This window comes from Streptomyces avidinii, assembly GCF_045161815.1.
Lineage (GTDB): Bacteria > Actinomycetota > Actinomycetes > Streptomycetales > Streptomycetaceae > Streptomyces > Streptomyces avidinii.
Genome location: NZ_CP108863.1, coordinates 4460085 through 4785000, shown reverse-complemented (window position 1 = coordinate 4785000; position 324916 = coordinate 4460085). Strand labels below are relative to the sequence as shown.

Here is a 324916-nt window from a genome sequence, read left to right as displayed (position 1 = left end):
CCCCGAGGGCTCGGTGGGCCAGTACAACTCGGCCTTCGCACTGGTCAAGCAGATGGCACTGGCGCTGGGACCGCTCGGGGTACCGCTGGGTGCGGGCGTTCCGATGCTCTACATCGGGACCTTCGTGCTCGTCTCGCTCGGGATCGCGGCTCTGGCGCTGCGGCTCGGCAGGCGGCTGAGCCCGGCGCAGGACAACCCGTGGATGGCGAGCAGGGTCGTGGCGCAGGGTGGTCCGGTCGCGGTGGCCGAGAACGCCGTCGCGCAGGACGTCGCACGGGCCGTCGTCGTGGAGCGCGTGCACGCGTAGGAACGTATGACCGTACGTATATATGTGCGAGAAGCAGCAAGGCCCCGGTCCGGGTGGATCGGGGCCTTCCTGCTTCTCGGCCTGTTCGGTCTGTTCGGTCTGTTCGGCCTCTTCGGACTGGTCGGTTACTTGTCCGGCAGGGCGAACTCGCACCAGACGGCCTTGCCGCCGCCCGGCGTGCGGCGGGAGCCCCAGGAGGAGGCGATGGTGGCGATGATCGAGATGCCGCGGCCGGTCTCGTCGGCCGGTTCGGCGCGGCGCCGGCGCGGGAGGTGGTCGTCCCCGTCGGTGACCTCGATGATCAGCCGGCGGTCGGTGCGGCGCAGCCGCAGGCGCATGGGCGGGGTGCCGTGCTGGAGGGAGTTCGCGACGAGCTCGCTCGCCGCCAGGACGCCGAGGTCGCAGAGCTCGACGGGGAACCGCCAGGAGGCGAGGACCCCTTGGGCGAAGGCGCGGGCGCGCGGGGCCGCTTCGATACCGCCGAGGAGTTCCAGGGCGGCGTTGTGGAAGAGCTCGGCGTCCGATCCGGTGCGGGCGGGCTGCTGGAGGACCATCACGGCGACGTCGTCGTCGTGGTCGGCGTCCACGCCGAGCGCGCGCATCAGGCGGTCGCAGATGACGGCCGGGGTGCCCTGGGCGCCGGAGAGGGCGCGTTCCAGGGCGGCGACGCCTTCGTCGATGTCCTCGCCGCGGCGTTCGACCAGGCCGTCGGTGTAGAGGACGGCGGTGGAGCCGGGGCCGAGCGCGATGGTGCCCGAGGTGTGCAGCCAGCCGCCGGTGCCGAGCGGTGGGCCGGTGGGGTCGGCGGCTCTGCGTACGGTGCCGTCCTCGTCGCGGACCAGGATCGGGAGGTGGCCGGCGGAGGCGTACGCGAGCAGGCCTTCGTTGGGGTCGTGGACGGCGTACACGCACGTGGCGATCTGGCTGGCGTCGATCTCGGCGGCGAGGCCGTCGAGGAGCTGGAGCACCTCGTGCGGCGGCAGGTCGAGGCGGGCGTAGGCGCGGACGGCGGTGCGCAGCTGGCCCATGACGGCGGCGGCTCGCACGCCCCGGCCCATGACGTCGCCGATGACGAGGGCGGTGCGGCCGGCGCCGAGGGTGATGACGTCGTACCAGTCGCCGCCGACGGCCGCCTCGGTCCCGCCGGGCTGGTAGGTGGCGGCGACGCGCAGGTCGTCGGGCTGTTCCAGTTCCTGGGGGAGCAGGGAGCGCTGGAGGGTGACGGCTGCCTCGCGCTGGCGGCGCTCGCTGGCGCGGAGCCGCTCGACGGCTTCGGCGTGGTCGGTGACGTCGGCGAGGTGGATCAGGACGCCGGTGTGGTGCGGGTCGGGCTCGCCGTCGGTGTCGGACTCGGGGAACTCGACGGGGGTGCAGGTGACGGTGTACGAGCTGTTGCCGCCCGGTGCGGTGCGGTTCTTGGCGGTACGGGACTTGCCGCTGCGCTGGACCTGGTCGAGCAGCGGGAGGAGGCCGAGCTCGCCGAGTTCGGGGAGGGCCTCGTGGGCGGGGGCGCCGGGGGTGCGGGCCCCGAAGCCGGCGGTGTAGGCGTCGTTGACATAGGCGACGCGGTGCTCGGGGCCGTGGACGAGGGCGACCAGGGCCGGGAGCCGGCCGAGGACCTCGCGTACGGAGAGCTCGTCGAGGGAGGGCACGGCCGTAAGGACGCCCGTCGTGCGGGACGGGGCCGCGGCGGTGCCGGTACCGGTGGCGCTGCCGGCGCCGCTTCCTGTCCCGCAGACCGTGGGATCGGCGGGGTGGCCGTCGGCGGGCGCGGCTCGCTCGGATCCGGAGTCGGCGCGGCCGCCGCGGGCTGCCGGGACGGCGCCTTCACCCCGCTTGGCCTGGGCTGCGGCGTGTTCGGACCGGGCGGCGGCGCGGCGCTGCGTTCCGGGAAACCGGGCGCTCCAGCGCGTGAAGTTCACTGCGTTCAAGCCTCGTGGTGTCGCGAGTGGTCGCTGTGTCGCTCGTGGGCGGTCACTGACTGGACGATGTCACTCTGTGCAGGGGTGAGCCCACCTATGGTCACACGTCCAGTGTGGCCGACCGCACTGACAACGTCAGCCCTGGCCGTTCTGCGGGGGGTTGGGGGCGGGGGGCGGGGGAGGTGGCTTGGGGCCGCCGCCTGCGGCCAGTTCGAATTCTGCCCTGGGGTGTTCGAGGGAACCCAGGGAGACGATCTCACGCTTGAAGAGGCCTGAGAGGGTCCATTCGGCAAGGACGCGCATTTTGCGGTTGAAGCTGGGGACGCGGCTGAGGTGGTAGGCCCGGTGCATGAACCAGGCCGGGTAGGCCTTGAGCTTGCGGCCGTAGATGTGGGCGACGCCGCGGTGCAGGCCGAGGGAGGCGACCGAGCCCGCGTACTTGTGGGCGTACTCGGTCAGCACCTCGCCGCGCAGGGCGGCGAGGAGGTTGTCGGCGAGGACCTTGGCCTGGCGGACGGCGTGCTGGGCGTTGGGGGCGCATTCGCTGCCCTTCTCGGCCGCCGTGATGTCGGGGACGGAGGCGGCGTCCCCCGCGGCCCAGGCGTGCTCGACGCCTTCGACGGTGAGGAAGGCGGTGCAGGCCAGGCGGCCGCGTTCGGTCTTGGGGAGGTCGGAGGCGGCCAGGATGGGGTGCGGTTTGACGCCGGCGGTCCACACGACGGTGCGGGTGGGGAAGCGGGAGCCGTCGCTGAGGACGGCGACGCGGTTCTCGCAGGATTCGAGCCGGGTCTCCAGGCGGACGTCGATGTTGCGGCGGCGCAGCTCGCGGACCGTGTAGACGCCCATGTCGGGGCCCACCTCGGGGAGGATCCGGTTGCTGGCTTCGACGAGGACCCACTTCATGTCCTCGGGCTTGATGTTGTGGTAGTACCGCGCCGCGTAGCGGGCCATGTCCTCGAGCTCGCCGAGGGCTTCGACGCCCGCGAAGCCACCGCCGACGAAGACGAAGGTGAGGGCGGCGTCGCGGAGGGCGGGATCGCGGGTGGAGGAGGCGATGTCCATCTGTTCGATGACGTGGTTGCGCAGGCCGATGGCCTCCTCGACCGTCTTGAACCCGATGCCGTAGTCGGCGAGTCCCGGGACGGGGAGGGTGCGGGAGATGGAGCCCGGGGCGAGGACGAGTTCGTCGTACTCCATCTCGATGGGGCCGGCGCCCTCGTCGGGGGTGGCGAGGGTACTGACGGTCACCGTCCGTTTGGCGTGGTCGATGCGCTGGGCCTCGCCGATGACGATGCGGCACTTGCCGAGGACGCGGCGCAGCGGCACCACGACGTGGCGGGGGGAGATCGCGCCCGCGGCCGCTTCGGGGAGGAAGGGCTGGTACGTCATGTAGGGCTCGGCGCTGACCACCGTGACCTCGGCTTCGCCGGGTCTCAGCTTTCGCTGGAGGCGGAGAGCCGTATACATGCCGACGTAGCCGCCGCCGACGATCAGGATGCGCGTACGGGGCGGGGTACCGGGGGCCGTGCCCCGGGAGTTAGCAGCCTTCACCATCCCATGACGCAACGTGGCCGGGAGTTTGTCCACAGGCCCGACAAATTGTGTGACCGGAGGTGGCCCTGGGGCGGGGTGGAAGAGGACCTCGGATCATGGAGGAAGTCTGCAGGTCAGACTGTACGGAACGGGAGATTCCGGAGGCTTGGAGCGGAAAAGTGGGGGTGAATGCTCCGATCGGGCGGTGCTCCGTCCGGGGCTGCCTCTTCTGAATTGACTCTGGCTCAACTATGTTCGTATCTCGTCGAGGAGTAGGACCGGGCCCGAGACCGTGGCCCCCTCGGCGTGAAGGCGGGGAGTGTCTCCGGGGGGAGACAAATGATTACCGGGGGATACATATGAACATTTCCGATTTCCATGGTTCTGCGACCACGCTCTCGGTCGAGAGCACGGGGCGCGGCATCGCGGGCAGCACCACGCACGGCGTAGGGCGGTCCACACCGCTGCGCGTCGACGCCCAGCGCAATCTGGAGCACGTCCTGCGGGCGGCCCGCGAGGTCTTCGGCGAGCTGGGCTACGGGGCTCCGATGGAGGACGTGGCACGCCGCGCCCGCGTCGGTGTCGGCACCGTGTACCGGCGCTTCCCGAGCAAGGACGTCCTGGTGCGGCGGATAGCCGAGGAGGAGACCACCCGGCTGACCGAGCAGGCCAAGGCCGCACTGGGCCAGGAGGAGGAGCCGTGGCAGGCGCTGTCGCGCTTCCTGCGCACCTCCGTGGCCTCGGGCGCCGGACGGCTGCTGCCGCCGCAGGTGCTGCGGGTCGGCTCGGCCGTCGAGGACGAGGCCGAGGAGGCGGAGGCCGCGCGCGTTCCGCACCAGCGGCAGGCCGTGGTGGGCGGTGGCGCTCTCGACCTGCGGGTCGGCGGCACGCGCTCCGCGATGGAGGACGAGCCTTCCGACGACGCGGGCGCGGGTGCGCTGCTGGAGGTCGTGGGCCGGCTGGTGCACCGGGCGCGGGAGGCCGGTGAGCTGCGTGCCGACGTCACGGTGGCCGATGTGCTGCTGGTGATAGCGACGGCGGCGCCCGCGCTGCCCGATCCGGCACAGCAGGCGGCGGCTTCGACCCGGCTGCTCGACATCCTGCTCGAAGGCCTGCGGTCCCGGACCGCGTGACCTCGGCGGACCGGTGAGGGCCCGGTAGGGCGATTCGCCGGAATGTGCCCGGATGAGTGGATGGGGCGCCGAGGGGTTCGGCGCCCGTCCCCCGTGTGACACGCTTGACCGGTGGACCGGTTGAGTGTGTCGTGCGGGAGTCTCCGCGATGAGCGTTGACGGTCGGGAAGAGCCACTCGGTGGCGGCGGCAGCGACGTCGAGGCGGGCAGCCTGCCCGCCCGGCAGGTACCGGCGCAGCGCGGCCCGGGCGGGCGGCACGCACGCTTCTCCGGCTCTTCCGGACCCGGGGGCGGCGGGAACGAGCTGCCGCCGTCCGACGGGGACTTGATCGCCCGGATGCGGGGCGGTGACGACGGTGCGTACGAGGAGCTGTTCCGTCGTCATGCCGATTCCGTGCGCCGGTACGCGCGGACCTGCTGCCGGGACGGGCACACCGCCGACGACCTGACCGCCGAGGTGTTCGCGCGGACCCTGCAGGCGGTACGCGGCGGGGCCGGGCCGGACCAGTCGGTGCGGGCCTACCTGCTGACCACCGTGCGCAGGGTGGCCGCCGCCTGGGCGAAGACCGCCAAGCGGGAGCATCTCGTCGAGGACTTCGCCGTCTTCGCCGAGCGGGCCTCCATGGGTGCGGACAGCGGGGCGGGGCTGTCCGGGCTGTCCGGGCTGTCCGGGGACGACACGCTCGAACTGGGCGCGGACGTGCGGGCGATGCACGAAGCCGAGCAGACGCTGGCCATGCAGGCCTTCCGCAGCCTGCCCGAGCGGTGGCAGGCCGTGCTGTGGCACACCACCGTCGAGGAGGCCTCGCCCAGTGCGATCGCGCCGCTGTTCGGGCTGAGTGCCAATGCGACCGCTGTGCTGGCCAGTCGGGCCCGGGAGGGTCTCAAGCAGGCGTATCTGCAGGCCCATGTGAGTTCGGCGCTGAGTGAGGGCGGCGACTGCGCGCGGTACGCGGACCGGCTGGGCGCCTACGCGCGCGGCGGGCTGCGGATGCGGGCGGAGCGGGGGCTGCGCAAGCACCTTGAGGAGTGCGTGAAGTGCCGGCTGGCCGCCGGGGAGCTCAAGGATGTCAACGCGGGCATTCCGGCGCTGCTTCCGGTCGCGGTCATCGGGTGGTTCGCCGCCGGGTACGCGGGCAAGGCCGCCGGGGTGCTGGCCGGTGGGGCCGTTGCCGCGGGCGGGGCCGGGGCCGCGGCGGCTGCCGCGGGCGGGTCGACCGCGGGCGCCGGAACAGCCGCGACGGCCGGGACGGCTGGTGGTGCCGCCGGTGGGGGTGCCGCCGGAGCGGGCGGCGGGGGCGGGGGTGCGGTGGCCGCCGAGGGGCTCGGGCTGCCGGCCAAGGCCGCCATCGCCGCCGGGATCGCGGTGGCCGCGGCCGCCGGGGTGGTGTTCGCGCTGACCGGCGAGGATGCCGAGCCCCAGGCCCGGGCGAAGCCCGCGCCCACGGTCGCGGCGCCCGCCGTGCCGCAGGCACCCGCCTCACCGTCGGCCGAGCCGGAGGTGCCCGCGCCGGAGGTGCCGGCCCCGCGGGGCTCCGTAGCGCCAAGGCCGAGTCCGACGCCCTCGGCTCCGGTCTCCGCCGCTCCCGCGCCCGCTCCGTCGCCCTCCCCCAGCCGGGAGAAGGCCTCTCCCACGCCGTCTCCGGACCGGCCCTCGCCGAAGCCGACGCCACCATCGCCGTCGCCGACCCCGAAGCCGCCGCAGGGCTTCCCGCTGGCCGCTCTCGCGCACTCGGCGTACGGGGATCACAGCGGCCCGGAGCTGCAGACCTGGCGCAGCAGCTGGGTGTGGCAGCGCCGGGGGCTGGAGGTGGGCGGCCGGCGGTTCGCGCACGGCATCACCGTGAGCTCGCACTCCTCGGTGGAGATCGCCCTCAACCGGCAGTGCACGAGCTTCTCGGCGCAGGCCGGGGTGGACGGCCTGTCGCTGTTCACCGACGGCGCGGTGCGGTTCTCCGTATACGCCGACGGGCAGCGGATGTGGCAGTCCGGCGCGCTCGGCCACGAGGACCCGCCGGCGGCCGTGCAGGTCTCCCTCGACGGGCGCAGGACGCTGCGGCTGGTGGTCGAGAGGGCCGGGCCGGGCAGTCTGCCGACGCTGGCGAGCTGGGCCGGCGCCGTGATCAGCTGCCGCTGAACTCCGCGGTCAGCATCGCGGCCAGCGCCGCCGGGGTGAGCGCGGCGCCGGCCGCCTCCTCCCGGCGGTGACGATCGGCGCCGAGCAGGGCGCGGGTCCGCTCCGGCAGGCCGTCCACCGCATCGCGCTCCGGAGCCGAGCGCGGATGGCCGGCACGCCAGGCGGTGGCCGCCGCGAGGGACCGTACGGCCTCGGCCGGCCGGTCCGCGTCGGCCAGCAGCATGGCTGCCGCCTCGGCCATGCCGGCCAGGATGCGCTCGGCGCAGCGGGCGGCGACGGCGGCGGCGAGCGCGGGCCCGATCCTGGCCAGGCCGGCCGCCGGACCCTGTTCGCGGCCGGTGAGGACGGCGTCGACGGTGTCCAGCCCGGCGGTGAGCTGCGCGGGCACGGTGATCCGTTCGGCATCGGCGCGGGCCCTGTCGCACTCCCTGCGGGCGCCGGCGGCGTCACCGCGCTGGAGGGCGACCAGTGCGGAGAGGAGTCCGGCGAAGGTGGCGACGTCGTACACCCCGCCGAAGCGGTCGGACTCCCGGGCGGCCTCCGCCAGGAGCTGCTCGGCGTCGTCGAGGTCCCCCGCGCAGTAGGCGGTCTCGGCGATCCGGGCGATGGCGAAGGGCGCCTCCACGCTGGCCCCGACCTCGCGGGCGAGGCGCAGGCACTCCTCGTACTCGACGCGGGCTTCGGCGTACCGGCCGCGCGAGAGGGCGACCTCCCCGGCGGCGCTCGCCACCTGGGCACGGGTCCAGCGGTCGCCTACGCGGCGGGCGATCTCGTGCAGTTCGGCGAGGTCGGCATCGACGGCGGCCAGGCCGCCGGTGACGTCGATGGCGACGTGGGCTCGGAGCATGAGGACAATGCCGAGTTCCCATTCACCGGCGTGGACACGGCAGTTGGCGACGGACCGGTCGAGGTCGGCATGGAACTCGAGGGCGGTTCCGGTGAGGAAGGACGTCGCGGGCCAGAGCATCCCCGGGAAGCGGGTGGTCTCGGGGGAGCCGTGGCGGAAGGTCTCCTTGAGGTGGGCGGCGAGGTCCCGGTACTCGGGGGTGCGGAACCTGTCGGCGGAGTTGCTCTCCGCGAGCAGGAACATGTCGAGGACCTGCAGGCGCATGTAACGCCAGTAGGCAGGGGTGCCCTCGGAGGGGATGCCGGGGGTGAGGGCGAGGATCCGGGTGGTCCACTCGGCGCCCTCGGCGCGGTAGTTGCGCAGCCACCAGAACCAGCCCAGGGCGAAGACGAGGCGCTGGGCGGCCTCGGGGTCGGCGTCCTCGACGGCGCTGGTGTGGAGGGCGGCGCGGAGGTTGTCGAGTTCGGTCTCGACGCGCCGGATCCAGGGGAGCTGGGCGGCGGAGCGGATCAGGGGTTCGGCTTCCTCGGCGAAGGCGAGGTAGTGGGCGGCGTGGCGGCGGGCGGTGTCCCGGGCGTCGTCCGGGTGGAGGGCGGCGCGCTCGGCGGCGTACTCGTGGATGGTTTCGAGCATGCGGTAGCGCATGCCGTGGTCCTCGTCGGGCTCGGCCAGGACGAGGGACTTGTCGACGAGGGAGCCGAGGATGTCGGCGGCGTCGTACGGGGCCGGGTCGCGGGGGTCGGCGCAGACGGCCTCGGCTGCGGCCAGGTCGCAGCCGCCGGCGAAGACGGACAGCCGGCGCAGGACCGTCCGTTCGGGCTCGTCGAGCAGGTCCCAGGACCAGTCGACGACGGCGCGCAGGGTCTGCTGGCGCGGCAGGACCGTACGGCTGCCACTGGTCAGCAGCCGGAACCGGTCGTCCAGGCGGTCCGCGATCTGCCGCGGGGTGAGCAGCCTCAGCCGGGCCGCGGCCAGCTCGATCGCGAGCGGCAGCCCGTCGAGACGGGCGCAGATCTCGACGACGGCGGCCGGGTCCTCGCCGTCGGGGCTGTAGCCGGGGCGGACGGCCGCGCCGCGGTCGGCGAAGAGCCGGTGGGCCGGGGCGGGCGGCAGGGGCTCGACGGGGCGGACCGTCTCGCCGGGGACGCCGAGGGGTTCGCGGCTGGTGGCCAGGATCCGTACGCCGGGGCAGTGCGTGAGGAGCCGCTCGGCGAGTTCCGCGGCGGCTCCGATGACGTGCTCGCAGTTGTCGAGTACGAGGAGCAGGCGGCGGTGGGCGCAGTGTTCGACGAGGCGGGAGGTGGGGTCGGTGGCGGCCGGGGCCGGGGTCTCGCGGGCCACGAGGGAGCTCTCGCGCAGGCCGAGGGCGCTGAGGACGGCGCCGGGCACGGCGGCGGGGTGGTCCAGGCGGGCGAGTTCGACGATCCAGCCGGCTTCGGGGTGGGCTGCGGCGGCGTGCTCGGCGAGGCGGGTCTTTCCCGAACCGCCGGGGCCGGTGAGGGTGATGAGGCGCAGCCGGGACAGGTCGGCGTGGAGGGCGGCGAGTTCGGGCTCACGGCCGACGAAGGAGGTCAGGCGGGGGCGGAGGTTGCCGCGGGGCGCCTCGGGCCGGGACTGCGGCGGCTGGTCCGGCTGCGGCTGGTCCGGCTGAGGCTGCGGCGTGCCCGGCTGCGACGGCGGCTGCGACGTCCCCGGCTGCGGCTGCGGAGCCTGCGGCCGGAGGAGTTCCGCGTGGAGGGCGGCGAGTTCGGGGCCGGGATCGGTGCCGAGGCCGTCGGCGAGGGCGCGCCGCGTGGCCTCGTACGCGGCGAGGGCATCCGCCGGGCGCCCGGCGGCGCGCAGGGCCCGGAGCTGCTGCGCGCGCAGTGTTTCGTCGTACGGAGACTCCTGGACCAGGATCTCGATCTCCGGCAGGAGTGCCGCCGGGGCGGTGGCGCCGCTGCGCAGGTCCGCCTCGATGCGCTGGCGGACGGCGCCGGAGCGGCGGGCCTCGGCGACGGCCGCATGGGCGGCGCGGGCGGGCTCGGGCAGGTCGGCCAGGGCGCGGCCGCGCCAGAGCGCGAGTGCGGTGCGCAGGGTGCGGGCGGCGGCCTCGGGGTCGGTGGCCAGTTCCTGGCCGCCCTGAACCGCCAGCCGGTCGAACCGGTGCAGGTCGATGTCCTCGCGGGAGGCGGCCAGGAGGTAGCCGCCGGTGGGGGCGGAGTGGACGGTGCCGCGGCCGCCGAGGGCGCGCCGGAGCCGGGCCACGAGGGCCTGGAGGGCGGCGGGGGCGTCCTGCGGCGGGTCGTCGCCCCAGACGTCGTCGACGAGTTCGGCGACGGAGGCGGGCCGGCCGGCCCGGAAGGCGAGGGCGGCGAGGAGCGCGCGCAGCCGAGCGCCGCCGACGGGAAGGGGGGCGCCGGTCTCGTCGCGCGCCTCGGTGACGCCCAGGATGAGATACCGCACCGGGCAATTCTGCCTGGCCCGTTCGGGTGGCGGGGCCGGGACCGGGGTTGGGGTCGGGGTCGGGGTCGGGGTCGGGGTGGGGGTGGGGGTGGGGTGGGCCTCAGGTGATCGAGGTGTCCCCGTGGGTCTCCAGGAGGGTGCGCAGGGCCTGGGCGACGGTGGCGCAGGTGGCGGGGTCGAGCGGGGCGAGCATCTCCGCGTAACGGCGCAGGTGCTCGGTGATCATCGACTCGGTGAGCTCGATGCTCCGTTCGGTCAGCCGGATGCGGACCGTGCGGCGGTCCTGGCCGTCCCGCACCCGCTCGACCAGGCCCTTGGCCTCCATGCGGTCGATGCGGTTGGTGATCGCGCCGGAGGTCACCATGGCGGCCGGGATGAGGGCACCGGCGGTGAGCGCGTACGGGGGGCCGGAGCGGCAGAGGGTGAAGAGGATGTCGAGCTCGCCCACCTCCAGGTCGTGCTCGGCCGCGAAGGCCTTCTGGTGCTTGTCGATGATGCGGTTCATCCGCTGGATGCGGGCCATCACCTCCACGGGCCACAGGCCGGCCGCCAGGTCGGGGCGCTCCGCCGTCCACTGGCCGACGATCGCGTCCACTGCGTCGCTCATGACGTGTTCCTCCATCGCTCGCGTCCCTCGCACCACCCAGAGGATATCTCAACGTTAAGACACTTGACGTTGAGAGGACCGGGTGTTTTTATCTCAACGTTGAGATTGTGAGCATTGAGATGGATCGGAGTGGGCGCCACCCATGACCACCACCGCCGCAGGTCAGGCCAGCGCCGAGGCCACAACTGCCGCCACCCAAGCCACCACCCCTGCCACCGACCGGGCCGCCGCCGAGGCCCCGGCCGCGGCCCGTACCCGGGTCGGGCCCGCCCCCGGCCCCGTCCCCGTCCTCTGGCTCGCCCTGCTGGCCACCCCCATGGCCGCCGGGGCCAACGCCCCCGTCCTGATCCTTCCGGACATGGCACGCTCCCTCGGGGTGAGCGCCTCCACCGCCGGCTGGCTCGTCGCCGCCTACGCCTGGGCCATGGCCGTCGCCACCCCCCTGCTGGCCGGGCTGCTGCGCCGCCGGGGCCTGCGGACGGCGCTCCGATCGGCAGGCACCCTCCTGCTCGTCGGCACCCTCCTCGTCGCCGCCTCCCCCTGGCTGCCGCTCACCCTCGCCGGGCGGGCCACCCAGGCCGCCGGCGGCGCCGGTCTGGCGGCGGTCGCGATGAGCCTGGCCGGCTCGGCCCGCCGGATGGGCGTGATCAGCGCGGGCTTCGGCATCCTCGGCGCCTGCGGCCCGCTGCTCGGCGCACAGCTCTCGCAGGCCGTCTCGTGGCGGCTCTCGCTCTCCGTCTCCGTGATCGCGATCCTGGCGGTGCCCGCGGTGAGCCGGTACGCGACGGCCCCGCCGGCCACCCCGCAGGGCCGGTTCGACGCCCGCGGCGCGGCCCTGCTGGCGGCGCTCGCCACCGGCCTGGTCCTGCTGCCCCACGCTCCGGCCGTCGCCCTCGGCGTAGCGGTGCTCGCCGCCACGCTGCTCACGCTCCACGTACGGCGGCGCCCCGACGGGTTCGTCCCGGCCGCGCTGATCCGCAAGCCGCTCTTCCTCGGCTCCGCACTCCTCGCGCTCGCGCTCTCGGGCTCGTACTTCACCCTGCTGTTCTCCGTACCCCGGCTGCTCGCCGACCGGGCGGGCTGGGACGCGGCCACCGCGGGCACCGGTCAGCTGGTGGCCCTGCTCACCGGGTCCGCGCTGTCCTGGCTGCTCGCCGCGGCCTCGGCGCGCATGAGCCGGGCGGCCGTCCGCTCGGTGCTGGTCGGGATCGGCGCGCTGGCCGCCGCGACCGCGGTGTTCGCGAGCTCGGGCCCACTGCTGCTGGCCGCCACCCTGGGCGGCGTGTTCGCGGCGACCGGGTCCAACGCCGTGCTGTCGATGCACGCCGCGTCGAGCGCCCCCGATCCGCAGCGCCCCACGGCCATCGGCCTCTTCGCCCTCTGCTACCAGCTGGGCGGGGCCTTCGGCCCGGCGCTCGCGACCACCCTGGTGCTCGCCGCCTGAACCGGCACCGCCGCAACCGCCACGCACACCAGGACCGTCAGGACAGCGCCGGCCGGTGCACGGGGACTCCCTCCGGCACCGCCCGGCGCCGCGCCGCGGTGGTACCCGTCCAGCACGTGCCGCGCCGGGCCAGCAGGCGGCGCAACCACAGCTCCATGGAGACGAGTTCGGCCAGCCCGTCCAACGGGACCGGGCGCCCGTCCGCCGCGTCGAGCAGGGCCTGCCGTACGACCCGGGCCTCGATCAGCCCCGCGTCCGCCAGCAGCGGGGAGGCGAACAGGTCGAGCAGGTCGCCCAGGGCCGCGCGCAGCCCCAACCGGGTCGCCGTCTCGTTCGGCGTGCGGTCCGTGACGCCCCAGCCCGGCGGGAACTCGCGCACCCCCGCCGAGGACAGGACGCTGCGCAGGATCGCGGCCCGGGCCCCGGGCTGGACCCGCAGCGACTCGGGCAGGGCGCGGGCGGCCCGTACGACCTGGTTGTCCAGGAAGGGGGCGTGCAGGCGCTGGCTGCGGACCTCCACGGCCTGCTCGAAGACCCGGTGGTCGGCGGCGTGGCGGGCGAGCAGCGAACGGGCGCGGGCCTCCCCCGGCCGCAGCGACAGCGGGGGCCGGCCGGCGGCGACGGTCAGGCGGATCGATACTTCCGCCAGTGCCTCTCCCGTGAGCCAGCCCGCCGCCGGCCCCGGGCGGGACCAGGTCAGGGCGGCGAGGGAAGCGTCCACCGGACCGGTGGTGCGCTCGGGGACCCCGCCCTCGCGGAGCCGGGCCGCGGCGGCCTCCATGCCCGCGCGGTACGTCGTACGGGCAAGTCTTCGGGCCGCCGAGTACACGGTGAGCGGGACCAGCAGGGACTCCCCGGAGGCTCCCGAGGCCGAGGCCGAACGGGCCAGTGCCGCCACCGGGCGCAGCAGGTGCCGCCGCCGCCGGTCCATCAGGAGGTCGGCCATCCGGGCCGGGTGGGCGTCGAGAACCTGGCGGGCTCCGTGGCCGGTGAAGTGGTCGGCCGAGCCGGCCGCCAGACGGCGGCGCTCGCGGGAGGCGAAGACCAGCGAGGGGCCGGGTTCGTCGGTGAGCGGGCCGTCGAGTTCGGCGTACGGGAGGGCCTCCTCGGCGGCGGCCACCACGACGTGGTGCAGGCGCGGGTCGGCCGCGATGGCCCTGGCCCGTTCCAGTTCGGCCTCGCGCCCCTGCGGGGTGGCCAGGTCGTTGAAGGTGACGGCCAGCAGCCGCGCCCCGGCGGGGCTCAGCAGGGTGCCCGGGGCTCCCGGCAGACCGGCTGCCAGCAGCGCCAGCGTCGCGGAGGCGCTGCCGCCGGAGAGGTCGGCGCCCACCCCGGGGGCCGGGGCGCCGCGCGCGGCCCGCCGGTCGGCGGGACCCATTCCGGGCACGGGGCCGGGATCGTACGGCGGAGTCGCGTCGGGGGCATGCCGCGGAGCCGTGAGCCGGGCGCGCACGGCATCCACCAACGCTTCCCGTACGCCCTCCACCGCGCGCTCGGCATCGGCCTCGGGGGCGGCCACCGCGAGCGAGGCGACCTGCTCGTAGCCGGTGATCTCGCGGGAGCCCTCGCGCAGGATGAGCGCGTGCCCGGGCGGGATGCGCCGCACCCCGGCGTACGGTGTGCCGTCGCCCAGCGCCTCGGGACTGTCGGGGCAGGCCAGCAGGGCCGCGAGGTGGCCGATGTCGAGCTGCGCCTCGATGAGGTCGGCGAGCGGAAGGGCGGCGGTGGCGTACGCCGTGCCGCTCGCCCAGGGGGTGTAGAAGACGGGCCGGGCGCCCGCGAGGTCGCCGACGACGGTGATCCTGCGGCCGGCCTGGACGACGGCGGTGTAGCTGCCGGACCACTGGGTGAGGTGGCGCAGCGCGCCGCCGCGGGCGGCGTAGAGGGCGCGGCGCAGTTCGGCGTCGGTGGCGCCGCAGCAGCCGAGGACGGCGAGCCGGGTGAAGGGGTCGGCGGGGTCGGCGGTGAGAGTGCGGATCTCGTCGGGGCGCCAGTCGCCGACGGCCCAGAGGGGGTCGGGGTCTCCCCAGAGCAGCTGTGCGCCGACGGGGTGGACGGTGCGTTCCGCGTCCGCGCCCGGGTCGCCGGCGTGGGCGGCGTCCGCGATGCCGCCGCGCAGGGGCGCACCTCCGTCGCCGTATCCGCCCTGGCCGAGGCCCTGACCGGGGCTCTGGCCGAAGCCCAGGCCCGAGACCCTTCCGGCCGTGCCGAAGCTCGCGGCGATACTGCTCCAACCCACCAACCAGCGCACCGCCGCCTCCCCAGCCCGTGGGCACATGACCGGGGCACAGGCAGGACGGACGGCGCTGGGCGCGCGGCCGCGGGACCCCGGGTGGCTCGGGGTCCATGCTGCCACGGGACAGGCGTGCGAGAGTGGTTAAAGGGGGCGCACACGCAAAGGAACACGCCCCGGCCACGCGGTATTTGGCGTTCCGTTCCCACCGCCCCATAGGTCGCTTTCAGCCATTCTTCGGCTGCCGGAAGAGCCGTCGCGGGCGGCCGGCGCTCACCGCGGGGGCGCGGTCCGGGAGGCGGAACCCACCCCCCGGACCGTTCCGCCACCCGCGGGGATTGAGGCAGCGGCATCCCCCGACCCGCCCGGTCCAGGCAGCGGGCCGACCCACGCACCGCACATCGAATCGCCGGGTCCCCGGACCGGCCAGAGCGCACGGGCGGGCGCACGGCCACACGGACGGAGCACGCGATGACACGTGCGCCCCGACTCCGGGCCCGGGGCGGACTGTGCAAACGGACAACAATCCCGCCATACGGAAGTAAGGGCCTTAACGCTTGGGAGGCGGGGAACTACGCTGGGTTTACGAAATGCCGGGCGCCTATGCCCCGGCGGCGTCTGCGTTCCGCGTGTGACGAGGGGTGGCGCATGTCCAGGGAGCTCCGCGAGCCCAATGAGAAGCTCGGCGCCGTCCTCGCCCTCGCGGGCATCAGCAACGCCGGGCTGGCCCGGCGGGTCAACGACCTCGGCGCGCAGCGCGGCCTGACGCTTCGGTACGACAAGACGTCGGTGGCCCGGTGGGTGTCGAAGGGGATGGTGCCGCAGGGCGCCGCCCCGCATCTGATCGCCGCCGCGATCGGCGCGAAGCTGGGGCGGCCGGTGCCGCTGCACGAGATCGGGCTGGCGGACGCGGACCCCGCGCCCGAGGTGGGCCTCGCCTTCCCGCGCGACGTGGGCGCGGCGGTGCGCTCGGCCACCGACCTCTACCGGCTCGACCTCGCCGGACGCCGCGGCGGTGGCGGGATCTGGCAGTCGCTCGCGGGGTCCTTCTCGGTGGCGGCGTACGCGACGCCCGCCTCGCGCTGGCTGATATCTCCCGCGGACAGCTCGGTGGCCCGCGAACCGGCGGGTGCGGCGGCGCGCCGCGCAGCCCATCACCCGGCCCACGACTCCACCGCCCGGGCGGACACCTCTGCGGCGGACGACCCCGCGGCGCAGCACTCCATGGTCCAGAGCCCCTTATCCGCGCCCCCCTCGGCTCATGACGCGCCGGCGCAGGAGGCGACGGCGGCAGGTCCCGGGTCCTTGCCGGACGGCCGCACGACCGGACCGGCGACGGGCCCGATGGCAGGTCCGGCCACAGGACCGGTGGCGGGCCCGGCGTCCGGCCCGCCGTCCACCGTTGTGCCCGCCCAGCCCGGCGCCGAAACGCCGCGCGACCACGGTCAGCGCGTGGGCCACAGCGATGTGACCAAGCTGCGCGAGGCGGCCGAGGACGCGCGCCGCTGGGACTCCAAGTACGGCGGCGGGGACTGGCGTTCGTCGATGGTCCCCGAGTGCCTGCGGGTGGACGCGGCGCCGCTGCTGCTCGGCTCGTACAGCGACGAGGTGGGCCGCGCGCTGTTCGGCGCGACCGCCGAACTGACCCGGCTGGCCGGATGGATGGCCTTCGACACCGGTCAGCAGGAGGCGGCGCAGCGCTACTACATCCAGGCGCTGCGGCTCGCCCGCGCGGCCGCGGACGTACCGCTCGGCGGTTACGTGCTGGCCTCGATGTCCCTGCAGGCGACCTACCGGGACTTCCCCGACGAGGGCGTGGACCTCGCGCAGGCGGCCGTCGAGCGCAACCGGGGCCTGGCCACCGCACGCACCATGAGCTTCTTCCGGCTGGTCGAGGCCCGGGCGCACGCGAAGGCGGGCGATTCGGTGGCCGCGGGGGCGGCGCTGCGGGCGGCGGAGGGCTGGCTGGAGCGGTCCCGTCAGGGCGATCCGGATCCGACCTGGCTGGGCTTCTACTCGTACGACCGTTTCGCCGCAGATGCCGCGGAGTGCTACCGGGACCTCAAACTGCCCCGGCAGGTAAGGCGTTTCACCGAACAGGCCCTGTCGCGGCCCACCGAGGAGTACGTACGGTCGCACGGGCTGCGGCTGGTGGTGAGTGCGGTCGCCGAGCTGGAGTCGGGCAATCTGGACGCGGCGTGCGCGGCGGGCACCCGGGCGGTGGAGGTAGCGGGCCGGATCTCCTCGGCGCGGACGACCGAATACGTACGGGACCTGTTGCACCGCCTGGAACCGTACGGGGACGAGCCGCGTGTGGCGGAGCTGCGGGAGCGGGCCCGGCCGCTGTTGGTGGCGCCGGCGTAGGACCCCGTCTTCCGGGGGCCGCGTGGCCGCGTTGTCGGTGCCGGGGTGCAGTATGCAGGGGTGGGAGGTGTCAGCGTGGGTGGCGGCGTGGACTGCGATGTGCTGGTGATCGGCGGCGGAATCGTCGGCCTGTCGACGGCGCATGCTTTGTCGCGCCTGGCTCCGGGGACCAGGGTCGTGGTCCTGGAGAAGGAGTCGGGTCCGGCCCGGCACCAGACGGGCCGCAACAGCGGGGTGATCCACAGCGGGATCTACTACCGCCCGGGTTCCCTGAAGGCGCGCTTCGCGGTGAGCGGGGCCGCGGAGATGGTCAAGTTCTGCGCGGAGCACGGGATCGCGCACGAGGTGACGGGCAAGCTGATCGTCGCCACGGAGCGGGAGGAGCTGCCGCGGCTGCACGCCCTGGTCCAGCGCGGCCGGGAGAACGGCATCCCGGTGCGCGAGCTGGGCCCGGCGCAGATCTCGGAGTACGAACCGGAGGTGCGGGGGCTCGCCGCGATCCACGTCGGCAGCACCGGCATCGTGGACTACGGCCGGGTGACGGCCCAGCTGGCGGAGTCCTCGGGCGCGGAGATCGTCTACGGCGGCGCGGTGGACCTGATCTCCCGCCGGGCCTCGGCGGTGGCCGTCCGCACCACGTCCGGCCTGGTGGTCAGGGCCCGGGTGCTGGTGAACTGCGCGGGCCTCCAGTGCGACCGGATCGCCCGCCTGGCCGGGGACGACCCGGGAATGCGGATCGTCCCGTTCCGCGGCGAGTACTACGACCTGACCCGCCCCGAACTGGTCCGCGGGCTGGTCTACCCGGTGCCCGACCCGGCGTTCCCCTTCCTCGGGGTGCACCTGACCCGGGGCATCGGCGGCGGGGTCCACGTCGGGCCCAATGCCGTGCCCGCGCTGGCCCGCGAGGGCTACGCCTGGTCGACGGTGCGGCCCCGGGACATCGCGGACGAGCTCGCCTGGCCGGGATCCTGGCGGATGGCCGCCCGGCACTGGCGGTACGGGACGGGCGAGATCCACCGCTCGCTGTCGAAGCAGGCCTTCACCCGGGCGGTACGGCGCCTGCTGCCGGCCGTCACCGCCGCGGACCTCCACCCCGCCGCGGCCGGGGTCCGCGCGCAGGCCGTGCTGCGGGACGGCACCCTGGTGGACGACTTCCTGATCCGTGACGCCCCGCGCACGGTCCATGTCCTCAACGCCCCCTCGCCGGCGGCCACCGCTTCGCTCCCGATCGGCCGTGAGATCGCAACCCGCGCCCTGCGGACCCTCGGCTCGGCCTGAGGACTTCTCCGGCGGGGTGCGGGAGCCGCTCGCGCGGCGGCTCCCGCACCCCCCGTCGTAGAATCAGCGCATTGTGTCTGAGTCCCTGAACCCCCAGTCGCCCCGCCTCCCGGACGCCGCGCCGGAGGCGAACTCGTACGTGCCGCCCAAGTGGCGCACCGAGCCCCGCTTCCCCGACGGGCCCGCGCCGGACCCGGCCGGCTCGCACCACGAGCGGCGGATCCGCAGCTTCCAGCCCCGTCGCAGCCGGGTCACCACCGGCCAGGGCGAGGCCCTGAAGCGCCTGTGGGGCACCTGGGGCCTGGACATCGACGGCCACAAGGTCATCGACCTCAAGGAGCTCTTCGACGGCCTGCCGGTCGTCCTGGAGATCGGCTTCGGCATGGGCGAGGCCACGGCCCAGATGGCAGCCGACGACCCCGGCACCGGGATCCTCGCCGCCGACGTGCACACCCCCGGGCAGGGCAACCTCCTCGCCCTCGCCGAGCGCGGCGGCATGACCAACATCCGGGTGGCCAACGGCGACGCCATCATCCTGCTCCGCGAGATGCTGCCGCCCGACTCCCTGGCCGGGATGCGCGTCTACTTCCCGGACCCGTGGCCCAAGGCCCGCCACCACAAGCGCCGGCTGATCCAGCCCGACTTCCTGACGCTGGCGGCCACCCGCCTGGCGCCCGGGGCCGTCCTGCACTGCGCGACCGACTGGGAGCCGTACGCCGAGCAGATGCTCGAAGTGCTCACCGCTCACCCGGACTTCGAGAACACCCGGCCCGACGGCGGCTTCTCGCCGCGTCCCGCGTTCCGGCCGCTCACCCGCTTCGAGGGCCAGGGCCTCGACAAGGGCCACCTCGTACACGACTTGCTCTTCCGTCGCACGGAGAACTGACAAGGTCACCGCGCGTGTCAGACCGGCTCGCTAGGGTCATGGTGTGTTCCGAGCGCCCCACCCTGTGCGCGCACGTCCGTCCGGCACGATCCGCACGTGCGTGCTCCTCGCCCTGCTCGCCGTCACCGGGATCGCCATCCTCGAACTCGTGCGGGAGCAGACCGGCACCTCCGGGTTCTTCGTCGGTCTCGGCCTGGCCCTGCTGCCGGTGGCCCCGCTCATGGCGGCCTTCCGGTGGCTGGGCCGGGCCGCGCCCGCGCCCTGGTCGCAGCTGCTGTTCTGCTTCGGCTGGGGGGCCTGCACCGCGGCGCTGATCGCGATACTGGCCAACAACTTCGCCACCGAGTGGATAGCCGCGGCCACCGCCGACGCCTCCGCCGCCGATCACCTCGGCTCGGTGGCCATCGCCCCGGTGGTGGAGGAGAGCGCCAAGGCGGCGGCCCTGATGCTGGTGTTCCTCTTCCGAAGACGACACTTCACCGGCCCCGCCGACGGGTTCGTGGTGGCCGGCTTCACCGCCACCGGCTTCGCCTTCACCGAGAACATCCTCTACCTCGGCAACGCCTTCGTGGAGGACCTGGCCGAGGACAGCGGCGCACTGGATTCGGTGACGGCGGCGACCTTCTTCGTGCGGATAGTGCTGTCGCCCTTCGCGCACCCGCTGTTCACGGTGCTCACCGGTCTCGGCTTCGGCGTGGCCGCGGTCAGTGCCCGCCGCTCGCGCAGGATCTTCCTGCCGATGCTCGGCCTGGCACTGGCCATGGGCATGCACGCGTTGTGGAACGGCTCCTCGCAGTTCGGGGAGCACGGCTTCTACATGGTCTACGCGTGCGTGATGGTCCCGGCGTTCGGACTGCTGGTGTGGCTGGCGGTGCGGATACGGCGCGACCGGCTGCGGGCCGTCGCCCGGGAACTCTCGCTGTACGCGGCCGCGGGCTGGCTCGGCCCGGCCGAGGTGCCCGCCCTGGCCTCCATTCCGGCCCGGTCACTGGCCCGTGCCCTGGCCCGGCGCAGCGGCGGCCGGGCCGCCGGGCGCACGGTCGCCCGCTACGAGGCGGACGCGGCCGCCCTGGCCCTGTTACGGAACCGCGCGCGGCGCGGCGGTCCCCTGCGGGAGCGGGATTTCGCGGGCCGGGAGCGGGAGTTGCTGCACCGGCTCTGGCAGGGACGCGCTACGGCGGGTCCCGCGCTGGCTCGGGCGGCGGTCATGGAGGAGCTGGTTCCGCCGTGGTTCGATCCCCTGGCCCCGGCGGGCGTGCGGGCCGACGTACCCCCGCCGCGGCGAACGGCGGGAGACGAGCAGCCGGGTCTCAGACGTTCAGGCCCTTGGAGTTCAGCCACGCCAGCGGGTCCATCGTCGATCCGCCCTTGCGTACTTCCAGGTGGAGATGCGGTCCGGTGACGTTGCCGGTGGCGCCGACGCGGCCGATGGTCTCGCCGGCGCCCACCGTGCCGGAGGTCACCGACATCGAGGAGAGGTGGCAGTACCAGATCTCCGTGCCGTCCGGCAGCTCCAGCACGATCCGGTAGCCGTACGCGCCGGACCAGCCGGCCGAGGTGATCTTTCCGCCGGCGACGGCCTTGACCGGGGTCCCGGTCGGGGCCGCGAAGTCCAGGCCGGTGTGGTAGCCGGAGGACCACATGGAGCCGGAGACCCCGTAGTGCGAGGTGAGGGTGTAGGCGGAGGTGGGCAGGGAGTAGCTGCCGGCCGATGCGGCCAGGCGCTCCTGCTCGGCCTTCTCCAGGGCGGCCTTCTCCGCGGCGGCCTTCTCGGCGGCTTCCTCCGCGGCCTTCGCCTCGGCCTGGGCCTTCGCGTCCTCGGCCGCCTTGCGGGCCACCTCCAGCTTGTCCTTGGCCTCCTGGGCGGCGGCCTGCTGCGCCGCCTGCTCGGCCTCCGCCCGGGCCTTGGCCGCGGCGGCGTCCTGCTGGGACTCGGCCTGCTGGAGGATGCGGTTGCGCAGCACCTCACCGGCGTCCGTGCCATGGGCGGACTGCTGCGTCATGATCCCGGTGCGCTCGCCCGTCGCCCGGGCCGCAGCTCCCGAACCTCCGTCGTCCTGCTGCGCCTTGTCCCCGGTCACCAGGTCGGGGAGGGCCGGCAGGTCCGGCAGGGATATCGCGACCTGGGGCCGGTCCTGCGCGGTGGCGATGCCGCCGGCGCCGACCGCCGCGATGACGCCGACGCCGAGCACGGTGGAGCTGCGGGCAAGTCCCCCGCGCTGCTTGGCGACCCGGTGCTTGCCCCGGACCGGTCGCACCGAATCCTCGGTGGGGTTCCACTCGCCCCAGGCACCCGCGGTGGGCGGCTCCTGGATCTCGATGCCATCAGGGGCAGGCAAGTTGGAGGCCACCAGGGCACACTCCTCATGGACGCGCGTGGGCGCGCGCGCACGGTGCCGTCTCTTGCGACGGCTGGGACGACCGCGCTGCGTTATCGAAAGGTAATAGACGAAGGGGAGTGATTCCAAGCTTCTCCGCTTGATCGTTAACGGCAATCAGCCACTCACCGACCAGCTTTGGCCACACCTTTTCCCTGCAAAACTGCCCCAACCAGGGCAAAAATCAAGCGACTCCCTCGCCTCTTCAGCCACAGGCCTCACATGACGGCCCGTCAACTCCCTTGCGGAGAGCATTCCTTCCATTACACACCGTCACGCATCGTCGCCCCGGGGCACCACCGGCACGGTCCGGCGCCGCTCCGGCTGCCGCTCCCCCGGACGCTCCACCGCGAGCAGCGCCATGTCGTCCGTCGCCCCGCCGCCCGTATGCCGGCGCACATCACTGCTGAGCGCGCTCAGCAACGCCTGCGGCCCGGGGAAGATCCGCCCGCGCAGCCGGGCCGCCGGATCGTAGAAGTCCCCCGCCCCGTCCCGTGCCTCGGTCAGCCCGTCCGTGTAGAGCAGCAGGGTGGCCCCCGCCGGGAAGGCCCACTCCTGCACCAGGTCCGGCCAGCCCCCCAGCTCCCCCATACCGAGCGGCAGCGCGGGCTCCGCCGGTGCGAGGACCGCCAGCTCGCCGTTCCCGTGCAGCAGCAGCGGCTCGGGGTGGCCCCGGTTGAGCAGCCGCAGCACGCTCGCGCCCGGCGGGATCTCCCCGAGCACACACGTCGTGAACCCCTCCACCACGTCCAGGCTGTCGCGCCGGGTGCCCTCGCGGGCCAGCGCCCGCTCCAGCCGCTGCGCCAGCAACTCCAGCGTGGGCTCGGTGTCCGCCGCCTCCCGGAACGCCCCCAGGACCACTGCGACCGCCTCCACCGCCCCCAGCCCCTTGCCCCGTACGTCGCCCACCGCCAGCCGCACCCCGTACGGGGTCTCCTGGACGGCGTACAGGTCGCCGCCGATGAAGGCGTCCGCCTGCGCGGCCTCGTACCAGACGGAGACGTGCAACCCCCCGATGCGCTCGGCGGGCTTCGGGAGCACCGCCAGCTGCGCGGCCTCGGCGATCCCGCGCGCCGAGGCGAGCCGCTCGCCACTGCGCCGCACCACGCGGTTGATCAGGAGCGCCAGCCCGGAGACCGTCAGTACGGTGGCCAGCTCGGTCATCGCCTCGACCTTCCAGCCGAAGCCGCCGGTGATCTGCAGCACGAACACCGCGAGCACGGCCAGGGCGCCGGTCAGGGCCGTGGCCCGGAACGTGAAGAGCGGGGCGGCGACCAGCGGGGCCGCGCTGAAGAACGGGGATCCGGTGAAGCTGGGCGGGGTCAGCAGGTTGAAGACGATCCCGAAGGCGATCAACGCGCCCGGCAGCACCCGGACCACCCGGCGGGCCATACCGCTGCCGGCGCCACCCGCGCGTCCCGCGCGCCCACCGCCGTCGCCCTGCCGGCCCAGCCCCACCACGCTCTCTCCTGCCGCCCGGTCCGTCGCACGGGTGCGGGCCCGCTGCCGCCTCGCCCCTCAAGGCTGGCGGCAGGAACCCGCGTACGGCGACCCGACGGCGGCCGGACGGGTGAGGGAACGCGAGAGGCAACACCCGGGGACGGGATCCCCGGGAACACGACGAAGGCCCGGTTCCTGGTGAGGAACCGGGCCTTCGTACTGAGTAGCGGGGACAGGATTTGAACCTGCGACCTCTGGGTTATGAGCCCAGCGAGCTACCGAGCTGCTCCACCCCGCGTCGGTAAACACAACTCTACGCCATCCGGGGGGAGCCCTTCACCAATTAACCGCCACCCCACCCACAGATACGCATCACCGCAGGTCAAAGCCCTAAAACCCGCCCAGAGCCGGCCCAGAACCGGCCGCGGACCAACCCGCGCGAACGAAGATCATCTCTGTTGCGCGGCGGTGACACTTCGAGGATGGTTCCGGGATCCGATCCGGGCGATGATTCACCTGTCGCAAGGGCCAGGGGGGAACACGCACCGGCCGGCGACAACGACCACACCTTCTCGGCTCGGCGCTCTGCCGATGCCTCTGTGATTCCTGGGGGGAGTCCACCATGTCCGTTCGCACCGCAGCCGCCATCGCAGTCGTCGCCGGCGTTGTCACCACTCTGCTGCCGCTCTCGGCCACCGCCGCGTCCGCCGCACCCGCCGCCGACGACCAGGCCGTGCTGCGTACGGAGATGGGCACTCCGGTCCCCAGCGGTTCGCTGACCCGCGGCGGCGCCACCGAGACCTTCGACCTCACGGTCAAGAACCCGACCGGCAAGACGGTCGAGTACAAGCCGTGGGTGCTCCTCGACCAGACCGGCCCGAGCCGTCTGCAGAAGGACGACGTGGTCTTCAAGGTCGACGCGGTGGACGCCCCGGCCACCAAGTCCTCGGTCGGCCAGCAGGACGGCGGATGGCAGGGCCTCTTCTACCCGGCCACGGCCGGCGGCAAGGAGAGCGGCGCGGGCTTCGACATCCCCGCGAACGGCAAGATGACCTGGAAGGTCACCATCGGCCTCGGCGCGCACTACCCCACCAACGACGGGGACTTCACCCTCACCGCCACCGGCTACAACAACTCGGTGGCGCCCGGCGGCGCGGACTCCCACCTGTTCAAGGTCGCCCCGAAGATCAAGACGGGCGGGCTGAAGACCTGGTTCAAGCAGGTCGGCTCCGGCAAGGACGGCCAGGAGCAGCGCGCGTACCTCGACCTGAACTACCGGGCCACGGGTGAGGGCACGTTCGACACCGCCCTCGCGACCACCCTGAGCCTGTCGCACCCGGGCGAGCAGAAGGCCGACTTCCGGCTGCAGGCCCTGATCGACGGCCGCTGGCAGGACCTGCAGGGCGCGTACGGCCGTTACGAGCTGCCGCGCATCCCCAAGGGCTTCGGCGCCGCCAGCGGCGTCCGCACCCTGCCGCTGCGGCTCTCCCTGGGCAAGAACACCGAACTGACGAAGAAGACCGTCATCACGATGGCGGCCGAGGTCGGCCACGCCGAGGGCAACACCTACCCGTTCCAGAACAGCTCCGTGCAGTTCCCGCTCGCCCCGATCGTGGAGACCGTCCCGCCCTCCGGCACCCCGTCCGGCACCCCGTCCGCGACTCCGTCGGCCACGTCCTCCGCCACCCCCGTCGTGAAGCAGGCCGTCGCCGCCTCCACGGGTAACACCAACCTGACCACCACCGCGGCGTCCACCGGCTCCCTCGCCCACACCGGCGCCGGCTCGGGCACCGGCCTGTACGCCGGCCTCGCGGCCGCCCTGGTCGCGCTCGGCGCGGCCGCCGCCTGGCTCGGCCGCCGTCGCCGCACCACCGCCTGATCGGTCGCCGATCCCTGTACGCGAAAGCGCCCCACCCGGTCCCCCGGGTGGGGCGCTTTCGCGCAGGGCGCCGTCAGGCGGCAGGAACGCCGCGGCGGGTCAGGACGCGGGTGGTGCTCCCGTCGTCCTCCCGCACGTCCCGGACGTGCGCGAAGCCGATGCGCTCCAGCAGGACCAGCGAGGCCGTGTTGGGCTCGGCCACGGTGGCGTGCACCTCGGCCAGGCCGAGGGTGTCGAAGCCGTACGCGACGATCGCCTCGGCGAGCTCGGTGCCGAGGCCCGATCCCCAGGCCTCGGGAGCCAGCGCGTAGACGATCTCGTGCCCGCCGGCCTCGTCGGTCCGCTTGATCTCGGCGTGCCCGACCAGCCGGCCGTCCCGCCGCACCGCCCAGACGTCGAAGAGGTTCTGGGCGTAGACCTTCGTGAAGACCCGCCCGAAGAGCGCCCGGTCCTCGGCCTCGGTGCCGGGACCGTCCCCCATCCACCGGGACACCCGTACGTCCTGGAAGAGTGCGACGAATCCTTCCTCGTCCGCGGGGGTGTACGGGTCGAGGAGCAGGCGTTCGGTCCGCAGGACAGGGGTCATGGTCACCGACGCTACCGGCCCGGTCCGAGGACCTCACCGCATTTTCCGGCCCGCCCGCACCCGGGCTGACGGGCCGTCCGCCCCACGCGAAGCGCCCCACCCGAAGGAATCGGATGGGGCGCTTCGTACAGGTCGAAGGAGGTCTTCCCCGTCCCTGTGAGCGGTAGGCCATGTCGGACTCGAACCGACAACCAACGGATTAAAAGTCCGCTGCTCTGCCAATTGAGCTAATGGCCCTCCAGGTGCTCACCCCAGAGCATAGCCGGACCGCGCCGGTCAGCCGATCGGGTATCCGCCGACCGGCCTGTCGCCGCCGCCGCGACGATGCTCCGGAGTGCCTCGGTCCGGGCCCCGCAGGGGGGTTACGCACCATCAGCTTCCGGGAGCGAAGAAAGGGCCCGTACGCCACCTGGGTGTCGTACGGGCCCTTTCTCAGGGGTTCAGCTCAGCTGCGATCAGCCGTTGCGCTTCCAGCGCGGCTTGTCGTCGCGGCGGCCGCCGAAGCCACCGGTGGAACCGGAGCCGGAGCCGGAGCCGGACGGACGGTGGTCGTCACGGCGGCCGTACGGGCGGTCGCCGCCGCCGGAACGGAAGCCACCGGACGGACGGTCGTCACGACGGAAGCCACCACCGGACGGACGGTCACCACCGGAACGGAAGCCACCCGACGGACGGTCGTCGCGGTTGAAGGTGCCCGAGGAGCGGTCGTCGCGGTTGAAGGTGCCGGACGGACGGTCGTCGCGGCGGAAGCCACCACGGTCGCCACCACGGTCATCGCGGTTGAAGCCACCGGACGGACGGTCGTCACGACGGAAGCCACCACCGGACGGACGGTCACCACCGGAGCGGAAACCACCCGACGGACGGTCGTCGCGGCGGAAGCCACCACGGTCGCCACCACGGTCGTCACGGTTGAAGCCACCGGACGGACGGTCGTCACGACGGAAGCCACCACCGGACGGACGGTCACCACCGGAGCGGAAACCACCCGACGGACGGTCGTCGCGGCGGAAGCCACCACGGTCGCCACCACGGTCGTCACGGTTGAAGCCACCGGACGGACGGCCACCACGGTCGCCACCGCGGTCGTCGCGGCGGAAGCCGCCACGGTCGCCGCCACGGTTGTCGCGACGCTCGAAGTTGCCACGGTCGTCACGCTGGGCGCGCTGCTCCTCGCGGCGCTCCTGCGCGGCCAGCTCGGCGGCAGCGGCGGCGGCAGCAGCCGCGACCTCGGCCTCGGCGGCCTCGGCCACCTCGGCGACAGCGGCCTCCGGGTCCTCGCCGCGCTCACGGGCGGAGCGGGCGACGAGGCGGTCGGCCTCCTCGCGCAGCTCGCCGGCACGGCGGGTCAGACGCTCGAGCTGCTTGGTCAGCTCGGCGACCTCACGCTCGGCCTGCTTGGCGGCGTTGTTCGCGGAGTCGGCCTGGACCTCGGTCAGCGAACGGGCACCGGTGATCTCGGCGACCTCCGGCTCGAAGGCGCCGGCGCCCTGGACGATGTGGCGCGAGGCGTCGACGCCCGCGTCCTCCATCAGGCGGAAGATCTGGCGACGCTGGTGCGGCAGCGCGAGCGAGACCACGACACCGGACTTGCCGGCACGGGCGGTACGGCCCGAGCGGTGCAGGTAGTCCTTGTGGTCGCCGGCCGGGTCCACGTTCAGGACCAGGTCGATGCCGTCGACGTGGATGCCGCGGGCGGCGACGTCGGTGGCGACGAGCGCGTTGACGTAGCCGTCCTTGAAGTCGGCGAGGACGCGGGTACGGGCGCCCTGCGTCATGCCGCCGTGCAGCGCGTCGGCCTTCACGCCGGCCTCGACGAGCTGCTCGGCGATGCGGTCGGCGCCCAGCTGGGTGCGGACGAAGATGATGGTGCGGCCCTTGCGGGCGGCGATGGCGGCCGTGACCGGCGCCTTGTCCTTCGGCTTCACGACAAGGACGTGGTGCGTCATGGTCGTGACGTTGCCCTGCGCGCTGTCGACCTCGTGCGTGACGGGGTTGGACAGGTAGCGCTTGACCAGGGTGCCGATCTCGTTCTCCATGGTGGCGGAGAAGAGCATGCGCTGGCCGCCGCCGGGGATCTGGTCGAGCAGCTCGGTGACCTCGGGCAGGAAGCCCAGGTCGGCCATCTGGTCGGCCTCGTCGAGGACCGCGACCTGGACGTTCTCCAGGGAGCAGGCGCCGCGGTTGATGATGTCGCGCAGACGGCCGGGGGTGGCGACGAGGACGTCGACACCGCGCTCCAGGGCGTAGATCTGGTTGCTCATGGAGGTACCGCCGCAGACGACCTTCATCTTCAGGCCGAGCACGTCGCCGTAGGGCTGGAGCGCGTCCGCGACCTGCATCGCGAGCTCACGGGTCGGCGTGAGGATGATGGCGCGGGGCTTCTTCTTGTCCGTGTGACCGCCGGCCAGGGTGGCCAGGGTCGGCAGACCGAAGGAGAGGGTCTTGCCGGAGCCGGTGCGGCCACGGCCGAGGATGTCCTTGCCGGCCAGGGCGTCCGGGATGGTCGCGGCCTGGATCGGGAAGGGGCTGGTGACGCCGTTCTGCGCGAGCTTGCGCACGACACCCTCGGGGAGACCGAGGTCGCCGAAGGTGATCGAGGGCTCGGCGTCGGCGTCAGCGTCGGCGTCGTCGAAGTCGGTGGTCGAGTCCTCGAGGGACTCGTCGGTGTTCACGTCGGCCTCAAGAGCCTCGATGATCTCGTTGGCCTCAGCGGCCTCGATCGCCTCGGTGACCACGAGGGCCTCGGCGTCGATCATCTCGTTGGAGTCGTTCTCGGGCATGACGGAACGGTCAGAGCTGGAAATGGACATGCGAAATGCGAAACCTTCCGGAGTCTCGGCACGCGCCCAAACTCCGTGAATCGCAAATCGACCGCCTCAATGCGGTCAGCCACGGCTAGGGAGAGTACGCGCCACACGGCGCTCTTCGGATTCGGCGCCGGGCAATGGGATCAAACGATCTATAACCATACGCACCCTCCCCGGGGTCTGGCAAGTCGCTCCCACCGAAACACCTCTGACCTGCGAAGACGTCCCCGAGGGCCGGTGCCGGGACGGGCCCCACCGGGCACCCGGCGGGGCCGGTCGGCCTAGAGTTCCGGCGCCGGAGCGGTGGTGGGCTCGGGCTGCGGGCTCGGCGGAGCGAGCGTGGGTTGCGTCACAGGGGGAGTGGTGGCCGGCGGCTCCGGGGTCGGGCTCGCCGGCTGCTGCCCGCCGACCGAACCGCCCGGGCCGCCGGGGCCGCCCGAACCCCCGCCCGAGGTCGGCTGCTGGGGGCCCTGCCCGCCGGCCCCGCCGCCGGGTCCCGCCGACGGGGCGGGCACCCCCGGCTGGCCGCTCGGCGCGCCCGCGCTCGGCGAGGCCCCGGTCGCGCCGGAGGCCTTGCCGTCCTCCTTGGCCCTGCCGCCCTGGCTCCCCGTACCGTCCTTGGCGCCGTGCCCGTTGCCGTGGACCCCGGAGCCGCGCCCCGAGACGGTCCCGGCGCCCGCCTCGGCGCCGCTGCGGCGCTCTCCCGGGGCGGAGGGCCCGGGCTTCGCCGCGTCCTCACCGACGCTCATGCAGCCGGCCGTCGCCGCGACCGCGAGCGCGGTGACGGCCAGTCGGAGGGAAGCGGACAACTGGCGCACGGGGGCACCTCCGGAGCCTGTGGGTGAACTTTCCGCATGAGCGGGTCAATGTGCCCAACTCCCTTTGACCCGTAAGGGACACGCCCTCCACGGAACACCGCGGCCGGACCTCAGGCGAAGAGCTGCCGCGCCACCTGCGAGCCGAGGTGCACCGCGCCCAGCCCGACCAGCACCGACATCACCACGTTCGCCGCGGCCAGGAACCGGTGCCCCCGCTCGGCCAGCCGCAGGGTCTCGTACGAGAACGTCGAGTACGTGCTCAGCGCCCCGCACAGCCCGGTCCCCAGCAGCAGTTGGAGCCGCGAGCCGGCGGCCCCGCCCAGCGCCGCTCCGGCCAGCACCCCGAGCACCAGGCAGGCGCTCGCGTTCACCACGAAGGTGCCCCAGGGGAACGCGGAATCGTGCCGCGCCTGCACCGTACGGTCCATCAGGTAGCGCAACGGCGCGCCGACGGCCGCGCCCGCCACCACGAGCAGCCAGGTCACCGCGGGACCCGGCCCCGGCCGGCCCCGCGGCCCCGGACCGCGAGCCGCGTCGCCGAGGCGGCCGCCCACACCGCGCCCAGCGCCGCCACCACCGTGAGCCCGGCGTAGGCCAGCGCGGTCGCCGCCTCCCCCTCGTCCAGGAGCCGCGAGAAGTCCACCGCGTAGGTGGAGAAGGTGGTGAAGCCGCCGAGCACGCCGACCCCGGCGAAGGGCCGCAGCAGCGCATGCGGGGACGTCCGGCCGCCCTCGCTGATCAGCACCATGAGTACGCCGATCAGCGCGGAGCCGGAGGCGTTGATCCACAGGGTCGCCCATGGGAAGGCCCCGGGGCCGGCCGGCCACAGCAGGGAGATCCCGTAGCGCGCCGCGCCGCCGACCGCGCCGCCGACCGCCACTGTCGCGAGCACCCGGCCCAGGGGCTCGGCGCGCTGCGCGGGTACGTGCAGGTCGACGTCCGGATCGATGGCCTCCGCCGCTTCGGCCGCTTCCGCCGGATCCGCCGCCTCGTCACCGGGGACCGGCAGGGGGGTCACCCGTACCCCAGCGCGTGCAGCCGGTCGTCGTCGATCCCGAAGTGGTGGGCGATCTCGTGCACGACGGTGACCTCCGTCTCCGCGACCACGCTCTCCCGGTCCTCGCACATCCGCAACGTGGGATTGCGGTAGATGGTGATCCGGTCCGGCAGCACCCCGGCATACCACTCGCCGCGGTCCGTCAGCGGCGTTCCCTCGTACAGACCGAGCAGCTCGGGGTCGTCGGCGGGAGGTTCGTCCTCGACGAACACCGCCACGTTGTCCATCAGCCGCGTCAGCTCAGGCGGGATCCGGTCCAGGGCCTCTGCGACGAGCTCCTCGAACTCCTCGCGCGTCATCTCCAGCACCCGGCCATTGTCGCTCCGGGGGAAACCGTTTTGGCGATAGCTCCCCGGATCCCATATGCTTCTCACGTCCCCGACGCGCTGATGAAGTGCCCGGCGGGCCTTTAGCCCTCATCGTCTAGTGGCCCAGGACGCCGCCCTTTCAAGGCGGTAGCACGGGTTCGAATCCCGTTGGGGGTACGCATTACCGTGTGCAAGACTTGTTCTCGCACACTGCCAGGTCCTGTGGAGCAGTTGGTTAGCTCGCCACCCTGTCAAGGTGGAGGTCGCGGGTTCAAGTCCCGTCAGGATCGCTGAAGCCGGAAACGGTTTCGTGGCTGGGTAGCTCAGTTGGTACGAGCGATCGCCTGAAAAGCGATAGGTCGCCGGTTCGACCCCGGCCCCAGCCACCATCGGAAGGCCCCGTCCATCGGACGGGGCCTTCCTGCGTTACTCCGCCTCACCCGCGGGGCGGGAGCGGCGGCGCCACTGCACGACGCCGACGGCCACCGCCCCGGCGGCGACCAGCCCGAGCAGCGCCCCGTCCGGCACCGCGTCCGCCAGTCGGCCGACCCACTGCTCCACCGCGAACGAGTCGTCCACGTCCAGCAGTCCCGGCAGCGCGCTCGCCCCGTCGAACGCGAGGAACAGCGCGCCCAGGGTGATGAAGAACAGCCCGGACAGCAGCGAGGTGGTGTGCAGCTCGAAGCGGCCCAGCGCGAAGGCCCGCCCGCGCAGCCAGCGGCGCCGGCCCAGATCGAACCGCTCCCACAGCAGGGCCAGCAGGAACAGCGGCACGGCCATGCCCAGGGCGTAGACCGCGAGCAGCAGGCCGCCGTAGACGGGGCTGCCGCTGACCGCGGCGACCGTCAGGACGCTGCCGAGGATCGGGCCGGCGCAGAAACCGGCCAGCCCGTAGACCGCGCCGAGCGCGTACACCGACAGGGCGGTGGTCGGCCGGATCCGGCCCGACAGCTCCGAGATCCGCTTCGGGGCGAAGCCGAGGCCCAGGATCTGTGCGAGGCCGAGCGCGATGATCAGCCAGCCGCCGGCCAGGACGAGCTGGTCGCGGTTGCTGTGGAAGAACCGCCCGGCGTACGAGCCGGCCGCCCCGAGCGGTACGAGGGTGCTCGCGAGGCCCGCGTAGAAGATCCCGGTGCGCGCCAGGAGCCGCGAGGTGGAGTCGATGGAGTAGGCGAAGAAGGCCGGCAGCAGCAGCGCGCTGCACGGGCTGAGCAGGGCGAGGAGGCCGCCCAGCAGGGCGGCCAGGTATCCGATGTGGGTCACTGCTTCGCCGCCTCCGCCTTCGCCCGGGCGATGGCGGCCGTGAAGGTGTCGAGCGGCTGGGCGCCCGCGACGGGCCTGCCGTTCAGCAGGAAGGACGGGGTGGAGGTGACGCCGATGCGGTAGCCCTCCTCCTGGTCCTTCTTCAGGGCCGCCGCGGCCTGCTCGCCGGCCAGGTCGGCCTTGAAGCGCTCCAGGTCGGGGACCCCGGCCTCGCGGGCCAGCTCCACGAGCCGCGGCTCGGCGAAGCCCTTGTCCTTCGAGCCGTCGGCGTAGGCCGCGGCGTGGAAGGCCTCGAAGCGGTCCTGCTGTCCGGCCGCCCAGGCGGCCCTGGCGGCGGCCTCGGACTCGGCTCCGAAGATCGGGAAGTTGCGCCACTCGATGCGCAGGGTGCCGTCCGCGACGTACTTCTTCACCAGTTCGGGCTCGGTGTCCCGGGCGAACTTGCCGCAGTAGCCGCACTTGAAGTCGGAGTACTCGATGAGCACGACGGGCGCGTCGGCGCGGCCGACGGCGAGCTTGTCGCCGGACTCGCGGCGGGCCAGCGCCTTGAGCTCGGCGGCGGGGTCGGTCCGCGGCGCGGCCGCGGCGGCGGAGCCGGCCGAGCCGGATTCGGCGGGGGCGGTGGCCTGCCACGAGACGATGCCGAGGGTGATCGCGGCGAGGGCGACCCCGGCGGAGATCAGCAGGGGCTTCGTGGAGGTCTTGGAAGAGGGCATGCGGGTTCTCCAGTGCTGCGGATGGTGGGGCGGGGACCGGTGGACCGGTCCGCCTGGGCCGTCTCTTTCGGATCTTGTCGGTCAGGTCCGCGTTGTCCGGTGCCGTGCCTCGGCGTGCTGCCGGGGCTGCCGTGTACTGGACGTACTCGGTTGCCCCGGCAGTGCGGCGAGGTGCGGTGCCGGGCGTCGCGGGCAAGGCAAGATCCGGAAGAGACGGCCTAGATCCGCAGCACGCAGAGTTCCAGCCGGTCGGGTGCCGGGCGGTCGGGGCCGCGTACGAGGATCCGTACGGGTCTGGCGGCGGCCGGACCGGCCTCTTCGGGCGCCGCCCGGACCGGCGGGACCTGGGCGTGCTCGCCCCAGGCGCGCGCGGGGACGGCGGGCGTACCGCCGTGCTCGGGGGCCGCCGGGGCGCAGGCGGGCCCGCCGGTGCCGGTGAACACGGCCGCCCGGGGCCGCGCCGGGGTCGAGTCGGTGGACGGGGCCAGGGTCTGAGCCGGCCCCTGATCCGGGGCCGAGGCCGGCGCCTCGGCCGGGGCCGGGCGGGCCGATGTGCTCGCGGCCGCCGGGGCCGCGCAGCCCAGGAGTACCACCAGGACCACGCCGAGCAGGCTCCAGACGTGGCGGGGGCGGGACAAGGTGGGCTGCCTCTCACTGGGACGACCGACGGACTCGTCCCGAAATGGTACGGGTCCACCCGACAAATGCGTTCGCCACCCGGAGGGCCCAGGTGAGATCCTCGATCAGGTATGTCTACTTCCTTCGCCGCCCTGCAGACGCTTCTCGGTGAGATCTCCCTCCGTGACGCGCACCGCCTCGGCCGCCGCCTCGAAGGCGCCCGCCGTATCCGCAAGCCCGAGGCCAAGCAGGCCGTGCTCGACGAGATCGCCGCGGAGGCCACCAGGGCCGCCGAGCGACTGGCCGGCCGTGCCTCGCGGATGCCGGAGGTCACGTATCCCGAGAACCTGCCCGTCAGCCAGAAAAAGGACGAGATCGCCGAGGCGATACGCGACCACCAGGTCGTGATCGTCGCGGGCGAGACCGGCTCCGGCAAGACCACGCAGATCCCCAAGATCTGCATGGAGCTGGGCCGCGGCGTCCGGGGCATGATCGGGCACACCCAGCCCCGCCGGATCGCCGCCCGCACGGTCGCGGAGCGGATCGCCGAGGAGCTGAAGTCCGAGATCGGCCAGACGGTCGGCTGGAAGGTCCGCTTCACCGACCAGGTGGACCAGGACGCGACCTTCGTGAAGCTGATGACCGACGGCATCCTGCTCGCCGAGATCCAGACGGACCGCGAGCTGCGCGCGTACGACACGATCATCATCGACGAGGCCCACGAGCGGTCGCTGAACATCGACTTCCTGTTGGGCTACCTGGCCACGCTGCTGCCGAAACGTCCCGACCTCAAGGTCGTCATCACCTCGGCCACCATCGACCCCGAGCGCTTCTCCCGGCATTTCGGCGAGGCACCGATCGTCGAGGTGAGCGGGCGGACGTATCCGGTGGAGGTCCGCTACCGGCCGCTCCTCGAAGAGGACGCCGAGGACGCCGACCGGGACCAGATCACCGCGATCTGCGAGGCCGTGGACGAGCTCCAGTCGGAGGGGCCGGGCGACATCCTCGTCTTCCTCTCCGGCGAGCGGGAGATCCGCGACACGGCGGACGCCCTGAACAAACGGAATCTCCGCTTCACTGAGGTCCTCCCTCTCTACGCACGCCTCTCGCACGCCGAGCAGCACCGCGTCTTCCAGCAGCACACCGGCCGCCGGATCGTCCTCGCGACCAACGTCGCCGAGACCTCGCTGACCGTCCCCGGCATCAAGTACGTGATCGACCCGGGCACCGCCCGGATCTCCCGCTACAGCCACCGCACCAAGGTCCAGCGGCTGCCGATCGAGCGGATCTCGCAGGCCAGCGCCAACCAGCGCAAGGGCCGCTGCGGCCGTACCAGCGACGGCATCTGCATCCGGCTGTACTCCGAGGACGACTTCGACGCCCGTCCCGAGTTCACCGACGCCGAGATCCTGCGGACGAACCTGGCCTCCGTCATCCTCCAGATGACCGCGGCCGGCCTCGGCGAGATCGAGAAGTTCCCCTTCATCGACCCGCCGGACCACCGCAACATCCGCGACGGCGTACAGCTGCTCCAGGAGCTCGGCGCGCTGGACCCGGCCGAGAAGGATCCGTCGAAGCGCCTCACGCAGATGGGCCGCCAGCTCTCGCAGCTCCCGGTGGACCCGCGGCTGGCCCGCATGGTCATCGAGGCCGACAAGAACAACTGCGTCCGCGAGGTCATGGTCATCGCGGCGGCACTGTCCATCCAGGACCCGCGCGAGCGCCCCTCGGACAAGCAGACCCAGGCCGACCAGAACCACGCCCGCTTCAAGGACGAGACCAGCGACTTCCTCTCGTACCTGAACATGTGGCGCTACGTGCGCGAGCAGCAGAAGGAGCGCGGCTCCTCCTCGTTCCGCCGGATGTGCAAGCAGGAGTACCTGAACTTCCTGCGGATCCGCGAGTGGCAGGACATCTACTCGCAGCTGCGCACGGTCGCCCGGAGCATGGGCATCCACGTCAACGCGGCCGACGCCCCCGAGCAGGTCATCCACGTCTCGCTGCTGGCCGGTCTGCTCTCGCACATCGGGCTCAAGGACACGGACAAGAACGAGTACCTCGGTGCCCGCGGCGCCAAGTTCGCGATCTTCCCGGGCTCCTCGCTCTTCAAGAAGCAGCCGAAGTTCGTGATGTCGGCCGAGCTGGTGGAGACCTCGCGGCTGTGGGCCCGGGTGAACGCCAAGGTGGAGCCCGAGTGGGTGGAGCCGCTCGCCCAGCACCTGATCAAGCACACGTACAGCGAGCCGCACTGGGAGAAGGACCAGGCGGCCGTGATGGCGTACGAGAAGGTCACGCTGTACGGCGTGCCGATCGTCGCCCAGCGGAAGATCAACTACGGCCGGATCGATCCCGAGGTCTCGCGCGAGCTGTTCATCCGCAACGCGCTGGTGGAGGGCGACTGGCGCACGCACCACAAGTTCTACGCCGACAACCGCAAGCTGCTCACCGAGGTGGAGGAGCTGGAGAACCGGGCCCGGCGCCGCGACATCGTGGTCGACGACGAGACCCTCTTCGACTTCTACGACCAGAAGATCCCCGCCCATGTGGTGTCCGGGGCGCACTTCGACTCCTGGTGGAAGCACAAGAAGCGCGAGGAGCCCGAACTCCTCGACTTCGAGCGGGCGATGCTGCTGACCGAGAAGGCGGCCGGGGTCACCAAGGCCGACTACCCGGACTCCTGGCGGCAGGGTCAGCTGAAGTTCCGGGTGACCTACCAGTTCGAGCCGGGCGCGGACGCCGACGGCGTGACCGTCCACATCCCGCTCCAGGTGCTGAACCAGGTCACCGACGAGGGCTTCGACTGGCAGATCCCGGGCCTGCGCGAGGAGGTCGTCACCGAGCTGATCCGCTCGCTGCCGAAGCCGATCCGCCGGCACTACGTACCCGCGCCGAACTTCGCGGGCCGTTTCCTGGACACCGCGGTACCCCTGCAGGAGCCGCTGCCGGTCACGCTGGCGCGCGAGCTCCAGCGGATGGTCGGGGTCCCGGTCTCGGCCGAGGACTTCGACCTCGGCCGGATCCCCGACCACCTGAAGATCACCTTCCGGATCATCGACGAGCGCCGCAAGAACCTCGCCGAGGACAAGGACCTGGAGGCCCTGCGGCTGAAGCTGAGGCCGAAGGCCCGCCAGGCCCTCTCCAAGGCCGCCGCGGCCACCGCCGAGCGGGCGGGCGGGGAGTCGGTGGAGCGCACCGGGCTGACCGACTGGACGATCGGCACGCTGACGAAGGTCTTCGAGACCCGCCGGGCGGGTCAGCCCGTGAAGGCGTACCCGGCGCTGGTGGACGAGGGCGCGACCGTCTCCGTACGGCTCTTCGACACCGAGGCCGAGCAGCAGCAGGCGATGTGGCTGGGCACCCGGCGGCTCATCCTGCTGAACATCCCGGTGAACCCGGCGAAGTTCGCCTCGGACCACCTGACCAACCAGCAGAAGCTGGCCCTGTCCAGGAACCCGCACGGCTCCATCCAGGCGCTCTTCGACGACTGCGCGACCGCGGCGGCCGACCGGCTGATCGCCGACCACGGGGGCCCGGCCTGGGACGAGGCGGGCTTCCGGGGGCTCTACGAGGCCGTCCGCGCCGACCTGGTGGACACGACCGTGCGTACGGTCGGCCAGGTGCAGCAGGTGCTGGCCGCCTGGCAGGCCTGTGAGCGCCGTCTGAAGGCCACGGGCAGCCTGGCGCTGGTCGCGAACATCCAGGACGTCAAGACGCAGCTGACGGCCCTCGTGCCGGCCGGCTTCGTCACGCTCACCGGGCTGCGCCGGCTGCCGGACCTGATGCGCTACCTGGTGGCGGTCGACCGGCGGCTCCAGCAGATGCCCACGGGCGTCCAGCGCGACACCACGCGCATGGAGAAGGTCCACGAGATGCAGGACGAGTACGCCTGGCTGCTGGAGCAGTTGCCGAAGGGGCGGCCGGTCCCGTCCACGGTCACCGACATCCGCTGGATGATCGAGGAGCTGCGCGTCAGTTACTTCGCGCACGCGCTCGGGACGGCGTACCCGATCTCCGACAAGCGGATCGTGAAGGCGGTGGATGCGGCGGCGCCGTGACCGGCGCAGCGGTCCGGTTCGACTGCACCCCCTGAGCTGCGGTACAGTCTGATTCGCAGCCGCCGAGCGGCCGCAAATCAAGGACCTGTGGAGCAGTTGGTTAGCTCGCCACCCTGTCAAGGTGGAGGTCGCGGGTTCAAGTCCCGTCAGGTTCGCAGAAACGTCAGGGCCCGTATCCCTCTGGGGATGCGGGCCCTGACGCGTTGGCGGGTGATGCCGCCCGGGCGGCCTTGGGGCCCGCCTCGGGCCCGTGGAGCAACCGAGCCGCCCGTGAACGCCACCGTGCCGCTTCCGCGCCGTGTCCGCGCCGTCTGCGGGCTCACTGCGGGCCGCCCGTGAGCGCACCCCCGCCCCCGGGACCCTCCGAACCGTCGACGGTCCGCCGGCGGACCACCGTCGAACTGCCGTCGAACCGCCCCTGGACCTGCCGATGGATGGCCCACGAACCGGAATCCCCCGTTCGCATGAGGACCCTCGCAATGCGCATCCCCTTTACGGGGTGCATTGCCGGATATACAAGAGTGATCATCTGTGACGGGAGTCACCGTATGGGTTTTTGAGACCCATACTTTTATCGCACCCATACGCCTGCTCGATAGAATATGTGCAATGGCACCTACCCTGCCGGAGTCCCCGTACGCACTTCGCGACTGCCCTGACCTGGGCATAAAAAGATCGCGCTGGACCCGGCGGAGTCCAGCGCGATCGAACGACCTGAGAACCTGTTGGGGCAGGTCCGGCCGTATGAAGCTATGTGGGTTCCATCGGATTGGGGGACCCGATATAAACCCGTTAAAGCGGGGTGTTTACGCGACCTCAGGCTTCGCTGCGCTGCTGCGGAATTCCCGCGAGCAGTGCGCGAACCTCGGCCTCGCGGTACCGGCGGTGTCCACCCAGGGTGCGGATGGACGTGAGCTTGCCAGCCTTGGCCCAGCGGGTGACCGTCTTCGGGTCCACGCGGAACATCGTGGCAACCTCAGCCGGGGTCAGCAGCGGCTCGGCATCAGGGGTGCGAGCGGTCATGAGCGGCCTCCTCGGGAGAACCGAACCATCTCGGTTCTTTCCTCTAAATTCTGCACCTTGGCCCGCGTTGCCCGAAATGGACATACGCGGGCCGAGTCGGTTATAGGACGAACGGCTTGTCCTCGGCACTACAACTACACCATCCGTCCAGCCTCGACGGCCAAACCGACGGAATTGCCCTCCGAGGTGTTCATCAGCGGCGGAAGCCGATGGACCGTCCCATAACGGACAGTCACCCCACTGTGACGATCAGTCACAGAGCGATCAGGAGTCGTCAGACCCCCCGTAGAGTGCAATGCCGAGCATTCCGCCCTTAGTTGGGCGGAAGGAACCCTCCCCGGACTCCTTGTCCTATTTTGGCACGAGGGTAGGGGAAGGGCGCAAGGGTGAAGTTAGTGCGGTCCGTCACGCTTGGGCCAATGGCCCGTATCGGGACGTAGGTCCTGGCACTAGGTCCCAAATGGCACGATCAGGCCTCTGATCAGCCAGTATTGACCGATCGACCGATACCGCACGATACGTCTGGGGTACCCGAAGGTGAAACCGGCCACATAAGACACTTTCGGCCTAATTCGCGAAAAGCCGCTCCCGGACCGCCCGCCACCGCTCCGCCAGCTCCCCGTACGCCTCGGTCGCGCCCTCCGTGTCCCCGGCCCGCAGGGCCGCGATCCCCGCCGCCAGGTCCCCCGCCGAGCGGTCGGCCGCCAGCCGGTCCGCCGGCAGCGCGTGCAGCAGCCCGCCGTAGTCCAGCTCGACCATCGAGCGCGGATGGAACTCCTCCAGCCAGCTCCCCACCTCCACCAGCCCGTCGGCGAGCATCCCGTACCCCTCCGCGTCGCGCAGGGTCCGCAACGCCCGGGCGAGCCGCCGCCGCGCCTGCACCATCGGCGTGCGGTAGCGCAGCCGCTCGCCCGGCACGTAGTCCCGCTCCTCGTCGGCCACCAGGACGAACCAGCGCAGCGGGATCTGCCACACCCCCGTACGGATCCAGGGGCGCGCGTCCGGGTTCCGTTCGCGCCAGCTCTCGTACTCCTCGGCCGCCTTCCGGCGCGCTCCCGGCGGGAGCGCCGCGTCCAGCACCGGGCGCGGGAACCACTCGACCAGTTCCTCCAGGGCGAGCCAGCCGCGGAGCCGGGTACGCCACGGGCAGACCAGCAGCACCCCGTCCACCACCGCCGTGAAGGCGTCCGCGCTCTCGTGGGCCGGCACCCCCACCACCGGGACCCGCACCAAATCCGTCAGCGAGCGGCGCAGTTCGTCCTGGGCCGAGGGGGCCGCCCCGCGCCGGGCGTAGTCGGTCCAGTGCGTCCGCTCCGGCTCCGCGAAAGCGGCCAGGGGCTCGTAGACGCGCAGGTAGGAGGCGTACGGGACGGTCGGCGCCGAGCGCGCGGACGGCAGCGGGGTATCGGAGGATTCGCTCACGCTCTCGTACTGCCCTGATCCGGGGTGCGGTTCACCTCCCGGGCGTCCCGCGCCCTCCCGTACACCAGGAGTGTTTCGATCCTCGGACAGGTCACCTACGGGCGGCCGACAGGTCTTACTCTGCTCCCAGCACGCCCTCCCCCACCCGCAGGGCGGGCGTCTTTCCGCCGCATCTCTTCCATGGGAGTCACCACCGTGACCGAAATGACCGACGGCGTCCTGCACACCCTGTTCCGTACGGAGCAGGGCGGCCACGAGCAAGTCGTGCTGTGCCAGGACCGCGCCACCGGCCTGAAGGCCGTCATCGCCATCCACTCCACCGCCCTGGGCCCCGCCCTCGGCGGTACGCGCTTCCACGCGTACGCCTCCGACGAGGAGGCCGTCCTCGACGCGCTGAACCTCTCGCGCGGCATGTCGTACAAGAACGCCCTCGCCGGCCTCGACCTCGGCGGCGGCAAGGCCGTGATCATCGGCGACCCCGACGTCCTCAAGAGCGAGGAACTCCTCGAGGCCTACGGCCGGTTCGTGGAGTCCCTCGGCGGGCGCTACGTGACGGCCTGCGACGTCGGCACCTACGTCGCCGACATGGACGTCGTGGCCCGCGAGACCCGCTGGGCGACCGGTCGCTCCCCCGAGAACGGCGGCGCCGGCGACTCCTCGGTCCTCACCGCCTTCGGTGTCTTCCAGGGCATGCGCGCCAGCGCCCAGCACCTGTGGGGCGACCCGACCCTGCGCGGCCGCAAGGTCGGCGTGGCCGGCGTCGGCAAGGTCGGCCACTACCTGGTCGAGCACCTGCTGGAGGACGGCGCCGAGGTCGTGATCACGGACGTGCGCGAGGAGTCCGTGCGCCGGATCCTGGACAAGCACCCGGGCAAGGTCACCGCGGTCACCGACACGGACGCGCTGATCCGCACCGAGGGCCTGGACATCTACGCCCCCTGCGCGCTCGGCGGCGCCCTGAACGACGACACCGTCCCGGCGCTGACCGCGAAGATCGTGTGCGGCGCGGCGAACAACCAGCTCGCCCACCCGGGCATCGAGAAGGACCTCTCCGACCGCGGGATCCTCTACGCGCCGGACTACGTGGTCAACGCGGGCGGTGTCATCCAGGTCGCCGACGAGCTGCGCGGCTTCGACTTCGACCGCTGCAAGGCCAAGGCCACGAAGATCTTCGACACCACTCTGGAGATCTTTGCTCGCGCGAAGGCGGACGGGATCCCGCCGGCCGCGGCGGCCGACCGGATCGCCGAGCAGCGGATGGCGGACGGCCGCGCCACGCGCGCGGTCTAAGCCCTTACCGGGCCTCCTGGGGGCGCCCGCCGGGGTGCGGCGAGACGGAACTCACTGCACTTCGGCGGGTCGCCCGCCAGGAAAGGGTTAAAATCGCAGCTGACCAGCGAGGACGGGGCGCCTTGTTGGTTCTGCACCGGGGCGCGTCATGCGGGCGGCGTACCGTATGGCCGCGGAAGCAGGTACCGTTAAACCCCTACGGACGGTCTCTCCACGGAGAGCCCGCTCCGAACCATGAACGCGTGTCAGACTCTGGGGCCGTCGAGCCCCGTCACCGAGGGGGTCGAGCCATGGGGCGCGGCCGGGCAAAGGCCAAGCAGACGAAGGTCGCCCGCCAGCTGAAGTACAGCAGCGGCGGGACTGACTTGTCGCGTCTGGCCAACGAGCTGGGCGCATCGACCGCGGAACCGCTGCCTGTCAGCGAGCCGGTCGAGGTAGACGACGACGAGCTGGACGAGGACGACCCGTACGCTCGGTACGCGGACCTCTACAACAGCGATGACGACGACGAGGACGAAGAGTCCGGTCCGTCGGCACAGCGTCGCGGCGCTTGACGCCCTGAGGCGTCTGCACGACAGCACGACAGATAAAAGACTGAAACCCGGTCCAGGGCATCGCCCCGGGCCGGGTTTCAGTGCTGCTCAGCTCGCGTAGGAACCGGTCAGGGTCGCGCCCTCGGTGCGGTCGCCGCGGTCCAGGATCTCTCCTGCGACCCACGCGTCGACACCCCGGTCGGCCAGCGCGGTCAGGGACACGTCCACCGACTCGGCGGGCACGACGGCCATCATGCCGACGCCCATGTTCAGGGTCTTCTCCAGCTCCAGCTGCTCCACCCGGCCGGCCTTGCCGACCAGGTCGAAGATCGCGCCGGGAGCCCAGGTCGTACGGTCGACCGTGGCGTGCAGGTGGTCCGGGATGACCCGGGCCAGGTTCGCCGCGAGGCCGCCGCCGGTGATGTGCGAGTAGGCGTGCACCTCGGCCGTACGGGTGAGAGCCATGCAGTCCAGCGAGTAGATCTTGGTCGGCTCCAGGAGCTCCTCGCCGAGGGTCCGGCCGAGCTCCTCCACGTGCTGGTCGAGCGACATGCCGGCGCGGTCGAAGAGGACGTGCCGGACCAGCGAGTACCCGTTCGAGTGAAGGCCGGACGAAGCCATCGCGATGACGGCGTCACCCGTACGGATGCGATCCGCACCGAGCAGGCGGTCGAACTCGACGACGCCCGTTCCGGCACCCGCCACGTCGAAGTCGTCCGGGCCCAGCAGGCCCGGGTGCTCGGCGGTCTCGCCGCCCACCAGGGCGCAGCCGGCGAGGACGCAGCCCTCGGCGATGCCCTTGACGATGGCCGCGACACGCTCGGGGTGCACCTTGCCGACGCAGATGTAGTCGGTCATGAAGAGCGGCTCGGCGCCGCAGACCACGATGTCGTCCATGACCATCGCCACCAGGTCGTGGCCGATGGTGTCGTACACGCCGAGCTGGCGGGCGATGTCCACCTTGGTGCCGACACCGTCGGTGGCCGAGGCGAGCAGCGGGCGCTCGTAGCGCTTGAGGGCGGAGGCGTCGAAGAGGCCGGCGAAGCCGCCGAGGCCACCGAGGACCTCGGGGCGCTGCGTCTTCTTCACCCACTCCTTCATCAGCTCGACGGCGCGGTCGCCCGCTTCGATGTCCACGCCTGCGGCTGCGTAGCTGGCACCGGTGGTCTTCTCTGTCATGACAGGAGAGAGCTTTCGTGTCGTTACTGCGTGTGGTGCCGGGCCCTGGGAGAAGCCTCAAAGACAGGGCCCGGCGCAGGTTGAGCCAGGGCTACGGGCGACGGAGCGCGTCGGCGGCGTCCGTGCCGCCCGCGAGCTCGGACTCCAGCAGCTGCTTGCCCAGAAGCTGCGGGTCGGGCAGCTCCATCGGGTACTCGCCGTCGAAGCAGGCACGGCAGAGATTGGGCTTCTGGATGGTGGTCGCCTCGATCATCGCGTCGAGCGAGATGTAGGAGAGCGAGTCCGCGCCCATCGACGTGGCGATCTCGTCGACCGTCATGCCGTTGGCGATCAGCTCGGCCCGGGTGGCGAAGTCGATGCCGAAGAAGCACGGCCACTTCACCGGCGGCGAGGAGATCCGGATGTGGACCTCGGCCGCGCCGGCCTCGCGGAGCATCTTGACCAGGGCGCGCTGGGTGTTGCCGCGGACGATCGAGTCGTCGACGACCACCAGGCGCTTGCCCCGGATGACTTCCTTGAGGGGGTTGAGCTTGAGCCGGATGCCGAGCTGGCGGATCGTCTGCGAGGGCTGGATGAAGGTCCGGCCCACGTAGGCGTTCTTGACCAGGCCGACGCCGTACGGAATCCCGCTGGCCTCGGCGTAACCGACGGCGGCCGGCGTGCCGGACTCCGGTGTCGATATCACCAGGTCGGCGTCGACCGGGGCTTCCTTGGCCAGGCGCCGGCCCATCTCGACACGCGAGAGGTAGACGTTCCGGCCGGCGATATCGGTGTCCGGGCGCGCCAGGTAGACGTACTCGAAGACACAGCCCTTGGGCTTTGCTTCCGCGAAGCGCGAGGTGCGCAGGCCGTTCTCGTCGATCGCGATGAGCTCGCCCGGCTCGACCTCGCGGACGAAGCTGGCGCCGCAGATGTCGAGGGCGGCGGTCTCACTCGCGACCACCCAGCCGCGCTCCAGGCGGCCGAGGACCAGCGGGCGGATGCCCTGCGGGTCACGGGCGGTGTAGAGGGTCCCCTCGTCCATGAAGACGAGCGAGAAGGCGCCCTTGACCTGAGGCAGGACCTTGGTGGCCGACTCCTCGATGGTCAGGGGCTTGCCCTCGTCGTCGGTCTGACCGGCGAGCAGGGCGGTGACCAGGTCGGTGTCATTGGTGGCGGCCACCTGGGTGGCACGGCCGTCCTGACGGGGGAGGTCGGCGACCATCTCGGCAAGCTCGGCGGTGTTCACCAGGTTGCCGTTGTGACCCAGGGCAATGGAGCCGTGGGCGGTCGCACGGAAGGTCGGCTGGGCGTTCTCCCAGACGGAGGCCCCGGTGGTCGAATAGCGGGCGTGACCGACCGCGATATGACCTTGGAGCGAGCCGAGAGAGGTTTCGTCGAAGACCTGGGAAACGAGGCCCATGTCCTTGAAGACGAGGATCTGGGAACCGTTGCTCACAGCGATTCCCGCGGACTCTTGTCCACGGTGCTGCAGCGCATACAGTCCGAAGTAGGTGAGCTTGGCGACCTCTTCACCCGGAGCCCAGACACCGAAGACGCCGCAAGCGTCCTGGGGGCCCTTTTCGCCGGGGAGCAGGTCGTGGTTGAGTCGTCCATCACCACGAGGCACGCTTCCGAGTGTAGGCGAGATCGACCACTGGTCCGAATTGGGGACGGCCGGGAAATGTCACAGCACAGAGGGTGACCGATCCATTCCGTCTCGGTATCCGGAATGCCCTTGTTGACAGGTCCACGGGCATTCGTACAGGCTCTCGGCCCATGCAGCCTCTCGGTGACCGAACCGTCACCCTCGTCGAGCGCCGGCACGTGGACCTTGTCCGTGTCGCGAGCGCCATCTGTCGCTGTTCTGCGTAGTCACACGCCGCTTTTCGTTCTTTTCCTTTCCTGATCCCTGCCCCAGCCTGCCCTGCCGTGCCGCGCGCCGTCCCGCGCCGCCCGGGGCCGGCCGGTGGGCCATGCCTTGGAGTACCTGTGACCTCGTACGAACCCAACCTGTCCCGGCGCGCCTTCGGCGGCGCGGTCGGCGTGAGCGCGGCCGCCGCGGCAGTGGGGCTGGGCGCCGCCCCGGCCGCTGCCGCTCCGGCCCCCGAGGCGGTGGCCGGGACCGAACAGAACGCGCCGCAGGAGCGGGAGTTCCGGGCCGGACGGCACCGGCCGTCGCGCCGGCCGAACATCCTGTTCATCCTGGGCGACGACCTGGGCTGGGCCGATCTCTCCTCGTACGGCTCCCCGCACATCAAGACCCCGAACCTGGACCGCCTCGCCCGCCAGGGCGTCCGGTTCACCGACGCCTACTCGGGCTCGGCGACCTGCTCGCCGACCCGGTTCAGCCTGTACACCGGGCGCTACCCGGCCCGTACCAAGGGCGGGCTGGCCGAGCCGATCGCCGACAAGTCGGCCGGTCTGGACCCCACCCACCCGACGCTGGCCTCGCTGCTGAAGTCCTCCGGCTACTCCACCGCGCTGATCGGCAAGTGGCACGCGGGCTACCTGCCCGACTACAGCCCGACCAGGTCCGGCTGGGACGAGTTCTTCGGCAACTTCGGCGGGGCGCTGGAGTACTACTCCAAGCTGGGCCTGGGCGGCGAGTACGACCTCTACGAGGGCGACGCCGAGTACAAGGACCTGCGCTACTACACCCGGATCATCACCGAGCGGGCGAGCGAGTACGTCTCCCGCGACCACCACGGCAAGCCGTGGCTGCTGAACCTCAACTTCACCACCCCGCACTGGCCGTGGATCGCCGACGGGGACACCGAGCAGAGCGCCGAGATCGTCCGGCGGATCAAGGCGGGCGACGGGCGCGCGCTGTGGCACCAGGACGGCGGCTCGGTCGAGAAGTACAAGGAAATGGTCGAGGACCTCGACCGCTCGATCGGCAAGGTGCTCGCGGCGCTGAAGCGTTCGGGCCAGGAGGAGGACACCCTCGTGGTCTTCTCCAGCGACAACGGCGGCGAGCGCTTCTCGTACAACTGGCCGCTGTCCGGCAACAAGGCCTCCCTCCAGGAGGGCGGGATCCGGGTGCCGAACATCGCGCGCTGGCCCGCCCGGCTGGACGGCGGCCAGGTCAGCCACGTCCCGGTGTTCAGCCCGGACTGGACGGCGACGCTGCTGGAGGTCGCCGGGGCCCGCCCGCACCCGGCCTACCCGCTGGACGGGGTGAGCCTGGCCGGGTACCTGCTGCGCGGCGAGAAGGTGGCCGAGCGCGACCTGTTCTGGCGGGTGCGCGGCGAGCGCGCGCTGCGCCGCGGGGACTGGAAGTACTACCGCGGCAAGGCGGGCAGGGACCAGCTGTTCAACCTGGCCGGGGACATCCGGGAGCAGGCCGACAGGGCGGCCGTGGAGCCGGCCCGGCTCGCCGGACTGCGGGCGGCCTGGGAGAAGGTGGACGCCGGACTGCTGCCCTACCCGGCCTGACACCCGGGCCCCGGACGCGGCGGGTCATTCCGCGGCCGAGGCCGCCTTCGCGGTCAGGCCCTTGCCGTCGGCCGCGGTCAGGGTGAGGGTCCGGCCCTCGGTCTTCGCGGTCAGCGGGCCGCTGCCGAACAGCTCGGTCAGCGCCCGCTCGACGTCGCCCACCGGGCCCTCGCAGGCCATCCGGGTCGAGGTGAGCGGCCCGAAGGTGACCGTGGAGCCCTCCACGGTCACCTTGGCGCTGAACCGGTTGCAGCCCAGGCTGCCGCTCACCGCGAGGTCCGGGGCGATGGTGAACCGGGCCTTCCCGGCCGCCTCGGCGGGCAGCGAGGCCGAGGTCGTGCCGCTGACCAGGGACTCCACGGTCCAGGGGGTCGTGGTGAGCGGGGCGTCGGCTGCGGCGGGTGCCGATGTCATGGCGATGGTGCTCCCGTCGGCGGTCTTCAGGGTGAGCCGGTCGGGACCCCGGTCGATCGCCAGCTTCCCCTGGAACAGCTTGGCGAAGGCCGTCTCGAACTCCATGTCCGCGCAGGCCATGGTGGTCGACATACCGGGCGTCACGTCGACCGCGGAGGGGCCGGCGAAGGCGACGACCGCGGTGAATCCGTTGCAGCCGTAGTTGCCCTTGGCCTGGTTCTGCCCGAACTCCAGCCGGGCGGAATCGGGCGCGTGCAGCGTGCGACCGCCCGTGGTCAGGGACTCGACGGCCCAGGTGCCGATGGGGTCGGGGAGCGGGGCGCTCCCGCCGGCCTCTTCCCGGCCGCAGCCGGCGACGGCGAGCGCGAGTACGAGGGCCAGGCCCGCGGAGGTGTGGACGTGCCGGAAGGTACGCATGCCCCTGGGACGGACCGGGCGCCGGAGCGGTTCCACCGCGGCCGCTCCTCAGCTCATCAGCGGGAGCAGCGCCGACAGGTCGGCCCGCTCGCCACTGGCCCGTACGTGCGCCTCGTCGAGGGCCTCGGCCCATCCCGTACGGCCCGTCGCGAGCCGGATCCAGGTCAGCGGGTCGGTCTCCACCACGTTCGGCGGGGTGCCGCGGGTGTGCCGCGGGCCCTCGATGCACTGGACCACCGCGAAAGGAGGGACGCGTACCTCGACCGAACCGCCCGGTGCCTTCAGCGCGAGGGCGTCGGCGAGGAGCCGCGAGCAGGCGGCCAGTGCCTGCCGCTCGATCGGGATGTCCAGTCCGGCGGCCCGGTTCAGGTCGTCGGTGTGGACCACCAGTTCCACGGTCCGGGTGACCAGGAAGTCGGCCAGGGTCATGTCCCCGATCCACAGGTCCAGCACGCGGTCGCCGGAATGCGCCGCGAGCGCCTCGGCCATCCTGGCCGCCGCACCGGAGTACAGCTCGGGCAGCGGGGCACCCGTCAGGGTTTCCCGGGCCGCCTCGGAGATCTTCCCGGCGAGGGAGGCGGTGGCGAAGGGCCATTCGACGGCCGACAGCTCGACGACGGCGGCGGGCGGCCGGGCCAGGCCGCCCGCCAGCGAGTCGGCGATCCAGGCGATGTGCGCGACGAGTTCGGCGACGCTCCAGTCACCGAGCCCGCTGGGCAGAGCCAGCTGCTCGGGCCCCAACTCCCCGACGGCGCGGCCGACATGCGCGAACTGCGCGGTGACGGCCGCCCGGATCCGGGCGGGGTCGTAGGTACGCGGCTTCTTCCCTCGGGGCGGCATGGCCCCGACCCTACTGGCAGCCAGGAGCCCCCGGCCGGAGGACCGGTCGGGGGCTCGTGGCGCAGGCGGTGGGATCAGGCCAGCAGGGCCGGGATCGTCGCCTCGTGGGCCTCGCGGAGCTCGGCCAGCGGGAGGGTGAACTCGCCCTGGATCTCGATCTCCTCGCCGTCCACCACACCGATGCGGGCGACCGGCAGGCCCCGCGCACCGCACATGTCGGTGAAGCGGAGCTCCTCGCTGCGCGGGACGGCCACGATGGCGCGGCCCGCGGACTCGGAGAACAGGAAGGTGAAGGCGTCCAGGCCCTCGGGAACCACGATCCGGGCACCGTTGCCGCCGCGCAGGCAGGACTCGGTGAGCGCCTGGATCACGCCGCCGTCGGACAGGTCGTGCGCGGCGTCGATCATGCCGTCGCGCGAGGCGGAGATCAGGATCTCGGCGAGCAGCTTCTCGCGGCCCAGATCCACCTTCGGCGGCATGCCGCCCAGGTGGTCGTGGACGACCTGGGACCAGGCCGAACCGCCGAACTCCTCGGCCGTGTCGCCCAGCAGGTACAGCAGCTGGCCGGCCTCCGCGAACGCCATCGGCGTACGGCGGTTGACGTCGTCGATCACACCGAGGACCGCCACGACCGGGGTCGGGTGGATCGCGATGTCGCCCGTCTGGTTGTAGAGGGAGACGTTCCCGCCGGTCACCGGGGTGCCCAGCTCCAGGCAGCCGTCCGCCAGCCCGCGGCAGGCCTCGGCGAACTGCCACATGACGTCCGGGTCCTCGGGGGAACCGAAGTTCAGGCAGTCGGAGATGGCCAGCGGCTTGGCGCCGGTCGCCGCCACGTTGCGGTACGACTCCGCCAGCGCCAGCTGCGCGCCCGTGTACGGGTCGAGCTTGGCGAAGCGGCCGTTGCCGTCGGTGGCCATGGCCACGCCGAGGTTGGACTCCTCGTCGATGCGGACCATGCCCGCGTCCTCGGGCTGCGAGAGCACGGTGTTGCCCTGCACGAAGCGGTCGTACTGGTCGGTGACCCAGGACTTGGACGCCTGGTTCGGGGAGGAGACCAGCGCGAGGACCTGCGCGCGCAGCTCCTCGGAGGTCTGCGGGCGCGGCAGCTTGCCGGCGTCGTCCGCCTGCAGCGCGTCCTGCCAGGAGGGGCGCGCGTAGGGGCGGTTGTAGACGGGGCCCTCGTGGGCGACGGTGCCCGGGGGCACGTCCACGATCTGCTCGCCGTGCCAGAAGATCTCCAGGCGCTCGCCCTCGGTCACCTCACCGATGACGGTGGCGATGACGTCCCACTTCTCGCAGATCTCCATGAAGCGGTCGACGTGCTGCGGCTCGACGATCGCGCACATGCGCTCCTGCGACTCGCTCATGAGGATTTCCTCGGGCGAGAGCGTCGCGTCGCGCAGCGGCACGGTGTCCAGCTCGACCCGCATGCCGCCGGAACCGGCGGAGGCGAGCTCGGAGGTCGCGCAGGAGAGCCCGGCGCCGCCGAGGTCCTGGATGCCCGCGACCAGCTTCTCCTTGAAGATCTCCAAGGTGCACTCGATGAGGAGCTTCTCCTGGAAGGGGTCGCCCACCTGCACCGCGGGGCGCTTGGTCGGCTTGGTGTCGTCGAAGGTCTCCGAGGCGAGGACCGAGACGCCGCCGATGCCGTCGCCACCGGTGCGGGCACCGTAGAGGATGACCTTGTTGCCGGGGCCGGAGGCCTTGGCGAGGTGGATGTCCTCGTGCTTCATGACGCCGATGCAGCCGGCGTTGACCAGCGGGTTGCCCTGGTAGCAGGCGTCGAAGACGACCTCGCCGCCGATGTTGGGCAGGCCCAGGCAGTTGCCGTAGCCGCCGATGCCCGCGACGACGCCGGGCAGGACGCGCCGGGTGTCGGGGTGGTCGGCGGCACCGAAGCGCAGCGGGTCCACGACCGCGACCGGGCGGGCACCCATCGCGAGGATGTCGCGGACGATGCCGCCGATGCCGGTGGCCGCACCCTGGTAGGGCTCGATGTACGACGGGTGGTTGTGCGACTCGACCTTGAAGGTGACCGCGTAACCCTGGCCGACGTCGACGACGCCGGCGTTCTCGCCGATGCCGACGAGCATGGCGTCGTTCGGGGGGACCTTCTCACCGAACTGCTTCAGGTGGACCTTGCTGCTCTTGTACGAGCAGTGCTCGGACCACATGACGGAGTACATGGCGAGCTCGGCGCCCGTGGGGCGGCGGCCGAGGATCTCCCGGATCCGGGCGTACTCGTCCTCCTTGAGGCCGAGTTCCTTCCACGGCTGGGAGGAGTCCGGAGTCTCGGTGGCGTTCTTGACGGTGTCGAGGGTCATGCGGAAACCAGCTTCTTCAGGACCGACGTGAAGAACGGGAGGCCGTCGGTGCGGCCGGTCCCGATCAGCGGCTCGACCGCGTGCTCGGGGTGCGGCATGAGGCCGACGATGTTGCCCGCGGCGTTGGTGATGCCGGCGATGTCGCGCAGCGAACCGTTCGGGTTGCCGTCCAGGTAGCGGAAGGCCACGCGGCCTTCGGCCTCCAGTTCGTCGAGCGTGCGCTCGTCGGCGGTGTAGCGGCCGTCCATGTTCTTGAGCGGTACGGAGATCTCCTGGCCGGCGGTGTAGTCGCCGGTCCACGCGGTCTCCGCGTTCTCCACCCGCAGCTTCTGGTCGCGGCAGATGAAGTGCAGGTGGTTGTTCCGGAGCATCGCCCCCGGCAGCAGGTGGGCCTCGGTGAGGACCTGGAAGCCGTTGCAGATGCCCAGGACGGGCATGCCGCCCCTGGCCTGCTCGATGATGGTCTCCATCACCGGCGAGAAGCGGGAGATGGCTCCGGCGCGCAGGTAGTCCCCGTAGGAGAAGCCGCCCGCGAGGACGACCGCGTCGACCTGGTGCAGGTCCTTGTCGCGGTGCCACAGCGAGACCGGCTCGGCGCCCGCGAGGCGGACGGCGCGCAGCGAGTCACGGTCGTCGAGCGTTCCGGGGAACGTGACGACTCCGATGCGAGTGGTCACCGTCAGGCCTCGACCTTCACGGTGAAGTCTTCGATGACGGTGTTGGCGAGGAAGGTTTCGGCCATCTTGTGGATGTGGTCGAGGGCGGCCTGGTCGACCGGCCCCTCCACCTCGAGCTCGAAGCGCTTCCCCTGGCGGACGTCGGCGATCCCCTCGAAGCCCAGGCGCGGCAGTGCACGCTGCACCGCCTGGCCCTGGGGGTCGAGGATCTCCGGCTTGAGCATGACGTCGACTACGACGCGTGCCATCGGGCACTCCCGTGTGGTGGTTGGTGCGAAGGCGGTTCCATCAGCGTACCCGGCCAAAATTTCTACGCGCATAGATATCCCGGGGCCGTGATCACCGGGCCGTTTCGGCTTCACCAACGCTTCGCAAAATCCCCCGGAAAACCACGCGCCCGGCATTGCGGCGGGACACGCGGAGAGAATTAACTGGGCTTCGCAATGCAATGGAAATCGAGGTACAAAGGAATCACTCCGGATTCCGGATGAAAGTTGCATTGCCCCGAAACATCCACACAGGCGACATCACCGCACGTCAGCAGGTGGCGACGTCGCACGAAGGGACCGATATCCGTGGTGCAGCGCGTAGTAGTCACGCTCTCCGACGACATCGATGGCGGAGAAGCGGCGGAAACGGTCGTGTTCGCCCTGGACGGTAAGTCGTACGAGATCGACCTCAATGTGGCGAACGCAAAGAAACTGCGGAAGGGGTTGGCCCCCTTCGTGGCCGCCGGCCGTCGCCAGTCCCGCTCGGGGAAGGCCTTCAAGCACACCTCCGTCGCCCCCGACCCGGCGGTCGTCCGCGCCTGGGCCCGGTCGAACCAGTACGAAGTGCCGCCGCGCGGCCGCATCCCCAAGAAGATCTACGAGGCCTACAACGCGGCCCACTGAGCGTCGATTTGCCATGCACCCCCATCCGTCGGCTAGTGTGTGGATCACGCCAAGGGGCCAGGCCGCAGGTCAGAGCCTCCGAGGTCGTGCGGGTGTAGTTCAGTAGCAGAACATCCCTCTTCCAGAGGGAAGGCGCAGTGTGCGATCCCTGTCACCCGCTCTGCATCACCTCCGAACCACTGCTGTGGATCGGGTAGAGTGATGCACGCATCGCCCCAGGGCAATGCAGTGCATGCGGACGTAGCTCAGTTGGTAGAGCACCACCTTGCCAAGGTGGATGTCGCGCGTTCGAGTCGCGTCGTCCGCTCTGTATGCAGAAGGTCCCGATCATTGCGATCGGGGCCTTCTTCGTTTTCCCGCACCGGCCGGCGGCCCCTGACAAATGTCATCGCCGGCGGTGACAGCGCGCACTGCCCGCCCGGCCCCGGCGCCGCGAGCCTTGAACCATGACTGACACCGTGATCGAAGCCGAGGGCCTGCGCCGCGGCTATGCGGGAGGATTCGAGGCCGTACGCGGCGTCTCCTTCTCCGTGGCCCGGGGCGAGATCTTCGCCCTGCTCGGAACCAACGGCGCGGGCAAGACCTCCACCGTCGAACTGCTGGAGGGACTGGCCGCGCCGACCGATGGGCAGGTCCGCGTCTTCGGGCTCGATCCGTACAGGCGGCGGGCCGAGGTCCGCCCGCGCACCGGCGTCATGCTCCAGGAGGGCGGCTTCCCCTCCGACCTGTCGGTGACCGAGACCGTCCGGATGTGGGGCGGCGTCACCAGCGGCGCCCGCCCGGCGGCGGAGGTGCTGGAGCTGGTCGGCCTGGCCGCACGGTCCTGCGTACGCGTCAAGCAGCTGTCCGGCGGTGAACGGCGGCGCCTGGACCTGGCGCTGGCCCTGCTGGGCCGGCCCGAGGTGCTGTTTCTGGACGAACCGACCACCGGAATGGATCCGGAAGGGCGCCGGGACACCTGGGCGCTGGTACGGGACCTGCGCGCGCAGGGCACGACGGTGCTGCTGACCACGCACTACCTGGAAGAGGCCGAGGAGCTCGCGGACCGCCTCGCGATCCTCCACGAGGGGGAACTCGTCCTGTCCGGCAGCCCGGCCGAGGTGACCGCCACCCGGCCGGCCCGGATCCGCTTCACCCTGCCGGCCGGGGTGCCCGCGGCCCGGCTCCCGCTGACGCTGCGCGCGGCGGCCCACGGGCAGCGCGTGGAGATCCGTACCGGGAACCTCCAGGCCGACCTGACCGAACTGCTGGGCTGGGCCCGGGAGTGCGGCGCGGAACTGATCGGGCTCGACGCCCGGTCCGCCTCCCTGGAGGAGGCCTTCCTGGAGATCGCGGAGAACCGCCGCACCGCAGACGGCGCCCGCACCGAGGACACGAAGGCGGGGACCCCGCGATGAACACGCTCACCATGAACCCCGGGCGGCTCGCCGCACTCGGCCGCTCCGAGCTCACCCTGCTGGTGCGCAACCGGGCCGCCCTCGGCCTGGCCACGCTGATGCCGCTGCTGATGGTGTTCGTCCTGCGCTCCTCGCTCAGCGGGGCCGAGGGCGCCGAGGCGGTCGGCGAGGCCACCCTGACCGGCGGGATCGGCATGGTGCTGATCCTCGTCGTCCACATGAACCTGGTCTCCGCCTACGTCGCCCGGCGCGAGGAGCTCGTCCTCAAGCGGCTGCGGACCGGCGAGGCGACCGATCTGGAGATCCTCGCCGGGACCGCCCTGCCCGCCGCCGCCCTGGCGCTCGGGCAGATCGCCGTCCTCGCCGTGGCGGGAGCCGCCGCCCTGGACGTGCGCATGCCGCGCAACCCGCTGCTGCTGGTGGTGGCCGTCCTCACCGGCATCCTCATGCTGGCCGCGCTGTCCGCGCTGACCAGCTCCGTCACCCGCACCGTGGAGACCGCGGGCCTCACCACGCTGCCGCTGTTCCTGGCGACCGTGCTCGGCTCGGGGCTGTTCGTCCCGGCGGACTCGCTGCCGGACCCGGTGGCCCGGCTGTGCGAATTGCTGCCGCTGAGCGGGGTGATGACCCTCGTACGGGCCGGGTGGAGCGGCGCGGGGGACGCGGACCTGGTGGGGGCCTCCCTGGTCACGCTGGCCTGGACGGTCAACACCGTGTTTGCTGTTCAGCGGTGGTTCCGCTGGGAACCGCGCCGGTAGCGCGAGTCGGGGGACGGGGACCGTGTCGAAAATGACGGGGTGGTGGAAGAACCGCAGCAGTGCGGGGAAGGTCGAGCTCTACACCCGGTGGTCGTTCCACCTGTTCGTGGTGCTCGAAGTCGTCTCCTTCGGGCTGGTTCCGGTGGGCGCCGCCGCGGGGAAGGGCCCGAACACCGTGCCCCTCCTGCTCTTCGCGCTGGTGTGCGCCCACGCGGTGCTGTGCGGGGTGCTCACCTCCAAGTCCCTGCACTGGGTGGTGGGCCGGCGCGAGCGCCCGGTCCGGCTGGCGGTGGTCACGGCCGTCGCGTCGGGCGCGGCGACGATCGCCGTCCTCGCCCTGGAGGCGGCCGGGAAGATTCCCGAGCAGGGCGTGACGGCGATGCTGCTGCCTGCGTTCACCTGGTTCTCGGCCGGCGCCCTGGTGCTGACCCTGCGCTCGGTACGGAAGATGCGCTACGTCGGCCCGGCCGCGGCGGCCGGGACGGGACTGACCGCACTCGCCCTGGGCCTGCCGGCCGGGGAGGCCCTCGGCTACGCCGTCGCGGTGCTGCTGGGCTGCCTGTTCTTCATCTTCACCTGCGGGTTCTCATCGTGGCTGCTGCGGACCGTCTACGAGCTGGACCACTCGCGCGAGGTCCAGGCGCGGCTCGCGGTGGCGGAGGAGCGGCTGCGGTTCGGCCGTGACCTGCACGACGTGATGGGCCGCAACCTGGCGGTGATCGCGCTCAAGAGCGAGCTGGCGATACAGCTGGCCCGGCGCGAACGGCCGGAGGCGGTGGAGCAGATGATCGAGGTCCAGCGCATAGCCCAGGAGTCCCAGCGAGAGGTACGGGACGTGGTGCGCGGCTATCGGCAGGCGGACCTCGCGGTGGAGCTGGAGGGCGCGCGCGGGGTGCTCAGCGCGGCCGGGATGGACTGCCGCGTCGACTTCCGGGCCGGGCGGGGGCCGGAGCTGCCCGCCGAGGTCCAGTCGGCCCTCGGCTGGGTGGTGCGCGAGGCGACGACGAACATCCTGCGGCACGGGGACGCGCACCGCTGCCTGATCCGGCTGACCGCCGCGGAGACGGGCTCCGTGACCCTGCTGGTGGAGAACGACGGGGCCCCCGAGGCCCCCGCCGGGCCGCCCGGCTCGGGACTGGCCGGGCTGCGGGAACGACTCGCGGCCCTGGACGGGACCTTGCAGGCGGGCCTGGTCGGCGACGGCCGGTTCCGGCTGCGGGCGGAGATCCCGAACCGACGACTGCAAGAACTGGAGGTGCGGGCGTGAGCCCCGTACGCGTACTGCTCGCCGATGACGAGCACCTGATCCGGGGCGCGTTGGCCGCGCTGCTCGCGCTGGAGGACGACCTGCTCGTCGTCGCGGAAGCGGCCTCGGGGCCCGAGGCGCTGGCGATGGCACGGGCGCACCGGCCGGACGTGGCGGTGCTGGACCTGCAGATGCCGGGGGCGGACGGTGTGAGTGTCGCCACATCCCTGCGGGCCGAACTGCCGGGCTGCCGGACCATGATCGTGACCAGTCACGGCCGTCCGGGACACCTGAAGAGGGCCCTCGCGGCGGGGGTGCGGGCCTTCGCCCCGAAGACCGTCTCGGCGCAGCGGCTGGCCGAACTGATCCGGACCGTGCACGCCGGGGGCCGCTATGTGGACCCGGAGTTGGCGGCCGACGCGATCAGCGCGGGGGACTCGCCGCTGACCGCGCGGGAGGCGGAGGTGCTCGAACTCGCGGGGGACGGGGCACCGATCGCGGAGATCGCCGAGCGGGCCTCGCTGTCGCAGGGAACGGTGCGGAACTACCTGTCGTCGGCGGCGACGAAGCTGGGTGCGGAGAACCGGCACACGGCAGTGCGTCTCGCGCGCGAGCGAGGTTGGGTATAGTAGTTCTCGCGTTACGGCGCACCTGCGGACATAGCTCAGTTGGTAGAGCACCACCTTGCCAAGGTGGATGTCGCGCGTTCGAGTCGCGTTGTCCGCTCTGTAACGAAGAAGCCCCCCGGTCCTCGGACCGGGGGGCTTCTCTCGTACCTACGACCAGGACTGGCCGGTGAGGCGCTCGAAGGCCTCGACGTACTTGGCGCGGGTCCGGGCGACGACCTCCGCAGGCAGAGCCGGCGGCGGGAGCTCGCCCTTGCGGTCCCAGCCGGACTCGGGGGAGGCCAGCCAGTCGCGGACGTACTGCTTGTCGAAGGAGGGCTGCGTGCGGCCCGGCTCCCACTGGTCGGCCGGCCAGAAGCGGGAGGAGTCCGGGGTCAGCACCTCGTCGGCGGCGACCAGGCTGCCGTCCTTCGGGTCGAAACCGAACTCGAACTTGGTGTCGGCCAGGATGATCCCGCGCTCGCGCGCGATGTCCCGGGCGCGGCCGTACACGGCCAGGGTGGTCTGACGCAGCAGCGCCGCCGTCTCGGCGCCGGTGGTGCGCGCGACCTCCTCGTAGGAGACGTTCTCGTCGTGCTCGCCGACGGCGGCCTTGGCGGCCGGGGTGAAGATCGGGGCGGGCAGTTCGGAGCCGTCCACGAGCCCCTCGGGGAGGCCGAGCCCGCAGACCGTACGGGTCTCGTTGTACTCGGCGAGGCCGGAGCCGGCGAGGTAGCCGCGGGCCACGCACTCGACCGGGACCATGTCGAGGTTGCGGCAGATGAGCGTGCGGCCGGCCCAGTCGGCGGGGGCGCCGGCGGGCAGGTCGGTGGAGATGACGTGGTTCGGGACGAGGTCCGCGAGCTGGTCGAACCACCACAGGGAGAGCTGGGTCAGGACGCGGCCCTTGTCCGGGATCTCGGTGGGCAGCACCCAGTCGAAGGCGGACATGCGGTCGCTGGCGACCATGACGAGGCGGTCGTCCTCGTCACGGTAGAGGTCGCGCACCTTGCCGGTGTGGAGGTGGACGAGGCCCGGAACCTGAACCGGCTCGGGCTTTTCGACGAATCCGGACACGGGGTCTCCCTGTGGTTCTGTATGAAGCGCACCCCGATTCTCGCGCACCTGGGTCCCCTGATGCGGACAGGGGTCCGCGCTGCGGGTCGGCCGAGGCGTCGGGCGGGGGGTCGGGCGGAAGGCTGTCGCGGCTTCGGCCGGTGGCGGTCGCCGGGTCAGTCGTGCTTGCAGATCCGGTCGAGGAGATTGGCGGTGGCCCGCTGCACCCGCTCGTCGACGTGGCCCGGGCGGTCGAGGGCCGGCGACCAGGCGAAGGTGCCGGAGGCGAAGACCAGCGCACCGCTGGGCGCCCGGTAGAGGGAGGTCTCCTGGTGGCGGCGGTGACCCTCGCTGTCGAGGTACGGGGAGTGCGCCAGCAGGATCCGGTCCTGGTGCTCGGGGAGCTGGGTGCGCGGGAAGTAGCGGTCGGCCTCCCCGGCGACCAGCCCGGGCAGCTCGTCGTTCTCGCCGGCGCCGGTGGCGTCCCAGAGCCAGTGCGTGGCGTTGCGCACGATCAGGGGAGCGGGTTCGGGGACCCGGCCCGCGTACTGGATGCCGAGCAGTTGCTGCTCCGGGCGGTCGACCTCGCGCCACAGGCTGGGGCGGCCCGGTCCGCGCCGTTTTCGGCAGGTGAGCAGGCGGTCGTCGACCCCGGAGGCGGACGGGCCGAGCTCGACCTGCCAGTACATGGTGTTGGCGGAGAGGAAGACGAGCGAGGTGCCGTGCCGACGGGCGCGCTCCACGGTGCGGCGCATGGGGGCCGACCAGTACTCGTCGTGGCCGGGGAAGACCAGGCCCCGGTAGCGGGTCGGGTCGACGCGGCCGGCGTGCAGGTCGCGGGTGTCGGCGTAGGCGATGTCGTAGCCGTAGCGCTCGGCCCAGCGGATGAAGTCGTAGGCGTGGCCGACATGCAGGGGCAGGCCCGCGCCCGCGTAGGGGCGGTCGAAGGAGACGGTGACGGCCGCGTCCTGCTCGCCGAGCAGCCGGCCCTGCTCGTCCCAGGCGTGGTAGAGACTGGCGCCGCTGCGGCCGTCCTCCGGGTAGAGGTTGTAGGCCTGCCAGGTGATGTCCGGAAGCAGGAGCAGGAGGTCGGCGGGGTGGTCGTCGCGGACCGTGAAGGGGATGTGGGAGCGGTAGCCGTCGGCGGTGGTGAGTACGGCGACGTACGCGCCGACGCTCCAGTACGAGGGGACCTGGAGGCGCCAGGACAGCCACCAGTGGTGGCAGGAAACGGTGCGGTCGGCGGCGAGCGGGGCCGGCTGGACGATGCCGGAGAGACGGGGGCTGGTGGTGATCTTGGAGGCTCCGTCGCCGCCGTAGTGGCCGATCCGGTAGACGTCGACGGAGAACTGCTGGGGCGGGTCGACGGTGATGTGGAAGTCGATGGCCTCGCCGGGGGCCACTGCGCCGGTGGAGGCGAAGCCCTTGATCTGGCGGTGCACGTCGTCGGCGGTGCGGGGACCGCCGTTGCCGCGGGCGCGGGGGATCTGGCCGGTGCCGGCGGCCGCGGCGGCCGGGTCCACGTACCAGGGCACGACGTGGCCGGTGTCGTCGAAGTAGAGCTCGCTGCCCCGGAACCAGGGCAGGGGTCCCTGCCCGAAGGGGTCGTTCACCGCGTGCGCGAGCGCACCTGACTCCCAACGCCGGATCTGGTCCGCACCCATGACCGCTCCCCTCCCTCGCTCCCCCGGACGGGCGTACATCGCCTCGGTAGGCGGTTCACGGCTGAGCGGAGGAAGCGTTTTTCGCCACCTGCTTCAGGACACCCAACTGCGACCGGTCCCAGCACATCACATAACGCACGCAGCCCGTCACTGTTCGTCGCGAATTGACGGGAACGGAACACTGGCATCCGGCCGTTTGTGCGAGCCGCCACTCTCCCGGGGGCTCCTGAGACGGGCTTCCGGGACGGATTCCGGGTGGGGCTTCCAGGACGGGCTTTCGGGACGCCGCGCGCCTCAGACCAGGCGGACCGGCTTCTCCGGGCGGACCCCGAGGGCCGAGAGCCAGTCCCGCAGGGGCTCCGGGTTCCCCTCCTCGACCAGGCACAGCACGCGCGGCGCCAGGTCGGAGCGGCGGTCGCCGCCCACCAGCAGGACCGGCCCGTCGAGCCAGTCCAGGCCGGGAGTGGCCCCGGCCGAGTCCACGGCCGCACAGCACACCATCGCCGTCACATGGTCGGCCAGCAGGTCCCGGCCGCTGCGCGGCGGCTGGAGCGGGAACAGCGGGACGGCATCCGCGCCGCGCGCCTTCCCGGCTCCGGCGGCCGGTCCGGCGGCCCGCTCCTCGCGGGCCAGTTCACCGCTGATCCGGCCGGCCAGCGCCTCGCCGGCCGCGCCCTCGCCGCCGCGGTCCGTGAGGTAGCCCAGCACCCGCTCCAGGGTGGGCCCGGCGAAGCCGTCCGCGGTGGGCGGCGGGGAATCGGCGGCCGCGAGCGTGGTGTGGCCCGCGGAGCCGGGCAGGGCCACGGACCCGGCGGAGCCGCTCGTCGCGGCCGGGGCGGCGGGGGCGGCGGGCGTGGTCGGAGCTGCGGGGGCCGTGGAGCCCGACGGGCCCGGCGGCCGTCCCGCCGGGACGGCCAGGGCGTCCAGCGCCGCGTGCAGGCGGGCCGCTTCCGTCCGCCACTTGCGGTCCACGACCTCCTCCGGATACGCCGACCAGTCCACCGGGGACCAGTCCGGCCCGGCCTCGGCCGGACCTCCGTGGAAGAGCCGCGCGGCCAGCAGCGAGGTCGCCTCGTCGATCAGCCCGGGCTGCTCCAGCAGGTCACAGGCGGGCCGCTCGCCGAGCCGCGAGGTGAACCCCTCGGCCAGCCGGTCCCGCCGGGAGAGCTCGGTCAGCGCGGAGACCACCCCCGCGTCGAGGTGCGCCGGCCAGCGGCCCATCCGCCAGGCGGGCAGCGCGACCCGGGTCAGCAGCCGGTCCCAGCCCGCGTAGGCGAGGCCGACCTGCTCCTGGGCAACGATGCGCAGCCCGTAGTCCACACCCTGTGCACGCTCCGAGGCGGCCGCGGCCACCCCGCGCTCCATCTCGGCGGCGTCCGTCCGGCACAGCCGCAGCAGCAGCCGGGCGGGCGGGGCGATCCAGCCGAGGCCGCGCCGGCTGCCCACGTCCACGGCGGCGTCCAGGCCCCGTACGAATCCACGCGCGTCGGCTATGTCCGGGTGCGCGGAAGGTCCCGTGCCGGCGACGACGGGCGCGAGGACCGCCCGTAGCTCCGCGACCCGCATCCACCAGAGGAAGGGCGAGCCGATCACCAGCACGGGGGCGGCGCCCGGCGCGGACTCCGGCCCGGGCTGTCCCGTGGATCCGGCCCCGCCCGCGGACATGCGGGCGGCGTCGCGGCGGTGGGCCGCGTGCGTGCGGTCCTCCAGCCAGCTGTCGCAGTCGGGTGTCAGGGCTATCGCGGAGGGGGGCGGCACGTCCATCCGGTCGGCCAGGTCCCGCACCAACCGGTAGAGATCGGGCGCGGCGGCCTCCGAGAGCGGCACCGTCGGCGTCACGGCGGGGCTCGCCCGCAGCACCACGGCGGCGAAGGCACCGCCGACGAGGAGCACCAGTGCGGCGACCGCGCACACGACGAGGGTCACCGTGGGCCAGGGATCACCGGCCAGGCGGCCCGTCGTGCGGGCGGCGACCAGCACCACCGCGAGGGCGGCGGGCAGCAGCCCGACGGCCAGGGCCCTGCTGCGCACGCGCAGCACGGCCAGAGCGCGGGAACGTGCGGACGGCACGCCCGCTTCCATGATCGAACCGGTTCCGGACACGGCCGGACCTCACCCCCTCTGCCCTGCGGCGACGTTGCTCACTCCCCCACTGTGACACCCGCCACTGACATCGCAATGCCGGTGGGCCAAGTGCCGGAATGCTTGCGCCGCACCCTAGTTGGGGCACGCGCGGGCGTCAGGCAGACCGGGTGACGATCACCCGATGGAATGGCTTTGGGTAAAGGTGGGTGCGTTCGAACGCGGCCGGATGCAGTCGCACGCGAACGCGCCCGCGGGCCCGGGCGCACGAAGTGCGCACCGGGCCCGCGGGTCTGCGGAGCCGCTGGTCAGTGGCCCTGGGCCGCCTTGGACGCGATGTCCGTACGGTGCTGCGAGCCGTCGAGACGGATCCGCGCCACCGCCTTATACGCCTTGGCGCGGGCCTGCGCCAGATCAGAACCGGTCGCCGTCACCGACAGCACGCGGCCGCCCGCGCTGACCACCGTGTTGCCCTCGCGCCGGGTCCCGGCGTGCAGCACGTACGCATCGGGCTCGTCCTCGGCGGCCACCTCGAGAAGGCCCTCGATCGGGTCCCCGGTCCGGGGGGTCTCGGGATAGTTGTGGGAGGCGATGACCACCGTGACGGCCGCGTCCTCGCGCCAGACGAGCGGGGGCAGGGTGTCCAGGGTGCCGTTGGCGGCGTTCAGCAGGACGCCCGCGAGCGGGGTGCGCAGCCGGGCCAGGACCACCTGGGTCTCGGGGTCGCCGAAGCGGGCGTTGAACTCGATGACCCGGGTACCGCGACCGGTGATCGCGAGGCCGGCGTAGAGCAGCCCGGAGAAGGGGGTGCCGCGGCGGCGGAGCTCGTCGACGGTCGGCTGGAGGACCAGCTCCATGACCTCGTCGACCAGCTTCGGGTCGGCCCAGGGCAGCGGGGAGTACGCGCCCATGCCGCCGGTGTTGGGGCCCTCGTCGCCGTCCAGGGCGCGCTTGAAGTCCTGCGCCGGCTGGAGCGGGACCACGGTGACGCCGTCGGTGATGGCGAAGAGGGAGACCTCGGGACCGTCGAGGTACTCCTCGATGACCACACGGTCGCAGGCGAGCGCGTGCGCACGGGCGACGGCCAGGTCGTCGGTGACCACGACGCCCTTGCCGGCCGCGAGGCCGTCGTCCTTGACGACGTACGGGGCGCCGAAGGCGTCGAGGGCCTCGTCCACCTCCTCGGGGGTGGTGCAGACGTAGCTGCGCGCGGTCGGTACCCCGGCCGCGGCCATCACGTCCTTCGCGAAGGCCTTGGAGCCTTCGAGCTGCGCCGCCTCGGCGGACGGCCCGAAGACGGGGATGCCGACGGCGCGCACGGCGTCGGCGACGCCGGCGACCAGCGGGGCCTCAGGGCCGACGACGACCAGGTCGGCGGCGATTTCGGTGGCGAGAGTGGCGACGGCTGCACCGTCGAGGGCGTCGACCGGGCGCAGTGTGGCCACGTCGGCGATACCGGCGTTGCCGGGAGCGCAGTACAGGGCGGACACGGCGGGGTCGAGGGACAGAGAGCGGCACAGGGCATGTTCGCGGGCGCCGCCGCCGATGACGAGGACCTTCACGCTGCTCAGCCTAGCCGGGACGGGGCGGTCGCCTTCGTGCGGCCACCCAATCAGGACCGGCTACTCATTTGTGTATTCCTCCACAACGGTGGCTCCGAGCTCGCGCACGATCAGGTCGTGTCCGGTCAGGGCGCTCTCGACGAGGTCGGGATCGTCCTCCTCCGCGTGGTCGTCCTCGGGGGCCACCGGCGGGGGCGCCTGCTGTACGGGGGGCTGCGGGGCGGAAGCCGACTGCTGGGGCTGCTGCTGCGGCGTGTACTGCTGCGCGGGCGGGGTCTGCGGGGTGGAGGGCTGTTGCGGCTGCGCCGGGGGCGGCGGGCTGTAGGCGGGCGCGGCCGGAGCGCCGTACGAGGAGCCGTACGAGGAGGTCTGGACCGGGGCGGGGGATCCGCCGCCGACGACGGCCTCGATCTTCCAGTTGACCTGGAACTGCTCGGCCAGGACCGCCTTGAGCACTTCCTCGCTGCCGCTGCTGGCGAAGTTGTCGCGGGCGCCCGCATTGGGGAAGCCCAGCTGGAGCGTGGTCCCGTCGAAGCCCGTGACCTGGGCGTTCTGGCTGAGGAGGATCCAGGTGAAGCGGCGGCGGTTCTTGACGGCCTCCAGCACGCCCGGCCACATCGCCTGCACCTGCCCGGCTCCGGCGGCCATGCCGGGGGAGGGGGCGGCGGCCGCGGGGGCCGGCGCGGGGGCGGCGGCCGGGGCGACGGGCGCGGGCGCGGGGGCGGACGCGGAAGCGGGGGCGGAGGCGCTGGGCCAGGCACCGGCGGCGGGAGCCGCGGCGGCCGGCGCCGGCGCCGCGGCGGCCGCGGCTCCCGGCCAGGCACCGGGGGCGCCGCTCCCGGGCTGCGCGGCACCGGGCCACGCGCCGGGGGCCGGAGCTGCGGGAGCGGGAGCGGGGGCAGCGGCTGCGGGCGCGGCCACGGGGGCAGCGGCCACGGGAGCAACGGCGGGCGCGGCCTGAACCGGCTCGGGAGCGGGCACCCCGGCGGCGGCACGCACGGCGGCGACCCCACCACCGGGACCGGCGGGCGCCATGGGATGCGCCTCGGGCCCGGGCACGTAACCCATGGCGGGACCCGCGGCCGGCGGCGCGGCGAAGGCGGCGGCCGCGCCGCTGCGCTCCAGCCGGTCGAGCCGGGCCTGGAAGGACCGCTCGTCGTCGAACGCGGCGGGCAGCAGCACCCGGGCGCAGATCAGCTCCAGCTGCAGCCGGGGCGAGGTCGCGCCGCGCATCTCGGTGAGCCCGGTGTTGACCAGATCGGCGGCACGCGACAGCTCGGCGGCCCCGAACACGGACGCCTGGGCCTGCATCCGCTCCACGACATCGGCGGGGGCGTCGATCAGCCCCTTCTCCCCGGCGTCCGGCACGGCGGCCAGGATCACCAGGTCGCGCAGCCGCTCCAGCAGGTCGGCGACGAACCGGCGCGGGTCGTTCCCGCCCTCGACGACCCGGTCGACGACCTCGAACGCGGCCGCCCCGTCCCCGGCGGCGAAGGCGTCGACGACGGAGTCGAGCAGCGAACCGTCGGTGTAGCCGAGCAGCGAGGTGGCCATGGCATACGTCACACCGTCGTCGGCGGCGCCGGCGAGCAGCTGGTCCATGACGGACATCGAGTCACGCACGGAGCCGGCGCCCGCCCGCACGACGAGCGGCAGCACGCCGTCCTCGACCTTGGCGCCCTCGCGCCCGCAGACCTCGCCCAGGTAGTCCCGCAGGGTGCCGGGCGGCACGAGGCGGAAGGGATAGTGGTGCGTCCTGGACCGGATGGTCCCGATCACCTTCTCCGGCTCCGTGGTGGCGAAGATGAACTTGAGGTGCTCCGGCGGCTCCTCGACCACCTTCAGCAGGGCGTTGAAGCCCGCCGAGGTGACCATGTGGGCCTCGTCGATGATGTAGATCTTGTAGCGGCTGGACGCCGGCCCGAAGAAGGCCTTCTCCCGCAGGTCACGGGCGTCGTCCACACCACCGTGCGAGGCGGCGTCGATCTCGATGACGTCGATGGACCCGGGGCCGTTCCTGGCCAGGTCCCGGCAGGACTGGCACTCCCCGCAGGGGGTCGGAGTGGGACCCTGCTCACAGTTCAGACACCGGGCGAGGATGCGCGCACTGGTGGTCTTGCCGCACCCGCGCGGCCCGCTGAACAGGTACGCGTGATTGACCCGGTTGTTCCGCAGGGCCTGCATCAGCGGGGCAGTGACATGCTCCTGCCCGATGACCTCGGCGAACGATTCGGGGCGATAGCGGCGGTACAGCGCAAGGGACGACACGTATACGAGGTTATCCGGGCCCACCGACATCAGCGGCCCGCCGATGCCCCCGGAGGGCGCCCGGAACGCAAAGCGCCCCCCACGCACCCGCCAGAGCCCACTTACCCTTGCTGCCTTCCGGCCCTGGGGGAGTTGGGTGAGATAGCGCCACGTGAGGGGCTGGCCCCACCCTAGCGGATGGAAGCCCCCGGAATCGAGCCGGACCCCGACCCGACCTCCGCCCGACGATCACGTTCGCGAGCACCCCTCAACGTCTTGTATTGTTTGCGGCGGAGGATTCGCCTAGTGGCCTAGGGCGCACGCTTGGAAAGCGTGTTGGGGGCAACCCCTCACGAGTTCGAATCTCGTATCCTCCGCCAGTGCCTCACCGGGCACGTTGTAGAAGGGCCCCGCTGCTTGCAGCGGGGCCCTTCTACGTTTCCGGCCTCCGCGCCGTCGGCGTCCCTCGCGTTCCGGAGTCCGGCGAGGCCGTACGGGATATACAGAACCGACATTCCGGATCGGGTCGGCGCCGAGAGCCCTGCTCGCCTCTTGCCCGAAGGAGGCCCGTACCGGCTCAAAGAGACAGAACCCACGGATTCGACGCCAAGAGCATCCGGGAGACGCCTCGGCCCGATCAATGCCTGCCACTTGCGGACATGCGGACCCCTCCCTGTCACACCCTCCATAGGTTTCCCCCCAAACAAGATCGAATGGGGGCGCCGGGCGGCAGCACCGGTCGGCCCCGCGCAAAGGAACGAGGGGGCAGCGTGGCCAGCGAGGGGAAGAGCATCCCGGCCGTCTACACCGAGACGATCGAGGTGACACCCGAGACCTGCAAGAGCTGGATGGACAAGCGGACATGCAACCGCGTCCCGCTCAAGCGCTCCAACATCGACAAGTTCAAGGTCATCCTCCGGAGCGGCCAGTACCGCACCACCCATCAGGGCTTCGCGCTCGACTGGCACGGCTGCCTCATCGACGGACAGCACCGGGCGGCAGCGCTCCTGGAGACCGGGATCACCGTGACCAGCCAGGTCACCTACAACATGGACCCCGACACCTTCGCCGCCATCGACGGGGGGCGCGTGCGGACCGCCGGCGACTTCGTCGCCCAGCTGACCGAGATGAAGCAGAGCAACTCCAACGTGTACGGCGCCGCCCTGAAGATCCTCAGCAACCGCCTTGCGGGCATGCACTGGACCCGGTGGACCAACGGCAGGCCCACGGCCGAGCAGCTGCAGGGGTGGGTGGAAACGTGGCCCGTCAGCGAGGACCGCATCGTCCGCCTCACCGCCAAGGGCAAGCAGTGCCATGCGAGCGCCACCGGCCTGATCGTCGCCTACAGGATCATCACCGAGACGTGGCCGGAGCACGTCGCCGACTTGTTCTTCGACTGCATCGGCGAGGCCAGCAAGGAGTTCGTCGGGCGGGACCCGCGGGCCATCTACACGAACACCATGATCAACGTGAACAAGGGCCGCGTCAGCCGCGACAGCGTCCAGCAGTCCGCGCAGGCCATCAAGGCCTTCAACGCCCTGATCGCGGGGGAGACGATCGGCACCCTGAAGAAGATGAAGATCGGCGGCACGAAGGTCATCGAGGACCGGAAGACCGGCGAAGAGGTCGAACAGGTCTACCTCGCGGATCGCTACCCCGAGGTCATCGCCAGGACCGTCGAAGTGAGCGATCAGTGGATCACCCGCGACAAGCTCGTGCTGTTCGACTAGAGCACCGCCCCGCACCCTCCGGCCCGCGTGCGGCGGCAGGGCCGGGCGGGGCCCGGCTCAGCCGAAGTTCGGCATCTCACCCACCGTTGTCGACATGTCGATCACTGCGAACGCGGCGCCCTGCGGGTCCGTCACCGCCGCGAAGCGGCCGAACGGGCTGTCCATCGGGCCGAAGTGCAGCTTTCCGCCGTGCTTCTGCGTCTTCGACACCGCCTCGTCGCAGTCGGGCACGCCGAAGTAGATCTGGATGTACGGCGGGATCTCGGGCGGGAAATCGTCGCCCATCTTCATCCGGCCCAGCACGGGGTTCCCGCCGCCGCCGACGCTGAAGACCTTGAAGTCCATGCCGGCCGCCTCCGGGTCGTCGCCCGCGTCCATCTGCTGGGCGCCGTACGGGAAGACCTTCGGCAGGAAGCCGTCCGCCTTGGCCGGTTCCCGGGTGAAGACCTCCGCCCACGCGTACGAGCCCGCCTCGCCCATCTTCTCGAAGCCCTTGTGCTCGCCCGGCTGCCAGACGCCGAAGACCGCGCCGCTCGGCTCCTTCGCGATCAGCATCGTGCCGAAGGTTCCCACCTGCATCGGGCCCATCAGCACCTCGCCGCCGTTCGCCGTGACCTTCTCGGCGGTGGCCGCCGCGTCGGGCGAGGCGAAGTACAGACACCACTGCGAGGGAGCGTCGGCCCCCGGCATCGGCGGGACGACGGCCGCGACGGCCTTGCCGTCGGAGTAGGCCTGCGTGTAGTTGCCGTACTCACTGCTGGCCTCGCCGAAGGTCCAGCCCAGCACGTCCGCGTAGAAGGTCTTGGCCCCCTCCACGTCGGCGAACATCGCGTCCACCCAGCACGGAGCGCCTTCGGAGAACTCAGACATGATCGATCGACTCCTCGTCTCGTACCTGTCGTCGTCGTAGACGGTCGTACTCACGCTAGGCGCGCGGTGCGGCGACCGCGCGGGGAGCGCGCCCAGGCGGGACGCTGGAGCCATGGACAAGGACATCACCATCCGGCTGGCACAGCAGCCGGAGGCGGACGCGCTGCTCGGCCGGAGCCCTCTCGCCGCACTCGTCGGAATGCTGCTGGACCAGCAGGTACCGATGGAGTGGGCGTTCTCGGGGCCCTGGACGATCGCCCAGCGGCTGGGCGCCGACGATCTCGACGCGCACGCCATCGCCGCCTACGACCCGGAGGCCTTCGCCGCCCTGCTCTCCGAGAAGCCCGCCGTCCACCGGTACCCGGGGTCGATGGCGACGCGGATCCAGCAGCTGTGCGCGTACCTCGTCGAGCACTACGGCGGGAGTGCGGAGGCGGTCTGGGCCGACGCCACCACGGGGCAGGAGCTGTTGAAGCGCCTCAAGGCGCTGCCGGGCTTCGGGGAGCAGAAGGCGCAGATCTTCCTCGCCCTGCTGGGCAAGCGGTTCGGCGTGCGGCCGACGGGCTGGCGGGAGGCCGCGGGCGGGTACGGCCCGGCGGGCGTCTACCGTTCGGCGGCCGACATCACGGGCCCCGAGTCCCTGGCCAAGGTGCGGGCGCACAAGCAGGAGATGAAGGCCGCCGCCAAGGCGGACAAGGCGGACAAGGCCGGCCAGGCCGGCAGGACCGGGAAGGCCGCGGGCGGATCCTGATCCCGCCCCTCCCTGGTCAGGCGGTGGAGCGGCGCCGAATTGACCGGCCCGACAGGCAGCGGATTGACCCCTGATACCGGTCTATCAAGACCGTAGATTGGTGGACATGACAGAGATCGCGACCCGCGCCGCCACCGCCGAAGCCATCCAGGACGCCCCCGGCAGCCTCATCACGCTGCTCACCGACACCGCCGAGCTCACCTGCAACACCGCCACCTTCGACGAGGGCGCGGCGGGCGCACCGGTGCACTTCCACACCAAGGCCACCGAGTTCTTCCACGTCACCGCCGGACGGCTCGACATCCTCGTCGACGACAAGATCCACACCCTGGACGCCGGCGACTTCATCGCGGTCCCGCCGGGGGTCAAGCACGCCTTCGCCCCCGCCCCCGGCCACACCGCCGCCGTCTTCGTCGGCTTCACCCCCGGCATGGGCCGCTTCGACTACTACCGGCTGCTCGGCCGGGTCAACGCGGGCGAGGCCACCGTGCAGGACATCAAGGACAGCTCGGCGACCTACGACAACCACTACGCGGAGAGCTCCGCCTGGAGCGGGCGCCGCCGCAGCGCGGAGCCGTAGACCACGTCCGCGTCGAGGCGGCGCAGTTCCTCCGCGATCAGTTCGGCGCCGCTGCGGATCTTCAGGGCCACCTTGCGGTCGGGGCTGCCCGGCAGGCTCAGGGTGGCCAATACGCCCGCAGGCCGGTCCACCCGGATCTCCCCGCCCGTGGTGTGCAGGCTGACCCGGGTGATCACCGGGCCCTCGCTCGCCACCCGGGCCACCGGGATCCCCAGCCGGTCCTCCAGCCAGCGCGCCAGCAGTTCCGCGCTCGCGTTGTCGGGCTCGCTCTCCACCGACGCGCCGGTCACCGGCAGCGGCTTCTGGTCCAGGGCGGCGGCCAGCAGCGACCGCCATGAAGTGATCCGGGTCCAGGCCAGGTCGGTGTCGCCGGGCTGGTAGCCGGTGGCCCGCTCGTCGAGCACGCCGATCGTGTCGACGGCGGCGGCCGCGTCCGTGATCCGGCGCTGCGCGAGCGCGCCCAGCGGGTCGCCCGCCAGGTCGGTGGGAGCGTCGGCCGGCCACCAGGCCACGACGGGCGCGTCCGGCAGGAGCAGCGGCAGGACGACCGAACCGGCCTGCTCGGTCAGCGCCCCGTGCAGGCGCAGCAGCACGATCTCCCCGGTCCCGGCGTCCGAGCCGACCCGGAGCTCGGCGTCGACCCGGTTGGCGCGGAGCTTGAGCGGGCCGCGCGAGGTCCGCCTGATGACCGCGATGATGCGGCACGGGTGCTCGCGGGAGGCCTCGGAGGCCGCGCGTACGGCGTCGTAGGCGTTCTCCTCGTCGGTGACGATCACAAGGGTCAGCACCAGCCCCATGGTCGGGCTGCCTATCGCCCGGCGGGCTTCGAGCAGGGCCCGGTTGACCTTGCTGGACGTGGTGTCGGTGAGTTCGGTCCGCATGGGCCAGAGTCTGTCACCGCGTCACCGCCGCTTGCGCGCCGTCCCGAAGATAGAGCGGGAGATCTCCCTTCCCAGTTGAGTGCCGATCGAGCGGGCCAGTGAACGGAACAGCCCGCTCCCCACCACCTGCTCGGCCAGCGAGGGATCCGGCTCAGGTGCGCCGCGCGCGGCCCGCGCGGCCTCCTTCTCCGCCGCCTCGGCCTGCTTCTCGGCCTCGGCGGCGGCCGCGGCGGCCTCCGCCTGCGCCTCCGCGGCGGCCTGTTCGGCACTGATCCGCTCGTACGCCGACTCGCGGTCGATCGGCTCCGCGTAGCGCGAGTAGAGCAGCGAGGACTTCACTGCCTGCTCCAGGTCCGCCGCCGCGATCGGTCCCATCAGCGACTGCGGGGCCCGCAGCCGGGTCGCCGCGACCGGGGTCGGGGCGCCGTTCTCGCTGAGCACGGTGATGACCGCCTCGCCGGTCCCCAGTCCGGTGAGCAGCTCCTCCAGGTCGTACGGGGAGTTGGGAAAGGTCTTCACGGTCGCCTTCAGCGCCTTGGCGTCGTCGGGGGTGAAGGCGCGCAGCGCGTGCTGCACCCGGTTGCCGAGCTGCGCGAGGACGTCCGCCGGCACGTCCTTGGGGGTCTGCGTGACGAAGAAGACGCCGACGCCCTTGGAGCGGATGAGCCGGACCGTCTGGGTGATGGACGCGAGGAAGGCCTTGGAAGCCCCGTTGAAGAGCAGGTGCGCCTCGTCGAAGAAGAAGACGAGCTTGGGCTTCTCCAGGTCGCCGACCTCCGGCAGGTCGTTGTAGAGGTCGGCGAGCAGCCACATCAGGAAGGTGGAGAAGAGCTGCGGCTTGTCCTGGACCGCCGGGAGCTCCAGTACGGAGACCAGTCCGTGCCCGTCGGCGGCCGTACGCAGGAACTCGCCGGTGTCGAACTCGGGCTCGCCGAAGAACTCCGAGGCGCCCTGCTGCTCGAAGGCGGTCAGCGCCCGCAGGATCACCCCGGCCGTCACGGTGGACAGTCCGCCGATCCCCTTGAGTTCGGATTTGCCCTGGTCGGATACGAGGAAGGCGACGACCGCGCGCAGGTCCTTGAGGTCGATGAGCTCCAGGCCCTTGGTGTCGGCGTAGTGGAAGATCAGGCCGAGGGACTGCTCCTGCGTCTGGTTGAGCTGGAGCACCTTGGACATCAGCACCGGGCCGAAGCTGGTGACCGTGGACCGGACGGGGATCCCGGGGCCGATCCCGCCGAGCGAGTAGAACTCGCAGGGGTACCCGGTGGGCTCCCACGACTGGGCCACATCGCGGGCCCGTTCGCCGATCCTGTCGCCCGGCGTCCCGGGCGCCGAGATCCCCGAGATGTCGCCCTTGATGTCCGCGAGGAAGACGGGGACACCGCCCGCCGACAGCTGTTCGGCGATGAGCTGGAGCGTCTTGGTCTTGCCCGTGCCCGTGGCTCCGGCGACGAGTCCGTGGCGGTTGAGCATCGCGAGGGGGATGCGGATCTGACGGTCGGGCAGGCAGCGGCCGTCCCACAGGAGGGCCCCGAGGTCGAGCGCGGGTCCGGTGAAGGCGTACCCGGCGGCGATCCGGTCGGCGGGTCCTGCCTCGGCCACCCCGCCCGGCTGACCGTCGGCCTGACCGCCCGTCTGGCCGCCCGTCTGGCCGCCCGTCTGGTCCGCCGGGACGGCGGAGTCGGTGCTCTCGCTCATGCATCACTCCCGAAATAGCGCTGTTCGTCACTTTTGCACCACCGTCGCGAGGCTGCGCCTGCACGCACCGGCCCGGTAGGCTTTCCGTGTGATCTTCAAGCGCATCGGAAGCGGACGGCCCTACCCCGACCACGGCAGGGAAACCACCCGGCAGTGGGCGGACGTCGCGCCGCGCCCGGTCCGGCTCGACCAGCTCGTGACGACCAAGGGCCAGCTGGACCTCGAAACGCTGCTCGCCGAGGACTCCACCTTCTACGGCGACCTGTTCGCCCACGTCGTGAAGTGGCGTGGCGACCTCTACCTGGAGGACGGGCTGCACCGCGCCGTGCGCGCCGCCCTGCAGCAGCGCCAGGTCCTGCACGCGCGCGTCCTCGAGATGGACTGACGGCTTCGTCTGGATTGCGCCTTTCGGGTCACCATTGACCTATCAGCAGATCATTTAGTAGGCATCGACACCGGGCCGCACTACGCTGCGCCCATGAGCATGCTCACTCCCCCCGGCATGGGCGGAAAGTACCGCGTCACGGGAGCCGCCTACCCCCGTATGAGTCGTAAGCGGAGCCGTACCCGGATCGTCCTCGCCGTGCTCGGCTCGATCCTTGCGCTGGCCCTGGTCGGCTACGGGGCCCTGCAGCTCATCGACGTGTTCCGGGGCGACAGCCCCAAGCGGAACACGGCTGCGGGTGCCAAGGACTGCCCGACCACGCCTCCCGAGGCCGCCGCCAAGGGCGGCCCCGCCGCCGCCTCCACCGCCTCGGCCGCCGCCAAACCGGCGGTCGTGCTCCCCCCGCCCGGGGAGATCACGGTCAACGTCTACAACGCGACCCCGCGCGCGGGCCTGGCCAAGGCCGTCGGTGACGAACTGGCCAAACGCGGCTTCGTGATCGGCAACGTGGGCAACGCCCCGGCCACCTTCGACAAGAAGGTCCCCGGCACGGGGATACTGCTGGGCTCCCCCACGACCGACAAGGCCGTCTTCTCCGTACTCGGCACGCAGCTCGCCGGCACCACCCAGCAGACCGACACCCGCGAGACCGCGGACGTCGACCTGATCCTGGGCGACGCCTTCAAGGAGCTGAGTACGAAGGAGGACGCGGACAAGGCGCTGGCCCTCCTGGCCAACCCCGTGCCCGCGCCCAAGAACTGCTGAGGCGCCGAACCGCCGTACGGCCCGGCCCGTAACGCTCGTACGGCTCTGCTACTCGGCCGAGCCGTACATGCGGTCGCCCGCGTCACCCAGGCCCGGCACGATGTAGCCGTGCTCGTTGAGCCGCTCGTCCACGGCGGCCGTCACCACCGTCACCGGCGTGCCCGCCAGCTCGCGCTCCATGATCTCGACGCCCTCGGGCGCGGCCAGCAGCACCACGGCCGTGACGTCGTCGGCGCCGCGCTTGATCAGTTCCTGGATCGCCGCGACCAGCGTGCCGCCGGTGGCCAGCATCGGGTCGACGACGTAGACCTGGCGTCCCGAGAGGTCCTCCGGCATGCGCGTCGCGTACGTGGAGGCCTCCAGGGTCTCCTCGTTGCGGACCATGCCCAGGAAGCCCACCTCGGCGGTCGGCAGCAGCCGGACCATGCCGTCGAGCATGCCGAGGCCGGCCCGCAGGATCGGCACGACCAGCGGGCGCGGGTGCGAGAGCTTCACGCCGGTGGTCGGGGCGACCGGGGTCTCGATGTCGGCCTGCTCCGTGCGCACGTCCCGGGTGGCCTCGTACGCGAGCAGGGTCACCAGCTCGTCGGCCAGCCGCCGGAAGGTGGCGGAGTCGGTGCGCTTGTCGCGCAGGGTGGTGAGTTTGTGCGCCACCAAGGGGTGATCGACGACCTGCAAACGCACAACATCCTCCAAAACTCAGCCTGCGACCTGCAAAAACGGTCGCACGACGCGACCTGCACCCAAAAGGCTACGCGCTGACGCGGCCCCTTCGCGTCCGAAGCGGCGACCGGGCCCGGCGCGGCCCTGCGGATGCGCCCCGCTCGGACGCCCAGCAGGCTGGACTGATGAGCAACACACCGGTGATCGCGGCCGTCGACGGATCGGAACACAGCCTCAGGGCCCTGGAGTGGGCGCGGACCGAGGCCCTCCGGCACGGCAGCGGGCTGCTGGTCGCCCATGTACTGCCCGACCACGCCCAGTTGTATGCGGGGCGCCGGGCATCGCTGCACGACGCCTCGCAGCCCGCGGAGTTCGCCGACCCCGTGCGCGACTGGATCGGGTCCCTGTTCGGCGGCGGCGGGAGCTCCGGGCTGCCCGAGTGGGTCACGTACGAGGCCCTGGAGGGCTCGGTGCCCGAAGCACTGCGGGTGATCGGGGCGGAGGCCCGGATGCTGGTGATGGGCTCCCGGGGCCGCGGCGGCTTCGCCAGCCTGCTGCTCGGCTCCAGCAGCCGGGCCGTGGCGAGCACGGCCGCCTGCCCGGTGGTGGTGGTCCCGCACGCGGAACGCAGCGCCGGCGCCGACGCCGAGGCGGAGGAATCGGCCGGGCGGGTGGTGCTCGGGCTGCACGCCGCCGAGACCGCCGACGACGTACTGACCTTCGCGTTCACGGAAGCGGCCGTGCGGGGGACCACCGTCCAGGTGGTCTCCGCGTACGCCATCCCGCCCTCGCCGACCCTGGTGATCGACAGCCCCTTCGCCGTGATCCCGCCGGAAGGGCTGGCCGACGAAGGGGACGGCGTACCGGCCGAACGGGAGATGCTGCGGTCCCAGACGGAGCGGCTGGCGCCTTTCCGCGAGCGGTTTCCGGACGTCCCGGTCGAGCAGGCGGCGGTGCCCGGGGACCCGGCCGGCCGGCTGGTCACCGCCTCCCGCGCGGCGGCGCTGGTCGTGGTGGGCCGGCACCACCCGCGGCGCACCGCGATGTCGATGTCGATCGGCTCGGTGGCCCACGCCGTGCTCCACCACGCGCACGGTCCGGTCGCCGTGGTCCCGACCCTCAAGGACGACGCCTGACCTGCGGCGGGGTGGCATCAAACGGCCCGTCCGGGGGAAGGTGGGTGCAGGGGGGACGACCGACCAGCCCAGGGTGGTGGCCGATGCCCGAGACGCAGCCGAACGACGAGGCGCCGGAGACCGCGGCGCAGCGCCGGGCCCGCCGCGCACAGTTCCTGCGCGACCTGATGGAGGCGCGTGAGCTGCGCGATCGCGTCCAGCCCCGCCGCGCCCGTGCGGCGCGTATGCGCCAGCAGATGCGGATGCGTACCTTCCGCTGGTAGCGCCCCGGTCTGGCCGGCCATCGCCCCCGATCGCCGGCGGCCACCCGGAGCATTCCGGCCCCGCGGGCCGGATCCGGCCCGGCAGGCGCGCACCTCGCGGCCTCCGGCCCCCGGCACGCCGCGACACGTCCGAGCCGCACCGCCCGCCCCACACCCCTCGATACGGCCCCGCCGCCCCAGCGCCGCAACCCCGCACGCCCCCTGCCGGGACACGGCGCGGCACGACGCAAGCGCGGAAGACCTCTCGCTCAGCCGCTGTTTCTGCCACGATGCCGATTGGGCGGGGTACGGGCGGCGAGCAGCACAGCCGTTCTGCCCCATCCTCCGGCCGGGGGGACCTCCAACCGGCACGCCTAAGACCAGTGGGAGAGTCACGGTGTATTTCGCCGCACTGCTCGCGCGCACCGAAGACGGGTGGGAAGCGAGCGACATGGAACTCGACGACGTCGAGTCCCTCAGTGATCTGATCGATCTCGCCCGGTCCGCCGCTGTCGACGACGACACGGTGGTCGCCCTCATCGAGCAGGAGGACGCCTGGTTCGGCGTCGTCCGCGTGGACGGCGAGGAGGACCCGCGGTACTTCGTCTCGAACGCCTCCGCGGCCGCCCGCAGCTCCTACGGCTCGATGCTGACCAAAGAGCTGCTGGGCAGCGACGAGGAGGACGACGAACTCGACGACCTGGACCTCGACGGCACCGAGGACGGCGAGGAGGATGCCGTCGCCGCGTTCACGGACGAGGACGCCGACGAGGACGAGGCGGGCGGGGCCGGCGCGGAGCCGGTACCGGCCGGTCCGCTCGGTGACCCGATGCTGCTGGACGACCTCGGGGTGACCAACAAACAACTGATGACCCTCGACGGGGACGCCCTCTCGGAGATCGCCGACTCCCTCGGCGCCACCGAGGTCCTGGAGGCCGTCCGCTAGTGCTCCCTGCGAACACCGACGATCCCGTACGGGATCCGTGGCGGGACTCCATGCGCCTGGCGCTCCAGGAGGCCGCCCGGGCGGTGCCGGCCGGCGATGTGCCGGTCGGCGCCGTCGTGCTGGGCCCGGACGGGAAGATCCTCGCCACCGGGTACAACGAACGCGAGGCGACCGGCGACCCCACGGCCCACGCGGAGGTACTGGCGCTGCGCCGGGCGGCCGCCGCGCTCGGGGAGTGGCGGCTGCCGGGGTGCACCCTCGTGGTGACCCTGGAGCCGTGCGTGATGTGCGCGGGCGCGCTCGTGCAGTCGCGCGTCGCCCGGGTCGTCTTCGGCGCGGACGACGAGAAGGCGGGCGCCGCGGGGTCGCTGTGGGACCTCGTACGCGACCGCAGGCTCAATCACCGCCCGGAGGTGGTCCGCGGTGTCCTCGCGCAGGAGTGCGCGCAGCAGCTGAAGGACTTCTTCCGCGACCTCTGACCGGCCGGACCGGGTTCGTGAAAGCCCTGCGCACGGCACCTGCGGCGTCTCCGGAGACGCCCCGGAGACGCCGATTTCGGCGGATGGGGGTCCTTAGGCTAGGATCCATCTCGGTAGTGTGTCCGAGTGGCCGAAGGAGCTCGCCTCGAAAGCGAGTATGGGGCAACCCATCGGGGGTTCAAATCCCTCCACTACCGCTTCGATCGAGAGCCCCGCCCCGCAAGGGTCGGGGCTCTCGGCGTTTTCCGATCCTCTCTCCGGAGGACACCCGCGTGACCGCCCGCCCCTTCGGCCGTTGTCACGGCATGACCAAGACCCAGCGCATGCTCGCCGCCATCGCCCTCGCGGGGGCCGCCGCGGGCCTCGCCGCTCCCGCCGCCTCGGCCGCCCCGATCTCCCCCCTCACCCTGCCGGACCTGCCGGCGGCCGCCCCGGGCATGCCGGCCGGGGCCCAGCCCACTTCCGTCCAGGAGATCGGGTCGCAGCTCAGCGCCGGTGCGAACCAGCTCAACGCGCTGATGGAGCTGCCCAACCAGCTGGCCCCGGTCATCGCGCCCGTACAGCCCCTCACGGATCTCGCCGGCGGCCTGGAGTAGCACCCCGGCCTCCGACGGCGGACCAGGGACAACGCGAGGAAGGCCCCGACCGGCGGTCGGGACCTTCGACGCACGGGACGGGGGAAGTGGCATCAGGGGGACAAAGCCACTTCCCCCGACGAGGACGGACCTGCCGGTCCGGGCCGCAGTCAGGGGGAAGCTCGCGGCTCGGACCCCGCAGTGAGGCCCAGTCCCTCACCCACCGGTTTCCTGCCAGAACCGGTGGGCTCACATCCATCCTGCGCCCGCCGCAACCCCCCGCCCCGCGGCAAAGGACCCGGCGTGCCGGGTCATTGGTCCTTAAAGGACAGGTGAGTGCCCAATCCTGACCGGTTAGACTCACCCGACTTGCAAGGACCGGTTGGGGAGGCCGCCCGCACGTGGACACCAAGAAGCTCATCACGGGTGCCCTCACCGTGTTCGTCCTCTTCGTGATCATCACCCAGCCGAAGAGGGCTGCCGAGATCGTGGAAATAGGCTTCCAGGGGATATCGGATGCCGCATCCGGCATCGGCGAGTTCATGACCGAACTGGTGCGCTGACCCGTACGCTGAAGCGGTTCCCGGACTTCCGGCCCCCCACTCCGACGGGTGGGGGGCTTTTTGTATACCCACCATTGGGCATAATGCCCCGCTATGCCCAACTTGCCTTCAACACGGCGATATACGGTGCTTGCACACAGTGCACATCTCTTGTGATGCTATGACCGCTTTTGATGGATGAGAGTTGACTGAAGGGGTGGCGTGACCGTGCCGGCCAGTACTGCGCCTCAAGTACCACCCCAGCAGGACCCCCAGGTGCCGCCCCAGTCGGAGCCCCAGCGGGAACACCGCCAGGAACCCCCACAGGCGCCGCCCGAGGAGCCCCCGGTCGCACCGAGACCCCCCAGCAGGGGCGCGGACACCCGGGCCCTGACCCAGGTCCTCTTCGGGCAGCTGAAGGGCCTGGAGCCGGGCACCAGCGAGCACAGCCGGGTGCGCGGGGCCCTGATCGAGGCCAACCTCCCGCTCGTCCGGTACGCGGCCGCCCGCTTCCGCAGCCGCAACGAGCCGATGGAGGACGTGGTCCAGGTCGGCACCATCGGCCTCATCAACGCCATCGACCGGTTCGACCCGGACCGCGGCGTGCAGTTCCCGACCTTCGCGATGCCGACCGTCGTGGGCGAGATCAAGCGGTACTTCCGCGACAACGTCCGCACCGTCCACGTACCGCGCCGCCTCCACGAGCTCTGGGTCCAGGTCAACGCCGCCACCGAGGACCTCACGACCCTCCACGGCCGCACTCCGACCACCGCCGAGATCGCCGAGCGGCTGCGGATCACCGAGGACGAGGTGCTGTCCTGCATCGAGGCCGGGCGCAGCTACCACGCGACCTCCCTGGAGGCCGCCCAGGAGGGCGACGGCATGCCCGGGCTGCTGGACCGCCTCGGCTACGAGGACCCGGAGCTGGCCGGGGTCGAGCACCGCGACCTCGTCCGCCACCTGCTCGTACAGCTGCCCGAACGTGAGCAAAGGATCCTGCTCCTGCGGTACTACAACAATCTGACGCAGTCGCAGATCAGTGTGGAGCTCGGCGTCTCCCAGATGCACGTCTCCCGACTCCTCGCCCGGAGCTTCGCCCGACTGAGATCCGCAAACAGGATCGAGGCGTAACCGGAACGAGTGGAGATCATTCACACGTTTCCCGACAGATCGGACTGATCGACTCCTGACCTGCTCTGTCGCTGGAGATATATGTCGACATGGCGCTACAGCGCGTTGCCGACATGTGACATTCTGCGTGAACCGCGTTTGCCGCAGCCCCGCCTCCGGTATTCAGGTGGAGGCTGCGTTCCTCCGACGGGCGCGCAGTACGCGACCGTCCGCGACCTCAAGGGGGTGGCATGTCCGTAGACCAGGGCAGCTCCAAGGTGCTCACGCTCGTCAAGAGCGTGCCTGCGCCGACAGCACCTGCAGCGCCCGACCGCTCGGAAGCCATCGACACCCGGACCCTCTCCCGCTCCCTCTTCCAGCGACTTGCCGCCCTGGATGCGGACAGCCCCGAACGGGCGTACGTACGCGACACCCTGATCGAGCTGAACCTGCCTCTCGTCCGGTACGCGGCCGCCCGCTTCCGCAGCCGCAACGAGCCGATGGAGGACATCGTCCAGGTCGGCACCATCGGCCTGATCAAGGCGATCGACCGCTTCGACTGCGAACGCGGCGTCGAGTTCCCGACGTTCGCGATGCCGACCGTCGTGGGCGAGATCAAACGATTCTTTCGGGACACCTCCTGGTCCGTCCGCGTCCCGCGGCGGCTCCAGGAGCTGCGCCTGGCGCTGACCAAGGCCAGCGACGAGCTCGCCCAGAAACTGGACCGCTCGCCGACCGTGCCGGAGCTCGCCGCCGTGCTCGGGGTCTCGGAGGAGGACGTGGTCGACGGTCTCGCCGTCGGCAACGCCTACACCGCCTCCTCGCTCGACTCGCCCTCCCCCGAGGACGAAGGCGGCGAGGGCTCCCTCGCGGACCGCCTCGGCTACGAGGACACCGCGCTGGAGGGCGTCGAGTACCGCGAGTCCCTGAAGCCGCTGCTCGCCAAACTCCCGCCCCGGGAACGGCAGATCATCATGCTCCGGTTCTTCGCGAACATGACGCAGTCGCAGATCGGCGAGGAGGTCGGCATCTCCCAGATGCACGTCTCCCGGCTGCTGACCCGCACCCTGGCGCAACTGCGCGTGGGCCTCATCGGGGAGTGATCCGGCGCCTCGCGCTTCCCAATTGACGATGCGTCAGGAAAACTGGCGCGATGCGAAAGGGATCGCGAGCGGCCGCCACCACCCTCATCGCCCTGTGCTGCACGGCCGCCGCCGGCCTCACCGGCTGCGGCGGCCCGGCGCGGGACGGCTACGCCGCCGTGGGCGCCGCGGCCCCGGGCCCCGAACGGGGCGCGGGGGAGAACGTGGCACCACGGGGTCAGGTGGAGTTCCAGCAGCTCGGCGGCCCGGACACGGCGGGCGGATCCTCCGCGTCCGCGGAGTCCTCCGATACGACGTCCGGTCCCGCGGGATCCGGGATCCCGGGCGACGCCCCGGGCGGAGCCACGACCACCGCCCCCGGCGGCTCCGGGAACGCCCCCGGCACCCCCACCGGGCCGGGCAGCACCCCACCGTTCCCCGGCACTCCGGGCACGCCGACGCCGCCCACCGGGCCGACCCTGCCGGGCACCCCGACGAGCCCGCCCACCGGGCCGACCCCTCCGGGCACGACCGCGCCGGGCACGCCGGCGTCCACGCCGGCCCGACTGACGCTGTCCGCGCCGGTCCGCGCGGCCGCGGCCGACCGCTGGTGCGAGCGGGTCACCGTGACCTTCACCAACACCGGGACCACCGCGGCCCGTTCCGGCACGGTCAGCTTCGCGACGCACATCATCGGCGCGCTCGGGGTCGACTGGGCCACGATCACCACGAGCCAGCCCCTGCCGGCACCCCTGGCGGGCGGGACCTCGAAGACGCAGACCTACACGGTGTGCGTGGAGTCCTGGCGGGTGCCGCTGGGCATGCACGTGGACACCCGGAAGGTCACCGCCACCTGGAGCTGAGCCGCCCGCGGCGCCGGGCCGGGCCGGAGATCGTCAGCGCAGGGCCACCCAGGCGACCACTCCGATGACGAGCACGAGGGCGAGGACCAGCCCCACCTTCACGGCCGGATTCGAGGACCCGGACCGCCCCTGCTGCTGCTCGGCGCGGCGCTGCTGACGGGATCCGGGACCCGCCTGGCGAGCCGGCGCGGCCTCATCGACGAAGGCCCGGAACATCTGCGTGCTGCCCGCGGGGTCGTAGTTGCCCTCAGGGACCTGTGAGTTGTGGTTGTCAGCCATGGAGCAGGACCCTAGCCGGTTTTCCGATTCCTTTACCGCCCCACCCCCGGATTCATTTGCCTGTAGCAACCAATCGCTTCTATGGTTGCCTCAAGCAACAAGATGGGGGAACCCGGTGACCGTGCAGACCGCACCCACGACCGAGCGCACTCCGGCCACCTCGGCCGTCACGACCACCTCCTCGGACGCTCCCGGCACTCCGTATGCGGAGCTGGCCCGCCAGCTCACCGGGATCGGCGCGGTCAAGCGCGAGCTCGCCCGGAACCTGCCCCCGGACTGCCCGCCCGGCGCGGCCGTCGTCCTGACCGTGCTCGACCGGCACGGGGAGATGCGCCTGAGCCGGCTGTCCGAGTTCATGGCGGTCGACATCTCGGTGACCAGCCGGCACGTCACGCACATCGCCGACCGCGGCTGGATCGAGCGGGAGATCGACCCGGTCGACGGACGCTGCCGGATCCTGCGGCTCACCCCGGCCGGACGGGCGCTCCTCACCGAGCTCGGCGCCCGCCACACGGCCTCGCTGGAAAGAGCCCTCCACGGCTGGTCCCCCCAGGACATCGACGCACTCAACACCCTGCTGGCCCGACTCCGATCGAGCTTCTAGAGGTAAGGAAAGACATGGCCCAGTCGGAGACGACAACCGACACCCCACCCGCGTCCATGGACACCTCCGTGACCATGACCCACCCCCAGATCATGAAGGCGCTGTCCGGGCTGATGCTCGGCATGTTCGTGGCGATCCTCTCGTCCACGATCGTCTCGAACGCCCTGCCCCAGATCATCAGCGACCTCGGCGGCACCCAGTCCTCGTACACCTGGGTGGTCACCGCCGCCCTGCTGTCGATGACGGCGGCCACCCCGCTGTGGGGCAAGCTGTCCGACCTCTTCAGCAAGAAGCTGCTGGTCCAGATATCTCTCGTGATCTACGTCCTCGGCTCCGTGGTCGCGGGCATGTCCCAGAACACCGGCACCCTGATCGCCTGCCGCGTGGTCCAGGGCATCGGCGTCGGCGGCCTGTCGGCCCTGGCGCAGATCGTGATGGCCGCGATGATCTCCCCGCGCGAGCGCGGCCGGTACAGCGGCTACCTCGGTGCGGTCTTCGCCGTCGCCACCGTGGGCGGCCCGCTGCTGGGCGGTGTCATCACCGACACCGAGTGGCTGGGCTGGCGCTGGTGCTTCTACGTCGGTGTGCCGTTCGCGATCATCGCCCTGATCGTGCTCCAGCGCACCCTGCACCTCCCGGTCGTGCGCCGCGACGTCAAGGTCGACTGGCTGGGCGCCTTCCTGATCAGCGGCGCCGTCTCGCTGCTGCTGATCTGGGTCACGCAGGCGGGCGACTCCTACGAGTGGATCTCCTGGCAGACCTGGGCGATGACGGGCGGCGCGCTCGTGCTCGGCCTGCTCTTCATCCTGGTCGAGTCCCGCGCGAGCGACCCGATCATCCCGCTGCGGCTGTTCCGCAACAAGACCATCAGCCTGGCCTCGGCGGCCTCCCTGTTCGTGGGCATCGCGATGTTCTCGGGCACCGTGTTTTTCAGCCAGTTCTTCCAGTTGGCCCGCGGTGAGTCCCCGACGATGTCCGGAATCCTCACGATTCCGATGATCGCCGGCCTCTTCGTCTCCTCCACCCTTTCCGGTCAGGTGATCACCAAGACCGGCAAGTGGAAGGCCTGGCTCGTCTCCGGCGGCGTTCTGCTGACGGCCGGCCTGGGTCTGCTCGGCACCCTCCGCTACGACACCCCCTACTGGCACATCGCGATCTACATGGCGGTGACCGGCCTCGGTCTCGGCATGATGATGCAGAACCTGGTCCTCGCCACCCAGAACCAGGTGGCCCCCGAGGACCTGGGAGCGGCCAGCTCGGTCGTCACCTTCTTCCGCTCCCTCGGTGGCGCGATGGGCGTCTCCGCGCTGGGCGCGGTCATGGCCAACCGGGTCACCCACTACGTCCAGGAGGGCCTCGCCGCCCTCGGGCCGAAGGCCGCGGCCCTGGGCCACGGCGGCACCGCCGGGGGCGGGATCCCCGACCTGGACAAGCTGCCCGCGCCGTTCCGCGAGGTCATGGAGTCCGCGTACGGGCACGGCGTCGGCGACGTCTTCCTCTACGCCGCTCCGTTCGCGCTGCTCGGACTGGTGCTGGTGGTGTTCATCAAGGAGGTCGCCCTGAAGTCGAAGCCGGCGGCCGACGCCCCCGCCGCGGCCTCGACCGAGGCGGCCCCCGCCGAGGCCGTCGTCAAGGCCTAGCCGGCGCCTGCCGGGCCGGCGCCTGAGCGGCCGGCGCCTGAGCAGTCGGCGCGTGGCGGGCCGGTGCTTGCCCGGCCGGTGCCTTTGCCTCGATGCCCGCGATCAGGACGTCGAGCGCGAGGCAGAAGTCGCCCTCCGGCGCCCGCCGGACCGTCCCGCCGCAGCCGTGCAGGAACTGCGAGACGGCCAGGTGGGCGCCGGTCCGTGCGGCGCCCACCAGGCCGGTGGCGTCCAACAGCCGCTGGAGGGCGGCGTCGAAGGCCCGCGCGTGCGGGCCGATGTTCGGGTACGCGGCGGTGAGCGGAGCCACCCACGGGTGGTCCGCCAGCACCCGCCGGTAGCTCCGGGCAAGCGTCTGCAACCGGCCCGGCCAGCCCGCCCCGCCACCCTCCGCAGCCCCCTCCGCGACCGCGGTCGGCAGCCTCAGCTCGCCGAGCGCGCGGTCGAGGGCGAGTTCGAGCAGATCCTGCTTGGTGTCCACATACCAGTACAGGGACATCGCGGTCACCCCGAGCCCGGCGGCGAGCCGCCGCATCGAGAACCGGGCCAGCCCGTCGGCATCGAGCAGCCGCACGGTGGCGGCGGTGATCCGGTCCCGGTCCAGCCCGGAGGGTGCCTCGCTGCGGCGTCTGGCGGGTGCGGCGGGCCTGGCGGCCAACCACACACTGGTCCGGGTCTCTCCGGGATCGGCCGCGCTCACCATGCAGGCACCCTCCTCACGACAGGTGGATCAGCCCGGAATGCCCGGTCCGCCCTCTTGATGCTAGGGGTTGTCCTGCCGATCGGTCCGGATCAGCGGGCGGGGTCCGGCGCCATGAGGCCGGATCAGGCCGTCGAAGCCGTCAGGTCGTAGAAGGTGGCTCCGCCGACCGTGGTCGCCTTGAAGGTGGCCTTGACCCAGGTCTCGATGTCGGTGCTGCTCCCACCGCCGGGACCGCCCCGGCCGCCGCCCCCGGGCATGCCGCCCTCGGCGCCGCCGGCGGTGGTGCTCTGGCCGATGAACCAGTGGATCTTCCCGTCCCGCACGTACTTCTGGAACTGCTCCAGGGTCGGCGAGGGATCGCTGCCGTTGAAGCCGCCGATCGGCATGACGGGCGCCCCGGAGGCCAGCTGGTAGCTCGCCGCGTTCTGGGAGCCGATCGCGGCAGCCGCCCAGGTGTACTCGTCGGCGTCGGTGGTGAGTGCCGTCCTGGCCTCGGCGCTCACCCGGGCGCCGTTCAGCAGCCCGCCCGGACCGCCTTGACCTCCCTGGCCGCCGCCGAACCGCTCGGCGCCGCGTCCTGCGGCCGCACCGCCCTGACCGCCCTGGCCCTGCGGCATCCCGGCCCGGCCGCCCTGGCCCTGCGGTGCGGCACCCTGCGGCGGGGTGCCGCCCTGCTGCCCGGCGCCCGGTCGGCCGCCGCCGTCCTGCTGCGCCCCGCCGGGGCCGCCCGGGCCGCCCTGGAGCATTTCGCCGGGCCCGCCGGGCCCGCCCGTCATCCCGCCCGGGCCACCCCGGCCGCCCGCCACCGCCGGACCCGCGGTCACGATGGAGCCGGTGTGCGCGGTGCTCACCGTGGTCAGGCAGTACGCGAACGGCCCGGCCAGCGCCGCCGCCACTCCCAGCGCCGCGGTGGCTTGGAGCATCCGGCGCCCGGCCCGCGCGGCGAACGGCAGCGCGGCCGCCGCGAGCAGCCCGCCCACCAGGACCGCCCAGCGCAGCCACGGCAGATAGCCGGTGGCGCGGCCGAGCAGTACGAACGACCAGACCGCCGTCAGGGCGAGCGTGCCGGACAGGGTGATCGCGGCGGCCTTGCCGCCCCGCTCCTCCCAGAGCACGGTGGCCCCCATGCCGATCAGCGCCGCCACGAACGGCGCCAGCGCCACGGTGTAGTACTCGTGGAAGATGCCCTGCATGTAGCTGAAGACGACCGCGGTGATCAGCAGCGAACCGCCCCAGGCCAGGAACGCGGCCCGGGCCATGCCGTCCAGCGAGTCGGTGGCCCGGCGGGCCCGCCAGGTGACCACCAGACCGGCCACCAGCAGCACCAGGGCCGCCGGCAGCAGCCAGGCGATCTGCCCGCCGATGTTGCCCGAGAAGAGCCGGTCGATGCCGGTCTCGCCCCAGCCTCCGCCTCCGCCGCCCCCGCGGCCGCCGCCGCCGACGCTTCCGGTCTCGTTGCCGTTGATCCGGCCGAGGCCGTTGTAGCCGAGGGTCAGCTCCAGGAAGGAGTTGTTCTGCGAGCCGCCGATGTACGGGCGGGAGGAGGCCGGCCACAGCTCCACGACCGCGACCCACCAGCCGCCGGCCACCACCATCGCGAGGCCCGCCAGCAGCAGCTGACCGAGCCTCCTGCGCAGCGGGGTGGGTGCGCAGACGGCGTACAGCAGGGCCAGCGGCGGCAGGATGACGAAGGCCTGCAGGGTCTTGGTGAGGAAGGCGAAGCCGACCGCGACCCCGGCCCAGACCAGCCACTTGGTGCGGGCCCCGTCGAGGGCGCGCAGTACGCAGTACACGGTGACGGTCAGCAGCAGGGTCAGCAGCGCGTCGGGGTTGTTGAAGCGGAACATCAACGCGGCGACGGGCGTCAGTGCGAACGCGGCACCGCTCAGCAGCGCAGCCCCGGGACCGAACTGGCGGCGCACGGCGGCGTACAGCACTGCGGTGGTGGCGACGCCCATCAGGGCCTGCGGGACGAGGATCTGCCAGGCGCCGAGCCCGAAGAGCCGGACGGACAGCATCATCGGCCACAGGGCCGCCGGGGGCTTGTCGACGGTGATGGAGTTCCCGGCGTCGGAGGACCCGAAGAAGAAGGCCTTCCAGCTCTCGCTGCCCGCCTGTACGGCGGCGGAGTAGAAGGAGTTGGCGTAGCCGGAGGAGCCCAGGTCCCACAGGAGCAGGGCGGCGGTGGCGATCAGCAGGCCGGCGAGGGAGGGGAGTTCCCACCGGGGACGGTCGACCGTGCGGCGGCCGGTACCGGCGCGGGCCTCGGGAACCGGGAAGAGCGAGGGTGCTGCGGTGGTCATCGAATGTCGTCCTTCGCGGGAGTGTCGCGCGGCTCGGGGAAGACCCAGGCGCGGAAGAGCAGGAAGCGCAGCACGGTGGCGGCGAGGTTGGCGGTGATCAGCACGGCCAGTTCGGTGCCGTGGGCAGGATCGGCGGTGGCCGCTGCGAGCGCGGCGAGCGAACCGCTGGTGAGGGCCAGACCGATGCCGAACACCACGAGCCCCTGGGCCTGGTGGCGCACGGCCCGGTCCCGGCCGCGCACCCCGAAGGTGAGCCGGCGGTTGGCGGCGGTGTTGGCGATCGCGGAGAGCAGCAGCGCGGAGCCATTGGCGAACTGCGGGCCGGTCCCGGCGCGGAATGCCGAGTACAGAAGCAGGTAGAGCACGGTGGACAGCGCTCCGACGGCGCAGAAACCGAGCAGCTGGCGGGCCAGCCCGCCCTCGACCCCGGGCAGTGCGGCGCGGTCGCGCGGATCGTCGCCGAAGGGGCGGGCGAGCCGGTCCAGCGGGAGCGCGCCGACCGCGAGTGCCCGGCCCACGCGCCACACGCCCTTGAGGTCCTCGGTGGCGGTACGGACGATGTGGACGGTGGAATCGGGGTCGTCGACCCAGTCCACCGGAACCTCGTGGATCCGCAGCCCCGCGCGCTCCGCGAGGACGAGCAGTTCGGTGTCGAAGAACCAGCCGGTGTCCTCCACCAGCGGCAGCAGCCGTTCGGCCACCTCGCGCCGGATCGCCTTGAATCCGCACTGCGCGTCGCTGAACCGGGCGGCGAGGGAGGACCGCAGGAGGAGGTTGTAGGCGCGGGAGATGAACTCCCGCTTGGCTCCGCGCACCACCCGCGAGGACCGGGCCAGGCGGGTGCCGATGGCAAGGTCGGAGTGGCCGGAGATCAGTGGTGCGACCAGCGGCAGCAGGGCGTTGAGATCGGTGGAGAGGTCCACGTCCATGTACGCGAGGACGGGGGCCTCGGAACCGGACCACACCGTGCGCAGGGCCCTGCCCCGCCCCTTCTCCTCCAGCCGGGTGCTGCGTACGCCGTCCAGTGCGGCGGCGAGCCCCTGCGCGACCTCGGGGGTGCGGTCGGTGCTCGCGTTGTCGGCGACCGTGATCCGGAACGGGTAGGGGAAGGTCCGGGTGAGGTGCTCGTGCAGTCTGCGGACGCACGGGCCGAGGTCCTTCTCCTCGTTGAACACAGGGATCACCACGTCGAGGACGGGCTCGCCGGGCACGGGCGCGAGGGGCGCTCGGGCCGGAAGGGCCCCGGGAGAGGTGTCGGTTCGCATGGTCCGACACTCGCGGGGGGCCCTGTCACCGCTGTGTGCTGAGCCTGTGCCCTGCCTGTGAGTCGGTGCGGTCCGCCCGCGCGTGCGGCAGCAGCACCTCGAAGCAGGTCCGTCCGGGCTCGCTCCGCACGTCGACCCGCCCGCCGTGCGCGGTGACCACGGCCTGGACGATCGCCAGTCCGAGTCCGGTGGAGCCCGCGCCGCGGGAGCGCGAGGCGTCGCCGCGGGCGAAGCGTTCGAAGACGCGGGGGAGCAGGTCGGGCGCGATGCCGGGCCCGTCGTCCTCGATGCGCAGCCGGACGGCGGATGTTTCACGTGAAACACGGGCGGTGACGGTGGTGCCCGGCGGGGTGTGCGTACGGGCGTTGGCGAGCAGGTTGACCAGGACCTGCTGGATCCGCGCCGGATCGGCCCGTACCGGGGCCGGCTCGTCGGGCAGGTGCAGGCGCCAGTGGTGCTCGGGGCCGGCGGCGCGGGCGTCGCTGACCGCGTCGACCACGAGCGGGGCCAGGTCGGTGTCGGCATCGGCGGTGGACAGCGGGCGGCCCGCGTCGAGCCGGGCCAGCAGCAGCAGATCCTCGACCAGGCCGGTCATCCGGGTGGCCTCGGACTCGATCCGGCCCAGGGCATGCCGGGTGTCGGGGCCCGGCTCCTCGCGTCCGCGGCGGGTCAGTTCGGCGTAGCCGCGGATGGAAGCCAGCGGGGTGCGCAGCTCGTGGCTGGCGTCGGCGACGAACTGCCGGACCCGCATCTCGCTCTGCTGGCGGGCGGTGAGGGCGGAGGAGACATGGCCCAGCATCCGGTTGAGGGCCGCGCCGACCTGGCCCACTTCGGTGCGGGGGTCGGCCTCGGCATCCGGGACCCGCTCGTGGAGGGCGGGCTCGCCCTTGTGGAGGGGGAGTTCGGAGACCCGGGTGGCGGTGGCGGCCACCCGGCGCAGCGGGCGCAGGGCGACCCCGACCAGGGCCTGCCCGGCGAGGGAGGCCGCGATCAGCCCGGCCAGGGTGACGCAGAGCTCCACTCCGACCAGGGTGCGCACGGTGGAATCGACGTCGCTCAACGGAAAACCGAGGGCGAGGCTCCCGTCGGGGGCGATCAGCACCCGGTAGCTGCCGAGGCCCGGAAGCTCGGCGTCCACGGGCTCGGACTTGCCCTGCCCGGCTTTGCGGGCGGCCTGGGCGAGGACCTTGCCCTGGGCCTCGGTCAGCGGCGGCGGCGGGTCGGCCGACCAGCCGTCGGCGCGGGCGTTGCGGGCCGTCGCCAGGACGGTCCCGGCAGGATCGAGCCGGATCCCGGCGGCGTCCAGCGGGCTGCCGGGAGCCATGACGAAGCCGGCGCTGTTCTCCCGGGCCGGCTTCCCGCCGGGCGCCCGGGCGGCCATCCTGACGGAGGTCTCCAGTTGCTCGTCGAGCTCGGTGACCAGGTACGAGCGCAGGGCGAAGGTGGTGACGGTCCCGATGGCCGCGCCCACCACGGCGATCAGTGCCACCGCCGAGACGACGAGCCGGGTGCGCAGCGACCAGGGCCGGCGGCCGCGCGGACGCCGTTTCGTGCGCAGGGCCACTACTCGGCCGGCTTGATCAGGTATCCGGCGCCGCGCCGGGTGTGGATCATCGGCGGCATGCCGATACCGCTCTCCAGCTTCCTGCGCAGGTAGGAGATGTAGAGCTCGACCACATTGGCCTGGCCGCCGAAATCGTAGGACCACACCCGGTCCAGGATCTGCGCCTTGCTCAGCACGCGCCGCGGATTGCGCATCAGGTAGCGCAGCAGCTCGAACTCGGTGGCGGTCAGGTGGACCTCCCGGGTGCCCCGCACCACCTCGTGGCTGTCCTCGTCCAGCCGCAGGTCGCCGACGGCCAGCACCGAGCCGCCGCGCGCGGCCTGTGCCGCGCCGGAGCGCCGGACCAGGCCGCGCAGTCGGGCGACGACCTCCTCCAGGCTGAAGGGCTTGGTGACGTAGTCGTCGCCGCCCGCGGTGAGACCCGCGATCCGGTCCTCCAGCGAGTCCTTGGCGGTCAGGAACAGCACGGGGACCTGCGGGATCTCCCGGCGCAGCCGCCCCAGTACGGCCAGGCCGTCCATGTCGGGAAGCATGATGTCGAGGACGACCACGTCCGGCCGGAACTCCCGCGCCGCCCGCACCGCTCCGGCCCCGTCGCCGGCGCTGCGGACCTCGCAGCCCTCGTAGCGCAGGGCCATGGACAGCAGCTCGGAGAGCGAGGCCTCGTCGTCGACGACGAGGACCCGGCAGGGTCCGCCGTCGGGCCGCACCAGGGCCGCGGGGTGGTTGGTGGACGTGGACGCATGGGAGGTGGTCGTCGCAGTCATACCGACCACGCTGGCCTGTGCCTCTGAGAGCGTTCTTGCGCCTACCTGTGAATTTCCTGAGAAAGGAAAAGCGGTCACGGGGCCGGGCGCGGGCGGCCGGGGCGGGGGCAGCCGGGGCCGGGGCAGCCGGGGTCGGGGCCGGGGCCGGGGCCGACGGTCAGCCGTCGAGGCGGAACAGCCGGGCGCCGTTGTCGTGGCAGACCGCGCGCAGCCAGTCGTCACCGAGGCCGAGCCGTTCGAGGGCGGCGAGCTGGTGCTCGTAGGGGTAGGGGATGTTCGGGAAGTCCGTACCGAGCAGGATCCGGTCGCCGAGGTCCGCGAGCCGTCCGAGGTCACCGGGCGGGAAACCGCTGAACTGCTCGGAGAAGTCGGTGAAGGCCATCGTGGTGTCCAGGCGGACCTCCGCGTACCGTTCGGCGAGGTCGAGGAAGTCGGCGTACTCGGGCATGCCCATGTGGGCGATGACCAGGGGCAGCCTCGGATGGCGGGCCAGCAGGCGGGCGACCGGATCGGGCCCGGTGCACTTGCCCGGGACGGGACCGGATCCGCAGTGGACCACGACCGGGATGCCGGCCTCGGCGAGCAGCCCCCAGACGGGGTCGAGCCGCTCGTCGTTCGGGTCGTAGCCACCGACCTGGAGGTGCGCCTTGAAGATCCGGGCCCCGGAGTCGATCGCGCGCCTGACGTACGGAGTCACGCCCTCCTCCGGGAAGAAGGTCGCGGTGTGCAGGCAGTCGGGGGTGCGGGCGGCAAAATCGGCCGACCAGGCGTTGAGCCACGCGGCCATCGCCGGTTTGTGCGGGTAGAGCATGGCGGTGAAGGCGCGGACGCCGAACTCCCGCAGCAGCGCGACGCGCTGCTCCTCCTCGTGCCGGTAGGTGATGGGCCACGCGACGCCGGTCAGCGGGCCGACCGCGTCGAAGTAGTCCCAGACCTTGTCCAGAACCCGCTCGGGCATGAAGTGCGTGTGGACGTCGACCAGTCCGGGCAGTCCGAGCCTCTCCCGGAAGGCGCGGACCGCCTCAGCCGTTGCGGACAAAGCCGTGGCTCCGCTCGACGGTCGCGACGTGCAGGGTGTAGCTCTCGTACCAGTCGGCGCGGCCCTGCTTCATCGCCGCGCGGTGCTCCAGGTCCTCCCGCCACACGGTGAGGGACTCGTGGTCGCGGAAGTAGGCGACGGTGATGCCGAGGCCGCCGGGGGTACGCGCGGACTCGTACCCGAGGAAGCCGGGATTCGCCCTGACGATCTCGTTCATCCGCGCGAGGGTCTCGGGGTATCCGCTGTCGTCGGCGGAGCGGGTATTGCTGAAAACAGCCATGACATAAGGGGGTTCGAAGGCCGGTACCGGCTGAGTGGTCATGTCGAACACCCTCGGCGGCGGGCCCCCGGCATGTCCACCACAAACGGCTCCGGAAGGCCAAAGGGATCCAAGTTTTGACCATGACCGCCGCAGGCCGCGCCGCGGTCCACGGCGGTCAGAACAGCCCGTCCTGTGCGGCGGGAGCCCCGGCGGCGGGCGGGATCTGCGCCGTCGGTACCGCGGTCACCGCCTCCTCCCCCGGGGCGGCGAGTTCCCAGCCGGCCAGCAGCCGGGTGTCCACCACGAGCCCGTCCGCAAGGTGCAGGTCGGGACCGGCCGCACCCACCAGCCGGCCCACGACGGACCCACCGGGCACCATCTCGGTGAGCACCCGCTCCGGCCCGGGCGGACCGGTCAGGGCGGCCAGCCCGAACGCCTCGGCGTGGTCGGCTACTTCGCAGTCCACCCGCTCCAGCGACTCCGGCCACCCGGGCAGCGCCGCCGCCCGTGCGTGCAGCTCGGTGACCTCCCGGGCCCGGTCGGCAGCGCCCGGCAGGTGCGCCCGTGCGGCGCGCTTGCGGGTGTACGCGATGCGGTCGGGCACCCCGAGCGCCGCCCGCAGCAGTTCCTCGGTGCGCCGGGTGGCCATCAGCGGCCCCCGCCCGAGCCAGGCCCATGCCACCGCCCCCTGCTCCAGCAGCCGGGCCGGACCGCGCTCCTCGGCGGTGATCCCCACCTTGACCATGCCGGGCCCGAACCAGGCCAGGTAGACCCGGTAGGTCCGCGGATCGGCGGCATTGGTGTCGGCCGCCACGGAGAACGACCGGTCGAGGCGGGCGCATTCGGGGCACTGCGCGTTCCCGGTGCGGCCCGGCACGGTCTCCGCGGTGGGGCAGGGCGTCCGCTTCCCGGCCCGCCACACCCCGAGGCAGTGCCGCTCCCCGCGTGCGGCGAAGGCGATCCGCTGCCCGTACACGAGCTCGCTCACCCGCTCGCCGCGCCCGTCCCCGTACCACCCGATGGCGGGGCGGCCGTCCTTCCACCGGATCCCGGTGCACCACCACGTCACAGCGGGAGCGGCCGCTCGAAGAAGGTGTCCAGGACGACGGTGGCGTGCGTACCGCTGACGCCGTTGATGGCGTAGAGGCGGCGCAGGACGTCCTGCAGCTGCTCGGTCGACGCCGTGCGCACCTTGACCAGCACGGACGCGCTGCCCGCGATGATGTGCGCCTCCTGGATCTCGGGGATCGCCGCGAAGTCGGCACCGGACTCGCCCATCCACGCGTTGGAGTCGACCATCACGTAGGCGAGCACTCCGCTGCCCACGGCGGCCGGGTCGACGTCGACGGTGGTCCGCCGGATCACCCCGCGCTCGCGCAGTTTGCGTACGCGCTCGTGGGTCGCCCCCGCCGAGAGTCCGACGGCCGCGCCCAGGGCGGCGTACGACTGGCCGGCGTCCTGCTGCAGGCGCAGGACGAGCGCACGGTCGATGTCGTCCACGCAATCTTCCTCTCATGGGCCTGTCGACCCTTGCGAAGACGGTACCTGATCCTGCAATCTCACCATCAGACCGAACATAATTCGGTGAGACTCTTCCAGGGGGAATCATGTCTGCCATAGCCGACCTCACCTTGTACGAGATTCTGGACGAGCGCTTCCGGACCGGCCGCTGCACCAACGGCGACGCCCGGCTGGAGCGGCTCCACGACGACTGCCGCTGGGCGGAGGGCCCGCTCTACCTGCCCGCCTGGCGGCAGCTGGTGTGGAGCGACATCCCCAACGACCGGATGCTGCGCTGGGACGAGGCGACCGGCGCCGTCTCCGTCTTCCGCTCCCCGGCCGGCCACTCCAACGGCAACACCTTGGACCGCGAAGGCCGCCTGATCACCTGTGAGCAGGGCAACCGGCGCGTCACCCGCACCGAACCGGACGGCAGCCTCACCGTCATCGCCGACCGCTTCGACGGCAAGCGGCTCAACAGCCCGAACGACGCGGTGGTCCGCTCGGACGGCTCCGTCTGGTTCTCCGACCCGGACTTCGGCATCACCAGCGACTACGAGGGCCACCGCGCGGCCGGCGAGATCGGCGCGTGCAACCTCTACCGCGCCGACCCCTCCACCGGCGAGGTCCGAATGGTCGCCGACGGCTTCCTCGGCCCCAACGGCCTCGTCTTCTCCCCCGACGAGAGCGAGCTGTACGCCGCGGACACCCGGGCCGGCCACATCCGCGCCTTCAAGGTCACCGACGACGGCGCCCTGACCCACGACCGGGTCTTCACCACCTGCCCAAGGGTCGACAACATCCGCTTCGACGACGAGGGCCGGCTGTGGGCAGCCGCGATGGAGGACGGTGTCCGGTGCTACGCGGCGGACGGCACCCTCATCGGACGCCTCCGCGTACCCGAACCGGTCTCGAACATCGCCTTCGGCGGCGCCAAGAACAACCGCCTCTTCATCACCGCCACCACCTCGCTCTACTCCCTGGTGATGTCGGTGACCGGCCTCCCCCGCGTCCTTCGGTAGCCCGGCGGCCCCGCCGGACTACCGAGCGACGAACTGCGTCAGGATCGCCTGCACCTCGTAGATGTCGACACCCTTGGTGAAGGTCTTCTCGATCGGCGTCGAGCTGCCGGATATCCAGATCTTGAGCTCGGCGTCGAGATCGAAGTGCCCGGCGGTCTCGACGGAGAAGTGCGTGATGCTCCGGTACGGGATGGAGTGGTACTCCACCTTCTTCCCCGTGAGCCCCTGCTTGTCGACGAGCACGAGCCGCCGGTCCGTGAACAGGATCGTGTCCCGGATCAGCAGGTAGGCAGCGTGCACCTGCTCCCCCTGCCCCAGCAGCCGCGCGTAGTCCCGCTGCGCCGACACGGGGTCGACGGTGTGCGCGTTCCCGAACAGTCCCATGAGTGCCCCCGTTTTCCGACTTCGAACGATCTTCGGAAACCGTACCGAGGCCGGCCCGTGGTCGGCGTCCCCCGCCAGAGCCATCCCACCCCTGACATCCTCCGGGGGACCCCGTCCCCATCAAGGAGGAGACGGGAAGCATCGAGGCATACGACAGAGGCCCCGGACTTTCGTCCTGGGCCTCTGTCCTGCTGTGCACTCGGCAGGATTCGAACCTGCAACCTTCTGATCCGTAGTCAGATGCTCTATCCGTTAAGCTACGAGTGCTTGGGCTTCTCGGGGTTTTGCGCCCCGTTGGCCTTGCGAGAACAACAATACATGGACCTCGCCGGGACGCGAAATCCATTACCCAAACCACCGCTGACCTGCGAAAACGGGCCGGACGAAGATCGTCCGCATGAGCTCGCGCAGAGGTTGTGGCCGACCGGATTGCCCCGGAACGCATCGAAGCCCCGGTCCGTCAGGACCGGGGCTTCGATGAGGTGCGGAGGCGGAGGGATTTGAACCCTCGATGGGTGGTAAGACCCAAACCGCATTAGCAGTGCGGCGCCATAGACCGGACTAGGCGACGCCTCCAGCACACCCTCGCGTACGAAGGTGCGTGCAGATGATGACACAGGCGCAGGGCCCCTCACCAATCCGCTCCCACGGTACTAGGCGGGACGGGCCGAGGGCAAAGCCTTAAAGCGGCCGTGGCGCGCAACGTCGGCAGGGCCCTCGTCGTTGGGCAGGCGTACGACGTACGGACGACCTGGAGTGCCCCATGCTGCGTCTCGCCGCCTTCGCCGTCACCTCCGCCCTCGCCGCCGCGGCGGCCGGGCCGCTGCCCCCGCTGCCGCTGGGCCGGCTGCTGGCGACACCCGACCGCCTCACCATCGCCATGGCCGACACCGGGAACCGTCAGTTGGACCGGGAGTACCGGCTCGAATGCGACCCCGTCGGTGGCGATCACCCCCAGGCGGAGGGGGCCTGCGCCCGGCTGGATCAGTTCGCCAGGGAGGGGAAGGACCCGTTCGCCCCCGTCTCCCAGCGGCAGATCTGCACCGCCCAGCACGGGGGCCCCGCCACCGCCCGGATCACCGGAACCTGGCACGGCCACAGAGTGGACGCCACCTTTCGGCGGACCGACGGATGCGAAATCAGCCGGTGGGACAAGATGGAACCTCTGCTTCCGAGTGGGCGTTCCTGACCTGGGAGGATGCGCGGGATGGGCGGTATCCGCCGCGCATCGGCCACCCCATCGCGGGCCTGTGGCCTTAGACTCCTCCCGTGACTTGCCGGTAGTTGTGGTCAGGGAGGAAGCTCGTCGTGAGCAGCAGGCCATCCCGAGGCGCTGCTCGCCTCGCAGCAATACTCGACGCTCTTCCGGACGCGCTGTTGCTCGTCAACGCCAACGGCACGGTCGTCAACGCCAATTCGATCGCTCTCGAGGTCATGGAGAGCCCGGGCACCGGGCTCGTCGGCCGCGGCGTGCTCGACCTTCTGCCCGAGTTCGACTCCAAGCTGATCCCCGGCTCCATGCGCCGGCCCGGCGAGGACGAGGGCGGCCGTGCCAAGCCCAAACGCATGATCGCGCGCCGCACCGACGGCTCCGAGTTCCCCGTCGAGGTCACCAGCGCCCATCTCGACGGACGCGACGCCTACCGCGAGCCGCAACCCTCGTACACCGGTGACGAGCTGCTGATGCTCGTGGTGCGGGACCTCTCGCAGACCGTGGACACCGAGGCCGAGCTGGCCCGCTCGCAGCGGCAGACCGAAATGATCCTGCGCGCCGCCGCCGAGGGCGTCGTGGGCACCGACACCGACGGACGGGTGGTGCTGGTCAACCCGGCCGCCGCCCAGATCCTCGGCTACCGCGCCACCGACCTCGGCAACCGCGAACTGCACGGCCTCGTCCAGCACTCCCGCGCCGACGGCTCCCCCTTCCCCTTCGAGGAGTCCCCGCTCGCCGACACCCTGCGCAGCGGACGCAAGCACCGCGTCCGCGGGCAGGTGCTGTGGAACAAGGCCGGGCAGCCGGTCTCCGTCGACCTGACCACCTCGCCCGTGCGGGACGGGGAGCAGCTCGTCGGCGCCGTGATGACCTTCACCGACCGGCGCCCCTACGACGCCCTCGCCGCCCGGCACGCGCAGCTGATGGCCGTCCTCGGCGACTCCCTGCGCGGACCGCTGGACGAGCTGCGCGGGGAGCTGGCGACGCTGGCCGCCGACGACGCCGGACAGCTGTGGCCCGAGGCCAACCAGCTGCTGCACCACCTGGCTGCCGGGTACTCGCGGATGACCACCCTGGTGGACAACGTCCTCGGCTACCAGCGCCTGGACTCCGGCCGGGACCGGCTCTCGAAGAAGAAAGTCCTGATCAACACCGTCGTCGCGGCGGGCGTCGACGGCGCCGTCGAGCTGATCGGCCCGGGGCGCGCGCAGTTCGCCGTCCACGCTCCGACCATCGAGGCCGAGGTGGACGCGGACCGGATCGCGACCGCGCTCGCCCACCTGGTCGCGGACGTCGCCGGAGTGGACGCCACCGGCAAGACCCGCCAGGGCAGCGGCTACAGCGACTCGACGATCGTGGTGGCGGCCGCGCAGCGCGGCGATGTCGTACGGATCGAAGTGCGCGGGCCGTACGAGGGCGGGAACCCGGTGCACGAACCCATCGTGCGGGGCATCGTCGCCGCGCACGGCGGCGTGCTGCAGACGGTGGAGGTTCCGGGCGCGCCCGGCGGGGCGTACGTGCTGGAGCTCCCGCTCGGCTCGGGCGCCGGAACGGTGACCCTGCCGGAGCCGGCGGAGGAGCCTCCGACGGGTCCGACCACGGACGGTGCGGGCACTGCCGGGGGCGCCGCTCCCGGCAAGGTCTCCGGCGGCCGACGCGCCCGGCGCGGTGTGGACGCCTTCCTGGACGACGAGACCCCGGGCCCCGAGGCCGCGCAGGCGGCACAGGGGGGTGGCGCGTTGGCGCTGCCGTCCGGGCGGCGGCGGGCGGGCGAGGCCGGCGAGGCTCCCGAGTCGGGACCCGAGCTCGCGCAGTCCCCGGTGAACCCCGCCGGACTCGGCACCGGACGCCGGCGCGGCCGGGCCGGTGACGGCAGTGGCGGCGCCGACGGCCCGGGCGGACCCGGCCGGCCCGTGCCTCCGCAGGGCACGGCCATGCCCGCGCTCCCGCCCGTACCCGCGGTGCCGCCGGTCCCGGTGACCGAGCATCCCGCCGGGCGCCGCCGCGCGCTCGGTGCGGCCGGTCCGGCGCAGCCCGGCGGTCCGGTTCCCGCGACCGGGCTCGGGCCGACGCCCGCTCCCTCGCGGCCCATCGCCCCCGAGGGCGGCTTCGCGCTGCCCGCCGGCCCGACCCCGGCCCCTGCTCCCGCTCCCGTCGGGGCCGACACCGACTCCGACGCCCCGGCCGGGCGGCGTGGCCGCCGCGTGCTGGGGGCCCCCGCCGGGGAGCCCGAGGCTCCTGCCGCGCAGCCCGCCGAGCCCGCCGAGTCCGCCGAGAACCCCACCGGGCGGCGCCGCGCGCTGGCCGGCGCCCCGGCCTGGCCCGTACCGGCGGCCCGGACGGCTCCCGAGGACGACGACGCTTCCGGCCCGGTCGCGGTCCCGGGTGCGCGCCGGCCGCAGGACACCCCCGCGGAGGCTCAGGCCGCGCAGCCGATCAGCGTGCGCGCCCTCGGCACCCTCGGCCAGGGCATTTCCGTGGATCCGGGCGGCTCCGGCCCGGCCTCCGCGGCCGGTGCGACTTCCGGGTCCGGGCGCCGTCGCCGGCTCGCCGAGCCCGCCCCGCAGGGCCGGGCCTTCGCGATAGGAGCGCCCGAGGCGGGCGCCGACGAGGGTCCCGAGCCGCTGGACGGCCCCGGCGGCGCGGTCGAGGTGGTCAACCGGCCCGCACCGCGGCCCGTGGACGACGAACTGCCGCCGGAGCCCCTGGACAACCCGCGCCGGCTCCTGGTGTGGCCCGCACCCGATGTGCAGACGCAGCAGGCGCTCAGCGACCGCGGCTACCGGCCGGTGATCGTGCACTCCCGCGAGGAGGTGGACGCGCAGATCGCCGCGTTCCCCGCCGCGCTGTTCGTCGACCCGCTGACCGGTCCGATCACCCGGACCGCCCTGCAGTCCCTGCGCCAGGCCGCGGTGGCCGCGGAGGTCCCCGTACTGGTCACGGCCGGGCTGGGGCACGCCACGCGCGAGGCGGCGTACGGCGCCGATCCGGCCGTACTGCTGAAGGCGCTGGCGCCGCGCGACAGCGAGCAGCACCCCTCCCGGGTGCTGCTGATCGAGGAGCACGAGGAGATCGCGACCGCGCTGACCGCCGCCCTGGAGCGGCGCGGCATGCAGGTCGCCCGGGCGGGTGCCGACACCGACGCCGTGGAACTGGCGACGCGGATGCGGCCCAACCTGGTGGTCATGGACCTGATGCAGGTACGCCGTCGGCGGGCCGGGATCGTGGACTGGCTGCGCGCCAACGGGCAGCTGAACCGAACGCCCCTGGTCGTTTACACGACGACCGGCATCGACCCGGCCGAACTGCCGCGGCTCGCCTCCGGCGAGAGCGTCCTGTTCCTGGCGGAGCGGGCCACGACGGCGGACGTCCAGGGCCGCATCGTGGACCTGCTGGCCAAGATCGGCACGAACTAGTAATCCTGGGCCGATGGCCATCACCAACACGAGTGAGCAGACCGTCCCCGCCGACAACGGGGAGGTGAACCTGCTCATCGCGCGGCAGGTGGAGCCCGGGCACGAGGAGACCTTCGAGGCCTGGGCCCACGGGATCCTGGAGACGGCCGCGGGGTTCCCGGACCACCTCGGCTACGGGCTCTTCCGCCCGGCGGTGGAGGGCGGGCCGTGGTTCCTGGTCCACCGCTTCCGCAATCAGGCTGCGTTCCAGCGCTGGCAGGACTCCCCGGAGCGGGCTCAGTGGTTCTCGAACTGCCTCGGCCATCACCACACCGAGATAGCCCGCCGGGAACTGCACGGCATGGAGACCTGGTTCGCGAAGCCGGGTACGACCCGGCCCGCGCCGCCGCGGTGGAAGATGGCGATCAGCTCGGGGCTGGCCATCTTCCCGATCTCGCTGATCGGCAATGCGGTGCTCGGGCCGTACCTGGTGGATCTGCACTTCGTGCTGCGGACGGCAGCCTTCGCCGTCGTGTTCAGCACCCTGATGACCTACGTGGCCATGCCCGCGGTCAGCAGGCTGCTGCGGCCATGGCTCACCCGGGGCTAGGCCGGCGAGGACGACCCGGCCCCGTGGTCATCAGTCGAGCTTGGTGACGTCCAGTGCGCCGTCCGCGTACTGCTTGCGGATGACCTTCTTGTCGAACTTGCCGACGCTGGTCTTCGGCACCGCCTCGATGAACGTCCAGCGCTCCGGAAGCTGCCACTTGGCGATGGTCCCGGCGAGGAAGTCACGCAGAGCCGTGTAGTTCACGGTCGCGCCCTCCTTGAGGACGACCGTGGCCAGCGGGCGCTCCCCCCACTTGTCGTCGGGGACGGCGACGACCGCGGCCTCGGCGACCTCGGGGTGCGCCATCAGCGCGTTCTCCAGGTCCACGCTGGAGATCCACTCACCGCCGGACTTGATGACGTCCTTGGCGCGGTCGGTGAGGGTGAGGAAGCCGTCGGCGCTGATGACGCCGACGTCTCCGGTCTTGAGCCAGCCGTCAGCACTGAACTTGTCCTCGGGACGGAAGGGTTCACCGGCTGCGCCGCCGTAGTAGGAGCTCGCGATCCAGTTGCCGCGCACCTCCAGCTCGCCCGCCGACTCCCCGTCCCAGGGCAGGAGGTCGCCGTTCGGGCCGACCAGCCGGGCCTCCACACCCGCCGGGAAGCGGCCCTGGGTGATCCGGTAGGGCCACTCCTCCTCGGCGCTCAGGCCGGCCGGAGGGTGCGCCATCGTGCCGAGCGGGGAGGTCTCGGTCATGCCCCAGGCGTGGCAGACGCGGACTCCGAGCTTGTCGTACGCCTCCATCAGGGCGGGCGGACAGGCCGAGCCGCCGATGGTGACCTGCTTCATCGAGGTCAGGTCGCGCGGGTTGGCGGTGACCTCGGCCAGCAGTCCCTGCCAGATGGTGGGGACGGCCGCGGCGTGCGTGGGCCTCTCCCGCTCGATCATCTCGGCGAGCGGGGCGGGCTGCAGGAAGCGGTCCGGCATCAGCATGTTGATACCGGTCATGAAGGTGGCGTGCGGCAGTCCCCAGGCGTTCACGTGGAACTGCGGGACCACGACGAGGGTGGTGTCCCGGTCCGTCAGCCCCATCGACTCGGCCATGTTGACCTGCATGGAGTGCAGGTAGACCGAGCGGTGGGAGAAGACGACTCCCTTGGGGTCCCCGGTGGTGCCGGAGGTGTAGCACATCGCGGCCGCCTGGCGCTCGTCCAGCTCCGGCCAGTCGAAGCTGTCGGAGCTGGACGCGAGGAGCTCCTCGTACTCGTGCACCTGGACGTGCAGGCCCTCGAGCGCGGAGCGGTCGCCGATGCCGCTGACCACCACGTGCTCGACGGTCGGCAGGTGCGGCAGCAGCGGCGCGAGCAGCGGCAGCAGGGTGCCGTTGACCAGCACCACCCGGTCGGCGGCGTGGTTCACGATGAAGACCAGCTGCTCAGGAGGGAGCCGCAGGTTGAGGGTGTGCAGGACCGCGCCCATGGAGGGGATCGCGAAGTACGCCTCGACGTGCTCGGCGTTGTTCCACATCAGAGTCGCCACAGCCTCCGACTGCTGCACTCCGAGCTGGTCGCGCAGGGCTCCGGCGAGACGGGTGGCGCGGTTGCCGATCTCGGCGAAGCTGCGGCGGTGCGGCTCAGCCTCCCCGGTCCAGGTCGTGACCTGGGACTTCCCGTGGATCGTCATCCCGTGTCGAAGTATGCGGGTGACGAGGAGCGGTACGTCCTGCATGGTGCTGAGCAAAGCGTCCTCCCGGTGAGCGCTGCGGCGCTGCGGCGGCTACGGATGCTGCCGATTCTGCGCACGTACCGGTCGGCATGTCACTACCCGGGAGTAGAAAGCAGGGCGTGTTTCACGTGAAACATCCCCTGCCGTCTTCACGTTTCACGTGAAACAGCCTCCGGCTCACCGGACCGGCATGAGCTCCGGGTCCTCGCGGAGCTTGCCCAGCGCACGGGAGACCGCGCTCTTGACCGTGCCGACCGAGACACCCAGCAGCTCAGCGGTCTGCACCTCGCTCAGGTCCTCGTAATACCGCAGGACGACCATGGCCCGCTGGCGGTCGGGCAGCCGGGTCACCGCGCGCCACATCGCGTCGCGCAGCGCCTGCGCCTCGGCGGGGTCGGAGGTCGGCGCCGCCTCGGTCTCCGGAAGCTCGTCGCAGACGAACTCGTCGACCTTGCGCTTGCGCCACTGGGAGGTACGGGTGTTCACCAGGGTCCGCCGGACGTAGCCGTCCAGGGCGCGGTGGTCCTCGATCCGGTCCCAGGCCACGTACGTCTTCGCGAGGGCCGTCTGGAGCAGGTCCTCCGCATCGCACGGGTTGGCGGTGAGGGAGCGCGCAGTGCGCATCAGGACCGTGCCGCGGGTCCGGACGTACGCCGAGAACGACGGGTACGGCGTCGGATTCGAGGCGAGCGTGCACACAGGCGTGGTCATGTCTCCACGCTAGGAGTGCCCACCCGCCATGGGATCGGCCGCAGGTGCCGATGGTGGATCCACCTCAGGTTGTAGGCGTAGGGCCATCCCCACCCCCTGAAGGTGGAGGGGAGGGGGGGCCACAGGTCGTGGATCTCAGCCGTCGGCGCCGAGGATCAGCCCGGAGGTCGGGACCCCGGTGCCGGCCGTGACGAGTGCGTGCGCCGCGCCCGCCACCTGGTTGACGGAGGTGCCGCGGAGCTGGCGGACGGCCTCGGCGATGCCGTTCATGCCGTGCAGGTACGCCTCTCCGAGCTGGCCCCCGTGCGTGTTGAGCGGCAGGGCGTCGGCGGCCACGAAGTCCGCGGCCTCGCCCGGCGCGCAGAAGCCGAACTCCTCCAGCTGCATCAGCACGAAGGGGGTGAAGTGGTCGTAGAGGATGCCGACGTCGATGTCCGACGGCCGCAGCCCGCTGGTCCGCCACAGCTGGCGGGCGACGACGTCCATCTCCGCCAGCCCGGTGAGGTCGTCGCGGTAGAAGGAGGTCATGCCCTCCTGACGTCGCCCGGCCCCCTGTGCGGCCGCGGTGATCACGGCCGGCGTGTGCCGCAGGTTCCGGGCGCGCTCGGTCGTGGTGACGACGACCGCCTGGCCTCCGTCGGTCTCCTGGCAGCAGTCCAGCAGCCGCAGCGGCTCCACGATCCAGCGCGAGGCGGCGTGGTCGGCGAGGGTGATGGGCTTGCCGTGGAAGTAGGCGGCGGGGTTGTTGGCGGCGTGCCGCCGGTCGGTGACGGCGACGTGCCCGAAGGCCTCCGGGGTGAGGTTGTAGGTGTGCAGGTAGCGCTGTGCGGTCATGGCCACCCAGGAGGCGGGGGTCAGTAGCCCCCAGGGCAGCGACCAGCCCAGGGCCGCCCCCTCCGCGGAGGGCTCCCGCTGCTGGACCCCGGACCCGAAGCGGCGCCCGGAGCGCTCGTTGAAGGCGCGGTAGCAGACCACCACCTCCGCGACCCCGGTGGCGACGGCGAGGGCGGCCTGCTGAACGGTGGCGCAGGCCGCGCCGCCGCCGTAGTGGATGCGGGAGAAGAAGGACAGGTCTCCGATGCCCGCCGCCTGGGCGACGGTGATCTCGGGGCTGGTGTCCATCGTGAAGGTGACCATGCCGTCGACATCGGCGGGGGTGAGCCCGGCGTCGTCGAGCGCGGCATGTACGGCCTCGACGGCGAGTTTGAGCTCGCTGCGGCCGGAGTCCTTGGAGAACTCGGTCGCTCCGATGCCGACGATGGCGGCGCGGCCACCGAGCTCGTCACGGGTGCGGACGCTCATGCCGGCACCTCCGCGGTGACCGTTCCGGACACGTGGTGACCGATGCCGTTTGCGCCGACGACCCGGATCTCCACGGTGGTCCCGGACACGGCGGTGACGGTGCCCGTGAGGGTCATCGTGTCGCCCGGATAGTTGGGGGCGCCGAGCCGGATCGCCACCTTGCGCAGGACGGTGCGCGGCCCGAGCCGGTCGGTCACGTACCGGCCGACGAGGCCGTTCGTGGTCAGGATGTTCATGAAGATGTCCGGGGAGCCCTTCTCCTGCGCGAGCGCCGCGTCGTGGTGCACGTCCTGGTAGTCGCGGGAGGCGATCGCGCCGGCGACGATCAGGGTGCGGGTGACCGGAATCTCCAGTGGCGGCAGCGTGTCGCCGACGTTCATGTCTTCTCTCCCTCGGCTGTCGACGCGAATGCGGGGGACCCGGCGATCGAGGCCCCCAGCTCGGCCAGCAGCTCGCTGCCGCAGCCCAGGTAGGCGTCCAGTTGGCGGCCCCACAGGAAGTGGCGGTGGACGGGGTGGTCCAGGTCGGCGCCCATGCCGCCGTGCAGGTGCTGGCCCGCGTGCACGACCCGCTTGCCCGCCTCCGAGGCCCACCAGGCGGCTGTCAGCACGTGCTCCTGTGCCGGAAGGCCCTGGTCGATGCGCCAGGCCGCCTCGTACGCGGTGACCCGGATCGCCTCGGTGTCCATGTACGCGTCGGCCGCGCGCAGCATGACCCCCTGGTTGGTGGAGAGCGGCCTGCCGAACTGCTCACGGGTGGAGGTGTATTCCACCGCCCGGGCGAGGGAGCCCGCGCAGACGCCCGCCTGGAGCCCGGCGAAGGCGGTGCGGGCCGCGGCGAGCGTGTCCTCGTACGCACCGTCGCAGCCGAGGCGTTCGGCCTCGGCTCCCGTCAGGGTCAGCCGGCCCGCCGACCAGGGGGCGGTGGTCTCCACCGGGGAGGTCCGCACGCCGGGCGCATCGGTCCGTACGAGCCACAGCGACCGGTCCGCGTCCGGGACCAGTACGTGCGTGGCATCGCGCAACCAGGGCACCGCGGGGGCGGTCCCGGTGAGCCGGCCGCCCTCGGCGGTGATCCGGCCGCGCGCCGGGAAGGCCCCGGTGGCCACCGCGTCGCCCGTGCCGAGGGCGGGCAGCAGACGCGCGCGCTGCTCGGCGCTGCCGTGCGCTGCCACAGGGAGGATCCCGTACACGCAGGTGGCGGCGTACGGGACCTGCGCCGTGGTGCGGCCCTGTTCCTCCAGCAGCAGGACCAGACCGAGCAGGCCGGTCTCCTCGACCGCGGCGATCAGTCCGGCCGCGGTGAGGGCCTTCCACAGTTCGGCGTCGCTGCCGGTGCCCGCTTCGGCGAGGCGTTCGTGGGTGGCGAGATCGGAGAAGATCCGGGCGGCGAGACCGGCCGCGGTGGCCTGTTCCTCGGTGGGGTGGAAATCCATCAACCCTCACTCCCGCGGAAGACGGGGAGTTCGAGGCCGTCGTCGACGCGCAGGAACTCCAGCTGGACGGGGAGGCCGATGCGCACCTTGTCGTAGGGCACGCCGGTGATGTTGCTGATCATCCGGACCCCTTCGGCGAGCTCGACGAGTGCGACTGCGTAGGGCGGGTCGAAGGCCGGGAAGGGCGGGTGGTGCATGACGACGTAGCTGAACACCGTGCCGGCGCCGGAGGCTTCGACGGTGTCCCAGTCGGGGCTCGCGCAGGCGTTGCAGCCGGGGAGCCACGGGAAGCGGAGGGTGGCGCAGGCGGTGCAGCGCTGGATCAGCAGCTTGTGCTCCCGCACTCCGTCCCAGAATCCCTGGTTGTCGCGGTTGATCACCGGGCGGGGGCGCTGCGCCGGGGGCCGCTTCACCGGCCGGGCGGCGGGCGCGTACTTGAGGATGCGGAAGCGGTGGGTGCCGGCGAGCTCCCCGCCCGCCTGTACGTCCATGCGGGTGGTCACGAAGTGGCCGGTGCCCGGCTTGGTCGACTTGCGGGGCGACACAGACTCGATGACGGCGTCGAAGGTGATCATGTCGCCGGGGCGCAAGGGGTGGAGGTACTCCTGCTCGCAGTCGGTGGCGACCACAGAGGTGAAACCGGCGCCGTCGAGGAGCCCGAGGAGCTCGTCGTAGGCGGAGGAGCGGTCCGCATGGCCGGAGAGGCCACCCATGGTCCAGGCCTGGAGCATGGTGGGCGGGGCGATGGCGTCCGGCCCGGTGTACGCGGGGTTGGCGTCGCCCATCGCCTCGCACCAGTGGCGGATCATCGGCTCGTTGACCGCGTCCTTGCCCCGGCCCCCGGTGGCGGCCGGCTGCCCCTCGAAGGCCGCGAGCAGCGTGTGGAACCGGGCTGCCTCCTCGGCCTCGCGCCCGGCCGCCGTCTCGGCCGCCGTCTCGGCCGCCGTCTCGGCCGCCCGCTCGGCCCTCGTCTCGGCCCCCGTCTCGGCCGCGTTCACCTTCACGTCCGCGTCCGCGTCGGCGTCCGCCGTCATCGCTTCCTCCCCTTCATGCCGAGCCGCATCATGGCGACGATCTCCCGCTGGACCTCGCTGACACCGCCGCCGAACGTGTTGATCTGGGCGGCCCGGTTCATCCGCTCCAGCTCGCCGCCCGCGAAGGCCGCGGGGCCGCGGATCAGGGCCTCCTCGCCCACCACCTCCTGGCACATCCGGTACACCTCGACGGTGGACTCGGTGCCGAGGAACTTCACCCCGCTTGCATCGCCCGGGGCCAGGGCGCCGCTGCCCACGTCCTGGACGAGGCGCCAGTTGAGGAGGCGTACGGCGGCCAGTCGCGCATGCGCCTCGGCGAGCCGGGACTGCACCCAGAGAAGGTCTGCGGGCCGGTCTCCGGTGACCGGGTCGGGGGCGCGGGCATGGTCGAGCGCGTACGCGTAGAAGTCCTCGGCCTGCATGCCGATGGCGGCGAGGGCCACACGCTCGTGGTTGAGCTGGTTGGTGATCAGGCCCCAGCCCCCGTGCTCGGGACCGACAAGGTGGCCGGCGGGCACGCGGACGGAGTCGTAGTAGGTCGCCGTGGTGGTGAGCCCGCCGACGGTGTCTATGGGAGTCCAGGAGAAGCCCGGGCTGTCGGTGGGCACCAGGACGATGGAGATGCCCTTGTGCTTGGGGGCCTGCGGGTCGGTGCGGCAGGCGAGCCAGATCCAGTCCGCGTTCTGGGCGTTGGAAGTGAAGATCTTCTGCCCGTCGATCAGCCAGTCGGCTCCGTCGCGGACCGCACGCGTGCGCAGGGCTGCGAGGTCGGTACCGGCCTCCGGTTCGGAGTAGCCGATGGCGAAGACGATCTCGCCCGCGAGGATCCGGGGCAGGAAGTAGTCCTTCTGCTCCTCGGTTCCGTACTTCATCAGGGTGGGGCCGACGGTGTTGAGCGTGACCATGGAGACGGGGGCGCCGGCTCGGTAGGCCTCGTCGAAGAAGACGAACTGCTCGTCGGCGCCGCGGCCCTGGCCGCCGTACTCGACGGGCCAGCCGAGACCGAGCAGCCCGTCGGAGCCGATGCGGCGCAGCAGTTCGCGCTGACGGGCCGGATCCTCGGGTGCGCCGTCCGGCAGCAGATCCTTGAAGTAGGCGCGCAGTTCGGCGCGGAGCCGCAACTGGCCTTCGGTCGGGGCGAGGTGCACGGCGCTGGCCTCCCGGCATCACATCATCGAGGGAACCTGACTGTCCGTCAGATTCACCCGTGGTGTCAAGGTCGGGGCGACATGCACGAAGGCGCCTGGGCTACCGGACCCCAGCCGGTCCGGTCGCACAGACGCCCTCAAGAATCGGAGCGGCTCAGGCCGCTGCTACCACCAGGGGTGGAAGTTGACCGCGACGGTGGAGTTGGACTGTTCGATCGCGGTGAAGGCCGAGCCGTTCACCTGTGCGGCGTTGTTCTGGTTGGATGCGACGGCACCGGTGGCCACCTGCTGCGACGTGGACGAGTTGCCGTTGTTGTTGCCGCCCACACCACTGCCGATGATGCCGGCGACGCTCGCATTCGATCCGTCGTTCGCGAAGGAGCCGTTGTCGGCCGTGGCCACACCGCCGAAGAGCGCGACGGCGAGGGGAAGAGCGGCGACAGCGGCGATGACGCGGGCGGTACGGATGCTTGCCATGTCTTTATCCTCCAGAAAACCGAAGATGGGATTTGCTCCAAGGCAGTTGGCCGACCGCCTCGGTCGTTCCGTGGTGACGACGTCGCGAGACCAGAGTTGCCCACCGAATCCCCGGCGAACCACCCCGGACTCCCCGATTCCCCCGCAAGTATGACCAACATCGGATAAACCTCATTCGCGCCTCCGCAGCCCCAGGTCAGCACCCTGGAAGCGGGTGAATCCCGTGCCGCAGAAGGGATGAAGCGTTCCGCCAGAACTCCGTGTCCCGGACATGCCGAAAAGGGCCGCGCCGTCCGGGAACCCCACCGTCTCCCGGGAATGCGGCCCTGCAATACCAAACTTCACGCCCCCTGCGCGCCCTATGCGCGCCCCGGCGCAAGCCGGGGTGATCCATCCGTGCCCCGCTCCGGGGCACCACGCGGCGCGATCCACGGTCACGACCGACCGGGCTCCAGCGCCTGTCTCTCCTTCTGACCCTGCTCGTGCTCTTGCTCCTGCCCGGTGGCGGCGCGTACGCCCGCGAACCGGACCGTGCGACTACGACTGGGACTGGGACTGGGACTGGGAATACGACTACGACTGCCACTGCGACTGCGGTGAAGAACGGGGTACGGAGCTACGCGGCCAGCCCGAGCGCTTCCCGGGCGGCGCCGGCGGTCGCTGCGGCGGGGACTGCGACGGGTGCCGCGGCGGCAGGGGCGGCGACCGGCGTCACGGTGCGGGCAGCGCTTCGCGGTCCGGCGCCCATGGCCTCGGCAGTGGTGGAGCGGCGGACGGAGGGGGTCTTGCCGTGCGCCTCGGCGCGGATCCGCTGCTTGATGGTCGGCGGCAGCGAACCGCCCCGCATCATCGCCCGCCACGTCCGCCGGGCCACAAGGGCCGGCCGACGCACGGCGGTGGTGGGCGCGGAGCCCGCGGCGGCGGGGGCCGAGGCAGAGGCCGGGGCGGCCTTCCCGGCGAGACCGAAGCAGGAGAGGAGAGCGACGAGGGCGGCGAGGACGGAGGTCCAGATCGACGTGAGGATGCTGCGGTGAGCCATGACGAGGTGCCTCGATTCGTGATGTTCTGACGGGCGGATCTGAATACATTCGTCATGATGTGGCCGCAACCGGACCGCCCCCACCACCCGCGCCGATCTTCCGACAAACACCACCCGGAAGGGTCAACGCCACCGCTGGAGGGTCCGACAGGGCCCCCGGAAAACCACTGAAGACGCGCCCCTGGTGCTCTGCACATGTCCTGAGGTACGGCAGTGGATGCGGGATTTGAACCCACGGTGGCGTCGCTGCCGCTGACCTGACCGAACACGGATGGGGCCCGCCGGCAAGCCGGAAATTTCGTCGCACGCCTTACCCCGACGGAGAAGAATTCCAGGCATGGGGACAGACATCCACGGGTTCATCGAGTGCCGCTGGGATCGTTGGCTGGACGAGGACGACCGCCGCTGGAACGGCGCGATCGACGTCACGCATCTCTACAACGGACGCTCCTACGTCGCCTTCGGGTCCCTGTTCGGCGTGCGCGACACCACCTCTTTCCGCCCGCTCGCCGATGGCCGCGGCCTGCCCGCTGACGTGTCGCAGGAGACCCTTGCCGACTTCGCGTCGTGGAGCTCGGACGCGACCGGTGCGTCCTGGATCACCTGGGCGGAGCTGGCGGCCACGGACTGGGACGAGGCCGCGAACGTGGTCGACGACTGCGTGCATGAATACCGCCGCAGCCCGGACGGGACCTGGGAGCTGCAGGGCCGGAACACCAGCCTCGACCGCTTTGCCGAACTCGCAGGCCTCACCGACCCCCGTTCCCTCTACCGCGCGGGCCGTGCCTACCCCGAGGGCACCGAGTGGCCCGACGCCGACCGTCTCTTCCGCATCGGCCGCCTCCGACGGAAGCACGCTGTGCCCGAGAGCGACTGGGGTGGCGTCTGGTCGGTCATGCGCACCCTCGCGGATCTGCACGGCGATGACGGCGTGCGCTTGGTCGTCTGGTTCGACAGCTGACTCCACCAGACCTGAGCTCGTTGGCGCCGGCTGCGCCAAGAAGGTCGGGCAAGAGGAAGTCGCGACCGTCGTTGCGCTGCTGCGGCTGAGGGAGGAACTGCATCAGCTCCCGGCCGTGTTCTGCCGCTTCTGCGGGAAGGCACTCCGGGGAACGCAAGGGGGGTGCTCCCGAACTCGGGAGCACCCCTCTTGGCCGGGCCTCAGCCCGGGTGTGGCGGTGGGTGTGGGATTTGAACCCACGGTGACATCGCTGCCACGACGGTTTTCAAGACCGTTCCCTTAGGCCGCTCGGGCAACCCACCTGGCCGGTACAGAGTACCGGCCAGGTGAGGGTGGCGGGGGCGACTGCCGGGTCAGGAGGCCTGGGCCTTGTCGTAGGCCGCCTTCGCCTCGTTGCCGAAGTACGGGCCGTACATCCGGTTCGGCAGGAAGGTGTAGCCGAAGCTGTTCACCGAGACCTGGGTGCCCAGGCCCGTGGCCTCGTTGAAGTCCTGGAACCAGGGGCCCCCGCTGGAGCCGCCGGTCATGTTGCAGGCCAGGCTGTGGTCCTTGGTCAGCAGGAAGTCCTTGCCGCTGTTGCCGCTGCAGTAGACCAGCTTGGTGCCGTCGTACGGGGCCGCCGCCGGGAAGCCGAAGGAGTACATCTTCTTGTTGTAGCCGCCGTTGAAGAGGATCCCCTGGGCGCCGACGGTCTGGCTCAGGGTCTTTCCGTTCAGCGGGGCGACGACGGCGAGGCCGACGTCCATGTTCATGTCCTCGCTCGCGGCCCACTGGTCGGTGGCGAAGGTCTTGGTGGCCGACCACTGCCCGTAGGGCGCGGAGCCGTTGTTGTAGGCGGGGACGAAGACCCAGTTCGTGTGCCAGGTCCCCTGGTACTTCACGCAGTGCCCTGCCGTGATGACCGTGCTGCCGTTGGCGCTGGTGATCGAGTCTCCGGAGCAGGAGGCGGTCCGGTCGCCCATCGTGAAGAAGACCCGTCCCGAGGTCTTCACCACGGCGCCGGCGCCCGTCCACGCGCCGCCCGCCTGCGGGAACGCCGTGGGGGAGGCGGCAGCCGTCGGGGCGATGGCCGTGGGGGTGGCCGACGTCGCGACCGGGGTACGGCCCCTGCTCGGGACCGCCGTCACATCGAGCGGAGTGGCGCTGCGCATCCGCTCCGCGGTCCAGAAGCCCTGGGTGTGCTGCTGCCGGAAGGACGCGGGGGCGTCCGCGGCGAGCGAGGGGGTGGCCGCCGTCAGGGCGCCCGCGACCAGGGAGCTCGCCGCGAGCAGGACGGACAAGGCCGTGCGATGACGATTCACGCATGACTCCTTCTGCCGTGCCCGGGCCGGGGTGACGACACCGGGCAGGGTGGGGGTGAAGAGCGGTCGGTGCGGATCGGCTGTGCGCGGTGCGTCGTGCGTGGTGCGGATTTCCGGGGGCAGAGTGGCACGGGAGGGTCGCAATGTCAGCGGGCAGTCGGAACGTTCGGTCGGTTCCGGCCAGGAAATGGCCAACTCCCGGCCGTTGCACCGTCATACGGTGAGCATCACGCCCGCGTACGACACCCCCGCCACCACCACCCAGGCCCCGAGGCCCAACGCCGCGGCCCGCCCGCCGGTCCGGGCCAGCGTCGGCAGGTGCACCGCGCTCCCCAGGCCGAACAGGGCTGCCGCGAGCAGCGCCTCCTGGGCGGTGTGCGCCCACTCCAGCGCTACCTCGGGCAGTACGCCGGTGGCGCGCAGCGCGGCCGCGGCCAGGAACCCGAGGACGAAAAGCGGCACCGGCGCCGGCCGGCGGCCCGAGGTGGTGCGCACCCCGCGGCGGCGGGCCCGTACCGAGAAGGCCACGGCCGCCACGAGCGGGGCGAGCAGCGCCACCCGCATCAGCTTCACCAGTACCGCCTCGCCCAGGGCGTCCGGGCCCGCCGTCTGTGCGGTGGCCACGACCTGGCCGACATCGTGGACGCCGGCGCCGACCCACCGCCCGAAGGCGAGGTCGGAGAGTCCCAACGGCCCTTGGAGGAGCGGAAGTACCGCTATGGCGAGCGTGCCGCACAGGGTGACCAGTGCCACCGAGGCGGCCACGTCCTCCTCGTCGCTGCCGGACACCTCGCTCACCGCGCCGATCGCCGAAGCGCCGCAGATCGAGTAGCCGGTGGCGATCAACAGCGGCTGGTCGCCCGGGAGCCGTAGCCGACGGCCCAGCCAGAGGGTGCCGAGGAAGGTGGCCGCGACGACACCGACCACCATCGCCACGGTGGCCCAGCCCAGCCGGAGGACCTGGTCCAGCCCCAGGCCGAGCCCCAGCAGGACGATGCCCATCCGCATCAGCCGGCGCCCGGCCAGGGAGAGGCCGGGCCGCGCGGCCGCGCGTACGAACGTCCTGAGACCCGGCAGGTGGGCCACCGCGATGCCCAGCACCACGGATGCCGTCAGCATCGGCACGGCGGGCACGAGGCGATGGATGCACCATGCCGTCAGCGCGCCACCCACGGCCATCGCCAACCCGGGCCAGGGAGTGGATGTTTCACGTGAAACATGCCGGACCGCCGCGCCCTGAGGGCGGTGAAGGAGGGCCATCAGTCGACGGGGAGCGTATAGACGCGACGGATGCTGGTGCCCAGCCGGGAGACATCGGCGCCGTATACGTGCACCGATATCGCCTTGCTCGTACAGGAGTTGCGCACTTTGTGGATGTCACCGGGCGGGGCGAAACCGCAGACCTCGCCCTGGGCATTGACCACGTCCTCGGTGGGCACCAGCCGGGCGGGGCCGGCGCCGGGCGCGAGGCGGAAGCGGCGTTCGCTTTCCTCCCCCTGGTGCACCCCGGCCACGCACCACGACACGTGGTCGTGGATACAGGTCTCCTGCCCGGGCAGCCAGACCAGGGCCACGACCGAGAAGCTGCCGTCGGCCGCGGCGTGCAGGATGTGCTGCCGGTACCGCTCCGGGTCGCCTTCCTGCTGGGACGGGGTCAGCAGGTCGGGCGCGCCCAGGTGCGGGGCGAGTCGTTCGCCCACCAGGTACGCGGTGAGGTCGGGAGCCAGCCCCCGCTCCACGACCGTGCGGATCTCACTGACGAGGGCGGCCATCCTCGTGGTGGTTCGGGCCGGTGTGGTGGTGGTCATACTGGCAGCGTGCTGCCGTCGTTCCATCACGTCCAACGACAGTTATGACCTGAAATCCCTAGCAGCGCTTATGGGTTGGTCAGCAGCCGACCCGGTTGCCGGCCACTTGTTTCAGCGCGTCGAGCACCACGGCCGTCGCCGGGATCCGCAGGTGGTCCCGGTAGACGTACGCCGCGATGTGTCGGCGTGCGGCGGGCTGGAGGGCTCGCCCGCAGACCCGGCTCAGCGAGAGTGAGGGCAGCACCAGCGCGGGCATCATCGCCACGCCCAGGCCCTGTGCGACCAGGCTCTGCACCACCAGGTTGTCGTCGGTGGCGAAGCGGATGTCGGGCACGAACCCGAGCTCCGCGCACTCGTGCAGCAGGTTCGCACGGCAGCGCGGACAGCCCGCGATCCAGCGTTCCTCGGCGAGGTCGGCCAGGTGCACGGCGCGGCGCCGGGCCAGCGGATGCCCGGTCGGCAGCAGCACCGTCAGCTGGTCCTCCATCAGCCTGACCTCGGCGACCTCCTCCGGAATCGCCTCGTGCAGGCCGGGATAGGTGAAGGCCAGCGTGATGTCGCACTCGCCGCGCTCCAGTCGGCGCAGCGACTCGGGGGGCTCCCCCTCCAGCAGTTCCACCTGTATGCCCGGGTGGTCCTTGGCCAGGCCGCTCAGGGCCTCGGGGACGAGGGTGACATTGGCGCTGGGGAAGCCGCACAGCCTGACCCGGCCGGTACGCAGCCGGGCGTACGCCCTCAGCTGGGCCTCGGCGGCGGAGAGGTTGCCGAGGATGGTCTCGGCGTGCCGGGAGAGGGACTCACCTGCCTCGGTGAGCTGCATCCTGCGGCCCACGCGGGTGAACAGCGGGGTGCCGACGGCGCGTTCGAGCGCCTTCATCTGCTGGGTGATGGCGGGCTGGGTGTAGCCCAGCACGCGGGCGGCGGCCGAGTACGACCCGGAGGCGACCACCGCGTGAAAGGTCCGTATGTGCCGAGAATCGAACACGAGCGAAGCATAAGCGGACGTTGGAGGGGCCGTAGGCGATTCCCGCCTACGGCCCCTCCTCGTAGGGTCGCCGCCGCGACCGGTGGTGCTACTTGTCGCCGACCCGGGAGCCGAGTGTGATGTCGACCGTGGTCGGCTTGCCGCCGCGCAGGTAGGTCAGCTTCACGGTGTCGCCGGGCTTGTACGTCCAGATCATGCTGATCAGGGTCGGGCCGCTGTCGACCGGCTTGCCGCCGAATTCGGTGATGACGTCGCCCGGCTTGAGGCCCGCCTTGCCGGCGGGGCCGTTCGGGTCGACCAGCTCGTTGGCGGCCCCGCCCTGCTCGGAGATCTTGGCGCCCTCGGACTTGGCCTGGAGGTCCACGGAGACCGAGATCACCGGGTAGACCGGCTTGCCGGTCTTGATCAGCGATTCGGCGACGTTCTTCGCCTGGTTGACCGGGATGGCGAAGCCGAGGCCGATGGAGCCTGCCTGGCCGCCACCGAAGCCTCCGTTGCCCGCCGACTGGATCGCGGAGTTGATACCGATGACCGCGCCGCGTCCGTCGAGCAGCGGGCCGCCGGAGTTGCCCGGGTTGATCGAGGCGTCCGTCTGGAGGGCGCTCATGTACGAGTTCTTGCTGCCGGTGCCGTCGCCGGAGGCGACCGGGCGGTTCTTGGCACTGACGATGCCGGTGGTGACCGTGTTCGACAGGCCGAAGGGGGCGCCGATCGCGATGGTCGAGTCGCCGACCGCGACCTTGTCGGAGTCGCCGAGCGGCAGCGGCTTGAGGCCGGCAGGCGGGTTCTTCAGCTTGAGCACGGCAACGTCGTAGCCCTGGGCGCGGCCCACGACCTCGGCGTCGTACCGCTTGCCGTCGGAGAACGTCGCGAAGAGCTTGCCGCCGTTCGCGGCCGAGGCCACGACGTGGTTGTTGGTGAGGATGTGGCCCTGCTGGTCGTAGACGAAGCCGGTGCCGGTGCCGCCCTCGCCGTCGCCGGCCGAGGCCTCGATGGTGACCACGCTGGGCAGGGCCCCCGCGGCCAGACCGGCGATGGAGCCGGCCTCGCGCTTGAGGTCCTTGGGCGTGTTCGCGGCGCTGATCGTGGTGGAGCCGGTGCCGTTGTTGCTGCGCTCGGCGGCCCAGTAGCCGACGCCGCCGCCGATGCCGCCCGCGAGGAGGGCCGCCACCAGCACGGCCGCGACGAGGCCGCCCTTGCCCTTCTGCTTCGGCGCGGGGGCGCCGTCGGGCGTCAGGGGAGCACCCCAGGCGCCGCCGCCGTGGCCGCCCGCTCCGTACGCCGGAACGGTGGGCGGCGGGGGCGGCCAGCCCTCGGCTCCGTGCGCCGCCGCCGGGGTCTGAGCCCCGTAGTACGCCGGGGCGTGGCCCTCGCCGTAGGCCGGGGCGGCCGGGGGCGCCGCTGCGGGCGGAATCTGCTGGGTGGGCTCGGTACCGGGAGCCGGAGTGGGCGGCAGCTGCTGGGTCACCGGCTCGGGGACGGCGGGCGCGGGGGCCGCATCCTGCGTCTCGGAGGCCGGAGCAGGGGGTACGGACGGGGCCGCGGGGGGTGTCGGGGCCGCGGTGCCCTCGTTCTCGGTGCTCACAGCGCTCTCTCCTCGTCACACACGGCTTCGGAAAATTCTCTGGCGATATCGGTCCGACTGAACGTTCGACGTGCCGCACAAGTTCCTGGGCAAAGCCTTTCCCATGACCCGTCAGAGCACTGTAAGCCGGACCTGTGCATCTCTCCCCATTCTTTATATCCGACATTTCGAATGTGCTCGTGGGGCCGATACCGCCTGCGCCCGGCGCCCGGGGACCTCTCGGTGGCACCATGACCCGGTGACCCACGCAATGCCCCGCACCATCCAGGTCGTCGCCCACCGCGGCGCCTCGGAGGATGCCCCCGAGCACACCCTGGCCGCCTACCGCAAGGCCATCGAGGACGGCGCCGACGGCCTCGAATGCGATGTCCGGCTCACCGCGGACGGCCATCTGGTCCTGGTCCACGATCGCCGGGTGAACCGCACCTCGAACGGCCGCGGCGCCGTCTCCGCCCTGGAACTGGCCGATCTCGCCGCTCTCGACTTCGGCTCCTGGAAGGACCGCGAGGAGTCCCCCGACTGGGACGCGGACCCCGAGCGCACCTCGGTCCTCACCCTGGAGCGCCTGCTGGAGCTGGTCTCCGACGCCGGACGGCCGGTGCAGCTCGCGATCGAGACGAAGCATCCGACCCGCTGGGCCGGACAGGTGGAGGAACGCCTCCTCGCCCTCCTCAAGCGCTTCGATCTGGACGCCCCGCCCGCCGAGGGGCCGCACCCGGTGCGCGTCATGAGCTTCTCCGCCCGCTCCCTGCACCGGATCCGGGCAGCCGCGCCGACGATCCCGACCGTGTACCTGATGCAGTTCATCTCGCCGCGGATGCGGGACGGGCGGTTGCCGGCCGGAGTGACGATCGCCGGTCCCGGGATGCGAATCGTGCGCAACCATCCCGGCTTCATCCACAAGCTCCAGAGTGCGGGCCACTCCGTGCACGTATGGACAGTGAACGAACCGGAAGACGTTCAGCTCTGCGCTGATCTGGGCGTCGAGGCCATCATCACGAACAGACCCCGCCAAGTTCTGTCCCAACTCGGGCGCTGACATCCCGATTTGCACACCCGTCACCCACGGCACGTCCGTAACAGGGTGTGCTCCGGCGCATCCGCTCCGCATTTGGCAGGCATGAATGCGTCAGAGGGGCGCGCTTCGGACTCCTTCGGCGGTTTCCGGTCCAGGCCATTGGGGCATCCAGACCATGCGTGGGGCTAAGGAGGTTCCGGGGGTGGCGTTGGTGGTGGCACAAGAAGTGCCCACGTCGTCGTGCATGGACGTACGCCATGGTCCTGCGGGCGTGGGCGAGGCGAGACACCGGATGCGCGAACAACTGCGTATCAGCGGTGTGCCCGAATCGGTCGTGGACGATGCCGTACTGATCCTTTCCGAACTGCTCAGCAACGCCTGCCGACACGGCAGGCCCCTGGGCTCTCGGGAAGTCGGGGACGGGGAGATACGCGCCGCCTGGCGCGTGGACAGAGCGGGACGACTGACGGTCGAGGTCACGGACGGCGGCGGGCCCACCCGCCCGGTCCCGGCCACGCCCTCGGTCACCGCACGGGGCGGTCGGGGGCTGAACATCATCAGCGCCCTGGCCCAGGACTGGGGTGTCCGGGACGGAGCGGCGGGTGAGGTCACCGTGTGGGTGATCGTTGCCTGTGGGCCCCGGCACGAGGATTTCGCTACGCGCGTTGCGCCCCCGGCGATCGACTTCAGTACGGCCTTCGACGACCTCGATCCCTGAGCCGGGATCGCCGAGCGCACAACAGAACGACAGACACACCAGCACGACAACGCGCTGCACAGCAGGACAGCAGTACCGGTCATCCGCACAGGCGGCCGTCCGGGAGCGCACGCCGACCGTGCTCCCGGCCGCACCCAACCGGTTCCGGCGGTACGAACGGCTAGGCTCGCGCCCAGACACGACGCCGTACCGCCGCAACCGGGAGACACGCACGATGGCCAAGAAGCGCCCCGCAGCCAAGACTGCAAAGCCGCAGCTCAACAACGGTGAGATCCCTGTTGTGGGCGCCCGCGAGCCCTGCCCCTGCGGGTCCGGCCGCCGCTACAAGGCCTGCCACGGCGCGGCCGCCGCGCACGCCGTCACCGAGCACGTGCAGCGCCCCTTCGAGGGCCTGCCGGGCGAGTGCGACTGGGTCGCCCTGCGCGAGCTCGTGCCCGCGGCCACCGTCCCGCTGTCCCTCAAGGGCGGTCTGCCCGAAGGCGTGCCCTCGGTGACGCTGGTGACCGTACTGCCCATGGCGTGGCCGGCGCTGCGCCGCGAGGACGGGTCCGTCCTCCTCGGCCTGCAGAACGAGTCCTCCTCCGGCGACCTCGGCCGCGACATGGCCGACACCCTGGAGCGTGCCCTCGCGGCGGAGCCGGGTACGCCGGTTGCCGCCCGCCGGGTTCCGGCCGAGGGTCCCCGACTTCAGGATCTCCTGGACACCGACGGCGGTTTCGAGCCGGTTGTGCACAGCGGGTTCGAATTCTGGATTCCGGAATCCGAGAACGCCCAGAGCGCCTCGCCGGAGATCGCCGCGTCGCTGGAGCGCGCCAACGCCGCAGCCATTCCCACCGTCAAGCTGACCGGCGTGGACGCCGCCTACTGGTGCGAGACCCCGGACAAGAACCACCTGCGCTGGGTCATGCCGCACCCGGAGGAGAAGCTGCTCGACGCCCTCGCGCGGCTGCACGCGGCCGGCACCTCCTCGCTCGGCGAGGGCACGAAGCTCGTCGGCTCCTTCCGCGCGCACGGCCTGATGGTCCCCGTCTGGGACCTGCCCACCGGAGTCACGGCCGACGACGTCGAGAAGCCCGCGGCGGAGTTCGCGGAGCGGCTGGCCGGGGCTCTGGCCACGGACGCCCCGCTGACCACGGAGGAGCGCCGGGCACGTGGCGGACTCACCAACCGCCAGGTGACCCTCAGCTGACCGAGCGCACACGCGGAGTCGGTGACCGGAGTCACAACTCCCGCTAATCGTCTGCAAATCGGTGTCTGAATATCGGAGATCGAATTTGCGAACAGGCGATCTCTTGTTACCGTTCTTGTAGCCCGGTCGCTGGTGCATCCCCCGTCGCCAGCGACCGGGCCCTTGATTTTCAGGGTGTGGTCAACCATCACCCGGTGCCGGTGAGTTGCTCCCGGACCTCAAGAGCAGTTCCCCTTCATCATCCGGAACTGCAAATTCCGCTACGGCCGAGTAACCCTCCGGCTCCCCGACCGAGGCCTCCTTCGGCGTCTCGCACAGGCCCGGTTCGTCGCCCGCTCCCACCGAGCACCGGATCTGAACCGTGCGCCCGGCAGGAGCCATCATGGTCAGCACCGCATCCAGCGCGCGACCACTTGTGTTTCGGTAGTAACTCCGGCCCCACGTCCGGCCGTCACCCACCAGCACGCAGGTCTGTGCCTCCACCCCGTGCGGCGAGGACAGTTCGGGGCCGCAGCGGGAATCCGTACGGGGCTGCTCGGCCGGACCGGGCTGCTGCGGGCCGGCCGCCGGCCCCGAGTCCGCGGGGGACGTGCGGGAGCGGTCCGAAAGTCCGAGCACCGAGAACAGGCCACCACCCTTTCCGTCGTCCTGACCGGCAAAATCCGGCCCGGCGATCGCTCCGGCGAGCGGGAGCGACAAGATGATCAGCACACCGGCGCCGATACCGATGAGGCGGAGATTCATTCGTCGAAGATAGCGAGGCGGGAATGGGGCACGGAGATCCCCGCGCCCAATTCCCTTGGAAACTCGTCCCGCTGGCACCCGTACGAGTGATCCTCGGGGGTCCCGCAGGTCAGTACGCGAGCCTGCTGCCGCCGCCGGGCGCACCGCTGCTGGCCTCGACCAGCGCGTCCACGACCGCCTCGACCTCGGGCAGCCAGAGACTTCCCGCACCTCGCGCACCCGATGGGCGCCGGTCCGCGCGCGGCTCCCGCTCCCAGCGCACCTGGCCGCCGCTGGAGGCCGCGGAAGGCGGCAGCAACAGATAGCCGCCCTCGCCGTGGAAGCGCAGCGAGGAGGGCACGTGGTCCTTCGCGTACAGGAGTTCGCCGAGCCGCTCCAGCGAGTACGGCGCCACCATCAGCGCCCAGCGGGTGGGCGTGGCCACGACCGGCCCGAGCCGCATGCCCTGCGCGTCCAGTCGCACGAGGGCACTCGCGGCCGCGCCGGCCGGCAGGCTCACCGCGCACGGCGCGGCGCCCCCGGTGGCCATCAGAACGGGAGCGGTGGGCCGGTTGGTCCACCACCAGGACACCATCCGGGGGTCGGTGGTGGCGGCGAGCAGTCCGGGGTCGAAGGGATGCGCGCCGGGGACGACGCAGTCGGGGTCGGGGCAGGCGCATCGGGCTCCGTCGGGGCCCGACCGGCCGACGCCGGGCAGGACTGGCCATTGCCAGGTGGTGGCGCAGACGAGCGCCGCGTCGAGCAGTGCGGACGTACCGCCGCTCTGTCCCGGGTCGGGGCGCAGGGATTGAAAGCGATCGCGGAGCCGCTGGAGACGCCTTCCGAGGATCTCGCGCATGTGCGCTCGTTCCTTTCCGTTGAACGCCGAGGGCCACATCACACCATGTAACCGGTGTCTCACCACACGTACAGGTTTCGCGTCACTGTCCGCCAGAAGCAGGTTCACGCGGTTCGTGCAGGTTTCTTACGGGTCCATCAAACGTCCCGCGGGGGTGGAGCGCGACCCGCGCCGGCCGCCGAGTCCGGCTGCCGCCGCTAAGGACGACGGCCCGTGCAGGGCGGTTCCCGGTGGCGCCAACTGGCCCCGGGCACCTACGAGTACGTACCCGACCCCCTGAGGAGCCCGCTCAGTCGATCGCAAAAACCGACTGCTTCCAGCTTTTTCCGGCCAAGTTCTAGCCTTGGCTCGACAGTGAGTTGCCGTCCCACGGACACCAGGATTCCCACCTGGGCAATGCTGGACATGCATCCACGTCTGCGTGTAGATGTGGATTCCTTGATGGCGGTGCAGCACGATCTGGGGGTTTGCGATGCTATTCGGCGAATCGCACCAGGTGGAAAGGCGGACGCCATGAGCGCCCCGCATCTGCCGAAAGTGGCTGGAATCGATCCAGCAGTCACTGTGTCACCGCACACTGCGGCGGCCACGCCCGCCCGGACCACCCCCGCACCGGTCCCGCCGCCCGGCCCGGGCAGTGTCATCCAGGACCGCCTGGCGGGCATGGTCTCGGATCTCACCACCCTGCACGAGCTCACCGAGCGCCTCGCGCGCGCCACTGACCTCGAAACTTCCCTGCGCGAGTTCCTCCGCGCCGGCGCCGCACTCGTCGGCGCCCGCCGCGGCCTGATCGTCCTGGAGCCCTCCGACGGACTCGGCCCGACCAGCACGATCGGCCTCGGGCTCGGCCACGCGGAGCTCGGCCACATCGAGACCGTGCCGCGCAGCGCCACCTCCTACGGGCGGATCCTCGACGGCCTGCCCGACGCCCAGGGCGGCTCCGAGTTCCTCCCCGAACCGGACGCGCCCCCCGGCACCGGTGGGTTCGCCGCCCCCGTCGACCCCCGCCACCGGGAGGTCGCCGCCCGTCTCGGCTACGCCGCCAGTTACGCGCTCCCCCTCGCCGCCGAGGCCACCGGCCGGCTCGGCGCGGCCGTCTGGCTCTACGACGAGCAGGCCGAGCCGAGCGACCGCCAGCGCGACCTCGCCGGGCTCTACGTGCGGCACGCCGCCGAGCACCTGGCCCGGATGCTGGAGGTGGAGCGCTCCCGCTCGCACCTGGCCACCGTCGCGGAGGAACTGCTGCCGAGCCGGCTCCCGCGGATCCCCGGGGTACAGCTCGCGGCCCGCCACCACGCCGGGCCGCGTGGCGGGGGCGACTGGTACGACGCCCTGCCGCTGCCCGAGGGAGCCCTGGGCCTGGCCGTCGGCTCCGTCACCGGATCCGGGCCGAGCGCCATCGCCGCGATGGGCCGGCTGCGCGCATCGCTGCGCGCCTACGCCGTCATGGAGGGCGAGGACCCCGTAGCGGTCCTGTCCGACCTGGAGCTGTTGCTGCGCCTCACCGAGCCCGCTCGCTCCGCCACTGCGCTCTTCGCCTACTGCGAGCCCGCCGGCGGGTCGCAGTCGGGAGGCCCGGGAAGCAAGATCATCCTGGCCGGTGCCGGGCACACCCCGCCGCTGCTGATCGGCGAGCACCGCACCGAGTACGTGGAGACCTCGCTCTCAGCCCCCCTGGGCATGCTGTCCTGCTGGGAGGCGCCGAGCGTGGAGATCGAACCCGCTCCCGGAGAAACGGTGCTTCTCTACACCGACGGGCTGCTCCACCACACGGGCGACCCGATGGACCGGGCCTACGCCCGGCTGCACGCCGCGGCCGCGGGGGTACCCCGTAGCGCCCGCGACGACCCGGCGGCCCTGTGCGAGCACATCCTGCGGACCGTACTGCCGGGCGGGGAGCCGACCGAGGCTCCCGAGGACATCGTGCTGCTCGCCGCCCGCTTCGAATGATGCCCGGAGCATGTTCCGAATCGTGACGGACGGCACGATTCGGAACAGCCCTCTCCGTACATGCATACGATGGATACGGTCCACACCCAGGTCCGTACCGTCGTAGCTGAGGAGAAGACGTGGCTGACGAGCTCACCCCGGAGACCCCGGAAGAAGAGCAGCCCAAGAAGACGCACAAGCAGCGCAAGAACGGTCTGTACCCGGGCGTCAGCGACGAACTCGCAGAGAACATGCGCACCGGCTGGGCCGACACCGAGCTGCACGGGCTGGAGCCCATCGCCCAGGCCACGCACACCCTCGCCCGCCGCGACGCGCTGTCCCGGCGCTTCCCGGGCGAGCGCCTCGTCGTCCCCGCGGGCCGCCTGAAGACCCGCTCGAACGACACCGAGTACCCCTTCCGCGCCTCGACCGAGTACGCCTACCTCACGGGCGACCAGACCGAGAACGGCGTCCTGGTCCTGGAGCCCACCGGGCCGACCGGGCACACCGCCGCCATCTACCTGCTGCCGCGCTCCGACCGCGAGAACGGCGAGTTCTGGCTGTCCGGCCAGGGCGAGCTGTGGGTCGGCCGGCGCCACTCCCTCGCCGAGGCCGAGCAGCTCCTGGGCATCCCCGCGAAGGACGTCCGCGAGCTCGCCGAGGCCCTCACCGAGGCCGAGGGCCCGGTCCGCGTCGTGCGCGGCCACGACGCGGTCATCGAGTCCGCCCTCACCGACAAGGTGACCAAGGAGCGCGACGAGGAACTGCGCGTCTACCTCTCCGAGGCCCGCGCGGTGAAGGACTCCTTCGAGATCGGCGAGCTGCAGAAGGCCGTGGACTCGACCGTCCGCGGCTTCGAGGACGTCGTGAAGGTCCTGGACAAGGCCGAGGCCACGTCCGAGCGCTACATCGAGGGCACCTTCTTCCTGCGCGCCCGCGTCGAGGGCAACGACATCGGCTACGGCTCCATCTGCGCCGCCGGCCCGCACGCCTGCACCCTGCACTGGGTCCGCAACGACGGCGACGTCCGCTCCGGTGACCTGCTGCTGCTCGACGCCGGTGTGGAGACCCACAGCCTCTACACCGCCGACGTCACGCGCACGCTGCCGATCAACGGCACGTACAGCGACATCCAGCGCAAGATCTACGACGCCGTGTACGAGTCCCAGGAAGCCGGCATCGCCGCGGTGAAGCCGGGTGCGAAGTTCCGCGACTTCCACGACGCCTCCCAGCACGTACTGGCCGAGAAGCTCGTCGAGTGGGGCCTGCTGGAGGGGCCGGTCGAGCGGGTCCTGGAGCTGGGCCTGCAGCGCCGCTGGACCCTGCACGGCACCGGTCACATGCTCGGCATGGACGTCCACGACTGCGCCGCAGCCCGCCGCGAGGCGTACGTCGACGGGACGCTGGAGCCGGGCATGTGCCTGACCGTCGAGCCCGGTCTGTACTTCCAGGCCGACGATCTGACCGTGCCCGAGGAGTACCGCGGCATCGGCGTCCGGATCGAGGACGACATCCTCGTCACCGAGGACGGCAACCGGAACCTGTCGGCCGGACTGCCCCGTACCTCGAGCGACGTCGAGGCATGGATGGCCGGCCTGAAGGGCTGACGTCCGCGGGTCACGTACTCGGTGGGCGGGATCCCGTACGGGGTCCCGCCCACCGGCGTTCCTACGACACTTTCAGCAGCGCGTCGTCGCGCCACTTCAGCATCTTGTCGAAACTCACCACCGCGCCGCGGCCGGGCCGGTTGCGGAAGCGGACGTGGTCGGCGAGCTCGGCGATCAGGTGCAGACCTCGGCCGTGTTCGGCCAGGGAGGGTCTGCGGCGGGCCACCGTCGCGGGCGGGAAACCCGGACCGGAGTCGGTCACCTCGATGCGGCAGCGGTCCCCGTCCAGATAGGCCGTGACGTGGTACGCCTCGGCATCGTCCGGGATTTCGCCACCTCCGCCGTGCTCCACCGCGTTCGCACACGCCTCGCTCAGCGCCACCGAGAGATCGAAGGAGATGTCCGGATCCACCCCCGCGGTCTCCATAGTCCCCAGCAGCAGTCGCCTGGCGAGCGGCACGCTCGCGGCTTCGCGCCTCAAGTGGAGAGACCACCAGATGCTCATACGGTTACCTATTGCCGCCCGCGAGGGGACGTAAGCGCCCTGCGACCGTCCGAGACCTCAATACGCCCGTTCGGCCGATGTGACTCTCCCGGGGAGCGGTGTATGCGGCGGACCCGGACGGTCCGCGCAGAGAGGACCCATACGGACCTTCCGGACCTGCCGTATGAAGGGCACAGGGGCAGTGCGATGATGACCCGGCCATGTCTGACCCCCACGCGACGCACGCCGGAGCCGGCCTCCGGCTGATCCGGGCCGCGGTGTTCACCGCGGTCTGTGTCGTGCTGTCCGGGACGGGGCACGCCCTGGCGTCCTGCGCCACCGTGCCCTGGTGGTCCCTCTGCTTCGGCTTCCTCGCCGTCTTCTCGGTCGCGGCCCCGCTCGCGGGCCGTCGGCGCACGCTTCCCGGCCTCGCCGCCGCGCTCACCGCCGGACAGCTCGGCCTGCACGCGCTGTTCGGCCTCGGCCAGCACGGCGCCACGTCCGCGCAGGCACCGGCCGGCGCCGCCGACGTGCGGCTCGCGGAGCTCGCCGCCCGGCTGGTGTGCGGGGGCAACTCCGTACCGCTCAGCGCGGCCGATGCCCGGCAGATCCTGGAGGCCGCCGGACTGGACCCGGCGGCCCTTGCCGAGCAGGCGGGACAGGCCGCGCAGGTCGTGGCGCAGGGCCACGGAGCACACGCCCATGTGGCTCAGGCGGTCACCACCGCGCCCGCGACCGGCCTGTTCAGCCCGGCCATGCTGGCCGGTCACCTGCTGGCCGCACTCGCCGCGGGCTGGCTGCTCGGCCGCGGCGACGCCGCACTCTTCCGACTCGTCGAACTGTCCCGGCGTTCCGCCGAAGCCGCCCCGATCCGTCCGCTGCGCGCCGCGCTGGCATTCGTACGCGCCTTCGGCGCCGGGCTCCCGGGGGCGGCCTCCCGCACCCCGCAGGTCCTGCGGACCGGGTCCGACCCGGCTCTCTCGACCGGCCGGGAAGCACTCCAGCACACGGTGATCCGGCGCGGGCCGCCCGCGGCGCTCGCCCTCGCAGCCTGACGCGGCACCCTCCTTCCCGGACACAGAGCGGGAGCACCGGTGCCGCGAAACTCCGCGCGCGCCCGTGCGCGGAGCACCGCCATCACTGCTTCCGTGGAGTGTTCCTGCCATGAAGACCTCTCGCGTCTCCATCGCCGCCGCCATCGCCGCCGGTTCCGTCCTCGTCCTCTCCGGCCCTGCCTTCGCCCACGTCGGCGTGCAGCCCGTCGGCGAGGCCGCCAAGGGGGGCTACGCGACGATCAACTTCAAGGTCCCCAACGAGCGGGACAACGCGTCGACCACCCAGCTGGAGGTCAACTTCCCGATCGACCAGCCGCTCACCTCCGTGATGCCGCAGGACGTTCCCGGCTGGACCGTGACGGTCGAGAAGAGCAAGCTCGACAAGCCGCTGACGGTCCACGGAAAGCAGATCAACGAGGCCGTCACCAAGGTGACCTGGACCGGCGGCAAGATCGAGCCCGGGAAGTTCCAGCAGTTCCCGCTCTCCGTGGGCAAGCTGCCCGAGAGCGACCAGATGGTCTTCAAGTCCATCCAGACGTACGACAACGGTGAGGTCGTCCGCTGGATCGAGGAGGCCAAGGAAGGCGCCGCGGAGCCTCAGAACCCCGCGCCCGTCCTGAAGCTGGCCGCCCCCAAGGGCGGCGACCACCACGACAGCGGGGCCAAGGCCGACGAGGCGAAGAACGCCGACAAGGACGCCGAGCACGGCCACGACAAGGCCGCCTCCGAGCACGGCTCCGACACCACCGCGCGCGCCCTCGGCATCGCCGGCATCGTCGTCGGACTCGGCGGTGTCGCCTTCGGCATCGCCTCGCGCCGCCGATCCGCCTGACCTGCCGCGCCCGATGGGCGCTGTCGCTCCGATACGTCCGTAGCAACCCCCGATCTCAGGGACATTTCTCCATGCGCACCACACGTGTGACGGTCGCCGCTCTGCTCGCGGCGGCCGCACTCACCCTCACCGCCTGCGGCGGTGAACCCGCCAAGACGAGCGGGGTCACCCAGATCTCCGGCGGCCAGAGCAACACCAAGGCCGCGACCGTACTGGACCGCCCCTTCGGCAAGCCCGAGCTCGTCCTCACGGACACCACCGGCAAGCCGTGGAACCTGCGCGAGCAGACCAAGGGCAAGCCCACACTCATCTACTTCGGCTACACCAGCTGCCCGGACGTGTGCCCGCTGACGATGAGCAACATCGCCGTCGCCAAGAAGGCGCTCCCCCAGGCCGACCGGGACAACCTCCGGGTCGTCTTCATCACCACGGACCCCGAGAGGGACACTCCCGAGACCCTCGGCGCGTGGCTGAAGGGGCAGGACCCCGCCTTCGTCGGACTCACCGGGGACTTCGCGACCATCCAGGCCGCCGCCCGCACGCTCGGCATCGGGATCGAGGCCGCCAAGAAGGAGGCCAACGGCGACGTCATCTCCATGCACGGCGCCCAGGTCATCGCGTTCTCGCCCAAGACCGACGAGGGCTACGTCCTCTACGGCGAGGGCACCACCGTCGACGACTACACCAAGGACCTGCCGAAGCTCGTCAAGGGAGAGAACCCGTGAACGCCCGCACCACCCGCACCCTCGCCGTCGCCCTCTCCCTGACGGCAGCGCTCGCCATATCCGGCTGCTCCGGCGAATCCGGCGGCTCCGAGCCGAAGATGACCGTCAGCGGCGCCTTCATGCCCCAGCCCGTGAACGACAAGATGGCCGGCGGGTTCCTGGTCGTCAAGAACGGCTCCGGGGCCGCCGACAAGCTCACCGGTGCCACGTCCCCGCTCTCCGACGATCTCCAGATCCACGAGACCAAGGACCAGAAGATGCAGCAGGTCCAGTCGATGGACGTGCCGGCGAACGGCGAGCTCCGGCTGGAGCGCGGCGGCAACCACATCATGTTCATGGGGCTGAAGAGCACCCCCAAGGTCGGCGACAAGGTCACCGTCGAGCTCCGCTTCGAGAAGGCCGGCCCGGTCAAGGTCGAGCTGGACGTGAAGGACCGGACGTACAACGCGCAGGCTCCGACCTCTACGGCCGGCAACGGCCACTGACGGACCGAGGAACTGACACGCCATGACGGCCACCGCTCCCGCCCCCTCCACGGCCCGCGCCCGTGCCACGGCACTCCTGCCGCGGCTGGCGCTGGTCCTCGCAGCTCTGCTGGCAAGCCTGTTCACCGCGGCCTCCCCGGCCACGGCGCACGCCGCACTCACCGCGAGCGACCCCAAGGACGGGGCGGTGGTCGCCACGGCACCCGCCCAGGTCACGCTCTCCTTCTCGGAGCAGGTGGCCATGGGTGACGACTCCATCCGTGTCCTGGACCCCCAGGGCAAACGCGTGGACACCGGTGAGCTGCGCGACATGTGCAGCGGCAACACCGTCCGGTACGGCACCGCGCTGCACGCCGGACTGCCGAACGGCACCTACACCGTCGCCTGGCAGGCGGTCTCGGCCGACAGCCATCCGATCTCGGGCGCCTTCACCTTCTCCATCGGGGCGCCCTCGGCCACCGAGGTCTCCCTGCCCACCGCGCAGGCGGGCGGCGGACCCGTCGGGATCGCCTACGGGATCGCCCGCTACCTCTCCTACGCCGGGTTCACGGTGCTCGTGGGCGGCGCCGCCTTCATCCTGCTGTGCTGGCGCCGGGGTGCCGCCGAGCGGCCGCTGCAGAAGCTGGTCGTGCGCGCCTGGGTCACCCTGACCGTCGCCACCCTCGCGATGCTGGTGCTCCGGACCCCGTACACGGGGTCCGGCAACTTCTCCGACATGTTCGACCTCGATGGGCTCAGGGCCGTCCTGGAGACCAAGACCGGAGCCTCGCTGGTCTCCCGGCTGCTCCTGCTGGGTGCGGCCGCCCTCTTCGTCGCCGTCCTCTTCGGCGTGTCCGCGCGCCGCGTGGCCGGTGCCGGACCCGATGACGCGTACGGCGCCGAGGAGAGGGACAAGGTCGACGCCTCCGGCGGAACCGACGAGACCGGGGAGCCGGACGACACCAGCGATCTCACCTTCGGGCTGGCCATGGGCGGCGCCGTCGTGGCCGGCGGTATCGCCGCCACCTGGGCCCTCTCCGAGCACGCCTCCACCGGTATCCAGCCCGGCATAGCCATGCCGGCCGACATCCTGCACCTGATGGCCGTCGCCACCTGGCTCGGCGGTCTCGCCGCGCTGCTCGTCGCCCTCCACAAGGTTCCCGGCATCGAGCGCGCGGCTGTCCGGCGGTTCTCCACGGTCGCCTTCGTCAGCGTCCTGGTGCTCGCCGTCACCGGCATCTACCAGTCCTGGCGCCAGCTCGGCAGCTGGTCGGCCCTCACCGGCACCGACTACGGGCAGCTGCTGCTCCTGAAGGTCGCCCTGGTCGCCGTGCTCCTCGGCATCGCCTTTGTCTCCCGCAAGTGGACCGCGCGGCTCGCCGATGCCCCTGTTGCCCGCGTGGCAGCCGCTAGGCAGACCTCGGGCGTTGTTTCACGTGAAACAGCGTCGGACGACGGCCCCGGCGAGACCGCCCCCTCCGATGTTTCACGTGAAACAGAGGCCGTGACCGTTCCCGAGGACCCGCAGCGCGCCGCCCAGCTCGCCCGGCAGCGTGCCGCCCGTGAGAACGCCCGGGAGAAGCAGGCACGCGACGCGGACCCGGACCGTGCCGGTCTGCGCCGCTCCGTCCTCGCCGAGGCGGCCATCGCCGTGATCCTGCTCGCCGTCACCACGGTGCTCACCAGCACCGAGCCCGGACGGGCCGTGGAACAGGAGACGGGCCGCGGCTCCAGCGCCACCGCCGTCCCTGACCGCGCCGTCAAGATCACCCTGCCTTTCGACACCGGCGGCCCGAACGGCAAGGGGTCCGTCCGGCTCGAACTCGACCCGGGCCGGGTCGGCGCCAACACCCTGCACCTCTGGTCCGACTCCCCGGACGGCACCCCGCTCGACCTTCCCGAGATCAAGGTCGCCTTCACGCTTCCCGCCAAGGACATCGGCCCGCTGCCGCTCGTCCCCGAGCAGGCGGCGCCCGGGCACTGGACCGCGTCCGGTGTCCAGCTGCCGCTCGCCGGTGAGTGGCGCATCGACGTGACCGTGCGTACCTCCGAGATCGACCAGACCACCGTCCAGAAGACCGTGAAGATCGGCTGACCAGCGTGACCGAGAGCAACCCCGACATCGAGATTTCCCGGCGCAGGCTGCTGGGCACCGTCGGCGCCGCAGGCGCCGTCGGGATCGCCCTGGGAGGCACCGGCGGCGCCCTCGCGCACTCCGCGCTCGCGGGCTCCGGGAGCGGCTCCGCCCCGGGCAGGGCCGGGAGCCTGACCTCCCTCGGGGCCACCCAGGTGGCCTTCCACGGAGACCACCAGGCCGGTATCACCACGCCGCTGCAGGCCAAGGGCCACCTCGTCGCCTTCGACCTCGCCGCCGGGGCGGGCCGTACGGAGGCCGCCGCGCTGCTGCGGCGCTGGTCCGAGACGGCTCGGCGGCTGATGGCGGGGGAGCCCGCCTCGACCTCCGACAGTGGGATCGCCCTGGACGCCGGTCCGTCGTCCCTCACCGTCACCTTCGGCTTCGGCCACTCCTTCTTCGAGCGCACCGGCCTCACCGCCCGCCGTCCCGCCGCCCTCGACCCGCTGCCGGACTTCTCCTCGGACCGGCTCGACGACCGGCGCAGCAACGGCGACCTGTGGGTCCAGATCGGCGCCAACGACGGGCTCGTCGCCTTCCACGCGCTGCGCGCCCTGCAGAAGGACGCCGGGGAGGCCGCCCGCGTCCGCTGGCAGATGAACGGCTTCAACCGGTCTCCCGGCGCCACGAGCACCCCGATGACCGCCCGCAACCTGATGGGCCAGATCGACGGCACGGGCAACCCGAAGCCCTCGGAGCCCGACTTCGACAAGCGGCTCTTCGTGCCCGCTGCGGGTCCCGGGCCCGCCGAGCACGCCTGGATGCGCGGGGGCTCGTACGCCGTGGTCCGGCGTATCCGCATGCTCCTCGACGACTGGGACAAGCAGTCCCTCGCCCAGCAGGAGCAGGTCATCGGCCGTACCAAGGCCACCGGCGCTCCTCTGACGGGCGGCGGTGAGACCACCGAAATGGCGCTCGACAAGCTCGGAGCCGACGGGAAGCCCGTCATCCCGTCCAACGCCCACGCCCGGATCTCCGCCCCCGAACAGAACGGCGGAGCCGCCATGCTGCGGCGCCCCTTCTCCTTCCACGACGGGATCGGCGCCGACGGCGCTCCCGACGCCGGGCTGCTCTTCATCTGCTGGCAGGCCGACCCGCTGCGCGGATTCGTACCCGTACAGCGCAAGCTCGACCGGGGCGACGCACTGTCGGAGTTCATCCGGCACGAGTCCAGCGGCCTGTACGCGGTTCCGCCCGGCCCCCGCAGCGACGAGTACGTGGGTCAGCGGCTGCTCGAAGGATGAACAGGAACCCGGTGGACGGCACCCCGGCATTAGGCTGATCGCATGTCAGCCACCCGCTTCACGTATCTCGGTCCCGAGGGCACTTTCACCGAGGCCGCCCTGCGCACCCTGCCGGAAGCCGCGACCCGGGAACTCATCCCGATGGTGTCGGTCCCGGCCGCCCTGGACGCCGTGCGCAACGGCGAGGCGGCTGCTGCCCTGGTCCCGATCGAGAACTCGGTGGAGGGCGGGGTCACCGCCACCCTCGACGAGCTGGCCTCGGGCGAACCGCTGATGATCTACCGCGAGGTGCTGCTGCCGATCGCCTTCGCGCTGCTCGTGCGGCCCGGGACCGCCCTGTCGGACGTCAAGACCGTCACGGGGCACCCGGTCGCCCAGCCGCAGGTGCGCAATTGGCTGCGGGCGAACCTGCCCGACGCGGTGTGGGAGTCGGCCGCCTCGAACGCCGACGGCGCCCGGCTGGTCCAGGAGGGCCGCTTCGACGCCGCCTTCGCGGGCGAGTTCGCCGCCACCACCTACGGGCTCGTTCCGCTGGTGACCGAGATCCACGACGCGGAGAACGCCGAGACCCGCTTCGTACTGGTGGGACGCCCCGCGCGGCCGGCCGCGCCGACCGGCGCGGACAAGACCTCCGTCGTGCTCTGGCTCGGCGACGACCACCCCGGTGCTCTGCTGGAGCTCCTCCAGGAGTTCGCGGTCCGCGGGGTGAACCTGATGCTGATCCAGTCCCGTCCGACCGGACAGGGCATCGGCAACTACTGCTTCGCCGTGGACGCAGAGGGCCACATCTCCGACCGACGGGTCAGCGAGGCGCTCATGGGCCTCAAGCGGACCTGTCCGCAGGTCCGCTTCCTCGGTTCCTACCCGCGCGCCGGCGTTGCTCAGAGTGACGTGCGCGCCCCCCGGGCCGGTACCTCCGACGGCGACTTCACGGCCGCTTCCGACTGGCTGGGGCGTTGCCTCGACGGGCGGGCGTAGGCGGTCGTCCACTGTCCACAGAGTTATCCACAGGCCAGGATGAAGACCTGGGGACAAGTCGACAGAACAGCCCGACAAGGTCGACAAATCGTCCGGGTGGCTCAGGTTTCGCTCTGGGGAGCGGGAGGTGAACGGTGTCACCTCCCTATCGCCGATCAACTCTTTGGGGCGAGTCATTCCCACCCGAATGAGTGTGTGAGGGCGGTTTGAGCCCTGATTCGTCCCGACCACCCACCGATCAGGAATGATCTATTCCTGTGTCCACAGATGCAGCCCACAGCCTGTGGATAACACTCGGCCGGAGGCAATTCCTGTGGACAAGAACCCTCTCCGCCCTGCTCAGCCGCCCGGCCGGCCATCGGCATTCTGCCCCTTTTCAGGGAATGGGACCGCTTTTATTGACGCTCCGAGAAGGACTACTTCCGGTCAGTCGCCAAGACTTATCCATTCGTTGCAATTAGGGCATAGCGACACGCAGCGTGATATCGGTGTGATCCCCGGAACCCCAGCCCGGTAGCCTGGAGGCGTGATTGACCTCCGGCTGCTCCGTGAAGACCCTGACCGTGTCCGCGCCTCGCAGCGCGCCCGTGGAGAGGACGTCGAACTCGTCGACGCGCTGCTCTCCGCCGACGAGCGCCGCAGGTCCTCCGGCGTGCGCTTCGACGAACTGCGCAATGAGCAGAAGTCCCTCGGCAAGCTCATCCCCAAGGCCTCTCCGGAGGAGCGGGCCGAGCTGCTGAAGAAGGCCGAGCAGCTCAAGCAGGACGTCAAGGCGGCCGAGGCCGAGCAGAACGAGGCCGACGAGGCCGCCAAGCAGCTCCTCCTCCAGCTCGGCAACATCGTCCACGAGGACGTCCCGGTCGGTGGCGAGGAGGACTTCACCGTCCTGGAGACGCACGGCAGCATCCGCGACTTCGCCGCCGAGGGCTTCGAGCCCAAGGACCACCTGGAGCTCGGCGAGCTGCTGGGCGCCATCGACGTCGAGCGCGGTGCCAAGGTCTCCGGTTCGCGCTTCTACTACCTGACCGGTGTCGGCGCCCTGCTGGAGCTGGCTCTGGTCAACGCGGCCATCGCCCAGGCCACCGAGGCCGGCTTCATCCCGATGCTGACCCCCGCCCTGGTCCGACCGCGCGCCATGGAGGGCACCGGCTTCCTCGGCCAGGCCGCCGAGAACGTGTACCACCTGGAGAAGGACGACTACTACCTGGTCGGCACCTCCGAGGTCCCGCTCGCCGCGTACCACATGGACGAGATCATCGACGGCGACAAGCTGCCGCTGCGGTACGCCGGCTTCTCCCCGTGCTTCCGCCGCGAGGCCGGTACGTACGGCAAGGACACCCGCGGCATCTTCCGCGTCCACCAGTTCGACAAGGTCGAGATGTTCTCGTACGTCGCGCCGGAGGAGGCCGAGGCCGAGCACCAGCGGCTCCTGGAATGGGAGAAGCAGTGGCTGACCAGCCTGGAGCTGCCGTTCCAGGTGATCGACGTCGCCACCGGTGACCTGGGCGCCTCCGCCTCCCGCAAGTTCGACTGCGAGGCGTGGATCCCCACCCAGGGCAAGTACCGCGAGCTGACCTCGGCCTCGAACTGCAACAGCTTCCAGGCCCGTCGTCTGTCGATCCGCTACCGCGACGGCAAGAAGACGCAGCCGCTGTCCACGCTGAACGGCACGCTGTGCGCCGTACCGCGCACGATCGTCGCGATCCTCGAGAACCACCAGCAGGCCGATGGTTCGGTGCGTGTGCCGCAGGCGCTCCGCCCCTACCTCGGCGGCCGCGAGGTCCTGGAGCCGATCACCAAGTGAGCCCGGCCCCGTTCCCGTACAAGCTCGTCGCGACCGATCTCGACGGCACGCTGCTGCGTGGCGACGACACCGTCTCGGAACGCACTCGTGAAGCGCTCGTCGCGGCCACCGCGGCGGGCGCGGCACACATCATCGTCACCGGTCGGGCCGTGCCCTGGACCCGGCACGTACTGGACGATCTCGGCTACCAAGGGATCGCCGTCTGCGGGCAGGGCGCGCAGGTCTACGACGCGGGTGCGCACCGGTTGCTGACCTCGGTGACGCTGGACCGGCAGCTGGCCGGTCTGGCGCTGTCGAAGCTGGAGGCCGAGATCGGTCCGCTGGCCCTGGCCGCCAGCCGGGACGGGGTGGACGGCGAGGTGCTGTTCGGGCCCGGGTACCAGGTGCAGGAAGGCCTTCCGGCCATATACCTGGACGACACCACGGCGGTCTGGACGGCTCCGCTGAACAAGCTCTACATCCAGCACCCGGAGCTGGACGACGACACGCTCGTCAAGGTGGCCCGGGCAACCGTGGGCAGCCTGGTCGACATCGTCATGGCGGGTCCCGGCATCGTCGAGATCCTGCCGCTGGGCCTGACCAAGGCCACGGGCCTGTCGCTGGCCGCACGCCGGCTGGGGGTGAAGGCGGCGGAGACGATCGCCTTCGGTGACATGCCCAACGACATCCCGATGTTCGGCTGGGCCGCGCACGGGGTGGCGATGGCCAATGCCCATGCCGAGCTCAAGGCCGTGGCCGACGAGGTGACGACCTCCAACGAGGAGGACGGCATCGCGGTGGTGCTGGAGCGTCTGCTGGGCGCCGCGTAGCGCCCACGACATGGGAGAGGTCCGGGGCAGCCCGCGCCGGACGGCGCGCTCGAAGTGGCTGCCCCGGACCTTTTGTTGCTCCCCGCAGCACTCACTCTGCACCTGGCACAGGTCGCTTACCAGCGAATTTCCGTGCGTCAGCCGTGTATCCGGCGGCGGCGCCAGTAGGCGACGGTGACGGCCCCGAGGAGTGGGCCCCAGAGCACCAGCGGGGCGTAGCAGAGAGTCATGAGCCACCAGCCGGCCCCGGTGGGCGCTCCCGGTGCCGCCATGCTCGTGCTCCAGTGGAAGGAGGCCGAGACGGTGATCATGGTGACGGCGACAGCTCCGAGAGCGGCCGGTACTACCGCCACGAGGGGCGGGATCCGGCGTCCGCGCAGCCGGGGGATCCAGCGTGGCACCACCTCGCCCCAGCGCTGCACGAGGCCGAGGCTGAGGAGGCCGAGGCCTTCGGCGAAGAGGCTGAGGGCCACCAGGTAGAAGGACCACCTGCCCGGAAAGAGTTCGGCTTCCAGTCCGCTGCCGGCGCCCCAGCCGACGGGTATGCCGACCGCGATGGCCAGCCTCCACAGGCCGCTGGGGGCGAGGGTCAGGGCGGCCGCGTGTGCAGCCCAGCGGATCGGCCGGCTGACAGCGGGTGCGGTCGAGGTGGCGGTGGGGGTGGCGGTGAGCGTGGCCATCGTCCAAGTCCTTTTCATGGGGCGGTCGGTGATGACTCAAGCCTGGTCGGGCGGGCCCTGCCGGGACCATCGGCCGATCAGCAGGCTCGTGGCGGCGCCGCGTGGGCCGGCTCTGCCGAACGGCAGATGCACCGGCCCCGTGTCCGCTCGTAGGGTCGGGCTCATGACCGTGAACACGCTTGCTGTATATGCCCCCTTGCTGGCTGCTGCCGCTGTCGGTGGCCTCCTCGGCGCGTTCCTGGGGGCGCCGGCGACGTGGGTGCTGCTCTGGGTCGGTCTCCTGCTGCCGCTGCTGGCTCTGGTGGGCCGCTGGTCTCCGGTGCGTTCGGGAGCCGCTGCGGCCTCGCTGGGCGTCGCGGCCGTCGCGCTGTGGCCGGTCCCGCTGATGTGGCCGACGGCGTCGTGGCTGGAGGCCTGCGGAGCGGCGGCGTTCTGGGCGTTGCCCGCGCTCGGGGCCCTGGCCACCGGAGGGTATCTGCGCCGGCAGGCGAGCAGAATGCAGCAGGCCGTCCGGGACGGCCGACGCGACCAGCAGCTGGAACTGGCCCGGGACCTGCACGACTTCGTGGCGCACGATGTGAGCGCCATCGTGGTGCAGGCCCAGGCGGCCAGGTTCGTGGCGGACAGGGAACCCGCGCAGGCGGTCCGCGCGCTGGAGCGGATCGAGGCGGCGGGGCTCGGCGCGCTGGCCGCCATGGACCGGACGGTGCACGCCCTGCGGGAGGCCGCAGGCGCGCAGTCCGCCTCGGTCCCCGGCACCTCGGAGCTGGCGGGACTGGTGGACCGGTTCGAGGGCGGGGTGCTGGAGGCCGATCCGGCGGCGGTCAGGGAGCTGTCGCGGGAGGCGGACACCACCGCGTACCGGGTCGCGGTGGAGGCTTTGACGAACGTACGCCGGCACGCGCCCGGAGCGGCGGTGGTACGGGTGCGCCTGCACCGGGCCGCGGAGGGTATCGAGCTCAGCGTGGCCAACTCGGCACCGGCCCGGGGCGCGAGCGCGCTGCTGGGGCTGCGCAGGCGCGGCGGAGGAACCGGGCTGGCCGGTCTGCGCGGCAGGGTGGAGGCGGCGGGCGGGACACTGCGGGCCGGCGCGAGCGCCGATGGCGGGTGGCGGGTTTGCGCAGTTTTCCCGGCGCAGGGGCACACCCTCGGGTGATCATGGCGGCGTGACCACTCGCATCCTGATAGCCGACGACCAAGAGGACATCCGCAGCGGTTTCCGGCTGATCCTCGATTCGCAGCCGGACATGAACGTGGTGGGGGAGGCGGCGGACGGGGAGACCGCGGTGGCGCTGGCCCGGGAGCTGCGGCCGGACGTGGTGCTGGCGGACATCCGGATGCCGCGGCTCGACGGGCTGGAGGTGACCCGGCTGCTGGCGCCGCGGACGCGGGTGGTGGTGGTGACCACCTTCGACCTGGACGAGTACGTGCATACCGCGCTGCGCAACGGCGCCTGCGGCTTTCTGCTCAAGCGGTCCGGGCCGGCGTTGCTGATCGAGGGCGTACGGGCGGCGATGGCCGGGGACACCCTGATCAGCCCGCAGATCACGGTGCGGCTGCTGAGCAGGCTGACGCAGGCGGGTCCGGTCGCCGCCAGGCCCGCGGCGCATCCACTGACGGAGCGGGAGGTGGACATCGTGCAGCTGGTGGCGCGGGGTCTGACCAACGCGGAGATCGGCGCGGAGCTGTTCATCAGTGCGGGAACGGCCAAGACCCACATCGCGAACGTCCAGGCCAAGCTGGGCGCCCGCAACCGGGTGGGCATCGCTGCCTGGGCGTGGGAGCACGGCATCGCAAAGGCGGAGGCGGACACCCCATAGAGGCCGTGGAGCCCTGGGGCCCGCGGAACGCCGGGGGCCGTGGAGCCCTGGGGCTCGTCATGTTTCACGTGAAACAACGTTGCGGGTGAGCGGCCAGGCAAGGAGGCCGACGGAGAGCGCGATGGCGTGCCCGAGATCCGTGAAGGTGCCGCCGGTGACCAGGGGGATCCCGAAGAAGGCGAGCGCTCCCGCCAGGTAGAGCCATTTCCAGGGGCCGGGCATCCGGTAGGTGAGGACACCGATGGAGGCCGCGAGACCGTAGCTGACGCCGATGTCGACGACGTGGGTCATGCTGTGCGGGGCCCGGTGGTCCTGGATGGCCGTCAGGAGGACCTTCTGGCTGACCAGAGTGGCGACGACATGAGCGGTCGCGACGATCAGGAACCAGCGCGGGGTGCCGAGCCAGCGTTCGACGGGAGCGTGGAACAGCTCGAAGAGCACGGCGTAGAGGGCCAGCGAGGCCGGGTTCGCGATCCAGAACCCGCTGCTGACGAGTGCCCGGACGGGGTATTTGACGAGCTGGGTGATGTTGCTGCTGTTGCGGTGCAGCAGGACCCGGTCGACCTGGTCGGGCGCGATCGCGACGATGATGCTGGTGATGGCGATGATCAGCAGCCAGATGTGCGTTCCGGGCGAGGAGCGTATCCAGGACCGCACTGGCCTGGACGGCTCCGGCTCGGTGTGCTCGACCATGCACCGATGATGACGCGTGAACCTGTGCCCCGCCCGGCCGGTGGGCCGGGCGGGGCACAGGTTCACGGATGCCTCGGCGGGGCTACTCCTCGCCGGCCAGGGTGAGGCGGCGGAGCTTCTGTCCCGCGTAGACGGTGGCTCCCACGGTGACCGCGCAGAGCAGAATCACGGCGGTGGGCAGGCCGACAGTGGCGTCGACGTACCCGTTTCCGGCGACCTTCTCGGCGACGGACAGGGCCCACTGCTGGACGCTGAGGGTCTTGGCTCCGGAGACCAGGCTGCCGAAGAGCGACTCCCAGATCAGGGCGTAGACCAGGCCGAAGACGACCGCGTGCCGGCTGACGGTGCCGAGCAGCAGGAACAGCGCGCTGTAGGCGATCGAAGCCACGAGGGTGGCGATCGTGTAGGCGACGGCGATCTGCTGGCCGTTCCCGTTGAGGATGAATCCGGCGATCAGGGTGGGGATCGCGGAGAAGACCATCGTGACGGCGATCGCCACGATCAGCTTGGTCATGATGATCTTCGGGCGCTTCACCGGCTTGGCGAGCAGGTAGACGATGGAGCCGTCGTCGATCTCGGGCCCGATGGCTCCGGTGCCGGCGATGACACCGATCAGCGGAACCATGGTGGCGAGGGCGAAGCCCCCGAGGAGATCGGCCGCGACCTTGTCGTCCACGCCGACGAAGGCTCGGACGACGAGGGCGATGACGATCAGCAGGGCGGGCAGCGCGAAGAGGATCAGCGCGCGGCGCCGGCCGAGCAGGGCCCGGTAGGTGAGCCGGGCAACGGTGGGTTCGTACATGGGTGCCAGCTCCTTTCAGGCCGCGACGAGGTAGGAGAAGACCGACTCGAGGGACTCGTCGGAGGGCGAGACCGTCAGCAGCCGGATGCCGTGTGCCCGGGCCACGCGGGGCAGCAGCTCGGTGAAGCGGCCGAAGTCGACGGCCTGGATGCGCAGCGCGCCTTCCTTGAGGTCGACCTCGATGCCTGCGGTGGAAGGGTCGGCGATCAGGGCCGCGGCGAGCGCCCGGTCGTCGGTGGAGCGGATGAGGTAGCGGTGCGGGCGGTCCGTCATCAGGCGGCGGATCTTGCGGAAATCGCCGGAAGCGGCGTGCCGGCCGGCCACGACCACCTCGATGTGCGAGGCGAGCTGCTCGACCTCCTCCAGGATGTGGGAGGAGAACAGGACGGTGCGTCCCTCGCCGCCCATGCGCCGGAGCAGGTCCATGAGCTGCATGCGCTGGCGCGGGTCCATGCCGTTGAACGGCTCGTCGAGGAGCAGGACGGCCGGGTCGTGGACGAGGGCCGAGGCCATCTTCACGCGCTGGCGCATGCCCTTGGAGTACGTGGAGATCTTGCGGTCCTGGGCGTACTCCATCTCGACGGTCGCCAGCGCCCGCTGGGCGGCCGCGTCGTCGAGGCCGTGGAGTTCGGCGTTGGCGACGACGAACTCCCGGCCCGTGAGGAAGTCGTACATGGCCTCGCGCTCGGGCACGACACCGATCTGCTTGTAGACCTGCTCGTTCTGCCAGATCGGCGCGCCGTCGAGGGTGACGGTGCCCGTGGAGGGGGAGAGGAAGCCGCCCATCATGTTGATGAGGGTGGACTTCCCGGCGCCGTTGGGGCCCAGGAGCCCCGTGACACCGGGTCCGATGCGCATGGTCACGTCGTTGACGGCGACGACGTTCCCGAACCAGCGGGAGGTGTGGTCGATGTCGATGGTGGTCACAGCCCGGCCTTCCGGTAGCGGGCCATCAGGGCGGCGTAGGAGCCGACGATGAGGCCGAGGGCGACGAGCAGGTAGACGACGCCGACGCCGGCCGAGGGACCCTCGCCGCCGGGGAAGGCGGAGGTCGCGTTCAGGAACGCGGTCTGTACGCCGTCGATGAGGGTGATCGGGGAGAACAGGCCCATCCACTCGATGGCTCCGGTGTTCCCGGTGCTGTAGGCGATCCCCTGGACCGCGGTCACGGCGCCGAACGGGATCAGCAGCACCGCGATGATCGCGGCGACCCCGAACCCGCGGCGCGGGGTGAGCGCGGCCATGACCAGGCCGAGGCCCGCGAAGAGCAGCGACAGCAGCAGAACCGACACGAGTCCCTGCCCGAATCCCTCGGTCTGGTGGGCGAAGTCGAACTTCGCCAGGAGCGAGCCGATCCACATGATCAGCAGCGGGGTCGCGGTGAGGATGAACAGGGCCGAGGCCATGGCCGCGTACTTGGCCACGACGTAGTCGACGCGCTCGATGGGCCGCGAGAAGTAGAGCGGCACCGTCTTGAAGCGCAGGTCGCGCGAGACCGACTGCGGCGCCTGGGACGCGAGGAAGAGGCCGATGATCACCTGGGTGGTCAGGGCGTACGTCGTGTACTTGATCGGCAGGTCGGTGGAGCCGGGCACCGCGATGGCGACCGCGACGATGATCAGCGCGGGCACGCACATCACCGCGAAGAGGAGCATCGGGAGAACCTTGGACTTGGCGGAGCGGCCGAGTCCGTAGGCGCCGCGCAGGGACTGCGAGAACAGCGACTTACGGGCGTAGGCGCGGCCGAGCCGGGGTCCGTCGTAGGACCGGTAGCCGATGTTGTGGATCTGGGTCGAGGTGTCAGGCGCCATCGGAACCGGCTCCCTTCTGCTGGACGGTGGGCGAGGGCTGGTCGTTGTCGCGGAAGACCTCCGCGATGTGGTGACGGCGCTGCTCCATGCGGACCAGGCCGATGCCCAGGTCCGCGACGGTGTCGCGGACGGTGTCGTACGTCTCCTCGCCCGTGGCCTCGACGAGGAGGATGTGGCCGGCTCCGGGCAGGCCCTGCTCCTCTCCGACGTGCAGGGAGACACCGGCTTCGGTGAGCGCCTTGCGCAGGGCGGCGGTGCCGTCCGGGTGGGTGTCGGAGTCGGTGACCTCGACCGCGAGGGTCGTGGTGATCTGGGTGAAGTCGCTGGTGGAGCTGGAGCGCAGCAGCTTGCCGCCGTCGACGACCACGACGTGGTCACAGGTCCGCTCCAGCTCACCGAGGAGGTGGGAGGTGACCAGGACGGAGATGCCGAAGTCCGTGTAGATGCGGCGGATCAAGCCAAGCATCTCGTCGCGGCCGACCGGGTCCAGGCCGTTGGTCGGCTCGTCGAGGAGGACCAGCTGGGGGTCGTGGACGAGGGCCTGGGCAAGCTTGACGCGCTGCTTCATGCCGGTGGAGTAGCCGCCGATGGGGCGGTAGCGCTCCTCGTACAGCCCGACATGGCGCAGGGTGTCGGCGGTGCGCTCACGGGCCGCGGTCGGCGGCAGCCCGGACATGCGCGCCATGTGGACGACGAACTCGGTGGCCGAGACGTCGGGTGGCAGGCAGTCGTGCTCGGGCATGTACCCGACGCGTTCACGGATGGCGCTGCCATGCGTGCGGACGTCGAGGCCGAGCACGGCGGCGCTGCCCTCGGTGGCGGGGGACAGTCCCAGCAGAATCTTGATCAGCGTGGACTTGCCGGCTCCATTGGCACCAACGAGGCCGGTCACACCAGGCCCGATGTCCAGGGAGAGCCGGTCGAGGGCGGTCACTCGGGGGTACCGCTTGCTCAGGCTTTCGGTCGCAATGACAGTCACGGGTTCGACGTTAGTGGCGCGGCTCTCGTGAAACGTCAGACCTGGAGCTGGATCCCGTCTCAGCCTTCAGGCGTACATGCCCGTACTGGAGGCTGATGTGGACGCGACAACTTTGTCCACAGGTCCGTGCACGACCCTTGACGTGATCTCCGGTCATTGTCACATTCATCAGTGTCAACTTACGGGCGCGTACGGCTACACGGATGGACGGGCTGACATGGCTGGGGACACCAGGCAACGCACCGCGCGACGACTCTCCGCACGACCCGCCGCCGACCTGAGCGGGTTCAGAGAGGTGCAGCGCCTCTCGTACGAGTGCGCCGAGGCCGTCGCGGCCCAGCTGCGGCCCGGCGTGACCGAACGCGAGGCGGCGCGCATGCAGCGCGAGTGGCTGCGCGAGCGCGGGGTCCGGGACTGGTTCCACCTGCCCTTCGCCTGGTTCGGGGACCGCACCGCCTTCGCGAACTTCAGGATCCCGCTGCAGTTCTTCCCGACCAACCGGAAGCTGGAGCCGGGGATGCCCTTCATCCTCGACATGGCACCCGTCTACAAGGGCTACTCGGCCGACATCGGGTACTCGGGCAGCCTCGGGCTCAATCCGGTGCAGGACCGGCTCATGTCCGACCTCCAGGCACACCGCGTGCTGATCCTGGAACAGGTGCGCGAGGGCCGCTCGCTGCGCGAGATCTACGAGAACGTCGAACGGCTGATGACCCGGCAGGGGTACGCCAACCGGCACCGGGCCTATCCCTTCGGGGTGATCGCGCACAAGATCGACCGGGTCAGGGAGCGGCGCTGGTCACCGACCGCGTTCGGATTCGGCACGCAGTCCCTCAAGGGGCTGGCCAGTGACGTTCTGCACGGGCACCGCGAGGGCTGGTCCCCGCTGTGGAGCCCGTACCACTTCTCCGACCATCCGCCGCAGCCCGGGCTGTGGGCGGTGGAACCGCACCTCGGGTTCCGGGGTACCGGAGCGAAGTTCGAGGAGATCCTGGTCGTCACCGACTCCCGGGACCCCGAGGAGAGCGCGTTCTGGCTGGACGACGATCTGCCGCACGTGCGGCGCTGGGCCGAGGAGAAGGCAGCATGAGCGACATGAGCGGAGCAGGAGCGGCAGGTCCGGCGGGTGCGCGCGAGCGCCGGGTGAGCACCGGCGGGGTCGAGCTGTGCGTCGTCGAGCTCGGCGAGACGGACCGTCCGACGGTGGTGCTGGTGCACGGCTACCCGGACAGCAAGGAGGTGTGGTCCGAGGTCGCCGAGCGCCTCGCGACACGCTTCCACGTGGTGCTCTACGACGTACGCGGCCACGGGCGCTCCACCGCACCGCAGCCGCTGCGCGGCGGTTTCACGCTGGAGAAGCTGACCGACGACTTCCTTGCGGTGGCCGACGCGGTCAGCCCGGACCGGCCGGTGCACCTGGTCGGCCACGACTGGGGCTCCGTGCAGGGCTGGGAGTTCGCCACGGTCGGCCGCACCGAGGGCCGGATCGCCTCCTTCACCTCTATGTCGGGGCCCTCCCTCGACCACTTCGGGCACTGGCTCAAGAAGCGGATGTTGCGGCCCACCCCGCGGGCGGCGGCGCAGCTCCTCGGCCAGGGCGCCAAGTCCTGGTACGTCTACATGCTGCACACCCCCGTGCTGCCGGAGCTCGCCTGGCGCGGACCGCTCGGCAAGCGGTGGCCCGCGATGCTCGAACGCATCGAGAAAGTTCCGGCCGGCTCCTACCCGACGGCCTCGCTGCCCTCGGACGCGGCGCACGGCGCCTGGCTCTACCGCGACAACGTGCGACCGCGACTGCGCCGACCTCGCCCCGACGCGTACGCCCACGTACCGGTGCAGCTGATCACCCCGACCGGGGACGCCTTCCTGTCCGAGCGGCTCTACGACGGTCTGGAGCAGTGGGCCCCGGACCTGCTGCGGCGGACCCTGCCCGCCAAGCACTGGGTGCCCAGGACCCGGCCGGACCAGCTGGCCGCCTGGATCACCGAGTTCGTCACCGACCGGGAGGAACCCGCGACGCGGGCACCGGAGCAGAAGGCCCCCGGCAAGTACGCCGATCGCTTCGGGGGCCAGCTGGTCCTGGTCACCGGCGCGGCCAGCGGCATCGGCCGGGCCACCGCGTTCGCCTTCGCCGAGGCCGGGGCCCGGGTGGTGGTCGTCGACCGCGACGCCGAGGGTGCGGCGCGCACCGCCGACATGGCCCGGCTCGTCGGCGCCGCAGAGGCCTGGGCCGAGTGCGTGGACGTCAGCGACGAGCAGGCGATGGAGAAGCTCGCGGCGAAGGTCGCCGCCGAGTACGGAATTGTCGACGTCCTGGTCAACAACGCCGGGATCGGTCTGTCCGGATCCTTCCTCGACACCACTGCCGAGGACTGGAAGAAGGTCCTGGACGTCAATCTCTGGGGCGTCATCCACGGCTGCCGCATCTTCGGGAAGCAGATGGCCGATCGCGGCCAGGGCGGGCACATCGTCAACACCGCTTCCGCCGCCGCCTATCTGCCCTCCAGGACCCTGCCCGCCTACAGCACCTCGAAGGCGGCGGTGCTGATGCTGTCGGAGTGCCTGCGTGCCGAGCTGGCCTCCCGGTCGATCGGTGTCTCCGCGATCTGCCCGGGCATCGTCAACACCAACATCACCGCAACCTCGCGCTTCGCCGGAGTGGACGAGGCCGAGGAGAAGCGCCGTCAGGAACGCTCCTCGCGGCTGTACGGGCTGCGCAACTTCCCGCCGGAGAAGGTCGCCGACGCGATCCTGCGGGCCGTGGTGCGCAACGAGGCCGTCGTGCCGGTGACTCCGGAGTCCAAGGGCGCCCTGTGGATGTCCCGTTTCGCCCCGCGCGCGCTGCGGCGCATCGCGAGGCTGGAGCCGAAACTGTGAGCGGGGCCGCGCACCGGATCGGTGAGCAACCGACCGGTCCGCACCCGATCAAGGCGCGCCGGGTGGCCTTCGACTGGACGACCACCCCGCTGCACTGGATACCGGACGAGCCCACCGCCACCCACGTCATCAACGTGCTGCACCTGCTGCTGCCCGCCGGGGAGCGGTGGTTCGTGAAGGTCCTCAAGGAGGGCCTTCCCCTGGTCACCGACCCCGAGCTGCGAGGTGACGTCAAGGGGTTCATGGGCCAGGAGGCCACGCACAGCGTGCAGCACTCCTACGTACTGGACCACCTCGCCGAGCAACGGCTGCCGACGGAGGCGTACACACGGCACGTGGACTTCCTCTTCGAGAAGCTGCTCGGAGAGACACCGCCGTTCGGGGTGCCCGTCACGCCCCGCGAGTGGCTTCGCTTCCGGCTGGCCGTGGTGGCCGCGATCGAGCAGTTCACCGCGGTGCTCGGGGACTGGGTACTGCGTGCCGAGGGGCTCGACCGGGCCGGGGCGGACGAGATCATGCTGGATCTGCTGCGCTGGCACGGGGCGGAGGAGGTGGAGCACCGCTCCGTCGCCTTCGACATGTACCAGCACTGCGGGGGAGCCGGTCTGCCCCGCTACGCGCGGCGCATCGAGGGGATGGTCGTGGTCGCGCCCGTGCTGGCGTGGTTGTGGATGTGGGGCGCCTCGTACCTCATACGCAACGACCCCGAACTGGGTGGCCGGCTCCGCTACTCGCTCCGCGCGCACAACCGCGCGGTGGCCAAAGGTCTGCTGCCCACGTGGAGAGAGCTCGGCACGGCCATACCCCGCTACTTCCGGCGGTCGTACCATCCCTCGCAGGAGGGCTCGCTGCGCAGGGCGGTCGAGTACCTTGCGGCTTCACCTGCCGCCCGCGCCGCGGCGGGCGCGGTCGGCCGAGCCGCGATGTCGTAGGGAGCCGGGATTGACCGATCAGGCGGTAGCCGAGTACCGGATCGAGGATCTGGCGCACCACAGCGGGGCGACGGTGCGCACGATCCGGGCGTACCAGGACCGTGGTCTGCTGCCGAAGCCGGAACGGCGCGGCCGTTCCAATGTCTACCGGGACACGCATCTGGCGCGGCTGCGCCAGATCGCGGACCTGCTGGACCGCGGCTACACCCTGGCCTCCATCAAGGAGCTGCTGGAGGCCTGGGACGCGGGACGCGGTCTGGGCGGCGTACTGGGGCTGGTCGCCGAGGTGCACGGGCCGTGGACCGACGAGGAGGCGGCCCGGATCAGCCGGGAGGAGCTGAACGAACGGTTCGGCGGCCGGCCGGACGACGAAGCGGTTGACGAGGCGTGCGACCTCGGGGTGCTGGAGCGGATCCCGGGGCGCCCGGACCAGTTCCTGGTGCCCTCCCCGCAGGAGCTGGCGGTGGCCGCCGAGCTGTATGCGGCCGGGGTCCCGCTACCGGCGATCACCGGGCACCTGCGGGAACTGCGGGGACAGGTGGAGCACATCGCCTCGCGGTTCCTGGAGTTCACCACCGAGCACGTCTTCGCGCGGTACCTCGGGCAGGTGCCGCCGACGGACGCGGACGCGGCCGAGGCGGCGACGATGGTCCGGAGGCTGCGGCCGCTGGCCCAGCAGACCGTGGACGCGGAGCTGGCGCGGGCGATGCGGCTCTTCGCGACCCGGCACCTGCAGCGGCACCTGGGGACGGCCGGCGCTCCGGGGCCGACGGGGCCCTCGCCGGTGGCGCTGCCGGCCGGGACCGTACGGGCGGTGCAGGAGCTGGTGGGCGCCGACCATGTGGCGGAGTTCGTGCGGGCGGCGACGGAGCGGGAGCTCCAGGCCCGGACCATGAACGATCTGGCTCGCCGGAGCGAAGGGTGACGCCGGCGAGGGAGGTCACGCCGACGAGGTGGGGCACGGCAACGAGGGAGGTCACGGCGGCGACAGCGGGCGCGGCAACGACAGCGGGTGCAGGGACGACAGTGCTCACAGCGGCTCGGGGTTAGTCCACAGGTTCCACAGGGCGGATCACGCATTTTGCCGTCAAAACCCTCCCAAAGGGCTGTGGACAACTCCCTCTTTCCTGTGGGCAACTGAGGCGTCGTCTCACCCGATGGTCTCGTACGCCGCCTTTTCGGGACTCGCTCCGTCCGCCGGGCCGGTCTCCGGCAGGGCCGTCGGGGCGGTGGTCCCGACCGGCGCAGGCGCCCCCGGCTTCGCGGTCCGGCCGCCGCCGGGCCCGGTCCCGTACAGCAGGGCGGCCAGGGCCAGCCCGAGGATCCCGCCGACCAGCTGGGCTCCGACGAATCCGGGCAGCGACTCCGGGGCTATGCCGGTGAACGAATCGCTGAAGCTGCGCCCGACCGTGCCGGCCGGATTCGCGAAGGAGCCGGAGGAGGTGAACCAGATCGCGGCCGCGATGTACGCCGCGACCGCCGCCGGGATGAGCCGGGGGCGACCGATGCGGCCGAGGCCCTGGATCAGCAGGACGAGACCGGCGGTGGCGACCACCTCGCCGATGAGCAGGTGACCGCCGTCGCGCACCTGGGTGGCGAAGGTGCCCGGGGTCCGGCCGAACATGACTTCCGCGAGGAGGGCGCCGCCGATGGCTCCGGCGATCTGGGCAGCGGCGTAGACGAGTGCCTCCCGTCCCCCCAGACCCTCGCCGCCGGTGCGCCGGGACCACCAGGAGGTGAGGGTGACCACCGGGTTGAGGTGGGCCCCGGACAGCGGCCCGAAGAGGGTGATGATCAGCCCGAGGCCGATGGCGGAGGCGAACGAGTTGGCGATGAGGGCGACGCCGGTGTCGCGGCTGATCTCGGCGGCCTTGAGCCCGGAGCCGATCACGACCACGAGCAGGCCGGCGGTACCGACCAGCTCGGCAGCAGCGCGGCGTGACAGTGAGGGTTGGGCTGTCATGGTTTCTCCCCCTGAACAGAAGTGGCAGCGGAAAATATATTCCGCATCTTGGAATGACGATAGGGGGCGTCCACGCCCGGTCACCCCGGAAAAATCCCTGCCGCAGGCCCGCGCGACCGGGCACGCTGGAGCCATGGATGAAAGACGCACCGTGAAGGTGTCGAAGTACGTCTCGAAACACCTGCGACACCAGCCGGAACGGATCGGACTGGTGCTCGACCCCCAGGGCTGGGTGGAGATCGACGATCTTCTGCGCGCGGCCGCCGCGCACGGCTTCCACGTCAGCCGGGCCGAGCTCGACCACGTCGTCGCCGCCAACGACAAGCAGCGGTTCGCCGTCGACGGCACCCGGATCCGGGCCAACCAGGGGCACACCGTCGCCGTGGACCTGGACCTGCCGGAGGCCGAACCGCCCGCGTACCTCTACCACGGCACCGTGGCCGCAGCCCTGGACCCGATCCGCGCCGAGGGCCTGCGCCCGATGGCCCGCCACCATGTGCACCTGTCCCCCGACCGGGAAACGGCCACCCGTGTCGGCGCCCGGCGCGGCCGGCCCGTCGTGCTCAGCGTGAACGCCGGAGCGATGCGGGCGGCCGGGCACGTGTTCCGGGTCAGTGCCAACGGGGTGTGGCTGGTGGACGCCGTACCGCCGCAGTTCCTCCGCTTCCAGTGATTCCGGGCCGAGCCGTCCGGGCCGCCGGAATTCACGCAGAGATTGTCCGACCATCCCCCTAATGTGTGAGCCACTCCGGGATCTGTGAGGGGGGGGACCTCGCGATCACCGAACCATCCCTGTATGTACGCGAGGTGACGCCCTATGACGTCCACGTCCCCGTCCACTCCCCACAGCTTCCAGGTCGATCTGCGCGGCTTGGTGGACCTGCTCTCCCACCACCTGTACTCCAGCCCGCGCGTCTACGTCCGCGAGCTGCTGCAGAACGCGGTGGACGCGATCACCGCGCGGCACGCCCTCGATCCGGCGGCCGGGATCCGCATCCAGCTGTCCGCGTCCGACGGCCGGGTAACCATCGAGGACAGCGGAATCGGTCTGACCGCCGACGAGGCCCACTCCCTCCTCGCGACCATCGGCCGCAGCTCCAAGCGCGCCGGCGGCGGCAGCAATCTCGACGAGCAGGGCCTGGAGGCCACCCGCCAGGAGTTCCTCGGCCAGTTCGGCATCGGACTGCTCGCGTGCTTCGTCGTGGCCCGTCAGATCCGGGTCGTCACCCGCTCCGCCCGCGACCCCCATGCCGCGCCCGTCGAATGGCTGGCCACGGACGACGGCTCCTACACCGTCCGCGAACTGCCCCACGAGGCACGGCCGGAGCCCGGTACCACCGTCGTCCTGGAGGCCCGCCCCGGCGCCGCCGAATGGGCCGTCCCGGCCAAGGTCGAGGAACTGGCCCGCGACTACGGCTCCCTGCTGCCGTACGAGATCACCTTCGACGACGGCGAGGGCGGCGAACCCCGCCCCGTCACCGACCGGCCCGCCGTGTGGGACCGGTCCTTCCCCACCCCGGACGCCCGCCGCGTTGCGCTCGCCGGGCACTGCGCGCAGCTCTTCGGTTTCACCCCGCTCGACAGCATCGACCTCGACCTGCCGGTCGCCGGCGTACGCGGAGTGGCGTACGTCCTTCCCGAACCGACCAGCCCCGCCCACCGGGCCGGACACCGCGTCCACCTCAAGGGCATGCTGCTCACCGAGCGGGCCGACAACCTGCTGCCCGACTGGGCGTTCTTCGTCCGCGCCGTCCTCGACACGGACACGCTGCGGCCCACCGCCTCCCGCGAGAACCTGTACGACGACGAGACCCTTGCCGCCGTCCGGGACGCCCTCGGCTCCCGAGTGCGCGGATGGCTCGCCGAGCTCGCGGCGAGCGATCCGGACCGCCTCGCCGCCTTCCTTCAGGTCCACCACCTCGGTGTGAAGTCCATGGCCCGCCACGACCCCGAGCTGCTCGGGCTGATGCTGCCGTGGCTGCCGTTCGAGACGAGCGACGGCTCGATGAGCCTCCAGGAGTTCGCGGCCGCCCACACGGACATCCACTTCACGCGCACCGTCGAGGAGTTCCGCCAGATCGCGCCGATCGCCGCGGCCCACGGGCTCGGCGTCATCAACGCCGGATACACCTACGACGCGGACCTGCTCGCCCTGCTACCGGCCGTACGGCCGGAGCTGAAGGTCACCGAACTGGACGCCGGGGCCGTCACCGAACGGCTCGACCCGGTGCCGACCGGCGCCGAGCTGGCCCTCGCCCCCTTCCTCGCCACCGCGCGCACCCGCCTGGAACCCCAGAGCTGTGACGTGGTGCTGCGCGCCTTCCAGCCCGTCGCCGTACCCGCGCTCTACCTCGACGACCGCCAGGCCCGCCAGGAGCGCGACCGCACCGCGGCACTGGAGAGCGCCGACTCCCTGTGGAACGGCATCCTCGGCGCGCTGCGAGGCTCCGCGCCCCGCGCCCGGCTGGTCCTCAACCACAACAACCCGCTCATCCGCCGGATCGCCGCCCTGCCCGACAAGGCACTGACCGCAATCGCCGTCGAATCGCTGTACGGGCAGGCCCTGCTGATGTCCCAGCGGCCGCTGCGCCCCGCCGACTCGACCCTGCTCAACCGGTCCTTCCTCGGCCTCCTGGAATGGGCGACCCACTCCACCGACGACCGCGACGCCCAGGAGGACAAGAAGTGACGACGCTGACGCGCGAGGAGATCGTGCGGGGCCTGGCGGAGAACCGCGAGACTCCGAACGGCGCCGTGCGCAACGCGCACGCCGAGGCCCTGGCCGGTGCGGCGGAGACGAGCGGTGACCGGGCCCTGTTCCGCGAGGCCCTGGACAACCTGATCAACGCCTACCTCTACAGCGCCGAGTCGCCGAAGATCCTGGTGCCCTTCGCCCGGCTGCTCCAGGAGTACGACAAGGACCCGGGCGCCTTCTCCGAATGGGAGGCGCATGCGCTGTTCTGGCAGTTCAAGTGGGTGGCCACGGCCATCTCCGACTCCCCCGGGATCCCGCTGGAGTCGGCCACCGGCTGGCTGGACGAGATGGAGCGCCGCTACCGGATCGCCGGCTACAGCGAGCGTCCCGTGCGCGAGGCCGAGATGTGGCTCGCCGACGCGATCGGCGAGGACGAACGCGCGGAACGGGCCTTCCGGCGCTGGCTGGCCGCCGACCGCGACAACATGAGCGACTGCCGGGCCTGCGAGCTCAACGGTCAGGGCCAGTACGCCGTCCTGCACGGCAACGACGCCGAGTCCCTGGAGCTCTGGCGGCCGGTGCTCGACGGTGACCTGACCTGCGCCGAGGAGCCCCACCGGCTGCTCGCCACCTCGCTGCTGCCGCTGCTGCGGCTCGGCCGGGCCGACGAGGCCCGCTCCCACCACCTGCGCGGCTACCGCATGGCCCGCGGCAACGAGAGCCTGCTTCCCTCGGTCGGCAAGCACATCGAGTTCTGCACGCTCACCGGCAACGAACCGCGCGGCCTGGAGATCCTGGCCGAACACGCCGCCCACGTGGCTCCGCTCGCCAACCTCGACGACCGGCTGGCCTTCCACGGCGGCATCCTCGTGCTGCTGCGCCGCCTGAAGGAACTGGGGCACGGGCAGACCCCCGCCGTGCCCTACGACGGAAGCCCTCGAACCGTCGCCGAGCTGTACGAGGTGCTGTACGCGGGCTGTCTGGACATCGCCCGGCAGTTCGACGCGCGCAACGGCACGACCCGGGTCTCGGACCGGTTCCTCGCGCGGGTCGGCCGGGAGCCGCTGGTGGGGGAGCTGCCGCTGGGGGTGCGCAGTGCGACGCTGCCGCTGACCGCCGCTCCCGCTTCCGTTCCCGCCTCCGTGCCGGTTTCCGTGGGATCCGGCCCGGTCTCGGCACCGGACGGGTTCCCCGAACTGGTGGAGCGGGCGCGCCGTGCCCGGCACCTGAGCCATCCCGCTACCGACGCGCTGTGGGCCGAGGTGGCCGTACGGGTGGACGCGCAGCCGGAGGTCGATCCCCTGGTCCGCGCCGACCTCGCGGACCAGCGGGCGCTGGCCGCCGCGCGGAGCGGGTCCGGGGAGGCGCCACAGCTGCTGAACGCGGTCCGGGACGACTACCGGGCACTCGGCGTCGCGGAGCGCGCGGCGCTCGCGGAGCTGCGGCTGGCCGGGGTGGCGGCGCAGTCCGAAGCCGCGCCCGCGGAGGTCCGGACGCGGCTGCGCGCCGCGCTGCGGGCCGCCGAGGCGCTCGACGCGGCCGAGCCGCTGCGGGCCCGGCGCATCGCGCTCGCTGAACTGTCGGCCATCCGGATCGAGTCGTACCTGCGCTCGGTGGAGACGGCCGACGCGGACGACCACCACGATCATCACGCGGTGCTGGCCGCCGAGCTGACCGAGTTCGTCTCCGCCCACGAAGGCGTACTGGCGGACCTGGTGGCGGAGGCCGAGGAGATGCTGGGCCGGGTGACCCTGGCGCAGGGCGAGCCGGAACGGGCCGTGCCACTGCTGGCGGCGTCCGCGTCGCGGGCGGTCGCGGCGGGCCGGCCGTGGCAGGCCGTGGACCCGCTGGTGCTGCGGGCCGGGGTGCTGCTCTCGCTGGACCGCCCCGAGGAGGCGGAAGCGGCGGCCCGCTCCGCGCTGGAGCACGCCGCAGAGGTGACCGACGCCGAGGTACAGGGCGTCGTACGGCTGACCCTCGCGGACATCCTGCTGCGACGGGGCGACGCGGGGGCGGAGACCGCGGAGCACGCGCTGGTGAGTTCCCACTGGTTCGACCGGGCCGGTCTCACGGCCGACGGTGGTGCTCAGGCCCGGCTGCTGCTGGCCCGGGCGTACGCGGGGAACGGCCGCAACGCCGAGGCCGCGGAGGTACTGCAATCGTCCCTGGCGGACCTGCTGGAGCACGGCGACCAGCAGGCGGTGTTCGTACGGGAGTTCCTGGGCGATCTGCTGCGCCGGCTGAACGAGCCCCGGCCGGCAGCGGAGCAGTACCTGCTGGCGGCGGAGATCGCCAAGGGCTGGGAGGATCCGCGTCCCCAGGCGGGTCTCGCGCAGTCGGCAGCCGACGCCCTGAGCGACGCGGGACTGCCCGTGGAGGCGGTCGCCGCGTACGAGCGGGCCCTGGAGCTGCACCGGCTGACGGGCGACGCCCCGGTCGCCGAGGTACGGGTCCTGCGCTCCCTGGCATGGCTGGGGCTGCGCGAGGAGGTCACCGCCGTGACGGTGGCGGGGGCACGGAAGCGGATGGCGGAGGCTGCCGAGGTGCTGGAGGCAGCGCTCGCGACGGATCCCGGCGTGCCCGAGCTGCGCTCCGAACTCGCCCAGACCTGGCACCAGCTGGCGCAGGTGCTCGACCGGTACGTCAGCGCGAACGAGCAGTCCGACGAGGACGACAACGAGCACGAGGTCGAGGCCCTCGCCGAGGGTGGATCGGAGCCGGCGACCCGGCTGGACGGGGCGGAGGTCGACGCGCTGCGTCTGGAGGAGATCGACCTGTGGGACCGGGCCGCCCGTGGCTACGCGGAGCTCGGCCCCGACCACCTGCGGGACCGGTTCCAGTGCCTGAACAACGCGGCCTGGACGGAGCAGGAACGGGGCGACGCACAAGCGGGCGCCGCGCGCGTCTCCGCGTTGATCGACGAGGTCCGTGCGCTGCCCGGGGATGACGTGCCCGACTGGGTCCTGCCGTCCGCGGAGCGTCTGCTCGCCCAGTTGAACGAAGGGAAGTAGCCGCCGTCCCGGGCGTCGCCGCTCCCTCGTGGGAGCGGCGACGCCCGGCGAACCGGACGCCCGGTGAATCAGCTGCCGAGCTGGGCCAGGGCCTCGGTGGCGATCTTCTCGAACACGGCCTCGTCGGAGGCGAAGTCGGAGTCCGGGATCGGAGCGTGGATCACCAGCTCGGTGAAGCCCAGCTCACGGTGCCGACCGGCGAAGTCGACGAACGCATCCACCGACGCCAGCACGGTGTTGGCCTCGGGGGTGAAGCCGGTCAGCAGGATCTTCTCCACGGGCTCGGGATCCCGCCCGACTTCCAGGAAGGTCTTGCCGAGTCGTTCGAGCTGCCCGCGCAGGGCCTCCCGCGACTGCTCGGGCGTGCCCTCCTCGAAGAGCTTCGGGTCGCCCGTGGTCACCCAGGCCTGACCGTGCCGGGCCGCGAGCCGCATGCCGCGCGGCCCGTTCGCGGCGATTGCGAACGGCAGCCGCGGGCGCTGCACGCAGCCGGGGATGTTGCGGGCCTCCTCGGCGGAGTAGAAGGTGCCCTCGTGACTCACCGAGCCCTCGCTCAACAGCTGGTCCAGCAGGGGCACGAACTCGGCGAAGCGGTCGGCGCGCTCACGCGGGGACCAGGCCTCCTGGCCCAGCGCGGTCGCGTCGAACCCGTTGCCGCCCGCGCCGATGCCCAGGGTGATACGTCCGCCGGAGATGTCGTCCAGGCTGATGAGGTCCTTGGCGAGGGTCACCGGGTGACGGAAGTTCGGCGAGGTGACGAGGGTGCCCAGGCGGATCCGCTCGGTGGCGGTGGCCGCCGCGGTCAGGGTGGGTACCGCACCGAACCACGGGCCGTCGCGGAACGTCCGCCAGGACAGGTGGTCGTAGGTGTAAGCGGTGTGGAATCCGAGCTGCTCAGCCCGGAGCCACTGATCGCGGCCTCCCTCGTGCCATCGACGTACCGGAAGGATCACCGTACTCAGACGCAGACTCATGCTCCGAGCCTACGGCGAGCCGATGTTTCACGTGAAACACGGCGTTTCACGTGAAACATCGTCCGAGGTGACAGGCCTCCCGCCCATGGTCGGGAGGCCACCGGCCATGGGCGAAGATGGAGCCGTGACCTCGGCTCCCCAGCGCCCGGACGGGCCAACCCCCACTCCCCGGCTCATCGCCACCGACCTCGACGGCACCCTGCTGCGCGACGACAAGTCCGTCTCGCCGCGCACCATCGCCGCGCTCGCCGCTGCCGAGGAGGCCGGGATCGAGGTCTTCTTCGTCACCGGCCGCCCGGCCCGCTGGATGGACGTGGTCAGCGACCATGTCCACGGCCATGGCCTCGCGATCTGCGCGAACGGCGCAGCAGTGGTCGACCTGCACGCCGGACGAGAGTTCGTACAGGTCAGGGCCCTCCCGCGGGTGGCCGCACTCGCCGTCGTCGATGCCCTGCGGGCTGCCGCCCCCGGTACTTCCTTCGCGGTCGAACTGACCACCGGCATCAACTACGAGCCCGCGTACCCGCCCTTCTTCAAGGACCCGGGCGCCAGGGTCGCCACCGCCGAGAAGCTGCTCCACGAGGACACGGACGAAGACGCCGCGCCCGTGCTCAAGCTCCTGGCCCACCACGCCGAGCTGGCCCCGGACGAGTTCCTGGCGCTGGCACGCTCCGCCGCGGGGGAGCACGCGTCGATCACTCGCTCCAGTCCCACCTCCCTGCTCGAAGTCAGCGGACCGGGCGTGTCCAAGGCCAGCACCCTGGCCCTGTGCTGCGCCGAGCGGGGCATTTCCCCCGCCGAGGTCGTTGCCTTCGGGGACATGCCGAACGACGTGGAAATGCTCAGCTGGGCGGGCACCTCGTACGCGATGGGCAATGCCCATCCCGATGTGATCGCGGCAGCGTCCGGCAGCACGGTCGCCAACAACGAGGACGGGGTCGCCCTCGTCATCGAGCGCATCCTGGCCGAACGGACCGCGCAGCAGCAGGCCTGAGGACCTGCCGACCGGGCCGGATCAGGCCTGGACGGCAGGCTGGAGCGGGGCCTCCCACACCACGGTGGTCCCGCCGCCGTCCTCCCCGATGCCCGGGCCGTAGGAACTCGAACCGCCCAGCGACTCGGCCCGGCGACGGAGGTTCCGCAGTCCGCTGCGGCGGCCTCCCTCGGCGATGCCCACGCCGTCGTCGGCGACCTCCAGCCGGACCCCGGGACGGCCGTCCGCGAGCGTGACGGTCGAGTCGAGCACCACCTCGATCCGGGTCGCCTCGGCATGGCGGAAGGCGTTGGACAGCGCCTCCCGGAGCGCGGCGATCAGGTTCTTGCCGACCAGCTCGCCGACGACCGCGTCGATCGGTCCGAGGAAGCGGTGCGCGGGCTTGAAACCCAGCGGCACGGCGGCCATGTTGATCTCCCGCAGCACCCGGGTGCGCAACCCTGACGGGGCCTCCGCCGGACCCTGCTGGAGGGCGAAGATCGCGGTGCGGATCTCCTGGATCGTCACGTCCAGTTCGTCCACGGCCTTCCCCACGCCGTCGCGCACCTCGGGGACGATGGTCCGGCGCTGGGCGCCCTCCAGCATCAGCCCGGTGGCGAAGAGCCGCTGGATGACCAGGTCGTGGAGGTCGCGGGCGATCCGGTCGCGGTCCTCGAACACCGCCAGCCGTTCGCGGTCGCGCTGGGCCTCGGCCATCATCAGGGCGAGCGCCGCCTGGGAGGCGAACTGTGTGGCCAGCGTCCGCTCGGCCTCGCTGAAGGGCCGCCCGCCGCGGGCCCGGGGGGTGACCAGCGCGCCCAGGACCCGCCCGCCGCTCTGCAGGGGCAGCATCATGCAGGGGCCGTACTGGCTGGTGAGCTTGCTGATCGTGCGAGGGTCGGCCGCCGCGTCGTCCACGAAGACCGGCTCGCCCTCCAGCAGCCGATCCACCACCGGGCTCTCGGCCGGAATCACCACTCCGAGCGAAGTGGCCGGGTTCTCGGCGGACACGGCGACGATCTCCATCCCGCCGTCCTCGGCCGGCAGCAGGACGATCCCGGCGGCGGAGTCGGCCAGTCGGCGGGCCTGTTCGGCGACCACCGTGAGGGCGTCGTCGGCGTCCCCGCCGGACAGGAGGGCGGTGGTGACGGCCACCGAGCCGTCGATCCACCGCTCGCGCTGGGTGGCGGCCTCGTACAGCCGGGCGTTGCCGATGGCGATGCCCGCCTCGGTGGCCAGCACCCGGACCATGTGGAGGTCGTAGTCGTTGAACTCGCCACCGCCGTTCTTCTCGGCGAGGTAGAGATTGCCGAAGATCTCTCCCTGCACCCGGATCGGCACGCCGAGGAAGGTCTTCATGGGCGGGTGGTGCGGCGGGAACCCCGCCGAGCGCGGGTCCTTCGTCAGATCGGCCAGCCGCACCGTGTCCGAGTGCGAGATCAGTGCTCCGAGCAGTCCCCGCTTCCCGTCGGGACGGTGTCCGATCTTCCGGACGTCCGCGGAGCTGATCCCGTGGGTGACGAAGTCCGAGAGTCCGCGGCCCTCCGTGTCGACGACGCCGATCGCCGCGTAGCGGGCGTCCGCGAGCTCGGCCGCGGTCTCGCAGATCCGGTCCAGCGTGGAGTGCAGTTCGAGCCCGGTCCCGACCGACCTCATGGCTTCCAGCAGCTGCGGGACACGGGCCGTGAGCTCGGTGGACAGACCGTGCAGACTGCTGGTGGCCCGGGTCGCAGCCACGAGCGGGTCCGGTGTTGCGGCCGTTCCCGACGACGGATCCGGTGAGGGATCCGTCGATGGACCCGGTGACGGATCCGGCGATTCCTGCGGCTGCTGCGCTGACATGGTCTTGAGAGTAGTTAGTCCCTATTGGCGGGGAAAGTTGGCCAAAGTCCCCTCCGTTGCCCTTTCCCGCTCCAGCAACCGCCGCAGCGGCCCCTCGGCAACGGCCAGCTCCGCGTACGGGCCGCGCTGCACGACCTCGCCGCGGTCCAGCACGAGCACCTCGTCGACCGCCTCCAGGCCGGCCAGCCGGTGCGTGATCAGCACGGTGGTCCGGCCCTCGGTCGCGGCCAGCAGGTCCGCCGTCAGGGCATCCGCCGTGGCCAGGTCCAGATGCTCGGCCGGCTCGTCCAGAACCAGTACGGGGAAGTCCGCGAGCAGCGCCCGTGCCAGGGCCAGCCGCTGGCGCTGGCCACCCGAGATCCGCTCACCGTGCTCGCCGACCAGCGTGTCCAGCCCGTCCGGAAGGCCGTCGGCCCACTCCAGCAGCCGGGCCGCGGCCAGCGCTTCCCGCAACTGCTCCTCGCTCGCACCGGTCCGGGCCAGGCGCAGGTTCTCCCGTACCGAGCTGTCGAAGATGTGGGCGTCCTGGGCGCACAGGCCCACGAAGGCACGTACGTCGTCGCCGTCGAGGGTGCGCGCGTCGCTCCCGCCCAGGCCGTACGTGCCCTCGGCCGGATCCAGGAACCGGAGGAGGACCTGCGCCAGGGTGGTCTTGCCGGACCCCGAGGGCCCGACGACGGCGATGCGGCGTCCGGCCTCCAGGGTGAGGTTCACGTCGCGCAGCGCGGCGCGTTCCTGGCCGGGGTGGCGGGCGGTGAGTCCCGTCAGCCGCAGCGGGAACGGTGTGGCGGGGGCCGCGGCAGCCTGCTCGGGCTCGGCGACCGGGACCGGCGCATCGATGACCTCGTAGACCCGCTCGGCGCTGCGGCGCACCCGCTGGCGGTACTGGACGGCGAGCGGAAGTCCGTTCACCGCTTCGAAGGCGGCCAGCGGCGTCAGGACCGCGACGGCCATGGCCACCCCGGAAAGCCGTCCGTCGTGGACGGCGCCGGCGGCAACGGCCGCGGCAGCCACGACGGTGAGCCCGCACACCAGGGCCGACAGACCGCTGCCCAGCCCGGCCGCGGCCGAGCCCCTGGCGGCGATGCGGGTCAGCAGGCCGTCGCTCTCCCGCGCCCGTCCCTTGCGGTCCTCCAGGGCGCCGGCCACCGTCAGCTCCGCGGTGCCGGTGAGCAGATCGGCCACCCGGGTGGCGAGTTCGCCACGGGCGGGCGCGAGCCTGCGCTCGGCGCGCCGGGCGCAGGCCCCGCTCACCAGCGGTACCCCGACGCCGGCGGCGAGCAGTCCGACGGCGAGCACGGCTCCGGCCTCGGGCAGCAACCAGGTGGTGAAAGCGACCGAGCCTGTTCCGACGAGCACGGCGGTGCCGACGGGCAGCAGCCAGCGCAGCCAGTAGTCCTGGAGTGCGTCGGCGTCGGCCACCAGCCGGGCCAGCAGGTCCCCGCGCCGGTGCTCCCGCAGTCCGGCGGGTGCGATGCGCTCCAGTCGGCGGTACACGGAGACCCGCAGGTCGGCGAGCATCCGCAGCACGGCGTCGTGGGAGACGAGCCGCTCGGCGTACCGGAAGACGGCGCGGCCCAGGCCGAAGGCCCGGGTGGCCGTGACGGCCACCATCAGGTAGAGCACGGGCGGCTGTTCCGAGGCGCGAGAGATCAGCCAGCCCGAGACGGCCATCAGGCCGACGCTGCATCCGACGGCCAGGGCCCCGAGCAACAGCCCGAGCCGGAACCGTCCTTGCCAGGCCCGTGCGACCGCCCGTACCCGGCGCAGCGGGTCGTGCGCCGAGGCAGTGCCGGCCGCCCCCGCACCGACCGGGCCCGGGCCGCCGGACCGCACCCGCTCGGGCGCGGTACCGAGGATCCACTCCCCGGTATCCGGGACGTGGTCGCCGGACGCACCGGGGGACAGGAGCTCGGCGCCGGCCGGGGAGGCGGCGCGGCGGGGGAGCGGCCGCCCGGCCGACGGCCCCGAAAGCGCCCCGGGGCCGTCACCGGCAGCCATCGGCACCACCCGGTCCGCAACGGCGAGCAGAGCCGGCCGGTGTACGACCAGCAGCACGGTCCGCCCCGCGGAAAGCCGCCTGACCGCGTCCACGATCCCCGCCTCGGTCTCGCCGTCGAGCGCCGCGGTCGGCTCGTCCAGCAGCAGCACGGGCCGGTCCGCCAGGAACGCGCGCGCCAGGGCCAGCCGCTGCCGCTGTCCGGCGGACAGCCCCACACCGCCCTCGCCCAGCGGGGTCTGCGCCCCGTTCGGCAGGGCGCTCACGAAGTCCCACGCACCGGCGTCCTTCAACGCCGCGGCCACATCGTCGTCACAGGCCCCCGTGCGGGCCAGCCGGACGTTCTCGGCGATCGTCCCGGCGAACAGGTGCGGGCGCTGCGGCACCCAGGCGATCCGGTCCCGCCAGTGCTCCTGCGACAGTTCGGCCAGGTCCACCCCCGCGACCCGTACCCGCCCGGCGGTCGGCGTCACGAACCCCAGCAGTACTTGGAGCAGCGTGGACTTCCCCGCTCCGCTCGGGCCGGTGAGGGCCACGCACTCCCCCGGCCCGACCGTCAGGGAGACGGGCCTCGGGGAGTCCTCGCCCCGGCCCTCGTAGCGGACGGCGATCCCCTCGATCTCGATCCGCAGGGGAGCGCCGGCCGGCAGCTCGGCCGTACCGGCCGGACCGGTGGCGGGGGCCTCCAGGACTTCGAAGATCTCCTCGGCGGCCGCCAGCCCTTCGGCGGCGGCGTGGTACTGGGCTCCGACCTGGCGCAGTGGCAGGTACGCCTCGGGGGCCAGGATCAGGATGACCAGGCCGGTGTAGAGGTCCAGTTCGCCGTGGACCAGCCGCATCCCGATGGTCACGGCCACCAGGGCCACCGACAGGGTCGCCAGCAGCTCCAGTGCGAAGGAGGAGAGGAAGGCGATGCGCAGGGTCCGCATCGTGGCGCGCCGGTAGTCATCGGTGATCTTGCGGATCGACTCGGCCTGCGCCTTGGCCCGGCCGAAGACCTTCAGGGTGGGAAGGCCGGCCACCACGTCGAGGAAGTGCCCCGACAGCCGGGACAGCAGCCGCCACTGGCGGTCCATCCGGGACTGGGTGGCCATACCGATGAGGATCATGAACACCGGGATCAGCGGCAGCGTCACCACAATGATGGCCGCCGACACCCAGTCCTCGGTGACGATGCGGGCGAGCACCGCCACCGGCACGACCACCGCGAGCCCCAGCTGGGGCAGGTAGCGGGAGAAGTAGTCGTCGAGCGCGTCCACCCCGCGGGTGGCCAGTGACACCAGCGATCCGGTCCGCTGCCCGGTCAGCCACCCGGGTCCTAGCTCCGCGGCCCGGTCCAGCAACCTGCCCCGCAGCTCCGACTTGACCGCCGCGCCGGCCCGGTGCGCGGCGAGTTCCGTCAGCCAGGCGATCAGCCCGCGCCCGATCGCCACCGCCGCGAGCAGCAGCAGGGGCGTCCGGAGCGCCCGGCCGTCGAGCCCCTGCTCGAAGGCACCGACCACGATCTCGGCGATCAGCATCGCCTGACCGACGACCAGCCCCGCCCCGGCAAGACCCAGGGCCACCACCGCCCCCAGGAAGAGGCGGGTGGAACGGGCGTACCGGAGCAGTCGCGGGTCGATCGGTTTCACGTGAAACATCCCCTCGGGGAGGTCAGCCGGACAGGCGGGTCATGCGTGGAAATCAGTGCACGTCGACGATGTGCTGCGTCCCGATCCGCTTGCGGAACACCCAGTACGTCCAGCCCTGGTAGAGCAGGACGAGCGGGGTGGCCACGGCCGCACACCAGGTCATGATCTTCAGGGTGTACGGGCTGGACGAGGCGTTGGTGACCGTGAGGTTCCAGGCGTCGTTCAGCGAGGACGGCATGACATTCGGGAAGAGCGTGAGGAAGAGCATCGCGACGGCCGCCGCGATGGTGACCCCGGAGAGTGCGAACGACCAGCCCTCGCGGCCGGCCAGGTTGAAGCCGAGTGCCGCGACCAGTGCCAGCACCGCGACAGCCATCGCGATCAGGCTCGTGCCGTCGCCGCGCGAGACCTGGGTCCAGATCAGGAAGACCAGGGCCAGGACGGCGGTGACGACGCCCAGCCGGGTCGCCAGCTTCCGCGAGCGGTCCCGGATGTCACCGACGGTCTTGAGCGCTGTGAAGACCGCGCCGTGGAAGGTGAACAGGGTGAGGGTGACCAGTCCGCCGAGGATCGAGTAGGCGTTCAGCAGGTCGAGGAAGCCGCCGACGTACTCCATGTTCTCGTCGATCTTGACGCCGCGCACGATGTTGGCGAAGGCGACACCCCACAGGAACGCGGGTATCAGCGAGGTCCAGAAGATCGCGTGTTCCCAGTTGGTCTGCCAGCGGTCCTCGGGGCGCTTGTGGCGGTACTCGAAGGCGACGCCACGGATGATGAGGCATATCAGGATGATCAGCAGCGGCAGGTAGAAGCCGGAGAAGAGGGTGGCGTACCAGTCGGGGAAGGCGGCGAAGGTGGCCCCGCCCGCAGTGAGCAGCCAGACCTCGTTGCCGTCCCACACGGGCCCGATCGTGTTGATCAGGACCCGCTTCTCCGTGCGGTCGCGAGCGAGCAGCTTGGTGAGTACGCCGACTCCGAAGTCGAAGCCCTCCAGGAAGAAGTAGCCGGTCCACAGGACGGCGATGAGTACGAACCAGACATCGTGGAGTTGCATGGTGTGCGCTCCTCGGCCTCAGTACGAGAAGGCCATCGGCCGGTCGGGGTTCTTGTCGTCCCCACCGATCTTGGTGGGCGGGTTGAGGTCTGCCTCGGTGAGTTCGGGCGGTCCGGCCTTGACGTACTTGACGAGGAGCTTGACCTCGATCACGGCCAGCACGGCGTACAGCAGCGTGAAGCCGATCATCGAGGTGAGTACCTCGCCCTGGGAGACGTGCGGCGAGACGGCGTCCCTGGTGCGCAGGACCCCGTAGACCACCCACGGCTGGCGGCCCATCTCGGTGAAGATCCAGCCCCAGGAGTTGGCGATCAGGGGGAAGCCCATCGTCCAGAGCGCGACGATCCAGTACAGGTTGGCGAACTTCGGGCTCAGCGGCTTCCTGAAGAGCACCAGGTGCGGGACCTCGTCCTCCCCGGTGCGCAGCTGCGCAGGCAGCAGGAACCGCTTGCGGGTCAGCCACAGCCCCAGTGCTCCGACGCCGACGGAGGCCATGCCGAAGCCGATCATCCAGCGGAAGCCCCAGTAGGCGACCGCGATGTTGGGCCGGTAGTCACCGGGGCCGTACTTCTCCTGCTCGGCCTTGTTCACGTCGTTGATGCCCGGGACGAAGGAGGTGAAGTCGTCGTTGGCCAGGAACGAGAGCAGGCCGGGGATCTCTATCGCCACGTTGTTGTGGCCCTTGTCGACGTCTCCGTAGGCGAATACGGAGAAGGGCGCGGGCGCCTCGCCGTCCCACAGCGCTTCCGCGGCGGCCATCTTCATGGGCTGCTGCTTGTACATCACCTTGCCGAGCAGGTCACCGCTGATCGCCGTGCCCATTCCAGCGATGATCATGACGATCAGGCCGAGGCGCAGCGAGCTCCGCATCACGGGGACGTGCTTCTTGCGCGCCAGGTGATACGCGGAGATTCCCGCCATGAACGCGCCGCCGACCAGGAAGGCGGCCGTGATGGTGTGGAAGAACTGGGTGAGCGCGGTGTTCTGGGTCAGGACGAGCCAGAAGTCGGTGAGCTCGGCGCGGCCCCGCTCCTCGTTGATGCGGTACCCGACCGGGTGCTGCATCCAGGAATTGGCCGCCAGGATGAAATAGGCGGACAGGACGGTGCCGATGGACACCATCCAGATACAGGCGAGGTGGATCTTCTTCGGCAGCTTGTCCCAGCCGAAGATCCACAGGCCGATGAAGGTCGACTCGAAGAAGAAGGCGATCAGCGCTTCGAAGGCGAGGGGGGCCCCGAAGACGTCGCCGACGAATCGCGAGTAGTCGGACCAGTTCATGCCGAACTGGAACTCCTGGACGATGCCGGTGACGACACCCATCGCGATATTGATCAAGAAAAGCTTGCCCCAGAACTTTGTGGCCCTGAGGTACTTCTCCTTCTCGGTACGCACCCATGCGGTCTGCAGGCCGGCCGTGAGCGCGGCGAGCGAGATCGTCAAGGGCACGAAGAGGAAGTGATAGACGGTGGTGATTCCGAACTGCCATCGCGCCAGAGTCTCCGGCGCCAAAGCTAGGTCCACGTCCTCGTCTCCTTCGGGTCGCCGTGGTCACAGCGGCAGTCTGCCTGGTGTGTCCCACGCAATACGGGAGTAAGTAGGACACGCTTGTGAACGCGTTCACATTCACAAGCATTATGTCGCACCACTCTCGGCCACCTTCGGGCGGGGTACCCCTCTAGCCAATCGATTCAACAGATTGTTGAATGCGGCTCATGCAGATACGAATCTCGTGGCCTGCGGGCCAGCTCACCGCAACCCTCGACGAGACCCCGACCAGCAAGGCGCTGGCCGAGGCCCTTCCGATTTCCGCCTCCGCCAACACCTGGGGCGAGGAGGTCTACTTCGACACCGGCGTCTCCGTCGCCCTGGAGGACGACGCGCGGCAGGTCGTCGACCCCGGCACGGTCGCGTTCTGGACCGAGGGCGACGCTCTCGCGCTGCCCTACGGCCCCACTCCCATCTCGCGCGGGGGCGAGAGCCGCCTCGCGAGCCCGTGCAACGTGCTCGGCTCCTTCGACGGCGACCCCCGCCTGCTGTCCACCGTCCGCGACGGCGATCCCGTCCGCGTGGAACTCGCCTGAGCCACCGGAACGGTCCGGCCGGCAGGACATCCCCGTCGGCCGCGGCGGCCGCGCAAACCGCCCGGAGCGCCGAGCACGACGGAACTCCCGCCCCGAAGCCCCCGAAGCCGGCGGAGCCCCCGAAGCGGAGCCCCCGGACCCACCAGGACTCCCGGAGCTCCTAGAGCTCCTAGAGCTCCTTGAAGAACGCCTCCGCCGTGTGCAGGAAGAGGTCGTTCGCCTCGGTCTCACCGATCGTGACCCGCAGGCCCTCGCCCGCGAAGGGCCGGACCACCACACCGGCCTTCTCGCAGGCCCCCGCGAACTCCGCGGTCCGCTCCCCCAGCCGCATCCACACGAAATTCGCCTGCGTGTCCGGCACGGTCCAGCCCTGGGCGACCAGCGTCTCGTGGACCCGGGCGCGCTCGCTCACCAGCGCCCCGACACGGCCCATCAGCTCGTCCTCGGCACGCAGCGAGGCCACCGCCGCGTCCTGCGCGAGCTGGCTGACGCCGAAGGGCATCGCCGTCTTGCGCAGGGCCGCTGCCACCGGCTCGTGGGCCACCGCGAAGCCGACCCGCAGGCCGGCGAGCCCGTACGCCTTGGAGAACGTACGCAGCACGGCGACGTTCGGGCGAGCGCGGTAGAGCTCGATGCCGTCCGGTACGTCCGCGTCGCGCACGAACTCGCGGTAGGCCTCGTCCAGGACCACCAGGACGTCCGAGGGCACCTGGTCCAGGAAGCGCTCCAGCTCGGCGCGGCGCACGGCCGTACCGGTGGGGTTGTTCGGGTTGCAGACGAAGATCAGCCGGGTCCGGTCGGTGATCGCGGCGGCCATCGCGTCGAGGTCGTGCACGTCGCCGTCGGTCAGCGGAACCTGAACGGAGGTCGCGCCCGTGATCTGCGTGAGGATCGGGTACGCCTCGAAGGAGCGCCAGGCGTAGATCACCTCGTCGCCCGGGCCGGCCGTCGCCTGGATCAGCGACTGGGCCACACCGACCGAGCCGGTGCCCGTGGCGATGTGCTCGACCGGCACTCCGAAGCGCTCGGCGAGCTCGTTCACGAGGCCGGTGCAGGCCATGTCGGGGTACCGGTTGAAGTTCCCGGCGGCCGCGACCGCGGTCTCCAGCACGCCCCGCAGCGGCGGGTACGGGTTCTCGTTCGAGGACAGCTTGTACGCGACAGGCCCCCCGGCGGCAGCCGGCTTGCCGGGCTTGTATGTCGGAATGCCGTCCAGCTCGGCGCGCAGCTTCGGGCTCTTCTCGCTCACCGCAGGTCCTCCTCGACCGTCCCGTACGACGTCGCCGTCGACTCAATACTGCTCACCTTATGAGGATTCCGCCGTTCCGAGAATGGGGGCGCCTGGAATGCGGGGGAGCGCGCGCATATATGCGCGCGCCGGTGGCCTGCGCCGTGGCGCGCATCCCTCGTGCAGGTGAGTTGCGACCGGCCCGAGATCGCATCGTTTTGGCATGCCCGGACCCGACGACAAGCCCCACCATCACTCCGAGCGATCAAATGCCTTCATTTCCAAGGTCATTGGGGGTGGCGAACCATGCAGAAACGTGCCTGTCAACGCGTGCATATGCACGCGGACCACCCTCCCCACCGAGCCCTACTATCGGCTCGCCATGACAGCAGCAGGGAAGCATCAGGTGAGCCGGACCGAGACCACCCGGCGGGCCGCCGGCCGACAGGGCCGGGCCGGCATCAGGGACGTGGCCGCCGCGGCGGGCGTCTCCATCACAACCGTCTCCGACGCGCTCAATGGCAAGGGACGGCTGCCCGACGCCACCCGCCGCCACGTTCGCGAGGTGGCCGACCGCCTGGGCTACCGCCCGTCGGCCGCCGCCCGCACCCTCCGTACCGGCAAGTCCGGCCTCATCGGCCTGACCGTGACGACATACGGGGATGAACCTTTCACCTTCACCGAATTCGCCTACTTCGCCGAGATGGCCAGGGCCGCCACCTCCGCCGCGCTCGCCCGCGGCTACGCCCTGGTCATCCTCCCCGCCACCTCCCGCCACGACGTGTGGTCGAACGTCGCCCTCGACGGCACCGTCGTCATCGACCCCTCCGACCACGATCCCGTCGTCACCGAACTGGTCCGCCAAGGCCTGCCCGTGGTCTCCGACGGCCGCCCCGCAGGCTCCCTCCCCGTCACCGCCTGGGTCGACAACGACCACGAGGCCGCCGTACTCGGCCTCCTCGACCACCTCGCCGCCGCCGGCGCCCGCCGGATCGGGCTGCTGACCGGGACCACCACCGACACCTACACCCGGCTCTCCACCACCGCCTACCTCAACTGGTGCGAGCGCGTCGGCCAGGACCCCGTCTACGAGTCCTACCCCGCCCACGACCCGTGTGCGGGCGCCGTGGCCGCCGACCGGCTCCTCGCCCGCCCCGACCGGCCCGACGCGGTCTACGGGCTCTTCGACCCCAACGGCACCGACCTGCTCGCCGCCGCCCGGCGCTACGGCCTGCGTGTCCCCGAGGACCTGCTGCTCGTGTGCTGCAGCGAGTCCACCGTCTACGCCAACACCGAACCGCCCATCACCACCCTGTCCCTCAAACCGCGCCGCATCGGCACCGCCGTCGTGCAGCTGCTCATCGACGCGATCGAGGGAGTGGACACGGGGCGACCCGTCGAACAGGTCGTCCCGACCGAGCTCATCATCCGTACCTCGTCGCAGCGCAGGCAGCCACGCACGACCGTCAGCCCGCCCCGTTCTCCGGCACAGGACTAGACCGACAGACCGTCCGGTCGGCCTGTCCAAGGGCCGACCGAGGACAGTCCGACCACCGACCAAGGACCGGCCGAGGATTTCAGCAACACCGATATCGGGAGAAAGCGGTAGGAACGATCGGCTCCGCACAGGATTCACCACCCCTGGTGCGTCACAGAGCGCGAGCCGCATTCCTATGATGGGCGCACGACATCACGGACCCTCCTCCTCGGAGGTCAGGAGGGTCCGCAGGTGTACGGCAGCGCGACGGTGGTGGAGGGGTCGATGACTCAGGGGGCCGGTCAGGGACCCGCGATGCGGACGGACACGCTGCGGGACTTCCGGGTTCCAGTCACCGAACCCGCCCTGTACGCCGTATCCACCGGGCTGCCCGGCGAGGCGCCCGTCTACGGCGAGTACCCGGCGTACTACGAGAACGGCGCCGCGCCGAGTGTGCCCCCGCAGCCGGGGTACCCGCCGCAGGCGCCCGCGCACGTGCCGGCCGCGCCGCAGCAGCCCCCCGCGCCGCAGGCCCCGTACCCCGACACGCAGCTCCCCCTGCGCCCCGACGGCGAACCCGCGCACGCGATGACCCAGGGCGCCGACGAGGAGGACCCGGAGGGCTACACACCGACCTACCGGGACCTGCCCGTCATCGGCCGCGGCGCACTCGGCGGACCCGGCGACACCGTCCAGGTCCAGTACGTGCCCCAGGACCAGGCCGCCGGCCCCGGACCGCTCTACGTCGTCGGCGACGTCCACGGCTACCTCGACGAGCTCGTCACCGAACTCCAGGCCCAGAGCCTGATCGACGCCGAGCGCCGCTGGTCCGCGGGCAACGCCCGGCTCTGGTTCCTCGGCGACTTCACCGACCGCGGCCCCGACGGCATCGGCGTCATCGACCTCGTCATGCGGCTGTCCGCCGAGGCCGCCGCAGCCGGCGGCTATTGCAAGGCCCTTATGGGCAACCACGAGTTGCTGCTCATCGGCGCCAAGCGGTTCGGCGACACCCCCGTCGTCTCCGGTGCAGGCACCGCCACCTTCCAGGCCGCCTGGCTCCTCAACGGCGGCCAGCGCACCGACATGGAGCGCCTCCAGGACGTCCACCTGCAGTGGATGTCGCGCCTGGACGCGGCCGTCCTGGAGGAGGGCCACCTGCTGCTGCACTCCGACACCACGGCCTACCTCGACTACGGCGACTCCATCGAGGACGTCAACGACACCATCCACGAGCTCCTCAACCGCGGCGACGCCGACATCACCTGGGACCTCTTCCGGAAGTTCACCAAGCGCTTCGCCTTCCGCGACGAGGGCACCGGCCCGGCGGCCGTCCGCGAACTGCTCGACACCTACGGCGGCAGCCGCGTCGTCCACGGGCACAGCCCCATCCCGTACCTGCTCGGCGAAGTGGGCACGGAGGACGGCGACGAGTCCCGCGGCCCCGAGGCCGTGGACGGCCCGCACGTGTACGCGGAGGGGCTCGCCATCGCCATGGACGGCGGCGTGACAATGGCAGGCAAACTGCTTGTCGTACAACTCCCCCTGAGCGACTGAGAGCTTACGGAGAGGGGTATTTCCGGAAAGCCCCTGTCACGGCGTGGCGTGGGCGCTCTACCATCGCTCTATCCGTAGCAGGCTCTCCTCCGTTTGTGCCGGCGCCCGGGTCTACGCGGGCATACCGGCTTCTACGGAGCATCGGGGGATGCACATGACCAGCGCTCCGCACCTGCTGACCGAAGACCGGCCGGAGTTCGATCGGCTCGTCGACGAGGCTCTGCGCGCCGCGCACGAGCGGCCCGAACTCGCCACGCTCGGCGAACGACTGAACGCCGAACAGCTGCGCACCATGGCCCAGGGGGCCAGCGCCCTGCTGGCGGCCGCGGCCGCCGCCGAGTACGGCCACTACGTGAAGGTCCGTGAGGAACGGCGTGACGAGGTACTGACCGCGCCCGGTACGTCGGCGGACGAGGACGGCGGGCAGGGCAGCGGTGGCGGCGCGGGCGTCAGCGCCGTGGTCGCGGTGCTCGCGCCCGTCCTCGCGGGCACCGCCATGCTGATCTTCCTGCTCGTCGGCTACCTCCTGAAGATGATCGAGCCCGAACCGGCCTTCGCCGAAACCATGCTGACGGCGGGTTGGCTCTTCGGCGGGCTCACCGCGGTCGCCCTGCTCTTCGCCGTGATCGGACTACTGGTGACGGCCGTCCGCAACAGCGCGACCGAGGTGGTCGCGGACGAGACCGAGGCGATACCCGACGAGGTCGCACGGGCCCGTGAGGCCTGGCGGCACGCCCTTCTGGAGCGCGGCATCATGCCCTTCCTGCGGGACGCGCTGGCCGACCCGAGTGCGGGCCCGGGCTTTCCCACCCCCCGCACCCCGGCGGCGGGACGGATCCCCAACCTCGGATACAGCAGACCCGACTTCACGAGCCCGGGCTCCCCGTCGGAAACCCCGCGGCCCGGCTACACCCCTCCGGACTTCACGAGCCCGGACTTCGGCGGCCCGGAGCACGAGCGGGAGTGACGTACGGCATGTGGTCACCGCCCACGCGCCCGGGACACAGGACGGACCCGCGACTCCCCCCATGGGTCGCGGGTCCGTCCTGTGTCGCTCCCGCTCAGTCGGCGAGCGGCAGGTAGACGCGGCTGCCCGAAGCCGCGAACTCGGCGGACTTCTCGGCCATCCCCGCCTGGATCTCCTCGGCCTTCAGGTCACCACCGTGCTCACGGCGGATGTCCTGCGAGATCTTCATCGAGCAGAACTTCGGACCGCACATGGAGCAGAAGTGCGCGGTCTTGGCCGGCTCGGCCGGGAGGGTCTCGTCGTGGAACTCACGGGCCGTGTCCGGGTCGAGGGCCAGGTTGAACTGGTCCTCCCAGCGGAACTCGAACCGGGCGTCGGACAGGGCGTCGTCCCACTCCTGCGCGCCCGGGTGGCCCTTGGCCAGGTCCGCGGCGTGCGCCGCGATCTTGTACGTGATGACGCCGGTCTTGACGTCGTCGCGGTTCGGCAGGCCCAGGTGCTCCTTGGGCGTGACGTAGCAGAGCATCGCGGTGCCCCACCAAGCGATCATCGCGGCGCCGATGCCCGAGGTGATGTGGTCGTACGCGGGCGCGACGTCCGTGGTCAGCGGGCCGAGCGTGTAGAACGGCGCCTCCTCGCAGATCTCCTGCTGGAGGTCGATGTTCTCCTTGATCTTGTGCATCGGGACGTGGCCCGGGCCCTCGATCATCGTCTGGACGTTGTGCCGCTTGGCGATCGTGTTCAGCTCGCCCAGCGTCTTCAGCTCGGCGAACTGGGCCGCGTCGTTGGCGTCCGCGATCGAACCGGGGCGCAGGCCGTCGCCCAGGGAGTACGTGACGTCGTACGTCGCGAGGATGTCGCAGAGCTCCTCGAAGTTCGTGTAGAGGAAGTTCTCCTTGTGGTGGGCCAGGCACCACGCGGCCATGATCGAGCCGCCGCGCGAGACGATGCCGGTCTTGCGGCGGGCGGTCAGCGGCACGTAGGGCAGCAGCACGCCGGCGTGGACCGTCATGTAGTCGACGCCCTGCTCGGCCTGCTCGATGACCGTGTCCTTGTAGATCTCCCAGGTCAGGTCCTCGGCGCGACCGTCGACCTTCTCCAGCGCCTGGTAGAGCGGCACGGTGCCGATCGGGACGGGGGAGTTGCGCAGCACCCACTCGCGGGTGGTGTGGATGTTGCGGCCGGTCGAGAGGTCCATGACCGTGTCGGCGCCCCACTTGGTCGCCCAGGTCATCTTGTCGACCTCCTCCTCGATGGAGGAGGTGACCGCGGAGTTCCCGATGTTGGCGTTGACCTTCACCAGGAAGCGCTTGCCGATGATCATCGGCTCGATCTCGGGGTGGTTCACGTTCGCCGGAAGCACCGCGCGACCTGCGGCGATTTCCTCCCGAACGACCTCGGGGGAGACGTTCTCGCGGATCGCGACGTACTCCATCTCCGGGGTGATCTCACCGCGGCGGGCGTACGCGAGCTGCGTGACGGCGGCGCCGCCCCGGCCGCGGCGGGGCTGCCGGGGGCGGCCAGGGAAGACGGCGTCGAGGTTCTTGAGGCCGCCGCGCGGCGAGGTGTGCTTGATGCCGTCGTCCTCGGGGCGCACGGGGCGACCCGCGTACTCCTCGGTGTCACCGCGGCTGATGATCCAGTTCTCGCGCAGCGGCGCGAGGCCGCGGCGGACGTCGGTCTCGATCTGCGGGTCGGTGTACGGGCCGGACGTGTCGTAGAGCGTCACGTCCTTGCCGTTGGTGAGGTGGACCTGGCGGACCGGCACCCGGAGGTCGGGCCGGGAGCCCGCCAGGTATCCCTTGTGCCAGCCGGGCTGGCGCTCGGTCCGGTCGTCGGCGTCCTGGCTGACGGCAGGCGTGCGTGCATCCTGAGTGGTCATGAGACCTGATCTCCCTACGCCGGCATTACCCGGTAACAGGTTCGGCGGTCGACGCAGCCTCTTCCCGTACGCATCCGTGATGCTCGTACGGTGATCAGCGTCCTCTCAGCCCGGTGCTCCGAGCTCCCGCGTTGTGCAAAGGTGACCCCACGCTAGCGTCATCCATGGCGTGCTGAACAGTGGGCCCCCTCATCTCTTGCGATGATCTGCTGGTGACGCCCTCGCTGCAGCCCCCCACCGAGCCCACAGAGACCCGTGGCCACAACGGCCACGACGGCCACGAGCACGACGGCCACGAGCACGGGAGCCCCGGGCAGTCCGCCGGGCACTCGCCGGGGCAGCCCGACGGGCACTCCGGCGGTCATTCCGGTGGGCACTCCGGTGGGCACTCCGCGGGAGGGCATGCCCACGGCCACAGCCACAGCCACGGGCCGGCCGCCCCCGTCTCGAAGCACCTGCGCAAGGTCATCGCGGCCGTACTGATCCCCTTCGCGGCCGCCGTCTTCGTCGGCATGGCGGTGCTCTGGCCGGGCGGTGCCCCCGACCACGAGCGCAGCGGCGTGGGCTTCGACCGGCAGACCCAGCAGGGCGTGGTCACCTCGCTCGAACAGGTCGACTGCAAGTCCGTGAACGCCGCCCAGGTACCGACGACCGCGGCTCCTTCCACCCCCTCGGGCCGCCAGGCCCAGGCCGAGCAGACCGGCGAGTGCAAGAAGGCCACCGTCGAGGTCACCAGCGGCCCGGACAAGGGCCGCACCTTCGTGGAGATCGTCCAGCCGGGTGCACCACGGCAGTTGGAGGACGGCCAGGAGGTGGTGGTGGCGTACGCGCCGGACGCCCCGCGCGACCTCCAGTACTCGGTGATCGACGTGAACCGCAAGCTCCCGATGGCACTGCTGGCCGGCATCTTCGCCGTCGCGGTCGTCGTGGTCGGACGGATGCGCGGGCTGTTCGCGCTGATCGCGCTCGCGGTCAGCTTCGGCGTTCTGACCCTCTTCATCCTCCCGGCCATCCTGCAGGGTTCGAACCCGCTGGTGGTCGCGGTGATCGGGGCGAGCGCGATCATGCTGATCGCGCTCTACATGTGCCACGGGCTGACCGCCCGGACCTCGGTGGCCGTTCTCGGCACGCTCGTCTCGCTGTTGCTGATCGGGCTGCTCGGCTCGGGGTTCATCGACTGGGCGTTCCTCAGCGGCAACACCGATGACAACACCGGGCTGATCCACGGGCTGTACCCGGACATCGACATGAGCGGTTTGCTGCTCGCAGGTGTGATCATCGGATCGCTCGGCGTGCTCGACGACGTGACGGTCACCCAGACCTCGGCAGTGTGGGAACTGCGCCAGGCGGACCCCTCGATGGGGCCACGAGCCCTTTACCGGGCGGCCATCAGGATCGGCCGCGACCACATCGCCTCGGTGGTCAACACCCTGGTGCTGGCCTACGCGGGTGCCGCGCTGCCCCTGCTTCTGCTGTTCTCGATCGCGAACAGCAGCATGGGTTCGGTGGCCAACAGCGAGCTGGTGGCGGAAGAGATCGTACGGACCCTCGTGGGCTCGATCGGGCTGGTGGCCTCGGTCCCCGTGACGACGGCGCTGGCCGCGCTGGTGGTTTCTGCCGACCGACCGGGATCCCCGGCCGGCGTCCCGGCCGCAGGGCCGGTCCGCGGCCGGGGCCGGCGGCGCAAGCGCTGAAGGGTCAGCCGGCGTTCTGCTCGTTCTGATGCGATTCGGCGAGGATCTTGACGAGGGCCTCGTCGAGGTTCTCCTCGAAGTCGCCCAGGTTGCGCTCCTGTCCGAGCGGAACGATCCGGTCGGTGCGGTCGAGGAACGCGACGAGCGGCGCCGCGCTGGCCCGGAACAGGGCCCGGTCGCCGCCGACCTGGAGCCGGATGTGGACGTCGGACAGATCTTCGGGGTGGGTGGGGGCGATGTGCACATCGCCGTCACCGCATGGCTTGTTGATGCCGTCGAGGAGAAGTTCCCGGCCGAACGCCCAGGTCACGGGCGCATCTCCGGGAAGGTGGAAGGTCAGGCGGACTGCGTAGGGGTCGCGTGCGTCGTACCGGAGTTCCACCGGAATCCGGAACGAGAGCTCCTCGGAAACGAGGAAGCTCATCATGACCTCTGCCTGTACCGACTCGCGCATTGACTACCCCGCTGTAGTTGAAGTGGCCAGGAATGATCCCCCAGGACCCACTTGACAAGAGTGGTGGAAGCGGTAGCAGATCACAAGGAGTGAGTTTTCAGATACTGATAGAGAACGAGAGGGTGCTCAACAGCGCGCCTACTTCACTCCGTAGCCGATCGACTACATAGAGCAATCGTTCTTCTTGGTGGAGGGGTAGAGAAATAGCCATCGTTGCGGCCGTATCGCCGGCCGTAATGGGGATGGCGGCGCAGATGATGCCGAGGGCATATTCCTGGCGTTCGATCACAGGCTGCATTCGCCCGAGGGCGGCGATCCGGTTTTCCAGGGACCGCAGATCCCGCACCGTATAGGGGGTGATGGCCTCGACCGGATGGCGGTCGTAGTAGTCCCGGCGCGTCTCCTCGTCGAGTTGCCCGAGCAGGCACTGTCCGATGGCGTGCGCATGGCCGGTCGCACGGAAGTCGGCCCACTCCTCGCAGGCCGGGCTGGCCGGAGTGTCCGAGACACCCACGACCTCGATCTCACCCTCGCGGTAGACCGCGAAGTAGACGGGGGCCCCGACCGCGTCGCGGAAGTGCGCGAGGGAGTCGAGGATCATGCTGCGACGTTTCTGCTGTAGTCCCCCACCGGCGAGCCGACCCGCGGCCTCGCCCAGTACGAAGACTCCTCTCGCTCTGCGCAGATAGCCCTCGTGCGTCAGGGTGCGCAGCAGGTGGTACGCGGTGGGAAGCGGGAGCCCGGCCTCGCGCGCCAGCTGCTTCGCCGGGGCTCCCTCGCTATGGGACCCCGCCGCTTCGAGCAGCCTCAGCGCGCGCTGCACCGAACCGATCAGAGTCGGCACACCGGCATTGTGAACCGGAGACAAAGCTCACCCCCAGGCGTGGCGGCGAGCCGTTGGGGAGGCCCGCCCTGCGGGGGCCGCCCCCGCGCGTGCCGTGGCTCCTGGGGGTCGTACTCGGCGGCTCTTTTTCATCGCCGCAGGTCAGGGCGGCAGGTCGGAGCGGCGGTACCGGCTTTCGGTGCCCAGGGAACGGCACAGATTGCCACTCTATCCACCGATTCCGGGGATGTGAGCGGTTTGGCGAGTCACGTTCCCTCACCTGGCTCAATCCCGGAACCCCCCGGCCCGCTCCCGTCTACCACTCTCCGGAGGAGGACTTCGATCCGCTGCCGCTGAACTTCTTCACGACGAAGATCAGGCCGCCGACGAGGCCGACGAAGAGAAGCAGCTTGAAGACGAACCCGATCAGCGCGCCCAGGATGCTGGTGATCACACCGCCGAAGACGAAGAGCGCCAGCAACGGAACCGCGACCCACTTAACCCACCAGGGCATACCTGCGAATATCTGTCGGATGCCGTCCATGTCCTCGACCTCTTCCTCGTCCGTGACTTCCTGCTCCCGATGCTAGGAGTCCACGGACACGGATCGGGGCCCGCGAGCCCCCGGAGTCCCCTGATCCGCCCCTTAGGGGGATCAGGGCAGCGACCCTCATCCGCCCGTGCCGCTCAGCTCTCCGGCGGGGAGAACACCACCATCACCTTCAGGTCCTCGGTGATGTGATGGAACTTGTGCGGGACGCCGGCCGGGACGTAGACGACGCTGCCGCGCGCCACGGTCCCCGTCTCCTCTCCGACCGTGATCGAGGCCCGCCCGCTGACGACGAAGTACACCTCGTCCTGCCGGTGCGGCAGCTGCGGATCGGTCTGTCCGGCATCGAGCGCGTACAGCCCGACCGACATGTTCCGCTCGCGCAGGAACTGCAGATAGGCGCCGTCGTTGGCGGCCCGCTCCGCTTCGAGCTCGTCAAGCCGGAAGGCTTTCATCGTCGTTGCGCCCCTTGTACTCGATCGTTCCTTCGCATCCGCTGATCTGCGGATGTCCCACCGGGATCTTCTCTGCCACGATCAGACACATGACGAATTTCGTAGTCAAGACGCTCGCCAATGCGGCGGCCCTGGCCGTCGCCATCTGGCTTCTTTCCGGTATCACCCTCGACGACGGCAGCAGCATGGGCCGCCGGACACTCACCCTGATCCTTGTCGCACTGGTCTTCGGCCTGGTCAACCTGCTCGTCAAGCCGCTGGTGAAGCTGTTCTCACTGCCGCTGTTCGTCCTGACCCTGGGCCTGTTCACCCTCGTCGTGAACGCCCTGATGCTGCTGCTGACCTCCTGGCTGGCCACCCAGCTGGACCTCAGCTTCCACGTCGACGGCTTCTGGACCGCGATCCTCGGCGGCCTGATCATCTCCATCGTCTCCTGGGCCGTGAACATGGTCCTGCCCGAAAAGAACTGAACGGGCCGGGCATGTACCGCGTCTGCTTCGTCTGCACGGGCAACATATGCCGCTCCCCCATGGCCGAGTCCGTCTTCCGCGCCCACGTGGCGACGGCCGGGCTGGACGCCCTGGTCGAGGTGGACAGCGCCGGAACCGGCGGCTGGCACGAGGGGGACGGGGCCGATCCCCGCACCGTCGCCGTCCTGGAGGCGGCCGGCTACGAACAGGACCACCGGGCCCGCCAGTTCCGCTCCTCCTGGTTCGCCCGCCTGGACCTCGTCATCGCGCTCGACGCCGGGCACCAGCGGGACCTCCGGGCGCTCGCGCCCACTGCGCAGGACGCCGCAAAGGTGCGGCTGCTGCGGTCCTACGATCCGGCGGCCACGGCCGCGGAGACCGACGTACCGGATCCCTACTACGGGCCGCTCGACGGGTTCGAGGAGTGCCTGGAGCTGGTCGAGGCCGCGAGCCCCGGTCTACTGGATGCCGTACGTGATGCCATGAAGGAGCACACCGCGTGAACGACTACGCCCCCCAGGAGTCCGGACAGGCCGCCCTCGGCGACGGCACCCGGGCCGTCCGGGCCGGACTGCCCGAGGCCGTCAAGAACGAGCCGCCGCTGCCCGGGCCGGTCTTCGCCGCCCACTTCCACCTCCCGGGAGACGTCGAGGGCCCGTACGCCTACGGCCGCGACACCAACCCGACCTGGACCCTGCTGGAACGGGCCATCGGGGAACTGGAGGCTCCCGGCGAGGACGTCCACACCATCGTCTTCGCCTCCGGCATGGCGGCAGTCTCCGCCGTCCTCCTCTCCCAGGCGCACAACGGCGACACCGTGGTCCTGCCCGACGACGGCTACCAGGCGCTGCCCCTGCTGCGGGAGCAGCTGGAGGCCTACGGGATCCACGTACGCACCGCGCCGACCGGTGACGACGCCCAGCTCGCGGCCCTCGACGGGGCCCGGCTGCTGTGGATCGAGACCCCTTCCAATCCCGGCCTCGACGTGTGCGACGTACGCCGCCTCGTGGACGCGGCGCACGCCGGCGGGACCCTGGTCGCCGTCGACAACACCCTGGCCACCCCGCTCGGGCAGCGGCCCCTGGAGCTCGGGGCGGACTTCTCGGTGGCGAGCGGCACCAAGGGCCTCACCGGCCACGGGGACGTCCTGCTCGGCTACGTCGTCTGCCGCGATCCGGAGCTCGCCGCCCGCGTCCGGCGCTGGCGCAAGATCGTCGGCGCGATCCCGGGCCCCATGGAGGCCTGGCTCGCCCACCGCTCCCTCGCCACGATCCAGCTGCGCGCCCAGCGCCAGTGGGCCAACGCACTCGCCGTCGCCGAGGCGTTGACGCACCGCACCGACGTGAGCGGGCTGCGCTACCCGGGGCTGGCCACGGACCGCTCCCACAAGACGGCGGCCCGACAGATGCGCGGCTTCGGCTCGGTGGTCTCCTTCACGCTGCCCGACCGCGCGCACGCGGAGCGCTTCATGGCCGCCCTGCAGCTGGTCGAGGACGCCACGAGTTTCGGCGGGGTACGGTCCACCGCCGAGCGGCGCGGACGCTGGGGCGGCGACGCCGTGCCGGAGGGCTTCATCCGCTTCTCCGCGGGGGCCGAGGACACCGAGGATCTCGTCGCGGACGTGCTGCGCGCCCTCGACCACGCGGGCGCTTAGGAAGAGCGGTCCGAGCCTCCCCCCTGGTGGCTCGGACCGCCCCTGGTTCCGCGCGCGAAGAACCACGCGACAAGGCTAATTGACTCTGCGTCAGAGTCCAATCACGGTAACGACAGGGACCTATCTGCATATTTATAGTTGAAGGCCCCCACCGAGAGGTGCAGCGATGGACCTGACCCTGCTGCGCACCTTCGTCGCCGTCCACCGGGCCGGCTCGTTCACGCGCGCCGCCAGCCTCCTCGGACTGTCCCAGCCGGCTGTGACCTCGCAGATCCGCACGCTGGAGCGCCAGTTGGGGAGGCCCCTCTTCCACCGCCGGGCGCGTGGCGTCACTCCCACCGCCGTCGGTGACGAGCTGGCCCACAAGGCGGCCCCGCACCTCGACGCCCTGCTGCGGATCACCGAGGCCGAGCGGGAGGCCGCCGGCGCGTTACGCACGCTCCACGTCGCCGGACCTCCCGAGTTCCTGTGCCTGCGCGTACTCCCCGCCCTCGCACTCCTCGTCGGCCAGGGCCACACCCTGCGCGCCGCTCCACAGACCGACGCCGAGGCGACCCTCGACGGGCTCGCCGCGGGCCATCACGACCTCGTCGTCACCACCGCCCAGCCCCGGGGCGGTCTCTTCTCCGCCACCCCGCTGTGCGACGAGGAGCACGTCCTGGTGGCCGCGCCCTACTGGGCCGCACTCGTCGACAGGGACCGGCTGCGGGCGGAGGGCCCCACCGCCCTGGAGGGCATTCCGCTCGTCGAGGTCCACGAGAGCCTGCCGCTCGTCACCCGGTACTGGGCCGCCGTCTTCGACACCCGGCCCGACGCCCGGTCCCTGGCCGCCACCGTGGTCGTGCCCGACCTGCGGGCCGTACTGGAATGCGTCCGGGCCGGTGCCGGGCTCGCCGTCCTGCCCCGCTACCTGTGCCAGGAGGCACTCGACAGCGGTCGGATCGTCGCGCTGGCGGAGCCCGCGGTGCCGCCTCTGCGCACCTGGTTCCTGGTCGTACGGACCGGGAGTCTGGCCCTCGCCCACCTCTCGCGGGCTCACGACCGGCTGCTGGAAGCCGCCGTGCACTGGTGAGCCTGTTCTTTTCCGGCCCGTGGCGCGTTTCAGAAGCGGAGTGGCGGGCCACTCTTCTCCCATGACCGAACGTCCCGTGGTCAAACGCACCGCCCGCGCGATCCTGCTCGACGGTGACGACCTGATCCTCATCAAACGCACCAGGCCCGGCGTCGATCCGTACTGGCTCACCCCCGGCGGGGGAGTGGAGGCCTCGGACTCCACCGTCGTCGACGCTCTCCACCGGGAGGTCCACGAAGAACTCGGCGCGAAGATCACCGATGTGGTGCCCTGCTTCGTCGACACCGTCGAACACATCGCCGACGGCGGGGTGACCGGCGTGAAGGTGCAGCACTTCTTCGTCTGCCGCCTCGAATCCATGGACCCGAACCTCCGGCACGGCCCCGAGGTCGACCAGCCCGAGGGCGAGTACGAGATCGTCCGTGTGCCCTTCAGCCGGGTGGGCATCGCCGCCGTCCATCTCGTCCCGCTGTCCCTGCGGCACTACCTAGACGGCAACATCGAGGGTGTACGCGCCATGCACGCTCCCGACCTGGGCTGAGAGCGGGCTGAGACCGGCGGCTGCCGTCCGGTCTCAGCCGGCGATGCCCGCCAGCTCCTCGACCGCGTCGTGCCGGATCCGCTCGCAGGGAATGCCGATCCGCAGGAGCTCGTTCACCCCGTTGCGGATCATCGCGGGCGGACCCGAGATGAAGGCGTCGTACGAGCTCCACGGGCCGTGTTCGCCCACCGCCTGCGGCAGCTGGCCGGCCAGTCCGTCACCGACCACCGGGCGCACCGACAGCCACGGGTGCGAGCGCTGGAGTCCCAGCAGGGTGTCCTTGTCGTACAGGTCGCTGTCACTGCGGGCCCCGAAGAACACCTCCACCGGCCGCCGCTCACCGTGTTCGGCCACATCCTCGATCAGCGCCTTGATCGGAGCGATCCCGGTGCCCCCGCCGAGGCACAGCATGCCGTTGTCCGTGGAGTGGTCCACCACCATCGACCCGGCCGGCGGTCCCAGGCGCAGCACGTCCCCGGGGCGGGCGTGGCGCACCAGCGCGTTGGACACCCAGCCCGCGGGGACGGCCTTGACGTGGAAGGACAGCAGTCCATCGGCTCGCGGGGCCGAGGCGAAGGAGTAGTGCCGCCACACCCGCGGCCACCACGGGGTCTCCAGGCTCGCGTACTGGCCGGCCACGAAGGCGTAGGGCTGGTCGGGGCGGACGGTCAGCACCGCGATGTCCGGGGTGCGCAGATCGTGGGAGACCACCTCCGCGTGCCACCACGCGGGAGCCTTCACCTCGTCCTCCGCCGCCGCGTCGATCATGATCTGGGAGATCGCCGTGTACGCCCGCACCCACGCAGCCTGCGTCTCCGGGCACCAGCTGCTGTGCGCGTACCGGGCCAGCGCTCCGACGAGAGCCTCGCCCACAGCCGGATAGTGACCGGCCATGGTGCCGTACTTGCGGTGCCCCGTACCCAGTCGGCGAAGGTAGGGGACGAGTACGTCGGGGTTGTCGATGTGCTCGGCGGCGGTCAGCAGCGCCTTCAGCAGCCGGTCGCGCTGGACGTCCATGGCTGCGGGGAACATGCCGCGCACTTCCGGGTGCCCGGTGAACACCAGAGCGTAGAAGTACGAGGTGACCCTGTCGGCGACGGGGGCGATCTCCGCGAGGGTCCGGCGGATGAGCACGGCATCCGGCGAGGGCTCGGTCGCGCCGCCCCCGCCGGATATCCGGGCCGGTTCGCGTCTGGCCGATCTGGTGGGCGGAGCGTCCATGCGGTGCCTCGCTTCGAGCATCTCGGTCGGTCTGCACACGCCACGGCCTGTGAATCCGTGGTTCCGGGTTTTACAGCGTGCCAGCCGCCTCAGAGGCCTGCGGGGAAACGCGGAAAGTCCGCGTTTCGAACCCACTTTCCTCCTAAGATGCGTCAACTCCCGGGCGCGTCAGCCCTACAAGCTGGTATGCCTCGCGCAAATCCCGACCCTCGTACACATGGGTCGCCCGCTCGGCCAGGAAAGGCCGAGCATTGACCGCCACCGAGACCGGCACCACGTCGAACAGCATCGCGTCGGTCACCGAATCCCCGTACGCGACGCAGGCGCTCCGGCTCACACCGAACTCCGCGCAGAGTCGGTCCGCCACCCTGACCTTGCCCTCGGGCGTCAGGATCCCGGACTCCTCCACGGGCCGCGTGAAGGGCACCTCCGGGAAGACCGACCCGTGCGCGGCGTGCGCGCCCCATTCCAGCAGCAGCTCCACGAAGAAGGAGGGCGACAGGGAGATCACGGCGCAGTAGTCCCCGCGGTCCCGGATCTCCTGCCACACGTCCCGGATCCCGGTGAGCCAGGGAGCCCCGTCGAACGCGGCCCGCACATGGGCGGGGGTCAGCTCGGCCCACAGGGCGTGAGCGGCCACCGAGAACTGGTGCGGCCCCATCTTCTGCGCGCCGAAGGCCCGTTCCAGCTCGGCGATCTCGGCGCTCAGCCCGAGCTGCCGGGAGATCTCGACCGGCGCCGCCGAGCCGTACATCAGCGTCCCGTCGAGATCGAAGAGGTGCAGGAGAGTCATAGCCCATGAGGCTAGTCGGTCCGTTTCACGTGAAACACCGTGTTTCACGTGAAACAGCGTCCGGCGGCCTGAGGCGGCGCATCCGATGTTTCACGTGAAACATCGGCCGGAACATCCACTCCAAATCCTCTGGACGACTCCCGGTCCATGATCCAGTCTGGGCCGGTGACACCACCACACATCACCGATCTACCGATCCGGGCGCTGACCGTGGACGATCTCCACTGCTGCGCCGACCTGTCCGAAGATCGCGGATGGCTCCGCGAGGACCACAAGTGGCGTCTGCTCCTCGCCGCCGGAACCGGCTACGGCGTCGACGCCCCGGACGGCAGGGGGCTCGCGGCCTCCTGTGTCGTCACCCGGTACGGCACCACGCATGCCGGACCGGAGCTCGCCGCCATCGGGATGGTCCTCGTGGCCGACCGCTTCGCCCGCCAGGGCCTGGGTCGCCGTCTGATGACCCACGTCTGCAACGACGTACTCAAGGGTGTCCCCCTCACCCTGCACGCCACCCCGTACGGTCGCCCCCTCTACGAGGAACTCGGCTTCGAGACGACCGGACGCGCCGAGATGTTGATGGGGGCCTTCCGGCACGAGGACACCCCCGGCGCGTACGGCACCGTCCGGGTCCGGCCGGCCAATGCCGAGGACCTCCCCCGCATCCTGCGTCTGGACGCGGAGATCTTCGGCAGCGACCGTACGCACATGATCACCAGGCTCCCGGCCTTCGCCGACCGTCTGGTCGTCGCCGAGGACACCTCCGGAAACAGCGAGCTCACCGGCTATGCGGCGGCCTGGCCCAATCTGGACACCCAGGTCATCGGCCCACTGATCGCCCAGGACACTGCGACCGCCCAGTCCCTGGTCACCGCGCTCGCCCGGGGCACTGACCGGGTGCTGCGCACCGACGTCGACGTACGGCACGAGGAACTCCTCGCCTGGCTCAAGGACCGCGGACTGGCCTCCGTGGCCTTCAACACCGTCATGACCCGGGACATCCCCGGCCTGCCCGGCGACTGGACCCGCCGTTGGGCACCGCTCACCGTGGCCGCGGGCTGAGAGGAGCACGCGATCGTGACCGACATTCCCGAGCTGACGATCCGGCCCGCCACCGCGGCCGATGTGCCCGCAATCGTCGCCATGCTGGCCGACGACCCGCTCGGCGCCACCCGCGAGTCCCCGGACGACCTCGCCCCGTACCTCGCGGCCCTGAAGCGCCTCACCGACGATCCGAACCAGCACCTGGTCGTCGCCGTCCGCGCCGACCGTGTCGTGGGCACCCTCCAGCTGACGATCGTCCCGGGACTCTCCCGGAAGGGAGCCACCCGCTCCATCATCGAGGGCGTCCGCGTACACGCCGAGGAGCGCGGCAGCGGCCTGGGCACCCGGTTCATCGAATGGGCCGTCGAGAAGTCCCGTAGCGAGAACTGCTCGCTCGTGCAGCTGACTTCGGACGTGACCCGGACCGACGCCCACCGCTTCTACGAACGGCTCGGGTTCACCGCCTCGCACGTCGGGTTCAAGCTCCAGCTCTGACCGGCCGTTCTGGCAAGCCGGGCCGCCGTGTCGGCGGCCCGGCCTACGATCGGGAGGATGAGTCTCCCTCTCGTCACCACCGCCGAGCGACGCCACCGGCTCGGCCGACGCCACCGCCTCGCTCCGTCGGCCCGCGCATCGACAGTGGCGGAGGCTGCGGACTCCGTCGTCGCCCTGCACGCCACGGATGCCGCGACGGTCTTCCTCTCGGCCCGGGCCCGGCTCACCGAAGGCGGCCCGGACCTGATCGAGCGGGCGCTCTACGAGGACGTAAGCCTGGTGCGCCTGCTCAGCATGCGCAACACGCTCTTCGCCGTCTCCGCCGAACTCGCCCCGCACGTGGACTCCTCCACCGCCCGCGCGATCGCCGTGAAGGAACGCCGTACCCTCCTCAAGCACCTCGACGAGGACGGACAGGGGCTCGACGCCGCGTGGCTGGCCCGGGCCGAGACCGCCGCACTCGACGCCCTCGACTCCCACGGGCCCTCCACCGGGAGCCAGTTGTCCGCGGCCGTACCCGCCCTGCGGCAGAAGATCACCATCGGTCGCGGCAAGAGGTACGAGGCCGAGCAGGGGGTCGCGACCCGGGTCATCCGGCTGCTCGCCGCCGACGGCCGGATCCGCCGCGACCGACCGCGCGGCTCCTGGACCTCCAGTCAGTACCGCTGGGTCCACACCGAGCCCTGGCCCGCCCTGCCCGTCGCCGAGTCCCGTGCGGAGATCGCCCGCCGCTGGCTCCGCGCCTACGGACCCGCCACCGAGGCCGACCTCAAATGGTGGACCGGCTGGACCCTCACGGACGCCCGCAAGGCCCTCGCCGCCGTGGGACCCGACCAGGTCCGCCTCGAGGACGGCACCACCGCCCTCGTCAGCCCCGGGGACACCGCACCCGAACCCGCCCCCGAGCCCTGGGCCGCCCTGCTGCCCGGCCTCGACCCCACCGCCATGGGCTGGGCCGACCGCGGCTTCCACCTCGACCCCGCCCACCGCAGTGCCCTGTTCGACTACGCCGGCAACATCGGCCCCACCGTGTGGTGGAACGGCGAGATCGTCGGCGGCTGGGCACAGCGCCCCGACGGCGAAATCGTCTGGCGGCTGCTGGCCGCCCCCGGCCGCGCCGCCGAACGGGCGATCACCGCCGAGGCCGCCCGGCTTGCCGTATGGGTCGGCGCCGCCCGGATCACCCCGCGCTTCCGCACCCCGCTGGAGCGTGAACTCGTCGCCTGAACCCGCCCGGGCCGTCAGCCGATGCCCCGCCAGCCCTGCGGGTCCACCCCGCCGGGCACCGGGGCGTCGGCATCGTAGGGCTCCCGGGTGAACACGAAGGACGCCAGGTCGAGATGGCTCACCGAGCCGTCCTCACGGCGCACCGCGCGGAGCGTCTCACCGGCGTAGTAGCCGGAGAGCCCGGTCCAGGTGCCGTCCGGCTCGGCCCGGAAGCGAGCCGTGCGCCCGGTCCCGCCCACCGGGCCCAGTTCCAGCAGTCCGTCCGCCCCGAGGCGCACCACCTGGGCCGAAGTGCCCCAGTACCAGGGGCCGCACACCTCCAGCGGCACCTGGTCCGACTCCAGGAACGGCCGCCAGGGCCGCGGGAAGCGCGGCTCGGCATCCGCCACGATGCCCACGAGATCCGCGGCCACCGCCGAGGCCGGCAGCCCCGAGGTGCAGTTCGCCAGCACAACGGCCGCCACGTCGTCGCCCTCGCTCAGCCACAGGCCCGCGACGAAGCCGGGCAGCGATCCGCTGTGCCCCACGAGCCTGCGGGTGCCGATGGCCATCAGCTGCATGCCCAGCCCGTAGCCCATCTCGGCGAGGCCGGGCTCCGGGGGAGCGGCCGCCGTGCGCATCTCCCGTACGGACTCGGCGCACAGGACCCGCTCGTCACCCCGCAGGAGGAAGTCGGCGAACCGCGCCAGGTCCCGCGTCGTGGACCACAGACGGCCGGCCGCGGCCATGATCCCCAGGTCCTCCAGCGGCTCGGGCATCATCACGTCCGCCCAGGGATGAACCGCCCAGCCGCCCGCGTGCGGGGCCTGCGGCAGCCCGCTCGTACGCTCCAGCCCCAGGGGTTCCAGCACCTCGGCCCGCAGCGCCTCTTCCCAGGGCCTTCCGCGTACCGCCTCGACCAGCGAACCCAGCAGGGTGTAACCGGGGTTGGAGTAGTGGTGCCTGCTGCCCGGCGTGAGCCTGAACGGCTCCTCCCCCAGCACGTCGGCCAGTTGGGGCCGCTGCTCACCGGGGGTGCGCTCCCACCACTCGCCGGGCGTCTCTGCCGCCAACCCCCCTGTGTGGGAAAGCAGTTGGGCGATGGTCACCCGGCCGGCACCGGTGCCCGGCAGGTGCTTCTCCAGGGGGTCCGTGAGCGAGAGCAGGCCCTCGTCCCGCAGCCTCATCACGAGGACCGCCGTGAACGTCTTGGTGATCGACCCGATCCGGTACTGGACGTCGCCGTCCGGACCGTGCCCCTCGACCGAGGTCCGGGAGCCCTCCCAGACCACCTCACCGCCGCGCAGGACGGCCGCCACCACGGACGGCGCCCGCCCTTCGCTCTGCGCGACGGCGATCCTGTGCCGCAGTGCGCGTCGTGTGGAAGGGAGAAGTTCCAGGTCCTCAGCAAGCTCATCCATGATCGGATGCTACGTGTTGGCCATGTCCACGAAGCGTGAATAGTGGCCCTGGAAGGCCACCGTGATCGTGGCTGTGGGGCCGTTACGGTGCTTCGCAACGATCAGGTCCGCCTCACCGGCGCGGGGAGACTCCTTCTCGTACGCGTCCTCGCGGTGCAGCAGGATCACCATGTCCGCGTCCTGCTCGATCGAGCCCGATTCACGCAGGTCGGAGACCATGGGCTTCTTGTCGGTGCGCTGCTCCGGACCACGGTTCAGCTGGGAGAGCGCGATCACGGGCACCTCCAGCTCCTTCGCCAGCAGCTTGAGGTTTCGCGACATGTCCGAGACTTCCTGCTGACGGCTCTCGGGGCGGCGCGAGCCGCCCGACTGCATCAGCTGGAGGTAGTCGATGACCACGAGCGAAAGGTCGTTGCGCTGCTTGAGCCGACGGCACTTGGCCCGGATCTCCATCATCGACAGGTTGGGGGAGTCGTCGATGTAGAGCGGCGCGGCCGAGACGTCCGGCATCCGGCGGGCCAGCCGGGTCCAGTCGTCGTCCGTCATCGTGCCCGAGCGCATGTGGTGGAGCGCCACCCGGGCCTCCGCCGAGAGCAGGCGCATGGCGATCTCGTTGCGCCCCATTTCGAGGGAGAAGATCACGCTCGGCAGGTTGCTCTTGATGGAGCAGGCCCGGGCGAAGTCCAGGGCGAGCGTGGACTTACCCATGGCGGGACGGGCGGCGATGACGATCATCTGGCCCGGGTGCAGACCGTTGGTCAGCGAGTCCAGGTCGGTGAAGCCGGTGGGAACGCCCGACATCTGGCCGCTGCGGGAGCCGATCGCCTCGATCTCGTCGAGGGCGCCCTCCATGATGTCGCCGAGCGGCAGGTAGTCCTCGGAGGTCCGCTGCTCGGTGACGGCGTAGATCTCGGCCTGGGCGCTGTTGACGATCTCGTCGACATCACCGTCGGCCGCGTAGCCCATCTGCGTGATCTTCGTACCGGCCGCGACCAGGCGGCGCAGGACGGCCCGCTCGTGGACGATCTCCGCGTAGTACTCGGCGTTGGCCGCGGTCGGCACGGACTGGACCAGGGTGTGCAGGTACGAGGCCCCGCCCACCTTGCTGATCTCGCCGCGCCGGGTCAGCTCGGCGCCGACGGTGATCGGGTCGGCCGGTTCGCCCTTGGCATACAGGTCGAGGATGGCCTGGTAGATCGTCTCGTGCGAGGGCCGGTAGAAGTCGTGGCCCTTGAGGACCTCGACGACGTCCGCGATGGCGTCCTTCGAGAGCAGCATGCCGCCGAGCACCGACTGCTCGGCGTCGAGGTCCTGAGGAGGGACGCGCTCGAAGCCGCCACCCCCGCCGGAGTCCCAGGAGCCGCCCTCGCGGCCCCGGTCGTGCTGTTCGTCCCCGCGGCCGCGGCCTTCGCTGTTACGGCGCGAACGGGCGGGCAGACGGTCACCCGGACCGCTGTCGGCCCAGGGGTCGTCCATGGGCTCGGGCATGCTCACCGGGCCGCCTCCTCCCGTCCGCAACGCGGACCTCGCCGTGTCACTCTTTCTACGACACGGCTCTGACATATGGGGCACCCGAATCCGCCGTCGGCGAGTCGGGCAACGAACCACGGTAGGCCCGGGAGCGGCGTCAGCCAATCTTGTTATCCACAGGGTGTGTGGATGACATGTGGATGACGGCGCCAATGCTGTGGGTAAGTCGCCGGAAGCTGTGCACGGACCGGGGGACGACGCTGTGGACAAAATCACCCGCGGCCCTTCTGCACCCATCTGACCTGCGCTTTCCTTCTCCCGGGACAGTAGTGGAAAAAATTCTTGGCCACTGTCTCGAGATCGCCTCCAACGAGGTGCGCAGAACGCCCCGGTCAGCGCGCACGTAAGGATCCAAGAGTGGTTGCATCCATTACCTGTGGAAGATTAGATTGAGCGCATGACACAGGCCCTCGCAGCACCCAAGGCGGGGCCGGGACGGCACGACCGAGAGATCTTCACGCTCGCCCTCCCCGCCTTCGGTGCCCTCGTCGCCGAGCCCCTCTTCGTGATGGCCGACAGTGCCATCGTGGGGCACCTCGGCACCCCCCAGCTGGCCGGCCTCGGCATCGCCGCCGCGGTGCTCACCACCGCGGTGAGCGTCTTCGTCTTCCTCGCCTACGCCACCACCGCGGCCGTTTCCCGCCGCGTCGGCGCGGGAGATCTCCAGGGGGCCATCCGGCAGGGGATCGACGGCATCTGGCTCGCCCTTCTGCTGGGCACGGCGGTCGTCGCCGTGGTGCTGCCCGCGGCCCCCTCGCTGATATCGCTCTTCGGGGCGTCCGACACCGTCGCGCCCTACGCGCTGACCTATCTGCGGATCTCCGCCCTCGGCATTCCGGCCATGCTCATGGTGCTGGCCGCCACGGGAGTCATCCGCGGCCTCCAGGACACCCGTACGCCGCTCTACGTTGCCATCGGCGGCTTCGCCCTCAACGCGGGCCTGAACGTCGCCCTCGTCTACGGGGCGGGCCTCGGGATCGCCGGATCCGCCTGGGGCACGGTCCTCGCCCAGTGCGCCATGGCCGCCGCCTACCTGTTCGTGGTCGTACGAGGAGCCCGGCGGCACGGTGCCTCGCTGCGCCCCGACGCCGCGGGGATCCGGGCCTGCGCCCAGGCCGGCGCGCCCCTGCTGGTGCGCACCCTTTCGCTGCGCGCCATCCTGCTGATCGCGACCGCCGTGGCCGCCCGGCTCGGCGACGCCGACATCGCCGCCCATCAGATCCTGCTCTCGCTGTGGAGCCTGCTCGCCTTCGCGCTGGACGCCATCGCGATCGCCGGACAGGCGATCATCGGCCGCTACCTCGGTGCGGCCGATACCGAGGGTGCCAAGGCGGTCTGCCGCCGCATGGTGCAGTGGGGAATCGCCACGGGCGTCGTACTCGGGCTGCTGGTCGTCCTGGCCCGCCCGGTGTTCATCCCGCTGTTCACCAGCGATCCGGCGGTCGAGGCGGCGTTGCTCCCCGGTCTGCTGGTCGTGGCCCTCTCCCAGCCCGTCGCCGGCATCGTCTTCGTGCTCGACGGCGTCCTCATGGGTGCGGGGGACGGTCGCTACCTGGCCCGGGCAATGCTCCTGACGCTTGCCGTGTTCGCCCCGGCCGCACTGCTCGTGCCGGTACTCGGCGGCGGCCTGACGGCGCTCTGGTGGGCCATGACGCTGATGATGGTGGTCCGGATGGTCACCCTCCGACTGCGCGCCGGCTCGGGACACTGGCTGGTCACGGGGGCCACCCGCTAGGGCGTCCGGGCGGGGCGTGGTCCAGGTTGTGTTTCACGTGAAACATCCAGGAGCCGGTCCCGGTGTTTCACGTGAAACACCGCCGACAACGACGAAGGGCCGCACCCCGGTGGGGTGCGGCCCTTCGTGCGCAGCCCTTAGGCGGCGACGACCTCGATGCCCACGTTCGCGGCCACGTCGGCGTGCAGACGCACGGAGACCTGGTACGAACCGAGGGTCTTGATCGGGGAGCCGAGCTCGACGCGACGCTTGTCGACCTTCGGGCCGCCCGAGGACTCGATCGCCGTGGCGATGTCGGCCGGGGTCACGGAACCGAAGAGACGACCGGCGTCACCCGCGCGGGTGGCCAGACGGACCTTCACACCCTCGAGCTTGGCCTTGACCTCGTTGGCCTGCTCGATGGTCGAGATCTCGTGGATCTTGCGGGCGCGGCGGATCTGCGCCACGTCCTTCTCGCCACCCTTGGTCCAGCGGATCGCGAAACCACGCGGGACCAGGTAGTTGCGAGCGTAACCGTCCTTGACGTCGACGACATCGCCGGCGGCACCGAGGCCAGAAACCTCGTGGGTCAGGATGATCTTCATTAGTCGGTCACCCTTTCCTTATCGCGCGGTGGACGTGTAGGGCAGCAGCGCCATCTCACGGCTGTTCTTGACGGCCGTGGCGACGTCACGCTGGTGTTGCGTGCAGTTGCCGGTAACGCGGCGGGCACGGATCTTGCCACGGTCGGAAATGAACTTCCGCAGCATGTTCGTGTCCTTGTAGTCCACGTACGCGGTCTTGTCCTTGCAGAATGCGCAGACCTTCTTCTTAGGCTTGCGCACAGGCGGCTTCGCCATTGTGTCTCTCCTGTGTGATCAAGAAGTGGGGATGCGAGCTGCCCTAGAAGGGCGGCTCGTCCGAGTAGCCACCGCCGGAGCCGCCGGAGCTTCCGCCCCAACCGCCCCCGCCGCCGCCCTGCTGCTGGCCACCGGCCGGCGCGCTGGACGCCCACGGGTCGTCGGAGGGAGCTCCGCCGCCCTGCTGCGGCTGGCCACCGGGGGCTCCGCCCCAGTTGCCACCGCCGCCGCCCTGCTGCTGACCGCCGCCGCCGTATCCACCCTGGCCACCGCGACCGGTGGTCTTGGTGACCTTGGCCGTGGCGTTCTTCAGGCTGGGGCCGACTTCCTCGACGTCCAGCTCGTAGACCGTGCGCTTGACACCCTCACGGTCCTCGTACGACCGCTGCCTCAGCCGGCCCTGCACGATGACGCGCATGCCTCGCTGAAGGGACTCGGCGACGTTCTCCGCCGCCTGCCGCCACACCGAGCAGGTCAGGAACAGGCTCTCGCCGTCCTTCCACTCATTGGTCTGACGGTCGAAGGTGCGGGGGGTGGACGCGACACGGAACTTCGCGACCGCCGCACCCGAGGGGGTGAAGCGCAGCTCGGGGTCGTCGACGAGATTGCCGACGACCGTGATGACGGTCTCGCCTGCCATGGATGAACCTCTCGGCGGGGATTGCTGCTGGGCTGCTGTGCTACTCGATCCCGATTACCGCTGAACCGAAGTTCAGTGGGTCTCGGGGCGAAGGACCTTGGTCCGGAGAACCGACTCGTTCAGGTTCATCTGTCGGTCAAGCTCCTTGACGACCGCAGGCTCGGCCTGAAGGTCGATGACCGAGTAGATGCCCTCGGGCTTCTTCTTGATCTCGTAAGCGAGACGACGACGGCCCCAGGTGTCGACCTTCTCGACCTTTCCGTTGCCCTCACGGACGACAGAAAGGAAGTTCTCGATCAGCGGGGAGACAGCGCGCTCCTCGAGATCGGGGTCGAGGATGACCATCACTTCGTAGTGACGCATGTGGAACCCACCTCCTTTGGACTCAGCGGCCACGGTCGTTCCGTGGCAGGAGGGTCGTGATGCGTAAGCACGGCGTCCGCAGAGCAGACACCGCGCAGCTGTACAGACTACCTGCTCACGTCCTTCCGGTTGAAATCCGGCGGGAGAGGGCCACAATCTGTATCCATCGGGTGTGCTCGGTGCTATGCCCTCGGCCCCTTGCCGGAGGCAGCCCGCAGCACCGCCAGCTTCAGCCAGGAGGTGCCTTCCGATGGCACAGGCAATGCGGCCCCCTCAGATCTCCCTGCTCTCCACCGACGGCAAGCCCCACCCGCTGCAGGACACCCTGATGGCGGTCACTCTGACCCTCGGCGCCGTGGCGTTCGTCACGGCCTTCTTCCACAACCTGCACCTGATCAGCTCGTGGGCAGGGCTGATCGGAATCCTGACCGGCGCGTACGGACAGTTCGTCTCCGTCACGACACGCGAGCGCTTCGCGCTGATCCTCGGCCTTGGTGCGTCTGCCATCGGCTTCTACCTCGGCATGTTCCACGGCGGCCTCTTCGGGGGCTGACCGGGCCGAGCGGGACACCTCCGCGGCAGGGCGCCGGCCGTGCACCGGCCCGGGCCCTCGGCCCGTCCCCCAGAAGGGTGGCGCCCTTGTCGCAGTAGGCTTCGCGCCATAGCCAGCGAAGCCGCCGGAGGAGACGCCCCGCATGAGCCTGTCCCTGAGGACCATCAGCCGAGAGCAGCATCTGGGTTACCTCCAGAGCCTGCCCTCGGCGAGCCACTGCCAGGTCCCGGCGTGGGCCGACGTGAAGAACGAGTGGCGTTCCGAGAACCTCGGATGGTTCAACGAGTCCGACGAACTCGTCGGAGCGGCCCTCGTGTTGTACCGGCAACTGCCCAAGGTGAAGCGGTACCTCGCATACCTGCCCGAGGGCCCGGTCATCAACTGGTACGCCCCGAACCTGGAGGAGTGGCTCCAGCCGATGCTGGCCCACCTCAAGCAGCAGGGCGCCTTCACCGTGAAGATGGGCCCGCCCGTCGTCATCCGCCGCTGGAACTCGACCGCCATCAAGGCCGGCATCCAGGACCCGAACGTGAAGCGCCTGCGCGACGTGGAGGCCTCCGTCATCGAGCCCCGCGCTTTCGAGGTGTCGGACAAGCTGCGCCGCATGGGCTGGCAGCAGGCCGAGGACGGCGGCGCCGGCTTCGGTGACGTCCAGCCCCGCTACGTCTTCCAGGTACCGCTGGCCAACCGCTCCCTGGACGATGTCCTCAAGGGCTTCAACCAGCTGTGGCGCCGCAACATCAAGAAGGCCGAGAAGGCCGGCGTCGAGGTCGTCCAGGGCGGCTACGACGACCTGCCGACCTGGCAGCACCTGTACGAGATCACGGCCGAACGCGACAAGTTCCGCCCGCGTCCGCTCAGCTATTTCCAGCGCCAGTGGACGGCCCTCAACTCCGAGGACCCCAACCGGATGCGCCTCTACATCGCCACGCACGAGGGAGAGCCGCTGGCCGCCGCCACGATGCTCACCGTCGGCCAGCACGTCTGGTACTCGTACGGCGCCTCGGCCAACCACAAGCGCGAGGTCCGCCCCTCGAACGCGATGCAGTGGCGCATGCTGCGCGACTCGTACGCCCTCGGCGCAAGCGTCTACGACCTGCGCGGCATCTCTGACACGCTGGACGAGAACGACCACTTGTTCGGTCTGATCCAGTTCAAGGTCGGTACCGGCGGCGAGGCCGTGGAGTACGTCGGCGAGTGGGACTTCCCGCTCAACAAGGTGCTGCACAAGGCCCTCGACATCTACATGTCGCGTCGCTGATCCGGCAGCACCCCGCCCCACACACAGACAGACAGCACCGCTGCACCACGCAGCTTCTCAGGAGAGGTTCCGGACGGGCATGGCGCTCACGCTCTACGTCGACACCGCGCGCTGGCGTGCGCACCAGAAGCAGATCCAGGACCGATTCCCCGGACTGATCCCGGTCTGCAAGGGCAACGGCTACGGCTTCGGCCACGAGCGGCTCTGCGAGGAGGCGACCCGCATGGGCGCCGACATCCTGGCCGTGGGCACGACGTACGAGGCCGCCAGCATCAAGGACTGGTTCGGCGGCGACCTGCTCGTCCTCACCCCGTTCCGGCGGGGCGAGGACCCGGTGCCGCTGCCCGACCGGGTCATCCGCTCGGTCGCCTCGCTGGACGGGGTGCGGGGTCTGGTGGGGGCCCGGGTGGTCATCGAGTGCATGAGTTCGATGCGCCGCCACGGAATCTCCGAGCAGGACCTCGGCCAGCTGCACGCCGCGATCGAGGACGTCCGCCTGGAGGGCTTCGCCCTGCACCTGCCGCTGGACCGCCCGGACGGCTCGGACGCCGTCGAGGAGGTCATCGGCTGGATGGACCGGCTGCGCGCGGCCCGGCTGCCGCTGCACACCATGTTCGTCAGCCACCTGCGGGCCGAGGAACTCGCCCGGCTGCAGCAGCAGTTCCCGCAGACCCGCTTCCGGGCGCGCATCGGCACCCGGCTGTGGCTGGGCGACCACGAGGCCACCGAGTACCGCGGCGCGGTCCTCGACGTCACGCGCGTGGCCAAGGGCGACCGGTTCGGCTACCGCCAGCAGAAGGCCGCCTCCGACGGCTGGCTGGTCGTGGTCGCCGGCGGTACCTCGCACGGCGTGGGACTGGAGGCCCCCAAGGCGCTCCACGGTGTGATGCCGCGCGCCAAGGGTGTCGCCCGGGCCGGTCTGGCCACGGTCAACCGGAACCTTTCGCCCTTCGTGTGGGCGGGCAAGCAGCGCTGGTTCGCGGAGCCGCCGCACATGCAGGTGTCGATCCTGTTCGTGCCGTCGGACGCGCCCGAGCCGAAGGTCGGCGACGAGCTGGTGGCCCACCTGCGCCACACCACCACGCAGTTCGACCGGGTGCTCGACGCCTGAGTCCGACCGGTCAGTCCTGGGAGCTCGTGCCCCAGGCGACCCGCTGTTCCTCCGAGGGCGTCGCGTACCGCGGCGCCCTCGCCGCGTCCGACAGCACGAACACGTCGTCGGCCTCGTCCAGGACGCCGCCGGAGGGGTCGTCCGCGCCGTCCCGCCGTACGACGTCCCGCTCGGGCATCAGGATGTCCCGGACGATGACCGCGCACAGGTACAGGGTGGTCAGCAGGTGGGCGGCGATCGCCAGCTGGTAGCCCTCCACGGGCAGACCCTGGTGCTTGTCACCGCTGGACGTGTAGGCCAGGTAGAACCAGATCCCGAGGAAGTAGACGACCTCGCCCGCCTGCCAGATCAGGAAGTCCCGCCAGCGCGGCCGGGCCAGTGCGGCGAGCGGAATGAGCCACAGCACGTACTGCGGCGAGTAGACCTTGTTGCAGAGGATGAAGACGGCGACGACGAGGAAGGCCAGCTGTGCGAACCGGGGGCGCCGCGGGGCGGTCAGGGTGAGCAGTCCGACAGCCCCGCAGAGCAGGAGCGTCAGCCCGGTCGCGTACGTGTTGGCGCCGTCCAGGGGGTTGCCCGAGCGCTGGGAGATCAGCAGCCACACCGAGCCGAAGTCGATCGGCCGTTCCTGGCTGAAGGTGTAGAACTTCTTCCAGCCGTCCCAGGCGAAGAGCATGACGGGCAGGTTCACCACGAGCCAGGCCCCGACCGCGCCGAGCACGGCGGCGCCGAAGGCGCGCCACTTCCCGGCCCGCCAGCAGAGCACGAACAGCGCTCCGAGGAGCAGCACCGGGTAGAGCTTGGCGGCGGTGGCGAGCCCGATGAGGACGCCGAAGAGGAGAGTCCTGCCGCGGGCCCACATGAGCATCCCTGCGGCGGTCAGGGCGATGGCCAGCAGGTCCCAGTTGATCGTCGCCGTCAGGGCGAAGGCGGGCGCCAGGGCGAAGAGCAGGGCGTCCCAGGGGCGGCTGCGGTGGGTGCGGGCGACGCAGACGGCGATGACGGCCGCGCAGGCCATCAGCATGCCGGCATTGACCATCCAGTACATCTGCTCGCGGTGCTGCATGGAGCCGCTGCCGGGGGTCAGCCAGGAGGCGATCTCCATGAAGAGCCCGGTGAGGACCGGGTACTCCAGGTACTCCATGTCGCCGGGCAGCCGGTCGAAGTAGGGGGTCAGGTTGTCGGCGAACCCGCGGACCGCGTACAGGTGCGGGATGTCGGAGTAGCAGGCGTGGGTGTACTGGGAGCCGGCTCCCCGGAACCACGCCCAGTCGTAGCAGGGCAGCTTCTGGACCATGCCGAGCGCGAACATGCCGATGGCGATGAGGGCCACGACGCGGACCGGGCCCAGCCAGTGGCCGCCGAGCCTGGCGTAGCGGCCCAGGGGGCCGCCGATGAGCTCACTCCCGGCTGCGGCGACCTCGTCCTGCTGCGTGGGCAGTACGGGGCGGTCCTCGTGCACCTTGGTCATGGGGCTCATCCTGCCGTACCGGGCCGGACATGGGGGAAGGCCGTCGCACGGAGGGTGCGACGGCCTTCCTCGGCTCACGGAGCGGCGGTGCGGGTCACTCCTCGCCGGAGTCGCTGATCCCGGTGGTGGTGCCGCCCGGGCGGCCCGGGCGGCCCGACGGGGACGGGGACGGCGATCCACTGGATCCGCCGGTGGTACCGGTGATGGTCCCGGTGGTGGTGCCGGTGTCCGTGCCTCCGTTGGTGGTCCCTCGCGTGGTCTCCGGGTCGCAGTACAGCTCCCACGGCCGGCAGGACGGCTTGCCGCCCTTGGACGGGGAGGGGGACGGCGGCGGGGAGCTCGGCGGGATCGTCGACGGGGACGGCGACGACGGGGCGACGGCCGACGGCGAGGGGGAGGGGGCACCGGCGGAGTCGGCCGTGACGCCGAGGTCCTCGGCCTCCGGGAACTTCGAGACCGGGACGTCCTTGAGCGCCTCGCGCATGTACTCGGTCCAGATCACGGCCGGGATGTCACCACCGTGGATGGAGGGGATGTCACCCACGCCGTTCATGGAGATCAGCTTCTTGTCCGCCGAGTTGGGGTCGGTGCGGAAGAGGACGATCGAGGTGGACAGCTCCGGGGTGTAGCCGACGAACCACGCCGACTTGTTCTCGTCCGTGGTACCCGTCTTGCCGGCGGCCGGCCGGCCCAGCTTCTTGACCTTGGTCGCGGTGCCGTTCTGGACCACGTTCTGCAGGACCTCGGTGACGTTGTCCGCGATGGCGCTGTCCATCGCCCGCTGGTCCTTGGGCTTCTCGAAGCCGGACAGCGGCTGACCGTTCTTCACGACCTCGGTCACGGAGTACGGCTCGCGGTGCGTGCCGGAAGCGGCGAAGGTCGCGTACGAGTCGGCCATCCGGATGGCGCTGGGGGTCGAGGTGCCGAGGGCCCAGGAAGCGTCGGGGTTCGGGTTCATCGACTCCTCAAGGATGCCGGTGGACTTGGCCAGGGCCCTGACCTTGTCGTGACCGACATCGAAGACGAGCTGGGCGAACGGGACGTTGATGGACTTCTCCATCGCCTCGTTGAGGGTCACGTACCCGAAGGCGGTGGGGCTCTCGTTCTTCTGCTTGAAGGGCCTGCCCGAGGCGTCCCGCAGCGGCTTGCCCTCACGGTTGTTGATCACCGTGAGGTCGTTGGCCTGGTACTTGCTGTCGACCGAGATGCCCTTGCCCTTGGAGTTCTGGGTGCCGTACTCCATCGCCGCCGCCAGCACGTACGGCTTCCAGGTCGAGCCGACCGGGACACCGCTGGTGTTGGCGTTGTTGCTGAAGTACTTGTGGTCCCAGCCCGGGCCGCCGTACAGGGCGACGATGGCTCCGGTCTTCACGTCCACGGAGGCCCCGCCGAACTGCACGAAGGTGTCGGTCTCCGGGCGTTCCTTCTCGTTGATGAACCCGTTGCGGGTGTCCTCGACCGCCTTGACCAGGGCGTCCACCCGGGGCTTCTGGAAGGTGGTCCTGATCCGGTAGCCGCCCATGGCCATCTGCTCGGGGGTGATGTTCTTGGTCTTCATCACGTACGCCTTGGCCGTGTCGACCAGGTAGCCGATCTGGCCGGTCATGCCGCGGGCCGACTCCGACTCGGCGCGCGGGGGGAAGTCGGCGTCCGTGTACTTCGCCCGCTCGGCCTTGTCCATGCGGCCGACCTCGACCTCGCGGTCCAGCACCCAGGACCAGCGCTCCCGGGCCCGCTTCTCGTTGAGGGCGGGGGTGGCCGAGGCGCCGATGCCGCCGTCCGGGTTGTAGAGGTTGGGGCCCTTCAGCACGGCGGCGAGGAAGGCGCATTCGGCGGGGTTGAGGTCCTGGCTGTCCTTGCCGAAGTAGGCGCGGGACGCGGCCTGGATCCCGTAGGCGTCCCGGCCGTAGTAGGCGGTGTTCAGGTAGCCCGCGAGGACCTTGTCCTTCTCCTCGGACACGCCCAGCCTTATCGCGATGAAGAGCTCGGTGGCCTTCCGCTTGAGCGTCTGGTCGGAGTCCAGGTAGGTGTTCTTCACGTACTGCTGGGTGATGGTGGAGCCGCCCTGGGTGGAGCCGCCCGTGGCCATGTTCCACACGGCGCGGGTGATACCCATCGGGTCCACGCCCTTGTCCGTCTCGAAGGACTCGTTCTCCGCCGCGATCACGGCGTTCCTCATCGACGGGGGAATGCTGGAGATGGGCACGATCTGCCGGTTCATCGAACCGCCCGTCGCGACCATCTGGCTGCCGTCGGCCCAGTAGAAGACGTTGTTCTGTGCCTGGGCGGCCTTGTTCGGGTCGGGCGTGCTCACCATGGCGATGCCGATGCCGGCACCCGCGATGATCACCGCGAAGAAGCCCAGGGCGGTGCCGGATACGAACTTCCAGGACGGCACGAAGCGCTTCCAGCCGTCCCGGTCGGAGCGCGGGTAGTTGATGAGCCGGTTGTCCGGGCGCCTGGCGCCGCGCGCGGCGGTACCTCTGCCGCGGCCTGCGGTCCCTCTCTGGGCAGCCCGGCGGCCCTCGCCGCGGCCCTGGCCGGGCTGCGGCGAGTAGGGGCCGCTGTGCGACGCCGTGGCGACGTCACGTCCGGCCGGGCCCCTTCCGGGGCGCTGTTGGGTGGCGCGCCGGGCTGAGGCGCGGCCACCACCCTGGGGCTGCGGCGGTTTACGGCGGTGCTCGCTCATCGAACGACTACTCCTCGGGCAGGCGAGTGGCCTGGAAGCGGCAGATTAATTCCGGTCTCCCCCCGGTGTCATCGCCCACAGACTACGCACGCTCAAAACGCGCCCAGTGCCGAAGTTCACCCCAAATCAGGCAACCTGCCTGGTGCGAATCGGTGATGTGACACCGGTCACTACGTCTCCCCTTGTCGATCAGAGCGCCCCGTTCTATCGTCTGGATGTATCGAGTCGATACATCAGCTCGGTATAAAGACTCAGGGGCAGAGGAGAGGAAGGCGGATGAGCAGACGCTCAGGCATCCTCGAGTTCGCCGTCCTCGGCCTGCTTCGCGAATCCCCTATGCACGGCTACGAGCTGCGCAAGCGGCTCAATACCTCGCTGGGGGTGTTCCGAGCCTTCAGCTACGGGACGCTCTACCCCTGCCTCAAGACGCTGGTCGCCAACGGCTGGTTGATCGAAGAACCGGGCAACGCCCCGGAGGACGCTCTCGCCGCTTCACTCGCAGGGCGCCGCGCCAAGATCGTCTACCGGTTGACGGCCGCGGGTAAGGAGCACTTCGAGGAGCTCCTCTCCCACACGGGCCCCGACACCTGGGAGGACGAGTCCTTCGCCGCCCGCTTCGCCTTCTTCGGCCAGACCGAACGAGACGTGCGGATGCGGGTACTGGAGGGCCGCCGCAGCCGGCTGGAGGAGCGTCTGGAGAAGATGCGCGCCTCGATCGCCCGGACGCGGGAGCGCCTCGACGACTACACGCTCGAGCTGCAGCGGCACGGCATGGAGTCCGTGGAGCGCGAAGTGCGCTGGCTGAACGAGCTCATCGAGAGTGAGCGGGCGGGACGGGATCGGAGACGAACCGGTCCGTCCGACGAAACTGAAAAATGAGGCCTGCACCTCGCAGACCTCGTCCGAGAACAAACAGGGAGCAACCGGAATGGGTTCGGTTCGCGTAGCCATCGTTGGCGTAGGCAACTGCGCCGCCTCGCTGGTGCAGGGCGTCGAGTACTACAAGGACGCCGACCCGGCGGCCAAGGTCCCCGGTCTGATGCACGTCCAGTTCGGCGACTACCACGTGAGTGACATCGAGTTCGTCGCCGCGTTCGACGTCGACGCGAAGAAGGTCGGCCTCGACCTTTCGGACGCCATCGGCGCCAGCGAGAACAACACCATCAAGATCTGCGACGTCCCGAGCGCCGGTGTGACCGTTCAGCGCGGCCACACCTACGACGGCCTGGGCAAGTACTACCGCATGACGATCGAGGAGTCCGCCGAGGCTCCGGTCGACGTGGTCAAGGTCCTCAAGGACCGCGAGGTCGACGTCCTGATCTGCTACCTGCCGGTCGGCTCCGAGGACGCGGCGAAGTTCTACGCGCAGTGCGCCATCGACGCCAAGGTCGCCTTCGTCAACGCCCTCCCGGTCTTCATCGCCGGGACCAAGGAGTGGGCGGACAAGTTCACCGAGGCCGGTGTCCCGATCGTCGGCGACGACATCAAGTCGCAGGTCGGCGCCACCATCACGCACCGCGTGATGGCGAAGCTGTTCGAAGACCGCGGTGTCCGTCTTGAGCGCACCATGCAGCTCAACGTCGGCGGCAACATGGACTTCAAGAACATGCTCGAGCGCGACCGCCTCGAGTCGAAGAAGATCTCCAAGACGCAGGCCGTCACCTCGCAGATCCCCGACCGTGAGCTCGGCGAGAAGAACGTCCACATCGGCCCGTCCGACTACGTCGCGTGGCTCGACGACCGCAAGTGGGCCTACGTCCGCCTCGAGGGTCGCGCCTTCGGCGACGTCCCGCTGAACCTCGAGTACAAGCTCGAGGTGTGGGACTCCCCGAACTCGGCCGGTGTCATCATCGACGCCCTGCGCGCCGCGAAGATCGCGAAGGACCGCGGTATCGGTGGCCCGATCCTGTCGGCGTCCAGCTACTTCATGAAGTCCCCGCCGGTGCAGTACTTCGACGACGAGGCCCTGGTCAACGTCGAGAAGTTCATCAAGGGCGAGGTCGAGCGCTAACCGAACCCAAGGGTCTTACCGACACCTGGACTTCGGCTGTTCTTCCGCGGAGGGTCCCCGGGCAATGTGCCCGGGGACCCTCCGCGTATGTGACCCTTGCCCTCATGCCTGTCGTACGTGATCTGCGCGTACTCCTGCGCCTGAGGGATTTCCGCAACCTGCTTGCCGTACGGCTGCTCTCCCAGGCCGCGGACGGCGTCTACCAGGTCGCACTCGCCACCTACGTCGTCTTCTCCCCGGAGAAGCAGACCTCACCGGCGGCGATCGCCTCTGCCATGGCGGTACTGCTGCTGCCCTATTCGGTGATCGGCCCCTTCGCCGGGGTGCTGCTCGACCGCTGGCGCCGCCGCCAGGTCTTCCTCTACGGCAATCTCCTGCGGGCCTTCCTCGCCTGCATCACCGGGATGCTGATCGTCGCGCAGGTGCCCGACTGGCTCTTCTACGCCTCCGCGCTGTCCGTGACCGCCGTCAACCGCTTCGTACTGTCCGGGCTCGCCGCGTCGCTGCCCCGCGTCGTCGGGCACGATCAGCTGGTCACCGCGAACGCGCTCTCCCCCACCGCCGGGACCCTCGCGGCGGTGGCCGGCGGAGGGCTTGCCTTCCTCGTCCGGCTGCTGGCCTCCGACTCCAATGCCCTCGTCGTCCTGCTCGGAGCCGGGCTCTACCTCTTCGCGGCCCTCGTCTCCCTGCAGCTGGCCATCGGGCTCCTCGGGCCGGACCACCCAGCCGGCCAGGCCCACCCCTCGCTCACCGAAGGGGTCGCCCTCACCGTGCGGGGGATGGTCGAGGGCCTGCGGCACCTCGCCTCCAGGCGCGAGGCGGCCCGGGCGCTCGCCGCGATGACCATGATGCGGTTCTGCTACGGGGCCCTGTTCGTCATGCTGCTGATGCTCTGCCGCTACTCCTGGTCGGACAACGAGTCCGACGGGCTGGCCCTGCTGGGGGTCGCCGTCGGCGCCTCCGGGGCCGGGTTCTTCGCCGCCGCCGTGGTGACCCCCTGGGTCGTGGGCCGGCTGGGCCCCCTCGGCTGGATCACCGTCTGCTCCGCGGGCGCCGCGGTCCTGGTGCCTGCCCTCGGCCTGTTCTTCGCCCCGGCACCGATGCTGGTCGCCGCGTTCGTACTCGGTCTCGCCACCCAGGGCGCCAAGATCGCCACGGACACGGAGGTGCAGTCCCGGGTGGACGACGACTACCGCGGCCGTGTCTTCTCGGTCTACGACGTGCTGTTCAACGTGGCGTTCGTCGGTGCGGCGGCGGTGGCCTCCCTGATGCTCCCCACTGACGGGCGCTCCGTGATCCTGATCCTCATCGTGTCCGCGCTCTACGCCGCGACCGCGGTGCTGCTGGCCCGGCAGGAGCGACGTTTCACGTGAAACATCAGCTCTGACGAACGCGGGGGCGATGTTTCACGTGAAACATCGCCCCGGCGTTCGTGCCTCAGGCCTGAGTGGCCCACCACTCCTTCAGCGCGACGACAGCCGCATCGCGCTCCATCGGGCCGTTCTCCAGCCGCAGCTCCAGCAGGAACGCGTAGGCCTTCCCGATCACCGGGCCCGGGCCCACGTCGAGCACCTGCATGATCTCGTTGCCGTCCAGGTCGGGCCGGATCGCGTCCAGCTCCTCCTGCTCCTGCAGCTGCGCGATGCGCTCCTCCAGCCCGTCGTAGGTCCGGGACAGGGCATTGGCCTTGCGCTTGTTGCGCGTGGTGCAGTCGGACCGGGTCAGCTTGTGCAGGCGCTCCAGCAGCGGACCGGCGTCACGGACGTAGCGCCGCACCGCGGAGTCGGTCCACTCCCCGTCGCCGTAGCCGTGGAAGCGCAGGTGCAGCTCCACCAGCCGGGACACGTCCTTGATCATGTCGTTGCTGTACTTCAGAGCGATCAGCCGCTTCTTGGTCATCTTCGCTCCCACCACCTCGTGGTGGTGGAAGGAGACCCGGCCGTCGCTCTCGAAGCGGCGGGTGCGGGGCTTGCCGATGTCGTGCAGCAGGGCCGCGAGCCGCAGGACCAGGTCCGGACCGTCCTCCTCGAGCGCGATCGCCTGCTCCAGCACGATCAGCGAGTGGTCGTAGACGTCCTTGTGCCGGTGGTGTTCGTCACTCTCCAGCCGCAGCGCCGGCAGCTCGGGGAGCACCCGGTCGGCCAGCCCCGTGTCCACCAGCAGTCCCAGACCCTTGCGCGGGTGGGCGGACAGGATCAGCTTGTTCAGCTCCCCCTGAACGCGCTCCGCGGAAACGATCTCGATCCGCTCGGACATCGCCTTCATGGCCGCCACGACCTCCGGGGCGACCTCGAAGTCCAGCTGCGCGGCGAACCGCGCCGCGCGCAGCATCCGCAGCGGATCGTCGGAGAAGGAGTCCTCCGGCGTTCCGGGAGTGCGCAGCACGCCGGCGGCCAGGTCCTCCAGGCCGCCGTGCGGGTCGATGAACTGCTGCTCGGGCAGGGCCAGGGCCATGGCGTTGACCGTGAAGTCCCGGCGGACCAGGTCCTCGTCGATCGAGTCCCCGTAGGAGACCTCGGGCTTGCGCGACGTACGGTCGTAGGCCTCCGAGCGGTACGTCGTCACCTCGATCTGGAAGTTCCGTACGGCGTCCCCGACGCGGGCGTTCTTCTGCGCCCCGACGGTGCCGAAGGCGATACCGACGTCCCATACCGAGTCCGCCCACGGCCGGACGATCTTCAGAACGTCCTCGGGGCGGGCATCGGTGGTGAAGTCGAGATCGTTGCCGAGACGCCCCAGCAGCGCGTCGCGGACGGACCCACCGACCAGGGCGAGGCGGAAGCCCGCCTCCTGGAACCGGCGGCCGAGCTCGTCGGCGACAGGAGCGACCCGCAGCAGTTCACTGACCGCGCGGAGCTGCACCTGACTCAGGGCACTGGGGTTGTCTTCCTTGGCATTCGGCACAACAGAAAAGGGTACGTGCCCGGCCCACCGGGGGCCGCCCCGTTTTGCGGCCACCCCGGTACACGGCGACTCCGCTCCGGAGCCGATCATGTGGAGCAAGGCGCGGCACTCGCACACAGCGGGCCTCGTTACCATGCGTAGACGCACAAAAGACGACCACTGACACTTCGAGGGACGGGCTAGCGCGTGGCCGAGGCGGCAGACATCCAGGGGGCGTCCCCCGCTCCTGTCCGGCGCCGGTGGCTGCGGCGCGCGATCGTCCTGCTCGCCGGGACGCCCGTGCTGGCCGCGCTGATCTACTCTCCGGCGCCCCCGGCGGAGGCCGCGCAGGCCTCGTCCGTGGACGTCCAGCTGGTCTCCATGGCCCCCACGGCGCCGGTCAAGGGCGACACCCTCACCATCCACGGCACCGTGCTCAACACCGGCTCCGAGACGATCACCGACGCCCACGTCGGCCTGCGGGTCGGACCCGCGCTCGCGGACCGCTCGTCCATCGACGAGGCTGCGGAGCGGACCGGTTTCCGGGCCGGCGCCGACCCGGGCGAGATCGACCCGGCCTACGCGGTGAAGATCGCCTCCCTGCCGTCCAAGATCAGCCAGCAGTTCACGCTCACGATCCCGGTGAACAAGCTGGAGCTGGACAAGGACGGCGTCTACCCGCTCGGCGTCTCCCTGTCGGGGGTGACCGACAGCCGGCCGTCCGAGCAGGTCCTGGGTATCAAGCGGACCTTCCTGCCCTGGCAGCCCGAGGCCGCCGCCAAGCGCTCCCAGCTCACCTACGTCTGGCCGCTGATCTCCACCACCCGCGTGACGGCGGAGACGGGCTCCGACGAGCTCCAGACCCCCGTCTTCCTCGACGACTCCCTCGCCGACGAGCTCAGGTCGGGCGGACGGCTGGAGCAGATGGTCACCCTCGGCAAGGACCTGCCGATCACCTGGGTCATCGACCCCGACCTGCTCTACACGGTCGACGCGATGACCAAGGGCTACCGGGTCCGCACCCCGGGCGGCAAGCCCGTCCAGGGCAAGAACAAGGCCGTCGCCGAGCAGTGGCTGAGCTCACTCGAGGCCGCCGTCCAGGGCAAGAAGGTCGTCGCCCTCCCGTTCGCCGACCCCGACCTCGCCTCCCTCGCCCACCACGGCAAGGACGTCTCGGGCACCCTGGGCCAGCTGCGCCCGGCCACCGACAAGGCGAAGCAGGCCGTCGAGACGGTCCTGCACGTCCCGGTGTCCACCGACTTCTCCTGGCCCGTGGACGGCGCCATCGACCCCTCGATCGTCAATGTCGCCACCTCGGCAGGCGCCCACAACGTCCTCACCCGCAGTGACAGCCTCGTGGAGAGCGGCGCCCTCGGCTACACGCCCTCGGCCGCCCGGCCCATCGGCGCCGGCACCACCGCCGTCGTGGCGGACGCCGACCTGTCCACGGCCTTCCAGGGCGACATGCTGAACGCGGGGCCCTCCACGCTCGCCGTGCAGCGGTTCCTCGCCCACAGCCTCGCCCTGAACCTGCAGAAGACCGACGAGCAGCGAAGCGTCGTCGTCGCCCCGCAGCGGATGCCCAACGTCAGCCAGGTGCAGACGATGGCCGCGGCCGTACGCGGCCTCCAGGCGGGCCGCTGGACCCAGCCCGGGGACCTCGAGGCCGCGGCCGCCGCCAAGCCCGACCCGGGAGCCACCACCCAGGTGCCGGGCGCCGGTCAGTACCCCGAGGCCCTGCGCAAGCAGGAGCTGCCGGTGTCGGCCTTCGAGAAGATCCGCACCACGCAGAGCACCCTCGACCGCTTCAAGGTCATCCTCGCCGCGCCCGACCGCGTGGAGATCCCCTTCGGCAACACCACCAACCGGGAGATGTCCACGTCCTGGCGCGGGCGTCCGGACGAGGCCCGCCTCTACCGGGACCATGTGCAGGAGTACCTGATCGGTCTCACCGAGAAGGTCAAGGTCATCCCCAAGTCCGACGCCACCCTGTCCGGACACAGCGCCACCATCCCGGTCAGCGTGCAGAACAGCCTGGTCCAGGACGTCCACGGCCTCGTCCTGCGCGTGAAGTCCGCCAACCCGAGCCGCCTGATGTTCGGCGACAAGGGCCAGGCCGAGCAGCAGGTCACCGTGCAGGGCGACCACACCCAAACGGTCAAGTTCCCCGCCAACGCCACGGCGAGCGGCCCCGTCGAGGTCACGGCGCAGCTGTACACCAAGGACGGCATCCCCTACGGCAAGGAACGCCGGTTCACCGTCGAGGCCACCGAGATCACGCCCACCGTCATGCTCGTGATCGCCGGCGGTGTGCTCCTCCTGGTCCTGGCAGGCATCAAGATGTACGCCAGCCGCAAGCGCGTCGCGGCACGCGCGGCCGCCGAGGAGAGCACGCAGCCGAGTGACGAGTCCCCGGACACCGGACCGCAAAGCGCGGACGGGTCCGGCACGAGTGAGACAGTGAACCGTTGATTGACGCCGTGGCCGGTCGGCCTGGGGACGATGAGGTGGGGTTTCGATGAACGCGCCGTACGACGGTGACCGCGCGCAGGGCACTGGTGGGCCTGCGCCCTCCCAGGGCACTGCCCCGGGCACCCCGGTGCCCGGGCAGGTTCCCGTGCCTGCGCCCGCGCCGGACCGTGACCCATACGTCCAGGACGCCTACGCCCACGACCCGTACCGGTCCCAGGACCTGTCGGCCCAGGATCCCGTCGCCGAGGTGCTCTACGACCGGTCCGCCCACCCGCCGCCGCCGCCCGGTACCTACCAGGAGCCCGGCCCGCTCTACGCGGCACCGTCGGCGCCCTCGTACGCACCCGACCCGCACGTCTGGGCCCAGACCCCGCCGCCCGAGCCGGACGGCCCCTCGCGCCACCTGCCGTACGGCGACCACGCCACCACCACCCAGTTCGTCGGAGTGGACGCCCTCGTCACCGGCGCCGCGGACGAGCAGCCCGAGCCGGACGCGTTCGCGCATCTGTACCGGGACCAGGAGGCGGCCCCCCGCACTCCCGCCGAGGACGCCCCCGTGGCCGCGCCGGCGCCGGGCAAACCCGCCGGACGCGCCTCCAGCCTCCTGAAGTCCAGTGCGCTGATGGCCGCGGGCACGATCGTCTCCCGCATCACCGGCTTCCTGCGGACCCTGGTCATCGCCGGTGCCATCGGTGTCGGCACGTTCAACGACACGTACCAGATCGCCAACACCCTGCCCACGATGATCTACGTGCTGGTCGGCGGCGGCGCCCTCAACGCCGTCTTCATCCCGCAGCTGGTCCGGGCCATGAAGAACGACAGCGACGGGGGCCAGGCGTACGCCAACCGGCTGCTGACCCTCGTCGTGGTGCTGTTGGCGGGCATCACCACCATCTGTGTCCTGGCCGCACCGGTGTTCATCACGATGATGTCGCCGAAGATCGCCTCCGACCCCCAGCAGATGGAAGTCGCGGTCGCCTTCGCCCGCTACTGCCTGCCCACCATGTTCTTCATGGGCATCCACGTGGTCCTGGGTCAGATCCTCAACGCCCGCGGCCGCTTCGGCGCCATGATGTGGACCCCGGTCCTCAACAACATCGTCGTCATCGCCACCTTCGGCGCCTTCATCTGGGCCTTCGGCGGCTTCACCACCTCCGGTGTGAACGCCACCACGGTCACCGCGGAAGGCGTGCGCCTGCTGGGCCTGGGCACCCTGCTCGGCCTCACCGTCCAGGCCCTGGCGATGCTGCCGTACCTGCGCGACGCGGGCTTCAAGCCGCGCCTGCGCTTCGACTGGCGGGGCCACGGCCTCGGCAAGGCCGCCCGCCTGGCCAAGTGGACGTTCTTCTTCGTCCTCGCCAACCAGGTCGGCCTGGTCGTCGTCACCCAGCTCGCCACCTGGGCCGGGTCCGTCGCCGAGAAGCAGGGCCACCCCGGTACCGGCATCACCGCCTACAACTACGCACTGCTGCTGTGGCAGATGCCGCAGGCGATCATCACCGTCTCCGTCATGACGGCGGTCCTGCCCCGCATCTCCCGCTCCGCGCACGACGGCGACGCCGCGGCGGTCCGCGACGACATCTCCTACGGGCTGCGCACCTCGGCCGTCGCGATCGTGCCCTGCGCCTTCGCGTTCCTCGCCCTCGGTGTCCCGATGGCCACCCTGCTGTACGCCGGCTCGGGTTCGGGCGCGCAGAACATCGGCTACATCCTGATGGCCTTCGGCCTCGGCCTGATCCCGTACTCCATCCAGTACGTCGTCCTGCGCGGCTTCTACGCCTACGAGGACACCCGCACGCCCTTCTACAACACCGTCATCGTCGCCGCCGTCAACGCGGCGGTCTCCGCGGTGTCGTTCTTCGTGCTCCCCGCCCGGTGGGCGGTGGTCGGCATGGCCGCCGCCTACGGCCTCGGCTACGCCGTCGGCGTCGGCGTGGCCTGGCGCCGCCTGCGCACCCGGCTCGGCGGCGACCTCGACGGCGCGCACGTGATGCGCACCTATGCCCGCCTCACCGGCGCCTGCGTCCCGGCCGCCGCCGTGGCCGGCGCGGCCGCCTACGGGGTCACCCAGTGGCTCGGCAGCGGAGTCACCGGCTCCGCCGCCGCCCTCCTCGCCGGCGGAATCGCTCTGGCCGCGGTGTTCCTCATCGCCGCCAAGCGCATGCGGATCGAAGAGCTCAACGCGATGGTCGGAATGGTCCGCGGACGTTTGGGGCGCTGATGCGCACAACCGTCGCCCCCTTTCGTGTGTCGTGCTTAGCGTCGGACTGTGGGCACAATTGGCATGGCTTCGCAGACTGGCTTTCAGCGCGCAACGGATGGGGAGGCAGGAACGACGGTGGCGGAACGTAGCACGGCTGCCGTCGACGTGGCCGACAACAGCGGCGATGAGCCGCTGACCGCTCAGGCGGCACAGGCCACGTCCGACGGGGTGGACACCCAGAACGGACGAGCCGCGGACGGACCCATGCCCGACAAGGACGGCGAACGCACCAACCCGGCCCCTGCGGCCGCACCCGAACTCCACAGCGGTCACAAGCTCGCCAGACGCTACCGGCTGGAAGAGTGCGTCACCCGTGTGGACGGATTCAGCAGTTGGCGCGCGATGGACGAGAAGCTGCGCCGGGCCGTGGGCGTGCACCTGATGCCTGCCGACCACGCGCGGGCACGCTCCGTCCTGGCCGCAGCGCGTTCCTCCGCCCTCCTGGGCGACCCGCGGTTCGTGCAGGTCCTCGACGCCGTGGAGGAGAACGACCTCGTCTACGTCGTCCACGAGTGGCTGCCCGACGCCACCGAACTCACCGCGCTCCTCGCGTCGGGCCCGCTGGAGGCCCACGAGGCCTACCAGCTCGTCAGCCAGGTCTCCCAGGCCATGGCCGCCGCCCACCGCGAAGGGCTCGCCCATCTGCGGCTGACGCCCAGCGCGATACTGCGCACCTCCACCGGCCAGTACCGCATCCGCGGCCTCGCCGTGAACGCCGCCCTGCGCGGCATCACCAGCGAGACCCCGCAGCGGGCCGACACCGAGGCCATCGGCGCCCTCCTGTACGCCGCGCTCACCCAGCGCTGGCCGTACGAGAGCGACGCGTACGGCCTCACCGGCCTGCCCAAGGGCGTGGGCCTGATCGCCCCCGACCAGGTACGCGCCGGTGTCCACCGCGGCCTGGGCGAACTCGCCATGCGCGCACTCGCCAACGACGGGGCCACCGCCTCCCGTCAGGAGCCCGCCTGCACCACCCCCGACGAGCTGGCCAAGGCCGTGGCCTCGATGCCCCGCATCCGGCCTCCGGAGCCCGCCTTCACCGCTCCGCCGGAGTACCAGCACACCACCTACCAGCAGGGCAGCTACGGCCGTCCCACGCCTCCCGGCGCGAACACAGTCCAGAGCCGGCCCGTCGCGCCTCCGCCGCCCCCGCTGCAGAGCCGTACCGGCCGGGCCCTCAAGTGGGGCGTCGCCGCCCTGCTGATCGCCGCCCTCGGCCTGGGCAGCTGGCAGCTGGCCGACACCCTCCTGGAGCGCGGTACCCAGAAGGGCAACAGCGGCACCAGCAACAACACCAACACCGGCACCGACGACAGCGGGGAGAAGAAGGAGCCGACCCCCCTGACGATCTCCGGTGCCCAGGAGTACGCCCCGGACGGCAAGCCGCAGAATGCCGAGAACGTCTCGAACACGTACGACGGGAACCCCGCCACCTACTGGCGTACCAAGAGCTTCTACGACGGCCCCGAAGTGAAGATCAAGGACGGCCTCGGCATCGTCTACGACCTCGGGTCCGAGCAGGAGGTCAATGGGGCCTCGATAGCGCTGAAGTTCGGCGGCCCGCACACGACCCTCAGCCTGTACGCCACCGACTCCAAGTCTCCCAAGGGCTCCGTCGGCTCCATGACGAAGATCGCCGGAACCAGGACCTCGGAGACCGCCCTCCAGCTGACTGCCGAGAAACCGGTCAAGACGCGGTACGTGCTCGTGTGGATCACCGCCATGCCGCACGCGCCCCTCGACGACTTCAGCGATCCGGGATACAAGCAGGCCATCACGGACGTGAAGTTCACGGGCTGACCGCAGGACCGGGAGGGGCTCATCGTTGAACGACACGACGCCCGGCGCATGCAGTGACCAGGAACTCCTGGCTCTGCATGCCGCCGGTGATCCCGATGCCTTCGGTGAGATCGTGCGGCGGCACCGCGACCGGCTGTGGGCCGTGGCCCTGCGGACCCTCGGCGATCGCGAGGAGGCCGCGGACGCCGTGCAGGACGCCCTGGTCAACGCCTACCGGGCCGCCCACACCTTCCGCGGGGAATCCGCCGTCACCACCTGGCTGCACCGGATCACCGTCAATGCCTGCCTGGACCGGGCCCGCAAGGCCGCCTCCCGCAGGACCGCGCCCCTCGACGACACGGACCGCCTGGAGCGCCTCCTGGAGCCCCACGAGTCCGCGGAGGCCCCCGCCGAGCGCCAGGACCTCCACCGCGAGCTCCTGGCCGCCCTGAGCACCCTCCCGGCCGATCAGCGGGCCGCGCTGGTCCTCGTCGACATGCAGGGGTACCCCGTCGCCGAGGCCGCCCGGATGCTCGATGTCCCCACCGGAACCGTGAAGAGCCGGTGCGCGCGGGGCCGGGCGAAACTCGTACCGCTCCTCACTCATCTGCGCACGAATGCCGGGGATAACACGGACACCGAGCGGGGAAGGAACCGGACGCCGGGCCCGCCCGTCCCACCAGCGGCAGAACCCCGGCATTCAGACCCAGACGCTGTGAAGGGCGGAGGTGGACGACCGTGAGCCCCACAACCGGCACGACCGGCACGATCCGGCACCCGGACGTCTCGGAGATCTCCGACCTCACCGAAGGTCTTCTCTCGCCGTCCCGGACCGCCGAGGTCAGCCGCCACCTCGACGAGTGCGCCCTGTGCGCCGATGTCCGCGCCTCCCTGGAGGAGATCCGCTCCCTCCTCGGCACCCTCCCGGGCCCGGCCCGGATGCCCGCCGACATCGCGGGTCGCATCGACGCGGCCCTCGCCGCGGAGGCTCTCCTCGACTCCACGCAGCCGCAGGCCCGGGCCGTCTCTGCCGACCGCCCCCGCACGCCGCACCGCGATGTTTCACGTGAAACATCTCCCGCCGGTCACCCGACCGGCCCAACGGGACCCGGGCGCCGTCGCGCGCGCCGCAGGATCGTCGTCCTCACGGGTCTGGCCGGAGCCGCCGCCTGCGCCCTGGGGCTGTTCCTGTTCGGCGACTTCGCGGGCACGCCCGCCCACGACACCGCCACCCGTGGCGAGGCGTCGGACTCCGCCGAACAGCCGTCCGTCGCCTCCGGCGGCCGCAACTACACGGCTCAGGGCCTCCAGGACAACGTCCGGCAGCTCATCGCGGCCGGCCAGGGCGCCAAGACCACCCCCGAAGAGGGGAACAACACGCTCGGGCTGGAGAACACCAGCCCCGCTCCCGGGGTCGCTCCCGGCGACAAGCGGGTGACGCCTTCCCTGCCGAGCTGCGTCCAGGAGGCCACCGGTCGCCCCGACACCCCGGTCGCGGCCGAACGCGGCAGCTACCAGGGCACCTCCGTCTATCTCGTCGTCCTGCCCCACCCGGCCGACTCCGCTCGCGTGGACGCCTACCTCGTCGACACCGCGTGTGAGCGGAGCGCTTCAGGAGCCCCCGGGAAGGTCCTCCTGACGAGCACCTATCCCCGATAGCCGGGGCGTTCGGGGCCGTAGTGGGCCGGGCGGGGAATGCATGCGCCGTAGGATCCGTTGGGTGGGGTGAGAGTCCGCACCGGCCCCCGGTAGGCAGTACGCAGTCCGCAGAGACGAGGAAGAAACCCGTGAGCGACGTTCGAAACGTGATCATCATCGGCTCCGGGCCGGCCGGTTACACCGCCGCCCTGTACACCGCACGCGCTTCGCTCAAGCCCCTGGTCTTCGAAGGTGCCGTCACCGCAGGTGGCGCGCTGATGAACACCACCGAGGTGGAGAACTTCCCGGGCTTCCAGGACGGCATCATGGGCCCGGACCTCATGGACAACATGCGGGGTCAGGCCGAGCGCTTCGGTGCCGAGCTGGTTCCGGACGATGTCGTGTCCGTGGACCTCAGCGGTGAGATCAAGACCGTCACCGACACCGCCGGCACCGTGCACCGCGCCAAGGCCGTCATCGTCACCACCGGCTCCCAGCACCGCAAGCTCGGTCTGCCGAACGAGGACGCCCTCTCCGGCCGCGGCGTCTCCTGGTGCGCCACCTGCGACGGGTTCTTCTTCAAGGACCACGACATCGCCGTGGTCGGCGGCGGCGACACCGCGATCGAGGAGGCCACCTTCCTCTCCCGGTTCGCCAAGTCCGTCACGATCGTCCACCGTCGCGACAGCCTGCGCGCCTCGAAGGCCATGCAGGACCGCGCCTTCGCCGACCCGAAGATCAAGTTCGCCTGGGACAGCGAGGTTTCCGAGATCCACGGCGAGCAGAAGCTCTCCGGCCTCACCCTGCGCAACACCAAGACCGGTGAGACCTCCGAGCTGCCCGTGACCGGCCTCTTCATCGCCGTCGGCCACGACCCGCGCACCGAGCTCTTCAAGGACCAGCTGGACCTCGACGACGAGGGCTACCTCAAGGTCGAGGCCCCCTCCACCCGGACCAGCGTCACCGGCGTGTTCGGCGCCGGCGACGTCGTGGACCACACCTACCGTCAGGCCATCACGGCAGCGGGCACCGGCTGCTCCGCGGCCCTCGATGCCGAGCGCTTTCTCGCCGCCCTCGCGGACGCCGAGAAGGCCCACGCAGCGGTCTGATCCCCGCTTCGCCCCGTCCCGCCCCACCCCACACCCCGCAGGAAAGAAGAAGGAGGCCGCTGTGGCCGGCACCCTCAAGAATGTGACCGACGACGACTTCGATGCCGAGGTCCTCAGGAGCGACAAGCCCGTGCTGGTGGACTTCTGGGCCGCCTGGTGCGGACCCTGCCGCCAGATCGCGCCGTCCCTCGAGGCGATCGCCGCCGAGCACCCCGAGATCGAGATCGTCAAGCTCAACATCGACGAGAACCCGGCCACGGCTGCGAAGTACGGCGTCATGTCCATCCCGACGCTCAACGTCTACCAGGGTGGCGAGGTCGCCAAGACCATCGTCGGTGCGAAGCCGAAGGCCGCCATCCTGCGCGACCTCGCCGAGTTCGTCGAGGTCAAGACCGCCTGACGGCAATCGACGTTTCACGTGAAACGGGGTCGCCCCCTGCATGGGGGCGGCCCCGTTCCGCGTCCCGCGCTCACAGCGGCCGCAGCGCCGGCTCCTTGCGAGCCGCTCCCAGCAGGCGGTCCAGCGCCAGCTCCACGTCTTCCTTCCACGACAGCGTCGAGCGGAGTTCCAGCCGCAACCGTGGATGCACAGGGTGGGGCCGGACCGTCTTGAAGCCCACCGCGAGCAGGTGGTCGGCGGGCAGCAGGCACGCCGGGCCCTCCCAGTGCGCGTCCCCGAAGGCCTCGATCGCCCGGAAGCCCCGCCGCAGCAGGTCCTTCGCCACCGTCTGGACCATCACCCTCCCCAGCCCCTGGCCCTGATACCCCGGCATGATCCACGCGGTGATCAGCTGCACGGCATCAGGTGAGACCGGGCTGGTGGGAAAGGCGGTGGCACGCGGGACGTACGCCGCCGGCGCGTAGAGGACGAAGCCCACCGGAACATCGTCCACGTAGACCACTCGGCCGCAGGATCCCCATTCCAGGAGGACGGCGGAGATCCACGCCTCCTTCTCCTGAGCCGGAGTACCCGCCTTCACCGCGGCCTCGCCGCTGACCGGGTCCAGTTCCCAGAACACACAGGACCGGCAACGACGGGGCAGGTCCTGGAGGTTGTCCAGCGTGAGCGGTACCAGCCGACGACCCATGAACGCATCGTATCCACTGGTCGATCGTTCTTCGACAGCAAAGCGAAGGGGCGGACCGCGCCGGTTCGCACCGTCGCGATCCGCCCCTCGGCGGCCCGGGGATCACTCCCCGGTGAGACCCTGATCCAGTACCCGGCCCTCGCCCGGCGCCAGCGTTCCCAGAATCCGCTCCAGATCCTCCATCGAGGCGAACTCGACGGTGATCTTGCCCTTCTTCTGGCCCAGATCCACCTTCACCCGCGTCTCGAACCGGTCCGACAGTCGAGTCGCCAGCTCGCTGAGCGCCGGAGCCACCCGGGCACCCGCACGCGGACCCTTCGGCTTCACCCCACTCGACGGCTCCGAGGCCATCAGCGTCACGATCTCCTCGACCGCACGCACCGACAGACCCTCGGCCACGATCCGGTGCGCCAGCTTGTCCTGCTCCTCGGAGTCCTCCACCGAGAGCAGCGCACGCGCGTGCCCGGCCGACAGCACACCAGCGGCCACCCGGCGCTGCACCGAAGGGGACAGTTTGAGCAGCCGCAGCGTGTTCGACACCTGGGGACGCGAGCGCCCGATCCGGTCGGCCAGCTGGTCGTGGGTGCAGTTGAAGTCCTTGAGCAGCTGGTCGTAGGCCGCGGCCTCTTCCAGCGGGTTCAGCTGAGCCCGGTGCAGGTTCTCCAGGAGCGCGTCCAGCAGCAGCTTCTCGTCGTCCGTCGCCCGGATGATCGCCGGAATGGCCTCCAGCCCGGCCTCGCGGCAGGCGCGCCAGCGCCGCTCACCCATGATCAGCTCATAGCGGCCGGGAGCCGACTGCCGCACCACCACCGGCTGGAGCAGGCCCACCTCCTGGATGGAGGTCACCAGCTCGGCCAGCGCGTCCTCATCGAACACATCGCGCGGCTGGCGCGGGTTCGGCGTGATCGCGTCCATCGGGAGCTCGGCGAACGTCGCCCCCGCCACCACATTGGTCTCGGCCTCGGGCTCCGGCTCGGCCACCGGGACGACCGCGAGCGATGTTTCACGTGAAACATCGGCTTGTACGAGGGAAGCGAGCTTCGCCGCCGCGACCCCCCGCTCCGAAGCCAGCGTCGGCACCGCCGACGGAGACGTCGAGCCGGCGCTGATCACCGGCGGCGTCTTCTCCTGCGGGGCCGCGGGGATCAGCGCACCGAGCCCCCGCCCCAGGCCTCTACGTCGCTCACTCACTGGATCCCCTCCGCCACATTCTGCGTGCTGTTCATGCCCGGGCCCAGATGGGCGTGCCGAGCGTCGTACTGCATTCCGACCCCCCGATACGCGATCTCTCGCGCTGCCTCCAGATAGGAGAGGGAACCACTGGAACCCGGGTCGTACGTGAGCACCGTCTGCCCATAGCTCGGTGCCTCGGAAATACGCACCGACCGGGGGATGCTCGTCCGCAGCACCTCCTTGCCGAAGTGGCTGCGCACCTCCTCCGCCACCTGCGAGGCCAGCCGGGTCCTGCCGTCGTACATCGTCAGCAGGATGGTCGACACATGGAGCGTCGGGTTGAGGTGGGCCCGCACCAGATCGACGTTGCGCAACAGCTGGCCCAGACCCTCCAGCGCGTAATACTCGCACTGGATCGGGATCAGCACCTCCGCGCCGGCCACCAACGCGTTCACCGTCAGCAGCCCGAGCGAGGGCGGGCAGTCGATCAGGATGTAGTCGAGAGGCTGGTCGTACGCCTGGATCGCCCGCTGGAGGCGGCTCTCTCGCGCGACGAGCGACACCAGCTCGATCTCCGCACCCGCCAGATCGATCGTGGCCGGAGCACAGAAGAGCCCCTCCACGTCCACCACCGGCTGGACGACCTCCAGCAGAGGCCGACTGTCCACGAGCACGTCGTAGATCGAGGGCACATCGGCATGGTGGTCGATCCCCAGCGCTGTGGACGCGTTGCCCTGCGGGTCGAGGTCGACCACCAGGACGCGTGCGCCGTGCAGGGCCAGCGAGGCCGCCAGGTTCACGGTCGTCGTGGTCTTACCCACGCCGCCCTTCTGGTTGGCCACCACGATGACCCGCGTCTGGTTCGGCCGGGGCAGCCTCTCTCCGGCGCGCCCCAGCGCCTCGACCGCCTGCTGGGCGGCTCGGCCGATGGGGGTGTCGTTGTCTACAAGAGGCGGAGGCAATGTTTCACGTGAAACATCCTCACCCGCCGATTCAGAGCGGGGACCGGGGACCGGATCGGCCATCGGCCCCGCGAGGTTGGCGTCGGACCGCACGGTGTCACTCTCCTCGACATCAGGCTCGCGATGAACAGAGCCTGCCATGTCACCCGGGTCGCGAACCAGCGGGGCCCGTACTCCTGTGGATGAATCCACCGTTGTGGACAACTCCGTCCCCCTTGCGTCCTTGCGGTTGAGGGGGGACGCGGCCGCACGACCGCGGCTGATGATTCCGTGCAGCAGAGAGCGACGTTTCACGTGAAACACGATGCCCGGACAGTGCCCGGACAGGGTCTTCGGGCCGCTACGACACTCCGAAATCCATACCTATAGGGCCCAACACGGATGAAATTTCCGTGCGGGCCCTGGTCCGCAGAGAATCAGACGACCATCACCGGCGGCGCCGGGTACGTCCCACCCGGGCTGCCTTAGCCCGCTTGGCCGCGAACCTCACCCCGCCGGGGCTCTCTCCCACCTCGACCCGCACCACCGTCGTCAGCGGATCCACCAGACCCTCGCCGACCTGGAGCACCGAGGTCTTCACCACACCCAGCTTCGCCAGCGCCGTCTTCGCCGACACCAGCTCCTCGTCCGCGGTGTCGCCCTTCAGCGCCAGCATCTCGCCGTACGGGCGCAGCAGAGGCACGCCCCAGCCGGCCAGCCGGTCCAGCGGGGCCACCGCCCGCGCCGTCACCACGTGCACCGGTTGGAGCTTGCCCAGGACCTCCTCGGCCCGCCCGCGCATCACCGTGACGTGGTCCAGGCCCAGCAGCTCCACGGCCTCCTGGAGGAAGGTCGTCCGCCGCAGCAGCGGTTCGAGCAGCGTGATCTTGAGATCCCGGCGCACCAGGGCGAGCGGGATACCGGGCAGCCCCGCGCCCGAGCCCACGTCGCACACGGTGACGCCCTGGGGCACCGCCTCCGACAGCACCGCGCAGTTCAGCAGGTGCCGCTCCCACAGGCGCGGCACCTCACGCGGCCCGATCAGGCCCCGCTTGACTCCTGCGTCCGCCAGCAGCTCCGCGTACCGCACAGCTTCCGGGAAAAACTCACCGAACACCGCGCGCGCCTCTTCAGGCGCCGGGGGAAGCTCAGCTGCCTCCGTCACGGGGACCGTCCTTCCGTACGCATGGTTCTGAAGAACCACGTCTTCAAGGTGAAGCGTCGTTCGCCTGTCAGGCCAGGCTGACAAACATCGGCCCCGCCTGCGACACAGACGGGGCCGAACACATCTCGTCGGGCGATCAGGCCGGAAGCACAACGACGAAGCGCTGCGGCTCCTCGCCCTCGGACTCGCTGCGCAGACCGGCGGCCGCCACCGCGTCGTGGACGACCTTCCGCTCGAACGGGGTCATCGGAGCCAGCTTCAGCGGCTCGCCGGACGCCTTCACGTCCGCCGCGGCCTGGGCGCCCAGCGCCGCCAGCTCCTCGCGCTTCTTCGCACGGAACCCGGCGATGTCCAGCATCAGCCGGCTGCGGTCCCCGGTCTCCCGGTGCACGGCGAGGCGGGTCAGCTCCTGCAGAGCCTCCAGAACCTCACCGTCGCGGCCCACGAGCTTCTGCAGGTCGCGGCCGGCCGAGTCACTGACGATCGACACCGCGGCCCGGTCGGCCTCGACGTCCATGTCGATGTCGCCGTCCAGGTCGGCGATGTCCAGCAGACCCTCGAGGTAATCAGCCGCGATCTCACCCTCCTGCTCAAGGCGGGTCAGGGTGTCGCCACTCTCAGCGGCGGCGGTGGTGGTGCCTTCCGTCACGGGAGGGACTCCTTCTTACTTCTTGGGAGAGGGCTTGCTGGGCGTCTGACGCTGCGACTTCGACTGGCGCTTCGGCTGCTGGCGCTTCGCCGCACCGCCGCTCGCCGCATCCGAGTCTGCCGTGGCCTCGGAACTCTTGATCACACTGCCGTCGGGCTGGGCCGCCAGGCCCTGCTTGGTGAGGGCGGTGATGAACTTGCGCTCGTTGTCGTTGCGGTCCGGACCCTTGGCAACGATCGCCGCGACGATCTTCTTCTTGCTCCGGCCCTTCACGTCACCGTGCGAGCTGATGTGCTTCAGCAGGCGGGTCAGGTACTGGTCCTGCGCCTTGCTGCCCGGCGTCGGGTTCTGGTTGATCACGTACATCTGCTGACCCATGGTCCACACGTTCGTGGTCAGCCAGTAGACGAGGACACCGACGGGGAAGTTGATGCCCATGACCGCGAAGATCACGGGGAAGATGTACATCAGCATCTTCTGCTGCTGCATGAACGGCGTCTTGACCGAGAGGTCCACGTTCTTCTGCATCAGCTGACGCTGGGTGTAGAACTGCGACAGCGACATCAGGATGATCATGATGGCGGTGACGATGCGCACATCGGTGATCGAGGCGTCCAGGCTCGCGGCCTTGGCGGCGCTGTCGGTGAACTTCGCCGCCAGCGGAGCACCGAAGATGTGGGCCTGACGCGCGCTGGCCAGCAGCGGACCGTCGATGTAGCCGATCTCTTTGCCGCTCGCGATGCTGGAGAGCACGCTGTAGAGGGCGAAGAAGAACGGGGACTGCGCCAGGATGGGAAGGCACGAGGAGAGCGGGTTGGTACCCGTCTCCTTGTACAGCTTCATCATCTCTTCGGACTGACGCTGCTTGTCGTTCTTGTAGCGCTCCTGGATCGCCTTCATCTTCGGCTGGAGCGCCTGCATGCCCCGCGTCGCCTTGATCTGCTTCACGAAGAGCGGGATCAGGCAGATACGGATCAAGACCACCAGGGACACGATGGACAGGCCCCAGGCCCACCCGCTGTCCGGCCCGAAGACCGCACCGTAGAGCGAGTGGAACTGGACGATGATCCAGGAAACGGGTGTGGTGATAAAGCTGAACAGACCGGCGATCGTGTCCACTAATCAGGCTCCTTGAGCATTGCGAGATCTACGCAACGCACTGCGCAGCTGCTCGTGCCAACGCGGGCGTTTACGGGGTGGGACATGGTCCACACCACCCGGGGACCACGGATTGCACCGCAGGATCCGCCAGGCGGTCAGAACCGTCCCCTTCACCGCACCATGCCGGTCGATGGCCGTGTACCCGTAGTGCGAACACGACGGGTAGTAGCGGCACACCGGCCCGAGCAGCGGACTGATCGTCCACTGGTACAGCTTGATCAAAGCGAGCAGCGGGTACTTCATCGAGCCACGCCTCCCAGGAGCCGCACCAGAGCGGCATCCAGGTCCCGGGCCAGCTCGTCGGGGCCGGCATCGCCCGCTCCGGGCAACGCTCGTACCACCACCAGGCTACCGGCGGGCAGCTGTGGCAGCCGCTCGCGGACCAGATGGCGAAGACGGCGCTTCACCCGGTTACGTACGACGGCATTGCCGACAGCTTTGCTGACGACGAAACCCGCACGCGTCGAGGGATCGATCTCCCCCGGCTCGTGCGGGTCCGTTGCACCGCTTGTACGTAGGTGGACGACGAGGAGCGGGCGACCAGCCCGGCGACCTCGGCGTACCGCGCTCGCGAAGTCCTCGCGCCGCCTCAGCCGATTTTCGGGAGACAGCACGACGTCACGACCTGCGTGTTGTTACGCGGAAAGGGCGGCGCGGCCCTTGCCACGACGGTTCGCGAGGATCGCGCGACCGGCACGGGTACGCATCCGCAGGCGGAAGCCGTGGGTCTTGGCACGACGGCGGTTGTTCGGCTGGAAGGTGCGCTTGCTCACTCGGGGGCTCCAGAGAATGAATCGTTGTGGCGGGACATCGCCTGGCTGTCACCGTGCGCCCACGAGGAAACTCGCGTGTTCGCCCGAGTGGCACCGCTAAATGATCACTAACAGTGACCTTCGCCCATCGGTAGGCAGGCGGCAGCAGCCATCGACAACTCGACCTCGTTACGGTACGCGCGGCTACGCCATCCGGTCAAACCGAGTCGACGTGGCCCCACACTGTGCACAGGCTGTGGACAACGACTTGAACCGTACCCGCTGGCCTGACTACCGTTGCCTGACCCCGGATTTTTTGTCCCGACCGTCCCAAAGAACCACACATTCGTGGGACCCCTGTGAGAGAGCGTGCTCTGTGGCTGACGTACCTGCCGATCTTGCCGCAGTGTGGCCAAGGGTGCTCGAGAAGCTCCTCGGGGAGGGACAGCCGGGGATCGAACCGAAGGACAAGCAGTGGGTCGAACGCTGTCAGCCCCTGGCACTCGTCGCCGACACCGCACTGCTCGCCGTCCCCAACGAATGGGGCAAGCGCGTCCTCGAAGGGCGCCTCGCCCCACTGATCAGTGACGCGCTGAGCCGGGAGTGCGGCCGCCCCATCCGGATCGCGATCACGGTGGACGACTCCGCCGGCGAGCCCGCGCCCCCCTCCCCGCCCCAGCAGCAGGGCGGCTACGAGCCCTACGGCGGCCAGCGCCCCGGCGGCGGCAACGGCGACGACCAGCTCCCCACCGCCCGCCCCGCCTACCCGGACTACCAGCAGCAGCGCCCCGAGCCCGGCGCCTGGCCCCGCGGCGGCCAGCAGGACGACTACGGCTGGCAGCAGCCGCGCCTCGGCGGTTTCCCCGAGCGCGACCCGTACGCCTCCCCGCAGCCGGGCTACATGCAGCAGTCCGAGCCCTCCGGCTACGACCAGGGTTCCTACGAACAGCAGAAGTACGAGCAGCAGAAGTACGAGTCCCAGCAGCAGCACCAGGGCCACCAGTACGAGCAGCAGAACTACGAGCCCCAGCAGTACGAGCAGCCCGCGCCGCGCCAGGCCCCGGGCCGGCCCGCGGCGCCCCCGTCCCCGTCCGGCGCTTCCACCTCGGGCCCGCTGGAGCCGACCGCGCGGCTGAACCCCAAGTACCTCTTCGACACCTTCGTCATCGGCGCCTCCAACCGCTTCGCGCACGCCGCCGCGGTGGCCGTGGCCGAGGCGCCGGCGAAGGCGTACAACCCCCTCTTCGTCTATGGGGAGTCGGGCCTCGGCAAGACGCACCTGCTGCACGCCATCGGGCACTACGCGCGGAGCCTCTACCCCGGCACCCGGGTGCGGTACGTGAGCTCCGAGGAGTTCACCAACGAGTTCATCAACTCAATCCGCGACGGCAAGGGCGACGCGTTCCGCAAGCGCTACCGCGAGATGGACATCCTGCTGGTCGACGACATCCAGTTCCTCGCGAGCAAGGAGTCGACGCAGGAGGAGTTCTTCCACACCTTCAATACGCTCCACAACGCCAACAAGCAGATCGTGCTCTCCTCCGACCGGCCGCCCAAGCAGCTGGTCACCCTGGAGGACCGGCTCCGCAACCGCTTCGAGTGGGGCCTGATCACCGACGTCCAGCCGCCCGAGCTGGAGACCCGTATCGCGATCCTGCGCAAGAAGGCGGTCCAGGAGCAGCTCAACGCCCCGCCGGAGGTACTGGAGTTCATCGCCTCCCGCATCTCGCGCAACATCCGCGAGCTGGAGGGGGCGCTGATCCGGGTCACGGCCTTCGCGAGCCTGAACCGGCAGCCGGTCGACCTGGGCCTGGCCGAGGACGTCCTGAAGAACCTGATCCCGGGCGGCGAGGACAGCGCACCCGAGATCACCGCCTCCGACATCATGGCGGCCACCGCCGACTACTTCGGGCTGACCGTGGACGACCTGTGCGGCTCCTCGCGCAGCCGGGTGCTGGTCACTGCCCGGCAGATCGCCATGTACCTGTGCCGGGAGCTCACCGACCTGTCGCTGCCCAAGATCGGGGCGCAGTTCGGCGGCCGCGACCACACGACCGTCATGCACGCGGACCGCAAGATCCGCGCTCTGATGGCCGAGCGCCGCTCCATCTACAACCAGGTAACCGAGCTCACGAACCGCATCAAGAACGCCTGAGCGGCGCCCCCGACACCCGGTTCGGGGCCGCTCCAGGGCCCCTTCAAACACATTCAGAGGGCGCTCCCGGTCCACAACGGGGGCGCCCTTCTTCGTTCGCGCGCCCCTGACCTGTTCGAATACGCCCCCGCGGGAGCAACTCATCCACAGATTGGGAGACTTTCTTCCGTCCACACCCTGGGGACGCTCCGTGTCGCCCACAATCTGTCCACAGGGGTGCGGGGTGAGTCTCCATCAGGGCAGGTCAGCCCCCTGTGGAATTGTGCACAAAGACTGTCCACAGGCTGTGGACAAATATTTTGTCCACAGCACTGTCCACGGCGTTGTCCACCGTCGGCCCACAGGTTTCCACCTCCTGTGCACAGGATCCGATGTCTTCTCCACACCCTTGTCCACTGTTCGGCAACACACCACCCCCTCTCACCGCCCGGAGTGAAAGCCGTCACACGGATGTAGACGTTTGGGTTGTGGAGTACCGGGGGAAAGCTGGGGACACACCTGTGGAGTAGTCGGGGTCCCCTGGGGACAGCCTGTGCAGAACTTTTCGTTCTCCACAGAGACACGGGGTTGTCCACCGGTGTCACCCACAGGGTCGGTGGATAAAAAACCGGGGTTGACCTGCGAGAACGGGCTTATCCACCGTTTCCACAGGCCCTACTACTACCCCCATAGAGAGTTAGGCCGGTTTCGGTTTTCAAGCGGGTCCTGTGCACAACTCGTCGATCGCCCGCCCCGACGCCTCGCTCCCGACTTGACCGCCGGCCGCACCGACTGTCGGCGCCGTACGTCAGACTGGTCCCCGGCATCGGTCGAGGCATCGACGAGCCGACGACGAAGGCCGGCAGACGAGCGAGCAACAGCAGGAGGCGGTTCCGGTGAAGATCCGGGTGGAGCGCGACGTACTCGCGGAGGCGGTGGCTTGGGCCGCCCGTAGCCTCCCGGCCCGGCCGCCGGTGCCCGTTCTCGCGGGCCTGCTGCTCAAGGCCGAGGAAGGCACCCTGAGCCTCTCCGGCTTCGACTACGAGGTCTCGGCCCGCGTCTCCGTCGAGGCGGACGTCGAGGAGGACGGCACCGTCCTGGTCTCCGGCCGGCTGCTCGCCGACATCTGCCGCGCCCTGCCCAACCGCCCGGTGGAGATTTCCACAGACGGTGTACGGGCGACCGTGGTCTGCGGCTCCTCGCGATTCACACTCCACACCCTGCCTGTGGAGGAGTACCCGGCACTGCCGCAGATGCCGACCGCGACCGGCACCGTGGCCGGCGAGGTCTTCGCCTCCGCCGCCAAGCAGGTGGCCACCGCCGCCGGCCGTGACGACACGCTGCCGGTGCTGACCGGTGTCCGCATCGAGATCGAGGGCGACCGCGTCACCCTGGCCTCCACCGACCGCTACCGCTTCGCGGTCCGCGAGTTCCTGTGGAAGCCGGAGAACCCGGACGCGTCCGCCGTGGCCCTGGTGCCCGCCAAGACGCTCCAGGAGATCGCCAACTCGCTGACCAGCGGTGACACCGTGACCCTGGCGCTGTCCGGCTCCGGTGCGGGCGAGGGCCTGATCGGTTTCGAGGGCGCCGGCCGCCGCACCACCACCCGGCTGCTGGAGGGCGACCTGCCCAAGTACCGGACCCTGTTCCCGACGGAGTTCAACTCGATCGCCGTGATCGAGACCGCGCCCTTCGTCGAGGCCGTCAAGCGCGTGGCCCTGGTGGCCGAGCGCAACACCCCGGTCCGCCTCAGCTTCGAGAAGGGCGTGCTGATCCTGGAGGCCGGTTCCTCCGACGACGCACAGGCTGTGGAAAGGGTCGACGCCCAGCTCGATGGCGACGACATCTCGATCGCCTTCAACCCGACCTTCCTGCTGGACGGCCTGAGCGCGATCGCCTCTCCGGTGGCCCAGCTCAGCTTCACCACGTCGACGAAGCCCGCGCTGCTCAGCGGCCGCCCGGCGATCGACGCCGAGGCGGACGAGGCGTACAAGTACCTGATCATGCCGGTGCGGCTGTCCGGCTGACGCTCCACCTGTCGGTGTCGGGCCCGGTCTCGCATGCAGCGGGACCGGGCCCGACACCGTCCACAGGGGGCAGGGCGCCGGGCCGGGCTACGGGCCCCGCAAAGCCCGAAAGCCGGACCGGCCCCCATGGAGCGCCCGTACGGCCCGCCGAGGCGGCCGGGCGTAGGCTCGGATCCGGTGGGCGACCCCCCTGCGCGTCCGGCGAGGACACACCCCGGGGAAGCCCAGGCAAAGACGGCCACAACGCTTAAGGAACCACCAGATGGAGCTTGGTCTCGTCGGTCTCGGCAAGATGGGCGGCAACATGCGCGAGCGCATCCGCCGCGCAGGCCACACCGTCATCGGATACGACCGCAACCCGGACCTCGCGGATGTCCACAGCCTGCGGGAGCTTGTGGACAGCCTGCCGGCCCCCCGCGTCGTGTGGGTGATGGTCCCGGCCGGTGCGGCCACCCAGTCCACGGTCGACGAGCTCGCCGAACTGCTGTCGATCGGCGACATCGTCGTCGACGGCGGCAACTCGCGCTGGACCGACGACGAGAAGCACGCCGCTGAGCTGGCGGCCAAGGGCATCGGCTTCGTCGACTGCGGTGTCTCCGGCGGTGTGTGGGGCCTGGAGAACGGCTACGCCCTGATGTACGGCGGCGAGAAGGACCACGTCGCACGGGTCCAGCCGATCTTCGACGCCCTCAAGCCCGAGGGTGAGTTCGGCGCCGTGCACGCCGGCAAGGTCGGCGCGGGCCACTTCGCGAAGATGGTCCACAACGGCATCGAGTACGCCATGATGCAGGCCTACGCCGAGGGCTGGGAGCTCCTGGAGAAGGTGGACTCGGTCACCGACGTCCGCGAGGTCTTCCGCTCCTGGCAGGAGGGCACCGTCATCCGCTCCTGGCTGCTGGACCTGGCCGTGACCGCCCTCGACCAGGACGAGCACCTGGAGCAGCTGCGCGGCTTCGCGCAGGACTCGGGCGAGGGACGCTGGACGGTGGAGGCGGCGATCGATCACGCCGTGCCGCTGCCCGCCATCACCGCATCGCTGTTCGCGCGGTTCGCCTCGCGGCAGGACGACTCCCCGCAGATGAAGATGATCGCCGCGCTGCGCAACCAGTTCGGCGGCCACGCGGTCGAGAAGGCCTAGCGCTCCGCGGCGCAGGCCGGCAGCGCGAAGACAGCAGCACAGCAAGCAGTGGGAAGCCGGGGGAGGTCGGCGCCGTATGCACGTTTCGCATCTCTCTTTGGCCGACTTCCGCTCGTACGCCCGGGCCGAGGTTCCCCTCGACCCGGGCGTCACCGCTTTCGTGGGCCCCAACGGCCAGGGCAAGACCAACCTCGTCGAGGCGATCGGCTACCTCGCGACCCTCGGCAGCCACCGCGTCTCCTCGGACGCCCCGCTCGTACGGATGGGCGCGGACCGCGCGGTCATCCGCGCGGCCGTCACCCAGGGCGAGCGACAGCAGCTGGTGGAGCTGGAGCTCAATCCGGGGCGGGCGAACCGGGCCCGCATCAACCGGTCCTCGCAGGTCAGACCCCGGGACGTGCTGGGGATCATACGGACGGTGCTGTTCGCGCCGGAGGACCTGGCCCTGGTCAAGGGCGACCCGGGCGAGCGGCGGCGGTTCCTGGACGAGCTGGTCACGGCGCGCTCGCCGCGGATGGCCGCGGTCCGCTCCGACTACGAACGGGTGCTCAAGCAGCGCAACACCCTGCTGAAGTCCGCTGCGATGGCCCGCCGGCACGGCGGGCGCTCCCTGGACCTCTCCACCCTCGACGTGTGGGACCAGCACCTCGCGCGCGTGGGCGCGGAGCTGCTGGCGCAGCGGCTGGATCTGATCGCCACGCTGCTGCCGCTCGCCGACAAGGCCTACGAGCAGCTCGCGCCCGGCGGCGGCCCGCTGGGGCTGGCGTACCGGTCCTCGGCCGGCGAGCCGGTGGACAGCGGTACGGCGCGCACCCGCGAGGCCCTCTACGAGGTGCTCCTGGCGGCGCTGGCCGACGTGCGCAAGCAGGAGATCGAGCGCGGTGTGACGCTGGTGGGCCCGCACCGCGACGACCTGCTGCTGCGGCTCGGCGAACTGCCCGCGAAGGGGTACGCGAGCCACGGGGAGTCGTGGTCGTACGCGCTGGCCCTGCGGCTGGCCTCGTACGAGCTGCTGCGCTCGGAGGGCAGCGAGCCGGTGCTGATCCTGGACGACGTGTTCGCGGAGCTGGACACGCGGCGCCGGGAGCGGCTGGCGGAGCTGGTGGCCCCCGGCGAGCAGGTACTGGTGACGGCGGCGGTGGACGACGACGTCCCGGGGGTGCTGGTGGGAACGCGGTTCGCGGTGTCCGGCGGTGAGGTGACCCGGCTGTGAACGAGCAGGCCAAGGACCCGCAGGAGGGTCGCAGGACCCCGGAGGTCTCCGGGGTGGACCTCGCGCGCCAGGCCCTGGCGGCGGCGCGGGAGCAGGCGCGGGCCCGGGGCAACGCGGCCGGCGGGAAGCGGCGCCAGCAGCCGGGGCTGCGCTCGGGGGCCCGTGCCGACGGCCGGGACCCGATGCCGTTGATGGCGGCGCTGGACCGGCTGCGCACCGAACGCGGCTGGGAGATGCCGATGGCGGTGGCGGGCGTGATGGAGCGCTGGCCGGAGATCGTCGGCCCGGAGATCGCGGCCCACTGTGAACCGCAGCGGTACGAGGACCGTGAACTCGTCGTGCGGTGCGATTCCTCGGCGTGGGCGGCGCAGCTGAAGCTGCTGGCTCCGCAGCTGGTCGCGCGGCTGAACGCGGATCTGGGGCAGGGAACGGTGCGGATGATCAAGGTGCACGGTCCCGGTGGGCGGCCCAAGGGATACGGGCCGTGGCGGGCGCCGGGCAGTAAGGGTCCCGGGGACACCTACGGCTGACGGGTCCCCTGCCGGGTCCCCTGCGGGGCTGCCCGAGCGGGTACGAACAGCCCGCTCCGCGGGGGACCCCGGGGCGCTGCCCCGGACACCGCGCCCCGAACGCCGGCGGGGCTGATGGTGGCGTCCCTCACGGTAGTCGGAGGTTGACAGCCCGAAGGGCTGGATGCCCGTGTGAGCCTCTTTGAGCCCCTTCCCGGATGTGGGGAGTCGGAGAGAGGAGGTTCAGGGCGGCACATGCGGACTCAGGTACCGGCAAACCCCCATTCATGTCCGTGGTACCGGTAGACTGAAGCAAATCCCGCCCGTTCGCGGGATCACGCAGACAACGCAGAACGACGCGGCCGCTCCCGCCGGCGCACTTGCTGGTCCGGAGTACGGGCTGCGCTGTGCCAGAAAGGGCGCTTCGTGGCCGATTCCGGCGACTCCAACGAGAAGAATTACGACGCCAGTGCGATCCAGGTCCTCGAGGGCCTGGACGCGGTCCGCAAGCGGCCGGGTATGTACATCGGCTCGACGGGTGAGCGTGGTCTGCACCACCTCGTCTACGAGGTCGTCGACAACTCGGTCGACGAGGCGCTGGCCGGACACGCGGACACCATCGACGTGACGATCCTCGCCGACGGTGGGGTGCGCGTGGTCGACAACGGTCGCGGTATCCCGGTCGGCATCGTTCCGTCCGAGGGCAAGCCGGCCGTCGAGGTCGTCCTGACGGTCCTGCACGCGGGCGGCAAGTTCGGCGGCGGCGGCTACGCCGTTTCCGGTGGTCTGCACGGCGTCGGTGTGTCCGTCGTGAACGCCCTGTCGACCAAGGTCGCGGTCGAGGTCAAGACGGACGGCCACCGCTGGACCCAGGACTACAAGCTGGGCGTGCCGACGGCCCCGCTGGCCAAGAACGAGGAGACCGCCGAGACCGGCACCACGGTCACCTTCTGGGCCGACGGCGACATCTTCGAGACGACCGAGTACTCCTTCGAGACGCTCTCGCGCCGCTTCCAGGAGATGGCCTTCCTCAACAAGGGCCTCACCCTGTCGCTGACCGACGAGCGCGAGTCGGCGAAGGCCACGGTCGGCGCGGACGACCCCGACGCGGACACCGCCGAGCCCACCGCGCGCACGGTGAAGTACTACTACGAGGGCGGCATCGTCGACTTCGTGAAGTACCTCAACTCGCGCAAGGGCGAGCTGATCCACCCGACCGTCATCGACGTCGAGGCCGAGGACAAGGAGCGCATGCTCTCGGTCGAGATCGCGATGCAGTGGAACTCGCAGTACACGGAGGGGGTCTACTCCTTCGCGAACACGATCCACACGCACGAGGGCGGTACGCACGAGGAGGGCTTCCGTGCGGCGCTGACGGGTCTGGTGAACCGTTACGCGCGCGACAAGAAGCTGCTGCGCGAGAAGGACGACAACCTCGCCGGCGAGGACATCCGCGAGGGTCTGACGGCGATCATCTCGGTCAAGCTGGGCGAGCCCCAGTTCGAGGGCCAGACGAAGACCAAGCTGGGCAACACCGAGGCCAAGACCTTCGTGCAGAAGGTCGTCCACGAGCACCTCAACGACTGGTTCGACCGCAACCCGGTCGAGGCCGCGGACATCATCCGCAAGTCGATCCAGGCGGCCACGGCGCGCGTCGCGGCCCGCAAGGCCCGTGACCTCACCCGTCGCAAGGGCCTGCTGGAGAGCGCCTCGCTGCCGGGCAAGCTGTCCGACTGCCAGTCGAACGACCCGACCAAGTGCGAGATCTTCATCGTCGAGGGCGACTCGGCCGGTGGTTCCGCGAAGTCCGGCCGCAACCCGATGTACCAGGCCATCCTGCCGATCCGCGGCAAGATCCTGAACGTCGAGAAGGCCCGTATCGACAAGATCCTCCAGAACACCGAGGTCCAGGCGCTGATCAGTGCCTTCGGTACCGGTGTGCACGAGGACTTCGACATCGAGAAGCTCCGCTATCACAAGATCATCCTGATGGCGGACGCCGACGTCGACGGCCAGCACATCAACACCCTGCTGCTGACCTTCCTCTTCCGCTTCATGCGGCCGCTGGTCGAGGCCGGTCACGTGTACCTGTCGCGCCCGCCGCTCTACAAGATCAAGTGGGGCCGGGACGACTTCGAGTACGCGTACTCGGACCGCGAGCGCGACGCGCTGGTGGAGCTCGGCAAGCAGAACGGCAAGCGGATCAAGGAAGACTCGATCCAGCGCTTCAAGGGTCTGGGCGAGATGAACGCCGAGGAACTGCGCGTCACGACCATGGACGTGGACCACCGTGTCCTCGGCCAGGTCACGCTGGACGACGCGGCTCAGGCCGACGACCTGTTCTCGGTGCTGATGGGTGAGGACGTCGAAGCGCGGCGCTCCTTCATCCAGCGCAACGCCAAGGACGTCCGCTTCCTCGACATCTGAGTCGGCTCCGCTGACCGCCGCCTGAAAGGACTTCTGACCAGCAATGGCCGACGAAACCACCCAACCCGCAAAGAACGCTGAGAACAGCGAGAACGCCGCGGAGGAGCAGCCCGTGCTGCGCATCGAGCCTGTCGGGCTCGAGACGGAGATGCAGCGCTCCTACCTCGACTACGCGATGTCCGTCATCGTCTCGCGCGCCCTGCCGGACGTGCGGGACGGCCTCAAGCCGGTGCACCGCCGCGTGCTGTACGCGATGTACGACGGCGGCTACCGGCCCGAGAAGGGCTTCTACAAGTGCGCCCGTGTCGTCGGCGACGTCATGGGTACCTACCACCCGCACGGTGACAGCTCGATCTACGACGCCCTGGTCCGCCTGGCCCAGCCGTGGTCGATGCGCATGCCGCTGGTGGACAGCAACGGCAACTTCGGCTCTCCGGGCAACGACCCGGCGGCCGCGATGCGCTACACCGAGTGCAAGCTCATGCCGCAGGCCATGGAGATGCTCCGGGACATCGACGAGGAGACCGTCGACTTCCAGAACAACTACGACGGCCGCAACCAGGAGCCGACGGTCCTTCCGGCGCGCTTCCCGAACCTGCTGGTCAACGGCAGCGCCGGCATCGCCGTCGGCATGGCGACCAACATCCCGCCGCACAACCTCCGCGAGGTCGCGGCCGGTGCGCAGTGGGCGCTGGAGCACCCCGAGGCCACGCACGAGGAGCTCCAGGACGCGCTGATCGAGCGGATCAAGGGCCCCGACTTCCCGTCGGGCGCCCTGGTCGTGGGCCGCAAGGGCATCGAGGAGGCGTACCGGACCGGTCGCGGCTCCATCACGATGCGCGCGGTGGTGGAGGTCGAGGAGATCCAGAACCGCCAGTGCCTGGTGGTCACGGAGCTCCCGTACCAGACCAACCCCGACAACCTCGCGCAGAAGATCGCGGACCTGGTGAAGGACGGCAAGGTCGGCGGCATCGCCGACGTCCGTGACGAGACCTCGTCGCGGACCGGCCAGCGCCTGGTGATCGTCCTGAAGCGGGACGCCGTCGCGAAGGTCGTGCTGAACAACCTCTACAAGCACACCGAGCTGCAGACGAACTTCGGTGCGAACATGCTGGCGCTGGTGGACGGTGTGCCGCGCACGCTGTCGATCGACGCCTTCATCCGTCACTGGGTGACGCACCAGATCGAGGTCATCGTCCGGCGCACGAAGTTCCGCCTGCGCAAGGCGGAGGAGCGCGCCCACATCCTGCGCGGTCTGCTCAAGGCGCTGGACGCGATCGACGAGGTCATCGCCCTCATCCGGCGCAGCAACACGGTCGAGATCGCGCGCGAGGGCCTGATGGGCCTCCTGGAGATCGACGAGATCCAGGCGAACGCGATCCTGGAGATGCAGCTCCGCCGCCTCGCGGCCCTGGAGCGCCAGAAGATCGTCGCCGAGCACGACGAGCTCCAGGCCAAGATCAACGAGTACAACGCGATCCTGGCCTCGGAGGAGCGGCAGCGCACCATCGTCAGCGAGGAACTGGCGGCGATCGTCGAGAAGTTCGGCGACGACCGGCGTTCCAAGCTGGTGCCCTTCGACGGTGACATGTCCATCGAGGACCTGATCGCCGAAGAGGACATCGTCGTCACGATCACGCACGGCGGCTACGTCAAGCGCACCAAGACCGAGGACTACCGCTCGCAGAAGCGCGGCGGCAAGGGCGTCCGCGGCACCAAGCTGAAGCAGGACGACCTGGTCGACCACTTCTTCGTCTCCACCACGCACCACTGGCTGCTGTTCTTCACGAACAAGGGCCGGGTCTACCGGTCCAAGGCGTACGAGCTGCCGGACGCCGGCCGCGACGCCCGCGGGCAGCACGTGGCGAACCTGCTGGCCTTCCAGCCGGACGAGAAGATCGCCCAGATCCTCGCGATCCGCGACTACGAGGCGGCGCCCTACCTGATCCTGGCCACCAAGGGCGGCCTGGTGAAGAAGACGGCGCTCAAGGACTACGACTCGCCCCGCTCGGGCGGCGTCATCGCGATCAACCTCCGGGAGACCGAGGACGGCAGCGACGACGAGCTGATCGGCGCGGAGCTGGTGTCCGCCGAGGACGATTTGCTGCTGATCAGCAAGAAGGCGCAGTCGATCCGCTTCACGGCGACCGACGAGGCGCTGCGCCCGATGGGCCGCGCCACCTCGGGCGTGAAGGGCATGAGTTTCCGTGAAGGTGACGAACTGCTCTCCATGAGCGTTGTGAGGCCGGGTACGTTCGTCTTCACCGCGACCGACGGCGGCTACGCCAAGCGGACGCCGGTCGACGAGTACCGCGTCCAGGGCCGTGGTGGCCTGGGTATCAAGGCTGCCAAGATCGTGGAGGACCGCGGATCGCTCGTCGGGGCGCTCGTGGTCGACGAGACGGACGAGATTCTCGCCATCACGCTCGGCGGTGGTGTGATTCGTACGCGCGTCAACGAAGTCAGGGAGACCGGCCGTGACACCATGGGCGTCCAGCTGATCAACCTGGGGAAGCGGGATGCCGTGGTCGGCATCGCGCGCAACGCCGAGGCCGGTCAGGAAGCTGACGAGGTCGAGGCCGACGAGAACGAGACCGAGGTGGCCGACGGACAGGCCGCCGAGGCCGCCGAGGGCACGCAGCCTTCGGCCGGGGAGCACGAGGAGTAAGTCGTGAGTGGAGCCACGGGCGCCGGACCGGCCAAGACTGGAGCGAACGGTGCCCGTGGCCCCGCCGCGGACTCCCAGGGGGGAACCGTGACGGACACCCGAGGACCGCAGCCGGCGGCCGGCGCGGACACCGGCGAGGACAAGCCCGCACAGCCGTACCACCCGCCGCAGGCCTACACGGCGCCCTCGGGCCCGGGGACGCCGCGGGGTGGCACGGGTGGCGGCGCGCAGCGCAAGCCGCGTCCGGGGGTCCGTACGACCCCCCGGACGCGCAAGGCGCGGCTGCGGGTGGCCAAGGCCGACCCGTGGTCGGTCATGAAGGTCAGCTTCCTGCTGTCGATCGCGCTCGGCATCTGCACGATCGTGGCGTCGGTGGTGCTGTGGATGGTCATGGACGCGATGGGCGTCTTCTCGACCGTCGGCGGCACGATCAGCGAGGCGACCGGCTCGAACGAGGGCAACGGCTTCGACCTCCAGTCGTTCCTGTCGCTGCCCCGCGTTCTGATCTTCACGTCGGTCATCGCGGTGATCGACGTGGTGCTGGCGACGGCACTGGCGACGCTGGGCGCGTTCATCTACAACCTGTCGGCGGGCTTCGTCGGCGGTGTGGAGCTGACCCTGGCCGAGGACGAGTAGGTCCTCCGGCGGAGCGCCCGCGACGGGTCGGATGACCTGCGCAGACGCCTCCGGGCAACGGATTTTGGCCTGACCGGGTCTGTGCGCTAATCTTCAGGAGTCAGCGCGCAGCGCGGATGGGGCTATAGCTCAGTTGGTTAGAGCGCATCCCTGATAAGGATGAGGCCACAGGTTCAAATCCTGTTAGCCCCACAGTGTCGAAGACCCCCAGGCCAAGGCCTGGGGGTCTTTGTCGTAGGGCCAGTTGGTGGGCTGTGCCGCTCGAAAGGCCGCCGATCGGATATCGGTCGGTGTGTATTGTTGGCTGCCAGAAGTCCCCTACGTCAACGAAAGACGAGGTCGCGCGGTGAAGAAGCTGCTCCTGGTCGCACTGGCCGCCATCGGCGGGCTCCTCGTGTACCGCCAGATCCAGGCGGACCGCGCCGAGCAGGACCTGTGGACGGAGGCAACTGACTCCGTGCCCTCTGGTTCCGGTGTGTGAGACCCAAGGCTGATCTCATGAAGCCCCGGCTGCCGCTGCGGCCGGGGCTTTGTGCTGTTCTGTGACGAAAACTTCCGTTATGCAAAGATTTGGCTTGCGCTAGCAAACTCGGGGTGGGCGTGATGGTTCGGGGACGGACGACAGTGTGGGCGGCGGCCCTGGGGCTGGTGGCGGGCCTGCCGGGGGTCGCGTACGCCGAGGGGGCCGCGCCCGGGCCCCTGCCGACCTACCGGGCCGCCGACGGCGCCAGGGCGGTCGAGGGCAAGCCCTCCACGGCGGACGCCCCGCTGATCGAGGCCGGGAGCGTCTACGCGGACACGCTCGGACCGGGGGAGCGCGTGTACCGGCTCGTCCTCGACAAGGACGAGTCCAACGTCTACGTCTCCGCCGTGGTCCGGCCCGCGGCGGGCGCGAAGGTCTCCGGCAGCGACGGCATCGAGGTGGAGATCATGACCACCGCCGGACGCTCCTGCCCGGGCAGCACCGGCCGGGCGAACTTCGGCTACGACGCCTACCCGATCAGCGCGGCCGGCGTCCGGTGGGGCGCGGAGGACGCGGACTGCGCGCCGGCGGGCGTGTACTACGCCAAGGTCACCCGGACCTCGGCCAAGGGCTACGACCAGAGCCCGTGGCCGGTGGAGATCAAGGTCCAGCGGGAGCCCGGCCGCGGCGCGGGGGCCGTCCCCACCACCGCGCCCAGCAGCTGGCCCTCGGGAACGCCCGCGCTGCCCGGGTCCGAGCCGGTGGCCCGTACCGGCGGCACCGGCTTCAACGACGCCCGGGCCCTGGGGGCCGGTGTGTGGCGCGACGAGATGCGGCCGGGCCAGACCCGCTACTACCGGGTCCCGGTGGACTGGGGGCAGCAGCTGGGCCTGAGCGCCGAACTGGCCGCCGCGACGATGACCAAGAGCTACGGTTCCGCCTCGGGCGGGCTCACCGTCTCCCTCTACAGCCCGTACCGGGGGCTGATCTCCGACAAGGACACCTCGTACGACGGCAAGCAGGCCGGGATCACCTTCGAGAAGACCCCGCCCGTCGCCTACGAGAACCGGTTCGCCAGTGACCGGAGCGTGCAGCCGGTGTCCCTCGCGGGCTGGTACTACGTCGCGGTGACCATGGGCGCGAAGGTCGCCGAGTTCACCGAGGACGCGGCGCCCGTGCCGCTGACCCTGCGCCTGGACGTCGCCGGTACGCCGGCCAAGGCGCCCGCGTACAAGGGCAGTCCGGCCGCGGGCGGTTTCGGTGTCGGCGACGAGGACCGGGCCGCGGCGCAGGAGGGGCTCACCGCCCCCGAGGCCGCCGAGGCCGCCGAGCGGCATTCGACCATGCGGGTCGTGGCGGGCGCGGGCCTCGGCGCGGGGACGGTGCTGCTGCTGGTGCTGGGCGGCTGGACGCTGCTCGGGCGGCGCGGGCGCGGGACTACAGCTGGGTGAGGGCCCAGACGCCCACCGCGAAGCAGAGCAGCGCCGCGGCGAGGAGCGAGGCCACCGCCTTCGGCGGGGGCGGGGGGATCCGGCCGCCCGCCCGGGCCGGCGGACCGGCGGGGGCCGCGGGAACCGGCACGGTGGGCGGCGACAGGTGGAAGCTGCCGGTCTCCGAGGGTCCGTACGCGGGCACCTGCGCCGGGACGGCGGGAGGAGCCGGGTACGGGGACGCCTGGGCGGTCTGCGCAGTACCGCGCGGGTCCGTCCGGGTGGGCTCCGCGGCCACCGTCACGGAGCCGGAGGTGGAAGCGGAGGCCGGGGCCGGGGCGGCGAGGGGGACGGGTGCCTGCGCAGTCACCGGGGCCGTGCTTCGCGGGTCGGCTCGGTCCGGCCGGTCCGGCGGTCCCTGCGGGCCGAATCCGGCGGGCAGCGGGCCGAGTTGGTCGAACACCTCCACCGGATCCTCGTCCGGGGCGGGCGGCGGCAGCAGCTCCACGGCCTCGGCAAGGGCCTTGCGCGCCCCTGTGGCCGTCCGGAAGCGGTTCTGGGGGTCCGGTTGCAGGAGGCCGGCGATGACGTCCCAGAGAGGGGCCGGAACGCCTTCGGGGGCGCCCGGGGTGCCATGGGCGAGGAAGTGTTCCACCAGGGCCTGGGAATCGGGCTTGCGGCCCTGGAGGAGGTACAGGGAGACCAGCCCCACGGCGAAGAGGTCGGCCGGGAAGTCGGGCTCGGCGCCCAGGAGTTGCTCGGGTGCGAAATAGCCCGGCGTGCCGACCACGTAGTCGGTCTCGGTCAGCCGCGGCTCGCCCTTGCGCATGGAGATGCCGAAGTCGGACAGCCGCAGGTGCGGCCGCCCGGTTCCGGTGGCCTCCATCAGGATGTTGGCCGGTTTGATGTCGCGGTGCACCACGCCTTCCGCGTGCACCGCCGCCAGCCCCGACAGCAGCTGGTCGAGCAGGGTGCACACGAAACGGGGCGGCAGGGGTCCGTAGTCCCCGATCACATGGGCGAGCGAGCCGCCGCCGACCAGGTCCATGGTGAAGAGGACCTTGTCGTCGTCGGCCGCCCAGCTGGCCGGCGCCAGTACGTGCGGATGGTCGATCCGCAGCGCCTGTTCCCGTACGAACCGCAGGAGCGTGTGGGCGTCGCTCTGCAGCAGGACCTTCGCGGCGACGTAGCGGCGACGGCGGTGGTCCCAGGCCCGCCACACGGCACCCGCGCCCCCGCGTCCGATCGGATCGATCAGCTCGTACCGACCGGCGAAGACCTCACCCATCGCTGTGCCCGTCCCCCGTCACCCGTTGTCCGCCCTCGTGCGTGTCAGTTCTGGTGGGCCTCGTAGTGCGCGACCGCGTCGGCGGTGCGGCCCGCGCCGTACACCCGGAGGAACTCTGCCAGTTCCGGATGGCTGGGGGCGAGGGTGTTCGCCGCGTCGATGATGTCGCCGGCCGCGGAGACCGACCGCAGCAGCGACTGGATCTCGCGGACGACCCGCTTGACCGTGGGTGCGCCGGAGCCGGTGGTGGTCTGGCCGCTGTTGCTGAGGACGGATCCTCCCTGGGTCTTCTTGATCTCGTCCATCCGGTCGGTGGCCTCCCCCGCGCTGACGCTTCCGTCGGCCACCTGGCCGGCGAGATCCTGGAGAGCCTGGACGCGCTGGACCACGGCCGGGTTCCCGATCTTGGCTCGCTGGCCGCTCATCAGCTGGGACAGCATGGGCGCCGACAGTCCGAGGACGGCAGCGAGGCGGGCCTGGTTCAAGCCGAGGTCATCTATGAGCCGGCGGAAGAGCGCTCCCAGCGGCTCCCCGTACCAACTGCGCTGAAGCTCTCTGGCTCTGGCCGTGGCCTCTTGTTGTACTGCGTCCACTCTTACTACTCCCCTTCGCTGGTGCGAACCTCGCGAGCATCTTACGGAGAGTGGTCGCACGGCGGGAGTCCCTATCATTTTGCGAGATGAGGGGGTACACCCGGTACTCTGTTCTGCGGAACGACCTCACCTCCCGCGCGGGAGGGGTGCGTCCACTTCCATGGGGCCTTAGCTCAGTTGGTAGAGCGCTGCCTTTGCAAGGCAGATGTCAGGAGTTCGAATCTCCTAGGCTCCACAGAAAAATGCCCTCCGACCTGCGGAAACGCAGTATCGGAGGGCATTTTTTTTCGTTCCGTGGGAAGTGGTTCGGCGCCATGGCTCCGCGGCCCGTCCGGCCGCCCGAGGGTCCCCGGATCCCCGGCGATGGGACGGAAACGGGCCACGGCGGACATCTCGGTGCATCGGGGCCGGCAGCGCGAGCCCGGTCCGGGAGCCGGGGCCGGGGTCCGGGTGGGGCCGGAGTGGGGCCGGGGCGGCCCGATGGCCGAAACGCCGAGCCTCCGGGCGGACGCACCGTCAGGTCGCGGCTTTCCGGAACGAATTCCTCCGCGGGCCTCTGAAATCCCGTCTGACCTGGCGCGATACGCTGCGCAAGGGGCTCCAAAACGAGTTATTCCGGGACAGCGGCCGGCTGCTTTCGACACGAGTTGTTAACGGTGTATCCGCCACGGAAGTGGCGTACGCCACGGTGGTCGGGCGGTCAATCAAGGTACGGTCACATGCGTACCTCCGTTCGGAGGCGTACCTGCATTGCAAGAGGGGGAACTCAGCCATGTCCACGATCCTGGATACAGAACTCAGCTACTCGAGCACCGTGACCCGCGCCCTGGTGCACAGAGCGGCAGTCTGCGAGGTGTTCCTGACCGACTCCGTCCGGCTGGCCGAGGACGAATATCTGATCGCCGCGCAGCTCCCGCGCGTGCACAGCTACTACAACGACCAGGTCACCACGCCCGCTGTATACGATCCGCTGCTCCTGGTCGAGGTCTTCCGCCAGGCGTCGATCTACACCGCGCACACCTTCCTGGACGCCGCCGTCGACGAGAAGTTCATCTTCAACGGCGGCGAGATGATCGTCACCGACGTCACCGCCCTCCACATCGGCGCCCGGCCGGGCCACGCTCAGATCCACGCCCGGCAGGCGGGGCTGAAGCACCGGGACGGGGTCGTCACCGGCAGCACGCTCGACATGGTCCTCACCGTGGACGGGCGGGAGGCCGCCACCATGAGCACCACCTGCCAGTGGATGCCGGGCCGCGCCTGGAACCGGATGCGCGAGAAGGGGCGTGCCGCGCTCGCGCCGGGCACCGCCCGCCCGCACCACACCGGACGCCGCGTCGCCCCGATCACCGTGGGCCGCATCTCCCCGCAGAACGTGGTGCTGTCCGAGACCGAGGTGCGCGAGTACGAGGTGCTCACCCAGGTCATCGTCGACCAGGCGAACCCGGCGCTCTTCGACCACCCGCTGGACCACATCCCGGGCGCGCTGATCTTCGAGGGGTTCCGGCAGTCCGCGGTGCACGCCGCGTTCGAGCTGTTCGGCCTCTCGCCGCGGGGGCTCCTGCTCACGCGCGTGGAGACGGACTTCACCCGCTTCGGTGAGTTCGAGCTGCCCACCGACTGTCTGGTGCGGGTCGTGGAATCGCCGACCGCGGACTCGGTGGCCTTCGAGATCACCATGAGCCAGGAGGAGCAGATCGCCCGGGCCCGGGTGCACCTCACCCTGACGAGCCCCATCGCCGGAGCCCTGCTGAACCGGTTCGGCTACGCCACCGCGCGTGCCTGAGAGCCCGTCATCCGCATCCGGGCGACACAAGGAGATCCCGCAGTGCCCCAGCCCATGATCTGGTTCGACTTCGGTGGCGTGCTCTCGCCGCCGCTCGACGAACTCTTCGACTCGTACCACGCGCGTACGGGCATCACGCCCCGCCAGATGAAGACCGCGCTCGCCGCGGTCGCCGCCGAACTGGGCCACGAGCCCCTGGCACCCCTGGAACTGGCCCTGCTCACCGAGCCCGAATGGGGCCGCGCCATGGTCCGTGTGCTGGAGGAGGCCACCCCCGGCATCGACCTGTCCCGTGCGCGCTTCGAGCAGTTCGGGCAGCAGTGGTTCGAGGGGGTCCGCGCCAACCCGGTGATGGTGGCGACGGCCCTGCACGCCAAGGAGCACGGCTACCGGGTCGGCATCCTCAGCAACAACGTTGTCGAGTGGGAGCCCTACTGGCGCGCGATCGTCGCGCCCGTCGGCGAGGTCGACTGCATCGTCGACTCCTGCAGGGTCGGCATCCGCAAGCCCGATCCGGAGATCTTCCGGCGGGCCGAGAAGGAGGCGGGGGTGCCGGCCGAGGAGTGCGTGCTGATCGACGACCTCGCCGAGAACTGCGCGGCGGCCCGTCGCGTCGGCTGGCGAGCGGTGCAGTTCCGCAACAACGCCCAGGCCGTACGCGACCTGGCGGGCCTGACCGGCCTGCCCGCCCTCGTCTGACGCACCACTCTTCCCCACGGAGCACACATGACCAGTACCGTCACGTCCGCGGCCGTCACCGTCGCGGACATACCCCACCTCGACCCCGTCCCGGCCTTCACCCCGCTCGACGAGCGCAGCCCGGAGGGCATCCCGCTCATCCAGCTGCCCAGCGGCCACAAGGTCCTGCACCTGACGCGCTACGCCGATGTGCACAAGGTGCTCACCGACCCTGCGTCCGGCCGCACCGAGACCAACGTCGAGGGCGGGCCGAGCTTCCTGCCGACGGTGATGCCGAAGGAGCTGCTGCTCAACCTGGACGCCCCGCACCACGCCCGGGTCCGCGGCTTCGTCTCCGGCGACTACAGCGCGGCCGGCATCGAGCGGCTGCGCCCGGTGCTCGACCGGGTGGTGGACGAGGGGATCCGGCGGCTGCGCGCGGCCGAGTCCCCCGACCTGTTCACCGACCTCGTCGACCGGGTCCCGATCACCGTCAACGCCCACTTCCTCGGCGTACCGATCGAGGACGTGCCGTACTTCCGGCCGTCGGCGCGGATCGTGCAGATCGCCTCGCACGAGGACGTGCCGGACCTCGTCGAGCACTTCTACCGGGTGTACGGATACGTCCAGGACCTGGTCACCGGGGCCCGGCCGGTGCTGCCCGGCGGGCTGATCGAGCGCTTCCGCGCCGACCGGGACCGGGCCGAGCCGCCCATGGACGACGCCGAGCTGACCGGCATCTTCTTCGGCTCGCTGCTCGGCGCCGACCAGAACGTGGTGTCGGTGCTGACCAAGTCGCTGTACGCGCTGCTCTCGGCGCCCGCCCTGTGGCGCCGGCTGGCCGACGATCCCGGGATCGCCCCGCGCCTCGCCGAGGAGCTGATCCGGCTGATCCCGCTGGGCACGATCTCCGCGTTCCCGCGCATCGCGGGCCGGGACCTGGAGACGAGCGAGGGGCTCGTGCCGGCGGGCAGCGTGGTCTATCCGGACGCCTTCGCCGCCAACCGGGACCCCGAGGCCTTCCCGGAGCCGCTGACCGTCGACCCCGACCGCGCGCCCGCCAAGCGGCACCTGCAGTTCGGCTACGGCATGCACCACTGCATGGGCGCCGCGCTCGCCCGCATGGAGATCGTGACCGTGCTGACGCGCCTGGCGCAGGAGTTCACGGACCTGGCCCTGGCCGTCGACCCGGCCGAGGTGCCCTGGGACAACGGGACGGTGCTGCGCCGGCCCACCTCGCTGCCGGTCCGCTGGTGAGCCGGTGCCCCGGCTGAGGTGAGTGCGGGCCGAGGGCGGGTGCGGAACTCCGTACCCGCCCTCCGGCGCGCCCGTCAGCGGGGCTCGCCGAACCACTGGCGCAGGGTGCCGGGGAGGGAACCGCCGTCCGGGGCCCAGGCGATGTACCCGTCGGGCCGCACGAGGACGGCGTCCCAGGGCAGCGGCCGGGCGGTCGTCGCGGACACCGTGCGCAGCACGTGGGCCCAGCCCTCGGCCGGTGCGCGGTGGACCGTGCCGGCCTCCCCGAGCAGGAGCAGGAGGGGCCGGCCCGGCAGCAGCAGCCGGGTCAGGTCGGTCGGCCCGTCGTCCGAGGCGAGCGGCAGGTTCGGCAGGAACTGGCCCTCCCAGCGGGAGCCGCTCCCGGTGCGCGCGGGGTACACCGTCTCCTGGGCGCTGATCATGTGGCCGACGTGGGTGTTCACGTCGTCGAGCCCGAGGAGTTCGCCGACGAGGTCGCGCAGCGGGTCGAGGCCGGGGTCCGGCCGCATCAGGGCGAGCTGGGCCCGGGTGTTGTCGATGACGCGCTGTGCCGCGGGCCGGCGCTCGGCGTCGTAGGTGTCGAGAAGGTCCTTGCCCGCGGTGCCCGCGAGGGTGTGGGCCAGCTTCCAGGAGAGGTTGAGAGCGTCCTGCAGACCCAGATTGAGGCCCTGCCCGCCCACGGGGAAGTGCACGTGGGCGGCGTCACCGGCGAGGAACACCCGGCCCCGGCGGTAGTCGCGCACCAGCCGGGTGAAGTCGCTGAACCGGGAGAAGAAGACCGGGTCGGCCATCGGCACGCCGTGGCCGAGGATGCGCTCGCCCTCCCGGCGCAGCTCGTCGAGGGTGAGCGGGGAGTGCCGGTCGGGGTGCGGGCCGCGGAAGTCGATGGTGATGAACCGGCTGTGCCCGTACGGATTGACGCCCGCGACCGTCCAGCCGCGCGGGGTGCGGTGCCAGCCGTACGGCACGCCGTCCGGGTCGGTCAGCCGTACCAGGCCGAGCAGGGCGGACACGGTCGCCGGGTGGGTGTCCTCGGGGAAGCCGAGGAGCTCGCGCACGGTGCTGCGGGCGCCGTCCGCGCCGACGGCGTACTCGGCGGTGAAGTGCCGTATGCCGTCCGGTCCCTGGGTGGTGACCTCGACCGCGTCGGGCCCCTGGTCGACGGCGGTGACGCGGTGCCCGCGCAGCACGGTGACGCCCCGCTCGCGGGCCCGGTGCTCGAAGTCCCGTTCCAGGTCGGCCTGGGAGCGTCCGACGATGGGTCCGGGCTCGGTGGCGGGTGCGGTGATGACGAGTCCGGGCATGCCCGCGAAGTGGAAGGCGTCGGCGGCGCTGCGTCCGAGCCGGTCCTCGGTCGCGGCGGGCGCGTGCAGGTGACCGCGCCGGGCGAGGCCCTGGACGGTGCGGGCGTGCAGCGTGCCCGCCTTGGGCTGGTCGACGGTCCGCGGCTCGGCCTCGAGCACGATGGTGGACACGCCGTGGTGCCCGAGTTCGGCGGCGACGAGCATGCCGACCGGCCCGCCCCCGACGACGAGGACCTGGGCGTGGGTGGGAGCGGGTCGGGGGCCGCCTGGGGGTCGGTTCATGGCGCGCGGGTCCTTTCCTGGGGCCGCCCCGGCCGGCCGGTCGCGGTGCGCTGCGGGGGCCGCAGCGGTGCCGGCGCGGGGGAACGCGGGTGGCCCGGCGCCTCGACGGGGGATTCGGGCACCGGGCCGGTCTCGGGTGGTGTCGCGTGGATCGGGTGGTTCGGGTGGGGGACACGGGAGCGGCCGTGTCCCCCGGGGAGGTCAGGCCGCGTTCTTGGCGGTGCCGCCGCGCAGCAGGGTGGCGACCACGGCGCACAGGACGACGCAGACCGCGGCGAGTCCCCACAGGACGGTGTGGAAGGCGGAGTCGTAGGACTGGGCGAGGAAGTGGGTGAAGCCCTCGGTGTCCACCGCTCCGGACAGCTCGGTGGCCCGGGCGAAGTCGCCGGCCGCGGCCTGGTCGGCGACCTGGTCCGCCTGGGCGGCGCCGGGGTAGTCGCCGATGCCGTCCTCGATGCGGGTGCCGAGCACGGTCGCGAGGACCGAGCCGTACACGGCCACGGCGATGGCCTCGCTGCCCAGGCGCAGGGTGTTGAGGAAGCCGGCCGCCATGCCCGCCTTGGCCGGGTCGATCAGCTCCAGTGCCTGGCCGTCGACGAGGCCCGCCGACAGACCCATGCCGGCGCCGGTGACGAGCATCGGCAGGGCGACGACGAGGATCTTCACGTCGGGCGAGAAGAGGGTGAGCGCCAGGTCGCCGACGACGAGGCAGGCGAGGCTGACGTAGATGAGGGTGAGCGCGGAGACGCCCCGGGTGACCAGCTTCGCGGCGAGCATCGGGCAGATCAGCACGGGTGCGGTGAGCAGCAGCATGATCAGGCCGGCGGCGCCGGTGTCACGGCCGGTGGCCGCAGTCAGGTAGCTCGGGAGGTAGGTGAGCATGGTGACGAACCCGAAGGACGCGGCGACCGGCACCAGGCACAGACCGACGAAGCGCCGGTTGCGCAGCACGCTCAGGTCCAGCATGGGGTGTTCGCGGCGGTTCTCGACCACGACGAAGACCGCGAGGACCACGACCGCGCCCGCGAACAGCCCCAGCACGCCCGGGCTGCCCCAGCCCCACTGCGAGCCCTGCACGATGGCGGTGGTCAGCAGGACCATCGCGACGACGAACAGCGCGCTGCCCGGTACGTCGATGCTGGCACCGCTGCCGCCGTCGGCCGGCATGGCCTTGGCGATGGCGGGCACCGCGAGGAGCACGAGCAGCAGGGCGACCGCGTGCACCGCGAACACCCAGCGCCAGCCGAGGCCCTGGACGAGTACGCCGGCCAGCGAGGGGCCGATCGCCACGCCGACGCCCGCGACGGTGCCGAACAGGGCGAACGCCTTGGCGCGCGCCGGGCCGTCGAACACGGTCGCGATGATCGCCGCGCCGCAGGAGAAGATCGCCGCGCCGCCGATACCGGCGAGTGCGCGGGCGCCGTCGAGCCACAGCACGTTGGTGGCGAGTGCGCTGGCCAGCGAGGCCACGGCGTAGACGGCGGCGCCGGCGGCGAAGGCCTTGACCCGGCCGACGATGTCGGCGATGGAGCCCCAGACGAGGGTGAAGCAGGCGAAGGCCACGTTGAAGGCGTTCACCACCCACTGGAGGGGGGCGAGGCCGGCCTGGGTGTCGGCCCCGATGTCGGGGAGTGCGACGGCCGTACCGGAGATCGACATCGGGACGACGAACACCGCGAGGAGCACGGCGGCCAGGGTCAGGGTGCGGCCCGGCTGCCCTTCCGCCTGCACGGGTGGCGCGGCCGACGAGGTGGTCTGCGTACTCATGAGGGCACTACTCCAGGCTCGGCCCGGCCGACGTACGACCAGGTTCGGTTTGCATCGAACCTTAAGCTGGCACAGATGAGAGGTATGATGCAACCCGTACCTCAGGAAAAAGGAGGGCGCGATGCCCGACGAGGATGGCCACCCCTCCCGCGAGGAGATGAGCCTGTTGACCGTACTGAACGCGCTCTCCGACCCCCTGCGCTACGCCGTCGTGGGCGCCCTGCTCAGGGAACCGGAAGGCACGGCGCGCACCTGCGCGTCCTTCAACCTCCCGGTCTCGAAGTCGACGATCACCCACCACTTCCGGATCCTGCGCGAGGCGGGCCTGGTGCAGCAGGTGGACCGGGGCAACAGCCGGGCGGCCACCCTGCGCCGCACGGACCTGGACCAGCGCTTCCCCGGCCTGCTGGACCTGATCAGCGCCAACCTCTGACCGACCCGGTCCCGCCGACGCGCCCGCCGGACAACTGATCCCGCACGCCCTGCCGCCGCCCCGTGCCGAGCGGCTGCTCCGCCATGCCCGGGACCGGCCACCCGAAAGAGAGAGACCATGACGACGAGTCAGGAGTTAACTGCCGGCAGGACCGCCGGGCCCGAGGGCGAGGAGGCCGCCGACCTGGGCGGACTGCTCGTGCGGGCCGCGACGCGGTTCCCGGAGCACGGACTGCGCTACTGCTCGGGCGAGCGGCCGCCGGGACACACGCTGTGCACCTATCCCCGTCTGCTCGACGAGTCGCTGCGCCTCCTCGGCGCCCTGCGGGAGGCGGGAGCCCGGCCGGGCCGGGTCGTGGCGCTGATGCTGGAGCGGCCCGAGGACTTCGTACCGGCCTTCTGGGCGTGCCTGCTCGGCGGGATCACGGTGTGCCCGCTCGTCCCCACCCGGAACGACCCGCAGCGCTGGGCGGCGCAGCTGAACCATGTCGACGCCCTGCTCGACGGCCCGCTGCTGGTCACCGACCGCCGTACGCGCGAGGAACTTCCCGCCGTACCGGGGCTTGCGGTCGCCACGGTCGAGGACCTGGTCCGCGCCGCGGCCGGGACGGACCCGCGCACGGTGGGGACCAGCGCCTGCGGACCGGACGACGTGGCCCTGCTGGTACTCACCTCCGGTTCCACCGGCGCCGCCAAGGCGGTCCGGCTCACCCACGGCAACCTGCTGGCCTCGATGGCCGCGAAGGCCGCGACGCAGTCCCTGACCGCGGACGACGTGACCCTCAACTGGATCTCCTACGATCACGTGGCCGCGCTGCTGGAGGCCCACCTCCTGCCGCTGTCCGTAGGGGCCGTGCAGCTCCAGGCCTCGCCGGAGTCGGTGCTCGCCGACCCGCTGCACTTCCTGGAACTGATCGACGCCCACCGGGTGACGATGACGTTCACCCCCAACTTCCTGCTGGGGCTGATCGGCAAGGCCCTCGACCAGCTGCCGTCGCCCCCGCGCCTGGACCTGTCCTGCCTGCGGCACATCGTCTCCGGCGGTGAGGCCAACCCCGTGGCCACCGGCATCGGCTTCCTCGACCGGCTGGCCCCGTACGGGCTGCACCGCGGGGCCCTGTGGCCCGCCTTCGGGATGACCGAGACCTGCGCCGGCAGCATCTACAACCGGGAGTTCCCGGCAGCCGACCAGGGGGCGGAGTTCGCGGCCGTCGGACGGCCCGTCGACGGGCTGCGGATCAGGATCGCGGAGGAGGCCGGCGCCACGCCCCTCGCCGACGGCGAGGTCGGCGAGGTCCAGCTCACCGGCCCGATGATCACCGGTGGCTACTGGAACAACAAGGCGGCGACGCAGGCCGCCTTCACGGACGACGGCTGGTTCCGCACCGGTGACCTCGGCCGGCTCTCCGGGGGACGCCTGACCCTCGTAGGGCGGAGCAAGGACAGCATCATCGTCAACGGCGTCAACTACTACAGCCACGACATCGAGTCGGTGCTCGACGGCGTACAGGGTGTGGAGAAGTCCTTCGTCGCCGCGTTCCCGACCCGGCCGCGGGGCAGCGACACCGAGCAGCTCGCGATCGCGTTCGCCGTCACCCCCGAGGTGGCCGGCGACGACGCGGCCCTCCACCGCGTGATCGTCGCGATCAGGAACAGCGTCGTCCTGCACTGGGGGTTCCGTCCGGCCCTGCTCCTGCCGCTGCCCGAGGACGCCTTTCCGAAGACGAGCCTGGGCAAGATCCCGCGCGCGCTCATGCGCCGCAGGCTGGAGGCCGGGGACTACGCCGCGCAGCTGGCCGCGGTCGAGGAGGCGGTGACACGGCAGCTCGGCGGCCACATCGCCCCGGTGGGCGCCGTCGAGGAGACCCTCACCGCGCTGTACGCCGAGCTCTTCGAGGTGGCACCGGACAGGATCAGCGCCACCGCGAGCTTCTTCGACCTCGGCGGGACGTCACTGGACATCCTGCGCCTGGGGAACCTGGTCGCCCAGCGCTTCCCCGGCGCGGACCTGCCGATCCTCGCGCTCCTCACCTCGCCCAGCGTCCGGGCGCTCGCCGCGCGGATCGAGGCCGGGCGCAGCGCGGAGCCCACCCCGTACGACCCGGTCGTCGCGCTGCAGACCAGCGGGGACGGGACGCCCCTGTTCTGCGTGCACCCCGGGGTCGGCGAGGTGCTCGTCTTCGTGAACCTGGCCAAGTACTTCGTCCACGAGCGGCCCTTCTACGCCCTGAGGGCCCGCGGGTTCAACCCGGGAGAGAAGCCGTTCGAGAGCTTCGAGGAGATGACGCGCACCTATGCGGACGCGATCCGCTCCCGGCAGCCGCACGGCCCCTACGCGATAGCCGGATACTCCTTCGGCGCGGCGGTGGCCTTCGAGGTCGCCAAGCTGCTGGAGGCCGACGGCGAGCGGGTGGACTTCCTCGGCAGCTTCAACCTGCCCCCGCACATCAAGTACCGCATGGACGAACTCGACTTCGTCGAGACCGCCGTCAACCTGGCGATGTTCCTGGAACTGATCTCCGAGCGGCAGGCGAAGACACTGCCCGCCGAGCTGCGCCCGCTGGGCAAGCGGGAACAGCTCGCCCATCTGATCGAGATCGCTCCCCGCGACCGGCTCGCCGAGCTCGACCTGGACCTGGAGCGGTTCACCGCCTGGGCGGACCTCGCCGACGGCCTCACCGGCCTCGGCCGGACCTACCGGCCCGGCGGCAGCGTCGCCGGGATGAGCGTCTTCTACGCCGTCCCGCTGCGCGGCACCAAGCAGGACTGGCTGGACAACGAACTGAGGCGCTGGGAGGACTTCAGCCGCGAGGAGCCCCGGTACCTCGACGTGCCCGGCGAGCACTACACCCTCATGGGGCCGAAGCACGTGGCCGCCTTCCAGTCGATCCTGCGCGCGGAACTCGACCGGGCGCTGGGGGGATCCGGATGCTGACGGGGAAGAAGGTTCTGATCACGGGCGCGACCGGGCTGGTGGCGCGCACCGTCGCCGAGACGCTCGCGGAACACAACGAGGTGTGGTGCCTCGGCCGGTTCCCGGATCCGCAGGCCGAGGGACGGCTGCGGGAACGGGGGATACGGACCTGGCGCTGGGACATGTCCCGGGACCCGCTGGACGGCCTCCCCGAGGACTTCACCCACGTACTGCACGCGGCGGTCGAGCGCGGCAGCGGGGACTTCGAGGAGGTGGTGGCGGTCAACTCCGTCGCCACCGGCCGCCTGATGACCCACTGCCGCACCGCCGAGGCCTTCCTGTACGTCTCCACCAGCGCCGTGTACGCGCCGCAGGCGCTGGACCACCTGCACACCGAGGCCGACCCGCTGGCGGCCGCATCGGCCTGGCTGCCGACCTACCCGGTCGGCAAGCTCGCCACCGAGGGCGCGGTACGCGCGCTCGCCGTGACGCTCGGCCTGCCCACCACCATCGCGCGGCTCAACGTCGCCTACGGAACGCACGGCCACGGCGGGCTCCCGGTCATCCTCTTCCGGCAGATGCTGGCCGGGGAGCCGATCGCGGTGCCGCGCGAGGGACAGCACTACTGCTCCCCGATCCACACCGACGACATCGCGCGGCACGTGCCGCGGCTGTGGGCCGCCGCGAAGGCCCCCGCGACCGTCGTGAACTGGGGCGGCGACGAGGTCGTCGGCGTCGGGGACCTCGTGGCCCACATCGGCGAGCTCACCGGGGTGCCGGCCGAGCTCGTGCCCGGCGACGTCACCCGCGCCGTCAGCGCGTTCGACGGCTCCCGCCGCAGGAGCATCGCCGGCGGGTGCGAGCGGACCTGGCGCGACGGGGTCCGGCGGGCCATCGAGGCGCACTTCCCCGGCAGCGTCAAAGCCACCACCGAGAACTGAGGAACTCCACCGTGAACCGACGAACGACTGCCGAACCGACCGATGCACCGACTCCCGAACCGCCTGCCGAACCCCACGTGCTCGGGGTGCTGGAGCGCGCGCTCAGCGCCAGTTGCGCGGCCTCGCTGCGCGCCGCCGTGAAACTGGGACTCGCCGACGCCCTCGGTGACACCCCGGCGACCGCGGACGAGCTGGCCGTCGCCGTGGGCGCCGACCCGGACGCGCTGCGGCGACTGCTGCGCTCGCTCACCGGCTTCGAGGTCTTCGCCGAGGACCCCGAGGGCCGCTTCGTCCAGACGGAGGTCTCGCGGCTGCTGCGCAGCGGCACCCCGGACAGCCTCGACCAGCTCGTGCTGTGGATGACCGAACCGTGGACCTGGGAGCTGTGGGGCCGCCTCGACGAGTCGGTGCGCACCGGGAAGGACGTGTTCACCGACCTGTACGGCGGGGAGTTCTTCGAGCACGTGCACACCGCGTGGCCGGAGTCCGCCGCCGTGTTCGACCTCGCGATGACCCAGGCGAGCAAGCAGTCCGCCCAGGCCATCGCCGGCGTCCTGCCGCTGTCCGGTGCGCGCACCGTCGCCGACATCGGCGGAGGTCAGGGCTTCCTGCTGGCCTCGCTCCTGGAGCACCACCCCGGCGTCCGGGGGATCCTGTTCGACCGGCCCGACGTGGTCGCGGGCGCCGATGCCCGGCTGCGTGCGGGCGGGGCGCTCGCCGAGCGGGTCCGGCTGGTGCCCGGTGACTGCCGCGAGGAGATCCCGGCCGACGTCGACGCGTACGTCTTCAAGAACATCCTGGGCATGAACGACGAGGACGCCGTCGTCGTCCTGGGCAACGTCGTCAGGACGGCCCCCGCCGGCGCCAGGGTGATCATCGTCGAGAACTTCGTCGACGACGGCCCGGGGCAGCGCTTCAGCACCGGGATGGACCTGCGGATGCTCCTCACGGTCGGGGGCCGCAAGCACACCCGGCAGGGGCTGCTGGGGCTCGTCGAGCGGGCCGGCCTCGTCGTCCACGACGTGCGGCCGGTCAACTCCTACCAGCACATGATCGAAGCCAGCACGCCCGCACGGTAGCCGGCCCGGGGGAACGAGATCCGATGGAACGAGAGAAGGGCGGATGCGCATGACCGAGGCCGTCGACGTGGTGGTCGTGGGAGCGGGGCCCACCGGTCTGCTGCTGGCCGGGGACCTGGCCGCCGCCGGGGTGGGGGTCACCCTGCTGGAGCGGCGCGAGCACGCCAACGCCAACATGACCAGGGCCTTCGCGGTGCACGCCCGCACCCTGGAGGTGCTGGACGCCCGCGGGCTCGGCGACGAACTGGTGGCGCTCGGCCGCACGGCCCCCGTGATCGGGGTCTTCGGTCGGCTGGAACTGCGTCTCGAACGGCTGCGCAGCCGCTACCCGTTCGCGCTGATCACCCCGCAGTACAACCTGGAGGGGCTGCTGGAGCGGCGGGCCCTCGCCGCCGGGGTGCGGATCGTACGCGGCGCCGAGGTGGTGGAGCTGCGCCGCCGGGCCGACGGAGTCGACGTGGAGACGGCCGGCGGCGACCGTTTCGCCGCCCGGTACGTCGTCGGGTGCGACGGGGTGCGCAGCGCCGTGCGGCGCCTGACCGGGATCGACTTCCCCGGCCGGTGGGTGGTGCGGTCCGTGATGCTGGCGGACGTGCGGCTGACGGAGGTGCCCGCCGACGCGGTGACCACCAACGCCAACGAGCACGGCTTCGCCTCCCTGGTGCCGTTCGGCGACGGCTGGTACCGGGCGATCGGCTGGGTCGCCGGGGACGACCGGCCCGACGACGCGCCGGTGGTGGCGCAGGAGCTGGCCGGGCTGCTGCGCCGGGTGCTCGGCTCCGACTACGGCATGCACGACCCGCGGTGGATCTCGCGCTTCCACAGCGACGAGCGGCAGGCCGTGCGCTACCGCGAGGGCCGCGTGCTGCTCGCGGGCGATGCCGCCCACGTGCACTCGCCGGCCGGGGGCATGGGCATGAACACGGGGCTCCAGGACGCCGCCAACCTGAGCTGGAAGCTGGCCGCGGTGGTGCAGGGCCGGGCAGCGGAGCCGTTCCTCGACTCCTACGAGCGGGAGCGCCACCCCGTCGGGAAGCAGGCGCTGCGCATTTCCGGGGCGATCACCCGGGGGGTGCTGAGCGCCCCCCGCAGCGTCCGGGTGCGCCGGCTGCGTGACGTCGTGATGCCCTGGGTGTCCCGGCTGAGCTCGGTCACCGCGCTGGGGGAGCGACTGCTCTCCGGCATCGGCATCTCCTACCCGGCGCCGCTGGGCAGCCACCCGCTCACCGGCCGCCGGGTGCCCGACCTGCGGCTCGCCGACGGACGGCGGCTGTACGAGGTGCTGCGCGGCGGGGGCTTCGTACTGGTCGCCCAGGGGCACCCGGTACCGGAGACGGAATGGCTGAAAATCGTCTCTCCTGCCGGATCCCTGCGCACCACCCTGCTGATCCGCCCGGACGGCCACATCGCCTGGGCCACCGAGGAACCGGACCCCGAGCGGCTGCGCGCGGAGCTGGAGCGCTGGCCCGTCCGCTCCTAGCTCCTAGGCCGTCTCTTTCGGATCTTGCCGGGCCCGCAAGATCCGAAAGAGACGACCCAGGCCTGGCCGGCCGGGCACCCCCGGCGGAGCCGAAGCCCCTCCCGATCCGCGCGACGGCGGTTCGGGAGGGGCTTCCCTTGCTCAGCGGTCGCGCAGTTCCAGCGTGCAGCACTTCACGCTGCCGCCGGCCTTGAGCAGCTCGGAGAGCTCGACCCCGATCGGCTCGAAGCCGCGGGCCCGCAGCTTGGCGTGGAGGCCGGTGGCAGCGGCCGGCAGGAGCACGTGGCGGCCGTCGGAGAAGGCGTTGAGGCCGAAGACGGCCGCGTCCTCGGCACTGGCCAGGATCGCGGTGGGGAACATGGCGCGCAGTACGGCCTGGCTGCCCTGGGAGAAGGCCGCCGGGTAGTACATGACCTCGTCCTCCGACAGCACGGAGAGCGCGGTGTCCAGGTGGTAGTACTCCGGGTTCACCAGCGTCAGCGAGGTGACCGGCAGGCCGAAGAACTCCTGCGCCTCCGCGTGGGAACGCGGGTCCGTGCGGAAGCCGGTACCGGCCAGCAGGCGGCGGCCGACGGTGAGGATGTCCCCCTCGCCCTCGTTGACGAACTCGGGCCACAGGGTGTCCGTATAACCGCGGCTTTCCAGCCACCGCAGGTACGCGGGCCCCTCGGCGGTGCGCTCCGCGTGCCGGAACCGGGCCCCGAAGACCTTGCCGTCGACGACGGTGGCGCCGTTGGCCGCGAACACCATGTCGGGCAGGCCCTCGATCGGATCTATCTCCTCGACCACGTGGCCGAGTTCGAGGTACAGGTCGCGCAGGCCCTCCCACTGGCTGACGGCGAGCGCGTTGTCCGTGGCCTGCTGCGGGTTCATCCACGGGTTGATCGAGTACGTGACGTCGTAGTGCCGGGGCCGGCACATCAGCAGACGGCGGCGCGTGGCGACCCGCGTGGGGCTCTCGGAACGGAAGAGCGCGCCGGCAGGGGTGATGGGCTCGGTGAGCGGCACGAGGGCTCCTTCTCATGGGGTTTCGATGGAAGCCCGACTGCCCGAGGGATGTTTCGGCCAGTCGGATGCGTGTGACGCAACTGATCACTGCGCCCAATGGAAATGGCGTCCCGGATTGACCGGAAGTAACGGCGAACACCGGCCAATCAACCCTCCTGCCGGGCCCCCGGCCGAGTTGATTGTCCGTGGCCGAGATGCCTTCCGGGCAATCGGGGGCTGCCGTGGAATGTGGACATCACCCGGGAGGCAACGCAAGGACGCGAACCGTCCTGCCTGACCGTACGAACCTGTCCACCTGTTCCATCTGGAGGTACTTCCATGGCGCATCGCAATGTCGAACTGCTCGCAGTCGGTGCAGGCCCGGCGAACCTGGCGCTGGCGGTCGCCGTCGAGGAGCTCGCACCCGAGCTGGCCGGTGACACCCTGCTGATCGAGCGTGAGCAGGACATCGTGTGGCAGCGAGGCATGCTGCTGCCCGACGCGCTCAGCCAGGTCTCCTTCCTCAAGGACCTGGTCACCATGCGCAATCCGTGCAGCAGATTCTCCTTCGTCAATTTCCTGCACGCCCAGCAGCGCCTCGACGCCTTCGTCAACCTGGCGAGTTTCGTTCCTTACCGCAGCGAGATATCCGAATACCTGCAATGGGTCGCCGATGAACTCGACACCGTGAAGGTCGAATACGGCCGTGAATGCGCCGGCGTCGAGGCAGTGACGGGCGACGACGGAGAGCTCTCCGGCTGGCTCGTCACCCTGGCCGACGGCGACACCATCGGCTGCCGCTACCTCGTCATCGGCGCGGGCCGCGACGCCCACGTGCCCGCCGTGTTCGACGGTCTGCCGGCCGAGCGCGTCATCCACAGCACCCGGTACACGCAGCGCATCGCCGACGTGCGGGCCGACCTGCCGCACCGCGTCGCGGTGATCGGCGGCGCCCAGAGCGCGGCCGAGCTGTTCGGCGCCGCACTGCGGGACCTGCCCGAGTGCAAGCCCACGATGATCATGCGCTCCATCGGCCTGAACGGCTACGAGAGCAGCAAGTTCACCAACGAGCTCTACTACACGTCCTTCATCGACGAGTTCTACGGCTCCTCGCCCGAGGCGCGCCAGCAGCTGCTCGGCGAGATGTACCGCTCCAACTACGGCGGCCTCTCCCCCGCCACGCTGGACGGCCTGTACCGGCAGTTCTACCAGGACCGCCGCTCCGGCCAGGAGCGCCTGGCGATCCACCCGATGACGGACGTCACCGCCGCCCGCATGGACGGCGAGGAGGTCGTCCTCACCCTCGTCGACCGCAAGTCGGGAGCCGAGCGGGAGATGCGCACGGACCTGGTGCTGCTGGGCACCGGATTCGTCCGCGAGATGCCGTGGGCGGTCAAGGCCCTCGCGCAGTCGATCGGCCTCGAAGAGATCAACGTGAGCCGTCACTACCGGCTCGACCTGGGGCGTCCGGCGACCGCCGCCTGCTACCTGCAGGGCGTCAACGAGGCCACCCACGGCATCGCCGACTCGCTGCTCAGCGTGCTCGCGGGCCGCTCCGCCGAGATCACCGAGGACATCCTCGCGCACCGCGGGACCCGCTCCGTCGAGGTTCCGGAACTGCGAGAGCTCGCGCTCGCCGGCGCGGTCTGAGCACCGCGCACCCCTCACGAGCCGTACCCGCCTGACGAGGAGAGACCGACCCACATGCTCACCAAGCAACTCGACCGCGACGGACTGACGCACGAGAACGGACTGGACGCCCAGCGACTGCTGCCCTGGCCCGAGCTCAACGCCCCCTTCGAGGGGTCCTGGTGCGTGATCCGCCCCGGCACCGCATCGACGGCCCACGCCCACCACGAGTACGAGATCTTCATCGCCGTCGCCGGCTCCGCCGTCCTGGAGTCGGAGGGCGTCCGCAAGCCCTTCGTGACCGGGGACATCGTCCACTTCACCCCGGGCTCCGAGCACCGGGTGATCAACGAGTCCGACGCGGACTTCGAGATGTACAGCGTCTGGTGGGACCTCGACATGACACAGCGGTTCGCAGCTCGCCACGAAGGAGCCCAGGCATGACACGCCGTACGGTCATCATCGCGCCGCCGCCGACCCCGAACGGGGACCTGCACACCGGGCACCTGGCGGGCCCGTACCTGGCGGGCGACGTGTACGCACGCTACCTGCGGGCCTCGGACCGGCCGGTGATCTTCACCAGCGGTACCGACGACAGCCAGACCTACGTGGTGTCCAGCGCGGCCCGCGCCGGACTGACCCCGGAGGAACTGGCCCTGCGCTCCGCGACGCAGATCCGCGCCACCCTGGAGGCGGCCGGCATCTCCGTCGACGGCTTCGCCCCCTTCGACAAGGGCTACCGGCAGACCGTCATCGACTTCGTCACCGACCTCCACAGCGACGGCGCCTTCCGCCTGAAGACGGTGCTGCTGCCGTACGTCGAGGCCACCGGCGAGTACCTGATGGAGGGTCTGGTCGCCGGCGACTGCCCGGTGTGCCTCGTGGAGAGCCGCGGCGGGCTCTGCGAGTCCTGCGGGCACCCCAACAACTTCGACGAACTGCTGCGTCCCCGCTCCACCGTCGACCCGGCCGCCGTGGTCACGCACCGCGAGGCGCAGATCCTCGTCCTGCCGATGGAGGAGTACCGGGACCGGCTCGCCGACTACTACGTCCGGCACCGCGACGTGCTGCGCCCGCACACCGCGCAGCTCATCCGGGAGGCGCTGGAGCGCCCGCTGCCGGACTTCCCGATCACCTATCCCACCGCGTGGGGCATCCCGGCGCCCTTCACCGAGACGCCGGGCCAGGTCCTCAACGCCTGGGCCGAGGGCATGGCCGCCTCGATGTACTGCACCTGGTACGCGGCCGAGCAGCTCGGTGAGCACACCGACCGCTTCGACGAGCACTGGCTGTCCGAGCACGGCATCGACCTCGTGTACTTCCTCGGATTCGACAACGTCTACTTCTGGGGAATGACGCACCTGGCCCTGCTGATGGCGCACGGCGACCGGTACGTCGAGCCCCACGCGATCGTGTCGAACGAGTTCTACGAACTGGAGAACCAGAAGTTCTCAACGAGTAAAGGCCACGTGGTCTGGGCCGCCGATCTGGTGGCCGAGGTGCCGCGCGACCTGGTGCGCTTCTACCTGGCGCTGACCGCGCCGGAGCACTCCCGTACGAACTTCAGCCGTGAGGCGCTCGAGAGCCTGTCCTCCTCCCGGCTGGTCGAGCCGTGGAACCGGCTCGCGGGCCGGCTGGACGAGATGCTCGCCGGGGTTCCGGCGGACGCGCTGCTGCCGGTCTCCGGGACCGGCGCCGAGCAGGCGGGGATCGTCGTCGACCGGTTCCGCTCCCACTACGAGCTGGAGAGCTTCAGCCTCCACCGTGCGGCGGACCTGATCGTCGTGCACCTCGACCGGTTGCTGAAGCAGGCGGACCGTGTGGCGGTGGACGTCCCGAGCGACCTCGGCGACCTGATCCTCGCCGTCCGGACGCTGACCGCGTGCGCCGCTCCGCTGCTCGTCGACGTCGCGGCCCGTGCCGAGCACGCCGGTGCCGACCTGACCCTTCCGGCCGGCGCCTTCGCCGCCGACCCCGTCGCTCCGCTGCGACTCCCCCTCCTGTCCACCGCGGTCGGGGCGTTCGCGCCCGTGGCCGAGCCGGCCGTCATCCGAGCCTGACCTCCGAGGAGCACTGTGTCCACCATCGCCCCGCCCCGTCCCAATCGGGCAGAACGACTGCTCATCCCCGCGACCTTCATCACCAACCTGGGCAACGGCATCCAGCTCACCGCCGCCTCGTACCTGGTCTTCACCGAGGCCAACACCATGCTCGCGGTCAGCTGGCTGATGATCGCCGTCACCATCCCGCAGGTGGCGCTCTCGCTGTTCTTCGGCAAGCTCGCCGACCGCTTCGACCGCCGCACGCTGGCGATGATCTCCGACCTGGCCAGCGCGGCCGCCGCGATCGGTCTGCCGATCTGGCTGGCCCTCGGCGGCAACCCCTCGACCGTCAGCTACGTCGCCAGCTTCATCCTGTCGATCTCCGCGGCCCTCTTCTTCCCGGCCAGCAACGCCCTGATCAAGGAGCGCATCCCGGAGTCCCGGCTCGCCCAGTTCAACGGCAACGCCGAGATCGCCATCCAGGCCGGCACGCTCGCCTCGGCGGCCCTCGGTGGCTGGGTGATCGTCTGGGTCGGCACCACGTCGCTCTTCTACTTCAACGCGATCACGTTCCTGCTCTCCGCCGCCCTGCTGTTCTTCATCGGCCGTCGTCCGGCCGGCCAGGCCGTCACCGAGGCCGCGGCCAAGGCCGCGTCGGCCGCCGCGGCCCGCCTGGCAGCTACCCGCCCGCCGCTGGCCCGTCTCGCGCTGCTCTACATCATCGGCAACATCGTCATCATCGTCGGCAACAGCATCATGCTGGTCCTGGTCATCGACGGCTTCAAGTCCAACGCCGGCTACCTCGGCATCGTCGACGCCCTGTTCGGCATCGGTGCGCTGTTCGCGGCCTGGGCCTTCAAGAAGATCAGTTCCAAGGCCACCGTGCTGAAGACGGCCCTGATCGGCTACCTCGCCTTCGCGGTGCTCCTGTCCCTGGAGTCCGTCCACCTGTACGCGATGATGGCCGTCATCCCCTTCGCCGCCATCGCCTTCTGCGTGGCCCGCATCTCGGCCCGTACCGCCCTGATGAGCGCGGCGCCCGAGGAGAAGACGGGCTTCGTCTTCGGTGCCACCAACGCCTTCGGCCTCGCGGCCGGCACCGTCGCCGTCGTCCTGATCTCGCTCCTGGTCGACTCCACCAACGTGAAGAACGGCTTCTACGCCCTCTCCGCCCTGGTCGTCGTCATCGCCACCCTGACCGTGATCTCGCTCCGCCAGCACGACCGTGAGGTCGCCGCCGCCGAGGTCGCCGCTGCCGCCGCCGAGATCGTGGCCGAGCCCGCCGCCGAGGTCCGCTCCGAGCCCGTCACCGAGCCCGTCACCGAGACCGTCACCGAGACCGTCGCCGAGGCCGCCCCGGCCGAAGCCGTCCCGGCCAAGGTCTGAGGGGGGTCGGCACCGATGAAGCTGCTCGCGATAGAAGCCAGCCAGAACGCCACCTACTACGTCTCGCGCTACCAGCAGATCGAGGCCCTCGGGGCCGAGGTCCACGTCCTCAACGGAGTGGGCACGGAGGACTTCTGGGACGCGGCCCGCTACCGGATCGCCGGCTCCAAGCACATCGAGGACATCGTCACGGCCGCCAAGGTCTGGCACGCGGAGGAGGAGTTCGAGGGGGTCCTGACCTTCTCGGAGTCCGGGGTCGTCACGGTGGCGGTCGTCGCCGAGGCCCTCGGCCTGCCGAGCATCGGCTTCGAAGCCGCCCGGACCAGCCGCAACAAGCTGCTCATGCGCCAGGCCCACGAGCGCGGCAGCGCGGCGCACCCCGGCTTCCGGTACGCCCCCGACGTCGAGGCCGCCCTGACGGCCGGTGAGGAGCTCGGCTACCCGCTGATCCTGAAGCCCACCCTGGGCGCCGCCAGCAACTTCGTGTTCAAGGTCGACGACCCGGAGGAGATGCGGGCCCGTTTCACGGACGCCACCTCGGGCATCGAGACCATGACCTGGGCCCTGATGGAGGCCGACGGACTGGACCTGGGCCCGAACGGAATCATCGTCGAGGGCTACCTCGACGGCCACGAGCACCTCATCGAGGCGCTGGCCTGGGACGACGAGGTGTACCTCGGCTCCATCGTGGACCGGATCACCGTCGAGAGCGGGACCTTCGACGACGACGTCCACCACGCGCCGAGCTCCCTGACCCCCGAGCAGATCGCCGCGGTCCACGAGGTGGTCCGGGACGCGGCCCACGCCCAGGGCCTGCGCCGGTCCGTGCTGCACGCCGAGGTGAGGTTCCACCGGGGCAAGCCCTTCATCCTGGAGATAGCGATCCGTCCCGGCGGCGGCGGACTCGACCACATGGCGCGGATCAGCGCCGGTCACGACCCCATCCAGTGCGTGGTGGACGTGGCCCGGGGCACCGAGCCGGACGTCTCGCACTACTCGCCGACGGGTGTGCACACCGCCGCGATGTGCCTGATCAGCGGGGCGGGAACGGTCGAGTCCATCGAGGTGCCGACCGAGGTCGCCGAGGACCCCGCGCTGTTCTTCCTCAAGATCACGGCCGCGGCGGGGACCGTCATCAAGCGCCCGCCGGCGGGCAACAACATCCTCGGCTTCATCGGCGCCACCGGCACCTCCCTGACGGAGGCGCTGACCACCGCGCACGTCGCGGCCGGCCGCATCCGCACCGAGATGAGGCCGGAGCATGGCTGAGACCCCGCGGCGCACGGCCACCAAGCGGCACTACCTGATGTGCCGGCCGACCCACTTCGAGGTGACCTACGCGATCAACCCGTGGATGAACCCCGACAAGCCGATGGACGTCGGCCTGGCGCTCGCCCAGTGGGAGCGGATCCGGGACCTGTACCTCGGGTTCGGGCACGAGGTCTCCTTCATCGACCCGGTGCCGGGCCTGCCGGACATGGTGTTCTCCGCCAACGGCGCCACCGTGGTCGACGGCAAGGTGCTGATCGCGAAGTTCCGCCACCAGGAGCGGGCGGCCGAGGCCGACGCCCACCGGGCCTGGTTCGAGGACCGGGGCTACACCGAGATCCACGTCCCGCAGTTCGTCAACGAGGGCGAGGGCGACTTCGCCCCGGCCGGCCGGCGGATCCTGGCCGGCGCGGGATTCCGCAGCGACCCCGGCGCGCACGAGGAGCTCCGTGAGTTCTTCGGCCTGCCGGTGGTCGGCCTGACCCTGACCGACCCCCGCTTCTACCACCTGGACACCGCGCTGTTCGTCCTCGACGAGGACCTGGTGGCGTACTACCCCGCCGCCTTCTCCGAGGAGAGCCGGGAGGTGCTGCGGGAGCTGTACCCGGACGCGATCCTCGCCACCCGCGAGGACGCCGATGCCTTCGGCCTGAACGCGGTGAGCGACGGACTGAACGTGGTCGTGACGGAGACCGCCACCCACCTGATCGACGAACTGCGCGCCCGCGGCTTCGAGCCGCACGGCGTGGACATGTCCGAACTGCTGAAGGCCGGTGGCGCGGTCAAATGCATCACTCAGGAGATACGACGCCCGTGATCGATTACGACGGCAGAAGTTTCCGCAACACCGGTTACCCGGCCGGCGAGGACGCCCCCATCGGCCACTACCGCCAGGAAGGCGACCTGCTCTGGGCCGACTTCGACGGAGGGCCCGTCCGCCGGGGCTCGCTGAACGGGCGCGTGGAGTCCGACGGGAACCTCGAATTCGCCTACACGATGGTCCTCGCGGACGGCGAGGTGATCGCCGGACGGTGCTGGAGCACCCCCGAGTTCCTGGACGACGGACGGATCCGGCTCAACGAGCGCTGGGAGCGCTACGGAGCCCACTCGGACAGCGGTGAATCCGCACTGGAGGAGGTAAGGACATGACCCCGCCCACCACCCCGCTCCGCGGGGGCAGCGTGACCTGGGCCTGCACCAGCGGCTTCAGCCCGGTCTTCATCTTCCCGTTCACCCCGGGCGAGTACTACGGGGTGGCCAACCTGCACGAGTTCCAGACCCTGATGTACCGGCCGCTGTACTGGTACGGCACCGGCGGCCGGCCGACGGTCGACTACGAGCGCAGCCTCGCCGAGCCCCCGCAGTGGAGCGAGGACGGCCGCACGGCGACGATCACGATCAAGCCCTACGCGTGGTCGAACGGCGAGAACGTCAACGCCGACAACGTGATGCTGTGGATGCACCTCCTGGAGGCGGAGAAGGACAGCTTCGGCGGCTACACGCCGGGCTTCTTCCCCGACAACCTGGCCGGCTACGAGAAGGTCGCCGAGGACAAGGTGAGCTTCACCTTCGACCGCGCCTACTCGCACAACTGGGTGCTGATGAACCAGTTCAGCACCATCACCCCGTTGCCGAAGGCCTGGGACCGCACCGGCGACGACCGGCCTGCCGATGCCACCCACGACCCGGCGCAGGCCTCCGCGGTCTACGCCTACCTGCGGGCCTGCAACGACGAGCGCAAGAGCTGGGACACCAGCCCCGTCTGGAGTGTTGTCAACGGTCCCTGGAAGCTGAGCAGTTACACCATCGACGGGGTGTCCGGCGAGGCCGTCCTGGTGCCCAACGAGAGCTACTGCGGCACCGACAAGCCCTACCTGGACGAATTCCGGCTGGTGCCCACCGGCTCCGACACCGAGCAGTACGAGATGCTCCGCCGCGGCCCCGAGGCCCTGGACGGCGTGCAGATCGGCTTCCTGCCCTTCGACGAGGTCACCGAGCCGGCCGAGGACCCGCTGCTCGGCGGGCCCAACCCGCTCGGTGAGCACTACGACCTCGTCCCCCAGCTCACTTACAAGATCCATTACTTCCCGATCAACTTCAACAACCCCACCGTTGCCGGAAAGATCTTCAAGCAGCTCTACTTCCGCCAGGCCCTGCAGTCCTGCCTCGACTCCCGGGGCGCCATCCGCGACGTCTACAAGGGCTACGGCTACCCGACCACCGGGCCGATCCCGGCCCTGCCCGACAGCCCGCTGCTCTCGCCCGCCGCGCACGAGGACCCGTACCCCTTCGACGTCGAGGCGGCCCGTGCCCTCCTGACCGGGAACGGCTGGGACACCGGCACCACCCCGGCGCTCTGCGTCCGCGAGGGCACCGGACCCGGAGAGGCGGGCGAGGGCATCCCGGCCGGCACCCCGCTGCGGTTCTCGATGCGCTACGCCCAGGGGCACGAGACGCTGACCGCGGTCATGCGCAAGTTCGCCGCCGACGCCGCGAAGGCCGGCATCGAGATCGTGCTGACCGAGGTCGAGGCGAGCGTCCTGGTCCTGGAGGACACCACCTGCACCCCGGGCCCCGACAGCCCCTGCCTGTGGGAGTTCAGCGACTGGAACGGGGGCTGGGGTTACGGTCCCGGCTTCTACCCGACCGGTGAGGCGCTCTACTCGACCGGCTCCTCGGTGAACTTCGGCAGCTACAGCGACCCGAAGGCCGACGAGTTGATCGCGCGCACCGTGGTCAGCGACGACCTGGAGGACCTGTACGCCTACCAGGACTACATGGCGCAGCAGGTCCCGGTGATCTGGATGCCCAACTTCCCCTTCCGCCTGCTGGAAGTGGCCAACAACCTGAAGGGCGTGGCTCCGGTCAACCCCTTCGGGCTGATCAATCCCGAGGACTGGCACTACGTCGGCGAGGTGCTCTGATGTACCAGCGGTTGATCGACCTCCTCGACAGCAATCACGCCCGCTACCGGCTGATCGACCATCCGGCCGAGGGCCGGACCGACCTGGCGAGCGTCCTGCGCGGCCACCCGCTGGACCAGGCCGCTAAGTGCATCGTCGTGCGCGTGAGCATCACCAAGCGGGTCGGCAAGTACGTGCTCGCGGTGGTTCCCGGAGACCGGCAGGTCGACCTGGAGGCGGTCGCCGCACTGTTCGGCGGCGGGCGGACGGCGTTCGCCACGCCCGAGATCGCCGAGCGCCTGGCCGGCAGCGTCTGCGGCACGGTGATGCCGCTCAGCTTCCACCCCGATCTGCACCTCGTCGTCGACGAGGGCCTGATCCTCACCGACGAGATTTATTTCAACGCGGCCCGCCTGGACCGTTCCGTGGCCCTGTCCACCCCCGACTACCTGGCCATCGCCCAGCCGCAGCTCGCGGCGATCGCGACGGCCGGGGACCGGGTCCTGACCCACTCCGCGAGGTGACGAAGATGACTGATGACGCCAACCCGACCGATGACGGCGTGGTGATCCTGGTCGGCAGCGGACAGCGCGCCTACCGCGAGTACCTGCTCGCGGGCGCCGCCCGGCGCCGCCCGATCTGGATCCTGGACGCCGCGGACCCGACCTGGCAGCAGGAGTACGTACGCGGCTCCACCACGGTGGAACTGCTCGACCGCGAACGCCTGGTGCCCGACACGCAGGGCCTGATCAAGGCCGCCGAGGCGGTGGCCGCCGAGCACCGCGTGGTCGGCGTGTTCAGCTACGACGAGACGCTCGTGGTGACCACCGCGCTGATAGCCGAGCGGCTCGGACTGCCCGGACTGACCTCCCGGGGCGCCGACAACTGCCGCAACAAGCACAACACCCGGCAGCTGCTGACCGCCGCCGGGCTGCCCCAGCCGCACTTCGCCTACGTGACCGATGCCGAGGCCGCCCTGGCCACGGCCGACTCCTTCGGCTACCCGGTGGTCCTCAAGCCCCGCGGCATGGGCGCGAGCATCGGCGTCATCCGGGTCGACGACGCGGCCGGGGTCCGCGCGGCCTTCGAGGTGGCGGACGCCGCCGGCCGGGGCGGGAACAGCGACTACGAGGGCGGGGCACTGGTCGAGGAGTGCGTCATGGGCCCCGAGATCAGCATCGACGGAGTGGTCTTCGACGGCGCCTGGACCCCGCTCTTCCTCGCGCACAAGGAAGTGGGCCTGGCGCCCTACTTCGAGGAGACCGGGCACGTGGTCAGCGCGACCGACCCGCTGCTCGCCGACGAGGAACTGCTGGGCATCCTCCGGGCCGCCCACCGGGAACTGGGCATCGGCTACGGAATCACGCACACCGAGGTGAAGCTCACCACCCGCGGCCCGGTGATCATCGAGGTGAACGCCCGCCTCGGCGGTGACCTCATCCCCTACCTCGGCAGCCTCGCCACCGGTGTGGAGCCCGGCGAACTGGCCGCGGAACTGGCCGCCGGCGTCCGCCCCGAGTGGACCCCGACCGAGTCCCGCACCGTGGGGATCCGCTTCCTGTACCCGCCGGAGAACGGCACGGTCCGCTCGGTCGACGTACCCGCCACCGCGGACGTACCGGGGCTGCTGGAGACGAACGTGATGGTGGCGCCGGGCGTTTCGCTGCTGCTGCCGCCCGAGGGCTACCTCAGCCGGTACGCCAACCTCATCTGCGCCGGCGACACCGTCCTGAGCTGCGAGGAGTCCCTCGCCAAGGCGTCCGCACTGACCACGATCGTCCTCGAGCGCTGACCCGTCGGCCCAACGAAAACGGAAGGGAGGTGTGTGATGTCGGCGAGGGTGACAGTAGTGGGCGGCGGAGTGATCGCCCTGCTCACGGCGGTCGAATGCGTGCTCGACGGACACCGGGTCACGGTCGTGGACCAGGGACCCATCCCGCACAGCAGAGCCACCTCTTTCGACCAGCACCGGATCCTGCGGGCCCTGCACCCCGCGGACCCGCGGACCACGGCGGCCGCACTGCGTGCGCACCGCCGCTGGGTCGAACTGGAGGAGCTGTTCCTGACGCGGTTCTACGAGCAGGTCGGCTCGCTCACCGTGCTGCCCCCCGCGGCGGCCGCGGACGCGGCGGCGATGCTGGAGGACGCCGGAGGCACCGCCAGGGAACTCACGGCGGCCGGCCTGGCCGACCGCTATCCGCACCTGCACGTGGGCGGCGGCCTCGGCGCGGTACTGGAGGACCAGGCGGGCGTGCTGCTCGCCGAACGGGTGCTCGCCGCCTGCGTCGGCTGGCTGAAGTGGCAGCGGGGCATCGAGCTGATCGAGCACCGGGCCGTGACCGCCGTCGACGGCGAGAGCGGCAGCGTACGGCTGGTGGACGGGCGCGTGCTGAGCAGCGACGCGGTGCTCGTGGCCGTGGGCCCCTGGTCCCGGGACCTGCTGCCGCCGAGCATCTCCGAGCGGCTGACGCTGTACCGGCAGTCCCTCCTCTACTGCCGGGTGCCCCGGCACCAGTCGCAGGCCTGGGCGGCCACTCCGGCCATACCGGCCCTGGGCACCGGGGGCGGAGCCTGGCTGATTCCGCCGGTGGCGGGTACGGCCCTCAAGCTCACCTCGGCGACCGCCTGCCGGGCGGTGGACGAGATCACCGACTACGCCACCGACCCGTACTGGCAGCGCAAGCTGGAGAAGGAGTTCGGGGACATCCTGCCCGGCTTCGGCCCGGCCTGGGTCACCGCGGCGAAGGACGCCTACTACTCGTCCTTCGCGGAGACCGGCGGCCCGCTGCTGGTCGCCCTCGGCGGCGCGGGATTCGCCTACGCGGCCTGCGGTGGCACATCCTTCAAGTTCGCGCCGCTCATCGCGCGGTCGCTCGCCGACCGGCTGATCGGCAGGAGTCCGTCGCCGATCGGCCTCGGTGCGCTCGACGGGCCACCGCTGGACGTCCACGCCCCGCAGCTCGCGGGTCTGTGAGCCGGCGGCCGGAGGTGAGGGAGCAGCCGGTGGCAACGGTGGACGACGTACGGCGGCTCGCGCTGAGCCTGCCGAGGACCGAGGAGCACCTGATCCGGGACCGGGTGAAGTTCCGCATCGGCAGCATCGTCTATCTGGCCCTCTCCCGGGACGAGAGCGAACTGGGCTTCGCCTTCCCCAAGGAGGAACGGGCGGCGCTCGTCGCCGCCGAGCCGGAGAAGTTCTTCCTTCCCCGGGAGTCCGATCTGCGCTTCAACTGGGTCGAGGCCCACCTGGGGGCCCTGGCGCCGGACGAGCTGACGGAGCTGGTCACCGAGGCCTGGCGGATGGTGGTGCCCGCCAGGGTCGCCCGCGCGCACCTCGACCCGCCGACCGCGCCACCGCTCCCGGCGGCGCCGACCCTGACCGAACTGCGTTCCTCGGCGGAGGTGTTCAACGGCTTCGCGGGCGTGGACCGGAGCTGGCTGGCGCTGCGCGCGGAGACCGGCGCCGCCCTGGACCTCTCGCTCGCCGCGCACCGCACGGCCCTGCACCGCTGGCTGAACTCCTGGGGCTGCCGCATCCGTTACCCGCGAGAGGGCGAGCCCGACACGTTCGGCACGGCCCTCGCCGCCTGGTGGCAGCGGCACACCCTGGCGGACGCACCGCTCGCCCGGCTCACCCCGCGGGACATCTCCCGGCTGGCCGCGGCCTACGAGGAGCTGGCGGCGCTGCCGATCGGCCGCCGCAGCCTCGGCCCGACCGCCGCGTCCAAGGCGCTGTACGCACTGCGCCCCGTCACGGTCATGCCGTGGGACGCGGCCATCGCCCAGCGGCTGTACGGGACACGGGACCGGGCCGCCTTCGCCCGCCACCTGGAGCTCGGCCGGACCTGGGCGCGTGCGGCGCTGGAGGCGGGCGGCGGCATCCCGGAGGCGGACCTGTGCGCCGAGCTCGGCCGGCCCCGGGTGTCCCTGGCCAAGGTCCTCGACGAGCACCTCTACGTCACGATCACCTACCGGGCGTGAGGCCGCGGGCCCCGGAGCCGAGGCCGCGGACAGCCGAAAGGCCGCCCACCGGGTGCGGGGCGAGCAGCTGCTCCCCGCGCACGCCCCGATCGGCGGCCTCCCCGACGCGGCCGGGCTACCTCGACTGCCGTGCGGGCACCTGGCCCCGCGCCGTCGCGGGCGCCGGCGCAGGGTCCTCCTCCGTCGGGTCCGGCTGGGTCAGGGCGTAGGCCCGGGCCATCGGCGTCAGTCCGTACTGTCCGGGCAGGTCCGAGTGGTCGAGCAGACCCGCGTCGAGGAGCCGTTCGAGGAGGTCCTCCACCGGTTGCGCGGACCGCTCGACCAGCATGGCGAGCGCGTCCGCGGACTCGTAGACCACGTTGTCGACGGAGGGCGGGTTGTCGGAGCCGGCGAACTGGCGAAGCATCAGGCGGGCCCACGGGGTCAGCAGCCGGTAGGCACTGTCGAGACGGCTGCTGAGCGCGTCGTCCCCGACCTGCAGCCGGGCCAGGAAGCGGCCGGGAGCCCGCTGGGCGCCGGGCCCGTCCGGCCCGTCGCCGAGCAGCTCGGCCACGGAGTCCTGGAGCATCCACTCGGGCCGGGCCGCGATGCGCCGGCCCGCCAGGTTGAGGGCCAGCGGCAGGTCCCCGCAGGCGTCGGCGAGGCGCAGGCAGGCGCGCGGCTCGGTGCCGACCCGGTCCGGACCCAGCACCCGGGCCAGCAGCTCCATCGACTCGTCGCGGTCCAGTGCGGGGAGCCGGATTCGGCCAATTCCGTCGAGGCCCAGCAGCCGCGACCGACTGGTGATGATGATGCGGCTCTCGGGCGCCGCGATGAGAAGTTCCCGGATCTGGCGCTCGTGCTGGACTCCGTCCAGTACGACGAGCACCCTGCGCCGGTTGAGCAGCGATCGGTACAGGCCAATTCTCTGGCCGGGATCGTTCGGGATCCGGTCGGTGGGGATACCGAGCGCCTCCAGGAAACCGCCCGCGATTCCGGCGGCGTCCTTGCGCCCGTCCGCGGCCGGGTCCAGGTTCGCGTAGAGCTGCCCGTCGGGCAGGTTCACGGCGAGTTCGTGGGCGAGCCGCAGGGCGAAGGCCGTCTTGCCGACCCCGACCTGTCCGCTGATCACCAGGGGCGCCGCGGCGCGCTGTTCGCCGTACGAGGGGGCGGTCAGTGCCCGCGCCCGCTGGAGCAGGTCACGCCGTCCGACCAGGGGCTGAGCCTCCATCGGGAGCTGGGACGGCGGCGGCAGCACGGCGCGCACCTCGGCGGCGCGCAGCTCGTTCTCCTGGTGCTGCTGTACGGCCTTGACCGCCGGGCGGGCCGTTCCGTCGTCGCCCTCGGCCCGCGCCGCCTCGTGCCAGCGGCGCTCCCAGCTGGCGCGGTCGCCGCCGCAGGCCTCGGCGAAGGCGAGGGCCACCTGAAGGGTCGGGAGGCGGTAGCCGGCGGCCGCGTCGGAGAGCACGGACGCCGAGAACATGGCACGTGTGGCCATGTCACGGTAGCCGGGACTGCCCGCCGCCGTCCGCAGCCTGCGCAACTCCCGGGCGAACGCGGTGACTGGTCCGGCATCGGGGGCCAGTGGTCTCTCCAGTCTTCCCACAGCCTGCTCCTTCGGTACTCGCTCCATGTGCTGCCTGCTCCGGGCCGCCCATGAACTGTCCGTGTCGCCCTTCCCGATCTGCTACCGGATGCTTACCGCGTGCTAGGGGTAACCCCTATGATCCGGTTGGCATGACCTGGCCAGGGGTCTTGTTCATTGGGGGTGGATGTCCGATGCCGGGGGCGGATGCGGAATCCGGGGAGAGACGCAGCGGAGTGCCTGTGGGGGGCAAGCTGCGCTTCAACGTGCTCGGATCGCTCGAGGGATGGATCGACGAAGTACGGCTGAGGCTGGGGGGAGCGATCCAGGAACGGGTCCTGTGCATGTTGCTGCTCGAAGCCGGCCGGGTGGTGCCCGTCGCACGGCTCGTCGAGGCGACGTGGGAGAAGGACCCGCCGGTGACCGCGGCGCACCAGGTCCGCAAGGCCGTCGCCGATCTGCGCCGGCGCATACCCACCGGCAGCGCGGTGATCGCCACCGACGGGCCGGGATACCGCGTGGTGGTGGCGGACGACCAGCTCGACCTGCTGGAGTTCGACACGCTGACCCGGGCGGCCGCCCGGGCCGTGCGGGAGGGCGGGCAGGCCGCGGCCGCCGAGGCGCTGCGGGCCGCTCTCGCGCTGTGGCGCGGCTCGGTGCTGTCCGGGGCGGGCGGGCCGGTGATCGAGGCCGCGGCGACCGCGCTCGAGGAGCGCCGACTGGCAGCCGCGGAGCAGCTGTTCGACCTGTGCCTCGCGCTGGGCGAGAGCGGTGAGCTCATCTCGGGCCTGCGGGGCCTGATCACCCAGCACCCGCTGCGGGAGACGCTGCGCGGGCAGTTGATGCTCGCCCTGTACCGCTCCGGGCGGCAGGCCGAGGCGCTCAGGGAGTACGGGGAGGTCCGCGAGCTGCTCGTGAACGAGCTCGGGATCGATCCGGGGCCCCGGCTGGCCAGGCTGTACGAGGCGATCCTGCGGGACAGCCCCGAACTGGCCGCGCCCGAACGGCCCGCGCCGGTGCCGGCACCCGTGCCGGTGTCTGCGCCGGTGGCGGTGGCCGCCGCGCCCGCACCTCCGGCTCCCGAGCCGGTGGCCCCCGTACCGCAGGAGCCCGAGCCGGTCCTTCCGGTACCGCCGGTGTCCGAGAGCGAGGATCCCGGGGCCGCGGCACCGGCCGCGGCGGGAACGGGACGGGAAGAGCCGGGAACGCCGGCCGCACCGGCCGATGCCCCGTGCACCCTGCCCTACGACCTGCCCGACTTCACCGGCCGCGCCAAGGAGCTGGCCGAGCTCTTCGACTACGTGCAGGACGAGGGCCGGGGCGGCGACCGGTACGCCCGGATCGTAGCCATCGACGGCATGGGCGGCATGGGCAAGACCACCCTGGCCGTGCGCGCCGCACACCGGCTGGCCGGCCGGTATCCCGACGGGCAGCTCCACATCGACCTGCACGGATTCACCCCGGGCCGGGAGCCGGTGACGCCGGCCGCCGCGCTCGACGGCCTGCTGCGCACCCTCGGTACGCCGGGCGACCGGATCCCCGAGGACCTGGAGGGGCGCACCGCCCTGTGGCGGTCGAAGCTGGACGGCCAGCGGATGCTGATGCTGTTCGACAACGCGGTCGACGCGGGGCAGATCAGGCCCCTGCTGCCGGCCTCGCCCGGCTGCCTGGCCCTGATCACCAGCCGGGGGCGGCTGATGGACCTGGACGGCGTCGAGTGGGTTTCCATCGGGATGATGGAGCCCGAGGACAGCACCAGCCTGATGGCGGAGACCCTCGGCACGACCCGGGTGGCCGCCGAGCCGGCGGCCTCGGCCGAACTGGCCGAGCTGTGCGGGCACCTGCCGCTGGCCCTGCGGATCGCGACCGCCCGGCTGCGCAACAGGCCCCGCTGGACGGTGCGTTACCTGGTCGAGCGACTGCGCGACGAGAAACGCCGGATGGACGAGCTCAGTTCGGGCGAGCGCAGCGTCGCGGCGACCCTGCGGCTGTCCTACCTGGCGATGGACGAGGAGTACCGGACCGCGTTCCGCATCCTCAGCCTCTACCCGTGCGCCGGTACCGATGTCTACTCGGCGGCGGCGCTCCTCGGCACGGCCGTCCGCGACGCCGAGGACGCCCTGGAGTTCCTGCTCGACGTCCACCTGGTCCAGCAGCCCGACATCGGTCTCTACACCTTCCACGATCTGGTGCGCAGTTTCGCCCAGAGCCTGCGGGGCTCGGCGACCGCCGACGACGACGCGGAGGCGGTCGAGCGGCTGCTCGGCTACTACATGACGACCTCGGACGCGGCCTGCGAGGTGCTGTTCCCCGGTCGTGAGCGCCGCCCCACCGGCATCCCGCCGTACCGGGGCGAACGGCCGCACTTCAGGGACGCCGAGCAGGCCGTCAGCTGGTTCGACCGGGAACAGGCGGGGCTGCTCGCGGCCGTGTCCCTCGCCGAACGGTCCGGTCACGACCGCTACGCGGCCTGTCTGAGCCGCAACATCGGCTTCCACCTGCACGCGCACGGACAGCTCGACGAGTTCTGGAGCGTCGGGCACCTCGCGGTCGCCGCCGCCCGCCGGCTCGACGATCCGGCGCTCCTCGGCATCAGCCTGGCCAATCTGGGCGCGGCCTGCTGGAAGCTCGGCCGTTTCGAGGAGGGACTGGAGGTGGCCCGGGAGGCGCGCGCCACCGCGGTCCGCGCCGGGGACCGGCACACCGAGGCGAACAGCGAATCGACCATCGGGCTGCTGCTGTCGATGCTCGGGAGGTACGGGGAGGCCCTCCCCCTGCTGGAGCGGTCCGTGGCGGCGGCCCGGGAACTGGGCAACCCGCGCGCGGAGTCGGAGGGTCTCACCACCCTCAGCACGCTGTACGAGCGGTGGGGCCGCTATCCGGAGGCGGCCGCGGCCGCCCGCCGGGCGATCGAGATCGACCGCGACCTCGGCTACCGCAGCAACGAGATCATGGCCCTGGCCGACCTGGCCTTCGCCCAGGTGGGGCTCGGTGAGTACACGGACGCGGACGCCAGCCTCAAGCGCGCCCGTGACCTGTGCGACGAGACCAGGTCACCGGGTGACGTCGCCCTGGTGCTCGCGCTGTCCGCCCAGGTCGCGCACGAGCGGGGCGACGGACCGCAGGCCCGCACGTTCGCCGAGCGCTCCCTGGCCCTCGGCCGCACCAGCGGCGCCCCCATCCGGCTCGCGAAGGTCGAGAACATCCTGGGGCAGCTCCACATGCTCTGGGGGGAGCACGAGGTGGCGCTGGCCCTGCACGCCCACGCCCACAAGCTCGCGGCGCCGATGAGCTTCCGCGCCGAGGAGGCGTCCGCGCTGGTGGGCCTCGCCCGGGCGGCCGAGGCGCTCGGGGATTCCCCGGCCGCGGCCGGACACCGTACGGCCGCCGAGGGGTTATTCGATTTCATGGGGCTGCCGGCGCACCGCAGGGCCCACTGACCCCGTACGCGGAAGTGCCCCGCACCGGATTCCGGTGCGGGGCACTTTCCTGTGGTGCGCGGCAAGCGGCCTGCCTAGCGGCCGGACGGGGCCGGGGTGGGAGCGGGGGAGGCGATCCCGGGGCCCTTGTCGTCCGCGAGGACCTGGTAGCCGGAGGGCTGACCGGCGTCGGCCGGGCTGCTGACCGTCACACCGACTCCGAACGCCAGAGCCGCCGCGATGATCCCGATCAGTCCAGCCAGCTTGCTGCGCATGTGTGGAACCCCCTGGTGTGTACCCGGTGCGGCTCCCGTGTGGTGCGGTGGCCGCTCTCGACAGAACAAAGAGTCGCCGAGTCCCTTACCGGTCCGTTCCCCTCTCGATACCGCTCGCCGCCGCGGCGCGGGAGCGGCCGATACCGGCCTGTTCCCGGTCCGGCTCCGTCGCCGCCGCGATACGTGATCCCCGGGCGCTGACCAGCACGTCCGTCCGCGTGGTGCCCGATTCGTACCCGGCCAGATCCAGCAGGGCCCGTACCGTCGCGCGGATGCCGGCCTGCTCCGCGTCGTGCAGCGGCGCCGCCGCTGCCTGGGGTGCGATGTCGGCCACCAGGTGCATACCGTCGACCGTCAGCGTCTCCACCCGGAACTTGGCACCCGTCAGGAGCTCTTCGACGAGATAGGGCGCCGAATGCCGGGCGGTGGCGGCCTGTTCGGCCCACCGGGCGAGTTCGGGACGGTCGCGCACCGCAACGGTCCACCAACACCCGCTCTTGTCGGCCGATTTGATGACCACGGGAAGGGGGAAGTCCTCCGCCAGTGAGCATGCCTCGCTGACCGTTTGCGCCTCCTCGGCGCGCACGGCCGAGGTCCGGCTCTGATTGAGGATGCGCCGGATCGCCACCGCGTCCGGCAGCCGGACCGCCGGCTTCCCGCGGCTTTTGGACAGTTCCCGCACCACCTCCTCGGCGGCGGCCGCGGACCCGCTGCCGAGACCCCTTTCGAGATCGCTCGCGAGGTAGAGGAGCTGCCCGATCCCGTGGGTGAGGATTGTGTCCGTCAGCAGGGTGCGCAGCGCGGTCGCGTCATCGAAGTCCACCCGCAGGAGGCGCTGCGGGGGCAGCTCCGGGGGCATCCGTGCGTTCCCCGGCCGGGGTCCGGGGTCCGACACCACCCAGAGGTCCAGGCCTGCCACGATCGCGGCGCTCACGAGCCCGGGTCCGGGCCTGACCAGCACTACCCGCTCCGCGGCCTGTCTGATGATCACAGAAATCTCCTCCATCGTGTCTCACGAGGGTGGTGCCGTACCTTCCCGGTCCGTTCCCGTCGCGTTCCCGGCCCGGTGACGGCGTGTGATCCGGGCCGGCTGTCCCCCGGACAGCCCCGTCGCAGGGCCGTGCGGCGCCCGGTGCAGGACAGTGGAGAGAGGTATCGATACCAGGGGGCACCCTCACGCCGGAGGCGTACAGACATGGGACTCTTCGACTTCCTGAAATACGAAAAGAAGAAGGCGCACGGCGCCGCCGAGAAGGAGCAGGTGCAGCAGCAGGCCGGGGAGGCGGGGAGGCCTCCCGCGGGTTCGGCGGCCGATGCCGCCTCGGCCACCCGGGCCGCCGCCGAGCGCATGGCGGCCGCGGCGCCGCCGGGGCGCGCCCCGGCCACCCCGGCCCCCGCGACCCCGACCCCGGGGTCCGCCGCGCACAAGGCCGTGCCCGCCCCTCCCCGGCCCGCCGCGATGCCGAAGCCCGCGGCCTCCTCCGCCGCCGCGCCGGGTGCCATGCACACGCCCACCCCTCATTCGGCCGCGCACAAGGCGGTACCGGCGGCGCCGGTGGCCAAGCCCGGGCCCGCCGCCAAGAAGCGCACGTACACGGTCAAGGCCGGCGACTCGCTCCCCGGGATCGCCCGGAGCGAGCTGGGCAACGAGGCCCGCTGGCGCGAGCTCTACGCCATCAACCGGGCCGTCGTCGGCGCCAACCCCGAATTCGTCCGCCCGGGCATGATCCTCACCCTCCCCGGCTGACGGCCGCGCGGCCGCGTGGCCGCGCGCGAACCGTGACCACGTGAAAGGGGCCCGGATCCTGGTGGAACAGGATCCGGGCCCCTTCCCACGCGCCGGTCAGAGCTGCTTGTCCTCCGGGCCGTCCTCGGCCTCGCGCTCCTTCTCCGCCAGCTCGTCGTCGAAGCTCGCCGGCGCCGCGTCGCGCCCCGACAGCTCCGTGGCCGCCGGCGGTTCGACGAGCCAGTCCGGATTCGACTGCTGGTCCCACCACCTCCACGCCGCGTAGGCGGCACACGCCAGTACGCCGACCAGGGCGGCCCCGCGCAGGATCTTGCCGTTGCGCTCGCGCCGTCGATGACGCCGCACCAGCTTCTGCACCTCCTTGGCCGTCACCTGGCCGCGCAGCGCGGCGAGGGCGGCCGTCGAACGGGACGCGGCCTCCTCCGCCATCGGGGTGGCGGCCGCGATCGCGCTCTCGATCTTCGGCTGCGTGTAGTCGGCGGCCTGCCGCGCCGCCCGGCGCGCCTGCGTCGCGGCGCGGTCGACGGGGGGCGGGACATGGGCCCGCGCCGCCTTGAGCCGGGGATGCAGGTGGCAGTCGTAGGTCGAACGGGCGTGCTGGGCAGCGCTGCTCGCCGCGGACGACACCTTGGGTGTCAGCCGCTCGTTCGCTTCCTGGGCGTAGTGCACCGCGGCGTCCCTGGCGGATTCCGCGTACGGTGCCACCACTTCCGTCGCGTGACGCACACTCTCCCTGGCACTCTCGGCTGCCAGGCGCATGCTCTCCTTGCCGGTCACGTGATCCTCCTCCTCGGTGGCGGACACAGTTCACCTTTCCACCCTTTGACGGATCATGCCTGCCATATCGCTGACAGGCATGCGCGACAGGGCATACGGGTGGACGATTTCAGTGCCGCGGAGCGCTCCGTGCGACCATCTGGACCGACAGTGATGACTATGGAAGGCAGATCCGTGGCCGAGAAGCTCTACGCCACCCTGAAGACGACCCACGGCGACATCGTGGTCGAGCTGCTGGAGAACTTCGCTCCGAAGACCGTCCGGAACTTCGTCGAGCTCGCCACGGGCGCCCGCGAGTGGACCCGGCCCACCGACGGCCAGAAGACCACGGACCCGCTGTACGACGGGACCGTCTTCCACCGCGTCATCAGCGGCTTCATGATCCAGGGCGGCGACCCGCTGGGCAACGGCACCGGCGGTCCGGGCTACCGGTTCGCGGACGAGTTCCACCCCGACCTGGCCTTCACCAAGCCGTACCTGCTCGCCATGGCCAATGCGGGCCCGGGCACCAACGGCTCGCAGTTCTTCATCACCGTCGCGCCCACCGCCTGGCTGACGCGCAAGCACACGATCTTCGGCGAGGTCACCGACCCGGCCGGCCAGAAGGTCGTGGACGCCATCGCCGGCAGCGCCACCAACCCGCGCACCGAGCGACCGCTGGACGACGTGATCATCCAGTCCGTGGTCGTCGAGCGGCGCTGACCGACCGGCTGCGGGCCCATGGCCCCGGCCCCGGTCCCTTCCCGGGAACCTTTCCGCCCCGCCCGTCCGTAGTGGATACGTACGGGACCGGCGGGGTGCACCCCTGCCTCGCCGCTGATCGAGGGAACCGATGGACACCGACCGTCTGCCGGGCTGCTATCGCCACCCGGACCGCGACACGGGGATCAGCTGCACCCGCTGCGAGCGCCCCATCTGCCCCGAGTGCATGATCAGCGCCTCGGTCGGCTTCCAGTGCCCCGAATGCGTCCGCGAGGGTTCCGGCACCGGGCACCGGCCGACCGCGAACGCGCCGCGCACCGTCGCGGGCGGGGTGGTCGCCGCCGACCCCCACCTGGTCACCAAGATCCTCATCGGGATCAATGTGCTGCTGTTCTTCGTGGCGCTCGCCGACCCGGTGCTCGCGGTCCAGCTGGAGCTGATCGGCGGCCAGTACCGGGAGTACCCCGGCGGCCCGGTCCACGGGGTTGCCGCAGGCGAGTACCACCGGCTGCTGACCTCGATGTTCCTGCACGCCCAGTGGTGGCACATCATCGGCAACATGATCGCCCTGTGGGTGATCGGCGGCCCGCTGGAGGCGGCGCTGGGCCGGGTCCGCTATCTCGCGGTCTTCCTGCTCTCGGGCCTGGGCGGCAGCGCGCTCGTCTATCTGCTGAGCGAGCCCTACGTCCGGACCCTCGGCGCCTCGGGCGCCGTCTTCGGCCTGCTCGGCGCCACCGTCGTGCTGGCGAAGCGGCTGCGGTACGAGATGCGGCCGGTGATCGTCATGGTCGTGCTGATGCTGGTGCTGACCTTCGTACCGCTCGGCGGTGCGCTCACCGTGTCGTGGCAGGCCCACGTGGGCGGCCTGGTCACCGGCGCGCTGGTGGGCCTGGGCATGCTCGTGCCCACCAGCGGCAGGCATCGCGCACTCGTTCAGTGGGGCACCTGCGCGGTGACGTTCCTGCTGGCCGCGGCGGTGATCCTGGCCCGCACTGCGGAACTCACCTGATCACACCGGCGTCAACTCTCCACAGAGTTATCCACAGATCTTCTGTCTTTTCCTCAGGTGTGGATGACGCTGTGGATAACTCATGGGGAGAGCTTCCGTCAGGGACTGTGGGGTGCTACTTCCACTGTGTGGATACGCCGAATCCCGCGGCAATAAAGCCGAAACCGACTACAATGTTCCAATTGCCCAGCGCCTCGATCGGCAGCTGGGTTTCGGTCACGTAGAAAACGACGATCCACGCGAGTCCGATCAGGAAGAACGCCAGCATGACCGGAGCGACCCAGCTGCGGTTCGTGAGCCGGATGCTCTGCGGCTGCCGCGAGGGCGGCGGCGTGTAGTCGTCCTTCTTGCGGATACGTGACTTCGGCACGAGGGGCTCTCCTGTCGATGCGCTGGGGACCTTGCCTGCCCCGGGCGTCCGTTAGCGTAGTGGACCTGTGGCGTTGAAGGAGAAGGGTACGTTGAGCAATTCCGACGACTCCTCCGCGGGTCCCCGTCGCCGGGCCAGGCCGGTCCGGCTGCTGGCGGCCGCCGTCTTCGCCCTGGCCGGGCTGCTCTTCGTCACCAGTTTCAACACCTCCAAGGGTACGAACATCCGGACGGACGCATCGCTCCTGAAGCTGTCGGACCTCATCAAGGAGCGCAGCCAGGACAACGCGGCGCTGGAGCAGAGCACCGCGGCGGTACGCGGCCGGGTGGACACCCTCGCCGAGCGTGACGACGGCAGCACCAAGGCCGAGGACGCCAAGCTGGCCGCCCTGCGCGCGGCGTCCGGCACCGAGGAGCTGACCGGCAAGGGCCTGACGGTCACCCTCAACGACGCCCCGCCGAACGCCACCGCCCGCATCCCCAACGTGCCCGAGCCGCAGCCCAACGACCTGGTGATCCACCAGCAGGACCTGCAGGCCGTGGTCAACGCCCTCTGGCAGGGCGGCGCCGAGGGCATCCAGGTCATGGACCAGCGGCTGATCTCCACCAGCGCGGTCCGCTGCGTGGGCAACACCCTGATCCTTCAGGGCCGGGTCTACTCGCCGCCGTACAAGATCTCGGCCGTCGGCGACCAGGCCGCGATGAAGAAGGCCCTCGCCGCCTCCCCGGCCCTGCAGAACTACCAGCTGTACGTGAACGCGTACGGGCTCGGCTGGAAAGTGGACGAGCACAAGGCGCTGACACTTCCGGGGTACTCCGGCACAGTGGACCTCCACTATGCGAAGCCGGTGGCGCCCACCCCGTGATCGGGTCCGTCCTGACGTCGTACTGCGCCTGGTGGTACGGACGTTCAGCGAGGTGTGCCTGACGGCGGGCACCCTGATCGTGCTCTTCGTCGCGTACGTCCTGCTGTGGACCGGGGTCAAGGCCGACCGGGCCATGGGCGGGGAGATGGACCGGATGCGCGACCGCTGGGCGGCGGCTCCCGCTCCGGCCCCCGCTCCGGCCCCCGAGCCGCAGTCGGCGCCGTCCGTGCCCCCGCCGCCGTCGGTGCCCCCGGCACCGCCCGAGCGCTATCCCGCCGGCCGGGCCTTCGCCGAGATGCACGTCCCGCGCTTCGGCCGGGACTGGGTCAAGCCGGTCCTGGAGGGCACGGACCCCGAACTGCTGATGAAGGGCCTGGGCCACTACGCCGCCACCGCCCGCCTCGGCGCCGTCGGCAACTTCTCCGTGGCCGGACACCGGCGTACCTACGGGGACCCCTTCAAGGACTTCCCGAAGCTGCGTCCGGGCGACGAGGTGATCCTCAAGGACGCGAGCACCTGGTACACGTACACGGTCCGGGGCGGCCCCCTGCGCACCCTGCCCACCGACGTCGCCGTCGTCGACCCGGTCCCGGAGAAATCGCCGTTCACGGCGCCCGGCCGCTATCTGACGCTGACCACCTGCGACCCCGAATGGGGACACAGCCACCGGCTGGTCGTCTGGGCGGAGCTGACCGGGACCCGCAGTGCGGACCGGGGCCGACCGGAGGGTTTGTCCGGGTGACCCACCCTTTCGGGCCGCTGCCTTTAGTCTGTTCGCGTACCGCCCCCGCGGTGCGTTGAACGAACGCGGACGAAAAGGAATCAGGCGGCATGTACGGCTGGATCTGGCGGCACCTGCCGGGAAACGCGTGGCTACGCGCGCTGATCTCGCTCGTACTGGTCCTCGCGGTGGTCTTCGTACTGTTCCAGTACGTCTTCCCGTGGGCCGAGCCGCTGCTTCCGTTCAACGATGTGACGGTGGACGAGGGATCGGGAGCCACTCCGTGAGCGCGCGCATTCTGGTTGTGGACAACTACGACAGCTTTGTGTTCAACCTGGTCCAGTACCTCTACCAGCTCGGCGCCGAATGCGAGGTGCTGCGCAACGACGAGGTCGGGCTCGCGCACGCGCAGGACGGTTTCGACGGCGTGCTGCTGTCCCCCGGGCCCGGAACGCCGGAGGAGGCGGGCGTCTGCATCGACATGGTCCGCCACTGCGCGCGGACGGCCGTCCCCGTCTTCGGCGTCTGCCTCGGCATGCAGTCGATGGCGGTCGCCTACGGCGGCGTCGTGGGCCGGGCGCCGGAGCTGCTGCACGGCAAGACCTCGCCCGTGCTGCACGAGGGGCTCGGGGTGTTCGAGGGACTGCCGTCGCCGTTCACCGCCACCCGCTACCACTCCCTCGCCGCCGAACCCGGGACGCTGCCCGACGTGCTGGAGGTCACCGCGCGGACCGAGGACGGGATCATCATGGGCCTGCGCCACCGGGAGCACGACGTCGAGGGTGTGCAGTTCCACCCCGAGTCCGTGCTGACCGAGTGGGGGCACCGGATGCTCGCCAACTGGCTGGTGCGGTGCGGGGACGCGAGCGCCGTGGAGCGCTCGGTGGGGCTCGCCCCGGTGGTGGGCAGGGCCGTCGCGTGACCGCGGTCGCGCCGTCCGCGCCCACGGAGGGCCGGGCCGCGCGACGCAGGGCAGCTCAGGAGGCGGCGAAGCGGGCCGCCAGAGGCACCCGGCGGCGGGGTGGTCGGCGGCGCAGGCGGCCGGCCTCGGGCGGCCCGGTGGTCATCGCGAGCCGGCTGGGCGGAGAGCTGTTCATCACGCTGGGCCTGGTGATGCTGCTGTTCGTCGCCTACCAGCTCTGGTACACGAACCTCCTTGCGGAGCGGGTGGCGAACGGCGCCGCCGGCTCGCTGCGCCAGACCTGGGAGCAGGATCCGGGACCCGCCGGGGCCGCCGCGCCGCCCGTGACGGCCTTCGAACCCGGCCAGGGCTTCGCGATCCTCCACATCCCGAAGCTGGACGTGAAGGTCCCGGTGGCGGAGGGCATCAGCAAGCCGAAGGTGCTGGACCGGGGCATGGTCGGGCACTACGGCGAGGGCGCGCTGAAGACGGCGATGCCGGCCGACAAGCAGGGCAACTTCGCGGTGGCCGGACACCGCAACACCCACGGCGAGCCGTTCCGCTACATCAACCGGCTGGTGCCCGGGGATCCCGTGGTGGTCGAGACCCGGGACGCCTACTACACGTACGAGACGACCTCGTCGCTCGCGCAGACCCCGCCGACGAACGTGGCGGTGATCAAGCCGGTGCCGGAGGGGTCGGGATTCACATCAGCGGGCCGGTACATCACGCTGACCACCTGCACCCCGGAGTTCACCAGCACCTACCGGTTGATCGTATGGGGCAGGATGACCGATGAACGCCCCCGCAGCCAGGGCCCGCCGCCCGCGCTGACCAGCTAAGGACGAATCAGCAGTGTCTCGTGCCAGCCGCCGCGCCGCGGCCCCGCCCGTCGGCAACCGCAGTGTGCTCGCCGGATTCCTGAGCCTGCTGGGCGAGGTCCTGATCACGGTGGGCCTGGTGCTGGGCCTGTTCGTGGCCTACTCGCTGTGGTGGACGAACGTGCTCGCGGACCGGCAGGCGTCGGCCCGCGGGGACGAGATCCGCCAGCAGTGGCAGGCACCCGAGCAGGCCGCGGGGCCGGGGGCGCTGGACACCCGGGGCGGGGTCGGCTTCCTGCACGTCCCGGCGATGAAGAACGGCGAGGTGCTCGTCAAGGCGGGGACCGACCCGGACACCCTCGACGACGGTGTGGCCGGGTACTACACGCAGCCGGTCAAGTCGGCGCTGCCGTGGGACGAGAAGGGCAACTTCTCGCTCGCCGCGCACCGGGACGGCCACGGGGCGAAGTTCCACAACATCGACAAGGTGAAGAACGGCGACGCGATCGTCTTCGAGACCCGCGACAGCTGGTACGTCTACAAGGTCTTCGCGGAGCTGCGCCAGACCTCGAAGTACAACACCGACGTGATCAACGCGGTCCCCAAGGACTCGGGGAGGACCGCCCCCGGCCGGTACATCACGCTCACCACCTGCACCCCGGTCTACACCTCGAAGTACCGGTACATCGTGTGGGGCGAGCTGGTCCGGACGGAGAAGGTGGACGCGAAGCGGACGCCGCCGGCCGAGTTGCGCTGACGCGGCAACGCCGCGCCGCCGGCACTCAAGAAGGCGCCTGGGGGCGGCGCTGACGCCCCCTGAGCACCACGAGGCCCCCGGAGGCGCACAGGTCCCGTACGGGGCCGCAGACGGCCGTACAGCGACGGTCGGCACGCGGCCCGCACACGGGGCCGCCCGCACCGGCGCGCACGAGCCGCACGGGAACGCACAGAGGTCCGGCCCCTCACACCCGGGAACGGGGAGGGGCCGGACCTTTTGCTGCTGTGCGGTCGCCGCGTCGGCGGGTCGCGCTAGTCGTTGCGGATCAGGCCGCCGAAGCCACCGCCGCCGTTGTTGTTGCCGCCCTGCTGCTGTCCGCCGCCCGTGATGATGTTCACGGCCTGGCCGGAGTTGACCGGGGTGCCCGGCTGCGGGTCGGTGGCGAGCACGAACGTGTTGTCGTCCGTCGGCCCGGCGACGATGCCGACCTTCAGGTTCGCGCGCCGCAGCTCGTCCTTGTACTGGCCCAGCGTCCGGCCGGCGAAGTTCGGCACGACGGTCTGCGTCGAGGCCTTGGCGATGGTGATGCCCACCGTCTTGCCCACCTCGAGCTGCTGGCCCGGCTGGATCTGCTGCTCGATGACCGTGCCCGGTACGACTCCGGGGGCGTCGATCTCCGTCACGCTGCCGAGCCGGAGCTTGACGTCCGTGAGGGCCTTGGCCGCCTCGTCCTTCTTCTTGCCCTTGAGGTCCGGGACCTCGGCCTTGGAGATCTCCTTGGCGACCGTCAGCTTGACGACGCTGTTCTTCTCCGCCTCGGTGCCGCTCTTGGGGTCCTGCTCCAGGACGGTCCCGGCCGGACGGTCGGACTCCTGCGTCTTGCGCTCGACCTGGAAGCCCTTCTCCTTCAGCTGCTTCTCCGCCTCTTCGAAGCTGAGGCTCAGCACGTTCAGGACCGGGATCTTGGGCGCGCCCGAGGAGATCGTCACCGTGACCGTGGAGCCGTCTGCGACCTTCTCGTCGGGCGCGGGGTTCTGCTTGCAGACGTTGCCCTTGGGCTGGTCGTCGCAGGGCTCGTCGGCGCCCTTGACCACCTTGAGGCCGACGGCTTCGCCGCTCTTCTGCGCCCGTTCGAGGGTCTGGCCGACGAGCCTGGGCACGGAGGGCCGGTTGTCGGCGCCCTCGCCGAAGAGGGCGCGGCCGATGAGGATCGCGCCGACGAGCACGAGGATGCCCGCCGCCACGAGCAGCACGGTGGACGCCTTGCTCTTCTTCTGGCGGCGGCCGGAGCCCTGGTCGTAACCGCCGTGGCCCTGGTCGCCGTAGCCGTATCCGCCGTCGCCCGGGGACATCGGCGGCATCATCGACGTCTGGCCACCGGGGTCGGTGGTGCGCAGGGCGGCGGTGGGCTGGTCGTAGCCCTGGTGCCCGTAGCCGTGACCCTGGTCGGGGTAGCCGTAGCCGGCCGCGCCCATGCTGGCGGTGGCGGCGACGGGCTGGCCGTCGAGGCAGGCCTCGATGTCGGCACGCATCTCGTCGGCCGACTGGTAGCGGTAATCGGGGTCCTTGACCAGTGCCTTGAGGACGATGGCGTCCATCTCGGGCGTGATCTCGGGGTCGAAGTTCGACGGCGGCTGCGGCTCTTCCCGAACGTGCTGGTAGGCGACGGCCACGGGGGAGTCGCCGACGAACGGGGGCCGGACGCTGAGGAGCTCGTAGAGCAGGCAGCCCGCGGAGTAGAGGTCGGAGCGCGCGTCGACCTGCTCGCCCTTGGCCTGCTCGGGCGAGAGGTACTGGGCGGTGCCGATGACGGCGGCCGTCTGCGTCATGGTCATGCCGGAGTCGCCCATGGCGCGGGCGATGCCGAAGTCCATGACCTTGACCTGGCCGGTACGCGTCAGCATCACGTTGGCGGGCTTGATGTCGCGGTGCACGATGCCGGCGCGGTGCGAGTACTCGAGGGCCTGGAGGATGCCGATGCACATCTCCAGCGTGCGCTCGGGCAGCAGCTTGCGGCCCGAGTGCAGCAGCTCGCGCAGCGTGGAACCGTCGACGTACTCCATCACGATGTACGGGATGGAGATGTTGTCGACGTAGTCCTCGCCGGTGTCGTAGACCGCGACGATCGCCGGGTGGTTCAGCGACGCGGCCGACTGGGCCTCGCGCCGGAACCGGGCCTGGAAGGACGGGTCACGGGCGAGATCGGCACGCAGGGTCTTGACGGCGACGGTACGGCCGAGCCGGGTGTCGTGGGCGAGGTAGACCTCGGCCATGCCACCACGGCCGAGCACGTGGCTCAGCTCGTACCGGCCGCCGAGGCGACGCGGCTCTTCCATAACGTTGCAGCCCTCTCCGTCAGTCCCGACCGCACCTGTGTGTGGTCCGGCGGTGTGCTGTTCGCGCAAAGGCTACCGGCCGATCGTCCGTGATCGGTTCGGGGCCACAGGCTGATACTGGACCGGTACCGTACGCTCCGATCCGGGCGGAGTTCAGTGAGGTACGTCACTCCGCTCCGGCTCGTCAATGCTCGGTCACCCCTGGCTGCCGAGCACTGCCTTCATGACCGCCTGGGCGACGGGGGCGGCGAGACCGCCACCGCTGATGTCGTCGCGGGCGGTGCCCTCGCTGTCCTCGATGACGACGGCGACGGCGACGGGCGAGGTGTTGTCCGGGTTCTCGGCGTAGGAGATGAACCAGGCATAGGGGCGCTTCTTGTTGCCCTCGCCGTGCTGCGCCGTACCGGTCTTGCCGCCGACCTTCACGTCCTTGATCTTGGCCCTCTCGCCGGTGCCCTTCTCGACGACGTTGACCATCATCTCCTGGACCTTCTGGGCGTTGGCGGCGGAGAGGGGCCGGCTCATCTCCTGCGGCTCGTGCTTCTCGATGATGTCCAGGTTGGGGGCCGTGAGGTGGTCGACCATGTACGGCTTCATCAGCTTGCCGTCGTTGGCGATCGCGGCGGTGACCATGGCCATCTGCAGCGGGGTGGCCGCCGTGTTGAACTGGCCGATGGCGCTCTGGGCGTTGCCGTCCTTGCCCATCTTCTTGTCGTAGATGCTGGCGAAGGCGCGGACCGGAACGTCGATCTTGTCGTTGTTGAAGCCGAACTTCTCCGCGGTCTCCACCATCTTGTCGCGGGTGACCTTGTCGCCCATGTGCGCGAAGACGGAGTTGCAGGAGATGCGCAGGGCCTCGTTGAGGCTGGCCTTCTCGCATCCGGTGTGGGAGTTGGGCAGCTTGGTCTGGGTGCCCGGCAGGATGTACGGCTCGGGGGTGTCCGTCGGGTCGTCGATGTTCTTGACGACGCCGTGCTCCAGGGCCGCGGCCGCGGTGACCACCTTGAAGGTGGAGCCCGGCGGATAGGTCTCGCGCAGGGCGCGGTTGACGAGCTTCTTGTCCTCGCTGTCCTTCAGCTCGTTCCAGGCCTTCCCGTCGGCCGTGGAATTGCCCGCGAAGGTGGAAGGGTCGTACGAGGGGGTGGAGACCAGGGCGAGGATGGCGCCGGTGCGCGGGTCGATGGCCGCGACCGCGCCCTTCTTGTCGCCGAGCGCCTTGAAGGCGGCCTTCTGCGCATCGGGGTTGAGCGTGGTGACGACGTTGCCGCCCTGCTTCTTCTCCCCGGTGAACATGCCGATGGTGCGGTCGAAGAACAGCCGGTCGTCGTTGCCGGTGAGGATGCCGTCCTCGAGCGACTCGAGCTGGGTGGCGCCGAAGGCCTGCGAGGCGTACCCGGTGACGGGCGACCACAGCGGGCCGTCCAGGTAGGTCCGCTTGAACTTGTAGTCGCTGCCGTCGGTGACCGCGGAGCCGGTGATCGGCTCGCCCTTGACGATGATGTTGCCGCGCTCGGTCGCGTACTGGGCGATCTGGACCCGGCGGTTCTCCTTGCGGGTACTGAGTTCCTCGGCCTGCACGTACTGCAGCCAGTTGGTGCGGATCAGCAGGGCGAGGACGAGCAGCCCGCAGAACAGCGAGATGCGGCGCAGGGGCTTGTTCATGACGGACGGACCACCTGGGTCATCTCGGAGTCGGGGGACGGGGCGGGGGCCGGTGCGGGGCGGCGTGCGGTGTCGCTGATCCGGATGAGGATGGCGATGAGGATCCAGTTCGCGAGGACGGAGGAACCGCCGGACGCGAGGAAGGGCATCGTCATGCCGGTGAGGGGGATGAGGCCCATGACGCCGCCGGCGACCACGAAGATCTGGAGCGCGAAGGCGCCGGAGAGGCCGATGGCGAAGAGCTTGCCGAAGGGGTCGCGGGCGGCGAGGGCGGTGCGGACGCCCCGCTCGATGATGAGCCCGTAGAGCAGGAGGAAGGCCATCACTCCGGCGAGGCCCAGTTCTTCACCGACGGTGGAGAAGATGAAGTCGGAGTTGGCGGCGAAGCCGATGAGGTCGGAGTTGCCCTGGCCCCAGCCGGCGCCGAGGACGCCGCCGGAACCGAAGCTCATGATCGACTGGCCGACCTGCTCGCAGGCGCCGGAGGTGCCGTAGCAGGCGAACGGGTCCAGCCAGGCGGTGACGCGGACCTTGACGTGGCTGGCGAAGGTGGCGACGACCACGGCGCCGCCGACCGACATCAGCAGGCCGATGACGATCCAGCTGGTGCGCTCGGTGGCCACGTACAGCATGATCACGAACATGCCGAAGAAGAGCAGCGAGGTGCCGAGGTCGTTCTCGAAGACGAGGACCAGCAGGCTCATCGCCCAGATCATCAGGATCGGGCCGAGGTCGCGGCCGCGCGGCAGGTAGAGGCCCATGAAGCGGCGGCTGGCCAGGGCGAGCGCGTCGCGCTTCACCATCAGGTAGCCGGCGAAGAAGATCGCGATGACGATCTTCGCGAACTCACCGGGCTGGATGGAGAAGCCGCCCACGCTGATCCAGATCTTGGCGCCGAAGACGTCGGCGCCGAGGCCCGGGACGACGGGCAGGATCAGCAGGACCAGGGCGCCGGCCATCGAGATGTACGTGAACCTCTGCAGGACGCGGTGGTCCTTGAGGATCAGCAGGACCGCGGCGAACAGGGCGATCGCGAGTGCCGTGTACATCATCTGGCGGGGCGCGGAGGGGGAGAACGCGCCGAAGGACCGCTTGGCGAGGTTCTGCAGGCGCTCGGACTGGTCCAGGCGCCAGATCAGGACGAGGCCCAGCCCGTTGAGGAGCGTGGCCAGCGGCAGCAGCAGCGGGTCGGCGTACTTGGCGTACCGGCGCACGACGAAGTGCGCGATCCCGGCGAGGGCGCCGAGGCCCAGGCCGTAGAGCACCATGCCGGGGGGCAGGGTGCCGTTGATCGCGAGGCCCACGTTGGCGTAGGCGAACATCGGGATGAGCACGGCGAAGCCGAGCAGCAGGAGCTCGGTGTTCCGCCTGCTCGGCAGCTCGATGGCGCCGATGGTGGTCGTGTTGGTGACAACGCTCATGGTGTGGCAGGCCCCCTGTGCCCGCGTATCTCTACTACTTGCCGCACAGCCCGACCAGCTGCTGCTCTTCGGGAGTCAGGCTGGGGGCGGGTGTCGGGCTGTTCTGGGCCTCGGCGTTCCGGCGTTCCTCGTCCTTCTTGCACGCGGAGACCTGGACGCCCAGATCGTCGAGCTTCTTGCGCGCGGCGTCGAGGCTGCCCTCACTGATGGTGGCCTCGACCAGCTTCCGCTTGAAGGGCGGCAGGTACTTCAGTTCGATGTCGGGGCGGTCGGTCTCCACCTTGGAGAGCGCCAGCGGCCCCAGCTTCGGGCTGATGCCGCGGAAGAGGGCCACGTGCTCGCCCTTGACACCCACGTAGAACTGGGTCTGGGTCCAGCGCCAGCCCGCGTAGAGGCCGCCGCCGATGACGCCCGCGACGATGAGCAGGGTCAGCGTACGGGTGGTCCACTTGCGCCCTTTGCTGCGGCGCCTGCGGGGGTGGTCGTACGTGTCCTCGTAGCCGGAGTCGCCGTCGTAGGCGTCGGCTTCGCCGAAGGTGCCGTAGCCGCCCGCGCCCTGGCCCTGCTCGGAGTACCCGTAGCCGGGGGCCTCGCCGCTGCCGGGGGGGCCGAAGGCGCCGGGCGGCGGGGACTGGCGGCCGAGGCCCGAGGCCCGGCCGGCCGGAGTCTGCATGGCGTTGCCGCCGTCGAAGAGCTGGTGCTGGTTCTCGGCGACCGCGCCGACGACCACCGGGGTGTCGTTGACCTGGGCGGCGAGGGTGTCGCCGCTGTCGGTGTCGAGGACGTCGGCGACGATGCAGGTGATGTTGTCGGGTCCGCCGCCGCGCAGCGCGAGCTGGATCAAGGACTGCACGGTCTCGCGGGGACCGTGGTAGTCGGCGAGGGTCTCCTCCAGGGTCTGGTGGGAGACCACGCCCGAGAGTCCGTCGGAGCAGATCAGGTAGCGGTCGCCGGCCCGGACCTCACGGATGGAGAGGTCGGGTTCGACGATGTCGCCACTGCCCAGCGCGCGCATCAGCAGGGAGCGCTGCGGGTGGGTGGTGGCTTCCTCCTCCGTGATGCGCCCCTCGTCGACGAGGCGCTGCACCCAGGTGTGGTCCTGGGTGATCTGGGTGAGGACGCCGTCACGGAGCAGGTAGGCGCGGGAGTCGCCGACATGGACGAGGCCGAGGCGCTGGCCGGTCCACAGCAGGGCGGTCAGCGTGGTGCCCATGCCCTCGAGCTGGGGGTCCTCCTCGACCATGACGCGCAGCTGGTCGTTGGCGCGCTGCACGGCCGTGGCGAGCGAGGTGAGGATGTCGGAGCCCGGGACGTCGTCGTCGAGCTGCACGAGGGTGGAGATCACCTCGGAACTCGCGACCTCGCCGGCGGCCTGGCCTCCCATGCCGTCGGCGATCGCGAGGAGGCGGGGCCCGGCGTAGCCGGAATCCTCGTTCCCCTCGCGGATCATGCCCTTGTGTGATCCGGCGGCGAACCGCAAGGACAGACTCATGCGCACCTGCCCTGTCGACGAAGCTGCCTCCGGGTACAACCGGTCTCGAGCCACACTGCCCACCCTCCGGTCGGGAGCGCGCTCGGGTCCGTGTCCTCGGTGGGACGGATCGCCGCCGCGCGCTCGCTCCGCTCGCTCATTCTCGTACTACTTCCGCAGCTCGATGACGGTCTTGCCGATGCGGATCGGTGCGCCCGGCGGAATGGGCGTCGGGGTGGTCAGCCGGGTCCGGTCGAGATATGTGCCGTTGGTGGACCCGAGATCCTCGACGATCCACTGACCGTCACGGTCGGGGTAGATCCTGGCATGGCGGCTGGACGCGTAGTCGTCGTCCAGCACGATCGTGGAGTCGTGCGCGCGGCCCAGCGTGATCGTCTGGCCTGCGAGGGCCACGGTGGTTCCCGTGAGGATGCCCTCGGAGACGACGAGTTTGGTCGGTGCGCCGCGTCGTTGGCGCTGCTGCGGAGGCGCGGCCTGGCGGCCCGCCTGCTGCGGGGCGCCACCGGCGCCGCCGCCGCCACGACGGGACCCGCGCTGGGTCACGCGCGTCCCGAAGAGATCGCTGCGGATGACCTGGACGGCCACGATGACGAACAGCCACAGAACGGCCAGGAAACCCAACCGCATGACCGTCAGGGTCAGCTCTGACATTGCCCCCGCTTCACCCTTCGGCTTGCCGGTAAATGATGGTGGTACTGCCCACGACGATCCGCGAGCCGTCGCGGAGCGTAGCGCGGGTGGTGTGCTGCCCGTCCACCACGATGCCGTTGGTGGACCCGAGATCCTGGATCGTCGAGGGCGTTCCGGTCCGGATCTCACAGTGCCGGCGGGATACGCCGGGATCGTCGATCCGCACGTCGGCTTCCGTGCTTCGGCCGAGTACGAGCGTGGGGCGCGAGATCTGGTGGCGGGTGCCGTTGATCTCGATCCAGTGACGCCGCGGGCCGCCCGAGTTCGCCACGGGGGCGACTCCGACCGGTCCGCCCGGAGCGGGCCGCCGCGCGCCGGGTCCGCCGGGAGGCGGGGCGCTGGGCATCGGCGGGGCTGCGACCGGCGGGTAGCCGTAGCCGCCCTGCGGCTGGTTCTCCGGCGGGTAGCCGTAGCCGCCCTGTGGTGACGGCGGCCCTGCCTGCGGCTGGGAGGTGCTGGAGGCGAGGGTGCGGCTGCGGACCCGGTAGAGCCCGGTGTCGAGGTCCTCGGCCTTCTCCAGGTTGACCTTGATGGGGCCCATGAAGCTGTAGCGCTGCTGCTTGGCGTAGTCGCGGACGAGGCCCGCGAGCTCGTCGCCGAGCTGCCCCGAGTAGGGGCTCAGACGGTCGTAGTCACCGGCGCTGAGCTCCACGATGAAGTCGTTCGGGACGACGGTCCGCTCGCGGTTCCAGATGGTGGCGTTGTTGTCGCACTCCCGCTGGAGGGCTCCGGCGATCTCCACCGGCTGGACCTCGGACTTGAACACCTTGGCGAAGGTGCCGTTCACCAGACCTTCGAGTCGCTGCTCGAACCGCTTCAGAACTCCCATGGGGCACCTCCTCCGTCGCTGTCGCCCTGTACTGCTTACTGATCGTATCCACGCGTGGCGGATTCGGGTGGTTCCCCATCGCACCTGTGAGGACGAGTGTTGGTCCTCACAAGCGATCGTAGGGGCGCCCCAGGGACAGTGTCCCGCACCAGGAGCGGAGTGCGGGAGGGGCAGTCCGAACCGGGGTGCGGAGGTGCGGGGAAAGCGATGTGAATCCACCCCGTTCTCCGTGCTAATGTTTCGACGTCGCCAGGGGAACGGCCCGAAAGGGAAGATCCCCTGGGGCGCCGCTCGGGCGAGTGGCGGAACGGCAGACGCGCTGGCTTCAGGTGCCAGTGTCCTTCGGGACGTGGGGGTTCAAATCCCCCCTCGCCCACATCGACGAAACGGTCGTCATCGCGAAAGCGGTGGCGGCCGTTTCGTGTTTCTCCCCACTCCCCGGATCTCCCCCCTTCTTTTCCGGTGCTTTCCGGCCAGGAGTGATCCAGGACACGTCTGCGGTCGACTTTCGTCGCGGGGGGCGCGACGAAAGAGGACGGCCGGGGCGCGGTGCGGGTGTCTAGGGTCGGGCAGGTGGATGCGAAGGCGAAGACGCGTGCCGGCTGGGACTGGCTGAAGGGCCCGGAGCCGTGGACCCGCCGGATGCTGGCGGGGGACCTGGCGCTCGGCGGCGTACTGGCCATACTCGGCCTGGGCGTCGAGGAGGTCAGCAACGCCTCCGGGCGGCGCATGCTGCTCGGAGCCGTGGCCGCGGTGCTGCTGACGCTGATGCGCCGCAGGCTGCCCGGGAGCGCGCTCGTGTTCGCCTCGGGCGTGGTCACCTTCCTGCCCGGGGCTTTCTTCGTCCTGCCCCTCCTGGGCTGGTCGGCCGGGCGGCGGATCGTCGGGGTGGGTCGGGCGCTGGCCGCCTTCACGCTGGCCTTCGTGGCGGCGATCGGCTGCAGCGTGGTGGACCAGTGGTCGCAGATGCGACCACTGCTGGTGATCGTGTTCTCCACGCTGATGTTCCTGGCGACGACCGTGATGCCGGGTCTGGCCAGCCGGTACTGGTCGCAGCGCCGCACCCTGCTGCGTGCACTCCAGGAGCGCAACGGTCAATTGCTGCGCGAGCGGGCCATGGTCGCCGGGCAGGCGAGGCTGCGCGAGCGCCAGCGCATCGCCCAGGACATGCACGACAGCCTGGGGCACCAGCTGGCTCTGATCTCCGTGCACACCGGGGCACTGGAGGTGGACCCGCAGCTCACGGACCGCCAGCGCGAGGCGGTGGGGGTGCTGCGGCAGGCCTCGGTGGCCGCGATGCACGAGCTGCGCGAAGTCGTCGGCATCCTGCGCGACGGGGTCGAGGCGCCCGCGCCCGTGGAGGAGGCACAGCCCGCGGCGCGCGGGGTGGCCGGCATCGCGGGGGTCGTGGAGGCGGCGCGGGGCTCGGGCACCGACGTACGGCTGACCACGTCGGGTCGGCCGAGGCCGCTGGTCGCGGCGTGCGACCACGCCGCGTACCGGATCGTGCAGGAGGCCCTGACGAACGCGTACAAGCACGCTCCGGGGGCGTCGATCTCGGTGGAGCTGCGGTTCGAGGACGACTCGCTGGTGGTGGAGATCGCCAACGGGGCGTCGCCCGGCCCGGCGGCCGACGAGGTGGTCTCGGGCGGGCAGGGCCTGACGGGGCTGCGCGAGCGGGCCCGGCTGGTCGGCGGGATGGTGCACGCGGGCCCCGCCGAGGGCGGCGGGTTCCGGGTGGCCGGGGTCCTGCCGTACGGGGCGGAGCCGGCCGGCGTGGTGGACGTGGCCGACGACTTCGGGCAGCAGGCGCAGGCCTATGCGCGCGGCCCGCTGCCGGGGCGCGGCGGCGAGCAGCCGATGGACTGGGCGGCGGTGGACCGGGAGCTGGCCGTGCGTATGCCCAGTCGCTCCGGTGGCGTCGCGGTGGGCTGCGGGATCGCGTTCGCGGCGGTGGTGCTGCTGGTGATCGTTTTCGGTGCCGGAGTGGTGCTGCTGCTCGACTCGGCGAGTGACGCGATGATCGACCGGGACGAGTTCGACGCCGTGCACGTGGGCGAGTCGGAGCAGTCCGTCCGCGACCGGCTGCCGACCGGGGAGAACTTCATGACCGCCGGCGCCGCCCGCAAGGGGCCGCCGAGGCCGCCGGGCTCGGACTGTCTGGCCCTGCTGGCCGAGAATCAGCCGAGCGCCCTGGGGACGGACCGGATCTTCCGGTTCTGCTTCCAGGACGGCAAGCTCGTGGAAAAGCAGGAGTACGAGGTCAAGCAGTAGGAGCGCGGGGTGACAGCCGAAGTGATCAGAGTGGTGATCGCCGATGACGAGCCACTGATCCGGGCCGGGATCAGGATGATCCTGACCTCGGCGCCGGACATCGAGGTCGTCGCGGAGGCGGCCAACGGCAGGGAGGCGGTGGAGCTGGCCCGCTCGCACGCGCCCGACGTGGTGCTGCTCGACATCCAGATGCCGGTGATGGACGGGCTGACCGCGCTGGGCGAACTGCGGCGGGCCGCGGCGGAGGTGCGTGCGCTGATCCTGACCACCTTCGGGGAGAAGGAGAACGTGCTGCGGGCACTGGGCGAGGGCGGCGCGGGATTCCTGCTGAAGGACTCGGCGCCCGGCGAGCTCATCGGTGCGGTCCGGGCGGCCGCGGCCGGGGACGCGTACCTCTCGCCGGGGGCGACCCGGCACGTGGTGGACCAGCTCGCTTCCGGGAAGGCCGCCGTGCGCGGTGAGGTGGCCCGGCGTCAGGTGGCGGAGCTGAGCGAGCGGGAGCGCGGTGTGCTGGCGCTGCTGGGCGAGGGGCTGTCCAACGCGGACGCGGGCCGGCGGCTGCACATGAGCGAGGCGACCGTGAAGACGTACGTGAGCCGGATCCTGGCGAAGCTGGACTGCGAGAACCGGGTGCAGGCGGCGCTGCTGGCCAGGGACGCCGGGCTGTAGATACGGTCAGCGCGTTCGGACAGCGATCAATGAGGTGAACGGGTGGGGGCGGCGTCGATGGCGGCGATAGCGGGTCAGCGGATTCCGGACGTGGCGGGGTTCGCGCCGAGGGTGGCGGCCGACTCTCCGAAGGAGGCGGGCAGGGCGCTGCGCGCCCGTCTGCCGAGGGCGGCGCACGCCGCCTTCACGGCGCCGGCCGACCGGCCGGACGCCGTGCGCGCCGTGGAGGAGTCCAACGCCGGGCGGGTCCCCGAGCTGACTCCGATACGGGTGGGCCGGATGGCCGCGAACCCCTTCGCCTTCCTGCGCGGGGCGGCCGGGCTGATGGCCCACGACCTGTCCGGTGGTCCGGTGACCGGGGTCGGCGCGCAGATCTGCGGCGACGCGCACGCGGCGAACTTCGGTCTGTACGGGGACGCGCGCGGGCGGCTCGTCATCGACCTCAACGACTTCGACGAGACCGTGTTCGGCCCGTGGGAATGGGACGTGAAGCGGCTGGCGGCCTCGCTGGTGCTGGCCGGCCGGGTGGCGGGCGCGGACGAGGACACCTGCCGGGCGGCCGCCCTGGACTCGGTGGGCGCCTACCGGCGCACCATGCGGCTCCTGGCGAAGCTGCCCGCTCTCGACGCGTGGAACGCCATCGCCGACGAGGAGCTGGTCTCGCACACCGACGCCCGTGATCTGCTGGGCACGCTGGAGCGGGTCTCCGAGAAGGCCCGCAACAACACCTCCGCCCGGTTCGCCGCCAAGTCGACGCGGATAGGGCCCGACGGCGGCCGCCGCTTCGTCGATGCACTGCCCGTGCTGCGCCGGGTCGGGGACGGCGAGGCCGCGGCTGTGGCGGCCTCGCTGGGCTCCTACCTCCAGACGCTCCAGGGCGACCGGCTGCCGCTGCTGGCCCGGTACGCGATCCAGGACGTGGCCTTCCGCGTGGTGGGCACCGGCAGCGTCGGCACCCGCTCGTACGTGGTCCTGCTGCTGGACCACCGGGGCGAACCGCTGGTGCTCCAGGTCAAGGAGGCCCGTCCGTCGGTGCTGCTGCCGCACCTGCCCGGGCTGGGCTTCGTGTCCGAGCCCGAGGAGCACGAGGGCCGCCGGGTGGTGGCCGGGCAGAAGCGGATGCAGGTGGTCTCGGACATCATGCTCGGCTGGACCACGGTGGAGGGCCGCCCCTTCCAGGTGCGGCAGTTCCGCAACCGCAAGGGCAGTGTGGATCCGGCGGCGCTGGCCGTGGACCAGATCGACGACTACGGGCGGATGACCGGCGCCCTGCTGGCCCGGGCGCACGCGCACAGCGTCGATCCGCGGCTGCTGGCCGGGTACTGCGGCAAGAACGACGAGCTGGACGTGGCGATGGCGACCTTCGCCGTGGCCTACGCCGACCGCACCGAGGCCGATCACGCCGACCTGGTGGCGGCCGTGCGGACCGGCCGGATCGCGGCGGAGATGGGGGTCTGACGGGAGTCCGACGAGGGTCAGCCCCTGTCGGACCGGGCTCTGACCAGGGTCTTGCCACCCGCTGACCGGGCTCTGACCACGCTCTGGCCGGGGTCCTGCCGGCCGTGCCGGAGCTGCTGCGGGTCGTGTCGCGGTGGGCGGTGTTTCACGTGAAACATCGCCCGCGCGGACGGGCCGTAGGCTGGCCGGGTGAGCGAGCAGACCGAGCAGCCTGAGCAGACAGTCCCCGGTGATTCCGGTGACTCCTCCGTCACCGGCGAGGAGCGCACCGAGGAGCGCACCGAGGAGCGCCCCGAGGCGCGCCTGGAGCGGGCCGTACGAGCCGCCGAGCAGGCGCTGATCGAGTTCGAGATCGCGGTGGAGACCTTCCGGGTCGAGGTGGAGAACTTCTCCCGCCTGCACCACCAGAAGCTCGGCCCCATGTACACGAGGCTCGACGAGCTGGACGCGCTGATCGCCGAGGCGAAGGCGTCCCGCAGCGGCGATCCCGACGACCTGCGGCGGGCGAAGGAAGCGCGCGCGCTGGTCATGCCGATGCCCGGGGTGGACGAGCTGTTCCACGACTGGCTGGGCTCGGACGGAATCTCCGACGACGCCTCCGCGATGCTGACCGACCGGCCCGTGCGGCCGCCGGAGCGGGTGCGGCCCTCGGAGGAGGTGCGCCGCCTCTACCGCGAGCTGGTCCGTCAGGCCCACCCCGACCTCGCCCAGGAGGAGACCGAGCGCGAGCGGCGCGACGCGTTCATCGCGCGGGTCAACGCGGCCTACGGACGGGGCGACGAGCGGCTGCTGCGCGAGCTGGCCGAGGAGTGGGCGGCCGGACCGGCGCCCGAGGCCACGGCGCCGGGCGAGAGCGAGGAGCTGTACGCGCGGCTGGAGTGGCTGGCACGCCGCAAGGAGCTGCTCTCGCTCGTCGCCAAGGAGCTGGAGGAGAGCGCGATCGGGTCGATGCTGCGGATGGCGCCCGAGGACCCCGACCGGCTGCTGGAGGAGATCGCGGAGCAGCTGCTCGCGCAGGTTTCCGAGCGCGAGGCGGAGCTGGCCGAGGCGCTCGCCGCCGAGTGAGCCCGGTCTGCCCGTACCGGGTGGTCGGATAGGTTGTCAGCAGATCCGTGAAGAGAGAAGGCGACAGCTATGAACTTCGGACCGCTTCCCTCGGTGGACGCCGCCGCGGTGCCCTCCGAAGGCCTTGTCCTCGACGTCCGTGAGGACGACGAATGGGCGGCCGGCCACGTCGAGGGTGCCCTGCACATCCCGATGAGCGACTTCGTGGCCCGCTTCGGTGAGCTGACCGAAGCCGTGGACGACGGCCGCCGGGTGTACGTGATGTGCCGGGTCGGCGGGCGTTCCGCGCAGGTCACCCAGTACCTGGTGCGCCAGGAGATCGACGCCGTGAACGTCGACGGCGGGATGCAGGCCTGGGACGGTGCCGGGCGCCCGATGGTGACGGACAACGGAAACCCGGCCTTCGTCCTCTAGTGACCTGAGTCAGAGATTCGGTGGCAGTAGGCGGCGACTCTGTCGAGGATCTCGTCGGCGGTCTTGGTCCAGACGAAGGGCCGTGGGTGGTCGTTCCAGTCGGCGAGCCAGCCCCGGATATCGCGTTCGAGTGCCTGGACCGAGCGGTGGACGCCACGCTTGAGCTTCTTCTGCGTGAGCTCGGCGAACCACCGCTCCACCAGGTTCAGCCACGACGAACTCGTCGGTGTGAAGTGCAGGTGGAACCGCGGGTGGGCCAGCAGCCACTTCTTGATGTCGGGTGTCTTGTGGGTCGCATAGTTGTCGAGGATGAGGTGGACCTGGAGGCCGGCTGGGACCTCTTTGTCGACCTTGGCCAGGAACTTCTTGAACTCGGCGGCCCGGTGGCGTCGGTGGAGCGATCCGATCACCCTGCCGGTCGCGACCTCCAGGGCCGCGAAGAGGGTGGTGGTGCCGGCCGGGATGTAGTCGTGGCTGCGTCGCTCCGGAACGCCGGGCATCATCGGCAGGACGGGTTGTGACCGGTCCAGGGCCTGGATCTGCGACTTCTCGTCCACGCAGAGGACCAGGGCCTTCTCCGGCGGGTCGAGGTAGAGGCCGACGACGTCACGGACCTTGTCGATGAACAGCGGATCCGTCGACAGCTTGAACGTCTGGGACCGGTGCGGGGCCAGGGCGAACGCCCGCCAGATCCTCGAGACCGCCGACTGCGACATCCCGGTCGCCGCGGCCATCGACCGGGTCGACCAGTGGGTGGCACTCTTCGGCGTCTCCTCGAGGGTCTTGACGATGACCCGCTCGACATCCGCATCGGTGATCTTCCGTGGCACACCGGGCCGTGGCTCGTCATGCATGCCTTCCAGGCCGCGGTCGAGGAACCGGCGCCGCCAGGTCCGCACCGTCTCGGGAGCGATCCCCAGACGGCGCGACACCTCCGCGATCGAATGTCCCTCCGCGGACTCGAGCACGATCCGTGACCGCAACGCCAGGGCCTGAGCCGTCGAACGACGGCGCACCCACCCCTCGAGCACAGCCCGCTGGGCATCGGTCACGGACAACGGCGGGATCTTCGGTCCAGGACGACTCACACCCAACCAACGACGAATCTCTGACTCAGGTCACTAGGCCGTCTCTTTCGGATCCGGCCGTTCGCGGCTCAGGCGAGGGGGTGGGCGGCCAGCAGGTCGCCCAGGGCCTCCTCGTGGGCGGCGGCCGGGCCCAGCTGGAGCTCCAGCTGCTTGGCCCAGGCGTGGTAGCGGTGCAGCGGGTAGTCGGTGTCGGCGCCGAAGCCGCCGTGCAGGTGCTGTGCGGTCTGCACGACCCGGCGTACGCCCTCCGAGGCCCAGATCTTGGCGACCGCGACGTCACCCGAGCTCGGCAGGGGGCCGCCGGCGCCACCGGTCGCGGCGTCGAGTCGCCAGGCGGCCTGCCACAGGGTGACCTCCATGGCGCGCAGGTCGATGTACCGGTCGGCGGCCTGGACGGCGACGGCCTGGAACGTGGCCACCGGGAAGCCGAACTGCTCGCGCTTGGCGGTGTACTGGCTGGTCATGGTGAGGACGTTCTCGCCGAGTCCGAGCGCCAGTGCGCAGGTACCGGTGGCGAGGAGCTGGCGGAGCCGCTCCCAGGCTCCCGGGGTCTCGATGAGGTGGGTCCCGGCCACCCGTACGCCGTCGAGGGCGAGTTCGGCGAGCCGTTCCCCGCTGGTGGAGACCTGTTCGGCGAGGGCGAGTCCCTCGGCGGTGCGCGGCACGAGCGCGAGGACGGCATCTCCCTCGCCCGTGTGGGCGGGTACGGCGATCCAGTCCGCGCCGTGCGCCCAGGGGACGGCGGTCTGTGTGCCCTCCAGGATCCACGCGTCGCCGTCGCGGCGGGCGACGACGGCCAGTTCGGCCGGGTCGTGGCCGGAGCGCCCGTGGGCGGCGGCGGTGAGCACGAGCGTGCCGCGCCCGGCGCCGGGCAGCAGGGCGGCCGCCAGTTCGGGACTGCCGTGAGCCTGTACGGCCATGGCGGTGGCGCAGTGTTCCAGGAGCGGGACCCGGGCCAGCACCCTGGCGGCCTCGCGGAGTACCAGGCACAGGGCGACGGCGTCCAGGCCCGCTCCCCCGTGCTCCTCGGCGAGGACCAGGCTCAGCAGGTCCGACCCGGCGAGCCTGGCCCACAGCGGGCGGTCGAAGTCGTCGGCGACGGCCCCCGGGGTCAGCGCGGGGCTGGGCACGCCGTCGGCCGCGACGTCCGCGAAGACGGCCCGGGCCGCTTCGACGGCGGCCTGCTGCTCCTCGGTGAAGGTGAAGTCCACTGCCTGTCCTCCCGCACGTTCGGGTCTGACGGTCTCGCGTCTGACGGTGCGTCAAGATAGAACAGGTTCTTGAAAATGGACAGGCCTCGAAAATGGACAGGCCTTCAAAAAGGGTCGGGCCCCTGTCGTGGGACAGGGGCCCGACCGCAGCGACGTCGTCCCGCTCAGCGGTCGAAGTCGATCTCCACTTCCTCCGTGACCGGGTGCGACTGGCAGGCCAGGACGAACCCGGCCTCCGTCTCCTCGGCCTCCAGCGCGAAGTTCCGCTCCATCCGGACCTCGCCCGAGACCACGAACGCCCGGCAGGTGCCGCAGACCCCGCCCTTGCAGGCGTACGGGGCGTCCGCGCGGTTGCGCAGCACGGCGTCCAGCAGGGACTCGCCGTCCTGGACCGGCCAGGTGCCCGAACGGCCGTCGAGCCGCGCGGTGACCCGCCCGTGCGCGGGCGCCGACCCGGCGACGGCGCGGACCGCCGGGGCGGTGTCCTCGACGTGGAAGATCTCCTCGTGCACCCGGGTCCGGGCGACGCCGAGCGCGCCCAGGGTCCGCTCCGCGCCCTGCACCAGGCCGTAGGGGCCGCACAGGAACCAGCCCGTCACCTCGGTCACCGGCAGCAGCGCGGGCAGCAGGGCCGCCAGCCGCTCCTCGTCCAGCCGGCCGGAGGGCAGCCCGGACTCCTGCTCCTCCCGGGACAGGACCGTCACCAGCTGGAAGCGGGCCGGATACCGGTCCTTGAGGTCGGCGACCTCCTCCAGGAACATCGTCGAGGCCGCCGTACGGTCGCTGCGCACCAGACAGAAACGGGCGTCGGGCCGGGCGGCCAGCAGGCTCGCGGCGATCGACAGCACCGGCGTGATGCCGCTGCCGCCGACGATCGCCGCGTAGTGCCCCGAGGCCGGGGCGGCGGCGGTGTCCAGTACGAAGCGGCCGGCCGGAACCATGACGTCCAGCACGTCCCCCGCGGCGATCTCCTTGTGCGCGAAGGTGGAGAACTCGCCGCCCTCCACCAGCCGCACCCCGACCCGCAGCCATGCCGGGCCCGGGCCGTCCGCGGACGGTGCCGGGGAGCAGATCGAGTAGGTGCGGCGGACCTCCGCACCGCCCTCGGGGGCGGTACGGCGCAGCGTCAGGTGCTGGCCCGGCGCGTGCCGGTACTCCTCACGCAGTTCCTCGGGAACGCGCAGGGTCAGTGCCACCGAGTCGTCGGTGAGCCGGTCGACTGCCGCCACCGTCAGCTGGTGGAACGCGCCGTGGCGGGGGGCGGCCATCTACAGCTCCTTGAAGTGGTCGAACGGTTCGCGGCAGGCGGTGCAGCGGCGCAGCGCCTTGCATGCGGTGGAGGAGAAGCGGCTGAGCAGTTCGGTGTCGGTCGAGCCGCAGTTCGGGCAACGGACCGACAGGGTCAGCGGGACCGGTCCGCCGGCCGCGTGCGGGCGCGGCGGGGCGATACCGAACTCGGCGAGCTTGCGGCGGCCCTCGGCGCTGATGTCGTCGGTCGACCAGGCGGGGGCGAGCACCGTGGTCACCCGCACCTCGGGGATGCCGTGGCCGGTCAGCGCCCGCTCGATGTCGGCGGACATGGCCTCGATGGCCGGGCAGCCGGTGTAGGTCGGGGTGAGGGTGACCTCGGCGTGGCCGTCCTCGTGCATCCGCACCCCGCGCACCACGCCGAGCTCGCCGAGGGTGAGAACGGGCAGCTCCGGGTCCGGGACGGAGCCGGCCAGCGCGGCCAGTTCCGCCTCCAGGCGGGTCGTTGTGGCGTCGGTGGTCACCATGACGCCCCCGGGTGGCTGCGGTGCAGGTGCTGCATCTCGGCGAGCATCCGGCCGAAGGACTCGGTGTGCAGGCCCTGCCGTCCGGCGCCGGCCGCCCAGGCACCGGTGCGCGGTCCCTGGGGCAGGTCGAGGCCGGCCCGGTCCAGCACGCCGGTCAGCGCGGCCAGCCAGCGCTGCTCCAGGGCGGCCGGGTCCAGGCCGTCGAGGCCGTCCACGGGCTGGAACATCTCGCCGGTGAACTTCCACAGCGCGTCGAGGGCGGCCCGCATGCGGCTGCGGCTCTCCTCGGTCCCGTCGCCGAGCCGCAGGGTCCACTGCTCGGCGTGGTCGCGGTGGTACGCGGTCTCCTTGACGGCCTTGGCCGCCAGCGGCGCGAAGGGGCCGTCCCCGCGGGCGAGCTCCCCGTAGACCTCGTGCTGGTAGAAGGAGAAGTAGAGCTGGCGGGCGATGGTGTGGGCGAAGTCGCCGTTCGGCTGTTCGACCAGCTGGAGATTGCGGAAGGACCGCTCCTCGCGCAGGAACGCCAGCTCGTCCTCGTCGCCGACCAGGGACAGCAGGATCCGGGCCTGGCCGAGCAGGTCGAGCGCGATGTTGGCGAGGGCGACCTCCTCCTCCAGGACGGGGGCGTGCCCGGCCCATTCGCCGAGGCGGTGGGAGAGGATCAGCGCGTCGTCGCCGAGCGCGAGTGCCGCCGCGGCGGTGGCGCCGGTGAGGCGGGTGGTGTCGGTGGTGTCGGTGTCGGTGCCGGTCACAGGTGGCTCACCCCCTCCGGGATGTCGTAGAAGGTGGGGTGCCGGTACGGCTTGTCGGCGGACGGTGCGAAGAACGGGTCCCGCTCGTCCGGCGAGGAGGCGGTGATCTCGGTGGAGGGCACCACCCAGATGGAGATGCCTTCACCGCGCCGGGTGTAGAGGTCGCGGGCGTTGCGCAGGGCCATCTCCGCGTCGGGGGCGTGCAGGCTTCCCGCATGCGTGTGCGAGAGGCCGCGGCGCGAGCGCACGAACACCTCCCACAGGGGCCAGTTCTGCGTCATACCCGTGCCTCCTCGTTCTGTCCGGCGGGCTTCGCCGCCTGCTGTGCTGCCTGCTGTGCCGTCTGCTTGCGCGCGTAGGCCGCGGCCGCGTCGCGCACCCAGGCGCCTTCCTCGTGGGCCCTGCGCCGCTGGCCGATCCGCTCCTCGTTGCAGGGACCGTTGCCCTTGAGCACGTTCCAGAACTCGGCCCAGTCGATGGCGCCGAAGTCGTGGTGCCCGCGCTCCTCGTTCCACTTGAGGTCGGGGTCGGGCAGGGTCAGGCCGAGGGACTCGGCCTGCGGGACGGCGATGTCCACGAACCGCTGGCGCAGCTCGTCGTTCGAGTGCCGCTTGATGCGCCAGGCCATCGACTGCGCCGAGTGGGCCGACTCGTCGTCCGGCGGGCCGAACATCATCAGCGACGGCCACCACCAGCGGTCGACCGCGTCCTGGGCCATCGCGTGCTGGGCCTCGGTGCCCCGGGAGAGGGCGAGGAGCAGCTCGTACCCCTGGCGCTGGTGGAAGGACTCCTCCTTGCAGATCCGGACCATGGCGCGCGCGTAGGGCCCGTAGGAGCAGCGGCAGATCGGCACCTGGTTGGTGATCGCCGCGCCGTCCACGAGCCAGCCGATGGCGCCGACGTCCGCCCAGGTCAGGGTGGGGTAGTTGAAGATCGAGGAGTACTTCTGCTTGCCCGAGTGGAGCTTGTCGAGCAGCTCGTCGCGGCTGGTGCCGAGGGTTTCGGCCGCGCTGTACAGGTACAGCCCGTGGCCGGCCTCGTCCTGCACCTTGGCCATCAGGATCGCCTTGCGGCGCAGCGAGGGCGCGCGGGTGATCCAGTTGGCTTCGGGCTGCATGCCGATGATCTCGGAGTGGGCGTGCTGGGCCATCTGGCGCACCAGGGAGGCGCGGTACTCGTCGGGCATCCAGTCGCGCGGCTCCACGCGCTCGTCGGCCGCCACGGCCGCGTCGAATGCCGCCGCGAGCTGTGCGCCCAGGTCAGCAGTCATGCCTGTCCCGTCCGTCCCGTCTGTCCCGAGGGCCGTGTCCGGCCCCGTGTCCGGGGTCACTGCCGCCATTCCGGCCCCCTGTGAGAGTCCGCCGTCCGCCCGACCGACCGATCGTTCGGTTCATTCGCTTCAATGGTGAGACGACGGCCCGTAGGGTGTCAACCTCTGAGGTCAACCCTGTGGACGCCGGACGATCGGGTGGGGATGGATTCGAACGAGCACGAGCCCGCCGAAGGGGCCGCTCCGTCACCCCCGCGGGCGCCCGGAATAGCCGGTCTGTCGACCCCGTACCGGGTCGTGGCCGCCCTGGCACTGGGGGCGATCGCGGTGGGCGCCTGCACGCACCTCGCGCTGGTCTTCCTGCACGTGGCCCCGGCCAACACGCTGAGCAAGCAGCACGCGCAGACCGTCGACGGCTGGATCTATCCCGAGTTCGAACAGAACTGGAAGCTCTTCGCGCCCAACCCGCTGCAGCAGAACATCGCGGTGGAGGCGCGCGCGGAGGTCCGGGGCGCCGACGGCGACGTGACCACCACCACCTGGCACGACCTGAGCGCCGAGGACGCCCGGGCCATCCGGCACAGCCTGCTGCCGAGCCATACGCGGCAGAACGAGCTCCGCCGCGCGTGGGACTTCTTCACCGGCTCGCACGACGAGAACAACGAGCCGAACGGCGAGCGCGGCCGGCTGTCCGAGGAGTACCTCCGGCGGATCGCGATGAACCGGCTCGCCCCCCGGCACCCGGACGGGACCGTCCTGCGGATCCAGCTGCGCTCGGCGAGCACGTCGGTGCCCGCGCCGAAGTGGAGCGACGAGACCACCGACACCCAGACCTACTACCGGGAGCTGCCGTGGTGGACGGTGTGAAGCGCGCCCGCGAGGCGGCCGGCCGGGTGGCCGCGCAGGTCACCGGGCAGGCGCTGGGCCCGTACCAGAGCGCCGTGGTGCGCATCGGCTTCGCCGCGACCTGGCTCTTCTTCCTGCTGCGCGAGTTCCCGAACCGGGCCGAGCTGTACGGGCCGGACGGGCCGTGGAGCTGGGAGCTGGCGCAGCGGCTGATCGACTCCAACCATGCCTTCACGGTGCTGATGTGGTCCGGCTCGGGGCTGTGGTTCGAGATCGTCTACGCGGTGTCCGTGCTGGCGAGCGTGGGGCTGCTGCTGGGCTGGCGGACGCGGGCGACCTCGGTGCTCTTCATGATCGGCGTCCTGTCGCTGCAGAACCGCAGCGTGTTCATGGGCGACGGCGGGGACAACGTCGTCCACCTCATGGCGATCTACCTGGTGCTGACCCGGTGCGCGCAGGTGTGGTCGCTGGACGCGCGCCGGGTCCGTACGCGCGGCTCGGCGACGGCCGGGCCGGCCGGACCGGTGCTGTGGGGTGTGCTGGGAGCGGTGTTCGCCTTCGGCGCGGCGACCGGGCGCTTCGGCTTCGGCTGGCTGGCGGCGTTCGCGGCGCTGTGGGTGGTCGGCGGGCTGTGGTGGATGGCCGAGCGCTACGAGCCGGAGGGCGAGGGGCGGGCCGCACTGGACGTCCTGGCGAACCTGCTGCACAACGCGGGCATGCTGGTGATCATGGTGGAGGTCTGCCTGATCTACGCGACGGCGGGCTGGTACAAGATCCAGGGGTCCCGGTGGCAGGACGGGACGGCCCTGTACTACCCGCTGGGGCTGGACTACTTCTCGCCGTGGCCGGCCCTGTCGGCGCTGGTGGCGGGCAGCGGGACGCTGGTGATGCTGCTGTCGTACGGGACGGTGGTGGTGCAGGTGGCGTTTCCGTTCACCCTGTTCAACCGGCGGATCAAGAACGTGCTGCTCGCGGTGATGATGCTGGAGCACGCGGGGATCGCGGTGCTGCTGGGGCTGCCGTTCTTCTCCATGGCGATGATCGCCGCGGACGCGGTGTTCCTGCCGACGGGGCTCCTGGTGTGGCTGGGGGCCCGGGTCGCCGTGCGACGGCGGCGCGCGGTGGAGCCGGTGGCGGATCCCGCCGAGCCGGTACCGGTGCCCGCGCCGCGCTGACGGAGCCCCGCGGCGGCGCCTCCCGAGGTCCGGGCGGAGCCCGGGCGGACCGTAGGGTCGGGGTATGGACGAGACGGTGCAGGAGTGGCGGGAGGCCGAGCGGGCGGGGGGTCTCGTCGTGCTCGACGGGTTCCATGCGCTGAAGCACGCCCTGCGGTTCGGGGCCGATGTGCGGATGGTCATCGCCGAGGATCCTGCCGCCGTACGGGCGCTGGCCCATGAGCTGGCTCCCGATGTCGAGGCCGCCGTGGGGCACCTCGCGCGGCGGGCCGATCTCAAGGAGGTGCTGCCCCGTGTGCACCCCACCGGCGTCGCGGCACTCGCTGTACGGCCCGACCGGGCGGCCGGCATCGCGGGGCTGGGGCGGCTGCCCCGGCCGGCGCCCGTCGTCGTCCTCGACAACCCCCGCAACCTCGGCAACGTCGGAGCCGTCGTCCGGCTCGCCGCCGGCTTCGGCGCCACCGGCGTGGTGACCCGCGGCGACCTCGACCCCTGGCACCCGAACGTGGTCCGGGCGGGCGCCGGGCTGCACTACGCCACCACCGTCGAGCGCCTCGAACTGGACGAGCTGCCGCCCGGGCCGCTCTACGCGCTCGATCCCGAGGGCACCGACATCCGCGCCCTCACCCTCCCGGACGACGCGCTGCTCGCCTTCGGATCGGAACGCCACGGCATCTCACCGGAGCTGCGTGCCCGGGCCGACCACCTCGTCTCCCTGCCGATGCGCCCCCAGGTCTCCAGCTACAACCTCGCCACCAGCGTGGCCATGACCCTCTTCCACTGGGGCGGCCCCCCGGCCCAGGAGCAGCACGGCGACCACGCCTAGGACGCCCGCGGCCAGGATCACCGCGGCCGCGCCGAGGGTCGTCCCGTCCGGGTGGATCAGCGCCTGGCCGCGCAGTGCCTGCCACGTGACCAGCGCGAACGTCGCCGCGTAGACCCCGGACGCCACCAGGGTCAGCCCCAGCCGCACCCGTTCCCGGCGCAGCAGGGCGTGGCGGCCGGCGAGGGCGGCCAGTACGAGGACGAGCAGGGGCAGCAGCTGCAGCGCGTGCATGCCGAAGAAGTGCGGGACGCGCAGATCGCCGCCGGTGGTCGACCAGCCGGTGAGCGCCATGGCGGGCCCGCCGTCCGGCACGCCCACGCTGTGGGCGCCCACCACCGGAGCGCCGTCGACCGCGAGCTGCGCCTCGGTCGGGGTGGTCATCAGGAAGCCGAGTCCGGCGCCCGCGAGGGCGAGGACGGCGGCGATCCGGATCGACCAGGTGGTGGCCCGGTCGGCGGTGCGGGAGCGGAAGAGCAGGACGGCGATGACGAGCGTCGCCGTCCACAGCACGACGACGGTCACGGCCATGGCGCCGTAGACCTGCGCGTCGAAGGACGTCCGCTGGTTGAAGTGGCTCTGGCGGCCTCGGAGCACCTGCCCCGTGATGAGCAGCATCTCCACCGCGCTCGCGGCGACGACGACCGTACCGGCCCACCGGGCGGGCCTGCGCAGGCGCGGGCGGTCGGCGACGGCGAGGGAGAGCATCCAGGCCAGGCTGAGGGCGTAGCCGACGAACGAGACGGCGAACTTGAAGGGCTTGGCCCAGATCGGGGCGCCGACCAGCATCCGGTCGTCGACGGCGAGCCCCACGGCCGAGCCGACGGCCCACACCGCCATCACCGCGGCGAACAGGGTCAGCGGACGGTGCCAGGTACGTAACGCAGACATGGGACCCCCTGAGGAACGGATAGTGACGCTTGCCGCTATCTGATAGCGCCACTATCTATGATGGGCGGGCAACGGGGCAAGGAGAAACGAGAGAACACGCCATGCGCATCGGAGAGTTGAGCCGCCGTACCGGGGTGCCGGTACCGACGATCAAGTACTACGTCCGGGAAGGCCTGCTTCCGGCGGGCGAGCTGAGCAGTCCCAACCAGGCCAGCTACGACGAGGGGCACGAGCGGCGGCTGCGCCTGGTCCGCGCGCTGCTGGAGGTCGGCGGGCTGTCGGTGGCGGCCATCGGCGACGTCCTCACGGCGATCGACGACAAGGAACAGCCGGTGCACAAGCTGCTCGGCACCGCGGCCCGGCGGCTGGTCCCCGAGTACGGCGACTCCGGAGGCCAGGACGATGCCGAGGCGGTACTGGCCCGGGAGAAGGTGGCGCGGCTGATCGAGGCGCGCGGCTGGCACGTCGGGCCGGGGAACAAGGCCGTCGGCGCGCTGGAGGCCGCGCTCGCCTCACTCGCGCGGGTGGGCCACGGCGCCTTCGCCGAACTCCTCGACGACTACGCCGAGGCGGCCGAGCAGGTGGCCCGGGTGGATCTGGAGTACACGGCCCGCCGGGTGGACCGGGAGGGCCTGGTCGAGGCGGTGGTCGTGGGCACGGTGGTGGGCGACGCGATGTTCGCGGCCCTGCGCAGGATGGCCCAGGTGGACGCCTCCTCCCGCATCTTCGCTCAGGAGCTGCCGGATTAGCGGAAGCAGGAGGAGCAGAAGGAGCAGGAGGAGGCCGGTCCACCCGGGCCGGGGTGCTGCGCTGCGCGGTTACGCCTGGCGGCGGACCTCCACCACCCGGAAGCGGTTCGAGACGAAGGCGCCGTCGCACAGCGCCGCGTTGGCCGCCGGGTTGCCGCCGGAGCCGTGGAAGTCCGAGAACGCGGCGGTCTGGTTGACGAACACCCCACCGGTCAGGTTCAGGGAGAGCTGCGCGGACTCCTCCAGGCAGACCTCCTCGATCGCCCGCTCGGTGTCCGCCGACGTCGTGTACGCGCCCACCGTCATGGCGCCCTTCTCCCGCACCGTGCGGCGCAGCAGTTCGAGGGCGTCGGCGGTGGTGTCCACGGCCACCGCGAAGGAGACCGGGCCGAAGCACTCGGAGAGGTACGGAGCCTCCGGGTCCGGCTTGGCCGCGTCCAGCTTGACCATCACCGGGGTGCGGACCACCGCGTCCGGGAACTCGGGGTTCGTGACCTCCCGGGAGGCCAGCGCGACCTCGCCCAGGGCGGCCGCGGCCTCCAGCCGGGCCTTGACGTCCGGGTTGACCAGCGCGCCGAGCAGCGCGTTGGCCCGGGCGTCGTCGCCCAGCAGGCCGCCGACCGAGGCGGCGAGGTCGGCGACGACCTCGTCGTAGGTCTTGTGGCCGGCGTCCGTCGCGATGCCGTCGCGCGGGATCAGCAGGTTCTGCGGGGTGGTGCACATCTGGCCGCTGTACAGGGACAGCGAGAACGCCAGGTTGGACAGCATGCCCTTGTAGTTGTCGGTGGAGTCCAGGACGACGGTGTTGACGCCGGCCTTCTCCGTGTAGACCTGCGCCTGGCGGGCGTTGGTCTCCAGCCAGTCACCGAACTCGGTGGACCCGGTGTAGTCGATCAGCTTGATCTCGGGGCGGACGGCGAGGGTCTTGGCGATGCCCTCGCCCGGGCGCTCGACCGCGAGCGCCACCAGGTTCGGGTCGAAGCCCGCCTCCGTGAGGACCTCCCGCGCGACCTGGACGGTCAGCGCGAGCGGCAGTACGGCCCGCGGGTGCGGCTTGACCAGCACCGCGTTGCCGGTGGCGAGGGAGGCGAAGAGGCCCGGGTAGCCGTTCCAGGTCGGGAAGGTGTTGCAGCCGATCATGAGGGCGATGCCGCGCGGGACGGCGGTGAAGCTCTTGCCGAGCTCCAGCGGGTCCTTCTTGCCCTGCGGCTTCGACCAGTCGGCCCGGCCCGGGACCCGGGTCTGCTCCTCGTACGCGTAGGCCACGGCCTCCAGGCCGCGGTCCTGTGCGTGCGGGCCGCCGGCCTGGAACGCCATCATGAACGCCTGGCCGCTGGTGTGCATGACCGCGTGCGCGAACTCGTGGGTCCGGGCGGAGATGCGGGCCAGGATCTCGATACAGACCAGGGCGCGCGCCTCGGGTCCCGCGTCGCGCCAGGCACCCATGCCGGCCTTCATCGCGGGAAGCAGCACGTCCGGATCCACGTGCGGGTACTCGACACCCAGCTCCGGGCCGTACGGGGACACCTCGGCGCCCGTCCAGCCGTCGGTGCCGGGCTGGCCCAGGTCCAGCCGCGTGCCGCGGAGGGCCTCGAAGGCGGCGAGCCCGTCGGCGGGGGCGGTCTCGCCGTACGCCTTGGGATGTTCGGGATGCGGGGACCAGTAGGCGCGGCTGCGGATCGCCGACAGGGCCTGGTCCAGGGTGGGCCGGTGCTTGGCGGACAGCTGGGGGACGGTGAGCTCGGCGGCCATCAGGGACCAACTCCTCGTTGAGCCGGGCGAAGGAGAGCAGACTGGAGTTAGAGTAACCGAACGATCGGTCGGGACAAGAGGGCCCGGCGGACCTGTGGATAAGTGTGTGCGGGAGGATCAGGACATGACAGCAATCGAGCGGTCCCGCACTGTGGCGGTCGTCGGGGCGGGCACCATGGGCCAGGGCATCGCCCAGGTCGCCCTTCTCGCAGGTCACCGCGTGCTGATCTACGACATCAACGCCTCCCTCGCCGCCGACGGCGTCGGTTTCGTCCAGGACCGGGTCGAGCGGATGGCCGCCAAGGGCCGGTTGGACCGCGCCGAGGCCGAGGAGGCGATCGGCCGGATCGCTCCGGCCGGCGATCTCGCGGAGCTCGCCGCGGCCGCGCTGGTCATCGAGGCGGTCGTCGAGAACGTCACGGTGAAGCAGACGCTCTTCGCCGCGCTCGAAGAAGTGGTGTCCCCGGACGCGCTGCTCGCCACCAACACCTCCTCGCTCTCCGTCACCGAGCTCGCCGCCGGGCTCGCGCACCCCGGCCGCTTCCTCGGCCTGCACTTCTTCAACCCGGCCCCGCTGCTCCCGCTCGTCGAGGTGGTCAGCGGTTTCGCGACCGACCCGGCCGCCGCCGAGCGCGCGTACCGCACGGTCCTCGGCTGGGGGAAGACGCCCGTCCGCTGCGCCGACACCCCCGGTTTCATCGTCAACCGGATCGCCCGTCCCTTCTACGCCGAGGCCTTCGCGGTGTACGAGGAACAGGGCGCCGACCCGGCCACCATCGACGCCGTGCTCCGCGAGAGCGGCGGGTTCAAGATGGGCCCCTTCCAGCTGACCGACCTGATCGGCCAGGACGTGAACGAGGCGGTGACCCGCTCGGTCTGGGAGTCCTTCTTCCGCAGCCCGAAGTTCACCCCCTCCCTCGCCCAGCGCCGCCTGGTCCAGTCGGGCCGACTCGGCCGCAAGTCCGGCCACGGCTGGTACCCGTACGGCCCGGACGCCGAGGTCGCCCCTCCGCACACCGCCGGCCCCGAGGAGGCCCCGGCGAAGGTGACCGTCGTCGGTGACCTCGGCCCGGCCGCCGACCTGGTGGACCTGCTGGAGGAGGCCGGGATCGCGGTCGCCGCCACCGAGCAGGGCGGCCCGTACATCCAGCTGCCCGGCGAGGGCCAGCTGGTCCTCGCGGACGGCAAGACCTCCGTCGAGTTCGCCGACGTCGTCTACTTCGACCTCGCGCTCGACTACCGGGGCGCCACCCGGATCGCGCTCTCCGCGAGCGAGGACACCAGCGAGCGGACCCTCGCCGAGGCGATCGGCCTCTTCCAGAAGCTGGGCAAGCAGGTCTCGGTGATCGGCGACGTCCCCGGCATGATCGTCGCGCGGACCGTCGCGATGCTGATCGACCTCACGGCCGACGCCGTCGCCCGCGGCGCGGCCTCGGCCGAGGACATCGACACGGCGATGCGGCTCGGCGTCAACTACCCGCTGGGTCCCGTCGAATGGCACGAGCGGCTCGGCCGGGACTTCGCCTACGAACTCCTGCACAACCTCGACGAGCGCTGTCCCGGGGGCCGGTACGCGCCCTCCCTGGCCCTGTTCAAGCTGGGCTACGCCCCGGACGACGAGGAGGGCGGCGAGTGACGACGGCCAAGCGGGACACGTACACCCCCGAGACCCTGCTGTCGGTCGCCGTCCAGGTCTTCAACGAGCGCGGCTACGACGGCACCTCCATGGAGCACCTCTCCAAGGCCGCGGGCATCTCGAAGTCCTCGATCTACCACCACGTCGCGGGCAAGGAGGAGCTGCTGCGGCGGGCCGTCAGCCGCGCCCTCGACGGGCTCTTCGCGATCCTGGAGGAGCCGGGCGCGGTACGGGGCCGGGCCGTCGAGCGCGTCGAGTACGTCACGCGCCGCACGGTCGAGGTGCTGGTCGGCGAGCTGCCGTACGTGACGCTGCTGCTGCGCGTACGCGGCAACACCCGCACCGAGCGGTGGGCGCTGGAGCGCCGGCGCGACTTCGACCACCAGGTCGCCGACCTGCTCAAGGCCGCCGCCGCGGACGGCGACCTGCGGGCGGACGTGGACATCCGCCTCGCCACCCGCCTCCTCTTCGGCATGGTGAACTCCCTGGTCGAGTGGTACCGCCCGCACTCGGGCACGGGCCCCGACCAGCTCGCGGACGCGGTCGTCCACATGGCCCTCGACGGCCTGCGCACCGTCCGCTGACGCTGCTCGACCCGACCGGCCCCGCCGGACCCCGAACGCCCCCGGTACGGCCGTACAGGCCCTGCCGGGGGCGTCGTGGCACCCGGACGGCCTACTCCTCGTTGATGGCCGCGGAGCCGCCGACGGGGCCGGGGCCCGGGCCCGCGTCCAGGAGATCCGTTTCCTCGAACACCAGCAGGGTCCGCGTCGAGAGGACCTCCGGGATGGCCTGGAGGCGGGTCAGGACCAGCTCGCGCAGGGTCCGGTTGTCCGGGGTGTGCACCAGCAGCAGGACGTCGAAGTCCCCGCTGACCAGCGCGATGTGCGCGGCGCCCGGGAGCTCGCGCAGCTGCTCGCGGACCGTGCGCCAGGAGTTCTGGACGATCTTCAGGGTGATATAGGCGGATGCGCCCTGGCCTGCGCGTTCGTGATTGACGCGGGCCGTGAACCCGCGGATCACCCCGTCGTCGATGAGCCGGTTGATCCGCGCGTAGGCGTTCGCCCGCGACACGTGCACCTGCTCCGCCACCGACCGTATGGACGCCCGGCCGTCCGCCTGGAGCAGTCTCATGATCGACCGGTCGATCGGGTCCAGGGGACGGGGTGTGACGGGCGGGACCGCGGAGGCCCCCGGTGCGCCCCCCGGCGCAGCCGGTGCGGAACCCGGTCCGGCCATTTGTTCATCCGGCATTGCCCGATGCCTCCCTCTCCTGGACGTCCTGCATCCATCCCAGGGCCCCGGCGCCAGTTTGTCCACAGCCTGGAGCCGCCTGTAGCCAAATTGCGCGGACAACCGAACAATCGGTAGGTGAGGGGCCTCACACCCGGGGCCCCCCTGCCCGCTTCCCACGAGGAGGTGTACGCCGCCATGACGGTCCAAGAGCTGCCCGGTGCCGGTGCGTCCCACCGTTCCACCCCGCCTGCCTGGAGGCCCCGTACGGATGCCGCCCCGCTGCTCCCGGACCCCGAGCCCTACCGGGTGCTGGGCACCGAGGCGGCCGACGGCCTCGACCCGGAGCTGATGCGCCGCTGCTACGCCGAGCTGGTGCGCGGCCGGCGCTACAACGCCCAGGCCACGGCGCTCACCAAGCAGGGCCGGCTCGCCGTCTACCCCTCCACGGTGGGCCAGGAGGCCTGCGAGATCGCGGCCGCGCTGGTCCTGGAGGACCAGGACTGGCTGTTCCCGAGCTACCGCGACACCCTGGCGGCCGTGGCGCGCGGCCTGGACCCCGTCCAGGCGCTGACCCTGCTGCGCGGCGACTGGCACACCGGGTACGACCCGCGTGAGCACCGCATAGCTCCGCTCTCGACCCCGCTCGCCACCCAGCTGCCGCACGCGGTGGGCCTGGCGCACGCGGCCCGGCTGCGCGGTGACGACGTCGTCGCGCTCGCCATGGTCGGCGACGGCGGCACCAGCGAGGGCGACTTCCACGAGGCGCTGAACTTCGCCGCCGTCTGGCAGGCGCCGGTGGTCTTCCTCGTGCAGAACAACGGCTTCGCGATCTCCGTCCCGCTCGCCAAGCAGACCGCCGCCCCGACGCTGGCCCACAAGGCCGTGGGGTACGGAATGCCCGGCCGGCTGGTCGACGGCAACGACATCGCCGCGATGCACGAGGTGCTGTCCGAGGCGGTCCGGCGGGCCCGGGCCGGTGGTGGCCCGACCCTGATCGAGGCCGTCACGTACCGGATGGAGGCCCACACGAACGCGGACGACGCGACCCGCTACCGCGGTGACGCCGAGGTCGAGGCCTGGAAGGCGCACGACCCGATCGATCTGCTGGAGCGTGAGCTGACCGCCCGCGGGATCATCGACGAGGCGGCGATTCGGTCGGCGCGCGACGAGGCCGAGACGATGGCCGCGGCGCTCCGCGAGGGAATGAACGCGGATCCGGTGGTGGACCCGATGGACCTGTTCGCGCACGTGTACGCGGAGCAGACGGACCGGCTGCGCGAGCAGGCGGCCATGCTCCGTGCAGAGCTGGAAGCCGAGGACCAGGCGTGACGACGGTGGCGGCGAAGTCCGCGAAGTCGGGGGTCAAGCCCTCGACGATGGCGCAGGCCCTGACCCGGGCGATGCGCGACGCGATGGCCGAGGACCCGACCGTCCATGTCATGGGCGAGGACGTCGGGACGCTCGGCGGGGTCTTCCGGATCACGGACGGGCTCGCGAAGGAGTTCGGCGAGGAGCGCTGTACGGACACCCCACTCGCGGAGGCGGGCATCCTGGGCGCGGCGGTCGGCATGGCCATGTACGGGCTGCGGCCGGTCGTGGAGATGCAGTTCGACGCCTTCGCGTACCCGGCGTTCGAGCAGCTGATCTCGCACGTGGCGAAGATGCGCAACCGGACCCGCGGCGCGATGCCGCTGCCGATCACGATCCGGGTGCCGTACGGCGGCGGGATCGGCGGCGTGGAGCACCACTGCGACTCCTCCGAGGCGTACTACGTGGCCACGCCCGGCCTGACGGTGGTGACCCCGGCGACCGTCGAGGACGCCTACGGGCTGCTGCGCGCGTCGATCGCGAGCGACGACCCGGTGGTCTTCCTGGAGCCGAAGCGGCTCTACTGGTCGAAGGCGGACTGGCGGCCCGAGGCGCCGACCCCCGTCCCCGGCATCGGTAAGGCGCTGGTCCGGCGGGCCGGCACGAGCGCCACGCTGATCACCTACGGGCCCTCGCTGCCGGTGTGCCTGGAGGCGGCCGAGGCGGCCCGCCAGGAGGGCTGGGAGCTGGAGGTCGTCGACCTGCGCTCGCTGGTCCCCTTCGACGAGAACACGGTCGTGGAGTCCGTACGCCGCACCGGTCGCGCGGTGGTGGTCCACGAGGCCGGCGGCTTCGGCGGACCGGGCGCGGAGATCGCAGCCCGCGTCACGGAGCGGTGCTTCCACCACCTGGAGGCGCCGGTGCTGCGGGTGACGGGCTTCGACATCCCCTACCCGCCGCCGATGCTGGAGAAACACCACCTGCCGGGTGTGGACCGGATCCTGGACACCGTGGCGCGCCTGCAGTGGGAGAACTGATGCCGCAGGTAATGGAATTCAAGCTTCCCGATCTCGGGGAGGGCCTGACCGAGGCCGAGATCGTCCGCTGGCTCGTGGCGGTGGGCGATGTCGTCGCCATCGACCAGCCGGTGGTCGAGGTCGAGACGGCCAAGGCGATGGTGGAGGTTCCGTGCCCCTACGGCGGTGTGGTCACCGCCCGGTTCGGGGAGGAGGGCACGGAACTGCCCGTCGGAGCACCGCTGATCACCGTGGCGGTGGGGGCGTCGTCGCTTCCCGCCGAGGCTCCGGCCGCGCAGGCGGACGGGGCCGAGGGCGAGGGCGCCGGCAGTGTGCCCCGACCCCTGATCGGTTACGGCGAGGACCACTCGCGCCCGGCGCGTCGGCGACGGGTGCGACCCGTCACCGCCGCGGTGTCGGCGCCCGTCGTCGCCGCTGCGGCGGCTCCGGCGGTCGCCGTGGCTCCGGCGGCTCCCGCCGGGCCGGTGCCGGTGATCTCGCCGCTGGTGCGCAAGCTGGCCAAGGACGGCGGGGTCGACCTGCGCGCGCTGCGCGGGTCCGGCCCCGACGGGCTGATCCTGCGGGCGGACGTCGAGGAGGCGCTGGCCGCGCTGCGCGCGCCCGGGCCGGCCCCGGTCGCCGCCGTGGCGTCGCCGACGGCGGCGGCGCAGGGCGAGCGGATCCCGCTCAAGGGGGTCCGCGGGGCGGTCGCCGAGAAGCTGTCGCGCAGCCGCCGGGAGATCCCGGACGCCACCTGCTGGGTCGACGCGGACGCCACCGAGCTGATGGCCGCCCGGGCCGCGATGAACGCCGTGGGCGGACCCAAGATCTCCGTGCTCGCGCTGCTGGCCCGGATCTGCACGGCCGCCCTGGCCCGGTACCCGGAGCTCAACTCCACCGTGGACCTCGCGGCCAAGGAGATCGTCCGGCTCCCGTCCGTGCACCTGGGCTTCGCCGCGCAGACCGAGCGGGGCCTGGTGGTCCCGGTGGTCCGGGACGCGCAGAACCGCAACCCCGAGTCCCTGTCGGCGGAGTTCGCCCGCCTGACCGAACTGGCCCGGTCCGGGAAGCTGGCTCCCGCGGATCTGACCGGCGGCACCTTCACCCTGAACAACTACGGGGTGTTCGGGGTCGACGGCTCCACGCCGATCATCAACCACCCCGAGGCGGCGATGCTGGGTGTGGGCCGGATCATCGACAAGCCATGGGTCCACGAGGGGCAGTTGGCGGTCCGGAAGGTGGTTCAGCTGTCGCTGACCTTCGACCACCGGGTGTGCGACGGGGGTACGGCCGGCGGCTTCCTCCGCTTCGTCGCGGACTGCGTCGAGTCCCCGGCGGTCCTGCTGCGCAGCCTGTAGCTCAGCGCGGGCCCGGTCCGGTGTCCTGGGGCTCCGACCCGGACCCCGCGCCTCAAACGCCGGCGAGGCTGGATTTCCAGCCCGTCCGGCGTTTGATGACCGGGTCCGGGCAGAGCCCGGGAAGCGGCGAAAGGGCGGGGCGGGGAGAGGCTCCGCGCAGCGGAACCCACCCACCCACCCACCCACCCGCTTCACACCGTGAGCAGGAGCTTGCCCACGTGGGCGCTCGACTCCATGACGCGGTGGGCCTCGGCGGCCCGGGCCATCGGGAAGGCCGCGTGGACCACCGGGCGGACCCGCCCCGCGGCCACCAGCGGCCACACGTGCTCGCGTACGGCGGCGATGATGGCCGCCTTCTCCTCCAGCGGGCGGGCCCGCAGCGAGGTGGCGGTGATCGCCGCCCGCTTGGCCAGCAGCGCGCCGAGGTTCAGCTCGGCCTTCACCCCGCCCTGCAGCCCGATCACCGCGAGCCGCCCGTTCACGGCCAGCGCGTCCACGTTCCGGGCCAGGTACTTCGCGCCCATGATGTCCAGGATCACGTCCGCCCCGGCCCCGCCCGTCGCCTCGCGCAGCTCGGCCACGAAGTCCTGCTCGCGGTAGTCGATCAGGATGTCCGCGCCCAGCTCCTTGCAGCGCGCCAGCTTCTCGGGGCCGCCCGCCGTCACGGCGACCGTCGCGCCCACCGCCTTCGCCAGCTGGATCGCCATCGTGCCGATCCCGCTGGACCCGCCGTGCACCAGCAGGGTCTCGCCGGGGCGCAGTCCGGCCACCATGAACACGTTGGACCACACGGTCGCGACGACCTCGGGCAGCGCGGCCGCCGTCACCAGGTCCACGCCCGCCGGGACCGGCAGCAGCTGGCCGGCCGGTACGGCCACCCGCTCGGCATACCCGCCACCGGCCAGCAGGGCGCACACCTCGTCGTCCACGGACCAGCCGGACACCCCCGGCCCGATCGCCGCGATCCGGCCGGAGCACTCCAGCCCCGGATGGCGCGACGCGCCGGGCGGCGGATCGTAGAACCCCTGTCGCTGGAGTACGTCGGCGCGGTTCACGGCGCTCGCCGCGACCTCGACGAGGACCTCGCCCTCGCCCGGCACCGGATCGGGTACGTCGGCCCAGACCAGGGCCTCGGGGCCGCCGGGCTGCTCGATGGTGATCGCATGCATGGCCCGGAGGCTACGCCACGGCGCGGCTACTCGGCAGGTCCGAACCTCACCTGCGGCGAGGCCGGCGGCGTCGCCCGCACGATGGTGATGAGACGGTCCGTCAGCTGGATCGGGCTCGCGTGCGGATCGTCGTACGGGAGCAGCCGGTGGCCGCGCACCACGCTCACGACCAGGTCCTCGGTGTCCCGTACCGACTTGCCGGCCTCGGACTTGCGGGCGGGGCGTTCGATGAGGTCGAGGCCGCTGCCCTGCTGGATCAGGTCCTCCATCACGGTGCCCGCGCTCGGGCTGAGCACCGAGAGGCCCAGCAGCCGGCCGGCCGCGCTCGCGCTCGTGATGACCGCGTCGGCGCCGGACTGGCGCAGCAGCGGGGCGTTCTCCTCCTCGCGCACCGCGGCGACGATCTTCGCCCCGCGGTTGAGCTGCCGGGCGGTCAGGGTGACCAGGACCGCCGTGTCGTCCCGCTGGGTGGCGATGACGATCTGACGGGCCTTCTGCAGCTCGGCGCGGAGCAGGACGTCGGAGCGGGTGGCGTCGCCGACCACGCCCGTGAAGCCCTCCGCGTTGGCCGTGTCGATCACCTTGGCGCTCGGGTCGACGATGACGACCTGCTCCTTGGAGAGGCCGGTGGCCAGCAGCGTCTGAAGGGCCGAGCGGCCCTTCGTGCCGAAGCCGACGACGACCGTGTGCTCACGCAAGTTCTTCCTCCAGCTCTTCAGCCGCCACTCTTCCCTCGTCCGTTCCGTCAGGACTTCCAGGGTGGTACCGACCAGGATGATCAGGAACAGCACGCGCAGCGGGGTGATCAGCAGGATGTTGATCAGTCGTGCGCTGTCGCTGTACGGCACGATGTCGCCGTAGCCCGTCGTGGACAGCGTCACCGTGGCGTAGTAGAAGCAGTCGAGGAGATCGACCTGCTCGTTGGCGTTGTCGTGGTAGCCGTCGCGGTCGAGCCACACGATGAGGACCGTCAGGAAGAGCACGAACAACGCCATGAGCAGGCGCTTGGTGACCTGCCTCAGCGGGTTCTCGACGATGCGTTTGGGCAGCTTGATGCGCCGGGAGACGAGTTTCTCGTCGGCGCCGCGGGCCATGGAGTCCTGGCCGTGAAGTTTCACGTGAAACATCCTCCAGCAGCCCAGGGCAGATCGAGAATCTCCAGTTCCTGTCCCGACCGCGCGCCCTTCGGCGGCACGACGGCCAGCGCGTCGGCGGCCGCCACTCCGCGCAGCATCGCCGGGCCGTGGTAGCGCAGTGGTACCGCGTGCTCGTCGCTGAGCAGGACCGGGACGAGCCGGGTGTCGTACGGGTGGCCGGGTACGTCGCCCTGCACCGGCGCCGTGTAGCGGGGCCGGCCGCGGCGGCCGGCGAGGGCGCGCAGCAGGGGGTCGGCGAGGGTCAGCAGCCCGGAGACGGCGGCCAGCGGGTTCCCGGGCAGCCCGACCAGGTGGCGCACCGGGTTCCCGTCGGGCGTTGCGGATCCGAGGCGGGCCAGCAGCATGGGGTGCCCGGGCCGCACGGCTACCCCGTCGACCAGCAGTTCCGCGCCCGCCTTCCCCAGCACCGGGTGGACGTGGTCGACGGGTCCGGACGCGGTGCCGCCCGTGGTGACGAGGACGTCGGCGGTGCTCGTGGTGACGGCCTCCAGCAGGGCCGCGGCCCCCTCCGGGTCGTCGCCGAGCCGCCGCGTGCCGATGACCTCGGCGCCGATCCGCTCGATCCAGGGCCCGAGCATGGGGCTGAGGGCGTCGCGCACCAGCCCCTCGTGCGGGAGGCCCTCGGTGAGCAGTTCGTCGCCGAGCACCAGGATCTCCACGCGGGGGCGGGGCCGGGTGGTCAGCTCGTCGTACCCGGCGGCCGCGGCGAGTCCCAGCACGGCAGGGGTGACCAGGGAACCGGCGGGCAGCAGCAGGTCGCCGGAGCGGCACTCCTGGCCGCGCGGGCGGATGTCCTGGCCGGTGAGGACGGGCCGGTCCGCGAAGAGCTGGCTGTCGGCCTCGCGGCAGTGCTCGGTGCGGATGACGGCGGTGGTGTCGGTGGGGATCCGGGCGCCGGTGGCGATCCGTACGGCCTCGCCGTCCGTCAGGGGGTCGGGCCGCTCGGCGCCGGCCAGGACGCTGCCGCCGGTGCGCACGCTCCAGGGCCCGGGTCCCGCGACGGCCCAGCCGTCCATGGCGGAGGTGTCGAAGGACGGCAGGTCGGTCAGCGCGTCCAGGGGGGCGGCCAGGACCTCGCCGAGGGCATCGGCGAGGGGCACGCGGTGGGTCCGGGGCCGGACCCCGTGCCCGGCGCGGACGGCGGTGTCCCGGGCCCGCGACCAGGAGGCCGCGCGACGGCCTTCCGCGCCGCCGCTCTCGGGGGCACGGCTGACCAGGGCCAGGGCCTCGTCGAGGTCCTGCTCGGCGGAGTTCGTGGGGGTCATCCGGAGCCGTTCTGTTCGGCGGGGTCGGCCGCTGCCTCGTCGGCCCACCGCAGCGCCAGGTCGGCCGCCTTGCGGGAGGCCTCGGCGACGGCCTGGGCGGGGTCGGCGCCGGTGGCGGCGGCGTGGGCGGCCGCGTAGCCGACCAGGAAGGTGGTCAGCGGGGCGGCGGGCCGGGCGACGCCGTGGGCGGCGTCGCGGGCGAGGTCGAGCAGCGTCTTGGTGTCGACGGCGAGGTCGATGCCCAGCTCGCTCTTGACGGCGGTGATCCATTGCTCCAGCACGCTTCCATGCTCCCTGATCCGGGCGCGGGCGGCGGCGAGATCGTCCCAGGTGTCGCAGTCGAAGGAGGCGAGTGGCCGGGAGGTGACGCGGACGAGGTCCAGTTCGGCGGTCAGCGCGCGGAGCGGGAGCCCGGTGAGGTTGCCGTGTTCGGTGGCCAGCAGCGCGAGCTCGCGGCGCAGGGGCTCGGCCCGGTACGCGGCGACCAGCGGCTGGTCCCGGCCGTCGGGGTCCCGCAGCAGCGCGCCGTCCGCCCGGTCCGCCCCGGGCCCGCCGGGCCCGCCGGGGGCCTCCAGCAGGGCCCGTACGGTCTCCCGGTCCAGGAACGGCAGGTCGGCGGAGAGTACGAGGACCAGCTCGGCGGTGGTCCGCCGCAGCCCGGCGTCCAGTGCGGCCACGGGCCCGCCGCCGGGCGGGTCCTCGCGGGTCCAGTGGACCGGGCGCGCGGTGGGTCGGCGGCCGCCGACCACGACGGTGGTCCGGGCGTCGGGGCAGGCGTCGAGGACGCGGTCGAGGAGTGCGCGGCCGCCGACGCTCAGCGCGGGCTTGTCGGCCCCGCCGAGTCGCCGCGCGGCGCCGCCGGCCAGCACGATCGCGTCGTAACTCATGCCGTTGAGTATGCGTCGGCCGTGTCCCTGGCGGGGAGCCGCACTTGTCGCGGGCCGCGTCGGGCGGGCCGTGCCGGGTGCCGGGTGCGGCGCCGTTGCCGGGGGCGCTGCCCCCGGACCCCCGCGCCTCAAACGCCGGCGAGGCTGAAAGAGCGCCTCAAACGCCGGCGAGGCTGGAAGTGCGGCTCAAACGCCGGCTGGGCTGGAAGTGCGGCTCAAACGCCGGCTGGGCCGGAAGGGGGCTGACAGAGCGGAAGCGGGGCCGGCCGTGCCTCGGGCGGGGGCCGGACCCGCTTCTTCTGCGGTTCGCCGGGGACTACAGATACGGGCCCGAGCGGATCGCGCCGTGCCCGCCGTCCTCGTCGTCGTCGTGCGGCCCGCCCGGCGGGAGGGCGCGGCGCATCTGCTCCAACTGGGCGCGCGCCGCCATCTGCTGCGCGAACAGGGCCGTCTGGATGCCGTGGAACAGGCCCTCCAGCCAGCCCACCAACTGTGCCTGTGCGATCCGCAGTTCGGCCTCGGAGGGAATGGCCTCCTCGGTGAACGGGAGGGACAGGCGCTCCAGTTCCTCCACGAGCTCGGGGGCCAGACCGTCCTCCAGCTCCTTGACCGAGGCGGCATGGATGTCCTTGAGCCGGACCCGGCTCGCCTCGTCCAGAGGCGCGGCACGTACCTCTTCCAGGAGTTGCTTGATCATGCTGCCGATCCGCATGACCTTGGCGGGCTGTTCGACCATTTCCGTCACCGGGACCTCGCGCGACTCGTCATCGGCGTCGCCGACCGCCGTCCCGTCCTGTCCCACGATCAGGACGTGCGGGGGGCTGTCCTGCGACCGTTCACTCCTCGGCATCTCCATGCCGTCATTCTCTCGCACACCTCCGTACTCACACGGTGTGCCCCCGTACAGTCGTGATCCACCCTGTACGGGGGCACCGGCCTGCTACGGCGCTACGCCGCCGCCCGGCGGGCCAGCGCGCCGCTGGAGCGGGTGACGAGGGCCGCCAGCAGGGCCGCGCCCAGCGGGACCACGACGACCAGAGCGCCGAGGGTCTCCCACGGCACCGAGATCGGTATGTACGGGAGGGCTTCCGTCGCCGACGAGTAGCCCTGCTCGATGGAGTGCCGGTAGAGGTTCTCCATCTCCCGCCGCTGCGTCAGGCGCAGGCCGACGGCGGGCAGGATGCCGGCCGCCGAGCCCAGGACGACGCCCATCAGGGAGACCACCCCGCACTGGAAGCCGCTCAGCGTCCGCCGCACGCGAGGGGCCGCGCCCACCGCGGCCAGCGTCTTCAGGTCGGCCTCGGCGTCGGCCTGGGCCAGCCCGGTGGCGATGCCCGCCGCGCCGATGGTGACGAGCCCGGCGAAGACGGCGAGGGCGAGCATGACCAGGCTGTTGTCGCCCTGGTAGCCGGCCTCGATGCGCAGGGCGGCCTCCACGCCCATCCGGTCGATCTCCCCGTCGATCTTCTGGCGCTGTTCGGTCGTGGCGGTTCCGTCGAGGCGGAAGTACGAGCCCAGGGGCGCGGTGACCAGCCCGGCCGTCCTGACCGCCGAGGGCGGCAGGATCAGGTCGACGCCCCAGCTCACGGCCGTGTCGGGGGCCAGGTGGACGGGGAGGACCTTGTCCTCGCCGGGCACCTCCTCACCGCTCCCGCGCACGTCGTCGGCGGTCTTCGGGTCGGTGATGATCCGCAGGGTGAGCTTGCCGTCCTTGACCTGGCGCTTGTCGAAGGCCACGGCCCGGCCGGACTTGAGCGCGGACACGGAGCCCGGGTCGGTGACCGCGAGGATGCTCAGTACCTTCTCGTCCCCGACGAGGACGGGGTGCTGCGTGCCGTACCGGCTGTCCTGGCAGCGCCAGTCCTGGCGCAGTTCCCGGCGCTGCGCCTCGGTGAAGGCGTCCATGCCGTCGGGGTTCTCGTAGAGCGGACAGCGCTGTTCCTTGGGCGCGACGATCTCCGCGCGGCCGCAACCGGCGTCCGTGGAGTACGACTCGCAGCTCGGCTTGCCGACGACCAGCCGGTCGACGTCCGCCCGCTGGGCCACCGGCATCTCCCTGGAGAGGAGCTCGCGCAGGGCGGGCACGTCCTTGTACGCGCCGTTCTCGGACGCCTCCAGCAGCCCGGTGCCGTGCGGCAGGTCCGCCCGGTACTCGTGGCGCATCTGGACGTCGTTGCTGTGCTGGTACGTGGCCACCGCGACCGTTCCGGCGACGGCGGCGAGCACCGCGGCCACGGCGGGCGCCGTACGCCCGCGGTTGCGCACGGCGTCGCGCAGCGCGAGCCGCGGCGACAGCGGCAGCCACCGCCCGAGCCGGCCGAACAGGCCGACCAGGACCGGGGTGAGGGCGACGATGCCGAGCTCGGCGATGGCGCTGCCGCCCGCCACGACGGTGCTGCCCAGCTGCGAGGTGGTGCCGTAGAGGGCGATCGCGGCGCCGGCGGCGACGGCGACCAGGCCGATGACGGGCAGTACCCGGTTGGAGCGGCGGATGCCGCGGCGGCCGGTCAGCGAGGCCAGCACGGTCTGCCGGGAGGCGTTGACGGCGGGGACGATCGCGGCCAGCAGGCCGGTGATCACGGCGAGCAGGGCGATGCCGCCCAGTTCCAGCGGGCGGAAGTCGTAGCCGCCGAAGCGGTTGCCGAGGGTCTCCTCCAGCACCGGTCGCAGGAGCACGGTGAGCGTGATGCCGATGACGGTGCCGGTGACGGCGGCGACGGCGCCGAGGACCAGGCCGCCGGAGAGCACGATGGAGCGGATGTGGCGCCGGTCGCCGCCGTTGGCGCCGACCAGGCCCAGCTGGCGGCGCGAGCGGCGGGCGCCGACCGCGAAGGCCGGTCCGGCGAGCAGGCAGATCTCCAGCATGGCCAGGCCCACGACGGTGGCCAGGATGGCCGTCTCGACGGCGGTGTTGCCGTCGCGGCTGAACTGCTCCTTCGGCTCGTCCTTGTAGAGCGGGACCTCGGAGTCGGCGGGCGGGTCGAGCATGACGGCGCGGGAGATGACGGTCAGGCCCTTGGCGTTGGCCGCCTTGACCGCGTTCCAGGTGACACCCTCGCCGCCGACCTTGACCAGGTAGGTCTCCTCGGGGGTCATGCTGCGCCCTCCGGAGGCCTCCAGGGCCTTCACGAGCGGGGCGAGCAGGGTCCCGGGCGGGGCGATGATCTCGTCCCGGCCGAGGTCGTCCGGCACCTCGTAAGCGCCGACGATCTTGTACGAGGAGGTGGCGCCGCGGGGGGTGACCGAGGAGCCGACGAAGAACCCGGAGTTCTTAAGGAAGGCCCGGGTGGCGACGACCTCGCCGGGGTTCTCGGGCAGCCGGCCGCGCTCCAGCGTGATCATGCCCCCCACCAGGGGGTCGTGCGTGTCGAGTTCACGCAGTTTCGTTTCGAGCAGCCCGTGCGTGGTGCGGACCTTGCCGTAGCCGGAGCTGTCCTTGAGGACCTGGGCCCCGGCGGGGAACGCGGACTGCACCGGCTCCGGCGGTGCCCCCCGCGAGGCCTTCGAGGGGTCGTACGCCCTGTAGCCGCCGACGGGCGCGCTGCTCGTGCCGTCGGGGCTCTGGTTGATGGGCCCGCCCATGTGCGAGTGGCTCACGCGGGCGTCGGCGTCGCCGATCATGCGGGACAGCATCTGGTCGGTGGACAACTCGGCGCTGCGCAGGGTGAGGTCGGCGGCGCTCACCCCGACGATCGGCAGGGCGAGCATCGCGAGGACGAGGGCGCTGCGGCCCTTGGCGCGCCAGGCGTCGCGGCGCGCGATGCGCAGGGCCGCGATCCAGGAGTGGTACCAGCCTTGGATCGGAGAGGTCACTGGCCGGCCGCCTGCCCGTGGAGGAGGGAGTCGGCGTGGCTGCGCAGGGTCTCGTCGACCACGCTGCCGTCGCGCAGGAAGACCACGCGGTCGGCCCAGGCGGCGAACCGCGGCTCGTGCGTGACGAGGATGCCGGCCGCGCCCGCGTCGACGCGGGCGCGCAGCAGGGCGAGGACGGACTCGCCGGTCTCGGAGTCGAGGGCGCCGGTGGGCTCGTCGGCGAGGACCAGGCGGCGGTCCCCCACGAGGGCGCGGGCGATGGCCACGCGCTGCTGCTGGCCGCCGGACATCTCGTCGGGGAAGCGGTCGGCGAGCTGGCCCAGGCCCATCTCCTCCAGCGCGGCGAGCGCGGAGGCGCGGGCCTTGCGGGCGGATATCCCGTCGAGTTCCCGGGGCAGTGCCACGTTCTCGGCGGCGGTGAGGGCCGGTATCAGGTTGTAGTCCTGGAAGACGTAGCCGATGCTGCGGCGGCGCAGGGCTGCCAGCTGTTTCCGGCTCGCCGCGGTGATGTCGGTGCCCTCGACGATCACGCGGCCGCTGCTCGGGGCGTCGAGGCCGCCCGCGAGGGTGAGCAGCGTGGACTTGCCGGAGCCGGAGGGGCCCATGACGGCGACGAGTTCGCCGGGGAAGACGGAGAGGTCGATCCCGCGCAGGGCGTGCACCTCGGTGGCGCCGCTGCCGTGCGTGCGGACGAGTCGGTCCAACTGCAGCACGGGTTGCTGGGACTTGCGCTGTTCAGGCATGGAGGTTCCCCCCTGGAACGGTGGTTCAGCCACGTCGCGAGCGGGCGGTACGGGGCCGGGTGGCGGTGGTCGGGGCCGGGGTCTCGGCGGCGGCCTGGGGTGGTTCGGGTTCAGCGGCTCTCCGGTCGGCCGGCAGGGAGAGCCGGACGAGCCGGGCTTCGCAGTGGTCGAGCCAGCGGGCCTCGGCCTCGGTCTGGAAGATCAGCTGTTCCAGGACGAGCAGCCAGGCCACGTCGTCGCGTTCGTGGGACCGCCCGCTCTCGACCGCGGCCAGCGCCGTGGCCTTGAGCCGGGTGTAGTCCTGCATCGCCTTGATCGTGGCGTGCCGCTGGGACTGGATCACGGCGCGGATGTCCACGCCGGGGGCGCCGACGGCCATGGCGAGCTTGATGGACAGCTCGTCGCGGGGCGGATTGGCCCGGTCGACGGGCCGCTCGTACCACTGGAACAGCTCGGTGCGTCCGGTGTCGGTGATGGCGTACAGGGTGTGGCCGGCGGCGTCCTCGCCGTCGGGGGCGACGAGGCCGTCGCGTTCGAGTCGGGCGAGGGTCGTGTACACCTGCCCGACGTTGAGCGGCCAGGTGGAGCCGGTGCGGGATTCGAACTCGGTGCGCAGCTGGGAGCCGTACCGAGGACCCCGTTCCAGCAGGGCGAGTAGCCCGTGGCGGATCGACATACCGAGTATGTATACCGAGTATGTTCACTCTCGGCAACCATCCTGCGGACTACATCCCAAGGGTGACGGCCGCGGGGAGGGGGCGCTCGGGGTCCGCTCAGATGCCCCGGCGCAGGCGCATTCCGAGGTAGCCCAGACCCAGCCCCATCAGGGCGAACCCGGTGCCGAGCGGGAGTATGTGCGCGGCCAGGTCGGCGGCCCTGTCGTTGGTGTCGGTGCCCAGTGCGGTGACCGCCGACGGTGGGCGCTGCGGGTCGGCCTGCGGGGGCGGGTGCGGGCTCGGTGCGGCAACGTCGGGCGGCGGGGTGGGCTCGGTGCGCGGGCGCACCGGCAGCGGCCGGGAGGCCACCGTCAGCTCGGGGTCGGCGGGCTCGCCGGCCGGCCGTCCGGGGCGCTCGCGCCCGACGCCGGCGAGGCTGCCGGCCAGCTCCTCATAGGGGTCGTCCGGCGGTGCGGGCGCGGGGGCGAGGGCGGGGGCAGGGGCAGCCGTGTGCCGGGCAGGGGCGCCGAGGGGGCCCGCGTACGCGGAGGCGGCGGGCATGAGCGCGGCGGCGGCCAGGGCCGCGCAGGCCAGCCAGTGCGGCGGGCGGAAGCCTTGGATCACGGGGAGCCCCTCCCGTCCCGAGCCGGCGAGCTGCTCGCTGCGCGTCAGAGATATGCGCCCAGATTTACATAGTGGGGCAAAAGCGGCATCCCGGACGCCCCATCGGGGTGCCCGGGATGCCGGTGTGTCGGAACGCGGTGCGTTGTTCGGGGTTGCCGGTCGACCTATGCGGGGTTGCCGGTCGACACGGTCAGCGTGTACTCCGTGCCTTCCTTCTCGATCTTGTCGCCGGAGCTCGGGGTCTGGAACAGCACGGTGTCCTTGCCGTACACGGCCTCGTCCTTGTACTCGATCTTGTACTTGCCGCCCGAGGCCTGGATGCACTCCTTCACGGAGAGCAGGTTCTTGTACTTGAGGTCCGGCGCCATGTACTTGCCGGCCTCGCTGTAGTGCTTCGAGGGCTCGGTGCACTTCTTCGGGTCGATCGTGCGCGTGGTGTCCGGCCCCTTGAACCCGGCCTTGGCGGAGGCGGAGGCGGAAGCGCCCGGGTCCGCCGTCGTCGGTCCGTTGTCCTTGTCCTTGCCGTCCATCGAGATCGCCGCGATCAGACCGCCGACGGCCAGCAGGGCCACCGCGACCGCGCCCACGAGCACCGGCATGTTCCGCTTGCCGCCACCGGCCGACGCCGACGCGCCCGCCGCGCCCGTCGGGGAGATCGTGTACGGCGGCGGGGTCTGCGGCGCGTACTGCTGCTGCGGCGGGGGCGTGTGCGGGTAGGCGTAGCCGCCCTGCGCGTGCTGGGGGGCGGGGGTCGGCGCGTACGGGGCCGGCGGCGGGGTCTGCGGAGCCTGGTAGGGCTGCTGCACCGACTGCGGGGGCGCCTGGTACCCGGACTCCACCGGCGGGAACACGGCCGAGGCCACACCCGCGCCGCTGCTCAGGGGGCCTTGGCCCTGCACGATGACCGGCGCCCCGGTCTGCCCGGATCCCAGCACCCGCGCGACCTCGTCGCCCATGGCCGCCGCCGTGGGGAAACGCTCGTTCGGGTTCTTCTTCAGGGCCCGCGCCACCAGCGCGTCCACCGCCGGGGTCAGCGACCGGTTGACGGAGGACGGGGCGACCGGCTCCTCCTGCACGTGGGCGTAGGCGATGGCCAGCGGGGAGTCCGCGTCGAACGGGATCCGCCCGGTCAGCAGCTGGAACAGCATGATGCCGACCGAGTAGAGGTCGGAACGGGCGTCGACGCCGCGCCCCAGGGCCTGCTCGGGCGAGAGGTACTGCGGGGTGCCGACGACCATGCCGGTCTGCGTCATCGAGGTGACACCCGACTGCATGGCGCGGGCGATGCCGAAGTCCATCACCTTGACCACGCCGCGCTTGTTCACCATGACGTTGCCGGGCTTGATGTCGCGGTGGACGAGCCCCATCTCGTGGCTGGTCTCCAGGGCGGCCAGCACATCGGCCGTCACCTTCAGCGCCTTGTCCGCGGGCATGGCCCCGTGCCGGCGGACGTCCTCCTCCAGCACCGAGCCCAGCGGCCGGCCCTCCACGTATTCCATGACGATGTAGGGCATCACGGCGCCGTCACCGCGGCCACTGCCACCGAACGTCACTTCGCCCTCACCGGTATCGAATACCGAGACGATGTTCGTGTGCGACAGTTTCGCTACAGCCTGCGCCTCGCGGCGGAACCGCTCGCGGAAGGACTGCTCGCGGCCGAGGTCGCTGTGCAGGGTCTTGATGGCGACCTGCCTGTCGAGGGCCGAGTCGTACGCCAGGTACACGGAGGCCATGCCACCCGCACCCAGCAAGTCCCTTAGCTGGTAACGGCCACCGGCCAGAGAGCCGCCTGCGTACTGGCCCTGAGTGCCGTCCTGGCTCATGACTGTTGCTTCCCCTCGGGCTGTGTCCCTACGCCTCCGGCCGGGCGCATGTGGCGCCCAGTCTGCCCGAGGGCAAGCACACGTCAAGCCAGGTGCCCGTTCCGTGACCACACGGGCACAGGGTGGCCTTGTCCGAACGGTGACCGGTTCCGAGGCTGTAGCGTTCACCGGAGCACCGACGAAGAGGACTACCGCTGAGCGGCGGCCGAGAGATACGACGGCGAGGACTGATGGCACCCGAACCCGAGGGAAACGGCGCCGGGATGACCGATGGTCCTGAGCACTGGGGCGCAGGCGGCCTGGTGGGAGACGGTCGTTACCGGATGACGCACCGGCTGGGCCGCGGCGGCATGGCCGAGGTCTTCGCCGCAGAGGACGTACGGCTCGGCCGCACCGTCGCCGTGAAGCTGCTGCGCGCGGACCTGGCCGAGGACCCGGTGTCCAAGGCCCGCTTCACGCGCGAGGCGCAGTCCGTCGCCGGACTCAACCACCACGCCGTCGTCGCCGTGTACGACTCGGGCGAGGACCGGGTCGGCCCGAACACCGTCCCGTACATCGTCATGGAGCTGGTCGAGGGTCGCACCATCCGCGACCTGCTGATCAGCGCCGAGGCCCCGGGCCCCGAGCAGGCGCTCATCATCACCTCGGGCGTGCTCGAAGCCCTCGCGTACTCGCACCAGCACGGCATCGTGCACCGCGACATCAAGCCCGCGAACGTCATCATCACCGAGACCGGCGCGGTCAAGGTGATGGACTTCGGCATCGCCCGCGCGCTGCACGGCGCCCAGTCGACGATGACCCAGACCGGCATGGTCATGGGCACCCCTCAGTACCTGTCGCCCGAGCAGGCCCTCGGCAAGGCCGTCGACCACCGCTCCGATCTGTACGCGACCGGCTGTCTGCTGTACGAACTGCTCGCGCTGCGTCCCCCGTTCACCGGCGAGACCCCGCTGTCGGTGGTCTACCAGCACGTCCAGGACGCACCGGTGCCGCCCTCGCAGCTGCCGGAGGGCCGGCACATCCCGCAGGAGCTCGACGGCCTGGTCATGCGCTCCCTGGCCAAGGACCCGGACGACCGGTTCCAGAGCGCCGAGGAGATGCGCGGGCTGGTCCAGTACGCGCTGCAGATGCTCCACGAGCAGGGGGCGAACACCGGCACCTGGGGCACCGGCCCGGTCACCATGGCCCTGCCGCACGGGCGGGGCGGCGCCGCCGCCACCACGGCCATGCCCGTGGGCGGGAGCGGCGGTCAGCAGCAGTACGGGGCACACGCCTCGACCTCGCAGTTCCAGCAGCCGATGGTGCCGGCGCTGAACCCGGACGACGGTTCGGCCTTCCCCGGCGGCAACAACGGTGGCTACGACGGGTACGACGGCTACGACGACCGCGGTGGCGGCGGCAGCCGCTGGAAGGCCTGGCTGTTCGCGGTCCTCGCGATCATCGCCGTCGCGGGCGGCGTGGCGTACGCCGTCAACACCGTGGGCAAGGGCGGGAACAAGCCGGAGACCACCCAGAGCACCCCGGGCGGCCAGCCGAGCCAGTCCAGCACTCCGAACCCCACGACGGCGACGCAGACGCAGGACAACCCCCCGCCCAACAACGACAACTCGCCCGCGCCGAGCCGCACCCGGTCGCAGAGCTTCAGCCCGACGCCCAGCGCCACCGCGTCGCACTCGCCGAGCGGTTCGGCCTCGCCGTCGGCGTCGGCGTCGACGAAGCCGACGACGTCCGCGAGCACCAAGCCGACGACTTCCACGTCACCGAAGCCCTCGGACGCGAGCGGTGGTGGCGCGGGCGGTCCCGGCGGTGGCGGCGGCGGCACCAACTCGGAGGAATGACGCGGGTCGGAGCGCGTGCCGGGATGCCCGCTCCGGATTCCCGGCCGGCGAATGCACGGTGATGAACCGGTGTTCGATGTGCGGGTGGACGGGGGTCGAAGACCTCCCCGCCGATGAATTGCGGAACCGGGCCGAAGAGCTCCGGTTCGGCGGTGGCCGGTTCGACGACCTGCGCCGTTCCGGTGAACCGGACCGATCAGGGCCGCTGGTCGCGGGAATTGAAATGGTCGGCCCCGTACGCCGCCACACTGCCGTTGCAGGCCCGGTGGTAGCCGAAAACGGAATGCATTCTCAGCAACACCCGGCCCTCGGCCACGATGCGGCGGGCGAGCGCGAGGAAAGGCGGCGCGCACCTGCTGGTGGCCACGCGGCGTCACCGCCGTGGCGCGGCAGCGATCAGCGCCTCTCGGCCTGCAGCCGGGCCACGTAGGCGGCGGCCTGGGAGCGGCGCTCCATGCCCAGCTTGGACAGCAGGCTGGAGACGTAGTTCTTGATGGTCTTCTCGGCCAGGTGCAGCCGCTCGCCGATGACGCGGTTGGTCAGGCCCTCGCCGATCAGGTCGAGGATCTTCCGCTCCTGCTCGGTGAGGTTGGAGAGGCGGTCGTCGCCCCTGCCGCCCTTGCCGTCACGCAGCCGCTCCAGCACGCGCGCGGTGGCGACCGGGTCGAGCAGCGACCTGCCTGCGGCCACGTCGCGGACGGCGCTCAGCAGCTCGTTGCCGCGGATCGCCTTGAGCACGTATCCGGAGGCGCCGGCCATGATCGCGTCGAAGAGGGCCTCGTCGTCGGCGAACGAGGTCAGCATCAGGCACTTGATGTCCTCGTTCCGGGAGCGCACCTCGCGGCACACCTCCACACCGCTGCCGTCCGGGAGGCGGACGTCGAGGACGGCGACGTCGGGACGGGTGGCGGGAATGCGGACCAGGGCGTCCGTCGCGGTACCGGCCTCGCCGACGATCTCGATGTCGTCTTCGACCGACAAGAGCTCATGGACACCCCGACGTACCACTTCGTGGTCGTCCAGGAGGAATACCTTGATTTTTCCGTCTTCGCGCACGAAGTCAGTTTCACACACTCACCCCTTCCCTGCCGGAGTTACCCGGGATAACGTGCCGTTGTTCCCGGCCCCTGCAAGGCTGTGACCAGTAGTTGTTCCCGTCGCTGCGGATTTACTTGGAAATCCAAGCAAAAACGCAGGTCAAACGGGGTTTCGCAGTTATGCGACACACTGGGTAACGTGCATTGCGCAGGGCACTCGCCGGGGCACCTGTCACGCCTGAATCCCCGTACGCGACGCGCACCCACCCCGTGCGCTCGTTACGGATACAGGTGAGCCGCACTGGACCCCGGAGAACCCGGGTGCCGGACCGACGGAGGAGCACACGTGACCGTGGAGAGCACTGCCGCGCGCAAGCCGCGACGCAGCAGCGGCACCAAGCGGGCGGCAGGCGCGGCAAGCGCCGCCAAGCCCGCCGCTGCCACCGCGCAGACGCAGGATGTCGTACCTCAGCTCGTACAGCTGCTGACGCCTGAAGGGGACCGCGTCGACAACGCGGAGAACGCCGAGTTCGCCCCCTTCGTCGCCGACATCACCACCGAGGACCTGCGCGGGCTGTACCGCGACATGGTCATGACCCGTCGGTTCGACGGTGAGGCGACTGCCCTGCAGCGTCAGGGCGAGCTGGGCCTGTGGGCCTCGCTCCTCGGCCAGGAGGCCGCGCAGATCGGCTCCGGCCGGGCGCTGAACGACGAGGACTACGTCTTCCCGACGTACCGCGAGCACGGCGTCGCCTGGTGCCGCGGGGTCGACCCGACCAACCTGCTCGGCATGTTCCGCGGCGTGAACCACGGCGGCTGGGACCCGAACACCAACAACTTCCACCTCTACACGATCGTGATCGGCTCGCAGACACTGCACGCGACCGGCTACGCGATGGGTGTGGCCAAGGACGGCGCGGACTCCGCGGTCATCGCCTACTTCGGCGACGGCGCGTCCAGCCAGGGCGACGTCGCGGAGGCGTTCACCTTCTCCGCCGTCTACAACTCCCCCGTGGTGTTCTTCTGCCAGAACAACCAGTGGGCGATCTCCGAGCCGACCGAGCGCCAGATGCGCGTGCCGCTCTACCAGCGCGCCCAGGGCTTCGGCTTCCCGGGCGTGCGCGTCGACGGCAACGACGTGCTGGCCTGCCTGGCCGTGACCCGCTGGGCCCTGGACCGGGCCCGCCGCGGCGAGGGCCCGACCCTGGTCGAGGCGTTCACGTACCGCATGGGCGCCCACACCACCTCCGACGACCCGACGAAGTACCGGCGGGACGAGGAGACGGCGGCCTGGGAGGCGAAGGACCCGATCCTGCGCCTGAAGGCCCACCTGCTGGCCACCGGGGGCGCCGACGAGGCGTTCTTCACGGAGCTGGAGGCGGAGAGCGAGGCGATGGGCAAGCGCGTCCGCGAGGCCGTGCGCGCCATGCCGGATCCGGACACCATGGCGATCTTCGAGAACGTCTACGCGGACGGGCACGCGCTCGTCGACGAGGAGCGCGCCCAGTTCGCCGCCTACCTCGCGTCCTTCGAGGAGGGTCACTGATGGCTGTCGAAAAGATGTCGATCGCCAAGGCGCTCAACGAGTCGCTGCGCAAGGCGCTGGAGCAGGACCCCAAGGTCCTGATCATGGGTGAGGACGTCGGCAAGCTCGGCGGCGTCTTCCGGATCACCGACGGTCTGCAGAAGGACTTCGGCGAGGAGCGGGTCATCGACACCCCGCTCGCCGAGTCGGGCATCGTCGGCACCGCCATCGGTCTGGCCCTGCGCGGGTACCGGCCGGTCGTGGAGATCCAGTTCGACGGTTTCGTCTTCCCCGCGTACGACCAGATCGTCACGCAGCTCGCGAAGATGCACGCCCGCGCCCTGGGCAAGGTCAAGATGCCCGTCGTCGTGCGCATCCCGTACGCGGGCGGCATCGGCGCGGTCGAGCACCACAGCGAGTCCCCCGAGGCGCTCTTCGCGCACGTCCCGGGCCTGAAGGTGGTCTCCCCGTCGAACGCGAGCGACGCCTACTGGATGCTCCAGCAGGCGATCCTCAGCGACGACCCGGTGATCTTCTTCGAGCCGAAGCGCCGCTACTGGGACAAGGGCGAGGTCGACTTCGACGCCATCCCCGGTGAGCTGCACAAGGCGCGTGTGAGCCGCGAGGGCTCGGACGTCACCCTGGCCGCCTACGGCCCGATGGTGAAGGTCTGCCTGGAGGCGGCGGCCGCGGCCGCCGAGGAGGGCAAGTCGGTGGAGGTCCTCGACCTGCGCTCGATGTCCCCGGTCGACTTCGACGGGATCCAGGCGTCGGTAGAGAAGACCCGCCGGCTCGTGGTCGTCCACGAGGCGCCGGTCTTCCTCGGCGTCGGCTCCGAGGTCGCCGCCCGCATCACGGAGCGGTGCTTCTACCACCTGGAGGCGCCGGTCCTGCGCGTGGGCGGTTTCCACGCTCCGTACCCGCCGGCCCGCCTCGAGGACGAGTACCTGCCCGGCCTGGACAGGGTGCTCGACGCCGTCGACCGCTCGCTGGCGTACTAGGAGACCCGCGTCATGACCATCCGCGAATTCAAGATGCCCGATGTGGGCGAGGGCCTCACCGAGGCCGAGATCCTCAAGTGGTTCGTCCAGCCGGGTGACACCGTCACCGACGGTCAGGTCGTCTGCGAGGTCGAGACGGCCAAGGCCGCCGTGGAACTGCCGATCCCGTTCGACGGTGTCGTGCACGCGCTCCTCTTCGAGGAGGGCACCACGGTCGACGTCGGCCAGGTGATCATCTCGGTGCAGACCGGCGAGGCCGAGGCTCCCGCCCCGGCCGCCGCGGCTGCGGCTCCCGCCGTCGCCGCCGAGGCTCCCGCCGCCGAGGCCGAGGCCGAGCCCGCGGCGCGCCAGCCCGTCCTCGTCGGCTACGGGGTCTCCACCGCCTCCACCAAGCGCCGCCCGCGCAAGGCACCGGCGGGCACGGCCGCGCAGAACGGTTCGTCCGCCCCGGTGGCCCCCGCGGCTCCGGCCGCGCCCGCGGCCCCGGCGCCGCTGCCCGCCGTCCCGGCGCAGCCGACCGGCGAGCGGCCGCTGGCCAAGCCGCCGGTGCGCAAGCTCGCCAAGGACCTCGGCAT

General features: G+C 71.3%; 284 protein-coding genes, 17 tRNA genes, 1 other RNA gene, 3 pseudogenes and 1 riboswitch (2 of these 306 only partly in view). Of the genes and pseudogenes, 161 read left to right on the top strand and 144 right to left on the bottom strand.

Annotated elements, in window-relative coordinates; all coding sequences use genetic code 11:
* A protein-coding gene (locus OG373_RS21410) for an MFS transporter (protein ID WP_405439719.1) crosses the window boundary here: on the top strand, window positions 1-307 show its final stretch. Its footprint begins 1016 nt before the window's first position; only the last 307 of its 1323 coding nucleotides appear in the window; the start codon falls outside the window, past its left edge; it ends in the stop codon at window positions 305-307.
* A 125-nt stretch (window positions 308-432) separates the two neighbouring features.
* Here the strand turns inward: OG373_RS21410 and OG373_RS21405 are convergent, their stop codons facing one another.
* Window positions 433-2229 carry a SpoIIE family protein phosphatase gene (locus OG373_RS21405; protein ID WP_405444142.1) on the bottom strand — a complete coding sequence of 599 codons (1797 nt, stop codon included), beginning with the start codon at window positions 2227-2229 and terminating at the stop codon, window positions 433-435.
* A gap of 135 nt (window positions 2230-2364) precedes the next feature.
* Window positions 2365-3783: an NAD(P)/FAD-dependent oxidoreductase gene (locus OG373_RS21400; protein ID WP_397736140.1), complete on the bottom strand. Its 1419-nt coding sequence runs from the start codon at window positions 3781-3783 to the stop codon at window positions 2365-2367.
* 338 nt (window positions 3784-4121) lie between these two features.
* On the opposite strand from OG373_RS21400, the gene OG373_RS21395 reads away from it, so the two are divergent.
* Both OG373_RS21395 and OG373_RS21390 read left to right on the top strand, forming a co-directional pair.
* Window positions 4122-4895 (top strand): TetR/AcrR family transcriptional regulator, encoded by a 774-nt coding sequence (locus tag OG373_RS21395; RefSeq protein ID WP_397736142.1) that lies wholly within the window; start codon window positions 4122-4124, stop codon window positions 4893-4895.
* Between the two features lie 148 nt (window positions 4896-5043).
* A complete protein-coding gene (locus tag OG373_RS21390; RefSeq protein ID WP_405439717.1) occupies window positions 5044-7032 on the top strand; it encodes a sigma-70 family RNA polymerase sigma factor in 1989 nt (662 codons plus the stop codon).
* On the opposite strand, the gene OG373_RS21385 is transcribed toward OG373_RS21390, so the two are convergent.
* Together OG373_RS21385 and OG373_RS21380 are read right to left on the bottom strand one after the other, a co-directional pair.
* Complete coding sequence (locus OG373_RS21385) at window positions 7019-10324, bottom strand: ATP-binding protein (RefSeq protein WP_405439715.1); 3306 nt, start codon at window positions 10322-10324, stop codon at window positions 7019-7021. The two genes, OG373_RS21390 and OG373_RS21385, sit on opposite strands and share 14 nt — an antisense overlap.
* A gap of 100 nt (window positions 10325-10424) precedes the next feature.
* The gene (locus tag OG373_RS21380) at window positions 10425-10931 is read right to left on the bottom strand and encodes a MarR family winged helix-turn-helix transcriptional regulator (protein WP_405439713.1); all 507 of its coding nucleotides are present in this window, start codon (window positions 10929-10931) and stop codon (window positions 10425-10427) included.
* A 142-nt stretch (window positions 10932-11073) separates the two neighbouring features.
* On the opposite strand from OG373_RS21380, the gene OG373_RS21375 reads away from it, so the two are divergent.
* Window positions 11074-12375 (top strand): MFS transporter, encoded by a 1302-nt coding sequence (locus OG373_RS21375; protein WP_405439711.1) that lies wholly within the window; start codon window positions 11074-11076, stop codon window positions 12373-12375.
* Between the two features lie 37 nt (window positions 12376-12412).
* On the opposite strand, the gene OG373_RS21370 is transcribed toward OG373_RS21375, so the two are convergent.
* Window positions 12413-14626: an asparagine synthase-related protein gene (locus OG373_RS21370; protein WP_405439709.1), complete on the bottom strand. Its 2214-nt coding sequence runs from the start codon at window positions 14624-14626 to the stop codon at window positions 12413-12415.
* Between the two features lie 630 nt (window positions 14627-15256).
* Here OG373_RS21370 and OG373_RS21365 point away from each other — a divergent pair.
* The 4 genes from OG373_RS21365 to OG373_RS21350 all read left to right on the top strand — a co-directional run bounded on the left by OG373_RS21365 (window position 15257) and on the right by OG373_RS21350 (window position 20538).
* Entirely contained in the window at window positions 15257-16972 is a 1716-nt protein-coding gene (locus OG373_RS21365) for a sporulation protein (protein WP_405439707.1), read from the top strand.
* 45 nt (window positions 16973-17017) lie between these two features.
* On the top strand, window positions 17018-18250 hold the full coding sequence (gene lhgO, locus OG373_RS21360) for an L-2-hydroxyglutarate oxidase (protein ID WP_405439705.1): 1233 nt from the start codon (window positions 17018-17020) through the stop codon (window positions 18248-18250).
* A 139-nt stretch (window positions 18251-18389) separates the two neighbouring features.
* Entirely contained in the window at window positions 18390-19136 is a 747-nt protein-coding gene (gene trmB, locus OG373_RS21355) for a tRNA (guanosine(46)-N7)-methyltransferase TrmB (protein WP_397736365.1), read from the top strand.
* Window positions 19137-19179: 43 nt separating this feature from the next.
* Complete coding sequence (locus OG373_RS21350) at window positions 19180-20538, top strand: PrsW family intramembrane metalloprotease (RefSeq protein ID WP_405439703.1); 1359 nt, start codon at window positions 19180-19182, stop codon at window positions 20536-20538.
* Here the strand turns inward: OG373_RS21350 and OG373_RS21345 are convergent.
* From OG373_RS21345 to OG373_RS21335, 3 genes are all read right to left on the bottom strand, one after another.
* Window positions 20447-21487, bottom strand: a complete 1041-nt coding sequence (locus OG373_RS21345; protein WP_405439701.1) for a M23 family metallopeptidase — start codon at window positions 21485-21487, stop codon at window positions 20447-20449. The two genes, OG373_RS21350 and OG373_RS21345, sit on opposite strands and share 92 nt — an antisense overlap.
* Before the next feature lie 300 nt (window positions 21488-21787).
* Window positions 21788-22906 (bottom strand): PP2C family protein-serine/threonine phosphatase, encoded by a 1119-nt coding sequence (locus OG373_RS21340; protein WP_405444141.1) that lies wholly within the window; start codon window positions 22904-22906, stop codon window positions 21788-21790.
* A gap of 272 nt (window positions 22907-23178) precedes the next feature.
* A tRNA-Met gene (locus OG373_RS21335) sits at window positions 23179-23252 on the bottom strand.
* A gap of 324 nt (window positions 23253-23576) precedes the next feature.
* Here OG373_RS21335 and OG373_RS21330 point away from each other — a divergent pair.
* Window positions 23577-24833: a hypothetical protein gene (locus OG373_RS21330; protein WP_405439699.1), complete on the top strand. Its 1257-nt coding sequence runs from the start codon at window positions 23577-23579 to the stop codon at window positions 24831-24833.
* 73 nt (window positions 24834-24906) lie between these two features.
* Here OG373_RS21330 and OG373_RS21325 read toward each other — a convergent pair whose 3' ends face one another.
* The 7 genes from OG373_RS21325 to OG373_RS21295 all read right to left on the bottom strand — a co-directional run bounded on the left by OG373_RS21325 (window position 24907) and on the right by OG373_RS21295 (window position 30412).
* Entirely contained in the window at window positions 24907-25419 is a 513-nt protein-coding gene (locus OG373_RS21325; protein WP_397736166.1) for a GNAT family N-acetyltransferase, read from the bottom strand.
* Between the two features lie 164 nt (window positions 25420-25583).
* A tRNA-Lys gene (locus OG373_RS21320) sits at window positions 25584-25656 on the bottom strand.
* Window positions 25657-25874: 218 nt separating this feature from the next.
* Complete coding sequence (locus OG373_RS21315) at window positions 25875-28232, bottom strand: DEAD/DEAH box helicase (protein WP_405439697.1); 2358 nt, start codon at window positions 28230-28232, stop codon at window positions 25875-25877.
* 278 nt (window positions 28233-28510) lie between these two features.
* Window positions 28511-29047 carry a hypothetical protein gene (locus tag OG373_RS21310; protein ID WP_405439695.1) on the bottom strand — a complete coding sequence of 179 codons (537 nt, stop codon included), beginning with the start codon at window positions 29045-29047 and terminating at the stop codon, window positions 28511-28513.
* A gap of 110 nt (window positions 29048-29157) precedes the next feature.
* Window positions 29158-29532, bottom strand: a complete 375-nt coding sequence (crcB, locus tag OG373_RS21305; RefSeq protein ID WP_405439693.1) for a fluoride efflux transporter CrcB — start codon at window positions 29530-29532, stop codon at window positions 29158-29160.
* Window positions 29529-30056, bottom strand: a complete 528-nt coding sequence (locus tag OG373_RS21300; protein ID WP_405444140.1) for a fluoride efflux transporter FluC — start codon at window positions 30054-30056, stop codon at window positions 29529-29531. The genes crcB and OG373_RS21300 overlap by 4 nt, the downstream gene beginning before the upstream one ends.
* Before the next feature lie 5 nt (window positions 30057-30061).
* Window positions 30062-30412, bottom strand: coding sequence for a metallopeptidase family protein (locus OG373_RS21295; protein ID WP_030726307.1), 351 nt, complete (start codon window positions 30410-30412; stop codon window positions 30062-30064).
* 104 nt (window positions 30413-30516) lie between these two features.
* Here OG373_RS21295 and OG373_RS21290 point away from each other — a divergent pair.
* From OG373_RS21290 to OG373_RS21280, 3 genes are all read left to right on the top strand, one after another.
* Window positions 30517-30589: transfer RNA gene (locus tag OG373_RS21290), tRNA-Glu, on the top strand.
* 39 nt (window positions 30590-30628) lie between these two features.
* Window positions 30629-30702 (top strand) — tRNA-Asp (locus OG373_RS21285).
* Between the two features lie 22 nt (window positions 30703-30724).
* Window positions 30725-30801, top strand: a tRNA-Phe gene (locus OG373_RS21280).
* 37 nt (window positions 30802-30838) lie between these two features.
* Here the strand turns inward: OG373_RS21280 and OG373_RS21275 are convergent.
* The 3 genes from OG373_RS21275 to OG373_RS21265 form a co-directional block, all read right to left on the bottom strand.
* Window positions 30839-31675: a cytochrome c biogenesis CcdA family protein gene (locus OG373_RS21275; RefSeq protein WP_405439692.1), complete on the bottom strand. Its 837-nt coding sequence runs from the start codon at window positions 31673-31675 to the stop codon at window positions 30839-30841.
* Entirely contained in the window at window positions 31672-32391 is a 720-nt protein-coding gene (locus tag OG373_RS21270; protein WP_405439691.1) for a DsbA family protein, read from the bottom strand. Before OG373_RS21270 ends, OG373_RS21275 begins: the two co-directional genes overlap by 4 nt.
* 218 nt (window positions 32392-32609) lie before the next feature.
* Window positions 32610-33029, bottom strand: a complete 420-nt coding sequence (locus OG373_RS21265) for a hypothetical protein (RefSeq protein WP_405439689.1) — start codon at window positions 33027-33029, stop codon at window positions 32610-32612.
* Between the two features lie 111 nt (window positions 33030-33140).
* On the opposite strand from OG373_RS21265, the gene hrpA reads away from it, so the two are divergent.
* Both hrpA and OG373_RS21255 read left to right on the top strand, forming a co-directional pair.
* On the top strand, window positions 33141-37064 hold the full coding sequence (hrpA, locus tag OG373_RS21260; protein WP_405439687.1) for an ATP-dependent RNA helicase HrpA: 3924 nt from the start codon (window positions 33141-33143) through the stop codon (window positions 37062-37064).
* A gap of 81 nt (window positions 37065-37145) precedes the next feature.
* A tRNA-Asp gene (locus OG373_RS21255) sits at window positions 37146-37219 on the top strand.
* Window positions 37220-37880: 661 nt separating this feature from the next.
* Here OG373_RS21255 and bldC read toward each other — a convergent pair.
* Together bldC and OG373_RS21245 are read right to left on the bottom strand one after the other, a co-directional pair.
* Window positions 37881-38087, bottom strand: coding sequence for a developmental transcriptional regulator BldC (bldC, locus tag OG373_RS21250; protein ID WP_003949541.1), 207 nt, complete (start codon window positions 38085-38087; stop codon window positions 37881-37883).
* Window positions 38088-38654: 567 nt separating this feature from the next.
* Window positions 38655-39509 (bottom strand): hypothetical protein, encoded by an 855-nt coding sequence (locus OG373_RS21245; RefSeq protein ID WP_405439685.1) that lies wholly within the window; start codon window positions 39507-39509, stop codon window positions 38655-38657.
* Between the two features lie 195 nt (window positions 39510-39704).
* Here OG373_RS21245 and OG373_RS21240 point away from each other — a divergent pair, with 195 nt between their 5' ends.
* A complete protein-coding gene (locus OG373_RS21240; protein ID WP_398674896.1) occupies window positions 39705-40799 on the top strand; it encodes a Leu/Phe/Val dehydrogenase in 1095 nt (364 codons plus the stop codon).
* A 290-nt stretch (window positions 40800-41089) separates the two neighbouring features.
* On the top strand, window positions 41090-41353 hold the full coding sequence (locus OG373_RS21235) for a DUF3073 domain-containing protein (RefSeq protein ID WP_030390150.1): 264 nt from the start codon (window positions 41090-41092) through the stop codon (window positions 41351-41353).
* An 87-nt stretch (window positions 41354-41440) separates the two neighbouring features.
* On the opposite strand, the gene purM is transcribed toward OG373_RS21235, so the two are convergent.
* Window positions 41441-42511: a phosphoribosylformylglycinamidine cyclo-ligase gene (gene purM, locus OG373_RS21230; protein ID WP_405439683.1), complete on the bottom strand. Its 1071-nt coding sequence runs from the start codon at window positions 42509-42511 to the stop codon at window positions 41441-41443.
* Window positions 42512-42602: 91 nt separating this feature from the next.
* Window positions 42603-44120, bottom strand: coding sequence for an amidophosphoribosyltransferase (purF, locus tag OG373_RS21225; RefSeq protein WP_189972407.1), 1518 nt, complete (start codon window positions 44118-44120; stop codon window positions 42603-42605).
* A 149-nt stretch (window positions 44121-44269) separates the two neighbouring features.
* On the opposite strand from purF, the gene OG373_RS21220 reads away from it, so the two are divergent.
* The gene (locus OG373_RS21220) at window positions 44270-44365 is read left to right on the top strand and encodes a putative leader peptide (RefSeq protein ID WP_324617183.1); all 96 of its coding nucleotides are present in this window, start codon (window positions 44270-44272) and stop codon (window positions 44363-44365) included.
* Between the two features lie 117 nt (window positions 44366-44482).
* Complete coding sequence (locus tag OG373_RS21215) at window positions 44483-45928, top strand: sulfatase-like hydrolase/transferase (RefSeq protein ID WP_405439682.1); 1446 nt, start codon at window positions 44483-44485, stop codon at window positions 45926-45928.
* 24 nt (window positions 45929-45952) lie between these two features.
* Here OG373_RS21215 and OG373_RS21210 read toward each other — a convergent pair whose 3' ends face one another.
* The 5 genes from OG373_RS21210 to purS form a co-directional block, all read right to left on the bottom strand.
* Window positions 45953-46759: an META domain-containing protein gene (locus tag OG373_RS21210; RefSeq protein WP_405439681.1), complete on the bottom strand. Its 807-nt coding sequence runs from the start codon at window positions 46757-46759 to the stop codon at window positions 45953-45955.
* A 48-nt stretch (window positions 46760-46807) separates the two neighbouring features.
* Window positions 46808-47599 (bottom strand): sterol carrier family protein, encoded by a 792-nt coding sequence (locus OG373_RS21205; RefSeq protein ID WP_405439679.1) that lies wholly within the window; start codon window positions 47597-47599, stop codon window positions 46808-46810.
* Between the two features lie 74 nt (window positions 47600-47673).
* Window positions 47674-49923 carry a phosphoribosylformylglycinamidine synthase subunit PurL gene (gene purL, locus OG373_RS21200; protein WP_405439677.1) on the bottom strand — a complete coding sequence of 750 codons (2250 nt, stop codon included), beginning with the start codon at window positions 49921-49923 and terminating at the stop codon, window positions 47674-47676.
* Window positions 49920-50600 (bottom strand): phosphoribosylformylglycinamidine synthase subunit PurQ, encoded by a 681-nt coding sequence (gene purQ / locus OG373_RS21195; protein WP_030390145.1) that lies wholly within the window; start codon window positions 50598-50600, stop codon window positions 49920-49922. The genes purL and purQ overlap by 4 nt, the downstream gene beginning before the upstream one ends.
* 2 nt (window positions 50601-50602) lie before the next feature.
* Entirely contained in the window at window positions 50603-50848 is a 246-nt protein-coding gene (gene purS, locus OG373_RS21190; RefSeq protein WP_397736195.1) for a phosphoribosylformylglycinamidine synthase subunit PurS, read from the bottom strand.
* Between the two features lie 327 nt (window positions 50849-51175).
* On the opposite strand from purS, the gene OG373_RS21185 reads away from it, so the two are divergent.
* From OG373_RS21185 to OG373_RS21150, 8 genes are all read left to right on the top strand, one after another.
* Window positions 51176-51493 carry an Lsr2 family protein gene (locus OG373_RS21185; protein WP_397736197.1) on the top strand — a complete coding sequence of 106 codons (318 nt, stop codon included), beginning with the start codon at window positions 51176-51178 and terminating at the stop codon, window positions 51491-51493.
* Between the two features lie 88 nt (window positions 51494-51581).
* Window positions 51582-51653, top strand: a tRNA-Gly gene (locus OG373_RS21180).
* Between the two features lie 74 nt (window positions 51654-51727).
* Window positions 51728-51800, top strand: a tRNA-Gly gene (locus tag OG373_RS21175).
* 139 nt (window positions 51801-51939) lie between these two features.
* Entirely contained in the window at window positions 51940-52890 is a 951-nt protein-coding gene (locus OG373_RS21170; RefSeq protein WP_405439675.1) for an ABC transporter ATP-binding protein, read from the top strand.
* The gene (locus OG373_RS21165; protein WP_405439674.1) at window positions 52887-53648 is read left to right on the top strand and encodes an ABC transporter permease; all 762 of its coding nucleotides are present in this window, start codon (window positions 52887-52889) and stop codon (window positions 53646-53648) included. The genes OG373_RS21170 and OG373_RS21165 overlap by 4 nt, the downstream gene beginning before the upstream one ends.
* Window positions 53649-53670: 22 nt before the next feature.
* The gene (locus tag OG373_RS21160) at window positions 53671-54915 is read left to right on the top strand and encodes a sensor histidine kinase (protein ID WP_405439673.1); all 1245 of its coding nucleotides are present in this window, start codon (window positions 53671-53673) and stop codon (window positions 54913-54915) included.
* On the top strand, window positions 54912-55523 hold the full coding sequence (locus OG373_RS21155) for a response regulator (RefSeq protein ID WP_405439672.1): 612 nt from the start codon (window positions 54912-54914) through the stop codon (window positions 55521-55523). Before OG373_RS21160 ends, OG373_RS21155 begins: the two co-directional genes overlap by 4 nt.
* A gap of 24 nt (window positions 55524-55547) precedes the next feature.
* Window positions 55548-55620, top strand: a tRNA-Gly gene (locus tag OG373_RS21150).
* A 50-nt stretch (window positions 55621-55670) separates the two neighbouring features.
* Here OG373_RS21150 and OG373_RS21145 read toward each other — a convergent pair.
* The 6 genes from OG373_RS21145 to ffs form a co-directional block, all read right to left on the bottom strand.
* Window positions 55671-56576 (bottom strand): phosphoribosylaminoimidazolesuccinocarboxamide synthase, encoded by a 906-nt coding sequence (locus tag OG373_RS21145; protein ID WP_397736205.1) that lies wholly within the window; start codon window positions 56574-56576, stop codon window positions 55671-55673.
* Between the two features lie 155 nt (window positions 56577-56731).
* Window positions 56732-58219 (bottom strand): N,N-dimethylformamidase beta subunit family domain-containing protein, encoded by a 1488-nt coding sequence (locus OG373_RS21140; protein ID WP_405439671.1) that lies wholly within the window; start codon window positions 58217-58219, stop codon window positions 56732-56734.
* Window positions 58220-58513: 294 nt separating this feature from the next.
* Window positions 58514-60301 (bottom strand): hypothetical protein, encoded by a 1788-nt coding sequence (locus OG373_RS21135; protein WP_405444139.1) that lies wholly within the window; start codon window positions 60299-60301, stop codon window positions 58514-58516.
* A gap of 308 nt (window positions 60302-60609) precedes the next feature.
* On the bottom strand, window positions 60610-61863 hold the full coding sequence (purD, locus tag OG373_RS21130) for a phosphoribosylamine--glycine ligase (protein ID WP_405439669.1): 1254 nt from the start codon (window positions 61861-61863) through the stop codon (window positions 60610-60612).
* 60 nt (window positions 61864-61923) lie between these two features.
* The gene (locus tag OG373_RS21125; RefSeq protein ID WP_405439668.1) at window positions 61924-64131 is read right to left on the bottom strand and encodes a DNA polymerase III subunit gamma and tau; all 2208 of its coding nucleotides are present in this window, start codon (window positions 64129-64131) and stop codon (window positions 61924-61926) included.
* Between the two features lie 65 nt (window positions 64132-64196).
* Window positions 64197-64295, bottom strand: an RNA gene (gene ffs, locus OG373_RS21120) — signal recognition particle sRNA small type.
* Between the two features lie 107 nt (window positions 64296-64402).
* On the opposite strand from ffs, the gene OG373_RS21115 reads away from it, so the two are divergent.
* A tRNA-Ser gene (locus tag OG373_RS21115) sits at window positions 64403-64490 on the top strand.
* 390 nt (window positions 64491-64880) lie between these two features.
* Window positions 64881-65840: a hypothetical protein gene (locus tag OG373_RS21110; protein ID WP_405439667.1), complete on the top strand. Its 960-nt coding sequence runs from the start codon at window positions 64881-64883 to the stop codon at window positions 65838-65840.
* A gap of 57 nt (window positions 65841-65897) precedes the next feature.
* On the opposite strand, the gene OG373_RS21105 is transcribed toward OG373_RS21110, so the two are convergent.
* Complete coding sequence (locus OG373_RS21105) at window positions 65898-66710, bottom strand: VOC family protein (protein WP_405439665.1); 813 nt, start codon at window positions 66708-66710, stop codon at window positions 65898-65900.
* Window positions 66711-66822: 112 nt separating this feature from the next.
* On the opposite strand from OG373_RS21105, the gene OG373_RS21100 reads away from it, so the two are divergent.
* Window positions 66823-67461, top strand: coding sequence for an HhH-GPD-type base excision DNA repair protein (locus OG373_RS21100; RefSeq protein WP_405439664.1), 639 nt, complete (start codon window positions 66823-66825; stop codon window positions 67459-67461).
* Between the two features lie 106 nt (window positions 67462-67567).
* Window positions 67568-68041, top strand: a complete 474-nt coding sequence (locus OG373_RS21095; protein ID WP_405439662.1) for a cupin domain-containing protein — start codon at window positions 67568-67570, stop codon at window positions 68039-68041.
* Here the strand turns inward: OG373_RS21095 and opcA are convergent.
* Both opcA and OG373_RS21085 read right to left on the bottom strand, forming a co-directional pair.
* Window positions 67990-68922, bottom strand: coding sequence for a glucose-6-phosphate dehydrogenase assembly protein OpcA (gene opcA, locus OG373_RS21090; RefSeq protein ID WP_397736229.1), 933 nt, complete (start codon window positions 68920-68922; stop codon window positions 67990-67992). The genes OG373_RS21095 and opcA overlap by 52 nt on opposite strands.
* Window positions 68923-68943: 21 nt before the next feature.
* Window positions 68944-70620, bottom strand: coding sequence for a helicase HerA-like domain-containing protein (locus OG373_RS21085; protein WP_405439661.1), 1677 nt, complete (start codon window positions 70618-70620; stop codon window positions 68944-68946).
* A gap of 88 nt (window positions 70621-70708) precedes the next feature.
* Here OG373_RS21085 and OG373_RS21080 point away from each other — a divergent pair, with 88 nt between their 5' ends.
* Window positions 70709-71005, top strand: a complete 297-nt coding sequence (locus OG373_RS21080; protein WP_030010424.1) for a type II toxin-antitoxin system VapB family antitoxin — start codon at window positions 70709-70711, stop codon at window positions 71003-71005.
* Window positions 71006-71098: 93 nt separating this feature from the next.
* Window positions 71099-71770, top strand: a complete 672-nt coding sequence (locus OG373_RS21075) for a LytR C-terminal domain-containing protein (RefSeq protein WP_397736233.1) — start codon at window positions 71099-71101, stop codon at window positions 71768-71770.
* A gap of 48 nt (window positions 71771-71818) precedes the next feature.
* Here the strand turns inward: OG373_RS21075 and upp are convergent, their stop codons facing one another.
* Window positions 71819-72454, bottom strand: coding sequence for a uracil phosphoribosyltransferase (upp, locus tag OG373_RS21070; RefSeq protein WP_030010426.1), 636 nt, complete (start codon window positions 72452-72454; stop codon window positions 71819-71821).
* 164 nt (window positions 72455-72618) lie between these two features.
* Here upp and OG373_RS21065 point away from each other — a divergent pair, with 164 nt between their 5' ends.
* The 10 genes from OG373_RS21065 (at window position 72619) to OG373_RS21020 (ending at window position 79408) form a co-directional block, all read left to right on the top strand.
* Window positions 72619-73569, top strand: coding sequence for a universal stress protein (locus OG373_RS21065; RefSeq protein ID WP_397736235.1), 951 nt, complete (start codon window positions 72619-72621; stop codon window positions 73567-73569).
* An 83-nt stretch (window positions 73570-73652) separates the two neighbouring features.
* Window positions 73653-73832, top strand: coding sequence for a hypothetical protein (locus OG373_RS21060; RefSeq protein ID WP_030384042.1), 180 nt, complete (start codon window positions 73653-73655; stop codon window positions 73830-73832).
* 376 nt (window positions 73833-74208) lie between these two features.
* Window positions 74209-74757 (top strand): hypothetical protein, encoded by a 549-nt coding sequence (locus OG373_RS21055; protein WP_405439660.1) that lies wholly within the window; start codon window positions 74209-74211, stop codon window positions 74755-74757.
* Between the two features lie 50 nt (window positions 74758-74807).
* Window positions 74808-75236, top strand: coding sequence for a tRNA adenosine(34) deaminase TadA (gene tadA / locus OG373_RS21050; protein ID WP_405444138.1), 429 nt, complete (start codon window positions 74808-74810; stop codon window positions 75234-75236).
* Between the two features lie 112 nt (window positions 75237-75348).
* Window positions 75349-75433 (top strand) — tRNA-Ser (locus tag OG373_RS21045).
* A 75-nt stretch (window positions 75434-75508) separates the two neighbouring features.
* Window positions 75509-75832, top strand: a complete 324-nt coding sequence (locus OG373_RS21040; RefSeq protein ID WP_397736240.1) for a hypothetical protein — start codon at window positions 75509-75511, stop codon at window positions 75830-75832.
* Window positions 75833-76212: 380 nt separating this feature from the next.
* A complete protein-coding gene (locus OG373_RS21035) occupies window positions 76213-76374 on the top strand; it encodes a hypothetical protein (protein ID WP_184791566.1) in 162 nt (53 codons plus the stop codon).
* Between the two features lie 255 nt (window positions 76375-76629).
* A complete protein-coding gene (locus tag OG373_RS21030; RefSeq protein ID WP_397736242.1) occupies window positions 76630-77484 on the top strand; it encodes an RNA polymerase sigma factor SigF in 855 nt (284 codons plus the stop codon).
* A gap of 230 nt (window positions 77485-77714) precedes the next feature.
* Window positions 77715-78566 carry an RNA polymerase sigma factor SigF gene (locus tag OG373_RS21025; protein ID WP_405439659.1) on the top strand — a complete coding sequence of 284 codons (852 nt, stop codon included), beginning with the start codon at window positions 77715-77717 and terminating at the stop codon, window positions 78564-78566.
* Between the two features lie 50 nt (window positions 78567-78616).
* Window positions 78617-79408, top strand: a complete 792-nt coding sequence (locus OG373_RS21020; RefSeq protein WP_405439658.1) for a hypothetical protein — start codon at window positions 78617-78619, stop codon at window positions 79406-79408.
* 33 nt (window positions 79409-79441) lie between these two features.
* Here the strand turns inward: OG373_RS21020 and OG373_RS21015 are convergent, their stop codons facing one another.
* Window positions 79442-79687, bottom strand: coding sequence for a hypothetical protein (locus OG373_RS21015; protein ID WP_405439657.1), 246 nt, complete (start codon window positions 79685-79687; stop codon window positions 79442-79444).
* Window positions 79688-79898: 211 nt separating this feature from the next.
* On the opposite strand from OG373_RS21015, the gene OG373_RS21010 reads away from it, so the two are divergent.
* Entirely contained in the window at window positions 79899-80291 is a 393-nt protein-coding gene (locus OG373_RS21010) for a MarR family winged helix-turn-helix transcriptional regulator (protein WP_405444137.1), read from the top strand.
* A gap of 14 nt (window positions 80292-80305) precedes the next feature.
* Window positions 80306-81931: an MDR family MFS transporter gene (locus tag OG373_RS21005; protein ID WP_405439656.1), complete on the top strand. Its 1626-nt coding sequence runs from the start codon at window positions 80306-80308 to the stop codon at window positions 81929-81931.
* Here the strand turns inward: OG373_RS21005 and OG373_RS21000 are convergent.
* From OG373_RS21000 to OG373_RS20960, 9 genes are all read right to left on the bottom strand, one after another.
* On the bottom strand, window positions 81921-82634 hold the full coding sequence (locus tag OG373_RS21000; RefSeq protein WP_405439654.1) for a TetR/AcrR family transcriptional regulator: 714 nt from the start codon (window positions 82632-82634) through the stop codon (window positions 81921-81923). The genes OG373_RS21005 and OG373_RS21000 overlap by 11 nt on opposite strands.
* Before the next feature lie 122 nt (window positions 82635-82756).
* The gene (locus tag OG373_RS20995) at window positions 82757-84937 is read right to left on the bottom strand and encodes a glycosyltransferase family 39 protein (RefSeq protein WP_405439652.1); all 2181 of its coding nucleotides are present in this window, start codon (window positions 84935-84937) and stop codon (window positions 82757-82759) included.
* Complete coding sequence (locus OG373_RS20990) at window positions 84934-86202, bottom strand: glycosyltransferase (RefSeq protein WP_405439650.1); 1269 nt, start codon at window positions 86200-86202, stop codon at window positions 84934-84936. Before OG373_RS20990 ends, OG373_RS20995 begins: the two co-directional genes overlap by 4 nt.
* Before the next feature lie 25 nt (window positions 86203-86227).
* Window positions 86228-87766, bottom strand: a complete 1539-nt coding sequence (locus OG373_RS20985) for a sensor histidine kinase (protein ID WP_405439649.1) — start codon at window positions 87764-87766, stop codon at window positions 86228-86230.
* Window positions 87766-88533: a response regulator transcription factor gene (locus OG373_RS20980; protein ID WP_281064106.1), complete on the bottom strand. Its 768-nt coding sequence runs from the start codon at window positions 88531-88533 to the stop codon at window positions 87766-87768. Before OG373_RS20980 ends, OG373_RS20985 begins: the two co-directional genes overlap by 1 nt.
* 157 nt (window positions 88534-88690) lie before the next feature.
* Window positions 88691-89572 carry an amidohydrolase family protein gene (locus OG373_RS20975; protein WP_405439647.1) on the bottom strand — a complete coding sequence of 294 codons (882 nt, stop codon included), beginning with the start codon at window positions 89570-89572 and terminating at the stop codon, window positions 88691-88693.
* A complete protein-coding gene (locus OG373_RS20970) occupies window positions 89556-89894 on the bottom strand; it encodes an antibiotic biosynthesis monooxygenase family protein (protein ID WP_405439646.1) in 339 nt (112 codons plus the stop codon). The genes OG373_RS20975 and OG373_RS20970 overlap by 17 nt, the downstream gene beginning before the upstream one ends.
* A 115-nt stretch (window positions 89895-90009) precedes the next feature.
* Window positions 90010-90903, bottom strand: a complete 894-nt coding sequence (locus OG373_RS20965; protein ID WP_405439645.1) for a DUF2797 domain-containing protein — start codon at window positions 90901-90903, stop codon at window positions 90010-90012.
* Window positions 90900-91334: an Lrp/AsnC family transcriptional regulator gene (locus OG373_RS20960; protein WP_405439644.1), complete on the bottom strand. Its 435-nt coding sequence runs from the start codon at window positions 91332-91334 to the stop codon at window positions 90900-90902. The genes OG373_RS20965 and OG373_RS20960 overlap by 4 nt, the downstream gene beginning before the upstream one ends.
* Window positions 91335-91441: 107 nt before the next feature.
* On the opposite strand from OG373_RS20960, the gene OG373_RS20955 reads away from it, so the two are divergent.
* On the top strand, window positions 91442-92356 hold the full coding sequence (locus OG373_RS20955) for an SMP-30/gluconolactonase/LRE family protein (RefSeq protein ID WP_405439643.1): 915 nt from the start codon (window positions 91442-91444) through the stop codon (window positions 92354-92356).
* A gap of 18 nt (window positions 92357-92374) precedes the next feature.
* Here OG373_RS20955 and OG373_RS20950 read toward each other — a convergent pair whose 3' ends face one another.
* The 3 genes from OG373_RS20950 to OG373_RS20940 form a co-directional block, all read right to left on the bottom strand.
* Window positions 92375-92740, bottom strand: coding sequence for a PH domain-containing protein (locus OG373_RS20950; RefSeq protein ID WP_030384022.1), 366 nt, complete (start codon window positions 92738-92740; stop codon window positions 92375-92377).
* A gap of 194 nt (window positions 92741-92934) precedes the next feature.
* A tRNA-Arg gene (locus OG373_RS20945) sits at window positions 92935-93007 on the bottom strand.
* A 218-nt stretch (window positions 93008-93225) separates the two neighbouring features.
* Window positions 93226-93316 (bottom strand) — tRNA-Ser (locus OG373_RS20940).
* Between the two features lie 187 nt (window positions 93317-93503).
* Here OG373_RS20940 and OG373_RS20935 point away from each other — a divergent pair.
* From OG373_RS20935 to OG373_RS20925, 3 genes are all read left to right on the top strand, one after another.
* On the top strand, window positions 93504-93929 hold the full coding sequence (locus tag OG373_RS20935; protein WP_397736272.1) for an SSI family serine proteinase inhibitor: 426 nt from the start codon (window positions 93504-93506) through the stop codon (window positions 93927-93929).
* Between the two features lie 119 nt (window positions 93930-94048).
* On the top strand, window positions 94049-97369 hold the full coding sequence (locus OG373_RS20930; RefSeq protein WP_405439642.1) for a PAS domain-containing protein: 3321 nt from the start codon (window positions 94049-94051) through the stop codon (window positions 97367-97369).
* 13 nt (window positions 97370-97382) lie between these two features.
* Complete coding sequence (locus OG373_RS20925) at window positions 97383-97958, top strand: antibiotic biosynthesis monooxygenase (protein ID WP_405439641.1); 576 nt, start codon at window positions 97383-97385, stop codon at window positions 97956-97958.
* A gap of 30 nt (window positions 97959-97988) precedes the next feature.
* Here OG373_RS20925 and OG373_RS20920 read toward each other — a convergent pair whose 3' ends face one another.
* The 9 genes from OG373_RS20920 to OG373_RS20880 form a co-directional block, all read right to left on the bottom strand.
* Window positions 97989-99638 carry a long-chain fatty acid--CoA ligase gene (locus tag OG373_RS20920; protein ID WP_405439639.1) on the bottom strand — a complete coding sequence of 550 codons (1650 nt, stop codon included), beginning with the start codon at window positions 99636-99638 and terminating at the stop codon, window positions 97989-97991.
* A gap of 162 nt (window positions 99639-99800) precedes the next feature.
* Window positions 99801-100334 carry a SigE family RNA polymerase sigma factor gene (locus tag OG373_RS20915; protein WP_189972444.1) on the bottom strand — a complete coding sequence of 178 codons (534 nt, stop codon included), beginning with the start codon at window positions 100332-100334 and terminating at the stop codon, window positions 99801-99803.
* Between the two features lie 135 nt (window positions 100335-100469).
* On the bottom strand, window positions 100470-101636 hold the full coding sequence (locus tag OG373_RS20910) for a lipid-transfer protein (RefSeq protein ID WP_405439637.1): 1167 nt from the start codon (window positions 101634-101636) through the stop codon (window positions 100470-100472).
* Window positions 101633-102016 (bottom strand): MaoC family dehydratase, encoded by a 384-nt coding sequence (locus OG373_RS20905; protein ID WP_405439635.1) that lies wholly within the window; start codon window positions 102014-102016, stop codon window positions 101633-101635. Before OG373_RS20905 ends, OG373_RS20910 begins: the two co-directional genes overlap by 4 nt.
* Window positions 102013-103071 (bottom strand): acyl-CoA dehydrogenase family protein, encoded by a 1059-nt coding sequence (locus OG373_RS20900; RefSeq protein WP_405439634.1) that lies wholly within the window; start codon window positions 103069-103071, stop codon window positions 102013-102015. The genes OG373_RS20905 and OG373_RS20900 overlap by 4 nt, the downstream gene beginning before the upstream one ends.
* Complete coding sequence (locus OG373_RS20895; protein ID WP_405439633.1) at window positions 103071-104105, bottom strand: bifunctional MaoC family dehydratase N-terminal/OB-fold nucleic acid binding domain-containing protein; 1035 nt, start codon at window positions 104103-104105, stop codon at window positions 103071-103073. Before OG373_RS20895 ends, OG373_RS20900 begins: the two co-directional genes overlap by 1 nt.
* Complete coding sequence (locus tag OG373_RS20890) at window positions 104102-105253, bottom strand: acyl-CoA dehydrogenase family protein (RefSeq protein WP_405439631.1); 1152 nt, start codon at window positions 105251-105253, stop codon at window positions 104102-104104. Before OG373_RS20890 ends, OG373_RS20895 begins: the two co-directional genes overlap by 4 nt.
* Window positions 105254-105418: 165 nt before the next feature.
* A complete protein-coding gene (locus OG373_RS20885) occupies window positions 105419-105730 on the bottom strand; it encodes a hypothetical protein (RefSeq protein WP_405439629.1) in 312 nt (103 codons plus the stop codon).
* Window positions 105731-106346: 616 nt separating this feature from the next.
* On the bottom strand, window positions 106347-106769 hold the full coding sequence (locus OG373_RS20880; RefSeq protein ID WP_405439627.1) for a DUF6344 domain-containing protein: 423 nt from the start codon (window positions 106767-106769) through the stop codon (window positions 106347-106349).
* Between the two features lie 337 nt (window positions 106770-107106).
* Between OG373_RS20880 and OG373_RS20875 the strand changes: the two genes are divergently transcribed.
* A complete protein-coding gene (locus tag OG373_RS20875) occupies window positions 107107-107730 on the top strand; it encodes a hypothetical protein (protein ID WP_405439625.1) in 624 nt (207 codons plus the stop codon).
* Window positions 107731-107942: 212 nt separating this feature from the next.
* On the opposite strand, the gene OG373_RS20870 is transcribed toward OG373_RS20875, so the two are convergent.
* The 6 genes from OG373_RS20870 to OG373_RS20845 all read right to left on the bottom strand — a co-directional run bounded on the left by OG373_RS20870 (window position 107943) and on the right by OG373_RS20845 (window position 113409).
* A tRNA-Ser gene (locus OG373_RS20870) sits at window positions 107943-108032 on the bottom strand.
* Window positions 108033-108083: 51 nt separating this feature from the next.
* The gene (locus OG373_RS20865) at window positions 108084-109031 is read right to left on the bottom strand and encodes a trypsin-like serine peptidase (protein WP_405439623.1); all 948 of its coding nucleotides are present in this window, start codon (window positions 109029-109031) and stop codon (window positions 108084-108086) included.
* Window positions 109032-109244: 213 nt separating this feature from the next.
* On the bottom strand, window positions 109245-110291 hold the full coding sequence (locus OG373_RS20860) for a YeiH family protein (RefSeq protein WP_405439621.1): 1047 nt from the start codon (window positions 110289-110291) through the stop codon (window positions 109245-109247).
* A complete protein-coding gene (locus OG373_RS20855; RefSeq protein ID WP_405439619.1) occupies window positions 110291-110839 on the bottom strand; it encodes a cysteine dioxygenase in 549 nt (182 codons plus the stop codon). Before OG373_RS20855 ends, OG373_RS20860 begins: the two co-directional genes overlap by 1 nt.
* Before the next feature lie 79 nt (window positions 110840-110918).
* Complete coding sequence (locus OG373_RS20850; RefSeq protein WP_397736303.1) at window positions 110919-111824, bottom strand: LysR family transcriptional regulator; 906 nt, start codon at window positions 111822-111824, stop codon at window positions 110919-110921.
* A gap of 88 nt (window positions 111825-111912) precedes the next feature.
* Window positions 111913-113409: a S1C family serine protease gene (locus tag OG373_RS20845; protein WP_405439617.1), complete on the bottom strand. Its 1497-nt coding sequence runs from the start codon at window positions 113407-113409 to the stop codon at window positions 111913-111915.
* Window positions 113410-113659: 250 nt separating this feature from the next.
* On the opposite strand from OG373_RS20845, the gene OG373_RS20840 reads away from it, so the two are divergent.
* From OG373_RS20840 to OG373_RS20830, 3 genes and pseudogenes are all read left to right on the top strand, one after another.
* A complete protein-coding gene (locus OG373_RS20840; RefSeq protein WP_405444136.1) occupies window positions 113660-114448 on the top strand; it encodes a glycerophosphodiester phosphodiesterase in 789 nt (262 codons plus the stop codon).
* A gap of 59 nt (window positions 114449-114507) precedes the next feature.
* Window positions 114508-115145: pseudogene (locus tag OG373_RS20835) on the top strand (ATP-binding protein).
* A gap of 214 nt (window positions 115146-115359) precedes the next feature.
* Window positions 115360-116334 carry a DUF5926 family protein gene (locus OG373_RS20830; protein WP_405439615.1) on the top strand — a complete coding sequence of 325 codons (975 nt, stop codon included), beginning with the start codon at window positions 115360-115362 and terminating at the stop codon, window positions 116332-116334.
* Between the two features lie 180 nt (window positions 116335-116514).
* On the opposite strand, the gene OG373_RS20825 is transcribed toward OG373_RS20830, so the two are convergent.
* Both OG373_RS20825 and OG373_RS20820 read right to left on the bottom strand, forming a co-directional pair.
* Window positions 116515-117078, bottom strand: coding sequence for a hypothetical protein (locus OG373_RS20825; RefSeq protein WP_405439613.1), 564 nt, complete (start codon window positions 117076-117078; stop codon window positions 116515-116517).
* 109 nt (window positions 117079-117187) lie between these two features.
* Window positions 117188-117916, bottom strand: a complete 729-nt coding sequence (locus OG373_RS20820; protein ID WP_397736311.1) for a bifunctional DNA primase/polymerase — start codon at window positions 117914-117916, stop codon at window positions 117188-117190.
* 396 nt (window positions 117917-118312) lie between these two features.
* On the opposite strand from OG373_RS20820, the gene OG373_RS20815 reads away from it, so the two are divergent.
* Together OG373_RS20815 and OG373_RS20810 are read left to right on the top strand one after the other, a co-directional pair.
* Window positions 118313-119866 (top strand): PP2C family protein-serine/threonine phosphatase, encoded by a 1554-nt coding sequence (locus tag OG373_RS20815; RefSeq protein ID WP_405439611.1) that lies wholly within the window; start codon window positions 118313-118315, stop codon window positions 119864-119866.
* 119 nt (window positions 119867-119985) lie between these two features.
* Window positions 119986-121452 carry an aminopeptidase P family protein gene (locus tag OG373_RS20810; protein ID WP_405439609.1) on the top strand — a complete coding sequence of 489 codons (1467 nt, stop codon included), beginning with the start codon at window positions 119986-119988 and terminating at the stop codon, window positions 121450-121452.
* A gap of 61 nt (window positions 121453-121513) precedes the next feature.
* Here the strand turns inward: OG373_RS20810 and OG373_RS20805 are convergent, their stop codons facing one another.
* The gene (locus OG373_RS20805; RefSeq protein ID WP_030383998.1) at window positions 121514-121957 is read right to left on the bottom strand and encodes an ATP-binding protein; all 444 of its coding nucleotides are present in this window, start codon (window positions 121955-121957) and stop codon (window positions 121514-121516) included.
* 200 nt (window positions 121958-122157) lie between these two features.
* Between OG373_RS20805 and OG373_RS20800 the strand changes: the two genes are divergently transcribed.
* The 9 genes from OG373_RS20800 to OG373_RS20760 all read left to right on the top strand — a co-directional run bounded on the left by OG373_RS20800 (window position 122158) and on the right by OG373_RS20760 (window position 131981).
* Window positions 122158-122991, top strand: coding sequence for a hypothetical protein (locus tag OG373_RS20800; RefSeq protein WP_405439607.1), 834 nt, complete (start codon window positions 122158-122160; stop codon window positions 122989-122991).
* 109 nt (window positions 122992-123100) lie between these two features.
* Window positions 123101-123823, top strand: coding sequence for a YcnI family protein (locus OG373_RS20795; protein WP_397736320.1), 723 nt, complete (start codon window positions 123101-123103; stop codon window positions 123821-123823).
* Between the two features lie 71 nt (window positions 123824-123894).
* Window positions 123895-124548 carry an SCO family protein gene (locus OG373_RS20790; protein WP_397736322.1) on the top strand — a complete coding sequence of 218 codons (654 nt, stop codon included), beginning with the start codon at window positions 123895-123897 and terminating at the stop codon, window positions 124546-124548.
* Complete coding sequence (locus OG373_RS20785) at window positions 124545-125033, top strand: copper chaperone PCu(A)C (protein ID WP_405439606.1); 489 nt, start codon at window positions 124545-124547, stop codon at window positions 125031-125033. Before OG373_RS20790 ends, OG373_RS20785 begins: the two co-directional genes overlap by 4 nt.
* A gap of 22 nt (window positions 125034-125055) precedes the next feature.
* Complete coding sequence (locus OG373_RS20780; RefSeq protein ID WP_405439605.1) at window positions 125056-127107, top strand: copper resistance protein CopC; 2052 nt, start codon at window positions 125056-125058, stop codon at window positions 127105-127107.
* Window positions 127104-128390: an iron uptake transporter deferrochelatase/peroxidase subunit gene (gene efeB, locus OG373_RS20775; RefSeq protein ID WP_405444135.1), complete on the top strand. Its 1287-nt coding sequence runs from the start codon at window positions 127104-127106 to the stop codon at window positions 128388-128390. The genes OG373_RS20780 and efeB overlap by 4 nt, the downstream gene beginning before the upstream one ends.
* 42 nt (window positions 128391-128432) lie before the next feature.
* Window positions 128433-129368, top strand: a complete 936-nt coding sequence (pheA, locus tag OG373_RS20770) for a prephenate dehydratase (RefSeq protein WP_397736328.1) — start codon at window positions 128433-128435, stop codon at window positions 129366-129368.
* Window positions 129369-129894: 526 nt separating this feature from the next.
* Window positions 129895-131172, top strand: coding sequence for a serine--tRNA ligase (gene serS / locus OG373_RS20765; protein ID WP_405439603.1), 1278 nt, complete (start codon window positions 129895-129897; stop codon window positions 131170-131172).
* Window positions 131169-131981: an HAD family hydrolase gene (locus OG373_RS20760; RefSeq protein ID WP_405439601.1), complete on the top strand. Its 813-nt coding sequence runs from the start codon at window positions 131169-131171 to the stop codon at window positions 131979-131981. Before serS ends, OG373_RS20760 begins: the two co-directional genes overlap by 4 nt.
* Before the next feature lie 137 nt (window positions 131982-132118).
* On the opposite strand, the gene OG373_RS20755 is transcribed toward OG373_RS20760, so the two are convergent.
* Window positions 132119-132661 carry a hypothetical protein gene (locus OG373_RS20755; protein WP_405439599.1) on the bottom strand — a complete coding sequence of 181 codons (543 nt, stop codon included), beginning with the start codon at window positions 132659-132661 and terminating at the stop codon, window positions 132119-132121.
* Window positions 132662-132824: 163 nt separating this feature from the next.
* On the opposite strand from OG373_RS20755, the gene OG373_RS20750 reads away from it, so the two are divergent.
* Together OG373_RS20750 and OG373_RS20745 are read left to right on the top strand one after the other, a co-directional pair.
* Window positions 132825-133817, top strand: a complete 993-nt coding sequence (locus OG373_RS20750; protein WP_405439597.1) for a sensor histidine kinase — start codon at window positions 132825-132827, stop codon at window positions 133815-133817.
* Between the two features lie 10 nt (window positions 133818-133827).
* On the top strand, window positions 133828-134481 hold the full coding sequence (locus tag OG373_RS20745; RefSeq protein WP_405439595.1) for a response regulator: 654 nt from the start codon (window positions 133828-133830) through the stop codon (window positions 134479-134481).
* A gap of 57 nt (window positions 134482-134538) precedes the next feature.
* On the opposite strand, the gene OG373_RS20740 is transcribed toward OG373_RS20745, so the two are convergent.
* The 5 genes from OG373_RS20740 to OG373_RS20720 form a co-directional block, all read right to left on the bottom strand.
* Window positions 134539-135174 carry a rhomboid-like protein gene (locus OG373_RS20740; RefSeq protein ID WP_405439594.1) on the bottom strand — a complete coding sequence of 212 codons (636 nt, stop codon included), beginning with the start codon at window positions 135172-135174 and terminating at the stop codon, window positions 134539-134541.
* Window positions 135175-135256: 82 nt separating this feature from the next.
* The gene (locus tag OG373_RS20735) at window positions 135257-135976 is read right to left on the bottom strand and encodes an ABC transporter permease (RefSeq protein WP_397736341.1); all 720 of its coding nucleotides are present in this window, start codon (window positions 135974-135976) and stop codon (window positions 135257-135259) included.
* A 15-nt stretch (window positions 135977-135991) separates the two neighbouring features.
* The gene (locus OG373_RS20730) at window positions 135992-136903 is read right to left on the bottom strand and encodes an ABC transporter ATP-binding protein (protein WP_397736343.1); all 912 of its coding nucleotides are present in this window, start codon (window positions 136901-136903) and stop codon (window positions 135992-135994) included.
* Entirely contained in the window at window positions 136900-137787 is an 888-nt protein-coding gene (locus OG373_RS20725) for an ABC transporter permease (RefSeq protein WP_397736345.1), read from the bottom strand. The genes OG373_RS20730 and OG373_RS20725 overlap by 4 nt, the downstream gene beginning before the upstream one ends.
* Complete coding sequence (locus tag OG373_RS20720) at window positions 137777-138766, bottom strand: ABC transporter ATP-binding protein (protein ID WP_397736347.1); 990 nt, start codon at window positions 138764-138766, stop codon at window positions 137777-137779. Before OG373_RS20720 ends, OG373_RS20725 begins: the two co-directional genes overlap by 11 nt.
* 217 nt (window positions 138767-138983) lie before the next feature.
* On the opposite strand from OG373_RS20720, the gene OG373_RS20715 reads away from it, so the two are divergent.
* The 4 genes from OG373_RS20715 to OG373_RS20700 are packed head-to-tail and all read left to right on the top strand — an operon-like array spanning window position 138984 to window position 143500.
* On the top strand, window positions 138984-139856 hold the full coding sequence (locus OG373_RS20715; protein WP_051778837.1) for a M24 family metallopeptidase: 873 nt from the start codon (window positions 138984-138986) through the stop codon (window positions 139854-139856).
* A complete protein-coding gene (locus OG373_RS20710; RefSeq protein WP_405439593.1) occupies window positions 139853-141643 on the top strand; it encodes an SDR family oxidoreductase in 1791 nt (596 codons plus the stop codon). Before OG373_RS20715 ends, OG373_RS20710 begins: the two co-directional genes overlap by 4 nt.
* Window positions 141640-142575, top strand: coding sequence for a metal-dependent hydrolase (locus tag OG373_RS20705; RefSeq protein ID WP_405439591.1), 936 nt, complete (start codon window positions 141640-141642; stop codon window positions 142573-142575). The genes OG373_RS20710 and OG373_RS20705 overlap by 4 nt, the downstream gene beginning before the upstream one ends.
* A 10-nt stretch (window positions 142576-142585) precedes the next feature.
* A complete protein-coding gene (locus OG373_RS20700) occupies window positions 142586-143500 on the top strand; it encodes a MerR family transcriptional regulator (protein ID WP_397736353.1) in 915 nt (304 codons plus the stop codon).
* Between the two features lie 225 nt (window positions 143501-143725).
* Here OG373_RS20700 and OG373_RS20695 read toward each other — a convergent pair whose 3' ends face one another.
* Window positions 143726-144538 carry an aquaporin gene (locus OG373_RS20695; protein WP_405439589.1) on the bottom strand — a complete coding sequence of 271 codons (813 nt, stop codon included), beginning with the start codon at window positions 144536-144538 and terminating at the stop codon, window positions 143726-143728.
* A 133-nt stretch (window positions 144539-144671) separates the two neighbouring features.
* On the opposite strand from OG373_RS20695, the gene OG373_RS20690 reads away from it, so the two are divergent.
* The 3 genes from OG373_RS20690 to OG373_RS20680 all read left to right on the top strand — a co-directional run bounded on the left by OG373_RS20690 (window position 144672) and on the right by OG373_RS20680 (window position 150244).
* Entirely contained in the window at window positions 144672-145211 is a 540-nt protein-coding gene (locus OG373_RS20690; RefSeq protein WP_405439588.1) for an RNA 2'-phosphotransferase, read from the top strand.
* A gap of 144 nt (window positions 145212-145355) precedes the next feature.
* The gene (locus OG373_RS20685; protein ID WP_405439586.1) at window positions 145356-147227 is read left to right on the top strand and encodes an HSP90 family protein; all 1872 of its coding nucleotides are present in this window, start codon (window positions 145356-145358) and stop codon (window positions 147225-147227) included.
* Complete coding sequence (locus tag OG373_RS20680) at window positions 147224-150244, top strand: tetratricopeptide repeat protein (RefSeq protein ID WP_405439585.1); 3021 nt, start codon at window positions 147224-147226, stop codon at window positions 150242-150244. The genes OG373_RS20685 and OG373_RS20680 overlap by 4 nt, the downstream gene beginning before the upstream one ends.
* 68 nt (window positions 150245-150312) lie before the next feature.
* On the opposite strand, the gene OG373_RS20675 is transcribed toward OG373_RS20680, so the two are convergent.
* On the bottom strand, window positions 150313-151218 hold the full coding sequence (locus tag OG373_RS20675; RefSeq protein WP_397732797.1) for an LLM class flavin-dependent oxidoreductase: 906 nt from the start codon (window positions 151216-151218) through the stop codon (window positions 150313-150315).
* Between the two features lie 106 nt (window positions 151219-151324).
* Here OG373_RS20675 and OG373_RS20670 point away from each other — a divergent pair, with 106 nt between their 5' ends.
* Window positions 151325-152212: a Cof-type HAD-IIB family hydrolase gene (locus tag OG373_RS20670; RefSeq protein ID WP_189972486.1), complete on the top strand. Its 888-nt coding sequence runs from the start codon at window positions 151325-151327 to the stop codon at window positions 152210-152212.
* Between the two features lie 21 nt (window positions 152213-152233).
* Here OG373_RS20670 and OG373_RS20665 read toward each other — a convergent pair whose 3' ends face one another.
* The 4 genes from OG373_RS20665 to OG373_RS20650 are packed head-to-tail and all read right to left on the bottom strand — an operon-like array spanning window position 152234 to window position 160241.
* A complete protein-coding gene (locus OG373_RS20665) occupies window positions 152234-154033 on the bottom strand; it encodes a GAF domain-containing sensor histidine kinase (RefSeq protein WP_405439584.1) in 1800 nt (599 codons plus the stop codon).
* 21 nt (window positions 154034-154054) lie between these two features.
* Window positions 154055-157663: a thiol reductant ABC exporter subunit CydD gene (gene cydD, locus OG373_RS20660; RefSeq protein WP_405439583.1), complete on the bottom strand. Its 3609-nt coding sequence runs from the start codon at window positions 157661-157663 to the stop codon at window positions 154055-154057.
* Between the two features lie 52 nt (window positions 157664-157715).
* Window positions 157716-158717, bottom strand: coding sequence for a cytochrome d ubiquinol oxidase subunit II (gene cydB, locus OG373_RS20655; protein WP_405439582.1), 1002 nt, complete (start codon window positions 158715-158717; stop codon window positions 157716-157718).
* 18 nt (window positions 158718-158735) lie between these two features.
* On the bottom strand, window positions 158736-160241 hold the full coding sequence (locus tag OG373_RS20650; RefSeq protein WP_405439581.1) for a cytochrome ubiquinol oxidase subunit I: 1506 nt from the start codon (window positions 160239-160241) through the stop codon (window positions 158736-158738).
* A 191-nt stretch (window positions 160242-160432) separates the two neighbouring features.
* On the opposite strand from OG373_RS20650, the gene OG373_RS20645 reads away from it, so the two are divergent.
* Window positions 160433-160801 (top strand): cyclophilin-like fold protein, encoded by a 369-nt coding sequence (locus tag OG373_RS20645; protein ID WP_390799726.1) that lies wholly within the window; start codon window positions 160433-160435, stop codon window positions 160799-160801.
* Between the two features lie 169 nt (window positions 160802-160970).
* Here OG373_RS20645 and hisC read toward each other — a convergent pair whose 3' ends face one another.
* Entirely contained in the window at window positions 160971-162050 is a 1080-nt protein-coding gene (gene hisC, locus OG373_RS20640) for a histidinol-phosphate transaminase (RefSeq protein WP_405439579.1), read from the bottom strand.
* 361 nt (window positions 162051-162411) lie between these two features.
* On the opposite strand from hisC, the gene OG373_RS20635 reads away from it, so the two are divergent.
* From OG373_RS20635 to OG373_RS20625, 3 genes are all read left to right on the top strand, one after another.
* Window positions 162412-163527, top strand: a complete 1116-nt coding sequence (locus OG373_RS20635; RefSeq protein ID WP_030028209.1) for a LacI family DNA-binding transcriptional regulator — start codon at window positions 162412-162414, stop codon at window positions 163525-163527.
* A gap of 249 nt (window positions 163528-163776) precedes the next feature.
* Window positions 163777-165060: a metallophosphoesterase gene (locus tag OG373_RS20630; RefSeq protein WP_405444134.1), complete on the top strand. Its 1284-nt coding sequence runs from the start codon at window positions 163777-163779 to the stop codon at window positions 165058-165060.
* Between the two features lie 148 nt (window positions 165061-165208).
* Entirely contained in the window at window positions 165209-166027 is an 819-nt protein-coding gene (locus OG373_RS20625; protein ID WP_405439578.1) for a hypothetical protein, read from the top strand.
* A 94-nt stretch (window positions 166028-166121) separates the two neighbouring features.
* Here the strand turns inward: OG373_RS20625 and thiC are convergent, their stop codons facing one another.
* Entirely contained in the window at window positions 166122-167909 is a 1788-nt protein-coding gene (thiC, locus tag OG373_RS20620) for a phosphomethylpyrimidine synthase ThiC (protein WP_405439577.1), read from the bottom strand.
* Window positions 167904-168049: riboswitch (TPP riboswitch) on the bottom strand. It overlaps the preceding gene by 6 nt.
* Window positions 168050-168121: 72 nt before the next feature.
* On the opposite strand from thiC, the gene OG373_RS20615 reads away from it, so the two are divergent.
* On the top strand, window positions 168122-169603 hold the full coding sequence (locus OG373_RS20615; protein WP_405439576.1) for a YibE/F family protein: 1482 nt from the start codon (window positions 168122-168124) through the stop codon (window positions 169601-169603).
* Window positions 169604-169607: 4 nt separating this feature from the next.
* On the opposite strand, the gene OG373_RS20610 is transcribed toward OG373_RS20615, so the two are convergent.
* From OG373_RS20610 to OG373_RS20595, 4 genes are all read right to left on the bottom strand, one after another.
* Complete coding sequence (locus tag OG373_RS20610; protein ID WP_030383960.1) at window positions 169608-170057, bottom strand: SsgA family sporulation/cell division regulator; 450 nt, start codon at window positions 170055-170057, stop codon at window positions 169608-169610.
* A 97-nt stretch (window positions 170058-170154) separates the two neighbouring features.
* Window positions 170155-170901, bottom strand: a complete 747-nt coding sequence (locus OG373_RS20605) for an IclR family transcriptional regulator (protein ID WP_405439575.1) — start codon at window positions 170899-170901, stop codon at window positions 170155-170157.
* 295 nt (window positions 170902-171196) lie between these two features.
* On the bottom strand, window positions 171197-171424 hold the full coding sequence (locus tag OG373_RS20600; protein ID WP_397732788.1) for a DUF5326 family protein: 228 nt from the start codon (window positions 171422-171424) through the stop codon (window positions 171197-171199).
* Between the two features lie 143 nt (window positions 171425-171567).
* Window positions 171568-171885, bottom strand: a complete 318-nt coding sequence (locus tag OG373_RS20595; protein WP_405439574.1) for a cupin domain-containing protein — start codon at window positions 171883-171885, stop codon at window positions 171568-171570.
* A gap of 89 nt (window positions 171886-171974) precedes the next feature.
* Between OG373_RS20595 and OG373_RS20590 the strand changes: the two genes are divergently transcribed.
* The 5 genes from OG373_RS20590 (at window position 171975) to OG373_RS20570 (ending at window position 175622) form a co-directional block, all read left to right on the top strand.
* Window positions 171975-172355: a phage holin family protein gene (locus OG373_RS20590; RefSeq protein ID WP_405439573.1), complete on the top strand. Its 381-nt coding sequence runs from the start codon at window positions 171975-171977 to the stop codon at window positions 172353-172355.
* Between the two features lie 11 nt (window positions 172356-172366).
* Window positions 172367-172858: a low molecular weight protein-tyrosine-phosphatase gene (locus tag OG373_RS20585; protein ID WP_405439572.1), complete on the top strand. Its 492-nt coding sequence runs from the start codon at window positions 172367-172369 to the stop codon at window positions 172856-172858.
* The gene (locus tag OG373_RS20580; RefSeq protein WP_405439571.1) at window positions 172855-174009 is read left to right on the top strand and encodes a cystathionine gamma-lyase; all 1155 of its coding nucleotides are present in this window, start codon (window positions 172855-172857) and stop codon (window positions 174007-174009) included. The genes OG373_RS20585 and OG373_RS20580 overlap by 4 nt, the downstream gene beginning before the upstream one ends.
* Before the next feature lie 166 nt (window positions 174010-174175).
* Window positions 174176-175081 carry a LysR family transcriptional regulator gene (locus OG373_RS20575; RefSeq protein ID WP_405439570.1) on the top strand — a complete coding sequence of 302 codons (906 nt, stop codon included), beginning with the start codon at window positions 174176-174178 and terminating at the stop codon, window positions 175079-175081.
* 61 nt (window positions 175082-175142) lie between these two features.
* Complete coding sequence (locus OG373_RS20570) at window positions 175143-175622, top strand: NUDIX domain-containing protein (RefSeq protein WP_405439569.1); 480 nt, start codon at window positions 175143-175145, stop codon at window positions 175620-175622.
* A 33-nt stretch (window positions 175623-175655) separates the two neighbouring features.
* On the opposite strand, the gene OG373_RS20565 is transcribed toward OG373_RS20570, so the two are convergent.
* Together OG373_RS20565 and OG373_RS20560 are read right to left on the bottom strand one after the other, a co-directional pair.
* Window positions 175656-176864 carry a globin domain-containing protein gene (locus tag OG373_RS20565; RefSeq protein ID WP_405439568.1) on the bottom strand — a complete coding sequence of 403 codons (1209 nt, stop codon included), beginning with the start codon at window positions 176862-176864 and terminating at the stop codon, window positions 175656-175658.
* Window positions 176865-176985: 121 nt separating this feature from the next.
* A complete protein-coding gene (locus tag OG373_RS20560) occupies window positions 176986-177636 on the bottom strand; it encodes an HAD family hydrolase (RefSeq protein WP_405439567.1) in 651 nt (216 codons plus the stop codon).
* A 147-nt stretch (window positions 177637-177783) separates the two neighbouring features.
* On the opposite strand from OG373_RS20560, the gene OG373_RS20555 reads away from it, so the two are divergent.
* The 3 genes from OG373_RS20555 to OG373_RS20545 are packed head-to-tail and all read left to right on the top strand — an operon-like array spanning window position 177784 to window position 180399.
* Window positions 177784-178695: a GNAT family N-acetyltransferase gene (locus OG373_RS20555; RefSeq protein ID WP_405439565.1), complete on the top strand. Its 912-nt coding sequence runs from the start codon at window positions 177784-177786 to the stop codon at window positions 178693-178695.
* Between the two features lie 24 nt (window positions 178696-178719).
* Window positions 178720-179172, top strand: coding sequence for a GNAT family N-acetyltransferase (locus tag OG373_RS20550; RefSeq protein ID WP_405444132.1), 453 nt, complete (start codon window positions 178720-178722; stop codon window positions 179170-179172).
* 57 nt (window positions 179173-179229) lie between these two features.
* A complete protein-coding gene (locus OG373_RS20545) occupies window positions 179230-180399 on the top strand; it encodes a winged helix DNA-binding domain-containing protein (RefSeq protein WP_405439563.1) in 1170 nt (389 codons plus the stop codon).
* 14 nt (window positions 180400-180413) lie between these two features.
* On the opposite strand, the gene OG373_RS20540 is transcribed toward OG373_RS20545, so the two are convergent.
* A complete protein-coding gene (locus OG373_RS20540; protein ID WP_405439562.1) occupies window positions 180414-181799 on the bottom strand; it encodes a serine hydrolase domain-containing protein in 1386 nt (461 codons plus the stop codon).
* Between the two features lie 9 nt (window positions 181800-181808).
* The gene (dnaB, locus tag OG373_RS20535) at window positions 181809-183275 is read right to left on the bottom strand and encodes a replicative DNA helicase (RefSeq protein ID WP_030755420.1); all 1467 of its coding nucleotides are present in this window, start codon (window positions 183273-183275) and stop codon (window positions 181809-181811) included.
* Between the two features lie 451 nt (window positions 183276-183726).
* Here dnaB and OG373_RS20530 point away from each other — a divergent pair, with 451 nt between their 5' ends.
* On the top strand, window positions 183727-185064 hold the full coding sequence (locus tag OG373_RS20530) for an MATE family efflux transporter (protein ID WP_405439560.1): 1338 nt from the start codon (window positions 183727-183729) through the stop codon (window positions 185062-185064).
* A 137-nt stretch (window positions 185065-185201) separates the two neighbouring features.
* Here OG373_RS20530 and rplI read toward each other — a convergent pair whose 3' ends face one another.
* The 4 genes from rplI to rpsF all read right to left on the bottom strand — a co-directional run bounded on the left by rplI (window position 185202) and on the right by rpsF (window position 186906).
* The gene (gene rplI / locus OG373_RS20525) at window positions 185202-185648 is read right to left on the bottom strand and encodes a 50S ribosomal protein L9 (protein WP_405439559.1); all 447 of its coding nucleotides are present in this window, start codon (window positions 185646-185648) and stop codon (window positions 185202-185204) included.
* Window positions 185649-185666: 18 nt separating this feature from the next.
* Window positions 185667-185903: a 30S ribosomal protein S18 gene (rpsR, locus tag OG373_RS20520; RefSeq protein ID WP_005315025.1), complete on the bottom strand. Its 237-nt coding sequence runs from the start codon at window positions 185901-185903 to the stop codon at window positions 185667-185669.
* 43 nt (window positions 185904-185946) lie between these two features.
* Entirely contained in the window at window positions 185947-186543 is a 597-nt protein-coding gene (locus OG373_RS20515; protein WP_053167464.1) for a single-stranded DNA-binding protein, read from the bottom strand.
* A 72-nt stretch (window positions 186544-186615) separates the two neighbouring features.
* Window positions 186616-186906 carry a 30S ribosomal protein S6 gene (rpsF, locus tag OG373_RS20510; protein ID WP_004950685.1) on the bottom strand — a complete coding sequence of 97 codons (291 nt, stop codon included), beginning with the start codon at window positions 186904-186906 and terminating at the stop codon, window positions 186616-186618.
* A 250-nt stretch (window positions 186907-187156) separates the two neighbouring features.
* Between rpsF and OG373_RS20505 the strand changes: the two genes are divergently transcribed.
* The 3 genes from OG373_RS20505 to OG373_RS20495 all read left to right on the top strand — a co-directional run bounded on the left by OG373_RS20505 (window position 187157) and on the right by OG373_RS20495 (window position 189831).
* Window positions 187157-187459: a hypothetical protein gene (locus OG373_RS20505; RefSeq protein WP_361765415.1), complete on the top strand. Its 303-nt coding sequence runs from the start codon at window positions 187157-187159 to the stop codon at window positions 187457-187459.
* A 142-nt stretch (window positions 187460-187601) separates the two neighbouring features.
* Window positions 187602-188720 carry a peptidoglycan bridge formation glycyltransferase FemA/FemB family protein gene (locus tag OG373_RS20500; RefSeq protein WP_030383942.1) on the top strand — a complete coding sequence of 373 codons (1119 nt, stop codon included), beginning with the start codon at window positions 187602-187604 and terminating at the stop codon, window positions 188718-188720.
* A 79-nt stretch (window positions 188721-188799) separates the two neighbouring features.
* Entirely contained in the window at window positions 188800-189831 is a 1032-nt protein-coding gene (locus OG373_RS20495; protein WP_405439556.1) for an alanine racemase, read from the top strand.
* Window positions 189832-189841: 10 nt separating this feature from the next.
* Here the strand turns inward: OG373_RS20495 and OG373_RS20490 are convergent, their stop codons facing one another.
* The gene (locus OG373_RS20490) at window positions 189842-191302 is read right to left on the bottom strand and encodes a glycosyltransferase family 87 protein (protein WP_405439554.1); all 1461 of its coding nucleotides are present in this window, start codon (window positions 191300-191302) and stop codon (window positions 189842-189844) included.
* A 94-nt stretch (window positions 191303-191396) separates the two neighbouring features.
* Window positions 191397-193991, bottom strand: coding sequence for a transglycosylase domain-containing protein (locus OG373_RS20485; protein ID WP_405439552.1), 2595 nt, complete (start codon window positions 193989-193991; stop codon window positions 191397-191399).
* 276 nt (window positions 193992-194267) lie between these two features.
* On the opposite strand from OG373_RS20485, the gene OG373_RS20480 reads away from it, so the two are divergent.
* The 3 genes from OG373_RS20480 to OG373_RS20470 all read left to right on the top strand — a co-directional run bounded on the left by OG373_RS20480 (window position 194268) and on the right by OG373_RS20470 (window position 197375).
* On the top strand, window positions 194268-194870 hold the full coding sequence (locus OG373_RS20480; RefSeq protein WP_030383938.1) for a PadR family transcriptional regulator: 603 nt from the start codon (window positions 194268-194270) through the stop codon (window positions 194868-194870).
* A 49-nt stretch (window positions 194871-194919) separates the two neighbouring features.
* On the top strand, window positions 194920-196002 hold the full coding sequence (locus OG373_RS20475) for an inositol-3-phosphate synthase (RefSeq protein WP_405439550.1): 1083 nt from the start codon (window positions 194920-194922) through the stop codon (window positions 196000-196002).
* Between the two features lie 104 nt (window positions 196003-196106).
* Window positions 196107-197375, top strand: a complete 1269-nt coding sequence (locus tag OG373_RS20470; protein ID WP_405439548.1) for an MFS transporter — start codon at window positions 196107-196109, stop codon at window positions 197373-197375.
* A gap of 64 nt (window positions 197376-197439) precedes the next feature.
* Here the strand turns inward: OG373_RS20470 and OG373_RS20465 are convergent, their stop codons facing one another.
* A complete protein-coding gene (locus tag OG373_RS20465) occupies window positions 197440-198906 on the bottom strand; it encodes a CCA tRNA nucleotidyltransferase (protein ID WP_405439546.1) in 1467 nt (488 codons plus the stop codon).
* Between the two features lie 186 nt (window positions 198907-199092).
* Between OG373_RS20465 and OG373_RS20460 the strand changes: the two genes are divergently transcribed.
* The 7 genes from OG373_RS20460 to trxA all read left to right on the top strand — a co-directional run bounded on the left by OG373_RS20460 (window position 199093) and on the right by trxA (window position 208546).
* Entirely contained in the window at window positions 199093-201357 is a 2265-nt protein-coding gene (locus tag OG373_RS20460; RefSeq protein WP_405439544.1) for a DUF6049 family protein, read from the top strand.
* 46 nt (window positions 201358-201403) lie between these two features.
* Window positions 201404-203578 (top strand): murein biosynthesis integral membrane protein MurJ, encoded by a 2175-nt coding sequence (gene murJ / locus OG373_RS20455; RefSeq protein WP_405439542.1) that lies wholly within the window; start codon window positions 201404-201406, stop codon window positions 203576-203578.
* Between the two features lie 117 nt (window positions 203579-203695).
* On the top strand, window positions 203696-205420 hold the full coding sequence (locus OG373_RS20450) for a protein kinase family protein (protein WP_405439540.1): 1725 nt from the start codon (window positions 203696-203698) through the stop codon (window positions 205418-205420).
* Between the two features lie 25 nt (window positions 205421-205445).
* A complete protein-coding gene (gene sigM / locus OG373_RS20445) occupies window positions 205446-206141 on the top strand; it encodes an RNA polymerase sigma factor SigM (protein WP_397732767.1) in 696 nt (231 codons plus the stop codon).
* A complete protein-coding gene (locus OG373_RS20440; protein WP_405439538.1) occupies window positions 206138-207058 on the top strand; it encodes an anti-sigma factor family protein in 921 nt (306 codons plus the stop codon). The genes sigM and OG373_RS20440 overlap by 4 nt, the downstream gene beginning before the upstream one ends.
* A gap of 128 nt (window positions 207059-207186) precedes the next feature.
* Window positions 207187-208146, top strand: coding sequence for a thioredoxin-disulfide reductase (gene trxB / locus OG373_RS20435; protein ID WP_397732765.1), 960 nt, complete (start codon window positions 207187-207189; stop codon window positions 208144-208146).
* Window positions 208147-208207: 61 nt separating this feature from the next.
* The gene (gene trxA / locus OG373_RS20430) at window positions 208208-208546 is read left to right on the top strand and encodes a thioredoxin (protein ID WP_189972522.1); all 339 of its coding nucleotides are present in this window, start codon (window positions 208208-208210) and stop codon (window positions 208544-208546) included.
* Window positions 208547-208616: 70 nt separating this feature from the next.
* Here trxA and OG373_RS20425 read toward each other — a convergent pair whose 3' ends face one another.
* The 9 genes from OG373_RS20425 to rpmH form a co-directional block, all read right to left on the bottom strand.
* Entirely contained in the window at window positions 208617-209234 is a 618-nt protein-coding gene (locus OG373_RS20425) for a GNAT family N-acetyltransferase (RefSeq protein ID WP_397732764.1), read from the bottom strand.
* Window positions 209235-209336: 102 nt separating this feature from the next.
* A complete protein-coding gene (locus OG373_RS20420; protein ID WP_384504940.1) occupies window positions 209337-210425 on the bottom strand; it encodes a ParB/RepB/Spo0J family partition protein in 1089 nt (362 codons plus the stop codon).
* Window positions 210422-211510: a ParA family protein gene (locus OG373_RS20415; RefSeq protein WP_405439535.1), complete on the bottom strand. Its 1089-nt coding sequence runs from the start codon at window positions 211508-211510 to the stop codon at window positions 210422-210424. Before OG373_RS20415 ends, OG373_RS20420 begins: the two co-directional genes overlap by 4 nt.
* A gap of 286 nt (window positions 211511-211796) precedes the next feature.
* Window positions 211797-212513: a 16S rRNA (guanine(527)-N(7))-methyltransferase RsmG gene (rsmG, locus tag OG373_RS20410; RefSeq protein ID WP_397732761.1), complete on the bottom strand. Its 717-nt coding sequence runs from the start codon at window positions 212511-212513 to the stop codon at window positions 211797-211799.
* 136 nt (window positions 212514-212649) lie between these two features.
* A complete protein-coding gene (locus tag OG373_RS20405; RefSeq protein ID WP_030755362.1) occupies window positions 212650-213162 on the bottom strand; it encodes a R3H domain-containing nucleic acid-binding protein in 513 nt (170 codons plus the stop codon).
* Between the two features lie 15 nt (window positions 213163-213177).
* Window positions 213178-214281, bottom strand: coding sequence for a membrane protein insertase YidC (yidC, locus tag OG373_RS20400; RefSeq protein WP_397732760.1), 1104 nt, complete (start codon window positions 214279-214281; stop codon window positions 213178-213180).
* Between the two features lie 3 nt (window positions 214282-214284).
* Window positions 214285-214566: a membrane protein insertion efficiency factor YidD gene (yidD, locus tag OG373_RS20395; RefSeq protein ID WP_075970728.1), complete on the bottom strand. Its 282-nt coding sequence runs from the start codon at window positions 214564-214566 to the stop codon at window positions 214285-214287.
* Window positions 214563-214937: a ribonuclease P protein component gene (gene rnpA / locus OG373_RS20390; RefSeq protein WP_405439533.1), complete on the bottom strand. Its 375-nt coding sequence runs from the start codon at window positions 214935-214937 to the stop codon at window positions 214563-214565. The genes yidD and rnpA overlap by 4 nt, the downstream gene beginning before the upstream one ends.
* Before the next feature lie 21 nt (window positions 214938-214958).
* Window positions 214959-215096 carry a 50S ribosomal protein L34 gene (gene rpmH / locus OG373_RS20385; RefSeq protein WP_008741645.1) on the bottom strand — a complete coding sequence of 46 codons (138 nt, stop codon included), beginning with the start codon at window positions 215094-215096 and terminating at the stop codon, window positions 214959-214961.
* A gap of 100 nt (window positions 215097-215196) precedes the next feature.
* Between rpmH and dnaA the strand changes: the two genes are divergently transcribed.
* The 11 genes from dnaA (at window position 215197) to OG373_RS20330 (ending at window position 229741) form a co-directional block, all read left to right on the top strand.
* The gene (dnaA, locus tag OG373_RS20380) at window positions 215197-217230 is read left to right on the top strand and encodes a chromosomal replication initiator protein DnaA (protein WP_405439531.1); all 2034 of its coding nucleotides are present in this window, start codon (window positions 215197-215199) and stop codon (window positions 217228-217230) included.
* Between the two features lie 875 nt (window positions 217231-218105).
* Window positions 218106-219236, top strand: a complete 1131-nt coding sequence (gene dnaN / locus OG373_RS20375) for a DNA polymerase III subunit beta (RefSeq protein ID WP_030956769.1) — start codon at window positions 218106-218108, stop codon at window positions 219234-219236.
* A gap of 190 nt (window positions 219237-219426) precedes the next feature.
* Window positions 219427-220374 carry a phosphogluconate dehydrogenase (NAD(+)-dependent, decarboxylating) gene (gene gnd / locus OG373_RS20370; protein ID WP_405444131.1) on the top strand — a complete coding sequence of 316 codons (948 nt, stop codon included), beginning with the start codon at window positions 219427-219429 and terminating at the stop codon, window positions 220372-220374.
* 76 nt (window positions 220375-220450) lie between these two features.
* On the top strand, window positions 220451-221587 hold the full coding sequence (gene recF, locus OG373_RS20365) for a DNA replication/repair protein RecF (protein WP_397732756.1): 1137 nt from the start codon (window positions 220451-220453) through the stop codon (window positions 221585-221587).
* Window positions 221584-222117 carry a DUF721 domain-containing protein gene (locus tag OG373_RS20360; RefSeq protein WP_397732755.1) on the top strand — a complete coding sequence of 178 codons (534 nt, stop codon included), beginning with the start codon at window positions 221584-221586 and terminating at the stop codon, window positions 222115-222117. The genes recF and OG373_RS20360 overlap by 4 nt, the downstream gene beginning before the upstream one ends.
* Window positions 222118-222501: 384 nt before the next feature.
* Window positions 222502-224523, top strand: coding sequence for a DNA topoisomerase (ATP-hydrolyzing) subunit B (gene gyrB, locus OG373_RS20355; protein ID WP_030383918.1), 2022 nt, complete (start codon window positions 222502-222504; stop codon window positions 224521-224523).
* 43 nt (window positions 224524-224566) lie between these two features.
* Window positions 224567-227191: a DNA gyrase subunit A gene (gene gyrA, locus OG373_RS20350; protein ID WP_405439529.1), complete on the top strand. Its 2625-nt coding sequence runs from the start codon at window positions 224567-224569 to the stop codon at window positions 227189-227191.
* A gap of 87 nt (window positions 227192-227278) precedes the next feature.
* Window positions 227279-227827, top strand: coding sequence for a DUF3566 domain-containing protein (locus OG373_RS20345; protein ID WP_405439528.1), 549 nt, complete (start codon window positions 227279-227281; stop codon window positions 227825-227827).
* A 118-nt stretch (window positions 227828-227945) separates the two neighbouring features.
* A tRNA-Ile gene (locus OG373_RS20340) sits at window positions 227946-228019 on the top strand.
* A 154-nt stretch (window positions 228020-228173) separates the two neighbouring features.
* Entirely contained in the window at window positions 228174-228308 is a 135-nt protein-coding gene (locus OG373_RS20335) for a DLW-39 family protein (protein WP_208809277.1), read from the top strand.
* 122 nt (window positions 228309-228430) lie between these two features.
* A complete protein-coding gene (locus OG373_RS20330; RefSeq protein WP_405439526.1) occupies window positions 228431-229741 on the top strand; it encodes a hypothetical protein in 1311 nt (436 codons plus the stop codon).
* On the opposite strand, the gene OG373_RS20325 is transcribed toward OG373_RS20330, so the two are convergent.
* Together OG373_RS20325 and OG373_RS20320 are read right to left on the bottom strand one after the other, a co-directional pair.
* Entirely contained in the window at window positions 229728-231008 is a 1281-nt protein-coding gene (locus OG373_RS20325; RefSeq protein WP_405439525.1) for a serine/threonine-protein kinase, read from the bottom strand. The genes OG373_RS20330 and OG373_RS20325 overlap by 14 nt on opposite strands.
* 44 nt (window positions 231009-231052) lie before the next feature.
* Window positions 231053-231601 carry a transcriptional regulator gene (locus tag OG373_RS20320; RefSeq protein ID WP_030383913.1) on the bottom strand — a complete coding sequence of 183 codons (549 nt, stop codon included), beginning with the start codon at window positions 231599-231601 and terminating at the stop codon, window positions 231053-231055.
* 162 nt (window positions 231602-231763) lie between these two features.
* Between OG373_RS20320 and OG373_RS20315 the strand changes: the two genes are divergently transcribed.
* The 4 genes from OG373_RS20315 to OG373_RS20300 all read left to right on the top strand — a co-directional run bounded on the left by OG373_RS20315 (window position 231764) and on the right by OG373_RS20300 (window position 235322).
* A tRNA-Ala gene (locus OG373_RS20315) sits at window positions 231764-231836 on the top strand.
* Between the two features lie 537 nt (window positions 231837-232373).
* Window positions 232374-233387: a ScbA/BarX family gamma-butyrolactone biosynthesis protein gene (locus OG373_RS20310; RefSeq protein WP_397732750.1), complete on the top strand. Its 1014-nt coding sequence runs from the start codon at window positions 232374-232376 to the stop codon at window positions 233385-233387.
* 42 nt (window positions 233388-233429) lie between these two features.
* Window positions 233430-234086 carry an HAD family hydrolase gene (locus OG373_RS20305; RefSeq protein WP_405439522.1) on the top strand — a complete coding sequence of 219 codons (657 nt, stop codon included), beginning with the start codon at window positions 233430-233432 and terminating at the stop codon, window positions 234084-234086.
* A 27-nt stretch (window positions 234087-234113) separates the two neighbouring features.
* On the top strand, window positions 234114-235322 hold the full coding sequence (locus OG373_RS20300; protein WP_405439520.1) for a cytochrome P450: 1209 nt from the start codon (window positions 234114-234116) through the stop codon (window positions 235320-235322).
* A 74-nt stretch (window positions 235323-235396) separates the two neighbouring features.
* Here OG373_RS20300 and OG373_RS20295 read toward each other — a convergent pair whose 3' ends face one another.
* Together OG373_RS20295 and OG373_RS20290 are read right to left on the bottom strand one after the other, a co-directional pair.
* Window positions 235397-236908: an FAD-dependent monooxygenase gene (locus OG373_RS20295; protein WP_405439519.1), complete on the bottom strand. Its 1512-nt coding sequence runs from the start codon at window positions 236906-236908 to the stop codon at window positions 235397-235399.
* Window positions 236909-237109: 201 nt separating this feature from the next.
* Entirely contained in the window at window positions 237110-238675 is a 1566-nt protein-coding gene (locus OG373_RS20290; protein ID WP_405439517.1) for an MFS transporter, read from the bottom strand.
* Between the two features lie 121 nt (window positions 238676-238796).
* On the opposite strand from OG373_RS20290, the gene OG373_RS20285 reads away from it, so the two are divergent.
* The 5 genes from OG373_RS20285 to OG373_RS20265 all read left to right on the top strand — a co-directional run bounded on the left by OG373_RS20285 (window position 238797) and on the right by OG373_RS20265 (window position 245521).
* Window positions 238797-239108, top strand: coding sequence for a helix-turn-helix transcriptional regulator (locus tag OG373_RS20285; RefSeq protein ID WP_030383907.1), 312 nt, complete (start codon window positions 238797-238799; stop codon window positions 239106-239108).
* A gap of 117 nt (window positions 239109-239225) precedes the next feature.
* The gene (locus OG373_RS20280; RefSeq protein WP_405439515.1) at window positions 239226-242042 is read left to right on the top strand and encodes an AMP-binding protein; all 2817 of its coding nucleotides are present in this window, start codon (window positions 239226-239228) and stop codon (window positions 242040-242042) included.
* A complete protein-coding gene (locus OG373_RS20275) occupies window positions 242036-242962 on the top strand; it encodes an NAD-dependent epimerase/dehydratase family protein (RefSeq protein ID WP_405439513.1) in 927 nt (308 codons plus the stop codon). Before OG373_RS20280 ends, OG373_RS20275 begins: the two co-directional genes overlap by 7 nt.
* An 11-nt stretch (window positions 242963-242973) precedes the next feature.
* Window positions 242974-244041, top strand: a complete 1068-nt coding sequence (locus OG373_RS20270; protein WP_405439511.1) for a methyltransferase — start codon at window positions 242974-242976, stop codon at window positions 244039-244041.
* A gap of 43 nt (window positions 244042-244084) precedes the next feature.
* Complete coding sequence (locus tag OG373_RS20265; protein WP_405439509.1) at window positions 244085-245521, top strand: FAD-dependent monooxygenase; 1437 nt, start codon at window positions 244085-244087, stop codon at window positions 245519-245521.
* 141 nt (window positions 245522-245662) lie between these two features.
* Here OG373_RS20265 and ddaH (OG373_RS20260) read toward each other — a convergent pair whose 3' ends face one another.
* On the bottom strand, window positions 245663-246529 hold the full coding sequence (gene ddaH / locus OG373_RS20260; RefSeq protein WP_405439508.1) for a dimethylargininase: 867 nt from the start codon (window positions 246527-246529) through the stop codon (window positions 245663-245665).
* A 318-nt stretch (window positions 246530-246847) separates the two neighbouring features.
* Between ddaH (OG373_RS20260) and OG373_RS20255 the strand changes: the two genes are divergently transcribed.
* From OG373_RS20255 to OG373_RS20200, 12 genes are read left to right on the top strand one after another with little or no spacing between them, the layout of a single operon-like run.
* Window positions 246848-248158, top strand: a complete 1311-nt coding sequence (locus OG373_RS20255; protein WP_397732739.1) for a SidA/IucD/PvdA family monooxygenase — start codon at window positions 246848-246850, stop codon at window positions 248156-248158.
* A gap of 54 nt (window positions 248159-248212) precedes the next feature.
* Window positions 248213-248581 (top strand): cupin domain-containing protein, encoded by a 369-nt coding sequence (locus OG373_RS20250; RefSeq protein WP_398665742.1) that lies wholly within the window; start codon window positions 248213-248215, stop codon window positions 248579-248581.
* The gene (locus OG373_RS20245) at window positions 248578-250197 is read left to right on the top strand and encodes a class I tRNA ligase family protein (protein WP_405439507.1); all 1620 of its coding nucleotides are present in this window, start codon (window positions 248578-248580) and stop codon (window positions 250195-250197) included. Before OG373_RS20250 ends, OG373_RS20245 begins: the two co-directional genes overlap by 4 nt.
* Before the next feature lie 15 nt (window positions 250198-250212).
* Window positions 250213-251565: an MFS transporter gene (locus tag OG373_RS20240; protein WP_405439506.1), complete on the top strand. Its 1353-nt coding sequence runs from the start codon at window positions 250213-250215 to the stop codon at window positions 251563-251565.
* 15 nt (window positions 251566-251580) lie between these two features.
* Window positions 251581-252834, top strand: coding sequence for an ATP-grasp domain-containing protein (locus OG373_RS20235; protein WP_405439505.1), 1254 nt, complete (start codon window positions 251581-251583; stop codon window positions 252832-252834).
* Complete coding sequence (gene ddaH / locus OG373_RS20230) at window positions 252827-253651, top strand: dimethylargininase (protein WP_405439504.1); 825 nt, start codon at window positions 252827-252829, stop codon at window positions 253649-253651. The genes OG373_RS20235 and ddaH (OG373_RS20230) overlap by 8 nt, the downstream gene beginning before the upstream one ends.
* On the top strand, window positions 253648-253983 hold the full coding sequence (locus OG373_RS20225) for a hypothetical protein (protein WP_030383895.1): 336 nt from the start codon (window positions 253648-253650) through the stop codon (window positions 253981-253983). Before ddaH (OG373_RS20230) ends, OG373_RS20225 begins: the two co-directional genes overlap by 4 nt.
* Window positions 253980-255758 carry an ABC transporter substrate-binding protein gene (locus OG373_RS20220; protein WP_405439503.1) on the top strand — a complete coding sequence of 593 codons (1779 nt, stop codon included), beginning with the start codon at window positions 253980-253982 and terminating at the stop codon, window positions 255756-255758. The genes OG373_RS20225 and OG373_RS20220 overlap by 4 nt, the downstream gene beginning before the upstream one ends.
* Entirely contained in the window at window positions 255758-256261 is a 504-nt protein-coding gene (locus OG373_RS20215) for a YbaK/EbsC family protein (RefSeq protein ID WP_405439502.1), read from the top strand. Before OG373_RS20220 ends, OG373_RS20215 begins: the two co-directional genes overlap by 1 nt.
* Window positions 256262-256266: 5 nt before the next feature.
* Entirely contained in the window at window positions 256267-257529 is a 1263-nt protein-coding gene (locus tag OG373_RS20210) for an ATP-grasp domain-containing protein (protein WP_405439501.1), read from the top strand.
* Window positions 257530-257565: 36 nt separating this feature from the next.
* A complete protein-coding gene (locus OG373_RS20205) occupies window positions 257566-258711 on the top strand; it encodes an NAD(P)/FAD-dependent oxidoreductase (RefSeq protein WP_405439500.1) in 1146 nt (381 codons plus the stop codon).
* 29 nt (window positions 258712-258740) lie between these two features.
* Window positions 258741-259718 carry an MmcQ/YjbR family DNA-binding protein gene (locus OG373_RS20200; RefSeq protein ID WP_405439499.1) on the top strand — a complete coding sequence of 326 codons (978 nt, stop codon included), beginning with the start codon at window positions 258741-258743 and terminating at the stop codon, window positions 259716-259718.
* A gap of 115 nt (window positions 259719-259833) precedes the next feature.
* Here OG373_RS20200 and OG373_RS20195 read toward each other — a convergent pair whose 3' ends face one another.
* Window positions 259834-261303: an NB-ARC domain-containing protein gene (locus tag OG373_RS20195; RefSeq protein ID WP_405439498.1), complete on the bottom strand. Its 1470-nt coding sequence runs from the start codon at window positions 261301-261303 to the stop codon at window positions 259834-259836.
* Between the two features lie 173 nt (window positions 261304-261476).
* On the opposite strand from OG373_RS20195, the gene OG373_RS20190 reads away from it, so the two are divergent.
* A complete protein-coding gene (locus OG373_RS20190) occupies window positions 261477-264722 on the top strand; it encodes an AfsR/SARP family transcriptional regulator (protein ID WP_405439497.1) in 3246 nt (1081 codons plus the stop codon).
* Between the two features lie 74 nt (window positions 264723-264796).
* Here the strand turns inward: OG373_RS20190 and OG373_RS20185 are convergent, their stop codons facing one another.
* A complete protein-coding gene (locus OG373_RS20185) occupies window positions 264797-264976 on the bottom strand; it encodes a hypothetical protein (protein ID WP_405439496.1) in 180 nt (59 codons plus the stop codon).
* Window positions 264977-265061: 85 nt separating this feature from the next.
* On the bottom strand, window positions 265062-265967 hold the full coding sequence (locus OG373_RS20180) for a hypothetical protein (protein ID WP_405439495.1): 906 nt from the start codon (window positions 265965-265967) through the stop codon (window positions 265062-265064).
* A 204-nt stretch (window positions 265968-266171) separates the two neighbouring features.
* On the opposite strand from OG373_RS20180, the gene OG373_RS20175 reads away from it, so the two are divergent.
* Window positions 266172-266723, top strand: a complete 552-nt coding sequence (locus OG373_RS20175; RefSeq protein WP_405439494.1) for a LysM peptidoglycan-binding domain-containing protein — start codon at window positions 266172-266174, stop codon at window positions 266721-266723.
* 96 nt (window positions 266724-266819) lie between these two features.
* On the opposite strand, the gene OG373_RS20170 is transcribed toward OG373_RS20175, so the two are convergent.
* Window positions 266820-267500, bottom strand: a complete 681-nt coding sequence (locus OG373_RS20170) for a DUF5324 family protein (RefSeq protein WP_405444130.1) — start codon at window positions 267498-267500, stop codon at window positions 266820-266822.
* A gap of 174 nt (window positions 267501-267674) precedes the next feature.
* Between OG373_RS20170 and OG373_RS20165 the strand changes: the two genes are divergently transcribed.
* Window positions 267675-268202: a peptidylprolyl isomerase gene (locus OG373_RS20165; RefSeq protein ID WP_405444129.1), complete on the top strand. Its 528-nt coding sequence runs from the start codon at window positions 267675-267677 to the stop codon at window positions 268200-268202.
* 130 nt (window positions 268203-268332) lie between these two features.
* Window positions 268333-269211 carry a rhomboid family intramembrane serine protease gene (locus tag OG373_RS20160; RefSeq protein ID WP_405439493.1) on the top strand — a complete coding sequence of 293 codons (879 nt, stop codon included), beginning with the start codon at window positions 268333-268335 and terminating at the stop codon, window positions 269209-269211.
* A gap of 115 nt (window positions 269212-269326) precedes the next feature.
* On the opposite strand, the gene crgA is transcribed toward OG373_RS20160, so the two are convergent.
* On the bottom strand, window positions 269327-269581 hold the full coding sequence (gene crgA / locus OG373_RS20155) for a cell division protein CrgA (RefSeq protein ID WP_266594715.1): 255 nt from the start codon (window positions 269579-269581) through the stop codon (window positions 269327-269329).
* Between the two features lie 91 nt (window positions 269582-269672).
* Between crgA and OG373_RS20150 the strand changes: the two genes are divergently transcribed.
* The 6 genes and pseudogenes from OG373_RS20150 to OG373_RS20125 all read left to right on the top strand — a co-directional run bounded on the left by OG373_RS20150 (window position 269673) and on the right by OG373_RS20125 (window position 273646).
* Entirely contained in the window at window positions 269673-270446 is a 774-nt protein-coding gene (locus OG373_RS20150) for a DUF881 domain-containing protein (protein WP_405439492.1), read from the top strand.
* On the top strand, window positions 270418-271188 hold the full coding sequence (locus OG373_RS20145) for a class E sortase (protein WP_405439491.1): 771 nt from the start codon (window positions 270418-270420) through the stop codon (window positions 271186-271188). The genes OG373_RS20150 and OG373_RS20145 overlap by 29 nt, the downstream gene beginning before the upstream one ends.
* Window positions 271189-271277: 89 nt before the next feature.
* Window positions 271278-271454 carry a hypothetical protein gene (locus OG373_RS20140; RefSeq protein WP_397732720.1) on the top strand — a complete coding sequence of 59 codons (177 nt, stop codon included), beginning with the start codon at window positions 271278-271280 and terminating at the stop codon, window positions 271452-271454.
* Window positions 271451-272089 (top strand): aminodeoxychorismate/anthranilate synthase component II, encoded by a 639-nt coding sequence (locus OG373_RS20135; RefSeq protein ID WP_405439490.1) that lies wholly within the window; start codon window positions 271451-271453, stop codon window positions 272087-272089. Before OG373_RS20140 ends, OG373_RS20135 begins: the two co-directional genes overlap by 4 nt.
* 134 nt (window positions 272090-272223) lie before the next feature.
* Window positions 272224-272910 (top strand): annotated as a pseudogene (locus OG373_RS20130) (class E sortase); the annotation flags it as partial.
* A 13-nt stretch (window positions 272911-272923) separates the two neighbouring features.
* On the top strand, window positions 272924-273646 hold the full coding sequence (locus OG373_RS20125; RefSeq protein ID WP_405439489.1) for a class E sortase: 723 nt from the start codon (window positions 272924-272926) through the stop codon (window positions 273644-273646).
* 272 nt (window positions 273647-273918) lie between these two features.
* Here OG373_RS20125 and pknB read toward each other — a convergent pair whose 3' ends face one another.
* From pknB to OG373_RS20095, 6 genes are all read right to left on the bottom strand, one after another.
* Window positions 273919-275943 (bottom strand): Stk1 family PASTA domain-containing Ser/Thr kinase, encoded by a 2025-nt coding sequence (gene pknB / locus OG373_RS20120; protein WP_405439488.1) that lies wholly within the window; start codon window positions 275941-275943, stop codon window positions 273919-273921.
* A 195-nt stretch (window positions 275944-276138) separates the two neighbouring features.
* On the bottom strand, window positions 276139-277605 hold the full coding sequence (locus tag OG373_RS20115) for a peptidoglycan D,D-transpeptidase FtsI family protein (protein ID WP_397732716.1): 1467 nt from the start codon (window positions 277603-277605) through the stop codon (window positions 276139-276141).
* A complete protein-coding gene (locus tag OG373_RS20110; protein ID WP_405439487.1) occupies window positions 277602-279026 on the bottom strand; it encodes an FtsW/RodA/SpoVE family cell cycle protein in 1425 nt (474 codons plus the stop codon). Before OG373_RS20110 ends, OG373_RS20115 begins: the two co-directional genes overlap by 4 nt.
* A gap of 34 nt (window positions 279027-279060) precedes the next feature.
* Window positions 279061-280518, bottom strand: a complete 1458-nt coding sequence (locus OG373_RS20105) for a PP2C family protein-serine/threonine phosphatase (protein ID WP_405439486.1) — start codon at window positions 280516-280518, stop codon at window positions 279061-279063.
* Between the two features lie 147 nt (window positions 280519-280665).
* Window positions 280666-281169: an FHA domain-containing protein gene (locus OG373_RS20100; protein WP_052870511.1), complete on the bottom strand. Its 504-nt coding sequence runs from the start codon at window positions 281167-281169 to the stop codon at window positions 280666-280668.
* A 10-nt stretch (window positions 281170-281179) separates the two neighbouring features.
* Entirely contained in the window at window positions 281180-282037 is an 858-nt protein-coding gene (locus OG373_RS20095) for a DUF3662 and FHA domain-containing protein (RefSeq protein ID WP_189971641.1), read from the bottom strand.
* A gap of 293 nt (window positions 282038-282330) precedes the next feature.
* Between OG373_RS20095 and OG373_RS20090 the strand changes: the two genes are divergently transcribed.
* The 6 genes from OG373_RS20090 to OG373_RS20065 all read left to right on the top strand — a co-directional run bounded on the left by OG373_RS20090 (window position 282331) and on the right by OG373_RS20065 (window position 287917).
* Window positions 282331-282413, top strand: a tRNA-Leu gene (locus OG373_RS20090).
* 197 nt (window positions 282414-282610) lie between these two features.
* Window positions 282611-284311 (top strand): sensor histidine kinase, encoded by a 1701-nt coding sequence (locus tag OG373_RS20085; RefSeq protein ID WP_405439485.1) that lies wholly within the window; start codon window positions 282611-282613, stop codon window positions 284309-284311.
* Between the two features lie 9 nt (window positions 284312-284320).
* Window positions 284321-284980, top strand: a complete 660-nt coding sequence (locus OG373_RS20080; RefSeq protein ID WP_397732712.1) for a response regulator — start codon at window positions 284321-284323, stop codon at window positions 284978-284980.
* A gap of 57 nt (window positions 284981-285037) precedes the next feature.
* On the top strand, window positions 285038-286438 hold the full coding sequence (locus OG373_RS20075; protein WP_405444128.1) for a DUF2252 domain-containing protein: 1401 nt from the start codon (window positions 285038-285040) through the stop codon (window positions 286436-286438).
* A gap of 303 nt (window positions 286439-286741) precedes the next feature.
* Window positions 286742-287503, top strand: a complete 762-nt coding sequence (locus tag OG373_RS20070; protein ID WP_229920633.1) for a hypothetical protein — start codon at window positions 286742-286744, stop codon at window positions 287501-287503.
* Window positions 287504-287572: 69 nt separating this feature from the next.
* On the top strand, window positions 287573-287917 hold the full coding sequence (locus OG373_RS20065; RefSeq protein ID WP_397732710.1) for a rhodanese-like domain-containing protein: 345 nt from the start codon (window positions 287573-287575) through the stop codon (window positions 287915-287917).
* Here the strand turns inward: OG373_RS20065 and OG373_RS20060 are convergent.
* The 7 genes from OG373_RS20060 to paaA all read right to left on the bottom strand — a co-directional run bounded on the left by OG373_RS20060 (window position 287914) and on the right by paaA (window position 294082).
* Window positions 287914-289011, bottom strand: a complete 1098-nt coding sequence (locus OG373_RS20060; RefSeq protein WP_405439484.1) for an IS630 family transposase — start codon at window positions 289009-289011, stop codon at window positions 287914-287916. The two genes, OG373_RS20065 and OG373_RS20060, sit on opposite strands and share 4 nt — an antisense overlap.
* A 62-nt stretch (window positions 289012-289073) precedes the next feature.
* Window positions 289074-290216, bottom strand: a complete 1143-nt coding sequence (locus OG373_RS20055; protein ID WP_405439483.1) for an acyl-CoA dehydrogenase family protein — start codon at window positions 290214-290216, stop codon at window positions 289074-289076.
* Window positions 290217-290380: 164 nt separating this feature from the next.
* Entirely contained in the window at window positions 290381-291484 is a 1104-nt protein-coding gene (locus OG373_RS20050; protein ID WP_405439482.1) for a 2Fe-2S iron-sulfur cluster-binding protein, read from the bottom strand.
* The gene (paaD, locus tag OG373_RS20045; RefSeq protein ID WP_397732707.1) at window positions 291485-291991 is read right to left on the bottom strand and encodes a 1,2-phenylacetyl-CoA epoxidase subunit PaaD; all 507 of its coding nucleotides are present in this window, start codon (window positions 291989-291991) and stop codon (window positions 291485-291487) included.
* Window positions 291985-292743 carry a 1,2-phenylacetyl-CoA epoxidase subunit PaaC gene (gene paaC / locus OG373_RS20040; RefSeq protein WP_405439481.1) on the bottom strand — a complete coding sequence of 253 codons (759 nt, stop codon included), beginning with the start codon at window positions 292741-292743 and terminating at the stop codon, window positions 291985-291987. Before paaC ends, paaD begins: the two co-directional genes overlap by 7 nt.
* The gene (paaB, locus tag OG373_RS20035; protein ID WP_030009045.1) at window positions 292740-293024 is read right to left on the bottom strand and encodes a 1,2-phenylacetyl-CoA epoxidase subunit PaaB; all 285 of its coding nucleotides are present in this window, start codon (window positions 293022-293024) and stop codon (window positions 292740-292742) included. The genes paaC and paaB overlap by 4 nt, the downstream gene beginning before the upstream one ends.
* Window positions 293021-294082 (bottom strand): 1,2-phenylacetyl-CoA epoxidase subunit PaaA, encoded by a 1062-nt coding sequence (gene paaA / locus OG373_RS20030; RefSeq protein WP_405439480.1) that lies wholly within the window; start codon window positions 294080-294082, stop codon window positions 293021-293023. The genes paaB and paaA overlap by 4 nt, the downstream gene beginning before the upstream one ends.
* A 135-nt stretch (window positions 294083-294217) precedes the next feature.
* On the opposite strand from paaA, the gene OG373_RS20025 reads away from it, so the two are divergent.
* The 3 genes from OG373_RS20025 to OG373_RS20015 all read left to right on the top strand — a co-directional run bounded on the left by OG373_RS20025 (window position 294218) and on the right by OG373_RS20015 (window position 296860).
* A complete protein-coding gene (locus OG373_RS20025) occupies window positions 294218-294880 on the top strand; it encodes a DUF5819 family protein (protein ID WP_405439479.1) in 663 nt (220 codons plus the stop codon).
* Window positions 294865-296034 carry an HTTM domain-containing protein gene (locus tag OG373_RS20020; RefSeq protein WP_405439478.1) on the top strand — a complete coding sequence of 390 codons (1170 nt, stop codon included), beginning with the start codon at window positions 294865-294867 and terminating at the stop codon, window positions 296032-296034. The genes OG373_RS20025 and OG373_RS20020 overlap by 16 nt, the downstream gene beginning before the upstream one ends.
* 64 nt (window positions 296035-296098) lie before the next feature.
* Complete coding sequence (locus tag OG373_RS20015; RefSeq protein ID WP_397732702.1) at window positions 296099-296860, top strand: TrmH family RNA methyltransferase; 762 nt, start codon at window positions 296099-296101, stop codon at window positions 296858-296860.
* Here OG373_RS20015 and OG373_RS20010 read toward each other — a convergent pair.
* Window positions 296813-297748 (bottom strand): annotated as a pseudogene (locus OG373_RS20010) (hypothetical protein); the annotation flags it as partial. The gene OG373_RS20015 and the pseudogene OG373_RS20010 sit on opposite strands and share 48 nt — an antisense overlap.
* Window positions 297749-297849: 101 nt before the next feature.
* Between OG373_RS20010 and OG373_RS20005 the strand changes: the two are divergent.
* Complete coding sequence (locus OG373_RS20005; protein ID WP_405439477.1) at window positions 297850-298497, top strand: MerR family transcriptional regulator; 648 nt, start codon at window positions 297850-297852, stop codon at window positions 298495-298497.
* A 69-nt stretch (window positions 298498-298566) separates the two neighbouring features.
* Here the strand turns inward: OG373_RS20005 and paaN are convergent, their stop codons facing one another.
* On the bottom strand, window positions 298567-300249 hold the full coding sequence (paaN, locus tag OG373_RS20000) for a phenylacetic acid degradation protein PaaN (protein ID WP_397732700.1): 1683 nt from the start codon (window positions 300247-300249) through the stop codon (window positions 298567-298569).
* Between the two features lie 124 nt (window positions 300250-300373).
* Here paaN and OG373_RS19995 point away from each other — a divergent pair, with 124 nt between their 5' ends.
* Together OG373_RS19995 and OG373_RS19990 are read left to right on the top strand one after the other, a co-directional pair.
* Window positions 300374-301885: a 3-hydroxyacyl-CoA dehydrogenase gene (locus tag OG373_RS19995; protein WP_405439476.1), complete on the top strand. Its 1512-nt coding sequence runs from the start codon at window positions 300374-300376 to the stop codon at window positions 301883-301885.
* On the top strand, window positions 301882-302469 hold the full coding sequence (locus tag OG373_RS19990) for a TetR/AcrR family transcriptional regulator (RefSeq protein ID WP_397732698.1): 588 nt from the start codon (window positions 301882-301884) through the stop codon (window positions 302467-302469). Before OG373_RS19995 ends, OG373_RS19990 begins: the two co-directional genes overlap by 4 nt.
* A gap of 91 nt (window positions 302470-302560) precedes the next feature.
* Here OG373_RS19990 and OG373_RS19985 read toward each other — a convergent pair whose 3' ends face one another.
* A complete protein-coding gene (locus tag OG373_RS19985) occupies window positions 302561-303139 on the bottom strand; it encodes an Lrp/AsnC family transcriptional regulator (RefSeq protein ID WP_397732697.1) in 579 nt (192 codons plus the stop codon).
* A 177-nt stretch (window positions 303140-303316) separates the two neighbouring features.
* Here OG373_RS19985 and pdhA (OG373_RS19980) point away from each other — a divergent pair, with 177 nt between their 5' ends.
* From pdhA (OG373_RS19980) to OG373_RS19970, 3 genes are read left to right on the top strand one after another with little or no spacing between them, the layout of a single operon-like run.
* Window positions 303317-304450 carry a pyruvate dehydrogenase (acetyl-transferring) E1 component subunit alpha gene (pdhA, locus tag OG373_RS19980; RefSeq protein ID WP_398665817.1) on the top strand — a complete coding sequence of 378 codons (1134 nt, stop codon included), beginning with the start codon at window positions 303317-303319 and terminating at the stop codon, window positions 304448-304450.
* Window positions 304451-304497: 47 nt separating this feature from the next.
* Entirely contained in the window at window positions 304498-305466 is a 969-nt protein-coding gene (locus OG373_RS19975) for an alpha-ketoacid dehydrogenase subunit beta (protein ID WP_397732800.1), read from the top strand.
* Window positions 305466-306803, top strand: coding sequence for a dihydrolipoamide acetyltransferase family protein (locus OG373_RS19970; protein WP_405439475.1), 1338 nt, complete (start codon window positions 305466-305468; stop codon window positions 306801-306803). Before OG373_RS19975 ends, OG373_RS19970 begins: the two co-directional genes overlap by 1 nt.
* Window positions 306804-306994: 191 nt before the next feature.
* On the opposite strand, the gene OG373_RS19965 is transcribed toward OG373_RS19970, so the two are convergent.
* The 10 genes from OG373_RS19965 to OG373_RS19920 all read right to left on the bottom strand — a co-directional run bounded on the left by OG373_RS19965 (window position 306995) and on the right by OG373_RS19920 (window position 318940).
* Window positions 306995-307972, bottom strand: a complete 978-nt coding sequence (locus OG373_RS19965) for an NAD(P)H-quinone oxidoreductase (protein ID WP_405439474.1) — start codon at window positions 307970-307972, stop codon at window positions 306995-306997.
* Window positions 307973-307998: 26 nt separating this feature from the next.
* Window positions 307999-309099 (bottom strand): potassium channel family protein, encoded by a 1101-nt coding sequence (locus OG373_RS19960; RefSeq protein ID WP_397732693.1) that lies wholly within the window; start codon window positions 309097-309099, stop codon window positions 307999-308001.
* Complete coding sequence (locus OG373_RS19955; RefSeq protein ID WP_405439473.1) at window positions 309087-310394, bottom strand: molybdopterin molybdotransferase MoeA; 1308 nt, start codon at window positions 310392-310394, stop codon at window positions 309087-309089. Before OG373_RS19955 ends, OG373_RS19960 begins: the two co-directional genes overlap by 13 nt.
* Window positions 310391-311281: an NTP transferase domain-containing protein gene (locus OG373_RS19950; RefSeq protein WP_405439472.1), complete on the bottom strand. Its 891-nt coding sequence runs from the start codon at window positions 311279-311281 to the stop codon at window positions 310391-310393. Before OG373_RS19950 ends, OG373_RS19955 begins: the two co-directional genes overlap by 4 nt.
* 316 nt (window positions 311282-311597) lie before the next feature.
* Entirely contained in the window at window positions 311598-312137 is a 540-nt protein-coding gene (locus OG373_RS19945; RefSeq protein ID WP_030014634.1) for a bacterial proteasome activator family protein, read from the bottom strand.
* Between the two features lie 92 nt (window positions 312138-312229).
* Complete coding sequence (locus tag OG373_RS19940; RefSeq protein ID WP_405444127.1) at window positions 312230-315082, bottom strand: ABC transporter permease; 2853 nt, start codon at window positions 315080-315082, stop codon at window positions 312230-312232.
* 8 nt (window positions 315083-315090) lie between these two features.
* Window positions 315091-315837: an ABC transporter ATP-binding protein gene (locus OG373_RS19935; protein WP_405439471.1), complete on the bottom strand. Its 747-nt coding sequence runs from the start codon at window positions 315835-315837 to the stop codon at window positions 315091-315093.
* A gap of 25 nt (window positions 315838-315862) precedes the next feature.
* Complete coding sequence (locus OG373_RS19930) at window positions 315863-316513, bottom strand: PadR family transcriptional regulator (protein ID WP_405439470.1); 651 nt, start codon at window positions 316511-316513, stop codon at window positions 315863-315865.
* Window positions 316514-316610: 97 nt separating this feature from the next.
* Window positions 316611-317117: a hypothetical protein gene (locus tag OG373_RS19925; RefSeq protein WP_405439469.1), complete on the bottom strand. Its 507-nt coding sequence runs from the start codon at window positions 317115-317117 to the stop codon at window positions 316611-316613.
* Between the two features lie 164 nt (window positions 317118-317281).
* The gene (locus OG373_RS19920; protein WP_405439468.1) at window positions 317282-318940 is read right to left on the bottom strand and encodes a protein kinase domain-containing protein; all 1659 of its coding nucleotides are present in this window, start codon (window positions 318938-318940) and stop codon (window positions 317282-317284) included.
* Window positions 318941-319170: 230 nt separating this feature from the next.
* Here OG373_RS19920 and OG373_RS19915 point away from each other — a divergent pair, with 230 nt between their 5' ends.
* On the top strand, window positions 319171-320778 hold the full coding sequence (locus tag OG373_RS19915) for a protein kinase domain-containing protein (protein WP_405439467.1): 1608 nt from the start codon (window positions 319171-319173) through the stop codon (window positions 320776-320778).
* A 196-nt stretch (window positions 320779-320974) separates the two neighbouring features.
* Here OG373_RS19915 and OG373_RS19910 read toward each other — a convergent pair whose 3' ends face one another.
* Window positions 320975-321145, bottom strand: a complete 171-nt coding sequence (locus OG373_RS19910; protein ID WP_405439466.1) for a hypothetical protein — start codon at window positions 321143-321145, stop codon at window positions 320975-320977.
* A 29-nt stretch (window positions 321146-321174) separates the two neighbouring features.
* Window positions 321175-321834 carry a response regulator gene (locus OG373_RS19905; RefSeq protein ID WP_397732685.1) on the bottom strand — a complete coding sequence of 220 codons (660 nt, stop codon included), beginning with the start codon at window positions 321832-321834 and terminating at the stop codon, window positions 321175-321177.
* 327 nt (window positions 321835-322161) lie between these two features.
* On the opposite strand from OG373_RS19905, the gene pdhA (OG373_RS19900) reads away from it, so the two are divergent.
* The 3 genes in view from pdhA (OG373_RS19900) to OG373_RS19890 are tightly spaced (at most 12 nt apart) and all read left to right on the top strand, a layout consistent with a single transcriptional unit that may run on beyond the window.
* Complete coding sequence (pdhA, locus tag OG373_RS19900; protein ID WP_030383837.1) at window positions 322162-323361, top strand: pyruvate dehydrogenase (acetyl-transferring) E1 component subunit alpha; 1200 nt, start codon at window positions 322162-322164, stop codon at window positions 323359-323361.
* The gene (locus OG373_RS19895; protein ID WP_030383836.1) at window positions 323361-324341 is read left to right on the top strand and encodes an alpha-ketoacid dehydrogenase subunit beta; all 981 of its coding nucleotides are present in this window, start codon (window positions 323361-323363) and stop codon (window positions 324339-324341) included. The genes pdhA (OG373_RS19900) and OG373_RS19895 overlap by 1 nt, the downstream gene beginning before the upstream one ends.
* A 12-nt stretch (window positions 324342-324353) precedes the next feature.
* A protein-coding gene (locus OG373_RS19890) for a dihydrolipoamide acetyltransferase family protein (protein ID WP_405439465.1) crosses the window boundary here: on the top strand, window positions 324354-324916 show its 5' end (the start). The gene runs 871 nt beyond the window's last position; the window shows 563 of its 1434 coding nt (coding positions 1-563); its start codon is at window positions 324354-324356; its stop codon lies beyond the right edge, outside the window.

Excerpts from the sequence above, each read along its gene's own strand:
- OG373_RS21400 (WP_397736140.1), bottom strand. The coding sequence starts at position 3,783 with ATGGTGAAGGCTGCTAACTCCCGGGGCACGGCCCCCGGTACCCCGCCC.
- OG373_RS21395 (WP_397736142.1), top strand. The coding sequence starts at position 4,122 with ATGAACATTTCCGATTTCCATGGTTCTGCGACCACGCTCTCGGTCGAG.
- OG373_RS21390 (WP_405439717.1), top strand. The coding sequence starts at position 5,044 with ATGAGCGTTGACGGTCGGGAAGAGCCACTCGGTGGCGGCGGCAGCGAC.
- OG373_RS21380 (WP_405439713.1), bottom strand. The coding sequence starts at position 10,931 with ATGAGCGACGCAGTGGACGCGATCGTCGGCCAGTGGACGGCGGAGCGC.
- OG373_RS21375 (WP_405439711.1), top strand. The coding sequence starts at position 11,074 with ATGACCACCACCGCCGCAGGTCAGGCCAGCGCCGAGGCCACAACTGCC.
- OG373_RS21365 (WP_405439707.1), top strand. The coding sequence starts at position 15,257 with ATGTCCAGGGAGCTCCGCGAGCCCAATGAGAAGCTCGGCGCCGTCCTC.
- OG373_RS21340 (WP_405444141.1), bottom strand. The coding sequence starts at position 22,906 with ATGGCCCGCCGGGTGGTCCGGGTGCTGCCGGGCGCGTTGATCGCCTTC.
- OG373_RS21330 (WP_405439699.1), top strand. The coding sequence starts at position 23,577 with ATGTCCGTTCGCACCGCAGCCGCCATCGCAGTCGTCGCCGGCGTTGTC.
- OG373_RS21325 (WP_397736166.1), bottom strand. The coding sequence starts at position 25,419 with ATGACCCCTGTCCTGCGGACCGAACGCCTGCTCCTCGACCCGTACACC.
- OG373_RS21315 (WP_405439697.1), bottom strand. The coding sequence starts at position 28,232 with ATGTCCATTTCCAGCTCTGACCGTTCCGTCATGCCCGAGAACGACTCC.
- OG373_RS21270 (WP_405439691.1), bottom strand. The coding sequence starts at position 32,391 with ATGCCCTCTTCCAAGACCTCCACGAAGCCCCTGCTGATCTCCGCCGGG.
- hrpA (WP_405439687.1), top strand. The coding sequence starts at position 33,141 with ATGTCTACTTCCTTCGCCGCCCTGCAGACGCTTCTCGGTGAGATCTCC.
- bldC (WP_003949541.1), bottom strand. The coding sequence starts at position 38,087 with ATGACCGCTCGCACCCCTGATGCCGAGCCGCTGCTGACCCCGGCTGAG.
- OG373_RS21235 (WP_030390150.1), top strand. The coding sequence starts at position 41,090 with ATGGGGCGCGGCCGGGCAAAGGCCAAGCAGACGAAGGTCGCCCGCCAG.
- purM (WP_405439683.1), bottom strand. The coding sequence starts at position 42,511 with ATGACAGAGAAGACCACCGGTGCCAGCTACGCAGCCGCAGGCGTGGAC.
- OG373_RS21220 (WP_324617183.1), top strand. The coding sequence starts at position 44,270 with ATGCAGCCTCTCGGTGACCGAACCGTCACCCTCGTCGAGCGCCGGCAC.
- OG373_RS21210 (WP_405439681.1), bottom strand. The coding sequence starts at position 46,759 with ATGCGTACCTTCCGGCACGTCCACACCTCCGCGGGCCTGGCCCTCGTA.
- OG373_RS21205 (WP_405439679.1), bottom strand. The coding sequence starts at position 47,599 with ATGCCGCCCCGAGGGAAGAAGCCGCGTACCTACGACCCCGCCCGGATC.
- purL (WP_405439677.1), bottom strand. The coding sequence starts at position 49,923 with ATGACCCTCGACACCGTCAAGAACGCCACCGAGACTCCGGACTCCTCC.
- purS (WP_397736195.1), bottom strand. The coding sequence starts at position 50,848 with ATGGCACGCGTCGTAGTCGACGTCATGCTCAAGCCGGAGATCCTCGAC.
- OG373_RS21170 (WP_405439675.1), top strand. The coding sequence starts at position 51,940 with ATGACTGACACCGTGATCGAAGCCGAGGGCCTGCGCCGCGGCTATGCG.
- OG373_RS21165 (WP_405439674.1), top strand. The coding sequence starts at position 52,887 with ATGAACACGCTCACCATGAACCCCGGGCGGCTCGCCGCACTCGGCCGC.
- OG373_RS21140 (WP_405439671.1), bottom strand. The coding sequence starts at position 58,219 with ATGGGTGCGGACCAGATCCGGCGTTGGGAGTCAGGTGCGCTCGCGCAC.
- OG373_RS21135 (WP_405444139.1), bottom strand. The coding sequence starts at position 60,301 with ATGGAAGCGGGCGTGCCGTCCGCACGTTCCCGCGCTCTGGCCGTGCTG.
- OG373_RS21105 (WP_405439665.1), bottom strand. The coding sequence starts at position 66,710 with ATGTCTGAGTTCTCCGAAGGCGCTCCGTGCTGGGTGGACGCGATGTTC.
- OG373_RS21100 (WP_405439664.1), top strand. The coding sequence starts at position 66,823 with ATGGACAAGGACATCACCATCCGGCTGGCACAGCAGCCGGAGGCGGAC.
- OG373_RS21095 (WP_405439662.1), top strand. The coding sequence starts at position 67,568 with ATGACAGAGATCGCGACCCGCGCCGCCACCGCCGAAGCCATCCAGGAC.
- opcA (WP_397736229.1), bottom strand. The coding sequence starts at position 68,922 with ATGCGGACCGAACTCACCGACACCACGTCCAGCAAGGTCAACCGGGCC.
- OG373_RS21085 (WP_405439661.1), bottom strand. The coding sequence starts at position 70,620 with ATGAGCGAGAGCACCGACTCCGCCGTCCCGGCGGACCAGACGGGCGGC.
- OG373_RS21075 (WP_397736233.1), top strand. The coding sequence starts at position 71,099 with ATGAGCATGCTCACTCCCCCCGGCATGGGCGGAAAGTACCGCGTCACG.
- OG373_RS21065 (WP_397736235.1), top strand. The coding sequence starts at position 72,619 with ATGAGCAACACACCGGTGATCGCGGCCGTCGACGGATCGGAACACAGC.
- OG373_RS21060 (WP_030384042.1), top strand. The coding sequence starts at position 73,653 with ATGCCCGAGACGCAGCCGAACGACGAGGCGCCGGAGACCGCGGCGCAG.
- tadA (WP_405444138.1), top strand. The coding sequence starts at position 74,808 with ATGCGCCTGGCGCTCCAGGAGGCCGCCCGGGCGGTGCCGGCCGGCGAT.
- OG373_RS21025 (WP_405439659.1), top strand. The coding sequence starts at position 77,715 with ATGTCCGTAGACCAGGGCAGCTCCAAGGTGCTCACGCTCGTCAAGAGC.
- OG373_RS21020 (WP_405439658.1), top strand. The coding sequence starts at position 78,617 with ATGCGAAAGGGATCGCGAGCGGCCGCCACCACCCTCATCGCCCTGTGC.
- OG373_RS21015 (WP_405439657.1), bottom strand. The coding sequence starts at position 79,687 with ATGGCTGACAACCACAACTCACAGGTCCCTGAGGGCAACTACGACCCC.
- OG373_RS21005 (WP_405439656.1), top strand. The coding sequence starts at position 80,306 with ATGGCCCAGTCGGAGACGACAACCGACACCCCACCCGCGTCCATGGAC.
- OG373_RS21000 (WP_405439654.1), bottom strand. The coding sequence starts at position 82,634 with ATGGTGAGCGCGGCCGATCCCGGAGAGACCCGGACCAGTGTGTGGTTG.
- OG373_RS20995 (WP_405439652.1), bottom strand. The coding sequence starts at position 84,937 with ATGACCACCGCAGCACCCTCGCTCTTCCCGGTTCCCGAGGCCCGCGCC.
- OG373_RS20990 (WP_405439650.1), bottom strand. The coding sequence starts at position 86,202 with ATGCGAACCGACACCTCTCCCGGGGCCCTTCCGGCCCGAGCGCCCCTC.
- OG373_RS20980 (WP_281064106.1), bottom strand. The coding sequence starts at position 88,533 with ATGACTGCGACGACCACCTCCCATGCGTCCACGTCCACCAACCACCCC.
- OG373_RS20970 (WP_405439646.1), bottom strand. The coding sequence starts at position 89,894 with ATGACCACTCAGCCGGTACCGGCCTTCGAACCCCCTTATGTCATGGCT.
- OG373_RS20955 (WP_405439643.1), top strand. The coding sequence starts at position 91,442 with ATGTCTGCCATAGCCGACCTCACCTTGTACGAGATTCTGGACGAGCGC.
- OG373_RS20950 (WP_030384022.1), bottom strand. The coding sequence starts at position 92,740 with ATGGGACTGTTCGGGAACGCGCACACCGTCGACCCCGTGTCGGCGCAG.
- OG373_RS20935 (WP_397736272.1), top strand. The coding sequence starts at position 93,504 with ATGCTGCGTCTCGCCGCCTTCGCCGTCACCTCCGCCCTCGCCGCCGCG.
- OG373_RS20925 (WP_405439641.1), top strand. The coding sequence starts at position 97,383 with ATGGCCATCACCAACACGAGTGAGCAGACCGTCCCCGCCGACAACGGG.
- OG373_RS20915 (WP_189972444.1), bottom strand. The coding sequence starts at position 100,334 with ATGACCACGCCTGTGTGCACGCTCGCCTCGAATCCGACGCCGTACCCG.
- OG373_RS20910 (WP_405439637.1), bottom strand. The coding sequence starts at position 101,636 with ATGAGCGTCCGCACCCGTGACGAGCTCGGTGGCCGCGCCGCCATCGTC.
- OG373_RS20905 (WP_405439635.1), bottom strand. The coding sequence starts at position 102,016 with ATGAACGTCGGCGACACGCTGCCGCCACTGGAGATTCCGGTCACCCGC.
- OG373_RS20900 (WP_405439634.1), bottom strand. The coding sequence starts at position 103,071 with ATGGATTTCCACCCCACCGAGGAACAGGCCACCGCGGCCGGTCTCGCC.
- OG373_RS20895 (WP_405439633.1), bottom strand. The coding sequence starts at position 104,105 with ATGACGGCGGACGCCGACGCGGACGCGGACGTGAAGGTGAACGCGGCC.
- OG373_RS20885 (WP_405439629.1), bottom strand. The coding sequence starts at position 105,730 with ATGGCAAGCATCCGTACCGCCCGCGTCATCGCCGCTGTCGCCGCTCTT.
- OG373_RS20880 (WP_405439627.1), bottom strand. The coding sequence starts at position 106,769 with ATGGCTCACCGCAGCATCCTCACGTCGATCTGGACCTCCGTCCTCGCC.
- OG373_RS20875 (WP_405439625.1), top strand. The coding sequence starts at position 107,107 with ATGGGGACAGACATCCACGGGTTCATCGAGTGCCGCTGGGATCGTTGG.
- OG373_RS20860 (WP_405439621.1), bottom strand. The coding sequence starts at position 110,291 with ATGGCCCTCCTTCACCGCCCTCAGGGCGCGGCGGTCCGGCATGTTTCA.
- OG373_RS20855 (WP_405439619.1), bottom strand. The coding sequence starts at position 110,839 with ATGACCACCACCACACCGGCCCGAACCACCACGAGGATGGCCGCCCTC.
- OG373_RS20840 (WP_405444136.1), top strand. The coding sequence starts at position 113,660 with ATGCCCCGCACCATCCAGGTCGTCGCCCACCGCGGCGCCTCGGAGGAT.
- OG373_RS20830 (WP_405439615.1), top strand. The coding sequence starts at position 115,360 with ATGGCCAAGAAGCGCCCCGCAGCCAAGACTGCAAAGCCGCAGCTCAAC.
- OG373_RS20825 (WP_405439613.1), bottom strand. The coding sequence starts at position 117,078 with ATGAATCTCCGCCTCATCGGTATCGGCGCCGGTGTGCTGATCATCTTG.
- OG373_RS20820 (WP_397736311.1), bottom strand. The coding sequence starts at position 117,916 with ATGCGCGAGATCCTCGGAAGGCGTCTCCAGCGGCTCCGCGATCGCTTT.
- OG373_RS20815 (WP_405439611.1), top strand. The coding sequence starts at position 118,313 with ATGCTGGACATGCATCCACGTCTGCGTGTAGATGTGGATTCCTTGATG.
- OG373_RS20805 (WP_030383998.1), bottom strand. The coding sequence starts at position 121,957 with ATGAGCATCTGGTGGTCTCTCCACTTGAGGCGCGAAGCCGCGAGCGTG.
- OG373_RS20800 (WP_405439607.1), top strand. The coding sequence starts at position 122,158 with ATGTCTGACCCCCACGCGACGCACGCCGGAGCCGGCCTCCGGCTGATC.
- OG373_RS20795 (WP_397736320.1), top strand. The coding sequence starts at position 123,101 with ATGAAGACCTCTCGCGTCTCCATCGCCGCCGCCATCGCCGCCGGTTCC.
- OG373_RS20790 (WP_397736322.1), top strand. The coding sequence starts at position 123,895 with ATGCGCACCACACGTGTGACGGTCGCCGCTCTGCTCGCGGCGGCCGCA.
- OG373_RS20780 (WP_405439605.1), top strand. The coding sequence starts at position 125,056 with ATGACGGCCACCGCTCCCGCCCCCTCCACGGCCCGCGCCCGTGCCACG.
- pheA (WP_397736328.1), top strand. The coding sequence starts at position 128,433 with ATGTCAGCCACCCGCTTCACGTATCTCGGTCCCGAGGGCACTTTCACC.
- OG373_RS20755 (WP_405439599.1), bottom strand. The coding sequence starts at position 132,661 with ATGGCCACGCTCACCGCCACCCCCACCGCCACCTCGACCGCACCCGCT.
- OG373_RS20750 (WP_405439597.1), top strand. The coding sequence starts at position 132,825 with ATGACCGTGAACACGCTTGCTGTATATGCCCCCTTGCTGGCTGCTGCC.
- OG373_RS20740 (WP_405439594.1), bottom strand. The coding sequence starts at position 135,174 with ATGGTCGAGCACACCGAGCCGGAGCCGTCCAGGCCAGTGCGGTCCTGG.
- OG373_RS20735 (WP_397736341.1), bottom strand. The coding sequence starts at position 135,976 with ATGTACGAACCCACCGTTGCCCGGCTCACCTACCGGGCCCTGCTCGGC.
- OG373_RS20725 (WP_397736345.1), bottom strand. The coding sequence starts at position 137,787 with ATGGCGCCTGACACCTCGACCCAGATCCACAACATCGGCTACCGGTCC.
- OG373_RS20715 (WP_051778837.1), top strand. The coding sequence starts at position 138,984 with ATGGCTGGGGACACCAGGCAACGCACCGCGCGACGACTCTCCGCACGA.
- OG373_RS20710 (WP_405439593.1), top strand. The coding sequence starts at position 139,853 with ATGAGCGACATGAGCGGAGCAGGAGCGGCAGGTCCGGCGGGTGCGCGC.
- OG373_RS20695 (WP_405439589.1), bottom strand. The coding sequence starts at position 144,538 with ATGACAGCCCAACCCTCACTGTCACGCCGCGCTGCTGCCGAGCTGGTC.
- OG373_RS20690 (WP_405439588.1), top strand. The coding sequence starts at position 144,672 with ATGGATGAAAGACGCACCGTGAAGGTGTCGAAGTACGTCTCGAAACAC.
- OG373_RS20685 (WP_405439586.1), top strand. The coding sequence starts at position 145,356 with ATGACGTCCACGTCCCCGTCCACTCCCCACAGCTTCCAGGTCGATCTG.
- OG373_RS20675 (WP_397732797.1), bottom strand. The coding sequence starts at position 151,218 with ATGAGTCTGCGTCTGAGTACGGTGATCCTTCCGGTACGTCGATGGCAC.
- OG373_RS20670 (WP_189972486.1), top strand. The coding sequence starts at position 151,325 with ATGGGCGAAGATGGAGCCGTGACCTCGGCTCCCCAGCGCCCGGACGGG.
- OG373_RS20665 (WP_405439584.1), bottom strand. The coding sequence starts at position 154,033 with ATGTCAGCGCAGCAGCCGCAGGAATCGCCGGATCCGTCACCGGGTCCA.
- cydB (WP_405439582.1), bottom strand. The coding sequence starts at position 158,717 with ATGCAACTCCACGATGTCTGGTTCGTACTCATCGCCGTCCTGTGGACC.
- OG373_RS20645 (WP_390799726.1), top strand. The coding sequence starts at position 160,433 with ATGCAGATACGAATCTCGTGGCCTGCGGGCCAGCTCACCGCAACCCTC.
- OG373_RS20635 (WP_030028209.1), top strand. The coding sequence starts at position 162,412 with ATGACAGCAGCAGGGAAGCATCAGGTGAGCCGGACCGAGACCACCCGG.
- OG373_RS20625 (WP_405439578.1), top strand. The coding sequence starts at position 165,209 with ATGCACATGACCAGCGCTCCGCACCTGCTGACCGAAGACCGGCCGGAG.
- thiC (WP_405439577.1), bottom strand. The coding sequence starts at position 167,909 with ATGACCACTCAGGATGCACGCACGCCTGCCGTCAGCCAGGACGCCGAC.
- OG373_RS20610 (WP_030383960.1), bottom strand. The coding sequence starts at position 170,057 with ATGCGCGAGTCGGTACAGGCAGAGGTCATGATGAGCTTCCTCGTTTCC.
- OG373_RS20600 (WP_397732788.1), bottom strand. The coding sequence starts at position 171,424 with ATGGACGGCATCCGACAGATATTCGCAGGTATGCCCTGGTGGGTTAAG.
- OG373_RS20595 (WP_405439574.1), bottom strand. The coding sequence starts at position 171,885 with ATGAAAGCCTTCCGGCTTGACGAGCTCGAAGCGGAGCGGGCCGCCAAC.
- OG373_RS20590 (WP_405439573.1), top strand. The coding sequence starts at position 171,975 with ATGACGAATTTCGTAGTCAAGACGCTCGCCAATGCGGCGGCCCTGGCC.
- OG373_RS20585 (WP_405439572.1), top strand. The coding sequence starts at position 172,367 with ATGTACCGCGTCTGCTTCGTCTGCACGGGCAACATATGCCGCTCCCCC.
- OG373_RS20575 (WP_405439570.1), top strand. The coding sequence starts at position 174,176 with ATGGACCTGACCCTGCTGCGCACCTTCGTCGCCGTCCACCGGGCCGGC.
- OG373_RS20570 (WP_405439569.1), top strand. The coding sequence starts at position 175,143 with ATGACCGAACGTCCCGTGGTCAAACGCACCGCCCGCGCGATCCTGCTC.
- OG373_RS20565 (WP_405439568.1), bottom strand. The coding sequence starts at position 176,864 with ATGCTCGAAGCGAGGCACCGCATGGACGCTCCGCCCACCAGATCGGCC.
- OG373_RS20560 (WP_405439567.1), bottom strand. The coding sequence starts at position 177,636 with ATGACTCTCCTGCACCTCTTCGATCTCGACGGGACGCTGATGTACGGC.
- OG373_RS20555 (WP_405439565.1), top strand. The coding sequence starts at position 177,784 with ATGATCCAGTCTGGGCCGGTGACACCACCACACATCACCGATCTACCG.
- OG373_RS20545 (WP_405439563.1), top strand. The coding sequence starts at position 179,230 with ATGAGTCTCCCTCTCGTCACCACCGCCGAGCGACGCCACCGGCTCGGC.
- OG373_RS20540 (WP_405439562.1), bottom strand. The coding sequence starts at position 181,799 with ATGGATGAGCTTGCTGAGGACCTGGAACTTCTCCCTTCCACACGACGC.
- dnaB (WP_030755420.1), bottom strand. The coding sequence starts at position 183,275 with ATGGACGACCCCTGGGCCGACAGCGGTCCGGGTGACCGTCTGCCCGCC.
- OG373_RS20530 (WP_405439560.1), top strand. The coding sequence starts at position 183,727 with ATGACACAGGCCCTCGCAGCACCCAAGGCGGGGCCGGGACGGCACGAC.
- rplI (WP_405439559.1), bottom strand. The coding sequence starts at position 185,648 with ATGAAGATCATCCTGACCCACGAGGTTTCTGGCCTCGGTGCCGCCGGC.
- rpsR (WP_005315025.1), bottom strand. The coding sequence starts at position 185,903 with ATGGCGAAGCCGCCTGTGCGCAAGCCTAAGAAGAAGGTCTGCGCATTC.
- OG373_RS20515 (WP_053167464.1), bottom strand. The coding sequence starts at position 186,543 with ATGGCAGGCGAGACCGTCATCACGGTCGTCGGCAATCTCGTCGACGAC.
- rpsF (WP_004950685.1), bottom strand. The coding sequence starts at position 186,906 with ATGCGTCACTACGAAGTGATGGTCATCCTCGACCCCGATCTCGAGGAG.
- OG373_RS20505 (WP_361765415.1), top strand. The coding sequence starts at position 187,157 with ATGGCACAGGCAATGCGGCCCCCTCAGATCTCCCTGCTCTCCACCGAC.
- OG373_RS20500 (WP_030383942.1), top strand. The coding sequence starts at position 187,602 with ATGAGCCTGTCCCTGAGGACCATCAGCCGAGAGCAGCATCTGGGTTAC.
- OG373_RS20495 (WP_405439556.1), top strand. The coding sequence starts at position 188,800 with ATGGCGCTCACGCTCTACGTCGACACCGCGCGCTGGCGTGCGCACCAG.
- OG373_RS20490 (WP_405439554.1), bottom strand. The coding sequence starts at position 191,302 with ATGACCAAGGTGCACGAGGACCGCCCCGTACTGCCCACGCAGCAGGAC.
- OG373_RS20485 (WP_405439552.1), bottom strand. The coding sequence starts at position 193,991 with ATGAGCGAGCACCGCCGTAAACCGCCGCAGCCCCAGGGTGGTGGCCGC.
- OG373_RS20480 (WP_030383938.1), top strand. The coding sequence starts at position 194,268 with ATGAGCAGACGCTCAGGCATCCTCGAGTTCGCCGTCCTCGGCCTGCTT.
- OG373_RS20475 (WP_405439550.1), top strand. The coding sequence starts at position 194,920 with ATGGGTTCGGTTCGCGTAGCCATCGTTGGCGTAGGCAACTGCGCCGCC.
- OG373_RS20470 (WP_405439548.1), top strand. The coding sequence starts at position 196,107 with ATGCCTGTCGTACGTGATCTGCGCGTACTCCTGCGCCTGAGGGATTTC.
- murJ (WP_405439542.1), top strand. The coding sequence starts at position 201,404 with ATGAACGCGCCGTACGACGGTGACCGCGCGCAGGGCACTGGTGGGCCT.
- OG373_RS20425 (WP_397732764.1), bottom strand. The coding sequence starts at position 209,234 with ATGGGTCGTCGGCTGGTACCGCTCACGCTGGACAACCTCCAGGACCTG.
- OG373_RS20415 (WP_405439535.1), bottom strand. The coding sequence starts at position 211,510 with ATGGCAGGCTCTGTTCATCGCGAGCCTGATGTCGAGGAGAGTGACACC.
- yidD (WP_075970728.1), bottom strand. The coding sequence starts at position 214,566 with ATGAAGTACCCGCTGCTCGCTTTGATCAAGCTGTACCAGTGGACGATC.
- dnaA (WP_405439531.1), top strand. The coding sequence starts at position 215,197 with ATGATCACTAACAGTGACCTTCGCCCATCGGTAGGCAGGCGGCAGCAG.
- recF (WP_397732756.1), top strand. The coding sequence starts at position 220,451 with ATGCACGTTTCGCATCTCTCTTTGGCCGACTTCCGCTCGTACGCCCGG.
- gyrA (WP_405439529.1), top strand. The coding sequence starts at position 224,567 with ATGGCCGACGAAACCACCCAACCCGCAAAGAACGCTGAGAACAGCGAG.
- OG373_RS20330 (WP_405439526.1), top strand. The coding sequence starts at position 228,431 with ATGGTTCGGGGACGGACGACAGTGTGGGCGGCGGCCCTGGGGCTGGTG.
- OG373_RS20325 (WP_405439525.1), bottom strand. The coding sequence starts at position 231,008 with ATGGGTGAGGTCTTCGCCGGTCGGTACGAGCTGATCGATCCGATCGGA.
- OG373_RS20310 (WP_397732750.1), top strand. The coding sequence starts at position 232,374 with ATGTCCACGATCCTGGATACAGAACTCAGCTACTCGAGCACCGTGACC.
- OG373_RS20300 (WP_405439520.1), top strand. The coding sequence starts at position 234,114 with ATGACCAGTACCGTCACGTCCGCGGCCGTCACCGTCGCGGACATACCC.
- OG373_RS20295 (WP_405439519.1), bottom strand. The coding sequence starts at position 236,908 with ATGAACCGACCCCCAGGCGGCCCCCGACCCGCTCCCACCCACGCCCAG.
- OG373_RS20290 (WP_405439517.1), bottom strand. The coding sequence starts at position 238,675 with ATGAGTACGCAGACCACCTCGTCGGCCGCGCCACCCGTGCAGGCGGAA.
- OG373_RS20285 (WP_030383907.1), top strand. The coding sequence starts at position 238,797 with ATGCCCGACGAGGATGGCCACCCCTCCCGCGAGGAGATGAGCCTGTTG.
- OG373_RS20280 (WP_405439515.1), top strand. The coding sequence starts at position 239,226 with ATGACGACGAGTCAGGAGTTAACTGCCGGCAGGACCGCCGGGCCCGAG.
- OG373_RS20275 (WP_405439513.1), top strand. The coding sequence starts at position 242,036 with ATGCTGACGGGGAAGAAGGTTCTGATCACGGGCGCGACCGGGCTGGTG.
- OG373_RS20265 (WP_405439509.1), top strand. The coding sequence starts at position 244,085 with ATGCGCATGACCGAGGCCGTCGACGTGGTGGTCGTGGGAGCGGGGCCC.
- OG373_RS20255 (WP_397732739.1), top strand. The coding sequence starts at position 246,848 with ATGGCGCATCGCAATGTCGAACTGCTCGCAGTCGGTGCAGGCCCGGCG.
- OG373_RS20250 (WP_398665742.1), top strand. The coding sequence starts at position 248,213 with ATGCTCACCAAGCAACTCGACCGCGACGGACTGACGCACGAGAACGGA.
- OG373_RS20245 (WP_405439507.1), top strand. The coding sequence starts at position 248,578 with ATGACACGCCGTACGGTCATCATCGCGCCGCCGCCGACCCCGAACGGG.
- OG373_RS20235 (WP_405439505.1), top strand. The coding sequence starts at position 251,581 with ATGAAGCTGCTCGCGATAGAAGCCAGCCAGAACGCCACCTACTACGTC.
- ddaH (WP_405439504.1), top strand. The coding sequence starts at position 252,827 with ATGGCTGAGACCCCGCGGCGCACGGCCACCAAGCGGCACTACCTGATG.
- OG373_RS20220 (WP_405439503.1), top strand. The coding sequence starts at position 253,980 with ATGACCCCGCCCACCACCCCGCTCCGCGGGGGCAGCGTGACCTGGGCC.
- OG373_RS20215 (WP_405439502.1), top strand. The coding sequence starts at position 255,758 with ATGTACCAGCGGTTGATCGACCTCCTCGACAGCAATCACGCCCGCTAC.
- OG373_RS20210 (WP_405439501.1), top strand. The coding sequence starts at position 256,267 with ATGACTGATGACGCCAACCCGACCGATGACGGCGTGGTGATCCTGGTC.
- OG373_RS20205 (WP_405439500.1), top strand. The coding sequence starts at position 257,566 with ATGTCGGCGAGGGTGACAGTAGTGGGCGGCGGAGTGATCGCCCTGCTC.
- OG373_RS20190 (WP_405439497.1), top strand. The coding sequence starts at position 261,477 with ATGCCGGGGGCGGATGCGGAATCCGGGGAGAGACGCAGCGGAGTGCCT.
- OG373_RS20185 (WP_405439496.1), bottom strand. The coding sequence starts at position 264,976 with ATGCGCAGCAAGCTGGCTGGACTGATCGGGATCATCGCGGCGGCTCTG.
- OG373_RS20175 (WP_405439494.1), top strand. The coding sequence starts at position 266,172 with ATGGGACTCTTCGACTTCCTGAAATACGAAAAGAAGAAGGCGCACGGC.
- OG373_RS20160 (WP_405439493.1), top strand. The coding sequence starts at position 268,333 with ATGGACACCGACCGTCTGCCGGGCTGCTATCGCCACCCGGACCGCGAC.
- OG373_RS20145 (WP_405439491.1), top strand. The coding sequence starts at position 270,418 with ATGCGAAGCCGGTGGCGCCCACCCCGTGATCGGGTCCGTCCTGACGTC.
- OG373_RS20140 (WP_397732720.1), top strand. The coding sequence starts at position 271,278 with ATGTACGGCTGGATCTGGCGGCACCTGCCGGGAAACGCGTGGCTACGC.
- pknB (WP_405439488.1), bottom strand. The coding sequence starts at position 275,943 with ATGGAAGAGCCGCGTCGCCTCGGCGGCCGGTACGAGCTGAGCCACGTG.
- OG373_RS20115 (WP_397732716.1), bottom strand. The coding sequence starts at position 277,605 with ATGAACAAGCCCCTGCGCCGCATCTCGCTGTTCTGCGGGCTGCTCGTC.
- OG373_RS20110 (WP_405439487.1), bottom strand. The coding sequence starts at position 279,026 with ATGAGCGTTGTCACCAACACGACCACCATCGGCGCCATCGAGCTGCCG.
- OG373_RS20105 (WP_405439486.1), bottom strand. The coding sequence starts at position 280,518 with ATGAGTCTGTCCTTGCGGTTCGCCGCCGGATCACACAAGGGCATGATC.
- OG373_RS20100 (WP_052870511.1), bottom strand. The coding sequence starts at position 281,169 with ATGTCAGAGCTGACCCTGACGGTCATGCGGTTGGGTTTCCTGGCCGTT.
- OG373_RS20095 (WP_189971641.1), bottom strand. The coding sequence starts at position 282,037 with ATGGGAGTTCTGAAGCGGTTCGAGCAGCGACTCGAAGGTCTGGTGAAC.
- OG373_RS20075 (WP_405444128.1), top strand. The coding sequence starts at position 285,038 with ATGGCGGCGATAGCGGGTCAGCGGATTCCGGACGTGGCGGGGTTCGCG.
- OG373_RS20065 (WP_397732710.1), top strand. The coding sequence starts at position 287,573 with ATGAACTTCGGACCGCTTCCCTCGGTGGACGCCGCCGCGGTGCCCTCC.
- OG373_RS20050 (WP_405439482.1), bottom strand. The coding sequence starts at position 291,484 with ATGGCCGCCCCCCGCCACGGCGCGTTCCACCAGCTGACGGTGGCGGCA.
- paaD (WP_397732707.1), bottom strand. The coding sequence starts at position 291,991 with ATGGTGACCACCGACGCCACAACGACCCGCCTGGAGGCGGAACTGGCC.
- paaB (WP_030009045.1), bottom strand. The coding sequence starts at position 293,024 with ATGACGCAGAACTGGCCCCTGTGGGAGGTGTTCGTGCGCTCGCGCCGC.
- paaA (WP_405439480.1), bottom strand. The coding sequence starts at position 294,082 with ATGGCGGCAGTGACCCCGGACACGGGGCCGGACACGGCCCTCGGGACA.
- OG373_RS20025 (WP_405439479.1), top strand. The coding sequence starts at position 294,218 with ATGGATTCGAACGAGCACGAGCCCGCCGAAGGGGCCGCTCCGTCACCC.
- OG373_RS20015 (WP_397732702.1), top strand. The coding sequence starts at position 296,099 with ATGGACGAGACGGTGCAGGAGTGGCGGGAGGCCGAGCGGGCGGGGGGT.
- OG373_RS20005 (WP_405439477.1), top strand. The coding sequence starts at position 297,850 with ATGCGCATCGGAGAGTTGAGCCGCCGTACCGGGGTGCCGGTACCGACG.
- paaN (WP_397732700.1), bottom strand. The coding sequence starts at position 300,249 with ATGGCCGCCGAGCTCACCGTCCCCCAGCTGTCCGCCAAGCACCGGCCC.
- OG373_RS19995 (WP_405439476.1), top strand. The coding sequence starts at position 300,374 with ATGACAGCAATCGAGCGGTCCCGCACTGTGGCGGTCGTCGGGGCGGGC.
- OG373_RS19985 (WP_397732697.1), bottom strand. The coding sequence starts at position 303,139 with ATGCCGGATGAACAAATGGCCGGACCGGGTTCCGCACCGGCTGCGCCG.
- pdhA (WP_398665817.1), top strand. The coding sequence starts at position 303,317 with ATGACGGTCCAAGAGCTGCCCGGTGCCGGTGCGTCCCACCGTTCCACC.
- OG373_RS19975 (WP_397732800.1), top strand. The coding sequence starts at position 304,498 with ATGGCGCAGGCCCTGACCCGGGCGATGCGCGACGCGATGGCCGAGGAC.
- OG373_RS19970 (WP_405439475.1), top strand. The coding sequence starts at position 305,466 with ATGCCGCAGGTAATGGAATTCAAGCTTCCCGATCTCGGGGAGGGCCTG.
- OG373_RS19965 (WP_405439474.1), bottom strand. The coding sequence starts at position 307,972 with ATGCATGCGATCACCATCGAGCAGCCCGGCGGCCCCGAGGCCCTGGTC.
- OG373_RS19960 (WP_397732693.1), bottom strand. The coding sequence starts at position 309,099 with ATGTTTCACGTGAAACTTCACGGCCAGGACTCCATGGCCCGCGGCGCC.
- OG373_RS19955 (WP_405439473.1), bottom strand. The coding sequence starts at position 310,394 with ATGACCCCCACGAACTCCGCCGAGCAGGACCTCGACGAGGCCCTGGCC.
- OG373_RS19950 (WP_405439472.1), bottom strand. The coding sequence starts at position 311,281 with ATGAGTTACGACGCGATCGTGCTGGCCGGCGGCGCCGCGCGGCGACTC.
- OG373_RS19945 (WP_030014634.1), bottom strand. The coding sequence starts at position 312,137 with ATGGAGATGCCGAGGAGTGAACGGTCGCAGGACAGCCCCCCGCACGTC.
- OG373_RS19935 (WP_405439471.1), bottom strand. The coding sequence starts at position 315,837 with ATGCCTGAACAGCGCAAGTCCCAGCAACCCGTGCTGCAGTTGGACCGA.
- OG373_RS19930 (WP_405439470.1), bottom strand. The coding sequence starts at position 316,513 with ATGTCGATCCGCCACGGGCTACTCGCCCTGCTGGAACGGGGTCCTCGG.
- OG373_RS19920 (WP_405439468.1), bottom strand. The coding sequence starts at position 318,940 with ATGAGCCAGGACGGCACTCAGGGCCAGTACGCAGGCGGCTCTCTGGCC.
- OG373_RS19915 (WP_405439467.1), top strand. The coding sequence starts at position 319,171 with ATGGCACCCGAACCCGAGGGAAACGGCGCCGGGATGACCGATGGTCCT.
- OG373_RS19895 (WP_030383836.1), top strand. The coding sequence starts at position 323,361 with ATGGCTGTCGAAAAGATGTCGATCGCCAAGGCGCTCAACGAGTCGCTG.